Here is a 441355-nt window from a genome sequence, read left to right on the forward strand (position 1 = left end):
CGGAGGATCAGTGCCGAGCCATACAAAAACCGGGGTCGCCCAGCTCTATGGTGACCGGGGATACGGACATCGACCCGAACGATCAGGAATGCCTACGACGGCAACCCCCAGACCGGCGCAGTCAGTCCTGTAACAGCAGTCGGACGGCGTCGGAAAGCTGGCCGACGCGGGCGGCGTGTTCGAAGGACTCGTCGCGGATACCGTTCGTGACGAGCGCGAACCCGACGTTCAGTTCGGGGTCGGCCCAGCCGAACGAACTCCCGAGGCCGGCGTGGCCGAACATGCGCTCTTTGCTGGCGGCCCCGAACATATCGGCGGCCAGCCCGCCGGTCCAGACGCCAAGGCCGTAGCGGGCCGGGCGCGATAGCGTGCCGTCGGACTCGGTTTCGGCGTGAGTCGTGGTCGCCTCGTCGACAGTCGCTTCGGTCAGCAGTTGCGTCCCGTCCAGCGACCCGCCGTTGGCGAGACAGGCGTAGAACCGGGCCATGTCCCGGGCCGTACCGATGCCGTTAGCCGCGGGGATCACTGCCCGGCGCATCGCTTCCTGATTAAATGCCCCGGCGGACGCGGCGGGGTCATCGAGCCCCTCGTCGACATCGTGACACCGCTCGAACGCCTCGTAGCCGGCCAGGGTCGCCACGTCGTCGGGCTCGTCATCCCGCAGACCGATACCGGTCTGGTCCATTCCCAGCGGCTCGAACACGTTCTCCGCGACGTACTCTTCGACCGGCTGGCCGCTACAGCGGCGGATGAGTTCACCGACCAGCCAGCCGTAGTTGATGGCGTGATACGCCGGCGTCGTTCCGGGCTCGAACACGGGTTCGATGTCTTCCATCGCCGCGACGACGGCGTCCCAGTCGCCCCAGCTTTCGTACTGTTCGTCGAATTCTCCGAAGGGGATACCGGCGGTGTGGCTGAGCACCTGTCGGACTGTAATCGATGCTTTCTGCGTGCCGTCGTCGGCAAACTCCGGCCAGTGCTCGACCACCCGGTCGTCGTAGTCGAGTTCGCCCTGCTCGACGAGCTGGTGCAGGCCGACGCCGGCGAACGGCTTCGTACAGGAGAACAGTACGTGGCGCGTCTCGGGCGTCGTTTCGTCACCGTCGGGACCCGTGGAACCGCCGGCGAAGTCGACGACGAGGTCGCCGTCGACGTACACCGCCAACTGTGCGCCGTGGTGCAGTCCGACCTCGAGTTGTCGGTCGAACTGAGCCCGGAGCTGTTCGATGGCGTCTGCGCTGAGTTGTGGCATACCTTGTCTTGACTCCGGCGAGATAATAGAAGTTAGGTTCTGTTCGGTCGCGGAATCAAGCGGCAGACGGCTACTGATTGCGTTCGAGCTGTCAGACCATCATGGTCGATTATGCGAAACGTTGATGTCACTAAGCGGTCACAACTCCGTATGCTCGAAAACAAGAACGGAACGTCGGAGGTATCGACGACCCGGACGTCGTTCGAGATTCTGGGGCTGATTCGGGACGCGGGAGGCGCGACAATTGCGGAGATTCGGGCGGAGACGGACCTGGCCAAGAGCACGGTGTATCGGCACCTCAAGACGCTGCACGACATGGACTATCTCGTCGAGGAGGACGGGGAGTACCGGCTCTCGCTGCGGTTTCTGCAACTCAGCGAACCGCCGCGGATACGGCGACCGGGCTATATCGTCGCCAAGCAGAAAGTCATCGAACTGGCGATAGAAACCGACGAGCGGGCGCTGTTTCTGGTCGAAGAGGGCTTCGAGGGCGTGTATCTCCATCGGGCCGGCGGCCGGAATCCCCTGCAGAGCGACACGATGATCGGCAAACGCCGGCCGCTGCACGCGCTCGCCTCGGGGAAAGCCATCCTCGCGGAGTGGCCTGACGAGCGCATCGAGGCGTTCGCCGAAGCCACCGCCCTCGAAGAGTTGACGGCGAACACGATTACCGACCGGGACGCGCTGTTCGAGGAACTCGAACAGGTCCGTGAGCGGGGCTACGCGACCAATATGTCCGAACACATGGACGGCCTGCGAGCGGCTGGCGTGCCGGTGTACAACCACGAGGACGACCTCATCGGCGCGTTGAGCGTCTTCGGGCCGAATGGCCGGGTGAGCCAGGACGACATCGAATCGACGTACCCCGATCTGCTGGAACGGAAAGCCAGCGAGCTGAAGATCGACCTCACGTACGATTGAGAAGTACTGTTTCGCATCAGCGGGGCCGTTCCGTATCCCGGAAGATATTCGACGGCCGCCCTACTCGAACGCTGGGATGCCGGTCAGGTCGTGCCCGATGATGAGCGAGTGGATGTCGTGCGTCCCCTCGTAGGTGTAGACGGTTTCGAGGTTCGTCAGGTGCCGCATCGGGGAGTAATCAGCAGTGATGCCGTTGCCGCCGAGCATCTCGCGGGCCACCCGTGACTGCTCGCGGGCCATCCGCGCGTTGTTGCGTTTTGCCATCGACACCTGTTCCGGGCGGAGGTCGCCGCGTTCCTTCAGGTCGGCGAGCCGGTGGGCGAGCAACTGGCCCAGCGATATCTGGGTCGCCATCTCCGCGAGCTTCTCCTGCTGGAGCTGGTAGCCGGCGATTGGCTTCCCGAACTGCTCGCGGTCAGTGGCGTACTCGTGGGCGGTCTCGAAACAGTCCATCGCGGCCCCGACCGTCCCCCAAGCGATGCCGTAGCGGGCCTGCGTGAGACAGGACAGCGGCCCCTTCATGCCCTCGACGCCCGGCAAAACGTTCTCCTCGGGGACGCGGGCGTTCTGGAGGCTGATCTCGCCCGTAATTGACGCGCGCAGCGAGAGCTTCTCGTCGATCTTGTTCGTCGTCACGCCGTCGCGGTCAGTCTCGACGAGGAAGCCCCGCACGGGGTCGCCGTCGGCGGACGTGACTTTTGCCCAGACCACTGCGAGGTCGCTGATGGGCGCGTTCGTAATCCATGTCTTCGAGCCGTTCAGGACGTAGCCGTCGGCGTCGCGCTCGGCCGTCGTCTCCATCGCCGACGGGTTCGACCCGTGTTCGGGCTCGGTCAGACCGAAACAGCCCACCCGCTCGCCGCTGCCGAGCGCCGGCAACCACTCCTCCTTCTGGGCATCGCTGCCGTAGGCGTGAATCGGGTACATGACGAGCGCACCCTGAACGCTGGCCATCGAGCGCAGGCCGCTGTCGCCGGCCTCCAGTTCCTGTAACAAGAGGCCGTAGGCTGTCTCGCTGAGTCCAGGCAACCCGTACCCGTCGAGGTTCGGTGCGTAGAACCCGAGTTCACCCATCTCGGTGATGAGGTCCGTCGGGAACGTCCCGTCGATCCAGTGCTGGCCGACGTCCGGTTTGACTTCGTTCTCGACGAAGTCCCGGGCCGTGTCACGGACCATCCGCTCTTCCTCGCCGAGGTCGCCTTCGAGACCGAGGTAATCGATCATATAGGATCTGTGGCCGGGGTTCAATTAAGCGTTTGCCTGCTGCCAAAGTGCTAAAAGTCCGTAGCGCTGTCGACAGCATGGAATGTCACAACCAGATAGCCAGACGGCGTGGAGCCAACTGTACATCGACGGCGAGTGGCGCGACGCCGGAGCGTCTGATACGATTCCGGTGACTAACCCCGCGACAGGCGAGGAAATCGCGGCGGTACCCGCCGGGACAGAGGGGGACGTCAACGACGCCTATCAGGCCGCCGAAGCGGCCCAGTCCGACTGGGCGGCGCTGTCGCGCGAGGAACGCAACGAGTACGTTCAGGCGATGATCGGGGTAATGCAGGAACGACTCGACGAGATCGTCGAACTGCTCGCGACGGAGTCGGGCAGTGTTCAGGCCAAAGCGACTGCCGAGGCCAACTTCGCCATGGCGGACTTCCAGAGCGCACTGGAAATGGTCCCGCCGGAGGAAGAGGTCCGCGATTCGATGTATCACGAAGATAAGGACCATCACATCGTCCGCGAGCCCGCTGGCGTCGTCGGGATTATTTCCCCGTGGAACTTCCCGCTACACCTCACGACGCGGGCGCTCGGCCCCGCGCTCGCACTGGGGAACACCGTCGTCATCAAGCCCGCGACGGACACGCCGATTACCGGCGGGCTCCTGCTGGCCGACATCGCCGAGGAGGCCGGCCTCCCGGACGGCGTCGTCAACGTCGTCACGGGCCACGGCTCCGACATCGGCGACCGGATGGCCGGCCACCCGGCCGCCCGCGTGATGTCGTTCACCGGATCGACGGCGGTCGGCCGGTCCGTGGCCAGTCAGGCCGGGAACGCGCTCGCCCTTCCGGCGCTTGAACTCGGCGGGAACGGACCGTTCGTCGTCACCGAGGACGCCGACATCGAGGCAGCCGCAAAGGCCGGCTCCGTCGGCGCGTTCGGCCATCAGGGACAGGTGTGTATCTCGATTAATCGCCACCTCGTCCACGAGGACGTCTACGACGAGTACGTCGAGAAGCTCGTCGAGCACGCGGAGTCGCTGACCATCGGGAACCCGCTCGACGAGGACGTGGAGTTCGGCCCGATCATCAACGAGAGCCAGGTCGAACAGCTCACCTCGTTCATCGAGCAGACCGTCGACGCCGGCGCGACGCTGGAAACGGGCGGCGAAGTCGAGGACCTGTTCCTCGAACCGACCGTTCTCTCGGAGTGTACCAACGATATGTCCGCGGCCTGTAACGAGCACTTCGGCCCTGTCGCTCCGGTCATCCCGTTCGGGTCCGACGAAGAGGCTGTCGAACTCGCCAACGACACCGAGTACGGCCTCGCCGCGGGCGTCTACAGCGGTGATGTCGAACACGGTCGGTCCATCGCCGACCAGATCGACGCCGGGATGGTCCACGTCAACGACCACCCGATTCAGGACGAACCCAACGCCCCGTTCGGCGGGATGAAGGACTCCGGCCTCGGCCGGTACAACGGCGAGTGGATCATGGACGAACTGACCGAGACCAAGTGGATCTCCGTCCAGCACGAAGAGCGCGACTACCAACTGCTCTGAGCTGTCAACTATAGGGCCACAGCAGGTAGCCCACGATAACGACTCTGTGGGCCCGGCGAACACGAAACTTATGCCCGCTTTCGGCTATCATCCCTCATGGACACGCCGCGCCCAAGCGACCGTTCAGCGGAACCGGTCACCGTGGATTCGATAGCACGCGACCTCCGTACGCTGGGTCTAAAAAGCGGGGAAACGGTACTGGTCCACGGGTCGCTGTCCGAACTGGGATGGGTCTGTGGTGGCGCACCAGCGGTGGTAGACGCCCTGCAGCGTGTCGTCTCTGAGAGCGGGAATGTGGTGATGCCAACGCACTCGCCCGACAACAGAGACCCCGACAATATGGAGCATCCACCAGTCCCGGACTCGTGGGGTGACACGATTCGCGAGCAGTTCCCTCCGTACCGACCGGCAGTGACGCCAACGCAAGGAATGGGTGCAATCGCCGAGTGTTTTCGCACGTATCCAGATGTCCACCGGAGTGCCCACCCACAGCATTCGTTCGCCGCATGGGGTACCGATGCCGAGGCCATTGTCGGCGGTCACGCCTACGATTACTCGCTCGGGGAGGCATCACCGCTGTCCGGGGTCTATGACCGTGATGGGACAGTCCTGTTTCTCGGAACGTCACATGCGACCAACACCTCGCTGCACCTCGCCGAGTACCGCGCCGATATCGAGGCCGACACGACTGACCACGCCAGTGCCGTCCTCGCCGACGGTGAGCGCGAATGGCGCTACTGGGAGGATATCGAACTCGACGATGAGGACTTCCAAGCCTGTGGCGATGCGTTCGAGCGTGCACACCCCAGCGCCGTCGAGACAGGCACTGTCGGCGTCGGCGAGTCGAAACTCCTCGCCCAACAGCCGATGGTAGACTTCGCCGTCGAGTGGCTGGCAGCGAACCGTTCGTAGGGACCGGCGAACCGCAGCGCAGTGCCGGCGTAACTCAGAACTCGTCGATGACGGGGATGCCGACCGTCTCGTACTCGCCCATCGACGAGAGGGTGGCCGGCACGTCTTCGAGCGCGAGCGTCTCCCCGACAATCTTCGAGGGGGCGAGCGTCCCAGCGTCGATGAGTCTGAACAGCTCGTCGTAGCGAACTGGCGGCATCCCGTAGGAGCCGTGGAAGTCGATCTCCTGCAGAGTCATCGTGTCCACCGGCAGGGAGATTTTCCCGGCCTCGTCGTCAGTCGTGAGTCCGACCTGGACGTGGGTGCCCTGCTTGCCCAGTGACTCGACAGCGTTGCGACACGTCTCGGCGATGCCCAGCGCGTCGATGGCCACGTCGGCTCCGCCGTCCGTGACCGCATGGACCTCGCCGGGGACGTTGTCCACCTCGGCGGCGTTGATTGTCGCCGCCGCGCCGAGGTCCCGCGCTCGGTCGAGTTTGCCCTCCTGTACGTCGACCGCAATCGGTTCGGCCCCCAGCGCGTCGGCGATGTGGACCGCCGAGAGCCCGACGCCACCACAGCCGTGAATCGCGACGGCGTTGCCCGGCCTGAGGTCCGCCCGGTCGGTCAGTGCGTGGTACGCCGTCATGAACCGACAGCCCAAGCCGGCCATCTCGGTGAAGTCGACGGCGTCCGGCAGCGTGACGCAGTTGAAATCGGCTTCGCGGACGGGGAACGCCTCGGCGAACGCCCCCGGTGCGGCGTCGAGGAATCCGAGCGGCATCGATGTCTCGCAGATATTAGCGTGCCCGCGCTGGCAGTACTGGCACGACCCGTCGCCGAGGTGGAACGGGACCGTAACGCGGTCCCCCTCGGAGAACTGTTCGACGTCTGCACCCACGTCGGCGACGACGCCGGCCGGCTCGTGGCCCAGAATCTGCCCGGGCCCGGTCTGGATGCCGAACCACTCCCAGTCCCCCTGCCAGGCGTGCCAGTCGCTCCGGCAGACTCCGCAGGCTTCTGTCTCGATGACGACCTGATCCGGCTGGGGCTCCGGATAGGGCACGTCCTGAATCGTGAGCGGTTCGCCGTGCTCCTCAATGACAGCTGCTCGCATACCGCAAGGTGCGCGGGGCTAGCATAAATACCTATCCGCGATTGGACTTGGTGTGGCTGATCCGGCAGCGATAGCTGCTCGCGACCGAGGCCGCCGCCGATACTATTTTGACAGCCGGAATGCCCCGCCGCGCTTCAGTCGGGTTACGTCGCCGGGGCGTTCTCGGCGACAGTTTCGATGATCGACTCGTCGACGTACTCGTCACGGAGCGTCTGCTTCGAGAACTTCCCGGTCGCGCCCTTGGGAATCCCGTCGACCAGACGGATGGCGTCGGGGACCCACCACGACGGGTACGACTCGGCGACGAGGTCTTTGATCTCCTGGCGCAGCGCGGCTTCGTCGGACACAGCGTCGCGTGTGACGACGAACGCGGCGGGGCGCTCGTCCCACCGCTCGTGGGGGACCGGGACAACTGCGGCTTCGACGACCTCGTCGTGACCCATGACGGCGTTTTCGACCTCGACGCTTGCTATCCACTCGCCGCCGCTCTTGACGAGGTCGTCCATCCGGTCGACCACGTCGACGTACCCCTCCGGACTCACCCGGACGATGTCACCGGTCTTGAACCAGCCGTCGTCGGTGACAGCCTGTTCGGTCGCGTCGGGGGCGTTGTAGTACTCCTGTGTGACCCACGGGCCGCGCATCCAGAGTTCGCCCAGCGACTCGCCGTCCCAGGGCACTTCCTCGCCGTCGGTGTTGACGACTTTGAACTCCAGGCCGGCAATAGGAAGCCCCGCGGAGTGGCTCCGCAGGTCGAACAGCTCCTCCTCCGGAAGGTCCGCCAGCCCGGGCTTTGGCTCGTAGGCGTGGGTGACCGGCGACGTTTCGGTCATACCGTAGCCGGAGATGAGGTCCACGTCGAACTCCTGCTTGTAATCCTCCATCAGTGACCGCGGCGTCGCGGACCCGCCGCTGGTAAAGTACCGAACCGACGAGAAGTCCACGTCGCTCTCGCGGGCGTACTCCAGCAGGTCCATGAAGACGGTCGGGACCGCTGCCGAGACGGTCACGTCCTCTTCCTCGATGAGCCTCGCCAGGTCCTCAGCCGACGGGTTTGGCCCGGGGAGGACCGTCTTGGCTCCGGCGGCGATAGTCGTGAACGGGCGACACCAGCCGCTGACGTGGAACATCGGGACGTACGTCAGTTCCACGTCGTCGGTCTTGATACCGGCCTCGCTGGTCATCAGCGACATGACCTGCGTCCAGTACATCTTCTGGGTGTACTCGACGCCTTTGGGCTTGCCTGTTGTCCCGGACGTGTAGCACATCCCCGCGGGCTGGTCCTCGGGCAGTTGCGGGAAGGAGTAGTCGGGGTCGCCGTCGGCGATGAACGATTCGTAGTCGACGACTGGCCCCAGCGACGTCTCCGGTACCTGCTCTCCCATCACGATGTACTGCTCGACGGAGGCGAACGCCTCCTCGTCGTACGCCGCTTCGAGCTTCTCCAGCATGACGGGGTCGACGATGAGGATCTCGTCCTCGGCGTCGGCCACGATGTGCTGGATGTGCTCGTCGGGGAGGAGGAGGTTAATCATGTGTACCTGCGCACCCATGCAGGCGACGCCGTAGTAGGCCTCCTGATGCCAGTGGTTGTTCCAGGCGAAGGTCCCGACTCTGTCGCCGCGTTCGATGCCCGCCTGTTCGAGCGCTGAGGCCAGTTTCCGCACGCGCTCGGCGTACTCCGCTATTGTGTATCGGTGAATCCCCTGGTGTGTCCGCGAGACGATCTCGCTGTCGGGGAACACGTTTTCGCCACGCCACAGGAATGACCGGAGGTTGAGTGGTGCACCACCTGGCATACTCCGTGTCAACACACACCGATATGTTAAAACTAGCCCTGCTCGCTGTGGTAACACTTGACGTGCCACCCACAGTTCGTGGCCAGCGCTGTCTGAAACTGTGAACCAGCGGTAAATTTATACCGGAACCATGTGAAGCGACCCCATGCAGCGACAACGGAGTGATATCCAGTGAGCGAGTCCGTACTGCTCTCCATCACCGACGGCATCGCCACGCTGACGCTGAACGAACCGGAAACGCGGAACGCACTCACACAGCCCGTATACGACGCCTTGGAGCGCCACCTCGACACTATCGAGACAGCGTCCGATGTTCGATGTGTCGTCATCGAGGGCACTGGCGAGTCGTTCTCGGCCGGCGGCGACATCGAGGGGATGAGCGAGCGGCTCACGAACGACGACCCGACTGACGACGCCGTCAGCGAACTGGCCCGGCGGACCCGCGACACCATCGCCAGAGTCGTCGCGCTGCCGGTCCCGACCGTCGCGAAGGTCGACGGGTCAGCCGTCGGGGCCGGCGCGAACCTCGCTATCGCCTGTGACATCCAGCTGGCGAGCGAGTCGGCCAGCATCGGCTTCGTCTTCCGGCAGGTCGGCCTCAGCGTCGACGCCGGCACCTCGTACCTGCTCCCCCGCATTGTCGGGATCAACGTCGCAAAGGAACTCGTGTTCACCGGCGAGATTCTGTGCGCCGAGCGAGCCGCAGAACTGGGCCTGTTCAACCACGTCTACGACGCCGAGTCGTTCGAGTCCGAAGTCGCGGCGACTGTCAGCCGCATTGCCGATGGGCCGACCGTCGCCCTCCGGCACTCGAAGCGACTGCTTCAGGACGGGCTGGAGAAGTCCTTCGACCGCGCCCAGCGCGATGAGGCGACGGCTCAGGGCATCGTCTTCGAGACCGCCGACCACGAGGAGGGTGTCGAGGCGTTCCTGACCGACCGCCGGCCGGAGTTCGTCGGACGATGACACGACCCGCAGTTTTTCATGAGATGGGCGCGAAACGACGACCATGACTGAACGCAGCACCGACTACTACCAGCGGCTGGTCGACGAAAGTGCGCTCGAAGAGTTTCTCGCGAGAGAAATAGGCCCGGCCGAGACGTTCCACGTTGCGCGCCACGAACAGGGCCACTCCAACGAGACGCTGTTTGTCACCTGGGGCGACCAGGAACTGGTCGTCAGGCGACCCCCGCCGGGCCAGACCGCCGAGACGGCCCACGACGTATTACGGGAGTATCGCGTCATCGACGCGCTACAGGACACAGCCGTGCCGGTCCCACCGACGGTGACGGCCTGTGACGACCAGACGGTCATCGGCAGCGATTTCTACGTCATGGCCCGCGTCGAGGGGACCGTCATCCGAGACGAAGAACCGGAGCGCTTCACGAACGACGATGCCCGAGAGGCCGTCGGCACCGAACTGGTGGACACCCTCGCGGCCATCCACGAAGTAGACCCCGAATCCGTCGGCCTGTCCGACCTCGGCCGTGCAAGAGGGTATGCGAAGCGCCAGGTCACGCGCTGGGGGAAACAACTGGCGTGGGCGTTCGAGCGGACGGCCGAATCCCGAACCATCCCTGAACTGGAGCGGGTTGGCTCGTGGTTACAGGACGAGTGCCCCGACGACCATCCGGAGACACTGGTTCACGGCGATTACAAACTCGACAACGTGATGTTCGGCCCCGGTGCTGACCCCGAACTCGCCGCTGTCTTCGACTGGGAGATGGCGACACTGGGCGACCCACGGGCCGACCTCGGCTGGCTGCTCTCGTACTGGCGCGACGCCAAGGACCCGAAGCCGGAGATTCCCGACCTCGCGATGGAGTTCATCGAAGCGCCGGGGTATCTGACCCGGCAAGACCTGGTCGACCGCTGGGAAGCCCAGACGGGCCTTACTTTCGAACACGAGCGGTTCTACCGCACGCTCGCCGTGTACAAGCTCGCCGCTCTCGGCGAGATGTTCTACCGCCGCTATCTGGAAGGCAACGCCGACGACCCGTTCTATCCCCTGATGGAGAACCGCGTCCCGGCGCTGGCCGACCGCGCGATTCGGATTATCGAGGGCGACGAACCGCTCTGAAAACGAAGATAGACGATTGAGATTATCTGCCGGGCAAGTAGACGGTTTTCCTGAAGTGGATTGAAACAGCCAGAAAGCCCCGACTGGCTGATGACACCGTGACCAACACCACCAGCCACGATTGCTGCTAGGGGGATGATTGATATGTGTTGCAGTAGACACTACGCGTATGCGAGCAGAGCAGACAGAGATAGCGACAGTTGCAGTGCTCGGTGCGGGAACAATGGGTCACGGTATCGCCGAGGTCACGGCTATCGCCGGCTACGACGTCGTGTTGCGTGACATCGATGCAGACATCGTCGAAGACGGCTACGACGAAATCGAGTGGTCGCTCGAAAAGCTCGCCGAGAAGGGGCGACTCGACGAGGACCCCGACGACGTGGCGGCGCGGGTCGCGACGACGACCGATCTGGAGGCGGCGGTCAGCGACGCGGACCTGGTCATTGAGGCCGGGCCGGAACAGCTCTCGGTGAAGCAGGACATCTTCGAGTCCGTCGACGCCGCCGCGCCGGAGGACGCCCTGCTGGCGACCAACAGCTCCTCGCTCTCGATTACGAAAATCGCCCAGGCGACGGAGCGGCCGGAATCGGTGCTGGGTCTGCACTTCTTCAATCCGCCGGTGAAGATGGACCTCGTCGAGGTCATCTACGGCGAGGCGACGACCGACGAGACGGCCGAGGCCGGCTACGAATTCGTCGAGTCCATCGGCAAGACGCCGATTTACGTCCGCAAGGACGTGCGCGGGTTCGTCGTCAACTCCGTCCTCGGGCCGTTCATGAGCGAGCCGGCCTGGATGGTCTCGGCGGGCGAGGCGACCATCCGCCAGGCCGACGCCGCGATGGTCCACGAGCGGGGCTACCCGATGGGGCCGTTCGAACTCGGCGACCTGACCGGCATCGACATCGGTTACCACGTCCGGAAGGAGGCCGGGACGCCGATTCCGCCACTCATGGAAGAGAAGGTCGAGAACGAGACCCTCGGCCGCAAGACCGGCGAAGGGTACTACGAATACGACGACGGCGACGGGCCGGACTACGGTCCAGAGGACGCCGACGGCTTTGACCATCTCCGCGTCGAGTCGGTGATGGCAAACGAGGCCGCGAAGCTCGTCGGCGACAACGTGGCGACGCCGGAAGCCATCGACACGGGGATGCAACTCGGCGCGGGCTTCCCCGAAGGGACCTGCCGACGGGCCGACGACATCGGTCTCGACACCGTCCTCGACAAGCTCCGGACGCTCCACGACGAACACGGCGACGACCGCTACGAGCCGGCCGACTACCTCGTCGAACTCGTCGAGGCCGGCCACACCGGCAAGGAAGCAGGCCGGGGCTTCCACGAGTACGACACCGGCGACGGCCCGGGTGACTACCACACCATCAACTGGGAACTCGACGACGATGGCCTGCTGGAAGTGGAACTCGACCGGCCATCGCGGATGAACGCCATCAGCGAAACGCTCGCCGACGAGGTCGTCGACCTGCTCTCGTCGGTCGATGATGACGAAGTCCGAGCCGTCGTGTTCGAAGGGGCCGGCGACCGCGCCTTCTCCGCCGGGGCCGACATCTCCGGCTTCGCGGACCGTGACCCCGCACAGACTTCGGAACCGACGGAAGTGTTCACGACCGTCGCCGAGTACCCGCGGCCGACGTTGGCGCGCATCGACGGCTACTGTCTCGGGGCGGGCCTGGAGCTTGCCCTCGCCTGTGACCTCCGGCTGGCGACGACCGACTCGGAGTTCGGCTTCCCCGAAATCACGCTCGGCCTGCTGCCCGGGGGCGGCGGGACCCAGCGCGCGATTCGGATGTTGACCGACGCCCGAGCGAAGGAACTGGTCTTCCGCGGCGAGCACGTCTCCGCCGAGCGGGCGGCCGACTGGGGGCTCATCAACCGGGCCGTCGACGCCGACGAGTTCGACAGCGTGGTTGGGGAGTTCGTCGAGGACCTCGTCTCCGGGCCGCCGATTGCCCTCCGCAAAGCCAAGCGCGTGATGAACGAGGGGGCCGACGAGAGTCTCGACGCCGGCCTCGAAATGGAGAGCCAGGCCTTTGCGCTCCTGTTGACCACTGACGACGTAGCGGAAGGGACGGCGGCCTTTGCGGCCGACCGCGAACCGGAGTTCGAGGGGCAATAGCGACCCGTTCCGCTGGCGGCCCGCGTTCTACTCCCGGTAGCGACGGACTGGCTCCAGTTCCTCGCTGTCCACGTCCTCGAACGCCTCGCGGGCGATGGTACGCAGGTGAACCTCGTCGGCCCCGTCGACGATGCGGAACGTCCTGACCAGTTCGTAGAAGTCCGCCAGCGGGAGGTCCCGGCCGATGCCGTTGCCGCCACAGAACTGGACCGCGGTGTCGATGGCGTCCTGTGTCGCCCGGGCGGCGAACACCTTGCTCATCGACACCTCGACGCGGGCCTCCTGCCCGGCGGAGATGGCGTCCGCGGCGGCCCGGACCAGCGCCCGCGCGGCCTGAATCTGTGTCTCCTGTTCGGCGATTTCAAAGCGGACGTGCTGTTTGTCGGCCACGGAGTCGCCGAAGGCCTGCCGTTCGGTGGTGTAGGCCTTGGCGATGGACAGCGCCCGCTCGGCCATCCCCGAGAAGCGCATACAGTGGGTGAGTCGCGCCGGGCCGAGGCGTTGCTGGACGTGCTGGAAGCCGTTGCCTTCCTCGCCCAGCAGGTGCTCCTCGGGGACGCGAACGCCGTTGAACTCGATTTCGGCGTGGCCCTTCGGGTCGCCCTGGCTGCCCATGTGCGGGACGTTCCGAACGATGTCCACGCCGTCGGCGTCGGCCGGGACGATGAACACCGAACACCCTTCATACGGGTGCACGTCCTCGTCCGTCCGGGCAAAGACGAGCAGGATGTCGGCGTCGACGCCACCGGTCGTCCACCACTTGTGGCCGTCGATGACCCACTCGTCACCCTCCTTCTGCGCCGTGGTGCGTATCATCTTCGGGTCCGAGCCCGCGCCCTGCATCGGCTCCGTCATCGCGAAGCCGGACTGTATCTCGCCCTCGACGAGCGGGTCGAGGTACTCCGATTTCTGGAGGTCCGTCCCTTGCATCTCCAGCAGGTGCATGTTCCCCTCGTCGGGCGCGTCCACCCGCATCGCAATCGGGCCGAGGAGGCTTCGACCCGCTTCCTCGAACGTCGGCAACACGTCCCGGAAGTCATAGCCCATACCACCGTGTTCCTCGGGGATTTGGGGGGCGTACACGTCGTACTCTCGCGCGGCCGCGCGGAGGTCCCGAACCGTCGCGTCCGAGATCGCGGTCCCGCCTGCGAGTTCGCGCTCCCGCGGAATGACGACCTCGTCCATCAACGCTCTGGCGCGCTCGGCGAGTTCAGTCGCGGCCTCGGAATCGGTGAACGATATCATGGCACACTTTCGTTCTCGTACGTCGACAGCATAAGTGTTGGAGCACAGCGAACGCGTGGTCGGCCGTTTATTTGCCGGAATCGTGTTCCGGTACGTCATCACGGCGTCCCCACCACGACACCGAGCGTCGGCGGTAGTTTCATACCCGGGCCAGTCCAAGCCGCTGCCGTGAGCGAGAGTCCAGACGTCGAGGCCGTCTTCTGGGACATCGGGGGCGTCATCCTTCGGATGGAGTCCGTCCGGGCGGCCCACCGCGAGTTTGTCGAGCGCCTGTGTGCGGAGTACCCGGCGACTGCTGCTGCCGACGCGGCCCTCGAACAGTGGCGGTCGGTCCTCGGAACGTACTTCGGCGAGCGCGACGGGACGGCGTTCCGGCCGGCCCGCGAGGGCTACCGGCTGGCAGTCGACGAGATTCTGACAGTCAGCCCCGAAGAAACCGAGTGGGAATCGCTGTTCCGGAGAATCCGCGACGAACGGGCCGAACCCAACCCCGATGCCGTCGCGGCCATCGGGACGCTGGCGGACGCGCCGCTGCATCAGGGCGTCATCAGCGATGTAGACGACGACGAGGGCAAGGAACTGTTGCGGACCTTCGGCGTCTGGGACGCGATGGATTCGTACACCGCCTCGGAGGCCGTCGGTCGGACCAAGCCCGACCCGGCGATGTTCGAAACGGCACTGACAAAGGCCGGGGTCGAACCGGCACAGGCCGTGATGATCGGTGACCGCTACGAGCACGACATGGACGGCGGGACGGAGGCCGGACTGTGGACGGCCGCCTACGGGGCTGAGGACGGACCCGCCGTGGATATCGCGCTCGACGACCTCCGGGAATTGCCGGACTGGCTCGGAATCTCGGCCGGGGAGTGACACCGCGGTCCCAGCCGTCGGTACTGGTCCCGGCGCTCAGATGTCGGGCGTCTCTTCGAGCCGTGGGACGCCGGCGGCGGTGATGGTCTGGCCGACGATGTACGACGACGCCGGGCTGGCGAGGAACCGCGCGATGTCGGCGATTTCCTCGGAGAGGCCGATGCGGCGCTCGACGGCCTCGCGGTCGATGTTGTCGGCGCTGACGCCCATCTGTGACTCGACGCCCGGCGTGGCGACGAAGCCCGGTGCGATGCAGTTGATCCGGATGTCGCGGTCGGCCCACTCCGCCGACAGCGTCGACGTGAGATTGCTGACGCCGGCCTTCGCGGCCCCGTAGTGGCTCATGTACGGCGCGCCCTGTTCGCCGGCGACGCTGGAGAGATTGATGACCGCCCCGCCGTCGCCGTCGGCCAGCGCGTCGCCGGCCGCCTGCGTGCAGTGGTAGGTCCCGTGGAGGTTGATGTCGACGATGGTCTTCCAGCCGTTCTCGCTGATGTCGTCGAACCCGGCCATGAAGCTCGCGCCGGCGTTGTTCACGAGCACGTCCAGCCCGCCGAACTCGTCGACGGTCGCCTCCACCAGCGCCTCGACGGCCTCGCGGTCTGTCACGTCGCATTCGATAGCGACCGCCTCGCCGGGCCGGTCGCTGTCGTTGATCTCGTCGGCGACGGGGCCGACGTTGTCCTGCTCGCGCGAGCAGACAACCACGTCGGCCCCGTCGGCAGCGAACTCCTCCGCGATTGCTCGGCCGATGCCGCTCGATGCGCCCGTGATAATCGCCCGCTGACCCTTCAGGCTAAACCGCTCCGTGTGTGGCTTTGACATCGCTTCTGACATCTCGGGCATCCCCAATAAAGCTACGTCCTGGGCGCTCTCGCTTGGATTCAGTTTAATTCCGTTGAACGTCCGACGGGGACAGTGCTGGTGTGGGCGTCGTGGATGCTGTCCCAACCAACAGTGCGCCCCGGTAGGATTAACACCAGCGCGGTTCACGGTAGAGGTGTACATGCTTCGCAACGGTGGCACCCACAGGTCCCCGGACCAACGGGTGCAAACGCAGCAGCGGTGGCTCGACCCGAAACCGACGCGGCTCTCGACGGCCGAGTGCGGGGGGCAGTACAATGGCCGGTGAGTTCGAAACCGTCGAGGTTGGCGAGGGATTCACCACGTCGGGGCGAACCATCACCGAGGCCGACGTGGTCAACTTCGCCGGTGTCAGCGGGGACTTCAATCACCTCCACACGAACGCAGAGCGGATGGCCGACTCGGGGTACGGTGAGCGTATCGCCCACGGCGCACTGGTGTTTTCAGTCGTCACCGGACTGCTGTGGCAGGCCCGCGACGAGGCCGAAAAGCGGCACATGGTCGCGTTCTACGGGCTCGACCGCCTCCGGTTCGTCAAGCCGGTGTTCCTGGGGGATACGATTCACGTCGAGGCCGAAATTGTCGACAAGGAGCGGCGAGACCACCCGGTTGCGACGGGCGTCGTCCGGACCGAAGTCACCGCGCTGAATCAGGCCGACGAAGCCGTCTTTTCGGCCGAGTTCCTGACGCTCCGGCGGTAGACTGTGCGGTCTCCCAGCCTCGGTGCAGTCTTACAGCACGCGGTCGGCGATGATGTTCTTCTGAATCTCGCTGGTCCCCTCGTAGATTTTGGTGATTCGGGCGTCGCGGTAGTACCGCTCGACGTTGTGGTCGGTGACGTAGCCCGCACCGCCATGGACCTGAATCGCCTCGTCGGCCACGTCGACGGCGTGCTCGCTGGCGAAGAGCTTCGCCATGCTGGCCCACTTCGTCGCAACGTCGAGGTTGTCCTCGTCGATGGCGCTGGCAGCGCGGTAGGTGAGCGACCGCGCGGCCTCGACGTTGGTCGCCATCTCAGCGATCTTGTGTTCGATGGCCTGAAACTCACTGATCGGCTGGCCGAACTGCTCGCGCTCGTTCGCGTACTGAACTGAGTCGTCGATGGCGGCCTGAGCGGTGCCGACAGCCTGTGCGGCGACATTCGCTCGCCCGCTCGCGAAGAAGTCCATCAGCTGGTAGAAGCCAGCGCCCTCCTCGCCGACGAGGTTCTCCTCGGGCACGCGAACGTCGTCGATGATGATTTCGGCCAGATCTGACGCGCGGATGCCGAGCTTGTTGTCGATTTTCTCTGCCTGCAGGCCGTCGGTATCCGTCGGCACGAGGAACGCGCTGATGCCCTCATGGCCGGCGTCGGGATCGGTCTTGGCCATCACGACCATCACGTCGGCGACGGTGCCGTTGGTAATCCACATCTTGTTGCCGTTGAGGACCCAGCCGTCAGCGTCGCGCTCGGCGTAGGTCTCGATGCCGGCCACGTTCGAGCCGTGGGCGGGTTCGCTGATAGCGCTGGCACACGCCGACTCGCCGCTGGTGATTTTCGGCAGCCACTCCTCTTTCATCCACTCGTCGCCGTACTTCTGAATCATGCTCGACCCGAAGCCACGGGAGCCGATGGCGCTCCCGATACCCGGGTCGGCCCGCCAGAGTTCCTCGGTGACGACGACGCCAGTGAGGCTGTCCATCCCCGCGCCGCCGTACTTCTCGGGGACTTCCGGCGCGATGAGGTCGTACTGTGCCGCCTGCTCCATCAGTTCCGCCGGGTAGCGCTTCTCCCTGTCGCATTCCTTTCCGAGCGGCTCGATCTCGTTTTCGCCGAATTCACGCACCGCTTCTCGGACTGCCGTCTGCTCGGCCGTCAAGCTAAACGCCATATTCGATGTGTGACGGCCACCCAGATATAGATTTGGTCGAATCCTCCCGCATCTTTAATGTGTATGGTTTGGAACGTGGTACCACCCACCGAGGGTAAACCATGGCAGACCCAACGAGCACACCCAGCGACAGCAGCACAGCATATACCAACAGCATCGGTCGGCGGTCATTCATCAGAGCGACCGGGGCGAGCACGGCGCTCGGACTGTTCGCCGGCTGCAGCGGTGATGGCGGCGGTGGTGGGGAGAACCCCGATGGAGGTGGTGGCATCGCCGAGACGGTCACCATCGGCCACCTTGCACCGCTGAACAACCCGCTCGGCGTTGGCTCGAAGCGGTCGGCGGAGATGGCGGTCGCCGAAATCAACGACGACGGTGGTATCGCCGACCAGACCGTCGAACTCGTTACGAAGGACACGCGGGCGTCGCCGTCCGAGGCGCGCACCGTCGCAGGCGAGTTGGTCCGACAGGAGGAAGTCGACGCCATCGTCGGCACGTTCTCCAGCGAGGTGACCCAGTCTATCATGGACCTCGTGTCGGAGTTCAATACGCCGTTTCTGGTCACCGGCTCCGCCGCGCCGAGTACCGTCACGGAGTTCGTCGCGTCCGACTACGAGCGCTACAAGAACACGTTCCGGGTCGGGCCGGTGAACTCCCACTTCCAGGCGGAGGTCATCAGCCAGTACGCCGGCCACCTCTCGGACCGCCACGGATGGAACACGTTCGCTGTCGTCGCCGACGACGCCGAGTGGACGACGGTGTTCCGGAACCGGCTGGTCGACCTGCTGAAGGAGGCGGACTTGGACGTGCCGATGGTGAATGGGCTGGCAACTGATACCACCTCATTCGGGTCGGTGCTAGACGATGTGGACGCGGCGGGTGCGGACGCGATGTTCCGCTTCTTCGCGCACATCAACGGCGGGCCGATGGCGGCCCGCTGGGCACAGGGCGAGTACGAGTTCGGCATCGAGGGAGTGCACGTCGCGTCGATGCTGCCGGCCTACTACGAACTCACCGAGGGCGCGGCGGCCTACGAGACGACGACCCAGTCCGGCGCGGCGGGTGTCACCGACATCACGTCGAAGACGGTCCCGTTCACGGAGGCGTACATGGAGGCGTACGGCGACGCCGATGACCCGCCGAGCAAGCCGATGTACATGGGCTTTGTCACCTACGACGCGATACACGTCTTCAAGAACGCTGCCGAGCGCGCCGGTACCGTCGACCAGGAGAACAACCTCGATACAATTGTCGACGCGCTGCTCCAGACTGACTTCACCGGCGCGGCCGGGCGGGTCCAGTTCTACGGGGCCGACGAGACGTACGCCCACGACCTCCGAGAAGAGCGGGACAGTGACGGCATCATCACGAACTACCCGCTTACCCAGTGGCGCGAGGGTGGGTCTCTGGAATGCGTCTACCCGGAGGGCCTGCGGACCGCCGAACACGCCGCGCCGCCGTGGATGGGGTGAACGATGCTGGGAGACATTGCCAGCGTCATCGTCGACGGCGCGCTCATCAGCGCCGTCTACGCCCTGATTGCTATCGGCTTCACCATGGTGTTTGGCGTCGGCGGCGTGTTGAACCTCGCCCACGGTGCGCTGATAATGGCCGGCGCGTACACCTACCTGAGTCTCGTCTCGGACAGCATCCTCGCGAGCGTGACGCTGCATCCGATAGTCGCGTTCCCGCTCACTATCGTCATCGTCGGCCTCATCTCCTACGGCCTCTACGTCGTGCTGGTCCGGACCATCGAGGAGAACGTCGTCATCACGTTCCTCGCGACCATCGTGGTCGCCATCGCCTTCACCGAACTCGTCACGCTCGTGTTCCACGCGCAACCCTACCAGTACAGCGTGGTGCCGGGCGTGCTGCAGGTCCAGGCGCTCGGGACCCGAATCCTGTACGTCGAACTCGCGGCCTTTGTCGTCTCGTGGGTCGCGATGGGGCTGCTCTGGTACTACGTCACCAAGACCGACAGCGGGCGGTCGATACGCGCCACCTCGATGAGCGAGCGCGGAGCCATGCTCACCGGCGTCGACGTGTCGGGCGTGCGTGCCCGTACGTGGCTGGTCGCGGGCGGCCTGGCTGGCATCGCCGGCGTGTTCTTAGGTGGCATCGGGGCGGCCGAACCGACGATGTGGCTGGAACCGCTCGCGCTCGCCTTTATTATCGTCGTCGTGGGCGGCATCGGCTCGATCAAGGGGTCGGTCGCCGCGGCCTACATCGTCGGCTACCTGCAGACGGCGACCGGACAGTTCCTCGGACAGAGCGTCCGCGGCATCATGTCGCTGGTGGTCCTCGTGGTCGTCCTGCTGGTGCTGCCACAGGGCCTGTACGGCACGGAGTTCGTCCATGAGTGACCGAGAGCAGACCGGCCGAGGTATCGGCCGGCTCGTTGGCCGCGCCGAATCGGTCCTGAGAGACAGCGTCCTCCCGCAGGGAGCCGGCGTCATCGGAGCGGTCGGCCAGCCAGCGGAGCGGCTGCTCTGGCCGGTCGCCGAGCGGTACAACCGGACACTCGGCAAACGCTTCGGCGAAATTACCGGCCTGCAGTTGTTGCTGTTGCTGGTAGCTTTTGGCGGTCTCGTCACCGCGCCGCTGTGGGGCCAGGACTACCTCAGACCGCTCACGCTTGGCGCGGTCTGGGCCGTCTTCGCGATGGGCTGGGACATCCAGAGCGGTTACACCGGCTACATCAGCTTCGGCCACTCGGCGCTGTCGGGGGCGGCCGGCTACACCACCGGCTTGCTGGTGCTCCATCTGAATCCGGAGCTATCGCTGTTTGTCACAGTCCCGCTGTCGATACTCGCGACGACGGTGCTGGGTCTGGCCATCGCCGTCCCCTCGCTCCGTCTCCGTGGCCCGTATTTCTCGCTCGTCACCTTCGTCACCGTCCTGCTGTTCTACCGGCTGACAAAGGCCCTGAGCCACTGGACGAACGGCCTGCGGGGCATCCGCGTCGACGTGTTCACCTACGACCTGACGCTGCAGTACTACATGGTCGTGGTGCCGATGCTCGCGGTTGCGGCCACGCTGACCTACGTCGGGCGCTCCGATGTGGGGACCGTGCTAGTCGCCATCCGCGAGAACGAGGATGCCGTCTCCGCGGCCGGCTTGGACCCGACGAAGTTCAAGCTCTGGTCGTTCGTGCTGAGCGCCGTCCCGATGGGTATCGGCGGGGTCCTGCTCGCCCACGTCAACGCGGGCGTCGACCCACAGACGTTCGTCATCGTGGACAACAGCATCCAAATGATAGCGATGGCAGTCATCGGCGGCATGAGCTCGATTCTGGGACCGCTCGGCGGCGCGTTCCTGTTCGTCGGACTCCGGGACGTGTTCCTCGTCGGCCTCGGCGAGGAACTGCGCTGGCTCGCCCTCTGGCTGCTCGTTCTCCTCGTGCTGGTGTTCGCCCGGGACGGACTGTTCCGTCTCCTCTGGCGTGCACTCGGCGCGCTGGGAGGTGACCGACGGTGACGCTGCTGTCGGTCGACGGGTTGACCAAGCAGTTCGGCGGCCTCGTCGCCGTCGACGACCTCTCCTTTGGCGTCGAGAGCGGCGAGATACTCGGCCTCATCGGCCCCAACGGCTCCGGCAAGACGACCGTGTTCAACTGCATCATGAGCATCTACGCGGTGACCAGCGGAACGGTGCGCTTCGGCGGCACAGATATTACGGACGACAAGACACACCAGATTGTCAACCGTGGACTGTCGCGCGTCTCTCAGGAGTCCAATCCAATCGGGTCGATGACCGTCCGAGAGAACATCGAGCTGTTCACCTTCCCCAACAGCGTCCGCTCGTTCGACGGCGGCGCGAGCGACGAGGCAATCGCGAGCTACGCCGCCCAGGTCGACATCGAGGACGCCCTCGACGACGACCCCGGGTCCCTGCCCCACGCCGACGTTCGCCGCCTCGAAATCGCGAAGGCACTGGCGACGGAGCCGGACCTCCTCTTGCTCGACGAGCCCTTCGCCGGCTTGAACCAGACGGAGGTCCGGCAGCTTTCAGAGCAGTTCGAGTCGTTCCGCGAGCAGGGCATCACCATGGTCGTCGTCGACCACAACATGCGCGGCCTGATGGACCTCGTCGACCGGGTCGTCGTGTTGCACAACGGCCAGAAGCTCGCGTCGGGTGACCCGGCCGACATCGTCGGTGACGAACGGGTTCAGGACGCCTACCTTGCCGGGGAGGTGAACGCGGTCCAATGAGCGACCCGCTGCTCGAAGTCGAAGACCTCGACGTGTACTACGGCAAGTCACAGGCGCTTGACGGCGTCTCGCTGACCGTCGAGCGCGGGGAAATCGGTGGCATCATCGGCCCCAATGGCGCGGGGAAGACGACGCTGTTGGACGCCGTCGCCGGCTTCCTCGACTACGACGGGAGGATTCGGTTCAACGGGCGAGACGTGGCCGACCTCGACCCCCAGCAGTTGGTCAACGACGGCCTCGTCTACTGCACCGAGGACCGCGACCTGTTCCCGTTCTTCTCGGTGCACGAGAACCTGCTCATGGGTGCGCAGTTCCGCGAGGACCGCGATGCCGTTCGGGCCGACCTAGACATGGTGTACGACCTGTTCCCGCGGCTCGACGACCGCCGGGACCAGGAGGCCCAGACCATGAGCGGCGGCGAACAGCAGATGCTGGCCGTCGGACGAGCGCTGATGGGCGATCCGGAGCTACTCGTCCTCGATGAACCGACGCTCGGACTGGCTCCCGTCATCATCGACGACATCAGCGAGGCCATCGAGACGCTGAACGACCAGGGTCAGACGCTCCTGCTCGTCGAGCAGAACGCCACGTTCGCACTGCGCCACGCCCACCGGCTCTCACTGCTGGAATCCGGCCGGGTCGAGCTCAGTGGCTCCGCCGCGGAGTTCCAGAACAACGACTACATCACGGAGGCGTACGTCGGCATCCACTGAGCGAGCGCTGGCGAACCGAATCCTCGGACGTGTTAACACTACGTCCGTCGTCGACTGCCACTCGCGCAGTCGCACTTCGCTGTCGGCGGTTCGTATTCTCGAACAGATGCCGAATACAGTGAAAGCAACGGGTGGCCATCCATCGGACTACACCGTCCCGCGAAATGGGCGCATATGTAGCTGTACGCGCTTGCCGCTGTCTCCGATCATGAGGTCCATTGCCGGCGAACGCAGAGCGCACCGGGAGCAAACACAATCGATGTGTTGCTTGTTCCGTATACTGAAACTGACAGTGTTCCACGGCACTGTGGCTCGCCGATAGCCCGGTCCAGCGGGAGAAACAGGGACTTCTCAGTACAGTGGAATAATAACCGTACTTTTGTTATCTAGTAGGACAAGCGAGGGCAGACTGCCCGAGCGTGTGTCGCCCGTGGGAGCGGATACACCGGTCCGGCGGCAGGGTTACCAGTTGACGTGGACTAGTTGACTGCCACCGGGCCAGGCTTACGCTACGACGCAGGCGCTTTCGATATCGTTCGACCTATCCGAACGATCACAACAGGGCAGTGCGTCTTTGGTGGTGTGATATTACCGAGACCACGGTAACAGATTTGGTCAGAGGTATAGATCTAAATATTCGATATGTATTCAACTATTCCGATAACTGAGAGTTAGATAGAGATATCGACTGTTGAATGGACGGTTTTGGTCCTATATTAGGCCAAGAAAGTGCCCCCGAACGTGGTTATAGCTACACATATTGGAGAGACAATAACACCCATACAACTCGCTTTTGCAGTGAAACAGCCGGTAGATGCGTCTGTTGTAACAAATATGGAAACGTATTTCTACAAGTGTGCATATATTTGTCCCTATGGGAGACGAAGAAGACATCGAAGACGAGACCGTGTCAGTATCGATGGAGATATCGGGGAATTACGACGAAGTCATGTCGAAACTGGCAACAGAAGACGAGGGGTCGACGTCGCTCGTCTCGCTACTCGACGACCTCGAACAGTTGCTTGACACGGTGGTCCGTATGGACGGTGGGACACGCAGTGCAATTGCCCAGCAGCTGCCCGAGGATATGGCCGTCTCCTTCGACGCTCAGGCGGTCGTCGATACGCTTCAGGTGCTCGAACGCTACGACCTCGTTGTCCTCGAAGGCAACACCTGGAAGCCCGGTCCGAAACTCACCACCGAAGAGTGATTCACCACAGTCCGGCCGGTAGCGGGTGGCTAGTTCGCCGGAACCGGTCATGATGACCGGAGCCAACGGCTGTAACACCTTCCGGAGTACCAGTTTCGGTGTACAACGGCGATAGATTTCCAGTTGACGTGACCGAAGTGCAGTAGCGTCCCCCTGTCGCCCAGTCTGTCCACTGTCACCACGTAAAGAGCTGTATAACAAACATCGGATCGCACGGAAGACTGTATGCGAGCACAGTGCGTGCTCGTACTCTCCCGACGCCCACCGTCCCATGCTCCCCTGTACGGGACGGTTTCACGCCGGGTTTGCCCACCCGGCATTGGTCCTCGATACGTCCGTCTAACAGTCCCGGATTCCTTACAGGCCCGAGCTGAGATGGATTTCGTCTTTGGTAATCGTCTCGACGGCGTCGGCCTGTAACGGATAGCCGTCATCCTCGTCGGTGTCTTCCCAGCCGAGCTTCGTCATGAGCGTCGTCTTCAGCCCGGGGTCGGGGTCGACGTGAGCGGTGCCGTATCTGTACCCGCTGACGATGCCGACTTCGTCGCCGGTACTCGTGACAACTGTCTTGCCAACGTCGTCGTCGGTCAGTTGGATCGTAGACATTGCAGTCGTTGCTACTGGCGGTACGGGCATCACCGATGTGCTTGCATACGCAACCGCCGCGACGGACCCGCGTCCGCGCAGTACAAGGCGCGCCGTTGACGGGGCCGGCCCACCGACGCTACCAGTCCAGCGTCGCGTTGACGACGACACCGAGCAGCAACACGATGGCGGCCAGATACAGCGCCGTGACAAACAGGAGCAGCGCGCCGAGGTAGCCGTAGGCTGCGTACCGGCCAGCGGTTCCGGCGTAGTAGAAGAACCCGACCTGGATAGTGATCCAGCCTGCTGCGGCTACCAGCGTCCCCGGCACGACGTGTGTGAATGACGTCTCGACCGGCGGCAGAACGTAGTATATCGGGACGAACGAGACAACGAGGGCGGCAAACGCGGTGAGATTGCCGACCAGCGTCGGATATGGGATCTGAAACTGGACGTACGTGAGCGCGACGCTGGTGGCCGACAGCAGGACGACAGCACCGAATAGCACTCCCATCACAACTGCGCTGCGGACGAGCTGGGCCGGCAACGAGATTTCAGTGACCTCGCCGTACACCTCGGTAAAGGCGATTGTAAGACCGCGGAACACCTTGCTGCCGCTCCAGGCCACGAACACCAGACTCAGGGTCCCGGTCGCCCCGTGGCCGCGCGTGTTCTCCAGCAGTTCCGTCAGAATCACCTCGCCGTTCTCGGAGAGAACCGTCCGGAGCAGGTCCAGCAGCGTGGCGGTGCCCCCGAACGTGGAGAGCACGGCGAGCGAGAGCGCGAGCAGCGGGACGATAGATGCGATCGCGTAGTAGGCGATACTGGCTGCCATGAACGGGACATCTTCCTCGCGAACCGTTCGGACGATCTCGCGTCCGGTCGCGATACCACTCATCGGCGTCGGGAGCGCGTTTCGGTGACACGGATTCTACCCACTAGCTGAACTGGACGCACAGTGCGTAGGTCACGAGCCACGGGAATAGAACGAACGCCTGCGATGGCAGGCATGGGGGCCGGTGACTGCCGGAGGCCGAGAAGCAGTTACCGGTGCGAGGCGCGGCGTACTCGATAGGTCGTCAAATCCCGTCAGGTTCTGATACGGCGAAGCGGCGACTACCAGCGGTGGTGGACGTCGTCGAAGACGTACTCCTCGTAGATGTCACGCACCGCGCCGTGGACCTGATTCGAGAGCTGGTCCATCTCGCTGACCGCTGCGTTCGCCCGAACGTGGTCCGGGTTCGTCGAGCCGGGGATGACGGTCGACACCGCGTCGTGGTCCAAAATCCAGCGCAGCGCCATCTGGGCCATCGTCATCCGTTCGGGGACGTGCCCGCGGAGTTCGTCGACGGCGTCGAAGCCCGCGTCGACCGGGAGGCCGGCGAAGGTCTCGCCGCGGTCGAACGCCTCACCCTCGATGTTGAAGTTCCGGTGGTCGTTCTCGGGGAACTCCGTGTCCCGGGAGAGGTTGCCGGTCAGGAGTCCGGAGGCCAGCGGGACGCGGACGATGACGCCGACGTCGCGGCGCTTGGCCGCCTCGAAGAACCGCTCCGCGGGCCGCTGGCGGAACATGTTGAAGATAATCTGGACCGTCTCGACTTCCGGGTACTCGATGGCTTTCAGCGCTTCCTCGACCCGTTCGACGCTGACGCCGCAGTGCTCGACCTTCCCCTCGTCTTTCAGCTGCGCGAGGGCGTCGAACGTCTCCGGCTGGTAGTAGGCGTCCGTCGGCGGGCAGTGCAGTTGCAGGAGTTCGAGCGTGTCGACCCCGAGGTACTCCCGCGAGCGGTCGACGTGCTCGGAGAGGGTGTCGTAGTTGTAGCGCTCGGCCGTATGGGGGTCGAGTCGGCGACCGACCTTCGTCGCGACGGTCACCTCGTCGCGGACCTCGCGTTCGTCGAGCACGTCGGCGATGCGCTGTTCGCTGAAGCCGTCGCCGTACACGTCGGCAGTGTCGATGAAGTCGACGCCGGCGTCGAGCGCCGTGCGGATCGTTTCCCGTCCTTCCGCCGCCGAGACGTCGCCCCAGTCACCACCGATATTCCAAGTCCCAAGTCCGACAGCTGTCACGTCGTACCCTGTCGTCCCTAACTGTCGTCGGTTCACGTATAGCCGTACCGTCGGCGGTCACTTGGTGGCTGTGGTACGCGGCACCAATCTAAAAAAGGGCAGTGTAGCCCGATAGCAGGCAGTCCGGTGGACGTGCCAACGTGGACGCCGGGGGCTACGTGAGCCACTTCGTCCGGCGGATGTCGTACGCACCGCAGTCCGGACACGAGTGGTACTGAACGTCGAACGACGCCTGGCACACCAGACAGGTGTACCGGCGTCTCGGTTCCTCCCCAGGGGACACGGCGTTATCGAACAATCCCATCGACGACCACACACTCCCTTCGCAGTACGAGAGTAAAAACAGGGCAGATCGTTCATGCACATCATATCGTCGCTGTCTTGCGGTTACGATTATGGGGGAGGGTGGTGTCCGCTGGTGACTGGCAACACAAACGTGATCTTTGAGAGAGGTTTTGGAACGGGAGGTTGTCGTCCCAGCGAAGTTGTGAAGCCGACCTTGCCCTGACCAGAGAGTCGTGACCGCGGATTTTAATGCCCAGTCATCAGGTAACACACGCTATGGATGAGGCACCTACTGTCGATGAGTTGACACCGCCGGACCGAACGCTGATGGGTCCCGGCCCGAGCGACGTGCACCCGCGTGTGCTCAAGGCGATGAGCACGCCGCTGGTCGGCCACCTCGACCCCTCGTTCATCGAGATCATGGACGAGGTCCAGGACCTCCTCCGGTACACGTTCCGAACGGACAACAAGTGGACGATTCCGGTCTCCGGGACCGGCTCCGCGGCGATGGAGGCGGCCATCGGCAACGTCGTTGAACCAGGCGATACGATGCTCGTCCCGACGAACGGTTACTTCGGCGACCGGATGGCAAGCATGGCCGAGCGCGCGGGCGGCGACGTCGTCACTGTCGACGCTCCCTGGGGCCAGCCGCTCGACCCGTCAGCGGTCGAAGCGGCATTCGACGAACACAGTCCGGACGTGTTCGGGTTCGTCCACGCCGAGACAAGCACCGGCGTTCTCCAGCCATCGGTGCCCGAACTCACAGACATCGCCCACGCGAACGACGCGCTGGTCATCGCCGACAGCGTCACCTCGCTGGGCGGCGTCGAACTCCGCGTCGACGAGTGGGACATCGACGTGGCCTACTCCGGTCCACAGAAGTGCCTCTCCTGTCCGCCTGGCGCGAGCCCGCTCACGCTCAACGACGACGCGATGGACAAGGTCCTCTCCCGCGAGTCCGAGGCCCGCTCGTGGTATCTGGACATCTCCCTGCTGGAAGGATACTGGGGCGAGGAGCGCGCCTACCATCACACGGCCCCGATCACGAACGTGTATGCGCTCCGTGAGGCACTTCGCCTCGTCGCGGAGGAAGGCATCGAGGAACGGTGGGACCGCCACCTGCGCGTCGCTGGCGCGCTGAAGGCCGGCGTCGAGGGCATGGGACTTGAGATGAACGCCCCCGACGACTTCTGGCTCCCGAGCCTGAACACTGTCCGCGTGCCCGACGGCGTCGACGACGGCGCGGTCATCCAGCACCTGCTGGACGAGTACGACCTCGAAATCGCCAGCGGACTGGGTGCACTGGAAGGCGACATCTGGCGTATCGGCTGCATGGGCCATTCGGCCCGACGGCAGAACGTCAGCTATCTGCTTGCAGCGCTGGGTAACGCGCTCGGTGAGCAGGGCGCGACCGTGGACGTGGACGCTGGGCTGGCGGCGATGAGCGAGCGGTTCTAACGCCACGCCAAGCCGACACCCGCAGTTCGATTCGAGATTCTGCAGGTCTATATTCAGCACCTTGTGGCCCCTCGGTTTTTGCTTTGTTTCGAGACCTACGTCTACTGCTTCGAGCGCATCACAGCAGTACGGTTCATATCACCCGGTCGAGCTGGTCACGCAGACTGGCTTTCTTACCCTGCGGGAACATATGTCATGATTTAATTCAGTTGCACTAACATATCTACGTGTGATGTACAATGTACTCATACCCGTCGACAGAGACGAAGCGCGCGCGTCGAATCAAGCGAGCTATGTTTCACAGCTCCCGGATGCCACTGACACCGTCGAGGCGACAGTGCTCTACGTGGTGCCCCCCGACGAATTCGCCGATGCCGAGGAGGTGGCGTTCGGTGACGTAGACGCCGCCGTCCAGGCAGCCGATCAACTGGAAGAAGCCGGCGTCTCCGTGACTCGAATGGTTGCCGACGGCGGCGTTGCCCAACAGATCGTCCGTACCGCGACAGAACTGGACAGTGATGAGATCGTCGTCGGCGGACGCAAGCGGTCGGGCGTCTCGAAGGTCTTGCTCGGTAGCACTGCACAGGACGTGTTGCTCTCGGCCGACAGACCGGTCACGATCACGGGCGAGAATGTTGTACTCGGCGAAGGGATACGGCAGGTACTGGTCCCGGTCGATACGAGCGAAGAGCGAGCACGGAACCAAGCTGCATACCTGGCTTCCCTTCCCAACGCCCCCGAGTCAGTCGAAGCAACGGTCCTCTTCGTGTTCCCACACCAGGATTACAAAGGGGCTCCACCGCACGAGTTCGAAGACGTCGACGCCGCTGTCACTGCCGCCGAGCATCTGGAAGCAGAGGGGATTCCCGTCGAACGCGTCGCTGTCGGCGGCGAGGTCGGTTCGAAGATACTCGACGCCGCAACGGACCGCGATGCCGACAGCATCGTTATGGGCGGACGCAAGCGCTCGGGTATCACGAACGTCCTCCTCGGGAGCACCACGCAGGACGTCATGCTCGCCGCCGAACGCCCGGTTACGCTCACCGGCTGACCGTCTCCAGTCGGCCGGGTCCGGTACTTGTGTCTGTTTTAAGTTGGTTGTACATCATGTCATGCATCGCTTCATCGAGCGAAGAATAACTGCTGAACTCAAAGCACGCGCGAAAATAATCGATGTGTTCAGTGCAGGTCAACAGTACTGTACTGGAAACCAACACGCAAATTAAAGTAGATACTGATGAACGTATTTGATATCATAATATGAATGCAGATGAGTATGTGAAAGATAATGAGTCGCTTCTGGCATCCGCAGATGTCGACCAGACAACGCCAACACCTCCATTGACAGGAACTGGGAAACTCATTTGCACAGATTCTCGATTGGTCTTCGACACGGCCAAGTCAATCACAGATATCCGGGTAGACAGTATTTCTGAGATCGATTACTCCCCACCGTCATACCTCAATAGAGCGACAGTTGCTGGGCTATTAGGAATTATTTTTTCAGGGATTCTCTGGCTTCTATTGGCAGTTATATTACCAAATGAGCAGGCTATCGCTCTCATCGTGTTCCTATTGGGTACCATATCAATACTCGCTGGACTCCTGACGGCGAAGGCAACACTCGTCATCAAAACCAATTCCTCAAAGTATCGCTTCCGAGGAAGTGAGACAGAACTCTCAAAGCTTCCTCACGCGATTAGAGGTGCAGATCGGAGCTAAAATTCTGCCTCGATAGTTCGCCTGAGTTCGTTTCTACGTACGCCGTGATGAACGCGGTGGATAGGTCGCGGAATCGCTCGTGGCCGCTCTCGACTGTCTCAACGGCGACGTGAACACCGTAGGTGTTCGCCTCCACGCGCTCAGTGTAGGCCGTTCGCAATTCCCTGACGATCTCCTCGGCCTCGTCGAGGCCGTCCGCATCGGGATGGGACCGGCTCACGCCGACCACCCCCTTTCAGCTATGAAATTCGCAAGAAGGCGGCGACCCCCAACTGGAATCAAGCTCCACTCTGGATTTTGCCGCCGCTCGCGGGGAAGTGAATCCAGTGATAGAGGGAATCTACGCCGCGAAAACGTGGCGTACGCTATCAGCCATAGTTCGGCTGAAAACCAAGTCCGCCCTCCCCGATTTGAACGGGGGACAAGTCGATCTACAGTCGACTGCTCTACCAGTCTGAGCTAAGGGCGGTCGACACCCGAAAATACCCCGCCGTCCAGACTTAAGGATTGTTATTCGCGGAGGGTGCGCCGAACGGTCACACGACGCGGAGTGACACACCGGCCGGTGTCAGACACGTCTGACCCCGCTTCCCGATCCTCCGAGAGACAAGTCAAAGCGGTCTACGAGCGGAATCCGACCGAGAAGAGATGTCATCGCGTCATGCCGGTAGCTGACGGGCGTCAGACAGCGCGGGAAGATTAAAATACCAGCCTGTATAATACCCTCATCGAGCCCGATGAGTAAGATAACGTTCCGTGCTGACGACGACCTCATCGACCAACTCGAGGCGTTCGACGCCTCGAAGAGCGAGGTCATGCGCGAAGCGCTCCGGGAGTACCTCGGAGACGCGTCACCGTCAGCGTCGGAACCACCGTCGGCGGCGTCGGAGTCCGTGACCGACGCCGAGACGATCGACGAGCTCATCGAAGACCGCGTCGACAGTATCATCGCCGACCGGCTGCAAACGCGACAACCGCGCTCGCAACCGCAGGATGTCAACGTAAACATCTCGTTAGACGGCGTAAGCGCGGGGGCAGCGAGCGCCGAAACCGAGCAACAGCGCGCCGGCGGCCGAGGGGAAAGCACCGAGAGCGGACGGTCCCACGACGAAAGTCAAACGTCTGATACGAGCGGGCGTAAGACAGAAGCGGAAACACGGGACAGAGCCGAGACGGAAGAACGTAAGACGTGCGCGCAATGTGGTGAAAACTTGGGTTCTGACCACGTTTACTGCCCGAACTGCGGTGAGAAGGCGTCCCGCCGGGTGTTCTGTGACTGCGGCGATGAACTCCGGTCGGACTGGGGATTCTGCCCGGGTTGTGGGAGACGGACGCCTGCGGCGGATGTCCTCGACCAGACCTAAATCAGCGTTTGCACGCGATAGACACCCTCAGACGCCGTAAACGGGAAAGTGTATGACACTGCCCGTAAGTTTTAATACATCAGGGTCAGTGGTTTATTCTGCGTAAGACGGTCGTCTTACACAGCGGCGAACGCGAGGGGATGCCGCCCTCGTACTGCGGTTTCGCTGTGTAAACACTCGTGCGGGGCGTAAACAGGTCCCGTCCGGGCCGTCTTACCCAAGGGGAAACTACCAAACATGGAGCGTGTGACACTACGGATTCCGAAGCAGCAGATTGAAGAGGTCGAACAAATGGTCGAGACGGGCGAGTACCCCAATCGGAGCGAAGCGATTCGCTCGGCGGTGCGGGAGATGCTCGCCGAGGAAGGCTCCGAACAGGCCTCCGAAAAGAAGCGGTCCTGGGCCAAGGTGTAACGATGCAGGATATCGTCAACGAGGCCCTCGAACGCGACGAGCAAGAAAAGAAGAAGATGTCCGACGAGGACGTCGACGGGTTCGGAGACCCGCGCATCGTCATCGTCGGCTGTGGTGGCGCCGGCAACAACACGGTCAACCGCCTGTACAACATCGGCGTCGAGGGCGCTGACACCGTGGCCATCAACACGGACAAACAGCACCTCAAGATGATCGAAGCCGACACGAAGATTCTGGTCGGCAAGTCCCTCACCAACGGCCTCGGTGCCGGTGGCGACCCATCGATGGGCGAGCGCGCTACGGAGATGGCACAGGGCACAATCAAGGAAGTGCTGGGCGACGCAGACCTCGTGTTCGTCACCGCCGGTATGGGTGGCGGCACGGGGACTGGCGCGGCCCCGGTCGTCTCGAAGATCGCCAAGGAACAGGGCGCAATCGTCGTCGGCATGGTGTCGACGCCGTTCAACGTCGAGCGAGCGCGGACGGTCAAGGCCGAGGAAGGCCTGGAGAAGCTCCGCAACGAGGCGGACTCCATCATCGTGCTTGACAACAACCGCCTGCTCGATTACGTCCCGAACCTGCCAATCGGCAAGGCGTTCTCCGTGATGGACCAGATCATCGCCGAGACCGTCAAGGGCATCTCCGAGACCATCACCCAGCCGAGCCTCATCAACCTCGACTACGCCGACATGACATCCATCATGAACCAGGGCGGCGTCGCGGTGATGCTGGTCGGCGAGACCCAGGACAAGAACAAGACCGAGGAGGTCGTCAAGGACGCGATGAACCACCCGCTGCTCGACGTGGACTACCGCGGCGCAAGCGGCGGCCTGGTCCACATCACTGGCGGCCCGGACCTCACGCTGAAGGAGGCCGAGGGCATCGCACAGAACATCACCGAGCGGCTCGAGGCCGACGCCAACGTCATCTGGGGCGCGCGGATTCAGGAAGAGTACAAGGGCAAGGTGCGAGTCATGGCCATCATGACCGGCGTCCAGTCCGCCCAGGTGCTCGGCCCGACGACCCAGAAGCAGGCCAACAAGTCCCGCGAAGCAATTCAGGAAGTCGGCGACGACACGTCCTTCGACGCGTCCGACAACGTCGAAAGCTTCGACAGCCCCGCCCCGAACGGCGGGAGTCAGAACAGCGGCGGTCGAACCACCGGCTACAGCGAGACCGACGGCGGGCAGGACCAGCGCGAGAAGAACAACGGACTCGACGTCATCCGGACGAACAAGTAGCGACGTCTACGACTTTTCTTTCGGTTTCTACGGCCGCGAGCGACGCGATCGGTACAATAGTATACAGAACCGATACGTGTACGTCGGGATGTCAGACACGCGCGTCAGACCGCTTCCAGCGCGTCCAGCAGATTGCACTTCCGGCAGAGGTCCCGCGCCGTCGGTGCGCCGCAGTTGTCGCACTCGCCGTAGTCGGTGTCGCTGTTCTCGCCGCCGTAGGTGTCGGCGGCTAACGCGGCGAGTTTTTCGTAGCCGGCCATAATCGAGTGGCGGGTTCCGGGGTGGTTCTCTTCGAGGCCAAGCATGAGCTCCTGTATCTCGCCGCGGTAAGCCTCCTCGGCGTGGGGACATTCGGTGATGTGCGCCGGGAGATCTTCGAACCGGGCGTACAGCGCGACTTCCTTCTCCGGGATGTCACGGAGCGGCTTGGCCCGTGGGATGTGGTGGTCTTGCGCCTCACGCGTCTGCTCCGTCGGTGCGTCGGCGGACGAGTCGAACGGTCCCAGCGACGCTTCGAAATGCTTGGCGATCTGTGAGATATCGCCTTCGAGGAAGTTCATCAGTGCCGTCTCGGCCTCGTCGTCGAGGTTGTGGCCGGTCAGCAGTTTGTCCGCGTCGAGTTCGTCCGCGTACTTCGAGAGGAGGTCACGGCGGAACACACCACAGTAGGCGCAGGCGGCCATCCCCTCGGGGTCGTCCTCGACGACGTCGTCCATCTGGACGCCGAACTCCTCGGCATAGGAGACGGTGACGTGTTCGATGCCGAGGTCGTCGGTCAGTTCCTCGCAGGCCTCCAAACTCGCGTCGCGGTATCCCTCGATGCCCTCGTGAATAGAAAGGGCGACCAGTTCGATGCGGGGGTCCTCGGCGAACGTGTCGTGCAGAATCTGCGTGAGAACGACGCTGTCTTTGCCGCCCGAAAGGCCAATTACCCATGTCTCGGGGTCTTCGACTGTGGCGTCGTCGGACACGAGCCCGTCCTCGCGGATGCGACGGCGGACCCGTTTCGTGACCGCTCGGCAGAGATGAGACTCACAGAGGTGAAGCCCGGAATAGGCCGCATGTAACACCGCGTTCTCGCCGCATTTGTCGCACTCCATCGTGACGAGTAGTCGTGGCCGCAATGGTGAGAGGGTTTCGTCTCGGCCACGACAGGCCAGGTCGTACCGAATTGATCACAGCCACACTCACAGCGTGTCGGGGCCGTGCTGTAACGCGTCGAGGACCATCTCGACGGTGTCCTCGCGGCCGCTCGACGAGAACAGTTCGTGGCCGCCGTCGTACAGCCGGATGCGGTCGGCCGGCAGGCGCTCGCCGACGGCACGCGGGTCGACGACTGTGTCCGTGAGCGAGCAAAACGCCGCGGCGGCGTCCCGGGCCGGGGGAAGCGACCGCTGTGCCCGCAGCACCGTCCGAAGGAAGGCGGGTGAAACCGACGACGGGGCGTCCGCGAGCTGCCGGGCCGTCGCCAGGTCGCCGATAGAATCGGCGTCCAGCGTGTCAATCGGGATGAACGGTCTCGTGATTGGCAGGGACGCGATAGCGTCGAGCATCGGCCCCGGAACCGGGAAGTCACTGTCCCACCATGGGCTCAGGTACACCCGATTGCCGATGCCATCGGCGTCGAGGTGGGCCGCTGTCAGCCCGCCCGCACTGTGCCCGAGCAGGTCGAACCTGTCAAGGTCGGTAGTGTACTCCTGAATCGGCCCGACCCACTCCCGCCGGTAGTCGGAGATGTGTGTCGGCAGTTCGACGGCGTGGACGCGGTACGCTGCCGCAAGCTGGTCGATGAGCCACTGGACGTTCCGGTGTCGACACCGGTTCCCCCAGCCGAGGACGAGCAGGCAGTCCTGGGTAGCCCCCTCGTCGTACACGCGAATCTGCATACGCGACGTTCCCGCGGCGGAGACATAAGCCCGGGTGAACGCCTGACAGCCGCCCGTCGTGTTGCCGGCGTGGGTAGCCAGTTGGTGCGCTCAGGGCCGCCACGATAGCCACGCCCCGTGTGGCTCGTAGTCGGCGAGACGTGTCGTTTCGATGTCGCCATCAGTCCAGCGCCTCCAGTCCAGCCCCACCGACTCGCCGCCCGACAGGTCCCGCTGACCGGTGAGCCAGTGCAGCGGGCGCTCGGCCATCAACTCTTCGAGAAACGCCGTCAGCGCCTCGCTCAGTTCCGCCGAGACCTGATACAGCACGAGCGTGTTCACGACACAGACCGGTACGTCGGACGGAATCTCGTCGAGTACCGCTGGCAGGTCATCGAGCATATCGCCCTCGATAAGCTCGGGTGGGTCGTCCCGCGCAACCGACAGCGAACCGTCTAAAACGGCGCGCCGCGCCTCGTGTTCGGGCCAGACGAGCGCGCGGAGCCAGTCCCTGTCGGCCTCGTCGGTCACGTCGAGCGGATTGCGGTCGATGCCAACCCGGGAGCGGATAGCTGGAGGGGTCTCTGGAAGCGGCGGATCGCCGCGCCGGACGCTGCTCTCGATGGTGACTAGTGAGTCGCCGTTACCCACTACGCGACCGTCGTAATCGTAGCGGTAGCGGTCGAACAGGAGGTTCAGGCCGGCGCTCGGCCCGAGTTCCACCAGCGCGAGCGGCCCGTCGGCGGCGCGGGCCACCTGTGCGACGGCCGGATAGAGGACCGCGCTGCGCCGCACCGCGTTCGTCTGCGTGCGCCGACTCCGCAGGAGCGCCCGGATGTCGTCGGCATGGTCGAGACAGAACGCGCGGAAGGCCGGGAAACACTCCTCGTCGGGATCGCGCGCCGACGGGGAGACATTCGAATAGTACTCGGCCAGCCGGTGGTCCGGGTGACGCCGAAGCAGGTACTGGACCGCGGCCAGCAGGAGGTGCGGGGCCTGGCGGCCCGCCGGTGCGGTCGCCGCGAGGTCCAGTATTTGCCGGTCCGTCGCGGCGTGGTGGCAAAGGTGGGCGTACAGGGGGGAGGAATCGTCAGCCCACTCAGTCAGGTCCCGGAACTGCGTCTGGAGGGAGGACATAACGGCGGAGACACCGCACTGACAGATGAGTGTTCGGCTCCCGGTAGATACTATTTAGACCGTCACACATGTAGCTGGACCAATGAGTCTGTGCCGGCAAAACGAACTCGGACGAGTCACAGTCCTCACCGCGACGAGTGGGTGCGGGATACTCTCACAGGTGGGGAGTCATGGGAACTGAGTCCGCGGACGTGGCCGTCATCGGCGGCGGTGTCGCCGGGATGAGCACGGCCGCACGATTGCAGGCAGACGGCTACTCGACGGTCGTTCTCGAACAGCACCACAGCGTCGGCGGCTGTGCGGGCTACTACGAGCGGGCGGGGTTCCGGTTCGACGTCGGCGCGACAACACTCGTCGATTTCGTGCCAGAGGGTGTCGGCGGCAAGCTACTGTCGGCCGTCGGCTTCGATCCCCCAGCGATAGCGATACAGGACGCCTACGATGTCTGGCTGCCGGACCGGACAGTGACGCTGTACCGCGACCAAGCCGACTGGGACGCCGAGCGGCGTACGAAACTCGGCGACGACAAGCGACATCTCGCGTTCTACGACTTCATCGACGACCTCTCGGCGCGGCTCTGGCGGCTCACCAGAACAGACGTCAAGATGCCGATACGGAGCGTCGGCGACCTCGTTCGGAACGCCCGTGCGGTCGGCCTTCGGGACCTTCCGCTGGCCAGATATCTCCGCTGGACGATGGCCGACGCGATGCGCGACCACGGCGTGTACGACGACCGACCGCTCCGAGCAGTCGTCTCGATGCTCGTCGAGGATACGGTCCATGCCACGCTCGACGACGCGCCGCTGTTGAACGCCGTCCTCGGGATGACGATCCGTCGGACGGGGCTGGGCCGGGCGACCGGTGGGATGTACGGCTTCTGGGAGTCCTTCGTCGACCAGTACACGGACATCGGCGGGCGAGTCGAGACCGGGCGAACCGTGACTGCGGTGACCGACTCCAACGGCGGCTTTCGCGTGGACTCGGCGGCTGGTCCGGTCGACGCAGACCAGGTCGTCAGCACTGTCCCAGTCCCCGTTACCAGAAGCCTCGCGCCGACGGTCGTCGGCGACAGACTCGACGACTACTGTTCGATGCTGCAAGCCCACGAAGGGAGCGCAGTCGTGCTGTTTCTCGGCGTCCCGGCAGCCGAGGTCGACAGCCGCGAGCGGACGCACCACCAAATTCTGCAGGCCTACGACGAACCGCTGGGCAACGGGAACAACATGTTCGTCTCCGTCTCCGCGCCGGGTGACGACGTGAGCGCACCGGCAGGACACCGGGCAGTCATGCTATCCACCCACTGTGCAGTCGAGCCGTGGCAAGGCCTTGACGAGGCGGCCTACGGGGAACAGAAGGCGGCCGCTCGCGAGCAACTGTTGGCGGGCGGCCGGACCGTCTATCCCGACCTCGGGACCGACCCGGTCGTCTCCGAGGTGGCGACGCCGGTCACCTACGAGCAGTTCACGAAGCGACCCCGCGGGGCTGTCGGCGGGTACAAGCAGACGCGGGCAAACGCGAACCAGGGGGCTGTGCCACAGAACATCGGTATCGAGGGGTTCTACCTCGCGGGCGACACCACCTGGCCGGGGCTTGGCACCGTCGCCTGCGTCAAAGGGAGCAAAATCGCGGCCGATCACGTTCGTCGGTGAGCATCACAAGGTGGCATGGCGAGCCGCAACGCGACGGGCGCGGAGAGTCAGCGTTTAGGCCGCCCGACCGGTAGAGGGGACAATGAGTATGGACCGTCCGGAGGCAGTCGAGCGCGTCGAGGAGATCGTCACGACGGTCGAAGCGGAGACGATGCCGGTCCCGGTCCGGGAGGTGTGGGTGTACGGCGACGTGGCGCTCGGGCTGGACCCGGTCGAGCGACTGGACGTGTACGTCACCAAGGACATCCTGTTCAAGGACGCGCCGGAGCGCGCCGAGGAGTTCCAGCGCAGTCACGGCGTCGACGGCGTCGGCAAGACCGTCCGCGCCGCGTGGGCCGACGAGCATCCCGAGTACATCCGCGCGAACGCCAACGGCCACGCCGCGCCCGAAAAGTGCCTCGCCGCCCACCTCCTGAACGACGACGAGCCGGTCCATCTGGAAGTGTGTAACGCCTCCTTCGAGGACAACGTCACCCAGCGGCTCAAGGGGGCGAAGATGCGAAACGACTACGAGCAGATTCTGGACCCGCGCGGGGCCTGCCTGTGGCTCGACGGCGAACGGTCGCCGGAGGCGTTCCAGAAGCTCCGTGACAACGAGTTCGTCTTCCCGACGCTGACCCAGTCGCTGTCGATGCTCGGGATGGACGAGACGGAGGCCGGCGACGCCGCCGACGCGGTCAAAGAGTACCGGGCACAGCAGGAGGGAGCGACGGTTCGGGGCGACGTGGTGTAGGCGGTCGCCGCCGGCTTTGGTAGGCCGATTACTGCAGCCAGGGCGCGGCGACCGTCGAGAATCGATGTCCGCAGGCGGGACATTCGACGAGCCCCGAGCCGCGCTCGCCGTCGTCGACGGCAGCGAACCGGCGGCTCCAGGTAACGTGTCGGCACTCCGGACAGCGGCGGACGAGCGGTGGTATCATGTGGAGACGCGAATCGGTACGTGTCGTCCGTAGCTGCTCGCCCCGCAAGGGTCTATCGGCGGGTGCCATCGCCCCGCGCGGAACCGCTGGGCGCGAACACAGCCCATGACAACTACAACGCGATTTTGAGCGAACGGAAGGGATACACCCACACCACGGGAAGGGAATCGTATGCAACGGACGCGACGAGCGACCCTGGGACTGGTCGGTGGCATGGCAATGGGTGGCCTGAGCGGCTGTCTCGCGCCGGGCGGGAACGGCAGTGGGGACGGCGGCACGGAAACACGCACGCATCCGTCGCCGGGAACTGCTCCCGGCACCGAGACGGACGACGGAGCCACCGACACCGAGACGGAGGACGGCGGCACGGAGACGGCCACCGACGACGAAACGCCGACGGACACGCCGGACGGGCTGCCCGGCGACCTGGACCGGGTCGATACACCGCCATACGAAATCGAGGACATCGAGTGCGACTTCGACAACTCCGGCGAGGGCGACCGCGACCCGCTGTATCTCTGTGCGAACATGCCGGCCGAGCCGTCGCTGTCGTTCGAGCAGGCGTCGACGCGAGGGACGCTGTTTGCCGACGAAGGGCTACGGACGGGTTCAAACGACAACGGTGACCAGCTCTACGCGACACTGCTGACAGACGCCGACGACATCGAGCGACTCGAAGACAACAGCGGTGACGCCTACAGTCTCGCCGCCGACACCGACTTCGAGAGCCACGCCGTGCTCGTCGTCCAGACTGGCTGGGGGTCCGGTTCGATCGTCCCCCACCTGAAACGCATCGAGGAGACGGCGGACGGCATCCACGCGTTCGGCTGTTACACACAGCCCTGTGTCTACACCAGCGATTTCACCGCCCGGTCGACGGTCGTCAGGTTCGAGCGCCCGGACGCACTCGACAGCGGCGTCGTCAGCCTGACCGTCGACCCGTCGACACGGTACAACGTGGCGACGGGCGAGGACGTAGTGACAGTCGACCGGTCGGAGTGACCCCCTGATTCTTTGCGACCTGCCGGTGAAGCGACAGCTATGGCAGCCCTCCCGATTCGAACCCTCCACGTCCTCGCGATGGCGGTCCTCGTCGGCGGCACGACCCTCCTCTGGTACAGCTATCGGAGCGGCGCTATCGCTTCGCTCGCGCCCGCGCGACAGTTCGAGTGGCTGTTCTGGGCCGGCGTCGGCGTGCTCGTGTTCACCGGCGTCGGCAACCTCGGCGCGCTCGGGCCGCCAGGACCCGGAACCGATTGGGGCCGAACCCTGCTGGCGAAACTCACCGTCGTCGTCGCCCTCGTCGTCGGGTCGGTCGTCCGAACCCTTCTCCTCGTTCAGGCCAGCGACCGCGAGGCCACGTCCGGCGACCTGCCTCCGACCCTCCAGCGCACACTCTCGCAGGCCTACGGCGCGACGGCAGCGGTCCTCCTCGGTATCGTCGTCCTCGCGGAGGTCCTCGCACATGGCTGAAGACCAGCGTGAGCGGAGAGCTGAAAGCGAGATAACGACCGGGGCCGAGACTGAGCCAGCGCACACCGCGGAACGGGCCAACGCGCGACCGGTCTCGCTCGTGACGTGGACGCTCGCAACGTTCGACACCGCCCTGTTCGTCCTGCTCGGCGTCCTCGCCGCCCACGCGAGCGGCGGCCTCGCCGACCTGCTCGCCGGGCTGAACACCCTCGTCGGCGTGGCCGTCTTCTGCTACCTCTGGGCGCTGTTCGTCCTGGCGGTCCGATGGGTTCACGGCCGGGTGGCGCTCGACTCGGCCGGAGTCAGCACGCTCGTCCTCCACGGAGTTGCGGCCGGCTGTGCCACCGGCGTCGCGTTCCTGCTGGGACTGTTCGCAGTGGCACTCGTACCGACAATACAGAGCGGCGGGGTCCGACTGCAGGCGGTGCTGCTTGTCTTGCTCATCGGGGCCGGTGTCGCCGCTGTCGTCGGCGGCGTCGTCGGACTGGTCGCCAGCCTGCTGGACATCGCAGTCTACGGACTGGCGGGCTACCTGCTCCCCGACGCCGGGAGCGAGCGGGTCACGGAACCTCGCCGACGGTAACGAAGAACGGCACCGTCTCGCGGCGTTCGTAGGCCTCGTCCTGCATCTGTTCGATTACGTCCCGGCCCATCGACCGCCAGCGCTCGCGGAGCGCGTCGTACTCGGCGGGCGTCGTATCGCCGTTGAGAATCGTCTCGCGGTTGTGTGCCAGTCCGGTTCCAGTGGCTTTCCGCTGGGCCGCCTGCATCGCCGCGTCGTCGTAGGGCGGCTCGATGCGCTGCTCCTGGTCGTACTGCGTCGTCGAAACGACGGTCAGCTCCGCATCGCTGAACACGTCGGCGGCGTCACTACCGAGGGTCACGTCTGTCCGCACTCCATCGAGAAAAAGCCGGCGAGCGCGGCGGGCCAGCATGGGCTCCGCGTCGACGGTCGACTCAACGGTGACGGCAGCGTTGTTCGGCTCGATGGCAGCCACCCGGTCGGTGGCGACGCGGGCGAACTCCCGCACCGCGATTTCGGGGTCAGGGAGGTTGATGAGCAACGCCTGACACACCACCAGGTCGAAGCTGTCGTCGCCGAAGGGGAGTCGCGTCGCGTCCCCGCAGACGATCGGGTCGCCGGCGGCGGCCAGCAGGTCCGTATCGGCGTCGAGGCCGACGACCGTTCCGTCGGTTTCCTCGCGGAGGACGCGGGTCAGCTCGCCGGTCCCACACCCAACGTCGAGGACGCGCTCGCACTCGCCCAACTGCAAGTCCGTGAGCGCCTCGCGGGAGTCGCCCCACATCCCCCGGCGGGTGGTTTCGAGGTAGTCGGCGGAGAACCTGCGCACAGTTCCGCAGAGTCGAGTCGGCCCCAAAAGTACCGCGGTCGAACGCGGTCGCTCACCGCGCCACAGAACCGAGAGAAGTCGGACCTACTGCGCCCGATGGCGGCTATTCGCCGCGGAGTTCCTTGACGCGGTCGATGTTCCAGGCGAAACTCTTGCCGTTCTCGGTCGGCGTCTCCAGCACCAGCGGCACGTCGCGGATGGCGTCGTGATTGACGAACGCGTGCATGCCGTCCTCGCCGATGTGGCCCTCGCCGATGTGGGCGTGTTCGTCCTTGTTCGTCCCGCACTCGTGTTTGGAGTCGTTGAGGTGAACGCAGGCGAGGTCATCGAAGCCGACAACCTCGTCGAACTCCGCGAGCGTCTCGTCGACGGCCCCGGGCGTCGAGAGGTCGTAGCCCGCGGCGAACATGTGGGCCGTGTCGAGACAGAACTCGATGTCCTGGTCGGTTCGCTCCCGGACCGTCGCGAGATGCTCGAACTGGCCGCCGAGCTTCGTCCCGCTGCCGGCGTCGGACTCGACTAGCACGGTGACGCCCTCGGGGATGTCGAGGTCGTCCAGCACGCTCGCGGCGTTGTCCAGGCCGCCGTCGACGCCCGCGCCGGTGTGAGCGCCGAGGTGGACGTTGACGTACTCGATGCCCAGCTTCGCGGCGGCGTCGACCTCCTTTTGCATCGAATCGAGGGACTTCTCGCGGAGGTCGTCTTTGGGCGTACAGAGGTTGACCAGATACGACGAGTGGATGACCCACGGGCCGACGCCGTGGTCGGCTGCGAGGTCGCGGAACTGCTCGGCTTCGTCGTCGTCGATGTTCGGGTCCTGCCAGACCTGTGGCGAATGGGAGAATATCTGCCCGCAGTTGCCGCTGTACTCGACCTGTTCCTCGACGGCGTTGTAGACACCGCCGGCGATAGAGGTGTGTGCCCCGACTCGTACCATGCACACCGGTCGGTGATGCCCGACAAAAGAGGTTCCGGAGTGCCACGGTCGGTTATAGCTCGTGTCCGGATTTCGCCGGGCGGGACGACAGACCGGGGAACAGGGATACCCGACCGCCTCAGACCCACTCGCGAACGGGCGGGATCATGCGGAGGCTCGATAGCGCGAGGTATGCACCGAACAGGACGAGAACCACGCCGATGGCCGCTGGAAGCGGCGTTGCTGACATTAGTAACGCTGCGCCCCAAGAGGCCAGTACGATGCCGATACCGACCAACATGAGCGTGCCGAGCGCGCCAAGCACTGCGTCCTCGGTAGCCACCCGAACAACCGCGTACAGTTCTTCCTCGGAAAGCGTTGCGGCGCTGCCGTCGGCTGCCTGAGGGTCGGCGGAGGTGTCGGCAGCGTCGTCATCAGCGGGGGACGAGACCATGCCACTGCTTGGCCGGGTTGCCACAAAACGGTGACGTAGCTCTGTTGTCAGGAACGTTGGACAGTCCGCCCTCGTAGCCCGTCATTGCAGGCGTGAGGGTCACGATGAATCGACCACCGCACCGACATCGGTGACCTCGCTGTCGAATATATTCTTATCAATAGCCAACTATCTAGTTTTGAGCGTCTTCAGTCGACTGATAATCGACTTATACTGGTCTCGATAAGTTAGTAATAGCCAAATGACCGAATCACAGGCCGCAGTAGATGAAACACGCGAGTTCGAGTTCGTCTTGCAGTTCGACGCGGGAGCCGATAGCCTGATGGACGTGTTCCGGCAGCACGAAAGTCTCTCTGTGTGGTCCTCGGCCATCTTCGTCGGTGACGACCATATGTGGCGGCTGGACCACGCGAAGGGGACGCCCGAGGCCCTGAGTGCGTTCGACGAGGTCTTCCTGGACGAAGATCGCTGTAACGAGTGTTTCGACGTCGTGAGCTGTGATACGACGCGGACGTACCACGTGCTGGACCGCGGGGAAACGTCGCGGACGGTGTACACGTTGCGTCGCGAAATCAGCGGCTGTCAGTCGCTGCCGAGTTTCCTGCACCGACACGTCAGTGACGGGGCTATCTTCGAATCCCGGCGGACTGGCGACGAGTACCGCTGGCGCGTCCTCTATCCGGGGTCGAACCCCATCGGCGAGGTGTACGACAGAATCGAATCGAGCCTCCGCGATGGCGTCACACTCTCGGTGTCTCACATCACCAGTGCTGGAAACTGGAAGGCCACCGAACGGGTCGCGACGAACTTCTCGCCCCAACAGTGGCGGGTGCTGAAGGCCGCCGTGACCCACGGCTACTACGAGCGGCCGCGGGAAGTCTCGGTCAAGGACCTCGCATCGATACTGGACGAGCCCCGGTCGACCGTGCAGTACCAGCTCCGGACTGCCGAGGACCGCCTTATCTCGCAGTTTGTCGAGGAAACACTCTGAAGGGCGAACTTTCAGGGTAGGACGCGGCTCGTGGTGGCCCGGCACGGCCGTCATCGCCGGACCGCACCGCCAGCGTCAGGGCGACCGTCGAATCCACTCGTCTGCGTCGAACTTCTCTTCCGCGTGCTCGCGTGCGCATGCCAGTTCGTCGTCCGTCCACGAGCCCTCGGTCGCGTCGACCCACTCGGCCAGCGTCGAGCGGAGCGTCTCGACAGCCTCGGCGCGGTCGATATCGGCGTACTCGTCTATCGCTCCGACGCGTTCGGTGAACCGCTCCGAGTCGGGGTCGGCGGTGAAACAGCCGCAGTGGCGGTCGGGGCGCAGCGAGACGGACAGGGAACCGTGCTGGATGACGGCGTCCTTCTGGCGGTACTGGGCGTTCCCGCTGAGTTTGCGGCCATCGGGGCCGACGATATCGTGGGCCGGATGGAGTTGCCGCAGGTAACAGGCCGGCTGGTGGACCGCCGACCGCTCGTCGTCGGCAAACGACGCGTCGACGCCCATGCGTTCGAACGCTTCGAGCACCGGCTCGCAGAACTGCTCGTAACACGCCATCAGGTCGCCCGGCACGGCCTCGGCCGGCGCGATGATGCCGTACGAGATATCAGCCACGCTGTCGTGGTAGATCGCCCCACCGCCGGTGGGCCGTCGCGTCACCCCAACGTCCTCGCGCTCGCAGAACTCCCAGTCGATCGTGTCGGGGTCCTGTCCGTAGCCCAGCGACAGCGTATCGGGCCAGGTGTACACTCGAACCGTTGCCGGACCGCCAGCGGCGACGGTTTCGGCAGCGGCCGCTTCCAGCGCCATCGTCATCGGTCCGGGTCGTGTTTCCTCGCCGATGACGCGCCACTCCAGGTCGGCCAGTGACATACCCGGGCTTCGTGACGCGATGCGATATGAATTGCGGGCTATAGTAGCCATTGAAAATCAATGCACACCTGATCGCACGATGGCAGTGTGATCAGTGTGTAAATCGTTTCAATTGTTACTATAGCAGCGGGTGGAATGACTGACGGGGTCGTTGTTTATGCAAAGAGCCAGAAAGCCCCCGCTCGCTCGACTCCTGCGACTCGCTGCGCGCTTCCTCGCTCCTCAACGTCGCTCGTCAGTGCTTGCATCGCCTCGAACGTCGAGCGAGCGGCCCCTTTCAGTCCCAGCCGTAGCCGGTTGGACAAAGAATGCTGGGCGGGACTGAAAGGGGCGTTGTCGGCGCTGTGCGCCGACTGCTCGGGAGACCGCAGGTCTCCCGGTGGGCGGCTGGACGAAGGCGGGCGATGTAAGCACCACAGGAACGACCGGAGGGAGTGACAAGGAGCGCAGCGAGTCCCCCGAGTTCAGCCGGCCGGGGCTTTCTGGCTGTACAAACACCTGTTTCCGATCACGAGAGCGACAGAAGTGGGTCCTAGCCCTGAACGTTCCCGCAGTCGGTACAGGTGAGTTCGAACCGGCCCTCGGCGAGGGCGACGCTCTGGGTCGTCTCCGCGTCACACTCCGGGCAGTGCGCTCTCGATTCCAAGTCGTCCCAGTCGTGAGTTGCACCGGGCGCGCCGAAGGCCCAGCCGACGACGCGCTCGTCGCCGGCGTTGTATCCCTGCTGGAACTCGCCGGGTTCGAAGCGAATGAGTTCGCCGCCCGAGACGTCGACCTCCTCGCGGTCGAGGCCGACCTCGAAGGTGGTCTGTCCCTGCTCGATGTAGAACACTTCTTCCTGGTCGTGATGGCGGTGGAGGCTCCCCGAGAAGGAGTCACCGGGTTCGAGTTCGAAGTAGTTCGCCGCGAAATGCTCGGTCCCGAGTTTCCGGGAAACGGGCTTGCGGATGTCGTGTACCTGCATCGGGTTCCGTTCGACCGGTACGTCGTCGATAGTTACTGTGTCCATGGTCAGTGTCGTCCTGAGTCGGGCCACCGCTAGCCCCTGGGGTGTGTTCGCAATCCAGCATTAGAAGGCACTGTTCCGGAGTTTATAGTTTTTCGGGAAGACATACGGTAGTCAGCCGCTCCGGCGGTCCCCGGGCAGTGCGGACTACTCCGCTGGTACGGGACGCTGTTCGAGTACGTCAGCCATCACATGAGCCTCGGCCTTCCTGAGGTGTTCAGCGGCAGTTCCGGGGGCACAGCCCAGTTCGTCGGCGACGTCGTCGACGCTCCCCTCGCGGGGGTCAGCGTAGTACCCGCAGTCGACAGCGGCGGCGACAGCCTCGAACTGCCGGTCGGTGAGCGCCGCGCCGGTGTCGAGCCGTCGGCTGTCGTACTCCCCGATCTCCCGCACGTCGACGGAGACGCCGTCGGGCACCGTCTCGACCGCCTGCTGGACCGTCCCGCCCGGGCCGACCAGGGTGAGCCCGACCGTCCCGTCGGCGCGGTAGACCACCGGCGAGACGATGACCAGACCGGCCCGCGTAAGGGCGTCGACGAGGTCGTGGCCGGTCGTCGACGGCGAGTCCTGTACGTAGAGGTAGAACGTCTCGTCGGGGCACGTCGAAATGGCGTACTCCCGGACGGTGTCAGCCTGTTCCAGCGCCGCCCGGTAGGGCTCCGGCGGGAAGCCGTCGACATGAAACAGCAGCGTCTGGAGGTCGGCACCTATGTCGTTGCCCCGGAGGAGATAGCTCGCCTCGTAGCCGTCGTGCTCGACGACGAACTGATGCATCGGGTGGCGGACCTCGGGGGCCATCCACAGCGAGAGCGTGACGTATTTCATACCTGGCTGTTCCGAGCAGTATTTAAAATAACCTCGGGCGTGAGGGGATAGTCCGAGGCACTCGGCCGCCGAACGCACGGACACTGAGATGGCCCAGACAGTCCACCGCACCGACGACGTCCATCCGCTTATCGAGCCGATTGCCGACCACGTCCTCTCCACCGAACGCCACGAGAACGCTCCGGCTGTCGTCATCCGCGCTGACGAAGTACAGACCGTCCTCTCGACGCTGAAAGAGAATGTCGGCTTGGACCACTGCGCCTGCGTCACGGCACAGGAGTACGCCGACCGGTTCGAGACGATCTATCATCTGCGACGCTACGCCGACCCGACACAGGAACTCTCGGTCGTCGTTCCGACGCCCAGGGAGTCGCCGAGCAGCGAGTCAGCCGCACCCGTGTACCCGACGGCGGCGTGGCACGAGCGGGAGGCCTACGACCTGGTCGGCATCGAGTACGCGGACCACCCTGACCTCCGGCGCATTCTCCTGCCCGAGACCTGGCAGGGCCACCCGCTGAGCCGGGACTACAATCAGGACCAGCCACAGATCGTCTCCTTTCGCGAGCACGAGCGCCTGCTCGAAGACCGCCGCGAGGGGCCGGAGACGATGCACCTCAACATGGGGCCACACCACCCTTCGACTCACGGCGTCCTGCACCTGAACGCCCAACTCGACGGCGAGCAGGTGGCGGCCGTCGACCCCGACATCGGCTACATCCACCGCTGTGAGGAACAGATGTGCCAGCAGGGGGGGCTACCGCCACCAGATCATGCCCTACCCGGACCGTTGGGACTGGGGCGGGGCCGGGCTGTTGAACGAGTGGGCCTACGCCCGCACGGCCGAAGACCTCGCCGACATCGAGGTGCCGGCGTATGCCCAGGTCATCCGGACGATGGGCGGCGAACTCTCGCGAATTCTCTCGCACATGCTCGCGGTCGCGACCTACGCGCTGGACGTGGTCGGGGAGTTCACCGCCACCTTCCAGTGGGGGGTCCGGGACCGCGAACTCGTGCAGGACATCCTCGAGGACCTCACCGGCCAGCGGCTGATGTTCAACTACCTGCGGCTGGGCGGCGTCGCCTGGGACCTGCCCGAGCCCCGCGAGGCGTTCTTCGAGAAGATACGCGCGTTCCTCGACGACCTGCCGCACAAGCTCACGGAGTACCACGACATGCTCACCAGCAACGAAATCCTCCAACTGCGAACGGTTGACACGGGCCACCTCCCGGCCGAGACCGCGAAGGCCTATGGCTGTACCGGGCCGGTCGCCCGAGCCTCCGGCGTCGACTACGACCTCCGGCGGGACGACCCCTACGGCTACTACGACGAACTCGACTGGTCGGTCGTCACCGAGCAGGGCGGCGACAACTTCTCGCGCCTGCTCGTGCGCCTGCGCGAGGTAGAGGAGTCCGCGAAGATTATCCGCCAGTGCGTCGACCTACTGGAGGATTGGCCCGAGGACGACCGCGAGATTCAGGCCAACGTCCCCCGCACGCTCCGGCCCGACCCCGACGCCGAACTCTACCGCGCCGTCGAGGCCGCGAAGGGCGAACTCGGCATCTACATCCGCTCGGACGGGACGGAGACGCCGGCCCGGTTCAAGATCCGCGGCCCCTCCTTCTCGCACGTCCAGGCGCTGTCCGAGATGGCGCGTGGCGAGTACATCCCCGACCTCGTAGCGACGATAGGTAGTCTGGACACCATCATGGGCGAGGTCGACCGGTAGGCCGGCACCCATCTGCGACGAACACAGCCAGTGAGTTTTGTACGCCGGGCACGTACGTCCGGTGATGACTGAACAAGCGACATTCGCGGGCGGTTGCTTCTGGTGTACGGAATCGGTGTTCAAGCAGGTCGACGGCGTGACCGATGTGGTCTCGGGCTACGCCGGCGGCCACGTCGCCGACCCCAGCTACGAGGCGGTCTGCCGCGGGGAAACGGGCCACGCCGAGTGCGTCCAGCTCACTTTCGATCCGGACGAGGTGAGCTACGAGGACCTGCTCGCGGTCCACTTCACGACGCACACCCCGACGACGAAAGACCGGGAGGGCAACGACGTCGGCACGCAGTACCGCTCGGCCGTGTTCTACCACGACGAGGCCCAGCGCGAAACCGTCGAAGCCCTCATCGAGGAGATAGAGCCGGGCTACGACAGCGACATCGTCACCGAAGTCGAGCCGCTGGAGACGTTCTATCCCGCGGAAAAGTACCATCAAGACTACTTCGAGAAGAATCCGGACCAGAGTTACTGTCAGTTGACCATCCCGCCGAAAATCGAGAAGCTCAAAGAGAAACACGCGGAACTGCTGGCATGAGCTTCGAGTACACGACGGAAGTCGAGGTCCGGTACACGGACATCGACACGTACGGCCACGTCAACAACGCGACGTACGCGACCTACTTCGAGGAGGCTCGCATCGACTACCTGCACGACGTGGTCGACTGTGGCGAAGCGCTGCTCTCGGGCAGCGAGTCGGGCACCGGCATGGTCATCGCGAACCTCGAAATCGATTACATCCAGCCGGTCCGGATCAGTGACTCCGTCGCCGTTGCCGTCCGGGTGCCCCGTCTGGGCGGGAAGAGCTTCCCCTTCGAGTACGAGGTCCGGACCGAGGACGGTGTGGCTGCGACCGGGGAAACGACTGTCGTCACGTACGATCGCGACACGGAATCCTCGCGTCCGATCCCCGAAGACTGGCGGGAGGCGATCACGGAGTTCGAGGGGCTGTAGCCACAGCCGATAGCGTGACGCCGCCCATTTCGTTCCGCCACGCTAGAAATCATCGAGCCGACCGGTGGTTTTATTTTTCATCGAGATGTTGTATTGAAAACATATGGAATATAGTACCGACCTCGGACGGCGCGCCCTCTTTGCCCTCGCAGGCGTAGCACTCCTCCTCGTGGTCGGGTTCGTCCTGTCCCAGTTCCTCCCGACGCTCGTGTTTACCGTCTTCCTGTACTACGCCAGCCGACCGATCTATCGACGGCTCGGGCGGCTTCCGCTGCCCGATTCGTTCCTGAATCGAGCCGTCCCCTACCAGAAGCAGGTCCACGCGGCGGCCACGATCTTCTTCTTTCTCCTGCCGTTCGTGGTTCTGGTCGGCTACACGCTCGTCCTCATTGTCCCCGAATTACAGGCGTTCTTCGGCGAGGGCGGCTTGGGCGCGGCGTACCTCGCGCAGTTCCAGGATCTCCAGGGTGGTTCACTGCCGGGGCCGCTCGCCGACCTCGGCTTCACCGATTTGCTGGCAATGGGACCGGCTGAGGTGATCGACCTGTTGCGAAACGCGACAGTCCAGTCGTGGCTGGGGCAAATATCCGATACGCTCATCGGCTCCGTGAGCATGCTTACGGCGCTACTGCTGCGCGTGTTCATCGTGTTCGCTGGAACGTACTACCTGCTTACCGACGGACCGCGCCTCGTCGGCTGGTTCCTCGACACCTTCGACGGGTCGGGCGTCCTCAGGGAGTACGCGGCAGCAGTCGACGAGGAACTGTCCTCGATTCTCTTCGGGAACATCCTGAACGCACTGGTGACTGGTGTAATCGGGATTTTCGTGTTCTCGCTGTACAATCTGGTCGCTCCCGGCTCAGTGCAGATTCCGTTTGCACCACTCGTCGGCGCACTCACCGGCATCGGGAGCCTCGTTCCTGTCGTCGGAATGAAAATCGTCTACCTGCCCGTCGCTGCACTGCTTGCGATCTCCGCTGTCGTCACGGGACAAACGGCGGCCCTGGCTTGGGTCGTTCTCTTCCTCGCAGTCACGCTGGTCGTCGTCGACACCATCCCGGATTTCCTGATTCGGCCGTACGTCAGCGGCGACCTGACCCACATTGGCCTGTTGATGTTCGCGTACATCTTCGGACCGATCGTGTTCGGATTCTACGGCATCTTCCTTGGCCCGATTCTGCTGGTCCTTGCCGCCCAGTTCTTCCGGATTCTCGTTCCCTACATCATCACGGGCTCGGTCGAAACGACGCAAACGTCGCTCTCCGACTACGACTCCGCGGAGTCGTAACGGGCTATCCGTTCCCGAGTCGAGCGCTGGCGGTCCCGAAGTCGAGACAGCGACTGTCTACTGACGAGTCGACTCGGTCGAGCCACCGCAGTTCCATCACCGAGAGCCGGTAGTGACACGTCGACGGCTCGATCTGTTGCCAGTAGATGTATCGGACGTCGGGTACTGGTTCGGCCTCGTCATAGGCCGCTGGAAGGTCGTGGGTTTCGAGGTCCGACATCGGCACCGGTCCCGGCGTCTCGACGGGTGTGAAGACGACGCCGACGCTACCGAGGAAGGCGACGTTCACGACGAGGACCAGCGCAAGGACGACGCCGAGATTCTGCGCCTGTTGTCGGTCGCGAAGCACCGTCGCGATCATGCCGATACCGATTGCGACGAACGCGAGCCCCGGAATGAGGTCGGTGTAGCCGCCTGTTTCGAAATCGACGAACAGTATCAGAAACGCGAACCACGCTGCGCCGACCGGAATCCACCATTCGGTGCGCCCGGCAACGCCGTCAGTGTCTGTGAAACAGCATCGAGCGGTATGAGCGAGGCCGAGCCCGCCAAGCAAGACGAACGGTGACGCCCATTTAAAGTGGACGACACCGGCGACGAACCGAGCGAGCAACGACGCGTGTTCCTCCGTTTGTAACGGTACGAGGAGAACCTGAACGACCATCTCCGAGGCTGAATGCCAGAGGAGAAACACCGGCATCAACATGACGACGGTAAAGCCGAGACCGCCGGCGACGACACGCTCAAGCGCCCGCGTGTCGCGCCGTTGGATCGCTAGACCGACCACGATCAGCGGGAAGATGGCCCCAGCCTGCCAGTATCCAACACTGGCTGCCGCAGCCACGCCGCTCAGTGCCGGGTAGCCACGCGTGTACAGATATATCGCCAGTAATCCACAGAGAACGAGGAGGTATTTCGCTTTGAACCCATACGCCGGCCGGACGGCAAACCCCGGCAACAGGAACATCGACAGGCCAGCCAGCAGCGCAGCGATATCATCGCCAGTGATGTCATAGACCAGTATCACGACGAGTCCGACGATTGCACACACCGCACCGCTCATCAGCACCACGCTGAGGAGGTGGAGTCGGTACATATCGCCACCGGACAGCAATGCCAGTATCCCGGTCGTCTCGTAGGACAGCGGCAACTTCGGTTCCCAGGCGTCGACGTACAACCGCCCTCCGCGTGTCAAATACCAGCCGAGATGCTGGAAGATACCGGCGTCGGGTGCCATGGGCGGTCGAGTGGAATCGAGTGTGATTGTCAGGAAAACGTACAGTTGCGTGCCGACGGCAAACAGTACCGGAAACGCGAGTCGTCTATCGTGGGGATGGAGGGCAAGCGAGCGAAGCAGATCTCTGAGTTGATCTTTGTTTCGTCTGCTCACACGGGCTGTTTGTGTTCAGGTGACCAAAAGTATAGACTAATTTAGAACATATTCAGTAGCCAAAGGCAGCTACTGTTCGCATTACATATACTGCTACCGAGATTAGGATTGTGTTTTTAGATTGATGTGTCGCTCGTGATTCCGTTCAGACACCGTTCATATAAAGGGAGTCTGCAACCGTTCAGAGCCCGTGTTCACGAGTACTCAGTCGTGATTTGAGCTACAGAAACGGTAGTACAGCGGTGATACCCGACCGATAATACTACTATATGAGCCTGTACCATGTGGGTTAAAGTATTCCCTACTCGGCAGGACATTGTCTCAGACGCTGTTGGGCGCGAAACATCGAAACCAAGTCCGTATCGGAGTAGCTAGATACCCATATTAAAGCAGTATATCCAGCACGAGGGAACCTGGGCCCGCTTACGAGCGCACTGTGCTTTGATCTGACTCAGCACGGGGACGCTGGACTGGGTTTGAAACGTCTACTCGGCACGGAGCGACTGACAAGACCAACACTGGATACTCCGCAGAACAGCCCGCTCGCCCACCAGCGGTACTGATCGGCACATCGACAGTCCGATTGCAAACCGAACAGCGACGAGGCCGAGACATGATTTTGTATAGCGAATACTAATTTATCAATGCCCTCCGCCGAACGCGTCGGCCTTTTACCAGTTGGCCCAGTAGAGAACCCTAATGGTCCAGAACGTGGCTTCAGTGATGGCGGAGCTGGAACCCGAGGACTTCCATCTGCTCTCCGGCGTCGAACAGGGGATGCGGTTCTCGGAGTACGTCGCCCGCGAGAAGTTGACCGAGTTCTCCCGGCTGACGACGGAAGACGTCGACTACCGGCTCGACCGGTGTGCGGACCGGGGGCTGGTCGAGCGCAAGACCATCCAGTACGAGGGGTTCAAACTCACGTTCGAGGGGTACGACACGCTTGCGCTGCACACCTTTGCCGAGCGCGACACTATCGAAGGAGTTGGGTCGCCGCTGGGCGTCGGCAAGGAAAGCGACGTGTACGAGGCCCAGTCGTACAAACCGGTAGCGCTGAAATACCACCGCGAAGGGTACACCAATTTCCGTGAAGTGATGAAAGAGCGGGAGTACACCGCCGACCGCGACCACGTCTCCTGGCTCTACACCGCCCGGAAGGCCGCCGAACGGGAGTACGATGCCCTCGAAACGCTGTATCCGGACGTATCAGTCCCACAGCCTATCGACACGAACCGCCATGCGATTGTCATGGAGAAGATAGACGGCGTCGAACTCTCCCGAACGAAACTCGAACCGGAACAGGTACTGCCGATTCTGGATCTCGTGCTTGAGGAGATGCAGACGGCCTACCGCGAGGGGTACGTCCACGCGGACATGAGCGAGTACAACGTCTTCGTCACGAACGAGGGCGTCGTCGTCTTCGACTGGCCCCAGGCCGTCCCGACCGACCACGAAAACGCCAGGGAACTGCTAACCCGCGATGTGGAGAACATCGTGAGCTACTTCGAACGAAAGTACCCGCAGGAAATCAGCGACGTGGACAGGGACGCAGTCGCCGAACGGCTGGCGACCGACGCGTTCGAGTCTATTACCGAGTTTACCGAGTAGCGACGTTTTAGCCGCTACTCACCTTCTGTTGGCTGTTCACGGCCGAGTCGGAGCTTGACCGATCGCGGTCGAAATAAACCATATAGTGCGATATCAAATCGGTCAAACCGTACTGAACGGGTCGGTTCGAGACAGCGGTGAGAGAAGCGGTGTGTTCCCGGTAGCGAGGCCGAGTGCCACGCGACAGACTCGCTTCGCCGAACAGTGGGTTCAACTGTTCCTTACCGAGCTTCACAGATTGGATTAGGCAGTCCTAAAAACCGCAGACGTTTTATATTATTAGGTTGGCCTAAAACATATGGCAGACGACGGTACTGCGTGCGGGGCACAAACGGGGAGAGACCCGCAGAGGACTCGATGGCGAGCGGTGTCGTATCGTCGAGGACGACGTCGGCACCCTTCGCGGGGTAGCGGCGTGCACCGCGGGCCATATCCCGAGGTCCCAGTGGCGAGCAGTTGCTCGACCGCCCGTGCTCTGCCGACACTATTGGGGGGCGTCTGCCTGATGAGTGGCGACAGCGGTAGCGGGATATCGGGGGAACCGAACGATGGGTAAACGCCCTCAACGGTCGCGCGCTCGACTGTGGACTTGGGCCTACGCGGTGGTCTTCGGGACCGGTGAGCAGTCGACAGGGGAGTCGACGGCCAGTACGCCCGCAGCAAGCGGCGGGGATGGGGCGGATTCGGCGGAGCGATGAGAACGGCACCGGAGTATTTGCTGGCGATCTACATCGCACAGCACCGGGATGACCCGCCAGTCGCACCGGGAGAGTTGGGGGAGATGCTCGATCGGTCTCCGGCGGCGGTGACGGAGATGTGCCAACGACTTGCCGAAGACGGTCTCGTCTCCTACGAGCCCTACGATGGGGTGACGCTAACTGAATCGGGGCGCGAGGAAGCCACAGAGTTACACGAGACGTACGTGACCGTCTCGTGGTTCTTCCGAGGCGTGCTAGATCTCGACGACCACGAGACGGAGGCGATGGAACTGGCCGGTCTGGTCAGTCCGATGGTCGCCGAGCGGTTGGCGGCTACGCTCCCCTGTGACGCCGGGGCGGAGGGTACACGGGGGGTTACCGATTCAGACTCGACGACCTCCGATGGGGACACTGCGTGAGGGGGCTGTACTGTTCAAGACCTATTTTAGGCCGTGCGAAAAGTTGATAGAATTGATATAGTAAAAATTCGGCCTGCCAAGATTCTGGGTTTTGGCGGCCTAAAAGATGATATTTTAGGCCTCCCAAAACACCAATTTTATGATATGTTGGTGTGTAGGTAGAGCTGTCATGAGCGCAGAAGGACTCGAACGACAGACGCGTAACTACTTGAGCAACAACGTCCCGCAGATCCAGCAACACGGCGGCAACTTCGAGGTCCGCGAGGTCGACGAAAGCGCAGGCACAGCCACCGTCGCTATCGGCGGCGCGTGTTCGGGGTGTGGCATCGCTCCGATGACGATGAAGGCAATCGAACAGCGACTCCCCAAGAGCGTCGACGGGCTCGAAGACGTCGAAGTCGTCCGCTCTGGCGGACCGCGCGCCGCGGTCATGCCCTCGAAGACCGACGACATGGAGGAGATGGACGAGTACGAGGATTACAGCCCGCCGTTCTGAGCGCCCGCTCGTATCCGGATCGCAACTGTCGACATTTGCCCGGTACTGACCGGGACTGGGTTTTATTCACACCGGACAGCGTTCGCCGTCGAGGAGAGATCGGTTGACCGGTCGGGCTGCCGTCAGTGTGTGGACGGAGTCAGGTAGCTATCTGTGAGGATTCCGGGGCGAGAATTAGACCGGCAGCGTATTCTCGGGGACCGTGCCGTCGTCGGACCAGCCGCGTGCGTCGTAGTACTCGTCGAGCGCTGCTTCGAACGACGGGAGTTCGTAGGGGAGCGCGTCGTCTGTCCGGTCGAAGCCGCGCTGGTTGTTGAAGTGGCGTTCGAGGGTCACGGTGCGAGCGCCAACGGCCATCAGGTCCTCGAAGTCGGCATCGAAGAGTTGTTCGTAGCGCTCGGGAGTCATGAAGTCCCGCGAGAACTTGCAGACGACGCCGCTGTCGTTCAGCGCCATCAGGTTCTCCCGCTCGACCAGCACGTCGGCTTTCCCGAGCGTCCCCTCCGGAGCCACCGCCTGTTCGTCGGGGACGAGTGGGTACTCGACGGAGTAGAACGTCGCATACATGTGGTCCGCGCCGCGGTTGGCGACGGCGTAGGAGAGTCCCTGGCCGTGAAGGACACGGCCCTCGTGAGCCGCGAAGTCCATCCCCTTGACCGTCCAGTTCTCAACACCGAGGTCGTCGTAACAGCGGTCGATGCCCTCCGCGAGGGTGTCGCCGATTCCGTCGCGATGGGCGATTTTCTCGACAGTCTCGTGAATCAGGTCGGTGTCGCCGAAGGCGTCCTCACTGGCGAGATACGCGGCGACGGTGTTGCCGGCGGAGATGGCGTCCATCCCGAGGCGGTCACAGAGTTCGTTGGACTGCATCACGTCCACGATGTCGTCGACGCCGGAGTTCGACCCGAACGCCATCGCCACCTCGAACTCGGGGCCTTCGGTCTCGACGCCGCGCTCCTTGTCTTGCGTCGGGAGCTTGCAGGCGAACGCGCACGCTGAGCAGGTCCCCTTCTTGTACTTCTTCGATTCGACGGCGTCGCCGTTGATGCCCTCCACGCCCGCGAAGGACTGCTCGGAGAAGTAGTAGGACGGGAGCCCGTCGACCTCGTTGGCGAGGTCCATCACCGAGACGGTTCCCTGCCGTTTCATGATGTGGTCCGCTGTGGCGGCTTCCCGGTGAATGTCCGTCTGTATCGGCGGAACCTCGATGTCCGGTGGGGAGTCGCCCGCGAACGTGAGTCCCTTGACGTTTTTCGCGCCCATGACCGCGCCGAGGCCGCCGCGACCGAACGCCCGCTCCCCGCTCGTCATGATGGACGCGAACCGGACCCGGTTCTCGCCGGCCGGGCCGATAACGGCCGTCTGGTCGGCCTCGATACCGTGTTCGGCGTCGAGGTACTCCAGCGTCTCGGGAACAGTCGCGCCGGCGAGGTCGGGGACGGCCTCGAACTCGACGCCGTCGTCCCGAACGTGGAGGATGACGAGTTCGTCGCTCTCGCCGGTGAGTTCGACAGCGCTGTACCCGGTATCGGCGAAGTTCCTGGACATGAACCCGCCGGCGTTCGAGGAGAGCAGTCCGTCAGTCAGCGGCGAGACGCCGGTGCAGTTCATCCGGCCGGTGAAGCTCATCTGGGCGGCCTGCATCGGCCCCGTCGAGAACACCAGTCGGTTCTCCGATCCGAACGGGTCAACGTCGAACGGGATCCGCTCGTGGGCGAGCCGCGTCCCGACGCCGCGACCACCGAGGTACTGTTCGAGGATGCCGTCTATCTCCTCCGTGTTTCTCTCACCCGCTGACAGGTCGACTGTCAGCAGCGGCCCCGTTGAGTATATCATGATTGTTGCTTGACTATCCATGATCTTATCGATTGTGCCATGGGCGACTGTTCAACTGAAGCCGTTCCCACCTCCATCAGGAGGCACTAATAAACCCATAATCGGTGTAATAGCGTTTTACTGTGGTTTCGGTCGCAGTTCATGATATCATGTTTACACTATAAGTATGATCAACAATAACACATATCTTACCCTCCGAGGGATGTGTTCATGTCTCAAGATGCAGATGCCAGCGGAACGCCGACAGTATCGCGACGACGGATGCTTCAGACTACGGGTGCCGCCACACTGGCCGCACTCGCCGGCTGTAACACCGGTACCAACGACGGAGCCAGTAGCGGAGGCGGCGGTGGGGCTCCCGACCCGGTCCGTGAGCGCGTCGACGTCGATGTCGACGAGATTCAGGACGGGGGGACCCTCCGGTTCGGCCTCGGTGCCGGAATCGACTCCTTTGACCCGTCCTACAGCACCAATGCGCCGTCCGGGAACGTCCACGGCCTCGTCTACGAGAGTATCATCACACAGGACGCCGCAGGCACCGTCTATCCCTGGCTAGCGAAGTCCTGGGAACGGGTGGACGTACAGGAAGTCGAGGACGGAGCCTACGAACCGTACATGGTGTCGGCTGATACGGACGACGACGGGAACCTCGTCGCCGACGACCAGATACTCATCCGGAATCAGGAGGCCGGTGAAGTTCTGACTGTCAACGAGGCCCCCGACGCCGTCGAAGACGGTACCTACGGCATCAAGTACCAGGCCAAACTCCACGAGGGCGTCAAATTCCACAACGGCGAGGAGATGACCGCCGAGAACGTCGCCCGGTCCTACGAGGTCGTCGAGAACTCCTCGATTTCGGCCCAGACGTTCGACTCGTTCCTCTACGCCGAGGTTGTTGATGACTACACGGTCAACATCTACGGGCAAGAGCCCGATGCGGAAGCCGACAACCAGCTCCCGGTCGACGTGTACCCGATGGAGCACATCGAGGAGTACCCAGACACGGGCGCGGACCCGCGCAACGACCACACCCCCATCGGGACGGGACCGTACCAGTTCGAATCCTACGAGACCGAGGAACGCGCCGAGTTCAGTTCCTTCGACGACTACTGGCTCGACGACCTCGGCCTCGACGCGCTGGAGTGGTGGGACGGCCCGGACGGCTTCCCGACGAGTCCGGTCGTCGACGAAGTCGTGGTCGCCATCGTGCAGGACAACGCGACCCGTGCCGCGGCGCTCAACAACGGCGAGATCGACCTCACCTACGGGCTCAACACCGGCACGTACGGCGAGTACCGGAGTGCCGAGGACTTCCGGCTCAGCGTGACTAATGCCGGCGCGTACAACTTCCTCCAGTACCCCGTCACCCAGTCACCGTGGGACGACCCGCGCATCCGCCGGGGCGTCAATCAGCTGATTCCCCGTGCCCAGATCGCCGAGAACATCTACAACGGGTATCGGAATCCGGCCTACACGCCGCTGCCTGAAATGGCCGCCAAAGCGGGGACGGTGGACTACGAGGCACTCACCGAGGAACTGCGCCCACAGACCGAGCAGAACACCGAGGCGGCGACCGAACTGCTGCAGGAGGCCGTCGACGACCTCGGCGTCGAGACGCCAATCGAGGCCACAATCGAGACGAACGCGACGGACGACCGCCTGCGCGAGGCCGAACTCATCGCGCAGGTGCTGAGCAACACGGAGTTTTTCGACATCAGCGTCGAGGACTTCGAGTTCACAACATTCATCCAGCGCATCCTCGGCTCCGAGTACTACCAGCAGGGCAACATCGTCCTCATCGGCCTCTCGGGGACGTTCAACCCCGGCAGTTTCTACGACGCCGTCAACTCCATCGACAACTTCGGCCAGTGCTGTAACTTCAACCGGATTGACACGCCGGAACTGGACGAAATCGCGACGGAGGCACGGTTCTCCGTCGAGGCCGTCGAAGACTCACAGTTCCGGGGCGAGCAGTACGACAAGGTGTGGCAGGGACTTATCGAGCAGGCCCCGAACAGCTACACTGTCTTCGGGACAAACGTGACGGCGCTGTCGACGGAGTACGTCGGCTACAACACGTACACGTTCTCCAGCAGCATCCTGCCCTACGGCCTCCACGCCCCAGAAGACCAGCAGGTCGCCTATCTGAACCGGGAGTAACCCATGGGCCTCAGACGCTTCATCGCAGTCCGGGTGCTCACGACCATCCCGATACTGTTCGGAGTCTCGGTGTTCACCTTCGCGATGGTCCACCTGACGCCAGGGGACCCGATCGACCAGTTAGTGGCGCTAAACCCCCAGATTTCGGCCGCCGAGGAGGCGGCGATACGCGCCAGATACGGGCTCGACGGCCCGGTGTGGCAGCAGTACTTCACCTGGATAACCAATGTCCTCCAGGGCGATTTCGGGACGGTCATCAACGTCGACCAGCCGGTCGGTCCGTACATTATGGACCGGTTACCACAGACTATCGCACTGGGCCTGTTCGGCTGGGTTATTGCCCTGCTCATCGCGATTCCGACCGGCATCTACGCCGCCGTGAACAAGGACACGCTGGGCGACGACCTCTCGCGGGTGTTCGCGCTGTCGGGCATCTCGCTGCCGAACTTCTGGCTCGGCCTGATGCTCATCCTCGTGTTCGCGCTCTGGCTCGACCTCTGGCCGGTGCTGGCTCCGAACAAACCGCTGTTCTCGCCGGCAATGCTGAAGTATCTCGTCCTCCCGGGCGTCACCATCGGGACGGCGTCGTCGGCCACGCTGATGCGGGTGATGCGGTCGTCGATGGCCGAGGAGATGAACAAGGAGTACGTCACGGCGGCCCGGGCGAAGGGGCTGCCCGAGCGGACGGTCGTGTTGAAACACGTCCTGCGGAACTCGCTCATCTCGGTGACCACCATCGCCGCGTTCCTGACGGCGAGTATCTTCGCCGGCGCTGTCGTCGTCGAATCAGTGTTCGCCTGGCCCGGTCTGGGGCGAGCCTTCGTCAAGGCGATCTCCGGCCGCGAAGTCGACCTCATCATGGCGATCACGCTGTTTACCGGTGTGACGATCATCCTGGCGAACCTGCTCGCAGACATTGTGTACGCGCTGTTAGACCCACGAATCCGCTACGACTGACCAATGAGTACTGAACGAGGACGCATACGCATAACGGGGTTCGACGCCGACCGCGTCGAGTCCCGCGAACCGCTATCCGACTGGACAGAGGAACGAGACACCGAAACCGAGAGTCGCTGGGAGCGCGCCTGGGGCGAGTTCCGTGACAACCGAAGCGCGATGCTCGGGCTCTATATTGTTGCCCTGATGGGAATCCTGGCTGTATTCGCACGCCCAGTGACAATCGCGGGCGTGACAGTCCAGCCCTTCTCGCTGGCCCCCTACGACCCGAGCGCGATTCTGTACGTGCAGGGTCTCGACGTGAGCGCGTACGAGGCCCCGTCGCTGGCCCATCCGTTCGGCACCGACGGCTCCGCCCGGGACGTGTTCTCCCGCGTGCTGTACGGCGGTCGGTTCAGCCTCTCGATTGGCTTCATCGTGGTCTCGATTACCGCCGCCATCGGGCTGGTGTACGGTGCCATTGCGGGCTACTACGGCGGCCGGATCGACGAAGTGATGATGCGGCTGCTCGACCTTATCTTCGCGTTCCCCGGCCTCCTGCTGGCGTTGATTATCGTCGCCGTGCTCGGCAAGGGGTACTGGGAGCTGGTGCTCGCGTTCACCGCGTTCGGCTGGGCCGGCTACGCCCGACTGATACGCGGTGAGATACTGAAGGTCAAGGAAAACGAGTACGTCATGGCCGCGAAGGCGCTGGGCGCGCGTGACCGTCGCGTCATCTTCAGACACGTCGTCCCCAACGCTATCGCACCGCTGGTCGTCCAGGCCTCCCTCTCCATCGGGACGGTCGTCATCGGCGTGGCGGCGCTTGGCTTCCTTGGCCTCGGGCTCCCGCCCGGGTCCGCCGAGTGGGGGACGATGCTGGACGCGACGCGCGAGACCATCGTCCAGGGTCCCGGCGGGACGATTCCCTGGTGGGTCACCGTATTCCCCGGCGGCGCGATCTTCCTGTTCGTGATGTCGATGAACCTCATCGGTGACGGCATCAACGACGCGCTCAACGCGCAGGAAGGCACTGACGTAGCCACTGGAGGCGAGGTCTGATGTCACTGCTGGAAGTCGAAGACCTCACGGTGAACTTCTACACTGAGGAGGGCGTCGTCACCGCCGTCGACGACCTCTCCTTTCACATCGACCGCGGCGAGAAGTTCGGCGTCGTCGGCGAGAGCGGCGCGGGCAAAAGCGTCACCGCGCTGTCGGTGATGCGCCTCATCGAGGAACCGGGCCGCATCGAGAGCGGGACCATCCGCTTCGACGGCCAGGACCTGATGGAACTGTCCGATTCAGCGGTGCGGGACGTGCGGGGCAACGACATCGCGATGATATTCCAGGACGCCCAGACCGCACTGAACCCGGTGTACACCGTCGGCGAGCAGATCTCCGAGGCCATCCGTCACCACCTCGACTACGGCGACGCGGCCGCCCGGGACCGCACGATTCGGCTGCTCGATGACGTTGGTATCCCGGAACCGGAGGCCCGCTACGACGACTACCCCCACGAGTTCTCCGGCGGGATGCAACAGCGGGCCATCATTGCGATGGCGCTGTCCTGTGACCCGGAACTGCTCATCGCCGACGAGCCGACGACGGCGCTGGACGTGACTATCGAGGCGAAGATCCTGGACCGCCTCGACCGCCTCGCCGACGAGTACGACACGGCCATTCAGCTCATCACCCACGACCTCGGCGTCATCGCGGAGATGTGCGACCGGGTGCTGGTGATGTACGCCGGCCGCGCCGTCGAGAACGCCCCTGTCGAGGAGCTGTACTACGACCCGAAACACCCCTACACCGTCGGGCTGATGAGCGCCATCCCACGCATCGGCGACCGGCAGGACCGGCTCCAGACGATTCCCGGGACGATGCCGGACCTCGTTGAGGTCCCCTCTGGCTGTAGCTTCCACCCGCGCTGTCCCTTCGCCGAGGAGGCCTGTACGCGCAAACAGCCGCCGCTCGTCGACCCCGAAACCGGCGACGGTGTCGGTCCGTCCGACCGCTCGGCGGCCTGCCTGGCCTACACTGGGGACCTCGATAGCGAACTGGACTACGAAGTCGAAGTGAAAGGGGGTCGGGGGAGTCCGCCCGACGATACCCAGCCCGACCCCCGCGGCGGGCGCACGGACACGGAACCACCCCAGGCCGACTCCAACCCGGTCGGTCTCGACACCGACCTGTTAGACCGCGATGGCCCAGACGACTCGGGAGGGCAACAGGATGGCTAAGACGGCCGATAGCCCGATCCTGGAGGTCGAGAACCTCACGAAGTACTACGAGTCTGGCGGGACCATCGTTGACACCCTGCTGGGCCGGAGTCAGGAGGTGAAAGCCCTGGACGGCGTCGACCTTGAACTCTACCCCGGTGAGACGCTGGGTATCGTCGGCGAGTCCGGCTGTGGCAAGACGACGCTCGCCCAGACGCTGCTGCGGCTCATCGAGCCCACGGCCGGCTCGGTCCGCTACAAGGGCGAGGACTTGACGGGAGCCTCGGACGACCGCCTGCGGGCGCTCCGGAAGGACATCCAGTACATCTTCCAGGACCCCTTCGCCAGCCTCAATCCGCGGCTGACGGTCGGCGACATCGTCGGCGAGCCGCTGGACATCCACGGGATCGCGGACGGTGAGGAGCGAACCGAGCGTGTCAAAGAGTTGCTTGAGACCGTCGGGCTGAGCCCGCGTCACACACACCGCTACCCCCACGAGTTCTCCGGTGGCCAGCGCCAGCGTATCGGCATCGCCCGCGCGCTCGCCGTCGACCCCGAGGTCATCGTCTGTGACGAACCCGTCTCGGCGCTGGACGTGAGCGTGCAGGCCCAGATTCTGAACCTGCTTGCGGACCTGCAGTCGGAGTTCGGCCTCTCCTACGTCGTCATCGCCCACGACCTCTCTGTCGTCGAGCATATCTCCGACCGCGTGGGCGTCCTGTATCTCGGGGAGTTCGCCGAAGTCGGCCCAACCGAGGACGTGTTCCAGCCGCCGTATCACCCCTACGCCGAGGCGCTGCTGTCGGCCATTCCGGAGCCGGACCCCGGCTGGGAAGGGGACCGTATTTTCCTCTCCGGCGACGTTCCGTCGCCGCTGAACCCCCCGTCGGGCTGTCGGTTCCACACCCGCTGTCCGAAGGTCATCCAGCCCGAAGGCACCGACATGGCCCAGTCCGAGTGGCGGTCACTGATGGACCTGAAACAGCGGCTCCGCAAAGCCGACTCGCTCGAGGCCGTCACCGCCGTACAAGAGGGCGTCGAAGACGAAGACCTGAGTCAGCTCTCGCGGTCCGCACTCGAGACCCGGGTCCGCGCCGAGTTCGGCCTCCCGGACACGGTCGGCGACCGGGAGGCCGAGGACGTGCTCGCGGCGGTGCTCGACCACCTTCACGACGAGGCCTTCGAGGACGCGCTGGCGGCGATGAACGACGCCTTCAGCTCCCCCTGTGAGCGGACTGACCCCACGCTGTTCGGTGTCGGTGACGACCACCGCATCGCCTGCCTGTTGCACGACGACGAGCGGCCGGACACGCCGACGCGGACGGGGTAGCCCCGAGCAACGCTTTTGCGCACGCCAGCCCACAATCCGACAATGCGTCGCATCTACGACTCGGGGGCGCTCCACCGCGACGACGAGGAGCCACAGGCACCCACCGAGCGCGGGGCGCAGCCACAGGCCGCACGCAGTATCGACGGCGGGGCCTGGAGCGACCGTCTGGTGCCGACGTGGCTCCGCTATCGCGCCGTCTCGGTCGACATCGAGGTCCCACAGACGGAGTATCCGGCGGGAACCGAGGTGCCGTTCGTCGTGACGATGCAGAACGCGCTTCCGGTGCCGATAACGCTCCCGACGGACTCGCCGCGGCCGTGGACGTGGTACGTCGACGGGGTGCCCGAGGCGTCCCACGTCGACAGCGTGCCCAGCGGGAACGGCAGTCTCCGGTTCGACCGCGGCGAGCGGAAGCAGTTCAGACGTCGGTGGGACCGGATGTTCCGGGTCAGCGACGACGAGTGGGAGCCCGCACCGGCCGGGGAGTACACCATCGGCGCAGGGCTGAGCGTGACCGACGCTGCCGAGCGTGGCCTGTACAGCGAGACGACAGTCAGCATCAGCGATCAGTAGAGACGCGAGCAATCGCGCACCGGGCGATGCGGATCAGGATCCGGGAGGGGTCGGTGCAGGTGTGGGAGTCGGCTCTGCTGGTGTTTCAGTCGGGGTTACAGCTTCCTCGTCCGTCCCGAAGCCGCCATCGAAGGTCTCACCGGCATCCGGGTCGGGTGCTTCACCGTCGAGCAGGAACGAAAGCAGGTTCCCGATGAACACCTCGTTGTCGGCGTCGTATATCTCGGAACTGCGTATGAACGTCGAGTCAGTGACGAACACCATGTTGTCGTTGCGGACGACTGTCGCGTACGTGCCGGTGCGACGCGTCTCCAGCGTCCGGGTGCCATCGGCAGCGGTGAACTTCGTCTCGGCATCGCCGTTTACCACCGCGTAGCCGGCGGTGTCGAAGGTGATCGTCTCGACACCGTCGGTCAGTTCGCCGTCGTCGCTCGGCGATGCATAGATGGCCTTGAAGTTGTTGTCGTTGGCCGAATCATCGACGTTGTACAGCTGTTCGGCCCCCATCCGAACGCCGTAGCGCTCGGTGGCGTTGTTGGCGCCGAACGACACCGTCGTCGTCGACTGGGTGAAGCCGGTCGAGAGCCGGGTCTGTGTCGGTTCGGCGAGGACGACGACACGGCCACCGTCGTCCGTGTACTCCTGTAGCGCTTCGCGTTCTTCTTGCGAGTAGCTGCCGAGCGGCTGGACGATGAGCACACCGTCGTACTGGCCCAGCGAATCGGCGAACGAAGCAGTGCCGGCGGTGCCGTACTCGACAGTATGGCCCGCCTCGAACACTGCCTCAGTGATTGGTTCGAGTTCCGATTCGGACACCTGATTGCCGTGGCTCGTGTCGACGAGTATCCGCTTGTCACTCGCCTCGGAGTCGACCGATATCTCCCCCTCTTCGGGGTCGACAGGCGCGTTGACGGCCTCGGGCTGGTACTGCGACGGCGACTGGCCGTCGATCGACTGCCCGTCCGGCGGGCCGGACGACCCCGGGTTAGCGACTGCGAGGAGGAACGTCCCGCCCAGTATCGCCACGAGAACGACGATAAACACGGCGAGCGGCTTGACGATACGGCCCTCAGTCATTGCGGATCACCGTTGCGTTGTTGTCCTCGGCGGGGATTCCCCAGACGGCGTAGTACTTCACCGGTTCCCGGAACATCGTCTCGCTGTCGTCGGGATGGACGAGATAGGTCACGTTGTTCGCGCCCTGCACGGTTTCAGCGCCGGCAGGGACGATGATGGCGTTGAATTGGGCACCGCCGCTTCCCAGATATGTCACGTCGTACCCGTCGCCCTCGATGTCGCCTGAGAGTGCGGCGGCCCGCTCGATGGCCAGTTCGGAGTCACCGATGCGGTCGGCGAAACCGTTCTGGGTTGCCTGTGCGCCGAGGTACGTGCCGCCGTTGGCGACTTCCTCGCGGGAGACGGTCAGTTGCTCGCCCCGGTGACGCATGACCGTCCCGACGAAGGAGCGCTGGAGCACCTCGATATCCTCTCGGAGGCCGTCCTTGCTTATCTGGGCCTTGTCCGGCCCCGAGCGGACGAACGTCTCGCCCTGCTGTTCGGCCTGCTCGATGAGGCTCAGCGGGGCCTGGACGATGACGCCGATACTCCCGACGTTCGAACTCGGCTTGACCACGATCTCGTCGGCCGGAGCGATGCCGTAATAGCCGCCCGAGGCGGCCGTGCCCTCGACGTAGGCGACGACGGGCATCTCGCTGGCGGTCCGGTTCACGGCGAGGTAGAACTCCTCGCTCGAGTCGACCGGCCCGCCGGGGCTGTCGACCCGGAGGACGACTGCCTCGATTGAGCCGTTGTTCCGTGCTTCGCGGAGGTCCTGCTTGACGGCGTTGACGTTAGCGTCGGTTGTGCCGCCGCGAAGGGTGACGACGGCGACGCTCGGATCGTCGTCGCCACCGCTTGGCACGCCGTTCCAGATGACCGGCGCGAATATCGCGGCGACGACGAGGGCGAGCGTGACTGCGATCACGTACGACGCCGTCATCGCCGAGAACAGTTGTTCTCTCCCAAACATCTATACATCCCGTTCGGACTGCGGGAGTAATAAACCCCGGTCGGCGTCCCCTGTTGCGGTCTGCCGCACTGGACAGGCTGAGAGAGCAGCGACCAACGGTTATTGGGCTCCGGGTCGTGCAACCGGTATGGAAACCCGAGCACTGGGCGACACTGGGCAGGAGAGCACGGTGCTGACGTTCGGCTCGATAGCACTCAACTGGCTCGAACAGGAAGGGGCGAACCAGCTGGTCGAACTCGTGCTGGACCACGGCGTCAACCACTTCGACGTCGCGCCGACCTACGGCGACGCGGAGCTGAAACTGGGGCCGAAGCTCCGCCAGCACCGCGAGGAGATTTTCCTGGGCTGCAAGACCCAGGAGCGCGGGTACGAGGACGCGGCCCGGAAAATCGACCGGTCGCTGGACCGCCTGGGCATCGACACTATCGACCTCTACCAGATTCACGGCCTGGAGTACGAGGACGAACTGGACACCATCACCGCCGACGGCGGCGCACTCGATGCGATACGCGAGGCGAAAGCGGCGGGGAAAATCGACCATATCGGGCTGACGAGCCACGGTAATCCCGAACTCATCCTCGACGCCATCGACCGCATCGACGACCTGGAGACGGTGATGTTCCCGCTGAACCCCGTCGTTGCCGGGAAAGATGACGACGAGTACGACTACGAGGCCGTCCTGGACCGCTGCGAGGCGGAGGGCATCGGCACGCTGGGAATCAAGGCCTTCGCGAAGGGGTCGTGGCCGCCGACCGACGAACTGGCCGAGGCCGACCGCCCGTACGCGAACTGGTACGAGCCGGTCGACACGCCGGAAGTCATCCGCGAGCGGTTCGACTTCGCCGCCGCCCAGGGCCTCGACACCGTTGTCAGCCCCGGTGACCCGAAGCTCGTCGCGATGGTGCTCGACGCCGCCAGCCGCTCGGAGGGAATGGACGGGGCCCGCCAGCGTGCGCTCATCGAGGAAGCGCGCCACGACGACAGCCCGGTGCCCGAGCAACTGCACCACTGAGCGTGGACGGCGTTCCGGAGACGGTGACGGCCGCCCTCGCCGACCGGCAAGTCGAGGGACAGGTCTGTCTCGAAGCCGGGGCCGGCGTCGGGAACACGACAGCGGGGCTGCTGGCCCAGGGTGCGGATCGGGTGTACGCGGTGACGAACGACGCCGACCACGCCGCGACGGTCCGCGAGCGCGTCGGCGACGGGAACGCCGACCGGCTTGTCGTCGTCGAGGCCGACCTCCGGGCGACGCCACTCGTGACGGATAGCGTCGACCTCGTCACCGCCCACGGACTCTGTAACGTCCTGCCACCGACTGCACTGGACGCCGTCGCGGCCGAACTGACGCGGGTCGCAAAACCCGGTGGCCACCTCGTTGTCGACGACTACGCGGTGCCGCCCGCCGATGCGTCTGTCAACCGACTGTTCGCGCTGGAAAACGCCGCTGCCAGAGCCGTCGACGGCCGGCCGGCACTGACGTTCTACCCGCCCGCTGTGCTGGCCGCGGTGTTCGCCGACCACGGTTGGACTGTCGAGCGAAAGAAGACCTTGCTGGACCCGGTACCCTGGACCGAGGCGCATTTGGACGCCCACGCGGAGGTGGTGCGTGGGTACGCTGACGACCTTCCAGACGTAGTTGGGGGACCGCTGGCCGCGATGGCCGACGACATAGCTGCTGCTATCGGCTCCGAGCGAACCGGGACGATGTACAGTCTCGCGTTCCGGCTAGCGGAGTGATGAGTTGCTTGTATATTTCGTGACGAGAGTTCGAACAGCCAGAAAGCCCCGAGACGCTGGGCTACTGTGACTCGCTGCGCTCCTCACTACGTTGCGGTGCTTCCGTCGTCTCGTACGCCCAGCGTCTCGCCCCTTTCAGTCCCACCTGTGGCCGGTTGGTCAATCCAGGCTGGGTGGGACTGAAAGGGGCGGCTGGCTGAACGACGGCGGACGACGCAAGCACTGCAACGAACGTAGTGAGTGAAGCGCGCAGCGAGGCCCCCAAGTTCAGCCAGCCGGGGCTTTCTGGCTGTTAGATAATACACTCACTCAAGAAACGAAAAGAGACACAGATTTTCCTAGCAACCGAACGGCTAAGGAAGCGCCGGCCCACGGACAAATATGACGCTCAACCGCCTGTCCGAGTTCGACGCCGAACCGGAAGAGGGTGAAGTCATCGACGGGGAACTGGCAGTGACCGACGACGTGCTGGTGAAGGCGTTCGCGCTGGGGCCGGACGCGACAATCGACCCGCACGAACACGACGACGCGACGAACGTGTTCCACGTCGTCCGTGGCGAGGTGACGGTCCAGCAGGAGGATAGAGAGGAAGCCATCGCCGCGCCGGGGGTCGTGCTGAACGAGCGGGGGCAGGCCCACGGCGCGCACAATCACACCGATGGCGTCGTCGTGCTGACCGCGAGCCTCTGTCCCTTGCCGGGACAGTAAGGGGCTGCCGTCGGAATAACAGAACTGACCGGCCGTTTCCGCACCACGCTTATCGGTGTTGTAGTTCACTGACAAGACATGGCCGAACCACTGCCGACGAACGGACTCCGCAAAACGGTCGACAGCGGCGGCGTCGCGCTGGGCGTCCTCGACAACACATACAGCCCGACGCTGGTCGAATTCTACGGGGACCTCGGCGTCGACTTCGTCTGGCTCGACTTCGAACACGGCGGGCCGGACCCGTGGGACGCGGCGACCGTCGAGAATCTGCTGCGGGCGGCCGACGGCACCGGGACGGAGCTACTGGTCCGCCTGCCGGATACGGCTCCGACGCTGGTGCGGAAGGCGCTGGACCTTGGGGTCAAGAACGTCTTCCTGCCGCGGGTCGAAACCGCCGACGAAGTCAGGGAAGCCGTCAAATCAGGGCGGTTCCGGTACGACGGCGACCCGGGCGACAGGGGACTGGCCGCGCCCCGAGCGCGTCGCTGGGGCCTGGGCGAGAACTACATCGAGGCCTCGGACGCGGAGACGCTGGTCGGAACCACAATCGAGACGAAGGCGGCGGTCGAGAACATCGACGCGATTCTGGACGTGCCCGAGCTCGGCTTCGTGTTCATCGGGCCGTTCGACCTCTCAGTCGCACTCGGGCATCCCGGTGAAATCGACCATCCAGAAGTGGAGGAGGCGGTGGAGACGGTCCGCTCGGCGGCGGTGGAAGCGGACGTCACCGTCGGCGGCCTCGGGTTCGGGATGGACGACGTGAACGAGAAGGCCCAGTCGGGGTACCAGATACTGCACGTCGGGAGTACGACCGGCGCGGTACAGAACGCTGTGCGCGGGTGGCTGGAGGAGTTCGACGGGGAACGGAGCTAAGGGAGGAAAAGCGGTAGCGGCCGTATCAGGCGCTTGCGCCGGACTCGGCACCGCTCGTCGCGTCGACGGCGCTGTCGTCGAGTTCCGCTTCGGCTTCGAGCAGTTCGCGGTAGCGCTCGCGGATGGTCACGGTGCTGATGTCCGTGGCCTCGCTGACGGTTTCCTGGGTCATCTCCTCGCCCAGCAGCAGGCCGGCGGCGTAGATGGCCGCGGCGGCGAGGCCGACGGGGCTCTTGCCGCTGTGGACGTTCGCTTCCTTCCCCGCCTCGATAAGCGCACGGGCCTGGCGTTCGAGGGCGTCGTCGGCGTCGAGTTCGGAGATGAACTTGCTGAGGTAGGTCGCGGGGTCCGGCGGGCCGACCTGCAGCGAGAGTTCGCGGTTGAGATAGCGGTACGCGCGGGTGAACTCCATCTCGTCGACGCGGCTGACGACGGCCATGTCGTCGAGCGTCTGTGGGAGGTTCGACTGTCTGATTGCGGCGTACAGGGCGGCAGTCGCCATCCCTTCGATGGAGCGACCGGGCAACATTCCCTCGTCGAGGGCACGGCGGTAGATGACGCTGGCCGTCTCGCGGGCGCTCTCGGGGACGCCGAGAGCGCTCCCCATTCGGTCGATCTCGCCCAGCGCCTGCTTGAGGTTGCGCTCGGCGTGGTCGCGGGTGCGGAACCGCTCGTCCCAGGTCCGCAGGCGCTGCATCTTCTCGCGCTGGCGCGTCGACAGAGAGTTGCCGTAGGCGTCCTTGTTCTGCCAGCCGATGTTGGTCGAGAGGCCCTTGTCGTGTTTCATCTCCGTCGTCGGGGCACCGACGCGGCGCTTGTTGTCGCGCTCCTGGCTGTCGAAGGCGCGCCACTCCGGGCCGTGGTCGATCTCGTCCTCGTCGACGACGAGGCCGCAGGCTTCACAGACCGTCTCGCCGCGACTGTCGTCGGTGACGAGGCTTCCGCCACAGTCCGGGCAGGCGTGGCCGGTGCTCGCCTCGGACTCGGCCTGTTCGTCCGCACTTTCATCGCGTTCGTCGGGGGAATAGATGCTGCGTGTCGTCATGGTGTGCCTCTGCGAGCGCGTGGGACGCCCGCGGTCGTACCCAATTATAGGGGTGCATCCCCCATGACGACTCGTTTGGCATATGCCGAAACCCCGATTAGTGATAGATAACTGCCACGTTCGCGCGCCACAGCGCACGACGCCCCTCCGCGGTCATCCTGTGCTGACCTGCGACGCGGCAGTATTCAGGTAGTGCAGTTCGGCCCGGTTCCGGATACGATATCGCCGTTTACACGCCCGAGCGGCCGATGCGGAGGCGTCCGCCCTCGGCGACATCTTCGTCGGCCTGAACTGGCCCCATCGACCGCGTGACGAACGACCGGACGATCCACGCTTCGGCCCGCTGGAGGCGGTACTGGAGCGTCGACCGCGACACGTCGAGCGTCTCGGCGAGTTCGGTGAGCGAAGTATCCCGGGGCGTCCGGTAGTAGCCGTGTTCGACGGCGGCCTCGACGGCGGCCTGTTGCTCCGGCGGGAGCTCCGCCAGCGTCACGGCCTCGTCGACCCAGTACGAGGGCGAGCTAAGCTGCCGGAACTCGACGGTGAGCCCCTCGCGGAGCTCGGATTCCATCTCCTCGAACAGTCCGTCGACGCCGGCGTCGCTGCACAGGAGCAGCCGCCACTCACACCGGCTCCCGCGGCGTTCGGTCTCGACGAGGACACCGCGGCCGACGTGGTCGATGGCCAGCCGCGGAATCGAGTGACAGTCACCGGCTTCCGACCGGTAGCTGTACACCGTCCGGACCCCGGGATCAGAGCCGATGACCTCGTACGTCCAGTCGGTCTTGCAGTTGCGGGTCCCGATGCACTCGGTACACTGGACCGGGTCGTCGTACACGTCGTCAAGCTGTTCGAGGGCGGTCTCCGGGCCGGCGACCCGTTCGAGCCGCCACATCCCGTCTCGCGTGACGTTGCACGCGATAGTCCGGGAGTGGGTTTCCGGGTAGTCGATGAACACGTCCATCACGGGGTCGACATTCCGTTCGTAGTCGATAGTGAAGATGAACTCTCGCATATACGTCCCGTTGCGTGCCAAGCCGTTTATACGCACTGTCTCATTCGGCGTATGCCAAACAAGCTGTAATTGGTACGGGAGGCCACCGATAGAGTATGTCGTGTCCTGTCTCCGCATCTACTGGCGAATCGCCCGGCGGACCGACCGCCGGCGATACGCCGGACGAGTCCGCATCGCGTATTCGCGGATATGAACTGCCGCCGCACAACTGGCGACACACCGTCATCTACGGAGTCGTGTTCTGGGCGGTCGTGGCCGCTGCGTGGCTCGCCGTCCCGGCCGGCCACCCCTTCCAGTTGGGCGTCACGCTTTCGGGACTGTTTGCGGCCCCGCTGTTGCCGGTCGCGCTCTGCTGTGATTACCGGCAGGCCAGGCGCGTCGGCACATGTGACCCCGGGCTTCGCGCGTATCTCTCGAATCTCGTCAGAGATATCAAGACAGCAGTCACGGGTCAGAGCGCCCTCGGCGACCAGCGTCGGGAGTTCATCCGCTGCTGAGCGCGGTCAGACCACTCGCCGACAACCGTTTCGACGGTGTTAGCGGTCAACCCCGGCCGTATATTTACAGCCAGTCCGTCTCGGGGTCGATCCGGTTCGGTGGCGTCTCACCGGCCAGCGCGGCCTCGACGTTCGCGGCGACGGCGGCGTTGAGATCGTCGCGGGCTTCCTCGGAGTACCAGGCCGCATGAGGCGTAACGATGCAGTTGTCAAGGCCGACCAGCGGGTGGTCCGCCGTCGGCGGTTCCTCGGCCAGCACGTCGAGGCCGGCGGCCGCAATCGTCCCGTCGTCCAGCGCCGCCCGAAGCGCTCCCTCGTCGACGAGGCCGCCGCGGCCGGTGTTGACGAGGACGGTGTGGTCGCGCATTGCCGCGAGCGCGTCAGCGTCTATCATCTCCGCCGTGCTCTCGGTCAACGGCGCGTGGAGGGAGACGTAGTCGGCCCGCTCGTACAGCGTCTCAAGCGTGACCTTCTCGACATCGGCTTCGGCCATCTCCTCGGCGTCGACGTACGGGTCGTAGGCGATGACGTCGATGTCGAACCCTCGCAGTTGGTCGCGCACTCGTCTCGCGATGGGGCCGAAGGAAACGAGACCGAGCGTCTGGTCGCGGACGCGGTGTACCGGTCGGGTCCGCTCCCAGCCCCAGCCGCCGTCGCGAACGTCGCGGTCGTAGGCCGTGAGCGTCCGAACGCAGTCGAGCAGGAGCGTCACCGTGTGGGTCGCGACCTCGTCCGTGCAGTACTCGGGGACGTTCGTGACGGTTACGCCGTTGTCCGCCGCCGCGGACACGTCGATGTTGTCGATACCGACACCCGCTCGCGCGACGATCTGGAGGTCGTCCAGCGCGTCGAGCACCGCAGCGGTGACCGGCGTGTTCACGTCCACAACGAGCGCCGCTGCACCGGCGGCTGCGTCCCGGAGCGCGTCCTCGTCGTCTGTCTCCGCAACGACGACATCGGCGTCGAGTGCCGCCCGCAGTCGGTCGACAGCTATCATCGGGTCATCGCTTGCGACCACACGTTCCATACGCGGAGTCATGGACTGGGACGCTAAAACGGGTCGAAGTCGTTCCCATCGGATAGGAATTCGAGGTCCATGATCGATTGAATACAACGAATAAATCAGTTGCTCGTTCGATTCACGCGGTCCGAGCGCTGTGATTTAAGCCACTCGACCGCCAACCCAGCGGTATGCAAATCGAGCTGCGGTTTTTCGCCAACTTCCGGGAAGCCGTGGGGCAGAAAACGGTTCAGCGTGAGTACGAGAGCGGCCTCCAGGCGGGTGACGTGCTCCGGCAGCTCTCCGAGGAGTACACCGAGATGGACCTGTTCGAGGACGGCGAACTGCGGGAGTACCTGACGATTCTCCGGAACGGAACGGATATTGCCCATCTCGACGGGCTAGAGACCGCGCTGGAGGACGGGGACGAGCTCAGCGTGTTCCCGCCAGTCGCCGGGGGGTAGCACGGTCCGGTGGAGCAGGCGGGACTCGAATCAGCAGCAGAAGATAAACGGGAACATCAGCCCGACGCGGTCGCCGGCTTCCAGTTCCGTGTCCAGTCCGTCGAGGTGTTCGTTGAACTCGCCGTTGACCGCCACTCGCGCGTAGCATCTGGTCTGCTCGCCTTCGGGGTTTTTCGCCCAGTCGCCCGGCAGGTCCGCCATCTCCGGGGCCCAGCCCTCGGTGGTGGCGTCGGCTTCGGTTTCCGCGATGAGCATGTCGCTCACGTCGTACTCCCGGAAGAACGCGTCGAGGAGGTCACGCAGCGTGTCCCCTTCGAACGTGTACGACAGCGACGGCTCGCCGACGACCCGGCGGACGTGGCCGGTGCACCTGACCTCGACAGTGGTCAGGCCCGGCGTCGACGACTGTCGCTCTACTGTCTCACTGCTCATACGTGCGCTATGACCCGCCGACACAAATCAGTAGAGACGAACATGTTCCCCCATCGCTGGGGTTTATTGGCCGCGAACTCTGTGTGGCGATATGGACGACATCGAACTGGGGATTCCGTCCGGGATTGTCGACTCGCTGCCGCCGGACAGCGAGGACACGAAACGCGACATGGAGCAGGCCGTCGGTGGCTGGGAGCGGGAGCTCAACGCCGCCCTCGGTTCCGAGGAGCCGGCCAGCGCCGTCGTCGACCACATCGAGCAGTTCGAGAATCGGTGGGAGGCCTACGACGAGTACGTCGTCGAACTCCGGGCCTGGGGCCAGTCGCCCATCTACGCGATGGCCTGGCGTGACCTCCACGCCGCCGTTATCGCCCAGATTTACGACCACGCGGACCTGGACGAGCGTATCAACCGCGAGCGCAACGCCCGCATCGTCGACGACGGCATCCGGCCGGGATAAAGAGTATCCGTCCGGGGTAGGCCGTAGCCGTCCGGGAAAGGTGGAACGCGTCCGGGATAGCGCGGTTGTGGCAAACGAGCGCCGGACCGCCGATAGGTTTAGACGACCGCACCCGTAACGACCACGTAATGGAGCGTGAACGGAGTTTTCGCGGCATCTCGGTGCGGGCTGCTATCGGCTATCTGGAGAACCTGGGCGGCGAGCAACGCGGCGAAGCGACCGTCGAAGGCGACGGCTGGGCGGCGACACTCTCCGAGGAGAAGGTGGCTATCGGACCGAGCCTCCAGCTCAACGAGGTGACTATCCAGTTCGACGGCGACCCGGAGACGCTGGAGCCGCTCATCGAGAAGTTCGCACAGAAAGCGATGCGGGCGGGCGGCTGACCGGGGCGCGATGGCCGACCCAACGTACCCCATCGAGGGGCAAATCGTCTTGCTGGCCGGCACGCAGGCCAGCGTCCCGCTCGACCGACTCCCCGACCTGCTCGGACAGGTACAGACCTACCTCCGGGCGAATCGGGCGACATACGACAGGGAGTACGAACGCATCAGCGGCCCCAGAGAGGCCGATTACGTCTGTGCCGAGTCGGGCCGCTGGGACAGTATCGGTACAGAACTCGGGCTGAGCGGGCGCGAGCAGGACGCGGTTCGGCGGGCCCACGTCGCCCAGTTCGAGCGCGACGGCCGGCGGCTGGACAGAAGCGAGGAGTTCGAGACGACGCTGGAAATCAGAGACGTGCTAGCGGTCAGTTCCGAACCGTAATCGTCTCCAGCACGCGCTGAGAGAAGTCCGTCTCCGAGAGGTCGCCGTTTTCGAGTTCGTCAATCCACTCGCTGTCGACGGACCACTCGCCGAGTTCAGTGTCGTCGAGGTCCGTCACGGTCGCCTCGATGTCGACCCCGGACCAGTCATCGGCGTGCAGGTCCCGGAAGACGTTGATGACGCGACCGATTTCCCGGTGGGGAATAACGGCCGCCTCGTCGGCCGAAATCGATTCGTAGGTGAGCCGGTACGTCTCGCCCTCGTCGTCGAACTCGGTGACGTAAACGCCGTGGCTGGTCAGTCGGGACTCTACCTGAAATTCGAAGTCGTCGATATCTTCCTTGCGCATTAGAGAACTGAAGTGTGTTCGGCGGTCAGTGCGAATTCAGTCGTCGCTCGGGGCCGCCGCGCCGCCGGAGCTGACGCCGGTTCCGGGGCCGATATCGATTTCCAGTTCGTCGAGTTTCTCGTCGGGAACGACGCCGTTCTCCCAGCCACGGACCTCGTAGTACTCGTCTTTCATCTTCGAGAGTTCCGCGAGTTCGCCTTCGGAGCCGCCCTGGGCTGGCATCGCGTGCTCGTCGCCCTCCACGAACCGGTTTGGCAGGTCGTCGTCGGACCCGTCGAAGCCCGCGAGGTTGTTGTAGTACCGTTCGAGGTTGTAGACGCGCTCGCCGGCTTCCATCAGTTCCTCCTCGCTCACGTCCAGCCCAGTCATGCCGTTGTACTGCAGGACGTACTCCTCGATGCCTTCGGCGAAGGCGTTGAACTTGCAGATGTCGAAGGAGTCGCTGATGGCGTGGAGGTCCTGGAAGGTGGCACACAGCTCGCCTTTGCCTTCCCACTCTCGCGGGTCGACCTTCTCCGGGATGCCGAGAATCTCAGCCGCCGGCGTGTAGCCGCGCAGGTGACACGCGCCGCGGTTCGAGGTCGCGTACCCGATTGCCATCCCCTTCATACAGCGCGGGTCGTAAGCCGCCATCGTCTGGCCCTTGACCGCCAGCGAGTTGGTGTGGGCATCGAACTCCTCTGCGAGGTGGTCCGGCCCCTCAGCGAGATGGTCCGCGAGTTCCGTCTCGCGGTGGGCGATCATCTCGATCATGTCGATCATCGTCTCGGCGTCGCCCCAGTCCAGGCCGTCGCCGAGCTCGTCGAGTTTGCCCTCCTCGGTCATCTCCATCGCCATCGCCATGGTGTTGCCAACGTCGATGGTGTCGACGCCGACGTCGTTACACCGGTCGAGCATCACCGCAATCTTGTCGCGTTCGACGTGGCCGGAGTTCGGGCCGAGCGCCCACGCGGACTCGTACTCGTAGGACTCCGTGCGGACGTTCATCTCCTCGCCCTTGTGCATCGCCTGCACCTCGACTTCCTTCTTGCAAGCGACCGGACAGGAGTGACAGGTCGGCTCGTCGACCAGGATGTTCTCCCGGACGTTCTCGCCGGAGACGTTCTCCGAATCCATAATGCGCTCGCCGTCGCCTTCGGCGTCCGAGTACGAGCGCGTCGAAGAGTACTTCGCGTTCTTCGTCGGGAGGCCGTCCATCTCTTCGGTGAGGTTCATCAGGACGTTCGTGCCGTACATCGAGAGTCCGCCCTCGTTGGGTGCGGTCACGTCGGACTCCTGGATGACCTGCATCGCCTGCTTGTGGCCCTCCTGGAACGTCTCCTGGTCCTTCGGTTTGGGCATCCGGGTGCTGGACTTGACGACGACGGCTTTGAGGTTCTTGTTGCCCATCACACAGCCGGTGCCACCGCGGCCCGACGCGCGGTCGTCTTCGTTGATGATACAGGCGTACTTGACCTCGTTTTCACCGCCCTGTCCGATGGCCATCACCGAGAGGTTCTTGCCCAGCGAACCGCCCTCGATTTCGCCTTCGAGGTCGTCGATGGTGTCGTGGACGCCCTGCCCCCAGAGGTGCGAGGCGTCACGCAGTTCCACTTCGCCGTCTTCGACGAGCGCATACACCGGCTCGTCGGCCTGGCCCTCGAACAGCAGTCCGTCGAAGCCCGACCATTTCAGCCGCGCTCCGGACCAGCCGCCGTGGTGGGAATCAGTGACGGTCCCGGTCAGCGGCGATTTCGTACAGATGGCGATACGGCCGCTCATCGTCACCTGTGTCCCCGTCAGCGGCCCGTTCATGAACGCCAGCAGGTTGTCCGGACCCAGCGGGTCCACGTCCGGTCCCTGATCGAAGACGTACTTCACGCCGAGCCCGCGTGCACCGATGTACTTTTTCGCGTCTTCCTCGTCGATACCTTCGTAGGCTACGTCCCCGTCCCCGAGGTCGATTCGCGCCACATGGTCCTGAAAGCCACCAAGGTCTGTCATGGTAATACATGACTCTCCGGCTGGGAACAACTTAACGATTTGTGTTGCTAAACCACAGATATCCGACGTTTTCAGCGGTCGCGTCCCTGCGTGAGCGGGTCACATCCGCGAGTCTGGTCCGAACCGTTTAAGACTCCGAACGGCAAACTCCGGGTAACTCGCTGGGCGACGGGCACCAGCGGGCACCTGCGTGTGCAGGTCGGGATGTGAGTCGCGCCGAGCGCGACTTGAACCACGCAACGCCCGTGGTGAATACATATGGCACGAAGCGCATATTCGTACATTCGAGACGCCTGGAAGAACCCGGGCGACGGACAGCTCGCAGAACTACAGTGGCAGCGCCAGCAGGAGTGGCGCGACGAAGGGGCCGTCGAGCGCATCGAGCGCCCGACCCGCCTCGACAAGGCCCGCTCGCAGGGCTACAAGGCGAAACAGGGCGTCGTCGTCGCCCGCGTCTCCGTCCGCAAGGGCGGCGCACGCAAGCGCCGACACAAGGCCGGTCGCCGGTCCAAGCGCCAGGGCGTCACGCGCATCACCCGCCGGAAGGACATCCAGCGCGTCGCCGAGGAACGCGCCTCCCGCACCTTCCCGAACCTGCGCGTGCTCAACAGCTACTCCGTCGGTCAGGACGGCCGACAGAAGTGGCACGAAGTCATCCTCATCGACCCGAACCACCCGGCCATCCAGAACGACGACGACCTGTCGTGGATCTGTGCCGACGACCAGGCCGACCGCGTCTTCCGCGGTCTGACCGGTGCCGGCCGCCGCAACCGCGGCCTCAGCGGTAAGGGCAAAGGGAGCGAGAAGACCCGCCCATCGCTGCGCAGCAACCGCGGCAAGGGCAAATAGAGCCAACAACGTCTCGTTTTTTGCGGCGACGCGGTCACCGCGAAGCACCGCCAGCCAACGATTGTACTGGCAACAAACCGGAATCAAGTCTGGTATCTCAGCGATGCGACGGCCCCCCAAGTGTATACTTGATTAACATTATGTATTTACGAGAGAGACAGGACTCCGATGGGCGAAATCGCCATCCGTATCCGTGGCCTGCCAACGTGGAAGAAGGTGTACTTCGGTCTGGTCGGGCTGGCAGTCGTCGGAATTGCTGCCAGATATGGCCTTTTAGGCCCGTTAGCTGCAGTGGCTTGGTTCCCGTTCGTTGGCGTGAGTACAATCTGGGTTCTGTTCGATGCGCAAGAACAGGGCTTCGAGAATCCAGCAATAGTCGCGTTGATGGTTGCCATCCTGTTGCTTGTGGTCTTTCCCGGCCTGGCGGCGTTACTGACGTACTACTATAAAACAAGAATACAGCGAGACTCTACCGCCGGAGCCATCCTGTAGTTCGGTGGGGCGGGCCTGACGTGAGCCCAGCTAAACTAAACACTGCCGTCGGAAAGGATGCGAGAAATTATACACAGTCCCATCGAATTTCTGCCATGACTCCCCTGCCCTCCCTCGCAGTGACGGCCGCTGCCCTCGCGCTCTCGGTAACGATGACCTACATTGTGCTGGCGCTCTGTCTCTCACTGGTCGGAGTCGGCCTGTTACGGGTGACGGAGCGGACGACTGTGGCGTACCTAGTCATCGGGGCTGGAACTGGTATCTATCTCGTCGAGAGCGCGCAGTTCCTGTTTGGTCCGCAGCTGCGGTTCAACGCCGACGGCAGGGTGGTGCTTTTCCTCACCGGCTGTCTCATCATTGCCGGTGCGGCCGGACTGCACCGCCGACGGTAAACGCGCGGCGTCCGGTCAGACTACGCTCAGATACCTTGTTCCCGTGCGGTCTGCCTTGACTACCCCCAGACACCCTGTTCGCGGTCCATGATACTAACGACCACGACGTGGGGGAGTGTGACGACGGCGATAAACACCAGATACAGCGCGACCCACTCCGGAACGGACCCCGGCGGGTTTGGGACGAGGAAGTACAGCCCGCCGAGCAGGGCGAGCGAAGCGGCGGTCAGCGGTGCGGCGTCGCGAGCGAACCGCGCCAGGGCAGCTGTCGGGTCGCGGTTTTCGAGCGCGGCAGTGGCGTCGTCGTCGACCAGCAGGAGGCGGGCGACGTGGCGCAGCGAGTGCCACAGACAGAAGTACACGCCGATGGCGAGCACCGGCGGGACGAGGGCGAAGTACGCGAGCAGGCCCAGTGTCTCACCTGCGTCGAGCAGCCACGGCCGGCGGGCATCGGCGCGAGCGAACCCGACGGCCAGCGTCGCCACGACGAGCGCGCCGTAGGCGAGGGCGAGCGCGGTCCGCACGTCGGTCCGGAACGCCCAGCCGATAGCGGCCACGGCGTCGGGCGCGAACAGCGAGACGAGGTCCGTCGCGACGCGGCGGTACCACTCCGGGAACGCGAGCAGCGGGACTAGCATCGGCAGGCCGCCGCGGACGAGGACGGTTCCGATTCGTTGCGGAAGGGTTCGGAGGTGGTCGGCGTCGGCCAGCGCACGCAGCGCGTACAGGTCGCCCTGCCCCCAGTGGAACCACGTCACGGCGATGAAGAGGACGAACGCCGCCGCGGGCGCGAGGAACCAGGCGACGGCGTAGGTTCCGCCGACGACGCCGTAGAGCGCGAACACGCGGGCGATAGCCCGCCAGTCCGGGCGCTTGCCGCGGGTGCGTGCGACCGCGAGGTGGTCGACCGCACCGTGGGGGAGGCCGAGCAGAACGGCACTGACGACCAGCGGGGCGTACTGGAGCGCGGGCGGTATCGAGACCCCGGCGAGGAACGGAGCAACGACGGCGAGGCTGGCGATCCAGCCGGGGACCAGCGCGACCCGGTAGAGAACCGACGGCTCGACGGTGGTGCGGCGGCTCATTCCCATCTGTCCCGAAGCCAGATGTAGAGCACGACTCCCTGCACGACGAACAGCGTCGTCAGGAAGAAGAACACCGCCTCCTCGATGGGCAGGTCGAGCAGGGGAATCGTGTAGCCGGTCGTGTACTGTTTCGAGAGGGTCCAGACGCCGAGTCGGATGGCGACGCTGTCGATACCGCAGAGATAGGCCGCCGGAACCAGTGTCGCGCCGCCGACGGTCCGCCACTCCTTGGCGAGGAACTGCCAGCCGAAGGCCCACTGAATGGCGAGAATCGGCCCGCTCCAGACCAGCAGCGACCCGAGGTACAGTCCCGAGTCGGAGCGCAGGAGCACGAGGCCGGACAGAACGACGACGAGCGCAGCGGCGAGTCCAACGAGCCGCGTCCGCATCGGCGTGGCTAGCTGGCGCTCAGTGTCCACCCGAAACCGGGCCACCCACAGCCCGACCATCGCGGTCTGCAGGACGAAAAAGAGGTACTCGCCGAGGGGAATCGACCAGAACCGCACCAGTACGGCGCCGTCGCCGTACCACCAGACGCCGCGCCGGATGAGCGCGCCGTCCCACGGCGTCGTGTAGACGAGCGCCAGGCCTGCGAGGATTGCTGTCCCTGTGAGGACGTCCCGGCGGCTCCCGAGGCGGTAGGTGGCTGTCAGTGCCAATCCAGCCACGACCGGCACCACGAACAGGGCGTGGAACTGGAGATACGTGAGCGTAGGCAACATTAATTCAGATACAGCCGGTGGTCAGAAACGATACCCGGTGCGTGGCTGTCATCCACGCCACGCGGGTTGCCCGTGGCCGTGGGCGTCCGTCGGCGTCTCGCCGGGGCCGCGCTCGGAGACAGCGCTCACGGTGTAGAACGTCGCTTCGGGGTCGCCGTTGCGCCGCCAGTGCCACCACGTACGGGCGAGCAACCACAGCCGGCGACGACGAGTGAGTTCCGGCGTCTCCGTCAGCACGTCGTAGCCACGGTCGCGGATGAGTCGGTGGTGGTCAGCGTACAGGACCGCAGCCAGCAGCACGCCGAACTGGCAGTCTTCCGGGAGGTATCGGATGCCGGCGACGCCCTCGCGGTACAGTTCGTCGGTCCGAGCCAGTTCCTCCTGCATCACGGCACGGAAGGCGTCGTCGACCTCGGCGTCGGCCAGTTGCTCCTCGGTGACGCCGTGGCGGTCGAGCGTCTCCTGTGGGAGGTACACCCGGCCGTAGTCGTGGATGTCCTCGCGGACGTCCCGCAGGAAGTTCGAGAGCTGGAACGCTTCGGCCAGCGCCGTCGCGTGGGGCAGGGCCTCCGCCTTCTGTGGCGGGTCCATCACCTCCGTCATCATGTGGCCGACAGCGACGGCGGAGCCGCCCATGTACTCACGGAGGTCCTCGAACGTCTCGTAGCGGGCCTGTGCGATGTCCATCTCCATCGCGTCGATGAAGACGTTGATCGTCTCCTCGGAGATGTCGTGACGCTCGGCCAGGTCCTGAAACGCCGCCATGACCGCCTCGTGGTCGGTCTCGGCCGGGTCGACGTTCCCGAGCGCGGCCTCGCGGATTACCTCCAGTTGCTCGTGCTGGACGGTCGGGGGCGGCCCATCCGTCTGGTCGACGACCTCGTCCGCGACCCGGAAAAAGGCGTACATGACGTAGGTCGGGTGGCGGATACGCTCCGGAAGCAGACGCGTCGCGAGGTGAAACGTCCGGCCGGTCTCCTGCTGTATCGATTTGCTGGTTTGGATGTTATCGGAGTGCATTGAAAGCTATCGGGCGGTCATTCGGCGGGCGATGCGTCGCGCGCTTGTCGGCAGGCTGTCCGTAATAGTTCGGTCGATCCGTGAGTGCACCGCTGTCACGGGGGACTGTGTCCCGTCGGTTCGCCGGAGACAAACAGGACACTGGTTCCGTATCACTACATGTATATACGGTTGTTATCGGTATAAGCGGACTACCAAACTGCTTCGGGAATCGTGCCAGGAGTCCGCCGCAGGCGTAGGGATTCGCAAGCACTGGTTACCAGTTTTCGAACACTTCTTCCAGTAGCTTTCGCTCACCCGCACGGAGGTGCTGGTGGAACGTCGACGGACAGATGTCCATCGACTCGGCCAGTTGCTCGCCGGAGACGTCGCGTGGCCAGTCGAAGAAGCCGCCGAGAAACCCCTTCCGGAGCGCCGTTAGCTGGCGGTTGGTCAACCGCTCTTCGACGTTTGCGATGAACGCCTGACGGGAGACCGGCGGTTCGTCCCGTTCTCGCACGGAGAGCAGTTCCGTCTCCGGATACTGGCTGCGGACCTGCTCGACCACGCTTCGGGTCTCCATCGACGCCGGGAGCGTGACGGTGACTGTCGCCTTCCCCGGTTCGACCAGAATGTCGCCCGTCTGGGCCCCGCGGTCGGCGACGACCGAGACGACCGGCGGGTCCGAGACGGTGAATTCGAACAGCGCCGACGAGTCCGCCGTCGAGACGTGCGAGACGCCCGACACCTGGGGGTGGTCGGCGGCGACGGCACAGACCGCCGAGGGGTCGTCCGTCTCGACGAGGAAGAACATCACCGTCTCCTCACCGTCGGGGACGCTCCCACCGTACTCCATCGAGCAGCCGAGTTCGCTCGCCACGTCGATGTAAAAAACGTCGGGGTCGGTGACCTGCAGTTCGAGTTCGGTGACGTTGTCGGCGGTCAACAGCCGGCTGGTCTCGCGGGCGTCGATGGCCGCCGCGGTCGCCCGCCCGATGGTCCCCAGTACGGCCTGTTCGCGAGGGTCGAACACGTCGTCGCTGTCGGCGTAGACGGTGAGGACGCCGTACAGCGACTCGCCGGAGACGAGCGGGACTGCCGCGACCGACGCAACGTCGGAGTCGGCGAGTCGGCTGTGTTGCTCGTCGATGTCACCGGTCACAACTTGCATCTCCTCGGTGCGGGCCGCCTCCGCAACCGGGTCATCGGCGTCCAGCGGGATGGACAGCGACGTCGGGTGGTCGGCGGAGAGGGCTGTCGACGACAGCGTCTCGTCGCGGAGATCGAGTTCTGACACCCAGGCGAACTGGTAGGAGTCGACCTCGGCCAGCCGGTCACAGACGGTCTGCTGGATGGCCTCGCGCGAGTCGACGGTCAGTACGTCGCCCATCACCGCTTTCAGCAGCCCGTCGACCCGGTCAACGAGTTGCTTGAGGTTCTGGCGCTCGGCCTTGAGCTCCTCGCTGCGGCGCTCGGCTGCCAGTTCAGCGAGCTTCCGCTGGGTGATATCGATGTGTGCGACGACTGCGCTCCCGGCCTCGTCGTCGGGCAGCGGTGCGACCCGCATCAGAAACCACTGCTTCTCCTCCGGGGAGTGACACGGGTACTCCATCGTGAACAGGTCCTGCTCACCGTCGATGACCGACTCGATGCCGCCGAGTGCCTGCCCGGCGTACTCGTCGGCGTCGATGTCGGTCGTCGCGAAGTAGTTCGTCCCCTCCATCTCCCCATCCTCGTCGCCCGCGAACTCACGCCAGGCGCGGTTGGTAAACAGAATCGTCCCCTCGTCGTCGAGGACAGCGATATTGATGGGTAGCGTGTCCAACGTCGAGTGAGCGAGTGTCTCTGGTGGCTTCATTCAGTGTCCCTGGCTCCGAATAGCCGATACCCTGTGTAGTGGCGGCGGGTGAATAAACGTGTGGCCCGGAACGGGGAACTGTTGCCTGTGCGGAAAGCTCTAAGCGCTGTCAGTCGCAACTGGTTCGTATGTTCGGGTCCCGGAGTTCCCGGGGGGAGTCAGTCACCTGCATCGCGTGTGGGGAGTCCGTCCCACGGTCCGAGGCCCGCGAGTACGACAAACACGGCGACCGGTGGGACCGCCGGAACAAGACGTTCGAGCACCTCTGTAAAGCCTGTTTTGCCGACCTGTGCCAGCAGCCGCGGGACGGCCTCGAAACGACGCTTGACGCCGCCGGGGCCGGCGAGACCGACCAAGAGACCTTCCTGAGACGGTTCCGAGAACTCTCCGAGGGCGACACGCACAGGGAATGAGACGCGGAAGTCACGGCCCAGTCCCACCCCGACAGCCCTAACTACGCCCTGTTCGTACCGGGTGACATGACTACAGAGGACGCGCAAGCGGCCGCCGGGACCGCCGAGGGGCAAGGCCCCGTCGAGATCGACCCGGAGATGGCCCGCCATCTGGAGAACAAGCGCGAGGAACTGTTCGAGAAGTTCGGCATCCCCGACGAGTTCCCGCCCGAGGTACTGGAGGAGGCCAAAGAGCGCACGCAGGGCGTCCAGGCCGAAATCGAGGACGAGGTCGACGAACGCGAAGACCTCCGGGAGATGACGACCTGGACGACCGACCCCATCGACGCCCAGGACTTCGACGACGCCATCTCCATCGAGGAGCGCGAGGACGAGATCGTCCTCTGGGTCCACATCGCCGACGTGACTCACTACGTCAACCCCGACACGAAGATGTGGGAGCAGGCCGTCGAGCGCGGGAACACCGTCTACCTCCCGGCCTACACCGTCCACATGCTGCCGCCCGTCCTCGCCGAGACCGTCTGTTCGCTGGTCCCCAACGAGGACCGCCTGGCCCACACCGTCGAGATGCACCTCGACAAGGAGAACCTCGGCTACGAGGAGATCAACATCTACAAGTCCGTCATCCGCTCGGACGCTCGCCTGACCTACACCGAGGCCGAGCGCCTGCTGGACGAGCCGGAGACCGCAGAAGACGTGCTAGAGGACCAGAGCGTCGACCTCGCGGAGAAGACCGAGCGCGTCTGGGAACTGGCCGACCGGATGCACGAGCAGCGCAAAGAAGAGGGCTCGCTCGTCCTCAACCCCGCCCGCGACCGCGCCCACACCATCATCGAGGAGTGTATGCTGAAGGCCAACAAGGCCGTCACGCACGAGCTGATGTGGAACCGCGGCGTCGAGGCGATGTACCGCGTCCACCCACAGCCGAGCCCCGACGAGTGGGACGAGGCGCTGGTCGAGATTCAGGAACTCGACGGCGTCTCCATCCCCGGCGACGCTTGGGACGACCCGCGAAAGGCCGTCAACGCCACGCTCGAACAGGCCCCTGGTCGCCAACTCGACAAGATTCAGTGGGCCGTGATGAAGGTCATGCCACGCGCGAAGTACATGAACGACCCCTTCGGCGGCCACCACGCCCTGAACTTCGAGATTTACGGCCACTTCACCTCGCCGATCCGCCGCCTGTCGGACCTCATCAACCACTGGATCGTCTACACCAACGACGTGCCCGAGGACCTCGTCGCGCTGTGTGACCGCGCCAGCGACCGCCAGAAGGACGCCGAGCAGTGCGAGCGCGAGTACAAGAACTTCCTGCAGGAGGTCGGTCTGGACCCGTCAGCGGTCAACAACCGCGGTATCGAAGTCGTCGAGAATCCTGATGACGATGGCGAGGATGAAGACGCTGAAGCCGATGCCGCCGACGCAGCCGTTGAAGAGTAACGGCTAGCTAAAGTATCGGGTTCTGTTGTGCATGGTTCTGCAGCTACGGCCGTCGGGAGCCAGAAAGCCCCGGCTGGGTGGGACTGAAAGGGGCCGTGCTATCGGCGAACTCCGACGACGCAAGCACGCGAAGCGCGCGCAGCGAGGCGCAGGAGCCGATAGCGCGGGGGCTTTCTGGCTGTTCAAATATCACCACAAAGCCGTAGCAGCACCAAACAACCATCCCAGAGAGTCGCACATAGCAACAGCAAGACCTTTTCACAGTCGGTACGGCACTGCCCGTATGTGCCCTCCAGCACCCGCAATCGTCACCGAGGGGTTGACGAAGCGCTACAGTGGGGTCTCGGCGATAGCGGACCTCGACCTCACGGTCCCGCGTGGGAGCGTCTTCGGCTTCCTCGGCCCCAACGGCGCGGGTAAGACCTCGACGATTCGCATCCTGACGACGTTGACGAACCCAACAAGCGGCACCGCGCGGGTCGCCGGTGAGTCGGTCGCCGACCGCGCAGCGGTGGTCGAACACATCGGCTTCCTGCCGGAGGAGCCGCCGCTGTACGACGAACTCACCGGCCGCGAGCAGCTGGAGTACGTCGCCGGCCTCCGCGGGCACGAGGACTGGGACCGCGTGGAGTCGCTGCTCGACCGATTCGACCTCGATACGGACGCAGACCGGCGCGTCGAGACGTACTCGAAGGGGATGAAACAGAAACTCGGCCTCGTCCAGGCGCTGTTGCACGAGCCGGAGGTTCTCTTTCTGGACGAACCGACCTCGGGGCTGGACCCGCGGGCCGCCCGGACAGTGCGTGACACCATCAGCGAAGTCGCGGCCGCTGACACGACGGTCTTTCTCTCGACGCACATCCTGCCCGTCGTCGAGGAGCTGGCTGACACCGTCGGCGTCCTGTACGACGGCGACCTCGTCGCGGAGGGGTCTCCCGATGAACTGACCGACAGCGTCGAGTCCGGGAGCACGCTCGAAGACGTGTTCCTCGACGTGACCAGCGAGCACCCGGGAGAGCGATGAGACGGCCGAGCGGACGACGGACACGACTGATCGCGCGGACGGAACTGCGGCGTACCTGGCGCAAGCTCAAGGGGACAACACGCGGCGCACTCATATTCCTCGGCGGCGGGCTGGGCATCAGCATATACAGTCTCGCTATCGGCGCAGGGGCGTTCTTTTTCGGCGGTGCCCTGGCCGACAGCGACCCCCACACGGTCAGGCTTGCGACGACGGCGGGTATCGTCGGACTGCTCGGACTCGTCGGCTTCTTCACGCTCCAGCACACGGTGAAATCGGCCGGCGAGCCCGACGCCGCCGACGGCCTGCTGACGACGGTCCCCTACGAGGACGCGGCGGCCGGGCTGCTCGCCGCCGAGGCCGGTCGCGTGTCGCTCGCGCTCGCCATTCCGATTGTGGCGCTAGTAGGCGGGCTTGCAGCCGGTGACGCCGGGGTACTCGTCGCTCTCGTGGCGCTCATCGGGTCGGTCGCGGTCGCCCTGCTGGGGACGGTTCTCGGCTTCGGCCTGGGGCTGGTGACAAAACTGGTGGCGAACCGCTCGGCCTTCGTCGCCAGTCACCGCGCGAGCGTCGGGGCTGCCGTCTCGCTCATCCTGCCACTTGGCTGGGTCGCGATGACGGCCGTTCCGACGGTACAGCTTCGCGTGCTCCAACTGGCGACCCAGTCACCGCTCTCGTGGCCTGCCGACGTAGTCCTGCTCGTGCTGGGGACCGGCGGCAATTCGGTCGCTGCCGTCGTCGCCACAGCGGGGATTTTCGGCGCGCTCCCGGTCGGCGCAGTCGCGTGTCTGTGGCTGGCCGGGCGGGCCTGGTATGCCGATCCGGTCCAGCCCGACCACGAGTTCGACGCCGACGAGCGAACGCTCTCGGACCGTCTGCTGGCGGGGCGGGTCCCAACCGCGACCCGCGTAGTCGCACAGAAGTCGTGGCTCAGAGCCAAGCGAGCCCCCGTCACCGTCCAGTTCGCGGTCATGCCGTTCTTCTTCTTGGTGTATCACCTCCAGATAGTCATTCTGGAGCGGGTAGTGCCGCCGACGCTCCCGCTCAGCGCCGGCCTCGCCAGCGCGGCGGCGTTCGGGGCCGCGTTTTCGCTCAATCCGCTCGGCGGCGAGGAAGGGGTACTGCCGCTGACGCTGACCGCTAACGTCTCCGGCCGAGCCTTCGTCGCCGGGCTCGTCCTTGCGGGCGCGCTCCCCGGCGTCGTGGTGACGACGCTACTGGTCGTCGGCCTCGGTATCGCGGCCGGGACACCGCCAGTCACGCTCGCCGTCGGACTCTCACTCGCACTCGTGGCAACCCTCGCCGCGCCGGCCATCGCCGTCGGAACCGGCGTCGTGTTCCCGAAGTTCGAATCCTCGTCGGTGCAGGGCCGCGAAGTGGTGGTCCCGAGCGGCTGGGCGTTCGGACTGTACTTCCTCGTTCTCGGCGTGGCCGTCGCGCCGGGGAGTCTGGCGTACCTGCTCGCCGTCCGAGACCTGTTCGCGCTACCGGTCGATGACGCGCTCCTTCTCGGTGGGGGGCTGGTAGCGAGCGCCGCAATCGCCGTCGCTGGCGCTGTCGCCGGCTTCCTCTATGCCGCCAACCGCGTCGCGACCTACCGACTCGACTAGCAGATGGGCTTCGGGTCCAGTCCCATCGCCTCCAGCGTTTCCGCGTAGTCGTCGTACGCCGCTTCGATGGCTTCGGTCGCGGCCGCGGCTGCCGTCTCGCGCCCGGACTCCGAGAGGTGTCCGAGAGCGGCCTCCCCGTCGTCGAGTGCCGACGCCTCCCCTCGAATCTCGCGGAACGTATCGGCCCGCTGTTCGTCCGCCTCGTTGATGAAGAAGCTCACTACCTGCAAGTAGAACCGGTCGGCGACCAGCGGCGCGGCGACGAGGCCGGCCCCGACGCGCCGCGCAGTCCCACTGACGGTTTCGAGGTGGTCGATGAACCCATCGGGGTCACCGGCGTCCGCGTCAATGCGGTCCGCCCGCTCGGCCGCAGCCTCGGCGGCTGCCCCGAACTGCGTCGCCACGTCGCTGTCAGACTCGTCGGCCCATCGACCGAGGATATCCGCAAGCCCCGACTCGCGGGTCGACGCTGCCGTGAGTACCGCCTCAGTCTCCAGCGTCGCATCCGTCGCGGCGATGAGAACCTTGTCCGAGCCCAGTCTGTCTCGCTCCGTCTCGGTTCGGTCGCGAACGGCATCGATAGTGGCTCCGGCGTCCATACGCCTGCTGGGAACGGCAGGGGCTTGAAATCCCCGCCCGATTTATCCGCCGGGCGGCGCTAGTGTCGGTATGGCCGAGGACTACCCTGACCCGCCGACGGACCCGCCGTCACTATCGGCAGCGGCGTTGCAGGCGGAACTGGACGACGGCGAGTCGCTCCGGTTACTCGACGTTCGCGACCGTGACGAGTACGAGCAGTGGCGGATTCGCGGTGACTCGGTGACGGCGACACAGCTCCCATTTACGAAGTTCCTTCAGGCGAAGGTGACCGGCGAAGTGGACGACATCGTCGGCGACGTGGCCGGCACCGGCCCGATAACGGTCGTCTGTGGCCGCGGCGAGGCCAGCGCCTTCGTCGCCGGCCTGCTGACCGAACACGGCATCGAGGCACAGAACCTCAGCGACGGCATGGAGGGGTGGGCGCGGCTCTACGAGGCCCGCGAGATCACCTGCGACGCCGCAACCGTCCTCCAGTACCGCCGGCCGTCGTCCGGCTGTCTCGGCTACATGGTCGTCAGCGATGGCTCGGCCGCTGTCGTCGACCCGCTCCGAGCGTTCACCGACCGGTACGTCGCCGACGCCGCCGACCACGACGCCTCGCTCACCCACGCTATCGACACGCACGTCCACGCCGACCACGTCAGCGGCGTCCGTCGTCTCGCCGCAGAGACCGGTGCCGAGCCGATCCTTTCCGAACGAGCGGTCGCCCGCGGTGTCGACGACGTGACCGCACTGGCCGCCGACGAAACGCTACGCGTCGGCTCGGCCACACTGGAGCCTCGTCCCCTACCCGGGCATACGACCGGCATGACCGGCTTCACCGTCGGCGACGTGCTCCTAGCCGGCGACAGCGTCTTCCTCGACAGCGTCGCCCGCCCAGACCTGGAAGCTGGCGCTGACGGAGCGAGGGATCTGGCCCGCGACCTCCACCGAACGCTGACCGAGCGACTCGCAACGCTACCCGGCGAAACAGTCGTCGCTCCGGGCCACTACAGCGAGTCGACAACGCCGGCTGACGACGGTACATTCACCGCTACGCTGGGCACTCTCCGCGACCGGCTCCCGGGGTTCGCGATGGACCGCGAGGCGTTCGTGGAGTACGCCTGTGACGATATCCCGCCGCGCCCCGCCAACTTCGAGCGGATTATCGCCATCAATCTCGGAACGGAGACGGCCGACGACGACACCGCGTTCGAACTCGAACTCGGTCCGAACAACTGCGCGGCCGCGCCGTCGGACGCGGTGTGACACCGCCACGACACAACAGCGGCTACAACGGGAGTCGCTTGCGGATCTGATCCAGAATCGATTCGTCTTCGTCGGGCAACGACTCCCCCACCACGCCCTCGCCCGGGAGAATGACGGTTCGCTCGCCGTTGTCCTCGACCTCGATGAGGTCGTCCGCCTTGAGAGCCGCGAGCGCGTCCTCTATGCGGTCGATATTCTCCTCCGTCCGCGACCGAAGCTCGAAGACGGTCATCCCCTCATCACGGCGGTCAGCGAGCGCATCGAGCACCGCAACCTCTGTGTCGTCCCGGTCGCGATACTCCGGCTTCGCTCTCATATGTCCCTCTAAAACCGGCTGGGTCTAATCTTTGTCCCTCGTGAATCTAATCTGGGAACCTGATCCGACACGGTATAAACTGCTGAACCGGTAAGTCAGACCCCTGATCGGAGCGGTCGTCAGCGACAAACTCGCTGTGACTTATGATTCCGAACCGAGTGATTCGCTATCGTCCCTTTTCATGGTAAGCTGGCCCCTCTTCAGTGGTAGAGCCATACTTTGCCATGAAGACTCGGAGCGACCATTCGTCGGTATAGTACTTGTACGCCCAAATATATTTGATGTGAGTTGTTTCAAACACCCCGCCGTCTTCCGTAGTGAACGTCACATTGACCGTATCAGGAATGTACGTGTGGTCCCGGTCTGGAAGGTGGTCATCATTATTGTTATAGTCTTCTACAATGGCATAGTACTTCCAGAGCGGGTTTAGCCGGTCATTTCGGGTCTTAGTGAAGTTTGTGGTATCACGCATTTCAACCGTTATGTGGTATGAGTCATTATCAGGGAAGGCCTCCATCTCGGCAGAACGGTTCTCCTCGTCTGCATCGTATAGATACTGCATATTCTCATCGAATTCCTCAAACTTCTCTGCCTTGCTGAGATCACCTTCAGTAGTAGATCCGGTTTCCGTTTCAGTTCCTTTGGTAGCTACTTGCGTACTCTCGGTTTCCATTGGCTCAGGCGTTTGGGTCTTAATAATATCTGGCGTGGGTTCTGGCGTCTGCGTCGACGAAACTGTCTCTTCGGCTGGTCCGCTGCCTCCCGCGAACGCAGAGCAGCCGGCAGAGATAATTAAGAGAGCAATGGCGACAGAGCTAACGATAGTTCTAGTCTCACTCATGGTTTTGGGTTTCATTGTTGAGGTCTGTTTCCTTGTTTTCTTTTTCAGCAGGTGAAAGATTCAGAGTTTCAGTCAAGGTTGGCGTTGGTTCTGGTAACGTGCCAGTTGCTGATCCGTCGCCGTCCACTCCCGCAGATGGTGAATCCTGTGCAGTCTCGCCACCGGTGCTCAAAAATACGATCCCGCAGACAAGGGCGGTGAAGACAGGCATGTAGGCGAGCGCAGTCAAGATGCTAACGTACCCCTCTCCGGACTGGATTCCGGGCATCGGTGATTCCTTATTTGCATACCAATGGGCGTCCGTCCACATGATAAGCGGAGCAGTGACTGTGGGTAAGAGAGTGCCTGCAACCGTCACTAACAGGCAGGCGACTACCTCTTGTGCACTATTCTTTACATTCATCATATTTAGGATTTATTTATTGCCATCTGCAAGTTTTAGTTCCGAAGCCAGATCTGAAAGCTGTCACCAAAAACTCCACCCTCCGCCACCGTCGCCGCCACTGTCATCGTCATCGTCGCTATCGTCTCCGAACCAACTCCCGCTGTCACCGTCGTCATCACCACCGCTGTCCTCATCATCGTCGTCACCGCCACCGATTATGCCGTCAAGGAAACCTCCCTGATCATCGTTATCACTGCCACCACTACCATCATCGTTACCGTTGCTATCATCATCGTCACTACTACTGCCGTCATCGTCATCGTATGACCAGTCATATCCACCGTTGTCATCGTCGCCACTGTCCTCATCGTCGTCATCGTCTCCGCTATCTGGGTTCATCAGGTTATTTGGCACGCTGGATGCTGGACGAGTACTACGACTCTCATCGCTGGAATCGTCGTCATTGTAACTACCGCCATTATCAACATCAATGAAACCGTCCTGATTCTCTTCCTGTTCCTTTATATCGTCTTTTCGTTCATCGATAGTCTCCTTACTGAACGTGCCTCCGTAACCGTCCTCGGAGTACTTGTTCATGTTCTCTTCATCGATGATCTTAGTGAGTTCATTGTCAACGTACATCCACAAACCGTCCCGGCCGTCGGTGTCGACGATGGTGTCGCCGATAGTCATCGCGGCCGAAGTACAGCCCTTGTTCTGCCCGTCGACGTAGTAGCTTCCGCTACCACCCGGGCAATTACTGCCGCCGCCACCGTTGCCGGACGAGTCGGCGACACGAATCGTCCGGTTAGCGACGCCACGCCGTCCAGCGGCATCGTAGGCGACCGCACGGACGGACACGGAGCCGGAGTCGTTGAACGTGTGAGTAATCGTCGAGGTGCCGTTTTCACCAGCGAGTCGCGTCTGGTTCTGTGCGGTGCCGTTGACGACCCACGCGAGCGTTCGGAGGTCGGCATCACCGGCAGTCGCGTTTGCAGTCAGATTCCGCTGGAGGCCAACGGGAACCGCGGGCGGGGCCGACATCGAGACTGACGGCCCACCGGCGGCCACCACATCGACATGGAGCGTGTCCGAGCGCGACGCTCCGTCGTTATCAGTAACCGTGACAGTGACGTTGTACTGGCCGGTCTCGGCCGGCGAGAACGTCGTCTGAACGCAGGTCTGGCAGTCGGGCGTGCGCGTCGTGCCGTCCGGCGTTTCGATGGACCACTCGACCCTCTCAATTGTGCCGTCGGGGTCGCGCGAGCCGTTGGCGTCCAACTGGACCGTCGTCTCTCGCTCGACGGACTGGTCCAGGCCGGCGTCGGCAAGCGGTGGCTGGTTCTCGGCCGCCACCGCTGTCCCGCCGAGAAGCGCCGAGAGGGCAAGGACCGACACCACGAGTGTCGTCGTCCGCTGCATTGGCGTAGCGTAGGGCCGGTATCGGTTATAAAATTTCACAAATAGGGCTGAAATTAATATAACAGCGTCGTGAAACAGGTAGCGTTCTGTCACGAATGGTCGAGCCAACGGGCAGGGTTTAAGTGCGCCACGGTGGGAAGTTCTGGCAATGGGTCTCAAATGTTCCGTCCTCGGGCACAAGTACGGTGAGACCACCGTCGAGCGCGAGCGCGAAGAGCAGGGTAGCGAAGTCGTCATCACCATCCAGGAACGGGAGACCTGTGAGCGGTGTGGAAATACGCGCATTGTCTCGGAGAACAAGGAGGTAACGGCTATCGAGACGCCGTCGGACATCGCCAGCGATCTCGTCGAAGACGAGTCCGAATCCGAAACGTCCGAATCCGAGTCACCGCCGGAAGACGAACCTGCTGACAGCGTGGCCGAACCCACAGACGAGGAATCGGAGCGCTCGGGTGGCTGGGATAGCGTCGACGACCCGGTCGAAGCACCGGACGATGCAGGAATCGGCGACGAAAGCGTAGACGCCGGGGAACCGGTCGATCCGTCGGCTGACGACGCTGAGATTATCGACGACAGTGACGATGGCGAGGAAGAAAGCGGCGACGTGGAACTGGACGAGCCGACGACGACGGTCGACGTCCCGGACGCCGAGAGCGAGGAGCCGGTAACCGAAGACGAGACCGACCCGGAGAAAGACGACGGGCTCATTCTCGGCGAGGAAGAGGAATCGGAGTCGGCCGGCGACGACCGCCAGCCGGGCGAATGGCCCGATGAACCGGGGGACGACGGGGACGGCTGGTCGCCGGAGACGATGCCGGTCGATACCGGAACGGACGACGATTCGAGCGTCGAACCGACCAGCGACAGCGCCGTAACGGTTCCGGAAGGCGAGTTCGCCTGTCCGGAGTGTGGATTCACCACCGAGGTGGAATCGACGTCGTTGCGCGCTGGGGACTTCTGTCCGGAGTGTCACAAAGGGTCACTTATCACCCGGGACGAGGAGTGAACGCAAAGGGTAAGACAGCCCCTCGCAAAAACTCGCCCATGCGAGAGTACAAGATGCGACGGGGCGAGCATCTCGAAGACCGCGTCCCTGACATGGAAGCGTTCGTCGAGGAGTACTTCGGCGAAGTAACGGATACAGAAGAGTACGAAGGCAACGACCTGCTGGTCGTCGACGACCCCGACAACCCCGTGTTTGACCGGGTCGTCGCGGGCCGCGTCGAGTACGGCTCGAAGAAAGACAAGATCGCACTCCACATCGACGAGCGACCGGCAGAGGACGTCATCGCCGAGGGCAACGTCGATGCGGCCGAGGACGCCGTCGCTATCAAGAACGATTTCCTGGAGGAGGCGACCGACCGCGACGCGAAGGCACGACGCGACTCACTGAAGCGCTCGGTCGAGGACGACGCCGACGCCCCGGACAACGTCTAACGACGGTCGTCGGGCGCACGCAGTCCGCGAGTGCCGGCAGGCTGGTACTGCGTATCGGTTCGGCACGGCCCGCGTAGCCATCCGGAAATTCTTCGATATCGACACTGAGTACCGCCAGTATCACGCAGCGTCAGACGGGCGTCACATCTAAATACGCTTGTGGCATAGGTTCACATACGCCTCACCCGGAGGCGCGCACAAGTATCCGGGGCACGAGACACCCCTCGTGTTGCCACGGAGCCAGCTCCGGGGCAGCCTGTCATAGTTTGTCCGCCCGCCGGAGCGGACCCAATCCGGCATTCGAGCGCGGCCAGGTCAGTTACCGAGCCGGCATTCCCGTTTCATCGGCGCGATATCGACGACAAAATGCAGCCGTTGATCGGAAAGATTCGAGAGTCAGAACGGCGCTACTCGGCGAGCCCGTAACCGCGCTTGAACAGCACGTAGTCGATTGACAGCACGACCACGGTCGTCCCGGTCAGGACGGCCAGCGACGTGTTCGGATCGATTTCGGTGACGCCGATCATGCCGTAGCGAACGCCGTTGACCATGTACACCATGGGATTGAGAAGCGAGACGTTCCGCCAGAACGCCGGGAGGACTTCGAGCGAGTAGAACACCGCGCCGAAGAACACCAGCGGCCGGAGAATGAACTGGTTCATCACTGTCAGGTAGTCGAAGTCGCTCGCCCAGAGGCCGCCGATGACGCCGAGCCCGCCGAACAGTGTGGTAATCACCAGCAGGAACGAGACGAGATACACGGGGTTGGCGACGGGAACCGAGGTGAATATCAGGCCCACACCGACGATCAGCAGTGACGTGACGACCCCCCGGAGTGCGCTGGCCGAGACATAGGCGGCCACCATGCTCCGGTTCGACATCGGAGAAGTGAGAACAGCCTGGATGTAGTCGTTCCAGCGCCCGTGGAAGATAGTGAAGGAGGCGTTCTCAAAACTGTCCGAAATGGCCCCGAGTACGACCAGTCCGGGCAGGACGAACTGGAGGTAGCTCACGCCCGCAATTTCCCCAATCCGGCTCCCCAGAATCACGCCGAACACGGAGAAATACAGCGCGTTCGTGATAATCGGCGGGAGGAAGGTGTTGTACGGCCGGCGGACGAACCGGAGGATTTCCCGCCGAACAAGTGTCAGGAACTGCGTCGCGTTCGCGTTCATGCGGACACCTCCGCGTACTCGCGGTCGTCGCGGGTCATGTCGACGAACACCTCTTCGAGCGACGCGCGGCGGATATCGAGCGAGGTCACGGTGTGACCCTGCGCTTCGAGGTCGCGCATGATCGCCGGCGCGGTCTGGCTCCCTCCCATCGCCGTGACAGCCAGACCCTCGTCAGTCAGTTCGACGTCGGTGATCCCCTCCACGTCGAGTCGCGGGGCCGTCCGCGGCATCTCGGCGAGTTCGAGGACGATAGTGTCCGTCCCGCGGGCCATCAGGTCGTCGGGGGTCGCCACTTCGACTTTCCGCCCGTCGTCCATGATTGCGACCCGGTCACAGAGGCGTTCGGCCTCCTCGATGTAGTGGGTCGTCAGCAGAATCGTCGTCCCAGCGTCGTTCATCCGGTTAATAATATCCCAGAGGTCGTGCCGGAGCTGGACGTCGACCCCGGCCGTCGGCTCGTCGAGGATGAGCAGGTCGGGGTCGGAAACGAGCGCGCGCGCGAGGACGAACCGCCGTTTCATTCCGCCGGAGAGCCAGTCGAAGCGTGTGTCGCGCTTGTCCCAGATACCGACCGTCTTCAGCGCGTCTTCGGCGCGCTCCCGGGCCTCGGCCCGACCGATGCCGTGGTAGCCCGCCTTGTGTTCGAGCACCTCGATGATGGGGAAGAAACGGTCGACGTTGAACTCCTGTGGCGCGACGCCGATGCGGTCGCGGGCCTCCCGGTAGTCGTCCTCCACGTCGAAGCCGAACACCTCGGCGGTCCCCGCGTCTTTGTGGACGAGGCCGACCAGCGTGTTGATAAACGTCGTCTTGCCGGCTCCGTTCGGCCCGAGCAGCCCGAAGAACTCGCCCTGCTCGACTGTCAGTTCTAGGTCGTCGAGCGCCTGGACGTCGCCGTAGCGCTTCCCTAATCCACTGGCGCGTATCGCCGGTTCAGTCATTGCCGCCCTTAGCGTGGCGACACCGAAAAACGCATTGAAGCCCCCGAAAACCGGCAGTTAGACTGATACAAGCTGACAAGATCGACCGAACGGCGAGGTCCCGTTGGCCGGGCTGTCACAATCCTACTGACCGAGGCGTTCCCGGGAGATGCCGACGCCAGCCGGCGTGATGATGAGCTGGTCGTCGTCCTTCTGGACGATGTCGCCACCGACCTCGTTGGCGACCTGCTTGAGTTCGTCGCTGATGTGTTCCATCGTACGGTCCTGCGTGGAGTGGCGCGTGATGTCCGCGACGACCACGTCACCGTCGTAGACGGCGTCTTTGATGTCGATGACGTCCTGCTTGTCGCTGATACGGGCGATCCGAACCTGGCGTTCGAGTTCCGTCCCGGTCATCTCGAATTCGTTCGCGTTCAGTTCGACGTAATCCTCGGTGTTCCGAGAGGATCCAGACTCCCCGAGGATCTTGCTCATCAGTCCCATGTCACTCACGGCGTGCGCTACCCGTTTCAACTTTTCGTCCATCGAACGTGTCGCCACAGCACCCCTGATCGGCCGTGGTGGCGAGCAGGAACAGCGAGTCCCACACAAAACGTTATTCAGCGGCGGAGCAAACACCGACAGCGATGCGCCCGCCCTCCATCAGAACGACTCCCCGCACCGTCGCAGCCGTCGGTGGCGTCGTCTATGCCATCGGGGTGCTGTCGTGGCTGTTTGCAAGCGGCGTCCATTTCTCGTCGCAGGACCCGACGACACTCGCGTTCGGGGCCGGCTACGCCGCCGTTGGGATGGTCCTCACAGGTGCCGTCCCGCTGTATCTCTGTAGCCGCCTCTCGCTTGTTACGCCAGTCCTCGTGACGCTCTGGCTGCTTGGCAACACGGTGTCGCAGTGGTTCTACGGGACGCATCTCCACCCGTTGTCGTCGTATCTCACCGTCTGGCCACTGCTGCTCGGGGTGGCCGTGAGCGCTGGCGTGGCCGAAGCGGTTGCTAGAATCGGCATAGACCGTACCCTCGACCGGTTCGGGCTTCGGCCGCTGGTGTGACTGGAGTGCGATACCAGTGGACTGCGCTACACCGAGAACTCGAAGAGGTCGTCGCCGACGTGGTGCAGCGACTTGACGACTTTTCCGCTGTCGCCGACCATGTCGTCGCCGTCGGTCTGTGCGCGGCCGACAGCGAGAAACTTCCCGTGGGACTCCTCGTTGATGACGACCAGGTCGCCCTCGCTGATGTCGTCGTCGGCCTCGGTGATACCCGGCCGCATGATGTCAGCGCCGTCCGAGACAAAGGAGACGGCCCCGGCGTCCACGGTGACGATGTGTTTCTCCGGCGGGTACTGATTAGCTCCCTGAACGGTCAGGAACGGTTCGCCGTTCAGATAGAGGACGAGCGGGTCGCCATCGACGAGGACGACGTCCCAGTCGCTGTCGTCGAACTCGACCTTCTCGAAGCTGTCCGCGTCGAGTTCGACACCGAGGTTGTCCGACAGCGCCGTCGTGATGGTGTCGACCTCGTCCGAACGGAGGTGGTGTCGCGACTTGACTTCCATACCCGCGTCTCCTCGGCGACAGAGGGTAAGCGTAACGAACCGTGCGGACGGTGTGGCGGACGCAGGTTTTTGTCCGCGCGGGCTAAGGTCAGGGTATGCGAGTCGTCACGCTGCTGCCCTCGGCGACGGAAATCGTCTACGCGCTCGGCGTCGAGCCGGTCGGCGTCTCACACGAGTGCGACCATCCGCCGGCGGCCCGCGAGAAGCCGTCAGTCAACCGCTCGCACGTCGACCCGACGGCCTCAAGCGGCGAGATCAACGAGCAGGTCGCGGCCGCCGAGGAGGACGGCGGCGTCTACGCCATCGACCGCGAGACGCTGGCAGAACTGGACCCCGACCTCATCGTCACCCAGGGCGTCTGTGACGTGTGTGCTGTCGACCACGTGGTGGTCGCTGAGGCTGTCGAGGAACTGGGACTGGACGCCGACGTGCTGACGCTGGACGTCCACAGCCTCGACGACCTGTTCGAGTCCATCCACCGGGTCGGTGCAGCCATCAAGCGCGACGAGCGCGCCGCCGAACTCGTCGCGGACCTCCGTGACCGCGTCGCAGCAGTGGAGACAACAGCGGCGCGGGCCGAGACGACGCCCCGCGTGGCGGTGCTCGACTGGCTCGACCCGGTGATGGTCGGCGGGCACTGGGTGCCAGAGATGGTCCGGAAAGCCGGCGGCACCTATGGAATGGAAGAGGCGGGCGCTCACTCCCGGCCCCGCGAGTGGGAGGAGGTCGTCGACTACGACCCCGAGGTGCTGGTGGCCGCGCCCTGTGGCTTCGACGTGGCACAGACCCGCGAGAACATCGCTGACCTGACCGAGCGGCCCGGCTTCGACGATTTGACTGCGGTCCGGGACGGCCGGGCGTACGTCATGGACGGCCACCACTACGTAAATCGGTCGGGGCCGCGCCTCGTGGACACGCTTGAGTTCCTGGCGGCGCTGTGTCACCCGGACCTGTTCGAGACGCCGCCACAAGATGTGGTTGTAGACCTGCCGGCGCTCCGGGCGTAAACTGTCAGGGTACCGAACGCGGCATCAGCGGTCGGGGAGGAACGAGCGAACCGCCGCGCCGACCTTTTCCGGGGCTCGCCAGACACCGACGTGGCCGACATCGGATAGTTCGACGAACGTGGCAGCACTCATCGCGTCGTCGATTGCCCGAATTCCGTCGCGGAGATACGCCGGACTCTCGGACCCAGCAAGGAGTAGCGTGGGTGCATCGACCGTGAGCGAGTCCGGGAGTTCGTAGGACCCGACGACCGCGCTCTCCCGGACGACCGTCTCGGCCAGCGGCGCACGCTCGGCGGTAGGCCACTGCGAGGGGTCGCCGCTGGTGCTCGTCTCGCGGAAGAACGCCTCGATGACGGCTTCACGGTCGCCCGCGTCGAGGTGGCCCCGGAGCCGTGGCGCGAGCGGTGCGCCGTCGCGGTGATCGCCGACCAGTATCGCCGGTTCGTACAGAATTAGCTGGGCGATATCGGTCTCTCTGGCGGCCTCCAGCGCACAGAGCCCCCCGAAGGAGTGACCGAACAGCACTGGGTCACCCGGGAGCGAATCGATCAGTGCGACCACGTCGTCGACCTCGCGGGCGAGCGAGTGGTCGTCGGCGTCGCCGCTCTCGCCTCGGCCCCGCCGATCCACCGCGACGGGCGTGTAGCCGTCGGGTAACTGAGAGCGAAACCGGTCCCAGACCGCCGACGTGCCGGTCGTTCCATGCACCAGCACGACCGGTTGTCCGTCGCCAGGGCGGTCGTACGCGATGGCGGTCCCGTCGGGTGACGTGAGTGTCTCCATTGGGCCAGATACTCCGGGGGGACGGTGCGAAAGCGTTGTGAATCGACAGAACGGAGTCGTTCTCGCGTCACACTACCGCAGCGACCAGCCCGACGTAGGTATTCCCGAGAACGACGACGACACCGAGGGCCACGACCGAGAGAAACCAGGCCCGCCACAGCGGGACCCGCTCGACCACGTCGCGACACTCCAGCAGGACGACGCCGACGTAGAGGACGACGGCCATCTTCAAAGCGATTACGAGCAGCGGTTCGTGAATAAGGAGGGTCCGTATCCACGGGTTTGCTTCCAGCCCCGGCCCGGCAAACTGCGCGGCGAACAGCGTCGACAGCGCATCGCCGAAGCCCCAGACGAGCACCAGCGAGAACACGAGTTCGACGTAGCCGGGCATCTGGAGGCGAACCGAGAGGGGATGCGATGCGTGGTCAGGGCTGGACATGTGAGGGGATACCGATACTCGCGGTTGTCGGCGCATAAAGCTCGCTTCCACAGTATCAGCCATGAAAACTGGCGGCGAGTACAGGGCGAGCCGGTCAGTACAGAGCGAGTCGGTCAGTCCTCGGCGAGCGAACAGCGTCCCTCGTAGCTTGCGTCGGCGACGCTCGCGATGGCCGGGTCCTCGCCACACACCGGGCAGTCGGGGTTGGCGGCGACGGGGATTTCCTCGAAGGACATCTCGGCGGCGTCGTAGGCGACGAGTCGCCCCTCCAGCGTCTCGCCGTAGTCCATCGCGAGCTTGACGACCTCGGTCGCTTGCATGCACCCGATAGTGCCCGGCAGGACGCCGAGAACGCCCGCGGTCGCGCAGTCGGGAACGGTTCCCTCCGGCGGCGCTTCGGGGAACAGACAGCGGTAACACGGACTGTCGCCGGAGAACGTCGTTACCTGGCCCTCGAACTGGAAAATCGCGCCGTGGGTGAAGGGCGTCCCCGACAGCGTGCAGGCGTCGTTGACGAGGAACCGCGTGGCGAAGTTGTCGGAGGCGTCGACGACGATGTCGTAGTCGGCTACCAGGTCGGTCGCGTTCTCCCGCGCCAGCCGCAGGTCGTGGCGATCGACAGTCACGTCGGGATTGAGGCCGGTGACGAACTCGGCGGCGCTGTCGACCTTCGGTCGGCCGACATCGTCGTCGCCGTGGATGACCTGCCGCTGGAGGTTCGACCGCTCGACCACGTCGTCGTCGACGATACCCAGCCGCCCGATGCCCGCAGCCGCGAGGTACTGGAGGACCGGTGCGCCGAGGCCGCCGGCCCCGACGACCAGCACGTCGGTGTCAAGCAGCGCGGCCTGGCCCTCCGGCCCCACGTCGTTCATGATGATATGCCGGGAGTACCGGTCAAGCTGTTCTGGATCCAGATCCGGTCGCATAGTGGCCGTACGCCACCCGGAGAAATAAACGACGGGTTCGTCGCGGGGGGCACGTTCGGGACGCAGAGCTGATCCGAACAGCCGGGACAGTTCGCCGCTCAGTTGTTGCGCTGGAGGTCCGCGACGAGATCGTCTATCGCCTGATTGATGTCGGTGAGAAGGTCGGTTTGCTCATCGGATTCCTCGGCGATGTCGGCCGTACCGTCGGCGATATCCTCGGCTGCGTCCGTGGACTGGTCGATCATGCTGGCCACTTCCTCGGTCGAGGCGGCCTGCTGGTCCGTCGCCGTAGCGACCTCCTCGATACCGTTGTTGACCTCGCGGACGGTGTCGTCGATCTCTTCGAGGATTTCGGTCGACTCCTCGACAGTGTCGATACCGTCGTCGATCTCTTCGTTGCTCTCTTCGAGGCTCTCGACGGCGTTCTCGGTGTCGTCCTGAATGCCGTCGATCATCTGCTCGATGGTCGTCGCCTGCTCCTGTGACTCCTCGGCGAGGCTCTTGACCTCGTTTGCGACGACGGCGAACCCTTCGCCCGCCTCACCGGCGCGAGCGGCCTCGATGGACGCGTTCAGCGCCAGCATGTTGGTCTGGTCGGCGATGTCGTTGATGACGTCGACGATCTCGTCGATCTCCTCGACGCTCTCCTGAATCGTCTTGACGTCCTCGGCGACGCTGTCGGCCGCCTGCTGGATGTTCTCCATCGCCTCGTGGACGTCGTCAGCGTTCCCCTGCCCGCGTTCGGCGAGTTCCTTTGCTTCGCGGGAGGCCGCGGACACCTCTTCGGACGACGAGGCGATCTGCTCGACCGACGCCGAGAGGTTCGACACCTCGTTTGCGATGTCTGTCAGTCCCTCGTACTGCTCGGCGGCCTGTTCGCGGATCTCGGCAGTTTCCTCCGCGATTCCGACCGACGTGCCCTCCAGCTCGGCCAGCATCGTCTGGATCTCGCTCGCTGCAGTGTGGCTGTAGCCGGCCTCCGTGTCGATATTCTCCGCGACGTCGTCCTGGATGTCCGTGTCGATCCCCGTCCCTGTTTGGTTCGTTACATTTTCCGTCGGTCTCTCAGCCATAGTAGTCGTCACAATGGGAGGGGAATATAAAACGAGTTGCCCAATAGTATCAGAGTCGATATCTGGAACGGGGTTCGTCGACCGTCGTGTCAGCAGTCGTACAGCGCGCGGTACTTCTCCTCGGCGTAGTCGAGGAAGTGCTCGGCGGTGAAGGACTCGCCCGTCGCTTCTTCGACGAGGTCGTCAGTCCGATAGCGTGCGCCGTGCTGGTGGACGTTCTCGGTGAGCCAGTCGTGAATCTGGCCGAACTCGCCGGTGCGGACGTGGTCGTCGAAGCCGTCGATGTCCTGCCGAGCGTGGTGGTCCAGTTGCGCGGCCAGCACCGACCCGAGCGTGTAGGTGGGGAAGTACCCGAAGGCCCCGTTGGTCCAGTGGATGTCCTGCAGGCAGCCCTCGGCGTCGGTGTCGGGGCGGATACCGAGATACTCTTCCATCTTGTCGTTCCAGACCTCTGGCACGTCTTCGACGTCGAGGTCCCCACGGATGAGGTCTCGCTCGATTTCGAAGCGGACGATGATGTGCATATGGTAGGTCAGTTCGTCCGCTTCGACCCGGATGAGGTTGTCGTCGTACACCTCGTTGAACGCTTCGTAGAACTGCTGGGCGGTGGCGTCGGTCCCGAGATGGTCGTTGGCCGTCTCGGTGAAGAAGTCCCAGAACGGCCGCGAGCGGCCGACGTGGTTCTCCCAGAAGCGTGACTGTGACTCGTGGACCGAGAGGTCGCGATTGTCGCCCAGCGGCGTGCCGTACGCTTCCTGTGGCAGGCCGAGCGTGTACGTGGCGTGACCGAACTCGTGGATGGTCGAGCCGAGCGCGTCAAGCGGGTCCTCGGGGGTGAAGCGAGTGGTGACGCGAGCGTCGAACTGCGTCCCCATGGAGAACGGATGGGGAGCGGTGTCGAGGCGGCCGCGGTCCCAGTCGTAGCCAAGCGTGTCAAGCGCTGTCTCGACGAGGTCGTGCTGGGTGTCGTCGTCGTAGGTGCCCTCGAATGGGTCGGCAAGCGTCACGTCGCTGTCGGCGATGTCGTCGATGAGCGGGACGAGCGCGTCGCGGAGGTTCGTGAGTACTTCCTCGGCAGTGTCGATGCCGAGATACGGCTCGTACTCCTCGAACAGCACCTCGTAGGGGTCGCGGTCGGGGTCGATGGCGGCGGCGTACTCCCGGCGGAGTTCGACCAGTTCTTCGAGCGTGTCGGCGAAGGCGTCGAAGTCGTCCTCGGCCTTGGCTTCCTTCCAGACCGGCAGGGCGTTCGAGGACGCTTCGGAGAGGCGTTCGACAAGGTCTGCGGGGACCCTGGTGGCCCGCTCGTGGTCCCGCCGGACCTCCCGAACGACGGCCTCCTGTTCGGGGTCGAGGTCGGCGTCGTCGAGTTCGTCCAGCCAGTCGGCCAGATCGTCGTCGGTAAGCAGATCGTGATGGAGCGTCGAGATGGCGGAGGTCTGTTTCGCCCGGGCCGGCGTGCCGGCGTCGGGCATCATCACCTGCTGGTCCCAGTTGAGGACGCCGCCGGCGTCCTCGACGTAGTGGAGGCGGCGGACGTGATCCAGGAACTGCTCGTACGTGGACTCGCTGTCCTCGCTCGCTGTTGCCATACGGCGGCGTTAGGCCGGTGACCGTAAAGGCCCGACGCCGCCGGTAAGGGGTGCACTAGCTAACAGGACACATCAGGGCAGCGCGGAACAGCCGACAGTCACTCGGGCGGCCACGACTCGGCAACGTCCTCGTAGATGTCTCGACACCGCTCCAACACAGCCAGCGACACGCTCTCATCACCAGTGTGGGCCTCGCCGGGTTCGGCCGCGCCGACAATCACGCAGTCCGTCCCGGCCTGGGCGAGCCAGCCGGCGTCGGTCGCGTGCGGTTTGACGACGTGTTCAGGTGTCGCGTCCTGCGCGGCGGTAGCGGCGTCCAGCACCCGCTCCGCGAAGTCGGCGTCGCCACAGGCCATCGGCGGGAGGTCCTGATCAACGCGCCAGGAGACGCCGTCGATAGCTTCGACCCGGTCCAGCGGCGCGCGCTCGCCCGGGACTGTCCGCTCGTCGACGGTGACCTCGCATCGCTCGGGAATGACGTTCCAGGCCGAGCCGCCATCTATTTCTGTGACGGCGACACTCCCGCTCATTTCGTGGCCCAGGACGGTCGTCTCGGGGAAGTCGAGGTCCCGGACCATGTCGACGGCGTCGGTCGCGCGGTAGATGGCGTTCGCGCCGGCTTCAGGTTCGCTGGCGTGGGCCGCCGCGCCCTCGGCGACGATAGTCGATCCCCGCCGGCCTTTGTGGGCGACGGCCACGTCCGTCGTTCCTGGTGCGGAGTAGCCGGTCGACCCCTCACCGACGATGGCGTAGTCGGGCGCGAAGCCGTCCTCGATGGCGGCCTGACAGCCGATGCCGCCCTGTTCTTCGCCGACGAACGAAGCGAAAATCAGTTCGCCAGCGGGGTCGGCGTCCCGGAAGGCCAGCAACGCCGCGGCGACACACCCCTTCATGTCCGCTGCGCCCCGGCCGTAGAGACGGCCGTCGCGTTCCTCGACGACGTACTCGCCGTCGGCGTCGACCTGGGACTCGTCCGGCGGGACGACGTCGTGGTGGCCGACGAAGGCGAGCGAGTCGTCGGCCTGGCCCTTGCGGGCGATGACGTTCCCGTGGTCGTCGCGGGTGACTTGCGCATCGGTGTGGTCCCGGAGCCACGTCAGGATGTACTCCCCAGCAGCCGCTTCGTCGTCGTGACTGGGGATCGAAACGAGGGCACGAGTCAGCGACGGCAGCGTCTCCATACCGTGGGTCGTGTGCCGGAGCGGCAAAAATCCGGGGCAGGTGAGCCTGCCCGCGGACGGCAGGGACGGAGAGGGCACGGACTCCATACCCTTATCAACGGCAGTCTCCAACGGCCGATATGGAAATCGTACCGGACACGAGCGTGGTCATCGACGGCCGCGTGTCCGACCAAGTGAAGGCCGATGCCGACCCCGACACCGACGTCGACGGCATGGGCTTTGCCGGCGCGACGGTCGTCGTCCCCGAAGCCGTCGTCGGCGAACTCGAAGCACAGGCGAACGACGGCCGCGAGACGGGCTGGGAGGGCCTTGAAGAGCTCCAGACGCTCGTCGACCTGGCCGAGGGGGGTACTATCGACGTGGAGTACGTGGGCCGACGACCCGACGCCATCGAGAAGCGCGAGGCCGGCGAGGGGCAGATCGACGCGCTCATCCGGGACATCGCCGGTGACCGCGGTGCCACGCTCGTGACCAGCGACGACGTGCAGGCCCAGGTGGCCCGCGCGAAAGGGCTCGCAGTGGAGTTCGTCGAGCCGGTCAAGCGGACGGTCGACCGCCTGCAGATCGAGAACTTCTTCGACGAGGGGACGATGAGCGTCCACCTCAAGGTCGGCGTCCAGCCCTACGCCAAGAAGGGCTCTATCGGCGACATGCAGTACACGCCGATCCGCGACGACCCTGCAACCGAAAGTGAGCTACGGGAGTACGCCGCCGACATCGAGGAGAGCGCGCGCGCCTCGCCGGACGGCTTCCTCGAACTCGACGAGCCCGGGATGACGATCACCCAGTTCCGGGACTTCCGGATCGCCATCGCGCGGCCGCCCTTCGCCGACGCACTGGAAATCACGGCCGTCCGGCCCATCGTCAAGACCGAACTGGACGACTACGAGTACGCGGACCAGCTCCGTGACCGCTTCACCGAACACCAGCGCGGCGTCCTCATCTCCGGCTCACCCGGGGCCGGGAAATCGACGTTCGCCCAGGCGGTCGGGGAGTTCCTCGTCGACGCCGACTACGCGGTCAAGACGATGGAGAAGCCACGGGACCTCCAGGTCGGCCCGAACATCACGCAGTACACCGAACTCGGCGGCTCCATGGAGAAGACCGCCGACTCGCTGCTGATGGTCCGGCCGGACTACACCATCTACGACGAGGTTCGCAAAACGGACGACTTCGAGGTGTTCGCGGACATGCGCCTGGCCGGCGTCGGCATGGTCGGCGTCGTCCACGCAACCCGCGCCATCGACGCGCTCCAGCGGCTCATCGGCCGCGTCGAACTGGGTCTCATCCCCCAGATCGTCGACACCGTCGTCTACATCGAAGCCGGCGAGGTCGACACGGTCTACGACGTGACGACCGAAGTCAAGGTCCCGCAGGGGCTCATGGAGGAGGACCTCGCGCGACCGGTCATCATGGTCAAGGACTTCGAGACCAACCGGCCGGAGTTCGAGATCTACACCTTCAACAACCAGGTCGTCACGGTCCCGCTGGGCGACGACGAGGACGAGCAGGACTCCGGCGTCGACCGCCTCGCCAAGCAGGAGGTCGAACGCGAGATCCGGTCCATCGCCCGCGGCCACGTCGAGGTCGAACTCCGCGGTCCGAACACCGCCGTCGTCTGGGTCGAAGACGACGACATCTCGCAGGTCATCGGGAAGGGCGGCGGCCGCATCTCCGACGTGGAGAACCGCCTCGGCATCGACATCGACGTGCGGACCTTCGAGGAACGGCCGTCAGGTCCCTCCGGTGGCCCCCAGACCGAATCCGGCGGCAAGCAGGGCGAGATCGTCCAGCCGGAAGTCACCTCCCGGCACGTCATCGTCCCGTTGGACGGCCACGCCGGCGACACGGTCGAACTGCAGGCCGACGGTGAGTACCTCTTTACCGCGACGGTCTCCCGCAGCGGCGAGATTCAGGTCTCGCGCGGGTCGGGCATCGCCGAGGAACTAGAGCGAGCGATCGACCGCGGCAGCACGATTACCGTCGTGCCGTCGTAGGGTTCGGCGAGCAAGCCGGTCGTGCGGTTATCGCCGAGAAATGGGGCCGAGCCGGCGAAAACGACAGCTAAATTCCGGTGGAACACGACCGACTAGCCATGACCGACGCAGTCGTCGGGAACGTACAAGACCAAGAGACACTGGCTGCCCGCGTGGAGCGCGGGGTCGCGCCCGACTGGGTCGCCGACCACTGGCAGACGTTCCGCGAGGGGCTGACCGGCGAGCGGAACGGCTCCCCGTTCCCCTGTTTCTTCGGCGCGGAGTCGGTTCGGGACGGCGAGCCGCTGTACACAGCTGTCCCGTCGATGAGCGACCCGGACGCGCTGTTCGACCTCGGCCAGACGCTCCTGAAGTACCTTGACACCTACCAAGACCACAGCGAGCGGGCCTCGCTAGTGACCTTCTTCCGGCCACCCGAACGGCCACTGACAGAGGCCGAGTACCACGACCGACTCTGGCACATTCTTCAGTTCCTCCACGTCCACGACCCGGAGCCGTGGCCCGAGGATATTCCGACTGACCCGGACGACCCTCACTGGGAGTTCTGTTTCGGCGGCAAGCCGATGTTTCCGACCTGCCGCGCACCGTTCTACGACACGCGAAAGAGCCGCTACTGTCCGGTCGGGCTGGAAGTTACGTTCCAGCCCCGGGCGCTGTTCGAGGACCTGAACGTCACGGCCGACACCGAGGCCGGTCAGCACGCCCGCAATATCATCCAGGGACGGCTGGAGGAGTACGACGGCGTCTGTCCCCACGCCGACCTGGGCGACTGGGGCGTCGAGGGCGATCGGGAGTGGCCCCAGTACATGCTGTCGTCGGACGAGGACGCGTCGCCGGACGACTGTCCGATAACCGTGACACGAGAGCACCCGAAATCGAAGTGGCTCATCGGGACGCCCGCCCCGGAGCCGGCCGACTGAAATGGTCGCACTGCCCGAGACGCCGGTACTCGTGCTGGTGGATTTCCAGCAGGGGTTCGACGACCCGGCGTGGGGGACGCGGAGCAACCCCGACGCCGAGGCGAACGCGACGCGCCTGCTTGCCGCGTGGCGAGAGCGCGGGCTCCCGGTCGTTCACGTCCGGCACAACTCGACGGAGCCGGATTCGCCGCTCCGGCACGGCGAACCGGGGTTCGCGTTCAAGCCGGAACTGGAGCCCGAACCGGGAGAAGCGACGTTTGAAAAGCGCGTCAACGGCGCGTTCGTCGACACCGGACTGGAGGCGTGGCTCCGCGAACGGGACCACGAGACGCTCGTTGTTTGTGGCCTGACGACCGACCACTGTGTCTCGACGACGACTCGGATGGCCGAGAACCGCGGCTTCGACGTCGTCGTCCCAGGCGACGCGACGGCGACGTTCGACCGCACGCTCGACGGCGAACGCTTCGAGCCGTCGCTCGTTCACCGGACTGCGCTGGCGCAACTGCGCGGTGAGTTCGCGGAGATCGCGACGACGGACGACGTGGTCGCGTCGCTGTAACCAGCGGCTGCGTGAACGCGTCGCGAAACAGCCAAGCGAGAAGGCGTGTCAGTCCGAGACGGCGGCGTCCGCTTCCGCCGGTTGGTCGATAATCTCGTAGAGATTCTGTCGCGCGTCGGCGAAGTACACGTCTTCTTCGATGACACCGACTTCGTCGAGTCGTTCCAGAGCGTAGCGAACGGTCCGTGCCGAGAGCATCGACTCCTCGACGATGCCTTTCTGTGTCAGCGGGCCGTCGTACTCCAGAACCTTGTATACGAGCTTTGCGCTCGGCGGAAGGTCTGCGATGGCCTCCCCATCAGAGTCCGTCATTACCCGTAATCACAAGCGCCGGGCGCATAAAGATTGAGGAGTCCGTCTCGCCGCCGCACGCATTTGCGGCCGCGTCACAGTACTGAACCGCGCACCTTTTGGTTGCGGGTAGTGGAACGTGTGGTATGGCTACGGAAACGGCGGACGGAATGAGCTCCCATATGCGGGGGCTCACTGTCACGACGCTGACAGCCGTCGCTGGCATCGCCGCCGCGTTCGGTTCCAACGAGTTAGCGGCCACGCCGGACGCCCCGCAAGGGATACTTGTCCTCGCGGTCGCTATCGCAGCACAGTTCCCGATTCTGCGGGTGATCGGCATCGACACGGACGACCTCTCGGCGAAGGACGTGCTCTACATCGGCTTCATGACCTTCTCGCTGTGGTTCGTCTCGTGGGGCATTCTCCTCACGACGGGAGCGTAACGATGGCCGAAGACAGTATCGCCGTCGTCGACCTAGAGCGGTGTCAGCCCGACCGCTGTAACTACGAGTGCATGAACTACTGCCCGCCCAACCGCAGCGGGAAAGAGTGCATCGTCAAGCGGGAAGACGAGTACGAGGAGGACGAACCCTTCGAGGGCCAGCCCGACCAGGTCCGCATCTCCGAGGAGATCTGTCTGGGCGAGTCCTGCGGTATCTGCGTGAACAAGTGCCCGTTCGACGCCATCGAGATCATTAATCTCCCACAGGAGCTGACCGACGACCCGGTCCACCGCTACGGGGAGAACGCCTTCGCGCTGTACGGGCTCCCGAGCCCCGCCGAGGGCCAGGTGACGGGGATTCTCGGCCCGAACGGCATCGGGAAGACCACCGCCGTCCGCATCCTCGCCGACGAAATGCAGCCCAACCTGGGACGGTACGGCGAGGAACCGAGCTGGGACGAGATCCTCGACGAGTACCGCGGGACCGCCCTGCAGGAGTACCTCGAACAGATGCGCGACGGCGACGTGAGCGTCGCCCGCAAGCCCCAGTACGTCGACCGGATTCCGGACCAGTTCGACGGCAAAGCCATCGAACTGCTGGACCAGACCGACGAGCGGGGCGACCTCGACTACCTCATCGAGCAGACGGGTATCGAGCCGGTCGTGGACAACCACATCGACGATCTCTCCGGCGGGGAACTCCAGCGGGTCGCCCTCGTCGCCACGCTGGCGCGGGACGCGGACTTCTACTTCCTCGACGAGATCACGCCGTATCTCGACATCGGCCAGCGGATGACCGCCGCGCGGCTCATCCGGGAACTCGCCGAGGAGGAGGACCGCTCGATGCTCGTCGTCGAGCACGACCTCGCCATCCTGGATCTCCTCGCGGACAATATCAACGTCGCCTACGGGACCCCCGGCGCGTTCGGTATCATCACGCCGCCCAAATCGACGAAGAAGGGCATCAACGAGTACCTCTCGGGCTACCTCGAAAACGAGAACATGCGCATCCGCCAGACGGACATCGAGTTCGAGGAACACGCGCCACGGAGCGCCTCCACCGGCGACGTGGTCATCGAGTACCCCGAACTCCAGAAGAGCTACGGCAGCGGCGAGTTCTCGCTGGATGTCGAGGCCGGCACCATCCGCGAGAGCGAAGTACTGGGCGTCGTCGGCCCGAACGGTATCGGGAAGTCGACGTTCGCGAAGATGCTCGCCGGCCGGCTCGAACCGACTGCGGGCGAAATCGACACCAGCCTCGACATCGCCTACAAGCCCCAGTACATCGAAATCGACCAGCCGATGCGCGTCGACGCCTTCCTCGCGTCGATCACGGACGACTTCGGGAGTTCCTACTGGAACACCGAAATCGCCCAGCCGCTCCAACTGGAGTCGGTGATGGAACAGCAGCTCACCGACCTCTCCGGCGGGGAGCGCCAGCGGGTCGCAATCGCGGCCTGCCTCTCGAAGGACGCCGACCTCTACCTGCTGGACGAGCCCTCGGCCCACCTGGACGTGGAACAGCGCGTCATGGCGACCTCCGCGATCCGTCGCTACGCCGAGAACCACGACGCGACGGCGATGGTCATCGACCACGACATCTACATGATCGACCTGCTGGCCGACCGCCTGCTCGTCTTCGACGGTGAACCGGCCCGGAACGGCCACGCCGCGCCGCCACAGGGCATGCGCGAGGGGATGAACGAGTTCCTCCAGAACCTCGACATCACCTTCCGCCGTGACGAACGGACCTCCCGCCCTCGCATCAACAAACCCGACTCGCAACTGGACCGCGAACAGAAGAACGCCGGCGAGTACTACTACGCGCCGTAGGCTCAGAGCGGGAGCGAGGCTGGCGAGAGCCAGACGGCGACTGTCTCGTCATCGGAAATCTACGGGTGAAGAGACCTCAGCCGGAGTCGTTTTTGCGAGAACAGCTGTGCTCAAGCGGTTTCGTCGACGGAGGTCGATACTCGACGGTCGCGCCTGCCGAACCGCGCTCGGCGTGGCTATTGACTCCACATGTCACCCCGGGAGTTAGCTGGTGAGACTACGTCACAGGTGGTAGTACAGCCGCTACTCGCAAAGGAGACAGGAGTAGTCCGCGGCGTTACGCCGCAGGGTCATTGCCACCGTCCGTCTCGGACCCCGCAACCGCATCGTCGAGACCGTCAGCGACTTCGGCCGGGTCGAACTCCTCGTCCGGGTCGAGTTCGCGGTCGGTTTGCTCGTCTGTCTGGGGTTCAGTGACCGATTCGTCACCGGTGACCGTCACGAAGATGTCTCGCAGTTCCGCAACGCGCTCGGGGGACTGACTCTTGCTCATCGCGTATGTGTACAGGTACCACAGGAGTGTAGGCGCTATACCGAATCAGTTTGGTATCCGTTCGCAAACTACAGCACGTTTCGCTGGCAAGAGCCACACAGCGAGACTTCCTTCACGTCGACTTGTCGGACAGTGGGGGAGAAGTTCATCACGCAGCGCTTGTTGTCACAGTGCTCCAGCCCGAGGGTATGTCCGACCTCGTGGACGACCTCCTTGCGTACTCGCTGCGAGAAGATTTCGCCGGCCGAGCGGTTCGAGAACCCGCCATCGGAGGATGTCTGGAGCCGGTACGTGGAGATGACGCTGCCGGAGCCACCGAGATATGCGAGCCCAAAAACGTAGTTCCGGCGGCGGTAGAAGAGATCTTTCGGCGTGATAGCGATGTTTTTGCCGCCGGAGCCGACCCGGCGAGCCAGGTCGATGAACTCCTCTGCGCGGTACTGGTCGCGGTCCCCATCGTACGCGCCGGCGGGAATGGACTGTGGCTCGTGCATCGAGACTTCACAGTCGTAGACGGATCGAAGTCCGTCCGAGGCCTCGCGTTTGACCTGGGCCGAGACCTCGCCCACCGGCACGATGTCGACGTGCATGGGAACGCATATGCGCCCGCATCTCATAAATTGTACGACGTGACCGACACCACCGGCCCGCTTGTCGACCGACTGGCGTCTGTCGATTCCGTCGTCGAGGTCGGCATCGGAAACCACCCTGACGTAGCCGGGGCCCTGGCCGAGCGGGGCGTGGATGTGACCGCAACGGACATCGTCGAACGGGCGGTCCCCGAGGGCGTGCGGTTCGTTGTCGACGATATTCTTGACCCCGACGAGTCCGTCTATGCGGGGTGTGATATCGTGTTCGCCCGGAATTTACCGCCGGAGCTGCACCGACCGACGCTGGCCGTCGCCAACACCGTCGGGGCGGCATTCTGGTTCACGACGCTGGGCGGCGACCAGCCGACGGTCGCGGTCGAGCGAGAACAGCTCCCGGGCGGGGAGACGCTGTACCGGGCGAAAGATAGCAAGGCGCTTGAGTGAGGACCGCCTTCGCTCGCTCATGCAAATCGACGCGGTCGTCCTCGACATCGACGGCGTGCTGGTGGACGTGGCCGACTCCTATCGTCGGGCAATCGTCGAATCTATCGACCAGGTGTACGGTGACACGATCAAGAAGGCGGCGGTCCAGCAGTTCAAGGACGCCGGCGGGTTCAACAACGACTGGGAACTGACCTACGCAGCGGCGCTGTTCGTCCTCGCCGACCGCGAGTCCGCCGTCTCCGACCTGGCGGCGTTCACCGACGCCATCGCCGAGCGCGGCGGCGGCCTCGACGCGGCCGAGGCAGTGGTTCGTGACCTGCTGGACGAACCGGCCGAAGACCGAGTCTTCGACGCCTGGGACCGCGAACAGCTCCGGGACGTGTTCCAGACGCTGTATCTCGGCACTGACCTCTACCGGGACATCGAGGGCGGCGAGCCGCCGTTTGCCGCGCCCGGCTACATCCACGACGAGCCGCTCCTGGTCGACGACGAGACGCTGTCGGCCCTGCAGGCCCGCTTCGCCGTCGGCGTCGTCACCGGCCGACCGGCCGCCGAGGCCGACATCGCGCTGGAGCGCGTCGGTCTCGACCTGCCCACAGAGCACCGCTTCACCATGGATGACTGGGAGGAGGGCAAGCCCCACCCCGCCGCCCTGCGGACGCTCGCCGAGCGGTTCGACGCCGAACGGGTCTCCTTCGTTGGGGATACCCTCGACGACGTGGCGACGGCGGTCAACGCCGACGAAGCCGACGACGACCGCGTGTACTACGGCATCGGCGTCCTGACCGGCGGGCTGACCGGCGACGCCGGCCGCCGGACGTTCGCCAACAACGGCGCAAGCGCTGTCGTCGAATCGGTCACCGACCTGCCGGAGCTTCTGGATGCGGCGTAGCCCGCGTCATCGGGTCACCGGCAGCGCCCCTCGACCGCAAACAGCAACGGTTTCACCGGCGGGACAGAGACCTCGGGTATGCGACGACTGCCGACGTTCGGGTGGGCGTTTCTGGTGAGCATCTGGGCCGGGCTCGTCGGGGGCGCGGTCATCCACGAACCGTCGGTCGATTTGGTGCCGCTGTACGCCGTCACCTGCCAGTTAATCGGCCTCGTCGTGGCCTACTGGACGATGCGCGAACGCGACGACATCCTCGAATCCGTCCACCGGCCGGGCCGCGTCGGGATGTTCATCATCGTCCTCTTTTTCGTGATGGTCCCGCTCTCGACGATATTTGCTCTCTGGCTCGGGGCCACCTCGATCCCCGGCGTCGCGACACAGTGGCTCAGCTATCTGGTGGGCCTCGGGAGCGCGCTGTACGTCGCCTTCGCCGGCGGGTTCGACCGGGCCTGGGAGGAGTACACCTGATACTGTCGGCTGTACGTCTGTAAAGAATTTCGCCACACAGGGTAGCGAATATCGGACACTAGGGACAGCCAACAGTATGACCGAACCTGTCACACAACGTTTATTCAGTGGTCGGCCTACGCCGTAAGTATGGACATCGCGTTGCTTGGCGGTACTGGAGACATCGGCCAAGGTCTCGCCCTCCGCTGGGCTGACGACACCAACCACACGATCATCATCGGCTCCCGGAAAGCCCAGAAGGCGGCGAACAAAGCGGAGGAGTACGAGACAGAACTGGCCAGCCGCGGCCACGACGACGTGGCAATCGCTGGCCTGGGTAACGAGGACGCCGCCGCCCGCGCCGACGTCGTCGTCGCCGCCGTCCCCGCCTACCACCTCACGGACACCATCGACGCCGTCGCCGACGAACTCGACGACACCACGCTCGTGTCCCCCGCCGTCGGGATGCAACGCGACGAGGACGGCTTCCACTACAACCGCCCCGGTGCCGGCAGCGTCACGCAACTGGCCGCCAACGCCGCCCCCGACGACACCCCCGTCGTGGGTGCCTTCCACAACCTCGCGGCCGGCCGCCTCGCCAACCTCGACGCCGATCTGGACTGGGACACCATCGTCGTCGGCGACGACACCGACGCCAAGGACACCGTCTGTGAACTCGCCGAAGGCATCGAGGGGCTGCGTGCGCTGGACGGCGGCCCGCTCGCCAACGCCGCCGAAATCGAGGGACTGACGCCGTTGCTCATCAACGTCGCCCGCCACAACGACGGTCTGCACGACCTCGGCGTGCGGTTCCAATAGTACCTTTTTACGTCACCCCCTCTCCTCGCGCGCTCGCAGAGCGCGCTGTGGGGAGCGGGTTCGCAAAAATCTACGCTAAAAACGACCTTCTCGCTCCCGCTGGTCGCGAGAAGTGAAACCGCTCGCCGCTGGCGAGCGGTATGCTTTACTGCACTCACTCGGCCACCGCAACGACGGCGCTACTGCTACTCCTGTTCCAGCGGCAGCCCTGCCCTTCCCCGACGCCAGCGACGAGACGCTGGCGCGGCCCGCGGCTGGTCGCGCAGTTGATTATCAAATACCTCAAGATAGGCGTCAACTACTTGCGTACTCTATCCCTGATAGCAAAGAATGGAGATGGAAGACTCGCTCTCAATACTCCATGTCGACGATGACGCGGCGTTGGGAGCCCTCGTCGAAACGTATCTCGAACGAGAAGACAGCGGCCTTGACTGTACTGTCACGACGGAGACGAATCCCAAGAACGCTCTCACGATGATTCGGTCTTCGGAGACGAATTTCGACTGTGTCGTCAGCGATTACAGCATGCCGGAGATGAACGGCATCGACTTCCTCGAAGCCATCCGGGAGACCCACCAGAAACTGCCGGTGTTGCTGTTCTCTGGGGAGGAGACCGGCGACGTCGCCGCCGAGATCATCCAGGCCGGCGTCACCGACTACCTCAAGAAGTCCGTCGGGACGGACCAGTACACGTCGCTCATCCGCCGGGTCGAACACGCCGTCGACTCGGACGGCAGCTTCGAGACGGGCAGCGAAGTCAAACTCAGCGGTGTCGGCGTTATCGGCTCGGACGAACGCTTCGAGCGAGTCGACGAGACCTACGCCTCGTTTTACGGCTACGAGTCGGAGGAACTCGTCGGCAAGCACTGGTCGGAACTCCACCCGAGCAACGAGGTCCAGCACATCAGAACGCACGTCATCCCCGTCGTCCAACGCGGCGGGAAGTGGACCGGCCAGAGCAAAGGGCTGCGGGCCGACGAAACCACCTTCACCGAATCGAAGATGGTGACGGCACTCGACGGCGGCCGAATGCTCATCGCCGTCGACGAAATCGACGATTCGGGGCTGGCCGAACGGGAGTGAGCTAGCGGTCGCTATCGGCTGACGTGACGAACCGCAAAAACGACTGCGTTACGCCGAGGCCTGCTGCAGCGCGTCGTCGATGTCGTCGGCCTGCGTGACGCCGACGAAGCGCTCGACGATGCCGTCGTCGTTCTCGATGATGAGCGTCGGGAGGGAGCGCACCTGGTACTCGTTGGCAACGTCCTGTTCCTCGTCGACGTTGATCTTCTCGAACTCGACGTCCGTCCAGTCCTCCTCGAGGTCTTCGAGGATCGGGTCCTGCGTTTTGCAAGGGCCGCACCAGTCCGCGTAGAAGTCCTTCAGTGTAACCGTCATAGTACTCTGTTCGTGTTAGCCCGCGGTATCTGATAAGGGTTATCCATGTGTACCGGAGGCACGCAATCGCGGGCGACCCGAAAGGCTTAGTGTTGGTGATACACCACCCTGAAGTATGAGTGGCAGCGACGGCGGCGGACTGATGTCCAGTGCGGGACTGGTCCGATATTTCGACGCCGAAGACCAGAACACGATCCGTATCGACCCTCGAACAATCGTCGCGACCGGCGTCATGTTCGGGCTGTTGATGCTCGTGCTGAACGCGATGATCGTGTAGGCGATTCCGCACTGTTTTCTGCTCCCCGCCACTGACTCGCGGGTATGCACTTCACGCAACGCGAACAGCAGGCGCTCCGCGACGCCGGCGTCGATCAGGAGACCATCGAAACGGCCTCCGACGCAGTGGTCGCAGCCACCGACGACGCGGCCGCAGAACTCGAAGCCTTCTTCGACGGCCGCGAGACGGTGTACTCCGATATGGACATCGCCCACAGTTCCAGCGAGATTCAGGAACACACTGTCGAATACTGCGACCTGTTCACCCACGCCGACGACATCCGGGGGTATCTGCGCTTCGGCACCTGGGGCGTCCCGGTCGAGGGCGGACGCGTTCTGAGCGACGAGAAAGTAGAGCTCTCGCTGGGGCCGACAGTCCACGGACGGGTCCGCTTTGCCGCCGACGAGGACGCGCTATGACCGTCCGGGTCAGGGGCATCTACGCAACGGCGCTGACCCAGTTACTGCGCGAGGCAGACCACGAGGTCGTTCAGGCGTCGGAACCGATCCAGAACCGCTTCGACGGCGAGTTCGCCGACGAGCGGGCGGCGGTCACCGTGGTGACGACGGACGACCAGCAGGGCGTCGGCGTCGTGGGGGACCGCGACGTTGCCGAAACAGTCACCGACCGCCTGACCGAACTCGGGCGAGATACGCTCCACTGGAGCGACCCGACGCCCGAGGGCGCAATCTACGCCGGCACCGTGACCGAGACGCTGGGGAGCGGCGCTGTTGTCGACCTCGGCGACGGCGAGGGCTTTCTCCCGTACTCGTCCTCGGACGAGCGCGTCGCGACGGGCGATACCCTCCGGGTGCAGGTCGTCGAGGCGAGCGCGCCGTGGACGAACGGCCGCCCCGTGCTGGACACCACCGTCGCGGTTCGCGGGTCGCTCCTCTCGCTCGTGCGCGGCGGGACCGCCAACAGGTCGGGGACCGGCGGCCCGGCGATGCTGGACCTCATCGCCGCAGAGCCCCGGGACGGCTGGGGCGTCTCGTGGGAGTCGGCGAGCGAGGACGCGAGCTTCGATGGGCTGGCCGAGGCCCTCAACGCCGCCAACGACCGCGCGGCGACCGTCGACGACGCGCTTGCGGGAGCCGACGCGCCCGAGGACTGCGCGCCGACCCGTTACGACGAGGGACGTTCGACGGCGTGGCTGTGGTTCGGCCGCGAGAGCCGGTTCGCCCTCGACGAGGTCCGCCGCGAGGTGACGTCGACGATGCCGGGCCACCACCGCGTGAAGGCCGGGGACCGCGCGGCCAGCGCCGCCGTCGACTACGTCGAAGCGCTGTGTGACGACCTCGAAACCGGCGAGACGGACTTCCCCTTCGCCGTGACGGCCCGGCAGTTCGGCCCGCAGGTCGGCGGGTCGCTGTCGCTGGGCCACGGCAAGCCCGACGGTCGGCTCATCACGCTGGGCAACGGCGAGGTCCAGTCGGTCGACGACGACGGAACAGTGACCATCGAGCGCGAGATGAGTCCCGGCGGCACCTACGACGCCCTCGGCGTCCCGAAAGAGGCCGGCGACATCGCCGAGACAAAGGTCAAGGAGGGGCGCTGGTGGTATCCGACGGTGTACCGCGACAGCGACGGCGAGAAGAAAGGCACCTACGTCAACGTCTGCACGCCCGTCGAGATATTCCCCGACACCGCCCGGTACGTGGACCTCCACGTCGACGTGGTGAAACACGCCGATGGCACCGTCGAGCGGGTCGACGACGACGAACTCGACGCGGCCGTCGAACGTGGCCACATCTCCGAGCCACTGGCCGAACGTGCCCGGAGCGTCGCCGCCGCTGTCAAGAGCGCGCTGGAGTGAGTGAAGTCAGTCACGCGGCGCGGCGTCAGTCTTGCCGGCGTCGGGCGCGCCAGGCTGCCAGCCCGACCGCTGCAACCGCCGACCCGACGCCGAAGCCGGGGCCGCCGACCCCGAGGGAGGTGCCATCAGTGCTGTTAGCGCCGCCGCCCTCGTCGCCCGTGGCCGACGGGTCCGCTGTCGGCGTCCGTATCCGCGGGTCCGGGAACGTGTACAGTCCGGGCTGGACCTCCGTCCCCTGGCTCGCGTTCGTGCTTCCGGCGACGAAACAGCCGGCGGCCCGCTGTGCGGTCCAGAACGAGGTCGCTTCGGTGTCGCGCCACTCGAAGGCGAGTTCCGGAGCGGTCGGGTCCGTCAGGTCGTGGACACGGACGCCGCCGTTGTACCACGCGGAGTAACAGCGGTTGTCGGTCAGTTCGAAGTTGTGTGCCGTCGTGAGGATGCCCCCCGGCGACGGGTCCGAGGTCGGCGGCGGGTCGAGCGTGGACAGCAGTTCGGCGTCGGTCGGGTCGCTGATGTCGTACAGGTCGATGCCGCTGGGGCCGCCGCTGTCGTCGTCCGCGAGGTCCCATGATTCGCCGCCGACGCCCAGCAGCGACGCGTCCTCACTGACCGTCACGAAGTGGTCGTTGCCCGGCGGTTCGCTCCGCTCGGTCCCGGGGTCCTCGATTGCGGCGAGGTCTTCGGGGGAGCGCCCGCGGACCTTCGAGACGAGCGAGATGTCGCTCGGGTCCGACACGTCGACGACCCACGTCCCGCCGTCCCAGTACGCCAAGTAGGCCCGGTCGTCCTGCACCCACACGTCGTGCAGCGGCCAGAGACTCGTCGGCACGTCGGTCCAGGCGTCGCCGGCGTCAAGCAGCGACCACTCGCCGACTTCCTCTTCGGCTTCGATATCGGCCACGAGCAAGGGGTTGCCGTCGCGGTCGTTCGCGGTCAGATAGGCGTAGCGGCCGTCAAAGTGACAGTTGTGGACCCGTGTGTCCAGTTCGAGGCCCGCGATTCGCTCCGGAGCCTGCCGGTCGCTCACGTCGAAGACGACGAGACCGTGGGCTCCGTCAGCGGGGTGAGCGGGACCGGCGGCCAGCAGCCGTGAGCCGCTGACAGCGAGGTCCTGTACACGCTGTATTGGCCCGTCATCGCTCTCGGCCAGCAGGTCGGTCCGTCGGCTGAGCAGTCGCGGACTGGTCGGCGTGACGAGGTCGACGAGCGCGATGCCGTCCCCCGTCGCGACGTAGGCCGTGTGTCCGTCGAGGCTGGTAACGACCTCGTACACCGTCTCCATCTCTAGCACGCCCAGCGGGTCCTCGCCAGTCGGGGTGTCGGAGGCCGCTGGCTCGGCTGTCCCATCTCCGGTCGGCATCGGATGGCCGCGGGTCGTCCCCGTAGCGAGGCCGACACCTGTGCCTGCGAGGGCGAGTCGTCGGAGGACCGTCCGGCGGCGCATAGCCGTCCATGCGGGAGCCAGGGCAAGAAGGATTCCGGTGAGGGGTCAGTTCCCCTGAATCGCGTCGATAACCATCGCCGCGGCAATGATCGGCTCCTTCGGAACCGTGCTGGCGTCGTCGATAGTAATCTCGTAGCGGTCTTTCAGCGAGAACTGCCCGTCGATGTTGCCGACGTGGTTGCCGTCCTGATCGCTGATCTCGTACTTGTGGGGAATCCAGCCGCCGAAGGGGACGACGTTGCGAGCGATGGTCACGAGCGCGCCCTGTGAGGTGATCTCGGCGATCTTCGCCTCGGTACTGGCGTCCCGAATCTTCCACGTATCTTGGAAGATGGAGTAGTCGTTGTCGAGGATGACGATGTCTTCGCCGGTCTTGGAATCGGTCAGGACGTAGTTGCCGGCCACGTCGATGATGCCGCCGGCCTTGACCTGGAACACCTCGTTGTCGTTTGCGTCAACGAACGGGAACTCCTCTTTCATCTTCATCATCTTCTGTTTCCCGCGGAGGACGACGTTCCCGGCGGCGTCCATGGCTTTGTACTTGCTCCGTATCAGGCTCTGTTCGACCGTGTAGCTGTCATCAGAGAGGTCGATTCCCTTGATGTCGTACGTGGAGGGCGGACTCATATTATTTACCATAGAACACGCCGTAATCAAGCTTTCGACGGAACCAGCACCAGTCAAGTGCGGTTTCGGACGCAACCGACAGGGTTTCCCTCCTGCCGGCCAACGAAGATGCAAAGATGAGCAAGGATATAATCGAGGTCCGAGGGGCCGAGGAACACAACCTCAAGGACGTCGACGTGGAGATTCCCCGCGAGGAACTGACAGTCGTCACCGGGCTGTCGGGGTCGGGTAAATCCTCGCTCGCATTCGAGACGGTGTACGCCGAAGGCCAGCGGCGCTACATCGAATCGCTCTCCGCCTACGCACGGAACTTTCTGGGGCAGATGGACAAGCCACAGGTCGAGAACGTGGAGGGGCTCTCCCCGGCGATCTCTATCGACCAGAAGAACGCCGCCAACAACCCCCGCTCGACGGTCGGGACTGTCACCGAACTGCACGACTACCTCCGTTTGCTGTACGCCCGCGTCGGCACGCCACACTGTCCGGAGTGTGGCCGTGAAGTCGGTGAGCAGTCCGCACAGAACATGGTCTCGCGGATTCTGGAACTCCCCGAGGGGACCCGCGCCAAGCTGTGTGCGCCGGTCGTCCGCGACCAGAAGGGGGCCTTCGAGGACCTGTTCGACGACCTCGTGAGCGAGGGGTACAGCCGCGTCGAGGTCGACAGCGAGGAGTTCGACCTCACGATGGACCGCCCCGACCTGGACGAGAACTACGACCACACCGTCGACGTGGTCGTGGACCGCGTGAAGATATCGCCGGACGCCCGCTCGCGCATCACGGACTCCGTCGAGACGGCACTCGAAGAGGCCGACGGGACGCTGAAGGTCATCCTTCCGGACCCGGCGGAGGGTGCAGCCGAGACGCTGGGCGGGTCGGATGCCAGGGCGACCGGCGACCTCGCCGACGGAGACGAAGCGGACGACGGAGCCGCCGCGGGCCGCCTCGTCGTCGAACTCTCCGAGGATCTGGCCTGTACCCACTGCGGCATCGACATCTCCGAAATCGAGACGCGGTCGTTCTCGTTCAACTCACCCCATGGAGCCTGCCCGGAGTGTGAGGGGCTGGGCGAGACCAAGGAGGTCAGCGAGGATCTGGTCATCACCGACCCATCGAAGCCGCTCAAGCACGTCTTCGAGCCCTGGAGCTACGACCGGACGTACTACTCACGGCAACTGGACAACGTCGCCGAGCACTTCGGCGTGGACCTTTCGACGCCGTTCGAGGAACTCGACGAATCCATCCAGCGGCAGTTCCTCTACGGGACCGACAGCCGTGTCCACTTCGAGTGGCGGACCAAGAACGGCACCCGAGAGAAGACCGAGCGCTTCGAGGGCGTCATCCCGAACCTGGAGCGGCGACACGTCGAGACGGACTCGGACCGCGCCCGCGAACACATCGAGGAGTTCATGGCCACGACGACGTGCCCGGCCTGCGAGGGGACGCGACTCAAAGCCGAGTCGCGGGCGGTCCTCGTGGACGGCACCTCGATAACCGAGGTCAACGAGATGTCCATCAGCGACGCGCTGGCGCACTTCGAGGGCATGGAAGAGACCCTCTCGGCCCGCGACCGAAAGATCGCCGAGGAGATCCTCAAGGAAATCCGGGCCCGCCTTGGCTTCATGACCGAGGTCGGCCTGGACTACCTGACGCTGGACCGCGAGGCCTCGACGCTGTCCGGCGGCGAGAGCCAGCGGATTCGCCTCGCAACGCAGATCGGCAGCGGCCTCGTCGGCGTCCTCTACGTCCTCGACGAGCCGTCGATTGGCCTGCACCAGCGGGACAACGACCGCCTGCTGAACACCCTCGAAGAGCTCCGGGACCTCGGCAACACCCTGCTCGTGGTCGAGCACGACACCGAGACGATGCGGCGGGCCGACCAGATAATCGACATGGGCCCCGGCCCGGGCAAGCGCGGCGGCGAAGTCGTCGTCAACGGCCCGATGGACGAACTCATCGACACCGACGAGTCGGTGACCGGGGAGTACCTCTCGGGCGAGCGGACGATTCCGGTCCCCGACAGCCGCCGCGAGGCCGACGGCGAACTCACGGTCCGGGGCGCTCGCCAGCACAACCTCGCCGATTTGGACGTATCCATCCCGCTGGGGACGTTCACCGCCATCACGGGTGTCTCCGGCTCTGGGAAGTCCACACTGATGCACGACGTGCTGTACAAGGGGCTGGTCCGTCGGATGAACGACACCGACGTGAACCCCGGCGAGCACGACGCCATCGACGGCCTCGACGACATCGAGACGGTGCGGCTCATCGACCAGTCGCCCATCGGCCGCACCCCGCGGTCGAACCCGGCGACCTACACTAACGTCTTCGACCACATCCGCGAGCTGTTCGCCGAGACGAGCCTCTCGAAACAGCGCGGCTACGAGGTCGGCCGGTTCTCGTTCAACGTCAAGGGCGGCCGCTGTGAGGGCTGTGGCGGCCAGGGAACGGTCACCATCGACATGAACTTCCTCTCGGACGTGACGGTCCCCTGCGAGGAGTGTGGCGGCGCGCGCTACAACGACGAGACGCTGGACGTGACCTACAAGGGCGCGACCATCGCCGACGTGCTCGATATGACCGTCGAGGAGGCCTACGACTTCTTCGAGAGCCACGGCGGCATTCGCCGCCGGCTGGAGCTCCTGAAGGACGTGGGCCTGGACTACATGCGCCTGGGCCAGCCCTCGACCACCCTCTCGGGCGGGGAGGCCCAGCGGGTGAAACTCGCCGAGGAACTCGGCAAGAAGGATTCGGGCGAAACGCTGTACCTGCTGGACGAGCCGACAACCGGGCTCCACCCCGAGGACGAGCGCAAGCTCATCGACGTGCTCCACCGGCTCACCGACGACGGCAACACGGTGGTCGTCATCGAGCACGAACTCGACCTGGTGAAAAACGCCGACCACATCATCGACCTCGGGCCGGAGGGCGGCGAGAACGGCGGCGAACTCGTCGCCGAGGGCACCCCGGAGGACGTGGCCCGGGCCGACGCGTCCTACACCGGGCAGTACCTCCGTGACCTGCTGCCGAACGTCGACCTAGAGGGGCCGCGAGCAGACCGCGAGCTATCGGCCGAACAGCCGGCTGCGGACGACGACTAATCGGCCGCGTCGTCGATCAATCGCTCCACTCGCCTCACGAGACTCGCACTGAGGCGGGCTCCGACTTCATCCATCGCATAGAGCGTCTCCTTTGCGGCGTCCGGATCGATATCCCCGGTTTCCACGGCACGGACGAGTACACCGATTGTCCCCGAAACTGGTAGCGATATTGACTTACAAGCATTCCGGAGCGGTTTGTCATCGGTGATGACGACACACTCGTCCGCAAGTCGAGCGCCGGTGAGCAGTGCAACATCGCCGTCGACGATCATTGGAACTTTTCTTTCGGTATCAATTACTGACCCAGGATCGTTCCCGAGTCGAGCTGCTGAATCGGAAACGAGTTCATCTTGATCTTCCTCTCCGGCCCAGGCGAGAATATTAGTTTGAACGATACTCCCTTCATCTATGCAGGTGTCGAGTGCTGATTTAGCAGGCTCTTTCGAGATCTCGAATTTTACCGCCCGAGGGACGGCCAATCCGCCACGCACGGAATCGAGTAAATCAATCGACCCGGTTTCAGCTAATGTAATAATAACGCTCGCATCAAGAAGTACGACCCGCCCGTTCCAGGTCATCGAAGTGCGTCTACGTCGTCGGCCAGATCGACCTCGTCGTAGTTCGACAGAACTCCGCGGTCGTTCGCTTCAGCCATCATCTCCGCGATGGTGAGCCCTGCCAACTCCGCCGCACCGCGCATCCCGACCGCTCCGTCCTGATAGCGCTGGAGGGCGACCCGAACGAGTTCCTCGCGAGCGCCTTGCCGGATCGCCTGTCGGATCGCGTCGCTCCGACTCTCTCCTTTCGCCTCAGCGAGACGCGCCACCAGATCGAGTTCCGTATCGCTCATTCGAGTAGTGACGTTCTCCATGCGAAATGCAACGTATTGCATCGTATTAAGCGTGCGGTCATACCTGAGAGTGATGCCGTGTTCCGGGATAAATCTCCGCACCCGCCACCAACGTTTTAGTCGACGGCGAAACCTGATATAGCCAGCTATGGCGCAGTCGACAGCGGACCGCATCGAGCGGAAACGGGGTATCGGTGGGCTGGCGAAGCAAGCGAACCCGGCCTTTGCCGTGGGCGCAGTCGCAGTCCCGCTCATTGCGTTTGCGGGGGCCGTCGCCAGCGGCAACATCCGGGCGCTAACCTACGTACATGTGATGGCTGGGGTGCTGTGGACCGGCATCGACCTGTTCATGGGGCTCGTGTTGGGGCCGGTGCTCGGCGGCCAGGAACCAGAGGCGCGGGCCGACTTCTTCGCCTCGTTCACGCCCAAGATGACGTTCCTGATGCCGTCGCTGGCGACGGTGACTATCAGCGGCGGCATCCTGCTGGCGCTCCGCCTCGGGAAGTTCCCCAACGCCGACCCGTGGCTGGCGATTCTGACCGCCGCGACGCTGCTTCCGGTCGTTCTCCTCATCGGCTACCAGTTCGACGCGCTGACCGACCCGAAGACGCTGGGCGTCCTCGGCGTCGCCGTCGTTGGTTCCGGCGCGTATCTCGCGGCCACGCTGCCGGCCTTCGCGATGACCTCGTGGTGGATCGTCGCCACGCTCGGTATCGTGACGCTGCTGTCCGTGCAGGGCTTCGGGGTCATCCTGCCCGGCGAGGTCCGCATCTACCGGCAGGTCGTCTCAGAGAACCCGGACGTGGACCTGGTCTCCGAGATCGGGATGCGAAACGCCAGGCTCGGGGGCCTGCAGGGGCTGCTGCAACTGGCAATCGTGTTCGTGATGGTCGGCCTGCGCTGGTGGACGCCGTAGTCTGTGGGTACCGCCCATCGGGGGCGACAGGAACAGTCATCCTTACCACATACGCTCTCGTGTCGGCAGAACAACTACAATCTAGCCGGAGTTAGCACACGTCGTATGTCCGACCCTGAAAGCGGTGCGACGGACCCCGAAACGGTACTGGAGGAACTCGCCAGACTCCCGACGCTGGCCCATCCGACGGCGTCCCCCAACGGCGACGAAGTGGCCTTCTACTACGACGTGAGCGAGCGCAACGAGCTTCACGTCCTTGACGTCGAGAGCGGCACCCACGAGCAGTGGAGCGACGGCGAAGTTCCCCGGAACGCCCGCTGGCACGTCGAGTGGGGAGCCGACGGGGAGCGGGTGTTCTTCCACCTCGACGACGACGGCAACGAACAGAACGACGTGTACGCCATCGAGCGCGACGGGTCGGTCGAGGCAGTCGTCGAGATGGACGGGCAGGTGGTGATACAGGACGTCGGCAGGGACGGTGAGGCCCTGCTGGTCGGGTCGACACGCGACGGCCAGATGAACCTCTACAGCCACGACCTCGGGAGCGGCGAGACGGCGAAGCTGACCGATTACGACCGCGCGGTTCACACGGGCATCCTCTCACCCGACGGCTCGCAGCTGGCATACACGACCAACGAGACCGACGACTTCGACAACATGGACGTGTACGTCAGCGACGCTGACGGGGCAAACCCGAAGCCCCTCGAAATCGGTGTCACCGGCGCGGAAGCCGCCCCAGCCGACTGGGGACCCGACGGCGACCGCCTGCTGGTCGTGGACAACAGCGAGGACCTGTCCCGGAGCGGTGTCTACGACCTGGCGACGGACGAGGTAACGTGGTTCGGCGGCGAGTACGAGGAGGAGCCACAGGCGCTCCTGCCCGACGGCGAGCGGTTCTTGGCCGTTCGGACCCGCGAGGCCACGAAGGTGCCCGTCGTGTACGCCATCGAATCCGGCGAGGAGCGCGAACTCGACCTGCCAGAGGGCGTCGCCTCCTTCGGCATGATGGGCGGCGACCCGGTGCTTTCCGGGGACCGCCTGCTGGCGCTACACACGACGCCGACGCGCCGCCCCGAACTGCTCGCCTACGACCTCGACACCGACGAGACAGAGGCGCTGGTCGAAGCCGAGTACGGCCCGTTCTCACCTGACGACTTCGCCGACGCGGAGTACTTCACCATCGAGTCCGACGGCGTGCCAGAGACGCGGCAGGCCGCGGTCGAGCACGACCCCTACGACACGCTGGAGATCGGCTGTCTGCTGTACGATTCCGGCGAGCGGCCGTCGCCGCTCATCGTCAATCCTCACGGCGGCCCGCGCGGGATGGACAGCAAGTCCTTCGACCTCTACACGCAGTTCCTCGTCCACCGGGGCTTCTCGGTGTTGCAGGTGAACTACCGGGGCTCGACCGGCCACGGCCGCGAGTTCATCCGCGAACTGTACGACGACTGGGGCGGGGCCGAGCAGGGCGACGTGGCCTCGGCCGCCGAGCACGTCCTCGCGACGTGTGAGTGGGTAGACGAGGACCGCATCGTCGTCTTCGGCGGCTCCTACGGCGGCTACTCGGCGTACTGGCAAATGGTCCAGTACCCTGACCTGTACGACGCCGGCGTCGCCTGGATCGGCCTCACGGACCTCGAAGACCAGTACGAGAACACGATGCCACACTACCGGACTGAGCTCATGGAGAAGAACATGGGCACCCCGGCGGAGAACCCGGAGCTGTACGAGGAGCGGTCGCCCATCACCCACGCCGATAACCTCGACGCCCCGCTGTTCATCGTCCACGGCGTCAACGACCGTCGAGTCCCCGTCTCGCAGGCCCGCCTGTTCCGCGACGCGCTCGAAGTCGCCGGCTACACCGAGGGACCGGACGGCGATTTCGAGTATCGGGAACTCGGCGAGGAGGGCCACGCCTCCTCCGACATCGAGCAGAAAACGCGGCTGTTCCGCCTGCTCGATGGCTTCCTCGACCGCCGGATCGGGACCGAAACGGTCGCCGCCGACGACTAAGCTCGGCGGCTGCTTCGCCGCGCTGTACGTCTTCGCGTTGACGCGGTCGGTCAGTCGCTGACACCGCCAGTGTTCTTGGCTCGGGCGTCGTACAGTCGGTCATGCACACCGCCTACGCCGCGCTCGGTGACCGTATCCTCGTCGGCGACGGCCACAGCGGCTGGGACGACGGCCTCATCGGTCACGACATCGAGTGCGTCGCTGCAGGAGCGGCGGAACCGGACCGTGCCTTCGTGGGCACCGTAGACGCTGGTCTCCAGCGGACGACCGATGGCGGAGCGACGTGGGAGTCGGCCCTTGACGCCGGGGACCGCGTGACGAGCGTCACAGTCAGCCCACACGATGCCGACGTGGTGTGGGCCGGAACGGAGCCGAGCGCGGTCTATCAGTCGACCGACGGTGGAGAGACGTGGACTGAGAAACCCGGGCTGACGGAACTGGACTCGGCTTCGCGGTGGTCGTTCCCGCCGCGGCCCGACACCCACCATGTCCGGTGGATCGCCCTCGCACCGGACGACCCGGAACAGGTGTACGCCGCCATCGAGGCCGGCGCGTTCGTCCGCAGTCCCGACGGCGGTGGGAGGTGGGTCGACCACCCCGAGGGCGCGCGGCGGGACAACCACACGCTGGCGACTCATCCCGATGCCCCGGACCGGGTGTACACCGCCGCCGGCGACGGCTACGCGCTGTCGACCGACCGCGGCGAGACATGGACCCACCCGCAGGAAGGATTAGAACATCGGTACGTGTGGGGGCTAGCCGTCCATCCTGACGATCCGGACTGCATCGTCGTCTCGGCCGCCAGCGGCCCCCGGTCGGCCCACAGCACCAGCGGCGAGAGCTACGTCTACCGGTGGGACGGCGACCGGTGGAGACAGTCGATGGACGGTCTACCGGGGCCGGCGGGACTGGCCCGGCCGATTCTCACCGCCGACCCGGACGACGGCTTCCTCGCGCTGACGAACCACGGCCTGTTCCAGTCAAAGCTCGGGGAGACGTGGACTCGGGAGGGTCCCGACGGCGTGGGCTGGCCGGTCGAGTACGACCAGGTCCCGAGCGGACTGGCCGTCGTGTGAGGGGCGGCCGAGCAAGTGGCCGGCATCAGAGTCCGTCCGCAGCTACGCCAGTCGGAGCAAAACGGCACCGAAACCACTCGTCACGGCCGTCGCAACGGTCGCGAGCAGGAGAATCTTCGCCGCTTTTCGCCGGTCGGCGCGAACAGCCTCGCTTGCGTCGACGCGCCCGCTTTCCCCGCCCGACCCGGAGAGGTCGTAGCGGGCGAGTGCCCCGAAGGCGACGCAGAACCGGAAGTAATCCTGCAGCGCGCCGACGTACCCGCCGAAGACGAAGGGGACGGTCGCCCACAGCGACAGGTCGGGTATCGCGCCGAGGGTGGCGGCGAGGGCGATACCGATGGCGACTGCAAACGAAGCAATGGCCGACAGTCGGCGGGCACGGCGCTGGTTCGCCCCGATGTTGCAGACGCCGGGCTGGTACTCTGCCATGGGCGGTGACAGGGGCTACACCGACAAATACGCCCTGCTTCGGCTGGTGACGCGACGGCCGTTTCGGCGGTTGGCCGAGCAACAGGCCCATTCTCGGGTCCCTGCGACGGATAGCTAACCCAGCGGTCGTCCCGAAAACAGGTACAACAGTCCGTCTGAATCGAGAAGCTATTTGGTTCGTGACACCGAGAGAACGTGTATGCACGATGTTGTGGTGGTCGGCGCGGGTCCGGCTGGGTCCCGGTACGCGCGTCAGGCGGCGAGCCGGGGGCTCGACGTGGTGGTGTTCGAACAGGGGGAGATCGGCAAGCCGCTGGCCTGCTCGGGCCATGTGAGTACAGATATCTGGGAGTTCACCGAGGACGCCCGCGACGAACTGTTCCAAAACGAGATCTCCGGCGCGCGGTTCCACACCGGCGGCCCCGGGAGCCAAGACCACCCATTCTACAAGGATGAGGTCATCTCGAACGTCATCGACCGCGTCGGCCTGGACAAGCACCTCGCAGGGTTGGCCCGCGACGCCGGTGCGGACGTTCGAGAAGCACACTCCGTCGTCGGGGTCACCGAGGACAGGGACGGCGTCACCGTGGAGGTCCGCGGCGACGACGGCGTCGAGGCGCACCGAGCGAAAATGGTTGCCGGCTGTGACGGCCCGAAGAGCCGCGTCCGGCGGGAACTGGACCTGCCGGAGCCCGACGAACTGCTGCACGGCGTGCTCGGGTTCAGCGACGAGGTGGACCACACCGACTTCGTCGACGTTCACCTCACAGTCCCGCGCTTTTTCGCCTGGCGCATCCCGCGGGGCGAGGCCGGCGTCGAGTACGGGCTGGCTGTGCCGCCGGGCGACGACGCTCGCGGCCGCTTCGAGGCATTCGTCGACGGCTACGGCGTCGAAACCGACCACCGCTGTTCCGGACTTATCCCCATCGGCCCGCCGAAGCGGGTCACCGGCCGGCGGTCGTTCCTCGTCGGCGACGCCGCCGCCCAGACCAAACCCTTCACCGGCGGCGGTATCCGCTACGGCATGACCGCGGCCGACCACGCGGCCCGGGAAATCGACCCGGAGGACCCGGCGACGCTGGGCGAGTACGAGCGTGCGTGGCGCGACGACCTCCGGCAGGAGATCCGCCTGGGCCACGCGGTTCGGGCCGGCTACTCCGCGCCGGAGCCGATACAGAAAGCCGGGATGAAGGCCTTCGAGGGCGAGATCGGCGTCCACATGGACCGGCCGACGACGCTGTTCTCACGGGAGCAGTTGGCGGCGCTGTTCTCCCGGTCCTAACGGACCTGTTACTCGCCTGGCGTGTGCAGATAACGTTTTTACCGACCGATAGAAAAGGTCGGGCGTGGTAACACGCCGACGAACCTACGTCCTCGCGGGCCTGCTCGTTCTCACCGGCTGTCTGACGACAGTCCTTCTCGCGCGAGTGCTATCGACGATATTCTTCGCAATCACAGTCGCATACGTCCTGTTCCCCGTCTCGAAGTGGCTCGGGCGCCACGGGCTCAACAAGCGACTGTCGGCGGCCGTGACGACTGGTATCGCCTTCGTCAGCGGCACACTCATCGTCGTCCCGCTCGGGGCCGTGCTGTATCTCCGCCGTCGTGACCTGTTTTCGTTCTTCCAGCAACTCCCACCGATGGTGACCATCGATGTCGGCGGGTTTAGCTACCCGGTCGAGATCGCGCCGACGTTGCTATCAGCGCGACGGATACTCACGGATTTCGCAGTCGACCTCGCGGCAGAATCGCCCGTCCTGGCGCTGAAAGCCGTCCTGTTTACGATTCTCGTCTACGCGATGCTGTGGCGGCCACAGGCGCCCAAAAAGGCCGCCTATCGGACGGTGCCGGCGTCGTATCACGAGGTCGTCAACCGACTCCATCAGCGACTCCGGGGGACGCTGTACGCGATTTACGTTCTCCAGGCGGCGACGGCGTTCGGGACCTTCGTCGTGGCGTGGGTCGTGTTCTGGCTGCTGGGCTATCAGGGCGCGTTCGCGCTGGCGGTGGTCGCCGGCATCCTGCAGTTCGTCCCCGTCATCGGCCCCAGCGTCGTCGTCCTTACCATCGCTGTCGCGGACCTCATCAACGGAAACATCACCGGCGCGATACTGGTGACCGTGTTCGGCCTCGTCTTCGTCGGCTTCCTCCCCGACGCGGTCATCAGGCCGAAACTCGCCCGCTACACGACCGGCCTCCCGGCCAGCCTCTACTTCGTCGGGTTCACCGGCGGCGTGTTGACGCTGGGCGTCATCGGCTTTATCGCCGGGCCAGTCGTCATTGCGCTATTGGTCGAACTGTCGTCGCTGTTGACGAACGAGCGGCAGGGAGACCAGCAGCAACTGAGCTGAGCCAGCAGTCGGTATAACAGTTAGTTCGTCTCCAGCGGCCGCCCCTGTGCCTCCCATTCGGTCAGGCTCCCTTCGTAGAAATCCACCTGCTCGAAGCCGAGATGCCGGAGAGCGACGTACGTGTGGCTGATTCGCCGAGCGGTGTTACAGTAGAGGACGATACGTTTCTCGGGGACGATACCTGCACGTTCGAGAACAGATCGCGCTTCGTCTTGCGGAAGCAGTCCCCGCGTCTCGTCGTCGACGAGGGCCCGCCAGTCCAGCAGGACCGCACCCGGGATGTGGCCCTCGTCGTACTCCCCGTCCTCGCGTGTGTCGACCAGCACCGCGTCAGGGTCGTCCGCGGCGTCAGCGACCGCGTCCGGACCGACCAGCGGCGTCGCGTCGGGACGAGTCAGCTCGTAGTCGGTCGGCTCGACAGCCGGCGTCTCGCTCGACGTTTCCCGTTCGAGTTGCCAACTGGAGAAGTCGCCGTCGAGGAGATGGAGCCGGGCGGGGTCGTGGCCGAACAGTTCTGCGGTGACCAGAAACCGCGCGGCGAAGACGCCGTGGTGGTCGTCGTACGCGACGATTTCGCTCTCCGGCGTGATGCCGGCCCCCGAGAGCAACTGTGCCCAGTCGTCCTCGTCGGGGAGCATCCCTTCGCCAGCGTCGGCGTCGGACTCCGCGCCGTGTTCGTCTGCCCGGAACGAATCGAAGGGCACGCTCACCGCATTCGGGAGGTGGCCGAGGCCGTCGTATTCCCAGGCGTCGCGCACGTCGACGATTCGGATACCCTCGCCCTGGCTCGCCACCCACTCCGCAGAGACGAAATCAGTCATTGTCGTGGCGTTACCGCTCTGTCCGCTTGAAAACTCCCATCGCAGTCGGTCGAAGGTGGTTGCAAATATTGCTCGTTCTCACGGGAGAACAGAGCGAGCCGTCCCGGACATGGTACTCCATGGCCCTTATTCCCTCCACCGCTGGAACGCCGTCTTTCGGCACCTCCAAATAGGGGTAATATATGCCGCCAGGGTGGATGAGTGGCCGAACATGCCGAAAGTCGTGGTAATATATGTCTGGTAGACTTACGCTTCGACGCACTATGACTGACTACGCTAACGACGTGCTCGTCTCGGCCGACTGGGTCAGCGAGCATCTGGACGAGTTCCAGAGCGACGACCCCGCCCACCGACTGGTAGAGGTGGACGTCGACACGGAACTGTACGACGAGAGCCACGCACCCGGCGCAATCGGCTTCAACTGGGAGACGGACCTCCAGGACCAGACCACGCGGGACATCCTCGACAAGGACGACTTCGAGGACCTGCTCGGTGCCCACGGCATCAGCGAGGACTCGACGGTTGTGCTCTACGGTGACAACTCCAACTGGTTCGCCGCCTACACATACTGGCAGTTCAAGTACTACGGTCACGACGACGTGAAGCTCCTCGACGGCGGTCGCGAGTACTGGGTCGAGAACGACTACGAACTCACCGACGAAGTGCCCGAGTTCTCCGAAGTCGACTACGAGGCCGCCGGTCCGCGCGAGTCCATCCGCGCCTACCGAGAGGACGTCGAGAACGCCATCGAGCGTGAACTGCCGCTCGTCGACGTTCGCTCGCCCGAAGAGTTCTCCGGCGAAATCCTCGCACCCCCTGGACTCCAGGAGACCGCCCAGCGCGGCGGCCACGTACCCGGTGCCCAGAACATCTCCTGGGCGGCCGTCACCAACGACGACGGCACCTTCAAGGACTACGACGAGCTCGAAGAGCTCTACGCCGAGTACGGCATCGACGGCGACTCCACGACGGTCGCCTACTGCCGCATCGGTGAGCGCTCCTCCGTCGCCTGGTTCGCCCTGCACGAACTGCTGGGCTACGACGACACCATCAACTACGACGGCTCCTGGACCGAATGGGGCAATCTGGTTGGTGCGCCTATCGAGAAGGGCGAGGCTGAGTAAGCGACAGCGCAAAATCGGAGACCGACTTTCGAATTTTTGTAGCGTTGTTCGGAGCCGGTAGCGTCGCCGAGACGGTGGCGGCCGTTCCGAACGGCTATCTCCCGACGCCGAAATACAGCGGTGTGCCCAACCGTACATTCAAGTCAGATGCGGGTCGTACACCCGAATGTGGACCGAAAGGAACTCGAACGGGAACTCCGCGACGCCTTCGACGCCGACCCCGATATCGTCACGGTCGTGGCCAGACAGGCGCGGGACCTCTCGGAATCGGACCAGTTCGTGACCGACTTCGGGGCGGAGCTGACGGTGGGGGATGTCGTCGACAACCTCGCGGACGCGCCCGAGGACTATCAACTCGCCGAGCGGTGGAACTGGTGGCTGGGTGCGCTTGACCTCTCACACGGCGGCTACGCGCGGTTCAGCGTGCGACAGGACATCGACAAGACGTCCTGATCTGTCGCTGTCGGTGTTTCTGCGTGGATGGGAAAAACGGCGCGACGCCAGTCAGTGTACGCTAAGCCCGTGTGCCTCTCGTGCGTGTTCGAGGAGTTCCTCCGTCGTGTCGAACTCCTCACCGCAACTGCACGTGTGGTACGTCGTCGGGGGTTGCTGGCGTGTCGCCATGACAACTGAACAATGAGCCCCGAGTATAATAATTGTTTATGCTAGCGTGATAACACTGCCCAGCCGACGTGTTATCTTTACACAATACCACAACCGGAAAGACTCCCTTGACAGTTCATAGCCCCTAAGAACCCGGATATCGTCGTGTTCCGGTTCATAGATATTCCGCCTTCCCGGCGGTTGATGGCACGATTCGGTCAGAACCGACGAACGGAAACGGGCGCGACGCTTCCGTCGGTATAATGGATGTGCAGTTTCTCGGCGGGGCGGGTGAGATCGGCCGGAGCGCCGTCCTCATCGACGAGTCGCTGCTGCTGGATTTCGGAATGTTGACCGACTCACCGCCACGGTTTCCGGTGCGGACGCCGTCGCCGGACGCCGTCGTCGTCTCGCACGGCCACCTCGACCACGTCGGGACCATCCCGGCGCTGGTGTCGGGCGACGCGCGGCCGCCGATTCACTGGACGCCGCCGACGTACGAACTGGCGATGACGCTCGCACGGGACACGCTCAAACTCCACGGCGGGACCGTCAACTGTCCGTTCACCGAGACCAACGTCAGACGGGTCACACAGGTGTCAGAGACCCACGGCTACCGCGAGTCGTTCGAGGCCGCCGGCTACGAAGTCACGTTCTACAACGCCGGCCACATCCCGGGGAGCGCACACGTCCTCGTCGACGATGGCGACACCCGACTGCTGTACACGGGTGATTTCCACACCGACGACCAGCGCCTCGTCTCGGGGACGACGGCACGCCCCGACGCGGACGCGATTATCTGTGAGAGCACCTACGCCGATGTCGACCACGAACCCAGGGAGACAGTCGAGGAGCGGTTCGTCGAGAGCGTCGAAACGACGCTCTGGGAAGGCGGGACCGTCGTCGTGCCTGCTTTCGCCATCGGCCGAACCCAGGAGATGCTGCTCATCTGCGAAGCGCACGACATCCCCTGTTACGTGGACGGGATGGGCAAACAGGTGACCGAGATGCTCGGGCAGTACCCCGAGTTCGTCCGCGACGCGGACGCGCTCCAGCGGGCGAAATCCCACGCCCGGTTCGTCACTGGGAAGGACGGCCAGCGAAAGCGCATTACCGACCAGAAGGCGGCCATCGTCACCACCAGCGGGATGCTCTCCGGCGGCCCGGCGATGACGTACATCCCCGAAATCCGCGGGAATCCGATGAACAAGATCACCATGACCGGGTATCAGGTCGAGGGGACGCCGGGCCGAGACCTCATAGAGACCGGCAGCGCCGAGATAGACGGTCGGATTATGCCGGTCAGCGCGCGCGTCGAGCAGTACGACTTTTCGGCACACGCCGACCGCGACGGGTTGTTTGCGTACCTCGACAGCTACCGTGACACGCCGGTACTCGTGAACCACGGCGACCGCTGTGAGGCTTTCGCAGCCACGCTCCGGCAGGACGGCTATGACGCGACAGCGCCCGAGCTAGGCGCGACCGTCGATATCCAGTAGGCGGTTACGCAGGCGACCTCGGCCACGTTCAGTCACTCTCGTCTGCGTCTCCGGTGGCACGCTGCTTCAACCACTCGTCGAGCAGGTCGCGGATTGCGGCGTCCCGGTTGTCGCGGTGGTCGGCGAACGCTTTGTCGTCAATCGCGTCGAGCAACTCCTCGTCCAGTTCGACCTCAATCGATTCGAGGTCCAGAAACGCTTCGTCCATTGATTACGGGGAGTTGGACGGCCAGAGAAATATATCCTCGTCAGACAACCGTCGGTCAGTCGCGTGACAGCGGCCGCGAAGGCGGAGAGTTCCAGAAGGGTGTCAGGAGACCGCCATGCTTTGATTACGACTCGCGTCGTATCCACAGTCAGTGATGGGCTCGCTACAGTCTCTCATCGGCCCCCACCGGCTCGACGCGCTCGGCGCGTGGGCGGTAACGGGAATTCTCGTGGGTGGCGTCGGACGGTTCGCGGCCGGTGGCGAATTCGATTGGGCAGTGCTCACGGCACTCCTCGTGGCTATCGCGGTCACAGTTCCGTTCGCCACGCGGGACCTCGAAACGACGGTGCCCGCGGAGTTGCTCGGACTGGTCGCGGTGCCGGTACTCGTCCGGGCGTTCGGCGGCTTCCCGCAGGTCACGCCGTTCCTCGTGGTCGCCGGGGTCGCGCTGTTGCTGGCCGTCGTGCTCGATGCGGGCACCTCACTGACGATGACGCCGCGGTTCGCGACGGTGTTCGTCGTCATCGTGACGATGGCCGTTGCCGGCGTCTGGGCGGTCGGTATCTACGCGACCGACACGCTACTGGGAACCACGTTTCTCGATGGACAGACAGAGTTGATGTGGGATCTCGTCACTGCGGCGGGTGCCGGTGTCGTCGCCGGCGTCGTGTTCGAACTGTACTTCGAGCGGTCAGCACGCATCGCTCGACTGCGCGTCTCGGACCCGGATCCCCCGGAAGGTGACCAGTCGGAAGCGTCCCTTCCTGGAAACGGCACGCACCACCGCATCGCTGTCCGGACGCTACAGGCGCTCCTCGGTCTGATATCCGCATTCGCACTCGTTCGTGGCAACGTGACGCTGTTCGTCAACAGCGGCGGCCCACTGGCGATAACGTTCCTGCCGGCGCTGTTCCGCCGGGAGTACGGCTACGCGATGGACACCGGCCTCGTCCTGTGGATCACAGTGGCGTCGACGCTGCACGCGGCCGGCGCGTTCGAACTGTACGGAGCGTTTGGCTGGTACGACAGTCTGGCCCACGCCGTCTCGGCATCGCTCGTGGCCGGCGTGGGATACGCGGTCGCACGAGCAGTCGAACGCCACTCCGGGGCGGTTGCTTTCAACAGGAAGTTCCGCGCGACCTTCGTCGTTCTGTTCGTCCTCGCGGTGGGCGTCGGCTGGGAGATCCTGGAATTTGCCAGCGGCGGCATCGCGTCGATTATCGGCGGCGAGGCGGTCCTCGCCCAGTACGGGACGAGCGACATCGTGAACGACCTCGTGTTCAATACGGTCGGCGCACTCGTCGTCGCGGGCTGGAGCACCGCCCACTTCGAGGGTCTCGCGGCCCGACTCACCGGGCGGGTCGGGCGACTCACCAGCGGTGATTGAGTGCCTGACGTCCTCTGTTCCCGAAAGCGGCTCTACGGTGCAGACGGACCGAAACGTATGGAGCAGGCACATCTCGATTTCGACCGCTACTTCGAGGTCGCAATGGAGACCGACGAGGCACAGGCCGCGGAGATGACTGTCGAGCCGGGTCGGTCCGTCGGCGGCCCGGAAAACTATCACGAGCACAGCGACCAGTGGCTGTTCGTGGTCAGCGGTACCGGCGTCGTCACCATCGACGACGACGCCCACCGGGTCGACGCCAGCGACCTCGTCCGCATCGAGGCCGGCGAACGCCACGGTCTCGAAAACGACGGGGACGAGCCACTGGAGACGGTCAACTTCTACACGCCGCCGCGATAGCCGTCTCAGGACTCGGTGTCGTCGACCGGAGACAGTTCGTAGCAGGTGCCGTCCCGAAGGACGAAGGGCACGTCCGATGCGATAAGCGCGCGGGCTGCCTCACCAGTGATAGTCGCCGCCTCATCCGGCCGGAGGGCCGTGTCGAGCGCCTCAGCCTGCGCGTCGGCGAGCGACAGCGGTTCGAGTGTCACACACCGGGCACTATCCGTCGCCTCGACTGCATACGTGACTTCGGCCGGCTTGTCGCCGTGGACTGCAAGCGAGAACACGTAGTACGAGCCGTTGTGGACGTACACCGAGCTGTTCGGGTCGAAGCCGCCCACATCGGAGTCGTAGCGGTGCTCGCCCGAGTCTATCGCGTCGATGGCGTCGCGCCGGTCACTGTCCGGGAGGTCGGCCACGCGAACCGCCGACTCGTTCCCGGGGCCGTCGACTTCGCTCACGCTGTATTTGTTGATGTAGCCGCCGAATCCGGTCGTTCGCTCCGCGACTGCGTACGTCTCGCCGTCGAACGCGAAACAGCCGAACTCGTGAAACACATGCGCCCACTCGTGGGCTGTCACGTCTGCCGAGGGGTCACGGATGGCTGTTTTGAGTGCATCGGTCGTCTCGGAAAAGACACCGACAGTCGCCGTTTCGGGCACTGCTGCGGCGTCGATCGGTGACAACACTACCGGGGTTGGCGTCGCTGTCGCCGTGGCTTCTTCCGTCGAGGAGTCGTCGCCGAGTCCGGAACAGCCGGTCACGAGCGTACAGGCGATGGTTCCAAGAACGGTCCTGCGGGAGGGCACAGTCGCCGATTTCTGGGCGACCGGTAAATGCTTTCAGCGTCAGGCGACGCCGGCCTCGGCGTCCATCGGGTCCTGAATGTCGCCGACGACCTCTTCGAGCAGGTCCGTGACCGTCACCAGCCCGATGGCTTCGCCGTCCTCAAGGACGAACGCGAGTTCCTGGCGCTCGGCCTGGAACTGGTCGATAGCGTCGCTAACAGTCGTGTCCGGCGACATCGTCATCGGCGGCGAGGCGACGGCTTCGAGGTCGATGCCGTCCAGCAGACCGCCCGACCCGTCCTGCTCCTCGCGCTCGTCGACGAGCGCGGGGATGTAGACGATGCCGAGGAAGTCTTCGAGCGTCTCGCCGACGAGCGGGTAGCGGGTGTGGGGCGTCTCGGCAATCCGCTCGGCGTTGGTCGCGTCGTCGTCGGTGGGCGACAGCGCAACGATATCCTCCCGCGGAACCATCACCTCGCTGACTTCGCGGTCGCCGACGCGGAACGCGGAGAGAACCTCCTCGCGCCGCTCGTCGGGTACGTCGCCGCGGTCGAGGACGGAGCCGAGTTCGTTGCGTAGTTCGGCTCGGGACTCGATGCTCTCGACCTCGGCTTCGAGCCACGCGCCGGACATCTCGACGCCGAACAGTCCCAGCGTCCACTTGGCGACCCCGTCACCGACCGAAATAATCGGCGAGATGAGTCTGGCAAAGTAGTACAGCGGGGTCGCACCGTACCGGCAGACGAACTTCGCGCGCTCGACGCCGAGATACGTCGGCGTCTGCTCGCCGTGGGTCAGGTGGACGAGGTTGATGAGGAGGAACGCGATAGCGCCGCCGATGCCGACTCCGGCCAGTGCCGATGTCTCGAAGTACGGCTCGAAGATGGCCGCGAGCGCCGGTTCGGCGATGATACCGACGGCGATACTGGAGGCGGTGATGCCGACCTGACAGCTCGTCAGATAGATCTCCAGGTCGTCGGTCATCTCCCAGGCACGCCGGAGGCCGGGTTCGTCGAACTCGGACTCGTCGTACTGTCTGGCCCGCGTCAGTGCGAACTCGATGGCGACGAAAAAGCCGTTGGCGAGAATCAGGGCGATTCCTGCAAGCAGCCTGACCGCGACTTCGACTGGTTGCATGTGCCGGCGGGGTTCACGTTCCGGCGGTGAAAAAGTGGGGATTGTAGTCTCCACTCACGCCGCGGCAGCACCGTCGGCTGTTCTCAGACGCTCTCGAAGTCGTACTCGACGCCAGTGAGGTCGGTCGAGACCGCCCAGAGCCGCTCGGCGGTCTCCTCGTCGCGCGAGGCCGCGTTCGACTGCTGGAACTCTGGCGCGCCGCGCATATCGAACAGCCCGCCGGGACCGACGTACTCGCCGCCGATGACGTCGTCGGCGGTGGCGGCGTACAGCATCGGGAGCGCGCCCTGTTCGGCAGATTGCGCGAAAACGGCGTTGGCGACGCCCATGGCCGCGGTTCGCAGCGTCGACCCCATCTCCCGCGGCCCGCGGAACTGGAGGTCCGTGTTGGCGTAGCCGGGGTGGCAGGCGACGCTTAGCACGTCGTCCCAGCCGTGGTTGCCCAGACGGCGCTGGAGTTCGTAGGCGAAGAGGAGGTTTGCGAGCTTGCTCTGGCCGTAGGCTGACCACTTCCCGTAGGAGCGCTCGCGCTGGAGGTCGTCGAAGTCGATTTCGCCCATCTCGTGTGCACCGCTGGACTGCGTGACGATCCGGGATTCGCCGTCGGCGGCCCTGAGCAGGTCGAGCAGGTGTCCGGTCAGGGCGAAATGGCCCAGGTGGTTGACGCCGAACTGCGTCTCGAAGCCGTCGGCCGTCTCGCTCCGGGGAATCGCCATGACACCGGCGTTGTTACAGAGGATGTCGATAGCGTCGTAGTCGTCCCGGAGGCCGTCGGCGAACGCCGCGCCGTTCGACAGGTCGGCCAGGTCGCACTCCCGGATGTCGAGCGTCGCGTTCGGAACGGCTTCGCGAATTTCCGTGGCGGCCGATTCACCGCGTTCGACGCTCCGGCAGGCCATCACCACCGTTGCACCCCTGCGAGCGAACGCTTTCGAGCCTTCGAGACCCAGCCCGCTGTTTGCACCAGTCACGACCACAGTTCGGTCCGTCAGCGGGGGCATGTCTTCGATAGTCCAGCCTGTCATTGACGCAGATACGGGCGCGAGACACTGAAACCCATCGCCGGCAAGAGAGTGAGAGTCTTATGCCGTCGCCCCCGTGTTTCCAGTAATGAGCGACGTGCCGGTCACCGTCTACACGCGGGAGGACTGTCATCTCTGTGAAGAGGCCATCGAGACAATCGAGCGGGTCGCCGACGACGAGGGGGTCGCCATCGAACTGGACCTCATCGACGTCGACGAGGACCCCGACCTCCGCGATGAGTACGGCGAGCGCGTTCCATACGTCTTCGTCGACGGGTCGCCGGCGTTCAAGTACCACGTCGTCGAGGGAGAGTTGCGCGAGAAACTGCAGCAGTCGGCGTAACCGCAGGGCATCGGACCCACCAGAGCCGTTCGCTGTCGGGACCGGGTCGGCGCTATTGGGCAAGTACCAGTGCTGTTTATTATTTCTCGAGGAGAATACGTCGGCGATGCCCTCCAGTATCAGCGAGAGAATCTTTACTGAGCCGTCCGGACGCCCCATTACACTCGTCCACGCTGCCGGTGCACTCATCTTCGCCGGCCTGTATCTCTACGGCTGGGTCGTCGAAGGAACCCCGGCTGCTTGGTTGCTCGCCATGGTAATCGGGACCGGATTAGCCGGCACTGCGGAAGCGCTTCCGAAGAGCCGACACCAAGCGGCCGGTATCCTCCGCTCCGTCGCGATTCTTGTGTTCCTCAGTCTCGTCGTTGCGTCCATCGTTGCACCCGAGTTCATCGTTGGCTGACCGCTGTACTGTGTCGGGAGTGTATCCTCCCCTTTCGCTGGGCCACTTCAGGAGTGTGCGCACAGTCGCCGACGGACGCCGGTGCTACTGACCGCGTTCGACCGCGTGTTTCAGCGCTTCAGCGGCCGCCGCCGGGTCGTCGGCCTGCGTAATTTCGGTGATAACAGCCACACCATCGGCCCCGGCTTCGACGACCTCGGTGGCGTTCTCGGCCGTGATTCCGCCGATACCGACGAAGGGAATGTCCACTGCGTCGGCGATGGCGGCGACGCGGTCGGTGCCGATGGCGTACTCGTCGTCGTCGATGTCGTCTTTCGATCCGGTGGCAAACACTGCGCCGACGCCGAGGTAGTCCGCGCCGGCGGCCGCGGCCGCTTCGGCGTCTTCGACAGTCGAAACGGAGCGGCCGATGAGCGCGTCCTCACCCAGAAGTTCCCGTGCAACGGGAACCGGAAGGTCGTCGTCGCCGAGGTGGACCCCGTCGGCGTCGAGGGCCTGTGCGATGTCCACGCGGTCGTTAACGACGAACGTGACGCCGGCCTCGCGGGTCAGCGCTCGCAGTTCCCGACCGAGTTCGTAGCGTTCGCGCGCGGTTCGGTCCTTCTCGCGGAGCTGGACGACGCCGACGCCGCCGTCAATCGCGTCCGCGACGATGTCGGCGGTTGTCCGGCCCGCCGAGAGCGACGCCTGCGTGACGAGGTACACGTCCCAGTCGACCATAGCGGGTCTCCGGACCGACGGGTCTTGTGTGCTGTGCGTTCGTCAGGACTCCGTTTCGGCTGTCGAACTCGGTGCGTTTGCCTCGTCAGTGCCGGCGTTGTCAGCCGTGAGCGCCCCGTCACGGACGGCCATTCGGAGGCCGAACTCGGCGATGTTGCCGCCGTGTTCAGCCGTTCTGGAGAGACTATCGAGGGCGCGCGTGAGCCGGTAGTCGGCGTCGCCGGATTCGAACAGCTGTCGGTCGAGGTCGGTTATCCGCTGGCGGACGGCCCGGCGCGTGGCCAGCGTCTGTCGAGCGGTAGCGACGCAGGCGTCACCGATGATGACGCGGACAGCGTCTTCGACGACGGTTCGGACCTCCTGAGCGATACCTTCGAGGGCTGTGACGATGGTCCGCCCTGGCTGGCCGTCGAGCTGGTCGGCGACGGTCCCGATTCGCTCGGCGTGGTCGGCCACGCGTTCGAGTTCGTTGGCGGTCGCCCAGAGGCTGAACAGTTCGGGGCGGGTCAGCCCGAGCGCGTCGATTTCGTCGAGCCGTGCCAGTCCCCGCTCGAAGTAGCGGTCGATCATGGCGTGCAGCCGGTCGGCCTGCTCGTCTCGGTCGGCCCATCGGTCGCTGGTCGTCCCGGTCGTGAGCGCGGCCATCGCATCCCGGTGCATCGACAGGGCGACGAACTGGAGCTGGCGGACCGACTGCCTGACCGACACCTCGCCGGCGTCGAGCAACGTCTGGGCCGTGACTTGTGTCTCGGTTTCCTCGGCGACGGTCACGCCGGTCAGGTTCCGAGTGACACGTTCGATGGCCCGGAGTTGTTCGTCGGTGTAGCCATCAGGGACTTCGAGGACGACTGATTCGACGCCGGCGGCGTAGGCTGCCCGGAGTAACTGTTCTATCTCGGCCGGGTCGTCGGTCCCGGCTTCGAGTTCGACGCGGTTCCGCGCCGTCGTCTGGGACTCGGGGGTCTGAATCACCAGCAGGCCGTCGATGTGTGTGTGGAGGTTCACCGTCGTCCCGGCCGTGCAGTTCTCCGATTCGGCCCACTCTTTCGGCAGTGAAACGGTGTACGTGCCGCCACCGACGGTCTGTATCTTTCGTGTTTCCATGCTTAGTAGATGAGTTCCGAGTCGGTTTCGACCATATACAGCGTGCGTGCGGCGATGTTGACAGCGTGGTCGCCCACGCGTTCGAGGTCCCGCACGGTCAACAAGAGCCGAGAGACGTCGTCAAGGAGTTGTTCGACCGCCCAGCCGTCGTCACTGTCCGCCTCCCGTTCGATGAGGTCCCGTGCGACGGTCTCACTGGCCCGCTGACAGAGCGCATCGAGGGCGTCGTCGTCAGCCGCGATGGAACGACATTCGTCAATGTCTTCGCGTCTGTACGCGTCGATACTGCGCTCGACCATCTCGGTTGCCTCGCGGCCGATTGTGTCGACGTCGACTTCCGGGGCGAGACGGCGGTCGGCGGACTGCGCGTAGGCCGCGAGGTTCGTGGCGAGGTCCGCGACGCGTTCGAGGTCAGTGATTATCTTGAACGAGGCGGCGACAAAGCGGAGGTCGGTCGCGACCGGCTGCTGGAGGGCGAAGAGGTCGATACAGTCGGCTTCGAGTGCCAGATACAGGTCGTTTATTTCGTCGTCGCCATCGATGACCGACTGTGCCAGGTCCTCGTCGACGGACCGAAGCGCAGTGAGTGCGGCTTCGAGTCGCTCAACGACGAGGTCTCCCATCTCGACGACGTTCTCCCGGAGTTCGTCCAGTGCTTGCTGGTACGACTCTCGTGACATAGGTCACCCGAACTTGCCGGTGATGTAGTCCTCGACGCGCTGGCTCTCGGGGTTCTCGAAGATCTTGTCCGTGTCGTCGTACTCCACGAGTTCGCCGCCAGTGAGGAACACGGCGGTCTGGTCGGAGATGCGGGCCGCCTGCTGCATGTTGTGGGTGACGATGACGACCGTGTAGTCCTTCGACAGCTCCTCGACGAGGTCCTCGATTTTCGACGTGGCGATTGGGTCGAGCGCCGACGCCGGCTCGTCCATCAGGATGACCTCGGGGTCGACGGCCAGACAGCGGGCGATACAGAGCCGCTGTTGCTGGCCGCCCGAGAGGCCGAGGGCGTTGTCGTCGAGGCGGTCACTGACCTCGTCCCACAGGGCGGCCTGCTTCAGCGAGCGTTCGACGAGTTCACCCTCCTTTTCGGTGTCGTCACGCCCGAACAGGCGCGCGAGCAGGCCCTTGTTGATCTCGCCGTGCTTGCGCGGGCCGTAGGAGATGTTCTCCCGGATGGATTTCGGGAACGGGTTCGGCGACTGGAACACCATCCCGATACGTTTGCGGAGTTCGACGAGGTTGGCGTTGGGGTCGTAGATTTCGGTGCCCTCCAGTTCGACCGAACCATCAATGCGGGCGGCCTTGATGCGGTCGTTCATGCGGTTCAGACATCGTAGATACGTCGACTTGCCACAGCCTGACGGGCCGATGAGTGCCGTGACGCTGTTTTCCGGGATCTCCATCGAGACGTCTTTCAGCGCGTGGTCGTCGCCGTACCAGACGTCGAGGTTCTCGACCGAGAGCTTCGTATCGCCGTCGAACTCGTACTGCCGCCACTCCTCGCGGACCTGCTCCTCGCTCTCACCGGCCGTCGTTTCGGTGCTCGGCGAGGTGGCTGTGACCGTCTGCTCGCCGTTCGTTTGCGTGTCCGTGCTCGGCTCCGTGTTGATGCTATCACTCATAGTTGAGTTTCCTCCGGAAGTACGTCCGCGCCGTGATACCGACCGCGTAGAACGTCAGGACGACCATCAGCAGGATGAACGCGGTCGCCCATCCCATCTGTGGCGACCCCGACACCCCGGCCGCGATGACGGCCCACACCTGCGTCGGCAGTGACGCCGAGGCCGTCAGCAGGGCGTCGTTGGCGATGAACGGCGGCCCCGAGACGAAGCGGAAGCCGTCGATGACGTCGACACTTTCTGTCGCGTTCAGCGTCGACCCCAGTACGAGAATGAGCGGGGCGGTCTCGCCGGCGATGCGGCCGACGCCGAGGATGACGCCCGTGATGACGCCGGGCATCGCCGCCGGCAGGACGACGCTCTTGATCGTTTCCCACTGGGTCACACCCAGGGCCGCGCTGGCGTCCCGGTACTCGTCGGGGACGGATTTGATGGCTTCACGCGAGGTGATGAGCACCAGCGGCAGGAGCATGAACCCGAGCACCAGCATTCCGGCCAGCAGCGACTCGTCGCCACCCAGCCGCGGAATCAGGAACGCCGCCCCGAACAGACCGAAGACGATACTCGGCGTGCTCCAGAGCGCGTTCGTCGCGATTTCGACGACCGCAGTGAACTCGCCCTGCTCGGCGTACTCGGTGAGGAACACCGCCGCACCGACTCCCAGCGGGACGGCGAACAGCGTCGCCCCGACGACCAGCCACACCGTGCCGACGATTGCGGGCATGATCCCGCCGGGTTCGGCCCCAAGCGGGATGTAGGCCTCCATCACCATCGGCCACGAGAGGCTCCCCTCGTTCGAGACAGCGACGCCGAGCACGGTGAACGAGACGCCGGTAGCGGCGACGTGGAGACCCACTAGGGCGGTAAAGCCGGCCGCGCCGATGAGGCCGAGTCGCGTCTCCTCGGTGAGCAACCGGCGGGTGATCGTCTCCTCGCTGGACCGCTTTGCGACAGTCGTGAGCGTCGCCAGTACGAGCGAGGCGACGGCGGCCCCGAACGCGACCGCGGGCACGAGGTTCACCGGGCCGACCCGCGGATTGATGCCGGCGACGGGCTGGAGCAACAGCGCGGCAAGCAACAGTCCGAGCCCGCCGAAGACCCCCAGCGTGAACAGCGGGGCCTCGCGCTGTGCGCTGTCCGCCAGCGTCGGTCCGTCGCTCGTGAGCACGCCGACGAGCGGGGAGACGGCGAGGCCGCCCGCGGCGACTGCTCCGGCGACGACAGCAGCGAATCCGAGCGTCTCACCGAGGGAGAGACCGAACGGAGCCGGGCCGAGAACCAGGAAGAAGCCGATGAGTACGACGAGCGCGAGGATCGCAGTCGGGACGGCTTGTCGAATCGAACCGGCACGTTCGGACTGCGTCCCGACGTTTCGGAGCGAGCCGAACGACCGGAAGAAGGTGACTGCGAGCAGCACCGCTGGTGCGAGCAGCAGTAGCGGTCCGACCGTCGTGTCGGGGGTCACCGCGAGTGCCGTATCGAGCGGCTGTCCCTGTCGGTTGACCTGGACGATATAGGCGTAGGAGTAGCGCAGCGGGGACCCGGTGACGAGTACACTCACGAACGTTGCGGCGAGCGCGCCGACTGCCGCCAGCGGGAGGACCCGGAACAGCTGTCGAGCGCCGTCGTTCCAGTCACTCGTTCCCGCGGGTGTGCGAGCGAACTGGACGGCGGCGAGGAGGGCTGGCGTCAGGAGGACCAGGGCGGTCAGCGCACCGACCGAAAGTCCGTGGACGGCGTAGCCGACGCCCTTGAGCGTCACGAACACGACGATTGTCGCCATCACGGCCACCATCAGGAAGGCGTTGAGGTTGATGACGAGGAAGGCTCCGTACTCGCGGCCCCGAGCGCCGAACCCGGCCCGGCACTTGGCGGCCGACCAGGCTGACAGGAGCGTCCCGACGAGGAGGAACACGGGGATGACCGCGCCGCCGGTGAAGCCACCGGAGAGCGTCTGGGGGTTCCACTGCCAGCCGACGCCGATGGTGCCGGTTACGATTGTCAGCCCGAGCGCGCCGACCACGATGGCTGTCGGGAGCGTCGAACCGAGGTCCTCGCGGGGGAGAATCGCCAGCAGGAACAGCCCGACGCCGGCGACGACGGCCCCGACGAGCCACAGGAGTGAGCCGGCACCAGCAAGCGCACCGCCGGCGGCGGCTCCCATAGCAAGGCCGATTGCGCCGAGCGCACTGCCGGAGAGCAGCCCAGCACTCATGTTTGGCTCCGTGTCCACGAGTTCAAGCCGGGAGGAGACACCAGCGGCAGTGATCGCCAGCGCTTCGGCCAGCAACACGGTTCCAAGCAGCGTCGCCATCGTCACGGGAAGGACCGCGGCAAGCGCGGTCAGCGCAAGCGTCGAAACGACGAGGCCCAGCCCGATGCCGCGCACTCGCTGTGAGGTGACCGGGACGACGTTGGTGTAGGAGGCGAGGCCGGTGATCCCGACCGCGCCGACGACGACAGCAAGTAGCGTCCCGAGCGCCGTGGTGAGGGCACTGCCACTGGCACCGGGCGGGACCAGATTCACCAGCGTGATGAGTCCGAGCGTGAAGCCGACGACGCTCAGCGCGATCGCCGTATCGAGCCCCCGGTCGTAGCTGTTCGAATCCGCACTGACGAGTCGGTCCGTGGTCGCGTAGGCGTCACTCATTGTTGCCCCTTCAGTTTCCGCTGCATACGTCGCTCAATGTACTGCGAGACGATGCTCATCCCGGCGACGATGACGAACAGCATGACGCCGGCGACGAACAGCACGTCGACAGTGCTTTCGGAGGCGCTCCCGTACTGGGTCGCGATCAGGCTGGTCAGCGTCGCGTTGGCGTCGAACACGTCGAACAGCGGGTCGGCGAACTGGGTCCCCGAGGCCATGATCGCGGCGACGGCCATCGTCTCCCCGATGGCCCGGCCCAGGCCGAGGATGACGGCCGCGGAGATGCCCGAGAACGCCGCCGGGATAGAGATGCTCTTCATCGTCTGCCACTCGGTCGCGCCCATGGCGACGGAGCCGTCGCCCATCGACTGTGGGACGCTAGAGAGGGCGTCCTCGCCGACGGAGACGACCGTCGGCAGCGCCATCACGCCCACGACGATGCCAGCGATGAGGAAGCTCGCCCCGTCGTCGAGGAAGTTCGTCTGGATGAAGCCGTTCAGCACCTGGAAGCCGATGAACCCGTAGACGATGGAGGGGATGCCGGCCAGGATCTCGACGCCGGGCTTGATTATCTCCCGCAGGCGGTCGCTGGCGACCTCGGCGATAAACAGTGCGCCGAACAGGCCGAGCGGCCCCGCCACCGCGCCTGCGATGACGGTGACGACCACCGTCGCCCAGATCATCGGTATCAGCGAGTAAGCCCCGCTGAGCGGGTTCCAGAACGTCGAATCCGACGGCAGGACGGTTTCGAGCCAGAAGAACCAGCGGGCCTCCCCGCCCTGCTCCGGAATCAGTAGCAGTCCGGTCCCGTGTTCGAGAAACGCCGGCAGCGCGCTCGCGAACAGGAAGAACGTGATGAACGCGACGGTCAGCACGGTGAGGATCGTCGCGACCAGCGTGAGCAGGCGTGCAACCTCGGCCTGATAGGTGACCCAGCCGACCGCCGTGACGAACACGAACGCCAGTAGCATGGGCAACGCAAGAGCGGGCCGAAACAGGAAGACGAGAATCGTCGCCACCAGCGTCGTCGCTATCGTGACGACGGCGAGCGTCGACCCGTCAGCTCTGTCCCCGTTCGACACCGCCTCGCCCTCCGTCGTAGGTATGTCCTCTGTCATAGTATGGAAAATCGACCGACACGGCCGATAATCGTCAGATCGACTCGAACCGCGGTCGATTACACCTGATCGGGGAGCTTGGCGCGCTCTTCCTCGCGGCGGCGCGAGCCGAGCTTGAAGTAGTTGTTCGGCGCGACGAAGGTGTCCTGACCGAAGTCAGATAGGATCATGTTGATGACCGCGGCCTCTTTCTTCGAGGTGCCTTCCCATGTGTACATGTGGAGGTCGCGCGAGAGGGGGTAGGCCTTCGAGTCTAGGCCGTTCTGGTCGTCCTGGTAGCTGTAGGTCGTCCCTTCCCATTCCAGCGCGATGGGGGCCAGCCCGTCGGTGTCGATGAACGCCAGCGCGAGGTAGCTGATAGCGTTGTCGGCCTGTGCGATGGCCTGGGCGAGGCGCTGGTTCTGGCCGTAGCGGTTGGCAACAGAGGTGTCTTCTTCGGGGTTGCCGAAGACGTTGGAGACGAACGACGTTCGCGTCCCGGAGCCCTTGACGCGGCCGAGCACCTGAATCTCGCGGTCCGGGCCGCCGAGTTCGCTCCAGTTGGTGATTTCGCCCTTGTAGAGGCCCTTGAGTTGATCACCGGTGACCTGTTCGACACCGGCGTCGGCGATCTCCTGGGAGACGACCAGCGGCTGGCCGTCCACGCCGACGACGTGGTCGACGAACTGTTCGTAGGAGTCACGGTCGGGGAGTTCGTCCTCGACGTTCCCGGAAGAGTTGCCGATGTCGTTCTGGCCGTTCATGACCTTCTCGACGCCGGTCCCGGAGTGGGAAAGACCGACCGTGAACTGGAACGGCGGGCCGTCCTCGCCGCCGGCCTCGAACCCGTAGAGCCCCGCCCAGTAGTCGGCGAGATTCTGGTCCGTGTCGATGTCGTACTCGCCGTGGGGCCAGTACTCGGTGTCGCTGGCCGGCCGGTTGGCGTTCCAGTAAGAGGCCGCCGTGTTCGCGATGGGGTACACCGTCGAGGAGCCGCCGGATTCGAGTGCGCTGGTACCGCCGGAGCTACCGCCCTCGTCGGTGCTTTCGGTCGCTTCCATCTCCGTCGACACCGCTTCGGTGTCCGCACTCTCGCCGGCGCCCCCGTCCGACTCGGAGTCGCCGCTGCCGCTGGAACAGCCGGCGATTGCAGCAATGCTGGTCGCACCCGTCGTTGCGATGAATTTCCGCCGCGATACGAACTCTGACAGCCCGTCTGGATCGTGCGCCATCACCAGAGTCCAGTGAGACAGGTAATAAGTAACCTGCTAAGATAGCTATATCTATTGGATTATTACTATATAGACATAGTATGTTAAACACCCGCAAATAGGCGGGCATATATCAGCAATCACGTCGCCATTGTGCCTTCAGCATCCCGAATACACCGTATATGAACGAGCGGTGAATATAGCTTTTTCAGCCGTTTGAATCACCGTTACCGGCGAATATCGTCGCCGGAGCGACGGTCATCCGGAGAATATGTCCCCAAATATTAGAGCTTGGATATAGTATATAGATATGAGTGGATTTATATCATCCCGTGAACGAGTGCCAGCCACATGGAGACACGCAAGGTCCAGGTGACAGGCGGGTCGACATACACCGTCTCCCTCCCCAAAGAGTGGGCGACAGAAAACGACGTGAGCGCGGGCAGCGTCGTCGAATTCCACGCCGAACGGGACCTGCTGTTGCTCGCTCCACAGCGGGACAACGGCCGCGTGGAGGGCACGCTTGACGTGGAGGGACTCGAAAACAGGCACGAACTCACGCGGGCGGTGATGACGATGTACGTCAGCGGCTTCGACATCATCCAGCTCGAAGCAACGCGGATAACGGCCGAACAGCGTCGGATCATCCGCGATGCGACCCAGGGACTGGTCGGTTTAGAGATGATCGAAGAGACGACTGACCGGGTTGTCCTGCAGGACCTGCTGGACTCCTCGGAGCTGTCGGTCCACAACGCGATCACACGAATGCGGCTGGTCTCGCTGACGATGCTCTCCGACGCTGTCGAGGCGCTCATCGAGGACGACGACGACCTCGCGGCGGACGTGATGCAACGCGACGACGACGTGGACCGCCTCTGGTACATGGTTTCGCGCGTGTTTCGCACCGTCCTCCGAAACCCGACGACAGCTGACGAGATCGGGTTCCCACGCGAGACCGTGTTCGATTTCCAGTCAAGCGCCCGTCAACTGGAGCGTATCGCCGACCACGCAACCAAGATCGCCAGCCTCTCCCAGGAAATCGGGGAAATAACTGGGGAAACCGCAGAACTGCTCGATCAGCTGGAAGCCGAGGCTATCGCCGTCCCCGAGACCGCGATGGACGCACTGTTGACCGAGGACTCCGACGAGGCCGTCGAACTGGCAAACGAGGCCCGGAGCCAGATCCCCGACGTCGACGGAACCGCTCGCGAAGTCGACGGGCAGATCCGCGAGTTCGACCCACAGAGCGCACAGGTACTGGGCCTCATCGTCGACTCCCTGTCCCGGACCGCCGACTACGGCGGCAACATCGCCGAGAGCGCGCTCCAGAAGGCCGCACCACGACCGCAGTCCTGAGGGTCGTCATTACAGGGAACGACGGACAGCCGTTCTGTGATCTCAGCGTGTCGAAACCAGACAGTGACGGCGGTGCCGCCTGATCGTATCGAGGCACGCGAGGATGTCGGCGAGCGCCGGACACGTCGCCGAACAGTCGCCGTAGAGATACCGGACGAGACTGGTCCCGTCGATGCCCGAGATGGCAGCGGCCGACCGGCTGTGTAGCTGTCGCTGGCGGGCCGCTGCCGCCGTCTCGCAGTCGGCTTCGATTTCGGCGAGCTGGTCATCGATAGTGTCGAGTCGGGCTGGGTCGGTCGTTCGCCGTGCGTTCGCACCGAGTGCGGCCCCGCGGCGTTCACAGTCGTCGAGCGTCGCCCGCACCGACTGTAACGACTCCCGTTCGCGTTCGAGCGCCGGGAGCAACGTCTCGCGTTCGTCGCGTGCCCCCTCGCTCGCGGTCAGCAGCGCCTCGTACAATTGCGGGGGCAGGCGTGTTCCTGTCGCGATCTGCGTGCCGAGTTCCGGCCCGAACTCCATCGACATATTCGCCTCCAGCGAATCGTCGTACTCGGCCTCGAAGTGCGGTACAGCCATGACTGTCTCTCGGTAAGCTTCCTGGACGGCACGCAGACTCGTATCGGGTTTCAGCTGCCGGGCACTGAGCACCGACATCCCCCCGGCTGAGGTGTCGACGGTGCCTGCGGATTGTCCCGTCGGTTCGATGGACACGAGTCTGGTCCGAAAGCGCCTGAAGGCCGACAGTTCAGCCTCGATACAGTCGATCTCCCGCTGAACGACGGCGAGCGCCTGCTCGATCTGTGGCTGGCTCGTCTCAGTGTCAGACACGGAGTACTCGACCGAACCGTCAGCTGTCGTCGTATAGGTATTTTATATGTTCGCTATATAGTCGACAGTACCGCTACCGCTGAACGGCCAACGGGTAGTCCGGGACAGGCTCAGCAGGCCGCGCGACCACTCTTGTTCCAGTGGTTTCGGGAATAGCAGGACGCGAGGAGATCATACCGGGCACCCATGCTGTCAGATCGTCCGTTCGCGTCGTCGTCAACGGATGCACTTTTGCCACACGGGCAAGTACGGCTCAACGGTGGCGATGACGAGATGTTACCCCCGCTGAGCCCCTTGTGACGATGGACTTTTCCTGAGCCACCATTTCGACTCCAAACAGCGGCTAAAACGGTGCAGCAGGACCTTCGTCGGTGTCTCCGTCGGCAGTCGCACTGTCCGACATTGTCTCTCCGCCAGCGTTCTCGCGCTCCAGCTGCCCCTCCCAGCCGTTCAGCCCGGGTTCGAAGCTTACCACGTCGCCATCGAACCCTTCGTACGATGCGATGAGTCGGGCGGCCTGCACGCTTGACTTTCCTTTCGGACACACTGTCACGACTTCGTCGTCGCCTTCGAACCGTTCGACCTCGTCGACGAGCGACGGGAACGGGACGTTCTCGCTTCCGGGAATATGGCCCCGCTCGAACGCGCCGGGCGAGCGGATATCGACTACCCGGACCGCCTCCTCGTCGAGTTTCGACCGCAGCTCGTCGGTGTCGATTTCGCCGTCCATATCCAGCCGCTAGCGGGCGATACCTAAACCTTCACCGGCTACAGCAAGCCATCGGCCTGTGCCAGCAGGATACCTTCGATGGTCGCGTCGTTAGCCGGTTCGCGCCGGGCGACCTGCAACGCTTCGTCGATGGGCACAGTCGTCACCGAGAGGAACTCGTTGTCGTCGAGGTTCCGGTCGACGGGTTCGAGCCCCTCGGCGAAGACGATGCCACGGCGATGGCGGAGCACGCCGGTCGAACACGAGAACTCTTCGATAAGTGAAACGCCGGCGGCCTCGAAGCCGGTCTCCTCGCGGAGTTCGCGCGCACCGGCGGCCGTGTAGGACTCGTCGTCCTCGACGATGCCAGCCGGGAGTTCGAGGCACTGCTCGCGGATGGTCGGGCGGTACTGGTCGACCATGACGAGTTCGTCACCAGTCGTGGCAACCACGACGGCCGCATCCGGCAGTTCGGCCCAGTAGTAGTCCTTCTCGGAGCCGTCGGGCTGGCGAACCCGGTCGTAACCGCCGGTGTACCAGCCGGTCTCGTACTCGCGTTCGCTCTCAACGATTGGCCACTCGTGGGCCGGTTCGCGGGTCATACGTCTTGTCGGACCGCGATGTGGTAAAACGTGCCGTTGTGCCTGACGACGACGCCGTCGTCGGTCACGGCCCCGTCGTACTGCTGGCTGAGTGCGTCGCGTTCGTCAAAGGGCGAGTGAGTGAACGCGCCCTTGAATCCGAGCGGCCCGCGCCAGTACGGTTCGGACTGCCCGGCGGCCGACGGGGAGGCGTCGGAAAGCGCCGCGCTCGTGTACGGGAAGCGCCGCTCGGATTGGGTACTCCAGTTGATCGCCGTGCCGTTGTCGACGCTGTACTCACCGTCGGTCGGCGTGGCGACAGTGTAGTAGGGATCCCCGCTCTTGAGGAGGCCCGGCAGCGCACCCAGCGCCAGTAGCAGGATGACGACGGCGATGATGCCGAGTAGGGTGTTCCGCGTGACCGGGCGCATCAGACGACCTCGCGGTAGATGCGGCCGAAAGCCTGGCGACGGAGCGTCCCGACGGCGGCCCGGCGTTCGTCCTGAAACGTCGCCGCGACGGCCTGCTCTGTGAACGGTGCGGCGTGCCAGACGACGTTGTCGACGTTCTCCGCGCCGACCAGCGTCACCTCGCAATCGGTGTCCGCGCGCCACTCCTCGAACTCCGTCATCGAACCGACCTGGACAGCGAGCGATTCCGCGAACAGCACGTCGCGGGCGGTCTCGACGACCTCGCTGGTGACACGTTCTTCGTAGGCCTCCGCGTCGAGGCCCATCGCCTTCGCGACTTCCTTGACGACGACCTGCGCCGTCGGCCCGAACGCTTCGTAGCGCTCGCGGGCCTCGGCTGCCGATGCCGGCGCGAACTGCCCTGCAGTTTCCATACGTCCCCTTGCCGCCGGCGGGACTATTCGGTTTCGTCTCCGGACTCGGTCGCATCCGCAGCATCGGCGTCCGAACCGTCGTCCGCCGTACCGCCGTCGTCGCTGTCGCGCAACATCTCCCGCGTCAGATCCCGCGCCTCGGCCAGCACTTCGCTGTCGTGGTCGCTCAGCGCGTTCGACCCCCGGTGGCGGTCCGCGCCCTGGGGGAGGTCACCGTGTCCGTGCCCGTGCTCGTGGCTGTGCCCGTCGCCGCTGCGGTCGACGGTGTCCTCGAATACCTGCGGGAACTCGGTCTCCTCGGCGTACTCGACGACCTCGGTGGACAGTTCGTCTTCGCCGAGTTGGCCCCAGTCAGGGACGCGCTCGTCGAGCCACGCCTCGTGGTCGTCGCCGCCGGTCATCGCCGTGAACGCGAGGTGGTTCGCCAGATGCACGTCGTCGGCTTGCGGGTCGTCACACACTGGACAGGCGTATCCCATCGGTGTCCGAACCGTGGATTCGGAGCCGTATATGTAGTCGGGGTCTCGGAGCGGTCGTCGTTTCAGACCGGCGTTCCCGCTCTTCGCCGGGACTGCACTGAGGAGACACAACAGCGGAGTAAGACAGAACGCCTACAGCAGACGGACCATCACGAGCGCGTCCTCGCCGTTGCTGTAGTAGTTCGGGATAGTCTTCCGGTGTTCGAACCCGAAGCGCCGGTAGAGCCGTCGCGCTCCCTCGTTGTCGGCTCGGACTTCCAGTTTTATCGACCCGGCACCCGTCTCGCCGATGACCTCCATCGCATGCCGCAACAGTGCGCTCGCAACGCCCTGTCGCCGGTACGCCGGCCGAACCGCGATGTCTTTGACATGACCAAGCGGGGTACCGTGGTTCGGCACCGTATCCGCGATGACATAGCCTGCGACAGCGGGCGGGTCGCCGTCGTCGTTGCCGGTTTCGGCGACGAGAAACCCCGCTTCGCCGAGATAGCTCTCCAGTGCAGAAAACGGCCATGGCTGTGGAAATGACGCCTGCTCGATACGGTGGATCTCGATGAGATCCGCGCGGACGGCGCGCCGAACCGCTGGCGTATCCGGCGTCTCCGGCCCGTCAGGAGCGACCGTTGTCACATGTGTACTTCGGTGTGGCCCTACATATGTGTTACCGCCGACCGAAGATACCCTGGTATCTGACTGCTTGTCGATAGGTGCTGATAGTTCATGCATCGATAGGGCCGAGACAGAGTTAGAACGCCGGAAGGTTCTTTAATCTGACGAGTCTACGTGTAGTTGCACCCGTTTTGGGTGCCACCACCCCCACCCCCACCCCTCTTTCCGAACTTTTCCATCGCTGCCGAGTTGTACTAGATGTAGGTTCTGTCAGAGTCGACTGCACACGCCGGGGAAGCGACAGCAGTCACAGAAGGGCACGATGGGTCTGGCACTGTCGCGAGGCAGACTTCGTATATCGCCGTTGACCTAGGACAGACGTGGCACTAGGCCCGATTTCACTGCCGGAAAAGCCGCGGTCGGGGAGCAACGCACTGTCTCACGGCGCTTCGCGCCGTTCGCACAAACCGAGCGTCTTCGCTGTTCCGGCTTCACCGCTCACAAAAAACCGCGGTCGCAAGGCGACCGCGCTACGCTCGGAATCGCTCTGCTCGCGGGACCTGCGGTCCCGCTCCCAATACGAGGTTTCTGCGAAACCTCGCGTGTCTCACGGCGCGACGCGCCGTTCGACCCGTAAGAGACTCCTCACTATGTTCGGAGTCTCTCTAGTCGTCTGCAGGTGCAGCGCCGCCTTCGTCGTGCTGCTGTTTCGTGTGCGAGAGCTTGCCACCGGCGGCGAGGATCTCGCGTTCGCGCTCGGAGGCATCGAGCTGGCCGGTCGCTTCCCAGTCGTCGTTCACGCGGATGGTGAACTCCTCCTGACCGGAGCGGACGGCTTCGGCAGCGTCGTCGACGACCTCGATGTCGTCGCCTTCCTCGATCTTCTCGTAGGTCTCCTCGTCGATGGTGAGCGGGACGATACCGAAGTTGAACAGGTTCGCCTTGTGGATGCGGGCGAAGCTCTGTGCGAGGACGGTCTCGATACCCAGGTACATCGGGCACAGGGCCGCGTGTTCGCGCGAGGAGCCCTGGCCGTAGTTCTCGCCGGCGACGAGCACGCCGCCGTCGGCTTCGAGTGCGCGCTCCGCGAACGTGTCGTCGACGCGCGAGAGCGTGAACTCGGAGAGCTTCGGGACGTTCGACCGGTACATCAGGATGTCCTGCGTGGCCGGGATGATGTGATCCGTCGTGATGTTGTCCTCCATCTTGAGGAGGGCTTCACCGCCGACTTCGGTCTCCAGCGGGTCCTTCAGCGGCACGTCGCCGATGTTCGGGCCCTTGATGAGTTCGTCGTCGACGGCTTGGTCGGGCGCGATGAGATCCGATTCGGAGTTGCCGATGTACTGGTCGGGCATCTCCAGACCGGGGGCCTCGAGGTCGCCGAGTTCGTCGGCGAGGTCCCGCGGGTCGACGATTTCGCCCTTGATGGCCGCCGCGGTGGCGACTTCCGGCGAGCAGAGGTAGACGTTGTCGTCCTCGATACCGGAGCGACCCTCGAAGTTGCGGTTGAAGGTCCGCAGGGAGACGGAGTCGGAGGCCGGGACGTGACCGATGCCGATACAGGCACCACACGTCGCCTCGGAGAAGTTGACGCCAGCGGCCATCATCTCCGCGGTCCAGCCCTCGCGGGCCAGCATCTCGGAGGCCTGCTTGGAGCCGGGGGCGACGATCATCTCGGTCTTCTTGTCGATGTTGCGCCCTTCCAGCATCTTCGCGGCCGGGAGGATGTCCTCGTAAGCGCCGTTCGTACAGGAGCCGATCATGACCTGCTCGACGTCGACGCCCTCGACCTCGGAGACGGGCACGACGTTGTCGGGCATGGACGGCTCGGCGATGAGCGGTTCGAGGTCCGAGAGGTCGACGACGATCTCGTCGGCGTACTCGGCGTCCTCGTCGGGGCCGATGTCCTCGAAGACGTCCTCACGGCCGAGGCGTTCGAGGTAGTCCTTGGTCTGGTCGTCCGTCGGGAAGATCGAGGACGTCGCACCGAGTTCGGTCCCCATGTTGGTGATGGTGGTCCGCTCGGGGACGGTCAGCGTCTCGACGCCGGGGCCGGTGTATTCGAGCACCTTGCCGACGCCGCCCTTGACCGACAGTCGGCGGAGCAGCTCCAAGATGACGTCCTTGGCGGTGGCCCATTCGGGCAGCTCGCCTTCGAGGCGGACGTTGACGACTTCCGGCATCTCGATGTAGTACGCGCCGCCACCCATCGCGACGGCGACGTCGAGCCCACCGGATCCGATGGCGAGTTCGCCGAGACCGCCGGGGGTCGGCGTGTGGGAGTCGGACCCGAGCATCGTCTTGCCGGGTGCGGCGAAGTTCTCCTTGTGGACGTTGTGGCAGATACCGTTGCCGGGGCGCGAGAAGTGGGCCCCGAACGTGCCTGCCGCAGAGCGGAGGAAGCGGTGGTCGTCGGTGTTCTTGAAGTCGAACTGGTAGGTCTGGTGGTCACAGTACTGGGCGGCCAGTTCCGTCTGGACCTCTTCGAGGCCCAGCGCTTCGAACTGCAGCCAGACGAGCGTCCCGGTCGTGTCCTGTGTCAGCACCTGATCGATCTCGATACCGATCTCTTCTCCGGGTGTTAGCTCCCCTTCGACGAGATGGTCGTCGAGAATTTTTTCCGTAAGCGTCTGTCCCATAACGTGCGTCAATGGATGGCGCGGCGGTATAAATCCCGCGTATTCCGTCGTATTTTTCATATAAAAACCCGCTCCGTCCGTCGCTCAGAAGCGAGTCAACCGACCGGAACGGCGGTCGGCCAGATCGGCAGGTCTTTCCACGACACTCGCACAGAATCGCGTATGTTCAAAAGCGGGCGGTTCGTCGCCGATTCCCTCGGCGACCTGAGAGAATCACAGGTACAACCGAACGGCGTCGACCTCACGCTCGGTGCGATCTACGAGCAGAGCGAGCCGGGACGCATCGAACGCGGCGGCAAGACCGTCGGCGACCGTCGGGAACTCGAACCCAGCGACGGGATCTATCAGCTCGACCGCGGCGGCTACATCGTCGAGTACGCCGACCGGGTCGTCATTCCGGATGGACACATCGGCTTTCTCCTCCCGCGGTCGTCGTTGCTCCGTAATTCGTGTATGCTCGATACGGCCGTCTGGGACGCCGGCTACGAGGGGCGAGGTGAGGGGTTACTGGAGGTCCACCATCCCATAGAACTCGAACAGGGCGCGCGGATCGCACAGCTCGTTCTCGCCGACGCCGCTCACGAGGGGACGTACGAGGGGTCGTATCAGGGTGAGAATCTCTGATGCGTGATCGCGGTCCGAAACACGTCTCATAGCCTGAGACATGGTAGGCCATGCTGTGAATTTAAGTGGATTTCCTGAGTGCTATCGATTGGTGCTTGAAGCAACTATACCTCGGTCCATACTGCCGTCAGCCTTCAGTACCCGGAAATTACACAAGCACCGTTTTCAGGTACGACAACTGTCTGACCGGGGTTTATCACCGTTGCTGCGTGACAGTGAGACATGATAGTAGAATTTCACATCGATGCCCCCCTCTTGCAGCGAACAGCTGAAACGCTGAGTAAAGCAGCGATACGGATACAGCGACTTCACTGCGAGAGTGGCGACTGCCGTGCCGTCGCCTGGATTGGCCCCGTCGAGCGGCCCGCCATCGAAGCGAATCTGGCCCAGGACGAGAGTATCACCGACTATGCCCACGTAGCGGCAGAAGGAGATGGTCACTGGTACACCCTGCATACAACTGACACGATAATCGATACGATCGGAGAAGCGTTGTTGAACGCGGACGGGTTCCTGCTCGGTGCCGCACAGACCGGCGACGACTGGGTGTTTCGAGCCCGGTTCCCCGAGAAGAGTTCGGTGCTGTCGTTCCGTGACGTGCTCGTGTCCAGTGATATCAACATCGACATTCAGACCATCACCGACGACACGGAAGCCTCTCCCCAGTTCGGCGTGACGGATCCACAGCAAGAAGTGCTGTTGCTCGCGCTCAATCGTGGCTACTTCACCGTCCCGCGAGAATCGTCCCTCTCGGACCTCGCCGCGGAGCTCGGGATCTCCAGTCAGGCCGCCTCGGAGCGGCTCCGTCGCGGGACGCGAACGCTGGTGCAGAACACGTTGGCGGCCCCTGAACGGCCGCTTGTCGGCTCACCGCCCGAGTAACCCACGGACGGCTTCCGGTTGGTGGAAAGCGAAGATGGTGGACGCCGGCCCTCTGTGAGCAGCCGGTCTGGGGGCGACATATTGCCGAATAGCCGCGTTCTGTGTTGTCTGGGCTGACAGTGTGCGGATACGGGCCGTCTGATGCGTCATCGGCCCACCGGTTATTTCAGACAGTGAAATAGCTCGTCCGCTGTTATAAGAGAAGGGAGCGTACACTGGAGTATGAGCTCGAACGAGGGGACCGTGTATATGCTGCGGAACCGGGCCACGGAGGGGTCCGACGACTGGGTCAGCCCCGAACCCGCAGGTGATGTTATTGCCGATGCGGTGATCGAAGCGACAGATCTAGATGCGGACGATATTGACGGGCTGGATACGTACGTCGACATCGGGTCACTCCGTGCGGTCGTCACAGAGAGGACGACGGAGTCGCTGACGTTCGCCGTCGAAGGACACGACGTGACGATTACCGCTGACGGAGAGATTTCCGTCGACAGTTGAGTCGGTGCTATGTCCAAATGACATAAGACGATGGCCCGAGAGCCCCAGATATGACCCGCGTGGCACTCATCGCACACGACGACGAGAAGCCCGAGATGATCGACCTGGCTCAGAGCTATGAATCGACACTCGCGGAGTTCGACCTCGTCGGGACCGGCACGACGAGCAAGCGCATCATGGCCGAGACCGACCTCACAGTCGAGCGAAAGGAGAGCGGACCGATGGGGGGCGACACGCAGATCGGCGCTGAGGTCGCCGAGGGCCGGATGGACGGCATCGTCTTCCTCCGGGACCCGCTGACGGCACAGCCCCACGAGCCGGACATCTCGGCGCTCCTGCGTATCTGTGACGTCCACGACGTACCGCTGGCGACGACGCGAGCCTCAGCGGAGTACATCCTCGAAGGGCTGGTTCGGGACGAAGCCGACGACTAGCCCGCCGGGAACGGGAGACGACCGTCTGCGGTCCGTTTACAGCGGGAGCAAGGCGAAAGCCCACCCCTTCAGGGGTGTGGATGAAGCCGACAACCCGGCAGCTTCGCCTGTAGCCTCACTCCGCGTGCGTCGGTCGTTCGGCGTACTCGATGGGGTCCCGTTCGCCGATACGCTGGAAGGCTTCCAGCCGGAAGGCGCAGGCGTCGCACGTCCCGCAGGCCGGTTCGTCGTCCCGGTAGCAACTCCAGGTGTCCTCGTAGGGAACGCCGAGTTCGACGCCGCGCTCGGCGATGTCGGTCTTGGACCACTCGACGAAGGGCGCGACGAGGTCGATGTCGGTGTCGGGTTTCGTGCCGGCGTCGATGACGCCCTGAAAGGCGTCGAAGAAGGCGGGCCGGCAGTCCGGATACCCCGAGAAATCCTCGCTGTGTGCGCCGATGAAGACGGCCCCGCAGTCGTTGGCCTCGGCGTAGGAGACCGCCATCGATAGCAGGTTGGCGTTCCGGAACGGAACGTACGAGGTCGGAATCTCGTCGCTGTCGGTGTCAGCGTCCGCCACGTCCATCGAGTCGTCGGTCAGCGACGACGCGCCGATTTGCGTGAGGTGGCCGGTCTCGACGTGGAGGAAGTCCGCCGCGTCGACGTGGTCGGCCAGCGCGCTGGCGCAGTCGTACTCCCGGTCCTCGGTGTTCTGCCCGTAGCTGGTGTGCAGCAGGTACAGGTGGTCGTAGCCGCGGGTCTGTGCTTCGTAGGCCGCCGTGGCGCTGTCCATGCCGCCGGAGGCGAGCACGACAGCGCGGGTGTCGTCGGTCATCGTTGTACGTGGTGTCGCAAGCAGTTACGTTCCCGGTTCGTCGTTCCAGAGGTCGACGTGGAGTCGCGGTGTGTACCGGTAGCCGTACTCCAGCGCGAGGTCCGCAACGGTCTCCCGTGTCGCTTCGAGTTGGTCACGCGTCTGGCCCTCCGGCATCAGTAACACGTCGTCGTCACACACGCGGGCAGACGTAGCGTCTCGGAGTCGCTCGACGAGGCACTCGATTTCGGCCATGTCCTCGCGGCCCGTGACGACGAACTTGAGTTGCGTGTCGTAGGTTTCGACGAGTTCGGCCAGCGTCGGCACGTCGAGCCGGCGCTCCTCGTGGCGGTCCGCCCACTCGCCGTCGCCGTCGGGGTCGCGGTCGGCCGTCGGCGTACTGGAGGCCAGTTTCGGGCTGATGCTGGCGAGGTCGATAGGGGCGTCGGGGACGACGGTCCCGTTGGTCTCGACCGTCGTGTGGTAGCCCCGGTCGGCCAGCCGCTCTAGCAAGTCCGCACTCGAATCGTGGATGAGCGGTTCGCCACCGGTGAGGACGACGTGGTCGGCGTCGTACTCCTCGATAGCGGCGAGCACGTCGTCGACGGTGAACCAGTCGTGGGTCGGCTCCCAGGAGGTGTGATAGGAGTCACAGAACCAACAGCGCAGATTACAGCCGCTGGTCCGGACGAACACGCTCGGGACGCCCGCCAGTCGGCCCTCGCCCTGAAGCGACTGGAACAGTTCGTTGATGGGGAGGTCGCCCGTCTCCGCGTCGGCGTCGGTCCCCTCGATATCGGCCCCGGGCGCGTCGTTTGCGACCGGCATCAGCGGGTACAGAGTTCGCTGGTCTCCCGGACGGAGACGGCCACGTCCGACACCGTCTCCGGGAGGCGGTCGGCGAGGCGCTGTTCCAGTATCGCGGCCATGACTTCGGCTGTCGGCGGGTGGTCAAGCACGACCACGGCGTCGCCGTCGCCGCTGGCGTCGAAGGCCTCAACCAGTGGGTCGCCGGCCTCCAATAGGAAGCGGTGGTCCCACTCGTCGACCACGTCCGTGACCTCGCCCTTGTCGACGACCCACCCCTCGTCGGTGAGTTCGCCGGTGACGCGGACAGTTATCTCGTAGTTGTGTCCGTGTGGGCGCGAACATTTCCCGTCGTGGTGTCGCAGTCGATGGCCCGCAGAGATCCGGATCGGCCGGTCACCGCCGACGACGAGTTCGCGTTCGCCCGCGTCGGCGAGCGTGTCCTCGGCCTTCGATAGTCGCTGAGACATACCACGGTATTATCATTCGGTGTCTTAACTCTCACGGGAGCTGGCCCACCAATGTCTCGATACTACGGAGCCAACAGTAGTTTGATGACCGGTATCAGCAGTCGTCGACGGCCGCAAGTCGTCGGTTCATCGCTCGTAGATACTCGGCGGCAGCATCGGGATGGTCGTTATCTAGCGCGGTGTTCACTTGCTCGCAGCCGTGCAACAACCGCGACCGCAGATCACACTCCGGCAGTTTGTTCCGGCTGACCGTCTCAGCCGTCGCAACTGTCTGTCGGGCCGTATCGAACTCCGCCGCGATAATCGCTGTTTCACCCTCTTCAGCGAGTTGTGTCAGCACCGCATGGACGTCGCTGGGCAGGTCTCTGGGCACATCCGCGGTTAGTTATGCACAGTCATAACGCTCGTGTTAGTTGTACAGCGATGGGCGGCGGCCCGTATCGCGAACGACTATCGGCAGCGGACATCGGCGTAAGGGATAGGTCGCTGCAGCCCACAGAGTCGGGTGTGACACGACGTGCCGTCGAACGGGAGTTCGAACGTTACCTCTCGCAGTTCGTCGACGAGACGTACGCGGCCTTCGACGTGGCAGCCGTGCTACGCGGGTCAAACGGGAGCGGAAGCCGCGTTGCGGGCAAACTGCTGAACAACAGCCGCCCGCTGGAGCGCCACGTCGTCCGGCCGAAACTCCAGTCCTACCAGCAACAGATACTCGCCCAACTGGAGCCCGTACTGGATTACGCCGCCACTGACGCGGCGTTCGATACCTATGCTGACGAAGTGCTGGCCCGTGATATCTACTGGAACGCACTTCGAGACACCGTCCATGGCGACCGCCGGGACCGGATTCGAGAGAGCCTGCTGGCCCGCCAGCAGTCGTTCGGGGACGACCTCGCACCGCTTGTCGCCGCCGACAGCGACGACTTCTGGACGGCTGTCACCGACGCATATGATCAGGACAGGGCGACGGACATCGTCCAGACCCATTTCGAGTTCTCCGTCCCACTGCGGGAGAATCAGAACGCCTTCGCCTTCGAACTCACCATCGACCCCGGTGAGGTGCTGGGCGGTCTGGCACGAGCCCTCCCTACGCTCGACGTCGAGTTCACCGACGAGGCGTTGCGGTCGATGCGACGGGCTGAACAGCAGGTCATTCCGTCGGCGAAGGCTGACGTAGAACAGGCCTACGAGTCATAGACCGGCTCCGCCGCTGGGTGTCGCCTTGCATCGCGCTCGCTACTGACTGGTGTTCCTCAGAGGAATAGTCCGAAAGTGGACACGACGGCCGTCTTGGCACATGGACGGCCGTTGTGTCAGGTATTGGTGTTGGTGTTGACTGACGACGGCAGGGATGGTTTACTCACGTCGACTCGGCCTCGGACTCCGCGAGACCGATAAGCATGGGAGCTTGGCAGCGAACGCCGGTGACGGCGTTCACATACGGCTACAGTACGTAGACCAATCAACCTGCCATCGATTTCCAGGTACCCATATGGTAAATAACCTACGAAATATGTTACTTCTATACTGAGTAAATCATTATATCCAATCGTCAGCGACCAGAGAACCGGAACACTGGAGGAGGCGAAAATGCTAGAAATCTGGTAGTTCTTTCGCACAGGTGGCGGGAGTCGAACGCGGCAGTGAAGTGACTGGCGTCGCGTCAGTCGTCGAAGGGCCAGTCACCTGTAATCCGCATCCCTTCGGCGAGGTTCTGGGCTTCGAGCGCATCGGCTATCTCTGCGGGGTCTTTGTGAGCAGATCGCACTGAGTCGTCTGCAAGTGTCACGGCGAGTTCGGTCAGGAGGACGGCCTGCTCGCGGAACGTCCGGGGCTCCAGTTTGTCCAGCGTATCGGCGTGGGTGTGGCCCCAGCCACGCCCCTCACCGCCGGTTTCGCTGGTCACATGATAGCCGGGGACGCCCCGGCGTACGAACGGCCAGTGGTCGCTGTGGGGGCCTTGCTCCGGCGTGAGCGAGATTGGGTGATCGAAGCGGTCGGCCACGTCCTCGGCGGCGGCCGCGAGTGCGTCGAAGCCGTGGGTGTAACACTTCAGCGTGCGGCCCTGGACGACGCCGTCGAAGTTGAGCACGGCCGTCACGTCGTCGGGAGCAGTTTCGTCGGCGAGGCGGTTCGACCCCACGAGGCCGACCTCCTCGGCACCGAAGGCGACGAACTCCACGCGTGTCTCCAGTTCGTCTTCGCGGCCGGCCAGCGCGCGGGCGGCCTCGACGACCATCGCCGTTCCGGCCCCGTTGTCCATCGCCCCCTCCGCGATGTCGTGAGCGTCGACGTGGCTGGTCACCAACAGTCGTTCGTCGGTGTCCGGTCCCAGTTCGGCGTGGACGTTCTGGCTCGTCGCGTCGGGCGTCCCGCAGTCGACGCTGACAGTGATATCGTCGCCCGCGTAGCGACGCGACAGTCGCGCGCCCGTCTCGCTGGCGACGCCGATAGCCGGAATCTCGCCGATAGGTGCGTCTGCTGTCCCGACGCTTCCGGTCGGCGGCAGGACGCCCTCGACGTGGTTGCGGTAAACGAATCCGACTGCGCCGGCCTCGACGGCGTGATAGTACTTCTCCCGTCGGTGGATGTACCGGTCGTACCAGTCGGGCACGTCGGAGCGGGCCAGCACTACTTTGCCCTCGCAGTCGGCGTCTTCGAACTCCTCCGGGAGGCCGTGCCCAACGTCGACCAGTTCGCCGGTCACCTCGCCGGCCGGCGACCGCGGCAGGGCGATACACTCGTGGGCCTGTGTTGCGACCGGTGACCCGTCAACGTGGACGGCGCTGTCGCCCCGTTCCCAGCCCTGGATTGCGAACTCCGAGAGCCGAGCGTCGCGGGCGTACGCCGCCAGCGCGTCCCGAGTCGCTTCTGCGGCCGCCCGTTCGCCGTCGCTGCCTGCCATCCGGTTCCCGATGTCGACCAGCGTCTCCAAGTGATCCCAGCCGGCCGTGCTGGTGAACGTCTCGCCGATCCAGTCAGTGTCGTCCATACGTCCCGGTGGGGCCGTGCCGGGTTTGAAATTAGGGGTCGTCGGGCGGCCGACGAAGCAATTACGAAGGGGCGAGCGGGCCGTACCGGCTGGCGAACCCGTATCCCAGAACTGCGACTGCAGTGATTGCGAGTCCGAAGAAGAGCAGCGAGAAAAGGAGGTCGAGCGGCGTGACGGCTATGACCGGCCGGTCCAACAGGCGGTAGAACGCCGAAAGGAGCCCGCTACCGAGGACACTCGCGGCGAGAAACCCGCCGAAACTGGCGAGACCGACGGCGGAGGCGGCGGCGGTGCAGTACCGCTGGGACAGGTCGCGCCGCCTGGCGTCGGCGTACACCAGCGCGGTGACGGACGGCGACACGAACAGGGCGACAACAACCGGGAGGAAGGTCATATCTGGGAGATGGCTGGAGAGGATACATAAAATCGGCTCCCGATAGCTGGCCGGTCAGCGGTCCGGTGCGCCGTTGTCCGGGGCACGGCATCGATGACAGCGCCGTCGCGGACGTGCCGGCGGCCATGGAAGCCGAAACCGGCTGCACCGAACCGGAGGCAGGGTTCGGACCGTCGCGGGGTACGCTTTTGCCGATTCCGTCCGACTACCCGGGTATGTCCGCCACACTGCGCGAAGCGGTCGCCGAGCCGGTCCGGGACGCCGTGCCGTTCCTGGTCATCACCGTCCTGTGGGTCGTCGTGATGATCGTCCTCTATGGCCTGTTTCTCCTGACCAAGCCTGGCGACATCACCTACGACGCCTGGGTCCACGCGACAGTGTTCGTCATTCCAGCTATCGGGTTTCTGGGACAAACCCTCCAGCAAGCGCTGTCGGGCTGAGCGGAATCGGTGCCGGTCACTTCCAGGGGTTCGGCACCAGTTCGGCCTGTACCGTCGCGCCGACGGCGAGGTGCGTGCCAGTCGTCGGCTCGGCGACACAGAGCAGGACGTAGCCGTCCGCCAGATGCTGCTCTTTGAGCGCCCGCGGCGGGCGGTGATGGACCACGTCGCCGGACAGCAGGCGAGCGGTACAGGTCCCGCACGCTCCGGTTCGACAGCCGAACGGCAGCCCGATATCCGCGGCCTCCGCGGCGTCGAGTATCGTTTCGCCGTCTGGCACCGAAACCGTCTCCGTCCGGTCGCTGTCCCGCCAGTCCAGCAGGACCTCGGTCATCGGCCGCCCAGTCGCATCGTCCTCATTGCCACACGTCGCTGGTACAGTCGCCGTCGGGCCACCGGATCTCGTGGGCGCGAGCAGGGCCTTCGGGTAGGTCGCCGAAGTCCACGAGGAAATCCCGGTCCAGCGACATCGTCCCCGTCCGCGGGTCTACGTCGGCTTTGAGCATCACCGACCCCTGCTCGGCCTCCTCGGGGAAGAACTGGTTGTCCCACGACGAAAACAGTGAGGTCGTCCAGTACAGCCGCTCGCCGTCGAGCGAGAGCTGGAGCATCTGCGGCCCGGCGACAATATCGCGACCCTGGACCTGCTCGATGTCGCCGAAGTAGCCGCCGATAGAGATGGAATCGGCTTTTCGGGGGTTCGACGGGTCCGAGATGTCGTACATCCACACCTCGCCGTGGAGCCAGTTCGACCCGAAGAGGTAGCGGTCGTCCATCGAGATGAGGATGTCCGTCACCAGTGCCGGGACCGGCATGTCCCACCCCTCGTGTTCGCGGTCGTCGAACTCGATGACCGGCTCGGCGTGATATTCGCCATCCGATTCATGGAAATGGATGATATTCGAGGATAGCGCCGCGCCGACGTAGCCGTGCGTGCTCTCGGGCGTGTGCAGGAAGCGGGCCTCTAGCGGAATCAGGCCGTCCTCGCCGAGGTCGATGGTCTGCTCGACGGTGCCGGCCTCCCAGTCCCAGAAGTTGAGCCGCTGGCCGTACTTGCCGTCCTCGACATCGTCCAGGTCGAAGCCGGGGTAGTACGTCTTCGGGGCCGCCCACTCCGTCGACAGCATCACGTTCTGGCGGGGCTGGTACCAGTAGTCGTAGTTCATCTCGATCTCGCCGGGCGGGTCCCACCGCCCCTGCACCTCGAAGTCGTCGTTCAGTTCCAGAAAGCCGCCAGGGAGGTCGCCGTCGGCATCGCCGAGCATGGAAATGAGAATCTCACCGTCGGGGATGCAGTGGACGGTGTGGGGCGCGGAGAGGTCGTGGTCGTACACCGCCTCCGGTTCGATGACTTTCGTCAGTTCGGGGTCGCGGCGCTCCTTCGTGTCGACGATGTGGATGCGCGAGGAGCGCTGGCCGGGAATGACGAGGTGTCGGCGCTCCAACCCCTCCATGTGGCACGACGACGAGCAGGCGTTCCACCCGAAGTGGTGGAGTTCGTCGCCCTTGTTCGGCATCTGGACCCGGTTGATGATTTCACTGTACGTGTCTGAGTCGGGGTCTACGTCGACGACGGCCAGGAAGTCCGGCGCGTCGACGTCCTGACCGACGTGGAGGCCCATCACGTAGGCGGTCCGTTCGCGCTCGGCCTCCTCGATGGCCGCCTGCGGGGTGGCATAGCCCGGCCCCTCGTGGTCGTGATGGTCGTGTGTCTCGCTCTCTGACGGCTGTTCGGCGTCACTCATGCATGTTAGTTACATACACATTACATTTTAGCAACGTGTTCCGGATGAAACGGCCGCTACATGCGGCGTGGTAATGGCGGCGTCCGGATCGATGCGCGGGCCGCCGCTGACTTCACGCCAGTTGTCGCCAGCTCCAAGTCGGCTCCCAGTCGAGCAGCCGCTCGGCTTTCGTCGTGTCGATGAGCGTCGCATACGGGTTCTCGTCGTCGGCTGTCGGCCCCCGGTAGTCAGCATCAGGGTACAGTTCCGCCGCGAGTTCGGCGCTCGGCGTCTCGGCGCTCGTATCTGGTGCCGAGACCCAGACGCGTTCGTGGCCGTCGAACGACGCCGCGACGGCCCGCTCGACGAGCCGAACGGCGTCGGTGGTGTGGACGTACGCGTACAGCGTGTTCCGCTGGGTGTGGAAGTGCGGTGACGCCCGAGACCCGGTGAGTGTCCGGTCTGCCTCGACGAACGTCTCCCTGGCCAGGTCGTCGTCGACGACCCACGGAAGCCGAAGCGACGTGATAGTGTCCGGGGCGTCCGCACTCCGGCGAGCGAACCCGTCGGCGGTGATCTCCAGTGCCTGTTTCCCCATTGCATACGGGTTCGACGGCGTGAGGCGGTGGTCCTCGTCGATCGGAAGGTAGTCGACTGTGATGGGGTCTGATTCGAACCCGCCGCCGATAGCGCTGAAACTCGACGCCAGGGCAACCGTATCGACACCCAGTTCGCCGGCCGCCTCCAGCACATGATAGCTGGACATGACGTTGCTCTCGTAGGTCCGGTACCCCGGCGTGTGGTCGGGCGTGGGAATCATCCCGAGATGGACGACCGCGTCGGGGCCGGATTTTGCGAGTGCGCCGTAGACCTCGCCCGCATCGAGCAGGTCAGTCCTGACGTATGCGTCCGAATGGTCTTCCTCCCGTTTCCCACGGGAGAGGTTGACCGTTCGATACCCCGCTGCAGTCAGGTGTTCGAGGACGTGCTGGCCGACGCGGCCGTTGCCACCAGTAACGGCGACCGATTCGGGCATAGCTACGTCTGCACCGCACAGCCCCAAAACAGTCCCGCAGGGCCTACGATGCCATCAGCGACCGCCGAACGGCGTCCTTGATCGGCGTCTGGTCAATCGGCACGACGTCCTGCAGGTCCATCTCCGGGTCAACCGTGACCGGGTTCCGCATACTCTCGGCCAGCGGCCGCGCGATGGCGTACTGTACGTCTGTCGTGAAGCGAAGCCAGTGCGAGGACAGGCCCGGCGTCATCACCGGCACGGCAATGATAAACACCCGCTTGCCCTTCTCCGCGGCGGTGAGTTTCAGCAGCGACTCGTAGGACCACACCGACGGCCCGCCGATGTCGTAGGTCTCGCCGCGGGTCTCGTCGGCACCGAGTAGCTCCACGAGGTAGCTGATTGCGTCGTCGACGCCGATGGGCTGACACGGCGTTCGGACCCACTTGGGGACGAGCATCAGCGGCAGGCGGTCGGTCAGGTCGTCGACGATCCGGAAGCTCGCACTTTCCGGGCCGATGATGACCGCCGCCCGGAGCACTGTCAGATCGAACGACCCTTCTGCGAGCACCGACTCGACTTCGCGCCGCGACGCCAGATGAGGCGAGAGGTTCTCCTCGTCACCGCTGATGCCGCTGAGATAGACGACCCTGTCGACCCCCGCAGCCGACGCCGAGTCGGCGAACCGGCGGGCGTAGCGACGGTCTAACTCGGCGAAGTTCTCGGACGTGAGCGAGTGGATGAGGTAGTACGCAACGTCGATATCGTCACAGAGGCCATCGAGGGAGTCTGGGTCACCGAGATCGCCCTCGAACGGCTCGACGCCGTCGGGAAAGGATTCCTCGCTCGCGCTCCGGGAGAACGCCACCACCTCGTGGCCCGCTTCGGCCAGGGTATGAACCAGTCGCTGTCCGATGAATCCGGTCGCACCCATAACGAGCACACGCATGTGTTCGTACCTTGTGTCGGAACCTCAAGGACGTTGCGGCGATTGCCGTGCAGTCCTGCCGCTGTCTAGAGCTGTAGGACGAGACGTATCGGTCACAGTGTGGCCGCAAAATAGCGGGCGGCGAGGGATTTGAACCCCCGACCATCTGGTCCGGAACCAGGCGTTCTGTCCGCTGAACTAGCCGCCCACGAAAAGTGCTATCAGACTGTCCGTCTTAACGGTTGTGAACCGCAGCGTCAAGGTGACTCGCCGGTTTCGAGGGTGAAGTCGCTGGTCGGATAGGCGACACAGGTCAGGCAGTACCCCTCTTCCATGTCGTCATCCATCAGCGAATCGTTGTTGCTGTGGCGGATGTAGTCCTCGGCCGGGCCGTCCTCGATGTGGCCGGCACAGGAGATACACTGGCCCTCGCGGCAGGCATAGGGGAGGTCCCAGCCTTCCTCCTCGCCGGCGTCAAGGAGCGGCTCGTTGTTGGCGACCTCGATCGTTTCACCCTCCTTGGCGAATTCGATCTCGTAGTACTCGACCTCGTCCTCGGCGATATCGTCGGGGTCGAAGCCCTCGTCCTCCTCTTCGGCCTCCTCGCCTTCGCCGAGTTCGCCTTCGGCCTCACCAGCCGGAATCGCTGTGGCACCGCCACCACCGATAGAGCGGTTGTACGGCTCCGGGAAGTCCGTCTCGGGGACTGTCGCGGCCCGCTGCTCGAGGACCTCCTGGGAGATGTCTTCCGGTGCCTCCCAACCGGTCCCTTTGGCGTAGTGGAGCGCGACCACTATCAGGGTGAGCGTGGCCCCGGCGGCGAGTCCAACGAGTTCTACCATGTGTCCGGCTATGGAATACTGGTTTAATTAGCTGTTGTTTCACCCGCAGCCGCCCGCGAACGGCCCGGCCACCAGACGACTGTGTGCCCGGCGACGGGCGATTAATTTCCACAGTGTTTAGTACTATCAATTAATGGAGTATGTCGTGGGACTAAAAGATTCGTGGAACGATCTCGGTACCGCCGGAAAGGTACTCGTCGGACTGGGCGTCGGCGTGGCTGTCCTGTTCATCCTGATTCCGATCATCATCATCGTCGCGGCGATAATTGCGTCCTTCGTACTGGGCATGGGTAGCAGTGGCGGCGACGTAGCTGTGGCCCCGCAGGCCTCGTTCACGTTCGAGTACGAAGAGACGACAGACGGCGTCGTTGCCGTCGTGACACATGACGGTGGTGATACGATCAGTGCAGAGCAACTCACTATCGAAGTGGCGGACGGACGAACAGTGGGGTGGGACGATGACGACGGCGAGGTGACCGCCGGCGACCAGTCACGCGTTAGCGTCGAAGACGGAGCTGAAGTCAGCCTCGTTTGGCACGGGGACGACCAGACAACGGTGCTCGCAAAGGGTACCGCTCAGGCAAGCGAGTTCTGAAGCGATACGGTAGCACACTCACGTCCGACGTGGGACGTCGTGGCGACCGAAGCCGTATCGGAGGCGGCTGGCGAGGCGGCGCGAGAAGCGGCCGTCGTCGGCCCGCGAGCCGAACCGCTCGGCCAACGACTGGTAGATGAGCGGGATCGGCACCTCCTGTTCGAGCGCTTCTTGCACGGTCCACGTCCCAGTCGACCCGCCTTCGACGCGGTCGGCCACGTCGCCGAGGTCGTTGCCCTCCTCGCGGAACGCTTCCTCGCAGAGCTCCAGCAGCCACGAGCGGATGACGGCCCCGTTGTTCCAGGTGTTTGCGACCGATTCCAGATCGAGGTCGTACCGGCCGTTAGCCAGCAGTTCGAAGCCCTCGCCGTAGGTCTGCATCAGCGCGTACTCGACCCCGTTGTGAACCATCTTGACGTAGTGGCCCGACCCCGCCGGCCCCATCCGGTCGTGGCCGTCGGGGCCGGTCGCGACGGCGTCGAAGACGGGAACCAGTTCGTCGTAGGCCCACTGCGGGCCGCCGACCATCAGCGAGAAGCCCAGCTCCGCACCGGCGGGGCCGCCGGAGGTGCCACAGTCGAGGTAGGCCGCATCGGTCGACTCGGCACGGCGAACCGAGTCCTCGAAGTAGGAATTACCGCCGTCGACCACGATATCGTCATCGTCCAGTGATGGGGCCAGTTCATCCAGCGCGGCGTCGACCGGGTCCCCGGCTGGGACCATCAGCCAGATTCGTTTCTCCGAGCCGAGTTTCGCCGCGAGGTCGGCGATGGACGATGCCGGCTGTGCACCGGCTTCAGCTGCGTCGGCGACGCTCTTCTCGTCGATATCGAAGACGACGACCTCGTGGCCGGCTTCGAGCACGCGGTCGACCACGATGCGGCCCATGCGTCCGAGTCCGATGACGCCAAGTTCCATACCGGGGAGTCGCTGACCGAACAGGTAGGGATTGCGGTTCGACAGAAAAGCGTGGCACGAACACCATCCGTGCCGTCGTCAGTCATGGTACCGCCCCGGCCGACCGTCTCGGAAGCGGTCGTGGGAGCCAGCAATTGCCACGAGTCCTGTCCCGTACTGCACCGGATACTCCGGCTCTGGAACGCAAAAAATCCACGGAATACAATCACATCGTCCGTTGTAATCCCGGGACCACCGCCGTTTTGTTCCGGCCACTCTTGGTGAGAATATGGACGACCGCATACGCGAACACGCCAGGATTCTCGTCGACTGGAGCGCTCGCATCGACGCGGGCGACGACGTGGTCGTGGCTGTCGAGGACGGCGCACACGATCTCGCAGTCGCCGTGGCCGAGCAGCTTGGCGACCGCGGCGCGAACCTCCTGTCGACGTACCAGTCGGACGAACTCACGCGGGCCTATCTGGGGGCCCACGACGGGTCATTCACCGAGAACCCCGAGTACGAACTGGCGCTGTACGAACGGGCCGACAGCGTGCTGTTCCTGAAAGGGTCGCGGAACACTACCGAGACGGCCGACGTGGACAGCGACCAGCGGCAGGCGTACTCGACGGCGCGACAGGCAATCAGAGAGGCCCGGCTGGACACCGACTGGGTGTCGACCCAGCACCCGACGCGGGCGATGGCCCAGCAGGCCGGGATGGCCTACGCTGACTACAAAGACTTCGTCTACGACGCAACGCTCCGGGACTGGGAGGCGCTGGCGGAGGAGCAGGCCCAACTGAAGGATATCCTCGACGACGGCAAAGAGGTCCGAATCGTGGCCGACGGGACGGACATCACGCTGTACATCGACGGCCGTATCGCCGTCAACTCCGCCGCCAGCGTGGCCTACGACTCCCACAACCTCCCCTCCGGCGAGGTGTTCACCGCGCCCTACGACACCGCCGGCGTCGTCACCTTCGACGTGCCGATGACGATACAGGGCCGCCGGGTGAAAAACATCGAGCTGACGTTCAAGGACGGCGTTGTCGTCGACTGGGCGGCCGAACAGGGCGAGGGTGTCATCGGCGAAATCATCGGGACCGACGGCGGTTCGCGCCAACTGGGCGAGCTCGGTATCGGGATGAACCGCGGCGTCGACCGCGTCACCGACAACATCCTCTTCGACGAGAAGATGGGCGGGACAGTCCACCTCGCGCTCGGGCGCGCGTACGACGCCTGCCTCCCTGAGGGCGAATCCGGCAACGACAGCGCCGTCCACGAGGACCTCATCACGACGATGGGCGAGGGGTCGCGGCTCGAAGTCGACGGCGAGACGATTCAGAAAGACGGCCTGTTCCGCTGGGAAGACGGTTTCGAAGGGTAGCTGTCGCGGTACTGCAGTGCTGTCGGGCGGGAATCGCTGTTGCAGTGCTGTGGGCCGGGAGTGGCCTCCGTGCCACGACCCGGGGGAGGGCAGGCCTGCTGAGGGCTGTACTGATGCTGTTGTGATGTACCGCGAGCGGAGCGAGCGGTTTCACTCCGAGCGCGGCCGCAGGCCGCGACTCGGAGGTCGTTTTTAGCGTAGATTTTTGCAAGGGGGGTTCCCGCAGCGCCGAAGGCGCGAGGAAACCCCCCGCAGTAAAAAGGTACTCTAGATTGAGAGGAACTGCGACACCAGCCACTTCGTAAACGTCCCAGTAATTGCGCCGATCCACGAGAGCACCACGAAGTGCATGTAGGTGTTGGCGTTGTGGCCACCGTCAACGGTCCGGATCATCAGCGATGACAGCATCGCGCCGAACATGATAATGATGATCAGCAGGAACTCGATGAGCGGGATGTTGTAGACGCTAGTGTTGATAAGCGAGGCAGCGTCGAGCCGGCTCCCGGTGCTCAGGTTGAGCGACATATCAGCGAGGATGTTGACGACCTGCAGGCCGATGAAGAAGGCGAAGGTCGACGCGGCGGTCATCCCGTAGAGGAGGCCCACAAGCGTCGTTGCCGCCTGCTTGCGCTTCTGGCGGAGTTGTAGCACCTGATTCATGTTCTCGGAGATAAGCTCGCCCAGTTGCTTTGGCGATCCACCCATCTCGCGGCCGATGAGGTACATCTCGGAGAAGGTCTGGATGAGATAGGAGCGACAGTCGGCGGTAAAAAAGCGCCAGGCAGAGGTCGGCTCGATCCGCATGTTCAGTCGCTTGTAGAGGTTGTCGATGTTCGGCGAGAGCGCGCCGAAGTCCTTCTTGCGGAGGGTACGAAGCACCGCACCGGTCGTCGACTGCTTCGCGCCCTCGGTCGCCCCGAGCGCACGGATGAAGTTCGGGAACTCGGAGTCCCGGTCCTTGATGCGCTGTTCTTCCTGTCGGAAGGCGATGCCGGGGATGAGCATCGGCGTGATCGGCGCGGCGGCGTACAGCGGCAGCGGCACCTCGTCGAACATGAAAAAGAGGTCGTTCAGCGTGATCGGCGAGATGCCGAGCATCCCCCCAAGCGTGATGAACACGAGCAGCATCGACAGTCCCACGCCGGCGACCATCGATTTGTTGAGTTTGGACTCGATCGGCGACGGGTAGTCGACCGGGTGGAACCACACCGGGTCGTAGGGGGCCATCGAGCGGATGGCGAGGTAGAAGCCGGTCTGGACGAACACGAACATCACGATGACGGCGCTGACGGTCATCGTCGGGTTCGTTCCGGTCAGCACCGGCAGGACGACGGCGAACACCAGCGCGAACGTCATCGACAGAATCATCGAGAGGTAGAGGTCCTTCATGACTTCCAGGCTGTCGAGCGAGCTCTTGTACACCGTCGAGTAGTGCTGGATGATCTGCTCCTGTTCAGTCAGGAGGTAATCGTCGAGTCCCTGTCCGGCCCCGAGCGTGTACGCGAGGCGGTCGAAGAAGTCCGAAACTGCGCGGCTCGGGACCTGTTTGGCCCGGCGACGGCAGGCGTCGTCGAGACTCAGGTTCCAGGTGTCGACTAGCTGGACGATGCGGTGCATCTCCATCGCGAGTTCGCCGTACTCGTCTTCCTCGGCCAGCGTTCGGAACACTTCCATGCGGTCGATTTTCGTCGTCGCGAGCACGGTCATGTGCGTGATAAGCAGGTGAAACCGGTTGTTGAGTTCGCGTTTGCGCTGGCTCAGGAGGATCTTTGGGTAGAAAATCGCCGACGCCATCACCAGAAATCCAAGCAGGGGAATCGGTGCTCGGACCGCAAGGGGTTGATCCAGCAGCAAGGCGACGACCGTCGAAATAACGAAAAAGGCGACGGCTGGTAGCAGGATGAGGAAGAGATACCGCTCCAGCGGGATCGTCATCTGGCGGTAGGACTCCACGAGCGACTGGATCGTCTCGGATATCGTCAGGTCGAGTCCGCTTTCGGCTTCGCCCTGTGCCATCGTTAGTCAGGCCTGGCGATGTTGAACGGAATCCCTTCGACGCCGTCACGCTGGAAGTCCGAGATGAAGTCGTTGACTTCGTGATACCCCAGAATCCCCTCCTGGATGGCCCGCTCGATCATGTCAGCACGGAACTGGAGGTCGTCGTAGATATCACGCGTGTCCTCGTACCCCAGGAGGGTCGCGATCTGCTCTTCGAGGACGAAGGAGTTGTTCATCCCCTGGAAGATGATCTCGTCCTCGACGGGGTCCCAGTTGAACACCTGCCGGGTGACGACACCGTCCATCTCCTTCGAGTACCCCTCGATCTCCTGAACGCTCGTCACGCGGCGCAGGACCTGATCGCCCTGCTTGACGCGGTTCTGGAACAGCGCCACGTCGGCCACGTCCATGAACGTCTCGGGGACGTTGATCGGTTCGCCGGTGAAGCGCTGAATCATCGAGACGATGTCGCTCGCGTGGAAGGTCAGCATCACCGGGTGGCCGGTCTGGGCGGCCTGGAACGCCATCCGTCCTTCCTCACCACGAACCTCCCCGACGATGATGTAGTCGGGGCGGGAACGCAGTGCAGCGGCGACGAGGTCGAACATGTCGATACTGGTCCCCTCGTCTTCGCCTTCACGAGTGAGGAGTTGCTGCCAGGTGTTGTGCGGGGGCAGCACCTCGGCGGTGTCCTCCGCGGTGTAGATCTTCGCGTCGTCGGGGATGAACGAGGTGATGGCGTTCAGCGTCGTCGTCTTCCCGGACGCCGTCTCCCCGACCACGAACACCGTCTGTTCGTTCTCCAGACAGAGCCAGAGATACGCGGCCAGTTGCGGCGACAGCGTCATCCACTTGGTAATCTGGAAAATCGAGAGCGGAACGTCGTCGCCCTGACGGATGGTGAGCGACGGGCCTTTGAGGCTCACGTCGTCGGAGTAGATAAGGTTCAGACGCGACCCGTCCGGCAGCGTCGAGTCGACGATAGGGTCCGAGTCAGAGACCGGGTCACCCATCCGTTCGCCCATGTTGCGGAGCCACTGGTCGAAGGCCTCCTCGCTCTGCCACTCGACAGTGGTTTCGAGCATCCCGTAGACCCCGTGGTCGACGTGACATTCGCTGCGGCCGATAACGTGAATGTCCTCGTTGGCCGGGTCGCGCATGACCGGTTCGAGCGGGCCGAGGCCGACGATGTCGCGGTTCAGCCGGTAGAGGATGTTCTCGTAGGTCTCCTGTGTGACCTCGACGCTGTTCACGTCGGTCAGGTTCGACAGGCGCGTGAGGACGCCGCTGTCGCTGTCTTCGTCTCGGACTTTGGTGGTTTCCTGCAGGAGTTCCTCGATACGGTCGTCGAACTGGGCTTCGTTTTCGGGCGCGGGCTTGTTGACGCTGCGCTGGAGCAGACGGTTCCGGACCTTTCCGAAGACGGCCCGCTCGTCCTCGTCGAGTTCCGGCTCGATGGCGTAGTACTTCATGTCCTGGCCCACGTCGCCGTAGATATGACAGAAGATGGGGCCGCCGACCGGGTAGAGCACGTTCGGCCGGTTCGTCTCGTACTCGTCGTCGGCCTCGTCGATGAGCATTGGGAACTCACCGGTGATCTGCTTGAACTTCTTCAGGTGGTCCCGCAGGTGGGGCCGCCGCGCTGCCATCTGCCGAAGTTCGTCCGACGGTTTCGCACGTCCGTGGTCTGTCATATCTTATATCACCTCTAGGCGACGCTGCGCGATTCGATGACGATGCCGGTTCCCGAGCGGACCGAGAACCCGATGGTGTCACCGACCTGTTCGCCCATGCCGGCGAATCGGAGGACGTTGATCTGCCGGCGCACGTCGTTGCCGACCTCGATCATCTCCAGTTCGATGAACACGTCGGCGATGGCCCGGAACGGACCGATAGCCTCCTCGTCCAGCGTCGACGGGTCGACGGTGAGCATGATGCATTTGCCCTGTGAGATGACATCCCGGAAGTAGGAGATGACCTCCAGTGCGGCCTGTCGTTCCTCGTTTTGCCGAACGAGGGCTTCGAACTTGGGGTCGTTCCGGAGGATGGCGTCGAACGTGTCGATGACGACGACGTCGGCGTCCCACATCACTTCAGCCTCCATCAGCCGCTTGAGGAGTTCCTTCCGCTCGGACTGTTCGTCACCGCCGGTGAGCGCGTTCGACTCGCCGATGTCGGCGTGCAGGAACAGCACGTCCTCGTCGAGGATGTGGTCGACCATGTCATACGACAGCGAGTGCATCTGGTCGAGGAAGCTCCCGACGGTGAGTTCCGTCGAGAGGTAGGTCACTTCGTGGCCCTCCTCACAAAGGCCGTAGGTGAACCGCTGGCTCATGGCGGATTTGCCGGCCCCGTAGTCACCCTCGACGAGGATGATACTGCCGGGCGGGATACCGCCGCCCAGTTCCTTGTTCAGTCGGTCGTGATCGTCCAGTCCGAGCGAGAATAGGTCAGTACTTGCGATACTCATGTGTTGAACTCGAACACCTCCTCGTCGCCGTTGACAATCAGCTTGAGGCGGTGGTCGCCACCGTCAAGGTTGCCGTTGATGTCGATGCGAACGACTTCACCGGGCCGCCAGCTGTTACCGCCGTCCGGCTCCAGCGTCACCGTGTAGTCACTGGTGAAGGCCCCATCGACGAACACATCTATCTGCCCGGGGACTGGCGCTAACGTCTCTGAGCCGGTGTTTTTGACGTGAATCGTGATTGTGTTTGCGCCGTTATCATAGATGGTGTTGCTGCCGCTGTCGGAGATGATTTCGACATCGGTCCGAACGTCGCTACTCACGTCCAGCCCCTGTTCCGAGACAGCGTTGCTCAGCTCGCCGATACTGCTCGTAAAGACGCCGGCCACGCTCGCGGCGATAGCCATCGACGCGATGAACAGGATCAGGTGAGAGACGGAAACGCTCGCCATGTTAGCTCACCACCATCGTTTCGGCGATGCCGTTCTCGGTGACGACTTTCACCCGGTCGGGTTGACTACTGAGTGAGGTGACGGTAATCTCTAACCGCTCCTGTGACGCCCAGATATCCGTCGAGGGGTCGGTGTCAACGGTCGTGTCATAGCCCGCCTGATAGTCGTTGTCGACCAGCAGGTCGGTTGCTTCGACCGACAGCGTCTCGGAGCCGGTGTTGTCGACGGTCACGACGAGATTCTCGCTGCCGCTCGCGTTCCATGTCGCCGAGACAAGCGAGATGTCGGTGTTTTGCTGGTCGAGCAGCTGGTCTCGCTGGTCCTCGCGAGCGTCGTTGACGCGCTCGAAGCTGTTCGCGGTCGCGGAGTAGAACATTCCGAAGCCGATGAACGCGGCCACGAAGATGACGGCTGCCGAGCCGCTAACGCTGAATCCCATCGGAACCACCTCCACCGACCAGTTTCGAGAGCGCAACGGCGTCAGCCCCGCTGTCACTGTCAAGCTGCGAGATGTAGTGCAGGCTCTCCGTGTGGTGGTCGATAGACAGCCCATCCCCGGTGTCGTTCACGTCGTTGAAGCCGCGGAGGTACTCCTTGAGCTGGTCCGCGACCGACTCGTCGATCCAGTCGATAGTCTCGTAGTAGTCGATAGCGCGAGCCGTCTCGCGGTAGCCCGAGTGCTGGACCAGGAACTCGAGCCACTCGACGATGATGAGGTCCGCCGCGAACCCTTCCGGCATCGTCGACAGATACGGCTTCCCGCCGTCGTCCGCATCTGCGGCCGAGCTGTCGTCTGCCACTGCCTCATCGCTACTGCCGGTGGCCGCCGTCTCAGTCTGTGTGGCAGTCGGTTCCGGTTCCGGCTCCGGTTCCGGCTCTGGCTCTGGCTCCGGTTCCACGGCTGGCTCGGGTTCCGGCTCTGGCTCCGGTTCCGGTTCGGCTTCCGTAGCCGCCTCGGCCTCGTCACTCCCGTCGTCCTCGATGACCTCGTCGAAGAGGTCGTCGTCTTCCAGCCCGCCCATATCGTCGTCCGAATCCTCCTCGCCCAGCATATCGTCCTCCTCGCCCAGCAGGTCGTCATCGCCTTCGCCGAGCAGGTCATCGTCGTCGTCCGCTTCTTCCTCGGGTTCCTCGCCCTCGGCCCACTCGGCGTCGCCGGACTCGTACTCGTCTTTGAGCTCTGCGAACGATTTGCCGCCGTCGCCGTCGTCGCTGTCCTCGTCCATACTCTCCCCGTCGTCCATGCTCATCCCATCGTCCATGCTCATGTCGTCCTCCGTGTCGTCGAAGTCGTCGAACTCCTCGTCGAACGACCCGCCGTCGTCCTCGAAGTCGCCCATGTCGTCGCCACCGTCGTCGGGGAACATGTCGTCGACACCGCCGTCGTCCATCGACATGTCGCCGCCAGTGTCCTCCGTCAGGTCTTCGTCGAAAAAGCCCTCTGCGTCGGCGTTGGCGACGTCGTCGTCGATGTCCTCCTCGGTATCGTCGCTCCCGTCGTCGTCGAACAGGCCGAAAGAGCCGCCGCCTTCGCCCATGCCGCCCATACCGCCGTCGACGTCGTCGGCGAAGGGGTTGACGCCACGGGTGACCATCTCGTAGATATCGAGCAGCTTCCGGACGTTCTCCTCGGTCTCTTCGACGGACTCGGAGATGCTCTCGTTTTCTGTCCGAACCGTGTTGACCGTCGAAGAGAGGCTACCGACCTCGTTTTCCAGTTCGTCGAGACGGTGTTCCAGTTCGTCGGTGTCGGGTCCGCTCGCGTCTTCCATGTCGCCGAACTCGTCGTCACCGAACCCACCCATGTCGTCGCCACCGTCGTCGAGCCCACCCAGACCGCCGAGGTCGTCGCCGCCACCGCCGTCGTCAGCCATCAGACCGCCGCCGTCGGCCATCTCGCCGCCACCGCCGTCCTCGCTCGCATCCCCGCTCTCGTCGTCCGACAGGATCGAATCGAACATATTCTTGATGCTCATACCGACCAGCCCGCCGGTCAGCAAGACAAAGAGGGCGGGTGCCAGTCCAACCAGTTCCGGTGAGACGGCTGGAGCCAGCGGCACGAGAGCGAGACTACTCATCTCTTGTATCTCATGCTGTTTCTACTCTTGAATATTCCCCTTAGCGTATCATATTTGATAATAATATCCCATTTTCCCGGCTCAGATACAGTAAATTAACTATTCAAGTACTAGCCTATTACATTTCAGATTAATTTCGGACGGAAGATCGGGGGAACAGAGTGTGTCAGTGCGCCCCCGGCAGACGAACGGCAGTCACCCGTCTGACGTCCGGAGTCGAGCACGAGTCCTGCTCGCAGACGTCACAGCGTTATCGAATCCGTGTTCGCGCTTTTGACGATGAAATTGCCGGTGTCCGCTTCTAGTTTGACGGACCGGCCGTGGTCTCCGCCCAGGTCTTCGCCGACAACGGGAACGCCGTGTGCATCCAGCGTCTCGCGCACCTTCTTGGCGTTTCGCGAACCGATAGAGGAGCCGTTCTCGGAGAAGTCGAGCATATCGCTCCCGCCGGCGATTTTGGCCTCCATCGCCTCCGTCGACGCCCCGGCATCCGCCATGGCCTCGATGAGCACTTCGATGCCCGTGTCCGCGAACTTCGCATGGTTGCCGCCGTCGATATCAGCCGCCGACGGAAGCATGACGTGAACGAGCCCGGCCACCGTGTTACGGGTGTCGTATACCGCGATACCGATACAGGAGCCCAGCCCGCTCGTGGTCAGCACAGCCGGCTCTGTGGTCACCTTGTACTCCGCGATGCCGACTTTGATACGCTCGGGCGTACTTTGTTCGGGACTCTCTGTTTGGCTACCATCGTATACTTTCATTATTTGAATATCTGTTCGACGTCCGCGCCCGTCTCGGTCGCCCGCTCGACATCGAGGTCGTCGAGGGCGGCGCGTAACTCTTTCTCGTTGGGCAGGGCGTGAATCTCAGCCTGGAATTCGATGTCGTCGGTCCGCATCTGGGAGTCGATGATGAACGCGTGCTCCTGATACTGTCCGACCTGCGCCGCCAGCGGGTCCATAATCGCCCGCCCCATGTCGTGCACGACCCGCGGCGGCGTGTGCTCGACTGACGTCTGGAGGACGTTCGCCCAGCCGTCGACGAACCCGCTCGTCATGATGTTCCCCAGTTCCTCGATGGCGGCCTTGTGCTGGTCGGTTAGCTCGTCGCTGTCCATCTCGATGGGCATCATCGCCTCTGCGACGTTGATCGCGGAGACCTCGTCGAACAGCACCATGAGGTAGCCACTGGGCGTCCCGGTGAACTCGACGACCGTCCCGACGAACGTGTCCGTGCCGATCTGCTTTGGCACGTCCTCGATGGGGGCGAAACTGATCTGAGTCACCTCCGACTCGGTCGGGATGCCGGTCATCATCTCGACGTTGTCAGCGGCTTTCTGGGTGCCGCTAGTCGTCATCTCGTTGAACGTCTGGAGCTTGTCGATGGGGATGGCGTCGCCGTCCGTGTCGACGTGGTCCATCATCATCTCCGTGAGCGCTTCGTACTCAGGGAGCATGTAGATGTAGAAGTTCACCGACTCGTCGATCCATTCGATCTCCGATTTGAACACGAACACCTGCTGGTGGTCGCCGTTCTCGGGTGCATCGGGAAGCACGTCACCGCCGGACTCCTCGATGTACTCCGGCGGCGAGTGATCGATGGTCGCACCGACGTAGTCGGCCCAACCGTCGATGAAACCGCTCATCATGATGTTGCCGATCTCCTCGATGCCACTCCTGGCCATCGCCTCGTCGTCGCTGCTACCGGGCATCATCTCCTCGGTGATCGTGCCGGCGCTGTCTACGTCGAAGGCAAGAACGGTATCGCCCTCCAGAACGCCATCGAAAGAGAACTGGACGCCGACGAAGTCACGGCCGGCCAGTTCCTCGCCGACGTCTGCTCTGTCGAGCAGCGTTATCTTGGTTACGTCGACGACGGCATCGATGCCCGTCATCTGGCCCATCGACTGCGTGGCCTGTTCGGCCCCCTCGTGAGCGAGTTGGTTGAACGTACCGAGCGACTGAATATCGACGTTCATCTATGAGGGGACGACGTCCTCGATGGCCTCCATCACACTGGGTTTCTGGAACGGCTTGGTGATGTATCCGTCAGCCCCCGCTTTCACTGCCTCCTTCATTTTCTCTTCCTGGCCGACACTTGTACACATGATGACGTTCGCATCGGGATTGGAAGATTTGATCTCGTCCGTGGCCTCGATGCCATCCCGGATGGGCATCACGATGTCCATCATCACCAGGTCTGGCCCTTCTTCTTTGAACACTTCGACAGCTTCGACACCGTTCTCGACCTCCCCAACGATCTCGTGGTCTTCTTCGAGAATCTCGCGGAGGAGGTTACGCATAAACTCTGAATCGTCGGCGATCAGTACGTCTGGCATGCCTATCAAGCCTACATATCGTGATGAGTTAGATAAAGGTGTCCCGTAAATTATCGCGTGTGATATCGGTGGGTCCCGAAACCCAGTTACACCGCGGGGAGATGCGGTGTGAGAACGCGAATGAAATCGAGCGCGAAGGAGCCATACTGGAAGTACACGAGCCCCGAGAGGAGGAGGTACGCTGTCGTCAGCCCCGCCGGGAGCGCCAGACCCAGTGCGACCACTCTGGACGGGACGCGGTCGGGAACGAGTATGCGGCCCAGCACAGCCCCAGCACAGACACCAGCACCACCGAGATTGAGGAGTGCGTGGAACTGTACCGCTTCCCCGAGCGCCAGATCAAGTCCGGCAACGACGCCGAGTCCGATGAGGAGACCACCAATTGTACTCGCAGCGTACCCGCCGGCGAGCCACCGCTTCGCGTCGCTGACGGTTTCGTGGACCGCCGGAATCCGAACGACGCCGTACATGATCAGCGGGACCGTCGGCAGCAGATATCGAACAGTGAGCTGTGTGTGCAGTGGCAGGCGGCTCAGATAGACGAGCGTGAACACAGTTGCGAGGGTCGCAACGAGCATATCGGTCTGGGTTCGGGGGGAATAGTACGACGGACGGACATTCCACTGCCGCATCCGCTGAACAGCTGACCGGACTAGAACCACGGGGAGTGCCGCGACCGCGCCGAAAAGCGGGACGGCCTCGACCATCGTGAGTTCGATCGCCTCGTAGGAGTTCGGGGTGTAGTTGATCTGTGGCGCGGAGCCGCTCCGCAGGAAAATCTGTGACAGTCGCTCGGGCGTAGCCAGGACGTCGAGACCACGGCTGACCGCATCCGAAACGAACACCATCGCGGGGGCCGCAGGTCCCATGATCCGGTCGAACAGGCCGAGAATCGGTGTTATGATCGGCGTTCCGGTATCACTGTCCGCCCCTGTGGAATCACTGCCACCACTAGACCCGCCATCACTCCCGTCGGAACCCCCGCCAGTCCCACCGTCCGTTCCGGCACCCTCAGTGCCGCCAGTGCCGCTACCGCCACCGGTTCCGGCATCGCCGCCGGTCTCAGGTGTGAATTCGACGTTCGCACCCCCGACGGCGGAGAGCAACCGCGGCGGTTTGACCGGGTTACCAGAGATAAGGAAGTTCGTCACGAGCATCGGGAGCGAGCCGAGGAAGAGCGCGAGGGCGGCAACGGCCAGATGGAGAAGCGAGTTTCGCCTTGCAGTGACAAGGTCTACGAGAGCCAGCGTCACCACGAGGAAAAAGCCCTCGAAGGCGTGGGTCCAGGTTACCAGACCAGCGGCGATGTACGCGCCGGCACGAAAACCCAGCCCGAGCCGAAATTCGGCGTCCGCATACGCAACTCGGCTCCGAGCGAACAGATACACCGTCGTCAGTATCAATAGCCCTACTAGAACGTGCCGTTTCGGAAGCGAAGCCCAGAACCCGACAGACGAGGCGATACCGATTGCGACACCAGCCGCCAGGGCGACTGAGCGGTCGTGCCAGATTCCGACGAGGCGGTAGAGGACGACGCCGGTCGTCGCTGCTGCGAGCATCGTCGATATCTGGAACGCGGCTAGCGCGAGCGCAGTATCGGGGAGCGCCGTCGCTGTCAGCGCACCGATCAGAAACAAGACAGCGACGAGACCGCTACCGACCCACAGCACCGTTCGCTTGGCGACATTGGTGTGGCGCTGTCCGAGCACGCTAACGTGAGCCACGAAGACGAGCGCAGTGCCCGACCAGAGTCCAAGGAGCAGTAGCCGGGGTGTAATGAGCACGGACAGCCCTTGCAACGCCCAGACCAGCGGGACAGCCAGAAGTATCTGGCCGTAGTTGCGTCCGTAAAGCCTGCCGCCGGCCTCGTGCAGACCCGGTTGCGCGCCGAGTGTCAGGGAGTACGGCGTCTCTACGATGTGGAGGTGCCCGTTCGAGACAGCGACGAGGGCGTTGGCAGTGGTGTACGTGTCGGTGACGAAAATCCCGACGCGCCAGTAGAGCCCGAACGTCACGAGCAGGCCGAGCCAGAGGACATAGCCGTAGCGGTCACCGAAGATTGCCGTTCCGACCTGGCGACAGCGGCCAGTGAGCCGTTCGATGTCTCGAATCATTGCTCCACCTGCACTGTCACGTTTTCAGCAACGATTGTCTCAGCGGTTTCGAAGCTCTGGACCCGAAGCAGGACGGTTCCCCTGTACACGTCCCGCTCCAGTGACGACGGCGTGACCGCTCTGTCACCGGGTGCGAGCCGGTACGTCCCGGACTGACCGTCCGAAAGGACCTGTTCGTCTTCGAGGGAGATGTCGAGCGCAGGGACTGCGACCTGATACAGCAGTCTCGGACGCCCCGTCACGGAGTCGACGGACACGCTGGCATCGGGCACTCTGAGATACACGACGTTCGTGCCGAATCGGCCGTCCGTGAACCGTAATTCCGACGTCGGCAGTTGGACGGAACTGACAGTCGCCGTCCCGTCGCCGATAGTCGTCGGCTGTGGCCTGACAGCGTCGACGCCGACGAGCGGTCCCGTCACGACGAGCGTTACCAGAACGAACAGGGCAACGGCCGTCGGCGGATGGCGCGGGACCATTATCTACCCTACACACTGCCGTGCCCGGATTTAAATCCCTCGTCGGTTGGGCAGGTTGCTGCCCCTGTTCATCGCGATAGCTGCTCGATTGCAGGTGGTCGTTGTGGAAATGACCTACAGCGGCCCGTCTCAGAGTTCGGCACCGTCGGCGGCCTCGACGGCTTCCAAGAGATCAGCGATAGAATCGTCCGGCGTCAGTTGCGTCGACCGGACGAGCTGTTTGATGACTGCCGGCGGATAGCGAACCGGCACGTTCGATTCCGACAGCAGAATACCCAGCACTTCTTCGACCGGCGTCGACCCGTCCATCTGGCGACCGTACCAGAGCATGAAGCTCTCGAAAACGGTGACGATGTCGTTGGAAGCGAGCTGCTGCTGGTCGACGTCGCCGTCGAACTTCGCGGTCACGTCGAAGCCGTATCTGGCGTTCGAGTCGGCCATCTGTTCGGCAAGCCACTCGTGGACGTTCGCATCCGAGAACTCGGGAGTCGACGGCTCCGGGTTCGGTGCAGGAGACGGCGGGGATTCAGACGCCGAATCCGATGAGACGTGGTTCCCGTAGGAGTCGTCAGTGCGGACGTCCGACGAAACGACGTAGCGGCCCTCGTCGATTTCAGTGACGTGCTCGTCGTCGGCGATATCGAGCTCTTCGGGCGAAAGTACCTTGCCCTCTTCCGGATTCGGTTCGTCTGACCGCCGAGCCATAGGTACTAGTGTGTGAGGCTATCGTATAACTCCGTCGCTGGTCAGGGTGGACGAAAAGAGAACTACGTCGAACCGAAAAGATGACCGAATTTAGAGGCTGACTGCGGAGTTACCAGACAGAGTCTCCGGGACGACCAACCGAGCGGTCGTCGTGCCACCGGACTGGGTGTTCAGGCGAATCGTCGCCGTCTCACCCTCACCGAGGCCATCACCGGTGCCGCTTCCGCGGATTAACTCGGCGCTGAATATGATCGTCGCGCGGTCAGACGGGTCGTTCAGGACCTGGCTCCCTGAAATCGAGTCGTCGTCGTCCTGCACATCAGAGACAGCGAAGGAGGACCCGTCGGAGGGTGGGGTGTCACTGTAGCCAGACGAAGTGAGGTCGTACGAGCCAGTAGAGTCGACCCACTGGGCGATCGTACTACCGATGTCGATGTTGCCCGCACCGGGTGCCTTCTTCACCGTCAGCTTGACCGTGTCGATCGTGCTGCTTGAAGAATCGATTTCTTCACCAACAGCGTTGACGAGCTGCAGTCGGTTCGTCACTTGGTCACTGCTCTGTTGTCCGGTCTCCTCGGCGCTGCTCTGGAGGAAGCCGGCCGTGTTGATCAGGACGCCCGCAGCGATTGCCGCCACCAGCACCATCGCGATGAACACGATCAGGGTGCCGATACCGACCTGCCCGCGGTCGTCGTCGTTCGTTAGTTCCGTTAGCATTGTTGATCCGGGTCTGTCTGACCCTATCTGTTGACTCTTTTCATGGGTAATAATACCTCCTCTCAAATTATACGTCTTGATAACCAAGTCACTGATCGTCGTAAGCAACAGTCTCAGCGGCCAAAACAGATATTTGTCCGAGAATAGACGGAGCGCTGAATTCTATCTCTGAGAGCAGTAGTCAACAAAAACGTCTGGCCGTGTGAGGACTCCTAAATGACCGTTACGTGTCGGAGCCAGTAGTGTGCCGCAAGCTAACCGGTGGAAAGCACGCAGAAGGCAGAAATAAGCTACGAGTATATCAGCAATTGAAACTGAAAGATATGACGCCTTAGAGGGTGACTGCGGAGTTACCAGACAGAGTCTCCGGGACGACCAACCGAGCGGTCGTCGTGCCGCCGGACTGGGTGTTCAGACGAACCGTCGCCGTCTCACCCTCACCGAGGCCGTCATCAGCAGCGCCGCCGCGGATCTCTTCGGCGCTGAAGATGATCGTCGCGCGGTCAGACGGGTCGTTCAGAACCTGACTTCCCGAAATCGATCCGTCATCGTCCTGGACGTCAGCGACGGAGAACTCGCTCGCGCCCGGGTCACCGTCGTAGGTTCCTTCGTAGGTGAGGTCGTACGAGCCACTGGAGTCGACCCACTGGGCGATCGTACTGCCGAGATCAATGTTCCCTGCACCAGGTGCCTTCTTCACCGTCAGCTTGACCGTGTTGATTGTACTGCTGGATGACTGAATGTCTTCACCGACAGCGTTGACGAGCTGCAGTCGGTTCGTCACTTGGTCACTGCTCTGTTGGCCGGTCTCCTCCGCACTGCTCTGGAGGAAGCCAGCCGTGTTGATCAGGACGCCCGCAGCGATTGCCGCCACCAGCACCATCGCGATGAACACGATCAGGGTGCCGATACCGACCTGCCCGCGGTCGTCGTCGTTCGTTAGTTCCGTTAGCATTGTTAATCCGGGTCTGTCTGACCCTATCCAACCGTTCTTTTCGTCAGTAATAATACCTCCCCCCAAATTATATTACTTGATAATAGGGTCCTGAGGGGCTGTGGAGGTTTTTGCCAGAAGAATACCTATAGTTAGGTCTGAAGAAGATAACTGAGCTACGTCGCCTCTAAGAATCAGATTTAATTGCTTCTATAGGTCGGTATCAGCGATGGAAATAGCTGGTTGTCTGGTGTATGGTCGGGAGGTATCGTGTTGCGTGCAAGCTGGGGCGGTCTATACGAAAATAGACGTTGAAACCGGAGTCGACAATGAGATGAGTCACAGAGAAATCCGCTCACGGGCAGGGTGGTCAACTGATGCAGTCGAGAAACACACTCACTCGTACGTGACGAGACTGTACATCACGAACAGATAGCCGAACGTCGTCAACCCACTGTTGACTAGCAACAACGACCGTACGCCCTCGAAGTCGTTGATGAACGCGCTAATCATCGTCGCGGCCGCGCCCGCGATTGCAAGCGAAAATCCCACCGAGAGGTGAAGCATCGCCTGCCGGGATGTCTGGACGTACGCCCGCATGGCCATCCCGACCATTGTCAGTCCGGCCACGACGAACACCAGCGTCGATATGGCATAGAGAAGTTCTATCATCAGCACTGTACAGGGCTACAGCGAACCCGTTATTAAATCCACGCTCGAAAATATCTTTCGTGATAACGCCGAGAAGAGGCGTTCTACCGCTCAGATAGGGTCCGCCACGCCTCGTCGAGTTTGTTGGTCACTTCCGACCGCTCTTCGATGTGGACGGTCAGTTCGTCGTCGAAATCGACCCGGACCTCGTCCACGTTCCGCCGATACACCTTGATACGTCGGCGGTCGTCAGAGAGGATGTTGTCGTGTAGTTCCAGGAGGTCGTGTTCGGTCAGTTCGTCGATGCGTCGGTAACACGTCGCGATGGGGATTCCGAGTTCGTCGCTGAGTTCCTGTGCGGAGACCGGTTCGTCCGTCGCGTCGAGGATTTCGGCACTGTATTTATTGCCAAGCGTCTGAAGAATCTCCCCTGAATCCATCGTTATCAAATAATAAATTCAGTCGATAATAAAGCTATCGCCTGTGATATCGACTGAAAGGAGACAAACACGCACTACAGGACGCTCGTACGAAAACAGCGGCCTGTGCCGCTGTATCCGTCGTTCTACCGAGTAATAATGGCTCTATTGTATCGCTAAATTGGTGATTCTTCCTCGCTCATCATCGAGAAGGCGCTGGCGTTCTGGTGGACGTCGATACCGCCGCGGTCGATCTCCATCGGATAGATGTCCGTCTCGATGTTTTGCTTTCGCATCTTGGCGACCCAGACGTATCTGTTCACACCGGTATCAGTCGGCGTCTGGATAAGGTAGATGTTGCCGTCGGTCAGATAGTTTTCCAGCCCGATCTCGGTGTCCGGGAAGACGGCCCCCTGTTCGTTGGTCATCAGCGTCGTGAGACCGCTGTCGCTGAGGATGTCGGTGAACTTCAGGAGATACGTCCGCTTCTCCTTCTCGTTTTCGAAGAACAGTTCGAACATGGCGAGAGAGTCAAGCACCAACCGGTCGTAGTCGCCGTCTTCGAGCTCATCCAGCAGAATATCCAGTGAGGACGTGAAGTCGTTCTCGCGCAGGAGTACCTGCTTGTCGTACACCTTGATGTCGCCGTTGTCGACGTGATCCTGCCAGTTTTCGAAGCCGATGGATTCGGCGGCCTCTCGGAGGTCCGACGCGTCTTCCTCGAAGGAGAGATAGATGCCCTTCTCGTCGTATTTTTCGACGCCGTTGTAGATGTACTGGAGGCAGAGGATCGATTTCCCGGCACCGGGGTTGCCGCTCACCAGTGTCGTTGAGTTCTTCACAATACCGCCGTTCAGAATGTCGTCGAGGCCCTCGATCCCCGTTTTGGTTTGCTCAATCATAGTTTCGGAAGGAACTGGAAGTTGATTAGATACTTCTCTGTCGGGAATGTTAAAAAGTCTTGCTGGTGTGTCGCTAAACAAACCGGAATCAGTCACCAGCGTGGACGATGGCGGGGTCCACCCAGATAACAAAACTGTCATCTCGCTTGATCACGCCCCGGATTGAGCCGGCGTCGTTCGCGGGGGACCGGTCGACCTGCTCCGGCGTGATCTGGACTACCTGATACACCTCATCGACGAGCCAGCCGGCCGCACCCTGTTCCTCGACGATCTCCGGGTCGAAGACGATGATGCGCTTCTCTTCGCCCTCGTCCTCGATACCGAAAACGACCTTGGGGTCGACGATTGATGTCGTGCGCCCGCGCAGGTCCATGACGCCACGGACGTGCGGCGGGGCGTTCGGGACGGACGTGAGTTCGCCGATATCGACGATCTCAGTCACGTAGTCGATACTCACGCAGTACGTTTCCGAGCCGAGCTGGAACTCGAGTACCTGGCCGGTGGTGGCTGACTGTGCTGCCATTGCGGTTCTTATCCAAACTGTCGCGGACAGGGGCGCATAAAGGTGCCTGCTGGGCTATCAACTTTGATTACGTGGGCGGAGTATTTATTTCGGGGCCGGACGGGATTTGGAAGTAGGTATGAGGATGTCTCGTTCGCCGATGTCTCCTGGCCGACGGGAGCGTTGGTGATATGGCAGATGGTGTCCGCGCCGTGGTCGCAGACGACTCTCACTTCATGCGGAGTGTCATCTCTGATATCCTCAGCGATGGCGGTATCGATGTCGTCGCGCAGGCGCGTGATGGCGAGGAGGCGGTGTCGGCCGTTATCGAACACAAACCGGACGTCGTGACGATGGACGTCGAGATGCCGGTAATGAACGGCATCGAGGCGACGGAGCGCATCATGTCGGAGTCTCCGACACCGGTGTTGATGCTGTCGGCACACACCGACGAGAACGCCGATGTGACGTTCGAGGCGCTCGATAAGGGTGCGGTCGACTTCTTCACCAAGCCCGGTGGCGAGGTATCGATGGAGATGTCACGCCTGAAAGACCAGCTGGTCGAGATGGTCAGCTCCGTCGCGGCGGTCGATGTCGGCGCGACACACAGCCACGGCGGGACAAGCAGCGACAGCGGCGCGAGCTCACCAACAGCCGGCGGTTCAGCCACTGACCGGAGGGCAACCGGAGGCTCGTCGAGTCAGACGACCTACGTTGCGAACCCGACGCTCGTCATCGGCTCTTCGACCGGCGGCCCGAAGATGGTGGAACAGGTAATGGAAAACCTCCCCATCGAGGCTGACCTCCGGGTGCTCATCATCCAGCACATGCCGGAGGGGTTCACCGGCCGGTTTGCCGAGCGGATCAACACGCGAAGCGATTACGAGGTCCGGGAGGCCACAGACGGGGCGCGCATCGGCGGCGGCGAGGGACTCGTCGCTGCCGGCGACCGGCACATGGAGGTCAAGAACTACCGGAACGGCCGACTGCGGACGAAGCTGACACAGGACGAACCGGTCAACAGCGTCCGGCCGGCCGTCGACGTGACGATGCGAACGGCCGCGGAGACAATCGACGACCCGCTCGTCGGACTCATCCTCACTGGGATGGGCGAAGACGGCGCAGACGGGATTCGGCGGATCAAGCAGGCCGGTGGCAAGACCATCGCACAGGACGAGGCCACGTCCGCGGTGTACGGCATGCCAAAGCGCGCCGCCGAGACGGGCTGTGTGGACACTGTCTTGCCTATCGACGACATTGCGGACGGCATTATCGACACGATTACCACTGAGGTGACCTGACAATGGACGACCAGTATTTAGACGCATTCATCCGTGAAAGTGAAGAAGCGATTACCGAACTCAACAACTCGCTGCTCGAACTCGAATCCGACCCCTCCAACACGGAGGCGATGGATTCGATCTTCCGGACAGCCCACACGCTGAAGGGTAACTTCGGAGCGATGGGCTTCGACAACGCAGCGAACCTCGCGCACGCGATGGAGGACTTGCTCGACGAGATGCGCCAGGGCAAGATGGAGGTCACGCCGGACCTGATGGACCTCGTCTTCGCCGGCGTCGACAAGATTGAGGTCATCGTCGGGGAGATCGAAGAGCACGGCGAATCGGGGACGGAGACCGACGAGATGGTCGAGGAACTCCGAGCCGTTCTCGAAGAGGGGGCCGCCGCCGCGGGCGACACCGAAACGGCAGACAACGGTGGCTCCTCGGACAGCGATGAGTCGCTCTCCGCGGATGCCAGCGTCAGCGATGCCGACATCGACGCCGACGCTGTCAACGAGCGAGTCCTGCAGGCCGAAATCAGCGTCGGGGAGTCTGACATGCTCGGCGTCGACTCGATGCTTGCCGTCGAGTCCATCGAGGGGCGGTTCGACATTCTCGATTCGAGTCCGAGCCGTGCCGATATCGAGGACGGCGAGTTCGAGGACACGTTCGTCCTGTATCTCGACGGCCCCGACGCGGCGACCGTCGACGCCGAACTGGGAACGACTGGGAAGGTCGACAGCTTCGACGTGACCGACGTGACCGACGCGCTAGCGACCGGGGACGCCGCCGCAGTCGCCGCTGCCGGGTCGGATGCTGAGCCGAGCGCGGACCCGGAGCCGGACAACGAGGAGGAACACAGCGTCGACGAGATCAAGTCCGTCCGCGTCGACGTGGACCAGCTCGACGACCTCCACGGGCTCGTCGAGCAACTGGTCACGAGCCGAATCAAGCTCCGGCGTGGCGTCGAGAAAGACGACCTCGACTCCACTGGCGAGACGCTGAACGAACTGGACAAGATCACGGCGAACCTCCAGAACACGGTGATGGATATGCGGCTCATCCCGCTGAAGAAGGTCGTCGGGAAGTTCCCGCGGCTCGTCCGCGACCTCGCGCGCGAACTCGACAAGGACATCGAGTTCAATATCGAGGGCGAGGACATCGAACTCGACCGGACCATCCTCACCGAGATCTCGGACCCGCTGATGCACATCCTCCGGAACGCCGTCGACCACGGCATCGAGTCGCCCGAGGAGCGAGAACAGGCAGGCAAGGACCCGACGGGCCACATCACGCTCCGGGCCTCCCGCGAGCGCGACCACGTCATCATCGAAGTCGAAGACGACGGGGCCGGGCTCGACGTGAGTGGAATCAGGGAGAAGGCCGTCGAAAAGGGCGTCCGCTCGCCCGAGGAACTGGACGCGATGGACGACTCCGCGGTGTACGACCTCGTGTTCCACCCCGGCTTCTCGACGGCCGACGAAGTGACTGACACCAGCGGGCGCGGCGTCGGCATGGACGTCGTCCACGACACGGTCTCCCAGCTCGACGGGTCGGTCAGCGTCGACTCCGAACCGGGCGAGGGAACGACGGTCTCGCTGCGCCTGCCGGTGACGATGGCTATCGTCAAAGTGCTGTTCGTCAAGGTCGGCGGCGAGGAGTACGGCGTCCCGATCAAGAACGTCGACGAGATTACCGGAACAGAGGAGGCGAAGCAGGTCAACGGCCAGGAAGTCATCAAGCACAACGACGAGATCTACCCGGTCATCCACCTCGACGACACCTTCGACATCGAGGGCGAGACGGCAAACGGCGACGGGATGCTCGTCCGCATCCGCGAGTCCGAACGCCAGGTCGCGCTCCACTGTGACTCGGTCAACAGCCAGGAGGAGGTCGTCGTCAAGCCCCTGGAGGGTATCCTCTCGGGAACACCCGGCCTCTCGGGCACGGCCGTTCTCGGCGACGGGAACATCGTCCACATCCTCGACGTGGTGACGCTATGAACAAAGGTAGCGAGCGCACCTTCAACGACCTCGTGGAGTTCATCGGCGAGGAGATGGACTTCGAGTCGGGCTTTTACAATGACTCGTATCTCGACCGCCGCATCACCGCGCGGATGCGCCGGACCGACACCGAGGACTACCAGTCCTACCAGCGACTGCTGGAGCGCGACGACGGCGAGCGCGAGGAACTGCTCGATTCGCTGTCGATCAACGTCACCAGTTTCTTCCGGAACCCGGACGCCTGGGAGCGATTGCGGCCGGTCCTCCGGGACCTCACGGAGAACAACCGTCGCGTCAGGCTCTGGTCGGCCCCGAGTGCCGACGGCCGCGAGCCGTATTCGGCGGCGATGCTGGCACTCGACGACCCCGAGATCGACGCCCGGCGGGTCGAGATCACGGCGACGGACATCAACGCCGACATCCTCGAAGAAGCCCGAATGGGTACCTACGCGACCTCCCAGACGACCGACATCGCAGACGAGCTGGAGCCGCTGGACGATTACACGAAGTACATCGAGCAGGACGGCAACACGTTTGAGGTCCGGGACCGGGTCAAAGAGATGGTCACGTTCGAGCAACACGACCTCATCCGGGGCGACCCCAAGCGCGATTTCGATCTGGTGTTCTGCCGGAACCTCCTCATCTACATCGACTCGGAGTTCAAGGTCCCCATCTTCGAGACGATCCGCGGGTCGCTCCGCGAGGGCGGATATCTCATGATCGGCATGACCGAGACGCTGCCCGCGGAGTGTCGGGACTCCTTCGAAGCGGTCGACAAACGACACCGCATCTACCGGCGTGTGTAGCGACCAATGAGCCTCTACGAACTGGAACGGGACGGCAAGGCACAGGAACTCATCCGCCTCCTCAGGGAAAGCGACAACGAGCGGGTCAAGACCCGCGCCGCGGAGCTACTGGGGAACTTCGACGACCACGACGACCGGCGCGACGTGGTCAACGCGCTCGTGGACGCGGCCCAGAGCGACAGCGACGCGATCACCGGCGCGGCTATCGACTCGCTGGACGAACTCGGCGACGACGCCATCACGCAACTCATCGGGGGAATGGCCGGCGTCGACCTCGAAGACGACGCCGCAGACTGGGTGAAGGCGAAGGCGTACATGCAGGTGCTTGACGCCGATGTGCCCGAACTCAGGATGGCGGCCGCGAACGGCCTCGGAAACTTAGACCAGGCCGACGCGGTCCCGAAGCTCGCAGAGCGCTTCGAGGACCCGGACCCACGAGTGCGGGCGCGAGCGGCCCGGTCAGCCGGGAAGATCGGCGACTCGCGGGCGACGACGCCGCTCGAAAACGTCTTGTCGGACCCCAAAGCCGCCGTCAGGCGCGAGGCAGCGGACGCGCTGGGGAACATCGGGAACCGGCAGGCGCTCCAAGCGCTGTTGCCGCTGTACGAGGACGACGACGAGCGGGTCCGGCGTATCGCCGTCGGCGCGTTCGGGAACTTCGGCAACGACCGGCCGGTGGACTACCTCATCGAAGCCCTCTCAGACGAGTCGGCCGCCGTGCGGCGGACGGCCGTCTACTCGCTGATCGAACTGCTGTCGAACGTCCCGACCGACCAGAGCCACGAGATCCGCGACACCGTCGTCGAGAAGCTCTCGAACACGGACGACCGGAGCGTCGTCGTGCCGCTGGTCGAAATTCTCGAAGAGAGCACGCAGTCGGCCCAGCGGCGCAACACCGCCTGGATGCTCGGCCGGGTCACCAGTCAGGAAGAGCGGGACCGCGTCATCGAATCACTGGTCGACGCGCTCGACGACGACGACCAGATGCTCCGACAGTTCGCCGCGACCAGCCTCGCCGAACTCGGCGACGACGACAACATGGTCGAGCGGCGACTACTCAAAATTGTCCAGGACGACGGCGTCGACCCCAACGTTCGTGGCCAGGCCATCTTCACCCTCGGGAAAGTCGGCGGCGAGCGGTCCCGGAAGACGCTGGATAAGCTCATTGACGAAACCGAACACGACGTGGTCAGGAAGAAGGCGTTCTCGGCTATCTCGAAGCTCGGTGGCCGCGGATGAGTCAGCCGAGTGGATTAAGACGCGGCGGGGCGTACACCAGAGCGATAGCTGGCTAACCGATGAGCGACGGAGAACACGCACTGGTCGATACGAAGGGGAAGTTCGTCCAGGTCGTCTCGGACGGGCGCAAGCGAAACGACATCGAGTGGCTACCCGGTCGGATACTCCTCTCGAACAAGCGTCTCGTCCTCGCAACCAACGACGGCAAGCGGACCATCCCACTGTCGAAAGTCAGCAGCGTCACGGCCAGCCAGATGAACCAGCCCCTCGCACAGGTGGACAGCTACATCAAGGTGCAGGCCGGCCGGAACGTGACGCTCATCTCGGCGAAAAAGGCCGAGGAGTTCCAGGAGAAACTCTACAGCACGCTGCTCGACCAGACCGTCGTCCTCGTCAACCATCCCGCAGTCAAGGGTGGTGTCGTTCAGGACGGCGGCTGGGAGAAGGGGCGACTCAAACTCGACGGCGACTGCATCAATCTGGCCATCGCCAGCGGTACGTTCGTCGAACTTGACATCGACGACGTGGGGACCGTCGAGAGCAAGGAAAAGACGATTCGGGGCGACGAGCGACCGTTGCTGGAGGTCGAACACACCATCGAAGGGACCAGCGTCGAGACTCACATTTCGGGGACGCCACGTCACGTCTCGCTCATCGAGGGACTCGTCCGGCAAGGTGAGCAGCGCAACATCGCCGACGACGTGGACCTCTCGGATAAGGAGACGCAGGTGCTGATGGCGCTGTACTCCGGCATCTCGCCGTTCAAGATTCCGGACTTCGTCGATATGGAAATAGAGGAAGTCGAAGCCGTGTACGACCGGTTGATGGAAGCCGATATCCTCGAACCGGTCCGGACACGCCGGGAGGTCCAGCTTGAGGCCCGCGGCCGCTCAATCGCGAGCGATGCGATGGCTGACCAGTAACCGTGACGCTGAGACGGTGCGACCGGGACGGACGGTTCGACGCGTTTTTGAAGCGCGGTTGATTGAGAACAGGTATGGCAGAATTCACGGTCGCCGTCTCCGATCCGGAGGACGGCCACACCTACCAGATCGACGTCGACGGACAGGACGCAAACCGCTTCATCGGCCGCGAGCTCGGCGACGAGGTCGACGGCGGCGCTGTCGGCCTCAATGGCTACACGCTCGAACTGACCGGCGGGTCGGACACCTCGGGCCGACCGATGCGACCCGACGTTCGCGGCGTCATGACGAAAGAAATCATGTCCGACGGCGGCGTCGGCTTCAAGCCGACCACCGACGGCGAGCGCAAGCGCATCACCGTCCGCGGCCGCGAGGTCAGCGACGACACGCGCCAGATCAACGCGAAGATCACGGCCCGCGGCAGCGACGACGTGGCCGAACTCCTCGGCGACGACGACGAGTAAGTCAGTGCCGGACCGCGTTCCCAGTGACCACGAAACCGTCGAGACGCATCGCGTTCCCGTCGAGTCGGTCGGCCGAACCGACCGACCCCGGGTCGTGCTCCCGGACGAACTCGATTTCGACGACGGCGACACCGTCCGCCTCGCGCTGGACGGCGACCGGTACCACGCCGTCGTCGAGACGAATCTCGACGGCGAGCCGGTGCTCTCACACGTCGCCGACAACCGCCGACTGGCCCGCGAACGGGACGGGACGAACCGCCTCGCGGAGTGGGTCGCCGACGGCGAAGTCTCGCTCGGCGGGTCAGCACATCTCGACGTGGTAACCGACGGAACCGAGTACGGCCTCCGAACGCCGGGCAAGCGCGTCGTCTATACGGCGACCGGCGGGCCGGACGCCTCGCTGTCAGATATTGCTCGAAACCTCGACAACTGACGCCGTTAGCCCCCATTCTCCCGAATGAAGCCGATTTTTGCTGCTGATACTCGCGCGAAACGCTCAATATCAGTGCTGATGTACATCGGGTAACGGACGAATGTCGGAATCAGTGATCGCGGATTTCGTCGGCAAATTCAACTCCGAAGTGGCCGGTCGGGGCGACCCTATCAGGGGTCGGATCGTCCTCTCGCAAAAGCGGCTGGTACTGGCCGCAAGCGAGGACGACAAGCTGACGATCCCGCTGGACTCGATTTTCGACATTGCCATCGGGCAGGTCCCGCCCGACCTAGGCGATTTCTTCGACTCGACGGTGACGATCGCCTTCGAACACAGGGGGAAGCGGCTCGTCGCAGCCATCGAGGCTGGCGACGAGAAGATCGAGAAGTTCGGGACGGTGCTGTTCAAGGCCGTCATCAACGGCACCGAAACGACGGTCAAAGAGCGCGCCCGCGTCGGTGGCCGCGTCACCGACGAGTCGTTCAAGACTGCGAAGCTCTTTCTCACACCCGGTAACGTCGAGTTCCGACGCAAGGACGGATCGTTCAACGTCGATCTCAAAACGGTGTCAGACTTCGACCGGAACACGCGGGAGATCAACGGCACGGGCCGGCCGGTGCTGACAGTCCGGCACATGAAAGACGGGACAGCCATGACGACGCTGGCCGCGATGGCTTCGAGTCGAAAGATGTCGATCCTCGGGCGCTATCTCCGCCGCGAGTACGCCGAGCTCATGGAGGAGCTCAAAAACGTCGAGCTCACCAAGGACAAGAAGGAGGTGCTGGTCGCCATGTACTCGACCGGCGACATGGACGGGATGCCGCTGGCGAGCATTCTCGGCAAGGACTCCTCACAGGTGTCGATGATTCTCCAGGACCTCGCCGAGGACGGCCTCGTTCAGGACGCGTCCGACGGGCCGACGCTCACGCCGACTGGCAAGGTCGTCGCCAGCCGCCATCTCGAAGACGTCAACGCCTGATACGGATTGTTGTAGATTATTTCCGGATAGTGCCGATCACGGGGTCGACACATACCGGTAAATCGCTACAACAAGCCGTATGAGACGGATTGTCTACCTGTTTACTCCTCGGCCGCGACAATCGTACTGACTCTGGCATTCTCTTTGAGCTGTAGCCCCGCGCCGCCGACCGATAGCGGCACGCGCGGGAGCGCGTCGACGTGCAGTGTCGGGTGCGTCGCGCCGCGTTCGAGCAGTTCCGTCCGCGGCTGGAGCGTCACCGTCGCCGCGCCGGTCAGCGATTCGTTGTACTCGACGAGATACTGGCCGGCCCGCAGCGTCCACCACTCGTAGTCGTCGTCCGGATTCCGCTTCTCGCTCGAATGGGGTGTGACGCCGGCCGCGTCGAGTTCGCCGCCGCCGAAGTCGATCCGCCCCGGCTCGACGACCTCGTACACTTCGCCGACGGTGAGGTCGAACCCCGGGCTGTCGGTCTGGGTCGGTTCGTGGACGATATCCGTGACGTACTCGCCGAAGTCGGTCATGGACGACGATACCAGGCGAGTGAGCCTAAAAGTGAGGCTGGAAGGGGCGGCGACACAGCGCGTCTCGTTCCCGAGCGGAACGCGGCACTTTTGCCCGGCGAGTGACTCTCCCCCTGCATGACCAAACACACGGAGTTTCTGGCGGGCGAGCGGCCTGAAGACGTGCTCTTCTTCCTGCACGAGGACGCCGTCTCGAACCCCGGCGCGCTGGCCGAGTACGCAGACGAAGTCGAGGACGGCCACGTCCTCGTCCTGCCGGGCGACGACGGCCGCAGCGCGTTCCAGTCGGCGACGGGCATCGACCCGATGGGACTGGCTCAGCAGGCGATGGGAACCGAGGGCGACATCGACGACGACCTGACCGACGCGGTCTGTCCGATCGCCGAGGAGGAGCCGGAGAGCGACCACACGACCCGATTCGTCTTCGCCTTCGCCGAGGAACAGAACGAGGACGTAGGCGGGCTCTACGCCGAGGGAGACGTGGTCCACGCCTACGCAGTCTGTGCCTGTGGAGAACGGTACAGCGACAAGTGGGTCGTCGGGGAGTAGTCCCCGGGCCTACAGCAGGAACGGTTCGGCAAGTCTGACAAGCAGTGCCTTCGGCAGGCCCGTCACGGGGCCGCCATCGTGTGAGTACGACACCCCGACCTCATTGCGGGTGACGCCGTGCCGGAGGTGCTGGATGCCGTCAATCATGAACCAGCAGCCGAGAAGCGCCCGGGGACGACGACCCACGTTAGGCCGGCGGCCGCGACCGTGTACGCCACGAAGCCGAACACGAGGAGCCCGAACACCATGTGGTCGGCGTAGTCGCCGACAGTGGCCTGGGCGGCGTCGGCGACGAGCCAGACACAGAAGGCGAGCGCCGCTGCGACCGCAGCATACCGTACCGAGCCGTCGAGGACGTACAGCGTCACGCCGACGGCAACGGCGCTTCCGAGTCGCCGTCGCACAGCTGTTTCGCGCGCGATTCGCGTGTGGAGGGACTCGGACATCACCCGGCAGTGACGGGGGAGAGATAAATCAACGTTGTGTCAGGGGGCGAGATACCGTTCAGTTCGTTCACGGGCCCGCCTATCGGTCGGTATCGACGCCTTCCACTTCTTCCTCGGGCAGCCGTCGGAAGGCGTCCACGATAGCCTGTTTCGCCACGGCCCCTTGCGTCGTCCAGTGGTGGGCGTAGTCCATCATGTCGTCGTAGATGTCGGGCTTGCAGCCCGCCGCCTTCGGGTGGCCGCCGCCGTTGACCTGCTGGGCGACCTCGTGGGCGCGCTCGAAGTTATCCGTCCCACGAATCGAGGCGGAGCCGGCGGGCTTGACGATGACGGCGGCGTCAGCGCCCTGCTCGCGGAGCGCCTCGGCGACCTCGTTCTGGGAGCAGCGGCCGTAGGTGACGCCGACCGTCCACTCGCCGACATCGCGGAGTTCGGCCCGCTCGACGGCCTTCTCGATGAGCGCCTCCTTCTCGACGCGCTTCTCGTCGAGGAACTCGTGGAACTCCGGAGAGAGGTCGGGGCCGTGGTCGCGGACCGCCTCGATGTACTCTTCGGGTTCGCTCCAATAGGACAGGTCCGCGAGGTCGTCGCTTCGGGGGTCGTCGCGGATCCAGAGGTCGTGGTCGCGGGTGACGGCGGCGAGATCGGCCCACTGCTCGTCGAAGTCGTAGTCGAGTTCCGAAAGCGCCACGTCGGCGGTACACACTTCCTCGCTGTCCCCGACGGTGCGCTCGACGCCGGCCGCGTCCACGTCGGCGGCGAGGTCGTCGGGCCACTGGTGGTGGTCGAACCAGACGACGCGTTCGACGCGCTCGATCAGCGAATCGAGGGGCGCGATGTCGGATTCGCGGTCGGGACAGAGGTCACAGATGAAGACGGTCGCGTCGGGGTCGGCGTACTCGGCGGTCCATTCGAGCGCTTCGGTGAGTTCGTGTGGGCCGGCAGGCAGCAGTGCGCCTTCTCCGTGGGCCTCGCGAATCAGTGCGGTACAGGCCAGTCCGTCTGCGTCCGGGTCGGCGATAACAATGACACCGGCGTCGTCCAGCGTCTCGGCGGCTTCCGCTTCGGCTTGCTCTTCCTCGTAGGAATCCGGGATAAAGAACCCCTCGCCGGGGAGTACGGATTTGCGGCCGATAGAGAGACGGTCGTCGTCGATGAGCCAATCGTCCATGCCCCAGCAAGCGGGCGGGGCGTCAAGAAGCCGTCGGGTTCCGTTACACGTCCTCGCGCTCGGGGTTTGGCTCGCCTTCGAGCTGGCGGACCGTCAGCACCGGCATGGGGGCCTCCCGGATGAGTTCCTCGGCGACGCTTCCCAGCAGGAATCCATGTTCGCCGTGGCGGCCCCGAGTCCCGCTGACGATGACATCGGCGTCGTGTTCCGCCGCGTACTTGCAGATTTCGTCGGCCGGGTCACCCTCCCGGACGGCAGTGACGAGCTCCTCGTCTGCCTCGGCGTCGGCGGCCTCCAGAATGAACGAGAGGGCGCGGCCGCCAGTGGTCGCCAGCGCGCGCTCCAGCGCCTCGCGAACCTCTTCGGGAGTCGTCTCAACCTCGCCGGTGTCGACGACGTACAGCCCGTGGACAGTTGCGTCGAAGCGCGCTGCCAGGTCCAGCGCCGCTTCGACGGCCCGCTCTGCGCTGCCGGAGCCGTCCGTGGCGATGACCACCGTATCGAACATACACCACGCATCGAAGCCGCGACTAAATACACTGTTGGTCACGGCGAGGGACGCTCCGGATGACGCCACGGGGTCGGCACGAACCTCGGTGGATTTTTGCCGGCCGGGGCCGCACTGGCGAGTGATGGACATCGACCTCGTACTCGCGCCGGTCGACGGCAGCGACCAGTCGGAACGAGCGGCCGAGTACGCGATCGCCGTCGCGGAGCGGTACGACGCCGATCTCCACCTGCTGTTCGTCATCGACGAACGGCTCCACCAGGATATCGACAGCGGCGACGTGAGCGCAACCGCGATCGCCGAGGAGCATCGAGCGTTCACCGAGAGCATCCGGGAACGGTTCCGCGACGTCCACGACGGCACGTTCGAAACGTCGTCCGCGACCGCGTTCTCCGAGACACGACTGATGCAGACACCGGGCAGCGTCGTCCTCGACGTGGCGGAGGACGTCGACGCGGATTTCATCGTCGTCCCGCGCGAGGAGAGAAGCGAGGGCGAAGAGGCCGTCGGGCGCGCGGCGATCTACGTCATCGAGTACGCCAGCCAGCCGGTGCTCACCGTTTAGAGACGGATCGCCATCTCTATCTCGAAGCTCTCGGCGCTACTGATCTCAAAGCCGACCTTCTCGTACAGCGATATCGCCGGGTCGTTCCACCGCTCGACGGTGAGCCAGACGTGGTCGATACCCTCGGCCTGACCGTGACCCAGCAGCGTCTCGACCAGCGCCGTCCCGATACCAGCGCCCTGGTAGGCCTGTAGCACGAAGATAGCGAGTTCGTGCTCGTCCTCGTTGTCCGGGACCAGCGTCGCGTGGCCGGCGACAGTGTCGTCGTGTTTGGCGACGACGTTGACACAGTCGCCGTCGAGGATCGTTTCGAGCCACTCACGGATCGCTTCCTCTTTGACCGGCGGGATGCCCTGCGCACGGTCGGCAGGGTCGAAGTCGAGATACATCTCGACGAGGCTCTCCGTATCGGCGTCGTCGGCGGGAATGACGTCGATGGGACGGTCCTTGCGGTCGGTGATCGTCCGTGGCGGCTGTGGGAACTCTTCGGCGGGTTCGTCTGGGTACGTTCGAGTCATCGGATGAGAGTCACTGGCGTCTGTGCGTTCAGCAGGACGAACTCGACGATGGGGCCGAGCTGTATCTTCCCGAGCGGCGAGCGGCCGCCACCGCCGAGGACGATCCTATCGAACTCCTCGCTCTCGGCGATGTTCACCAGCTCGCTGCCCGGCGAGGTGCCTTCGACGTGGCGGATCGGCGGCTCGAGCCCGCTTTCGTCGATATACTCCTGTATCCGCTGCTGGACCGTTTCGAGGTCGGCGTCGATGTCGCCGTTTTCGAAGACAGCGACGGTCAGCTCGTCGCCTGTTTCCGATACGCGTTCGAGTGTCTCGGTCAGTGCCTGGTAGGACAGTTCGCTGCCCCCGACACCGAGCAGTATTTTCATAGTCGGGCCATGCATGGGAGCGGTAAAAAAGCCACCCGGCTGAACTGTCGGGGAAAGACCATGACAGCGGGGCGGCGGCGATACCCTTTTTCACCGCGGGCACGCATGCTCGGCTATGACTGAGGGCGCACCGCCGGACGAGACGGATGTCGAGGCGTCAGACGACGGTTCGGCCGGCCACCAGCCGGACGACCCGGCGGCCGCGGATGACGGGGCCGACGACGGCGACACCACGGAAAGCGGCCCCGCCGACTCGGCCACCGAGGAGTCAGCGCCGGCCGGGCCGGCCGGCGAGGCAGCGGTGTCGGAAGCCAGTGACGTCCCGTCCGACGTACAGAAGTACGACCGCTTCAAGAAGATTGAGGGCGGGACCTACGACCGCGCGAACGATTTCCTCCGGGACCGGACGTACATCACCGCCCGCGAGTGGGCCATCGCCCGCCTCTGTGCTGACTTCCGGACCGAAACTGGCGTCGAGATGACGAAAATCGGGGAGAACCTCCCAGAACTCGTCCCGTTCATGACGGACACGTACACGCCACAGGCGGTCAATCAGGCCCGCGCGGCCTTCGAGGACAAGGTCCGGAAGGCCGGGGCGACGTTCCTCTACGGCGCGATGTGTGACTTCTTCACCGCCGAGGACCTCGACGACGTGATGTACGAGGCCACCGAGGTCGCGAAGTTCCTCCTCGAAGTCGAGGGTGTCGACCTCGCCGTCGAGGACGAGATGGAGGCCGAAGACCGGATTTCCTCGGTGATGCGGGAGGTCCGCGAGCAGTCCGCGGCGCTGCGACACGACGAGGTGTGTTGTCCGGAGTGTGGGAATGAATTCCAAGTCGACGAGTAGACACGGCTGAAATGGACGGTATCGACCCCGATACACAGCCATCGATGTCGGTCCACGAAGCGACACAGAAAGTGCTGCGGACCGACCTCGCCATTGGCATCGGCGGGGCGGTGCTTGGCTACGCGGAGGCGGGGACAGCACTGGTCGACGTACTGGCGGTGGTTGTCGGGTTCGGACTCCTGACGGGGATCACGGTGGCTGTCGTCGAACACGACGCGGTCCCGGGCGTCTACCCGGAGGTCGCCGCACTGGCGGCGTTCATCGTGCTGTCCGGGGCTGTCGCCGGCCTCGTGACGCTTTCCGAGGCGTCGGTGACGCTCGTACTCGCGGCCGTTCTCTCGGGCTTCGGTGTCGGTGTCATCGGCAACCGGCTGCTCTACGGGATCGTTTTCGGCGTGCCGGCATACCGGCTGACCCGAGTCCGAGAGACCTCGTAGCTAAGCGGTCTGTGACCCATCCGGAACCAGATTTCACTCGGGGAAGAACGGTTCAGGGTCCTTGTGGGTGACGGTGACAACCTCGTCGTCGGTGAGCGGTCGGATGTGTGAGTACAATCCGTGGTCGGCGGCGACCTGCGAGAGGTCCGCGCGGTCGGTCTTGTCGTAGTACAGCGGCACGAGCACGGCGAGGTCGTCGCCACATTCCAGCGCGACGAGCAGGAACACCATCCCGTCGTCGGTCGCCCGGAACACCTCGCTGCGCTCGACGGTGCGGTCTTCGAGCGCGTCGGCGACCCGCCGGAACTCGTCGCCGGGAACCACGACATCGAAACCGAGCCGCCGGGTCTCCGGCTCGTATTCGCCAGTCTGTTCAGCCATCGTTCGCGGCTCGCCGGTCAGTACCGCCACGTCTCCGGGGTGGAGTTCGATAGCCTCGCGCCCGTCGTCGCGGTACTGTGTCGCCGTGGCCGCCATGTCCTCGATGACCTGCTCCCAGTGACCGACGACACGGTCGAAGGGGTTAGACTCGGGGTCGACAGGGTCGTTCATACGTCGAGTGTGGCGGCGGCCGGGATAAATTGTTGGTGGGCCAGTGGCACAACAGTTTTACTGGTATTTTGAGAAGAAGGCGACAGATGCGCGACCTCTTAACATTATCTGACCTCCGAACCCAGTTCGAGACGGACCGCGGCACCGTCAAAGCCGTCGACGGCATCGACCTCACTGTCAGGGAGGGCGAAACCGTCGGTCTGGTTGGCGAGTCGGGATCAGGGAAATCCGTCACAGCGTTATCGGCAATGGACATCGTCGACGAGCCCGGACACATCGCCGGCGGGGAGATCCGGTTCGGCGCGCTTGAGACAGTCACACGGCTGTCTCGGCAGTATCCGAAGGCAGTACGGACGGCCGACAGCGACAGCGGTTTCATCACCATCGACGCGGCGACGGTCGACCGGAACCGTGTCCCCGACTCGGTTTCGACGACGGCTGACGACAGGACGCTCGCCGAGCAGTTCATTCGGAAAGCTCCGAAAAAGGCCCTTCCGGAGGGCGGCGACGCGCCCGTCACGATCACCGACGGCTACGTCGACCTGACGGCAGCCCCGGAGCGGGTGATGCGGGACATCCGCGGCGGCGATATGGGGATGATCTTCCAGGACCCGATGACATCGCTGAACCCCGCGATAACGGTCGGCGAGCAGGTCGCGGAGAGCCTGCGCCTCCACCGCTACGGGAGCAAGCGGAACGACTCGTGGTTCAACGCCGTCCGGGAGATTACGCCCTCGCTCAGCCGGGGCAGCGAGATGGACGAGGAGATCCGGTCGGACGTTATCTCGCTGCTGGAAGAGGTCGGAATCCCGGAGCCGGCCGACCGCGTCGACGAGTACCCCCACGAGTTCTCCGGCGGGATGCGCCAGCGCGTCCTCATCGCCATCGCGCTGGCGTGCCGCCCGAAGCTGCTCGTCGCCGACGAGCCGACGACGGCGCTCGACGTGACTATCCAGGCACAGATTCTGGACCTCATCGACGACCTCCAGGCGGACCTCGGGATGTCGGTCCTGTTCATCACGCACGACCTCGGCGTCGTTGCAGAGACCTGCGACCGCGTCGCCGTGATGTACGCCGGCGAAATCGTCGAGGAGGGGCCGGTCGAGGAGATATTCCAGAACCCGTCACATCCCTACACGTACACGCTGCTGGAATCGATACCGGGCGAGGGAACGGAGCGGCTGACTCCAATCGAAGGAAACGTTCCCAGCCTCATCGACATGCCCGAAGGGTGCCACTTCGCTGACCGCTGTCCGTGGGCCGAGCCCGAGTGTCGCGAGGGCGAGATTCCGTATCTCCAGCACGGGCCGGACGACGTCACCCACCGCTCGAAATGTATCCTCGAATCGTTCGATACAGACGAATACGGTACTGGCGACGCCGGCGTCGCCGCGACGGAGACGACGCGAACGGACAGACAGCTCATGGAGGTCGACGGGCTGAAAAAACACTTCTCGCGGGCCGACGACCTGCTCGACAAGTACATCGGGCGCGAGCCGGAGTCGGTCAAGGCCGTCGACGGCGTCTCGATGGATATCTACGAGGGCGAGACGCTGGGGCTCGTCGGCGAGTCCGGCTGTGGGAAATCGACGACTGGCCGGACCATCCTCAGACTGCTAGAACCGACAGACGGGACCGTGGTCTTCGCCGGCCAAGACCTCGCGGACCTCGACAAGGATGGCCTGCGGGAAGTCCGTCGGGACCTGCAGATGATCTTCCAGGACCCGATGTCCAGCCTCGACCCGCGGATGACAGTCGGCCAGACGATCATGGAGCCGCTGAAGATCCACGACCTGCCGGAAGACACCGGTGACGGCTCACGCCGGGAACAGCGGGTCGACCGCGTGGCCGACCTCATGGAGGCGGTGGGGCTCGATCCGGACCAGTACGACCGCTACCCGCACGAACTGTCAGGCGGACAGCGCCAGCGGGTCGGCATCGCTCGCGCGCTCGCCGTCGACCCCGATTTCATCGTCTGTGACGAACCCGTTTCGGCGCTGGACGTGAGCGTCCAGGCACAGATAATCAACCTTCTGGAGGACCTCCAGCATGAGTTCGGCCTAACGTATCTGTTTATCGCCCACGACCTGAGCGTGGTTCGCCACATCTGTGACCGGGTCGCGGTGATGTATCTCGGTGAGGTGGTCGAAGTCGCCGACACGCCGGACCTGTTCGCGGACCCGAAACATCCCTACACGCGGGCACTCATGTCGGCGATCCCGGAACCGGACCCGACCGTGGAGGCCGACCGGATACTGCTGAAAGGCGACGTTCCGTCGCCGATCGACCCGCCGTCGGGCTGTCACTTCCGGACACGCTGTCCCGAAGTCATCCCGCCCGACATCGACATCGAACAGGAGATGTACCGCGAGGTAATGGACTACCGGCAACGGGTCGAGGACGAGGCCATCGCCATCGATGCAGTTCGGAAGCAGGCCCGAAAAGCCGACAGTGCCACAGCGGCGACGGACGGTGGCGCAGACCTTACCGAGCCCCCGAGCGGCAGGGGAGAGGTACCGATGGCAGCGTTCAAACAGACGATGGTCGACCGGTTCTTCGAAACGAGCCTGACCGGAGAGAACCGCCGCGTCGTCGAAACGTCGATTGAGCATCTCGCGGACGAGGACTGGGACGCCGCCGCGTCGGCGCTACGGGATCGATTCGAAAGCGTCTGTGAGACACAGCACCCCGAGCTGCAACCGGACTCCCACCCAGCAGCGTGTCACCTCTACGAACAGGAGGACGAAAGCAGTAACTGAATAATATTACTTAGCTGCACATAACTATCAACATATATATAGCAGAATCATTGATCTATCCGGTACAATTATAATATATCTGTTTGAACAAAGTTCCATGTCATCCGGTGATTCTCTGGACAGACGGAGCTTCCTTACCGCGGCCGGCAGTGCCGCGGCAGCCGCAACGCTCGCAGGTTGTTCCGGCGACGGCGGCGATGGTGGCGGAACCGAAGGTGGAGACGGTGGCGACGGCACTGGTAGCGACGGCGGGGACGGCGGAAGCGACCAGACGCTCGTGTACGCCCGCGGTGACCACCCGGAAAACTACGACCCACAGCAGTCGACCAGCGGCGAGGTGGCGAAGGTCACCAATCAGGTGTTTGACACCCTCATCCAGTTCGCGGCCGGGAGCGGCGGCCAACTCGAAGACGCGCTCGCGACCGACTACACTCTCGAGGGAACTACCGCGACGCTGACGCTTCGCGAAGGTGTAACCTTCCACAACGGCGAAGAGTTCACCGCGTCAGATTTCAAGGCAACCTGGCAGCGGTTCACCCAGAGCGACTACGAGTACTACCTCGGCGACGATACCCGGTCGGGGTACGGTCCGTTCACGCTCGGCGACTGGATCGAAAGCGTCGACGCGAGCCAGGACTACGAGCTGACAATCGAGCTTACACAGCAGTTCGCGCCGTTCCTTCGGAACCTCGCGATGTTCGCCTCGGCAGTCCTCTCGAAAGCCCAGATCGAATCGATGGGCGACAATCAGGCCGACCTCGGAAGCGAACCCGCGGGCACCGGGGCCTTCCAGTTCGATACGCTCGACAACCCGAACGAGCGCATCCGACTGCGGGCCAACAACGACTACTGGGGCGACGGCCCGAACGTCGGAACGGTCATCTTCAAGACCATCACCGAAAACAGCACGCGAGTGCAGGACGTCATCAACGGGGCCTCACACATCACAGACAACCTTGACTCCTCCGGATTCCAGCGCGCCGAGGAAAGCGGGACTGCGACGCTGTTGCGGAAGGACGGCATCAACCACGGCTACATGGCGATGAACATGGCCCGGTTCGAGCCGTTCCGGGACCGGCAGGTCCGCCAGGCCATCGCCCACGCCGTCAACACCGAGGCCATCGTCAACCAGATCTACCAGGGCTTTGCAACCCAGGCCTCCCAGCCGCTCCCACCGGACGTGCTCGGGCACAACGACGACCTCGATCCGTATCCGACGGACAAGGAGAAGGCCCAGTCGATGCTCGAAGAGGCGGGCTACGGCGACGGCTTCGAGTTCGAACTCGCGACGTTCTCGAACCCTCGCGGATACAACCCCAGCCCGGTCAACACGGCGAATCAGGTGAAGTCTGACCTGGAGGAAATCGGTCTGACGGTCAACATCAACCAGTTCTCCAACTTCGGGCCGTATCTGGACTACACGTCGGCCGGGAAACACGACGCGTGTTTCCTCGGCTGGTACACCGACAACGCCGACCCGGACAACTTCCTGTACGTCCTGCTGGACCCGCAGGTCGAGATGGACGCCGTCCCCGACGGGCAGGACTGGGTCAGTTTCGACGCCGACGGGTACAACACCCTCAACGTGTCCGGCTGGGCCAACGCCGACTACATGGAACTGGTCCGGGAAGCCCAGAAGACCTACGCGGAGGGCGACCGCGAGACGATGTACGAAGAGGCCAGCCAGATAGCCTACGACGAGTCCCCGTGGGTGTTCATCGACTACGCCGAGACGCTCCGGGCGGTCAACGAGGCTGTCGTCGAAGACACCTACACGATCAGCTCCGTAGGTGGCCCGTATCTTAACACAGTCGAACTGCAGTAGCGCTTCAAGGGAACTTCCGAATGAACTGGACACAGTTTCTTTTCAGGCTGGCTGAGCCGGTGGTACCGCCACGGTTCGTCATCAAGCGACTGCTGTTGCTCATCCCGGTGCTGTTCGGCGTCGCGTCAGTCGTCTTCGCGATCCTCCACCTGGCTCCGGGCGACCCGGCTATCATTATCGCCGGCCAGCGAGCGTCGGCCGAACAGCTCGAACAGATACGTGTTGAACTGGGACTTCGGCGGCCGCTCTGGGAGCAGTACCTGACCTTCCTGTGGGACGCAGCACGGTTCGACTTCGGACAGTCCTACAGCATTAGCCGCGGGAACAGCGTCCGCTCGGTCATCTCCGACCGACTCCCGATCACGCTCGAACTCGCGATTTACGGCCAGGCAGCGGGTATCCTGCTCGGACTGCCGCTGGGCATCATCTCCGCGGTCAAGCAGGATTCGCTGACGGACCACGTCACCCGGATCGGAGCACTGACGGGTATTTCCGTCCCGATATTCTGGTCCGGTCCGCTGCTCATCCTGCTGTTCTCGACGTACCTTGACGTGTTCCCGACCAGCGGGCGTATCGCCTCAACGCTATTTCTGCCCGACACCTGGACGCTGCTCGGCCGTGAGCTGCCCCTTACCGGGATGATAACAGTCGATACAATACTGCTCGGGAACACCGAGGCCTTCCTCTCGGCGGCGCATCACCTGTTCCTGCCGGCGGTGGTCATCGGCGTCTACTCGACGGCACTGATCTCGCGGATGATGCGCTCCTCGATGCTCGAAGTCATCCGGCAGGACTACATCCGGACCGCGCGGGCGAAGGGTCAGGGCGCGAAAATCACGCTGATGAAACACGGCTTCCGGAACGCGCTGATTCCGGTCGTCACCGTCATCGGTATCCAGTTCGGGACGCTGCTGGGCGGGGCAGTCCTGACCGAGACCGTGTTCGGTATCAACGGGATGGGGCTGACTATCGTCACCGCCATCGGCGTCTCGGACTACCCGGTCGTACAGGGAACGGTGCTCACCTTCGCCCTGCTGTTTACGCTCGTGAACCTCTTCGTCGACGTCACATACAGCTATCTCGACCCACGGATTCAACAATGAGTACGGACACCGAGACACGGGGCACGCTGGGACGCCTGCGGGCGTCCCCGTTCCTCGCCGACCTGCTGACGAACCGCCTCGCCGTCGTCGGGCTGACGATCATCCTCGGCATGGCCGCTGTCGCCATCTACGCCCGCGTGACCTACGACCTCGGCGCGCTTGCCAGCTCACAGCTCGGTACCGAGATCGCTGACCGCGCACCGCCCGGCTGGCTCGGTCCCGCGCCCGCGAATCAACAACTGTTCGGGACGGACGCGGCGGCCCGTGACATCTACAAGCGGAGCCTGTACGGCGCGTGGCTGGCCCTGAAGTTCGGGACGATTACCGTCGGTACATCGACTACCGTCGGTGTCGGCCTGGGTATTATTGCGGCGTACTACGGCGACGTGACCGACAACGTCATCATGCGAACGATGGACGTCCTACTGGCGTTCCCGCCGCTGTTGCTCGCACTTGCGCTGGTCGCCATCTTCCCGCGAGACCTTGGGCTCTGGCGGGCCGTGGTGGCGCTCGTGCTGGTGTACACGCCGCGGTTCGCTCGGGTCGTCCGCGGAGCCGCGCTCAAAGTGCTCGAAGACGAGTACGTCGACGCGACAGTTGCGCTCGGCGCGACCGACCCGCGGGTGCTCGTCCGGCACATCCTGCCGAACACGCTCGCGCCGATTACCGTCCAGTCGACGCTGAACTTCGGGCTCGCCATCATCGACCTCGCGGCCCTGTCCTTCCTCGGGTTCGGTGCACAGGCCGGGACGCCGTCGTGGGGCCTGATGCTCTCCCGAGGCGTCGAGAACGGCCTCCTGACTGGTGAGTGGTGGCTCTCCTTCTTCCCGGGGCTGTTCCTCGCTATCACCGTCCTCGGGTTCAATCTGCTCGGTGACGGGATGCGTGACGCGCTCGACCCGCGGATGCGTGACGCGATCGACTGATGGCCCAGAACGGTGACCCACCGCGGCTCCGGCAGTACGTCGCGGCCCGGGCGCGACTGGTGGGGAGCGGTCTGGTCGTCGGCCTCCTGCTTGGCGGCCTCGGAACGGCGGGCTGGACGCTCTACACCGGTGATGCACGGTCGAGTGAAGCGGCGGTGTTCGCCCTCGGCGCGCTCGTGTTCGGCTTCGGCCTGCTGGGCTGGTCGGGGTCGATACTCGCCGGCCGCGGCATCGAAGCCATGCAGGAACACATGGGCACGCGAAGCAATTGGACCGAGCGCGATTCGCGGCGGGCAATGGCCCGGCTCTGTGGCGGTGGCGGCGGAATAATGGTCGGGACCTCAGTCGTCGCGGCGTTACTCTAGCCGCTCGCTGTCCGGGCCGCGGACGTTCTCGCCCTGATGGTCGTAGAACACGTCTTCCTGCGGCGTTGCATCGTCAGCCAACGCGTCGCCGCGCTCGTAGACGACCGTCCCACGGACCATCGTCCATTCGGGGAACACCGCCTCACGGCCCTCGAACGGCGTCCAGTCGCATTTCGAGTGGAGCGCCGCACCGCTGATCTCACTCGTCTCGGTCGTGTCGACGAGCACGAGGTCGGCGTCCTTGCCGGCTTCGATGGCACCCTTCTGTGGGATGTCGAACACGTCGGCCGGGTTGCGTGCAGTGAGGTCCCGAACGCGCTCGTAGGTGAGCCCGCTGTCCGGGTCCCGGGCTTCGGCTAGTAGGAGCGGGAGGACAGTCTCGACGCCGGGAACACCCGACGGCGCGTCCCAGATGCTGGCGTCTTTCTCCTCGCGGGTGTGTGGCGCGTGGTCCGTCGCGATCATATCGACGGTGCCGTCCACGACGCGCTCGTAGAGCTTTTGACGGCGTTTTTCGCGGCGCAGAGGCGGATTCATTCGCCCGAACGTCCCCAGTTCCGAGAGGTCGCGCCGAGAGAGCAGCAAGTGATGGGGCGTCACTTCGGTCGTCATTCCGGCCTCGCTGGCGATGTCGACGCCCTCCGGCGTGGAGGTGTGAGCGATGTGAATGGTCGCGTCGTGCCCTTTCGCGACGGAACAGGCCCGCTCGACGGCCTTTTCTTCAGCTTTCGCGGTCCGGAACGCGCTCCAGGCGTCGGCGTCGTCGCGGGCCCTCGCGTCGTCGTTGAAGTAGTCGGCGTCCTCGGCGTGGACCGTGACCGGCACGTCGGTGTCAGCAGCGGCCTCCAGCGCGTCGGCGAACAGGTCGGCCTCGATACCCATGTCGCCGGTCGAATCCGCGAGGAACACCTCGCCGAGTGCGAACAGGCGACGGCGCAGGAGGACGTTCGGAATCCAGTCAGCCGTGACGCCCCCGTTGATACCCCAGTCGACGACCGAGTCGGCGGCGAACTCGGCTTTCTGGTCGAACGCCTCACCGTCGACGGTCGGCGGGTCGGTGTTTGGCTGGTCGACGACAGTCGTGACGCCGCCGGCCGCCGCCGACCGTGAGCCGCTCTCCCACGTCTCCTTGTGCGGGTAGCCGGGCTGGCGGAAGTGGACGTGTGCGTCAATCATTCCCGGGAAGAGGCGTTTGCCGGTCGCTTCGATGACGTGCTGGTCGGTCGCGTCGAGGTCGCGGCCGACTTCGACGATGGACTCGCCACGCACCCGGACGTCGCGCTGGTGGCCGTCCGGCAGCGTCGCGTTACGGATGAGCATACGCCCAGTCGGCCGGGCGCACCCCTAAGTCTCTCGGATAGCGCTCACCGACACATCGCGGCCGTCAGCCAGCGACCGCTCCAGCGCCACGATAACCTGTTCGGGGTCGTCGGTTCCCCCAGCGTTGGCGACGCTCCCGACGCTCTGGGGGTCGAACGGGACATCGATTGCCTCGTAGATGGGAGCCAGCACCTCGGCGATAGCCTCGTGGTCCCGAACGACGACGATGCCGCCGACGACAGCGACGGACTGGCGGACGCGCTGTGCGAGCCCCGCGATTTTGCCATCGGCCTGCAGCGAGTGGCTCCCCGGACAGAAAGAGGCGTCCGGTTCGCCCGTCCGAGCGGTGACGCCGCAGTCGTCGAGCGCGCGCTTCACAGCGGCTTTGGCCCACTCGTAGCGGTCATCGATAGACCCTCGCGGGTCATCGGTCGGGACGGCAATGGAAAACGAGACAGTCGACCCGGTGTAGGCGACGGCGCGACCCCCCACGGCGCGCTCGATGACGGTGTAGCCCCGGTCGCGAGCGGCCCGGCGCGCTCGGTTGTAGCCGTCGCTGTTCGTGTCACGGCGGCCGAATGCGACCTGTCTGTGCGGTCGCCAGGCTCGCAGGGCTGGCTCGCGGTCCTCGGCGACCGTCTCGGCCATCTCGCGGGTCCGCTCGAAGTCGGTTTCCGGGTCGGCGGTGCGACCCCGTAGCAGACGCATAGCGGACCGTACGGCCCCTCGGGCTTAAAACGGTCCGCCGGTCAAGCAGATACCCCTCAGCGGTGGATAGCGAACAGGCGACACATGGCCGTCGCGGCGGGACGTGTCGCGCTCCCGCTGCCCCCGCCGCGGTCGTCGTCAGCGCACACGAACCGGTGGCCTCGGCATGGGTCTTGAACTCTCGGGCGACAGAGCCATACCGACACACGCCTAATCGCCGCCGATGGTCGTCACGATACCGCGAGGCGTACTCTTTCAGTATTACCGCTTTTCCCTGTACAACTCGCCGTTCGACGCCCACGACAAGGGGTGTGCCATCGACCTCTACCCAGACGGCGAGCGCGCGCCGTCGCCGGTCGCCGGCGAAGTGCTGGACACGAAGACGGTGCAGGCCCCGCCGAAGGCCTACGCCGCCGAACACGACCATCTCATCCTGATCGACACCGGCGACACTGTGGCTCGGCTGCTGCATGTCGACCCCGCCGTCGAACCCGGCGAGACGGTGGCCGTCGGCGACGACCTCGGGGAGCTGGTCCGGGCGGGCTTTTTCGCGCCGTGGGTCCCGAACCACATCCACCTCGGCTTCCGTGATCCCGACGCGAACCCCTACCGGGCGTCGGGGTCGCTGCCGGTCGACGTGGCTGTCGACGTGACGCCGCTTTCCTGGGACGGGACCGGCACCGTCGTCGCCGGCGGCGAAACGTGGGTCCGACTTGACGAACCTGCTCATCCGGCACCTGGTGAATCCTTCGTCGGCATCGCCAACGACGCCGACGGCGGCGATTCCGGAGTCCTCGACGGCGGGCTCCCACACTACTCCGGAGGCGGGCTGCTGGGCCGTGACGGAACCGACGCCGCAGCCCTTGCAGGCCAGCACGTCGGGACAGCGGACGGCCGCACGGTCACATGGGACGACCTGACCGTCCTGGCAAACGGCGAACCGATAACCGGCATCGCGCTGTTCTGTGGCCGCGAACGCTTCGGCGCGAAGCTCGTCGGTGAGACCATCGACCTCGCCGTCGGTGACGAGGTGCAGGTGACTATCGAGCAGGCCACGACCGGTGACGAGGCGTCTCTGTAACTACGATTTGTCGTACCGCTCGGGATGTGCGCGGAAGTCCAGGTCGTACTCGGGACCTTCCTTGACCTCGGCCATGTCGCCGCGAATGGGTCAGCCCCCATCTCAGGCGAAGGCGAGTTCGCCCCGGTCGGTCAGTTCGCCGAACAGCCAGTCGGCGTGTTCCAGCGCGTACTCGCGGTGGTCGTCCTCGATGTAGCCGACGGCGTCCTCGACGAGGATCGGGCGGTAGTCCCGCAGGCCGGCGCTAGAGGCGGTGTGGAGCACGCAGACGTTCGCGAGCGTGCCACAGATAGCCAGGTCCGTGACGCCGTGGGCGTCGAGCCACCCCTCCAGTTCCGTCTGGTAGAAGGCGTCGTAGGTGTGCTTGACCACGGTCAGGTCCTCGTCCTGCGGGTCGAGGTCCTCGACGAGTTCGGTCTCCCAGGAACCTTCGACGACGTGTTCGCCCCACCGGTCGAACTCGTCGTAGTAGTGAGTGTCCTCGAACTGGTCGGGTGGATGGACGTCGCGGGTGAACACGACTTTCGCGCCGGCCTCACGGGCGCGCTCGACGAGTTCGGCGCAGGGCTCGATAGCCGCTTCGCTGTCCGGTGCGTAGAGGCTTCCATCGGGGTGACAGAAGCCGTTCTGCATATCGACGACGACCAGAGCGGTCTGTGCTGGGTCGAGTTCCATGCGGGACCTTGGGAGGGCGCGACTACGAAAGTTACTCCCACGGTGAATTTCGGACGGCGGGAACAAACACGAGCAGTCTTTCTGACCGACGAACGTTCCCGCGATTAGCGTGTGACTTTTCACTGTGGTAACCCAGCGTAAAGGTAGATGCGCCGCCCTTTCGCCCTCGTCGTTCTCTGTGCCGTTGTGCTGTTACTGGCGGGCTGTCAGGCACCCAGTGCGTCGCCCGAGATGGAAACCGATGGCGACGACCTGACGCCGAGCGAGCCCGCGACCGACTACGGGAGCAACGACTCCGCCCCGCCAGCGCCTGCGACGGACCGGCTGGGCTACGAGAACGGCTACTGGTACAACGAATCGCTGTCGATAACAACCGGGGACGGGCTGAACGAGACGGAGCGGGAAGCCGTCGTCGCCCGGACGATGGCCCGCGTCGAGCGGATTCGCGGTCTGGAGTTCGAGGAGACAGTGCCGGTCTCCGTCGTCTCGCGAGCCGAGTATCGAAACAACACGGGCGGCGGCGAAACCGGCGATTCGCTGCGTCGGTTCGACAACGCGAAGTTCGAGGCGCTGTTTTTCATCGGCGAGGACCGCGACTCCATCGCCGTCCAGAACAGCAACCGCGGGGAGAGCGTGCTTGGCTACTACAGCAGCCAGCGCGGTGAAATCGTCATCGTCAGTGATTCCGAGACGCCGACGATAAGCCGGGGGACGCTGGCCCACGAACTCGTCCACGCCCTGCAGGACCAGCACTTCGGCCTCGAAAGTGACGCGCGGACGCGGGATCAGGTGCAGGGTCGAAACGGAATGGTCGAAGGCGACGCCGTCGCCGTCACCCAGACCTACACCGACCGCTGTGGCGAGGAATGGCGCTGTATCGACAGGCCCGCCCAGAGCGGCGGTGGCGGCGGCGACCGCCACTTCGGCATCAACTTCATGCAGTATTTCCCCTACAGCGACGGTCCCGGCTTGATTGGAGCCCTCCGAGAACGCGGCGGCTGGAGTGCTGTCAACGACGCCTACGACGACTATCCCGACGGGGCCGCCGAAGTGACCTACCCCGAGCGCTACCCCGAATGGGAACCCGAGTCCGTCTCGCTGGCGGACCGGTCCAGCGACGACTGGGAGCGGGTCAGACCCTCGACCGACCGGGACCGGCCCGACTACGCCGTCGTCGGTCCCTCTGCCATCGCCGGGTCGATGGCGTACACCATCGCCGATGACTACAACGAGTCGAGCGTCGTCCGGACGCGTGACGTCATCAACTACGAGGACGGATCGCTGGACAGCGACGACCCGTACAACTACGACCTGCCCGCCACCGACGGCTGGCAGGGCGGCCGGATGCACATCTACGACAACGGCGACGAGACGGCCTACGTCTGGAAGACGACCTGGGACAGCGAGGCCGACGCCCGCGAGTTCGCTGACGCTTGGGAAGCGGTCATCGCCCACTGGGGCGGTACCAGAACCGCGGAGGGCCACTGGGTCATCGAGGAAGATAGCCCCTACACCGACGCTGTCGCCGTCAGAGTCGATGGGGAGACGGTCACCGTCGTGAACGCGCCGACAGCCGACGAACTCGACGAGGTCCACGATGCGTAAGGAACTGCTCATTGCGCTGGCGGTCGTCTTGGCGGGCTGTACGGTCCCATCCTTCGGCGGCAGCGACCACCCTGCAACACCGACCGGTGACGATGCCATCGGCTACGAGAGCGGCTACTGGTACGACGACTCGGTGTCGGTGACGACCGACGACGGCCTGAACGAGACGGAGCGAGAGGCTGTCGTCGCCCGGACGATGGCCCGCGTCGAGCAGGTCCGTGACTTGGAATTCAAAGAGCCAGTCCCGGTTTCGGTCATCTCCCGGGCGGAGTACCAGAACCGGTCCGGGGGCAACGAGGGCGGCGGCAGCAGTCGTCCACAGGACCCCTGGAACGACCAGGTGTGGGAAGCGCTCTTGCTCATCGGCGAGGACTCCGGTAGCAGCGACGAAATCGACGACACGCTCTCGACGACGGTCCAGGGATACTACTCACCGAGCGAGGACGAAATCGTCATCGTCAGCCCGACGGAGACGCCACAGATCGACCGGCGCACGCTCTCACACGAACTCGTTCACGCCCTGCAGGACCAGCACTTCGGGCTGAACGGCTCCGCGGAGACGCAGGACACGCAACTGTCACGGCAGGGCGTCACCGAGGGCGAGGCCAACTACGTCCGCATCCTCTACGAGCGCCGCTGTGGTGACGGCTGGGGCTGTATCGCGCTCCCGGACCGGACCAGTGACGACGGCGGAAGCAGCGACGGAGACGACGCCAGCCAGCAGCCGAGCTACAACGAGGGGCTGTTCACCGTCCTCTACCAGCCGTACGTCACCGGGCCGCGGTTCGTCGACCAGGTGCGCGCTGACGGCGGCTGGGACGCCGTCGACGCCCTCCACGACGACTTCCCCGACAGCACCGAGCAGGTGCTCCATCCGGAGAAATATCCCGACGAAGAGCCCGTGAACGTCAGCGTCGCTGACCGCTCGACCGACGAGTGGAGCCGCTTCGACCACGACCCGGTCGGCGACACGGTCGGGGAGACCTCGATCTACGCGATGATGTACCACAACGGCCAGACGGAGGGCGACCGCTACAGCTACGAGAGCGAGATGTCGGCGGGCTGGGGCGGTGATCTCGTCGTTCCCTACCGCAACGGCTCCGGCGGCTACGGCTACGTCTGGGAGATCCGCTGGGATACCGAGGAGGACGCCAGCGAGTTCGCACAGGCGTATCGGGCGGCACTGACCGAGGAACACGACGCCAGCCAGCCCCGGAGTAACGTCTACGTCGTCCCAGCGGACGACCAGTTCAACGACGCCTTCCGCGTCGTCCGGTCCGGCAAGACCGTCCGCATCGTCAACGGCCCGACAGTGAGCGATCTCGACGAGATTCACCAGCCAGCGGAGTCCTGAGGGCCAGTCGCCGACCGGACCGCTTTTTTCGCCACACTGAAAACACCGTGTTATGACCGAGGAGTTCGACGTCGTCTCGCCAGAGGCGATTCGCGAGGGGCGGGCGACCGACGCCTACTTCGACCGGACAATGGAGACGCTGGAACACGCCGGAAAGAACCCGGACGTGGTCGCCGAAGTGACGGCGAACCAGTTCGCGACGGGGCAGTGGAAGCTGCTGGCGGGGCTGAAAGACGCCGCCGAGTTGCTTGAAGGACGGAGCGTCGACGTTGACGCGCTCCCCGAAGGACAACTGTTCGACGGCGGCCCGGTAATGCGAATCGAGGGGCCGTACCGGGAGTTCTGTCGCCTGGAGACGGCGCTCCTTGGCTTTCTCTCGCATCCGACAGGCATCGCGACGCGGGCACTAGAGGCCCGCTACGCCGCACCGGAGTCGACGGTGCTCTCCTTTGGCTCGCGTCACGTCCACCCGTCGATAGCGGCGATGATCGAGCGCTCGGCGCTGCTGGGCGGTCTCGACGGTATCTCGAACGTCGCCGCGGGAGAAATCATCGGCCGGGAGGCCGGCGGGACGATGCCACACGCGCTCATGATCTGCTTCGGACGGGGCAATCAGGAAGAAGCGTGGCAGGCCTTCGACGCCGCGGTCCCCGAGGAGACGCCCCGCATCGCGCTGACGGACACCTACAGCGACGAGACCGACGAAGCGCTCCGCGCAGCGGAGGCCGTCGATGACCTCACAGGCGTTCGACTGGACACGACCGGCTCCCGCCGTGGGGACTTCCGCCACATCGTTCGAGAGGTACGCTGGACGCTGGACGCCCACGGCCACGAGGACGTGGACCTGTTCCTCTCCGGCGGACTTACCCCGACGACGCTCCGGGAGCTACGGGACGTGGCCGACGGCTTCGGCGTCGGGGGCTACGTCGCCAACGCCGATCCGCTGGACTTCGCGCTGGATATCGTGGAACTAGACGGCGAGCCGGCGGCCAAGCGGGGGAAGCTTACCGGCACAAAATCGGTGTACCGTACCGCCGACGGCGGCCACCACATCGGCCTGGCCGACCGCGACGCGCCGGAGGACGCCGAATCGCTACTGGACCCACTGATTCGTGACGGAGACATCGTCAGGGAGTTCGACCTCGACGGGGCCATCGACCGCGCGGCGGCGGACGCCGAACGGGTCGACTACGAAGGCGCGACCGCAGCCGAGTAACGGGCGTTAAGTCGGCGGCCCGCGAACAAAGGGTATGGTCGACCGCATCATGAAGGTCAACGCGTACACGACCTTCGACCTGCTCGACGGTGAGGTAGAGGGCCACGGCTTCGAGGAGGAGGCCCTGGCCGTGCTGAACGTGACCGCGCCGCGGAAGAACCCGGACCACGTCGAACTCCAGTTAGAGATGGACAACACCGACCTCGACGCGGTGAAACCACATGCGGACTCAGTGACGCTGTCGGCGGCCCAGGCACGCGAACTCGCCGCCGAACTGGAGGAGTACGCCGGGAAGGTCAAAGACGCGCAATCGGAGTAGTCTGTTCGTCTCAGCGATAATCATGCACCGCTACGGGTCGGTAATTCTATGGTGTGAAGACACATACCACGAAATATGTCAACCGAGACGCCCGGTAATCCAGCCGCACGGGAGCTGGGTTACTGCCCGTGCTGTGGCTACCAGACACTCCCCGAGGGGCGGCCCGGGTCGTACGAGATGTGTCCGGTGTGTCACTGGCTCGACGACCCAATCCAGTTCGGCGACGCGGAGTTCGTCAGCGATACGAACCATGTGTCGCTGACGGAAGCGCGCGAGAACTTCAGCGAACACGGGGCGTGTTCCCCCGACGAGGCCGGGGACTGCGAGGAGCCGACCGGCCTCGACCGCGACCCGAACTGGCCTTACGAGGAATAGCAGATACGAAACAGGACTCAAGCTGCGAGCGCGATATCTAGGTACAGCATGACGATGACGCCCGCCATCAGTCCGAGCGTCGCGACGCGCTCGTAGCCGCGCTGGTGGGTCTCGGGGATTATCTCGTCAGAAATCACGAACAGCATCGCGCCCGCCGCAAACCCCATCGCGTAGGGCAGGAGCGGTTCGACGGTCACGACGGCGACAGCGCCGAGCACCGCGAGCGGGATTTCCACGACGCCGGAACGAATCCCGGTGAAGACGGCGTAGAGCCGACGGTCCAGGCCAGCGTTGATCGCTGCGACGGAGACGGCCAGCCCCTCGGGGATGTTCTGGATGCCGATGGCGAGCATCAGCGAGAGCGCGCCCCCGATCCGGAGCGGGTCGCCGGCGGCCGCGCCGAAGCCGACGCCGACGGCCAGCCCTTCCGGGATGTTGTGCAGCGTGATCGCGAGGATAAACAGGATGACGCCCGTCAGTTTGGATTCGTCAATCGAGAGGTCCTGGCTGGGGTTGGCGGCGTCCGACCGCCGGCTCCCGGTCAGGAGGTAGTGGGCGTGCGGGACGAGGCCGTCCGCGCGGTCGAGGAACAGCGCCCCCAGTGCGACGCCGACGAGTGTCGGAATCGGGTTCCCGCCCGAGTACTCCTCGATGCCGGGGATGATGAGGCTCGTGAACGCGGCGGCCAGCATCACGCCGGCGGCGAACCCGAGCGCCGTGTCCAGCGCCCGCTCCGAGGGGTCACGCCAGACCAGCACGAGCGACGCGCCGAAGAGGTTCATCGTCGCGATGATGGTCCCACCTACGAGGCCGTTTATGAGCGGGTCGGTGCCGACGAGGTCGACAAACAGTTCGACGAACCCGGTTTGCATTGTCGAGTAGTGGACGTCGCCCCCTCTTGGATGTACCGGCAGTCGGGAGGTGGCGTCTCAGGTTCTGGCGTCGTCTCCGTACAGAATCGGAAAACCCCGGCTCGCCCAGGTTGTCCAGCCGGCTTCAGGTAGCGCCTTCTAGCTGGTAGGGACCATATTCGAGCGAGTAAACGCTGTGTTAGAACGGTTCCGGCGACCCAACGAGCCGCTGCATCTCCATCGCACTGGAGAAGTCCTCGCGGGAGACCACACGGGTCCCCTCGGGGCCGTCGACGAAGGCGGCGGTGGCTCTGGCGGTGTCGAGTTCGACGAGCACGTCGAAAGCGGCAGTTTCCGAGGCAAAGCGCGGCAGGTCGGTCTCCATCAGGTCGGCGACGGTGTCGGCCTCACGTTCGGCCTTCGAGAGTTCCCTGAAATCGCCGACGGTGACGACGCCGACCACGTCGCCGCCGCGCGTGACAGCGAACTCCGTCCGCCGGTCGGCGAACATCCGGTCGACGAGGTCCTCGATACTGGCGCTGGCCTCGATAGTCGCGTCGAGCGGGCTGGCCACGTCGTCGACGGTCAGCCCTTCCAGCAGGGCGGCCAGGGCAACCGTGCGGGATTCGCTCGACGCAGCACCGTAGACGAACAGCGCGAGCAGCAACAACAGCGGGCTGAACGAGAGGACGCCGACGACGGCGAACAGCACGGCGAACCCGGTCCCGATACGAGCGGCGATGCGAGTCGCCGTCGCGTAGGGTCGCTTTCGCGCGAGCAGCGCCCGGAGCACGCGGCCCCCGTCCATCGGGAACGCCGGCAGCATATTGAACACGGCGAGGAAGAGATTGGTGACGGCCAGCCAGCCAACGACGAACAGCGTCACCTGCGCGCTCGCTGGCAGGGCAAACAGCGCGGCGTAGCAGGCGATGCCAGTCAGAATACTCACGGCCGGGCCGGCCAGCGCGATGACGAGTTCCCGGTTCCACTCCTTGGGCATGGATTCGAGGCTGGCAAGGCCGCCGAGAATCCAGAGCGTGATCGACTCTACCCGGAGCCCGTAGCGCATCGCCGCCCAGGCGTGGCCCAGTTCGTGCAGTGCGACGCTGGCGAACAGACCCACCGCCGCGGCGGTGCCGATGAGCCACGGCGTCTGGCCCGCGGTCAGCACCGTGAGGTCGAGCGTCACGCCGGAGAGAGCGCTCACGATGCCGGCGTACACCGATATCTGAGCCCCGCTACCGATAATCCAGGCCAGCACCGGCAGGAAAATCAGCAGCGAGACGTTGACCCGTATCGGAATCCCCCAGACCGTCGTGATGTGGAAGTTTCGCACGGGCAAGCAAACGGACAGTGGCCGGGTATATCTTCTGATGGGGGCGACGCCAGCGAGTAGCGGCCTTATTCAGGGTGTAGCGTGTACGGACACCTAATGACAGTTCGACACGACGGGCTGATCGTCGACTGGCTGGGGTACGCGACGCTCCGGTTCGCCAGCGACGACACGGTGGTGTACGTCGACCCGGGCCGGTACGGCGTGCTCACCGGCGAATGGGAGCCCCACACGGACGGTATCGGCCACCCGCCAAGCAGCGACTACCGCGCGGAAGACGGCGACGTGGTGTGTGTGACCCACGTCCACCACTACGACCCAGACGGCATCGAGCGCGTCGCGAGCGAGAACGCGACCATCGTCGCCTACGAGGGTATCGACGAGCGCGTGGGCGACCGGGACCTCCCGCCGCTGTCCTCACTGCCCTACGACGTGGTCGAAGTCGGCATGAAATCGCAAACGACGGTCAAGGACGTACCGATCTGGTCGACGCCGGCGTACAACGAACCGGACGGCCCGCATACGCTCCCCGATGGAACGCCCTACCACCCGGAGGGCTTCGGCTGTGGCTTCATGATCGCCGTCGAGGGGACCAGAGCGTTCTATCCGGGCGATTCGGACGTACTGCCGGGGCATCGGACCCTTGAGGTATCGCTGCTGTGTCCGCCTATCGGCCCGCGGGCGACCATGGACCGCCACGAGGCCGCCTCGCTGGCCGCGACCATCGACCCGGACCTCGTGATGCCGGTCCACTACAACACCTTTTCCAACCTCGAAGCCGACTCCCGCGAGTTCGCTGCCGACGTAGCCGAAGCCGGCGTCCCGGTCGTGTTAGACGAGCAGTGAGCGGGCGAAAGATCGGCGTTAGCCACCGTCGGCCCACCCGCTCCGCTCCCGGTGGGCCTCGGCGATCTCCTCGATGTCGTCCGTCCCCAGAACGCCGCGTTCGGTGACGACCGTCACTGCCGATGCCGGCGTCAGGTCGAAGGTGGGGTTGGACACAGCGATGTCGGCGTCACCGTCGTACACCTCCTCTGGCTCCCGCTCTTCTCGGCCCCACGCAGCGCGTGGCGCGATCTTGTCCGTGGCACACACGGCGTAGCAGTCCACGGCCGCGGCGGCCGCCGACAGAGCTGCTGGGCAGGTTCCAACTTTGTTGACCACGCGGCCATCCGGAAGAACTCGGTCGGCCCCGACGACGAGCGTGTCGGCATTCCACACATCCAGTTCGTGACCGAACGCTGCGTCAGTAGTCAGCGTCACCGCGGCGCTGTCGGCGAACGTCTCCGCGACGCCAACGCCTTCACCGCCGGGCCGTGACTCGGCGACGAGCACGGCCGCTGGGGCAGCGGCGTCGACCACTGCACGGACTGTCCCGGAGCGAGACAGCGTCGCGAGGCGGTCACCGACGTGCTCGGCGGCGACGGCGGCGGCGACGCGGTCGGCGGTCACCGCGTGATTCAGCGTTTCGGTCGCCGCCCGCTCGACAGCCGCTGGCGATTCATCGGTCACAGCAGCCATCGCTCGGTTGAGACGGTTCGCGACGACGACCATCGAGGAGCGCGCTTCGCGGATTTCAGCGGCGAGGGCAGCGAGCATGTCCCAGCCGTCACCGTCCCGCTCGGCCATCTCCAGGTCGTCAGACCGTCCGGCATCGGCCAGGGCGGCCTCGTCGCGCAGCACCTCCAGTGCCCGGAGCGACAGCCACGCCGAGCCGTGGGTCCGGTCCTCGCGTACTGTCGCCACTCGCGGGCGAACGCGGTCCCAGGAGGTCCACAGCCGCGGGACCGTCTCGCGGACCAGTATGTCGGGCGGGTGGACCCACGCAGTCTCGGTCGTCTCTTCGTTAGTCGCGACTGTGCGGGCCTCGCAGTCGAACAGGAACGGATGAACGACCCATCGAACGCCCCGGTCGTCGTCAGCGACCCGAAACGAGTCGCCCTGCCGGACGAGCGTCACCGCGTCGACCAGCCCGGTCTCCTCGTCGATTTCGGCCCGTGCGGCCGTCTCCGGGTCCCGATCTCGCCCGGCGTCGTCGGCGACGTGTCCCGCGACCCCGCTCCACTGGCCCTGATACGAGCCGACTGCATCGCTCCGGCGCAACAGCAACACCTCGCCATCGCTGCGTAGGAAGCACGTCACGACAGGGCGTGTCTCCATACGGGCGTGAACGGCTGGCCGGGGCAATAAAGTCCGGGCCAGTGAGAGCCACAGTCGAGGCGGGATGCGTTGAGAGAACTACAGCGCGTCGAGCAAGCGGTCGACATCGTCAGCCGTGTTGAACGCATGGACCGACGCCCGAAGCGCCTCGGGGTGGGAGAGTGACCTGATAATGACACCCTCGGCCGCGAGTCGCTCGACGGTCGCCTCGGGGTCGTCGGCAGTGAACGTCACGAGTCCCGACTCGTAGTCGCGGGGGCTCAGCAGCCGGTCGCCGAGGCCGTCCTTGAGCCGGTCGGTCAGCCGTTCGACGCGGGCCTGAATCGTATCGAATCCGACGGCCTCGACCGTCTCGATGGCGTTCGCGAGCGCGACGTACGGGACCGGTGAGGTAGTGCCGACCTCGAACCGGCGCGCGCCCGGGTAGTACTCGTATCCGTCCCCAGTGGGATTCTCGACGCTCCGGTAGCCGATGCGAGTCTGGCGCAGTCGGTCGTAGGCGTCGGGGTCGACGTAGAGGAACCCGCCGCCCCAGATACCAAGCAACCACTTGTGCCCCGCTGCGGCCACGAAATCCGCGCCCCACTCGGTCACGTCGACGGGGTGTTGCCCGACGGACTGGACGGCGTCGACGAGCACCTGTGCGCCGGCGTCGTGGACCACGTCGACGACGTCCCCGACCGGAAGTCTGGTCCCGTGTGTCCAGGTGAGCGAACTCAGCGCCACCAGTCTGGCGTCGGCCACGGCGTCTTTTACGTCAGCCATGTCGAGCCGCCCACCCTCGGTTTCCAGTACGCGGACCTCGATATCGTGGGTGTCGGCCAGCCGGTCCCACGGGAGCGTTCCGGCGGGGTGTTCGAGGTCGGTCCGGACCACTACGTCGCCGGGCTGCCAGTCGATAGCCCCTGCAACCATGTTGACCCCATCGGCGGTACTGCGAGTGAACGCGACGTTGGCGGCCTCGGTTCCGATGTGGCCGGCGACGACTTCGCGGGCCGCCGCGATAGCGTCCCACGCAACCGTGTAAGGGCCGTCGCCGGCAGGTGCATCGAAGGCGTGGCGTTCGAGAAACGCCGTCGCAGCGTCGACTACGGGGCGCGGCGTCGGCCCGCTTGCCCCCGTGTTGAAGTACGTACACCGTTCGAGTGCCGGAATCGACGCTCGGAGCTCGGCTGGGTCCATGTCCGTTCCGATGGCCCCCGACGCCTTCAGCCCTGTGTGAGCCAGTAGGCAGTTTCGCAGTCGGGGTTCCGGAACAGTAGTACGATTCTGGTTCTGCGACTACCCGTAGCTACCGTATATTCTACTTTGTTGTGTTTCACAAACTCTGTCGATTGTTTCGACGTTTTCGAATCGTTGAGTCTATCCCGACAGTCAGGGAAGACGTAGAGTGGTAACTCAGTCTTGCTGGCACTCACAACCGCCCTGCTCGAAGAACTCCGCGACGGCGTACTGGCTGCCACACGACTGGCACAGCACCTGCGCGTCCAGAAACACCTCGAAGTCCTCGATGTCAATGCGGCCCGTATCGCGTAGTTTCTCGATGCGCTGGTCGGTGACCGACAGCGTTCGGGTCAGTAGCCGCTGAATGCTCTCGAGGTCCTTTTCGATCTTCTCGTCGTCGGACAGCCCCTGGTACTCCGCGCCGCGCCACTCCTTCAGATACGACCGGATAGCCTGGTAGGTGATGAAATCGGTTTCGAGACCATCGACGTCGACGCCGTTGCGTTCGAGTCGGTTGACGGTGTCGGTCCTGACACCTGTGCTGATGTCGTCACCGGTGAGGTTCTCGTAGGTCGATTCCACGTCGCTTTCGAGGGCACTCAGGCCCGCATCGACCAACTCGCGTTCGAGGAGGCGCTTGTTGAAAAACTCCGCGAGGTCACGAAGGCTCATGCGCTCTTCACCGTCGCCCGTCCAGCGGGCCTCCATCTCCGCACCGAGTCCATCGAGTTCGTACTCGTCGATGAGCCGAGCGACTTTGCTCGACGGCCGGCCGTCTGTCGTATTCGCCATCTGTTGTTCCCACGTACGGTAACCGGAACTAAAAGACTACGGGGTTAGATTGAGGTGATGCGGTTGAAGTCGTCGTCCAGCGCCTGCGCGTCCTCCGGCAAGAGGGCGACGACGAGATGCTCGGCGTAGTCGGCGAAGTACTCGACGAGTTCGGCGATCCGCGCCGAATCGATGGCCTCCAGCGAGTCGAGCAGCATGAACGGAACGCTCTCGTGGAGGTCGTGTACCAGATAGCCCGCGAGAGCGAAGATGAGCCCGGTCACTTCGCGCTCGCTCTCGCTGAGGTGCTCGATGGTGTCCTCGTAAGCCGCGCCGTTCTCGGTGGTCCGGACGATGTGGAGTTCGAACACCGTTCGGTCGACCTTCTGGCGCCCCTCGCGGACGGTCTGCTCGACGCGTTCGATCCAGATGCGTTCGAGGTTCTCGTACTCCAGAATGCCGAGGATAGCGTCCATGTGCTCGTTGAACTCGTCGACAGCGTTAGCCTCGATCTGGTCGATTTTCGTCCGCTTGTCGGTGAGTTCCTCAACGAGGGCGTCGCGTTCCTCGCGGAGGTCGTCGGCCCGCTTGACCATCTCCTCGATCTCTTCGATTTCGGCTGATACGTCGTCGAGGTCGGATTCCAGGCTGTCGATCTCGAACTCGAGCTGGTTTGCCTCCCGGTGTAGTGAGAGGATCTCGTCAAAGTCCTCGGATTCGAGGTTGTCGACCTCGTCTTCCAGCGACTCGACGTCGTCAGTCAGTTCCTCGCGTCGCTCCTTCAGCGAGGTGATCTGCTCTTCGCGGCGTTCGATCTCCGTTTCGGTCTCCTGTATCTTCCGCTCGACGTTCTCGCGACGGCGCTGCTTCTTTTCCGCCTCGCGCTGGTCGGTCTTGAGATCGTCGAGTTCCGACTTGATGTCGTTGAGGTCCTCGACCTTCCCCCGGCGGAGGTCCTGCAGGCGGTCGACGGTGTCTTCGATCTGCTCGCGGTCGACCGTCGAGCCACACGTCCAGCAGACGACGGATTCCTCGTCCTCGCCTTCGAGGAGTTGCTCCGTCACCGCGCCGTCGGAGCCTTCGGGCGCGTCTTCGAGTGACTGAATGACGTCGTAGTCTTCCTCTTCGAGCCGTTCCTCGTTGTACTGGATGAGGCTCTGAAGGTCGGAGATCTCGCTGTTCAGCCGCTGGCGCTGGTCGCGCAGGCTTGCGATCTCGTCTTCGAGGTGCTGCTGGTCGCCCATCGGCGTCTCCGGCAGTTCGTCCAGTTCGTCTTCGAGGTCGGACCGTTCGCGTTTCAGCGAGGAGATGCTCTCCTCCTGTGCCTCGATGTCCCGCCGGACGGATTCGAGGTCCGACCGCGTCGAGCGGAGTTCGTCGAGTTTCTCTTCGAGGACGTCCTGTTCCTGACGGCTCTCCTCGATGTCCCGGCTGCTGTTGTCGATCTCCTCCTCGCGCTCGGCCAGTTCCTCGCGCTTCTCCTCGATCTGCTCGCGGAGTTCGGTCCGGCGCTGTTCGAGGTCCGGAAGGTCGCGCTGGCGGGATTCAACCGTGGCGAGTTCGTCGTTGATGTCGCCTTTCTCCGCTTCCAGCTGTTCGACTTCCGAACGGATCGCGTCGATATCGACCGGCCGCATGATGATCTCGCGGAGATCGTCGCCACGAGCCACGGACCGGCGCGCCTCGTTGGTTTCGAGGAGGAACGCGAACAGGTCGGCGACCTCGGGGTCGTCGAGGTAGCCGTCGCCGTCAAACTGAACAGCATCCCCCGCCCGCGTGAGCGTCCGTTCGTACACCTCATCCCCATACGTGAGGGCAACGCTCCCCTCGTCGGCGTCGCCTTTCAGCGTGGCCTGCGTACTCCCCATTGCCGCCATAATAGACTGCAGAAACGACGTCCGGTTTGTGGCGTTCTTTCCCGTCAGCACCGTCACACCCGGTGGAATATCGACTGATGTCTCGTCGATCCCACCGATATTGGTGACATCAAAATGGGCGACACTAGATCCTTGCTTTGATTCTGGCATTGGTCTGCTGTAGTCGGAGCGGATATAAAAATAATTTCATTGCCGAAAACCAAATTACACACTTGGCGCCCCGAGTGCGGGCGGACACGCCAGACTCGACGGCGATGAGACACGGCAGACAGCGCACAGACTGACAGTCGATTCCGGAATAACACCTGTACCAATATTATTCCGATACAGAAGGATTGACGGGAGGGAGAGGAGGTTTCTCTCTCTTATACTACTGTTTTATTGTGGATAGCAATCTTAACCGCTTGTGAGTCTCTTCAGATGCCAACCTATAAGTCGGCGTGATCGGAAGCAGGTCGTATGACCCGTTACGAAACGCTGCTCGAGGTCGAACTGGACGAGTGGGACAGTGGGTACGGTGTCTTGCAGATCGTCGATCCGGATGACAGCGACACCGCCGAGTTACGGTTCTGCTACTTCAACGAAAACGGCAAGTTCACGAACCGGCCGCTAACGCTACGACCCGACGAAGAGACACTAGACCGGACGACGCGGATGGTGGAGAACCTCGGCTACGTCGCCCGAACGTTCGACCCGGCAGAGATCCGTGAACTCGTCGACGCGCTCGGCGAAGAACGGGTTATCGAACTCGCACAGCTCGTCGACACGCTCGGTGAAGCGCGGCTAGCGGAGATACTTGGGGAGTGAAGATGGCAGACACCCACCCACTGGTGACGGTCGAAACTATCGTCCTTGTGGGTCTGGGGGGCTTCGCCGGCTCGAACCTCCGGTACTTCGTCGGCCTCTTTGTTCCGGGGTTACAGGGGACACTGCTGGTCAACGTCTGCGGCAGTTTCGCGCTCGGCGTGCTCGTGTACGAAGGGCTGCAGGTCGGTGCGCTGGCCAGCGAGACGAAACTGGCCGCGTCGACCGGCTTCATCTCGTCGTTTACCACCTACAGCACGTTCGCAGTGGAGACGGTGTTAACGCCCGAGTGGGCTGTCGCGAACATCGTCGGCAGCTACGCTCTGGGGTTTGCCGGTGTCCTCGTCGGCCGTGAGGCCGTCCGGCTGTTCGCCGGAGGTGGCCGCTGATGGTCGCTATCGAGCCGGCGCATCTGGTCGGGACCGGCGGCGCTATCGGCGCGCTCTGTCGTCACTACCTGGCGGGGGCTGTCCAGCGAGAGACGTTCCCGCTCGGGACGCTCACGGTGAACGTCATCGGGAGCTTCGTCCTCGGACTGCTGACGTTTGCTGGCGTCACCGGCGATGCAGCGCTGCTGGTCGGTGTCGGCGCGTGTGGCTCGTTCACGACGTTTTCCTCGTTTTCGGTCGGGACGGTGCGGCTATGGGAGGACGGCTACGTGGCGCTGGCCGTACTCAACGCCGTCGCCAACCTCGCCTGTGCGCTGGCCGGGATCGGATTGGCCTGGGGCGTCGTACAGATCGTGTGATTCGTGCCGGACCATCAGATTTCAGAACCCCCTGTACGAGCTTCGTGCTCCCTGTCTGCTTTGAGATCGCTGGCTCGCGGCGTCTCGCCGCCGTGGGGCGTCCGCCGCTCGCGGACCGTTACATGATGAACGGATTCAGTATCGTCGTCGACGACGAGCGCGTCGCCGGTCGTCTCTGGCAGTCGAGCCGTGAAATCGCCGTCGAGATACGTCGGCTGGGCCGCCTGTAGCGCGTCGATGTCTGCCGTACTCGTCAGTCGGTGGGCGACGAGCAGGTCCGTCTGTGAGACGGTCGTCGGTGGCACAGCGCTAGGTCGCTGTGTCGCGAGCACACAACTCACGCCGGGCTGGCGGCCCCGGGTGACGAGCCGACGGAGCGGACGCCGGGCGACGCCGTCGGTGAACGCGTGGGCTTCGTCGACCAGCAGCCAGGGCAGTCGGTCCGTCCGGTCAGTCACCCGGGCATCGTACAGCGCGGTCGCGACAGCGGCGAGGACCGCACCGGCCGGTCGGGAAGCGAATTCCGACATATCGAGCACGGTCAGGCCGTCGCTGCACAGCGTCTCCACCTCGATACCCGAAGGCTCGAAGACGCCCCAGGACGCGGCGAGCGCGAGATGGTTCGTCGCCGCGCGGGCGGTGCTCGCCGCCACATCGGCATCGGCCACCCACGAACGCATCCCGCCAAGCGTCGCACGCTCGCTCGCCGCTCGCCACACGAGCGCGCCCGCGCCCCGTTCGGGGTCGAGGCCGAGCACCGTACACCACTGGCGCGGGTCGAGCGCGTCCGCGCGAACGCTGGGGTCGACCACCGTGGCAGACACGTCCGCGGCGCTAAGTGGCGTGAACGCCCCCATCGGGTCGACGACGACCGGCGCGACCCCCTCGGCAGCCAGCAGGCCCTCGGCGAGGACGCCGAGCGTGTACGTCTTCCCCGACCCGCGTTTGCCGACGACGAGACCGACGTGTGGCCGGTCGACATCGAGGTCGACCGCAGCGCCGCGGCTCCCGTCGCGGGCCCGATAGTGACCCAGCCGCGCCGTCGCCCCCGTCGCCCCCTCACGTCCGATAACGACCATGCCGGCGGTTGCTCCGCTCTGATATTTGAACGTTCGTCCGGGGATTCAAGTACGAACCCGGGGCCACCCCAGCACATGTCAGATTCGTTGTGGCGCGACGAACGTGCCATCGAGGGACTGCCGATCCGCCTGGTCATCGCGCTGGTGGTCGGCGTCGCCTGCCTCTCCGTGATGATGAGCACCATCTCCGGAATCGAGACGCTACAAGTAACCGAGGTCGATGTTGAACCACACCCCGAAGTGGCTAATCCGGGGACACAGGACGTAGTTGTCACTGTCGTCGACTCGAAGGGGTCGCCCGTCTCCGGCGCGACGGTGGTCGCGAAAAGCGGGACTGCAACGCTCTCGTCGGTCAAGACTGGCGAGACAGGGAGTGCAGGGAACGCGACCCTCTCACTGTCGCCGTCGCTCGGACCGAATCAACAGGACGGCACGGTCACGTTCGAGGTGAAACCACCAGCGGGGAGCAACTACGAGGACGCCCGCTCGAACACCGACCTGCTCGTCGTCGAGTCGCCCTAGCCGTCCCAGTCGATCCACTCCTGCTCCCAGCCGGCGCGGGACTGGGCCGCCCGCCGGGCGCGCTCGCGGTCTTCACGATGGGTCCGGTTGCGCTCGACGGTGTCGGCCTGCTCGCCCTCGACGAGCATCGGCTGGAACGCGACGGTGCCGTGTCGTTCGACCGAGCCGTCGGCCTCCACGACAGCGAGGGACTGTTCACCGGTTCCGAGCGGCATCACCAGTCGACCGTCATCGGTCAGTTGCTGGAGGAGCGCCCGCGGCGGGTCGATTGCGGCGGCTTCCAGAAGGATGCGGTCGTACGGCGCGTATTCGGGTAGCCCGGCAGCGCCGTCGCGGCGATCAACGAGGACGGCGTCGTAGCCTGCTTCTGCCAGGTTCTGCCGCGCTTCGATGACGAGCCGCCGCGTGATATCTATCGCGTGAACGTTGGCCGCACCGACGTGTTCTGCAAGCACCGCGGCCGTGTAGCCGACACCGGCACCGACCACGAGCACGTCGTCGTCTTCTTCGGGTGACAGGGTTTCGAGCACTCGACCGGCGGTACTGGGCGAGAGCACGCGCGTGCCGAGGCGCTCGAACGGGCGGTCGGAGTAGGCCTGTTGCTCGCCGACGAAGGCCTCCCGGGGGACGGCACGCATCGCTGCCGACAGCCACGCGCTCCGGACAACACCCTTGCTCTCGTGTTGCAGGCTGTCGACCATGTCGTCCCGCAGTACCGCTGGGTCCATACCAGTATATTCGACCAGAGCTATATCAATGGCGCGACAACGGCGGCGTCTGTCGAAAGACCCTACTGGAGCGGGACGAATCGAACGCCGCCGTGGTCCTCGCTATCGAGCGTGCCGTCGGCCTGTTTCTCCGCGCGGATGAGACGCTGTCGCCCGTCACCGATTGGAGCCAGCAAGAGACCACCGGTGCGGGTCTGGTCGACGAGCGGGGCGGGGAACTCCGGCGCGGCACATGTGAGATACGTCCGATCGTAGGGGGCGTGGTCGGGCCACCCCTCCTTGCCGTCGTCGGCGCGAACGGAAACGTCGCCGTAGCCGGTCGCTTCCAGCGTTTCCCGTGCTTCGTCGGCCAGCGATGCGTGGTACTCCACGCTGTAGACGTTCTCGGGGCCGACCAGTTCGGCGGTCACCGCGGCGTGGTACCCACACCCCGTACCGACCTCTAACACCTGATCCCCCGGGGACAGGTCCAGTAACTCGGACATGATTGCAACCATGTGCGGCGCAGAAACCGTCTGACCTGACCCGATCGGGAGCGGACGGTCGGCGTAGGCGTCGTGTCTCCTGTCGTCCGGAACGAACCGATGGCGGGGGACCGACGCTATCGCCGCGAGAACGGCCTCGTCGGAGACACGCTCGCGAAGGCGGTCGGCCAGCCGCGACCGTTTTCGGCCCCAGTCGGCCATCCTACCACGCCGACCACGCCGTGGTCGACTCGTCCCTGACGTACAGTCGGTTGATGTCTTTCGCGATACCCATGTCGCCGTCGTGGTCCATGTTCTCGTGGTCGTAGCCGTGTGCGTCGTCGCGGACGTGAATCCCCTCGACGGTGAACTCCTCCTCGCCGAACTCCTCGGTCTCGCCGACGACGAACTCGTAGTCGCCGGGGACGTGGAGCTTGAAGCTCTCGGTCTCGTCGTGAGTGCCGTCCTTTGGATGCATCGTGACGTTGACCGAGACGTTCCCGACCGCCCGCGACCAGATGGTCTCGACGTCCTCGGCGGCCGCCTCGTCCTCGCGGCCGTCCGCGGTCTCCAGACTGGTGATCCGCGCCGTCACAACTGCTTCCTCCGTCTCCAGCAGGAACTCCTCGCCGACGGACAGTTCTTCCTCTGCTGGGACGTCGACCTCGGCGGTAAAGGAGTCCCCGTCCTGTGAGACAACGACGCTTCGCTTCAGCGTCTCTTCCTCCGGCAATTGTTCCTTGTGGACGTGGTCGCAGTCCGTACAGCGAACCGTCACATGGCCGCCCGGCTTCAGCACCTCGTGAACCGTTTCTAGGTCCGGCGAACAGGCCGGACACGGGAGGGCGATGCGGTCGCCCGGTGTAGCGTCTGTCATATGCAGTCGTTGACTACGCTCCCGTAAATGGTCGTCGCCACGGCGCTGCTCGTGGTTCTCACTCGCACAGTCACGCCGACCTTCTTGAGCGGCGGGACGAAACAACGGGTATGGCGCGCCGACAGAGCCGTACTGACATCGCAAGCGGTGCCATCATCGCCCTGACAGCCCTGGCCGGCGTGGCGGTCTGGTCGCGCCTCCCCGCAGAGGTCGCGATTCACTTCTCCGCGTCGGGCACGCCCGATAACTACGTCTCGAAGCCGGTCGGTGTCGTTCTCATGCCGGCGCTGATGCTCGCAACACTCATTGTGCTGAAATTGGCGTTCCGTTACGACCCGCCGGACGTGCCGCGGGTGGCAGCCACCATCACCGTCGCAACGATGGCGTTCATGAGTGGGATACACGGGCTCGTGCTCGCGTGGAACCTCGGCTATTCGGTCCCGTTCGACATCGTCCTCGTCGGGTCGCTCGTCTGGACGGTTGTCATGGTCGCGTACGCGTTGAAAGCAGAATACGTAGACTGATAGCGGCGGTTGGCTGTCAGTCAGCGTCCGCTATTCACGGGTCTTTGTGGGAGTCCGTTCTCGCCGCTCACTCGACGCGAGGAAGTTCCACTTCCTCGCCGTCCGCATACACGGTCGGTTCCGTCAAAATCCCGTCCAAATGGATCGGCGCGTGCACGTCGCCGCCCATCGCGTGGTCGTCGCCGATAGCGATGTGGACCGTCCCGCCGGCCTTCTCGTCTAGGAGGACGGAGCCGACGAGTTCGGTCACGGCGACGTTCGTACCGATGCCGAGCTCGGCGAGGTTGTAGGCGTCCCGGCCGACCTCCTCGGCAGCCTCCTCGACCTGTGCGCGGATATCGGGGTCGTCGATATCCGTGACGTAGCCGTCTTCGACCTCAAAGGTGAGACGCTTGCCGTCGAGTTTGCCGTGGGGGCGCATCGTCCCGTCGACGACGAACGTGCCGTCGGCAGTCTCCGGAGCGAGGAACACCTCGCCGGCAGGGAGGTTCGACATCTCGCCAGCCTCGTGGACGATACCGGTGTCCATGTGCCACTCGCGCGCACCGATGCCGAACGTGATATCGGTCCCCTGGGGCGACGTGACTCGGATTTCATCGGCGTCCTCGACCTGCGCCAGCACGTCCTTGCAGTGCTGTTCGATGCGGTGGTAGTCGGCGTCTAATCCCATCAGAAACACGCCCTCGCTGATACCGGGCAAGGTTGCAACGCGAGCGCCGGCCTCATTGGCGTCGGTCCGGGCTTCTGTGTGGCTCAGGCTCTTGGTCGTCGGCGCGAGCACGACATCGGCAGTTTCCATCGCGCCAGCGACCGGCGCAGGCGGTTCCGAACCGTGTTGTTCGCCCGGCGGGTAGCGTACGAAAACGGCGTTATCGGTAATCTCCGCGGCGACGCGATACAGCGCCTCGCCGATTGATTTCCGCTGGTCGTCAGTAACGACGGCGCATGACTCGTCGGACTGGAGGTTCAGGCACTGTTTGACAGCGGTCTCGGCGGGCGCGCGAAGCGACGAGTTGTCCATACAACTGATTGCGTACTCCGACTGAATAACTCTTGATGGACTGTCGGCGCAGGGCGTCGAAACGCGCTACGTCTCAGTGTTTTCAGAGAAATGTGGTCAAAGCTCACAATCGCCAGAGGTACAACTATGTGAGTTAATTTCTCCGTATATTAATCACAAAGAATATACTCTCCCCGGAGATATGGACGTGTATGCTCCACGTGGGCATCAACGGCTTCGGCACCATCGGGAAACGCGTCGCTGACGCGGTGCGTGTCCAGCCAGATATGACAGTTGCGGGCGTCGCAAAGCGCTCGCCGAACTTCGAGGCAACTATCGCAGACGACCGCGGCTACGACCTCTACGCCGCGGACGGCCGCGAACCGTTCGATGAAGCCGATCTCGCGACGGCCGGTACGGTCCATGACCTCATTGAAACGAGCGACGTGGTCGTCGACACCACGCCAAGTGGCGTCGGCGCGGCCAACGCGCCGCTGTACGCCGAGCACGATACGCCAGCCATCTTCCAGGGTGGGGAGGACGCCGATGTGGCAGACGTGAGCTTCAACGCTCGCGCCAACTACGAGAACGCAGTCGGGGCTGACACGGCCCGCGTCGTCTCCTGCAATACGACTGGACTTTCACGCCTTTTCGCGCCGCTCAAGGAATCATACGGCGTCGAGAAATCGCGCGTGACACTGGTCCGGCGCGGTGCCGACCCGGGCCAGACCGGTCGTGGCCCCATCAACGACACACTCCCCGACCCCGTCGAAATCCCCTCCCACCACGGTCCTGACGTCCAGACGATTTTTCCCGACCTCGACATCGACACGATGGGGATGAAGGTCCCGACAACGCAGATGCACACCCACAGCGTCAACGTCACGCTGGAAAGCGAACCAACGACAGAGGAAGTCACGTCGCTACTGACCGACGAATCGCGACTGTTCCTCATCCCGAAGACGCTGGGTATCGACGGTGCAGGGAAACTCAAAGAGTACACCCGTGATGCCGGTCGCCCGCGCGGTGACGTGTGGGAGAACTGTATCTGGGCCGAATCAATCACAGTCCAAGGGCGGGACCTCTACCTGTTTCAGGCGATTCACCAGGAAGCCGATGTCGTGCCGGAGAACATCGACGCCGTTCGCGCGCTCTCGGAGCGGACCGCAAGCGCCGAGAAGAGCATCCGACGGACCGACGAAGCCCTCGGTGTCGGGCGCGGCCTCGTCGAACACGACGGCAGTCCACAGCGCGTCGACAGTCACGCCGACGACTGATTCTCACCCCAGTTCGTGGAACTCGACTTCGCCGGTGTCCGTCGACAGCGTCGCAACCGAGAACGGCTCGGAGGCCGGCGGAATCGAGATGCCGCCGGGGTTGATTCGTTCCGTGCCCCCGCGCTCCTCGTGACCGCGTTCGTGCGTGTGGCCGTGGAAAACGTAGTCGTAGCTCCCACAGTCGACCAGCGCGTCGACGATCTCCCCGCTGGTCCCGTGATACACCGCGAGGGTGTGCCCATCGATGGTCAGCTCGCCCATCTCGCCGAAGTACGTGCCGAATTCCTCGACGGTAGACTGGACTGCCCACTCGCCGTCGTTGTTGCCACGAACGGCGTAAAACGACCAGTCGCCGTCGAACGGCGTCACCGAGAAGGGGGCGACGAAGTCGCCGCAGTGGACGACCGTCTCACAGTCCGCCTCCGAGAACGTCTCCACTGCGGCTTCGACCTGCGCGGCGTTGTCGTGCGTGTCCGAGACGATGCCGATCTGCATACCGACGACGTTCAGCCGGGAGCGACTTGAACGTGTGGCCCACGACACAGGTGGGACCGCCGTCGTCACACAGGCGCGACGTTTTTGTTTAGTCACCGCCTACGACGGCCGATGGCACGGGGACTCATCGGGACAATCGAGCTGATGGTCGCGGTCGTACTCGCCGCGCGGGTCACCCTTCTCGGCGTCGACAACCTCGCCCGCGGCCAGACGGCGATCGGTGCGGTCTTTCTCGGGTTAGCCGCCGCCTTACTGATTATCGAGTGGGTCGCTCCCTCTCCGACAGACATCCCCGGTGCAATCGCCGGGCGGGCGCGGAGTGCGCTCCCCGGCGGGAAGCCACCGAACAGTAGCGACGACGACTAACTCTCGTCGCGCCAGCGGTCCGAGGTGACTCTGTCCACCGCCGCCATGTGGTCGTGTTCCTCGACCGTTTCGGCCCGCGATTCCTCGGCCTTCTGGACGGGCTTTCCTCGAACACGCGCTCGAACGCCACGTCGAGCGCGACGAGACGAGGTACTACCTGGAAGGTGGAATCATCGACGAGGAAGGAAATCGGCGGCTTCAGTCGGCCGCGATGGTCTCGCTGGCGTCGTCGAGCAGTTGCTCGATGGAGCGGTCGCTTGGCTCGTTTTCCAGCAAGACGTCGATAGGGAGCGTCGGCGCGCCGTCGACGAGGTTCTCGAGCAGGACGAGTCGCTCGCGAGCCCGGGACATCCCGACGTAGAACACGCGCCGTTCGTTGTCGGTCAGCGTCGGGACGGGACTGGTATGTTTCGTGAACTCGTCCATTCCGGGTACCTCGATACCCTGCTGGTCGACAGTCGCGGCCATCTGCTCGACGACTTTCTCGGTGAGGTCGGTCGCGACGAACACATGATCGGCCTCGCGACCTTTGGCGGAGTGGATCGTCCCCACGCGGACCCGGTCGGCGTCCATCCCGGTGTAATCGCCGGTGAAGTACGCGTCGACGGTCCGCTCCTGGAAGTTGGTCACCTTCCGGAGCATGTCGCCCGCCGAGGCCGCGTCGGGGAGGAAGGGAACGTGGTCGTGGACGACGTCAGGGTCGATCTCGATATCGGCGATGTCTTCGTCCTCGTGGGACTCGTCGATCTCTTCGAGCGCGTCGAAGAGGTCGTCGCGCTCGCCCGTGCCGAAGGCGGAGTCGACGAGCATATCCGCGAGACGGCGTGCTTCCAGCACCGTGAGCGGTTCGTCGGCTTCGACGGCTTCGAGCCCGTTGACGTACTGGGTGAGCCGATCGGTCCACATCCGCTGGTCGGTGAGACAGGAGAAGGGGATCCCGTTGTCGATGAACTCGTCGATGAACTGGAACATCTGGTAGCGGGCCCGGAACAGCACCATCACCGTCTCATCGGACTGCTCGATGGTCCGCGTGACGTTCCGGGAGAGGTCGAACATCGAAGGGTTCTGGACCGCCTCGACGCGGCCGCCCTCCTTGCGCGGATTGAGGTCTTTCTCCTGACGTTTCTCGATGTGGCGGACCTCGCGGTTGACGACGTTCAGGATGCGCGAGGGGAGCCGGTAGGAGTTGGGCAGCACCTCGTCCTGGGTGACGACCTCTTCGAGCAGGAGGTCCGGGTCCGCGCCCTGCCAGGCGTAGACGACCTGGTCGTCGTCGCCAGCGATGAGCACCCGTTCCATGTGGGGTTTCCACTCGTCGTAGACGTCGTACTGCAGCGTCGTGATATCCTGAAACTCGTCGATGATGAGGTAGTCGACGTTGGGGAGCAGCGAGCGCTGGGCGACCCGTTCGAGCATGTCGGCGAAGCCCGTCAAGTCGTTTTCGCCCTTGTAGGTGCGCCAGCCGCGGATGGCGGCGGGCACGTCCACACGGTCGTCGTCGGTCGGCCACGTCGGCGTGTACTTGTTGCCGGTCTGGGCGTTGTCGTCGATCTCCGGCGGGAGTCGGACTTCCTCGTCGTCCCACTTGAAGGGCACGTCGTACCAGTCGGCCACGTCGCGTCGGGTGCGCTGGAGCCACTGGCTCGTCGCGATGATCTTGTTCCCGAGCGTCGTCGAGCGGGCCGAGCGACGGCGCGAGCCCTCGTACTCGTCCTCGTAGTCGATGCCGAACTCCTCGCAGAAGGCCTCCTTGTCGTCCTCGCCGACGACGTCGCCGCGGGAGAGGTTCAGCAGTTCGTACGCCTTCGCGTGCATCGTACAGACGTTCCCGCGAAGGGCACGAGGGGACAGGCCGAGTCGGTCCGCGAGTCGCTCACGGATCTCGGCGGCCGCCGCACGCGTGTACGAGACAACCAGTACGTCACGGAAATCGACGTCGTCGTCTTCCAGCAGTTCGTCGACGCGGTCGAGCAGCGCCGTCGTCTTCCCGCTACCGGGCCCACCGAACAGGCGGACAACCTCGGTGGTCGAATCAGTCATTGAACATGTAGTGGGACCGCGGCCAAATAAACAACGTGCTTTACGGGGACGACAACTAACAGGCGCACCCGAACGGATTTCTCATCGGTACAGCGACACGTACAGCATCGCGAACCCGATGATGAACGGAATCGTCTCCGCCATCTGGAAGAACACGCGAACGATGGCACCGGTCTCGCCGGCGCTCAGTTGCGTGATGACACTGGATATAGCGACACCCATACTGATGAACGCAAAGCCAACGAACGCGTACTGTAGTCGTTCTGACGGGCGTTTCCGGTAGGCCTGGAAGCTAATCAGGGTGATCCCGAGCGTCAGCCCGAACACCACCATCCGCATCAGGATGAGCACGCCGCGTGCGATAGCCACGCCGGTCGTCATGCAGTCACGCCTCCGCTGGAGAGTGAATTCATTCCGGGTTCAGCTCGTCCCAGAGCTGACTGAACCGGTCCGGGAGGTTCTCCTCCCGATAGATGCGCACTTTGTACTCCTCGTCTTCGAGCGAAATGACCGTCGACTCGAAGTTGGACTCGTACACCTTGTAGTGGTTTCCGTCCTCGGCGACGAGCGTTCGGTCGGTGACGAGGTCGTACTCGTCGAGCAGTTCGATACGTCGATACACCGTCGGCAGCGAGAGGTCGCACTCCTCCGCGAGTTCCTTCGCCGACTGCGGTTCACGACTGATTGCGGCGAGCACACGGCGCGCGTGCTGGTCACCGATTGTATCGAGAATCTCCTCGATGCTCTGTTCCTCAGCCACTACACCAAGATTCGCGTCATATTATATAAGCGTTTTCGAGCACTGTGGTGGTTTCACGTTCAGAAAACACTGCCCCGTTTATATGATGATAGCCCCTGTAGTGCTCACTGCGGATTGCGTTCAGGTGAGACGATGTCCGGAGACAACCTCCGTCGCGTGACGACGGGCAAGATGCAGGGCCAGAACGCCGATGAGCGAGTGACCCCTCTCGGCGAGACAGAGCGCCCGGAATCGCATGACCCACCCAGTCGTGACGCCATCACGGAGTCGTTGGACCCGGTCATTGACGACGTCGTCGACGGCGAGACCGCAGTCGATGACGGCCTGGTCACACAGAGTTTGGAAGAGATCCTACTGGCGATGATCGCAGTCGCCGATGGTGGCACCCACGGGACCGGACTGATGGAGGAACTGGAAGCCCAGTTCGGTGCCGAACTGAGTCCGGGGACAGTGTACCCCCGGCTACACGAGTTAGAAGCGGATGGCACGCTCCAAATGCACGAACTCGTCCAGACGAAACAGTACGGAATCGCGGACGATGCGGCTGCGAAAGAGCAGATCGCAACGTCCGCGTCCCAACATCTCGCGCTCGGGCTGTTCCTCCACGCGTCGCTCGATGCGCTGTAACCACCACAAACCGGTCAGTCTGCCGATACACGACCCCCCAATCGTCGGCTACGAACCGGTCGGCTCGCCGACACACCACCCCCCAACCGTCGGCTGGCCACACAAAGACTCCCCACTTCCTTTCTGCGCAACGTGATACAGTCCCGACTGCCTGAGCTGTTGCTGTCCAGACACGAGACGTAGCGAAGCTCGTCCCGACAGAGAGCGAACTGTCGGTTCTACGGGTCAGTACCACCGCTACCGGATGAAGGCGGAAGGGATGAAAAGGGAGTATCCTTACCGTACCGGTGTCCAGCCACACACCGAGCACTGTGCCGCTGTCGACTCGTGAAGACCGCCGCAATCAGGGCACTGCTTCTTGTTATAGCTCTCTTCCCAACCGCTCTGGTCCACGTCGTGGCCACGCTGGGAGAGGAACTCGTCGAACATATCGTCACTACTCGGTGCGGACGCCATACATGCTATGGTATATCACATCAGTATATAGGTTTAATGGTATTGTGAAACATTGCCATAAGTAACGACGCACCACGCGCGACGAGACGGTCAGTCACAGCGAGCCGTGCCACTCAGGAGCCGTACAACCAGAAGACAACATCAGATGAGCAGTCGTTCAGACGGTGCGCTGGCCCGGTTGTCTCCGATACCACCCGTTAGCTGTCGGTCGCAACCGGGTGGGTGTAATCAACAGTGATGCGGGCGCTTGCGATGAGCGCGTTCGCGATGGCCTCTGACGCCTGTTCCTGCTCTGTCCCACCCTCGATGGAAAGCATTTCGTCGAGAGCGAACACCTGAAACCGGTGTTCGTACGGCTGGCCGGCCGGCGGACACGGCGGTTCGTACCCCGGCTCGTTGGGGGGCTGTGTTCCCTGTCGAGCGCCGCCGAGCGCGTCGAGGGTCGGCTCGCGAGGGAGGCCGGCCGGAATCCGGTCCGTCTCTGGCGGGACGTTCCACAGCGTCCAGAACACCGGCTGGCTAAACACGCCGCCGTCGTACTCGGCTGTGACAGCGAGCGCTGCCGTCGGCTCCGGGACGCGCTCGATGACGAACGGTGGCGAAACGCCATCGCCGTCACAGGTGAACCGGGCCGGAAGCTCGTCCCCGGAACTGAACGCGGGGCTCGACACTTCGAAAGCCGGTGTCGTGTCGTCCGACTGCCCGGTACAGCCCGCGCTCCCGACCAGTGCTGACGCCCCGAGCGTCTGGAGGAGGTGGCGACGGCGCATACCAGAGTGGGAGGGACAGGTCGTAATCTGCCTTGTGATACCCCGCCACGTACCACACCAAATCCGGTGAAGGGACATCACTGGTCCCTATCAGGGCGAACATGTTCCCGCCCGTCGCCAGCGACTGAGAACGTCTTACCCCCTTCTTATTTTGGGATACTGGAGTTCCAACCACATGGAACTCAAACGCAAAACGATCGCGAAGGTGATCGCCGCCGCGTTCGTCTTCAACCTCGTCGTCATGGGGGCTGGCGCGTGGATCGCGTATCAGGAAGCGCCACCCATCCCGGAGCAGGTTGTCGGACCCGACGGCGAGACGCTTGTCACGGGTGAGGACATCCGCGACGGGAAGAAGGCGTTCCAGAAGAACGGGCTGATGAACCACGGGTCGATTCTCGGGAACGGCGCGTACTACGGCGCGGACTACACCGCCGACTCGCTGGAGTTGAAAACCCAGCACATGCGGACGTACTACGCCGAGGAGCGCTACGGGACCGAGTACGACTCGCTGTCGACGGCCGAACAGGCTGCCGTCGATGACGACGTGAAACAGGACCTCAGTGGGGAGTACGAGGGCGGGAACATCGAGTACTCCGCCGCAGAGCTGTACGCCCACGAGCAGGTCCGTCAGGAGTACGTCGAGCGGTACCACGAGGGCAGCCACGAACGGGGCGTCCCTGAGGGGATGATCGACTCCGAAGCCGACGCCCGACAGTTCGCCGACTTCGCCATGTGGACGGCGTGGTTCTCCCACACCGACCGACCTGGCGGCGAACACTCCTACACGAACGACTGGCCCTACGAGCCGGCCGCCGGTAACGACGCGACCGGCGCGGCGATGACCTGGAGCGTCATCGCAATGGTCCTGCTCGTCGCCGCCGCCGGTGGCGGCATCTGGCTGTACCAGTCCGTCAGCCTCCCGGAACCGTCCGCCGGCGACCTCTCGGTTCCCGAGCCGGGCGACGTGAGCATCTTCCCCAGCCAGCGGGCCGCCCTGCGGTTCATCCCGGTCGCCGCCGGGCTGTTCCTCGCGCAGGTGTTACTCGGTGGATTACTCGCCCACTTCTACATCGAACGGGCAGGGTTCTTCGGCATCGAGGAAATCTTCGGTGTCCATATCCTCCAGATTCTGCCGTTTGCGATGGCGAAGACCTGGCACATCGACCTGGGCATTCTCTGGATCGCCGCGACGTGGCTCGGTGCCGGGCTGTTCCTGCCGCCGCTGTTGACCGGCCACGAGCCCAAACGCCAGTCGACGTACATCAACGTGCTGCTCGGAGCCATCGTCGTCGTCACCGTCGGCGGCCTCGGCGGCATCTGGCTCGGGTCGCACGGCTACTTCGGCGACCTCTGGTGGCTGTTCGGCAACGAAGGGCTAGAGTACCTCGAAGTCGGGAAGGTCTGGCAGGTCGGACTGCTCGTCGGCTTCGGCCTGTGGGCCGTCCTCTCGATTCGGGGCCTGAAACCGCTGCTAGACCGAGAGCCGGTGTTCGGCCTCGCCCACATGATTCTGTACGCCGGCGGCTCGATTGCACTGCTGTTTACCGCCGGGTTCTTCTTCACCCCGGAGACCAACATCGCCGTCACGGAGTTCTGGCGCTGGTGGGTCGTCCACATGTGGGTCGAAGGGGCCTTCGAGTTCTTCATCGTCGCCATCATCGGGCTGACGCTGGTGTCGATGAACCTGCTCAGCCGCCGCAGCGCCGAGAAGGCGGTCATGCTCCAGGCGCTGCTGGTGATGAGTACGGGCGTCATCGGCGTCTCCCACCACTACTGGTGGGTCGGCATGCCCGACATGTGGGTCCCCATCGGGAGCGTATTCTCGACGCTTGAGCTGCTCCCGCTGGTGTTTATCCTCTACGAGGCGCTGGGCCAGTACCGGGCGATGTCGGAAACCGGTGGGTTCCCCTACAAGCTCCCGTTCATGTTCATCATCGCCAGCGGGGTCTGGAACTTCGTCGGTGCCGGCGTGCTCGGGTTCTTCATCAACCTCCCGCTCATCAACTACTACGAGCACGGCACCTACCTCACGGTCGGCCACGCCCACGCCGCGATGTTCGGGGCGTTCGGCTTCCTCGCGCTGGGGATGGTCACCTACATGCTCCAGCTCGCCATCAAGCCCGGCCGCTGGGACGGCTCCTGGCTCCGGGCGGCGTTCTGGTGCTGGAACGTCGGCCTGGCGCTGATGGTGTTCGTCTCCGTCCTCCCAGTCGGATTCCTCCAACTGGAGGCGGCGTTCACCGGGAGCTACGCCGCGGCCCGGAGCGTGGCGTTCTACAACCAGCCGCTCGTCCAGACGCTGTTCTGGGCGCGGCTCCCCGGTGACACGCTCATCATCCTCGGGACGGCCATCTACGCGGCCGACCTGATCCGCAAGCGGTTCGTCCTCCGGCGGTCCGAGGACGACCCCACGGTCGAGGACATGGCCGTCGCGGAGGGCGTCATGAGCGACGACTGAGTTACCGCCGGGTTTCGGCTGTGGTCATCACGGCCGGAACACGGCTCGCCGACAGCAACGAGAAGAGAGTGACCCGTCGGATCTAGACGGGGAACTGCGTCGCCGTCCCGGCGACGATGACCCACGTCACGAGGACGGCGTTGATCGTCGCGCCGACCCAGACCCGACCCGTCTTCCTGAAGAAGTAGGTGCTGACGAAAGCCACGATGCTGAGCAGGGCGACGAACTGCAGCGCCAGGATTGTCAGCAGCGGGTGGCCAAGCGGCAGGGGCTGGCCAGTCAGCAGTGGGATGTACTGAACCGCCAGCAGCACGACGAACCCACCGACGACGATGAGCCAGTTCGTCGCCATCGCGCGGCGGAGCGACCGGGACTCGCCCTCGGGACGGAGCTGACCGTGCAGGAGCGCACCGAGGACGACGAAGAAGGCAAACAGCGGCAAGAGATACGAGAAGCTGATCCGGAACTGCGCCGGGGACAGGAGTTTGATGGCGAACACCCAGATGCGGAAGTCCGTCTGGAACAGGAACGCCACGACAGCTTCCAGCAGATACAGCACACCGACGGTAACGACACCGGCCAGGACCGAGACGCCGACTGTCCGCGCGCCGTCGCCCGTATCGAGGCCGTAGCTCGCCAGCGACACCGAGGGGTCGTCCGCGTTAGTCGTGTAGTGCCACACCGCGAACAGCACCGCGGTGATGACCGCGTTCCCCAGCGCCCAGACGATCACGCCGTTGTTGATCTGCTGTGGGAACAGCCAACTGAGGCCGATAATCGCCGGTGCAACGTCTTGCAACGGGAAGTACGTCACAATCGGAATCGCGGCGGCGAGCAGCGACGCCCCGTAGCGTTTCGCGCCGGTCATCCCCTTCCCGTCGGGGTACTCCCGTCGGAGCCTGTCGGTCGGTGCCCGGTCGATGAGCAGGCCGCCGACCGGGAACAGCGACAGCACGCCGCCGATGAGGGCAACAAAGGTCCCGAGCGATTTCCAGTACCAGACCTGGTTGCTCGGGTCCATCTCGTCTTCGCCTTCGAGCGTTAGCTGGAGCCACTCGATGGACGCGCCGATGGCTGCGGTCGAGAAGTGGTCGCCGGGGTGAGTGGTTGCCGGGGTGTACAGTTGCCGTGCGGTCCCGTCCTCGACACTGCCGTAGGTACGCCCCTCCTCGACGGCGCTGTCCGTGCCGAACACCGTCTGGAGTTTGTCGCTCTGCTCAACGTCGGACGCACTCGCCGTCCCCCACATCAACGGGGCGAACTCGTCGTACTCGCTGAACACGACGGCGAGGTTCCGTGGGAACGAGTCAGTACCTTCGGGGGCACGGTTCGACCCAGTCGATGACCCCTCGATGACCATCGACTCGTACCCGTCCGGATGGGCCGCGGCCGCCGTGATGACAGTCCAGCCACCCATCGAGTGGCCTTCGAGCCCGATGTTTTCGTTATCGACGTAGTCCAGCGACCGGAGATATTCGAGGCTGTCGGGGCCACCGTAGCCGTTTTTGAACGCTGGCGGGTCCGAGTAGCCGTGGCCGGTCTGGTCGATAGCGAGAACCACGAAACCTCGCCTTGCGTACTCGATAGCGAACGGCGACTGCGTCTCCTTCGAGTTGATGTAGCCGTGGACGGCTAACACCCCCGGCTGTGGGGAAGCGCTGCTCGCCTCCTCAGGGATGTACAGCGTCCCGCTCATCATCGTCCCGTTGGTCCCGGAGAACTTCACGTCGCGAACCTCGACGGAACCGGCGTCTGTTTGTACTGTCCATGCGAGCCCGCTCCCGCTGAATATCAGGAGTAGCGACACTGCAGCGACGAACCACAGTCGTCTATCATCGTTCATGATAATACCACGGACGCAGGTGAGACACTCAGTGAATTAAACTTACTGTAAACTCCAAGCCAACGGTAAAGAATTGGGAACGGCGCTGAAAACGGTATTCTAACCCGTTGAAATGGGTGGCAGGTTCCACCCACGTACTGGGCAGTGCTCCGATTCCCACTTCATTACCAATTATTCGGCGTTATCAATAAACCGGTTTATCGGGCATCTACGGTCACAAATAGCCACTTCAGTTTCAATTACTCGCCCCATGGACGAGGTTACGCGCCGCCGAGTTCGTTGGTCCAGAGGTGTTCGATGTCAGCTTCGAGATCAGCCGTATCGAGCGCTTCGACGCCTGACAGGTGCTCGCGGGCGTCCGTGAGATGCTGCTGGACCGCGGCCACGTCGTCAACCGACTTCGCGGCACAGAGCGACACCCGCGCCCGGTTGATTTCCAGCCGCTCCCCGAGCGCCTGCGTCACCGGGATGTCGTGCTCGTCGCCGAGCTGTGCCATGCGGTCTAGCACGCTCGTCGGGACTTCCAGCTGGGCCGCGAGCTCCCGGGACGGCAGATCGACCGTGATATCGGTCGTCTCACACTCGCTCTCACCCCACGGCGCGATAACGTACTCCTGCCCCTCTGTGGACATATGACACGGAACAGTCCGGACACTCATATTTACTCACAGGCTAACAGGAAGAATGAAGCGGATACCGGTCGGTTCGGTGGCGTTAGTCGTCGGCTTCGGCGGCCGCTGGCCGGGGAATCGTCACGTCCGTGAGCCCCGCCTCGATTTCCTCGCGTCGGCCCTCGAACTTCCCGGGCAGCACCAGCCGGCCACCGAGGTCATCAAGCGGTTCGTCGCTGTCGTACCCGGGGCCGCTCGTGGCGAGTTCGAACAGCACGCCGCCGAACTCCCGGAAGTAGACCGAGCGGAACCAGTGGCGGTCGATCTGTGACGTGGGGCGCAGTCCCGCACCGCGAACGGCCTCGCGCATCGACTGCTGGTCCTCGTCGGTCGGCGTCTGGAAGGCGACGTGGTGGACCGTGCCGTGGCCCTGCCGGCCGCCCTCGATAGTCGGCAACACGTCGACGTACTTCCCGACAGACCCCGTCGCGGCGTAGCGGGTCCGCTCGTCGCCGGGCGTATCGCCCTGTGCCTGCTCGGTGCCGACTTCCTCGAAGCCCATCTTCTGGAGCAGGTCCTCCGTCGGTTCGGGGTCAGCGAGCCAGAGCGTCACGGAGTGGAAGCCGCGGATGGCGGCGTCTTCGGGAACGAACTCCGTCCACGGCTCGGTCGGGTCGTCGTCGGGAATCCCGACTTCGACCAGTTCGACCGGGAGCCCGTCCGGGTCGCGAAACGGGAGGACGGTCTCGCCGAACCGCTCGACACGGTCGTCGTAGTCGACGCCGTACTCGTCGAAGCGGTCCTCCCAGTAGTCGAGGCTTCCCTCGGGAACGCGGAACGCGGTGCGTGAGACCTGTCCAGAGCCGACCTTCCCCTGTGCGTGGTCCTCCCACGGGAAGAACGTCATGCTCGTCCCGGGGTTCCCCGCGGCGTCGGCGAAGAAGAAGTGGTACGTACTGGGGTCGTCCTGGTTGATCGAGCGCTTGACGAGCCTGAGCCCGAGCGTTTCGACCCAAAAGTCCATGTTCTGCTGGGGATCGCTCGCGATGCATGTGACGTGATGGATGCCCGGAGTAGGGGTGGCTTCGGTCATTGGGAGCAATACGTGCCGGAACTACTTGAGTGACTGCTGACGTGAGTGTTACCGGGGTACAGTCGGTAGAAGCTGTTGGCACTGGCGAGTCATGCGACGGACAGCAGTTATATATGACACTGGTGGGACATTCGCGTATGGCAGACGCGGACCGGACAGCGATTCTCGGCGGGACCTTCACACCGATTCACAACGGCCACCGGGCGCTCCTACACAAGGCGTTCCAGACCGCAAGCCACGACGGACGTGGCGATGGCCACGTCATCGTCGGTCTGACGAGTTCCGAACTGGCTACAGAGACGCGTAGCGACCCGGGACACGCGGAGCAGTTGGGTGCGTACGACGACCGCCATGCCGCGCTCGATGCCGAGTTGGGCCAGTTAGGCGAGTCATACACCGCCACTTACGAGATTCTCCAATTAGAGGACACGCAAGGACCAGCCGCGACGCGGGCCGACGTGGATGCGCTCGTCGCCTCGCCGGAGGCGAAGGCACAGCGCCGCGCCTACGAACTCAATCAGCAGCGGCGGGACGCGGGGCTCCACCCGCTGGAGATCCACACGCCGCCGTTTGTCGTCGCCGAAGACGGCACGCGGATCAGCAGCACCCGGATTCGGAACGGCGAAATCGACGTACACGGCCGCCTGCTCGACGCGTCAGAGTGAGGGTGGTGTGAAAAGCGCCAGTTTCTCTGCGCGTCAGACCGTCACTCCATGGTATCCGGACCGTCCGCGTCCAGCCGTTCGGCGGCCCCCGCGACGGTCAGTGGCACGTCGTCCGTCCGGCCCTCGAACAGTCTGACGACTTGTGGCGGGCGCAGGTCACAGTCCCGCAACAGGTCAGTATCAGTCAGGATACGGCGGGTGGGCCCCCTCGCGGCAATCGTGCCGGTATCGTCGAGCAACAGGACCCGGCCCGCGACGTGCGGGACGAGTTCGGTGTCCGGCGTCGAGACGACGAGCGTGACGCCCTCGGCCGCGAGTTCGTCCAGCAGGTCGAGAATCGTCTCCCGGTTCGCGGCGTCGACGTTGCTCACCGGTTCATCGAGCAACAGTACGTCCGGTTCGACGGTGAGCGCGCTGGCGAGAGCAGCCCGGCGCTGTTCACCGCCGCTGAGCCGGAACGGCGGCTTCGACAGGAGGCCGTCGAGGTCGAGCCGGGCCGCGACTCGCTCGACGCGGCGGTCAACCTCCGCGCGCTCGCAGTCGAGTTGCGCCGGCCCGTAGGCGAGGTCTTCGCGAACGGTCGGGTTGAACAGGTAGTCCGCAGGGTTCTGCGTGAGGACGCTCAGACGGCTGCGGACGGTGTCGGCGTCGGTCGTCTCCCCGAAGTACCGGACCCGCCCGCCATCGGGGTCGACCAGCCCGCCCAGCAGTTCCAGCAGCGTCGACTTGCCAGCCCCGTTCGGGCCGAGCAGCGCTACGCGGTCGCCGCGCTCGATGGACACATCGACGCCGTCGACGGCCAGCGTTTCATCGGGGTATGCGTACCGGAGGTCAGTCGCCTCGATAGCAGTCACGCGACCACCACCACGACGGCGAGCGCGACGACCAGTCCGAAGGCGAGGTCGGCCCGCCCGAGCGGTTCCCGGGGCTGTGCCGGCGTCGAGCCAGTCCCGCCACGAGCGCGAGCGGCCCGCTGGACCCGCTCGCCGCGTTCCAGACTGCGGACGAGAAACGAGCCCACGAAGTTCCCCGAGTCGCGCCAGTTCCGGCGGAGGCTCGGCTCGGCGATGGTTCGACTCCGGCGAGCCCGGACCATGCGTTCGAGTTCGGCGAAAAAGAGGAGCAGATAGCGGTACGTGATTCCGAGCAGCGAGACGGCAATCGACGGGACCCGGAGCCGGCGAAACGCCGCCAAGAGGTCGGCGAAGCGGGTGGTCAACAGCAGCACGGACAGGAAGCCGACACACGCGGTTACGCGGACGGCGAACGTAAGCACGTAGTCGACGCCAGCGGCCGAGAGCGGGAGCGAGCCAAGCGAGGGACCACCCATCAGGATGGCCTGTGGCGCGACGACGACGAACGCGAACGCCGGCGGGCCGGTCAGCCGCCCCAAGAAAGTACGGATAGGTATCCGAGAAATGGCCGCAAGCACCGAAGCGAGGAGCGCGAGCGCGCTGACGACTGCCAGTGTCCGCTGTGTCACGGTAAGGGCGACGAGCGTCGCGACGCCGACGAGCTTGACCGTCGGCGTGACGGCCTGGAGAAACCCGTCCCGGTCCGGCAGGTCCTCAGCGAGCAGGAACCACTGGGCGCTGGCCGCGATGGCCGCAACGGTCCGGTCGAGCAGGTCTCTGCCGGACATCAGCTACTGCCGCTGGTCGGTATCCGCCCCGAGCAGGCGACCGATGCCAGCACCGAGGAGGAGCGTCAGTGCCGTTCCGACGACGGCCGACACGAACGTTCCGGTTGCACCACCGAGACCGGGGACGCCGTAGTCCGGGAACAGCGCGGTACCGACGGCGGTGGCGTGTTCCGTCGCATCGGTCGCCTCGGCGGCGTTTTCGAGCGGTTCGGCGTAGCCGACCTGACCGGCCGCCCATCCGAACACCGGCGCGAGCAATGTCAGGACCAGCAGCGCGGCGAGGGCACGAGGTAGCCAGTCGGGAAGATCCCGGGCCATCACGCACTCACCTCCGGGGCGGCGTTCGGTCGCAGGTCGGGGCGAGCGCGGGCCAGATAGCGGTAGACCAAGGCGGTGATGGCCCCTTCAATCAGGCCCAACGCGAGGTGCCCGACGCCCATTATCGACAGCGTCGTCAGCAACTGGTACTGGAACGCAGAGGAAAGGCCCAGCTGAAGGGCGGCGGTCAGCGCGCCGGCCGTAATTCCTAGCCACCCCGCGACGAAGGCCGCGCGGAACTCGCCGTATGGAACGAGCAGGCGATAGATGGCGTAGCCGACGTACACCTCGACGACAGCCATGTTGAACACGTTCGCGCCAAGCACCACGAGCCCGCCGTCACCGAAGACGAGCGCCTGAATCGTGACGACAGTCGCGACACAGAGCGCGCCCAGGTGCGGACCGAGGAGAATCGCCGCGAACGCGCCCCCGACGAAGTGGGCGCTGGTGCCCCCGGGAATTGGCCAGTCAAGCATCTGTGCGGCGAAGATACTCGCTGCGACGACACCGAGCAGCGGCGCGCGCGCATCGGAAATCTCACCGTTGACACGCTTGGCAGCGACGCTCAGAACGACGACCGCAAGCGCACCGAACAGCAACGCAAGCGGTAGATCGATATACCCGTCGGGAATGTGCATGCTACCCGGGTCTGGCCCCGGCGCGGTAATAATACTTTTTCATCGGGCAGTATTACTTCCGACGAGTGAGTATTACCGAAGCCCGGATATCCATATGCGAGCCCCTCTCTATCGACACACATGAGTGAGGACCTCGACCGGATCAGCCTGACACTCCCCTCGTCGATGGTCGACCGACTCGACGGTATCGTCGACGACTGGGAGTACGCGAGCCGGTCGGAAGCCATTCGTGACTCGCTACGTGACTTCTTTGCGACCTACGAGTGGGAGTCCGGTGACGAAAAACACCACCACGGAACCATCGTCATCGTCCACGACCACCACGTCTCGGGCATCGCAGACGAGCTTCAGACGGTCCAACACGAGATGGCCGACATCATCACGTCCGTCCAGCATATTCACCTCTCCCACGACACCTGCATGGAGACGCTGGTCGTCGAGGGCGCGGGCGGCAATATCACGGAGCTAGCCAACCGTCTCCGGGCGATTGGCGGTGTCCAGCAGGTCAAGGTCGTCGTCGTGGACGAGTGAGTTGTGGGCGTGTGAGTCGCCTTCCCCTCGAAAATATGAGACTCCGACCGCATTGCAGACCGTTTTGCCAGTGGTGGACATGGGCCCTGCCGGTTTCGCCGTTCCGTCATGCGGTTACTAAAAGTAAGTCGATGAGTCATTGTTACACCTCCGGAAGGTAATCACGGCGCTGTTCGGACTTCTCACGCTCGCCACGGCGGTCGTAATGTTTGTCGAGAATCTGATCGCTCGCGTTCAGTCGGTCCGACACCACACGGCGCGGGACATCCTCACGCCGATACGCGGTGACTCTGCCACTCCGAACGTCATGTGGTGACCGAGCGGATGGACACGTCGAAGCCTTCCGATTCGACGTAGCTTCGCACTCCTCCGGATCGCGGTCATGCGGGCATTCCGCTCCCCGCCAGCATGGCCGGGTCACTCTATACATCGTCGTCCGGAACGTCGACGTGGAAGCACGACCCTGCGAAGTCGTAACGAGCGGCCGACGCCCGTGTTCATCGAAGACCGGTTCACGCGGCCCATCAATGTAGTCCTGCAAAACGTTGGCAACGTGGTCACTGATAGCGTTCCATCGCTGTCCCTTCTCCCCGTTCTTTAGCGGCGTATCGGTCTGTGGGCGATGAACAAACTTGATGCCTGGATTGTCCTGTTCGAGCTCGCAGTCATCAACATCCAGTCCACGAATCGCGCCCATGCGGGCACCGGTATGCCACAACAGCAGGGCGATGACGTGGACCCTTGATGCGTACTTGTACATCTGGAGATAGTCGAGAATTACATCAGCGCGCTCGGGGTCGAGCGTAGATGCACTCACCTCGCCAGCGTTGCTGATCGTCGGCAGTGGGACCTTCGTCCGAAGATCCTCGGGAACTGCATCCACCTCAGCAGCGAATCGGAGGAACGAACGGACCGTGGCCAGCTGCCCTCGGAGGGTTATGGGCTCGATCTCGTCGCGTCCCTTCCCGTTTCCTTCACGCCGCCAGACGCGATAGGCGTACAGGTCCCGGCCCGAAAGGTCGTTCAAGTTCTCAATACCCTCTTCGCGGCAGAACTGCTCGAAGGCTTCTAACCGGTACTCCTGTGACTGGATCGTTGATTCAGTCAGTTCGTCCTGTCGGGCCTTGAGGTACATATCGACGGCTCGGCCCGGTTCCAGTGGTTGGAGATCGTTACTCACGCCATCTCACCTCCGCGCACTGACCGCCCATCGTCAAAGCTGCGGGCCGCACAGCCTGAACAGATCGGCTTGAGGGTCCGTGCATCAATCCCGTCAGCGTCAGCTCGACAGGTGGCGCAACTGCCGTCGTCAGAACTATTCGATTGCGATGCTTCGGTGTTCGTGCGGGGCTGTAGCCCCGTAATGGTGGATTCGCTCATGCTCACACAGAGCGCGAAGCCACCTTTTCGGGCGGTGTACCAGACCGCCCGTTCGTCACGAACCAAGGAGAGTCATCTTCAACCGAATCAGGTGCTTCGCACATCCACAAACAGGCCGGCTATGCATAAATGCATTGGTGGCCTTTATTCGAATTGTTAGTGAGAAATAAGATAGTCTATACTCTTGTGGGAATTGAATGCGTCAGTCAGGATCTTGGATGACTATCTGGGATGACCGAATACTGGAGATAATCCGCGAAGAGGAATCAGGAACCTCAACGGAACTCGCAAAGCGAGATGAGATCCATATTGCCCAGTCAACGGTTTCTCGTCGACTACAGAAACTTAGCGAACATGATCTCCTCCGCGCTCTCGGAAATGGGGTTTACGTCCTCACTGATGAAGGAGAAGCATATCTCGAAGAAAAATACGACGCTGAAAGAGAACGCTACATCAACGGTGGCGGATCTTCCGACGGAGAAAATGGTGCTGATGCGGCTGACGGTCCCGGAATCAACAGCTGACGACGTTGCCCTAAATCATGTCACGCAAGCCCGCCAAATGGATGGTCCCGCTCGATGAACGAATTCTCGAAATACTGAAAGCCGAAGGTTGGTCATCACCTCGATACATTGCCGAGAAGGTATCGCTCCGTGCCTCTGTGGGCCGTGTGCGTGAACGCTGCCGGATGCTTACGTACGCACAGATGATCGAACCGCTGACCCGCCAGTTCCAGAACTACGATATCACAGGGTATGGGCTCCGGTATCTGGAAGGTCGGTTAGATGCCAGTAATCAGCCGTGGCCGTCAGCGAAGAAAGTACTGAGAGGTTAGTAGACGAGGTATCGGAAAGGGAGTTGAGCGCCCGGAAAAAGGATTATGAGTTCAAATACATAAATCAGCATCCAGAGTCCAATTGTCCATCCGCTTTTCCTGAACTCCTCATAAGACGGGTCACCATAGGCCACATACAAAAAACAGGAATGGTCGTGAATCAATACAGCGGAAATTCCCAAAAAAAGACCAGAAAAGCCAAATCCAATATATCCTACGGTCATTGGCAGAGCATAGAAAATGAGTGCAATAACGACGATCTGAATGACTAACTTTGCACTGTCTTTACGAAGGGCAGATCTCAAATCATTTGCTGATGGCATTTCCTGCGGCATAGAAGAACGCTCTCGCCATTGTTCTCGGCTTGATTTTTTCTTTTCTGCGATAGATAATTTCAGAAAAAGGACACTCATAATCCCCCACAGTGCTCGAAAAGTTTCCATATCCTCGAACCGCTGTTTGAACTTTGCATGCCACCAAGCGCAGTAGTCTCTAAACACCAATTCTTGTAAGAGTACCAATATAGTCAACCCAAAGAGTGTAATGATTGAGAATATCCATCGCGGAGCAATATTGGTGAAACTTCTAGCTGACCACGATATATATACGATGAAGCAGATAACAGCACTTGTTGATGATATTTCAACAATTGGCCGAGTTCGATTCAGAATCTGAGCCGTTGGGGCAAATGGACTTGCGAGAGCAATACGCCGAACGAGCGTTATAAAGAGAAGTACGAAGGCAGTAAACTCCCCAATAATCGAATACTGAGGGATAGGATACGTGAGAACGAGTGTTGCTAAAAAAGCAGCAAATGCTATCTCAAAGTCAACACTTGACGTAGGTTGTTTTTCGAAAAAACGATCTGCGAGCGGTTTAGGTTCCTTTCTCATTTATTCTGTATTAATTTCTGAGAGGTGAATAAATAGCTAAGGTTTAGATGGAGATATACTGGTATGTAAAGTGTGACCGCTCTCTAAGTTCTACACTAATTTGACTGTAATATGTTGAGTTAATATTGAATGTCCTATTGCTTGCATACAAGGCCCTTAGACGGTTGCTGAAAAGGGCAAACTATGAATTCAGAAATGAAATTGTCACTCAACATATCCTTCTCGTTCTAATAGTTCTCTACCTTCGTCAAGAATCGTAACCATATCCGTCTCCTGGATGAACTCAACATAGCCAATATGGTGCATCCTAAGACATCTCTGTTGTACTTTGTCAGAATCGTAACTCAGTATTGACTGTATTTTTTCGAGAGAGACTTCTCCACCCTGGGACGCGATCACATCCAGAATACTCAATTGGAGTAATTGGGTATCGATATCTAACTTGTTAAACCCATTAAAATCGTCGTTAGCAGGTTGCTCTTCATACTTTTCTACTTCAGCATATGCTTCCTCAATTTCTGACTCAAGAATTTCCAGCACATTTTCAGCAGTAGCTTTGATATTTGCCTCAGTATCAGAACTGACCTCTCCCCACAGGTTATGGGCTAGTTCGTTTCGGCGAGAAGCCATTGATTGCAGGTAGCCGTGCTCCTCTTCAGTAATTACGCCAAAGAGATGTGCTAAGCGGATACGGTCTGTGTGTCCCATCCCTTCAATAATATCCATCTCGCTACTTGAGAGAGAACCTTCCTTCTGGTTTTGAAATTCCAATTGAGACTGTAACTCAAGATAACTCTCAAAGAAGGCACTCTGTCTGATTATTAGTGGTTTGAATTGACCCGCCTCCTGTAGTTTCTTTTGTTCTTCTACCTCCTCCTCTACGAGTGAGAACAGAGCCATTCTCACTAACTGCTCTTCAGCAAGTCTGATATAAGGTGCAGCACGTCCGAAATCATCTAGCCACTGTTCGGGTGGGTTTGAAACTAGAATCGAGGGACCCTCTTCTAATTCCCCTGCTTCACTCGGCTCAACCTCTTCTGCGTGTTCTGACATCCTCTCGGCCATTTCGTCAATATCCGTCCTATAGAAATTTTTAATTGAATTGAAAGATGTGAAATCTTTCTTGATGCGATTCCGCCACTGTTCCATGGGAAAGTTCAAATTAAAACCAGAATCCTGATACGTCACTTCAATCTCATATATTTGTCTCTCCTCACTCTCTGACATATACTGTGATTAGATGTTCGAATTATAATATTGTCGCTACTATTACCAAGTCGAAGGCGGGTCTTCGGGACGAACGGCTGCCACGGTGGAAAAGATTAGTCGTTGACAGCGACAGTCTCTTCATACCCGATTTCGTATGTCTTGGGGATGCTCAAGACTTCGGCAATTTCTTGTTTCTGCTGAACAGTCAAATCTTTTCGTGCCAGTACCTTCTGGATTCGCTCGTGCATTCTCCACGAAAACTCAGCAGATCGCATGAGTGCCTTCGTCTTGTTACAGTCCCAGAACTCAGCAGCCTGCTCAATGGTGTCCGTGCGATGCGCGTGCTTACCGTCTTCACGGATTCTCATACAGCCCGCTCGTGAACACGAGGTCAAAAGACAGGTATTCTCGACTAACTCGAAGCCCGATTACTGATAAAGACCGCTGCGGCCCATGCCCATCGCGGCACGATCACACCGACAGTCCAACCCGATTGGTTACGAGTATGCACACGGCCAGTTCCCGCTCGTGTGCATATCGCGTCGAGCACGATCTTCGAGCTGCAACCCCGTGAGGTAGCGCTCGGAAATGCTATTTTTCGGTGTCCGAGCTGTTAGTTTGTTTTCGAATTTGTCGGAGCACCCTGTCAGCTAACTCGTGTATTTCTCTCGCGTCTGTAGACCTATAGGTGAAGTGTAATCCGTATTCATGGAGGTTAGGTGTAGCAACCAACTTGTCGTCGACATTTCTTAGAAATGATTCCCCACCCCAATGACCCATATCGATGTTCGGAGAGTCTTCTTCTGTATAGATCTCGGAAGCGGGTCGAAAGTCTTCGACTGAGAATCTACCTGTGGAAGTGAAAAATTCTCGGCCATCTGCGATTTGCATCGGATCCTTTTGATAGACTTTGAACACAATAGCGGTATGTCGTCGAAACATCCATAGGAAATTTTTGAGAGTCTGAATAAGCCGATTCCTTATTCTGCCTTTTCCAACCTCATCTTCCTGTTCTTCTATCTTATTTAGAATATGAGCAGCGGGATATGAGAGTATACGAGGACGCCATTTCACCTCGTAAAATGTTGGTACTATTTTATATTCAGAGGTCTCAAATGGTTCTAAGCTATTTAGAGAGGAATGTATAGCCGATTTAATACTAAAACGGTATGACAGAACCGCAAGAACGGTAGCCAATCCGGCGATAAACCCTTGGCTGATGGCCGCCCCAACGTTTTGATCTCCAAAAGGGATTGGAACAAATATGCGAACAATTGCTATTATTCCAATGATTCCACTAACCCATCCGATATCACCGCCAATACGCTTCTGAATGAAAATAGAAGTAATCATAATCATTACAATTGCGATAACGATCTGTATATCCGTACCCAAAGAAGGAAATGAAACCATACTTTCCTGTCTACATTTAGTTGCATAAAACTCTACCTCTCCACGAGCTATCTACATTTTCTACCTCACTTTTACCGAACCGGCAAAGACCGGCGGGCGTGGCCGCACTCGCGGCCAGACCACCTATGTTCGGAAAGATAGACATTGAAGACGCCCTGGCCGGTGTGATTTTCACCGCCAGCGCGTTCGTCACTAACGGTATCGCCTCGATCAGCCTGCTCGGCTACGACCTCGCCGCGTCTGTGTTCACCGTCCAGGGCACGAGCATCAACCTCGCGTTTCTGCTGTCGCTCGCCGCCCTGGCGATGGCGTATGCGACTAACCGCGTGAACGAGAGTCGTAACAAGAACTACCAGCTCGACACCGACCTCGTGGATATCGCCAAGGGCTCGGCCACTGTCGAAACGTACCTCGCGCTCGGGACGCTGGTCATCGTCCTGTTCACCGGGCTGAACATCCTCGGTGCGCAGGATATCGTGGTCGGCTCGGCTGCCATCGGCCTTGTCGTCGTTGGCGTCGAGGCTGCCGGCTACTACGTCATCAGCTACCTGGGGTGAATCCGATGGACCGCATACTTAGCTATGGGCTTATGGGCGTCATTGGCGTCTCTGGGTCCACAATCGCCGCGGCTGTCATCGGCTCTCCGCTCCCTGTCGTCAGTCCCGCCGTCGTCGCTGGCGGCGTGATCGCCGCGCACCACGCACAGCAGAAGGACACCGCTGCCGGCGCTGACGACCAAGAGGTTCGCACCAGCGTCGAGCAGGTCGAAACCGACGGAGGGCGTCAACAGTGACCTGGACCCGCTCCATCCTACTCGCCACTCTCATCGTCTGTTCCGCCGTCATCGGTACCGCTGGTCCTGGCCTCGCTCAGTCGACGGCTACGGAGACGGCAACGGACTCCGGACCAGTGACGAAAACCTTCGAGACAGGCCCGCACAAGGTCGATATTGACTTGTTCAATGTGTCGTCTGAAACGACTATCACGGTGATTACCGACGAGTCGCCCGCTGGCGACAACACGGCGATTCTGAAAAAGACCGTTAGTGGGTCTCAGAACAGTGCTCACTTCCGAAACGCCGGTGCGTATGAGTCCTTCACGGTGAAGGTAGAGGGCGCTGACGGTCCTGTGTCCATGTCGAAAGGTGGCGTCACAGATGCATGGACACCGGGCGACTCCGGCAAGTTCCTTGGAGATACGGGCGGAGACCCCGGGTTCACTTACGACCTGAGTGAGCAAATCGGGGAATCGCTGATGCCCCGGGTAGTCCAGCTGGACAGGACCGGGCTGCCGGGGACCGCAACCGTGGATACGTCGGGCACGGACGCCGCACAGACGAAATTGGACATCTACCAATCGGCGCAAAACCAGAAAGCCACTGCGGACGGCTACAAGAACACGCTCAACAACTATCTACAGGATAAATCCACTCAGGCCCGCATTATCGGCAAGAACGCCTATATCAAGTCCCTGAACAAAGGGAGTAGCAAGTCCGCGGCGAAAACCGCGGCAAAACAGGCCGTAGCGGACTACTACGCCAAGAAGCAGGTCAACCTGATGAACGAGTATGCGGTACTGGCACAGAACTACGACTACCTCCACAGTGTCGCTAACAACGAAAGCGGCATCTCATCGACTCTGGACAGCAATCAGGACACGTTCGTGGGGACGTACCACACCCATCCGTACGGCGACGGCGGTCAGATTGAGTATCAGGGCCTCAATTCAGTGAGCTACACCCTCACAAACGGCAGTAGCCACACGTATCAGGCCCCGAAAGTGTTCGTCGACGCTGGCTACGATAGTGGCGACAACATTAACCCGACACTGACAGTTCACACAGCACCGAACAATGTTGAATCGTCCGCTGGTTCTGGCCGATCCAGCGTCCACCTCGAATCGCTGATGATTCGTGCTCCGAACGACAATTACCAGAACCTCAAAGTCGTCCAGTGGCAGGAGTTCAACACCCTGAACTCCGAGATTCAGAGTCAGAACACCCAGGTCCAGAACGAGATGGACACGCTGGCAGAAAACACCTACAGCGCCTATCAGAGTGGGGAAATCAACAATAGCGACCTTGTCGACCCCTACGTGCTGGCTAACCAGCAGTCAGCAGGCGACGACTTCCAGGGCTGGACCGCCGCACAGTTGACCCTGATGGGATAGAACTCCCCGGAGAACTTCGATCAGATCGGGAGCTTCAACATCACCACCGAATCCGGTACGCAGTACGAAGGCGTGCTGTTCTCCCAAGAGAACCCGGCCAGCGGTCAGTTTGAGGCAAACAACACGTATAACCCGGACCAGATTGGGGGCACGCAGTACGTCGTCACCAGTGACCGCATCGTGGAACTAGAGAGTAACTTCACGGTGGACGATATCACCACTACGGACGGCCAGAACGTCCAGAACGTTACCATCGAGAAAACCACCTACAAGACCTCGAACGTCACCGAACTCAAACAGCAGTACGAGGATCTGGCATACAAACGCGCACAGATCGAAGCCCGCGAAAAGGCTCTGAAACAGTCTGCTGGCGGTGGCTTGCTCGGTGGCGGCAGCGTTCCGCCTGTCGTGGCCCTGGCCGTCATCGGCACGCTACTGGCTATCGTCGTTCTCCAGAACTAACCCACCCATGCGCTCCATTTTCTTCGTCGCGCTGCTCGTGGTCAGCCTCGGCTGCGTCAGTGCTCCGACCGCCGCACAGTCCGCGGGCAACCTCCCCGCCGAAACACCCGGCCCACAGCCCACAGCAAACGCCACCGAAACCACCCGTATCGACGGACAGACCGAGATTGTCGGATCAGAATACCTACCGAATGAGGGCATCGCTCGCATCACGCTCCGGTCGAGTGCGGTCCAGACCGTGACGATCTCCGACGCCGGCCGCTTCCAGGAAGGCGGGAAGATTCCCGTCCGCACAGTCGCCCTGCGCTCGGACGACACCGCCACTATCGAGATTCCCGTCACCGAGAAAGACGGCTACGTTGGTGTCGCAATTTCCACCGAGAACACGCCATTGTACGCCGAAATCGTTCAGCAGCCCTCGGGTGGCGGACTCGACATCCTCCGCGCGCTCTCGTCGTTGCAGGCGTGGCTCGCCGGGGCAACTGTCGCGTTCATCTGGATGATCGTCGCCGGCTACAACGTTATTCGCGGCGAGAATGGCCGTCCGGAGGTAGCATGAAGCCCGCACCGACTTTCCAGAACAACCGTGACCGGCTTGTCTACCTGCTTGCCGAGTACAAGCTACTGATAGGCGGGATGCTCGCCGGTGCGGCCGTGCTGTTCGCCTACTACCAGCCACAATTGCCGACCCTGCCGACGTGGATTCCCGCCGTCGCCGTCGGCTGGCTCGTGCTGGCGATTCCCTGCTATCTCGTCGGTGCAAAGATCGCCCGTTGGCTCCGTCGCCGCAACTGGGTCGAAGTTCATCACGTCAACGCCGTCGAGGACACCACCGAGAAGTACTACGTCCCGCCCGAACTCTGGCGCGAGAAGGAAATCGACGGCCCCGATCCGTACCCCGTCAACGGTGGCAGTGCGTGGGCCGTCCGCGAGTACGAGTATCTCGAAGACATCGGCCAGCTCCGCGTCGAGGGCGTCTGGCTGGAAGGCTGTCAGGATACCCAGCTGATGACCAGCAAGAAACAGATGCAGGACATCCACGGCTGGCTCATCGACCGCGCCGAAGAACTCGCCGCTATCCGTGGCCGGTGGAGTCGCGGCAGCGTCGAGCTGCAAAAGAAACTCGTCACCGCTGACGCCGAAGCCAACGAGCGCGGCCAGATGATTCAGAAAACAGCGGCCAAGGAGACCTTCGGTGACCTCATCGAAGACGGCGAGAATCCCGAAGACGCACCCACCATCCACGACCTCACCGATGCACCCGATCCCACGGCGGACGCCGCTGTGGGCTATGGGCAGGACGAACCGACCAACGAGCAACCGCAGGACCCACGACTAAACGATGACTGACGACGGTAACGACCTCTACACACCCGCACAGTTCCGCGAGTATCAGGATGGTTACGGCCAACGTGATCCCAACGAGGTACACCAACACGCCGGAATCGTCCGTGATGAGAAACTATCGCGCTATCTCTCGATACTCGAAACGCATTACGATCCACGCCACTGCGACCGGCCCGGAAAGATGCCGGGACAGGCCAAGGACCTCTCGCACGTTCGGGAGATCGTCCGCATCGAAGGCACTGAAACAGCACGGCGGGCCATGGCGAATGGCGATATGCAGTCGTTGAAGCACTTCACCGGAGACGCCGGCCAGCGGGCCGATATCTCGGGTATCAAAGCCATCGACCAGCTCCGGGCACAGATGACCGGCCCCGCACCGATGTTCTACGAATGGGCCGAACCCGGTACAGGAAAGTCAAACTTCGCCTGTCTGCTCGGACAGCTCTGGAAGGAACAGCAGCCCTCGGACGCCCTGGTTGCATCGAACATCCGCACACTCGAAGAGACCGACGAGTGGACCGACTCGGACGGAGATCGTCGTGATGGCTGGCTCGCCAACTACGGTGAGCTGAACGAGTGGCTGAAACAGGACGGTGATCCCATGCACAACGAGCAGGTCCCGAAACTGTTCATCTTCGACGAGGCCAGCAGCAACGCGGGCGGAAGCGGGAAAGACGGCTACGACACGAAAACCAAGCTCGGGCCGCTCACGTACAAGATCCGGAAGTACGGCGGTTCGCTCATCATCATCGGCCACGACGGCCGCGACGTGCATCCGCTGGTTCGGGAACTCGGTGTTTGTGTCCACAAGGAGGGGCTGAAAGAAGCGACCTTCTACGAAGACGTACGAAACCGGAAGGGCGTCAACCCGATCTTCTCAGTGTCGGGTATCCCCGAAACGGACTGGCGCTACGACGACAAGGAACCGACTACCTGGTCTTGGTCAAGCGGAGAGGATGACGGTGACGAGGTAGACCCGGAAGACCTCTCTCGGAAGCTTGCGATCTACACTGTCATCACGGCCAAGGAATCGGAACCGGACAGACCAAACCACGAGATTGCCGATTTCGTGCCGTACAGCGCCGAATGGGTCCGACAGCGCTGGAACGAGTATCAGGACGACGGAAAGTACCGCAACGTAGTTGGTGAGGTGACGGAGCTAACCGCATGACAGCGACAGGATTCGCGCAACCCAACAACAACCAACCCCCCGGCGTACCCCTGTTGTTGGCCCATGGCGTGCGCTCGCGGTGCGAGCACGCGCGAGCCATGGGCAACGGCCGCGAACAGCCCGGAGGAGTATCTATATATGACGCACGCGGGGTGCGCGAATGAGTCGAAGCCACAAAGCCAATCACTATGGGACGCTCGTCGAGCGGAAAGCCGCCGAGCGGTACGATCTCGAATTAGATCGATGCAGCTGGCACGATGCGAAGCGAAAGGATGGAACGCCGGTTGAAATTAAGGCCGCAATGCACCGGCACGCTGACGGCCGGCCTGGGACGTTCAAGCTCTACGACCAGTATCACGAGAAGCTACGGGCGGCAAACGGGTGGTACGTCTTCGGCGTGTATCGGGTTCGTGGGCGGGGCATAGAAGTGTTGGAGTGGGAGACTAGGCACTCGTCGCGATTGCCTCGGTTAGACTGGCATGGAGGAGGAGACCACCGGAATAGCAAACAGACAAAATTACACATTTCAGAGATGACTGAAAATTAACATTAAACACTATGGCTCAAGAAACCCGATTCCTCTGACTTCCTTATGTAAGGTATTCATAGCATTTAGTGCACGATCAACGTCGTTATCTATATTTGATATATGATCGCTATCTAATAATTGCTGACTCTCGATGTCGTGGACCAATTCATTGCGGATTGAGATTACTCGACGTATTTTATCGATTGTTTCTTTCTCAACTTTACCAGTCCTAAGTAGAAGCTCTTCTCTTTGTTTCTGTGTCATTTTCTTTATTAATCCCTCAGTTTTGTTCGTGCCGGCATATTCTTCATTTATAAGCTCTTCCTCAAACAACTCGGAGGTCAATTTTTCGATGACGCCTGTTGACAAAACATAAAATAATAAGATTTCGTCAAGTAGACGGATTCTAATCCGAACTCTAATCACTTCATCCTTAGCGTCTTCAAATATTCTATCGAATTCTTCGGGGTCTATTTCTTCATCAACCCTTTTATTTAAATTCTCATATTGTTCATCGCGATCCACATCATCCCTCACTGATTTGAGTATTTCATCATACTCCTCGTGGATATCTAATCTCAAACGCGCTAACTGAAATCGCGCAATACCTATGGCATCGATAGGAGATTGCGGATCTGTTGTTGATCGAACTGCTCTTTCTTCTAAAATCTGGGTCTCTATATTAGTGAAAGATCCAGAATCTGCCTCTCCGATCAGGCCTTTCAGCTTTTCATCAAGTTCATCTACAATCTCCTCTGGATAATCAGAATTCACATACGGAACTAAGACTCAGTAGCTATGTCACTTTGGGTAATAGTGGTTGATGCCTGTGCGGTGTATTTTGGAGAAGTGGCCTTAGCCACACGACTAAGGGGAACCCGGAAGCCTGCGCACCGGGTTCCCCCTGGTCGCGCGGCTGGGTGATGTGACCAGCGGGAACGAACCCAGCCGCGCGACACGCGATTTTCGGGGAAAGAGCACAGTATTGCCGCAAAATCAGTGTGTTGGATAGTGATGCCTCTATTCAGGTGGCACGCTACCCGCCGTGCCACTCGTCAGCTGGCGGACAGCCGGCCGCCCGCCACGCCTCGAAGTCGAAGCCTTCCCGCCCCTTCTCAGCCGCCCGCGCTTCACGCAGGTAGTCGCCCGAGCGGTACGCTGTCTCGAAGGCTTTCGAGAGGTCACGGAACCGCTCACGGCCGGTCTGCACTGTCTCAACGACGACGTGGACACCGTAGGTGTTCTCCTCGACGCACTCGGTGTACGCTGTCTGGATTTCGCGCATGATGGTCTGTGCTTCCTCGAAGTCGGCAGGTGTGTAGCCAACTTTCAATAGTTTCCGGCAGTCGTCAGCGTCGGTTTCCGTGATTGCATACTCCCGGCGGATTCGCGCCCACCGTGACCGGGAACGTTCTTCGGCCGCGTCGGCCAACTCCATCGTGGCGCTCCCGATCTCCTGCTCGAATCGCTCGCCTGCTGCGCGGACCCGCTTCAGTAGCTCCTGCTGGATCTTCTTCGAGGACAGTTCCATCTCGCCGTAGGTGTGCTCGATCAGCCCCTCCATCCGCTGGATGACAGTCCGAATCGTCCGGTACGTGTAGCCGGTTTTCTCGGCTGCTTTCTGTGGTGAGACCTTCCCACCGTCGGTGAGTAGCAGTTCCGTCACTTCGCGGTCGGCAGTGGTCATGTCTCCCCAGAGCTGCATCACGCGGTGTTCCTGGTCGTCTTCGATCTTCGGCAGTGGACACTGGACAAACTTCCGGGCTTCCGTCGTATCCCGGATGTTCCAGAACGGATCGAAATCGACGAACACACTGCTCTCGGCACTCGTCGCCAGCCCACACCAATCCAGACAGTTCAAGATCGTCTCTTCGAGTTCACGCCGGGCGTCATCGAGGTCGTCCCACCGAACGGTCTGCTCGGTTCGGCTGGTCTGGTAGGACACCTCGAATTTCGGATGGTACGGGGCCTGGTCCGGTTCGTAGTTGTCCGGGTGGTTCGGATAGTAGTGTTTGAGTTCCTTCCCCAGCCCATGCCCACGGACCAGCTGGTCGGCTTTCTCGTCTTCGACCGTGGCCGTGACGTAGTAGCCGGGCAGTTTCGTGTTGTCTTCGACGTGCTTGCGATACCCCGACCGGTCGCCCTGAATGAGTGTGTGACAGCGCGCTATCGGTCCATCCGGCGCGTACAGCGGCCCGCTGTCTTCGCGGTGTAACCGGACGTAGTAGGCCAGATCGTTGATGTGACTGTCAGGGTGTGGCTGGTCGAAGTACCGCGCGGCAATCCCGTAGGCATCCATCACGCGCTTCACGAGCGACAGATACCGCTCGTGGGGGATGTTGGACGCCTGTACCTGCACGTCGATGTAGGGCTCGCCGTACTGGGGCACAGAGACAGGTTCCCCGTCGGCTGTGAGATTCGGCCACCGTGGGCGGACAGTGATCGTCCCGCCCTTCACGCGCTTGTCCCGATCTGCCCGCTTCCCCTCGTAGGTGGGCGAATCCTTCGCAACGAAGTAGAACTGGAACTCGCGGACGTTCTGGATCTGGAACTCCGGATTGTCCCAGGCGTCCAGACCGCTCTCGGAGTAGTCGAAACAGGTGGCCCATGTCTCGCCCGCGAGTTCGATATCCCGTGTGGGTTTGCCTTCGGTCTCCCAGCGGTCTCCCCACTCTTTGATGAGTGAGTCCATCGCGTAGTAGGGTTTCAGCCCGTAGTCCGAGACGCCGGGGTCGGGATGCACACCAATCGTAAAGCGCACGTCGCCCTCATGAGGGGCGCACTTGAGGTGCCGCGACATCCCTACCTCCCGTCCTCGATCTCCGTGACGGCCTGCTCGACTTCGGCCTGACTCTGTGCGAGAGGTTGGTGGTTTGTCCAGTCGAACTGAAGGGGTTCACCCGCTGATACATCGTACAGCCGGGATGCTCGGACGAACCACGTCATGCCGAAGTCACCTCCACTTTCTCGCGGGCTCGACGGAGCAAGTTGCCGACAGTTCCGGGCGAGCGGCCAGTCTGGCGGGCGTACTCGCGCGGCCCATACTGGCCCATGCCCACAGCCTCGTACACTTCTCGTTCGGCGTCAGTCAGCGGCGACAGGTCCGGTTCGTAGTCGAAAAGAGAAGACTGGGGGCTCACCGCCAGTCACCTCCGAAACACTCCGGGTTCCCACAGAGTTTGTAGTGCGGCCGATACGCGGCAATGGGAACCTCCGTGAAGTCCGCGTCACTTCGGTAATCGGCTTCGGGACAGGCGGGTGTTGGCTCAGCAGCGTCCGGATCGAGGCGGTGTAGCGTGTCCGCGTACTGCGAACGGTTCCGCACGCCCTTCTCGGGCAGCGTAGTGGGCGCTGACGCTTTACTCATCGCCCGCACCTCCGGATCGCAAAATCGCCAGACGGCGGCTACCCCCAACAAGATGCTTGTTGAACTCAGAATTTAGCGGGGGTGTCTTCGTACCCCGATTCCGCTGTTCTCCGCCCGCTCGCACACCTATCGCTGCCGGTTCGTAACGGATACGCTTCGGGCAGAAACTGGATGGGCCCTGCCGGGGAGTATCCAGAATGTGCTGGGGCGTCAGCCAGCCGAATGTATATATTTCAGAGCCTAAAACGAGGTTTTGGGAAGACCCTCCTCGCTTATAAAGAAGGGAAAGTACTGGAGAGCTTCACATCAGAATAGTCGTATTAGCTCTATAGTCGTGGTACCAGTATATCAGCAACCGATAAGCAGTCCGGGATTACTGTTCCTGTAGCCACTACTATTAGATCATGAACGCTGTAATTGCTATCACACCGAAACAGACGGACAACACCGCACCAATGACAGATATGCGGACATACGAATGTTTCCGGTTAGCGATAGTTGAGAGGGAATGGTCGCTGCGTAGCAATTCTTTACTTCGGTTCTCAGCGTCAAGCTCCATTATTTCCTCGACATATTTTTCTTTATTTTTGTCAGCATTTTCTGCAAAGTACAATAGATCCCCATCTCCCTCTCTTGGGAAGACAACAACGGCAGCTGCAAGAATACTGCCAAATGCCGCGATGGTCGTAAGGGCTGTCAAGCGGTGAAAGGTGGGACCACCGTCTTTCCAGATCGGAGCGACGACGTTCGCGAATAGACCTAAGAATGCAAATTGACCCGTCAGCAGCATTGATGCTTTTTGATCAGCACTCCGGATGCTTGACTTAGTCTGAGCAAGTGCTTCAACGATGAACTGGTTGCGGTCCGTCATCAGGTGTCTATCCCCGAATCCCGTGTGAGCTCATGAATGGAAATCGTTGTTCGTCCGTCAATATCGTCAAGATAAGCTTGCTCTTTTTCTATTCCTTTAATATTCCAGGAACTTGGGAGTGTTCCCTCAAACGCACCGACACGGTCACGAGCGGTGCCGTCAAGAGCTAAAGTATGTGCGTCTTCTGTCGCATACCCTTTAGACTCAGGATACCCGCCGATGCGGACTGCTCGAACGTGTGCCATCTGTGAGCTAATTTGCTCCTCTGTTGGGTCTACTGTCACGTCACCAGTCGGCACGCTTGCGAGAGTCGCACGTTGGTAGGCGCTACAGTCGTCTGAAGCCTCCAGGATAGCATCAAGAACATCTACTGCCGTTGAGAGATCCTTAGTAAACACGAAGGTCTGATCGTCCTGCGTCTCCTGGAAGTGACCATCCTCAGGATCTGTTATAACGGTCTCAATTGCGTTGGTAACCGCAGCCCGGACGGCACTCTTCCGTCCTTTGCGAGCCAATTCTGTTGACCCCTTGGTGTCGTGCCAAACGACCCAGCGTAGTTCATCTCCCGTAGTCGAATCGTCGCTGGACTGCTCAGGGTAGAACCACTCCATCATTTTGTCCCACTCGGATTGGGTAAATCGCTCGCTGTACGCCGCATCAAGATTCCTATAAATACTTTTCATTTGAGGGAAGAGGTCAGCTAAGAGTGTAATCCCGTGCCGCCGGTCGTCTGCTAAGACTTCGGGCGAGAGATCACGTTTGGGAATGGCTGGGACTGAAGTCACTCCGAGGTCGAACGTGGGTAGGTCATCAAGATGTTGCCCGTCACTCCGGGCGGACTTCGCATATGAATTCCAACGCGCCTGTTGCGTATAAAACTCATCAAGTTCTGGACCGGGATGGCGCTCCTTCGCAATGATGGCCAGAGAAAGATCAACAAGCGCACCGAACAGTGCCGCGAACCGCTCGCTTGCTTCTCCCAATTCAAGCGTACGTTCGGCTAGTCCAGACGGTTGATACCCACCAGTTTGCTCAACATCAGTGATGTTGTCAAGATATGACTCAATCGAAGATTGGTATATATTTGTCATTAGCCCATCATCCTCAAACCAATCTTCAATCTCGGCGACATACTGGTTTAGATTATCCCACAATCGATGTTTATGTTCGATACCTGCGGCCGCACTCTTCGCGGCAAGGATTTGAGATCGTCCATCTTCAAGTTCGTCAACAATTGGATTTTCGGCGGTTAATGCGACAAGTTGCTCGTTCGATTCAAACCGTTCAATCATGTCTGAGAGGTCATCTAAGGCTTCTGCGACGGTGAATGCAGGATCCCGAAAGAACAGCTTCAAAAGTTCACGCATCGCACAGTGGGCCGCATAGTCGCTCCGGCAGGTAGTGATCGCAATTAGATGGTCCTCACCTATCTCTTCGTAGATTGTCGCCGCCACAATTGCAAGATTACTGAACTCGCCAATACTCGAACTGTCAACAAGTTTCTTAGCGCTATCAATCTGGTGAGACTGTTTCCATTCTTGACTGTTTCGGAGCCCACCTGTGTCAGCGTAAGCGGCGATTCCTTTTCTGACACACCACTCGCTGAACAAATTCTCGGTACCAGATCCGACCTCCTCGACCAACTGGATTCGGCCGTGTCGATACATTGAAGGGCCGACATCAATTTCCTTGTTTTTGCCTGGGAGTATCGGCGGATCTGAGAGGCGCGAGTGAAGTTTGTTTGCAGTCTGACTCTTCCATAAATCGGCTTTGTGAAGTTTGTCTGAAAGGAGCATTCCTGTCTTCTCAAAGCCAATTCGGGGGAAATGACTGTCCCACTCCGATTCAACATGGGAGAAGAGGTTATCGGTAACAGCATCAATTAAGTATGCGTACAGTCGTTGGTTGAGGACTCCTTCTCCATGTCGGTACGCTCGTTCAAATCGATCTGACCGTTCGTTGAATATTGGTATCTGAACACCAGCATCAACTAGAAAATCAAATGCAAGTGAAAGCGCGACTTGACCCCCATCACTAGTCACGTCCACACCGTTGTTTTCGAGGATCTGGCGCAACTGATAATAGTTAAAACCGACGCCACGAACTCGCTCAGCCGCGAGTTCAATGCTCTCGAAAATTGTTGCAAGGTTATCAGAGAGAGGCTCTGCAGGATCAACGTTTGCTTGGATGAACGAATCTATCTCGTTGTAAAGGTCTTGCTGGTCATCGTCAAATTGTACAGGGTGATTTGGATCAGCATAGCCAATCTGCGTTGGGCCATCATCTGACAACTGCACAGAAACATCCGCGACACCAGCGACAAGTTCTGGGTAATGGTCATGGAGATACGATTGAATTCGGTTAGCGAAGTCTGGACCGAATAAGTAGTTGAGATCAACAAACCGAAGATGGTTGTCCGGACCATGCTCAAGCAGATTCAATTCGTCTGAGAAATACGTTTCCCGATAGGCTAGCCCGTTCAAGTAACTTACCAAATACCAAATTAGTCGATAATACGCAAGCTCTGGATCGTCATCGGTAATGTAGTTGCGCGCATCATCCACAAGAACATTTAGACACTCAAACGGATTCTCAAAGACGGCGATATTGGTGGTATCCTGTTTACGGACTGAAAATATGGAGATAGGAGTGAAGACGAATTCCCCGGTTTGGTGGTCAAGATAAGTACGAAGTTTTTCAATTTTAGTATCTGCAAATCCGTTAATTAGAACCTGATCAGTGACATACGGACGGTTCTGGCCACCGGGAACAATTGAGTATCGACTGAAATCGCTTTGGCGCTGTGCGACAGTAGTGAGATTGTAGGCATCGTCAAGTGCATCTAAGTTTGGAAGGGACTCAACGCCCGGTGATGTACAAAAGATTGCGTGGTCAACATCGTAGGGTTTGTTCAGATATCGGAAAGACTGAGCAAGATTTGATGTAAATTGAAATCGCTTGGCTTTATTTAATTCAAGCTGATAATTAACATCCTCATGATGAGCCGCATCGGCGTCTGTTACGAGCGTTACGGGATCAACAGATGCGCCATATTCTGATTCAAGTTTCGTCGTGAGGGTTTGGACTGTCTCACCGGTCTTCATCACATCATCAAGCAAGACGATATCTTGTCCCTGTAACTGCGTCTGTGGTATGAATGCGAGGGATTTTTCGGAAAGGACATGCACATCGTCGTCGAAACCAAGCCCAACATTTTCCATCAACTCCACAAGCTGTGGACCGCTTCGAGTGAGAGCGACTATAAAATCCGGATCCTGTTCACGAACATATGCCGCCATCGATTGAAGAGCATCTTTGTACCAGTTGACAAATTCAATCGACGGGTCTGAGCGTGTTGTCCGTGTCTGAGAACTATGTGTGTACATCAATACAGAGTGAAATATTGAATCATAGGTTTGTGAAGAGTAATAATATTTTTGCCACTATTGGTTTCTATTATAGGGGGACTGCTTATTTATCCGAGAGAGGGCAGGCTATCATAGCCAGTTCGATGACAAACTAACAGGGGAGGAATTTGAGCGATTACGGCGGATTCGATTCGGTGTTAACAAGCGAAGGATCATCTTGTTTTAAAACGGTGCGCCAGCATTTCAATACGGCCCTCGTGACGACTTCCACCTGATCAGCCTCGATACACGACGGAACCTTGGTGTTCGCGTCCGGCGGTTCGTGGAAATACTTTTGTGGCACGTTCGGTTCGGGGTGGCGGTCAAAACGAAAGTCGACGCCATCTGTCTCGGTATAGTGGAAATTATAGCAGTCCCGCTCGGTCCAGACGATATCAAATCGACCGGACGGACTGGAACCAAAGCCCTCACCGACGGTAATATTCAGTTCGGGCTGTGGGTCAAGTCAACCGCTGAGATCATGATGGGTCACCAGCGGTTCGTTCTTGAGAAAGATGTCGCGAATCCGCTGGAATGCCCCGTAATCGATCGGCCCCGTGTTCCCGGTGAGATACGACATCGCTCAGACGATTACTTTTTCGGCGTCGTAGAAGCTGATTGCTGCCTTCGCTAGATAGAGGTTTTTTGGGCGCTCTGCCACGTCGTGTGGTCCTCCCAGCCCTCCTGATCGTCTGGGTCGAGTTGCTGGGCGAGCTCTGCGGGCGACTCGACACCGTGCTTCGCTCTGATTTCTCTGACTGTTTGTTTTAGATCTTGTAGTGCCTCGACGAGTTCGTCTTCGGAGTATTCGTCGTACAGTTTCAGAACCTCCTGATAGATGTACATCTGGTCGTTGCGCTTGTATAGCGCCCCCTGTCCACCGTCTATCTTCTCGACGAGTCCGATCTCGGTGAGCTCGGTGAGTTCGTCACGGACCACCGGCTGGCTCGCTCTCGCTTTCTCGGCAATCTCGGACGCTGGAGTCGGCTCGATCATTCGCGTGATGACGGCCCTGGGCTCGGCCTACGCCGCCGGCCTCGCCGTCGGTTACTGGGACACCGTCGACGAACTGCAGGACAACTGGCAGATCGACCGCGAGTTCAGCCCCGAGATGGCCAGCTTTAAAGCGGACAAGCTGTACAGTCGTTGGGACGACGCTGTCGAACGTTCGCTTGATTGGGCATAGAGAGTATAATTAAATAGATTAGATTTAAATACAATATTGATTACTCAATTTAAGTTCATTAGTAATCAAGTGAAATACAAATAATATTTATAAATACCAATATGACACAGCGGATGGTTGATTGCGATGTTCAGCGGAAGTTTCACTCAATCTGTCCAATGTTACTTAGTTTCTGAGGATTTGCGAAAGTCAGAATACTGCGCCGTTACCTCCTCTACTCGTTGTTCTTTTCGTTCTTGATCCATTTCCGATCGAGTCGAGTCTGTGACTTTCTTGAACCGCATCCGTATCTCTGTAACTTTTTCAAACAACTCTTGGCTCAATATTTGATATTCTTTCACCGTCGATTCAACCTCCCCGACAGAGTATTCGCCAATATAAATTCTATTTCGGAGGATCTTCCCTACGGCATCGGCTGTCCAGTCGTTACCTTTCTTGGTCAACCTTTGTTGGTCGTTGAGGCTCTCTGCAACCGAGGGCATCGATCGTTGCTCAACATATTCTGAGAAGATGAGACGCACTAACCCTGCTTCTTTCGGGTGTACGGACAACCGTCCATTCTCGGTTTTCACATACCCTAATGGGGCTGTCTTGTTGGGCCATTTGTGTTCAAGTGCACGTGCTGCATGTCCCATCTGCGTACGTTGTTTAATCATATCACGCTCGAACTCAGCGGCATTTGCGATATTACGGAAATTAAATCTGCCCGCTGGAGTTGTTGTGTCGATCTGCTCGGTTGCGCTATAGAGCGCGACATCCCACTCACGAAACTGTTTTTCCAGATTGACTGCGTGCATAATACTCCGAGAGAATCGATCCAGCTTCCAGAAGACCAAGATATCAAAGAGCCCAGCCTCCGCTTTCGACAACATCTCCTGAAACATTGGCCGGTCAGTATCTTTCCCGCTTACAGCCTCATCCTTATAAACAAAAGCAACTGACCAACCCATCATCTGACAACGCTCTGCACACTGCCTGACCTGCTCGTCTATTGAATAGCCAAACTTCTGGCTCGTCGAGGAGGTTCGAGCATATATTGCTGCTCGCTCCTCTGATGTCCCGTCTCCTGAATTCTTTCTACCCGATGTGGATATTCGAAGATCGGTTTTCATACATGTCTCAAGCTCCCGAATCCGATTTCGATTGATGCATTTGCCGACACTCTTTCACTCGTAGACGGATGGTCTCTTTCGTTACACCACATACCCGGGCAACATCACGCTGAGTGATCTGTCCATCAGCTGCGACGTACAATGCAGCCCCCGCAACTGCGGCGGGATGCTTTCCACCGATTTTGTCTCCTGAGAGCTCATCAAGTATATTTTGAGCAATCTTTATAGTTGAGTCGCTAATCACGAGTGGCGTAGTCAGTTTACTCAGATAGGCTTCTGGCGGACAGTACGTGTGTAGATACAAATCGTTCTTCACTCTGCTGAGAGCGTGCTTGATATCCCTTACCTCAGTGTCGGTAATATCGGCGATTCTCCCAATGGGGAAGGGAGCCTGAAATTCCCGAGAAGCGATTATGATTGCAGCTACAACGACGGTTTCTGTCGGCCGTCCATCTGTAGTTTTTTCAATTGCAGCTTGTCCATAGATTTCAGCTGCGCGTATACGAACTTCATCGGATATTCCAAGTTCATCAGATAGCTCTTCTAAGGCCTCTAAAGCCGTAGCAACCTGCTGTTCGGTGCTATTTTTGACGGTGTAATGTTCCGACCAACTTGGTTGCTCCTTTTGACTCGTTGCTTGATTCTCAACTTCCTGAGGTTCGGACTCAAATTCGCCGACAGCGCCACAGGATTTACACACAGAACCCAGATTGAGTGGACCACTTTCCAAGTTGGCCGCTCCACAGTTGAGACAAACCTCTGCTTCAGAATCTGATGGACTCTTCGAAGCAGCAGTGTCATCCTCAGACATATATGAACCAAAGACAAGAGGGGATTTACTCAATCGGTGATTGTCAAACAGAATACTCTACTCGTCGTTTTGTATGGCATCTATAGCTGCTGAGTCTATGGATAAAAGCAGGACTGCAATGAGAAAATTATCACCACGAGAGACGGTCTGCCGCTTTGAGTCATAGATTACGATATTGGCGTCAGCCAATGTTGGTAAATGCGTCTGTGTGAGTGCATTGTACACGTTCCGATACGGTTCACCGGTTGCACGGTCAAAAGGAATACCGTGTTCTTTACTGGTTATAGTCCGCGCCAGCTCTCGGGTCGAAACGTCATTGGTATCACTCTCTTCCAAGGTCTGAATCGCCAGCCGACGACGCGGAGCACGAAGCGCATGATACAGGACTGATATTGGTGTATCGTTATTTCGATTTGGCATGAGTGATTTGAACCCAGTTTGGCGAGTCAAGCACAGGTGAAGTACCCATTATCTGTTTGACACTCATAGAGAATATCAGACAGGAAACCACAAAAAACTGTGCCTAAAAATCATCAGAGTCGATCTACAGACATATTTTGTCGGGCTGTTAGGTCCATTGGAACACCATCATGCGATAATGCGGCCCCGCATTGAGTGGATGACACAAGCAGATGAGAGAGTCATGGAGTTCCTACTGGAGAAAGATATTATCGCTTCCCCGTCAGTCATTGCAGCAAATATCGATTACACTGGAGAATACATTTCTCGTCGGTGTCGGAAATTAGCGAATGCTGGTCTCTTACAACGAGTAGATGCAACGAATTACAGGCTTACAGATCTTGGTGAGCGGTTTCTTGAGGGAGAAATTGATGCGGATGAAATCAGTACGGAGAATTGTAATTAATATATTGACGTCGTGTGAAGGATATTTGTATATCTTCAAGCGTGTGTTCCCAAGATTACCACGCTATATTTATCCAACTCTTGTCAAGACTTGTGTGCAAGATACAGCACGCAAGTCTCGCACGCCCGTAACTTGACCGCCAGTGAAGATGGTAGATACAAGGACCAGCCATACACCCAAGCCCCTTCACCCTACCCCCGCTTCCGGCTGACCAGTTGGAGACCGGCAGCCACGACCGGAGCCAGAGCTTTTCGGAGTCATTTTTGATCTTTACGTTTCTATCGGGAGCTACAAAGGAGTATACTCCAGGTAGCGGATTCTACGATATAAGGCTCTATAAGAATCGGTGGAGTATCTATTAACGATGGATCAGGCACAGAAGGAAGAACTGATTGAGTACTTGGTCGAGAACTGTGGGGCGATCCCGAGCCAAGATGAAAACGGCGACTTAGATTACCGACGGGATACAGAGGACAGATTACAATACGAGTATGCGCTTCGCAAAGTGATAGAGGAATATTTTGATATCCATCAGCTTGGCGTCACTGCGGGCGATCTGCATCAGGATTTGATGGCCGTAGCTCTGGAGCTGGCCACTCCCAAAGAATCTGGAGATGAATTCTATCCAGTCGATGAGACAGTTGATGACGACGGCTTGGTTGAGGTGTTTGAAAGTAAGATCAATCGGATCAAGGCCGACATCGGGAGGAGCGACGAAATCACGTTCACTGTCTGGTTTCCTTGGCAGATCTCTTGGCAGAACGATCCCGGATCCTTCGAGGTCTATGATCTTTCCATCGAACGGGCACCTGACTCCGAATGGTCGGAGAAACTCGATGAATTACAGGCGGATCCAGATGCCTTTGATGCCGGGCAAATCAAGCGGAAAACAGAGGAGACAGATTTTGATTACTGGAAAACAACCATCTCTGCGAAGAGCCCATCGTATGCTTTTTCATACTTCTCATCGGCATTCAAGCTTCTCTCCGCGAAAATCAATCATAGCCGGAACTATCTCAGCGGGGATACATTCGATCGCCGAGAGGGGACGTTGCCGGGACATACCGGGATAGATGCGCGATGGACCGTTATCCAAAAACCATTCGCTGTTCTTTGGGAAGATGACAGAACGGAAGCCACAGTTGGCACAGACCGTGGGTTTCAGGGGTGCAATCTGTACTATGACATCGATTTAGAACCGGTCGAGGTAGATTACAGCACGATTGAGGACCGGTATGAGAGCCACCGCTCGTTTGATTGGACCTCAGATTCGCAGCCCCGCCTTCATAACGCTCTCCTCGGATACCAAGATGGCCTAATCGCCAGCGATCATATACACTCATTTTTCAGCTTTTGGCGGGTGTTAGAGGAGTTGACTCTTGCTGAAAGGCAAAACAAAGAATCGGTTGTAGAAAAGGCGCTATTCGGACTCCGGGTTGTCACAGATGACAAGGTTGATCCTGTGATTATCCAGATTGCCGACGATATCTGGGAGACGCGGAATAACTGGGTGCACGACCCTGGGTGGAAAAAGATAGCTGAAGCTCACGAAGTCGTTGCGAAGTTGCTTGCTGATGCGATGATTGAACTCCATAACACCACGTTTAGCGAGATTGATGAAACGATGATGCGGCGCGTACTCAAGTGGGGAATAGAGAGCGAAGACAAACGCTCCGAAGTTGAAGAGGCACTTGAACTAATCTCTGAACTCTAACGAGAGGTGCTCAGTGTGAGGTTAGTCGTTGTCCGCTTGTTCTTGCCACTGGTCGAAGATGTCATCAGCTAAGCCGCCTCGATCGTACTGAAAGCGTTTACCCGCCTGGATGCTTTCGGCAATCTCCTTGACATCATCAGCATAATCCGGATCCCATCCCTTTTCAGTGACTAACCAAGCTCTGACTGTCTCAGGGTCGAAGCTGATTCGGTTGCTGTGAAGCGTTTTGAAGATCTCGATACAGGACGAACGGTCCGACGAGTGCGTGATCCCGTTTGAGGTATTGACCAACGCATCAAGCGTGTCGACAGCTTCCTTGGCGACCGGGTCATCGATTTCCGGCTGGTCACCGCTTGCATCTGATTGGAGTGCGGACGCACCCCAGGTATCGATCCAGAATTGGACAGTGTCCTTCGACCAAGGTATGACGAGCACATCGGTCACGCCACGCATACTGTCGATTTTGTTCAGCAAGTCCTCACCGGGGTAGAGTGCGAGCACGGGACCCCGTTGCCAACCGGACGGATCGATCCGTTTCGTCATCAATTGCAGTTCAGCCTCCCCCACCTGAACCGGCTGCTTTTGACTCAACGAATTTGCAGCCGACTCCCCAACCACGTCGGAGAACACGCCTTCCAGCTGGCTTTTCGTATTCAAAGCCAAGATAGCATTCTGCTTCCCTTTATTTTGCTCACCAAGCTGGAGCACCCATGCCAACCCCAACTCTATAGCTTCCTCATCCGGCCCTTCTGTATCAATAAACACAGTAGATCGGTCCTCCTGACTCATAGTTCCGAACATGTCTTGACACTATGAAAAACATGCGTGATAGCTAGATGAGGTTTGCCGATTTTCTCCAATATGATACGCTGTGGATTCTTTCTAAACGAGGCGATTAATTTATAATAAAACATAGAACAGTAAGCCGCCCTCTTTGACGTGACAGATGGTTCAGACAATAGCCATTGAATTAAACCCACCATGTCTGATGGACCTATACTCTGTATCGGTCACTTGATTATCAACGTGTGATTGATTAGGTCATGTCAGGAGGCCGGTGAGAATGAAGGCTCATGCACATTGCCTTGTCTTCATCGGTCAACGAAAATCCAGATTAAGCGAGGCTATGGGCGAGCCTTGTTCGCACAATGACAGAGAATCTCGACCCCCTCGATCCACCGAAAGCGAAAGAAATGTATTTGGATGAACGTCGTCGCGAAGTTGCGAGCGCGACACTTCAGTCTCATGAATACCGACTGAAACAGTTCGTTCAATGGTGTAACAAGGACGGTATCGATAACATGAACGAAATCTCTGGAAGAGACATCCATCGGTTCCGCGTCAAGAGACGGAATGAGGATGACTTGGCAACCGCGACAATGAAGTCTCAACTTGCGACGCTGAGACTATTTCTAAGATTCTGTGAAAGTATTGACGCGGTTGAACCTGGTCTTGACGAAAAGATCATTCTACCAACAACGACAGCGAAAGATGCACGTGATGAATTCTTGCCAGATGAACGAGCAAGGAAAGTGCTCAGCCATCTCAAACAATTCCAATACGCAACACTGGAACACGCCTTACTTGCAGTGCTCTGGCACACTGGACTCCGTGTCGGGGCTGCCGTCGGACTCGATATTGGGGACTACGATCCAGACGAACAGTACCTCAAGCTTGTGCATCGTCCCGACGAGGGCACTTCACTGAAGAACCAAACAGATAGTGAGCGCCTAGTGGCACTTAGCGACGGCCTTTGTGATCTGCTGGATGATTGGCTCTCAGTCAAACACACTGGAAAGATAGATGAATTTGATCGGAGACCGCTGTTTGCTACCAGTCGTGGCCGTCTCAGTCGTAACCGAGCTCGATCAATCGCCTACCAGTTCACCCGACCGTGCGTGTATGAAGACAGGTGTCCACACAATAAAGAAATAGAAACGTGTGAGTCGCGACCAACTGAGTATGCATACGGCTGTCCATCAGCACTGAGCCCACATCCGATTCGACGAGGGTCAATCACATATCATTTGCAGTCCGATACCCCAGAACGGGTAGTCAGTGATCGGATGGATGTCGGAATGAACGTACTTGACCGGCATTATGACCAGCGCACAGAGCAGGAAAAAGTTGAGCAGCGAAGACGGTATCTGCCAGATGAATAAAAAGGAGACTAATTGTATCAATCCGCGTCCCAAGCGTTTCTCACAGATTCGGCTCTATCTTCCTTTCGCTGCCGCTTGGTCCGCGGGTCGTAGTGCTTCCTGATGATCTTCGTCGATACATCAAAACGCTCACTGGCCAAATCAGGTCGGAGCCCCCCGCTAAGATGATGAACGATTGCACCGCGTCGAATAGCGTGTGGATAGTAAGAATGAGGACAAACGTCCGAGTCGGGACAGCACGATCCATCACATGCCTGGTCTTCAGTCTCAACCGAAAGCCATCGGCAACTGGTAGCTCTGTACACCCAGCGCCGGAGAGTCGACCGTGATGCACGCCCATACTGTGTTGCAAACAGTGGTTCACGCCCGTGCTTATCGGTAACGTCGGGACGGATCGTCTCAATATAGAGTTGGAGCGCCTCAACGACATGGTTACTCAACTCTACGTTCCGTTCACCATCACCAGACGTGCCATCTGTTCTGTCCCCATTTTTTAATCGTGTTCCCATTTCTGGCCTGTGTCGAAATCTGAGTTCTCTGCTTTCTGGGTCAAAGTCCTTCAGATCGGCAGAGTGAATTCCTCCTATGCGAGGACCGGCGTTCCAGAGCAATTCGGGAAGAGCATGAATTTTAGTTCCTTGTTTCTTTGTTCGAAGATGCTGTAGTAGCTGATTAGCTCGCACAGCTGGGATAGCCTCGTCGCGAGCGGACGGCGACAGGCCAATTTCTTCCTTATCAAGTATTCGATAGACTGATTCGTCACAGAGATTCCGGTTATTTAGCCACTGTAACCACGACCGGACGTTCTTCGTGTAAGTGTGGATAGTAGCATCCGCGTCGTAGTTCCCCTGTAGTTGGTCTATATATGAGTCAACGAGTTCCGTAGAGATTTCAGACGGTCGGGCAACTTCTTTATCCTTGGCAAACTCAATAAAGTGGAGAATGGTTCGCTTGTACTGAGAGCGCGTAGATGGACTCCTATCCTGACGACGAGTCAAGAATCGGTCATACAGGTCCGTCAGGTTGGGTTGGTCCGTGCTATCCAGAGCAGGACTGTTTTGTTCGATGTTGGTACTATCCGCCGTCAATATCTGATGGATAGTCTCCGGGTTTTTGATGTCCGACAGCGCTTCAGCCAAGGTCTCTGTCATGATATCACTCAGAATCCTTTGATATGGCGTACCGCCAGATGTCGCTTGGACGGACTGGTGATGTAGTCAATGTATCCGATTCTGTAGAACTCTGAACGGCAGAGCTGATTTTTTGACTTTCTTGTTTTATTCCTCGACGTAGTGTTGAGTGAGAAGCTCGACCATGGTGTGTGGTGAATAGGGGTTCCGTATTCTCTTGATCAGCCGCAGTTCGATTCAATCGGATGTACTCTTTCAGTGTGTGATAGGTTCGCTTGGGAAGATCGACTTCACGGCTTTCCACAAGGTTTGTTGAACCGACGAGGTAAGTCTCTGATATCCCGATTTGAACCGTGCCTCTGTCCAAGTCTATATTTTCGAGATCTAATTTCTGGACTAAGCTAGGTCGGCCTTTTACTCCAAGAATAGTTTCAACATATGCATGCACCCGAGACCCGTAGGCGCTTTGTTTAAGATAAACTAGTAACTTAGAGATGGACTCTTCCGACGAACACAGTTGGTCTTCATTTCGTGATGATTGCTCTTGTAGAGGCTCAAAGATTCCGGATACATCCACGCTTGTTTCTTCACTGAGCTCCTCAGAAATTCGCATTGCGACAATTTCGGGTTCATCATATCGGATATACGATACGAGGTTTACCAGTGAACACAGGTACCCGTACACCGTTTCATCTGTGTAGTCCGGAGCTCCCGTAAGCCTGCCAGCAAAGCGAGCGATAAGACTCTCTAATTCAGTGTGGGGTGGTACTGAATCGACCCAGTCAACGAATGACCTGACTGCTTGCTTGTGCGACCAATACGTAGTCTCAGGTACAGTATCTTCTAAGGCTGTAAGGTATGTACTGGCAGCCGTTTGAAGGCCCTCGTATCGACTTACAGGCTGTGTAGCGGGTATATTCATTGAGATTAGTCGAGAGATTGTTGATTATTACTGTAGGATATGGCCTACTGGAGTTGGTTATGTATTCTGAGATTCGTCTGATGACTCTGAATCTGAGTCTGACTGCTCCTCTCCTTGATCTGACCTACTCTTCATATCTCGGAACTCATCGAGGTACGGCCACTTCCGCTGTGTAGCACATTCTGAATCAGTGCACTGGTAGTTGTGTGCTGACCAGTCACCATCTAACTCTCTCTGACCGTTGCACCGCATTGGCTCACCACAGGTCGGGCAGAGTATTTTTAGAACTGGCGAGGTGCTAGTTGCGGCGAACAGTCCGAACCGGAATGCCGCCGTATCAGGGTCAAGTGTGTCTGGGCTTTCCTCACTATCTGAATACGTGCGACCAATTTCTTCGACGATTTCCTGCGCAGACTGGTATTTTTCTTCTCCAAGGAGTTGTAGATTCGAGTCGCGAACTACTCGGTCTTCGTCGTCTATCTTGTCACTATAAATAGTAATTGACGGCTCTCCAACGTAGATACGATTCTGGATCGCTTGCTTGACACCGTAATATGTGAGGTTATTTTCAATTTTGTTTCCATATTTGCGGTTGAGGTACCGAGCTGTCTCAGCGTAAGAATGGGTTTTGAGGAATCGGTCAAACATCGCGTCCACTACGTCTACTTCCTCACTACACACCTCTAACCACCCGTCATCAGCGAGATTGTATCCGATAGGGACTTTATCATACCATGAGTCCCAGTCTTTATCATCTACAAAGTTGGAGATTTTCGACCGTAGTGAACTGCGACTTCGGTATTGTGTAGACATGTGAGCGACCAGCGAGTGCATCGTCGCCTGTATGAGATCTTCCAACTGAGAGATGTCAAGGGGCCCAGTGGGGGTAAGGATAGTTACATCATGATCCGACTTCAGGTTAGCAATGAAAGCGAGTGTTTCTGGTGCTGATCGGCCAATTCGGCTAATATCGTCCACTATGAGATGTGAGATTTCACCCATTTCGGCCAGAGCTGCGACCTCCTGAATACCAGGGCGATTGAAGTCTGTGCCGGTTTCTCCTTCGTCAACAATTGGGTCGCGAATCAGCACGACATCATGATCCTGTGCTACCTGCTCAAGATCAGCAATTTGGCCTTCAAGACTTTTTGACTCGGCGTCATCGTCTGCACTCCTCCGAGCATAGATGACTCCGTTCTCACCGTCAGATCCATCTTGATCATCTCCAGGGTCCTCGGACTCAGGTCCGCTATTTTTAGCTTTTCCGGGATGGAATGCACTGAGTTTATTCTGGATGTGTGGTTTTCCAGATTGATCAATATGATCTGACGTGCTGCTTTCACTCAGCGAAAGGTCAAGGTATGATTCGATCCGCGCACACGTGGCATGTGTGACGTATGATTTGAGAACCTCCCTCATCGAGTCACACTGGTTTCGGCCTTCTTCGTTCACTAAGTTCAGTAGATCACCGATCTCAATATCTCCAGCAACGTTTTTTAACCACTGTACAGAAGTGATATACTCAGGTATGATATGACCAGCCTTGGCTGACCATATCATATTTGCCCCTTTACTACTGGGCAGAGCTAATAAAGGGGGGGAATTCGCTGTCAAGAAATTTGACTGAACTGTCCACGGGCTAGTCTTGCACACTTCGTTCGTTTGAGCTGGTTTCGCTATCATCCGCGTACTAAATCATAGGTGGTCGTGATGTACGGATGCTCGGCAGGAACCCCCCTTTTCTGGTTGATTATTTAAATCAACCTAAGAAAAGCATATTTCCACCTGAGTTTATAAACCATTTCATGGACACAGATCCTTGGTGGATTGATCCAGAGCGGAACCAACCCCGGCGATACGTTTTAAACAGCCAAGATAGGCTCTACTGTGCACATGGAGAGTGTGGATCGTACAACGAGGCTAAGTTGATAGAACGTATCAGAGACAACCGCATCAAAGAGTTTCCTGAGCGAATCCAAGACTTGGTTGATGATATAATGCTAGTTCACTATTCTGATCAAGAATTTCTGGATTCCGAGGAATGGGATCAGCTATGGAGAGAACTAATTGATGTAGATCAAAGGTCTATTAAAATTTCTAAGCAAAATATCCTGTCCCCGATTGATTCTTCAAACGAAGCTCAGTTCGGCTTTGAATTAGGTCGCGTCTTGGGACTGTTAACTAGTACTGATTCGCCCGTAGAGCCGCTAATATGGGGTATTCTCCAAGGAATATTGGCAAGCGGAGCCAAAGACGTAGAGGGGCAAATAGACGTAATTGAATACATAATAGCACAGTTTGAAAACCGAATGGAAGACCGTCGTCGAGAGGCGGAAAACATAATTAAAAATTCAAATTTGATAAATAAATCAAGTGAAAATATCGAAGAGAGACTGAATACGTGTCTTCATGCCAACGACATCAAAGCTACTGCTGGAGAACTTGGGATTGTAGATTTGTTTGTTGGTAGAATAATTCAGTATCAAGATTATGATTTAGAAGAAGATGTTGAGTCTTATATTAAGCAACGAAACTTGCCCGCTGTAGATAGTCTAAGACAACGATTAGAACAAGATTCAAAAATCGTTGAAAATAGGATCAAGCAGGGAGTAGAGGTTTACAAAGTACTCCAGTATATGCACAATGAGTCACGGGTTGACCAGTCTATAGAGACTGAAGATGATCAGCCACCACCTACTCCACCAGAATATATTATAAAGTCAGTACATAAAGACCAATTTCCGTTTAGTTCAAAAAAGCGCCATATGTTGGTGGCTGTTCTGAACCGACTTTCAAGTAAGGCTGATTGTGAGCTATATACGAATAAACCAGTTGTTGAACAAGCAGGTAATGAATGGAGGCTGACGATATATGGTGACTTACTAACTCACACTGTCTTCGAACAAAAGGACAGCACATGGGTATATACTTACTCTACCGATCAGCATAATCTGCGAACGCGGCAAAAAGAATTGATAAATGAGTTTGTTTCGTCAATATAAGATGGCGCCGGTTCCACGGAGTCGGTGAAACTATCCAGTTATCATCAGATACTGGAACCAATCGACAGCTCCAGGCGGATCCTCATCATGATATTATAAATGAAAATATCGACGTCTTTCAAGAGCGTGCAGCCCACGGTGCAGTTAGTAAGTATGAGCGGTTTTAGGCGAATATGTGCTTCCCCCTGCCGTATTATGAATAGATAATGCAGTTTGTCCGAAATGAATCTCCTCAGGTAACCAAGGTCACTGAAATTCGCCTTTGTTCGCCCGCTGCATAAGATCCATAGCGGCAGCAAATTTCTCTTCGTCGTTATCGGGACTACTTACACTTTCAAGAGTATCTGTCGGAATGTACATCTCATACCCATCATCCCATTTGATGTCATCAATACCGACACCCGGTGAGTTGCCTGAAAGTCCGTACGTTACACGGAGTTGTCGGTCCTCATTGGTGAATTCGCGGATCCAGATACCCCCGCCAGAGTGTTTTGCCTCACCACCAGTCCATCCCACTGGCAGTTTATCGTGCTCGGTTTCCATAAATAAGTCATCTAGGCTGTTGAGGGTCTCATGGTCAACCATTATTACACAGTTGAATCCTCTTCGACAAATCAATTTCCCATGCCGAAGCACAATTATGGATATTACCTGAATAACGCCCTTGTGTAGCACACCGTTGATAGTGCGCTGTCCTTCGATTTCGGTCTCTATCGAAGAATATTTGAACAAGTAGAGAAGGTTCGAACGGGTTTGTAGGCGGCCGTCGGAAGACTACGTATCAACAGTCTCCTACAGAAGCGACTCTGTGCTCTTGTGAGGGCTTTATCGCACTGACTGGTATTTTCTCGCGGGTTAAGTATTCCAGTTAAGATATTTCACTGCGGGCCGCATTCGGTGGTCATCTGGCAGTTCTATGCGTTTCCCATCAAGGGAAGCGAACTCTGTGTATCCATCCCGTGATGACGAATCGGTAACCGAAATGCGGTAGTCATCAGTGATAGTGAACCATCCATTGTCGAATGCCCAGTGATGTAGTTTACAGAGGGCGATGCCATTCCTGAGATCATCGGGTCCATCTTCCGACTTGGGCCGTATATGAGACGCCTCCACTTCTGGGCGCCCATCGGGTGTCTCCCGCCGGGTCCCACATACTGCACAGCGTTCATCATATGCATCTCGAATGGCCTCTCGGAACGCTCGTTCACGGGCGATCTGTTCCACAGTATTGTAATCTACTGGTATTGACTCCGGTGGTTCGCTGTCAAGCGCTGTTTTGAGCTCCTTCCGTGCGGCCGTAATCTGTGCGTTGTCCGGTTCAGTAATAGTATCATCCGCGTATGCTGCCGCCCGTGAGCCCCATTCAGGGAGAATAAGCCGGTCCCCCTCTTCACGGAGAGCCTTGGCAATCTCCTCGAACTCGCTCCGAGAGAGTGTCTCGTTTGTTTCAATCCGCGGGAACCGGCTTGATGTGAGTCGATGGAGTTCATCCCAGGCAACCCGAACCTGGTATGGATACTTGCCTCGCCAAGCGTCCTCCACAAGATTCTGTTCACTGGCTGTAATGGCGGTCATTGGCCCATAGATCTCGTTTTCGCTGTAATCATAAAGCAAAATTGTGTCACCACGGCGAACCTGTCGCTGGTCTTCATCCCCGACAAGTTGGCGGCGCAGACACTCCGGACGAGTGCCAGCGTTACAGAGATATCGCCAGTAATTCATCTCCGAGAATGCTCCCATTGCCCAAGATTGATTCCGTTACTGGTGCCCACATAGTAACCTGTAGGTGTTTCTTTCCCCCAGATATTTATATTACAAAGATAGTGGTATCTACGTTAGAAGAGTATGCCGGCAGGTGACTCACCACAGGGCAGGGATGTGCTGGAGGTCGACGACAGCACAGCTCCAATACTTGTAACTGACGAGATGGGCAGGTTGCATTATGGCAATAAACGAGTTGCATTAACTCGGCTGGATCGTTCTTATGTCGCTGCGGCAGGAATGGCGCACAAACAGGACCGCGATTTAGCGCTTATTTATCCCTCTCCTCCGACATATCTCCAGCTTACGGTCCTTCTTGCAGTTGGCTACCAGAGTTATGATGCACCGCCGACCCTCTTCGTTAGTAATCGTTCCGGCGCCGGAATTCGCGAGCAGTATTTTGATGTCGGTATCGGTGACTCGCTTCCGAATGCGCCGGTCAACTCGGTTGCCGATTTCACTGCCCCTCTAGTGAAAACGGGTGATGGCCAGAATATATCATATATCACTCACCACAAACCGCGGGACTGGCAGGGCGATCATCGAGGAGTCTCCATTGTTCATACAACGCTCGGAAAAAAGATAGCCAGCAACTTTCCTTCCAGTGAAAGTCTCCCCCTCTCGGGGATTGTGCTCGATCTGACTACAAAGCTTCTGAAAGATTACAGCGTCATAGAACAATACCAGAAACACGCAGCGGAGCGTGGCATCCCCCTGTTATATATTTTTGACACTCCTTGCCACAGACATCTCGACCGACTCGAGGAACAGAATGCTGAAGCCCCTGTGGATGAACAGACCCTTTTCTGGGGATTCAGCCATTCAATGATTTCAGAGGCTGGGCCAAGCTTGCTCGGAATTCAGGCAGGGAATTCCTCATTTGATCCCGACCAAGTAACGCAAAAAACCTGTAACCAGTCTTCACCCTTTGAGATCTCTATTCCGGTACTTCAAAATATCATGAACGGTGTCGACCGTGAGATTACTGAACTGACCTACAGTGATCTTCAGCCTGTTGCCACTGAAGCATACAGAAAAATTCAGAAAGTGGCCAGCTATGTGCGCCACCAGCACAATTCGTTCCCCCGTTCGGTGAGTCAGGTAATGCGAGACCTGCATTTCACATATTCCTATCTGAGCACGCTCCCGACTTCGGTGGAATTCCATGATGATATCATGGCTTTTGAAAGCGGATGGGGCTCCGGTTCAGCACTGGACCAGATGATTGATAACCTCAGGGACAACTACCAGGCACTCGAGAGCGATGTCACCGGTGCCGGTAACATGCTGGAAGATGCCTGCGATGCATTATCCCAGATGCGAAGCCAGCTGTTGGACCGAAATCCAAAAGTGGATGAGATAGTAGATGAACTGAGAGGCGCCGTCGAAAGTCAGGAATCACTTGTTGTCCTGACTGCAACTACCCGGCAGACATCATTACTCCGGTCCTTCGTCTCCGAACAGGCAGGAATTCGCGGGAGCGAACTCGATGAGGCAGGCATCGAATTCCACTCACTGTACAATACCCACACAATTCCGATGGGCGACCGTCTGCTTTTTCCGGGCGTCCCCTCGAAAAGTCATCATCCGGCAGTAATGTCAGGTGCTGCTCCAGAGCAGACGTATCTTGCCTATGACTGGGAGACTGATCGGCTAAAATACTGGCTTGATTACTTGCAGCGACTGGCAGATCATCGATGCGGACCTGCCAGTCTGTATCATACAGCAGGTCAGCTTGATGTGAAACAGAGCAATCTTGGCGACTTTGTGGACCCCCCGGAACAGAACCACGAACCGATTCCGTTTGACCCAAATCAGGAAGAAACATCGACCACAGGGAATGCGGATGGTGGTGACGAGCAGAACGATGATAGGGGGGTTCCAACGACACGCAAACAGGGTGTCGGGGGAAACAAAGCCAAGAGTATTGGCGTCAGCGACTCGAAAATAAAGGATGATGCGGGAGTGGATCCAGAATCCTTCTCACCGGACCCTGACGGGCTCTGGGGTGCTGTAGAGTCCTTCGATGATGGTTCCGAACAGGAGACTGTTAACGAAGGTCGAGAGAACATAACCTCTTCGGAAGACGGGACCGTTCAGGCGGTCAAGGTTTCGCTGACTGGCGGGTCATATATCTATGAACGACCCAGTGGGCTGCTGTGGGTCTTCAATGAGCAGCGTTCTGGAAAGCAACGCCGGCATCGGAAGGCAGCTTCTGCGCTCGAGGAAGACGACATGATTCTTATTACAGAACGCGAGAGTAGGCGGGACATTTTCGAACATATTGTGGAGAAAATCCGATCTGAGGTTCCTGAATTCAAACAGTACAGCAAGATGCTCGAGTACTGGCGAACGAATCTCGAGCGGATCGTTTCTGAAGAGAATCTATCCCACGCTGACATCGCCAAGGCGCTGCAGGCATATGCCGACGAAAATAACGTTCCGGAAGCCAGCCGGACCTATCATGCGGTTCGTGCCTGGATCACTAAAGAAGCGATTGGTCCTGATGATTACAGAGTGATCCAGGCTCTTGGAGAGATTTATGACGTCGAGATTTACAAGGAGATGGCCCAAGAAATTGAGGCATCACTTGAGGAGATTCGAACACTCCATCGGAGCGTTGGGCGTAATCTAGACAAGATCCTGTTCAGTGCGGGTTCAGCGGATGACAGCGACACGTGGCTCTTTGAAGAGTTCAATATCCGCGTTGGTGACGTACAGGATGCTATCGAGTATCGGCGAGTTGAGGATGTCTCTGACGAGACGTTCGAGGTGAATAATCGTGAGCTTGGTCGACTCTTTGATGTTTAACTACTTCGAAGGTGTCGTATTATTTAAATAACTCTTATCTGCAGATATGATAACTTCGTACGCATATGACTGGTGACCCCGGCCCGGACGGTATCCCGGAATTTTCACACTTTAGCCCTGAAGGAAACTCAATCGGCGACGAAGCATACCGCGATCAGGCCCGGCTCTCACGGTACTTCGGCGGCCGAGTGCTTGATCACGTAACAGGTACCGGTACCCGCGAGGACCAAGACGCGCTAGTTCTGGTTGACCAACCCTCTGACTCTTACTTTTCCGGGACATTGACACCGGCAGAAGATGCCGAATACAGTGACCTTTCTGATGAACTTGAAAGCAAACTCTCCCCTTCAGCCATTCAGGCCGAATTTTTACTCGATTCCGATACTACAGACGAACTCGAAGTTGTAATTTCCGGGAACATATACTATCGTACATTCCCAACGTTCGACCAACAGACCGGTGATGCTCAGAGTACCGCAACAACTGACGAATCAGATAGCGAGGAACCGGGTGATGATGTCGGCGAAGCAGATATCGAATACGACTTTTTTCAGCGTGTCTATCATCGGCACGAATTCCAGACGGATCCAATCTCTATCCCGGTCCCCCCTCTCGAGGAGCAACAGCGCCAGTCGCCTCCGGTAGAAACAGCAGACCTAGTAATCGAAGAATTTCGTACAGCGATCCGTGAGAAACTCGAAGCTATCGATAAGAGCGATGAAAAGCACCTCTGGAGATCTAACAGGCTGATCAATCGCAGTATACCTCTGGACTCAGTGCCCGGGGCTCCAGCAAATACGGAGATTGACGTGAAGGAGTATACCGGAGATCTGTACTTCCCATCAGCTATCCTTGAACACGACACCGAGGATGAAAACCAGGCTGCCTATGAGGCTCTTCTCGATCGCATGACGGCAGGTCCGGATTCTGAACGCCTCTTCCCTGACTGGGATTTGTCCGTCGATATTGAATTCAGTCGGACAGAGAATGGCAAGATCAAGTCGATTCTAACCGTCGAAAATGCCTCTACCGGAGAACCTCGTGATGAAGAAGGGAAACTGCACTATACGACCGATGCTGATACGACCCTGTTCGATCTGACGGCGGATATTTCATTGCCAAAGGGTGAGTTCGTCGATTTCACGTTTGAGCGGCTTGAGGATGACTTTCGGTATGATCGGTCTTTGCCGGGCAGGGGCACCAACTGTGTCCTTTCGTATCCTGACCCAGATGACCGCTCTCATCTCCGCACTGAGTATCTCCCTGCGTATCGCCAGCAACGATATGTGCCACGATCAGGCGAAGATATGGACCGCGACCTGGATCTCGCGTTTGAAACTCTTCAGGATCTTGAGGGAGGAGGGATGGAAGCGCTCGTACAGCTTCGAGATGAGATGTGGGATTATCTGGAGTCACAGGATCGTGGGTATGACCAAGCACTGACAGATCATTACCAGCCTGACCCCGATTTCACGGAGGACGATCGACGAGATTTCGATGAGGATCGGGAAGCGTTCCGGCGGGAAATACTGCGCGTAGAGCGAGCAATTAGCTGTCTCCGAGCGGATCTCGAGGATGATGCCATGGACGGACAGGTCGTTCGTTCGTTCGAACTGATGAACCAGACCTTCGCCAAGGCCCAAGATTTCCCGGGATGGCGCCCGTTCCAGCTGGTGTTCATCCTTCGAGTCCTTCCGGATCTTGTCAGTCGAGAGTATGACAGGTGGAGCGAGGTAACCTGGCGCGAGGGAGAGGAAGCAGAGAACTACAGTGGTGACGAGATGGAGGCGCTTGACCTCGTCGATATTGTCTGGTTCCCGACTGGTGGTGGGAAAACGGAAGCCTATCTCGGGCTTGGCCTGTTTGGTGCGTTCTTTGATCGGTTCCGTGGAAAAAACTATGGTGTATCTGCCTGGACGAGATTTCCGCTCCGACTACTCTCACTACAGCAGACACAGCGGCTGGCGAAACTTCTGATGTTTGCAGAGGTGGAGCGGACTACCGAGCCAGAACTCTGTGGTGAGGAGAAGATGTCGTTCAGTCTGGGATATCTCGTTGGCTCTGCAAACACTCCAAACAAACTATCTAGCCATGTGAAAAACCCTCAGAGCGATGATGAGTATATTCGGTTGTATAATCGGTACCGTGACAGTGAAGATAAACGCAAGCAGGCGAAGGTAATCTCTTCATGCCCGTTCTGCGATGCCACAGTCTCCGTTGAGGTCACCGATGATTTCAGACTTGCACATTGCTGTACTAACGAACGAGAGAATTGCGAGTGGCAACAGCGGACACTCGACACTGATGGTGAATTTCAGGTCTTCGCCCGTGACGAACTCCCAATCCATGTTGTCGACAACGAACTCTATCGGTACGCGCCGACCTTCGTGGTCGGAACCATCGACAAAATTGCGGCGGTAAACTACGAGCGAAAGTCTGCACACCTTTACGGCGGCAAGATGACACACTGGTGCCCAGACCATGGGTTCGCCAGTTTCGGGGAATGTACTGAGAAATACGCCTGTCACAGTGATAATGCGGGCACAAATGACCCAGATGAGCATCTGATACCCCTCTCAGAGACACCGTTTGGAACTCCCACGGATATTTCTCCGACGATGCAGATTCAGGACGAGTTGCACCTGCTCAAGGAGTCTCTGGGGACCTTCGACGGCCACTATGAAACGTTCGTTGACGCCTATCAGCAAAAGCAGGGCCTGCAACGAACAAAGGTTGTGGCAGCGACAGCCACCATCGAAGAATACGAAAAACAGACCAAACAACTATACCTCCGGAAAGCGGAGCGATTCCCGACAGAAGGTCCTTTCCTTGGCGAGAACTTCTACGCCAAGACCGAGGATACCACCCGTCGCCAGTTCTGTGGTGTCCTCCCGCACGGGAAGACCCATATCAACGCCGTCATTGATCTCCTGTATCATTACACGCGCGAAATTGAATCCCTCCGTGAGGAGATTAACGAGGAAACGTCTCCACACTGGCTCATCGACGAACTGGGACTCGAAGACGTCTCTTCGAACGATGACTTCTTGGAACTTCTCAAGCTCTACGAGACCAGTCTCGCGTACACGATCAGCAAAAAAGAGAAGAACCCACTGGTCCGGTCGATTGATGGACAGATGGCTGACTATCTTCGTGGTGATGGGCTCCGGACTCCGCTATCCGATGAACTAACCGGAGATACCCTGTTCGATGATGTCGAGGATATTCTGGACAATCTCGAGGACCCTCCGGATGACTTCCGTGATCGGTTGAATATGATTACAGCCACCAACATGATCAGTCACGGGGTTGACGTCGACCGCTTCAATTACATGGTCTTCTTCGGGATGCCCCGTCAGACTGCCGAATATATTCAGTCGAGTTCCCGGGCAGGCCGGAAGCATCCAGGGCTTGTCTTGCTTTGTTTCAATCCGAGTCGCGAGCGTGACCAGAGCCACTATCACATGTTCAACAAGTATCACGAGTTCCTAGATCGTCTCGTCGAGCCCGTACCCGTTAACCGCTGGAGCCAGAACAGCATCCAGAAAACGATTGCTGGGATGTTCTTTGGCTGGCTCTACAACGAGTGGATGTACCAGACCGGGGAGTACTTCTGGTTCTCGGATAACGTTCGGCCGTTTGCTCGAGCCATCAAGAATAACGAGGTTCAGGAAGATGAGACATTCCGTACCACCGAGATCTCCGGAAAAGACGATGTGCTGGATCTGCTGGAACTCTCCTACGGACGCGACCTCGGTGGCGAGCTTCCAGACACGTTCCAGGAAAACCTAGAGAAAGAACTGGATCGATTGCTGGCCACGCTTGAGGGTGCTCGGACGGAATTCGCTGGAGAAGCGCTTGCAAATGGTCCAATGCGGAGTCTCCGCGACATCGACGCTGAGATTAAACTAATTCCAGATGACTGGCATAACAATGCCCTGTTTGACACACTGGAGGGCCGATAGCGATGGCAGAAAATGATGACAACTACATGGGGCGGGGGAAAGCCCAGGTACTGTTCAATCACCTGCCACAGAGCACATTTGATTACGACCGGGGCTTTGGGATACACCGTGTCAAACAGATCCGTGGTGAAGCAGCTGATGAACTCGATCGCCAATACATTGCTGAACAGGTAATTCGACGGGTTAGACAGTGGAATCAGGAAGAGAATTCGCTCGGCACGACTGGATTCCCAGAGTTCGCAGACTCCTATACGCTACTGAAGCCAACGAAAGTGAAGACCGAGTTCTTCCCGCTGCTACTCACCTGCAACGAGTGTGGACGCGCACATTTCTACCAGTCTCCCAATCAGCTCGCATATAAGAACAGAGAGATGGAGTGCGATGAGTCGGACTGCGATGGGTTTCTCTCCCAAGAGCAATTTGTGGGCTTCCATGAATGTGGCTCGATAGAGTCTCTTGCTCCGTCACGTCAGTCTCAACCACAGTACAAACCCGGGTCCTGCTCCTGTGGAGAGACCCGGTGGCGGTTAGACACCAAAGGAAGTCAACGACTACAGAACTTCCGCTGGGTCTGTATGAACTGTGGCAACCGGGAGGAACTCAGTCAAAAATGCGGGAGCAACTGCGATCTCGAAAATACGTTTCTCTCACTCAACGTCCACCGGGGCAGTAACGTCTACCAGCCGCACTATTTCAACCTCGTAAGTGTCAGTAGCACCGGTTCCAATCGCCTAGGGTCTGTTAACGAGGCTATTGCAGTCCTCGCAAAGTATCTGGGTCTCAGCGACGAATCAGTTAGCCGAATTGATATTGAGCAATCGAAGAGGGATTCGGAGCGTGAAGAACTTGAGGAGATGCGTGATAATCTTCAGGCCAAGGGCCTCGACAGTGCCGTAGCAGATATTGAGGAGGAACTCGCAAATCTTGACAGTGATGGGGTAAGCATACGGGAGAGTGTTGAAAATTTCGTGCCGGAACTGACGGCGGGCCTCAGATCAGAGTCTCCCGACGAATACGCGTACGCGACTGATGCAGTTCAAGAGATCTACGAACATCTCAACATCAGTAACGAACTTCGAACCCGACCGGCTGCAGACATCATCATGGACCGGGGAGAAGTCGATCTCCGGAAACGCGAGTCGCTGGAGGATCAGGTTGCCGAAGTTGAACGCAAACTTGACCAGTTCGGTATCGATGATGCTGGACTAATTGAAGACTTTCCAATTACAAGTGTCGTCTTCGGATTCAGTCGAGGTGGTCGCGATCCAAGCGAAGCACGACTTATCTCGTTTGGTGCTGATGACGCTGAATTGGTTGACGGAAACATCGACTCATCGACAACTCCTGTTTTCGTTGATACTGTTCGTACCGAAGCTGTCCGATTCAAACTTCGACCTCGTGTTGTGATGGCGTGGTTGCTGGAAAACAGCCGCCAAGCAACCAACCTAGGGACGACACTTCACGAACAGATTCTTTCGAGCAGCATTCCAAGATCTCGAGCGGTTCCTATCCGGGAACAGTGGACAGATGAATATGTTGATGAGTGGTCGAAATCCAGTGAGGAATCTATTAAGACGGAACCACTCGACGATTGGTCAACTGAAGAGATCCATGGCTGGCTGGCTGAAAACATGACTCCGATACCCGAGTACGATACGATTTCGCTCGATGATCCTGCCGATATTATCAGTTACTATATTTATCACCTCGTTCATTCGTTCTCTCATATTGTACTGAAATTCGCAACCTCGCTAATCGGAATGGAACGTACCAGTATCTCTGAATATTTATTACCCCGTTCACTCACATTCATTGTCTACTCGAACCAGCGGACGGATTTCAACCTCGGTGGGATGCATGCCCTAGTGGAGTCGGGACTGGATGATCTCATCGAGAACATTGATCAAGAGGGGAACAACTGTGTGTATGATCCCGTCTGTAGCCGCGATGGATCCACTTGTTTCAACTGTATGTTTGTCTCGGAAGTGTCCTGCAGTCACCTGAACAGAAATCTGGGCAGAGATTTTTTGTTTGGATCTAAATCAATGGCCGACAGAGAATTAATCGGCTACTGGGAGCTAGCAAAAGAACTAGCTCACGAGGGTGAGATGGAATAAATGGAGAACTAAAAGCGTGAAGTGCAAGACCATATGCTCTTCTCCAGTCTGGGACAATTGGAGCAACGATCGAATCCCAGCACAGACTTCAGGAGCTGAGCGGTGTCAGGGTGCCACTGATCCGCCATCAGACTTTGATTGCTGATTTCTCAGCCACGGTTAGCTCAGTCATCAGATATGGCTGGCTTTGGAAGGTTATCCGCGGACTGCATCGATGATCTGTGGTCTGTCTCAAGTATCGGACTGAGAAGGTCCCCAAGCTGGCGACCTACCATTGGTGGAACCGCGTTGCCGATCTGTCGGAACCAACTTGTGAACGGCCCTAGGAAAATCCAGTCATCCGGGAATGACTGTAATCGAGCTGCCTCGCGAGGTGTAATCCCACGGTTTCGTCGTTTGTCAGCCCTTGTTTCATCGTTCAATGCATACTTATAGTAGTCAGGGAGCACGAAACTATTGGCGTCCTTGGCCAAGTGCGCTACCACTGTCGGTGCTGGCTCATCCCATTCTAGCATCCGATACTTATCTTTGAATCGAGGGTTGTCTTCCGTCCCAACATCATACTCAATCAAGTCGGCATACGCCTGCTCTTTTTTGTACTTCACATCCCACCCGGTGTCGCCTGGATCCATCGCTTGATCAAAGAGCAGTTGATCCTTTTCCATCGGGTGTTCACGAGCTCGATGGTTAAACGCAATATGTGTGTCGCCAAGGAGGTCATTCTCGCGAACATACTCACCAGGTCGGCCTGGCTGTTTGCCAGCAACCGCGCGGCCTCCTTCTCCTCTAAGGAGCTTTGGAAGTCCGGCGAGAGCCTGTCTAATCGTCCGATCCTCCATCTCGTTCTTCCCAAGCTCCTCGAAGAGCGACCCAATATGCGTGTCGTCCCCGATGACATCCTCTCGGATACCAATCAGAATGACCCGATTACGTGACTGGGGAAGCCCCAGCGTAGAGAGATCTACAAGTTGGTACTGGAGTTTGTACCCGAACTCAGAAGTCGCTGCAATATCGTCGAACCTCTCAAGAACCCTCTCGATGACGCGTACATCTGTATCCCCGACTTCTGTCATGATTCCTTCGACGTTTTCCATTACCAGAGCTCGGGGTTGCAGATCCTGTATTATCTGTAGATATTCTTCATACAGGGAGGTTCGGTCATCCTCAAGGACACTATACTCATCGTCAGAAGCAAGTCGAGAGCGGTAGCCGGCAACAGAAAGCGATTGACAGGGGGGGCCCCCAACGACGAGATCTGGCTCTTCAACGGTCTCTCTAATTTGATCTGCAGCGTCAATCTCGCGGATATCCTCACAGACAACGTTCTGATGCGGTATTTCGGGGTGGTTCAGACGATATGTCGCAGTTGCATGCTCATTGCAGTCAATTGCCCATTGGATATCAAAGTCACTGTGAGCAAGTCCACACGAGAGCCCACCTGCCCCCGCGAACAAATCAATTGCAGTCAAACCTGTATTGTCTTTTTGCTGGACGCGAAGTCGATGTGAGAGGAGGAATTGTTTGAGATCACAGTCGTCCCCACACTTGTCAACGGCTCCTGTCCATGCATGTCCGGCTAGCGCACGGTGAAGAACAGGTAGGAGTCGGTCAGTAATTTCACTCTCAAGTAATTTGTGTCTGTAACAGTTGCTTTCAGCTTCTGTGGGTGTGAGTAAGCCAAATGCGCAGAGAAGTGAATCAATCAGAGGGTCAGCTGGCCAGACAGGTTTATCGAAAGCAGTGAGGAGGAGCCACCATGCTTCAGCCTCACCGATACCAGAGAGTCCCTCCAATGCTTCGTGATATAGTGTATACTGTAATTTACTAAAATCGCGGAGTGTTACACCATCTGTGTATTTCAGCTCCGCCACATCTTCGAGGAGGGCCAGCAATATATCTGCCTCGTTGTGGTCGTTGCGGGTCGTCAAGGAATGGTCAGCGACAAAATCCCGAATTGTTTGTTCGTTAAGGGAGGCTATCCTTTCCCAAGTCCCGAATTCTCTCCGAAGGTCAACAATCAGTTCTCGTTCATCCTTCGCAAAATAGAGGTGGCAAGTCGGAGTAGTAGCTTCAGTAACGGCTACGGCAGCCACAGCGTCCAGTGGGTCATCACTTCCTGCGAGTGGATCCCCACAATCGCACACGGCCCCAGGACAGGTCCGTCCAGATGGATCGTGAATCGTAGTGTATCGGCAAGGGAATGTTTCATCACTTCGGCGGCGCCGAGCGACGGTTTCTGGCGTTGCTTCTGGACAGCAGACGGGCAGGTCGCGACTGCGATGGATCTGCTCTGCAGTTAGAGTATCTGCGACGAAGTCGATATGATCGAGCAGGAACTCTCGGTGCAAGATTTGTTCTTTATCTGGCGCATCTCGAACAACATCTGGAATAGAAAGAGAATCAAGTGATACACCCCGGGTCGGCATGATGCATGCATTTGATACCGGAGTATAAATAGCTCCTGGTATCGGCACAGTTCACCTCACGGATTCTTCACTCAAAAGGAATTAATAAACGAATGTCGAAGCTATGGAGTGCGATCAGAGATTTTCTTCTCGGATAGCCGTCGCCACGGCTTCCGCCAATAGAGGTGGCACAGCATTCCCGACCAGTTTGAAATTGCTCGTGAGTGCCGCAGTGAATTCAAACGAATCCCTGAAGGACTGCAGGCGCGCAGCTTCTCTAACGGTCAAAGATCGTGCCTCTCGAGGATGAATAAACATGTGCCCGTCCTTCTGGAGATGCGCTACAATTGTCGATGCCGGTTTCCGCGGATGCTGTTTTTTGTATTTATCAGTGAAAATGTCTTCGCGGTACGGCTGAAGCCCAATATCTACCTTCCCAATATTCCAGCCCACGCCCTCGCCGAGAATTTTGTAGAGGGTCAAGTCTGTTAGATTGTGACCCCGTGACCTGTGATTCGTCAGCTCTGCCTCCTCCCAGTCTGTGTCCGATTCTAGATCCCGAGCCCAGTCTTGGTACTCGGTCAAAGACGGCACAGTGTATTCTTTGGCTTGGGTGGGTGGTGTGCCTCCATCGGGTGAAACTGGTGGCAAGTCGAGAATTGCATCAGCTACAGTTACCCAAGGTTTCCGGTCTTCAGGCTGTAAATTATTACCTTTCTCTGACTCATCAAGCGTTACACCGAACTCGGTGACCGTAGACTGCGGTGAGTCCAGCTCTATATCTGGATTACTCTGTAGTTTCATTTCGGACTCCGAATCATTCCGTGGTGCCCGATGACTCTTCCAGTCTTCTAGCTGGAACTCGGTTGTGGGTTCACGTTCACCGATAAAAAAGAGGCGTTCACGATGCTGCGGTACGCCGAAGTCTGCAGCATCAACTACCTCGACATGGACTGTATAGTCGAGCGCTTCCATCTGGTCCCGAATGATGTCTACGATCGGTTCACCATTGACTCCCGTGGTGGACCGCATGCCCGGAACATTCTCCATCAGAAACGCAGATGGTTCGAGATAGTCGATAAAACGGAGAAAGTCCTCATAGAGGTGGTGGCGGTCATCTGATTCAGGCGTCTTTGTATCTAGTGACTGAATTTTCGACCGGCCGATCGTCGAAAACGTTGGACATGGTGGGCCACCGGCGACTAGATCAAGCTCACCGGGTTCGAGCCCATCTAACTCAGTCTCTGGATCAAGCTCGGAGAGATCACCAGTGACAACGCCATACTCAGGTTTCCCAAAATTATGCTCGTAGGTCGCGGTCGCATCTGGATTATGATCGGCAGCCCAGAGAATATCGAACCCAGCCTCATGGAGTCCCGCTGAGATGCCCCCAGCACCACAAAAGAGGTCAATTGCGGTCAGACGATCGCTCATTGTTACGTCGTGGTTCATCTCTCCTAATGATGGTTTCGAGTCGCCTACCCAGATTATGACTGGAGGTCGGTGCTATACTGAGTCTGGCCGTATACACAACAAGACTGGAATGGACATACATTACACTCAGGTGAGGATGGGAGACAGACCAGCGCTCCAAGGTCCAAAATTGCTAAATTGAAGGCTCGGGCAAGGCCTCCATTCATCGGTGTAATCCCTTCGAGTAACTGCTGGACCTGATCGTCTTTGTGTGGCTGTGACGGCATCGAATAATCAAATACACGCTCAGCCACACGAGCAAAGTTTCGATCAACGAGCGACATAGGAATACCAAACGCGAACATCATCGTTGCTCGGGCGCAGTACGGACCGACTCGCCACGGTTTCTTGAGTGCGTCCAGATCCTTGGGTACCGCCCCGGAATGATCTTCAACAAGTACCAACGCCACATCCTGAAGCGTTCGGGTCCGCTGGTTCCCAAATCCGAGCGACTTCACTACGTCATAGATTTCGTTCTCAGTCGCATCAGCTAGCTGCATGGGATTTGGATACCTATCGAGGAAAGTCTCGTATACACCAGTCACTGCCTCCGCATGCGTTCGCTGCAAGAGGATTTCAGCAATATACACATGCCATGGATCAGTGGTCTGTCGCCATGGAAATTGACGACCATTCTCTGAAAGCCATGAAAGCAGATCGTTGATTGTCGACACGAACGCCTCGACCTGTTGCCGGGCCGTCTTTTCAGATTGACCCTGGGCGACAAGTGCTTCAACAGCAGGTTCAACACTCACTGCATCCCGGACCTCTTCGGTAGTAACTGCGGTCCGCCCATATGGTAGCGTAATATCGTCCATAAGGGAATCGGGAATCCGTGTGTCACACTAAGTGCCGCAGTCGCGTAAGCGCACCGGTGAACAGGGTTTAGACACCATGGCCGGCTGGCGTGAACCAGCGAGTAGAGAGTCAGTCTGTGAGCCGATCGATTTCGTTTTCTGTAAATAACATTGGCATTAGAACCTGGCCGACGCCGTCAAGCGAATTCTCAATAAGACCAGTGATCCCAACCTCTTTTTCGATGAGTTCATCTTCTCGTTTATCTTTCAGTTCTCTGTACTGGCTGATCGTCATGAATACGATTGCGTTTTTATAATGGTCCTCAACGTATTGTTTGTATGTTTCTTTGATGTTTTTGTTGACAATGAATGACCGTAGCGGTGCAGAGTCCATATTGATAGTCACCATCAGCCCGCTGATTGTGCCATCAGTGCTTTCATCGAGTCGCATAATGACGGATTCATCAAATTGACGAGCAACGTCTGAGTCGACTTCGGCAGCATCAATTTCGAGGTCTTCTGGATCGAAGTCCGGTGCATCAGGATCGAAATTCCAGTGCCTCTCATACACAAGCTTGATATCCGGAATGGCAAGCCCACCCTCGGATTCCTCCGTTCCAGCATCTCTATCGCTACCCTCACTTCCGGTATTGTCATCCCCACCATTGGTTGCGGAGGGCGTCGAACTGTCGTCTTCTTCGACTTCGTCAACGAATTTAATTTCGACGTGCCCATACAGCGGTGCAGTATCGACAGTATCGATATCGCTCGGATCAATCCCGTCTGGCATCAATGCACGATAGCATGCAAGCACTGTATTCTCGCTACCAACAATCGACTCTTTTTCACCAGCAATCCGCGAGTAATCCAAGTTAGAAACGATTTCTGCATTAAGCATGGGGCGTTTAAGCCGGAACGTCATCATTCGGGAATCCCCCGCTGTTGCAGCTTCCGGTGGATCCACAGTCAAACTCAACACGCCACCATGGAGTTCTGTTATAGGAACCAAATCCGAATGGGAGGCTACGAGCTCACCAGACAAGATGTCCCGCGTGAGATAGTCATTTTGGGCGTCAGTTGCGAACCTGACTTTTCGACGCCTGTTCACAGGTACCTCGACCTGCATCGTCCCCGAATCTGATTCGTCCCAAAATACGTGTTCGCTATCAGGATTATACTCTTCGATCCCGACCAAGAACGTCGGAAGCTTCCAAGGCTCAAGATCGTCTACATCGGGTTCATCATTATCACCATCACCGGAACCTGCGGTGACCGTTTCCCCCTCACTATTTCCACTGCTACTGCTCTCGGGGCTCAGTCGTGGCCCAGAGATTTTACGCCCTGAACTAACATAGGATGCAAAGTCCGGGTTATCGTTCACAAACTCCTCGAAGGATTCCGGATCAAATTCTGAATCGTCTGTACCCCGCTTTGCCCGTCGGCGATCCTCCTCATCTGTCAGCATATCGCTATTCTTGAGAGCATCTTTGAGACCCTCTTTCAGACATCGTGTCTCTTCTTTCCCGGCCTGTAATCGATCACGAGTCGGTTTGAACAGATCAGACATATCAGGGTTTGCGAAATCATCAAATCGCACGATGACCACGGTATCCTGAGCAACTTTTGAATAGCCACACTGATTTTTCAAAAAACCAAGCCCCTGATCACCGTGCGTCTGGCCGTTTACAGTGAACATTAGCGCATGATCCGCGTGAATACCGGTTCGACCGGTCATATCCGTGTGACCACTCTTTTTCTGAAGGAACCGATTAGTCGATCGGGTAGTTATTTCCTCCTGATCAAGTTGATCTTCGTGTTTGAACAGGAAAACCTCAATCTGGCGTTCACCAAGGATTTCGGACCCAACCTCACTGAAATCGTACTTGAGCGTCTCTGTATCTTTTAATAGATTCTGGTTCTGTGGTTCTTTTAATGACGGCAAGAATCCGCGGGTCGTGTTTCGCGTGACGCTAGTGCTGTAATCACGGGTCTCAGTCATTGTGACCGAAAGTGGGGACTCGACCACGTATCGTTCAAACTTGTACAGAAATGGTTCTTGCCCGGAGATGTCTGCACGGGACACGTCCATCTGATAGTCATACACTTTGACGAACGATCCAAATTCTTGGCCATAATCGCCCGGTTCAGCGTCTGGGACTGTCTCCACGAGCGACTGCCCGAACTTGCCCTCGAATCCTGGGATCTCTCCATTAACAACGCAGTATTCGTACTGGTTCGCCTCTCGGTTCTGTCGGACGAGACTCCAAGACCACTCGCCTGGGTTCTCATGAGATGCCGACGCAACGAACTTGTAACAGCCGTTATCTCGATCACCACAGAACTGGAGTACACCAGTACTTCCCATACCATACTGGCCTTGGGTGAAACTGTAGTCCTGCTTGATTACCCCCGGTGTATGAAGTCCGAGAAAAGTCTCCTCAAATCGACTCGGAGGCTGTCCACAACCATGATCCCGGATTGTGAGACTCAGTTGGTTCCCATTCGTTGGTGTCGTCCCATCAGCAAGAATTTCGATATCACCATCATCGGGTGCGAACGCACTGGCTGCCTCAGCCATTGTGGCATATTCGTCAGGCTCAGCCCCATCAGGGGCATTTTCTTCAAACCCGCGAATCAGTACTGCATCATCAGCATTAGCTTTTAGTTCCACAAAACACGGCATCGGACTACTGGCCTGCGTTTGGACAGTCCCGTAATTATTCGGTTCTTGTCCTAATGGTCGCCATGCAATATCAAATCGGTCTTCAAGTTTCTCAATCAGTTCAGTGACCTTCTGTGGCGTTTCAGCCATCAACAAATGAGTTCCATACTCTCTAGAAATTTCACCATCAAAATCGGCTGGCATTATGATATCATCTGTCTATATGCTGGTCTGATAAACATGCCGGCATCGGCTCCCCCAATTCTCATAGATGATATGTACAGTTATTAATTCCGCTTGTGAATCCAACTCCGAGAGTCTGCCTGTTTTAATATTGATCAAGAAATGTGATCCTAGTCAAATCCGTTTTGAGTCTGCCGAATCCTGATGTATCGATTCCAGTATTCCGATAGTCAGTCTAGTTTGTAGCGGCGCCAATGGACCGTACAGTACTATTATGATTAGACAAATCAAGCAGATCAGTAGAGATCACATAGTTATCTGAATCGACAAAATAGTTCCCTATCCATCAGGTCGGAGATCAGGAAAACGGAGAGACTGCGGCGACCAAACAGCGATAACATGAGCATAGTCAGCAGTCAATGTAACTCGATCCGTATTAGTGATAGACTCAAATAGCCTTGTGTGCGAAGGCTTATTTGGCTCACAATACAATAATGACGCTAATGAAGGTTATTGTCGACATTCCGGATGAGCTCGTTGATCCGATCCGGGAAGCTGTACAAAAAGGAGATTACGACTCAACACGGGAGTTCGTCCAATTTGCGCTTGAGAATCAGACAGAGATTGAACTCAACGAAAAATCAGCCGGCCAATCGCTGCCAGCCTTAGAGGACGTTATCGAAAACCGACAGAGTCCCCATACCGCCGAAAAAGAGAGTGAATATACGGAATCAATGGGTGATTTTGGTATTCTCCGTGGACAGTATAGCGAAATTCCGACCGTGGATTCGCCTGATGAAAATAAAATTAGCTCCGGAGTACTCTGGGGGCAATACAATCGCTTACTCCCAATCAAGTTCGTAATCCGGGGTCTTGCAAATCGAGTATATACTGCTAAAGAACCGATCCCACTCGCTGAATTTGCTGATTCGGTCGCAGATGATGCTCGAACTTTTGGTCAGGAACTACAGAGACTTGATGAGGAACTTGGGTTTTCGCGTGGTAACAAACGCTCTTCTGCGTTCCCGACTGGGTCAGATGCTGATAAGAGTCTCCGACGTTTTAAGAATCATTTTATCGGTGAAGTTTCTGGGGATGGATCTCTCCGAGGAGCACCGTTCGAGCTAGCTCTCATCAACGTAGCTGAAGAGGATGATCGGCAAAGGATTGCACCAACGGTAGCGGGTCGAGAGTTCGCTCAGCTCTCCAACCCGATTCTTGATAGTGATCGAACGGCTGAACTTCCGTTTTCCCCGGAAGAGCGCGAGTTCTATTTCAATCATCTTCAAGAGTTTAGACCAAATGAACTGGAGGCGATGCAATATATAGCAACTGAAATTGAGTCTGGCACCGACAGGCCCAACCCCCTTACAGAGGCTGTAGGAGAACTCAACAGTGATTGGTCGGATAATCAAGCGAGTACGATTCGAACTGGACTCATTAGCCGAATGAATGAGCTGGGGTTACTCGAGCGTGGACGTGTGGGACAACGCGGGGTTAAATATTCACTCACTACCGAGGGAGAGACGCTCCTTACCTAATGCAATGGGACCTGATCAATCCTACATTATCACAGAACGGTTTCGATAATGAAGATAACGTCGATAACGACAATATTTATATGATACTGTCACTAGTGCTAGGTCGTGCAAACCTCAACTGGTGCCATCACACGGTTGAATTTTCTCGTAGGACGGGGATTCTGGGGTGACCGGGAGTGACTCCTCCCGATCAATACGACGTGTTTGAGAAGGGGGCCCGCCAGACACGAGTTAATTGGAAAAACCAACTCAAACAAATCGAAGACAGTTACCGTGAGCACCGGGGCGTCGTCCATGGGGTCCAAAAAGACGGAATCCAGAACGCTTGGGACGCAAGGAACACCGACAGGGAAGACGAGTGGAAGATTCAATTCAAACTAGTTCGAGGAGAGGACCAGACCTTCTTCGTCATAGAAGATTCAGGCACAATCGGCCTGACGGGCCCAGTACGTGACGGAGCAGATTACGAGTCTGAACTTGAAGAACACGACCGGTGGGCACGGTTTGAATCGCTCGCATTCACCAAAGACGACTCGAGTGATGCTCTCGGGTCGCGCGGACAAGGGAAGTTCATCTTTGTTGCCGCCTCCAAAGATAATGTTATCGTCTACGACTCTCTCCGAGAAGATGGTTCGTACCGGACCGGCTATCGCCGTGTAAAACGGACTGAGTCGCCGGTGAATAGCTGGGATAACGCTGAAGGCCGGGAGAAATTCGCTGAGTTGACTGATCACGAACTCGAAGAGCTTGATCATGTAGGCACGCGAGTTGTGATAGTTGAACCCTCCAATGAATTGACCAGTGCCGTTGAGTCCGGCGAGTTCGAAGACTATGTCGCAGAGACGTGGTGGGAGCTTCTCAAATTCCACGATGCGACGATCACCATCTCTGATGATGACTCGACAACGACCGTGTCGCCCCCAGTCGAATTCGATCTTCCTACCGAAGCAGATGGCTCTCGAGACGTCTGGTTAGTCGAGGACGAACAAATCGAAGACAAATATGGTGTGGCCAAGATGCATCTCGTTCATGATCCTGACCAGAACATCCCCCGAGTCTATCGAGGGATTGCACTTCAACGAGGGGGAATGAAAGTCGAATCCATCGAGCCCCGACGTCGTGTCCCCCCAGATATTGCAGACCATCTGTACGGGTTCATCACGTTCGATGCAGCGACCGAAGAAGAACTCAAGCGTGCAGAAAATCCAGAACACTACGGGTTCTCTGGACGATACCAGGTCACCAAAATAATCAACAGTTATGTCAAAGATCAGATTGAGCTGTTCGCTAGAGAAGAACTCGACTGGACATGGTCAGAAGAGGTTGAGTCGGAGCGCCAACAGCAAGCGGCTGAACAGCGCGCACTAAACAGCGTCAACGAGGCGTTCAGTGATTTCGATTTCCACACGGGCGACACCGCTGGCACAGATAGTACAAGCACTTCAACCTCACCCGGGCGGAAGAAAGATGTACGACTCTCGATGCCTGAGCCCAATTTCCCACGGAGTGACCACCGGGTAGAATACGGTGACGAAATCAAGAGGATTCGCGTTAATGCGTTAAATTCTCTGGATTATGAAATTGAGGCACAACTGCGGATTGATCTCGAATTCCGGAATCAAAGTCTCTCAGAATTCACGCAACAGATCACAGTTCCAGCATCAGCAGGGAGTGATCCTGGAACTTACGAATCCGACCCCTACAGGCAGCCCATCGAGGAGGGTGACTTCCCCATCCCGGGCAAGTACTCGCTGACAGCACAGCTCGCAGCGCTCGAGGATAGCCCAAATTTCTCACGTGGTGAAATCATCGATACGGTCTCGCTGACAGTCTATCTGGAGGTGGAACCACCCGCTGGCGATGGTCCGTTCGCTGATTGCACGCCCGCTAAACTGGATGATGACACTGTCTACGGGGAGGTAGTTCGGACCGAAAAGGGACAGCGCCAAGCACGAGTCTACCAGTATAATATCAATCATCCCGAGTACAAGGCAGTCAAGACGGATACAGATGCCAGTGCGGACTATTTGTTCCGGTTGATGAGCCAAGCATTATTGTTGGATGAGCTAGAGCGTGGGAATCAAGATATTTTCCAGAATGCCGATCTGGACTCCCCAGAGGGTGCGCTGCAGGCAATGGTTGACGAGATGGGCGACCTCTCAGCAGCGTACTACACGACATAACTGGTGCTCAATATGGCAGTCATAGTTCGAGAACGACACGAAACCGGCGATGGGATCGAATATCGAGAAACATATCGGACCGATAAACATCTGACAGACGAGGCACGCGCACAGGCTGAAGAGCTGGATGCGCTTCTCGAGTCCCGAATGAAAGCGATCGAGCAAGAAATGGAAAGCGAGGGACTGCTGAAGCTGGTGAATAGTTCCGGAGTGATCCAGCTGTGGTATGAGGTCGGTCAGCGGCTGGATTTCGTATTTGATCCATCTGTGGTTTCGCCCGAGGATCGCGAGGACGTTCTACGTGCGTTATATGATCATACAGCGAAGCTCTGGCCTGGCGAAGAAATTCCTCGACGTGCCAATCGCGCCACGGAAAACCATTTTTGGTACTGTTATCAGCTTGCGCAGTACGAGTGGGAGTTAGTCGAACAGGCAGGGAATTGGACGATTTGGGTTGAGTTCTTCGACACGGAACTGATGCAAAAAGACGAACGGATTATTCGGTGGTTAGCCGAGGTGCAAGAGCAGTTCGATCCAAGTGCTCGACAGAACTGGGTGCGTGAAATCAATCGCGAACTACGAAATGTCTTCGAGAGTATTGATACCAGAATCTTGAGCGATGAGGAGCTCCGAGAAGAGCTAAATGAGGTGCTGGAGGATGTCCACGGGGTGTCGGTGTAGCTCCCAATACCACAAGAAGTAATTCTAATAATATCCATGTCAGAACAATCAATGACGATAACATATCTTGCACCACCTCGCGAAGCCTCTCCAGACCGACTTCTGGAAGTTTGCGAAACGCTTGGCGAGGAGCAATTAACAAAACATGAGGTCGTTGAAGCTGCCAATGGTGGCACGGATGCGATCTACGATACAATCCGGTACGGTGAGCAGCTTGGCTTTCTGATGACCTCGTCTGAAGGTGTCGCCACGACATTTCTTGGTCGGGCAGCTACCGAAGCGCACGAAGAGGGGCAGAAGGCCGAATCCTTTCGGAGAGGATTGGCGTACTATACTCTGTACGTGGATCTACTTGCGACGTGTATGGACATCGATAGTCCACCAGAACGTATTGCTCGATCTACGGTAGCAGAGACTTTAGAGGCAGAGTTCGGGCTAGACGTAAGCAAAAAGACAATGAAAGAGCGTGTCCACACGTTCATGAGAACACTGGAGTGGTGCGACCTAGGTGATTTTGAACCTGGGCGGAAATCCCGCGAAACCGGATTTCGACTTAAACCGGGGATTGGCCGGGACCTTCGCGAGATCATTTCGGTGTCCGCGCTTGATCTCGTCCAAGAGTCCGAGAAGTCAATTGTTGCTGGACCTGCATCAGGCCAAGGGACAAAGTCTGAGTGGGACCTATCATCGGATGCCGGTGTGCAGACACGTCTTTCAGATCAAGATGTCGCTGATGACGACGATGATGAAATGGAGCGGTTATTTTAGACTGACGCTCGTTGCGTCATAGTTGAAGTCGTGGGTCCTTGGGCTGGAGTCGAGTTTTGAAACATTCTAACTAGCCTAAAATATCTTCAGGCTCGCTAAATTTCTACCATTAGTTCTCAGACTTTCCCCGGCAAGAAATAAATCTAGGCGAACGATGTCGCGATAATTACACAATCGGTTTGAAATTTATTGTCATGTCAAACCAATCAATTACCTTTAGTCACTCTCTTGGGCTATTGTGGATTGCAAGACGGCGACGACCCTCAACCAAGCGCTGGTTGGGTCACGCGCGCGACAGCTCACCAATCATTCCTCGAAGTCAGAAAATAAGCGATACAGACCCGCTCTATGCTGGTTCCGTTGGCTCAGAACCATGCAGACTCTGGATGGGCCCTGCCGGATTTGAACCAGCGCTCAATCGGTTATGAGCCGATCGCTTTAACCAGACTAAGCTAAGGGCCCTTCAGAATGGTGTTGATGAGTCCGCATCTTTAGCCTGTCGGGTTGGAGTGGTGGGGTTCGGAGAGACAGGTGGGTCGATACAGAGAGTTTCGTGCATCGGCTGCATATCTCACCGTCCAGCGGCCCTGAAAGCCGACAGTGACGGAGTCGCAGCGCTCGTCGATTTGTGAGTGAAAGAACGACGCCACCGCCAGGGCTCGAACCTGGGACAACCTGGGTAACAACCAGGTGCTCTACCAACTGAGCTACGGCGGCGCGAACGCATCCAATCATTGCCAGAGTTGGTAATTAGGGCTTTCGTTTCCAGTCGGCATCGACACGCTTTCACGCACTTGTGCGCAAGCGGCGGTATGAGCGATGAGTTCGACGCCGTCGTCGAGGAGATGCGAGCACGGGCCTCGCCAACCGACGACGAGCGAGCGCAGTTACAGCGGGTCGCCGACGCGGTGATGGCCGACGCCGAGGCGGCCGTCGCCGACCTGCCGGTCGCTGCGGAGGTAGTGCAAGTCGGATCGACGGCCCGCGGAACGTGGACCGCCGGCGACCGAGACGTGGACGTGTTCGTCTGTTTTCCACCGTCACTCGACCGCGAAGCGCTGGAGGAATACGGGCTGACGGTCGGGCACGAAGTCCTCCCCGATGGGCGCGAGGAGTACGCCGAACACCCCTACGTCGTCGGCGAGCGCGAGGGGTACGCCGTGGATCTGGTGCCCTGCTACGCGGTCGAGGACGCCACCGAGATCCAGTCCGCGGTCGACCGGACGCCGTTTCACACCAGATATCTGCAGGAGCGACTGGACGACGACGGCGCGGGCGAGGTGCGGGTGGCAAAGCAGTTCCTGAAGGGCATCGGTGTCTACGGGAGCGACCTCCGAACACGCGGGTTCTCGGGCTATCTGACGGAGCTGCTGGTACTCGAGTACGGCGGCTTCCGGGCGTTCGTCGAGGCAGTCGCGGACTGGTACCCGCCGGTTCGGCTGGACCCCGAGGACCACGGGAGCGAGACGTTCGACGACCCGCTGGTCGTCATCGACCCGACGGACCCGGAGCGCAACGTCGCGGCGGTGCTGTCCGCCACGAACGTCGCCAGGCTCCAGCACTACGCCCGGGACCTGCTCGCCGAACCACGGGCCTCGCTGTTCACCGAGGACGACCCTGAGCCGTTCGCAGCACCAGACATCGAAGCCGCTGTGTCACAGCGGGAAACGACGCCGATGGCGCTCCGCTTCGTCGCCCCGGACGTGGTCGACGACCAGCTCTGGCCCCAGCTCCGGAAATCCCTCGATGGGCTCTGCAGCGAACTCGACCGACTGGGGTTCGAGGTCCTGCGGTCGGCCGCGTTCGTCGAGGACGGCAGCGGAGACGACGGGGGCCGAGCCGTCGACAGTGCGAGAGCTACCGCCGGCGGCGACAGCGGATCACCAGCACAGCGGGACGCCGTCCTGCTGCTCGAATTTGCCGTCGCCGAGCGGCCGGCCGTCGAGCGCCACGAAGGGCCGCCGGTCCACGTCCGCGAGCACGCGAGCGGGTTCTTCGAGAAGTACGACGACGACCCCGAGGTGGCCGGCCCCTTCATCGACGGCGACCGCTACGTCGTCGAGCGGCCACGCGCGATCACCACAGCTACCGGGTTCCTGTCGAGCGATGCTGTCTTCGACGTGGGGCTGGGGCCACGGATCGAGTCGGCACTGGAGGACGGCTACGAGGTACTGGTCGGCACAGAGATTACAGCGCTTGCCGACGGTTTCGGCGTCGATCTGGCGGACTACTTCGAGCCGAAGCCCTGATCGGCGAGGTCATCGAGAACGTCGCGAGCGTCGTCGCTGACGTCGTCGTCCGGTTCCATCGGCTGGTAGCCGTCAAAGACTTCGTGAACGGTCGTAACCGAGTCTGAGAGGGTATCAAGTCCGTACCCGCCCTCGAGGATGATTCCAAGCGCCGCGTCACAGGCGTCTGTGAGCGAGCGCATGCGGTCCGTCATTGCGCCGTACCCTTCCGTCGAGACGCGCATCCGTGAAATCGGGTCGTGTTCGTGCGCGTCGAAGCCGGCGCTGATGAGCAACAGGTCGGGGTCGTAGTCCTCGATGGCCGGCGCGATGCACTCGTCGATCGCGGCGAGGTAGTCGGCGGTGTCAGCGCCGGGCTTGTACTTGACGTTGAGGTTCGTGCCGTCGGCGTTCCCCGTGCCGGTCTCCTCAATGTCGCCAGTGCCGGGGTAGAGGCCGTCCTCGTGTATCGAGGCGTAGAACACGTCGGAACGGTCGTAGAAGATGTCCTGTGTACCGTTCCCGTGGTGGACGTCCCAGTCGAAGATGGCGACGCGCTCGGCATCGGCTTCGAGGGCCGCCTGTGCCGCGACGGCCGCGTTGTTGATGAAACAGAAGCCCATGGCGTCGTCGCCCACAGCGTGATGGCCGGGCGGTCGGCCCAGAGAGAACGGTGTGTCGCGGCCGGCGTTGCCGTCAAGCGCGGCTTCCGCCGCCCAGACAGCGAGGCCTGCCGACGCGAGCGCGGCGTCCCACGTCTCCTCGACCGCGACGGTGTCGGCGTCCCAGTTCCCGCCGCCGTCGTCACAGAACTCGCGGAACTCCTCGATGTAGTCGGTGTCGTGGACCTCGCGCACGAGGTCGATGTCGGCGTCGTCGGCGGTGACGTACTCGACACCGTGGTTCTCCTTGAGCGCGCGCCGTATCGCTCGAAGTCTGTCGGGACTCTCCGGATGTCGCGGCCCGGTGTCGTGGTCCAGACAGACCTCGCGGTAGCCGAAGTTCATTCAGTAGTACTGTTCGAGTTCGAAGTACGTTTCGACGTCAGCTGCCTTGATCGTCCGACGGTCAGCGTGACGAGCCAACGTGGCGGCCGCGGCGGCCGTGTCGTCGGCGTACGTTTCGAGGAGCGACGCGAGGGCGACGCGGGCGTCCATTGCGACGCGGTAGTCGTCGTCGATGTCGAGCCGTGCGATGCGGTCGACCGGCGCGACGGGGAGTTCGAGGCCGTCCTTCTCCGGGACCTGCTCGATGCCGAAATCGGCCGGCATCAGCGTCTTTCGGCCGTCCGTGGTGGCCTCGGTAGCTGCTGTGACGGCAAGCGAAGCGCCGTGGTCCTGTATTCGACGAGCCAGTTCCTCCGCAGCGTCGGCACTCACCCGGAGCCCGTCCGCGTTCCGCCGAATGACCGCATCCACCGGTGCGAACGGTAGCTCGACACTCATACCCAAACCCGGGAGTGTTGCGGTCTTAAGAGTTTCCGTAGCGTCGCTCGGCGACTCAGAACACGTCCTCAGCGTGAAGCCGGTCGTCGTGGAGTTCGCCACGGACCGTTATCTCCTGCCCTAACTGCACGCGCTCGCCGGTTTCGACGCTCATCGTCTGCTCGCCGTCGTCCAGCACCACGGGGTCGCCGGTCTGGACGACGGTGCCGGTGAACTCCACCTGCTGGCCGGCGCTCTGTGCGCCACCGTCCGGCGACGTGTCGCCGGTACCAGCACTGACTGCGGCCGCCCCGTCGCCGCTGTTGTCGGTATCAGCGTCGTCCGCACCGTCACCGAAGGAGGACAGGCCGGCGTGTTCGGCGTCGGTCGTCTCGGCGCTGGCTCCCCCACCTGCGCCACCAGTCGCCAGATCCGCGCCGTCGTCGAGCACGACGACCGTAGAGTTCCAGCTCGCCGAGGCCTCCTTGTCGTCCTGCCAGCCGTCCTGGATTTCGACATCCGCCGCGAGCACTTCGTCGCCCGGCGCGATGTCCTTGTCCGCCTTGTCGCCCCACAGCGCCACGCGGATGTCGCCCGTCGCGTCCTGGATGCGGACATTTCGGACCTGTCCCTCGCTGCCGTCGTCGCGGTCGAACGTCCGCTTGGGGTCGGCCGAGCGCACGACGCCAGCAATATCGGCTGTCTCTTCGAGTTCGACCTCCGCGATTGGGTCAGCGTCGGGCTCAAAGGCCACGTCGTCATCCACTTCGTCGACGGCCCCTTGGTCGCCGACGTGGAGTTCCAGCGAGCCGTCCCGCTCCCGGACGTAGCCATCGATTATCTCCACGGCCGCCCCCGCATCGAGTTCCTCGGCGCGGTCGGCTCGGTCGTCCCACAGCGTCACCCGGATACGCCCCGTCTCATCGCCGAGCGTGAGGTTCGAGACACGGCCCTCGCTGCCGTCATCCCGGTCGAACGTCCGGATGGTGTCGGTATCAAGCACGAGCCCGCGCAGCGTCACGTCGGACTGGCCCATCGTCAGCGCGTCGATGGACGAGCCAGCGCCCGGCTCCACGTCGATTGTGGCGTCGTCGTCCGGCTCCGCCTTGTCGACGGACACCTCCAGCCCGTTGTAGCCGTCCTTCGGCCGACCCTTCACCCGGAGTACGTCGCCGACCTCCAGTTGCCCCTCGTCGATGTCGACGGCCTGGCCGTCCCAGAAGGCGAGCCTGAGGCTGCCGCTCTCGTCGGCCGCCTCGACGTTGATGACCCGGCCGTCCTCGTCCTCGTCGTCGCGTTCGAAGGTCTTCAGGTCGCCGATGGCCATCACCTTGGCGAGGAACTTCACCTCGTCCATCCCGGGTTCGATATCGGCGATGGCGTTGACCTCGTTCTCGTTGAGCTCGTGGGCCAACAGCATCGCGGCCGTCTCCTCGTCGGCGAGCCCGCCCATCTGCTCGACCTTCTCCTCGACGGCCTCGCGGAACTCCTCCTCGGGGACGTCCGTCTCTAGGTCCTCGTAAATGTCCTCTATCGCACCCATCTATCTATGGGACGCTGGGCTGGGGCGCGCTTAAGCGTTGTCGTTGGGCGAGCGAACGGCCGTTGTCGGTCGATTTCGGTGGTCTCCCGTCCATTACTCGATGGTGGTCATGCGATGGGGTATAAACCCTCGTCCGCTGGCCCGGCAGCGGGCACTGTTATGCCACCACGTTGAGAGAGTCGTGGGCAGCCGTTAGCGTGTCGCTGTTGTTACGGGGCTCTGGCCGTCGCCGGTGTCGTGAGACACAGACACCGTGCCGGGGAGCCCGTTCTCAAACGTCGCCGTCGCCCGGTAGTCGATCTCCATAATGGCTTGCGTACACACATCGCCAGCGTCCGGTTTATCCTTCGTCCCAACACTGATGCGCAGTTCATCGGCACTCGAATCGTACGTGACGTCTGTTAGGTCGGCCGTTTTGCACCCATCAGATCCCCAGATAGTGCCTTCGACGACGACTTGATCGCCGTCGAAAGCCACCGTTGCCGAACTTGTCTGTGACCCGGACTGTCGCTGGGTGACGCTGAATGTTGTCTCGTTCACACTCGGGGTTTCACTCGCGCCCTCTGTGGATGTTTCCCCGCTACCGGGCGCCCCACCAAAGCAGCCAGCGAGCGCTATCGAGCAACCGAGACCACCGTATCGTAGGAGTTGTCGCCGCTTCATATTCGCCCGAATGTAGGCCAGTTGAAAGATACTCCCGGTCGCTCAAATCAGCGTTGTAGCGAAGTGTGCCTACCCGTCGCGTGACGGCACGCGAACCGTCACCCTTTTTAGGTGCACCACCCTCTCTGGAAATGAGTCCGGATAGGGTAGTGGACTATCCTCTTGGCTTGCGGAGCCAGGGACCGGAGTTCAAATCTCCGTCCGGACGTTCATTCCATTCACGACCGGACGTGCTCCACGCTCGCGTGGAACCCCGTCCGGACGTTTCTACCGACGCAAACCGCCGAGCGACGGTAATAGGGTCTCGCTGTCGAAACTTTGCACAGATGGCGATGTGGTTTTCCGACCGCGAATACAACCCACCGTGTGCGCGACCATCTCCGTGCCGGCATCGCAGTGTACAACGAAGGTCGCTACCACGCCGCACACGACGCGTGGGAGGCGTACTGGCTGGACCTCGACGAAGGTGACGACGAGCGGTTTCTGCACGGTCTCATCCAGTTTACCGCAGTCGTCCACCACGCTAGCGAGGAGAACTGGTCGGGCGCGCAGGGACTGGCCGAGAGCGCGGTGGAGTACCTCGACGGCCTGCCCGACCCGTACCGCGGGGTGGCACTAGACAGGGTCCGGTCGTTCCTCGCGGCGACGGCGGCGGACCCACACCACGCAGCGGCGGACCCGCCAGTGGTGACCCACGACGGCGAAGCGATTGGCTACGACACGCTTGATTTCGACGCTACCGCCATCGCTGCCGAAGTGCTGGCGGAGGCTGGCCGGTACGACGAGGAAGCCATCAACGACGCTGTTGACCGCGCGCGAGATGAACTCGACGGCGACGGCGGCTCGCAGTTCGTCGGAATGGTGTTCTCGTTCGTGCGCGAGCGCGACCAGCGCCCCATCGTCTACCAGCGGCTCCGGGACCACGTCGAACTGGAACAGCAGAAAGACGACGACGTGCGGGGGCTGTTCGAGTAGCTCTGGCCGTTTGGCTGACTGGTTACCCATTTAATCAACACAACGTATTTTCCGGAAATCCGCACCGACTATGCCCGTGGCGGCCCAACCGACAGACGACCGAATGAGCGACTCGATTGAACGTCCGAGTCCCACAGACGCGGAGAGAGAGGCTGCCCCGGAGAGTGCTGTTCTCGACCGAATCAGGGGCTGTGTCGAGGACGTGAGTCTGGCGTTCGACCGGTGGGACGACGCTCACGTACGGGGGCCGGGGCTGTACGTCGTCATCGAGCGCGACCCGACGACGGCGTTTTCCGACCCGATGGGGTCGAACCGGTGGCCGGTCGAGGACTGCCCGAGCGTGTTCGACCAGTCCGGGGCGCTGTTCGAGGCGGCCCAGTCGGTTGCGGTTGCGTGTGACGGCGCAGTTGTCGTCCACAGTGACGGCACAGTCAGACCATCGATGGTTCGGCTCACGCAGTTGACTGAAGCGGAGGCGGAAACTGTCGACCAGCTCCCGTATGCTGACTGGATGGGGACACGACACATGAGTGCGCTGGAGACCTCCACTCGGGACGCCGTGTTTGCAGTGGTGACGCTGAGCGAGGAGAACGGGCGGGTCACTGTCTTTCGAGACGGGACCTACGAGGACCGGCAGCGCGGCGTGCTCGGCGAGAAGTGGTAGCGGTCCGTGGTGTGCCCGCCACGGCTCCGGTTCGGCGACCTGAGCTTCGATACGGGCGTTTTTGCTGGGTTCGTGTCCCAACCCACGCACTTATGTCAACACTCCGAATAGATTGAGACATGAAGTCCCGCCTTATCCGTGCGTGGAGTCGTGCCAAGAACGCTGCCGCTTTCGCTGCCGTCGGTGCTGGAATCGGTGGGCTGTTCAGTAAAAGTGCGGCGAGTAGTGGTGCCGCGCTCGGTGCACTCGTCGGAGCCACGATCGGCGAGAAGCGAGCGAGCGTCGGCCCCATCTCGGAGAAGATAACAGACGAAGCGAGTGGGATCGTTTCTTCGGACGAATAGAACCGGACTGGTGTCCGACAGAGCGACTGGACGATTCGAACCAGCCTGTTGCTCGGAGACGCTACCGTATTGGCGCAGACGGCAAAAGCTCACTGACGCCGGTAACGGCGCTACGGCTCCGGTTCGGCGACGCGTTCTTCGCCGTCGAAGTGCGCGGAGTTGTCCTGTGGGTCGTAGCCGAGTGCCTCTTTCGCGCGCTCGATGGAGTAGTACTTGCGGTCGTTATCGGAGATCCCGTAGACGATTTCGTACTCGTAGTCGGCCTGGAGCGCGCAGTCGTGGATGTGAGCACAGTCTCGGTAGGAGAGCCACATCGCCTGCCCGCGCTCGTAGTCTATCGGCGGGTGGCCCCGCGTGAGGTTGCCGATACGGATGTTGCAGACGGAGAGCCCGTACTGGTCGTGGTAGTAGCGGCCCAGCACCTCGCCGGTGGCTTTCGAGACGCCGTAGAGGTTGCCGGGGCGGGGGAGCTCGGTCCCGTCAAGGCGGTACTGGTCGTCCGGGCGGTACATCTCGGGCGTGCGCTCGTCCGTTTCGAAGGAGCCGACGGCGTGGTTCGAGGACGCGAAGACGAACTTCTCGACGCCCTCGTCGACGGCGGCCTCGTACATCTTCTGGGTGCCGTCGATGTTGTTTTCGAGGACGGAATCCCAGGGGGCTTCGGGCCGGGGGTCGCCGGCCAGGTGGATGACGGCGCTGACGCCGTCCATCGCCGCGGCCACGTCGCCCTCGCTGGACACGTCCCCGACGAGGTACTCGTGGTCGGGCTCCTCGGCGGGTGGGCTGTGGAACATGAGTTTCCACTCGTAGGCGTCCTCGAGGCCTTCGAGGATGGCCGCCCCGACAGCGCCGCCAGCGCCGGTGAGCAGAACCGGGTCGTCCATTCGTATGAGACGATACGTCGCACGCAATAGGTAGCTTGCGGTTCGCTTTTGTGTCGCCCAGCCGGACCGAGCGTATGGAACCCACAGCTCCGCAGGAGGCGTGTTTCGAAGCGGGCGTCAAGTTCGGGTCGTTGTATCACCAGTTTGCCGGCACCCCGATCAGCCCGGCCAGCGCCGACTCGCTCGCGGCGGCGATGGAGGAAGCCATCGAGAACCAGCCGTTCTGTGAGGCGGTCACCGTCAGCGTCCGAACAGAGGCGCTGGAAGACGCTATCGCCGAGGGCGGGGCGGACTACACCGAACTTACTGGGCGGTTCATCGACGTCGAGATGCGCATCGAATACGAGGGCGTCACGGTCGAGACAAGCATGGCGATGGAGGACGGCTACCCGCTGATGCAGGTCGACGCAGTGCAGGAGTGAATGGCCGGACGGGAGCCTGAATCACTGTCACAGGCCCGAAAATTTTACCAGAGCGGGCTGTGAGGCTTCCGATATGGCCCTCCACGCAGTCGACGATATCGACGACGCAATCGACGCGACGAAGTCGTTCCTGTTCCCGTTCGAGAAGGGAACGTGGCTCCGAATGGCGTTCGTCGTGTTCTTCATCGGTGGCGGTGGTGTCGGACTGAACAACGTCCAGTCGTTCAGCAACTTCGGCGATTTCGGCGGGAACGGCGGACCCGGCGGTCCCAGCGGCCCGGGAAGCGAGTTTCAGCTGGCCGCGCCGCTTGAAACTGTGATGTCCGTGCCCGGGAACCTCGCCTTGCAAGTCTCCGAGCCCGGCGTCCCGTCCGGCGCACCGGACGAACTACTCGCCGGGGCTGGGCTCCTTGTGCTCGCCGTCATCGGCCTGTTCATCCTGCTGGCATTCGCGTACGGCATCCTGAGTAACTTCATGGAGTTCGTGTTGACCCAGGCGCTCATCGACCGCGAGATACACGTCCGCCGGTACTTCAGCGAGCACGTCGGGAACGGAATACGGCTGTTCCTGTTTCGGCTTGTCCTCGGGGTTATCTGGCTCGGCATCGCGCTCGTGATCGGCGCGGCCGTGTTCTTCCTGGCGCTCGGTGGCGAAGCCGCAAACGTCGGTATGTCGAGCGCCCTCGCGCTATCGGGACTGTTCATCGCCGTATTCGCGGTACTCGCGATAAGCTACGGTATCGTCTTCGGTTTCACCACGGTGTTTGTCGTCCCGCTGATGACGGCGGACGATGACGGCGTCCTCTCCGGTTGGTCGCGGCTCTGGGGGTCGATGAAACGCCACCCCAAGCAGTACCTCGCCTACCTGTTTTTCTCCATCGTCCTCCAGATCGGTGTCGGTATCGTCAGCGCGATTCTCGGCATCATCGCATTTATCGTCGTTCTGATCCCGTTCGGGCTCATTGCGTTTGCGCTGTATCTCGCGCTCCAGAATTCCGTCGGCGTGGTCCTGGCCGGGGTTGTCGGGCTGCTGGGGCTGCTGGTCCTGCTCGTTATCGGTGCGCTCATACAGGTCCCGCTAACGACGTTCCTGCGGTACTACGCGATGCTCGTGCTGGGTGACATCGACGCAGACATGGACCCGATTCCCGAGGTGCGCTCGGACATCCGGGCCGAGTAGCCACAACGGCTTTTCGGTTTCAGGAATTGCCGACCGGTCACGTCCTGCGTTTTCACTTTCACTTTCAGGCGGGCTTTTAATCCCTCACCGCCCCAACGTCTCCGTATGAGTCAGTCAAGTCTGGACGACGACGAACTGTTCGGAGAGGCGGCCAATGAAATGCGCACGGACGTCGAGGAGTCGCTCGCGGAGGCTCGCGACGCGCTCCCCGAGGCCGATTCGGTCTGGGACGTGGAGGCCGACAACACGCTCGGCGTTCTGAACTCGCTCAAAACGGCACTCGACGTGGGCGACGCCGAGGACCACCTCCGCGACGCGAAGAAGTGGTACACGATGGGCGAACGCGCGGACGCCTTCGAGGACGCCGACGACCTCGCCGAGGAAATCGAAACCATCGCCGACCTCATCGACGACGTCGACGACGCCCGCGAGCAGATCGGTGACCTCACCGCGACGATCCCACAGCTCCGAAGCACGCTCGAAGAGTTCGAGGGTGAAGACGGGGCGGACGCGGAGGCGGACGGCGACGCCGATGCGGAAGCCGAAGCCTGAGCGCAAGCTAGCCACGTTCCGGCGAATGCTCACCGCGTTCTCCGCCGGTCACCAGCGCATCGCTCGCGTCGTCCAGCGACTTTTGTCCCGCAAGTCCCGGTTTCGGTGAAATTGACTGCAGAAACAGGTCCGGCCGGTGCCTGGCAACCGGTGTGACATTCTATCCAAAGCCGTATTTACGGCCGGTCGAGCGCTTAAGTGTTCGTGGAGCAACAGTTCCGGCCACGCGATATGGACGACAGACTCACACGCCGAACGTTCGTCTGTGGCGTCTCGACTGCTGTAGCGACCGGTCTCGCGGGCTGTAGCGAGGACCAGTCGGGCGGCGGCGCGGTGACACCTACCCGGACAGACGGAACCGATAGCATGGCAACGGAGCCAGCGAACGGCGGGGACACCGACACCACAGAAGCGGAGACCGGGGCGTATCGGAACGGCGTCGGACAGAACGCCAGCGTCTCCGTTGCGGTCCCAAACGATACTGCGGCCCTTACCAGTCCGTCCGTACAGTGGCGGGCAACCGCCGACGGCGTTACCATCGAAGAAGCCGGGGAAGTGACCAGCGGGGCCGGGCACTACCACATCATCGTTGACGCCGACCCTGTAACGCCGGGCGAGACAATTCCGACGGACGACGCCCACATCCACTACGGGACCGGGCAGAAAGACGGCGTGCTGGAACTAGACCCCGGCGAGCACACGCTCCACCTCCAACTGGGGGACGGCGCACACACGGCGATGGCACTGACCGACAGCGTCGACGTGACCGTCAGCGACGAGGCCAGCCTCAGTGTCGAGACGAGCGTCGACGGGAGCGTCGTTGACTGGGAGGCCAGTGTCGAGAACTACACCATCGGACCCACCAGCGACGGTATCACGTCGAATACGGGCCATCTGCACGCGATCGTCAACACCGATCCGGTGCCGACCGGCGAGGTCATCCCAAACGATGCGCGACACGTCCACTACGGCGATGGCTCGACGAGCGGGAGCCTCGACCTCGCCGAGCAACTGGGCGATGCATACGAGGCCGGCGAGCACACAGTTCACTTCCAGATCGCGTCCGCAACACACCGTGCGACGACGCTCACCGCGTCGGAGACAGTGACGACGGAGTAGCTCGCAATCTCAGACAGGTCTTCGGCCTCAGACGATAGAGTCCGGGCGCGTCGAGAAGTAGTTGAACACCGCGCCGAGACCGATGCCGTAGACGACGTGAGCGATGAGCGTCAGCACCGCGTACAGCACCAGCGTGAGTCCGGACTGGTCGGTGTAGAAGGCGAGCACGAACCCGGTCCACATCGCGCCGCCGAAGAACGCGCCGCTGACGGGATCGGACTGGCCCGGGAGGTACGCTTTCAGCGAAGCGAACAGCAGCGGCCACGGGAACATCCCGCCGCCGAGGAAGATGAAGAAGCCGAACAGTACCTCCGGGACGTAGCCGGTCAGGCCCACGAGCTCGGTGAGGATTGCGAAGTCGTCGAGACTGAACGCGCCCAGTGACTGGGCGATGAGGAAGACGACGGACATCATCGCGGTCCCGACCAGCCCGCCGGCAGCACCGACGACACCGTCGGCGAGAATCCCGGCGAGGCTATCGAACTCCTCGACCTCTGTGAGGCCGTCGTCGTTGATAGGCGGGTCCTCGACGCCGGGTGACGTGTCTTCCATGGTGTGTTGTAACATGGCAGTAGATAAAAAAGTTCCCGCACACGTTAGGCCAGCGAAGGACATATGTCAGAAATCTGTCCGCAATACCTATTACAAGGTGGGAAGAATCATGAAGAAATGGCGGCATCCTTGATAACATACGCCATGGTTGTGTTCCCCTTGCACGGTGGCGACGTCAGGGCACCCAGTGCGGTGTTCGACCAGATCTTCGAGGTGTTCCTGCTGCTGGGAACAGCCGTCGGGGTGGTCGTCGTGGCGTACACGATGTACCACGCGCTCAAGTACCGCGACGACGGGGGCGGAACGGACCCGTACGCCGACAAGGTCGAACGGCCCGAAATGGGGGAGATGCCGACCGGCGGCGCGGGCGGCCGGAAGGTGTTCTACTCGTTCAGCATCAGCGCCATCATCGTCGTCTCGCTCATCGCCTGGACGTACTCGCAACTGCTGTACATCGAACAGGGTCCCGATCTGGCTCAAGAGGAGGCGCTGGAGATCGACGTAGAGGGATACCGGTTCGGCTGGGACTTCGTGTATCCGAACGGGCACACGACCAACACGCTCTACGTGCCACAGGACCGGGTGGTCAGGTTACAGGTGACCTCGACGGACGTGTTCCACAACTTCGGGATACCGGAGTTGCGAGTCAAGACCGACGCCGTCCCGGGCCAGTACACGTCGGCCTGGTTCACGGCCAACGAGACGGGGACCTACGCCGCCAAGTGCTACGAGCTGTGTGGCAGCGGCCACTCGCTGATGACGACGGATGTGGTTGTGATGCCACAGGACGAGTACGAGGAGTGGTACGCGGAGACGAACGGGACGGCGGCGAGCGGCAACGAGACGGACCAGCGAATCGCGACTGAGGCGACCGCCCTCGGAGGTGCGCCCGCATGAGCCACGAACACGGATTGCCGCCCAAGTCGTCGGTCAGCCGGTGGTTCCTCACGACCAACCACAAGGACATCGGCGTGCTGTATCTCATCACCGCGCTGTTTTTCCTGATTTTCGGCGGCGTCCTCGCCCTGCTGTTCCGCCTCGAACTGATTTCCTCAGGCGCTGACTTGCTGGGGTCAATGGGGTACAATCAGGCAGTGTCGACCCACGGCCTCCTGATGGTGTTCTGGTTCATTTCGCCGTTTGCCTTCGGCTTTGCGAACTACCTCGTCCCGCTACAGATCGGCGCGGACGACCTCGCCTTCCCGCGGCTGAACGCGCTGTCGTACTGGCTGTACCTGTTCTCTGGCATCCTGATGGGCGTCTCCTTCTTCCAGGGGACCACCTTCGCGGGCGGGTGGACGATGTACGCCCCGCTGAACACGCCGGCGTACATCCCCGGCGAGGGACTGGGGGCGACCTCGGTCGTGCTGGCACTCATCATGTTCACCGCCGCGGTGACGCTGGGGTCGGTGAACTTCCTGACGACGATGTACCGGATGCGCGCCGAGGGACTCCGGATGCGGGACATCCCCATCTTCTCGCTATCGATCAACCTCACCGTCTGGATGATGCTGTTCGCCTTCGCGGCGCTGCTTGCGGCGCTGATGATACTCGCCTCCGACCATATCCTCGGGACAACCTACTTCCAGTACTCCATCGACGGGACGACGATGGCGACCGATGCGGACAACCCGGGTGCGTCGCTGCTGTGGGCGCACCTGTTCTGGTTCTTCGGCCATCCGGAGGTGTACATCGTCTTCTTCCCGGCGCTGGGCGTGATGGCCGAGTGCTTCCAGACCTTTACCGGGCGGCGGCTGGTCGGCCGCAAGTGGTTCATCATCTCGATGGTGCTGGTGGCGCTCCAGAGCTTCGTCGTCTGGATGCATCACATGTTCCTGACCGGCATCAACCTCCCAATCAAGACCATCTTCATGGCGACGACCATCGGCATCTCGCTACCCTTCGACCTGATGGTGTTCTCGCTCATCTACACGATGGCGAAAGGTCGGGTCCGGTTCACGACGCCGTTCCTGTTCTCGCTGGGCGCGCTCATCCTGTTCATCATCGGCGGCATCACCGGCGTCTTCCTCGGCGCAATCGTGCTGGACTACCAGTTCCGCGGGACGTACTGGGTCGTCGCGCATTTCCACTACGTGATGGTCGCGGGCGCGACGGCGCTGTTCGGCGGCCTCTACTACTGGTATCCCAAGATAACGGGGAAGATGTACAACGAGACGCTGGGGAAGATACAGTTCGGCGTCTACTTCCTCGGGTTCAATCTGCTGTACTTCCCGATGTTCATCGCCTGGGAGACGCCGCGGCGGGTGTTCGTCTACCCCGATGGCCTGCAGATCTGGCACACGATGGCCACTGTCGGCGGGTTCATTCTCGGCGCGAGCTTCCTCCTCATGTTCTACAACCTCTTTGTGAGCCTCTGGCGCGGGGAGGATGTCGGGCCGAACCCCTGGGAGTACGCCACCTCCGCCGAGTGGGCCGCCGCCTCGCCGCCGCCGCTCGAAAACTTCCCCGGTGTACCGAGCTACGCCACCGGGAAACTGGAGTTCCTCGACGAGGAGACGGTCGCCGAGCGGACCGAAAGCATGCCCGGAGCCGCGGCCCACGGCCACGCGGCGACCGACGGCGGGACCGCGACGGACGGCGGCGCGGTGACAGCGAGGGCCGCGGCGACGGCCACTTCGGTGGAGCCGGCCCACGAGGTCGGCGGCGAGGAACACGCCAGCCACGCCAGCTTCTGGCCGTTCCTCGTCAGCCTCGGCGGGTTCATCGCCTTTCTCGGGCTCTCGGGCGTGCGGACGGGGAGCGTGTTCTACCTGACCATGGCGGCCGTCGGTGGGGTGGCGACGCTCGGGTCGCTTGTCGGCATGACCCGCGAGCCGTTCCACGCGCCGGAGATGGCCATCGCCGAACGGTGGCCCTTCGAGCGCGTCGAGAAGATGAAACTCGGGATGTGGACGTTCCTCGCCAGCGACATCGTCCTGTTCGGGGCCTTCATCGGCTCCTACGCCTTCGTCCGGGTCGCGTACGGCTGGACGGCCTGGCACCACGACCTCATCCCGGCCGAACATGTGACGATGCCCGGCCTCATCAACACGTACCTGTTGCTCACGTCGAGTTTCCTCGTCGTGCTCGCGATGGTCGCCGCAGAGCGCGAGAGCAAGCGTGGGACCGTCGCCGCGCTCGTCGGGACGTTCGCGCTCGGAGTCGGCTTCCTCGTCAACAAGGGACTGGAGTGGCAGCACCTGTTCCACATCAGCACAGAGGCGTTCCCGAACGGCTGGAACCTCTCGACGAACATCGCGTCGTCGACGTTCTACCTGACGACGGGGCTACACGGGGCCCACGTCATCATCGGGCTCATCATCTGTGCGTACATGACCGTCCGGGCCTGGAACGGGGCCTACCAGGGCGACGACAGGGCCATCGAGTACTTCGGCCTGTACTGGCACTTCGTCGACATCGTCTGGCTGTTCCTGTTCCCCCTCTTCTACATCCTCTAGAACAATGGACTGGAAAGGCTACACCGTCATATACGTCGTGTTGTTCGTGTTCGCGACCGCGCAGGCCGTCGTCGAGTTCGCCGGCCTCGTCGACAGCGCCTACTGGGCCGCCTTCGCGCTCATCATGGTGCTGTCGGTGATCAAGGCCGTCGGCGTCGCCGCGTACTACCAGCACCTGCGCTGGGAACCACGGGCCGTCACGTACCTCGTCCTCGGCGGGACTGTCGCCGCGCTCGCGCTGACCGGCGCAGCGGCGTACTCGATACTGTGACCGGCCAAGCAACCTGAAAGTCAGGCCACCAACTGGAAGCCAATGGCGATGAGGAAGAGCACGCCGGCGACGGTCGCGGACTCGGCGACGGCCAGCGAACGGGGATGCCCTCGTCGCGTCGCCGACAGGTAGACGCCAAACAGCAGGTAGCCACAGAGACCCGCCCCGCCGACGACAGCGACCGCCAGCCCGGCTATCGACTGGGTCTCGACGGGGCCGGAGATGGACGCGACGACACCGATGAGGAGCCCGACGACCAGCACCGCGAACGCGGCGACCCAGACCATCGGCTCGTCAGCGTACGTCTCGAACCGACTCTCAAGGTCGCCCGCCTGGGACCGGCCGCTCGTCGACGCCCCCGGACTGTACTGATACCAGCCGCGCCCGCGGACCATCCATGCGACCACCGCCATCACCAACACGCCCATTAGTGCCGTGCTAGCGAGGTACGTGGTTGACATGTGATAGCATTACAACACAATGCGTAATAATCGTTTGTGCCCGGCCGACGAGAAACCGGTGTTCTCGTCGCTGTTGTCGTCGGCAACCGCTGCTAACGGACAGATGTTGCTATTTGGCCAGCGGACGGTGTCTATCCTTTCACAGAAAGTCTATGCGTGTCTAAGAACAACTTGAATCTGTGCAATTCGCCCCGTTCGCCGGTGAACAGCCGTTTATGGGTGCTGCTTTCGCGCTTTCGGTCGCCATCATCCTTGGAAATCTGATCGCACTGGGCTACTGGGCCCGTGCGGAGGCCAGCGCACGTAACGGCTCAACTCTCTGGACGTTCCTGTTTCTGTATACGGGTTTTGGCCTGGTCTACTATGTCTGGGTCCGCTACGTCCGAAACGACTGGGAGCCGCGCACGGAGCCAGCCGACCGGCGTGAACGGGTGGTCACTGCCTACTCGCTGGCCGTCCTTCTGGCGTTCGTGGTCGGCGCGTTCGTCACACCGCCAGACCCGATGATGCAAGTTCTGGCTCTCCCGCCGCTGTTTGTGGTCTCGTTCGTCGTTTCGTATCTGTTTGTCACGCGAGGGTCGGTCGGCGATAGCGGCGGAACTGCTGCCTAAGCTGTGAGAGTGTGCTGTAGCCCATCGTATGGCCCAGCTGGCACTGTCAAGCTAAAGTGACAGGATAGAGGTTGAGTCTGGGAGGATACACCCTTCAGCGACCGGCTGTTTCAGCCCATTTTAGGTCTGGAGAAGCGGCTGTTAACAGAGCCAAACGGCTCAGACATGGCGTCCTCACCGCTTCAGTCGTCGGCAACTGCTGATAACTGACGGTTCGAACATTGCGTTCTCACCGTTTCAGTCATCAGCATCCGTCCGCGCCCGTCGCTGAATCGCTCTCTCGACGAACTCCTCGGGGAGCTCGTCGATTTCGCCGGCCTGGACCGCCCAGAGGTTAGCATAGAGGCCGTCAGCTGCGAGCAGGTCGTCGTGGGTCCCCCGTTCGACGATACGGCCGTCCTCGACGACGAGAATCGTGTCGGCGTCTTTCACCGTCGAGAGGCGGTGGGCGATGGCGAACGTGGTCCGGTCGGCGGTCAGGTCGTCCAGCGACCGCTGGATGAGCATCTCCGTCTCCGTGTCCACGTCGCTGGTCGCCTCGTCGAGAATAAGGATATCCGGGTCCTTCAGAATCGCCCGGGCGATGGCGATGCGCTGGCGCTGGCCACCTGAGAGCTTGACGCCGCGTTCGCCGACCATCGTGTCGTAGCCGTCGGGGAGGTTGCGGACGAACTGGTCGGCCTCGGCGGCTTTCGCGGCGGCGACGATTTCCTCGTCGGTGGCGTCGAACGTCCCGTAGGCGATGTTTTCGCGGACGGTGCCGTAGAACAGGAACGTCTCCTGACTGACGTAGCCGATGGCGCGACGGATGCTCTGAATCTGGACGTCCTGAACGTTCTGGTCGTCGATGCGGACCGTGCCGGAATCCACGTCGTACATCCGGAGCAGGAGCTTCAGGACGGTGGATTTCCCCGCACCGGTCGGGCCGACGAGGGCGACCGTCTCGCCGCCGTCGGCCTCGAATGAGATGTCCGAAAGCACCGGCTCGTCGTCGCCATCGTAGCTAAAGGCCACGTCCTCGTACGCGACGCGACCGTCGGTCACGGCAAGCGGCGGCGCGTCCTCGGCCTCTTCGAGGCGACCGGGCGTGTCCATCAGCCCGAATACGCGCTCCGCGGAGGCGTAGGCCCGCTGGTACATGTTGATGATCTGCCCGAACTGGGCCATCGGCCAGACGAACCGCTGGGTGTAGATGATGAACGCGACGAACTGCCCGCGGGAGAGGCTCGCCGTCAGCGGTCCGGGTGGCTGGCCGGTGACCATCAGCCCGCCGACGATGAAGGTGACGACGAAGCCGATGCCAGAGACCAGCCGGAGGCCAGGGAAGAACGTGATTCGCGTCTCGATGGCGTCCCAGTTGGCGTCCAGATAGTCTTCGGAGGTGTCCTCGACCCGGTCGGCCTCGTAGGGCTCGGTGTTGGCGGTCTTGATTATCTGGATGCCGCTGAGGTTGTTTTCCAGTCTGGAGTTGAGCTTGCCGACCGTCGACCGCACCTCGGCGTACTTGGGCTGGATGACGTCGATGAATCGCTTCGTGAACACGGCGATAATCGGGACCGGCAACAGCGCGACCAGCGCCAGCTGCCAGTTCATGTAGAACAGGTACGTGGCGATGCCGACGACCATGATTATCATCCGGGAGGCGGAGTTGAGGCCGTCGTTGAGGAACTTCTCCAGCCGGTTCACGTCGTTCGACAACACCGACATCATCTCGCCGGTCTGCTTGTCGGCAAAGAAGTCCATGTTCAGCCGCTGCATCGTCTCGTAAGTGTCCGTCCGGACGGCGTGCTGGACGTGCTGGGCGAACTTGTTCCAGCCCCAGTTCCGACTCCAGTGGAAGACGGCCCCGATACCGAACGACGCGGCGATGATGCCGGCCGTGAGCCATAGCTGTGGGCCTTGCCCGCTGGGAATCCATGCATCGGGAACCAGAAAGAGCCCGTATTCGGCCTCCTGCAGAAAGATAGCGTCGATAGCCAGCGCCAAAAGAATCGGCGGCAGCAGGTCCAGCATCCGAGCCACGATAGAACTGCAGAGGCCGACGACGAACGCTCCCCACTGTCCTCGGCCGTAGCCGGTGAACAGTCGAAGCATCGGCTGGTCGACGCGTTCCCTGGCGTCTTCGAACACGTCGTCGTCCGAACCCGCGTCGAAATCCATTGTCGAATCCAAGGGTTGAGCCCGCAAAAGGCCGTCGGGCTACATGGCTTCGGGCGGCAGTTCGACCCGGTCGCCGACCTCGACGCCGGTTCGGTTGGCCCACCCGCGGTTCACTTCGAGGACGTACTTACCCCGCCCTTCGTAGCCCGTCAGGCCGCTCTCGCTGGTCCCCCCCGGCGGGAGCGGCGCGTGGTGGATGGCAGTGATGGTCCCGTTTGCGTCGATGAAGATTATGTCAATCGGGAACGACATGTTCCGCATGACGTAGGTGTGCTGGCCTTCCTCGTCGTGGACGAACAGCATTCCCTCATCGGGGCCGAGCGACTCGGTCTTGCTCAATCCGACGTACCGCTGGTCGAACGTCTGTGCGATGCGAACCTCGACCGTGCCCAGCGGTTCCCCAGCCTCTTGTTCACGGGCCGCGATGGTCGTCTCCGGCATCGAAGTATCCGTCGAAGGCTGTGTCGCGGTCGGTGTCACCGCGTCCGAGGCTTCCCGAACCGTCACTGTGCCCTCCTCGTACTCGCCGGTCCCGAGTACCTCGATCCAGAGGCCAGTCTGGAGAACGACGGCAGCCGCGACGAGGAGGCCGACGAGTCCGAGGACAATCACAGCGGGGCGCTGCATACCCCGTGTGAGGGGCAGGCCGTGGGTAATACTGTCGGTGCCCACTGTCGACCGAGAGAGAAAGCGTTATTCCTGCCGATGGAAAACGGTGGGATACGGGTCCGTGGTCTAGTTGGTTATGACGTGGCCTTTACAAGGCCGAGGCCGGTGGTTCGAATCCGCCCGGACCCATCCTGCGACGAACGGACGTGAGGGGCGGATGGTCCCTGTGGATTCGATTCCTGCCAGTCGCGCGCAACGCAGTGAGCACGTCTGGCTTCGGTTCGAATCCGCCCGGACCCACTGAACTTCTCGCGGCGCTCACCTCCGAGCGCCGCATGTGTGATTCGGCCGGGCGGTTCGAATCAGGGAACGAAGCAGCGCGGAGTGACCGTGGTTCGAATCCGCCGGGAGAGCACTGCTCTCCCGAGCCCTCGTTCGCTTCGCTCACGAGGACGCCCGGACCCATCCTGCGACGAACGGACGTGAGGAGCGGATGGTCCCTGTGGATTCGATTCCTGCGAGTCGCGCACGATATCATGACCCAGGTACCAGAGCGTCTATCTCGATTGATAGTCGCCCGTAATCCATATATCCGGAGTGGTGGTAGTGCGTGGCATGATAGATGGCTCGACGTGTCCGGCCTGCAGCGGGCACGTCTCGACGACTAACGGCACCGAATACGAATGCGACGACTGTGGCGAGACGTTCGACAGCGCGGACCTGTTCCTCCCGTAATCGGCGGTCGAACCGCCCGGCCGACCCCACAGAACCTGCGCCCGCTTTCGAAATGCTTTTTTCTACCCTCGTCATCGCTTGGAGTGCACGCCGCCTTAGCTCAGACTGGGAGAGCACTCGACTGAAGATCGAGCTGTCCCCGGTTCAAATCCGGGAGGCGGCACTTCTGTGGTTCTGACCGGTGAGCGGAGCGAACCGTCAGAATCCAGTGTGCGAACCGAGCGGATTTGAACGAGACGAGTCACAGCCCGCGCAGCGAAGCGAGCAGGAATGTCTCGGCGTAGTTCACAATTCGGGAGGCGGCATCCCGATTCTACGCGGTTTCCATTCGCGTAACTTTTATACTCGACTGAAGATCGAGCTGTCCCCGTCCCTGCGAGCGGGGAGCCGAGAGTTGCGTTACGACAGGCTGCCTGTAATCAAACACCGAGAGTACTAGATAGCGACTGAAGCGAGGGGTTACCCGTTGCCGACCTTCTCCGTGACGCGGAACCCTTCGGGTGGGTCGAGGATGCCGGCGACAGTACCCATCGAGTGGACGACAGTGATAAGCGGGGCAAGTGGGGCAGCCAGCAGCCACTCGGTTTTGTCCGGGCCGTAGTACTGAACGCCGCGAAGATACCAGAAGAACGTCAGCAGCCCAAGCGTAACCGAGGCAAGCGTAAACAGGCCACTAGAGCCAACGCCGACGCCGAGAACCGACAGCGGGACGACGATGAGCGTGACAATCGGTGAGAGCGCCCATGCGTAGTTCCGGACACGAGTGACTAGCTGGTAGCCCACAGGCAGATCTGTCGATGCTTCGAGGTTGCCGGCGGCCCAGCGGCGGCGTTGCTGAGTGATTTCGGTCAGCGACGGCGGAGCTTCGTTGCGGCAGGTGGCCGTCGCGAGCTCGAACGAGAAGTCCTCGAGTCGCTGGGCGGCCGCCCAGACGAACGCGGTGTCCTCGACGATAGTTTCGCGGTTCCAGGTCACGTCGTCCTCGACGGACTGCCTCACGGCGATGCCGCCGCCCCACGCGAACAGCGGGATCGAGAGGCGGGCGAAGGCGCGCTGTTCGACCTGGACGCCCATCCGATAGACGTCAGCGAGATAGGACAGTACCGACCCGGTGCGGCGGGGCTCCTCGCGGAGTTGGACGATATCCGCGTCCGGTAGCCCCTCGAAGGACTCGACGTGGCTGTCTTCGTCGAGATACAGCACGAACTCCCGGTCGTGGTCGAGCGTGCGACGGGCCCACTCGATGGCGCGACCCTTGCGGACGGCCGCACAGTCGAACCCGTCGGGGACGGCGTGGACGGTTGCGCCGTCGACGTCGATGTCCGTCTCGGCGATGACGCGGATGTCGTCGAAGGTCACGGGCAGTGAGTCCACGGTCGCCTGCACGACATCTGCGGCATCGACGGTGAGGATGCGGACCTGGATGTCGTCGCCACCGTGGACGGGCTCCGGCGGTTCATAGCCAGCACCGATGACGTAGGTGAGCACGAGCCAGATGAGCGCGGACGTGGCGAACAGGACCGTCGTTCCCCAAAGGAGGAGTTCGAACACGCTGTGCCAGTCGACGAGGCCGAGTGTCAGCGATGGCGTGAGGACGGCCACGGCCGTGAGGAGCAGGACCGCCCCGACTCCGGAGAGCGTGATGCGTTCGACTTTCATTGTGGTTCCATCCAGTGCCCCACGCCACTTCATGCAGGAACACCGTCAGCCCGTCTTACCGTCGTTTTTGGCCGAATTAAGCTGATTTACACGGGATTGAGGTCGGTTTGAATTGCGGCCGACCGCCGGAACAGGTAATTCCGTGGCGACAAGTAGCATGGGTATGACAGAGGAGCCAGCACACGAGCAGATGGAGCGCCATGCGACCCTGACAGACGAACTCGCGGCCCTCAGTGTGGAGCGGGACGCCGTCGCGGCGGCAGTGCAGGACCGGCTTGCCGACGCGGTTTCGGAGGCGATAGCAGAAGCGGGCGCGAACGTCGGGAATCTCGGGCAGTCCAAAGACGGTAAGCGGTTCCGGTTCGAGGCGCGACTCGACCGGGCGGCGCTGGTGGCGACGGTGACGGAAGCGCTGCCGGACGGATTCGTCGTCTCCCACGTCAACGAGGACGGGACGCTGAGCGTGGACTGGACCGGCGACAGCACCACGCCGTCGAAGCGTGAACATGGGGCCATCCTGAAGGCAATTATCGCAGAGGAAACAGAGACGGACAGCGACGGCTTCATTGAGTCTGTACCCAGCCGAGACCGCGTTCTGGCGCGGGCAGTGGAACTGGGCGTCGACGAGGGTGACGCGGCAGACCGCCTCAGTCGGCTGGCGACGCTGGATGTTGTCGATATCACCGACGAGGGGGTCTACCCCGACGAGAACTTCTCGCGGTACTAGCGCTTGGAACCGCCCGACAGCGGGCGTCGGTACGCAGGTAGACCGAGTGGCGCAACCGACGTTTATTACTTAGCCCGGCCAGAAATGTCACACAGAATGGCAGTACTATCGACAGAAGACGAGGGGAAGTTCCTCATGGACGCACAGGGAGAGCAGATCGGCATCGTGACCGAGGTCGACCCGAAGGGACAGGTCGCGTACGTCGAACCGGATCCGGACCTCACCGAGGCCTGGGTGCAGGGGCTCGGGTTCGGTGACGCCGACGAGGACGATATCGAGGTCGCCGCCGACGCCATCGGAACGATCACTGACAGCGAACTGCGCGTGACTGTCGACCTGTAGTCACGCTCCGGATTCGGGACGCTCGCCCACCACGAGCGTCCACCACTTGACGAACTGCGTCCGTTCGTAGAGGTTGAGCAGCCGCGCCGACGCGTCCGACTCGGAGATGCTCGCGAGCATCAACGGCGATCCGAGCGTCCGTTTCTCGGCGACTTCGAACGATTCGGATACGAGGTCGGTGACGGCGGTCTCCGAGAGGTGGCCGTAGATGTCGGTGTCTTCCTCCAGCAGCCCCAGCCGGAACGCGACACCCTTGGTGAGTCGCCGGTACAGCCCCGGCGTCCCTTCGAGCAGAGCGATACGGCCCGCAGGGCGGAGGACGCGGGCGGATTCGCGAATGATTTCCGGACGGTCCGCGGGCGGGACGTGGTGGAGGAACCGGCGGCCGATGAGAGCGTCGAAGGAATCGTCTGCGAACGGGAGCGCTCGGGCGTCACCAGCCAGCGCTGGCTTGCGGACGGTTTCAACGTTCGACGGCCAGCCTTCCAGTCCGACATCGGCGCGGGGATGCATATGCTGGCCGAACGCGAGTTCGAGCGTCCGGCCGGGCGGGAGCTGTTCGGCTAGTAGCTCGTCGTGTCGCTCGTAGATTCGGTGCAACAGCGGGTGTTTCCGGACGTTCCGCGGCCGCTCGACGATTGCGCCGTCCTGAACGTCCCAGGTCGCGTCGGACATATTACGGCCTCACAGCACGGAGACCCCGGCGGTCGCACGAAACTATAGAGGCGATAATAGAGCGGCAGCTGACTAATACCGGAATAGTAGGTTGCTAAGGACGTTCTCACTGGGACAGTCGTGTAACGTCGGCAGACAACAGCCGAAAAGCGAGTCTATTCGATTTCGATCCGGTTCGAGTCGTCGGCGTCGTCCGCGCGCGGCAGCGTTATTTCGAGAACGCCGTTGTGGTAGGTGGCGGTGATGTCGTCGTCCACGACCGGTTCGGGAACAGTGACCCGTTCGGCGACCCGTCGGCTGTGGCGGCGAGCGCCGTCGCTGGTCTCTTCAGCGACCGTGCTCTCGCCCTGGATGCTGAGGACGCCGTCCTCGAAGCGGACGACGAGGTCGTCGCGCTCGAAGCCCGGGAGGTCGACCATCACGGCGTATCCGTCGTCGGTCTCGTCGACGTGGAGGTTCGTGTCGATACCGGGCCGGCGGTGGCCGCTCCGGCGTACGTCCGTGGACGGTCGGTCGGTACGGCGTTCCGGACTGTCGTCCATCCGGTGTCTCGAATCGTCACCCATCCGGCGGCCCAAACTGTCGTCCGTCCGGCGACTCTGGCTGTCGTCCATCATCGACCGTCGCGTCTGTGCGAAGAGTCGGAGCATCGTCTCGAACGGATCGTTGCTGTGTGTCATAATCACCTTATATAGGCTAGTACTGATATTAACAGTTGCGTAACATGTGCTATCACAGGGAGACAGAAGCGCGTGCCCCGGGCAGACGCTCGACTGGGTCAAAAGTGCGCCATGGGCTACCGTAGCGGAACTGTTTTGGCAGGCGTACAGCTAGAACAGCCAGAGCAAACCGCCGAGTACCCGGTCCGTCGGTGGCCGGGCGACTGGAAACGAGACACACCATGGCAACCGATTCCGGCACCCGGATAGATCCTTCGGCTGACGAGGTATCGAACTACGACTACCAGAACGACACCGTCGCCCGGTCGGGCCTCGTCGACGACCTGCGAGCGCGCATTGACGGCGAGGTGCGGTTCGACGAGTACTCGCGACAGTTGTACGCGACCGACGCCAGCCTCTACGAGGTGCTGCCTATCGGCGTCGTCTATCCGCGGTCGACCGATGACGTGGCCGCGGTCATGTCCTACTGCGCCCAGCGGGAGATTCCGGTCCTGCCCCGCGGCGGCGGGACGAGCCTTGCCGGCCAGACCGTCAACGAAGCCGTCGTGCTGGATTTCTCACGGTATATGAACGACCTCGTCGAGGCCCGGCCCGACGACCGGCGAGCGCGAGCCCAGCCGGGCATCAAGCTCGGCGACCTGAACGGGGAGCTGGCCGACCACGGGCTGAAGTTCGCGCCGGACCCCGCGTGGGGCGACAAGAGCGTGCTCGGCGGCGCTATCGGTAACAACTCCACCGGCGCACACTCCCTGCAGTACGGCAAGACCGACGCCTACATCGAAGAGTGCGAGGTCGTCCTCGCAGACGGCACCGTCACCACGTTCGGCGAGGTCACCCGCGAGGAACTGCGCGACCGAGCGGACCCCGACGGTGACCTCGAAGCCCGGATTTACGCCGAAATCGAGCGGATACTCGCCGAGGAAGGCAAAGAAATTACGAGCCACTACCCGGACCTGAAGCGCAACGTCTCGGGGTACAACCTCGACTGGGTCCTCGGAGATGCACAGGACGGGACTGTCAACGTCGCGTCGCTGCTGGCGGGCAGCGAGGGGACGCTTGCCATCGTCACCGAGGCCGAGGTGTCCCTGGAGCCGATTCCCGAGACCAAGTCGATGGCCCTGCTCGCCTACGAGGGGCTCATCGAGGCCATGGAAGACGTTTCGGACATCCTCGAACACGACCCGGCGGCCGTCGAGGTGCTCGACGACGTGCTCATCGACCTGGCCCGGGACACCGCCGAGTTCGAGGACGTGGTCGGCATGTTGCCCGAGGGGACTCGCACGGTCCTCATCGTGGAGTTCTACGCCGACGACGCGGAGAGCGGCCGGCGGAAGGTCGCCGACCTCCTGGCAGACCGAACGAACGGCGTCGGTTCGATCGCTGCCCCAACAGATGGCCGGACCGTCGTCGACACGCCGGTGCGGGCGTTCGACGCCATGGAGGCCCACGACGAGGCGAAACGGGAAAAATTCTGGAAGATGCGCAAGTCCGGCCTCCCGATACTGCTCTCGCGGACGACCGACGAGAAACACGGCTCGTTCATCGAGGACACCGCCATCCCGCCGGCGAATCTCCCGGAGTACGTCGCCGACTTCCAGGAGATTCTCGAAGAACACGACACCTTCGCCTCCTTCTACGCCCACGCCGGCCCCGGTGTGCTCCACATCCGCCCGCTCATCAACACAAAGACAGTCGAGGGCGTCGAGACCATGGAGTCCATCGCCGACGCAGTGACCGACCTCGTGGTGAAATACGGGGGCAGCGTCTCGGGCGAACACGGCGACGGCCGCGCCCGCACGCAGTGGAACGAGAAGCTCTACGGCGCGGACCTCTGGGAGACGTTCCAGGAACTCAAATCCGCGTTCGATCCCGACTGGCTGCTCAACCCCGGCCAGGTCGTCGGCGTCGACGCCGCCGCTGTCGAGTCCGGCGAGAAACCCGAGCGGGCACGCACGGTCGACATGACCGAGAACCTCCGATTCGACCCGGCCTATGAGTTCGACGCCGGGTTCGACCCCGCGCTGGAGTGGGACAACGACAACGGGATGCAGGGGATGGTCGAACTCTGTCACGGCTGTGGCGGCTGTCGCGGCCCGCAGGAGACCACCGGCGGCGTGATGTGCCCGACCTATCGCGCATCCGAGGAGGAGATGACGACGACCCGGGGCCGCGCGAACATGCTCCGGCAGGCCATGAGCGGCGACCTGCCGGACGATCCCACCGACGAGGAGTTCATGCACGAGGTGCTGGACCTCTGTATCGGCTGCAAAGGGTGTGCGAAGGACTGCCCGAGCGAGGTCGACATGGCGAAGCTCAAAGCCGAGGTGACCCACGCCTACCACCAGGAACACGGCTCCAGCATCCGAGACAGAATCTTCGCCAACGTTGACGCACTGGCAGGTCTGGGCAGCGCCTTTGCGCCGCTGTCAAACCTCGCGACGAAAGTTCCGGGTGCTCGAACCGTGCTGGAGAAGGCGGTCGGCATCGCACCCGACCGGACGCTGCCGACCTTCCGGCGTACGACGCTACAGGACTGGTTCGACGAGCGCGGTCCGCAAGTCCCGGCGGATGAAGCCGAGCGGCAAGCCCTGCTGTTCCCCGACACGTACACGAACTACAGCCACCCCGAGGTCGGGAAAGCCGCCGTCCGCGTGCTCGAAGCCGCGGGCGTCCACGTCGAGTTGGCCGACCAGACCGACAGCGGGCGACCGGCCCACTCGAAGGGCTTTCTGGACCAGTCTCGGGCGACTGCGCGGGACAACGTCGACGCGCTCGTGCCCGCCATCGAGGAGGGCTGGGACGTGGTGCTGGTCGAACCCTCTGATGCCGTGATGTTCCAGTCGGACTATCTGGACTTGCTCTCTGGCGAGGACGCGGAGACGCTCGCGGCGAACGCCTACGGCGTCTGTGAGTATCTCGACACCTTCCGGCTGGACCAGGGGGCCGACTGGGACGCCCCTGGTGAGACGCTGACCTACCACGGCCACTGCCACCAGAAGGCGACGAAGAAGGACCACCACGCCGTCGGCGTCCTCCGGCGGGCCGGCTATGACGTCGACCCGCTGGACTCGGGCTGCTGTGGCATGGCCGGCTCCTTCGGCTACGAGGCCGAGCACTTCTCGATGAGCAAGGCCATCGGCTCGATCCTGTTCGACCAGATTGGAGAGAGTCGCGGCAACACCGTGGTCGCGCCCGGCGCGTCCTGTCGCACGCAACTGGACGACTGGGACGAAAGCGACGGCGAACCGCCGCATCCGGTGGAGAAGCTCGACGCTGCCTTAGCCTGAGTCAATCTCGTCTGGCTGGCGAACCGCCTGTGCGATACCGACTGTCTGGCCGACCAGCGCAAGCCCGATGCCGGCAAGCAACGCGGTTTCCGCCGGCGGGAACAGCGCACTGGCGTAGACCGCCCCACCGAGAACGCTCAATACTGCTCCGGCCATGTACGCCCGCTGGCCTGCTGGAACGCGCTTGCCAGTGTGGTAGAGACCCACGCCCGGAACGACCATCCATCCCAGTATCGTCGTCGTCAGGAACGGGATCCGAAGCGGAGCGTAGAGCAAGCCGACGATGCCGCCGACGGTCAGGAGGAGGCCGACGAGGAGAATGTCGCGCCAGACCCGGAGGACGCCCGTCTCCATCTCGTCCCACGAAAGGACGGCGAACGCAGCGATGAGGACGGCAGCGACGACGTGAAACACCAGCACCGTCCGGTCAGTGACCACATCGAGATGAGCCAGCCCCACGAGCAGCCACGCGAGCGGGATGAGTACGGTCGGGCCCTGTGCGCGCAAGCGAGGGAACATACGCCTCACTGTGCCTCCCACAATCAAGAAACGTCGGTCGTGCGGACTGGTGTCATGCCCGCGGGAGTTCGACGACGAAGTGCGCGCCGTCTAGGGCGGTGTCGGGGAAGGGCGCGTCGGTTTTGCTGGCGGTGTCGGCGAGGGAGATATCGCCGCCGAAGCTCGTAACGAGTGTCTCGACGAGATGGAGCCCACCGCCGTGCGTGTCGCCCGCCCGCGGGTCGAAAACGCTGTCACGCCGGTCGTCGGGAATCCCCGGTCCGTCGTCGACGACGTGGGTCTCGACATCGTCGTCGGTCTCCCGGATCGCGACAAACACCGATGGCTGATGATATCTGTCTCCCGTCAACTCTGTCGTCTCCGCCCGCTGTGCCTCGCTCGGCAGCGCTGCTCCGTCCGTCGCGGTCCCCTCGGCGGAGAGTTCTGCTGCCGGCGTCCCGTGTTCGATAGCGTTCTCGATGAGGTTCCGGAGAACCGGGCGAGCGGCCTCGTTGGTGTATGCCATTGCGCTGTCCGGGGCTTGAACTTCGATGGTGATGGGATGTGTTTGCTCGATTCGCTGTATCACCGCCTCGGCAATCCCGACGATGTCGGTCGGTTCGAATGCCGGGTCGGAACTGAGGGTCTCAACGACCGCCCCGGCGTTGTCGACCAAGCTATCGAGTTCGGTTACCTGCTCGTGGATCGCGTCCGCTGCCGTTTGAACCGTGTCCGAGTCGGCGTTCCGTCGAATGATCGTCGCGCGGCCATCAATAACGACGAGTCCGTTCGCGATATCGTGTCGAAACAGGTCGTTGACGAACGACAGCGTGTTCGCGGTTCGGGTCGCCCGACTGGCATCCTGACGGGCCCGAACCGCAAGCGTGCCCGCGATGAGTCCCGTGACAGCGCCCGTCTCCATCGCCAACAGGGTGACGAACACCGGTTCGGCGATTGTTCGACCCTCCATCATGCGGATAAAGACGCTCAAACCGATGATAGCCCCGACCGCAGCGCTGCCGACAACGCTCCAGACGAAAACTGTCCATATCTGCTCCCCCGGTGTCGACGACGAGACGAGGCGATAGCTGCCATACACTAGCACCAGCGGCAGTAGCCCGTCGAGGGCCAACGCGAGCGCAGGGCCGCCGACCTGTCCGATACGCTGTGTCTCGATACCGAGGTGCCAGACGATGGCCGCACCTGTGAACGCGAGTCCGAAGCCAGCAAGCAGCCACGGCGCAAGGCGGGCCCGGGCACCACGGTACATAATTATGACTTGTGCTCGAACGGCTAATTCCATTTGGTTAGTGATCCGGTAAGACCGAACGCGACGCCGTGGCGTCTATAGCCAGCCGGGAGAGCCGGCGGCGCATGTGCCATGACAGTATTACACACCCCCTAATCGCCAGACAGCGGTCGGATCTTTCTGTTTCCCACCAGAGCATCGTACCGACACTGTTATCCGTGGTGCTGGCATCTCTTTGGTTGCAATGGCGAAAGGAACGGTTGATTTCTTCAACGACACTGGCGGTTACGGTTTCATCGACACTGAGGACGCGGACGAGGACGTCTTCTTCCACATGGAAGACATCGGCGGCCCGGACCTCGAGGAAGGACAGGAGCTCGAATTTGACATCGAGCAGGCGGACAAGGGTCCGCGCGCCAACAACGTCACGAGGCTCTAACAATGGCGGAAGGCACTGTCGACTTCTTCAACGACACTGGTGGTTACGGCTTCATCGAAACCGACGATGCGGACGAAGACGTCTTCTTCCACATGGAAGACGTCGGCGGCCCTGACCTCGAAGAGGGGCAGGAAGTCGAGTTCGACATCGAGCAGGCGGACAAGGGTCCGCGTGCGACCAACCTCACGCGACTGTAAGACGGCTTCTGTCTACAGTCTAGCACTATAATCACTTGTCAGCGGTCGCGGTGTAGCGTACACGGCAGTGTCGCTGGCATGCACATAACCCACGACGAGCGACGGCGCTCGCCGGAACACGTCACGACGTGATCAGTGGCGACGCCGCCCGATAGACGATCTCCATCGGCAGCCCCGCCGCATCTCGCGGCGGCTCGGGCGGCAGCGTGTACAACTCCCTGTCGCCCGGTTGCGCCGTATAGGAGAGAGTGACGGCGTCCAGCACATCGTGAACGGCTACCGCCGCGCCGCCGGTCGCTTCGGCGGCTTTCTGGACCGTCGGGGCGGCGTCGCGGTCGTAATGTGCGAGAATCCGCATCCGCTCGGCATATCCCCCGGCGGTGCGCTTCGAGTAGCTAAGCGGCTCGCCGCCGAAGGCCCGAAAACAGACCTCTGGGTGGGATTCCCGAATGGCTGCGGCAGCCTCGGGCAGTTCCTGCAAGAGTTCATCGATCCGGGCGAGGCTGTCGCTACGTGCGAACGCCTGCTCAGAGAGTTCCTGTCCGGTCTTGCGCCTGTGGACGCGGTTGGCCGTCGAGTAGCGCTGTTTCCGGGTCGCTTCTCGTACCGGCGGCGTGCGAACTGCCGCGCTCCGCTCGCCGAGCACCGACCGGGCGAGTTCGTCACACCGGCGGTCCGGATCACCGGATTCCACGAGCCCAATCGGCACTCCGACCAGAATCAGCCGAGCGCGCTCCTCGTACGCTGACCAGCATTCGCCGATACTGTCGAACACCGACGCGTGGTCGAACCCGTCGCCGGTGAGCGCCACAGCGACCCAGGACTCGTCGCTCCGGTCGACACCGACGTACAGCGGTTCAGCCATTATCGATACTCGTTCGGATAGGCGCAAAAGTGTATCCCGAGGTGTTCGTTGTCCAACCGGTCCAGCGTCCGAGCTATCGGCCGCGGCGCAGACTGTTCCGGCGGCTGTTCGTTACGACTGCCCGAACTTCGTGAGTTCCTTGAGCGGTACTAGCCGGTGTTCCATCGCTGGCTTCGTGTAGCCGGCCGACTCCTCGGAGACACCGCTTGTGAACACCAGCAGCTTCTGTTGGAGGACGTGCGGTACGCCGTCGTTGTCCCGGATGATGTCGACCGAGCGCCACGCTTCGTCTTCCATGCGTCAGAGTCACACACTGCTGCTACCTGTCTCTTTCCCCGTCAGGAGTCCGGCCCGACGAATATCGTCCGGAGCCGCGCACCGCAGTCCGGACAGCACAGCGTCTGCCAGCGGTCGTTGTCGAGGTCACCGAACGTCTCCCGGCGGACCGCCTCATCGACGGTGACCGACCGGCCGCAGGTGTCACACTCCTCAGCCATGCGTCAAGGTTGGCTGGCCACGGACAAAACCCGCTCGCCCACAGGCATTTAGCCGGTGCAAGCGTGGGGCCGGATATGGACGGCGTCGTACTCGCTGCCGGCGAAGGGACGCGGATGCGACCGCTCACTGCGGACAAGCCGAAGGGACTGGTCGAGGTGGCCGGAAAGCCGCTGCTGACACACTGTTTCGACACGCTGCTGTCAGTCGGCGTCGACCGCCTGGTCGTCGTCATCGGCTACCGCGGCGATGACATCGTAGCTCGCTACGGTGAGCGGTATCGGGACACCCCGATAGCGTACGTCCGGCAGGACGAACAGTTAGGACTGGCCCACGCGCTCGAACAGGCCCGCTCGGCCGTCGACGGGACCTTCGTCGTGCTGAACGGCGACAACGTTTGCCGGGCAAATCTCGACGGGGCCATCGAGCGCCACCGCGAGACCGACGCCAGCGCGACGCTGCTCGTCGAGGACGTGTCGCGGGCCGAAGCCAAGACGACCGGTGTCGTCACGACGGACGACGAGAACCGGGTGACCGGTCTCGTCGAGAAGCCGTCGGACCCGCCGTCGACGCTGGTCACGCGGGGCTTTTTCGTGTTCGAGCCGGCCGTCGGCCACGCCTGCGCGCTGACGCGACCTTCCGAGCGGGGCGAGTACGAACTCCCCGACGCAATCGACCTGTTACTGAGCGCCGGCCACCGCGTCGAGGCGGTCGAACTCGACGGGTGGTGTCACAACGTCAACGAACCGAGCGACATCGACGCGGTCGAGGAACGGCTCGGCTGACGGCATCGACCGCTGCCAAGCGAAACAGCGCACGGACGCGGCGACGGAACATCGAAGGAGCGTCACCCCAATACAGGGGTATGACAGCCGTTCGGCCGCTGGCGCTCGTCGCACTTGCCGCGGTCGTCGCACTGGCGGGCTGCGGTGCGTTTTTCGGTGGTGGCGACTCGGCAGGGTCGGAAGCGACGATAACGCCCGCCGACGTGCCGACGGACGAGACGCGAGCAGTCGAGACGACAGGCGAGGGGAGCTACTGGGGCAACGTCTCCGTCGACACCAACAGATCGGCGGTGACACAGCCGCGGGTCCTCGAACTGCGACCGAACTGCGAGCGGCCGCCGGGGCTCGTCGTCCACATCCAGGTGCTTGCACTGCAGAACAACGACCCGGCGACGAACGAGGGCATCAACACGACCTGGCAGTTCGCGTCCCCGTCGAACCGTGACCTGACGGGGCCGTACTCGAACTTCGTCCGAACCATTCGAAGTGGGTTCGAACCGCTGTTGAACGCGACCGGCGTGCGGTACGGACCGCTCGACCGCGACGGCGACACCGCGTCACAACCGGTGACGGTCGTCAATGGGAACGGGACGACGTCGAGCTACCGGTGGACGGTCAGAAAACAAGACGAAGCACCCTACGAGGGCTGCTGGATGACGGCCGGCGTCGCGCCAGCTTAGCCCTCCATCCCGCTGAAGGAGAGGCCGCCCTCGATGTAGCGCTGGGCGAACAGGTACGCCAGCATGATCGGCGAGGCGAAGGTGAGCGCGAACGCGGAGAAGCGCGCCCATGGGATGGAGTACTCGTCGACCATCGCGTACAGGCCGACCGGCAGCGTGTAGTTCTCCGTCCCCAGCAGCGTCTGGGCGACGACGAACTCCGTCCACCCGGTGAGGAAGACGAAGATGAACACCGTCGCCAGCCCGGCGGTCGACATCGGGATGATGACCTCAGTGACGACCCGCCACGGCGGCGCGCCGTCGACGACGGCCGCCTCCTCGTAGGAGACCGGGATGCCGTCCATGTAGGTCTTCAGCAGCCAGGTGTTGAACGGCACGGCGGTCGCCGCGTAGTACACCGCAAGCGCCAGTTTGCTGTCGTTGATGCCGAACTGGACGTACAGTGCGTACATCCCGATGAGCAGGGCAACGCCGAGACCGCCCCCGACCTGTGTCATCAGGACGTAGAGGAACAGGATCTTCCGGCGGAAGAGGAACTCCCGCCGCGAGAGGGCATAGGCCGCCGGAATGATGAGCGACATCGCGATCAGCACGGTGGGAATCGCCACCATGAGGCTGTTCCAGAGGAAGTGCTTGAACTCCGAGGGGCGGTCGACGCCGTAGTCGGAGGCGTCGAGAATCTCGATCCCCGGCGTCTGGAACACGAAAGCGAGGTCGGTGAACGGAATGGCGGCGGATATCGAGTACGACGGCACGATGAGGTCACCGATGACCCAGATGAACGGTTTGACCGTCGGATTAGTGGGAAACAGCGAGAAGCTCTCGGACGTGTACAGCGAGCTTCCGGAGCCGGAGAGGGCCGCCATCAGAATCCAGTAGATCGGGAAGAGCAGTGCCAGCACGACCAGCGTCGCGCCGATGGTCGAGAGAATGACCTTCAGGACTTCGGACGCGGGCAGTTCGCCCCGACGGACGGCCTGCACAGTGTAGGACCACTTGCGGACCGTCCGGCCGGGCATCGTCGCGAACGTCTTGATATCGTTGCCGAGCTTTCTGGCGATTGCACCGAGGAGCATTAGTCGTTCACCCCGTCGGCGAGTTTGCCTTTCTTGACGTTGAGCCACATGAACGCGCCGATGAAGGCGAGCGCGATGATGCTGATGGCCGCACCGCGACCGTACTGCTGGAACGACAGCGCCTCACGATAGCCGTAGACGACGATGAGTTCGTTCGCCCGTGCCGGGCCGCCCTGGTTGAACACGAACGGGATGAGGAACTGCTGGAACGAGGCCGCGGAGGTCAGAATAGACGCGAACAGCACGGGCCGTTTGATCGACGGCAGCGTGATATGAGCGAAGCGTGCGAGGAATCCCGCGCCGTCGACGACGGCCGCCTCGTGGAGTTCCTCGGGTACGTCCTGTAGCGCGCTGACGGTGATGATGACCATGAACGGGTACGCCAGCCACGCCTCCGTGACGTTGTACGCGACGAAGGCGGTCCAGCGGCCCGACAGCCACGCGACCGAACTCGCGCCGAACGCGGTCAGTAGCTGGTTCATCAGCCCGAACTCGGCGGAGCTGAAGATGCCACGCCACACGGTGATAGTGAAGATCGGCGGCAGGCCCATCGGGAAGATGATGAGCGAGCGCAGGACGCGCTTGCCGCGGACGAGTTCACTGGTCACGATAAGCGCGATGGCCAGGCTCGCCCCGATTTTGAGCGTGACGCTCGTAGCGACGAACAGCCAGGTGACGCCGAAGGAGTTCCAGAACTGGCCGTCGGTCAGCACGTCGGCGTAGTTCTCCAGGCCGACGAACAGCGCGTCGCCGAACGTGAGCACGGCGACGACGCCCTCGCCGGCGAACAGGTTCGCCGGATCTGCGTTCGTAAACGAGATTCCCAGCAGGTACAGCACCGGGAACAGCATGAACGCCGAGAAGACGAACAGCCCCGGGAGCACTAGCAGTAACGACGCGTCGTCCCGCGTCAGAAACGGGACCGACTCGATGCGGTCCGCCGCCCGTGAAACCGTACTCATGGGCGTTTCTCACTCCCAGTTGCTTCGGATTTCTTCGGCGGCGGTCGTCAGTGCGTCTTCGGCGCTCGCGTCGCCGTTGAACGCCTCGATGAGCGCGTTCTCCAGTGGCGACCACACCTTGTTCATGCGCGGGTCGGTCGGCATCGGGACCCCCTGGCTGACGGTCTGGGAGTACGTCTGGACGTGGTCGGGGAGTTCGTCGCTGCCGACGAGGCTGTCGAGCACCGGAATCGCGCCCTGCTCCTTAGCGAGTCGCGTGGCGTGGTCTTCGTTGGTGGCGAACCACTCGACGAAGTTCCGGGCGGCCGTGGCGTCGGCTCCGCCCTCGCTCATCGCGTCCGCGAAGTACCACATCGAGATGCCGGTGTACGGCGTCACCTCGCCGCCGTCGATGGCAGGGAACGTCGCCACCTCATAGTTCACGTCGCTCTGGTTCAGCGTCGCCAGATACCATGGCCCGTTGACGGCGAATGCGGCGTTCCCCTCCGAGAACGTCGCGGCCTGCGGTTCGTAGTTCGGGTCGTCGGGCATGTACGGACGGAGGGTGTCGAGGGCGAACTGGAGCCCCTCGATAGCTTCGTCGGCATCCAGCCCGAGCGCCGGGTCCTGCTCCGGGTCGAAGTAGTAGCCACCGAAGGCCTGTATCCACCCGCTCGTGAAGTACGGGTCAAACGGCGCGGCGAGGCCGTACTGGCTGCTGCTCGGGTCGTAGTACTCCTCCATCGCCGACACCATGTCGTCGATGGTCTCGGGCGCTTCGTCGACGATGTCCGCGTTGTAGATGAGCGTCACCGTCTCCGCCGAGTGCGGGAGGCCGACGACGGCGTCGTCGAACTGGACGGCCGAGGCGGCGGCGTCCGTGAACTGGTCGAGGCTCACGGAGAGTTCCTCGGACTGGTCGACGACGAACTCCCGCTGGTAGTAGTCGCCCACCCAGTCGTGTGCCCACTCGAAGATTTCCGGCCCCTGCCCGGCCGGAATCGCGCTCGTGGTCTTCTTTTCCATATTGGAGATGTCCGACCCGTCGACGCCGAACTCCGTCTCGCTCGCGAACGTCTCCATCGCGTCCTCGCGTGCGGGTATCTCCGAGTCCTGAAGCTGGTACCACGCCGTCGCGGTCCCGCCGGACTGTTGACTCCCGCCGCCTGACCCATCGCCCGAACCATCACCGGAAGCCGTTTCCCCCTCTGAGCCGCCACTGCCCTGCTCTTGCACACTACAGCCAGCCAAGGCCGTAGCCGCCCCGACACCGCCGATCCGTTTGAGCACCGTCCGTCGTTCCATTGTCATGGATAGATATGGGATGAAATAGTCCTTCATAACTTAAATCATTCGGAAATAGAAGGAGACAATAATGATAGATTTCGAGAAACGGCGCGAATTCGCCTCGCCGTGTGTCGGTTTCAACAGATCGGATAGAGGAGAATAAACGAAGTAATATCTTTTCTAAATTTCAACCAGAAGCGTAACACTCACAGTACCGACCCTGTACCGTAGGCGTATGCACCATCCAGGCCCGCCACGGTTCGCCACCGTCGGCGAATCGGTCGAACTGGCCCCGCGTCAGCCCGACCCCGGCATGGCTGCCGAGTGGCGGTTAGTCGAGCGGCCAGCGGCGAGTACGGCAGCGCTCGGCGACGGCCCGGTCTGTCACCTCGAACCCGACGTGCCGGGCGTCTACCGAGCGGAGGTAACCGCACCGGACGGCACACACGAGCAAGTCGTCCGGGCGTTCCCGAGCATCACCGAGACGGCCCGGTTCAGCGTCACGGCGGAGGACTTCGACTGCGACGGTGGTACCGACGACCTCACCGTCGCCGACCGCGCCATCGTCATCGGGAAGTTCAACGATTTCACGATGGGGACACACTGGGCCGAGCGCGACGGCGACGAATGGGTCATCGAAACCGACCTCCCACCGGGGACCCACCACGCGATCTTCAGTTTCGATGGCTCCTTCGAGTCGACCGCGACAGACGAGGTCACCGTCGAGGGACCGGGTCGCCCCCGGGTCGAACTCACCGGTGAGACGGTGAACGGAGACTTCGTCGTCTCGGCGGACGCCCGCGCGGCCCCGTCGGGGAGCGAACCGGAAGTCGAGTTCTATCTCGACGGCCGCGACGCGCTGGAAGAGTCGGCCGTGACCATCGACGGCGACGAACTCCGGGTGCCACACGAAGCCCTGCCGGAGATGGCCCGCGTTCACGCGGTTGCCGTCGCCGAGCGCCACAGCGTCGCGGACACGCTAGTCGTGGAACGCGACAGTGGAACCGGAAACGCGACCGCAGGCGGCACAGTGCCCGTCACACGGCCGGCCGACCCGCCGGCCTGGGCCGGCGACGCCACCATCTACGAGATATTCGTCCGGTCGTTTGCCGGCGAGACCGTCGACACGACCTTCGAAGCCATCGAGCGGCGGGTCCCCTACATCGAGTCGCTGGGCGTCGATGTGGTGTGGCTCACCCCTATTCAGGCGAGTCCGACCCGGCACGGTTACCATATCACGGACTTCTTCGACACCGCCACAGACCTGGGAACGCGCGACGAATTCGAATCGCTGGTCGACCGGCTCCACGACGCCGGGATTCGGGTCGTCTTCGACCTGGTAATAAACCACAGCTCGCGGGACCATCCGGCCTTCCAGCTCCACCGGGCCGGCGTCCCCGAGTACGCCGACTACTACGAGCGGATTCCGGTGTCACAGGACGTCTCCGATATCGACTGGGCGGGCGAGGACGCGCCGGGCTACTACTTCAACTGGACGCGAATCCCGAACCTCAACTACGACTCGCTCGCGGTGCGGCGCTGGATGCTCGACGTGGTAGACGAGTGGCGCGACGTGGTCGACGGGTTCCGCTGTGACGTTGCCTGGGGCGTGCCACACGGGTTCTGGAAGGAAGTCCGGGAGCGGGTGAAAGCCGACGACCCCGAGTTCCTGCTGCTCGACGAGACGGTCCCACGCGACGCCGCCTTCGCCGAAAACGAGTTCGACGTTCACTACGACACGGACCTGTTCGACACGCTCCGCGACATCGGGACCGGCGAGGAACCAGCGTCGGCGCTGTTCGAGGCGCTCGACGCGACGGCCGAGCACGGCTACCCCGACCGTACCGCCCACATGCGGTACGTCGACAACCACGACGAGGACCGCTATCTCGACGAGTGCGGAGCCGCGTCACTGCGGGCGGCCGTCGGGGCCACGTTCACGCTCCCCGGAACGCCGATGGTTTACGCCGGCCAGGAACGGGGCGTCGAACAACAGCGCGGGACGATGCGCTGGCACGACGGCGACAACGCACTGACCGACTTCCACCGGCGACTGGTGGCGCTGCGAGCGGACCACGGGGCACTGCGCGCGTCCGGGGTACGTCCGGTTCCTCACACCGTCGAATCGGGCGATGCGAACAGCGTCGTCGCGTACGAGCGCACCGACGGCGATGAAACGCTCGTGGTCGTGCTACACTTCGGCGACGGGACGGCGAACGTCTCGCTCGACACCCCGGTCGGGGACACCGACCTTCTCAGCGGCGACCCGGTCGATAGCAGCGGGACGGTCGAGGTCGGAGATATCGTTGTGGTACCGGCGACGAGAGAGCGCTGACAGCGCTCGGTTCCACAACCGAACCGACTCTGCTAGAACTTCTATGAAAAATCCCATCAAACTTATTAGCGATGGGTGTGAGACTCTGTGTAATGGCGAGTCTCGAACTAGACGGTCTCCGGAAGGAGTTCGACGGTGGCTCCATCGTGGCGGTCGACGATGTCGACCTGTCCATCGACGACGGGGAGTTCGTAACGGTGGTCGGCCCGTCGGGGTGTGGGAAATCGACGACGCTACGGATGATTGCCGGGCTTGAGCGGCCGACGAGCGGTCGTATCCGCATCGGCGACGAGGACGTGACGGACGTTCACGCCCGCAAGCGCGACGTGGCGATGGTGTTCCAGAACTACGCGCTGTACCCACACAAGTCCATCCGGCAGAACATGGCCTTCGGCCTCCGGATGAGCACGGACCTCTCGAAGGAAGAACGGCAGGAGCGAGTCACTGAGACGGCGGAGATGATGGGCATCGGGGACCTGCTCGATGACACGCCGGACCAGCTCTCCGGCGGGCAGAAACAGCGGGTCGCGCTCGGGCGCGCCATCGTCCGGGAGCCGGACGTGTTCCTCTTCGACGAGCCACTCAGCAACCTCGATGCGAAGCTCCGGACGACGATGCGGACGGAGATCCAGCGCCTGCAGGAGGAACTCGGCATCACGGCCGTCTACGTCACCCACGACCAGGAAGAAGCAATGACGATGGGCGACCGCATCGTCATCCTCAACGACGGGAAGCTCCAGCAGGCCGGCCGGCCGAAGACGGTGTACGAGAACCCGACCAACCAGTTCGTCGGCGGCTTCGTCGGTTCGCCCTCGATGAATTTCCTCGACGTGACCGCGGAGCCACTCGGCAGCGGCATCCGGCTTACCGGCGCTCACGACGACTTCTCCTACGACCTCACGGGCGGCCGTGCCAGTGCCTTCGGCGACATCGAAGGCGGTTCGTACGTGCTGGGTATCCGACCGGAACACGTCTCCGTCAGCGACGGCGGCGACCAGAACGCTGTTCCGGCGACGGTCGACGTGCTCGAACCCATCGGTAGCGACAACTACCTCTACCTCGATCTGGGCGAATCGAAAACCGGGTTCGAGGGCGACGGCGCACCGGATTTCATCGCCAGGGTAAGTACTGACGTGGAGCCGGCCATCGGCGACCGCGTGCAGGTGTCGTTCGACGAATCCGCCGTCCACCTGTTCGACCCGGAGACCGGCGAGACGGTTACGGCCGGCGAGGACGCGCCCGTCGCAGCACCGCAGTAGGACGATAGTCAGTGATCCGCGTCCGGGCGTAGTCACTGTTTTCGATCAGTTATAGAGTCCCTACGGCCATCTACTACGTTTGCGAGTGCGCGAGCAGCACGGTCCGTACAAAAACCACTCGCGGGCACTCAGCGGCTCGGCAGTTCACTCGCGGGCGCTCAGCGGCTCGGCAGTTCACTCGCGGGCGCTCAGCGGCTCGGCAGTGAGCGCCTCGGCGTCAGCGAGGTGGGCGACGGTTGCCAGCCGGAGCGCGTGGGGCCAGCCGAGCGGCGTACCACAGTCCGGCGTCCCGTCGTCGAACAGTTGCTCGGGGAGGTAGCCGCTGGACTGGACGAGCGAGCCACCGGGAAGGATCTCGTCCAGCAGGTCCCGGGACCGGGCGTAGGCCGCCGTCGCTCGGCTGTCGTCGGCGTCACGCAGGAGCGCACCCAGCTGGGCGGCACTGTTTGCGCCCCACGCCGTCGAGACGGTCCAGACTTTCTCGCGGTCCTGCGAGCCGCGCCGCCAGTCGTCGCCCTCGAAGCGGATGAGACCACGGATGTCGCCGGTGTCCCGTTCCAGCCCGTCGAGTGTCGTCTCGACGTGGGTGTAGAGCCGGTCACGGGTCGCCGCCGGCAGGTCGATGGCCTCGGCGGCGACGCGACAGGCGGCGGGGAGGGCCAGCGTCGCGGAGTCCAGTCGGTCGTCGATGGTCCCGTCGTGTTCGCGAAGGGCGTAGCGGTCACCGGTCCACAGCGCATCCAGGGCTGACAGCACTGTTTCGGCCTGTGAACGGGCGTGATCCCGGAGCGCGGCGGAGACGGGTGCGCGGGCGACGGCCGCGTAGGCGTGCAAGAAGGTCGCAGCGGTGTGCGTGAACCGCCCCTGCATGTTCTCCCAGGCGTTCTGGCAGGCGATGGGGAGGCCGTCGTCGGCCAGCGTGTCGTCGATGCTCTCGACGGCACGTCCGAGCGTGGCTTCGATGCACTCCGGGTCGGCCGGCTCGCCGGTCCGGAGATACGTCGCGAGGAAGGTGGTGACGCTTGCGGTCTGGTCGGCCTGGTAGTCGGCGTCAGAACCGCTTTCGAGCCGGGCGTTCGCCCAGCCTGGCGCGAGCGTCTCGTCGCCGGGCCAGACACGGTGGGGCCAGCTCCCGTCCGGTTGCTGCGTGCGACAGTAGAACGCGGCGGAACGCTGGTGCCACGGCGATAATCCGAGGTCGAACGTCCCGTCAGCTTCGAGCAGGAACGCCGAAATTTCGGCGTCGTCGCGGAACCACGTATAGCCGTACCCGCCGGAGGTGACGTAGTACGGGTCGAAGTCCGGCGCGGCGATTCTGGCCCCGTTCGCAGCCGAAAGCAGCGAGAGGACCCGGAGGTCGGCGACGACACTCTCCCGGTTCGGCGTCTCTGCGGGCACGCTCCAGCGGCGCTGTGCCTGCCCTGCTTCGAGCAGTGTCTCCGAAGTGTAGTGGTCGCTCACCAGACGGTCGATGGTCGACAGCGCCGTATCGCGGTCGGTGTCGTCCGCGTCCGTCAGCAGCGTCGTCAGCGTGACGCCACCGTCGACGAACGGCGCGGACAGCAGGACGCCGCCAGTTAGCGTCGTGTCCTCGTACCGTCGCTCCCCGGTCGCCCGTGGGAACGAGACTGGGTCGTCGTCGACAAGTTCGGGGAACCGCTCGGGAATCTGGCCCTGAACGGCGTCGAGTTCGGTAGAGACGCCGACGAAGTCGTGTTCGGAGCGATGGTAGGCCTCGACGGTGTTGCCGTGCATCAGCAGGCTCTGTTGGCCGTCCCGTCCGTCGGGTGCGAAATCGACAAACGCCCGAAGCGATACGTCGGCGGGGGCGTCGCCGCGAAGTTCGAACCGGGTGACGTGGGCCTGCTCGATAGTGCAGTCCGTCTGGACGACGGCCCAGTCGCCGCAGTCGTGGATAGTCTCGACGACGCCAGCGTCACCACGATACCGCTGGTCGGCGTCGGCGTCGAACCACGTCGTCGAACCCGTGTCGATACCGAACCGCGAGCGGTCGATCCCCGTGAGCCCACACAGCGGATAGGAGTAGTCCCGCAGTGAGCCATCGCTGTCGACGTGCACCAACCGGCTGTCGAGTCCGGAGAAAGTGCCCGTCGTAGAGCGGAACTCGCCCGGGAACTGGTGGCGGCGGTCCCGGGTCCGCTTGAAGTCGTTAAGTGCCGTCCGGAGCGTCATTGGTGAGAGACACCACTGCGGGGGATATAAAATATGGTGTAATAGTTTTTCATTCTTGTGAGCTCGGTGTGGGCCAGTCGACGATACGGCCCATTGGGGCGGCTTCGGAGGCGTTGGCGGGCCACATAGCACCGAAACACAGTTATCCGCCGCCGTTACCAGATGTGAACAGATGGACGATTCGACTCTCAGGGACAGGCTGGGGCAACTGGGCCTGTCGGAGAAGGAAGTCGACACGTACCTGTCGATTCTCGGCAGCGGCGAGGCCACGGCCAGTGAAATCGCCGACGACACCGGGGTCTCCAAACGGTACGTCTACAGCATCAGCGAATCGCTCGAAGACCGTGGGTTCATCGAGGTCAACGACCACGTCGTGCCCACGACGATACGCGCCCGGCCGCCCGAGGAAGTCATCGACGCCCTGACCGACCGACTCGAAGAGATGAGCGGTGCGCTCGATTCCAGATACTCGGCGAGTGCGCGGGAACCACAGCAGTTCGACGTCATCAAGTCCCGGGTGACAGTCATCAAGCGACTCACGGAGTACATCAGAAACGCGGAACGGGAGATCATGCTGTCGGTTCCCCAGCAGTACCTCCCGGAGATCTCGGAGGAACTGGTCGCGGCTGTCGACCGCGGCGTCCTCGTGATGCTGGTCGTCAGCAGCGCCGACGGCCTGGAACCGGACGACGTGCGCGGGCTGGCCTCCGTGGTCCGGTCCTGGAACCAGCCGATGCCGATTATGCTCACCGTCGACGCCCAGTTCGGCCTCGTCTCCCCGGCGGAGATGGTGACACGCACCAACTCCGACCAGCGCGCTATCGCCTTCGTCCAGCAACAGCTCGTCCCCGTGCTGTCAGGGTCGTTCCTCGGGAACTACTGGCTGATGGCCACCGAGGAGACCGTCACCGACCCGGCCCCGCTCCCAGCCACCTACCACGACTTCCGCCACGCCGTCCTCCAGGCGACGCTCCACCTGCGCGCCGGCCACGACATCCACGTCTCCGCCGAAGTACGGGCAGTACAGGCGGACGACGACACAACGACCATCGAAGGGACCGTCGTCGAGACGAAACAGGGCGTCGCCGAGCCACAGACCAACTCCTACCCCATCGAACACACGCTAGTCGTCGACGTCGGCGACCGGACTGTCTCGCTGGGCGGCTCCGGGTCGTTCATCGAAGATTACGAAACCGACGCGGTCACGCTCTCGCTGGCCGAGTGAGGAGAGCCGGTCCGACAGCGGGGCCGAAACGCCCGCTCAGTTACGCTGGCTCGGGTCCGGCCACCGGTAGATGACGTATGTTTCCGATTCCGGTTCGTCCGCTGGGTTCCAGACGAGTCGAAGCGTCGCGTCGCTCAGGTCCAGATGCTCCCCGCTCGTGATGCCGGCGAACTGTCCCTGATGTATCGTAATTTCTGTCCCCGACGTAATCCGCGTCGAGGCCTGTGCCTGTATCGGATCGGTGTCAAGCGTCACGTCGCTGCCGTCGGAACTCCTGGCATCGGAGACGACGACAGTGAGGTTGTCCCGGTAGACGGTTTCACCGCTGCTGAAGCTGAGGTTCAGATACTCCCCGTTGCCGGTGGTCCGCTCGCTGTAGTCGGCCACGATAGCGACCTGCGGTGCCTGCGTGGGTCGCTGCTCGCTGAAGCCGAGCGCGAACACACCGATGGTGGCAGCGAGAATTGCAGCAATTCCGACGAGGATAACGACACCGATGACTGGGCTCACGGCCCGACGTCGCCCGTCTACCCGACTCATTGAACACAGGTGAGAACTGGGTATATAAAAGGAACAGCGTCGACTCAGCGTTCGATATTCGGTCGCGAAACTGCCCGGTTACGCCGTCGGGAACAGCGTCTCGGGCAGGTCACCGGGGAGTTCGTCGCGGTCGTGGTCGGCCTCGAAGTCGGGGTCGGGTCCCATCGGGACAATTCGCTTCGGGCTCACGTCGGGGTGAGTGGTGTAGTAGTGCTCCGTGATGTGGTCCATGTTCACCGTCTCGGCGACGCCGGGGAGCTGGTAGAGGTCCCGGAGGTACGGCCAGAGGTTGTCGTACTCGCGGATGAGCTTGTGGTTGCACATGAAGTGGGTGTGGTACACTTCGTCGAAGCGCACGAGCGTCGTGAACAGACAGATGTCCGCCTCGGTCAGGCGGTCGCCGGCGAGGAAGCGCTGGTCTTCGAGGACGCTGTCCCAGTGGTCCAGCGCGTCGAACAGTTCCTCGACGGCCTCGTCGTAGGCCGACTGGCTGTTCGCGAAGCCACAGCGGTAGACGCCGTTGTTGATGGGCTCGTAGATGTCGTCGATGATCCGGTCGACCTCGTCCTGATAGCCTTCGGGGTAGAGGTCGACGTCGTTGTCGGCCACGTCGTCGAACTCAGTGTCGAGCATCCGAAGGATCTCCTCGGACTCGTTGTTGACGATGGTCTCTTCCTGTTTGTCCCACAGCACCGGCACCGTCACGCGGCAGGTCGCGTCGTTGTCGGCCGCGACGTAGACCTCGCGGAGGTAGTCCGATCCGTTGACCGTATCCGGCGTGCAGCCGTCCTTGTCGGGCGTGAACTGCCAGCCGTCCTCGCCGCGGAACGGGTCGACGTAGTCGACGGTGATGGCGTCTTCGAGTCCTAGCAGTTTCCGAGCGACCAGAATCCGGTGGGCCCACGGACAGGCGCGGCAGGCGTACAGGTGATACCGGCCGGCCTCGGGCTGGAACCGCGCGTCGGGGTCGTCCTCGATCCGGTCTCGGAAGGTGGTGTCCTGCCGGTCGAAAGCCCCGTCCTCGTCTGTCGTTTCGTACGCGTCAGTCCGCCACTCGCCGTCGACGAGCATATTCATGATAACCAATCGTACGCGCGCGAGTGGTAAAAGAGCGCGGTGACAGCGGTGTTACCGGACCAACACCGATGTTCCCGATGGTACCGAGAGCAGGGACTCCAGCAACGGTCAGTCCGGGGCCGCTGGCGGTCGCGCGCCAGTGTATGGGACACCACGGCACGCCGCCGGGCGGGTTCGAAGCCCTTATTGGGCCGCTCGGCGACGTATTCTCCAAGAGTACCTATGTCGGACAAACCCGCCTCAATGTACCGGGACATCGACAAGCCCGCGTACACCCGACGCGAATACATCACAGGCATTCCCGGGTCGAAGATCGCACAGCACAAGATGGGCCGCAAGCAGAAGGACGCCGACGACTACCCCGTCCAGATCAGCCTCATCGTCGAGGAGACCGTCCAGCTCCGTCACGGTTCGCTGGAGGCCTCCCGCCTGTCGGCCAACCGCCACATGATCAAGGAGCTCGGCGAAGAGGGTGACTACAAGATGACCCTCCGGAAGTTCCCCCACCAGGTCCTGCGCGAGAACAAGCAGGCGACCGGTGCTGGGGCCGACCGTGTCTCTGACGGGATGCGCGCCGCCTTCGGGAAGATCGTCGGCACCGCCGCCCGCGTCCAAGCCGGCGAACAGCTGTTCACCGCTTACGTCAACGTCGAGGACGCAGAGCACGTCAAGGAAGCGTTCCGCCGCGCATACAACAAGATCACGCCCTCTTGCCGCATCAAGGTCGAACGCGGCGAAGAGAAGCTGATCGCGTAAATCGGTCAACAACGTCTTTTGACCGTTCGCAGAACACGGCGAAGACCTGCTGGTCGCGTAAGTCAAACAGTGTTCGCTCGCCGTTCGCAGGGCGAGACGTCCGCAACTCGTCGCCCTTTGCCTCGTTCTCCGTGCCGCTCCGTAGAATACTGAGTCGTATCTCAATCGCGAACCCATACACTCGGAGCGTGCTTCTTGCTCTATGGTACCAGCACCCATAATGTTCTTGCACCCGTTCCACGTACCACCAGTATGGTACTCAGAGTCATACTCCTGGCCCTTGGCGTCATCGAACTGCTCCGCCCCCGGAAGGTCGTTGACTTCTGGATGGGGCTGGCGGCGACGAACGGTGACGAGATAGACCTGCGCCCGTGGGTGTACAGCGCCGCCCGAGTCGAGGGCGCGCTCCTCGTGCTGTGGGTACTCCGACGAAGTCGTAGCGGCGGGTGACTCAGCAGAACGGCCCGCCACACCACACGGGTGACCGGCGCTGCTAGCGGGTGCCCGCTACGTATCGCCGGACAGTCGGACCGTCAACACCGGCGCGTCCGCCGTCCGAACAACTTTCTCGGTGACGCTCCCCAGCAGAAACCGATCCAGACCGCTCCGCCCGTGGGTTCCCATAACGATCATATCGACACCCGCCGTCTCGGCGTAGTCGATAATCTCCTCATAGGGGTCGCCCATTCGGTGCTCGGCAACAACGGCCGCGCCGTGGGCGGCGATATCGTCGATAGTCTCGTCGATGACCTGCTCGGTCTGTTCCTGCAGCGATTCGATGGTCGTTGCTTCTGCCGCGGCGCTCCCGAGATACGTCGAATCGACGACAGAGAGCACGTGAATCGTCGCGTCGTGCGTCGCTGCCAGTTCGAGCGCGTGTGCGAGCGCCTCGTCTGCGCCGTCACTCCCATCTGTCGGAAAGAGGATATCATCGTACACGCGTGGCCTATTCTCCCCAACATACTTAATATTTGTCTGACAATTTTGAAGATAGTTGCGTATTCATCCACTCTACCCGCTATTCTGTGGATTGTGGCGGTCGGAACGAGGCGCGCGACAGGGCCTCGACTGTGTGGCTGCGAGCGTGTTTTATCTCTCCACGACAACTGCAAGCTATGTACAGGCTGGCCGTCGCCACGAACGCCGAGACCTTCGAGCGGATGCAGGGGCCGTTGGCGGCCCGTGACATCGAGATGGGCCACGTCGAGACGGCCGAGCGGACACTGGCGCTCGACGAGAGTCCCTTCGACGAGTACGACGTGGGCTTCGTCTACCCCTCCCGAATCATGGAGGGAGCGGTCGCCGACGCCATGCTGGACGTGCCATGGGTCAACGACCGCGAGGCTATCCTCCGCTCGCGGAACAAGGCCGACGTGCTGGCGCGTCTCGGCCGTGCGGACGTCCCCGTTCCCGAGACCGTCGTCGTGTCGAACCCGGCGAGCGAGGCCGAACTGACGGCGGCCTTTGAGCGATTCGACCCACCCGTGGTCGTGAAGCCGAACTCGACGACCCGCGGCGTCGGCGTGGCCAAGGCTCACGATCTGGATTCGTTTCTCGGCATCGTCGACTACCTCGATCTGGTCCACGACTACCGCGCGGTCGGCGATCAGTCGTTTCTCGTTCAGGAGTACGTCGCCGACGCCGCCGACTACCGTGTGATGGTCGTCGACGGCGAGTACGTCGGCGCGGTGGAGCGCCGCCTCCCCGACGCGAGCCGCGCGCAGGGCCGGTGGAAACACAACGTCCACCGCGGGGCCGAAGCCGAAGGGCAGGAACTGCCAGCGGCGCTACGGGAACTGGCCGAAGACGCGGCCGACGAACTGGAGATTCCGTACCTCGGCGTCGACCTGCTGGTGACCGAGGACCGCGCAGTCGTCAACGAGACGAACGCCCGCCCGACAATCGACTCGGCGACGAAGTACGAGGACGGCTTCTGGGACGACCTGGCGGCGTTGATACGGCAAACGGCTGAGCAGTAGCGAAGCAAGCGCACTGGAGTGGCGCGCGGAAAATCAGAACCGTGTGCCGGGCGTGCTACAGTTCGATGTCCGCGGAGTCCTCTTCGGGGTCGAAGGTGACTTCGAGGATGCCGTTGTTGTACGTCGCGGCGGCTGAGTGTTCGTCGACGCGGGTCGGCAGGGTCAGTCGTTCGTGGTACTCGCGCTCCGGACTTTCGGCGTTGATCGTGAGGACAGTGCCGTCGCACTTGAGGTCGATTGCGTCCTTGTCGACGCCCGGAACGTCGGCGACGACCCGGATCTCCTCGTCGGTTTCGTGAACGTCGACGTGGAGGTCGGCCCCACCGCCACCGGTGTCCCGGTCGATGTGGACGTCGCCTTCGGCCCCCATCATCTCGTCCATCATCCGCTCTATTTCCCGGAAGAACTCGTCGAACGGGTCGTCACTGTCATCGCGTCTCATTCCTACCAATCAGTACGTCCGTCCGTTTCAAAAGCCTTCGGACGAATATAGTACCTGTTACCAGACGCCGTCGAGGGGTACTCTCACACGAACGGGCACCTTCACTATTAATCATTCGCGCTCGAACGCGCATAAACAAACACAAATTTACAACAAATCCGAAAACACTTTACACTGACCGACTGCCTCTCTAGACACCAATGAGTGAGCCAGTCCGCGTCGGCCTCAACGGCTTCGGCCGTATCGGCCGCAACGTATTCCGCGCATCGTTACACAACGACAACGTCGAAGTCGTCGGTATCAACGATGTGATGGACGACTCGGAAATCGACTACTTCGCCCAGTACGACACCGTCATGGGTGAACTCGAAGGGGCCAGCGTCGACGACGGCGTCCTCACGGTCGAGGGGACCGACTTCGAAGCAGGCATCTTCCACGAAACAGATCCCACACAGCTCCCGTGGGACGACCTCGATGTCGACGTGGCCTTCGAGGCGACCGGCATCTTCCGCACCAAGGAGGACGCGAGCCAGCACCTCGACGCCGGGGCCGACAAGGTCCTCATCTCCGCGCCGCCGAAGGGCGACGAGCCGGTCAAACAGCTCGTCTACGGCGTCAACCACGACGAGTACGACGGCGAGGATGTCGTCTCGAACGCCTCCTGTACGACCAACTCCATCACGCCGGTCGCGAAGGTCCTCGACGAGGAGTTCGGCATCAACGCCGGCCAGCTGACGACGGTCCACGCCTACACCGGCTCGCAGAACCTGATGGACGGCCCGAACGGCAAGCCCCGCCGTCGCCGCGCGGCTGCCGAGAACATCATCCCGACCTCGACCGGTGCCGCGCAGGCGACCACCGAGGTCCTGCCCGAGCTTGAAGGCAAACTCGACGGGATGGCTATCCGCGTCCCGGTGCCGAACGGCTCCATCACCGAGTTCGTTGTCGACCTCGACGACGACGTGACGGAGAGCGATGTCAACGCCGCCTTCGAGGAGGCCGCTGCCGGCGAACTCGAAGGCGTGCTGGGCGTCACGAGCGACGACGTCGTCTCCTCGGACATCCTCGGGGACCCGTACTCCACGCAGGTCGACCTGCAGTCGACGAACGTCGTCTCCGGGATGACGAAGATCCTCACCTGGTACGACAACGAGTACGGCTTCTCGAACCGGATGCTCGACGTGGCCGAGTACATCACGGAGTAGTCGTCGCCCGGCCGTTTTATTCAGGAACTGGTCAAAATAGAAGGAAAGTTTATAACGATTGTTCGCCAAATATCTTGGTACACACAGAGTGTGAATCAGTTTCACACAACTGGTCGGCTCTGTGTGTCGGCGCAGTCAGCCGTGTCCACAGTCGGCAGCCCGTGACCCACAGTTGGGTACAGCGGACGAGGGACCCCCACTCACTCCCACCCCATCCCTTCTCTCCCTTTCCGAGTCAGTAGCCGAGGCAGAAGGCGTAGTGACGGTATGGCTCGGCCGGGCGAACCGGCTGCTATCGGACTCGGAAACCGTTAAGCGGTCGGCAGGTTTCCTCCCGAGTGATGACCTTCCAGACGCTCGACGACCTCGACGACGGACAGCGCGTCCTCGTTCGACTCGATCTCAACTCACCGGTGGAGGACGGCACAGTACAGGACAACCGACGGTTCGACCGCCACGCGGAGACGATCAGCGAACTCGTCGACCGCGGGTTCGAGGTCGCGGTGCTGGCCCACCAGGGCCGTCCGGGCCGTGACGACTTTGTTTCGCTCGAACAACACGCCGACATCCTCGCGGATCACATCGACCACGACGTGGACTTCGTCGACGAGACCTATGGCCCACAGGCCATTCACGACATCGCGGCCCTCGACGGCGGCGACGTACTCGTTCTAGAGAACACCCGGATGTGTGACGACGAACTGCCCGAGGAGGACCCCGAAATCAAGTCACAGACGGAGTTCGTCCAGACGCTCAAAGACGAATTCGACGCCTACATCAACGACGCGTACTCGGCGGCCCACCGCTCGCACGCCTCACTGGTGGGCTTCCCGCTGGTCATGGACGCCTACGCCGGCCGTGTCATGGAAACCGAGTACGAGGCCAACACCGCTATCGCCGAAAAGGAGTTTGACGGGCAGGTGACGATGGTCGTCGGCGGGACGAAGGCCACGGACGTCATCGACGTCATGACCCACCTCGACGAGAAGGTCGACGACTTCCTGCTGGGCGGCATCGCCGGAGAACTGTTCCTCCGAGCCGCTGGCTACCCGGTCGGCTACGACATCGATGACGCGAACCTCTACGACGAGCAGTGGGAGCAAAACAGCGAGAAGATCGAGTCCATGCTCGAAGACCACCGCGACCAGATCACGCTCGCGGTCGACCTGGCCTACGAGGACGAGAACGGCGACCGCGCCGAGCAGGCCGTCGACGACATCGAGGAAAAGAGCGTCTCCTACCTCGACGTCGGGAGCGAGACCGTCATGGAGTACTCGCCGATCATCCGGGACTCCGAGGCCGTTTTCGTGAAGGGCGCACTGGGGATGTTCGAGGACGAGCGGTTCTCGGTCGGCACCGCCGGCGTGCTCGAAGCCATCGCCGACACCGACTGCTTCTCCGTCGTCGGCGGCGGCGACACCTCACGAGCTATCGAGATGTACGGGATGGAAGAAGACGAGTTCGGCCACGTCTCTATCGCGGGCGGGGCCTACATCCGGGCGCTGACCGGCGCGGAACTGGTCGGCGTCGAAGCGCTACAGCGTTAACTGCGGCCTTTCGTCTCCGCGTGTCGCAGGTCCCAGTCTTCGATTAGTTCGTCGGGCACCTCGACGATTCGCCCGGTTTCGGTCGGTTCCGTCCGTGCGTGACGGCCAGTCCAGTCGTGGTCAGCGTCGGGCGTAGCTGCCATACACCGCGCTACCAGCGGCGAGGATAAATTCCTTCCGCCAATACATTGTAAGTAATTACTCGGTTCCGAGTCTATATTACGTCTCCGGGAAGCCAAGTGCTTTCCGCCAGCCGTGCTGTATCTGGGGTATGTTCACCGGAATCGTCGAGACGACCGGCGAGGTGCAGGCGGTTATTGACGACGAGGGCGGGCGTCGGATGCGGATCGGCGCGCCGTTCGAGGGACTCGACCACGGCCAGTCGATCAGCGTCAGCGGCGTCTGTCTCACCGTCGAGAAGGCGGCCGACGGTGAGTGGTTCGAGGTGTTTCTCGCCCAGGAGACACTCGCCCGGACGTTCTTCGATGACCTCGACGGCGGTGACCGGGTGAACCTTGAGCGGGCGATGCCGGCCGACGGCCGGTTCGACGGCCACATCGTGCAGGGCCACGTCGACACGACGGCCGAGATCGTCGGTATCGAACAGGAGGGCGAGGACTGGACGTTCACGTTCTCCCTGCCCGAGGCCCATCAGGACTATCTGGTTCAGAAAGGGTCGATAACGGTCGACGGCATCAGCCTGACCGTCGCCGACCGTCGCTCCGAGGAGTTCGACGTGGCGATCATTCCGACGACGTACGCCGAGACGACGCTGTCGGAGAAGTCGGTCGGCGATCCAGTCCACTTAGAGGTCGACGTGGTCGCGAAATACGTCGAGCAGTTGGTCTAAGGGTCGAACTCGGTCTGTTCCGGGCGAAGCGCAGTCTCGTCCGGGTCCTCGTGAGCGCGCCTGTAGGCCCGCCGGTAGGCGTGAACCTTCTTCAGCAACAGCAGGCCGAAAAACGAGTCGTACACGATGACGAAGCCGAAGAACGCGACGAGGAAGTTGACGTTGTAGATGCCCGCCAGGATAGCTGTCACCGGGCCGGCCAGCGTGTTGTAGACGGCGTGGATGAGCGAAGCGATGAGCAGTCCCTTCAGCACGATTGGGCCGGCGTCGTCGGGGTTGAACTTCGCCAGACCGAGGTAGTAGCCGGCGAAGGCCGAGTAGATGACGTGGCCCGGCCCCGCGAGCGCTCTGATCGCGGTGATGTCGCTGCTCGCGGCGAGTAACTCGACCGTCCCGGTAGCCATCTCGGCGTTCTGTGTGATGTACAGCGCGTTTTCGATAGTCGCAAAGCCGAGACCGGCGACAGCGCCGTACACCGCACCGTCGACGACGGCGTCGAAGCGGTTGTCACGGAAGGCGTACAGGCGTACCGCCAGCAGTTTCACGGTCTCCTCGACGGGACCGACGATGAGGAAGAAGACGAACACCTGACCGAGGAACGGCACGAGCCCGAACCCGGAGCCGATTGCCTGAACCGGCTCGCCGAGGAACCCGTTGAGAATACCGGCAAAGCCGGCAAACAACACTCCGAGCAAGAACGTTCCCACGAGCAGCGTCAGTGGTTCCTCCGTAGTCACATCAGCGTAGTAGATGTAGGCCGCGAGTCCGAGCGCCGGCACGGCAGAGAGGATGGCCATCCCGGCAAACAGCGGCTGGTCGCTGAGCGCGCCGAGGCTCCCGAACGCGACCTGCAGGAGGAGGATCAGAATGGCTGCAAGGATGACCAGATACCGCAGCGTCCGTATTCCGATGTGGTAGAGCCAGTGGGCGAACCGGTCCAGCCTCGACCGGGGCTCCCAAGTCGATATCTCATAGAGGTCTGCCGACCCGTCCGCGTTTACCTCGACCGGGTCCTGCCGTCGCTTTCCCATGTGCCACGTCTACAGGCCGCCTCACCTAACCGTTTGGTTCGACTATATCCGAACGGACACTGAGCGGCGTCGTAGACGACAACGGAGGAGTCAAAGACGGCCCTGCTACCGGATCTTTGCAGGAGACGAGAGGCTTTTCGCACAGGCACACTAACGGGGACGTATGACGCTACGCGCGGGTGTACTCGCGGTTCAGGGCGATGTCTCTGAACACGGAGACGCGATCAGGCGGGCGGCAGCGGCCCACGACCAGACGGCGGAGGTCGTCGAGATACGCGAGTCCGGGGTCGTCCCCGACTGCGATGTACTGTTGCTACCGGGCGGGGAATCGACCACGATATCGCGGCTCATCCACCGGGAGGGCATCGCCGACGAAATCGAGGCCCACGTCGACGCCGGCAAGCCGGTGCTGGCGACGTGTGCCGGGCTCATCGTCAGCGCGAGCGACGCACAGGACGACCGCGTCGACACGCTAAACGTCATCGACGTCTCCGTCGAGCGCAACGCGTTCGGGCGACAGAAGGACAGCTTCGAAGCCCCACTGGCGGTCGAGGGTCTTGACGACCCGTTCCCGGCGGTGTTCATCCGCGCACCGGTCATCGACTACGTCGGCACGGACGTCGAAGTGCTGGCGACGTGGGACGACCACCCAGTCGCGGTCCGTGAGGGACCGGTCGTCGGCACGTCGTTCCACCCCGAACTGACCGAAGACCCGCGCATCCACGACCTGGCCTTTTTCGACTCGGTGGAGTCGTAGCGACGGCCTGAAGGCCCCGCTGACCGAACGGCGGCTATGAGCGGCGACACCGGCGACATCATCGACGAACTGTTCGCTGTCATCGAGGACCGCAAGGCGAACCTCCCCGAGGACTCCTACACAGCGTCACTGTTCACCCACGAGAAGGGCGAAAATGCCGTGCTAGAGAAGTTGGGCGAGGAGACGACGGAGCTGATTCTGGCGGCCAAAGACGACGATACCGAAGAGCTCGCCCACGAATCGGCCGATATCGTCTATCACCTGCTCGTTCTGCTGTCGATGAAAGACATGGACGTCGACGATTTGCGTGCAGAACTGGCCAAGCGGCGGTAAGGCGACCCGTCACCAGGTGAGGGGCGCGATAGATTGACACTGACACAGTTCATATCAGGAGGCATGGGCCATGTGGCGTCGGGCATTACAGTCCTCTGTGTCGATGACGAACCGTCGTACGCAGACCTGATCGCGACACATCTCGAACGCAACGACGAGGCGATCGACGCCACCGGAGTCACGAGCGCTACGGACGGACTATCGTATCTGGATGCGCACGACGTGGACTGCATCGTCAGCGACTACGATATGCCCGGCATCGACGGGCTGGAGTTTCTGGAGGCGGTCCGTGCCAGAGACCCGGATATGCCGTTCCTGTTATTTACCAGTCAGGGGAGCGAGTCGCTCGCAAGCGAGGCAGTCACGGCCGGCGTCACCGATTACATTCAAAAAGTGCAGGGGTCCCAGCAGTACGCCGTGCTCGCGCAGCGGATCCGAAACACAGTCGAGCGAGTCAGAGCGAAAGCAACGGCCGATACCGCACAGGAACGGACGAAACGGATTCTCGACGCAACGAGCGATGCGGCCCTCATCAGCGTCGCCGACACCGTCGTGTACGCGAACCCGGCGGCGATGGAGTTTTTCGGCGCAGCAGACAGCGGCGACCTCTGTGGCCGGCCACTGACCGACCTCGTCGAACCGACAACGGACGGCGGGACCGAGACCGTTGAACGCGTCGTCGAGAACGGCCAGACGGCCGGCCAAGTCAGCCGGACGATACGGACCCTCGCTGGCAACAGCGTGCAGGCCAGCGTCACGGCGTGTGACGTGACCTGGGACGGCGAAGACGGCACAGTGTCGGTCATCAGCGACCGGGGCGATACGGACGAGCGCGAACAGCGGCTCGAAGCGCTGCACGAGGCCACCCGACAGTTGATGGCCGCCGAAGTCCACAACGAAGTTGCCGGGATCGGCGTCAACGCGGCCGCGGAGATTATCGGGCTTGACGCGAATGCTGTCCACCTCCTCAACGACGACGGGGAGTTAGAACCCGTCGCCGCGACCGCATCGGCTCGAGAGTTGGTCGGTGATATCCCGACGTTCGGGCCGGGCGACAGCATCGCCTGGCGGGTGTACGAGCGTGGCGAAGCGACCGCAGTCCCCGACGTGCGGCTGGAAGAGGACGTGCAGAACCCCGAGACACCGATACGCAGCGAACTGTATCTGCCGCTGGGGGAACACGGCATTCTCATCGCCGCATCGACGACCGTCGATGCATTCGACGAGGCAGACATCGTCGCTGGGCGGGTCCTCGCGGCGAACATGGAGGCGGCTCTCGCCGCCGTCGAGCGCGACAGACAGCTCCGTGACCGTGAGCAGGAACTATCGACGCAAAACGACCGTCTGGAACAGTTCGCGACAGTCGTCAGCCACGACCTTCGCAACCCTCTCAACGTCGCTATCGGCCGGCTGGGCGCGCTGAAAGAGGAGTGTGACGACGACAGCAATATGGCCGCGATAGAACAGGCTCTCGAGCGGATGCAGGCGCTGATTGACGACCTCCTGTTACTGGCCCGGACCGGCGACGACATTACAGAGATGGAAACGGTGGCACTGGCGACAGCAGTCGAGGACTGCTGGGAGGTCGTCGATACCGGCGACGCGACGTTGGTGGTCGACACCGACCGCAAGATACAGGCGGACATGACGCGGCTCAAACAGTTGCTGGAGAACCTGATCCGAAACGCCGTAGAGCACAGCGCTACGGACAGTCGGATTCAGTCCGGTGGTACCGATAAACACGACATACCAGGCGTGACAGTAACGATTAGCGAGATTCCGGGCGGGTTCGCAGTCTCGGATGACGGCACAGGCATCCCCGAAGCCGACCGGGAGGCGGTGTTCGAAAGCGGCTACTCGACGACAACTGACGGCACCGGGTTCGGGCTCTCGATTATCTCACAGATCGCCGCTGCGCATGGCTGGACAGTCACCCTCACTGAAAGCGATGCCGGCGGCGCCCGCTTCGAGTTTACCGGCGTCGACGTGGTATCGGAGTAATAGGGCGCTCAGTTGTCGTCTGCGTCGCGAGCTTCGCTCATGTGCTCCCAGATTTCGGTGCAGCCACAGCCATCCGCAACGTCCGCGAGATGCGCCCGCTCCGGATCGTCCGCTTTCGACTTGCTCATCGTCTCTGTCATGTAGTTACTGATAGTTACCGTAGTTGATAAGGGTTGTCTGCGGCGCGGTGGCAGCCCGCTCGGCCGTCGATTCAGTTGCTGGCCGTCGTCAGACGGTCCCGCCTCACTCGTCGACGGGCGCGAACCGATGCCGGACGACCTCGCTGTCGTCGTCCCACTCGAAACTGCCGTGGACTTTCTTCATTCGTTCCTTGTACGCGTCGAGGTCCTCCGACCCCTCGCGCTGTGCGTCCTCGTCGGTCATGTCGCCCAGTGTCCGGTGTGTTACGTCTGTCACCTCGAACTCGGTGCCGTCGATCTCGAAGGTGTCGCCTTCGTCGGCGTACTGGTGGCCGCGGTGCATCTGGGTGACCCGTCCCTCGGCGGCCATCTGCTGGACGTGGTCGTTGGGCAGAATCTCGCCGGCGTCAATCTGTGCCATACCGGAACTGCGGTCGGGACGCTCAAAAGCGTGACTCGCAACAGTTTGGGGCGCGATTGAACGCGCTTTTACGCTCCGGCCGTCAACGTGACCTATGAGCCATCCCTTCGAGGGTCTGCCGACGACGCCTACCGCCGAGGAGCTCGTGGACAAAGCCTTCTCGCGGGCGTCGCGCGCCGGCGGGGCCAAGGACGGGAACGAAGCCCAGCAGTCGATGCTGATGACGGCGTCGAACATCGCCTCCGACAACATGGAGAACGTGGTGACGGCGTGGCCGACGATCGACGATCTGGACCCCTTCTATATCGAACTCGCCGACGCGGTCATCGGCGAAGCCTACCCCGCAGACAACGACCCCGGTATCGACGCGCTGAAACAGCACCTCGCAGAAGTTTCGTGGGCCGCCGACAAGGTCGTCGAGATCCGCCAGGAGTACGAGAGCCGCGTCGCACGCGGCGACATCGACACCGCCCGGAAGCTCCGCAAGCAGGCCTTTGCCCGTATCGCCGACGTGGTCGAGGAGGTCGAAGACAACCTCGCCGCCATCTCGACGGCGCACAACGCCCTCAAAGACATCCCCGACATCCGCCCGGACGAGCCGGCCATCGTCGTCGCCGGCTACCCCAACGTCGGCAAGTCGTCCTTTGTCAACCGCGTCACGCGGGCCGACAACGAGATCGCCTCGTATCCGTTCACGACGACGCAGATCCGGGTCGGGCACTTCGAGGACCAGCGCATCCGCTACCAGCTCGTCGACACGCCCGGCCTGCTCGACCGACCGCCGGAGGACAGAAACGAGATCGAATCACAGGCCGTGAGCGCGCTCGAACACCTCGCCGACGCCGTCCTCGTGTTCGTCGACCCAAGTGGCGAGTGTGGCTACCCGCTCGCGGACCAGCTGGAACTTCGAAACGCCATCGAAGCGCGCTTCGACGTGCCCGTTCTGACCATCGCAAACAAGAGCGACCTCTCGACGGATGTGGAGGCCGACCACTACATGAGCGTCACCGAAGACGACAACGTCGACGGCGTGTTGCAGGCCGCTATCGACGCGGTGGGGTACGAGATCGAACTGCCGTTTGACGAATAGCGAGACGCCGACCAACGGGAGGCGTCTCGAACACTCCGAGCGGGGAACGCAGTGACCCGCGAGGACTGCTGTCGCCATCGCGAGGATTGCGGTCACCAACGGGAGGCGTCTCGATGAACCCGAGCGGGGAGCGAAGCGACCCGCGAGGATTGCGGTCACCAACGGGAGGCGTCTCGATGAACCCGAGCGGGGAGCGAAGCGACCCGCGAGGATTGCGGTCACCAACGGGAGGCGTCTCGATGAACCCGAGCGGGGAGCGAAGCGACCCGCGAGGATTGCGGTCACCAACGGGAGGCGTCTCGATGAACCCGAGCGGGGAACGCAGTGACCCGCGAAGAACGCGGTTACCAACGGGCAGTGTCTTTGAAAACGCCGAACAAGGAACCGCAGTAGCGAGTCAGAACGGCTTATTCTAGTTCGTACGAGACACTGACAGAGGCGTCGACGGTGACATCGCCGGGCTGGATGCTTGTCCGTCCGCCGGCGTCACTGGCGGCCATCGCTTCCGCGTACACGACGGGGCGGCCGTGGTCGCTGGTCTGGACCGTGACGGCGTCACCGACGGACCGATCCTCCGCAGCGGCGACGACTTCGGCGTCCGTTCGGGCGTTGTCCATCGCGGTCGTCAGGGCTTCTTCGCGTGCGGCCTGTCGCGTCTCCTCGCTCAGGGAGTAGCGCACGCCCTCGACGCGGTCAGCGCCGGCGTCGACTGCGGCATCGATGAGTGTCCCGGCAGTCGAAACGTTGCTCGTCTCGGCTTCGACGGTGTGGATCGCTACGTAGCCGACCTGTTCGCGGCCCTCTCGACTCTCCTCGTACTCGGGGCGGATCTGGAACCGCGAGGAGGTCACGTTCGCGCCCTCGTCTTCCAGCGCCGACGTAATGGCGTCAGCATCACCGCTGAGATTGTTGCGCGCCGCTTCGGCGGTCTCACCGCGGCCCACGGCGGCGACGGTGACGGTTGCACGGTCGGGCGCGCGTTCGACGGTCGCGTCAGCGTTGACGCTCACGGTCGAATTCGTCGACTGCGCGACGGCTCCGGTGTCCGCGAGTGCGAACCCGACGCCACCGGCGACGAGCAGTGCCAGGACGCCAGCGATTGCGAGTGGTCGTGATACCATATCGTCCCCGACACGCCCAACGGTATTTATGTCACCGAACGGTCAAAGTCGGTTTTGAGCGTCAGCCGTTCCGCTCGACAGTGACGTAGCGAACTTCCGTCGCAACGTCTCGGCCGGCCGCGTCATCAGCCAGAGCATCCAGTTGGTCGACAAGCAGTGGCTGCTCCGCGTCCGGCGGCAGACCGACAGTGACGATGACGCGGCGCGGCTGTTGGAAGATCGCAGTGTTGGTGTACTCGATTTCGACCGTCAGCACGCGAGCCGGCGAGTCGACGCTGCCCTGGATGGCGTCGCGGATGTCCGACTCCGTCGTCGCCTGCTGGTAGGAGTCGAAGGTGACGCCGCCCAGGAACGCCGACAGGACGAGTATCGACAGGACGAGGACGCCGATCCGTTTGACAGTCGCCGACCGTGCGTTGCTCTCCTGAAACCAGTGTTCCGGGCGGTAGCCCTGATACCAGAGCCCGACGAGCACTGCGAGGTTGATCGAGAGGACGTTCACAAGCAGCAACACGGCGGACCCGAGGCTGACGAGCGGTTGGCCCCACGCGATACCGATGCCGACCGTGGCCGCCGGCGGGATGAGCGCGACGGCGATCATGACGCCGACCAGTGCCGTCGAGACGCCGCTGGTGAGGCTGACGACGCCGGCCGCGCCAGCGCCGAGCGCGACGATCAGCGAGAGGAAGTCGGGGGCGACCCGCTCGCGTATCTGGCCGACTGTGGTCACATCGGCGAGCGGCGGGATGACGTTGGCGTACCGGACCAGCAGGGCAAAGACAGTCGCGCTTGCCACGGCGAGTCCGAGCCCGACGGCCTGGAGTTTGACGCCCTGAATGAACATCTCGTGGTCGTCGACGACGGTGCCGACGTTGGCGGTCATCGCCGGGCCGATGAGCGGCGCGATGACCATCGAGCCGACGACGACGGCCGGGGAATCGAGCAGGAGCCCGGCGGTCGCGATAATCGCGCTGATGATGGTCATGAGCGCGTAGTTCGACATCGAGGGAGCGAGGTCGTTTGCCTTCGAGGTGAGTTCCTCTCGCGCGATGCGGTCTTCGTCTTCCTCCTCAGCGTACTTCTCCTCTAGTTCGTCGAACTGGCTGGAGATGACGGTGTTCGCGTCCACGACGACCGTATAGCCGTCGTCGTTGATACCGACGTTCCGCAGCTCTTCGAGGACTGGTTCGAGTGCGTTGGTCGGGACTGGAAAGGTGACGACAGCGGTGAACTCCCGCCCGCTCGTCTCGTCGGTGAGCACGTAGTCGATGCCCTCCTCGGCCAACACGCCCAAGACGGCGTCTCGCTTTCCGGTCGGAATCAGTATCTGTACCAGCCGCACGGCTCCGGGTGGGACCCGCGAGGGTAAAAAAGCGGCTAGTTAGCGGGTACCGGGTGCAAAACTGGAGCGAGACGCGGCCGTGAATCGCGAAACAGTCGGTCCTCGGGAAACGAACGCGCTTTTCCCCGCCGGCGGAGTACACGGGGTATGTTCGAATCACGACCGGACCGGGACGCCGAGGTGGTGCTCGTCGGTCGGTCAAACGTCGGGAAATCGACGTTGATGCGCGAGATAACGGGCCACACGTTCGACACGGGCCAGCGACCCGGTGTCACGCGTTCGCCCAACCACTTCGACTGGGCCAGCGCCGATTTCGTCATCAGTGACCTCCCCGGCTTCGGGTACATGAAGGGCGTCCCCGAAGACGTCCGCGAGGAAATCAAGACCGACGTGGTCCGGTACGTCGAGCGGAACGCCGAGCATATTCTCGTCGGTATCCTCGTCGTGGACGGCAAGTCGGTCATCGACATCATCGACCGCCACTCCGGCCCCGACGAGATCCCGCACGACGTGGAGATGTTTCACTTCCTCCGAGAAGTGGGCGTCGAACCCGTCGTCGCCGTCAACAAGATGGACAAGGTCGACGACAAGGACGACCGCTTGAACGAACTCTGTGACCGACTCGGACTGCACCCGCCATGGCAACAGTGGCAGGAGACTATCGCGCCGATCAGCGCGAAGCGCGGCTCCGTCGAGCCGCTGAACGAGGCCGTCCGGCACCACCTTCACGAGGCCCAGCGAGACGATCTGTTCCAGTTCTTTTGAGCGGCTAAACCAGTCCAAGCTTACCCGGGAACCACCAGTAACAGCGGAACCCTAGTGTTTTTCCATCATGCCCGTCCCAGAAGGTGTGAGCCACTTTCCGCCGCTAGCTGTAGTCGCCATTGCGAAGTACTGCACATCTGATCGCACTGCTGTCGTGCGAGGAGTGTGTAAACCGGTTCGACTGGTACTATCGACATCGATAGTTGAGTTCGACAATAATCAGCAGTCGCTGCCGTCACTCTGTCTCTGCAGTCTGGAATCCACAAACCAGGCGTTGCTACACCTGATTCTTGAGCTGGACATCGCTCGCGTAGAAGAGGTACCAGGCAACCGCGCCGAGCGAGATGACGAGGCCGAGTATCCGTGACAGCGGCTGCATGAACAGTATCAGTGCAAAGCTCGCGATCCCCCCAACTATCGGCACAACCGGGTAGCCCGGACACATGAACGCCGGGTCGTACCACGCCGGGTCCCGGCGGCGGATTGCGACGAGTGCGACACAGATGAGTCCGTACATGATGAGGTGGAGGAACGAGGCTACCTCTGCGAGGACTTCCGTGCGGCCCGTGGCGACCAGCACGACAGTCACGCCGCCGACGAACGACAGCGCGAAGTGAGGCGTTCCGTATTCGCGGTTGATACGGGCAGCCGCGTTCGGAACGAGTCCGTCCGAACTCAGCCCGTACAGCGCACGGGAGGCGCTCAGAATCGATGCGTTCGCCGACGAAACCGTCGCGAGTAACCCACCGATGAGGATGACGACGACACCGCCGAACCCGAGATACGTGCGAGCGATCTCGACGATCGCCGTCTCGCCCATCGGCCCGATGACGCTCGGCTCGAAGGTACTGCCGGCGATCAGTAGCGTCACGATGTAGAGCACCCCCACCAGCAGGACCGACCCGACCATCGAAAGTGGGAGGTTCCGGTCCGGTTCGGTGATGTCCTCGGCGATAGTTGCGATCTGTGCGAACCCGAGATACGACGTGAACACCAGCGCGGCGGTGGTCAGTATGGGTCCGAACCCCGCGGGAGCGAACTCCGCCGGTATCCGTGACGACCCTCGAACGCCAAGGACATCGAGCCCACTGATCGAGAGGAAGACGACCAAGATAGCCAGCAGAAAGCCGACGACAGCGTTCTGGAGCGACTCGGTGTTCTCCGTTCCGAAGATGCTCAGTACGGTCAGCAGGACGCCAACGAGCATCCCAAACACCAGAACGACGTCGAATGGGCCCAGGGAAACGTTTGTTGTGCTGAAAACGTCTGCCTCGACGAGAATGGCGGCCGCGTATTCGCCGAGCCCGACCAGATAAAACGCCGACGCGAACATCAGGCCGAGCGTGAGCCCGATTCCGACAATCGCTCCCGGCAGTGTTCCAAGCCCCCGAGAGATGAAGTAGTAGCCCCCGCCGCTCTCGGGCATCGCAGTCGCGAGCTCCGAGGTCGGGAGCGCCACTAGCAGGGCGATTACTGCCCCGATAGCGAACGAAACGGCCGCTGCTGGCCCGGCCCGCCCCGCGGCCAGACCGGGAAAAACGAATATCCCAGCCCCGATCATGGTCCCCGTACCGATCGTTACTGCACCCGCGAGACCGATCGTCCGGTCGAGTTCGCCTTCAGCCTCGGTGTCCCCACTCTCAGGCACTAGTAGCACGTATGCGTGACGGCCGATAAAGATGGGTGCGACACGGGCTCGTTCGCTGGCACACCACACAGACCGTGGCTGTCGGAGGCATACCAATAAATCCCCGTAGGCTGTAGTATCACACACGGCCCACCGGATGTCAGAGACAGTTTCCAAGCCGACCATCCTCGTGCCCGTCGATGCCAGCGAGCCGGGCGAGCCATCGCAAGCGCTCGTTGAACTGCTGAGTCCGCATCGACTGGTCGTGCTCGGCTACTACCCCGTTCCGGACCAGACGGTGACGGACCAGGCACGGGCGCAGTTCGGCGACGAAGCGATGGCGGCGATAGAGACTATTGCAGATCAGTTTAACCAACGAGGTGGCCAAGCCGAACCCGTTGTCGTGTTCACCCACGACCGGTCGACGACTATCGACTCGGTCGCTGCCGACTACGCGGTCGATGCCGTGCTCACTGCCGGTCGCGTCGGCGACACGCTCGACCGCATCCTCGTTCCGTTGCGCGGTGACGACAATCTCGAACAGATCCTCGGGTTCGTCGGCATCCTCCTGCACAAGAGCGACGCAGCAGTGACGATGTTCAACGTCGCAACGTCGGACGATGCCGCCTCCCGCGGCGAGTTGCTCGTCCGAGGCGCCTGCGACCGGCTGGCGGACGAGTGGGACATCGCGCCGACTCGTGTCAGTTGGCGCCAGAAGCGTGCCAGTTCGGCAACCGACGCGATCACCGAGGCTGGAGCGGATCACGATCTGGTCATCGTGGGTGAGTCGAACCCCTCCATAACCGAACGCATTCTCGGTGACGTCACGTCCCAGGTGATCGAGCAATCGTCCGATCCACTACTGATTGTCCGCGACAGGTAGCTGCCCACTACGTGACTCTTTATTCACTAACGGTCGCTGTCTCAGAGAGGAACCCCGTCTGGGTTATGCCGGTAGAAACACAGCTTTGACGCCTTTCGGGATAGTTCGCCAGAACGAAATAACGCTATGGACTCGCCGGGTAGTAGTCTGAAATTTACACGACAACGGGGGGTTGTGTTTGGTAACGTTCATGTTAGATTCGCTCCAGTTGCTTCTTTCGAACCGCCATTTTCTCCTGATTCGTCCGCACGTCGTAGTGCTCGTACAGCACTTCGAGCGATACGTCGCATCGCTCGCTGACGATCTCCGGAGATACGTCGCTGTTCAGGTGGTACGTGATACTGCCACGCCGGAGTCCGTGGGGTGACCGAGAGGAAGGGCACTTGCTGTGGGCCGCACGCGAACCCAGTGCCTCGCAGGTCGACGGGTCCGACGGGTCAGCGTCGTGGGGACACCCATTGAGAACGCACGGCTGGGTGAGCTTGTTCACCCACTTGTAGATGGTATCACCCGCGGGCCGTCCGTGCTGCGAGGTAATGAGTGGCTTGCGGCCGTAGTCGTCAGTCCGCTCGTAGCGGTCGGGGTTGTCGAGATAATCGTCGACGACCTGGTAATCACTCGGTCCCAAGTAGACCCACCGCTCGCCGTCCTCACCGTTCTTGAGTTTCGTTCCCTCATCGATTCTGTGCTCCAGCACCAGCGCGTAGTCGTCGGGACGAAGATCGTCAACGTCCAGTGACCGAAGGGCCGACCGGCGCATTGCCGTCTTCCATAGGATCAGGAAGACAACGTGGTCCCGGCTTGCGTAACGGTAGTCGTGAAGAAAGTCGAGTATCCGGTGTGCCCGGTCTGCGCTCAGGTGAACCTCACGGCTTTCGGCTCCGTCGGGCAGCTCGGGGGCATGGACCTTCTCGGCCAGCCCATCGTCGACGCCCTCGATGTCGGCCCAGTATCGGAGCGCTTCGCGAATCGTCGAGAGTTGTTTCTGGAGGGTCAGCGCCGCGATGTCTCCCCGTCGCCATGCCACGAAATCAGCCAAGTCGCGGCCGGTAAGGTTGTTCAGGTTCTCGATATCACGTTCCTCACACCATTCGTTGAAGAACCGGAGTCGCGTCTTCGCGTTTCGCATCGTACTCTCGCGGACGGAGGGTTCGCGGTGTCGGAGGAACCGCTCGATACCTTCCTCCGGCGAGAGATCCATCAGATCCTCGCTCATGCTTGCCCCCGTTTTCGCTTCCGGTAACAGCCCAGACAGCGGGATTCACCGGGATAGCAGAAGTTCTCACAGCCGTCCGTTTCGCATTTATCCACGTCTTCGATGACGCGGTCGCTCACGCACACGCACCTCCAGACGGGACGTACCGGTTTCCGCAGGCTGGTCGACTGACTATACCGCTGCTCGTTGGGCTACTTTCAATAGCCCGCTCGTTCTCGTCTTTCATGGCTTCGCAAATCTCTCACTGGGATTGGAAGCCACCCCGGCGTGTACCAGCACGCCGGACCTTCTGCGAGGCCCGTGAACGGGGAGGCTTCATTCCACTATTAGCAAGATAGTACTTATAGATACCGTTTGTAGCTACGTCTAATAGCCACCGAAGATATCACATTACTTGATACCAATGGTACTTTTGGATGACTGCCTCCCAGAACCCGGTAGTGAAGCTGAAACGTCCGGTAGACTTCGAGATTTTGGAGGCTCTTAGCGACGGCCAGCGTGATGTCGGTGTGAACGTCGCGCAGCGTCTCGACAGAAACCGGAGCTACATCAACACCCGACTCCCACAGCTCAAGGATTACGAACTCCTTGACCGCGTGGGACCGTCCGAACGCTCTGGTCTGTATGAGATCACACCAAAAGGTGTAGCTGCTCTGCGTCTCCAAGACCAGTACGAACAAGACGAGTTCGTGGATCTTGTTGATGAACGCGCTAAGGGCATAGATATCAAACCGCCCCAGATCATCGAAGACGCCGACTGACATTCTCTTAGACCCTCGCGAGTCGTGCCGTCACGTCACCGGCCCACTCCGGCAATTCGAGATCGGCTAACTTGCCGTCGCGCCAGCTCGTCACGATCTCCGTGTCACCATCTCGGGTTAGGTCAACGCGCCATTTCCGGCCGTCTTCAGCGGTGATGTCGAATCTTGCGGAACCTCCAGGAAGTGTCTTGATATGCTCTACTGAGACTTTTTCGCCAGTATAGACTTCCATGCTGTCCTGCATACAGGAGATGGTGAGGGATGGATTCGGCTTAAAAAGGTACTAGATTTCCGGGAGATTGTGGTGTCGGCGGTTCATCGTTTTACTAACTAAGTCAATTGGTCATTGACTTATAGAGTAGACACTGTTGCTGTCGTGTTTATTGCGTCTGATAGAAATCAGCAATCAGAATAGAAGGCTGCTCAGGAAACCACTGCCCTTACCGCTTCGTTGCCCGGTTTTAGACGAGTCAGTATACTGGCACTGTTCGTCCGTATCTCTGGTTTCCTTTGTTTTTGTTACCATCGTATACATCCATTTGTACCCAGGACATAAAAATCCCCGTCGTTAGAGTTCTTCCATCCATCCCCTAATAACACCGAGAGTCACGATTATCACTGTCAGTACTGCAGTAATGAGAATGAGGAACTCTATCCATCCAAGAGCAAGGAGGGACGAAGTTCCAAAAGCCACTCCTAGTATAAAGAACAGTTGGCAAGCTATCAACAAATAGCCATTGAATTCGACAATAGTTTGGTTGTCATCAATCCAGCCCTCAAACTGAACTAGCAGATCTTGTTCCCAAGGTGCACTCATATTGTTTTGTCTCAGTCGTGCAAGATAACTAGACTTTGGACCAATGACTTCATTCGATTCATTGTATACAATAACCCCAAATATCAGCGAAAGGAGGAATGAAATCAGGCTAACAGTGGCTATGGATTTGTTAATGTTTGATACTTTTATCACCCGAGTTCCAGTTGCCCCGACTCCGAGAAGGATTGCTGTGATCCGAACTGTACGGAGTGCCTTGTCATCTATGTCGTCAATATCAGATTTTTGAGCCTCAAGAACACTACGTCCCTCTTCATAGGTAATTCTCTCCCTATTATTTCGCCACTCAATATCATCATTGTCCGACATCCTTCTTATGACTATCACAGTATCTGTATTTATTATTCTAATGGATACTTACTGTATTTTATCAACCCAACTGTATCCATCTCAAGCACTGTATGTAATGTATTGAATGTTTAATTGCATTTTTCTGGAGGTTTCAATAACCTCGTCAAAACAGTGGACTCAATTCTTCTATCACATACCTTGTATGTCCGGTGTCGATTTTCTCCTTCCACCTCAATCAGCTCGTAGCTCTCCAGTTTTGAGAGCTTCATACGACGAGCGCGCTCCGATATCGGAGTTTGTTCGTGTCCGTGATACGCTTCATTTGCCACGTCTTCATACTGATTGTGCAGTTCCCCAGCCTCCAGCCCATCGCCCATACGGATCAGTTCGTACAGCAGTTGATGATGAAACGGCAGCGAATCTAGGTTCAGCTCGCGGATGTGTCGCTTCGCCCGCTCAAACGATTCACTCACATCCTCGCCGGTGATTCGGTCATGTTGCAACTCTTCGGCCCGAAGTGCAGCCTGTCGGAGTGCCTGTATCCCGTTCCGTGCAACGCCAGCCACCTCATCAGCTATTGTCTCTAATTGCCCGCGAGTAACCGACTCAGACGGAAGCCCAAGGTTCGCCCGTGCTTCGAGGATGTCCGCCAACTCGTCGACACTGTAGCGGTCCAGTCCGAACTCCGCAAATGACAATCGACGCCGGAGTCTTCCACCAAGTCGGGATAACCACTCATCTGGGTCATGGCAGATGACGACGACAGACAACTTGTCGACATCGATTAGCCTGTCCAGTGCATCCGTCGACGGGAGACCGTCAGCCTCGTCAAGGACAACAATCACCGGACTGGTGACGCGCTCTTGGAGCTGGATACAGAGATCCTCACGAGGGACGTTCACCGACGGGTCACTGCCGGGGAGATCGTGAAGAACCGAGCGGACAACGCCGGCGGACGTTTTCCCGAGACAGCGAACATGGGCCGTCTGAACGGCGGCGTGTCCAGTGAGCTTCTTTAAGCAGTGACGGGTCAGCGCTGTCTTTCCTACGCCAGGTGGGCCGTGAATCAGTACGTCGTGGGCTTGATCGCCACCAAGTGCCGGCTCCCATGCGCGGGATAGGTGGTCAACGGCGGCTTCTCGATGGAGGAGGCGACGCGGGAGGTGTTCATCATCGAAGACAGCAGGGTCGGCGATCATCTTGGGTGAGGGTGAGAACAGACAGGGATATAAACTGGTGCGACACTTCCGAGAGAAAATCAAACGACCCACCAGACCCGCATGGCGAAGTCCCGCTGTGAGGGTAGGCGGTTACGTTGATTTGACTGCTGGCTGTAATATAGAATGACACGAAAAGTAGGATTCAAAATCGTGAGACAACGAATAGTTTCAAGTTCTTATTTCTCGTTGTCCTGTCTGTGAAACGTCGAACTGTTTATGTAATCGGGTTTGGGATTGCCATGTCCCTGGGTGCTGGGCTGGCAGTGGGTGGATTGGTTATCGCAGATGTATTTCCTACTACATCTGGTAGCCCACAACCATCTACAGATACACCCGTATCACAGAGCACAGTCCAGACCGCTACACCAACATCTGATTCGGATGACTCTATCGAGATTAAATCGCCTGAGCCGGTTTCAACTCCAGGCCCCGAGATCGCATTCTATTCTGAGCGGTCACAGAGTGGTGATGGATACTATGTTGAAGCCGGAGTAAATACGTGGGGCGCAGCGGAGTCAATTATAATCAAGTATCGGGGTGAAGAGGTGGAGCGAATTGCCAGCGGTGAAACGGAAGTCATTGCTTCTGGGACTTCATCAAATACCCTTGACCCTCTTCCAGAGGGTGCTGAACTCGTCGCGTATGCCCGTGATGGGGGAAGCCAGACCGAGATCTTCCGGTGGGAAGTTGAATTAGGTGGCGGGTCAAACGTATAGTCCGGTAGACTGGGCATTCGAATTAGGGATATCGTGAGCCAGATCGTAGCCGAATCTCTGGTTCCCACGCACGAAAGAAGTGTCAACGGCGGCTTCTTGATGGAGAGGCAGCGCGGGGATGTTCATAATCAAAGACAGCAAGGCCGACGATCATGCTGGGTGGGGATGAGAACAGGCGAGTATATTAACCGGTACGACACTTCCGGAAGAGAACTGGGGGGTTGAAAAACCCGCTGAGTAGGATACTTATCCGGGACGAAAATTGTAGATTAGTTGTGATTTAGAAAGGGTAACAAGCTGGATAGCTTTTAATATTTTTCTGGCTCATTGTTTTAGCTGTGCCAACTGATAGCCATCAGGATCGCGGTAAACGGTTTGACGAAATAGCAATGACAGTCCGAAATAGAGATGCTGGACAATGTATGAGGTGTAATCTATCTGAAAGTGAAGTGAGATTGAGTGTACATCACTTAGTTCCAGATACAAGAGTGCCAGAGGACTTTGATGCTCATCTTCCAGTGAATCTAATCTCACTGTGTCAGAAATGTCATGGTAAAATGGAGTCAATGGGTATTTCAACTCAGCTTCGAGAAATAGGCGTTAACGACCGTGAAGAACTGATATTGTCTGACACAGAGCGAAAAGCACTGAATAGACGACTCTCGAATATTGAACCAGAAATCCTGAATGTGAAACCGGTGGGTAAGGAAGAGTCCAGAGAATTTATTAATGCAGACTTCGGCGGGTTGGTAACAGATCAACCGGAACTTTCCGATTTTAGTCAGGAGTGAGTCATCCATTCCAAGTTCTGTGAATTATTTAACGCCACCTGCTCTCAACACTCGTCCGATACCGCAACCCAAGAACTGTGGTGTTGAACCGCTGGACCGTCTTTGGGTCCAACTCCTCACGCGCATTCTGAATATTTTCCTCACTCTCGACTAAATGCGTCAACGCTGCGTCTAACACGTCGGACATCGGTGGGTCGTCATGCTGATCGCTCGCGACAATCGCACTCGCCTTATCCAGTAGTCGCTGCCGTTCGTCAGTAATCTTGAGACTGGTGCGTCGGGTCATTGTTTAAACGAGTGTATGTACCGGGGGTTGGTTCGCGTCGTTCTGGAGTGAGCGACAGGGTGATTCTTCATAAACTGGGGCTGGGCCGTCGGCATGATCGGGGCAACCTCCCAGCTCAACCTGCTCGATTCTATGCACCGTAGCCCACGGCCCACAGCCCACAGGTGCATACATCGAGGATTGGCGTTACATCTGAGTCTAACCCCGTGGGGTCGGGCTCGCATCATGGGCTGACCAACTCTAATCGGTAGTCGCCTTCGTCGTCCTGGTCAAGACTCTCGACCTTCGCCCAGTGGTTGCCCACCAGCTCACCATCCTCGTCGACAACACCGCGCTCGCGAAGATCGTCTATCGGTATCGAGATGGTCACACAGCCGCCTGCCGGAGAGAGTTTTCGCATCTCCATGCCACCGGCGGTGCAGTCCCGATACTAAAATTTACTGAGTCCCGGGAATACCGCGATTCGGTGCTTTCTAGCCAGCAGACTGCACGGCCGGAATACGGTCGTACTCACGGCCGGTGCAACCCATGTTCGGAAAGATAGACATCGAAGACGCCCTGGCCGGTGTGATTTTCACCGCCAGCGCGTTCGTCACCAACGGTATCGCATCGATCAGTCTGCTCGGCTACGACCTCGCCGCGTCTGTGTTCACCGTCCAGGGCACGAGCGTCGACCTCGCGTTTCTGCTGTCGCTCGCCGCCCTGGCGATGGCTTATGCCACCAACCGAGTGAACGAGAGTCGTAACAAGAACTACCAGCTCGACACCGATATCGTGGACATCGCCAAGGGGTCGGCCACTGTCGAAACCTACCTCGCGCTCGGGACGCTCGTCATCGTCTTGTTCACCGGGCTGAACATCCTCGGAGCGCAGGATATCGTGGCTGGCTCGGCCGCTATCGGTCTTGTCGTCGTCGCCGTCGAGGCCGCCGGCTACTACGTCATCAGCTACCTGGGGTGACTCCGATGGACCGTATACTCAGCTATGGGCTTATGGGCGTCATCGGCGTCTCTGGGTCCACAATTGCCGCGGCTGTCATCGGCTCCCCGCTCCCCGTCGTCAGTCCCGCCGTCGTCGCTGGCGGCGTGATCGCCGCGCACCACGCACAGCAGAAGGACACCACCGCCAGCGCTGACAACCAGGAGGTTCGTACCAGCGTCGAGCAGGTCGAGACCGACGGGGGCCGCGAGCAGTGACCCGCACCCGCTCAGTCCTACTCGCCGCGCTCATCGTCTGTTCCGCCGTCGTCGGGGCCGTCGGTCCCGCGCTGGCACAGACAGCCACCGACAGCGGGCCAGTCACCTACGAGTACACCGGCTCCCCAACCACGCTGATTGTTGATACCAGCGCCCTCGACGGCGGCACGGAGTTCACCGTCGAGTATACCACGCAGGGCGGCCCGTCCACCGGGACGACCGTCTTAGCCCGCGAGACGTACAACACTGCGAACCTGAAAGAAGACCAATTGTTGTTCTTCAACGATGGCGCGTATGAATCGGTGAACGTCACGGTGTCGGGCTACTCGGGCGGCAAACCGACGTTCGACTCTAAGAGCGGGCTTCTCGGCGGTATTAACCTCGTGCGGACGGTCGTCGGGACGACCGGCGGCGACTCTGATTTGACCTGCGACACGTCCGATAGACTCGGTAGCATGACCTCGGGTGTCACGTATCTGGACTGCACGGCACAGCCGGGCAGAACAGGCGTCAACACGACCGGTACGGATGCACAGCAAACGCATATCGATGCGTACCAGTCCGCTCAGAACAGCAAACAGCAGGCAGACAACTACCACAATACGCTGGACAACTACCTATCAGATACAAAGACTCAGGCTCGCATCATCGGCAAGAACGCCTATATCAAGGCACTCAACAACGGGAGTAGCAAGGCAGCGGCCAAAACCGAAGCTAAGTCTGCCGTGGCAGACTACTACGCCACGAAACAGAAAAATTTGGCGTCTGAGTGGACTCAGCAGGCCACAAACGCAGAATATCTTGCGGACGTTATGGAAAGTGAGAGCGGTCTAACTGCACCGCCACGTCCTGACTCAAGCACTGCCCCCGATCTCGGAGTGAAGGGCGTCGGCGGAGGCGGTCGAGAAGCCTATATTATCTATGACCCGTCTGGTTCTCAGACAGAGACAATATCGCTCGTAAATGGCGAAACCACCGAGTATAGGACCATATACGTGGAACACCGGGAGTTCTACGATGGTGTCACTCCTGCCACTACTCACGTTGGTCCGGCCACTGGGCGGGTTAACCACACAAAAGCCGCAGATGGGTCAAAGTATGGGCAAGGACTCAGAATTACGGCTCCGAACAGTAATTACAACAACCTCGAAATCATTAATTTCGAGGAGTACAGCACTAAATGGGCGGAAATAGAATCACAGAATACGCAGGTCCAGAACGAGATGGACACGCTGGCGGAAAACACCTATAGCGCCTATCAGAGTGGTGAAATCAATAATAGCGACCTCGTGGACCCCTACGTGTTGTCGTCCCAACAGTCGGCGGGCGACGACTTCCAGGGCTGGACCGCGGCCCAGCTAACTCTGCTCGGGACGAACAGCCCCGACAACTTCGATCAGATCGGGAGCTTCAACGTCACCACCGGGGACGGCACGCAGTACGAGGGCGTGCTGTTCTCGCAGGAGAACCCTGCCAGCGGGCAGTTCGAGAACGGAACGACCTACGATACAGCGAACATCGGCGGCACGCAGTACGTCGTCACCAGCGACCAAATCGTAGAGCTAGACGGGACGTTCACCATCGACGGAATCACCACCACAAGCGGTGAGACTACCGAGAACGTCACTATCCAGAAAACCACCTACGAAACGACCAACGTCACCGAGCTGAAACAGCAGTACGAGGACCTGGCGTACCGGCGCGCACAGATCGAAGCCCGTGAAAAGGCCCTGAAACAGTCTGCTGGCGGTGGCTTGCTCGGTGGTGGTAGTGTCAGCCCCATCGCGGCGTTAGCCGTCATCGGCACACTGCTCGCTGTTGTCGTTCTCCAGAACTAACCACCCATGCGTTCCATTTTCTTCGTCGCGCTGCTCGTGGTCAGCCTCGGCTGCGTCAGCGCCCCGACCGCCGCACAGTCCGCGGGCAATCTCCCCGCCGAAACATCCGGCCCACAGCCCACAGCTAACGCTACCGAAACCACACGTATCGACGGACAGACCGAGATTGTCCGCTCAGAGTACCTGCCGGACGAAGGAATCGCCCGCATCACCCTCCGGTCGAGCGCGGTCCAGACCGTGACGATCTCCGATGCCGGCCGCTTCCAGGAAGGCGGGAAGATTCCCGTCCGCACGGTTGCCATGCGCTCGGACGACACCGCTACTGTCGGAATACCTGTCACCGAAAAAGACGGCTACGTTGGTGTCGCCATTTCCACGGAGAACACACCACTGTACGCCGAAATCATCCAGCAGCCCTCGGGTGACGGACTCGACATCCTCCGCGCGCTCTCGTCGTTGCAGGCATGGCTCGCCGGGGCAACTGTCGCGTTCATCTGGATGATTATCGCCGGCTACAACGTGATTCGTAGCGAGAACGGTCGTCCGGAGGTAGCATGAAGCCTGCACCGACCTTCCAGAACAACCGCGACCGGCTTGTCTACCTGCTTGCTGAATACAAGTTGCTCATCGGCGGGATGCTCGCCGGTGCTGCCGTGCTGTTTGCCTACTACCAGCCACAGCTGCCAACCCTGCCGACGTGGATTCCCGCCATCGCCGTCGGCTGGCTTGTACTGGCGATCCCCTGCTATCTCGTCGGTGCGAAGATCGCCCGCTGGCTCCGTCGCCGCAACTGGGTCGAAGTCCATCACGTCAACGCCGTCGAGGACACCACCGAGAAGTACTACGTCCCGCCGGAACTCTGGCGCGAGAAAGAAATCGACGGCCCAGACCCATACCCTGTCAATGGCGGATCTGCGTGGGCCGTCCGCGAATACGAGTATCTCGAAGACATCGGCCAGCTCCGCGTCGAGGGCGTCTGGCTGGAGGGCTGTCAGGATACCCAGCTGATGACCAGCAAGAAGCAGATGCAGGACATTCACGGCTGGCTCATCGACCGCGCCGAAGAACTCGCCGCTATCCGCGGTCGCTGGAGTCGCGGCAGCGTCGAGCTCCAAAAGAAGCTCGTCACTGCCGACGCCGAGGCCAACGAACGCGGTCAGATGATCCAGAAGACAGCGGCCAAGGAGACCTTCGGCAATCTCATCGAAGACGGCGAAGACCCCGAAGACGCGCCGACCATCCACGATCTCACCGACGCCCCCGATCCCACAGCAGATGCCGCTGTGGGCTATGGGCAGGACGAACCGGCCAACGAGCAACCGCAGGACCCACGACTAAACGATGACTGACGATAGCGACCTCTACACGCCCGCGCAGTTCCGTGAGTATCAGGACGGCTACGGCCAACGTGATCCCGACGAGGTACACCAACACGCCGGAATCGTTCGCGATGAGAACCTATCACGCTACCTCTCGATTCTCGAAACCCACTATGACCCGCGACACTGTGACCGACCAGAGAAGATGCCAGGTCAGGCCAAGGACCTCTCGCACGTTCGTGAGATCGTCCGCATCGAGGGAACCGAGACGGCACGGCGGGCCATGGCGAATGGCGATATGCAGTCACTCAAGCACTTCACCGGTGACGCCGGCCAACGGGCCGATATCTCCGGAATCAAGGCTATCGACCAACTCCGGGCGCAGATGACTGGCCCCGCGCCGATGTTCTACGAATGGGCCGAACCCGGCACAGGGAAGTCCAATTTCGCCTGCTTGCTGGGGCAACTCTGGAAGGAGCAACAGCCCTCAGATGCACTCGTCGCTTCGAACATTCGAACGCTCGAAGAAACTGACGAGTGGACCGACTCGGACGGAGATCATCGTGACGGCTGGCTCGCAAACTACGGTGAGCTGAACGAGTGGCTGAAACAGGACGGCGACCCGATGCACAACGAGCAGGTTCCGAAACTGTTCATCTTCGACGAAGCCAGCAGTAACGCGGGCGGAAGCGGGAAAGACGGCTACGACACCAAGACCAAACTCGGGCCGCTCACGTACAAGATACGCAAGTACGGCGGTTCGCTCATCATCATCGGCCACGACGGCCGCGACGTGCATCCGCTGGTTCGAGAACTCGGTGTGTGCGTCCACAAGGAGGGACTGAAAGAAGCAACCTTCTACGAAGACGTACGGAACCGGAAGGGCGTCAACCCGATCTTCTCCGTCTCTGGTATTCCCGAGACGGACTGGCGGTACGACGACAAGGAACCGACAACGTGGTCGTGGTCGAGCGGGGAAGATGATGGCGACGAAGTAGACCCGGAAGACCTCTCTCGAAAGCTTGCGATCTACACTGTCATCACGGCCAAGGAATCTGAACCAGACAGACCAAACTACGAAATTGCCGATTTCGTGCCGTACAGCGCCGAATGGGTCCGACAGCGCTGGAACGAGTATCAGGACGACGGCAAGCACCGAAATGTGGTTGGTGAGGTTACGGAGCTAACCGCATGACAGCGACCGAATTCGAGCAACCCAACAACAACCAACCCCCCGACGTAGCCCTATTGTTGGCCCATGGCGGGCGCTCGCGGTGCGAGCACGCGCGAGCCATGGGCAACGGCCGCGAGCAACCCGGAGGAGTATCTATATATGACGCACGCGAGGTGCGCAAATGAGTCGAAGCCACAAAGCCAATCACTATGGGACGCTCGTCGAGCGCAAAGCCGCCGAGCGATACAATCTCGATTTAGATAGGTGCAGTTGGCATGACGCGAAGCGACCCGACGGAACGCCGGTTGAAATTAAGTCGGCGATGCATCGCCACGCAGACGGGCAACCGGGAACGTTCAAACTCTACGATCAGTACCACGAGAAGTTACGGGCTGCAAACGGGTGGTATGTATTTGTGTCTTATCGGGTCTGTGGACTGGGTGTTAAAGTACTAAAATCGGAGATGCGGCACTCTTCACGGTTGCCGAAATTGAATTGGCATGGAGGCGGCAAGCATCGTGATGCTCAGCAAGCCAAGATTGCTATCGATGAAATATTGAAATAGAACTAGAAACTAAAGATCAAATCTTAATTCGTATAATCGCTGATCAATTATTTCATATAGGCTCTTTCCATCTAAAATGGTATATAAATCTTCAGAATCAAGCACAACAATATATGGATCCTCTGGTCCGGGTAAATCAATATATCTCTGAGCATGTTTACCAGAGTCTGCCCCTGAAATCCCGTTCCATGCAATCAAGATTCCTAAGTCAACCTGCCGCTTTCTGAGTTTCTTTTCAAAATGCCCAATCTCTTTTGAGGAGACAGAATCACCTACGTTCTTACATTCAACTAAGATAAATCGAGAGTGGTATTCAAAGAGGTTCGTTGTATTATGTCCCATATATTCAAGAATGAGATCAATCTCACCACTCTGTGTGTTTAATTCTGTGTCACGAATTGAAATTGGCTCAAGTCCTTGAAAAATAAACTCAGCAGCCTTTTGAAGAGTTTTCCCTTTCTCTAAATTCGATTTTGCAGTATATGCATCATATAGAATATCCTTATAATCATCAATATCTAAATTATAAAACTCTGTATCTATCTGTCTTTGATATTCTGGGGTGATTTCAGCATCAGCAAATAGCCACCGTGTGAGTTTAGTTTGATCCGGATGATATCCAGGAGGAAAATGTTCACCAACTCCCGATGGTAACTCTTCAGGCGGAGATAGTTGCTCAGTAATATCTTCAGCCTCTTTTGAAGAAATCTCAGAAAGAACATAGGCTTTCACCCCCTCTGGAACGGAACTAATTGCAAGATATGCATTTGTAAGAAGTACCGTATATTTGGAAGGTGATGTGTGAGAGTAATAATTCATCATCATCATATCCCACTCTTTGAGAGCATATTTATCGTCAGGATGGACTGAATCGGAAGTGCTGAAATCAGCAATTATTGTTAGGTAGGGGGAGGCAGCTTCGGTCTGGGCAACAACGACATTAAACGTGATTGATGCCCACCCCATCTCATTCCTAACCGGTTCTGGAGTTTCAAACCTCAAATCAAGGTGTATGTGTTCTTGTTCATATCCCAGAATTTGTGGGATATCAGCCGCAACAGATGTCAACTTCTCGCTATAGCTTTCTTCATCGCTAATATCCTCCCTTTTTGGCACAAATATGCTTGAGAGACGGTTTTTAAGAATTTTAGATGACTCAACCATATGCTCAATCAAAAAAATGTTAGACACCCTCGTACAAAGGTGCTATGTGAGAATCAGCAGAGCTGTGCGGTGTATTTTGATCATGTGGCCTTAGCCACACCTCTAAACGGAATCACAACCCCCCGGGTTTGATTCCGTTTGGGCGACGGCCGGGCCATTGGCTCGGTCGCACCTTGATCACATCGGCGACCATGCCGGACAGGGGGAGAAATCGGCAAAACAAACGGTGTTTTCGGGGTGCTGGACAGTGATGCCTCTCAACAGGCGGGCCGCTACTCGGTAGCCAGCCAGCGCCAGGCCGTCCCTCGCGAGCCGTCCGCGAGCTGGACCTGGGCCTGCCGGTAGCGTTCTTCGGGCATTCCCGCGTCTTTCCACACCCGGAAGCCTTCGCGAATCGCTTTCCCGTGCTTCTCGATCTCCCCGAACCGCAGGGTCATCTGTGCCTCGCGAGCGTCATTCACGTCAACACCGTGGCGAGCTGCCCACGCGATGAACGCGCTCATCGTATTCTCCAGCCCACGTTCGGCCGCTTCCGCGGCCTTCGCCGCGGTATCGACAGCACGGCGAGTGGCTTCGCGCGCCTCGTCGACGGCGGCGTGAACCATCTCCGCGACGTACTCCGACCGGAGCGACACGTCGGCATAGTCCGATATCACCAAGTCTTCCATCTCTCGAAGCGCTCGACGGACACTCTCGACATGACGGCCGTACTCGTCGGCGATATCCGCCGGAGCAACCTGCCCACCATCTGCTACCAACATCTCCAAGGCTTCCCACTGCACCGGCGAGAGCCCATCTGAAAGGTGGCGCACGACGACACTCTCCTGCTTCTGCTCGACTCGCGTTAGATCCAAGCCTACCGGTTCGGGGCCGGAGTGGTCTACCTCCGGCTCGAAGTACGAATCTTCGACGAATGGGCCGGAATCCGACGGTGCGATGTCGATACCCGAATCGGCCAGTACCGACAGCACAGTCTGGTCTAACTCCCGTTCCAGCGTCTCCAAGTCGCGCCACCGGACAGTCTCGTCATCATCCAGCAGCGATGCCTGTAGGGATGAACCAACCTTCGGGTGGGATAGCGGATGGTCTTCGGGCACAGACAGCGCCTCGCGGGCGTAGTAGTGCTTCACCTCCTTGGGGAGGTGGTGGTCGGGGAACGCCTCTCGAATCCGCTTCGGGCCGAATGTGGCCGTGTGGTAGTATCCTGGCAGGTTCCGCCCGCGCTCATCGTCATCGTTCTGGACAATCTTCCGATAGCCGCGGCGGTCGGATTCTAACAGGTGGCCCATCGCTGCAATCGGCCCATCGCGAGCATGGACCGGCCCACTGGCGTCCCGATGAACCCGGGCGTACTTCTCGGCGTCCTGAACGTTGCTGTAAGGATGTGGCTCCTCGAAGTACCGCCCGGTGACGCCGACCTCGATGGCTGCCCGCTGCAGTAGCTCGGGATATCGGTGGAACTCGATATTCGAGCCCTTCACGCGGACGTTCACACCTTCGCCGAAGCCATCCGGAACGGGAATCTCGATACGGCTGCCGTCGTCACGCTCGCCCTGCATTCCGGGCCAGCGTGGGGCAATATGGGCCACGAAATCCTGCTGGCCGACCGAATCCTCTTCGGGATGACGGGCAACCTTTAGCCGGTACTCGCGCATGGTCTGCAGCTGCCAGTCCGTTCCCTGTGGCGTCCGCTCACCGGGATGAACGATATTGCTGTCCTGGTAGGAAAGGCGAACGACCCACCGCTCGCCGTCCTGCAGGAACTCGCCGCTCTTTGACCCCTCACCAGCCTTGACCTCACTGTCCAGCGCGAAAAACGGGGCAAGGCCGTCGCTATTGAACAGGAGATTGGCGTGGAGTTCGTGAGGGGCCAGCCCTATCGTTCGCATCGCCCCCCGTCAGTCTTGACGGCAGCCACCGCCCGCTCGACCTCGGCTTGACTCTCCGCAAGCGGTTGGAGATTCGTCCAGTCGAACTGAAGGGGTTCACCCGCTTCGATGTCGTACAATTCTGAGGCACGGACGAACCCAGTCACGCCGGAACCACCTCCACTTTCTCACGAGCGCGACGAAGGAGGTTGCCCACAGTACCGGGTGAACGGCCAGTTTTGCGGGCGTACTCCCGTGGCCCATACTGACCCATGCCCACAGCCTCGTATACCTCTCGCTCGGCGTCAGTCAGGGGCGACAGGTCCGGTTCGTAATCGAACAGCGAAGACTGTGGCGTCATGCCTGCTCACCCCCAGCTACTTCTCCAAATTCGTGAAGTGACCGCTGTCGAAGCGTACTGGGTAGTGGGACATTAGGGACACTTGGGCAGTAGTGAAGAAGATATTCGACGAATTCACGGGGGATAGCCGACCGGATTTCGGATTCAGACCAGTCGGCAGGAACATCTTTCGCGGCAGCGAGTTCGTGTCTAACGTATTCGGACCCAAGTGAGATCTCGCATTTTCCACTCTCGCAGGCGTCGGGAACGCTGAACGATGTTTCGAAGTGGCGCTGATTATTGATCGGGAGACCGAAGGCCAGTCCGTTCAATCGGGTAGGTTCGCGAAGATCGTCACAGGTAGCGACGTTCTCGATGATGTAGTGATCGGGATTGATTGCCTCGATAACCTCGCGAACGTTCAGGTCGGCAAACGTGGGATAGCGCTCTTTCGGTGTCTGGTCCCAATCGTATCGGCCCCTATTTGCCCAGGATAACCGCGAGTAGGCCTGACAGCGGGGTGAAAGCCACAACAGATCCGGCGATGGGAAGCGCTCCATGAACGCGACGTGTGAGGCGTCAGCTCGGACGAACTGCCCAGGATACTCGTCACCGTACTCCTCAATGTCGACACCGATGTGTCGCACAGGAAGATCACTGAGGGCGAGTCCAACTCCTCCCGGACCACTGTAGGCGTCAATAACCAACGGAAGATACGTCACTGCCACTCACCCCCGTCAGTCCGTGCTTCCACTCGACCGCCCTGATTCCGCTGTGGCTGGTCTTCTGGGTCAGGGTAGTTGAGTTCTTTCCCAGCTGCAGTTCCCCGAGAGATACGAGGCATACAGTCACAGGCTGGACAGCGGTGGGCGATATCATCGCCATCGCCGAAGGTCCGCCGGAAGTCACGCGAAACGTGTGCCCCGCAGTGCTGGCAGTTCGACTTCTCGATAGTTGCGTTCTCGACAAGTCGGTTACTCAAGAGAAACCACCCCCGCTCGGGAAGCGGCCAAATCCTTCGCAAAATCGCAAGACTGCACCCCAGATGATTCGTAACCGTTCGTGGTTCGATTTGATTTCGAGTTTATACGCAGAAGGATCTGCGAGTAAGATTCAGATAGAAGGGCGCAGCCAACGCTTTTCGGGATAGTTCGCCAGAACGAAATAACGCTATGGACTCGCCGGGATTTGAACCCGGGGCCTCTTCCTTGCGAAGGAAGCGATCTGCCACTGATCTACGAGCCCGCGTGGTCTGCCACTCGAACGCGGAGTTATAAAAACCCTGCGCGTGAGAGCGGCCTTCGATAGCGATTCACACTGTCCCGGCCAGCGGTTCGGTCGGGCTACACAACGACGCTGTCGCGAAGCGACAGGTCCCGAGGCTCAGTCCTCGAGGACGATCTCGATGGAGACGTCGTTGGGAACCTGGATGCGCATCAGCTGGCGCAGTGCCCGTTCGTCGGCGTCGATATCGATGAGCCGCTTGTGGACGCGCATCTCCCAGTGTTCCCACGTCGCGGTCCCCTCACCGTCGGGGGACTTGCGGGTGGGAACCTCCAGCGTCTTGGTGGGGAGCGGAACCGGACCGGAGAGTTCGACGCCGGTCTTGTTCGCGATCTCCCGCACGTCGGCGCAGATGTCGTCGAGGTCCTCGGGGCTTGTGCCCGCGAGCCGAACGCGTGCCTGCTGGGACATACGTTATCGCTCGTTGACGCTGAGGACTTTGCCGGCGGCGATGGTCTGACCCATGTCGCGGATAGCGAACGAACCGAGCTCCGGAATCTCGGAGGACGGCTCGATGCTGAGCGGCTTCTGTGGGCGGACCGTCACGACGGCGGCGTCCCCGTTCTGGATGAAGTCGGGGTTCTCCTCGGCGACCTCACCGGAGGACGGGTCGATCTTCTTGTCGATGGACTCGACAGTACAGGCGACCTGTGCCGTGTGGGCGTGGAAGACCGGCGTGTACCCTTCCGTGATGACGGACGGGTGCTGCATCACGACGATCTGGGCCTGGAAGGTCTCGGCGACCGACGGCGGGTCGTCGGCCGGACCGCAGACGTCACCGCGTCGGATGTCGTCCTTGCCGACGCCGCGGACGTTGAAGCCGACGTTGTCACCGGGCTCGGCCTTCGGGACTTCCTCGTGGTGCATCTCGACGGTCTTCACTTCACCGGAGACGTCAGACGGCTGGAAGCTGACGTTGTCGCCCGTGTTCAGGATACCCGTCTCGACACGGCCGACCGGGACCGTACCGATACCGGAGATGGTGTAGACGTCCTGAATCGGCAGTCGGAGCGGCGCGTCCGTCGGCGGCTCCGGAGCCGGCAGGTTGTTGAGTGCTTCCAGCAGGATTTCGCCGTCGTACCAGTCCGTGTTCTCGGACTCCTCGGCGACATTGTCGCCTTCGAACGCCGAGAGCGGGATGAACTTGGCGTTGTCAGGGTCGAAGCGGACCTGTGTGAGGAGGTCCTTGACCTCTTCGACGACCTGCTTGTACTCGGACTCGCCGTAGTCGACGAGGTCCATCTTGTTGACACCGACGACGAGCTCGCCGATGCCCAGGGTGCGGGCCAGGAACACGTGCTCCTGAGTCTGCGGCTGAACGCCGTCGTCCGCGGCGACGACCAGGACGGCGTTGTCGGCCTGGGACGCGCCGGTAATCATGTTCTTCACGAAGTCGCGGTGACCAGGACAGTCCACGATGGTGAAATCGTAGGCGTCGGTGCTGAACTCCTGGTGGGCGATGTCGATGGTGACACCGCGCTCACGCTCTTCGGCGAGGTTGTCCATGACGTAGGCGAACTCGAAGCCGCCCTTGCCCTTCTCCTCGGCTTCTTCTTTGTGCTGTTCGATGACGTGCTCCGGTACCGATCCTGTCTCGTACAGGAGTCGGCCGACGAGCGTGCTCTTCCCGTGGTCGACGTGGCCGATAATGGCCAGGTTCTGGTGTTGTTCGTCGCTCATTGTTATCTCTCACGCGCAGAGGCGCTGTATCGGGTTTATTAGCTGGTGGTTCATAAAACGATTTCGAAAGCGTGTAAGCGTCAGCCCGTCGCTTTCTTGCGATTCGGCACGACATGGCATGGTAGTGTGGCACCCAATAGCTTGGTCAGGGAGAACGACCGATACCGGCAGTCACGGCCGGGTTTGTGTCCTTCGGAGTGACAAACGGGACTGCCAACTGAGGGAAGCACAGTGAATAAGAGAACGATACAGGCGCGTCGGAAATCCCGCTATCTCGTTACAGTCGGCCGATATCGGCAAGCACCGCGCTCGCGGTTTCCGGGCCGCCGGCACCGCGCCCGGAGATGTTGAGCTGGCCGGCGTGCTCGGTCTCTAGCTGCGCGATGTTCCGGGTCCCGGAGACGGCAAGCGGCGCGTTGTCCGGAACGAGCCGCGGGCCGACGCGGATGGAGCCCTCGACGACCTCGGCGATGAGCCGAACGGTCCGCCCGTCAGCCCGTGCGAGTTCGAGCGCACTGCCGGAGATATCCTGAATGCCCTCGACTTCGGCGTCATCGAGCGTGTATTCTGTCTCGTCATCGGCCAGGACGTTCGCGACGATGACGCCTTTCAGCGCCGCGTCGGTGCCGTCGACATCGAAGGTCGGGTCAGCCTCGGCAACGCCGAGGTCCTGCGCCTCCGCGAGGACGTGCTCGTAATCGAGACCCTCGGTCGCCATCCGGGAGAGGATGAAGTTCGCCGTCCCGTTGAGCACCCCGCGGACGGCGGTAATGTGGCTCGGGTCGAAGTCGTCGATGGTCGAGAGGACCGGCATCGCGCCGCCGACGGTTGCCTCGAACAGCACGCTCCCCTCGCTTTCGCGTTCCAGCGCGCGAACGTCGGCGTACCGCTCTGCGACCGGGCCTTTGTTCGCCAGCACGGCGTGGCGGTCCCGTTCGAGTGCGGCCTGAACGTGGCTGAACCCCGGTTCGGCGTCGCCGAGCGTCGTCGGCGTCGCCTCGACGAGTACGTCGTACTCGGCCGAAAGCGCGTCTTCGGGTGCGGCACTGCCGACAACGCCGTCGGTTCGCTTCCGGTCGAGCACCTCGGCAGTGTCGATGCCGGCGCTGTCGATGACGGCACTACTGGAGTCAGCGAACGCGGTGACCGAATGGCCGTGGTCGCTCGCTAATTCGACGACGCTGGAGCCGACTGCACCGGCTCCGATGACGGCGAGCCTCATGCCTCACCTCCCGCAGCGAGCGGTTCGATGACGTGGAGCCCCTTCTCGTCGGCGACAGCACGAATCGAAGTCATCGTCTCGTCGACTGCCCCTTCCTCGGTCGCCAGTCGGATGCGCGCGCTGGAGGCGTCGTCGGTCCCCTCCGGTGCCGACAGCGAGAGGTCGGTCACGGTCGCGTCCGTGGACTCGTGAATCCGCGAGAGCGTGTCAGAGAGGTCTGTGTTGACGAGATGGCCGGTGAGGATGATCGTCAACGCCTCGCTGTACTGCTCGGCCCCGGCCTGGATGACGTTGATGCCCGCGTCCCGGAGTGCGTCGACGATTCCGTCGAACCGCTCGGGGGTCGCCTCCAGGTCGACCTCCACGGGGATGTGGCCCCGCGGGGTCACGTTCCCCCGCTCGTGGAAGATAGAGAGGAGGTTCCCGCCGTTCGTGGCGATGGGCTCGAGCGCCCGCAGCAGTTCGCCCGGTTCGTCGACCAGCTCCAGCCGAACTGTGTAGGACCGTACCTCGTCGGTCGAGTCGCTCATCGCCCGCTCACCTCCTGGGTATCTCGGCTCATTGTGGATGACTCAGCAGGGGCACGTATAAGAAACCGTTCGTTTGGTCTCAGGGCAGAAAGCGGTCGTACAGGTCGTCGATCCACTCGTTGTACGCCTCGCCGCGAGGCGACCCCCAGGGATTGCGTGAAAAGTAGTACATCGCCGCGAACATCCCCGCAAGCGTCAGCGCCAGCCCCGTCGGCAGGACGAGATTCCAGATGAACGTCGACGTGCCGGCGATGACAGCAGCGACGAGAAGGTCCACAATCTGGTGAAGGCGGTCACTCATACCCTGCCGTTCGGTTCCGGGTGACCTAAGCGTGGGGCTCCGCCGTCGTGACAGTCGCGGGCAGGGAACGCTACGTTTTTTTCCTACCGGTGAAGCGTGTCGTATGTGCACGCCCTCCAGTCAGCCCCGATAGCGATAGGTACGGCGGCGTTCCTCGTCGGTGTCCTCGCCGTCGTCGGAGCGGGCATCGGCGCGCTCGGAAGCGCGGTCGTACGACGACTCTCGAACCCCGTCGCCAGATACCGGCAGTTGTTCCTCGCTATCATACTCCCGTTTACGCTGCTGTCGTACGTCGTCTTTCTGTTGCTCGGACTCGGCCACTTGATTGCCGGCGGGCAGCCCGGAGTCGTCGGAGCAGTGGTGGCGACGTTCGCCGAGCTGCTCGCCGCCGGCACCGTCGGACTGGCCGCCTACGCGCCGACTGTCCCGGGTATCCGCAGCGTTCGTGACATCGAACTCTCGACCGGTCGGGCGGTGGTCCGGATGGGACGGTACGTCCTCGGAATCACTGCGTTGGTGACTGTCGTCGTGGTACCGCTCGAAACCGGGTTGTCGCCCCCCGGACTGCTGGCTCTCGTTACCGTTTTCGCTGTCACCGTACAGGCTGTCTCCCCGTGGTTCATCCCGCTAATCCGGTCGGTCGATAGACCGGACGAACCGACAGCGGAGACGCTGGAGCGACTCAAAGAGCGTGCGGGACTGACTGTCCGAGACGTCCGGGTGTTCGACACCGAACAGGAGAGAACCGCGAACGTGACCGTGCGCGGCTTTCCCGGGTATCGCCGCCTGTTCCTGACGAGCACGTTCCTCGACGTGTTCGACGACGAGACGGCGACGGCCCTGCTCGCAGTCCAGGCCGGCCGCCAGAACGCCCGAGTCCTTGCCCGGGTCGTCGGCGGCCTGCTTGTCGCAGTAGTTCCGCTGTTCGTGGCACTGGCCGACGTCGGCCCGCTGTGGCCGCTTGCCGGCGCAAGTCTCGGACTCATCGTCGCCAGCCTGTGGGTCACCCGCCGCGGGGTTCGGGCCGCCGACGATTACGCGGCCGAACGCGTCGGCCCGGGTGCCGTCGCGGACGCCCTCGAACGGTACGCCGACGTCCACGACATGGAACCGTCGAGACGACGGCTCGCGAACCCGTTCTCGAAATCGCCACCGCTGGGGAACCGAATCGACCGGTTGCGGGGACAAGCGGGAGAGTGAGAGCTGTTCGGTGGCGGAACAAAGAGGGGTCAAAGCGCGGGAAGGCATACCGTGCGCCGACGGCGCGCGGTTTCACTCCGAGCGCGCTCGCAGAGCGCGACTCGGAGGTCGTTTTTAGCGTAGATTTTTACGAGGAGTGGTTCCCGCAGCGCCGCCGTCGGCGGCGCGAGGAAACCCGACGAAGTAAAAAGGTACTTAGAAGTAGTCGATAGCCGGGTTGAGTTCCTGCTTCATGCCCTTGCGCTCGCGGATCTCGCTGATCTTGTCCGGCTGGAGATTGTCGGCAAGGACCTGGAAGCCGGCGTTCTCGGTGTTCCAGGAGGCACGGCCCTCAGTGGCCGAGCGGATGTCGGAGGAGAAGCCGATCATCTCGTCGACCGGCGCGACGCCTTCGACGACCATCAGGTCGCCTTCCTGGTACATGTCGTCGACGCGGCCACGGCGGCCCTGGATCTCGCCGCTCGCAGCGCCCATGTGGTCGTTGGGCACGTCGATGCGGACCTGCTGAATCGGCTCCAGCAGCTTGATACTAGCGTCGATGAGCGAGTTGTGGACAGCCTCGCGGACGGCCGGGATGACCTGGGCCGGGCCGCGGTGGATGGCGTCCTCGTGGAGGCGAGCGTCGTGGAGACGGATGAGCGACCCCTGGACCGGCTCGGACGCGAGCGGACCGTCGTCGAGGGCTTCTTCGAGACCTTCGATGACGAGTTCCATCGTCTCGTTGAGGTGCTGGATACCCTTCGTCTCGTCGAGCAGGATGTTCGTCCCGTGGATGTGCTCGATGTTCTGGGAGTCGTCCTTGTCCATGCCGGCCTCCTGCAGCGCTTCACGGCGCTCCAGTTCTGGCATGTCCATCGACGCCTCGCCCATCTTGATGGTCTCGACGATGTCCTCGCCGAGCGGCTCGATGCTGATGTAGAAGCGGTTGTGGTTGTTCGGCGACCGACCTTCGACTTCGCGGCTGTCTGCCTGCGGGGCCTCGCGGTAGACAACAATCGGCTCACCGGTGTTGATCGGGATGCCCTGGTTGCGCTCGATACGCTGGCCGATGACTTCCAGGTGGAGTTCACCCTGCCCGGAGATGAGGTGCTCGCCGGTGTCCTCGTTAATCTCGACCTGAATGGTCGGGTCTTCCTTGGCGACCTGCTGGAGCGTCTCGATGAGCTTCGGCAGGTCGTCCATGTTCTGTGCCTCGACGGACTTCGTGATGACCGGCTCCGAGATGTGCTCGATGGACTCGAACGGCGTCATCTCCTCGCTGGAGACGGTGGAGCCAGCGATGGCGTCCTTGAGGCCCGTGACGGCGGCGATGTTCCCGGCGGGAACGTGCTCGACTTCCTCGCGCTCGCCACCCATGTAGATACCGACGCTCTGGATGCGGTTCTTGCCCGCAGTTCCAGAGACGTACAGCTCCTGGCCCTTCTCCAGCGTGCCGGAGAAGACACGACCGGCGGCGATTTCGCCAGCGTGGGGGTCGACACCGATGTCGGTGACCATCAGGACGACTTCGCCGTCCTCGTTGACCATCGCCATGTCCTCGGCGAGCTGGGATTCGGCGTCGCCACGCCAGATACGCGGCACGCGCATCGGCTGGGCGTCGACAGGGTTCGGAAAGTGCTCACACACCATGTCGAGCACCACGTCGGACAGCGGCGTGCGCTCGTGGAGTTCCTGGCGGTTGTCGTTGCGCTCGAGCTCCATGATTTCGCCGAAGTCCATGCCGGTCCGCTGCATCGACGGCATCGAGACGCCCCACTTGTACAGCGCGGAGCCGAAGCCGACGGTCCCTTCCTCGACGGAAACCGTCCAGTCCTCGATGTCGTCCATCTCCTCGGTCATACCGCGGATGAGGTCGTTGACGTCCTGAATGACCGCGAGCAGGCGCTCCTGCATCTCCTCGGGTCCTTCCTGAAGCTCGGAGATGAGGCGGTCGACCTTGTTGATGAACAGCGTCGGCTTGACGCCCTCGCGGAGCGCCTGCCGGAGCACCGTCTCGGTCTGGGGCATCGCGCCCTCGACGGCGTCGACGACCACCAGCGCGCCGTCGACGGCACGCATCGCACGGGTCACGTCGCCACCGAAGTCGACGTGGCCGGGGGTGTCGATGAGGTTGATGAGGTGGTTCTGGTCCTCGTATTCGTGGGTCATCGAAACGTTAGCCGCGTCGATGGTGATCCCACGTTCCTGTTCGTCTTCCTCGGTGTCCATCGCCAGCTGTTCGCCGGCGGTGTCGTCGGAAATCATGCCGGCACCGGCCAGCAGATTGTCTGTCAGCGTCGTCTTTCCGTGATCGACGTGAGCAGCGATGGCGATGTTCCGGATGTGCTCCGGATCGTCCATCAGTGTCTCACATTCTTGGACGATTTTCTTACGTCGGCCCATTATACAGCTTTCTATCAACAGCAGGGTCAAAAGGATAGTGTTTCACTACGGCCGTGACCGCTCGAAATCCGGCCGTTCGCGTGTCATGGTCTGGCATTCCGAACGGTCGGTGCACTGCTGGCTGTGTCTTCGTGCAGATAGTCGCTACCTGTGGGGCAACCCCTCACGGGAGAACAACCGACAGTATAGTCACGGGAGTATACCCAGCGATTATAATTATTTGCAGTCGGATGAGTAATGATTGCAAAGGTATTAGCGCCAGCCAGCAGACGGAAGCGTATGACTCGGCGTCCACACCTCGACACGATTGCAGTCGATACCGAGACGGCGTCAGCAGCAGGGGATGTCACGCTCCCGATACACCTCTCGTCGACCTACGAACTGGCCGGGCTCGACACGGACCTCTCTCTGGAGGACGTCGACCCCGGTGAAGGCGAGTTCCTCTACTCGCGGCTGTCGAACCCGACACGACACGGCCTCGAACAGGAGTTAGCCGCGCTAGAGGACGGAGAGCGAGCCTATGCCTTCAGTTCGGGGACAGCGGCCGTTGCAACAGCGGTGCTCTCACTGGTCGAACCGGGCGACCACGTCGTTGCGTTCGACGACCTGTACGCGGGCACGCGACGGATGTTCGAAACGCTGTTCCGGGACCAGCTTGGCGTCGACGTGGAGTTCGTCGACGCGACTGACGCCGACGCTGTCGCGGCCGCGATGACGCCGGCAACGGAGTTAGTCTGGGTCGAGACCCCGACAAATCCGTTGATAAAACTCTGTGACATCGACGCGATTGCGGCCGTCGCTGCCGACTACGGCGCGACGGTCGGGGTCGACAACACCTTCGCGAGTCCGTACTTCCAGCAGCCGCTGGCCCTCGGCGCGGACCTCGTGGTCCACAGCACGACGAAGTACCTCAACGGCCACAGCGATGCCGTCGGCGGCGCACTGATTACTAACGACCCCGAGGTGGCCGAGCGGGTGGAGTTCCGCCAGCAAATCGCGCTCGGGAACATGCTCGCCCCGTTCGACAGCTATCTCATCTCGCGGGGCATCAAGACGCTGGGTGTCCGGATGACTCGCCACGAGAACAACGCCATGGCCCTCGCGCAGTACCTCGACGACCACGAGCGCGTCGAAACGGTCCACTACCCAGGGTTAGAGAGCCACCCACAGCACGACCTGGCTCGCGAGCAGATGCAGGGCTTTGGCGGCGTGCTCTCGTTCGAACTGGCCGGAGACATGGCCGACGCCAAGCGCTTCCTCGAAGCGTTAGAGACGGTGACGCTGGCAGTCAGCCTCGGCGGCGTCGAGAGCCTGGCGGAGCTCCCGGCGGCGATGACACACGAACCCCTCTCACCGGCTGCGCGGGACGAACTCGGCATCTCTGACACGCTTATCCGCCTTTCGGTGGGTATCGAAGCCGTCGAGGACCTCCGGGCCGACCTGGAGCGCGGTTTCGCGGCGATTGAGTCCTGAGCACCCGCTCTGTGCGAACGCTGCCCCCACCCGTGGATTAATAGCTCTGCGACCCATGAGAAGGTGACACATGGACGTGCACGTGCAGGGTGGGCCGGCCGAACCGTTTCTCGGGGCGCGGGACCTCTTCTCGACGGAACACGACCTGAACCGACCAGTGACTGTCCGGATCCGGGAGGACCCCGACGAGCGCACCCGCGTCAGCCACAGCGACGACGCCCACCGGCTGACAATCTCCCGCCAGGCCGCGACGAGCGCGATGGCCCGCGAACTGGCGTTACACGAATACGCGCACATGCACCATCACGAACGGGAGCATCCGTCACACACCCAGTCGACGCGGGAGGCCATCTACCTCGCGCTGGCGGGGCGCTCGGTGGAACAGCGAAAGCTCACGCACTGTTACCAGATCGCCAACCACATGAAAGACGTCTACGCCGACGACATCTGGATGCCGGTGGTGCCCGGCGACAAGCTGGTGCCGTTTCTGGAAGCCAGCCTCGCGGCTGCCGTCGCGGACCGGCCCGGCGACCCGCCGACCTGGGACCGCTCGACGTCACCGACCCGAGTACGCCACCCCAGCGAACCGGCCGCACGACTGACGCCGGCTGCAGACCCGGATATCACGGCCGTCAATGCGGCGTTCGCCCTTGCGCTGTGTGAGCGCCACGACCTGGTCGAACCGGACCACCGGCTGTACGACCTCGCCCACGCCGCGGCCCAGGACGCCGAATCGGTCGACCTCACGGAGTTCAAGCGCCACTTCGGCTCGCTGTCGCCCGAGCCGAACGAGTCCGAGTTCCGGAAGGCGCTCGTCGACGTGACTCGCGCGTACGCCGGCGGCGGCGGCCGAGCGGCAGACTGAAACCGAATGTCCCGGGAAGACCGGCTCACTGACGGCCGGGTGTTGTCACACGCAGGCGATAGCCTCGTCGCCACCGACTGCCGGCTTCGCTTGCGCGCGAACACAAATTAACTGGCAGAACTGTTTTTGCGTGGACTTGTGAACTAGTTGACTATGACCGAGGCGCTTCGCGGCCGGCATCTCGACGGGGAAACCGATGTCGTCGGCGAACGGATTCAGGTGTTACACATCGACGACGACCCTGATTTCGTGGCTGTCGCAGCGGATTCCCTGGAGGCTGCGGACGACCGGATCTCCGTCGAAACCGCGACCAGCGCACGAGACGGGCTCGACCAGCTCGCCGAAAACGGATTCGACGCCGTCGTCTCCGACTACGATATGCCGAAGATGAACGGCATCGATCTGCTCGATGCGATTCGGGAGACGAACCCGGACCTACCGTTCATTCTGTTCACCGGCAAGGGCAGCGAAGAGGTGGCCAGCGAAGCTATCTCGATGGGCGTCACCGACTATCTACAGAAGTCGTTCGGAGTCGAGGTGTACGAGCTACTGGCCAACCGCATCGAAAACGCGGTCTCCGAGTACCGCGCGAAGCGACAGGCCGCCGAGTCAGAGCGCCGTGTCCGGGAGCTCACTGAGGCAACCAACGATATCCTCTGGGAGTTCACAGCCGACCTGAGCGAAGTCCTCGTGATCAACTCCGCCTACGAGGATATCTGGGGGCGGTCAGTGGCCAAGCTCCGTGACAACCCCTACGATTTCCTGGACGGTATCCATCCCGAGGACCGCGAGCTGATGAAAGACGCGATGCGGCGTCTCATGCACGGCGAGTCGGCCGACGTCGAATGCCGTGTCAACGCAACGGAGGAGTATCAGCGCTGGGTCTGGATACAGGGCGAGCCAATCACGAACGACGACGGCGAGGTCGTTCGCGTGGCCGGGTTCGCCCGTGACATCACCGAGCGGCGGAACCGCGAGCGCGAACTCGAAGCCACCAAGAACCAGCTCACAGAGCACAACCAGACGCTCCGGAAGCTCTACGAGATCAGCGCCGACCCCGACGCCTCGTTTGAAGAGAAGATACAGGCGGTTTTGGACCTTGGTCGGGAGCGCCTTGGGACCGCTGGCGCGTTCCTGTCCGCGAACGATACTGACCGCGACGAGTTCACCGTCCGCTATGCGAGCGGGAGCGACGAACGGCTCAAGCCAGGAACCGTCACACCGCTGTCGGAGGCGTACTGCCGGAAGATGATCGACACAGGGAGCGTCATGGCAATCGCCGAAGCGTCCGATGAGGGGTGGGCCTCGGACCCGGCATACGACCGCTGGGAATACGAGACGTACATCAGCGCCGAGGTCCGTGTCCGTGACGCACATTCAGGGAGCCTCTGTTTCGTCGACCGGGAGGCCCGCAAGACCCCCTTCACCGAGGACGAGAAGACGTTCGTCCATCTCGCGACGCAGTGGGTGAGCTACGAACTCGAACGCCAGCAGCGCGAACAACGCCTCGAACGGTACAAGGAGTACACCGACGACATGCTGGACGCCATCGACGACGTGTTCTACGTCCTCGACAGCGACGGCCGCTTCCGGCGCTGGAACGAGAGTCTGCTGAACGTAACCGGCTACTCGGCCGCCGAAGTCGCCGGGACCTACGGAGCCGAGTTCTTCCCGGCGGAGTATCGGGACCTCGTTGGGGCCGCTATCGAATCAGTGTTCGAGGGCGACACGACCCGGGTGGAAGTGCCGTTTATTACGAAATCGGGGGATCAGATCCCCCACGAGTTCACGGCGACCCGCGTCGAAGACCCCGACGGGAACCCGATGCTGGCCGGCATCGGCCGGGACATCACCGAACGGAAGGCACGCGAGCAGGAGCTTACGCGAACGAAGGAACTCCTCGACCAGGCCCAGCGGATCGCGAGCGTCGGTGGCTGGGAGATAGACGTGACGAGCGAGCCGCCGGAGATGACGGTGACAAGCGAGTTCTACCGGATACACGGGCTGACTCCGGACGACGAACTGACCGTCGAGTCTATCGTCGACCTGTACCACCCCGACGACAGGGAGACCGTCATGACCGAGTTCGAGCGGGCGATAGAAACAGCAGAGGGATACGACATGGAGGTGCGTATCGGCGACGACGACCACGACCGATGGGTCCGCGCACTGTGTGAACCAGTCACCGAGAACGGCGATGTTGTCAAACTCCGGGGCTCTGTCCAGGATATCACGGACCGAAAGCTCCGGGAGCGCGAACTGGAAGGGACTCGCGAGCGGATGGAAATCGCGCTAGAGACCACTAATACGGTCGTCTGGGACCGCGAGTTCGAGTCCGGCGGCCTGTCGTACTACCCCGGGTCCGAGACGCTGTACGGCACCGACATCGAGTCGCTGGACGAGTTTTTACCGCTGGTCCATCCCGAGGACCAGTCGGAAGTCGCGGCCCGAATCGAATCAGCGACCGAGACCGGCACGTACGAAGCCGAGTTCCGAATCGTCCGTGACGGCGAGGTCCGCTGGATGGAGGCAAAGGGCCGCGTCGAATCCGACAGCGACGGGACGCCAGTCCGGGCAATCGGTATCGACCGTGACATCACCGAGCGCAAGCGCCGCGAGCAGGAACTGGAGGACACGAACGAACGTCTCGAAGAGTTCACGAGCATCGTCAGCCACGACCTCAGGAACCCACTATCCGTCGCCGAGGGACGCATCGAACTGGCCCAACAGGAGTACGACAGCGAACACCTCGACAGCGCCAGCGACGCGCTCGCGCGGATGCGGACGCTCATCGACGACCTGCTCGCGGCCGCTCGCGACGAGCAGTCAGCGGTTGACGCCGGCGTAGTGGCGCTCACGGACACGGCCGAACAGTGCTGGCACAACGTCGAAACCAACGACGCCGAACTCACTGTCGAGACAGACGCCGTCGTTCGTGCCGACAGGAGCCGATTGGAACAACTGCTCGAGAACCTGTTCAGTAACAGTGTGGAGCATGGCTCCACAAGCAGTCGGCCGGGGGCCGACGACAGCGTGGAACACGGCGGCGACGACGTGACGGTCACCGTTGGAGAACTTGACGACGGCTTCTACGTCGAAGACGACGGCGATGGCATCGACGAATCGGAGCGGTCACGCGTGTTCGAGACCGGCTACTCGACGTCAGACGCCGGAACGGGGTTCGGGCTCTGGATCGTCGCGGAGATCGCCGACGCCCACGGCTGGACGGTAACTATCGACGAGGGGAACGAGGGCGGCGCACGGTTCGAGATTACCGGTGTCGATATCGTGGAGTGACAGAATAGCGAAACCACCATCCACCGTTGCACTCGGGCGCACACAGGCGACCGGCTAAACCGGAACGAGCGGCGACACCGACAGCGCGATGCCGACGGCGAGCACCGGGTAGTCACGACGCTCGAAGGCAAGCGGCGGCAGCGTCGGGTTCCACGCGAAACAGCGGGCCCGCAGGGCGACGGAGAGCCGGTCCGAGCGGTCGAGGGTCCGTTCCAGCGACCGAACGGCGAGCAGCCGAACGCGGTCCCGTAGCGGGCGGGCCTCACCGCCGCGAGCGTGGATCGCATCGCGCACCTCCCGAACGTCCGCGAGTACCAGCGGGAACAGTCGGACGACGAGCGCCATCCCGATACCGAGAATCTGGCCGGGCTTGCCGGGGATCAGGCGCTGGACCGCCGCCCGGGTATCCCGGACTGGCGTCGAGGTGAGGTAGGCGGCGCTGACGAGCAACACCGGGAGGATGCGCCCGACGTGCAGGGCCGAACGGAGCGCCGGGTCGACCCGAAACCACGGCGGGCCGAGCGCCACACCGGCGACGACCGGTGCCAGCGCCAGCACGGCGAGGACGACCCGGTAGGAGCGCAGGACGGCCAGCGGCGAGAGCCGTGCCGCCGCGAGCGTCCCCAGTGCGAACGCGGTCGTCCCGACGAGCCACGGGAGCGTGGGGTGTGCGACCGCGGCGATGGCGAGCCCGAACTGGACCAGGAGCTTCGACCGCGGGTCCAGCCGATGCGCGAACGTCGAGCCGGGCCGGTAGCTCAACATCGTGGGTCGCGGATACCGAGGTCCGTGAGGGTATCGAGCGCTTCGGATGGCGACGCATCGAGCACGACCTGCCCATCCTGCAGCGCGACGAGGCGGTCGGCCCGCTCGTGGAGGTCCCGGAGGTCGTGCGTGACGACGATGATGCCCGTTCCATCGGCGGCCAGCGCGTCGAGGTGGTCGAGCACCGACTCCCTGGCCGGCCAGTCGAGGCCGACGAGCGGTTCGTCGAGCACGAGGTAGTCCGGTTCCATGGCGAGCGCCCCGGCGATGGCGACGCGGGCCTGCTCGCCGCCCGAGAGAGCGTCGATGCGGCTATCCGCTGCATCGCCGAGGTCGACGGCGTCAAGCGCCGTTTCGACCCGGCGGTCGATCTCGTCCCTGTCGAGGCCGAGGTTCTCCGGGCCGAAGGCCACGTCAGCCGCCACGGTCGCGGCGACGAACTGGTCGCGGGGGTGCTGGAACACCATCCCGATGCGTGTCCGGGCGACGACCGGGTCGTCCGTCACGTCGGTCCCGTCGACGGTGATCGTTCCGGCGTCGGGCGTCAGCAGGGCGTTGAAATGCCGGACGAGCGTCGTCTTGCCGCTCCCGTTCGGTCCGACGAGCAGGCAGTACTGACCGTCGGGTATCGACAGCGTGAGCCCGTCGAGGACGTCGACGTCGCCGTACCGATAGCGCAGGTCGCTGACCGCTATCATCGACCGTCGAGATATCCGCCCTGCACAACGGCGACTGCGATACCGAGCTTCAGGAGGTCAAGTGGTATGTACGGAGCCATCAGAGCGGTGGCACGAGTGAGCGGAAGGCCGGCAACGAACGACATCCACGGGATGCCGATAGCGTACACGACGGCGATCGCCGCGGTGAGCGCGACGACCTGCACCGGGACAGAGAGATCAGCGACCGGTTTGGGCGCTATGCTTCGGTGTGCGATAGCGCCGGCGACGACCGCGCCGACGAGGAACCCGACGAGGAAACCGCCGGACTGGCCGGCGATGACATACCCGATACCCGCGTTCGCGTTCGAGAACACCGGCGCACCGGCGATACCGACCAGCAGGTACAACAGGAGCGCGACGCCGCCCCACAGCGGTCCCAGTAGCAGTCCGGCGAAGAACATCCCGAACGGCTGCAATGAGAATACCACCGGCAGTCCCGGAAGCGGGATAGATATCTGTGCGAGCGCCGCGGTCAGCGCCGCGAGCAGCACCGCCTTCGTGAACAAGCCCACAGTCTCGTCGTCGACGAGGTCGACGGATTGCTCTGTTGCCATGGGTCTCCCTCTCTCGTCAACCGAAATATAGCCAGTGGTTCACAGAACGGGTGCCCGCCCGCGCTGGTCACTCGGCCGGCGTGATGCGGGCGAGCACGTCGTCGCGCTCCCGCGGGAAGCCGTCGCCGGCCCGTCCGTCGCGGTTCGACGTAACGAGGTAGAGGCCGCCGTCCGGCCCCTGCTCGACGTGTCGAATCCGGCCGACTTCGTCGGCCAGCAGGGAGTGGGTCGTCGCGGTGTAGGCGTCGTCGGTCCAGTCAGCGTCGTACACCTCGGCGTCGTCACCCGGTGGCAGGTCCCCACCGGCCGGCGTCAGCGTCGTTGTGAGGAGTTTCTGGCCCTTCAGGCCGCCAGTGAGCAGTCTGTTCCGCAGCGACGGCACGGCGTCGCCGGTGTAGAACAGCGACCCGGAGGGAGCCCAGCCGCCGGCGTTGCCCGTGTTTACGAGCGGGCGGCGGACCTCGGGGCCGACGTCGGCGTACTCCTCGTGCTTGCGGGTGTCAGGCCAGCCGTAGTACCCACCAGCCACGAGGCGGTTGAGTTCGTCCCGGCCGGTCGGGCCATGTTCCGAGGCGACGACGGTCCCGTCGGGGAGCCAGGCCAGCCCCTGTGGGTTCCGGTGGCCGTAGGTGAACACCCGCGGGTCACCACCGAGGTCCGGGTTCCCCGGAGCGGGGTCGCCCGCGGGCGTCACGCGAAGGACCTTCCCGCCGAGCGAATCGGTGTCGGCGGCCAGTTCGCCGGACCCGGCGTCCCCGGTCGTAATCCAGAGGTAGTCCTCGGGGCCGAACGTGAGCCGACCGCCGTTGTGTATCTTGCTTCCGGGAATGTCGTCGACGAGGACGGACTCCGTGGCGGCCGGGTCCTCGGCCGAGACATCCATGGCGACGACCCGGTTGACCCGCTCGTCGTCGGTTGTCGTCGTGTAGTAGACGTACACTACCGGCGGCTCGGGGTAAGTCGGGTGCGCGGCGACGCCGAGCGTGCCGCCCTCACCGCCCGTTACCCACCAGCCATCGTCGCTCGATTCCGCGTCGATGACTGCCGCCGGTTCGGTGACTGTTCGGACGCTGCCGTCCACAAACGAGAGGACGCGGCCGACCCGCTCGGTGAGAAACAGCGTTCCGTCCGCGGCAAACGAGAGGTCCCACGGGATCTCCAGATCCTCGATGAGTGGTTCGGTGGCGAGCGGTGTGTCTGTTGGCGACGCGGTCGGAGCCGCCCAGTCGGTGTCGGGTGACTGGCTGCGCTCGTGGCTGAGGGATACGTCGTAGCGGTCCAGCGCCCGAGCCGGGTCTGCCGTCGTTGTGGTTGTCGGTGCCGGGCCTGAGGACTCGGCCTGTGTTCCGGGCTCACCGCGACAGCCGGCCAGCGCGGTCGCTCCGGCGGCGGCGAGTGCGGCGAGATACTGGCGGCGAGACCCGCCGTCCCGGCACGGTTTTCGCATAGATTTCACTGCAGAACAAAGAAGAATAAAGATGTCGGAGACAGCCGTGTTAGCGAGCGGCGGCCGCGACGCGTTCTTTCTCTTCTTTCTGGTTGACCGCGTAGGCCTGGACGTCGTCGTTAGCAGCGCCGATGAGCTGCTGTGCGAGCGCCTCGGCGGCGCTGGTGGTGGTCTTGAACGAGCCACCGTACACGCCCTCTGCGATGAACTTCAGGGCCTGGTCGACGCGGCGCTGTGGCGCGACGTCGACGGCCTTCGGGACCGAGATACCACCGTATTTCAGGCGGACGGTCTCCTCTCGCGGGGCGCTGTTCTCGACAGCACTGACGAGCACCTGAATCGGGTTCTCGTCGGTGCGCTCGTGAACGATTTCGAACGCCTCAGTGACGATGGAGGTCGCGAGCTGCTTCTTGCCCGTGTTCTCGTCGGTCTGCATCAGGCGGTTGATGAGCCGCTCGACGATGCTGATCTCGCTTTTCTTGAACTGCTTGTCCGCGTGTCGCCCCATCGTGTGGGCGATCGGCGTGACAGTGATGTAGCGCTCGGTCGAGGGGTCGGAGTACTCGATGTCCGTGATCTCCCACTCGCCGAACAGCTTCGCACGGGCCGTCTCCGGCTCGCTTTCCGCAGCCTCGTCAGCGTCAGCCTCGGGTGTGTCTTCGGCACTCATGGTTATCGGACCGGTTTCTCCGCGTTCCCGCGAACAAGTTCGATGAGAGAGACGCCGTTGACCTTCTCGACCTTGTAGTTGACACCGGAGAGGTCGCCCATCGCGCGGCCCTTCGCCCCGCCGATACCCGCAATCGTGACCTCGTCGTGCTCGTCGATGAAAGAGATAGCGCCGTCACCGGGACAGAACGCGGTGACCTGCTTACCGTTCTTGATGAGCTGGACGCGGACACACTTCCGGATAGCGGAGTTGGGCTGCTTGGCCTCGATGCCGACTTTCTCCAGTACGATACCTCGTCCCTGGGGCGCACCCTCGAGCGGGTCGGACTTCTTGCCCAGGCCGCGTTCGCGACGCGCGTAGTCAGTGTCGGACCACCGGTGTTTCTGGCGGTCCTTCTTGAGCTTGCGCGCGGCGTACTTGCCGTTCGCCATAGTAGGCACTGGTACCTTTCGGAGGTACTTAAGACTCCTCTTTCGGACTCAGCCGGTAGCGCTTCCGTGTGTGGCGTTCTGTGCCATAGACGGGGAAATCAGGTGCAGAACTGGGTTAGATAACGCGAAGAGAGGCCACGACAGCGGGAAAGAAACGGGTAACAAGGTGTTTCGGTCGGCGTATGACGCGCAAAACAGTTCCCGGCGGTCCTTCGGGAACCCACTTTCGATGATTTCAGCTTTCACAGAGTTTTCTGACACTATTTCGGGAGACCCCACTAGCATCGGTCTGCGGAATTCGTCACAGCCGACAGTGTACGTATCAGGAGTCACAGACACCGGTCCCAGTCCGCCAGGCCGGGAGATAGCCCGGCCACATGGAATCAGGTGTGATAACTGGGCAGATGGTTTCTAGTACCGGCGCTTGAGTTATTCAGACAGACCTGCGGGTAGTATCTATGAAACTCGAACAACGTCTCCCAGACATCGTCCGGCGAACGTACCTCCGGAAGTTGACGCTCATCATTCTCTGTATTGCCCTGCTCGTTGCGGGTGTCAGCGTCACTGCGGAGCGGACGGTCGCAAACGAACTGACTGAACAGCGCGAGAACGAACTGCAGACGGGCACCATCCAGACGGCCACGACAACAGCGGACTGGGTCCGTAGCCAGCGAAACGCCGCACGAACTCTCTCAACGCTGTCCGACGTTCAGGAGGGGAGTCCAACGATGATCCGTGGTGCGTTACAGCGGCAAGCGTTCTACCAGCCGGAGTCCGTGTATGCCATCCACTACGTCAACGAGGAGACCCTGGAAATCGAGGAGTCGTCGCTGAGCGACCGACGCGACACGTCGCTCCGGACTGACGACTTCGAGTGGGAAGGTGGAGGCCTCTCGGTCACCGGGTCGAACTCGGTCGATATGTCGACAGTGTACACTTATAACGGGGGCAAGTACATCGCCTTCGCGAGCCCGGTCGCCCGGAGCGACAAGCTGGTCGTCGTGGTCCACAACGTGACCGCGCGGACGGCCCAGTTCCGCAACTCCATCGACGGCGGTGAAACGCGGATTATCCGACAGGACGGCACGGTCCAGTTCGCCGAGGACGCCTCGACTATCGGGACACAGTACAACGTCTCCGCCAACCTGACCGCACTCACAGCGGGAGAGAGCGACGTGGCCCGGAGCGGGCCGTACCTGCTCGCCGCGGAGTCCGTCGATGACACGCCGTGGATCGTCGTCAAGCAGGCCCCGAAATCGACCGCCTTCGCGTTACGTGACAGTATTCAGGGGAGCTTCGTCGCCATCATCGGCGTTTCACTGGCCGGGTTCGCCCTCATCGGCGTCCTCGTCGGTCGCGGCATCATGCAGTCGCTCAGACGGCTCTCGACACAGGCGGAAGCCCTTGCGGTGGGGAACTTCGACACCGACATCGAACAGTCTGACCGCCTCGACGAGATCGGCGACGTCCAGAACGCCTTCTACGAGATGAAGACCTATCTCGACACCGTCGCCGCACAGGCCGACGCACTCTCCAGACAGGCGTTCGACGACCCGGTGCTCGACGAGGACATCCCCGGCCAGCTCGGAGCGTCGCTATCGAGCATGCACGGCAACCTCGAATCGTTCATCAGCGATCTCGAACAGGCCCAGCAAGAGGCCGAAGAGTCCAAAGAGGAGGCTGAGGAGTTGGCCGGAACGCTCGAACGGCAGGCCGAGGAGTTCTCGGCCGTGATGCGGAAAGCGGCCGACGGCGACCTCACCCAGCGACTCGACACCGACACGGACAACGACGCGATGGCCGACATCGCCGCCGCGTTCAACGATATGCTCGCCCAACTCGGCCAGACGGTCATGCGTATCCGGGAGTTTGCCGACGACGTTGACGGCTCCGCCGACCAGATCACCGCGAGCGCCACGGAGGTCCGTGACGCCAGCGAGGAGGTCAGCGAATCCGTACAGGAGATCGCCGACGGCGCGGAGACGCAGTACGAGAACATCGAGGAGACGGTCGACGAGATGTCCGGCCTCTCCGCGACGGTCGAAGAGGTCGCGGCACAGGCCGACGAAGTCGCGACCACGTCGAACGAAGCCGCCGAAATCGGTGAAACCGGCAGCGAGCGCGCATCGGAGGCCATCGAGGTGATGAACGACATCGAGACGCGAGCCGACGAAACAATCGACCGCGTCGAGTCACTCGACGAGGAGATGGAGCAGATCGGCGACATCGTCGACCTCATCGACGACATCGCCGAGCAGACCAACATGCTCGCCCTGAACGCCTCCATCGAGGCCGCACGAGCCGGCGAAGCTGGCGAAGGGTTCGCCGTCGTCGCCGACGAGATCAAAGGCCTCGCACAGGAAACGACCGAAGCCACCGAGGAGGTCTCGACGGTTATCGAAGATGTGCAGGACACCACCGGTGACGCCGTGACCGACATCAGGCAGATGGGCGACTCCGTCACGGACGGTATCGACACTGTCGACGACGCGATCAAATCCCTCGAACAGATCGTCGACCGCGTCGAAGAGGTCAACGACGGTATCCAGTCCATCAGCGACGCCACCGACGAGCAGGCCGCGACGACGGAGGAAGCAGTGGCGATGACCGACGAGGTCGGGACAATCAGCGAGGAAACCGCTTCCCGCGCCGAGAACGTCGCCGCCGCCGCGGAGGAACAGACCGCGACGATCAACGAAGTCACCGGCGGCATCGAGTCCCTCTCGGATCAGGCCGGCGACCTCAGCGAACTCCTGCAGACGTTCGATGTCGACAGCGGCACCACGCACAGCGATACCGACGTGTACGAACACGGCGCGGACGACCCGGCCACTGGCGACGACTGAGTGTCGCCTCCTGTTTCATCTGCCACTTACAGTTTCGGTTCGGCGCTCGACGTGACCAATTGGTAGAGGCCATAGCTACCGAAAAGAACTCCGGCACAAACGCCGAAGGCGGAGCCGATATCCTGTCGCTGGCTGAACCGGACGAGATAAAAGACCGCGATTAGTCCGCCACCGACGAGCGGGTACGCCGGTGACGCGAGCAGTCCCTCGACGAGACTCGTGGCCCCCACCAACACGAACAGCGCGAGCATAAACGCGCCTTCGAGTCCGGACGGGGGGTTCCCCAGAACGTGTGCGTGATACAGGTAAATGCCGACGATAGTCAGCGGAGCCAGCAGGTCGCCGCCGTCTGGACGCCGGAGTGCAGGCATAGCAGTCGGTTCACGACCAATCAAAAAAGCGGTTTCTGTCCGTCTCCACATCGACTGCCCGAGCAGGCGGGTCCGTGGACCCGCTCGAATCGCCTCGCTCAGGTCAGTTCGATGCCGTCGATTTCGAAGTGTCGCTTCGCCAGTTGCCGGGCGGCGTCGATGTTTCGGCCTTCGCGGCCGATAGCAGCCCCGCGGTCTTCCTGTGCCACTTCGACGTACGCGACGGTGTCGTCGTTCTCCGAGACGGTGACGTTGTACACCGCGGCCGGCGCGAGCGCGTTGGCCACGAAGTCCTCGGCCGTCTCGGCGGCTTCGACGAGTTTGACCTCGCGGCCGAGGCGCTCCTCGACGCGCTCGACCGTCTGACCGCCCGGGCCGATAGCGTCGGCCATCTCCCCGCGCTTGACCAGATACACCACCTGGTCGTGGTCCTCGTCGACGACGCAATCCCGGACGGTGACGGCTGCCTCGTCCTCGAAGAGGGCGACCAGTCGACGCGCTTCGTCCGAGAGTTCGACCCGCATCAGTCCTGGGTCGTGCCCATCCGGAGGTTGACGTCGCCGGTGCCGAGCTTGATCGGCTTCCCGACGATGACGTTCTCCGTGACGCCGTCGAGTTCGTCGACCTCGCCGTGGATGGCGGCGTCGAGCAAGTGATTGACCGTCACCTCGAACGCTGCACGGGCAAGCACAGAGTCTTTCGACCCCGAGATGCCGTGGCGGCCGATGGACTCGATGGTCCCCTCGTTGGTCATGATGTCGGCCACGAGCATCAGGTGCCGGACGTTCACGTCGTCGAGCCCCTGCTCTTCGAGCGTGTTCATCGTCTCGTTGATGAGCGTCTCGCGGGCCGCTTCGACGCCGAGTTCCCGGTAGATCTCGTGGATGTTGTTACACGTCGTCCGGGAGGCGTCGACGCCCTCGATGTCGAGCACTTCGCCGAAGTCCGACCCCTCGGTGTAGAGGACGAACTCCTCGCCGTTGTCAGTCTCCTCCTTGCGGATGACGACGCGGGTGATCTCCTCGATCCCCTTGAAGACGATCTCCCGCAACTCCTCGACCAGTTGTAGGAGGTCGCGGTAGCTGGGTTCCTCCGGGCCGAACTCGATGACCGTGCCGGCCTGCCGGGTCGAGACGCCGAGATTCGATTCGATGGTCTCGGCGATCTCCTCGGCGATGGCGTCCGTGTCGTTGACCGTCGGCCACCGCTCCAGCAGCGTGTCCTCGTTGAGGTCGATCTCAACGAGCATGTCCGCGACGTTCGTCGAGATGTCACCCAGCGCGAGGATGCGCGTCGCCTCGATCTTCCAGACGACCTCGTGTGCGCGCTCGCGGTCATCCGCGTACTCCTCGTCGAGGTGAACCGTCATCATCGGCGTGTCCGGCGTCTTCCGGGCGTCCACCAGCTCGATGAGCCGTGGCAGGCCCTGGGTCACGTCGATCTCGGCGACCCCCGCGTAGTGGAACGTGTTCATCGTCATCTGCGTTCCCGGTTCGCCGATGGACTGGGCCGAGACGGTCCCGACCGGGTCCAGCGGGTCGACACGCGTGTCGAGGTAGCGGGACTCGACGGCCTTGGCGATGCGGTCGGCGTCGTCGACGCCGACGCCCCGTTCATCGATGGTGCTGTACACTTCGTCTTTCAGCCGTCGCGGCAGCTCAGTGTCCTCGACGACGGCTTCGATGTCTGCTGATACGTCGTGTGCTGTCATTGTTAGTCGTCACCCTCGGCCATCCACCAGTCGTCCGCATGCTCCGAGAGGTTGGTCCGCTCGGTCCGCGTGCCGAGGAAGCTCTCTTTCTGTTTCTCGCTCTCGAACTCCTCGTCGAGGACGCTGTCGGCGATCTGCTCGACGTCGACGATGTCGCCCTCCTGGTTCGAGGACACGTCGACCGGCGACGTGCCGTCCTCGCCGAACTCGAACTGGACGATGGTGTCCGAGGTGTCCCGGACGGTCCCGTCGTACTGCGTTTCGAGTTCTGACAGGGCGTTGATGAGCCGGCGCTGCAGGTACCCGGACTTCGATGTCCGGACAGCCGTATCGACCAGTCCCTCGCGGCCACCCATCGCGTGGAAGAAGAACTCCTTCGGGCCGAGCCCGGAGCGGTAGGACGCCTCCACGAAGCCGTGGGCGTCCGCCGAGAGGTCGTTCTCCTCAAAGTGGCTAAGCGTGCGGTTCTCGTAGCCGCGGTTGATCCGCTCGCCACGGACTGCCTGCTGGCCGACACAGCCGGCCATCTGGGTCAGGTTCAGCATCGACCCACGCGCGCCGGACTCGGCCATGATGACGGCCGGGTTGTCCTCGCCGAAGTGGTCCTCGGCGATGTCACCGGCGGAGTCACGCGCCTTGCCCAGCGTCTGCATGATCTTCATCTCCAGCGTCTCGTCGACGGTCCGACCGGGCAGCGATTCGAGTTCGCCGCGGTCGTAGGTCTCGATGAGTTCCTCGACGCGGTCGTAGGCGCTGTCGATGGCGTCGTTGATCTGCTCTTCGGCCTCCCGCGGGATGGACTCGTCGTCGATGCTGATGGAGAACCCGAAGTGCATGATCGACCGCATCGCCAGCGCCGAGACCTCGTTGACGAGAATCCGGGCGCGGGTCCGCGAGTAGTCCTTGGCGATGGTGTCGACGATTTCGCCCCCGAAGGCCCCGACGGCGTCCTCGTCGATGGTGCCGCCAGTCATCTGGCCGTCCTCGACGACGACAGTGTCGCCAGCAGAGGACGTGAACTCCAGGTTCAGGTCGTCCGGCAGCAGTTCGGAGAACAGGGAGCGGCCGGTCCAGTACTCCTCGCCGTCCTCGTCGACGCCGTCCGCTTCAGGCAGTTCGTCGATACGCGTCGCCCGGAGCAGGTCAAGCGCCTGCGTCTCGTTGAACTTCGGATTGGTGTGGGTCAGCAGGTAGGTCCCGCTGATGTGGTCCTGAATCGCGCCGATGATGTTCTCGCCGAAGCGCGGGGAGAGCATCTGTTCCTGCACGCGCATGAGGACGCGGGCTTCGGCCCGGGCCTCCTCGTTTTGCAGGGCGTGCATGTTCATCTCGTCCCCGTCGAAGTCAGCGTTGTACGGCGGACAGACCGTCGTGTTCAGCCGGAACGTCTTGTACGGCATCACGACGACCTCGTGGGCCATGATAGACATCCGGTGCAGCGACGGCTGGCGGTTGAAGATGATGATGTCGCCGTCGACCAGGTGGCGGGACACTTCCCACTCCGCTTCGACCTTCTCCGCGAGTTCCTCGCAGTTTTTCTCGGTCACCTTCAGCCGGCGGCCGTCCGGCCGCTTGACGTAGTTCGCGCCGGGGTGGGCTTCAGGCCCGTTGGAGACGTAGCGCCGCGCTTTCTCCAGGTTTCGCTCGGTGACGTTCATCGTCTGGGTCATCTCCTTGGCGACCCGGTCCGGCACGCCGACCTCGTTCAGCGAGAGCGTCGGGTCCGGCGAGATGACGGTCCGGGCGGAGAAGTTCACGCGCTTCCCGGACAGCGAGCCGCGGAAGCGACCCTCCTTGCCTTTCAGGCGCTGGGAGAGGGTCTTCAGCGGCCGGCCGGAGCGGTGTCGCGCCGGCGGCGTGCCCGAAATCTCGTTGTCCATGAAGGTGGTGACGTGGTACTGCAGCAGTTCCCAGAGGTCCTCGATAATCAGCTGTGGCGCACCCGCCTCGCGGTTCTCCATGAACCGCTGGTTGATGCGGATGATGTCCACAAGCTTGTGGGTGAGGTCGTCCTCGGAGCGCTGGCCGTTGTCCAGCGTAATCGAGGGCCGCGCCGTCACCGGCGGCACCGGCAGGACCGTCAGAATCATCCACTCCGGGCGGGAGCGGGCCGGTTTCATCCCCAGCACTTCGATGTCCTCGTCCGGGATGTCCTCGAACCAGTCCCGGATGTCGCTGGGCATCAGCTTGTTCATGTCCTCCTCGGTCAGGTCAACCGACAACGCCTTTTCGAGGGCGCGGCGGTCCTCCTGGCGCGGTCGGAACTCGCCGCTGAGAATCTCCTGCACACGGCTGCTGTCGATGCCGGTTTCTTCGGAGAGGTCGATCGGCGAGATCGGGTCCTCGGACTCCTCCATCGCGGCGGCGATCCGCTCGGGGTAGTCCGAGGCCAGCACGTCCTGCACCTCGTAGTACGTGGTCGGCTTCTCGTGTTTGATGTCGTACTGCTTCTCGCCACAGAACGGACAACGGTCCTTCTTGCGGGCCTGCCGGATGGCGGCCTTGGTCACGTCGTTGAGGTCGCGACCGAGGTCCTGGGTCCGTGTCAGTCGGTCAGCGAACTCGTCGCGCTCGTGCTCGTCGAGACAGAGCCGGGAGCACTCCCGGCAGGTCCCGCGCAGGAGTCGGCGGATGAGCTTCGCGAACCCGACGTGGATGACGGGCGCAGCGAGTTCGATGTGGCCGAAGTGGCCGTTACAGGAGCCGCTGTGTTTCCCGCAGGTCTTGCACTCCAGTCCGGGGTCGATGACCCCGAGCCGCGGGTCCATCAGCCCCATGTCGATGGGGAAGCCGTCGTCGTCGTACGTGTCGGCCGTAATCACTTTTGTGGCCGACATCTCGCGGTACTCCTCTGGGTCCATCAGCCCGAAGCTGAGCTGCCCGATTTCCTGGGGTGTCTGTTGTGAGCTCATACTGCGTCCTCCAGTTCGATCCGCGGGGCGATTCCGAGCGCCTTCATCTCGTCGAGCAGGAGCTTGAACGCGTAGGACATCTCGACCTCGTGGATGTCCGTCTCCTCCTCGCAGTTCGGACAGTAGATGCGCCGTTGTTCGACGTTCTCGACGGCGGTCATCCCGCACTGCCCGCAGACGTTGATCCACTCGCGGTCGGACTCGTCGAGCAGGCGCTCCTTGAGCGCCATTGCCGCGCCGTGCCCGATGAGCACGTCCCGCTCCATCTCACCCACGCGCAGGCCACCTTCGCGGGCGCGTCCCTCGGTGGGCTGGCGGGTGAGCACCTGCACCGGCCCGCGCGAGCGGGCGTGCAGTTTGTTCGAGACCATGTGGTACAGCTTCTGGTAGAAAATGTCGCCGACGAAGATCTCCGCATCGATCTTCTCGCCGGTAACGCCGGAGTACATCGTCTCCTTGCCGCTGGAGTCGAAGCCGTGGTCTTCGAGCGAGCCGCGCAGTTCCTCCTCGTCCTCGCCGGTGAAGGCGGTACCGTCGACGCGGCGGCCTTCGAGCGCGCCGACTTTGCCGCCGATCATCTCGAGGATGTGGCCGACGGTCATCCGCGACGGCAGTGCGTGCGGATTGATGATGAGGTCCGGGACGACACCTTCCTCGGTGAAGGGCATGTCCTCCTGCGGGGCGATGTGGCCGACGACACCCTTCTGGCCGTGCCGTGACGCGAACTTGTCCCCGAGTTCGGGGATGCGTTCGTCACGCACCGAGACCTTCGAGAGCTTCGAGCCGTCCTCGCCTTCCATCAGCGTCACCGTGTCCACGACACCGGATTCGCCCGAGCGCATCGTCACGCTCGTCTCCCGGCGCTTCTGGGGCGAGAGGCCGCCCATGTCGTCCGGCTCTTCGAGGAATCGGGGCGGGCTGGTCTTGCCGAGCAGGACGGCGTTCTCGCCGACCTTCGTCTCGGGGTTGACGAGTCCGTCGTCGTCGAGGTGCGTGTACGCTTCCTCGCCGCGAGCGCCGCGGACCTCGTCGTCGGGAATCTCGAAGCGGTCCTCCTGACCGCCGGGATAGCGCCGTTCCTCACCCTCGTACGTGCGGAAGAAGTGCGAGCGGGCGAGCGCGCGGTCGACCGACCCCTGGTTCATCACGAGTGCGTCCTCGATGTTGAAGCCTTCATAACTCATGACGGCGACGACGAAGTTCTGCGCCGCGGGGCGGTCGTCGTAGCCAATCTGCTCGGTGGTCTGGGTCTTGACCATCGAGAGCTGCGGGTAGTGCAGCAAGTGCTGGCGCGTGTCCGGGCGAATGCGGTAGTTCGCCGACGGCAGGCCCAGCGACTGTTTAATCATCCCCGACCCCATCGTAATCCGGGGCGAGGCGTTGTGTTCGGGGTAGGGAATCATCCCGGCACCGATACCGAACATCAGCTGCGGGTCGACTTCCAGGTGCGTGTGCTTCTCCGTGAGTTCGTCCTCGTCGACGCCGACGAGGATGTCCTCTTCCTCCTCAGCGTCGATGAACTCGACGAGGCCACGCTCGACGAGTTCCTCGAATTCGAGCTCGCCCTCTTTGACCTGCTCGACCTCCTCGTCGGTCATCAGCGGTTCGCCGTCCTCGACGACCAGCAGCGGGCGTCGGGCACGGCCAGCGTCGGCGTTGATGATGACTTCCCCGGTCCGGTTCTTGACCGAGACGTTGACCATCTGGGAGACGTCCCCCCGTCGTCGCGCCTGTCGTACCTGTTCTGCGAGCTGTTCCGGGTCGGGATGTGTCCCAACCAGACTACCGTTTACGTATACCTTGGCTTCGCGTCCCTGACTCATATTAATCGTCCGCGGGCTGCTGTTCGATCGACTCGATACCGGGGATGCCCTGGACCCCCATCTCTGCGAGTTCCTGTTTGAGACCCTGTGGGTCCGATACGTCCTGTGACAGCTCCATCGCCTGGGCGAAGTTCTTCACCAGCCCACAGTTGGGGCCTTCAGGCGTCTCCGAGGGACAGATACGACCCCACTGGGTCGCGTGCAGGTCCCGTGCCTCGAAGTGGGGCTGGGAGCGACTGAGCGGCGAGCGCAGTCGCCGGAGGTGTGACAGCACCCCCATGAAGTCGGTCCGGTCGACCAGCTGGCTCACGCCGGAGCGGCCGCCGACCCAGTTCCCCGTCGCGATCGGGTGCTCCAGCCGCTCGGTCAGCACGTCCGAGCGAACGACTGTCGAAACGGAGAGCTGGCGGTTCCGCATGTTGGCCCGTTCGAGCTGGTACTTCACGTCCCGGGCGAGCTTGTTCAGCGCCGTCCGGAACAGGTCGGTCATCAGGTCGCCGCTGACCTTCAGCCGCTTGTTGGCGTAGTGGTCCTTGTCGTCGGATTCGCGACGGCCCAGTGCCAGTTCGAAACACGCCTCGGCCATCCGGCAGAGGTAGAAGGCCTTGTTGATACGGACTTCCTCTTCCTCGACGCCTTCCTCGTGCAGGTGCGGGAGGAGATAGCGGTCGATGACGTAGTTGGCCCGCTTGAGCTGGTAGTTCTTGCCCTGCCCGGAGGCGACACGCTTGCCCAGCGTCTCGATGGCTTCCTCGGTCGTCTGGACCTCGGCCTCCTCCAAGTTCTCCAGCATGAACTTCACGATTTCCGGGTCCTCGCTGACGCGGTGGACGATCTCCTCGTCCGACTCCAGCCCCAGCGCGCGGACCAGCGTGACGAAGTCGATACTGCCCGAAACGGACGGGAACGAGACTTCCAGCAGCCCGTCCCGGGTCCGTTCACACAGCACCAGCGCGCGGTAGCCACGGCGCTGGGAGAACGTCTTGGCGACCTGCACCTCGTCGCCGTACTTGGTGTCGTACTCGGCCAGAATCTTGTTCGGGGCGAGGTCCTCACTGGTCATCAGCACCCGCTCGGAGCCGTTGACACAGAAGTAGCCACCGGGGTCTGCAGGGTCCTCGCCGATGTCGATGAGTTCCTCGTCGGTGAAGCCCGCGATGTTACACTTGTTCGACCCGACCATGATGGGCATTCGCCCGATCTTGGTCTCCGTCCGGTCGACGACTTCCTCCGGCTCCTCCTCACCGCCGCGGACGATGGCCATCTCCATGAACACCGGCGCGGAGTAGGTGATGTTGCGGAGGCGGGCTTCCTGCGGGTACAGCAGTTCCTCGCTGCCGTCGGCCTCGCGAACCCGTGGAGTGACAACACGGACGTCGCCCAGTTCGACCCACACCGGTTCCTGCCCTTCCTTGTCACCGATGTCAGTCTCGATGGTCTCTTTCTCGTCGACGACCTGCTGCATCCCCCGGTCGAGGAAGGCGTTAAACGAGCGGAAGTGGTGTTCGGCGAGCCGTTCCTTGGCGAAATATTCACGCGATATAGCGCGGCGATCTTGTGTGTCCATTATTCTACCACCAGTCGATACACGACGGCTTCGTCCGTCGTTCGAGAGTCGCGGACGATCCGAACCACGTCACCGACTTCGGCATCATCGGGCAGCGCCTTGTCGGTGCGCTTGATCTTCGGAAGGTCCGTCTTCTTGATTTCATACTCCGTGAGTACTGCTTCGAGGTCGTCCTCGTCGACGACACTGTGGTCTGGGACGAGGTCGTGTTGACTTACATCTACCATGTGTGTGCGTGTGCGTTTGGCCTGCTGCTGGAGAAGGTGGCTGTCACGAGATACTACAGGGCCGTACTGTCGGGGTGCATATAACACTTACCAAGTCGCTCTGCCGTGGCTATCGGACCCGCCCACCCTCGCGGACTGCGGGCGTGGTTGCTCCTACCAATCACATGAAGCAGACCGGACATAGAACTTTGGGTCCCGTCATGTGCACTCATCACGGGGCGGATTTCTTTGGAAAGTCTTAATACCGACACCAAGGTACGAAGAAATGCAACGAAGGCCCGGATGGTGTAGTGGCCCATCATACGACCCTGTCACGGTCGTGACGCGGGTTCAAATCCCGCTCCGGGCGTTCCTATTGCGACCCAACTGACGAGCACCGTGCAGTGTGTGCTCGTAGGCTGCCCGGATGGTGTAGTGGCCCATCATACGACCCTGTCACGGTCGTGACGCGGGTTCAAATCCCGCTCCGGGCGTTTCTCTGAATTTGACTCGGTGAGCGACGCGTTTCATCGCGTCGTGATCGCTCACTCCGTTCCGGGCCCCGTTTCAGTGGCTGTCCAGCAAGCAGTAAACACCGCTTACTGGTCGATAAAACGGCATATACTGATATTACACGCCCGGCACAATAGCAGACGTCCGGGGAAGTGCCCCCCTTGGCCTGTCATAGTGTCCGTCCACCGGGGTCGGACGTGCTATCACTTCACGCGGGATGGCATATGTTTTGTGTTGGTTGTAATACTGTCGGCTGTAACTATTTCAAGATATTCGCCACCTCAGGGTGGCGAAATTCTTCACAGACGTACAGCCGACAGTATAAGCCGTGCGGATTAGCGGCTGCCAGCGACAAACTGTTTACGAGGCCCCGCAAAAGAGGGGCCATGGAGGACGTGGATGGCGAGGAAATGCCCGGCGCGATCGTCGAGGCGTTCCTCGAACGCGAGGAGGGCGTCCGGGCGCTGCTTGAGGAACTGGAGAAGCTCACTATCGAGGGCCGTCACGAGGAGGTCCGCGACCGCGTTCGCAATCTGGCCGACAGCGACGAGTCAGTGTTTTACACCGTAGCGTTTAGCCTCACCAACTCCCGGCAGTTCTTTGGCGACGTGGAGGCACAACTGGACGTGACCGCCGCGGACCGGCTTCGGGACCTCGCCGACACGTTTCCCGCGCTGGCCGAGCCGTTCAACATCGTCCGAACGGAGCGGGCAGACGACCGCCTCAATCCGGTGACGGACACGAGCTACGCCGTGAGCTACCACCGCGGGGTCGAGTCGCCGATGGTGACATACAGCCCGCTGTCGGGCGAACAGGAGCTGTACGAGTCCCGCGGAACGCCAAGCGAGGTGTTGCGGGTGGCGTCTGACCTCACGAGCGCGACGACCGACGCGCTGGACGTGGCGATGGATAACGACTACTCGGTCAACACGGAGGAGCTGAGCGCGCTCATCGACCGCCGTGAAGAACTGGAGACGGAGCTGAGCAAGCTCCGGGACCAGCTCGACGAGCTTCGCCGGACGCCGGTCTCGGACGAGTAGCGACTGATGGTTCACATAGGTAGAGAGCGGTACAGAGGGACAACCCGCGTCGCAGTGCCGCAACTGAGGCGTTTATGTGTCACGACCCTAAATGCACAGATACGATTTGCTATGGGAATGGACCGACTGGAAGATCAGGTCGAGAAGGAGGGGCGGGACCTGTCGATCCTCGAAGCCGTCATCGAGAACGGGCCGATCGGTATCGTTCGGCTCGCCGAGGAGACAGGGGTCCCGAAACACAAGGTGCGGTACTCGCTGCGGATGCTGGAAGACGACGAACTCATCGAGCCGACGCCGCAGGGAGCGATTCCGGTGGACAACATCGACGAGCGGGTCGCAACAATCAATGGCGGCATTGATCGACTGGTCGAGCAGTTGGACGGACTGCGGGACGTGTTTTCGTCCACAGAGTAGCGCCGCCACAGCGATCGGTCGGCACCCGTTTCCGTGGCAGAAACCCTTTTTGAACGCCGACGCGATGGATTTGTATGGATGTCGCTCTCATCAGCGATTCGCACATTCCCTCCCGGGAACACGAAATCCCGCCGTCGTTCCGGGAGCGCATCGAAGTCGCGGACCACGTCATCCACGCCGGTGACTTCGACAGCAAGGGGGCGCTCGCTGACATCCGCCACATGGCGACGGGGCTGACCGCCGTCTCGGGCAACATCGACCCACAGATCGGATTGCCGGAGCGGGCGACAGTCGAACTCGGCGGCGTCACGTTCGTCGTGACACACGGCACCGGGTCGCCGCGGGGCTGGGCGGACCGTGTCGCCGCTGCGGTCCGCGACGAGGCCGACAGCAGTGCCGTCGGCGTCGCCGGCCACACCCACGAACTGACGGACACTGTCTACGAGGGTGTGCGGCTCCTGAACCCTGGCAGCGTCACGGGCGCATCGCCGGCCAGCCGACCGACGATGCTGACGGCGACGGTCGAGGACGGCACGCTCGACGTGCACCAATACGAGCTGTAAGGCCTCGGCTGTCGCGGTTCGCTCCCGCGTACCGGCAGCTGTTGCCACTGTTGGCCGGCTTTGCAGCGAACGCGGGTCTTTTTCCCGCAGGGACCGCAGGAACGGTATGGAAGTCTTCGCGGTCGAAGGGTTGCCCGAGGTCCGCCCCGGGGACGACGTGGCGGGGCTGCTCGTCGAGCAGGCCGACCTCCGGGACGACGACGTGATCTGTGTCGCCAGCACTATCGTTTCCAAGGCCAACGGACGCGGCCGGTCGCTATCGTCGTACGAGCCGAGCGCGCGTGCCGAGCGCATCGCGGCGACCATCGAGGACATCGCCGGTGAGGAGAAAGACCCGCGAATGGCACAGGCGATTCTCGATGAGTGTACTGAGGTGCTGGTCGAAGCCCCCTTCATCCTCGGCGTGACGGAGTTCGGGCATATCACCGTCAACGCGGGCATCGACCGCTCGAACGTGCCCGGCGCGGACCTCCTCTTGCTCCCCGAGAATCCGACGGCCGAGGCCGAAGCCATCCGTGCTGGCATCCGCGAACAAGCGGGCGTCGAACCCAGCGTTATCGTCACCGACACGTCGGGGCGGCCGTTCCGACTCGGCCAGCGCGGCGTCGCACTGGGCTGGGCCGGGCTCCCTGCCTCTCGGGACTGGCGGGGTGAACACGACCGCGACGGCCGCGAACTCGAAGCCACCGTCCAGGCCGTTGTCGACGAACTCGCCGCCGCGGCCAACCTCGTCACCGGCGAAGGCGACGGCGGAACACCCGCCGCAGTCGTCCGCGATTTCGACTTCGGCGACCACGCGGGCAGCGAGCAACTGTTCCGCGACCCGGAGAAGGACGTAGTCAGACAAGCACTCAGAGACTGGTCTCATGTACGCGATTGAACTCACCCCGGAACACCCGGTCGCACAGCTCGCCTCGCTTGCCGAACAGGCCGAATCGAACGCGCTCGACGCCGTGTACGTCAGCCATCACTACAACAACCGCGACCAGTTCATGTCGCTGACCGCGATGGCCGAACGGACCGAGGAGATACTGCTCGGTCCCGGCATCGCCAACCCATACGAGACGCACCCGGTGACGCTGGCCTCGCGAGTCGCAACGCTCGACGAACTCAGCGATGGCCGGGCCGTCTTCGGCATCGGACCGGGAGACAAGTCGACGCTCAGCAACCTCGGCTTCGACCACAACGACGCCCTGCGTCGCGTGCTTGAGACGTTCACGACCGCCCGGAAACTCTGGGACGGCGAGCGGGTCGACCACGACGGGACGTTTGAGGCCGTCGACGCCGGGCTGAACTACGAGGTCGGCGAGATTCCGGTGTACGTCGGTGCACAGGGACCACACATGACCCGGATGGCGGCGAAACACGCCGACGGCGCGCTGTACAACGGCGCGCACCCGAAAGACCTCGCGTGGGCACGCGAGCAAGTAGAAGAGATGGCCGACGAACGGCCCGAGGAGTACGGCGAGTTCGACCTCGCGGCCTACGCCAGCGTCTCGGTCGCCGAGGACGAGGCCGAGGCGCGGGAAGCCGCCCGGCCACCGGTCGCGTTCGTCGCCGCGGGGTCGCCGCCGCCGGTGCTCGACCGCCACGGCATCGACCACGACGCCGCCGAGGAGATTGGGCAGGCGATTTCGGCCGGCGAGTTCCCGACCGCGTTCGAGGGTGTGACGGAGGCGATGCTGGACGCGTTCTGTATCGCCGGAACGCCGGAGACGGTGGCCGAGCGCACGGCAGAATTAGAAGAATATGCCGACAGTATCGTGTTCGCGTCGCCGCTCGGGCCGGACGTCGAGACGGCTATCGATTTGCTTGGGGCGGTCCTCGACCGCCGGAGCCACTGAACAGCGACAGCACGGCCCCCAGCGACAGGTACCCGAAGAAGACGACCGAGACGGTCGTGATGACGGCACCGACGGCGAGCATGAGTGCCGCCAGCGGGTCGTTCAGTGCCACGTCGATGAACCAGCCGGGCATGTCGATGATGCTCTGGAGCAGTTCCGACAGCAGTCCTTGCATTACCTGAACGTTAGCGTGGCCCTACTTTGTGTTTGCGTTCCCGGCCACAACGTGGTTGCTCGTGGGTCGCTGTCGTCCGGGGCCACGGGCGAACGACCCTACGCAACGGGCTCGAGTTCCGCTGAGAAGTGTCTGAGTTCTTCCATCGGTGGCTCCCAGACGATTTTCAGGCCAGTGTACTCGTCGCGACAGTCGCGAACGCGAGCAGCGGTCTCCGCGATGTGTTCGAGGTGTTCTCGCCAGTACGTCCGGCGAGGAAGGGCAAGCCGAACGAGTTCTGGGCGGTCGGTGCCGGGGAAGGCAAACGAACCGAGTTCGACTGTCCGGACGCCGCCTTCGCGGTAGAGTTCGCAGACGAGCCGCTGCCCGGGGAACTGGTCGGCGGGGATGTCCGGGAGCAGGGCGGCCGCATCGATGTAGACGGCGTGGCCGCCGGTCGGCGTGACGATCGGGATATCGCGCTCACGCAGGAGGTCGCCGAGGGTCGCGACCTGTTCGATCCGCTCGGCGACGTACGGCGGTTGGACCGCTTCCCGCAGACCGGTAGCCATCGCTTCAAGATCACGACCTGCGAGGCCACCGTAGGTCGGGAACCCTTCATACAGGATCGCGCGCTGTTTGCACCGTTCAAACAGGGCAGCGTCGCGGACTGCGGTGAACCCGCCGATATTTGCGAGTGCGTCCTTTTTCCCACTCATCGTGATTGCGTCCGCGGGACGCAACTGCTCGCGAGCGATCTCACTGAGTGGCGTGTCGGCGTATTCGGGGTCCCGTTGCTTGATGAACTGTGCGTTTTCGGCGAACCGGCAGGCGTCAATGACGAACGGTACGTCGATTTCCGTGGCGAAGGCGGCCGTCTCGCGGATGTTCGCCATCGACACCGGCTGGCCGGCGGCGGAGTTGTTCGTGATCGTCAGGACGACAGCCGAGACGGCGTCCTGCCCGTACTCCTCGACAGCGTCCCACCCCCGATCTGTGTCGAAGTTTCCGGCAAACGTCCCGACGCTATCAGTAGTCAGGTCTGTCTCTGCCGGGCAGTCAACCGCGATAGCGCCCTGGTTCGTTACGTGTGCGCGGGTGGTGTCGAAATGCGTGTTGTTGAGCACGACGTCACCCTCGTCCAGTAGCGCCCCGAACAGGACGTTCTCCGCGCCGCGGCCCTGATGTGTCGGCACCACGCGGTCGAATCCCATCACGTCAGCGACCGCCTCACGGAAGCGTTCGAACGAGCGCGAACCGGCGTAGGCCTCGTCCCCGCGGACCACGTCCGCCCACTGGTCGTCGCTCATCGCGCCAGTCCCCGAATCAGTCAACAGGTCGATAAAGACATCATCCGCAGCGAGGTTGAAGACGTTGTGTCCGGCTTCGCTGAGCGCGGTCTCACGTCGCTCACGGGGCGGAAGCTGTATCGACGTTACCGATTTAGCCTTGTACGAGCGCATGCTGTGTCGCAGTACGCCGATTGACTTATTCCCCATCTGATATTTTGTGTACAGAGGTGGGCTGAGATGTCCATCACCAGACGGGTACGGCTATCGGTGGACACGTCTTTCTGGCAGGCTAAAATAGCGGGCATTTTGAGGCCAGAACTGCTGGAGGGACGTATGAGCGTTCGCGAGGAATTCGACGCGTGGGCGGCCGAAGGCAAAGACAGAGGGATGGAAGACCGGCACTGGCACACCGCCAAGCACGTCCTCGCCCGGATGCCGGTCGAACCGGGCGACACGGTACTCGACCTCGGTACTGGCTCGGGCTACGCGCTCCGTGCGCTCCGTGACACCAACGACGCCGGTCCCTGCTACGGGCTCGACGGGTCACCGGAGATGCTCCGGAACGCCCGCGAGTACACGGACGACAACGGTATCGGGTTCCTGCGTGGCGACTTCGACGCGTTGCCGTTTGCGACCGACAGCATCGACCATGTGTTCTCGATGGAGGCGTTCTACTACGCCAGTGATCCGCCACACACCCTCGAAGAAATCGCGCGAGTGCTGCGACCGGGCGGGACCGCCCACATCGCGGTGAACTACTACGAGGAGAACGTCCACTCCCACGAGTGGCAGGAGTTCATCGACATCGAGATGACCCGCTGGAGCGGCCCGGAGTACCGCGAGGCCTTCCGCGAGGCCGGCCTAGCCGTTGCGTCGCAGGACACGATCCCCGACCGCGAGGTGGAGATTCCGCCGGCAGATGCGTTCCCCACGGACGAGTTCGAGACCCGCGAGGCGATGGTCGAGCGCTACCGCGAACTGGGGACGTTGCTGACCGTCGGCGTCGCCACCGAATAACGAGGTAGGCATCAGAGCACGGCGTCGGTACGACCGACAGGGTATTTTGTGACCGCAACCAAAACCAGGGTGTATGGCCGAAGACGCCTCGCTGGAGGACTTTCTCGACGATAGCAGCGAGAGCGAGGACGAGGGGGACGACGGTATTTCTGCGGGAGACGATACTGTAGGGATGGAGAGCGAAGCCCCCGATTCCGGAGCCTCGACTGACGCGGTCGACCCGGCCGTGACGACGTACGCGTGGTCGCCCGAGGGAGCGGCGTGTGACGAGTGTGGCGAGGTCGTCGAGCGCCGGTGGACACAGGACGGGCTCCTCGTCTGTGGGGCCTGCAAGTGCTGGTGAGCCCCGCTACCGGCCACAGAGCGGATGTGTGTGGACCTCACGCATCCACAGAGTTACATGCCATCACGCCGTAGACGCGGCTACAACTGAACGGCCCGGAGGATGTGGCACCCACACAAGACACTTACTGGTCGACAGGGCAGACTATCCCACCAGTCCCCGTGCCAAGCCGTCGTCCCACGAGACCGCGACTATGACAGACACTGACACCTCACGCAGTCAACAGTCGGACAGTCCCCTCCGTGACGCGACACGCGTCGCCAATCAGGTGATCGAGAACGTCGAGCAGGTCATCGTCGGGCAACACGACGCAATCGAGCACATCGTGACGGCGGTGCTCGGCCGCGGACACATTCTACTTGAGGACGTCCCCGGCGTCGGCAAGACGATGCTGGCCCGCTCCGTCGCGGCCTCCTTCGACGGTGAGTTCAAGCGCGTCCAGTTCACACCGGACCTCCTGCCGACCGACGTGACCGGTGTCAACATCTACAACCAGAAGACCCAGGAGTTCGAGTTCCGGCCCGGCCCCATCTTCGCCAACGTCGTCCTCGGCGACGAGATCAACCGTGCACCGCCGAAGACGCAGTCGGCGCTGTTAGAGGCGATGGAGGAACAGCAGGTGTCCGTCGACGGGACCACACATCCCGTGCCACAGCCGTTTACCGTCATCGCCACGCAGAACACGGTCGAGCAGAACCGGGCCTACGACCTTCCGATGGCCGAACTCGACCGGTTCATGACGAAGCTCCACCTCGGGTACCCGGACGAGGCGGCGGAGACGGAGATGCTGGGTGACGTGGTGGGGCAACATCCCATCGAGGAACTCACGTCGGTCGCCACCCTCGAAGCGCTGTCCGCCGCTCGGGAGACGGTGGCCGACGTGACCGTCGAAGAGCCCATTCGCTCGTACGCGACCCGGCTGGCGCGGTACACGCGGGAGAACGCACAACTGGGCGTCAGCCCGCGAGGGAGCATCTCGCTGCTGCGGGCGGCACAGGCCCGGGCCGTCCTCGACGGCCGCAGCTACGTCATCCCCGACGACATCCAGACGGAAGCGCCGGTTGTCCTCCCACATCGCATCCGCACCGAGAGCAGCGAGCAGAACGCCCGGGAACTCGTCGCGGAGGCGCTCGATACCGTCTACGTCGAATGAGACCGACACGCCGCGGTTTCGCCGTCCTCGCCGTCGCTGTCGTCGCCCTCCTCGTCAGTGCCAGATTCGGCCAGCCCGGGCTCACCGCTGTCGCCGGCCCGCTGTTCGTCGGCGTGTTCGCCGCCGCCGTCCAGGTCCGCTGGAGTGGCGCGCCGACTGTCGAGCGGAGCCGCCTCCGCCGTGGCTTTCCCGGCGAGACGAAGCTGGTCGAGTTCCGCGTCGACGGCAGCGGCATCGCGACAGTCACCGACCGGCTCTCCGAGGGGTTAGAGGGGGAGACGACGGTCACCAGGTCCCTGCCGGCGACGGTGACCTACCGGGTCACCTATACGGCCCGGGGCGAGCAACGGGCCGGCCCCGTCGAGGCGATGGTGACGGACGCGCTGGGACTCATCAGAGAGCGCTACACCATCGAGAGCAGGACAGCCGTACTGGTGTATCCGCCCGTTTACCGGCTGGGCGGGACGGACGCGTTCGCGCGAACGTTCACGCCGGAGAACGAGGACCGGCAGTCGTTCGACCGGCTTCGGGAGTACGTCAGCGGCGACTCGCTGCGGGACGTCCACTGGAAGTCAAGCGCCAAACGCGAGGACCTGCTTGTCAAGGAGTTCACTGACAGCCGAAGCGACCGGACCCTGCTCGTCGCTGCTGAAGCCCGCGAGGGGCACGCCGACGAGATGGCCGCGGCGGCGGCAACCATCGCGATGGCCGCGCTGGAGAGCGGTCTCGCGGTCGAACTCGCCGTCCCGAACGGGACAGTCGAACAGGGGTACGGCGACACCCACCGGACGCGACTGCTCGAACTGCTGGCCCGGACCGACGCGGGCCGGACCGACCGGGCGGACGACGCCGACGTGGTCGTCACGGCCAACGGCGACGGCGTCACTGTGTCGGTCAACGGCCGCCGGCAGTCCTTCGCCGACGTGACCGCCAGCCGAGACAACCCCATCGCGGGCGAGGTGAACGGATGAGCGCCGCCGTCGTCGAACGAGTCCGCCGCCGAGTCCCGTGGAGCGGGTCGCGGATACTGGCGCTGCTTGCGGCGGCGCTGGCCATCGGTGCGCCGCTGCGGACGATGTACTATCTCAGCGACGTAGTCGGCGACCCGACGCTGTTTCTGGCGCTCACCGCGCTCTCGCTCGTCGGCGCGACGCTGCTGGCCCGCGTGCTCAGACCGCCCCTCGCGGTCGGTGTCGGCGCGGTGCTGTTCGCCGGCGGGCTCGGCGCGTACATCCTGAACCTCTCGACGGACCCGGCGGTGACGGAGCTGCTGGCCGACACCGCCGCTCTGCTGACCGGACGGTCACTGCTCCAGATTGCCAAGGTCAGGCTGTGGGTGCTGTCGTTCGCGCCGGCACCGGTGTTTCTGACCTGGTACTTCGCCTTGCGGCGCTGGTACGTGACGGCGACGGTGGCGGCCGGCACGGCGCTGGCGTTCTTCGCCCTGACGACCGACGCCGGCGTGGTGACGACGCTGCTGGGCGTGGTCGGCATCGCGGCGACCATCGGCTTCGGGACGCTCGATACGCTGTCGGCGGACGAGCCGGCGGACCTGACGAAGCGACCCGATGCGATGTCCGGCAGCAGCGAGACGGGACAGACGGACGACGACAGCGAGGGCATCGACGCCGGGCGGCGAGCCGTCCTCGAACAACTGGCGGCGATAATCGTCGTCCCGGCGGCGCTCTCGCAGGTCCCGATCACCCGGGATAGTTTGCTGTCGTACGATGATGGGTCGGACGGCCAGACCGTCGAAGGGAGCCTCTTCGACGCCGGGGAGTCCCTCTCGGTGCTCGGGAGCATCTCGTTGACGCCGGAGATACGGTATACGGTCGAAAGCGAGGAGCCGCGCTACTGGCGAGTCGCCTCCTATGACCGCTACACCGGCAACGGGTGGGTGCGGACGGGCAACCCCCGCCCGTACGACGACCAGCGCCTCGACTCGCCTGAGGGAGAGACCCGGACACTTCGACAGGAGTTCCGGGTGGAGTCGACCATCGGGACCGTCCCGGCCGCCTGGAAGCCCGTTCGCTACTCAGGGGAGCCGTCGGTACTGGTCTCCAGCGAGGGCGGGTTCCAGCCTGACGGTACGCTGTCGACGGGCGACAGCTACGAGGTCAGGAGCGAACTGCTCGTTGCGACGCCCGACGGGCTGCGCGGGGCCGGCACTGACTACGACGACGCGACCGCGGAGCTGTACACTCAACTCCCCGACAGCACGCCGGATCGGGTCGCCGAACGGACGTCCATCCTCACCGCGAACGCCGAAAACCCCTACGAGACGGCACTGGTCGTCGAGCGGTGGCTCCAGGAGAGCAAGGGCTACTCGCTGGAGGTCGACCGACCCGACTTCAACGTCGCCGACGCCTTCCTCTTCGAGATGGACGAGGGGTACTGTGTCTACTTCGCGACGACGATGGTGACGATGCTCCGGACACAAGGCATTCCAGCGCGCATGACCGTCGGCTACACGTCCGGCCAGCGCATCGACGAGAACCAGTGGGTTGTGCGCGGGCTCAACTCCCACGCCTGGGTCGAGGTGTACTTCCCCGACCAGGGCTGGGTGCAGTTCGACCCGACGCCGTCCGGGCCGCGCGAGGCGGTCAGGCAGCAGCGTATCGAGGAGGCGAGTTCGGACGAATCGTCACCCACTGTCGGCGACGACAACCCGGTCGAACAGTACACGCCATCCGACACGTCGACACCCGCCCCGCTGACCGAGACCGACGAAACCGAGGCCGAGCCGACTGAGACACCAACGGCCACAGAAACCGACACGCCAACCGGCACTGCAAGGGAGCCGGGCACGGGCGACGATGCGGGGCCGAGCCTGCCGGACCTCCCGTCACGCGAGGAGATGACGCTCGGCGTCGTTGCACTGCTCGGTATCGCGGCGGGCGCGCGTCGGTCCGGCCTCAGCGGGCGAGCCTACCGGGCAGTGTGGCTGCGCTACCAGCGCCGCGTGGACCCCGAGACCGACATCGAGCGAGCGTTCCAGCGGGCCATGTACGTCCTTGCGACGGAACACCGGGACCGCGAGAGCGGTGAGACAGTCCGGGCGTATCTCGACGCGATAGAGGCCGACGACCGGGTCCGTCGGCTGGCGGCGCTACGGGAACGACTCCGGTACGGCGGCGAGGTCGACGAAGCGGTTGCCGACGAGGCCGTCGAAATCGCTGATAGAATCGTCTCCGCCCGGTAGTCCCCGACAGTGTTTAATAGGTCGTGTTCGTAGGCGCGATTGTAATGTCGGAAGTCTGCTCGACGTGCGGGCTGCCTGAGGAGCTCTGCGTCTGTGAGGACGTCGCTAAGGAGTCCCAGGAGATTAACATCCGCATCGACGAGCGCCGTTACGGGAAGGAGGTAACGATTATCGAGGGATTCGACCCGAAAGACGTCGACATGGACTCGCTGTCCTCAGACCTCAAATCGAAGTTCGCCTGCGGTGGCACTGTCGAGGACGGGCAGATAGAGCTCCAGGGCAATCACACGGGCCGCGTCGAGGATTTCCTCCGCGACAAAGGTTTCAACGTCGCCTGAACTCCTGACTGCCAACGGTTCTCGTGAGAGCGCCGTGGCAAGCCACTGCTGTGACCTGCTCGCCAGCTTTTCAGTCTGGTCTGCTCGCGAGTGTTCGCTGCGGCCGGCCACGAGTGGTTCAGGTCTGGCTGTTTTTTTACCGTCGTGGGCGCTTCTGGTAGCGACCGGTCGAGACAGATTTTGTTTCATGATACCAGCACCCATAATCGGCGGTCAACTATTTCAACCACGGGGAGGTAACTGTTTGCAATGTTCGTTGTACCCCGACGGGTGGTGGCCGTCGGACTCGTGGTCCTTCTCCTCGGTGGGGGATTCGCGTCGCTCCCGGTGGCGGCGAGCGCTGACCACGGGGCGGTGACCGGGGCCAGCGTCGACACAGCAGTCGGCGGAGCCAGCGAGAACAGTACGTATCAGGCTGATAGGACGTCAGAGCAAGACAGTGGTGGGACAGGCGAGACAACGGCCACTGCCGAGGCAAGCGGTTCGCTAGCCCGGGTCGGAAGTGCCGAGACACACCGTCGACGGCCGCGGCGACAGGGTGGGAACACTGCCGGAGGGGCCGTCGCGATGGCGGCCAGCATTGAGACAGGGACAGCCACGTCGGGTGCGACACAGACCGACGACGGCGACGTGATTCAGCAGACACAGACCTACGCGCGCATACCGGAGGAGCCGGGCGAAGTCGCGGTGACCCTGACCTACGAGGTTCCGGACCGGGTCGTCGACCTCGAAACACACGTCCCAGCGGAAGCGACGGTGACTGACACCGACGGGTTCGAGCGCGTCAACGAGTCCGTCTACGAGTGGGAAGAAACGACGGATACGGCGACGGTCAGCTACCGCATCAACCCGAACCGGACCATCGAGAAGAGCGGTCCGGAGGGGGCCGAGGGCCGCTATCTCAGCGTCGATACGGGCGACTGGGCGCTGCTCACGCGGTCACGGACGCCGACGCGCTGGCGCTACACTGGCCAGGACCCCGTCAGGTACAACCGGACACTCCGGACGGCAGGCCCGGGTGCGGCGGGCGAGGAGATCGTGTACCTCGGCGAGGTAGCGACCTTCGAGGAGACGGCGCACAACCAGACGTTCACGCTGGCTATACCGGAGCGGGCGACGATGACGGCCTCGCCGATTTCGGTCCTCGACTCGATGGCGAACGCGTCGAACGCCCTCCGGGTCGGTGACCGTGACGAGCAGGTGTTCGTCGTCGCCGCGCCGTCCGAGGCCGTCGAGTGGGGCGTCGAGGGGTATCAGATCGGTGACGCAGATATGTGGGTCCAGTCCCGCCAATCGCTGGATACCGCCAACAACGTCTGGCTCCACGAGTACGTCCACAGCCGGCAGGCCTACGAGACGACGCGGGAGACGCGGTGGACGGTCGAGGGCTGGGCGACGTACTACGCCGCTGTCCTGACGCTGGAACAGGACCGGATCGGGTTCGACGAGTTCCGGGCACAGCTCGCAGCGGGCGGACGCCCCGTCTACAGCGACGTGGCGCTGACGGACCGGTCGAGTTGGACGAACGACGCGAACTACAGGAAGGGCGCGCTGGTAGCCGGGCGGGCAGACGTCCATATCCGCTCGGCTACTGACCGCAACAAGACACTCCAGACTGTGTTCCAGTCGCTAAACGGCTACCGCGACCCGGTCACGCAATCGCAGTTCCTCAGCGAGGTCGAGGCCACTGGCGGGGCAAGCGTTCGGAACACGACCGCGACGGAGACCGAAACGACAACAACGGTGGCGATGTGGAACGAGACGACGCACCGGCGGTTGTTCGGTGCGATCCCCGCCCGTATCGGCTACAGCCTCCCACCGGTCGACCGCGCGGACGCCTACCGTGCAGACAGTCTCTACCGGTCGGACGCACCCGTCGGCGGGAGCGAACCGATCCGGCTGGCGACCAACGAGACGCTCGCGGTCGACGCGGTCGTCGAGAACGCCGGCGGTGATGCGGGAGCGTACAACGTGACGCTCGCGGTCAACGAGACCGTCGTCGCCGCGAAACAGGGCCAGATCGAACCGGGGGAGCGGACCGAGGTCGAAGTGACACACACGTTTGCCGACCCCGGCCGATACGTGATCAGTGTCGACGGCGACACCGTCACTGTCGTGGTGACGGAACCGGCAGCGGCCAGCGTCACTGACGTCACCGCGAGTCCGCAAGAAGTCAGGCAGGGGGACAGTGTGGACGTGACCGCCACTGTCGCCAACGACAACGAGATTCCGGGGACAATCGCGGTCGAGTTCCGCCGCAACGGCACCGTGTTCGCGGAGCAACGGCTGTATCTCCCGCCACAGGCGACGACGACAGTCGTGCGGACGGTCACCCTCGGCGAACTCGGAACAGTCTCGCTGTCGGCGGGTGACGGACGGACCGCGACGGCGGTCGAGGTGGTCGTCTCGACCGAAACAGCCGAACCAACGTCGACGCCGACGGAGCGGCTCACAGACACACAGACGACAGCCGGCGAGGGCAACGGCAACGGCTTCACCGCGCTCGTGGCCGGTCTCGCGGTGTTGCTTGCGGCCCTGATCGCCCGTCAGCGCGGTTCCTGACACGAGGCCGAAGGGAACAGTTATTGCGGTCGGCTAGCCGTTGTCAACCGTGAACGTCGGAATCGCGTACGCCGTTCTGTCGGCGCTGGTGTTCGGGGTGTACCTGTTCGTGATGAAGCGGTGGTTCACCGAGTATCCGTCGCCGGTGTTCCTGTTGCTTACGTACAGCCTGGTCCCCATCGTCTACCTCCCCATCGTCTTCGTCAGCAACGAGCCCTTCCTCCCGGCGGGCAACCGCGTCAACGTCCTCTCGTCGGTTCTCGCCGTGACGGCGGTGACGGCGGTTGGACTGCTCACCCTCTTTCGAGCGATCCGCGTCGGCGAAGTCTCCTACGTGTCGCCGATCAGCAAAATCGTTCCCGTGTTCGTGTTACCGCTGGAAGTCGGACTGCTGGGCCAGCATCTCTCGGCGCTGCAGGTCGGCGGTGTCGGCGTCGCGACCGCCGCCGTCTACGTCGCGAACTGGCAAGGCACAGCGTTGCTGGCCCCGCTCAAGCGGGCCCGGAAGTCCCGGCCCGCACAGCTAGCCTTACTGTCGGCTGCGGCGTTCGCGCTCGTCGATGTAAGCAAGCGGGTGCTGATGCAGGAACTGGCCGTCGAACCGACGACCTACATCCCGGTGATGGCCGTCGGCATCGCCGTCTTGATGACGCCGCTCGCGTTCCGGTATCAGGTCCCGCCGGGATGGCGGGGGGACCTCCCGAAGTTCGTCGTCGCGGCGATGTTCGTCGCCTACGCGAACCACATCGTGTTGCTGTCCTTCCAGTTGCTCCCGGCGAGTATCGTCTCACCCATCGTCAACGGGCAAGCCATCGTCGCCGTTATTCTGGGCGCGATTGTTCTCGACGAAGCGCAGTTCCGAGCACGCCTGGCCGCTGCGGGGCTGGCTATCGTCGGTATCGCGATGATATCGGTCGGGTAGAAAGGTTAGGCCGACTTTCGCTCCGAGGAGCAGCCGACCTGTACCGCATAGCTGGATTGAAGCCACGCGGTCGGGTTCTCGGTGTCGTAGACGACGACATCGCCGCCGCCAGTTGTGAAGCTGCCGTACTGCTCGTCGGAGTCGGTAGTATCGCGCGACGCTGGTTCCATTGTGGTACAAGGGCACATCCGACACAGTAACACATAAATGTTTCTCAAATGTAGTATGGAGTAATATTAGCATACTAGGATTTGGCCGCGTAGTTTCGTCCGACTGAGAGACCAGCACCGATATGTGGCCGCCGGTGAAGTCATCAGGTATGACACGAGCGGACGCCCCAGTGACACCGCCAGTCGTGCTGACCGTCGCCGGCAGCGACTCCGGTGGCGGGGCCGGTATCCAGGCCGACGTCAAGACCATCGAGGCCTGTGGCGGCTTCGGGACCAGCGCGATCACCAGCATCACGGCACAGAACACCACGGGCGTACAGGGCCAGCATCTGCTCCCGATTGAACAGATCGAGGCCCAGATCGAGGCGGTCACGGGAGATTTCGACGTGGCCGCGGTCAAGACGGGGATGCTCGCGACGAGCGACGTCATCGACCTGGTCGTGGAACACGCTGCCGACCTGCCGAACCTCGTCGTCGACCCGGTGATGGTGGCGGCGTCGGGCGACCGGCTACTGGCCGCCGAAGCCGAAGACGCCTACGAGACCCTCATCGCCGAAGCGACGCTTGTCACACCGAACGCTGACGAGGCCGCCGTCCTGACCGGCCGCGACGTCGACGACCCCGAGGCCGCGGAACGAGCGGGCCGCGATATCATCGAGATGGGGGCCGACAGCGCGCTCGTGAAGGGCGGCCACGTCCCGGGCGACGCCGTGGTCGACACCCTCGTGACCGAGGACGGGGTAACGACGTTCCGCCACGACCGCATCGACACCGAGGCCACCCACGGTTCGGGCTGTACGCTGTCCTCTGCCATCGCGACACAGTTGGCCCACGGCGACGACCTGCCGACGGCAGTCGGAGACAGTATCGACCTGCTTGCGAGCGCAGTCCGGTACAACCTCGACGTTGGTGAAGGCCCGGGTGCGGTCCACCACCTCGTCCAGACGCGCAACGACGCCGCACGCCATCCGACGAACGAGGCCGTCGAGCGGGTTGTGTCGGCGCTCGTCGAGGCGGACGTGTCACCGCTGGTCCCCGAGCGGGGGATGACCGTCGCCGGCGCGACGCCCTACGCGGAGACGCCGGACGCGGTCGCCGCCGTCGAGGGCCGCATCGCCCGCACGATGGACGGCGTCCGGCCGAACCGCGGCGTCCGCTTTGGCGCATCGACGACGGTGGCTCGTGCCCTGCTGGCCGCCCGGGAGCACGACCCAGCGGTCCGGTTCGCCGTCGACTGCCGACTGACCGATGCCATCGAGGACGCGCTGGCGTCGCTGGACGGCTCAGTCGCTACGTACGACCCCGACGAGCAACCGGACGAGGTTTCCGACGACGCCGCGGCACAGTGGGGCATCGACCGGGCGTTCGGGACCAGCGACGGAACGCCGGTCGCCGTCGTCGGCCGCGAGGGCGTGGGTACCGACGGCCGCGTGATGCTGCTCGCAGCGGACGTCGACGACCTCGTCTCCCGGGTGGAGACCATCGGGGACGGCGCGTAGCGGGCCGGTCGGTCGTGCGCTGTGTCGACACAGACGGTGACCGCGTTTAACCGCGAGCAACGCATACCCGGACGTATGAGTGAGACACAGTCGAGCGAGCGGATCACGGTCTTCTCGGACTACGTCTGCCCGTTCTGTTATCTCGGACGCGAATCGCTCAGGCAGTATCAGTCGACGCGCGAGGAGAAACTGGAGGTCGACTGGCACCCCTTCGACCTCCGGAGCGGGAAGCGCAACCCCGACGGCTCCATCGATCACTCCGTCGACGACGGCAAGGACGAGGACTACTACGAACAGGCCAAGCAGGGCGTCCGTCGGCTCCAGGATAAGTACGGCGTCGAGATGGATCTGGATATCGCCACCGACATCGATTCGCTGCCCGCCCAGATCGCCTCCTACTACGTCAAGGAGCACTACGACTACGAGACGTGGCTGACCTTCGACGTGGCCGTTTTCGAGGCGCTGTGGCAGGACGGGCAGGATATCGGCGACGAGGACCTGCTGGTCGACCTAGCCGAGGACGCGGGCGTCGACGGCGACGAGATCCGGTCGGCGCTCGCGGACGACGGCCTCCGGTCTGCGGTCCGCGAGAAGTTCACGGCGGCCAAGCGCCAGGGCATCACCGGCGTCCCGACGTTCGCGTACGACGGCCACGCCGCCCGCGGCGCGGTCCCGCCCGAGCAGCTAGAACGGCTGGTCGAAGGCACCTGAGCGGCGCAGCCGGTCGCTGTACTCGAATAGCAGGAAGCGAACTTACGCGACGCGGTTCCGCAGTGGTTCGCCGTGTGTGACCCGTTCGATGTTTTCTTCAACGAGTGCTGCGATGTCCTCGTGATACCGACTCGTGGACGCGGCGACGTGTGGCGTCACGATGGCTGACTCGTGGTTCCAGAGCGGATGGTCGCCTGGGAGCGGTTCCGCCCAGTGGGCGTCGAGGGCTGCCCCGGCAATCGTCCCGTCGTCGAGCGCGTTCAGCAACGCGTCCTCGACGACGACAGGCCCACGGGCGACGTTGACGAGGTAGCTGTCGGCCCGCATCTGCGCGAGCAAAGCGGCGTCGACCATGCCTTCGGTTTCTACGGTGAGCGGACAACACAGCACGACGAAGCGTGCGTCGGCGACGGCGGCGTCCAGTTCGTCGGGTGTGTACACGCGCTCGACGTTCTCGGCGGGGTCACCGGAGCGGCGAACGCCGACGACCTCCATCCCCAGTGCGTCGGCCCGGTCAGCGATTCCCTGGCCGATGGTGCCCAGACCGACCACGCATACCTGCTCGCCAGTCAGCGTGAACGGCGCGTCGTACGGTTCCTGCGTCCAGTCGTTGTCGCCCTGTCGGTCCCGGTAGACGTGGAGACGGCGAGCAAACGCCGTCAGATAGCCGACGGCGGTTTCCGGGACGGTGTCGCCGTGGATACCAGTGCTGTTCGTCAGTACCGTCCCGGCCGCCTCGTAGGCGTCCACGTCGAACTCGTCGTAGCCCGCACGGATGCCGTGGACCCAGGCGGCGTCCAGAAACGCCTCCCGCGGAGAGAACGTGACGACGCAGTCACTGGTATCGAAGGTTGCGTCGTCGCCGACAACTTCGACAGGGACGCCGAGCCCCTGTAGCGCGGCGACCATCGCCTCCAGCGGACAGGCCTTCGCAACTGACTCGTGAACAGTGATTCTAGCGATATCCATGTCCGTCCCTGCGGCGGGGACAGTATAGTCCTTTTCCGGAACGCGGCGAAATGTCGAACCGATCAGTCCCAGCGGCTTTCGAGCGCGTCGACACGCATCTCGATGTAGCGGCGGGACCACCGCTTCGAGAACCGTCGCAAGGCTCCAAAGAGTCCGTCTGTGTCCGCGGCGTCGGCAGAAACGTCTTCATCGTAACTCGACCGGCCGCCCGACTCCATCGGTCCCTCTGGAAAACTCATAACGATATGTGTTACCACGGGCTGTGAAATAAATATTAGGGATATTAGGCCACCGGAGACCTCGTGTGTTTTTGCCGTCTTCGCGTATTTATGCCATCATTTTTGAAACAAGTACAGACAACAAGGGATTTAAGCGATAATTAACAATGCTGGCTTCACGCGTCAATGACCACGTCGTCACCGTCCAGTCGACTCCAGAAGGGGTTTCTCAAGTACCAGCACGTCTTCGTGTTTCTGGCACCACTGCTGTTCGTCGTCGGTGTGTACACCGCCGCACCGACGCCCGCCGACGCGGGCACCGGCTACTGGTTCGAGTACTGGTGGCTCTGTATCGCCTTCGTCACTGGTGCAACCATCGTCAACACGGTCGGTATCAGCGGGTCGGCCCTGTTCGTTCCGTTTCTCATCTTCATCTTCCCGCTACTAGCCGGAGAGACGCTGACACCGGAGACACTGGTGAAGGTCGGGCTCATCAGCGAATCGTTCGGCCTCTCCAGTTCCGCACTCGCGTTTATCCAGTACGGGCTCGTCGACCGACGGCTCGCGCTGAGCCTCGTCCTCGGGAGCGTGCCCTTTGTCATCGCCGGCGCGCTACTGTCGTTTGTCATCCCGGAGCCGCTGTTTCACGCGTTGCTCGGCATCGCTCTGCTGGCGGCGTCGTACTTGCTTTTCAAGGCTGACCTCGGCCACGAGGAGCCGGGCGCGGCAGGCGACAGTGACCCGGAGGTATCGGCTGATGGGGGCGACGCGACACTCCCCGACGACGACAACAAGCTCGGCCCGGCCGGCGTCGAAACGGCCGACGACGGAGCAGTGACGCGCGTCGACCGCGACGGCAACGACTACGGCTACACGCGCGGCGGCTATCTCGAACGCTTCGCGAACTACAGCATCGGCGGCGTCTTCCAGGGACTGGCCGGCTTCGGCGTCGGCGAACTGGGCATCATCTCGATGCTCCGGACAGAGGTCCCTGTCCGGGTCGCCATCGGCACGAACCACATCGTCGTCGCGACGACGGCCGTGCTGGCGTCGCTGGTTCACGTCTTCGGCGGCGGCCTCGTTCCGGGCGCGCACTCGATCGACCTCGCGTCGACGCCGTGGAACATGGTCGTCTGGACCGTGCCCGCGACCGTCACCGGCGGCCAGATCGCACCGTACGTCTCGACCGCACTGGATACCGGGACCATCAAGAAGTTCGTCGGCGGGCTGTTCGCAGTCATCGCCGTAGCGCTGTTCCTGATGGCGACGGGTGGTGTCTAAGACGATGTACGACACGATCCTCCTCCCGACCGACGGCAGCGACGGTATCGGTGCGGCCGCGAGGCATGCCGGAACGATTGCAGGTCGGTTCGACGCGACAGTCCACGTCCTCTCGGTCGTCGACACCCGCAACCGGTTCGAGAGCCCGTCGAGCGGTCTCTCGACCGACGCATGGATCGAGGCGGAGCGGGAGCGCGCAGGGACGGCCATCGATGCGACCGTCGCCGAGCTACCCGACGACGTTTCGGTCGAGACCACACAGCGAGAGGGCGTCCCGAAGACGGAAATCGTCGACGCCGTCACGGAGATTCCGGCGGACCTCGTCGTGATGGGGACCCACGGCCGGACCGGACTGGACCACTATCTCATCGGCAGCGTTGCAGAGACGGTCGTCCGCGAATCGCCGGTGCCGGTGCTGACCGTCCAGCTGTCGGACGAGTGAGCACGGTACAGGGGCCAGTGTGACGCATCAGCCATCGACCAGGGCTGTCCGGGACGGATCAGTAGCTCGGTGGTACGCTGACAGCACGAGCGCGTGGAACGCGACGAGAACGCCGACACCGACGACGATGACTGCGACCTGCAGCGGCGTCGAGAGCAGCCCTAAGGAGACGATGAGCGTCGTCGCGCAGGCCGGTGCGTGGACCGTATCTGTTGCAATCATCCCCCAGCTCGTCACGACGAGCGAGAGGGTCGCGCTCGCGACGAGGCGGAGCCCGGCCATCGAGAACGCGGTCGGGTCCGCGACGAGTGAAACGCCGCCAGCGAGCAGGCTGTACGCGAACAGCCCCGCAACGCCGCCGATGAGATGGCTCGCGACGACGCTGCCCAGCCCCGTCCGGTCGCCGTTCCGCTGGAAGGACAGGATGAACGCCGAGGGGCCCAGACTCGGGAAAATGAACGGCTGGCCGCTCGCCCACGCGAGCGTCCCGAGAACAACGAACAGCACACCAGCGTACAGGCTTGTCCCGACCCGATGCCGTCGCATTGCTCCCGGTAGGAAACTGGACGGATAAGACAGTCACGGTCCGACAGAGCGCGCTGTAGTCCCGAGTGGGGACAACAGCGGCCAGCGGCTCCAGTCAGAGAGCGGCCATCGACGTATCGTCCTCGCTCGGGGCCGACGGCGGCCTCCCGTCACGCTCACGGAGTTGCTCGAACGCGACCGCGATAATCGCCGTGCCGTACAGCGACGCCAGTGGTTGGATGACGATGGTCGGAAGCTGCGAAGTCGGCCCCGAAAGCGCCAGCGCGCCGACGAATCCGATGACACCGCCGACGAGCGCCGCGGCGGTACCGACAATTAACAGCAGTCCGAACAGCGCCAGCCGGTTGCCCTCGGTGAGCCGATAGCTCTCTTTGAGCGCCGCGACGAAGTTCCGGTCTTCGACGATGACGTACGGCATCATGAAGATGAACGCGACGTAGGCGAAGATGCCAGGGATGAGGAGCAGGACCGACCCGATGAACACCAGTAGACTGTAGACGATTCCGCCGACGAACACGTTCACCATCGCCAGCGGTACGTTCCGAGTGAGCGCTCCCGTGGGGAAACTGTCACGCGCTCCGGCAGCGAACGTCCGGAAAGACACGATGGTGAGATACAGTGAGACCACAGAGCCAATGGCGATACCGGCACCAGCGACATTGAGCGAGATGTCGAGGGTCAGCGGCAGGGCTGCGGCGATCTCGCCGTATCCCATCCTGGTGTAGGTCGTCGCCACGATCGTGTTGAACAGTGCTTGAAAGCTAGCCATCAGGGCGAAAAACGCTACGAGTAGTATCGCGCCGGTACGACTGAACAGCCGATACCCCGCCTCTTCGAGGACGGAGCCGATTTGGAGGGCCATCAAGGGAGCGCTTCGACAAGCGGGGACATAAGTGTTGTCTCAGTGTGAGAAGGCCACTCGGTTCACGCGTCCGATTCCGACCCGCTTTCGACGAACTCGATTAGCTCCTCGGCCGGGACGAACCCGTCGGCACGGCGGTCGATAAGCTCCCCGTCAGCAAACAGCAGGAACGTCGGGACGCTCCGCACGTCGAACGCGTCGACGGCATCGAGGTCGCGTTTGGGATTGAATACGACGACTGTCGCGTCGGTGGCTTTCGCGGCGATGTCGAGTATCGGCTCCATCGACTTGCAGATTGTACAGCCGCTTGTCCGGACCATCGCCAGTACGCGGTCGGCCGTCGCCAGCACGTCGTCGAGTTCGTCCCGCGTTTCGACCGTCCGAACGCCGTGTTGCGTTGTCGTGTCCATACGGACAGTACGTGCCACAGCGCGAAGAACCCCGCGACGGGCCACGTCTGTTCAGCCCTGGCTGCTACATGGGGCTGTCACTCCTCGATCTCCCGCACGACCGATGCGGGGTTCCCCTGGACGACGACGCCGGCAGGGACGTCGTCCGTGACAACCGCGCCGGACCCGACGACGGCGTCGTCGCCGATGGTGACGCCCGGATTGATGACCGCCTGGCCGCCGATCCAGACGTTGTGGCCGATAGACACTGGCTTTCCGTACTCGACGCCGCTGCGTCGTTCGTCCGGGTCCAGCGGATGTGTCGCGGTGTAGATGTGGACGCCCGGCCCGAGCAGGCAGTCGTCGCCGATGTCGACCCGGCACACGTCCAGCACGACGCAGTCGAAGTTCGCGTAAAAGCCCTCGCCGACGTGGATGTTGTCGCCGTAGTCACACCGGAAGGGCGGTTCGACGTGACAGTCCGCACCGACGGAGCCGAACAGGTCCTCGATGAGTGCCTGTCTGGTGTCGGTGTCCGATGGATCGGTCCGGTTGTACTCCCGGGTGAGTTCGTTCGCGCGCTCGCGAGCCGCGACGAGTTCTGGGTCGCTCGCGTCGTAGTGCTCGCCCGCGAGCATCTTCTCCCGTTCAGATACCATGCCGACCTACCTCCGAAGTCTCTCTCGCGGCGTAGCGAGGGATGGTCATAGTGGGCCGTCGGAGCGCCCTGATAAGAGGTGTTGGGGTCAACGATCCCGAACAATAACCCCCTCCGCAAGCCAGTTGAACAATCCACGCTGGGTGGGGCTTTCTGGCTGTTCGAAGTCTCACTCACGTACCGAAACAGTGCCCATACTGCTAGCCCGGAACGGATTTATAGTCGACCGTCGCCTACCATGGTTCGTGAACCGCACGGCAGCGCTCGACGCAGTCGTCTTCGGTGTCGACATCCAGAGCGGCGACGTGCGCGGAGACGCGCCGTCGTACGCGCTGGTGGTCTTCGACGGGGAATCAGTCGAGCGAGACGTGGTCTCGCGGCGGAAGCTCCGCCGGCGTATCGACGACGAGGAGCCGGCTATCGTCGCGACGGACAACATGTACGAACTCGCCGAGGACAAAAACGCCCTCATCCACTTTCTGGGGTCGCTCCCCGACGAGACGAAACTGGTGCAGGTGACCGGCGACGAGCGGCCGGAACCGCTCTCACGGGTCGCCAAGCGCCACGGCGTCCCCTACGGCAAGGACCCGATGGAGGAGGCCGAGGCCGCGGCCCGGCTGGCCGCCGCCAACGTCGGTCAGGAAGTGTCGGCGTTTACCGATACGACGGAGGTGAAGGTCTCGCGGGGCCGCTCGACCGGGAAAGGTGGGTGGTCAGAAGACCGCTACACGCGACGCATCCACGGCGCGGTCCGGAAGCGCGCCCGTGAAATCGAGTCCGAACTCGACGCGGCCGGTCTGGAGTACGAGCGGGACGTGACCGAGAAGTACGGCGGCTTCTCGAACGCCGTCTTTCTGGTGTCGGCACGACCGCAGGACATCCCTGTATCGAGAGCGCGTTCGGGCGACACACGCGTCGAAATCGAGCGCCAGCGGCGGGACGGCATCGAGTTCAAGCCGCTGGCGAAACGGCGCGACCACGTCGTCGTCGGCGTCGACCCCGGGACAACGACGGCTGTCGCCATCGTCTCCCTCGACGGCACTGTACTGGATGTATACTCCTCGCGAACCGACGGCACCGCCGCGACGACGGAGTGGATTATCGAGCGCGGGCGGCCCGTCGTCGTCGCCGCCGACGTGACGCCGATGCCCGAGACCGTCGAGAAACTCCGGCGCTCGTTCAGCGCTGCCGGCTGGGAGCCCGATACGGACCTGCCCGTCGACGAGAAGAAACACCGGACACGCGAGGAAGCCTACGACAACGACCACGAGCGCGACGCGATGGCCGCCGCCCTCTACGCCTTCGATCACCACGCCGACCAGTTCGAGCGCGTCGCGAGCAAGGTGCCGCCACAGCACGACGTGGGGCCGGTCATCGACCGCGTCGTCGCCGGCGAAGAGAGCGTCGAGACGGTGCTGCGTGACCTCGAAGACGACGACGGCGAGGCCGAAGAGGACACGGCTCACGAGCCCCGGGAGCTCACCGACGACGAGAAGGAGATCAAGCGGCTGAACGCCCGCATCGAACGGCTCGAATCACACGTCGACGACCTCAAGGAGACGATCAAGCGCAAGGACGACCAGCTCGCCGAGAAGGACAAACAGCTGGAGAAGGCCCGCAGCGAGGGCCGGCGCG

Annotated in this window: 457 protein-coding genes, 10 tRNA genes and 3 pseudogenes (1 of these 470 cut by a window edge); 223 read left to right on the forward strand and 247 right to left on the reverse strand. The window is 62.3% G+C overall.

The window, feature by feature from the left end:
- Window positions 1-121: 121 nt before the first annotated feature.
- A complete protein-coding gene (locus ACNO8S_RS12045; protein WP_420181981.1) occupies window positions 122-1252 on the reverse strand; it encodes a serine hydrolase domain-containing protein in 1131 nt (376 codons plus the stop codon).
- Window positions 1253-1402: 150 nt separating this feature from the next.
- Between ACNO8S_RS12045 and ACNO8S_RS12050 the strand changes: the two genes are divergently transcribed.
- Entirely contained in the window at window positions 1403-2173 is a 771-nt protein-coding gene (locus ACNO8S_RS12050) for an IclR family transcriptional regulator (protein ID WP_420181982.1), read from the forward strand.
- A gap of 60 nt (window positions 2174-2233) precedes the next feature.
- Here the strand turns inward: ACNO8S_RS12050 and ACNO8S_RS12055 are convergent, their stop codons facing one another.
- Window positions 2234-3397: an acyl-CoA dehydrogenase family protein gene (locus tag ACNO8S_RS12055; RefSeq protein WP_420181983.1), complete on the reverse strand. Its 1164-nt coding sequence runs from the start codon at window positions 3395-3397 to the stop codon at window positions 2234-2236.
- Window positions 3398-3479: 82 nt separating this feature from the next.
- Here ACNO8S_RS12055 and ACNO8S_RS12060 point away from each other — a divergent pair, with 82 nt between their 5' ends.
- Both ACNO8S_RS12060 and ACNO8S_RS12065 read left to right on the forward strand, forming a co-directional pair.
- Window positions 3480-4949, forward strand: coding sequence for an aldehyde dehydrogenase family protein (locus tag ACNO8S_RS12060; RefSeq protein WP_420181984.1), 1470 nt, complete (start codon window positions 3480-3482; stop codon window positions 4947-4949).
- 96 nt (window positions 4950-5045) lie between these two features.
- Window positions 5046-5861 (forward strand): aminoglycoside N(3)-acetyltransferase, encoded by an 816-nt coding sequence (locus tag ACNO8S_RS12065; protein ID WP_420181985.1) that lies wholly within the window; start codon window positions 5046-5048, stop codon window positions 5859-5861.
- Window positions 5862-5895: 34 nt separating this feature from the next.
- Here the strand turns inward: ACNO8S_RS12065 and ACNO8S_RS12070 are convergent, their stop codons facing one another.
- Together ACNO8S_RS12070 and ACNO8S_RS12075 are read right to left on the reverse strand one after the other, a co-directional pair.
- Entirely contained in the window at window positions 5896-6957 is a 1062-nt protein-coding gene (locus ACNO8S_RS12070; protein ID WP_420181986.1) for a zinc-dependent alcohol dehydrogenase family protein, read from the reverse strand.
- Window positions 6958-7100: 143 nt separating this feature from the next.
- Window positions 7101-8756 (reverse strand): long-chain-fatty-acid--CoA ligase, encoded by a 1656-nt coding sequence (locus ACNO8S_RS12075; protein WP_420181987.1) that lies wholly within the window; start codon window positions 8754-8756, stop codon window positions 7101-7103.
- 171 nt (window positions 8757-8927) lie between these two features.
- On the opposite strand from ACNO8S_RS12075, the gene ACNO8S_RS12080 reads away from it, so the two are divergent.
- The 3 genes from ACNO8S_RS12080 (at window position 8928) to ACNO8S_RS12090 (ending at window position 12970) form a co-directional block, all read left to right on the forward strand.
- On the forward strand, window positions 8928-9722 hold the full coding sequence (locus ACNO8S_RS12080) for an enoyl-CoA hydratase-related protein (protein WP_420181988.1): 795 nt from the start codon (window positions 8928-8930) through the stop codon (window positions 9720-9722).
- 43 nt (window positions 9723-9765) lie between these two features.
- A complete protein-coding gene (locus tag ACNO8S_RS12085) occupies window positions 9766-10836 on the forward strand; it encodes a phosphotransferase family protein (RefSeq protein WP_420181989.1) in 1071 nt (356 codons plus the stop codon).
- Window positions 10837-11005: 169 nt separating this feature from the next.
- The gene (locus tag ACNO8S_RS12090) at window positions 11006-12970 is read left to right on the forward strand and encodes a 3-hydroxyacyl-CoA dehydrogenase/enoyl-CoA hydratase family protein (protein ID WP_420181990.1); all 1965 of its coding nucleotides are present in this window, start codon (window positions 11006-11008) and stop codon (window positions 12968-12970) included.
- Window positions 12971-12997: 27 nt separating this feature from the next.
- Here ACNO8S_RS12090 and ACNO8S_RS12095 read toward each other — a convergent pair whose 3' ends face one another.
- Window positions 12998-14215: an acyl-CoA dehydrogenase family protein gene (locus ACNO8S_RS12095; RefSeq protein ID WP_420181991.1), complete on the reverse strand. Its 1218-nt coding sequence runs from the start codon at window positions 14213-14215 to the stop codon at window positions 12998-13000.
- Window positions 14216-14383: 168 nt separating this feature from the next.
- Between ACNO8S_RS12095 and ACNO8S_RS12100 the strand changes: the two genes are divergently transcribed.
- Window positions 14384-15085, forward strand: a complete 702-nt coding sequence (locus ACNO8S_RS12100; protein WP_420181992.1) for an HAD family hydrolase — start codon at window positions 14384-14386, stop codon at window positions 15083-15085.
- A 36-nt stretch (window positions 15086-15121) separates the two neighbouring features.
- Here ACNO8S_RS12100 and ACNO8S_RS12105 read toward each other — a convergent pair whose 3' ends face one another.
- Complete coding sequence (locus tag ACNO8S_RS12105) at window positions 15122-15931, reverse strand: SDR family NAD(P)-dependent oxidoreductase (RefSeq protein WP_044952010.1); 810 nt, start codon at window positions 15929-15931, stop codon at window positions 15122-15124.
- A 275-nt stretch (window positions 15932-16206) separates the two neighbouring features.
- Between ACNO8S_RS12105 and ACNO8S_RS12110 the strand changes: the two genes are divergently transcribed.
- Window positions 16207-16650 carry a MaoC/PaaZ C-terminal domain-containing protein gene (locus ACNO8S_RS12110; protein WP_420181993.1) on the forward strand — a complete coding sequence of 148 codons (444 nt, stop codon included), beginning with the start codon at window positions 16207-16209 and terminating at the stop codon, window positions 16648-16650.
- Between the two features lie 30 nt (window positions 16651-16680).
- Here ACNO8S_RS12110 and ACNO8S_RS12115 read toward each other — a convergent pair whose 3' ends face one another.
- Window positions 16681-17820 carry an acyl-CoA dehydrogenase family protein gene (locus ACNO8S_RS12115; RefSeq protein WP_050037012.1) on the reverse strand — a complete coding sequence of 380 codons (1140 nt, stop codon included), beginning with the start codon at window positions 17818-17820 and terminating at the stop codon, window positions 16681-16683.
- A 101-nt stretch (window positions 17821-17921) separates the two neighbouring features.
- Between ACNO8S_RS12115 and ACNO8S_RS12120 the strand changes: the two genes are divergently transcribed.
- The 6 genes from ACNO8S_RS12120 to ACNO8S_RS12145 all read left to right on the forward strand — a co-directional run bounded on the left by ACNO8S_RS12120 (window position 17922) and on the right by ACNO8S_RS12145 (window position 23954).
- A complete protein-coding gene (locus ACNO8S_RS12120) occupies window positions 17922-19292 on the forward strand; it encodes an ABC transporter substrate-binding protein (RefSeq protein WP_420181994.1) in 1371 nt (456 codons plus the stop codon).
- A gap of 3 nt (window positions 19293-19295) precedes the next feature.
- Entirely contained in the window at window positions 19296-20183 is an 888-nt protein-coding gene (locus tag ACNO8S_RS12125) for a branched-chain amino acid ABC transporter permease (RefSeq protein WP_121302511.1), read from the forward strand.
- The gene (locus ACNO8S_RS12130; RefSeq protein WP_050037014.1) at window positions 20176-21297 is read left to right on the forward strand and encodes a branched-chain amino acid ABC transporter permease; all 1122 of its coding nucleotides are present in this window, start codon (window positions 20176-20178) and stop codon (window positions 21295-21297) included. The genes ACNO8S_RS12125 and ACNO8S_RS12130 overlap by 8 nt, the downstream gene beginning before the upstream one ends.
- Window positions 21294-22031: an ABC transporter ATP-binding protein gene (locus tag ACNO8S_RS12135; RefSeq protein WP_371726961.1), complete on the forward strand. Its 738-nt coding sequence runs from the start codon at window positions 21294-21296 to the stop codon at window positions 22029-22031. The genes ACNO8S_RS12130 and ACNO8S_RS12135 overlap by 4 nt, the downstream gene beginning before the upstream one ends.
- On the forward strand, window positions 22028-22744 hold the full coding sequence (locus ACNO8S_RS12140; protein WP_420181995.1) for an ABC transporter ATP-binding protein: 717 nt from the start codon (window positions 22028-22030) through the stop codon (window positions 22742-22744). The genes ACNO8S_RS12135 and ACNO8S_RS12140 overlap by 4 nt, the downstream gene beginning before the upstream one ends.
- Before the next feature lie 874 nt (window positions 22745-23618).
- Window positions 23619-23954 (forward strand): hypothetical protein, encoded by a 336-nt coding sequence (locus ACNO8S_RS12145; RefSeq protein ID WP_014041184.1) that lies wholly within the window; start codon window positions 23619-23621, stop codon window positions 23952-23954.
- 357 nt (window positions 23955-24311) lie between these two features.
- Here the strand turns inward: ACNO8S_RS12145 and ACNO8S_RS12150 are convergent, their stop codons facing one another.
- The 4 genes from ACNO8S_RS12150 to ACNO8S_RS12165 form a co-directional block, all read right to left on the reverse strand.
- Window positions 24312-24560: a PRC-barrel domain containing protein gene (locus ACNO8S_RS12150; RefSeq protein WP_420181996.1), complete on the reverse strand. Its 249-nt coding sequence runs from the start codon at window positions 24558-24560 to the stop codon at window positions 24312-24314.
- Between the two features lie 118 nt (window positions 24561-24678).
- The gene (locus ACNO8S_RS12155) at window positions 24679-25437 is read right to left on the reverse strand and encodes a YihY/virulence factor BrkB family protein (protein WP_008308124.1); all 759 of its coding nucleotides are present in this window, start codon (window positions 25435-25437) and stop codon (window positions 24679-24681) included.
- 218 nt (window positions 25438-25655) lie between these two features.
- A complete protein-coding gene (locus ACNO8S_RS12160; RefSeq protein ID WP_008308123.1) occupies window positions 25656-26645 on the reverse strand; it encodes an aldo/keto reductase in 990 nt (329 codons plus the stop codon).
- 118 nt (window positions 26646-26763) lie between these two features.
- A complete protein-coding gene (locus tag ACNO8S_RS12165; RefSeq protein ID WP_023843402.1) occupies window positions 26764-26913 on the reverse strand; it encodes a hypothetical protein in 150 nt (49 codons plus the stop codon).
- A 257-nt stretch (window positions 26914-27170) separates the two neighbouring features.
- On the opposite strand from ACNO8S_RS12165, the gene ACNO8S_RS12170 reads away from it, so the two are divergent.
- The 3 genes from ACNO8S_RS12170 to ACNO8S_RS12180 all read left to right on the forward strand — a co-directional run bounded on the left by ACNO8S_RS12170 (window position 27171) and on the right by ACNO8S_RS12180 (window position 30074).
- Window positions 27171-28352, forward strand: coding sequence for a pyridoxal-phosphate-dependent aminotransferase family protein (locus tag ACNO8S_RS12170; RefSeq protein ID WP_420181997.1), 1182 nt, complete (start codon window positions 27171-27173; stop codon window positions 28350-28352).
- A gap of 232 nt (window positions 28353-28584) precedes the next feature.
- Window positions 28585-29403 (forward strand): universal stress protein, encoded by an 819-nt coding sequence (locus ACNO8S_RS12175; RefSeq protein ID WP_420181998.1) that lies wholly within the window; start codon window positions 28585-28587, stop codon window positions 29401-29403.
- A gap of 209 nt (window positions 29404-29612) precedes the next feature.
- The gene (locus tag ACNO8S_RS12180; RefSeq protein ID WP_420181999.1) at window positions 29613-30074 is read left to right on the forward strand and encodes a hypothetical protein; all 462 of its coding nucleotides are present in this window, start codon (window positions 29613-29615) and stop codon (window positions 30072-30074) included.
- Here ACNO8S_RS12180 and ACNO8S_RS12185 read toward each other — a convergent pair.
- Window positions 30052-30294 carry a hypothetical protein gene (locus ACNO8S_RS12185; protein ID WP_420182000.1) on the reverse strand — a complete coding sequence of 81 codons (243 nt, stop codon included), beginning with the start codon at window positions 30292-30294 and terminating at the stop codon, window positions 30052-30054. The genes ACNO8S_RS12180 and ACNO8S_RS12185 overlap by 23 nt on opposite strands.
- Window positions 30295-30469: 175 nt before the next feature.
- Window positions 30470-30543, reverse strand: a tRNA-Tyr gene (locus ACNO8S_RS12190).
- A gap of 268 nt (window positions 30544-30811) precedes the next feature.
- On the opposite strand from ACNO8S_RS12190, the gene ACNO8S_RS12195 reads away from it, so the two are divergent.
- The 3 genes from ACNO8S_RS12195 to ftsZ all read left to right on the forward strand — a co-directional run bounded on the left by ACNO8S_RS12195 (window position 30812) and on the right by ftsZ (window position 33093).
- Window positions 30812-31438 (forward strand): double zinc ribbon domain-containing protein, encoded by a 627-nt coding sequence (locus ACNO8S_RS12195; protein ID WP_050037019.1) that lies wholly within the window; start codon window positions 30812-30814, stop codon window positions 31436-31438.
- A 237-nt stretch (window positions 31439-31675) separates the two neighbouring features.
- Window positions 31676-31852: a ribbon-helix-helix domain-containing protein gene (locus ACNO8S_RS12200; RefSeq protein ID WP_004515010.1), complete on the forward strand. Its 177-nt coding sequence runs from the start codon at window positions 31676-31678 to the stop codon at window positions 31850-31852.
- Window positions 31853-31854: 2 nt separating this feature from the next.
- A complete protein-coding gene (ftsZ, locus tag ACNO8S_RS12205; RefSeq protein WP_151103750.1) occupies window positions 31855-33093 on the forward strand; it encodes a cell division protein FtsZ in 1239 nt (412 codons plus the stop codon).
- Window positions 33094-33197: 104 nt separating this feature from the next.
- Here ftsZ and ncsA read toward each other — a convergent pair whose 3' ends face one another.
- From ncsA to ACNO8S_RS12220, 3 genes are all read right to left on the reverse strand, one after another.
- A complete protein-coding gene (ncsA, locus tag ACNO8S_RS12210) occupies window positions 33198-34193 on the reverse strand; it encodes a tRNA 2-thiolation protein NcsA (protein WP_050037020.1) in 996 nt (331 codons plus the stop codon).
- A gap of 87 nt (window positions 34194-34280) precedes the next feature.
- Window positions 34281-34979, reverse strand: a complete 699-nt coding sequence (locus ACNO8S_RS12215; RefSeq protein ID WP_420182001.1) for an alpha/beta fold hydrolase — start codon at window positions 34977-34979, stop codon at window positions 34281-34283.
- A gap of 90 nt (window positions 34980-35069) precedes the next feature.
- A complete protein-coding gene (locus tag ACNO8S_RS12220; RefSeq protein ID WP_336328971.1) occupies window positions 35070-36095 on the reverse strand; it encodes a DUF2332 domain-containing protein in 1026 nt (341 codons plus the stop codon).
- A 170-nt stretch (window positions 36096-36265) separates the two neighbouring features.
- Here ACNO8S_RS12220 and ACNO8S_RS12225 point away from each other — a divergent pair, with 170 nt between their 5' ends.
- The 6 genes from ACNO8S_RS12225 (at window position 36266) to ACNO8S_RS12250 (ending at window position 40720) form a co-directional block, all read left to right on the forward strand.
- Window positions 36266-37744, forward strand: coding sequence for a phytoene desaturase family protein (locus tag ACNO8S_RS12225; protein ID WP_420182002.1), 1479 nt, complete (start codon window positions 36266-36268; stop codon window positions 37742-37744).
- Window positions 37745-37832: 88 nt separating this feature from the next.
- Window positions 37833-38477: a DUF7095 family protein gene (locus ACNO8S_RS12230; RefSeq protein ID WP_050038247.1), complete on the forward strand. Its 645-nt coding sequence runs from the start codon at window positions 37833-37835 to the stop codon at window positions 38475-38477.
- A gap of 64 nt (window positions 38478-38541) precedes the next feature.
- Window positions 38542-38697 (forward strand): hypothetical protein, encoded by a 156-nt coding sequence (locus tag ACNO8S_RS12235; protein ID WP_154020789.1) that lies wholly within the window; start codon window positions 38542-38544, stop codon window positions 38695-38697.
- Window positions 38698-38835: 138 nt separating this feature from the next.
- Entirely contained in the window at window positions 38836-39666 is an 831-nt protein-coding gene (locus ACNO8S_RS12240) for a hypothetical protein (protein WP_420182003.1), read from the forward strand.
- Between the two features lie 39 nt (window positions 39667-39705).
- Complete coding sequence (locus tag ACNO8S_RS12245) at window positions 39706-40137, forward strand: CopD family protein (RefSeq protein ID WP_420182004.1); 432 nt, start codon at window positions 39706-39708, stop codon at window positions 40135-40137.
- Window positions 40130-40720, forward strand: coding sequence for a hypothetical protein (locus ACNO8S_RS12250; protein ID WP_420182005.1), 591 nt, complete (start codon window positions 40130-40132; stop codon window positions 40718-40720). Before ACNO8S_RS12245 ends, ACNO8S_RS12250 begins: the two co-directional genes overlap by 8 nt.
- On the opposite strand, the gene ACNO8S_RS12255 is transcribed toward ACNO8S_RS12250, so the two are convergent.
- The 3 genes from ACNO8S_RS12255 to ACNO8S_RS12265 form a co-directional block, all read right to left on the reverse strand.
- Window positions 40698-41444, reverse strand: coding sequence for a class I SAM-dependent methyltransferase (locus ACNO8S_RS12255; RefSeq protein ID WP_420182788.1), 747 nt, complete (start codon window positions 41442-41444; stop codon window positions 40698-40700). The two genes, ACNO8S_RS12250 and ACNO8S_RS12255, sit on opposite strands and share 23 nt — an antisense overlap.
- A gap of 148 nt (window positions 41445-41592) precedes the next feature.
- Window positions 41593-42426: a deoxyribonuclease IV gene (locus ACNO8S_RS12260; RefSeq protein WP_146416935.1), complete on the reverse strand. Its 834-nt coding sequence runs from the start codon at window positions 42424-42426 to the stop codon at window positions 41593-41595.
- Between the two features lie 118 nt (window positions 42427-42544).
- Window positions 42545-42859, reverse strand: coding sequence for a hypothetical protein (locus ACNO8S_RS12265; RefSeq protein ID WP_008308090.1), 315 nt, complete (start codon window positions 42857-42859; stop codon window positions 42545-42547).
- A gap of 241 nt (window positions 42860-43100) precedes the next feature.
- On the opposite strand from ACNO8S_RS12265, the gene ACNO8S_RS12270 reads away from it, so the two are divergent.
- The gene (locus ACNO8S_RS12270; protein ID WP_064288789.1) at window positions 43101-43850 is read left to right on the forward strand and encodes a helix-turn-helix domain-containing protein; all 750 of its coding nucleotides are present in this window, start codon (window positions 43101-43103) and stop codon (window positions 43848-43850) included.
- 75 nt (window positions 43851-43925) lie between these two features.
- Here ACNO8S_RS12270 and ACNO8S_RS12275 read toward each other — a convergent pair whose 3' ends face one another.
- The 3 genes from ACNO8S_RS12275 to ACNO8S_RS12285 form a co-directional block, all read right to left on the reverse strand.
- On the reverse strand, window positions 43926-44720 hold the full coding sequence (locus ACNO8S_RS12275) for a lipoate--protein ligase family protein (protein ID WP_008308087.1): 795 nt from the start codon (window positions 44718-44720) through the stop codon (window positions 43926-43928).
- Window positions 44721-45252: 532 nt separating this feature from the next.
- Window positions 45253-45729, reverse strand: a complete 477-nt coding sequence (locus ACNO8S_RS12280; RefSeq protein WP_336328964.1) for a cupin domain-containing protein — start codon at window positions 45727-45729, stop codon at window positions 45253-45255.
- A 144-nt stretch (window positions 45730-45873) separates the two neighbouring features.
- Window positions 45874-46551 (reverse strand): helix-turn-helix domain-containing protein, encoded by a 678-nt coding sequence (locus ACNO8S_RS12285; protein WP_420182006.1) that lies wholly within the window; start codon window positions 46549-46551, stop codon window positions 45874-45876.
- A gap of 88 nt (window positions 46552-46639) precedes the next feature.
- Here ACNO8S_RS12285 and ACNO8S_RS12290 point away from each other — a divergent pair.
- The 4 genes and pseudogenes from ACNO8S_RS12290 (at window position 46640) to ACNO8S_RS12305 (ending at window position 50571) form a co-directional block, all read left to right on the forward strand.
- Window positions 46640-48278, forward strand: a pseudogene (locus ACNO8S_RS12290) (NADH-quinone oxidoreductase subunit D).
- Between the two features lie 64 nt (window positions 48279-48342).
- Window positions 48343-48867 (forward strand): peptide-methionine (S)-S-oxide reductase MsrA, encoded by a 525-nt coding sequence (gene msrA, locus ACNO8S_RS12295; protein ID WP_023843406.1) that lies wholly within the window; start codon window positions 48343-48345, stop codon window positions 48865-48867.
- The gene (locus ACNO8S_RS12300; protein WP_014041210.1) at window positions 48864-49283 is read left to right on the forward strand and encodes an acyl-CoA thioesterase; all 420 of its coding nucleotides are present in this window, start codon (window positions 48864-48866) and stop codon (window positions 49281-49283) included. The genes msrA and ACNO8S_RS12300 overlap by 4 nt, the downstream gene beginning before the upstream one ends.
- Before the next feature lie 103 nt (window positions 49284-49386).
- On the forward strand, window positions 49387-50571 hold the full coding sequence (locus ACNO8S_RS12305; protein WP_050007077.1) for an AI-2E family transporter: 1185 nt from the start codon (window positions 49387-49389) through the stop codon (window positions 50569-50571).
- 4 nt (window positions 50572-50575) lie between these two features.
- Here the strand turns inward: ACNO8S_RS12305 and ACNO8S_RS12310 are convergent, their stop codons facing one another.
- Window positions 50576-51808, reverse strand: a complete 1233-nt coding sequence (locus tag ACNO8S_RS12310) for a DolP-mannose mannosyltransferase (protein ID WP_420182789.1) — start codon at window positions 51806-51808, stop codon at window positions 50576-50578.
- An 852-nt stretch (window positions 51809-52660) separates the two neighbouring features.
- Between ACNO8S_RS12310 and ACNO8S_RS12315 the strand changes: the two genes are divergently transcribed.
- From ACNO8S_RS12315 to ACNO8S_RS12325, 3 genes are all read left to right on the forward strand, one after another.
- Window positions 52661-53569 (forward strand): serine/threonine-protein kinase RIO2, encoded by a 909-nt coding sequence (locus tag ACNO8S_RS12315; RefSeq protein ID WP_008308075.1) that lies wholly within the window; start codon window positions 52661-52663, stop codon window positions 53567-53569.
- 694 nt (window positions 53570-54263) lie between these two features.
- Window positions 54264-54686, forward strand: a complete 423-nt coding sequence (locus ACNO8S_RS12320; protein WP_014041214.1) for a metal-dependent transcriptional regulator — start codon at window positions 54264-54266, stop codon at window positions 54684-54686.
- 169 nt (window positions 54687-54855) lie between these two features.
- Complete coding sequence (locus tag ACNO8S_RS12325; RefSeq protein WP_014041215.1) at window positions 54856-55182, forward strand: NifU family protein; 327 nt, start codon at window positions 54856-54858, stop codon at window positions 55180-55182.
- A 174-nt stretch (window positions 55183-55356) separates the two neighbouring features.
- Here the strand turns inward: ACNO8S_RS12325 and ACNO8S_RS12330 are convergent, their stop codons facing one another.
- The gene (locus tag ACNO8S_RS12330; protein WP_420182007.1) at window positions 55357-57018 is read right to left on the reverse strand and encodes an aldehyde ferredoxin oxidoreductase family protein; all 1662 of its coding nucleotides are present in this window, start codon (window positions 57016-57018) and stop codon (window positions 55357-55359) included.
- 210 nt (window positions 57019-57228) lie between these two features.
- Here ACNO8S_RS12330 and ACNO8S_RS12335 point away from each other — a divergent pair, with 210 nt between their 5' ends.
- Genes ACNO8S_RS12335 through ACNO8S_RS12360 form a run of 6 tightly spaced genes read left to right on the forward strand, consistent with a single transcriptional unit; the run spans window position 57229 to window position 64236 of the window.
- Window positions 57229-59178: an ABC transporter substrate-binding protein gene (locus ACNO8S_RS12335; RefSeq protein WP_420182008.1), complete on the forward strand. Its 1950-nt coding sequence runs from the start codon at window positions 57229-57231 to the stop codon at window positions 59176-59178.
- A 3-nt stretch (window positions 59179-59181) separates the two neighbouring features.
- Entirely contained in the window at window positions 59182-60135 is a 954-nt protein-coding gene (locus tag ACNO8S_RS12340) for an ABC transporter permease (RefSeq protein ID WP_008308066.1), read from the forward strand.
- 3 nt (window positions 60136-60138) lie between these two features.
- Complete coding sequence (locus tag ACNO8S_RS12345; RefSeq protein ID WP_336358410.1) at window positions 60139-61176, forward strand: ABC transporter permease; 1038 nt, start codon at window positions 60139-60141, stop codon at window positions 61174-61176.
- Window positions 61176-62354 (forward strand): ABC transporter ATP-binding protein, encoded by a 1179-nt coding sequence (locus tag ACNO8S_RS12350; protein ID WP_151103766.1) that lies wholly within the window; start codon window positions 61176-61178, stop codon window positions 62352-62354. Before ACNO8S_RS12345 ends, ACNO8S_RS12350 begins: the two co-directional genes overlap by 1 nt.
- Complete coding sequence (locus tag ACNO8S_RS12355) at window positions 62347-63663, forward strand: ABC transporter ATP-binding protein (RefSeq protein ID WP_151103767.1); 1317 nt, start codon at window positions 62347-62349, stop codon at window positions 63661-63663. Before ACNO8S_RS12350 ends, ACNO8S_RS12355 begins: the two co-directional genes overlap by 8 nt.
- 42 nt (window positions 63664-63705) lie before the next feature.
- On the forward strand, window positions 63706-64236 hold the full coding sequence (locus tag ACNO8S_RS12360; RefSeq protein WP_420182009.1) for a hypothetical protein: 531 nt from the start codon (window positions 63706-63708) through the stop codon (window positions 64234-64236).
- Window positions 64237-64269: 33 nt separating this feature from the next.
- Here ACNO8S_RS12360 and ACNO8S_RS12365 read toward each other — a convergent pair whose 3' ends face one another.
- Together ACNO8S_RS12365 and ACNO8S_RS12370 are read right to left on the reverse strand one after the other, a co-directional pair.
- Window positions 64270-65313: a DUF4350 domain-containing protein gene (locus ACNO8S_RS12365; RefSeq protein ID WP_420182010.1), complete on the reverse strand. Its 1044-nt coding sequence runs from the start codon at window positions 65311-65313 to the stop codon at window positions 64270-64272.
- Window positions 65306-66265, reverse strand: a complete 960-nt coding sequence (locus ACNO8S_RS12370) for a S49 family peptidase (RefSeq protein ID WP_014041222.1) — start codon at window positions 66263-66265, stop codon at window positions 65306-65308. The genes ACNO8S_RS12365 and ACNO8S_RS12370 overlap by 8 nt, the downstream gene beginning before the upstream one ends.
- 127 nt (window positions 66266-66392) lie before the next feature.
- On the opposite strand from ACNO8S_RS12370, the gene ACNO8S_RS12375 reads away from it, so the two are divergent.
- From ACNO8S_RS12375 to ACNO8S_RS12390, 4 genes are all read left to right on the forward strand, one after another.
- Complete coding sequence (locus tag ACNO8S_RS12375) at window positions 66393-67277, forward strand: aldo/keto reductase (RefSeq protein WP_151103770.1); 885 nt, start codon at window positions 66393-66395, stop codon at window positions 67275-67277.
- Window positions 67274-68002 carry a class I SAM-dependent methyltransferase gene (locus tag ACNO8S_RS12380; protein WP_420182790.1) on the forward strand — a complete coding sequence of 243 codons (729 nt, stop codon included), beginning with the start codon at window positions 67274-67276 and terminating at the stop codon, window positions 68000-68002. Before ACNO8S_RS12375 ends, ACNO8S_RS12380 begins: the two co-directional genes overlap by 4 nt.
- 381 nt (window positions 68003-68383) lie before the next feature.
- On the forward strand, window positions 68384-68710 hold the full coding sequence (locus ACNO8S_RS12385; RefSeq protein WP_014041225.1) for a cupin domain-containing protein: 327 nt from the start codon (window positions 68384-68386) through the stop codon (window positions 68708-68710).
- Window positions 68711-68788: 78 nt separating this feature from the next.
- The gene (locus tag ACNO8S_RS12390) at window positions 68789-69583 is read left to right on the forward strand and encodes an HpcH/HpaI aldolase family protein (protein WP_151103771.1); all 795 of its coding nucleotides are present in this window, start codon (window positions 68789-68791) and stop codon (window positions 69581-69583) included.
- 25 nt (window positions 69584-69608) lie between these two features.
- Here the strand turns inward: ACNO8S_RS12390 and ACNO8S_RS12395 are convergent, their stop codons facing one another.
- Together ACNO8S_RS12395 and ACNO8S_RS12400 are read right to left on the reverse strand one after the other, a co-directional pair.
- Window positions 69609-70628 carry a transcription initiation factor IIB gene (locus ACNO8S_RS12395; RefSeq protein WP_014041227.1) on the reverse strand — a complete coding sequence of 340 codons (1020 nt, stop codon included), beginning with the start codon at window positions 70626-70628 and terminating at the stop codon, window positions 69609-69611.
- 229 nt (window positions 70629-70857) lie between these two features.
- A complete protein-coding gene (locus ACNO8S_RS12400) occupies window positions 70858-71643 on the reverse strand; it encodes a helix-turn-helix domain-containing protein (protein WP_004591084.1) in 786 nt (261 codons plus the stop codon).
- 95 nt (window positions 71644-71738) lie between these two features.
- Here ACNO8S_RS12400 and ACNO8S_RS12405 point away from each other — a divergent pair, with 95 nt between their 5' ends.
- Window positions 71739-72140, forward strand: coding sequence for a hypothetical protein (locus tag ACNO8S_RS12405; RefSeq protein WP_050007083.1), 402 nt, complete (start codon window positions 71739-71741; stop codon window positions 72138-72140).
- 64 nt (window positions 72141-72204) lie between these two features.
- Here the strand turns inward: ACNO8S_RS12405 and ACNO8S_RS12410 are convergent, their stop codons facing one another.
- Complete coding sequence (locus tag ACNO8S_RS12410; protein WP_420182011.1) at window positions 72205-73167, reverse strand: C-terminal binding protein; 963 nt, start codon at window positions 73165-73167, stop codon at window positions 72205-72207.
- Between the two features lie 164 nt (window positions 73168-73331).
- Between ACNO8S_RS12410 and ACNO8S_RS12415 the strand changes: the two genes are divergently transcribed.
- Window positions 73332-73604: a ubiquitin-like small modifier protein 1 gene (locus ACNO8S_RS12415; protein WP_008308044.1), complete on the forward strand. Its 273-nt coding sequence runs from the start codon at window positions 73332-73334 to the stop codon at window positions 73602-73604.
- A gap of 30 nt (window positions 73605-73634) precedes the next feature.
- Here the strand turns inward: ACNO8S_RS12415 and ACNO8S_RS12420 are convergent, their stop codons facing one another.
- Entirely contained in the window at window positions 73635-74036 is a 402-nt protein-coding gene (locus tag ACNO8S_RS12420) for a MoaD/ThiS family protein (RefSeq protein WP_420182012.1), read from the reverse strand.
- Between the two features lie 91 nt (window positions 74037-74127).
- On the opposite strand from ACNO8S_RS12420, the gene ACNO8S_RS12425 reads away from it, so the two are divergent.
- From ACNO8S_RS12425 to ACNO8S_RS12435, 3 genes are all read left to right on the forward strand, one after another.
- Window positions 74128-74496, forward strand: coding sequence for a hypothetical protein (locus ACNO8S_RS12425; RefSeq protein ID WP_420182013.1), 369 nt, complete (start codon window positions 74128-74130; stop codon window positions 74494-74496).
- 128 nt (window positions 74497-74624) lie between these two features.
- Entirely contained in the window at window positions 74625-74879 is a 255-nt protein-coding gene (locus tag ACNO8S_RS12430; protein ID WP_004958362.1) for a hypothetical protein, read from the forward strand.
- Window positions 74880-74889: 10 nt separating this feature from the next.
- Entirely contained in the window at window positions 74890-75258 is a 369-nt protein-coding gene (locus tag ACNO8S_RS12435) for a hypothetical protein (protein WP_420182014.1), read from the forward strand.
- Here the strand turns inward: ACNO8S_RS12435 and ACNO8S_RS12440 are convergent.
- Both ACNO8S_RS12440 and ACNO8S_RS12445 read right to left on the reverse strand, forming a co-directional pair.
- The gene (locus ACNO8S_RS12440; RefSeq protein WP_420182015.1) at window positions 75242-75607 is read right to left on the reverse strand and encodes a hypothetical protein; all 366 of its coding nucleotides are present in this window, start codon (window positions 75605-75607) and stop codon (window positions 75242-75244) included. The genes ACNO8S_RS12435 and ACNO8S_RS12440 overlap by 17 nt on opposite strands.
- Before the next feature lie 36 nt (window positions 75608-75643).
- On the reverse strand, window positions 75644-77590 hold the full coding sequence (locus ACNO8S_RS12445; RefSeq protein ID WP_420182016.1) for an aldehyde ferredoxin oxidoreductase family protein: 1947 nt from the start codon (window positions 77588-77590) through the stop codon (window positions 75644-75646).
- Between the two features lie 258 nt (window positions 77591-77848).
- Between ACNO8S_RS12445 and ACNO8S_RS12450 the strand changes: the two genes are divergently transcribed.
- From ACNO8S_RS12450 to ACNO8S_RS12460, 3 genes are all read left to right on the forward strand, one after another.
- On the forward strand, window positions 77849-78439 hold the full coding sequence (locus ACNO8S_RS12450) for a 50S ribosomal protein L15e (protein ID WP_008308034.1): 591 nt from the start codon (window positions 77849-77851) through the stop codon (window positions 78437-78439).
- A 168-nt stretch (window positions 78440-78607) separates the two neighbouring features.
- Window positions 78608-78931, forward strand: a complete 324-nt coding sequence (locus ACNO8S_RS12455) for a hypothetical protein (RefSeq protein WP_014041237.1) — start codon at window positions 78608-78610, stop codon at window positions 78929-78931.
- A gap of 95 nt (window positions 78932-79026) precedes the next feature.
- Entirely contained in the window at window positions 79027-79323 is a 297-nt protein-coding gene (locus ACNO8S_RS12460; RefSeq protein WP_014041238.1) for a hypothetical protein, read from the forward strand.
- A 59-nt stretch (window positions 79324-79382) separates the two neighbouring features.
- On the opposite strand, the gene ACNO8S_RS12465 is transcribed toward ACNO8S_RS12460, so the two are convergent.
- The 4 genes from ACNO8S_RS12465 to ACNO8S_RS12480 all read right to left on the reverse strand — a co-directional run bounded on the left by ACNO8S_RS12465 (window position 79383) and on the right by ACNO8S_RS12480 (window position 83987).
- A complete protein-coding gene (locus tag ACNO8S_RS12465; RefSeq protein WP_420182017.1) occupies window positions 79383-80408 on the reverse strand; it encodes a Brp/Blh family beta-carotene 15,15'-dioxygenase in 1026 nt (341 codons plus the stop codon).
- The gene (locus ACNO8S_RS12470; protein WP_050037043.1) at window positions 80405-81130 is read right to left on the reverse strand and encodes a lycopene cyclase domain-containing protein; all 726 of its coding nucleotides are present in this window, start codon (window positions 81128-81130) and stop codon (window positions 80405-80407) included. Before ACNO8S_RS12470 ends, ACNO8S_RS12465 begins: the two co-directional genes overlap by 4 nt.
- A gap of 48 nt (window positions 81131-81178) precedes the next feature.
- A complete protein-coding gene (locus ACNO8S_RS12475; RefSeq protein ID WP_014041241.1) occupies window positions 81179-82150 on the reverse strand; it encodes a phytoene/squalene synthase family protein in 972 nt (323 codons plus the stop codon).
- Window positions 82151-82406: 256 nt separating this feature from the next.
- Complete coding sequence (locus tag ACNO8S_RS12480; RefSeq protein ID WP_050007087.1) at window positions 82407-83987, reverse strand: bacterio-opsin activator domain-containing protein; 1581 nt, start codon at window positions 83985-83987, stop codon at window positions 82407-82409.
- Window positions 83988-84115: 128 nt separating this feature from the next.
- Here ACNO8S_RS12480 and ACNO8S_RS12485 point away from each other — a divergent pair, with 128 nt between their 5' ends.
- The 4 genes from ACNO8S_RS12485 to ACNO8S_RS12500 all read left to right on the forward strand — a co-directional run bounded on the left by ACNO8S_RS12485 (window position 84116) and on the right by ACNO8S_RS12500 (window position 88471).
- A complete protein-coding gene (locus ACNO8S_RS12485; RefSeq protein ID WP_014041243.1) occupies window positions 84116-84400 on the forward strand; it encodes a DUF7562 family protein in 285 nt (94 codons plus the stop codon).
- A gap of 66 nt (window positions 84401-84466) precedes the next feature.
- Complete coding sequence (locus tag ACNO8S_RS12490) at window positions 84467-85840, forward strand: RNB domain-containing ribonuclease (RefSeq protein ID WP_014041244.1); 1374 nt, start codon at window positions 84467-84469, stop codon at window positions 85838-85840.
- Window positions 85841-86123: 283 nt separating this feature from the next.
- On the forward strand, window positions 86124-86864 hold the full coding sequence (locus tag ACNO8S_RS12495) for an ABC transporter ATP-binding protein (RefSeq protein ID WP_151103778.1): 741 nt from the start codon (window positions 86124-86126) through the stop codon (window positions 86862-86864).
- Window positions 86861-88471: a hypothetical protein gene (locus ACNO8S_RS12500; RefSeq protein WP_420182018.1), complete on the forward strand. Its 1611-nt coding sequence runs from the start codon at window positions 86861-86863 to the stop codon at window positions 88469-88471. Before ACNO8S_RS12495 ends, ACNO8S_RS12500 begins: the two co-directional genes overlap by 4 nt.
- On the opposite strand, the gene ACNO8S_RS12505 is transcribed toward ACNO8S_RS12500, so the two are convergent.
- Entirely contained in the window at window positions 88468-89070 is a 603-nt protein-coding gene (locus ACNO8S_RS12505; RefSeq protein ID WP_420182019.1) for a transcription antitermination protein, read from the reverse strand. The genes ACNO8S_RS12500 and ACNO8S_RS12505 overlap by 4 nt on opposite strands.
- A 70-nt stretch (window positions 89071-89140) precedes the next feature.
- Here ACNO8S_RS12505 and ACNO8S_RS12510 point away from each other — a divergent pair, with 70 nt between their 5' ends.
- Complete coding sequence (locus ACNO8S_RS12510) at window positions 89141-90319, forward strand: MBL fold metallo-hydrolase (protein WP_420182020.1); 1179 nt, start codon at window positions 89141-89143, stop codon at window positions 90317-90319.
- Between the two features lie 22 nt (window positions 90320-90341).
- Here the strand turns inward: ACNO8S_RS12510 and ACNO8S_RS12515 are convergent, their stop codons facing one another.
- The 4 genes from ACNO8S_RS12515 to ACNO8S_RS12530 all read right to left on the reverse strand — a co-directional run bounded on the left by ACNO8S_RS12515 (window position 90342) and on the right by ACNO8S_RS12530 (window position 93283).
- Window positions 90342-90635 carry a DUF6432 family protein gene (locus tag ACNO8S_RS12515; protein WP_004958397.1) on the reverse strand — a complete coding sequence of 98 codons (294 nt, stop codon included), beginning with the start codon at window positions 90633-90635 and terminating at the stop codon, window positions 90342-90344.
- Between the two features lie 166 nt (window positions 90636-90801).
- Window positions 90802-91308, reverse strand: coding sequence for a hypothetical protein (locus ACNO8S_RS12520; protein ID WP_315898944.1), 507 nt, complete (start codon window positions 91306-91308; stop codon window positions 90802-90804).
- A gap of 160 nt (window positions 91309-91468) precedes the next feature.
- On the reverse strand, window positions 91469-91786 hold the full coding sequence (locus ACNO8S_RS12525; protein ID WP_146416915.1) for a hypothetical protein: 318 nt from the start codon (window positions 91784-91786) through the stop codon (window positions 91469-91471).
- 156 nt (window positions 91787-91942) lie between these two features.
- Window positions 91943-93283 carry a PKD domain-containing protein gene (locus ACNO8S_RS12530; RefSeq protein ID WP_420182021.1) on the reverse strand — a complete coding sequence of 447 codons (1341 nt, stop codon included), beginning with the start codon at window positions 93281-93283 and terminating at the stop codon, window positions 91943-91945.
- A 148-nt stretch (window positions 93284-93431) separates the two neighbouring features.
- Between ACNO8S_RS12530 and ACNO8S_RS12535 the strand changes: the two genes are divergently transcribed.
- Both ACNO8S_RS12535 and ACNO8S_RS12540 read left to right on the forward strand, forming a co-directional pair.
- Window positions 93432-94289, forward strand: a complete 858-nt coding sequence (locus tag ACNO8S_RS12535) for a DUF7093 family protein (RefSeq protein WP_420182022.1) — start codon at window positions 93432-93434, stop codon at window positions 94287-94289.
- A 38-nt stretch (window positions 94290-94327) separates the two neighbouring features.
- Window positions 94328-94720, forward strand: coding sequence for a DUF5611 family protein (locus ACNO8S_RS12540; RefSeq protein ID WP_008308010.1), 393 nt, complete (start codon window positions 94328-94330; stop codon window positions 94718-94720).
- Between the two features lie 407 nt (window positions 94721-95127).
- Here the strand turns inward: ACNO8S_RS12540 and ACNO8S_RS12545 are convergent, their stop codons facing one another.
- The 3 genes from ACNO8S_RS12545 to ACNO8S_RS12555 form a co-directional block, all read right to left on the reverse strand.
- Window positions 95128-95895 (reverse strand): ABC transporter permease, encoded by a 768-nt coding sequence (locus ACNO8S_RS12545; RefSeq protein WP_014041252.1) that lies wholly within the window; start codon window positions 95893-95895, stop codon window positions 95128-95130.
- On the reverse strand, window positions 95892-96836 hold the full coding sequence (locus ACNO8S_RS12550; RefSeq protein ID WP_014041253.1) for an ABC transporter ATP-binding protein: 945 nt from the start codon (window positions 96834-96836) through the stop codon (window positions 95892-95894). Before ACNO8S_RS12550 ends, ACNO8S_RS12545 begins: the two co-directional genes overlap by 4 nt.
- A gap of 123 nt (window positions 96837-96959) precedes the next feature.
- Window positions 96960-97319: a cell division protein SepF gene (locus ACNO8S_RS12555; protein WP_014041254.1), complete on the reverse strand. Its 360-nt coding sequence runs from the start codon at window positions 97317-97319 to the stop codon at window positions 96960-96962.
- A 143-nt stretch (window positions 97320-97462) separates the two neighbouring features.
- Between ACNO8S_RS12555 and ACNO8S_RS12560 the strand changes: the two genes are divergently transcribed.
- Window positions 97463-97882 carry a hypothetical protein gene (locus tag ACNO8S_RS12560; protein WP_014041255.1) on the forward strand — a complete coding sequence of 140 codons (420 nt, stop codon included), beginning with the start codon at window positions 97463-97465 and terminating at the stop codon, window positions 97880-97882.
- A 26-nt stretch (window positions 97883-97908) separates the two neighbouring features.
- Here the strand turns inward: ACNO8S_RS12560 and ACNO8S_RS12565 are convergent, their stop codons facing one another.
- Window positions 97909-98388, reverse strand: a complete 480-nt coding sequence (locus ACNO8S_RS12565) for an RNA-binding protein (RefSeq protein WP_004591044.1) — start codon at window positions 98386-98388, stop codon at window positions 97909-97911.
- Window positions 98389-98483: 95 nt separating this feature from the next.
- Between ACNO8S_RS12565 and ACNO8S_RS12570 the strand changes: the two genes are divergently transcribed.
- Window positions 98484-99395 carry a cobalamin-binding protein gene (locus tag ACNO8S_RS12570; protein WP_191450066.1) on the forward strand — a complete coding sequence of 304 codons (912 nt, stop codon included), beginning with the start codon at window positions 98484-98486 and terminating at the stop codon, window positions 99393-99395.
- 24 nt (window positions 99396-99419) lie between these two features.
- On the opposite strand, the gene ACNO8S_RS12575 is transcribed toward ACNO8S_RS12570, so the two are convergent.
- From ACNO8S_RS12575 to ACNO8S_RS12600, 6 genes are all read right to left on the reverse strand, one after another.
- Window positions 99420-100178, reverse strand: a complete 759-nt coding sequence (locus tag ACNO8S_RS12575) for an alpha/beta fold hydrolase (protein ID WP_064288760.1) — start codon at window positions 100176-100178, stop codon at window positions 99420-99422.
- Between the two features lie 67 nt (window positions 100179-100245).
- Window positions 100246-100617, reverse strand: a complete 372-nt coding sequence (locus ACNO8S_RS12580; RefSeq protein ID WP_050007092.1) for a DUF5658 family protein — start codon at window positions 100615-100617, stop codon at window positions 100246-100248.
- 113 nt (window positions 100618-100730) lie between these two features.
- A complete protein-coding gene (gene ubaA / locus ACNO8S_RS12585; RefSeq protein WP_014041259.1) occupies window positions 100731-101546 on the reverse strand; it encodes an SAMP-activating enzyme E1 in 816 nt (271 codons plus the stop codon).
- 98 nt (window positions 101547-101644) lie between these two features.
- Entirely contained in the window at window positions 101645-102619 is a 975-nt protein-coding gene (locus tag ACNO8S_RS12590) for a methyl-accepting chemotaxis protein (RefSeq protein ID WP_014041260.1), read from the reverse strand.
- 89 nt (window positions 102620-102708) lie between these two features.
- Window positions 102709-104211 (reverse strand): carboxypeptidase M32, encoded by a 1503-nt coding sequence (locus ACNO8S_RS12595; protein WP_420182023.1) that lies wholly within the window; start codon window positions 104209-104211, stop codon window positions 102709-102711.
- Window positions 104212-104309: 98 nt separating this feature from the next.
- Window positions 104310-105392, reverse strand: a complete 1083-nt coding sequence (locus tag ACNO8S_RS12600; protein WP_129755584.1) for a M20 family metallopeptidase — start codon at window positions 105390-105392, stop codon at window positions 104310-104312.
- 119 nt (window positions 105393-105511) lie between these two features.
- Between ACNO8S_RS12600 and ACNO8S_RS12605 the strand changes: the two genes are divergently transcribed.
- The 3 genes from ACNO8S_RS12605 to ACNO8S_RS12615 all read left to right on the forward strand — a co-directional run bounded on the left by ACNO8S_RS12605 (window position 105512) and on the right by ACNO8S_RS12615 (window position 108868).
- Window positions 105512-107389 (forward strand): PINc/VapC family ATPase, encoded by a 1878-nt coding sequence (locus ACNO8S_RS12605; protein ID WP_129755585.1) that lies wholly within the window; start codon window positions 105512-105514, stop codon window positions 107387-107389.
- A 98-nt stretch (window positions 107390-107487) separates the two neighbouring features.
- Entirely contained in the window at window positions 107488-108309 is an 822-nt protein-coding gene (locus ACNO8S_RS12610) for a YqcI/YcgG family protein (RefSeq protein ID WP_420182024.1), read from the forward strand.
- Between the two features lies 1 nt (window position 108310).
- Window positions 108311-108868 carry a cysteine hydrolase family protein gene (locus ACNO8S_RS12615; protein WP_420182025.1) on the forward strand — a complete coding sequence of 186 codons (558 nt, stop codon included), beginning with the start codon at window positions 108311-108313 and terminating at the stop codon, window positions 108866-108868.
- A gap of 48 nt (window positions 108869-108916) precedes the next feature.
- On the opposite strand, the gene ACNO8S_RS12620 is transcribed toward ACNO8S_RS12615, so the two are convergent.
- Window positions 108917-109180, reverse strand: coding sequence for a winged helix-turn-helix domain-containing protein (locus tag ACNO8S_RS12620; protein ID WP_004514919.1), 264 nt, complete (start codon window positions 109178-109180; stop codon window positions 108917-108919).
- Between the two features lie 125 nt (window positions 109181-109305).
- On the opposite strand from ACNO8S_RS12620, the gene ACNO8S_RS12625 reads away from it, so the two are divergent.
- A complete protein-coding gene (locus tag ACNO8S_RS12625; RefSeq protein WP_023843411.1) occupies window positions 109306-109602 on the forward strand; it encodes a hypothetical protein in 297 nt (98 codons plus the stop codon).
- Window positions 109603-109604: 2 nt separating this feature from the next.
- Window positions 109605-111434: a ribosome biogenesis/translation initiation ATPase RLI gene (locus tag ACNO8S_RS12630; protein WP_014041266.1), complete on the forward strand. Its 1830-nt coding sequence runs from the start codon at window positions 109605-109607 to the stop codon at window positions 111432-111434.
- A 277-nt stretch (window positions 111435-111711) separates the two neighbouring features.
- Here the strand turns inward: ACNO8S_RS12630 and ACNO8S_RS12635 are convergent, their stop codons facing one another.
- Window positions 111712-111927 carry a hypothetical protein gene (locus tag ACNO8S_RS12635; protein WP_050007097.1) on the reverse strand — a complete coding sequence of 72 codons (216 nt, stop codon included), beginning with the start codon at window positions 111925-111927 and terminating at the stop codon, window positions 111712-111714.
- 68 nt (window positions 111928-111995) lie between these two features.
- On the reverse strand, window positions 111996-112517 hold the full coding sequence (locus tag ACNO8S_RS12640; protein ID WP_004514915.1) for an archaemetzincin family Zn-dependent metalloprotease: 522 nt from the start codon (window positions 112515-112517) through the stop codon (window positions 111996-111998).
- A gap of 30 nt (window positions 112518-112547) precedes the next feature.
- On the opposite strand from ACNO8S_RS12640, the gene ACNO8S_RS12645 reads away from it, so the two are divergent.
- The 5 genes from ACNO8S_RS12645 (at window position 112548) to ACNO8S_RS12665 (ending at window position 116202) form a co-directional block, all read left to right on the forward strand.
- Window positions 112548-112961 carry a UPF0146 family protein gene (locus tag ACNO8S_RS12645; protein WP_014041268.1) on the forward strand — a complete coding sequence of 138 codons (414 nt, stop codon included), beginning with the start codon at window positions 112548-112550 and terminating at the stop codon, window positions 112959-112961.
- Between the two features lie 19 nt (window positions 112962-112980).
- On the forward strand, window positions 112981-113853 hold the full coding sequence (locus ACNO8S_RS12650; RefSeq protein WP_420182026.1) for a TIGR01548 family HAD-type hydrolase: 873 nt from the start codon (window positions 112981-112983) through the stop codon (window positions 113851-113853).
- 78 nt (window positions 113854-113931) lie between these two features.
- Entirely contained in the window at window positions 113932-114321 is a 390-nt protein-coding gene (locus tag ACNO8S_RS12655; protein ID WP_050037057.1) for a hypothetical protein, read from the forward strand.
- A gap of 129 nt (window positions 114322-114450) precedes the next feature.
- Window positions 114451-115119 (forward strand): NADPH-dependent F420 reductase, encoded by a 669-nt coding sequence (gene npdG / locus ACNO8S_RS12660; RefSeq protein WP_014041271.1) that lies wholly within the window; start codon window positions 114451-114453, stop codon window positions 115117-115119.
- A gap of 330 nt (window positions 115120-115449) precedes the next feature.
- Window positions 115450-116202 (forward strand): response regulator, encoded by a 753-nt coding sequence (locus ACNO8S_RS12665; protein ID WP_050037058.1) that lies wholly within the window; start codon window positions 115450-115452, stop codon window positions 116200-116202.
- A gap of 48 nt (window positions 116203-116250) precedes the next feature.
- Here the strand turns inward: ACNO8S_RS12665 and ACNO8S_RS12670 are convergent, their stop codons facing one another.
- Complete coding sequence (locus ACNO8S_RS12670; protein ID WP_008307970.1) at window positions 116251-116517, reverse strand: thioredoxin family protein; 267 nt, start codon at window positions 116515-116517, stop codon at window positions 116251-116253.
- Window positions 116518-116632: 115 nt separating this feature from the next.
- Between ACNO8S_RS12670 and ACNO8S_RS12675 the strand changes: the two genes are divergently transcribed.
- The 3 genes from ACNO8S_RS12675 to ACNO8S_RS12685 are packed head-to-tail and all read left to right on the forward strand — an operon-like array spanning window position 116633 to window position 118610.
- Window positions 116633-116794: a preprotein translocase subunit Sec61beta gene (locus ACNO8S_RS12675; RefSeq protein ID WP_004514908.1), complete on the forward strand. Its 162-nt coding sequence runs from the start codon at window positions 116633-116635 to the stop codon at window positions 116792-116794.
- Window positions 116795-116838: 44 nt separating this feature from the next.
- Window positions 116839-117213, forward strand: coding sequence for a DUF7532 family protein (locus tag ACNO8S_RS12680; protein ID WP_420182027.1), 375 nt, complete (start codon window positions 116839-116841; stop codon window positions 117211-117213).
- On the forward strand, window positions 117210-118610 hold the full coding sequence (locus ACNO8S_RS12685; protein WP_420182028.1) for a DUF402 domain-containing protein: 1401 nt from the start codon (window positions 117210-117212) through the stop codon (window positions 118608-118610). The genes ACNO8S_RS12680 and ACNO8S_RS12685 overlap by 4 nt, the downstream gene beginning before the upstream one ends.
- 25 nt (window positions 118611-118635) lie before the next feature.
- Here the strand turns inward: ACNO8S_RS12685 and ACNO8S_RS12690 are convergent, their stop codons facing one another.
- Both ACNO8S_RS12690 and ACNO8S_RS12695 read right to left on the reverse strand, forming a co-directional pair.
- Window positions 118636-120054, reverse strand: coding sequence for an LVIVD repeat-containing protein (locus ACNO8S_RS12690; RefSeq protein ID WP_420182029.1), 1419 nt, complete (start codon window positions 120052-120054; stop codon window positions 118636-118638).
- A gap of 45 nt (window positions 120055-120099) precedes the next feature.
- A complete protein-coding gene (locus tag ACNO8S_RS12695) occupies window positions 120100-120681 on the reverse strand; it encodes an LURP-one-related/scramblase family protein (protein ID WP_420182030.1) in 582 nt (193 codons plus the stop codon).
- A gap of 116 nt (window positions 120682-120797) precedes the next feature.
- On the opposite strand from ACNO8S_RS12695, the gene uvrA reads away from it, so the two are divergent.
- Window positions 120798-123779 carry an excinuclease ABC subunit UvrA gene (gene uvrA, locus ACNO8S_RS12700; RefSeq protein WP_420182031.1) on the forward strand — a complete coding sequence of 994 codons (2982 nt, stop codon included), beginning with the start codon at window positions 120798-120800 and terminating at the stop codon, window positions 123777-123779.
- Here the strand turns inward: uvrA and ACNO8S_RS12705 are convergent.
- Complete coding sequence (locus ACNO8S_RS12705; protein ID WP_151103799.1) at window positions 123776-124357, reverse strand: DUF3368 domain-containing protein; 582 nt, start codon at window positions 124355-124357, stop codon at window positions 123776-123778. The genes uvrA and ACNO8S_RS12705 overlap by 4 nt on opposite strands.
- Window positions 124354-124650, reverse strand: coding sequence for a UPF0175 family protein (locus ACNO8S_RS12710; RefSeq protein ID WP_050007252.1), 297 nt, complete (start codon window positions 124648-124650; stop codon window positions 124354-124356). The genes ACNO8S_RS12705 and ACNO8S_RS12710 overlap by 4 nt, the downstream gene beginning before the upstream one ends.
- 127 nt (window positions 124651-124777) lie before the next feature.
- On the opposite strand from ACNO8S_RS12710, the gene ACNO8S_RS12715 reads away from it, so the two are divergent.
- The 3 genes from ACNO8S_RS12715 (at window position 124778) to ACNO8S_RS12725 (ending at window position 128634) form a co-directional block, all read left to right on the forward strand.
- Window positions 124778-125545, forward strand: a complete 768-nt coding sequence (locus ACNO8S_RS12715; RefSeq protein ID WP_014041278.1) for a hypothetical protein — start codon at window positions 124778-124780, stop codon at window positions 125543-125545.
- A 105-nt stretch (window positions 125546-125650) separates the two neighbouring features.
- Window positions 125651-127558: a S9 family peptidase gene (locus ACNO8S_RS12720; protein ID WP_420182032.1), complete on the forward strand. Its 1908-nt coding sequence runs from the start codon at window positions 125651-125653 to the stop codon at window positions 127556-127558.
- 101 nt (window positions 127559-127659) lie between these two features.
- The gene (locus tag ACNO8S_RS12725) at window positions 127660-128634 is read left to right on the forward strand and encodes a hypothetical protein (RefSeq protein WP_420182033.1); all 975 of its coding nucleotides are present in this window, start codon (window positions 127660-127662) and stop codon (window positions 128632-128634) included.
- A 42-nt stretch (window positions 128635-128676) separates the two neighbouring features.
- Here the strand turns inward: ACNO8S_RS12725 and ACNO8S_RS12730 are convergent, their stop codons facing one another.
- A complete protein-coding gene (locus ACNO8S_RS12730; protein ID WP_064288728.1) occupies window positions 128677-129063 on the reverse strand; it encodes a hypothetical protein in 387 nt (128 codons plus the stop codon).
- 199 nt (window positions 129064-129262) lie between these two features.
- Here ACNO8S_RS12730 and ACNO8S_RS12735 point away from each other — a divergent pair, with 199 nt between their 5' ends.
- Complete coding sequence (locus ACNO8S_RS12735; protein ID WP_151103804.1) at window positions 129263-130345, forward strand: geranylgeranyl reductase family protein; 1083 nt, start codon at window positions 129263-129265, stop codon at window positions 130343-130345.
- Between the two features lie 64 nt (window positions 130346-130409).
- Window positions 130410-131414 carry an AI-2E family transporter gene (locus tag ACNO8S_RS12740; RefSeq protein ID WP_014041283.1) on the forward strand — a complete coding sequence of 335 codons (1005 nt, stop codon included), beginning with the start codon at window positions 130410-130412 and terminating at the stop codon, window positions 131412-131414.
- Between the two features lie 20 nt (window positions 131415-131434).
- Here ACNO8S_RS12740 and ACNO8S_RS12745 read toward each other — a convergent pair whose 3' ends face one another.
- Complete coding sequence (locus ACNO8S_RS12745) at window positions 131435-132235, reverse strand: sulfurtransferase (RefSeq protein WP_420182034.1); 801 nt, start codon at window positions 132233-132235, stop codon at window positions 131435-131437.
- Between the two features lie 263 nt (window positions 132236-132498).
- Here ACNO8S_RS12745 and ACNO8S_RS12750 point away from each other — a divergent pair, with 263 nt between their 5' ends.
- The 3 genes from ACNO8S_RS12750 (at window position 132499) to ACNO8S_RS12760 (ending at window position 135461) form a co-directional block, all read left to right on the forward strand.
- A complete protein-coding gene (locus ACNO8S_RS12750; RefSeq protein ID WP_014041285.1) occupies window positions 132499-133359 on the forward strand; it encodes a sulfurtransferase in 861 nt (286 codons plus the stop codon).
- A 147-nt stretch (window positions 133360-133506) separates the two neighbouring features.
- On the forward strand, window positions 133507-133812 hold the full coding sequence (locus ACNO8S_RS12755; RefSeq protein WP_008307932.1) for a hypothetical protein: 306 nt from the start codon (window positions 133507-133509) through the stop codon (window positions 133810-133812).
- A 413-nt stretch (window positions 133813-134225) separates the two neighbouring features.
- Window positions 134226-135461: an MBL fold metallo-hydrolase gene (locus ACNO8S_RS12760; protein ID WP_191449409.1), complete on the forward strand. Its 1236-nt coding sequence runs from the start codon at window positions 134226-134228 to the stop codon at window positions 135459-135461.
- Between the two features lie 28 nt (window positions 135462-135489).
- Here ACNO8S_RS12760 and ACNO8S_RS12765 read toward each other — a convergent pair whose 3' ends face one another.
- The gene (locus ACNO8S_RS12765) at window positions 135490-135669 is read right to left on the reverse strand and encodes a ribbon-helix-helix protein, CopG family (RefSeq protein ID WP_050037068.1); all 180 of its coding nucleotides are present in this window, start codon (window positions 135667-135669) and stop codon (window positions 135490-135492) included.
- A gap of 154 nt (window positions 135670-135823) precedes the next feature.
- On the opposite strand from ACNO8S_RS12765, the gene ACNO8S_RS12770 reads away from it, so the two are divergent.
- A complete protein-coding gene (locus ACNO8S_RS12770; protein WP_050037069.1) occupies window positions 135824-137056 on the forward strand; it encodes a hypothetical protein in 1233 nt (410 codons plus the stop codon).
- A 57-nt stretch (window positions 137057-137113) separates the two neighbouring features.
- On the forward strand, window positions 137114-137416 hold the full coding sequence (locus ACNO8S_RS12775) for a cupin domain-containing protein (protein WP_014041290.1): 303 nt from the start codon (window positions 137114-137116) through the stop codon (window positions 137414-137416).
- 5 nt (window positions 137417-137421) lie between these two features.
- On the opposite strand, the gene ACNO8S_RS12780 is transcribed toward ACNO8S_RS12775, so the two are convergent.
- The 3 genes from ACNO8S_RS12780 to ACNO8S_RS12790 all read right to left on the reverse strand — a co-directional run bounded on the left by ACNO8S_RS12780 (window position 137422) and on the right by ACNO8S_RS12790 (window position 140348).
- On the reverse strand, window positions 137422-138207 hold the full coding sequence (locus tag ACNO8S_RS12780; RefSeq protein WP_129755602.1) for a hypothetical protein: 786 nt from the start codon (window positions 138205-138207) through the stop codon (window positions 137422-137424).
- 39 nt (window positions 138208-138246) lie between these two features.
- Entirely contained in the window at window positions 138247-139323 is a 1077-nt protein-coding gene (locus tag ACNO8S_RS12785; protein WP_420182035.1) for a hemolysin family protein, read from the reverse strand.
- 83 nt (window positions 139324-139406) lie between these two features.
- Window positions 139407-140348, reverse strand: a complete 942-nt coding sequence (locus ACNO8S_RS12790) for an oxidoreductase (protein WP_420182036.1) — start codon at window positions 140346-140348, stop codon at window positions 139407-139409.
- Window positions 140349-140433: 85 nt separating this feature from the next.
- On the opposite strand from ACNO8S_RS12790, the gene ACNO8S_RS12795 reads away from it, so the two are divergent.
- Both ACNO8S_RS12795 and ACNO8S_RS12800 read left to right on the forward strand, forming a co-directional pair.
- On the forward strand, window positions 140434-140688 hold the full coding sequence (locus ACNO8S_RS12795) for a glutaredoxin family protein (RefSeq protein WP_050007255.1): 255 nt from the start codon (window positions 140434-140436) through the stop codon (window positions 140686-140688).
- A gap of 106 nt (window positions 140689-140794) precedes the next feature.
- Window positions 140795-141091, forward strand: a complete 297-nt coding sequence (locus ACNO8S_RS12800; protein ID WP_044952033.1) for a hypothetical protein — start codon at window positions 140795-140797, stop codon at window positions 141089-141091.
- Between the two features lie 84 nt (window positions 141092-141175).
- Here ACNO8S_RS12800 and thiE read toward each other — a convergent pair whose 3' ends face one another.
- The 7 genes from thiE to ACNO8S_RS12835 are packed head-to-tail and all read right to left on the reverse strand — an operon-like array spanning window position 141176 to window position 149516.
- Complete coding sequence (gene thiE / locus ACNO8S_RS12805; protein ID WP_420182037.1) at window positions 141176-141811, reverse strand: thiamine phosphate synthase; 636 nt, start codon at window positions 141809-141811, stop codon at window positions 141176-141178.
- A 42-nt stretch (window positions 141812-141853) separates the two neighbouring features.
- Window positions 141854-142915 carry a phosphate uptake regulator PhoU gene (locus ACNO8S_RS12810; RefSeq protein WP_014041297.1) on the reverse strand — a complete coding sequence of 354 codons (1062 nt, stop codon included), beginning with the start codon at window positions 142913-142915 and terminating at the stop codon, window positions 141854-141856.
- Window positions 142916-142917: 2 nt separating this feature from the next.
- Window positions 142918-143595: a phosphate signaling complex protein PhoU gene (gene phoU / locus ACNO8S_RS12815; RefSeq protein WP_050037074.1), complete on the reverse strand. Its 678-nt coding sequence runs from the start codon at window positions 143593-143595 to the stop codon at window positions 142918-142920.
- A 3-nt stretch (window positions 143596-143598) separates the two neighbouring features.
- On the reverse strand, window positions 143599-144540 hold the full coding sequence (pstB, locus tag ACNO8S_RS12820) for a phosphate ABC transporter ATP-binding protein PstB (RefSeq protein WP_014041299.1): 942 nt from the start codon (window positions 144538-144540) through the stop codon (window positions 143599-143601).
- On the reverse strand, window positions 144533-147187 hold the full coding sequence (gene pstA / locus ACNO8S_RS12825; protein ID WP_420182038.1) for a phosphate ABC transporter permease PstA: 2655 nt from the start codon (window positions 147185-147187) through the stop codon (window positions 144533-144535). The genes pstB and pstA overlap by 8 nt, the downstream gene beginning before the upstream one ends.
- The gene (gene pstC / locus ACNO8S_RS12830; protein ID WP_050037077.1) at window positions 147184-148305 is read right to left on the reverse strand and encodes a phosphate ABC transporter permease subunit PstC; all 1122 of its coding nucleotides are present in this window, start codon (window positions 148303-148305) and stop codon (window positions 147184-147186) included. The genes pstA and pstC overlap by 4 nt, the downstream gene beginning before the upstream one ends.
- 59 nt (window positions 148306-148364) lie before the next feature.
- Window positions 148365-149516 carry a substrate-binding domain-containing protein gene (locus ACNO8S_RS12835; RefSeq protein WP_014041302.1) on the reverse strand — a complete coding sequence of 384 codons (1152 nt, stop codon included), beginning with the start codon at window positions 149514-149516 and terminating at the stop codon, window positions 148365-148367.
- Between the two features lie 330 nt (window positions 149517-149846).
- On the opposite strand from ACNO8S_RS12835, the gene ACNO8S_RS12840 reads away from it, so the two are divergent.
- Complete coding sequence (locus ACNO8S_RS12840) at window positions 149847-150851, forward strand: phosphate uptake regulator PhoU (RefSeq protein WP_014041303.1); 1005 nt, start codon at window positions 149847-149849, stop codon at window positions 150849-150851.
- A gap of 42 nt (window positions 150852-150893) precedes the next feature.
- Here ACNO8S_RS12840 and ACNO8S_RS12845 read toward each other — a convergent pair whose 3' ends face one another.
- The 8 genes from ACNO8S_RS12845 to ACNO8S_RS12880 form a co-directional block, all read right to left on the reverse strand.
- A complete protein-coding gene (locus ACNO8S_RS12845) occupies window positions 150894-151679 on the reverse strand; it encodes a DUF7260 family protein (protein ID WP_064288714.1) in 786 nt (261 codons plus the stop codon).
- Between the two features lie 343 nt (window positions 151680-152022).
- On the reverse strand, window positions 152023-152409 hold the full coding sequence (locus tag ACNO8S_RS12850) for a rhodanese-like domain-containing protein (RefSeq protein WP_420182039.1): 387 nt from the start codon (window positions 152407-152409) through the stop codon (window positions 152023-152025).
- Between the two features lie 38 nt (window positions 152410-152447).
- Window positions 152448-152990: an NUDIX hydrolase gene (locus ACNO8S_RS12855; protein WP_064288711.1), complete on the reverse strand. Its 543-nt coding sequence runs from the start codon at window positions 152988-152990 to the stop codon at window positions 152448-152450.
- Entirely contained in the window at window positions 152987-153400 is a 414-nt protein-coding gene (locus tag ACNO8S_RS12860; protein WP_050007258.1) for a hypothetical protein, read from the reverse strand. Before ACNO8S_RS12860 ends, ACNO8S_RS12855 begins: the two co-directional genes overlap by 4 nt.
- Window positions 153400-153813: a DUF5809 family protein gene (locus ACNO8S_RS12865; protein WP_014041308.1), complete on the reverse strand. Its 414-nt coding sequence runs from the start codon at window positions 153811-153813 to the stop codon at window positions 153400-153402. The genes ACNO8S_RS12860 and ACNO8S_RS12865 overlap by 1 nt, the downstream gene beginning before the upstream one ends.
- A 23-nt stretch (window positions 153814-153836) precedes the next feature.
- Window positions 153837-154292: a DUF5810 domain-containing protein gene (locus tag ACNO8S_RS12870; RefSeq protein ID WP_420182040.1), complete on the reverse strand. Its 456-nt coding sequence runs from the start codon at window positions 154290-154292 to the stop codon at window positions 153837-153839.
- A gap of 132 nt (window positions 154293-154424) precedes the next feature.
- Window positions 154425-154922, reverse strand: a complete 498-nt coding sequence (rimI, locus tag ACNO8S_RS12875) for a ribosomal protein S18-alanine N-acetyltransferase (RefSeq protein ID WP_420182041.1) — start codon at window positions 154920-154922, stop codon at window positions 154425-154427.
- A 644-nt stretch (window positions 154923-155566) separates the two neighbouring features.
- Window positions 155567-157540, reverse strand: a complete 1974-nt coding sequence (locus ACNO8S_RS12880; RefSeq protein ID WP_014041311.1) for an aconitate hydratase — start codon at window positions 157538-157540, stop codon at window positions 155567-155569.
- A gap of 162 nt (window positions 157541-157702) precedes the next feature.
- On the opposite strand from ACNO8S_RS12880, the gene ACNO8S_RS12885 reads away from it, so the two are divergent.
- The 4 genes from ACNO8S_RS12885 to ACNO8S_RS12900 all read left to right on the forward strand — a co-directional run bounded on the left by ACNO8S_RS12885 (window position 157703) and on the right by ACNO8S_RS12900 (window position 159981).
- Window positions 157703-158164 (forward strand): deoxyuridine 5'-triphosphate nucleotidohydrolase, encoded by a 462-nt coding sequence (locus ACNO8S_RS12885; RefSeq protein ID WP_014041312.1) that lies wholly within the window; start codon window positions 157703-157705, stop codon window positions 158162-158164.
- A 222-nt stretch (window positions 158165-158386) separates the two neighbouring features.
- Window positions 158387-159046 carry a helix-turn-helix domain-containing protein gene (locus ACNO8S_RS12890; RefSeq protein ID WP_005537411.1) on the forward strand — a complete coding sequence of 220 codons (660 nt, stop codon included), beginning with the start codon at window positions 158387-158389 and terminating at the stop codon, window positions 159044-159046.
- A 222-nt stretch (window positions 159047-159268) separates the two neighbouring features.
- Complete coding sequence (locus tag ACNO8S_RS12895) at window positions 159269-159547, forward strand: HalOD1 output domain-containing protein (RefSeq protein ID WP_420182042.1); 279 nt, start codon at window positions 159269-159271, stop codon at window positions 159545-159547.
- Window positions 159548-159597: 50 nt separating this feature from the next.
- Window positions 159598-159981 (forward strand): methylglyoxal synthase, encoded by a 384-nt coding sequence (locus tag ACNO8S_RS12900; RefSeq protein ID WP_008307882.1) that lies wholly within the window; start codon window positions 159598-159600, stop codon window positions 159979-159981.
- Window positions 159982-160096: 115 nt separating this feature from the next.
- On the opposite strand, the gene queC is transcribed toward ACNO8S_RS12900, so the two are convergent.
- From queC to ACNO8S_RS12920, 4 genes are all read right to left on the reverse strand, one after another.
- A complete protein-coding gene (gene queC, locus ACNO8S_RS12905) occupies window positions 160097-160795 on the reverse strand; it encodes a 7-cyano-7-deazaguanine synthase QueC (protein WP_336329302.1) in 699 nt (232 codons plus the stop codon).
- Window positions 160796-160819: 24 nt separating this feature from the next.
- The gene (locus ACNO8S_RS12910) at window positions 160820-161602 is read right to left on the reverse strand and encodes a 7-carboxy-7-deazaguanine synthase QueE (RefSeq protein WP_420182043.1); all 783 of its coding nucleotides are present in this window, start codon (window positions 161600-161602) and stop codon (window positions 160820-160822) included.
- The gene (locus ACNO8S_RS12915; RefSeq protein WP_420182044.1) at window positions 161602-162051 is read right to left on the reverse strand and encodes a 6-pyruvoyl trahydropterin synthase family protein; all 450 of its coding nucleotides are present in this window, start codon (window positions 162049-162051) and stop codon (window positions 161602-161604) included. Before ACNO8S_RS12915 ends, ACNO8S_RS12910 begins: the two co-directional genes overlap by 1 nt.
- A gap of 94 nt (window positions 162052-162145) precedes the next feature.
- Window positions 162146-162424, reverse strand: a complete 279-nt coding sequence (locus ACNO8S_RS12920; protein ID WP_014041318.1) for a hypothetical protein — start codon at window positions 162422-162424, stop codon at window positions 162146-162148.
- A gap of 134 nt (window positions 162425-162558) precedes the next feature.
- Between ACNO8S_RS12920 and ACNO8S_RS12925 the strand changes: the two genes are divergently transcribed.
- Window positions 162559-163248 carry a hypothetical protein gene (locus tag ACNO8S_RS12925; protein WP_050038248.1) on the forward strand — a complete coding sequence of 230 codons (690 nt, stop codon included), beginning with the start codon at window positions 162559-162561 and terminating at the stop codon, window positions 163246-163248.
- Window positions 163249-163714: 466 nt separating this feature from the next.
- On the opposite strand, the gene ACNO8S_RS12930 is transcribed toward ACNO8S_RS12925, so the two are convergent.
- Window positions 163715-165043, reverse strand: a complete 1329-nt coding sequence (locus tag ACNO8S_RS12930) for a M28 family peptidase (RefSeq protein ID WP_420182045.1) — start codon at window positions 165041-165043, stop codon at window positions 163715-163717.
- Between the two features lie 61 nt (window positions 165044-165104).
- The gene (locus tag ACNO8S_RS12935) at window positions 165105-165437 is read right to left on the reverse strand and encodes a hypothetical protein (RefSeq protein ID WP_014041321.1); all 333 of its coding nucleotides are present in this window, start codon (window positions 165435-165437) and stop codon (window positions 165105-165107) included.
- 215 nt (window positions 165438-165652) lie between these two features.
- On the opposite strand from ACNO8S_RS12935, the gene ACNO8S_RS12940 reads away from it, so the two are divergent.
- Window positions 165653-165877 carry a hypothetical protein gene (locus ACNO8S_RS12940; protein WP_044952285.1) on the forward strand — a complete coding sequence of 75 codons (225 nt, stop codon included), beginning with the start codon at window positions 165653-165655 and terminating at the stop codon, window positions 165875-165877.
- Window positions 165878-165893: 16 nt separating this feature from the next.
- On the opposite strand, the gene ACNO8S_RS12945 is transcribed toward ACNO8S_RS12940, so the two are convergent.
- From ACNO8S_RS12945 to ACNO8S_RS12970, 6 genes are all read right to left on the reverse strand, one after another.
- The gene (locus ACNO8S_RS12945; protein ID WP_151103820.1) at window positions 165894-166211 is read right to left on the reverse strand and encodes a 2Fe-2S iron-sulfur cluster-binding protein; all 318 of its coding nucleotides are present in this window, start codon (window positions 166209-166211) and stop codon (window positions 165894-165896) included.
- Window positions 166212-166233: 22 nt separating this feature from the next.
- A complete protein-coding gene (locus ACNO8S_RS12950; protein ID WP_420182046.1) occupies window positions 166234-167622 on the reverse strand; it encodes a selenium-binding family protein in 1389 nt (462 codons plus the stop codon).
- A gap of 112 nt (window positions 167623-167734) precedes the next feature.
- Window positions 167735-168637, reverse strand: a complete 903-nt coding sequence (locus ACNO8S_RS12955) for an NAD-dependent epimerase/dehydratase family protein (RefSeq protein ID WP_014041325.1) — start codon at window positions 168635-168637, stop codon at window positions 167735-167737.
- A gap of 43 nt (window positions 168638-168680) precedes the next feature.
- On the reverse strand, window positions 168681-169565 hold the full coding sequence (locus ACNO8S_RS12960; protein ID WP_050007261.1) for an NAD(P)H-binding protein: 885 nt from the start codon (window positions 169563-169565) through the stop codon (window positions 168681-168683).
- A 114-nt stretch (window positions 169566-169679) separates the two neighbouring features.
- A tRNA-Arg gene (locus tag ACNO8S_RS12965) sits at window positions 169680-169752 on the reverse strand.
- A 49-nt stretch (window positions 169753-169801) separates the two neighbouring features.
- Window positions 169802-170386 (reverse strand): 2Fe-2S iron-sulfur cluster-binding protein, encoded by a 585-nt coding sequence (locus ACNO8S_RS12970; protein ID WP_014041327.1) that lies wholly within the window; start codon window positions 170384-170386, stop codon window positions 169802-169804.
- A gap of 145 nt (window positions 170387-170531) precedes the next feature.
- On the opposite strand from ACNO8S_RS12970, the gene ACNO8S_RS12975 reads away from it, so the two are divergent.
- A complete protein-coding gene (locus ACNO8S_RS12975) occupies window positions 170532-170981 on the forward strand; it encodes a type IV pilin (protein ID WP_129755612.1) in 450 nt (149 codons plus the stop codon).
- A gap of 18 nt (window positions 170982-170999) precedes the next feature.
- On the opposite strand, the gene gnd is transcribed toward ACNO8S_RS12975, so the two are convergent.
- Window positions 171000-171899, reverse strand: a complete 900-nt coding sequence (gnd, locus tag ACNO8S_RS12980) for a phosphogluconate dehydrogenase (NAD(+)-dependent, decarboxylating) (protein WP_014041329.1) — start codon at window positions 171897-171899, stop codon at window positions 171000-171002.
- Between the two features lie 268 nt (window positions 171900-172167).
- Between gnd and ACNO8S_RS12985 the strand changes: the two genes are divergently transcribed.
- Window positions 172168-173265: an aminopeptidase gene (locus tag ACNO8S_RS12985; RefSeq protein ID WP_420182047.1), complete on the forward strand. Its 1098-nt coding sequence runs from the start codon at window positions 172168-172170 to the stop codon at window positions 173263-173265.
- Between the two features lie 267 nt (window positions 173266-173532).
- On the opposite strand, the gene flaJ is transcribed toward ACNO8S_RS12985, so the two are convergent.
- The 18 genes from flaJ to ACNO8S_RS13075 all read right to left on the reverse strand — a co-directional run bounded on the left by flaJ (window position 173533) and on the right by ACNO8S_RS13075 (window position 190045).
- Complete coding sequence (gene flaJ, locus ACNO8S_RS12990; protein WP_014041331.1) at window positions 173533-175281, reverse strand: archaellar assembly protein FlaJ; 1749 nt, start codon at window positions 175279-175281, stop codon at window positions 173533-173535.
- Between the two features lie 2 nt (window positions 175282-175283).
- Window positions 175284-176957, reverse strand: coding sequence for a type II/IV secretion system ATPase subunit (locus ACNO8S_RS12995; RefSeq protein WP_023843417.1), 1674 nt, complete (start codon window positions 176955-176957; stop codon window positions 175284-175286).
- Between the two features lie 14 nt (window positions 176958-176971).
- Window positions 176972-177733 carry an ATPase domain-containing protein gene (locus tag ACNO8S_RS13000; RefSeq protein ID WP_014041333.1) on the reverse strand — a complete coding sequence of 254 codons (762 nt, stop codon included), beginning with the start codon at window positions 177731-177733 and terminating at the stop codon, window positions 176972-176974.
- The gene (locus ACNO8S_RS13005) at window positions 177730-178182 is read right to left on the reverse strand and encodes a CARDB domain-containing protein (protein ID WP_014041334.1); all 453 of its coding nucleotides are present in this window, start codon (window positions 178180-178182) and stop codon (window positions 177730-177732) included. The genes ACNO8S_RS13000 and ACNO8S_RS13005 overlap by 4 nt, the downstream gene beginning before the upstream one ends.
- 1 nt (window position 178183) lies before the next feature.
- Window positions 178184-178621: a flagellar protein F gene (locus ACNO8S_RS13010; protein WP_014041335.1), complete on the reverse strand. Its 438-nt coding sequence runs from the start codon at window positions 178619-178621 to the stop codon at window positions 178184-178186.
- Window positions 178605-180260: a FlaD/FlaE family flagellar protein gene (locus tag ACNO8S_RS13015; protein WP_420182048.1), complete on the reverse strand. Its 1656-nt coding sequence runs from the start codon at window positions 180258-180260 to the stop codon at window positions 178605-178607. The genes ACNO8S_RS13010 and ACNO8S_RS13015 overlap by 17 nt, the downstream gene beginning before the upstream one ends.
- 242 nt (window positions 180261-180502) lie before the next feature.
- A complete protein-coding gene (locus tag ACNO8S_RS13020) occupies window positions 180503-181024 on the reverse strand; it encodes a chemotaxis protein CheD (RefSeq protein WP_014041337.1) in 522 nt (173 codons plus the stop codon).
- Complete coding sequence (locus ACNO8S_RS13025) at window positions 181024-182241, reverse strand: chemotaxis protein CheC (protein WP_014041338.1); 1218 nt, start codon at window positions 182239-182241, stop codon at window positions 181024-181026. Before ACNO8S_RS13025 ends, ACNO8S_RS13020 begins: the two co-directional genes overlap by 1 nt.
- Window positions 182242-182601, reverse strand: coding sequence for a chemotaxis protein CheY (cheY, locus tag ACNO8S_RS13030; RefSeq protein WP_004515265.1), 360 nt, complete (start codon window positions 182599-182601; stop codon window positions 182242-182244). It abuts the gene before it with no gap.
- 86 nt (window positions 182602-182687) lie between these two features.
- Entirely contained in the window at window positions 182688-184715 is a 2028-nt protein-coding gene (locus ACNO8S_RS13035; RefSeq protein ID WP_420182049.1) for a hypothetical protein, read from the reverse strand.
- Window positions 184712-185194, reverse strand: coding sequence for a hypothetical protein (locus ACNO8S_RS13040; protein WP_064288699.1), 483 nt, complete (start codon window positions 185192-185194; stop codon window positions 184712-184714). The genes ACNO8S_RS13035 and ACNO8S_RS13040 overlap by 4 nt, the downstream gene beginning before the upstream one ends.
- Before the next feature lie 129 nt (window positions 185195-185323).
- Entirely contained in the window at window positions 185324-185899 is a 576-nt protein-coding gene (locus ACNO8S_RS13045; RefSeq protein ID WP_050007264.1) for a DUF7500 family protein, read from the reverse strand.
- A gap of 90 nt (window positions 185900-185989) precedes the next feature.
- Window positions 185990-186616, reverse strand: a complete 627-nt coding sequence (locus ACNO8S_RS13050) for an archaellin/type IV pilin N-terminal domain-containing protein (protein WP_151145231.1) — start codon at window positions 186614-186616, stop codon at window positions 185990-185992.
- 331 nt (window positions 186617-186947) lie between these two features.
- Entirely contained in the window at window positions 186948-187571 is a 624-nt protein-coding gene (locus tag ACNO8S_RS13055) for an archaellin/type IV pilin N-terminal domain-containing protein (RefSeq protein WP_191449424.1), read from the reverse strand.
- 375 nt (window positions 187572-187946) lie between these two features.
- Window positions 187947-188222, reverse strand: coding sequence for a DUF7521 family protein (locus ACNO8S_RS13060; protein WP_008307830.1), 276 nt, complete (start codon window positions 188220-188222; stop codon window positions 187947-187949).
- Window positions 188223-188305: 83 nt separating this feature from the next.
- The gene (locus ACNO8S_RS13065) at window positions 188306-188641 is read right to left on the reverse strand and encodes an ArsR/SmtB family transcription factor (protein ID WP_004515272.1); all 336 of its coding nucleotides are present in this window, start codon (window positions 188639-188641) and stop codon (window positions 188306-188308) included.
- Between the two features lie 155 nt (window positions 188642-188796).
- Entirely contained in the window at window positions 188797-189522 is a 726-nt protein-coding gene (locus ACNO8S_RS13070; protein ID WP_050037098.1) for an RAD55 family ATPase, read from the reverse strand.
- A gap of 88 nt (window positions 189523-189610) precedes the next feature.
- A complete protein-coding gene (locus ACNO8S_RS13075; RefSeq protein ID WP_008307828.1) occupies window positions 189611-190045 on the reverse strand; it encodes a chemotaxis protein CheW in 435 nt (144 codons plus the stop codon).
- Between the two features lie 170 nt (window positions 190046-190215).
- On the opposite strand from ACNO8S_RS13075, the gene ACNO8S_RS13080 reads away from it, so the two are divergent.
- The 8 genes from ACNO8S_RS13080 to ACNO8S_RS13115 all read left to right on the forward strand — a co-directional run bounded on the left by ACNO8S_RS13080 (window position 190216) and on the right by ACNO8S_RS13115 (window position 198154).
- Window positions 190216-191325 (forward strand): protein-glutamate methylesterase/protein-glutamine glutaminase, encoded by a 1110-nt coding sequence (locus tag ACNO8S_RS13080; RefSeq protein ID WP_023843419.1) that lies wholly within the window; start codon window positions 190216-190218, stop codon window positions 191323-191325.
- A 2-nt stretch (window positions 191326-191327) separates the two neighbouring features.
- Window positions 191328-193310 (forward strand): chemotaxis protein CheA, encoded by a 1983-nt coding sequence (cheA, locus tag ACNO8S_RS13085; protein WP_151103825.1) that lies wholly within the window; start codon window positions 191328-191330, stop codon window positions 193308-193310.
- Window positions 193307-194116, forward strand: a complete 810-nt coding sequence (locus ACNO8S_RS13090; protein ID WP_014041347.1) for a CheR family methyltransferase — start codon at window positions 193307-193309, stop codon at window positions 194114-194116. Before cheA ends, ACNO8S_RS13090 begins: the two co-directional genes overlap by 4 nt.
- Window positions 194117-194122: 6 nt before the next feature.
- Window positions 194123-195355 carry a HEAT repeat domain-containing protein gene (locus ACNO8S_RS13095; protein WP_151103826.1) on the forward strand — a complete coding sequence of 411 codons (1233 nt, stop codon included), beginning with the start codon at window positions 194123-194125 and terminating at the stop codon, window positions 195353-195355.
- A 59-nt stretch (window positions 195356-195414) separates the two neighbouring features.
- Entirely contained in the window at window positions 195415-196278 is an 864-nt protein-coding gene (locus ACNO8S_RS13100; protein WP_050037103.1) for a CheF family chemotaxis protein, read from the forward strand.
- A gap of 74 nt (window positions 196279-196352) precedes the next feature.
- Window positions 196353-196742 carry a 30S ribosomal protein S6e gene (locus tag ACNO8S_RS13105; protein ID WP_420182050.1) on the forward strand — a complete coding sequence of 130 codons (390 nt, stop codon included), beginning with the start codon at window positions 196353-196355 and terminating at the stop codon, window positions 196740-196742.
- Window positions 196743-196746: 4 nt separating this feature from the next.
- On the forward strand, window positions 196747-197175 hold the full coding sequence (locus tag ACNO8S_RS13110; RefSeq protein WP_014041351.1) for a DUF7112 family protein: 429 nt from the start codon (window positions 196747-196749) through the stop codon (window positions 197173-197175).
- A 100-nt stretch (window positions 197176-197275) separates the two neighbouring features.
- Window positions 197276-198154 (forward strand): CheF family chemotaxis protein, encoded by an 879-nt coding sequence (locus ACNO8S_RS13115; RefSeq protein WP_014041352.1) that lies wholly within the window; start codon window positions 197276-197278, stop codon window positions 198152-198154.
- 101 nt (window positions 198155-198255) lie between these two features.
- Here the strand turns inward: ACNO8S_RS13115 and ACNO8S_RS13120 are convergent, their stop codons facing one another.
- Complete coding sequence (locus ACNO8S_RS13120; RefSeq protein ID WP_050007268.1) at window positions 198256-198678, reverse strand: dCTP deaminase; 423 nt, start codon at window positions 198676-198678, stop codon at window positions 198256-198258.
- A gap of 117 nt (window positions 198679-198795) precedes the next feature.
- Between ACNO8S_RS13120 and ACNO8S_RS13125 the strand changes: the two genes are divergently transcribed.
- Entirely contained in the window at window positions 198796-199227 is a 432-nt protein-coding gene (locus ACNO8S_RS13125) for a DUF5807 family protein (RefSeq protein WP_014041354.1), read from the forward strand.
- A 9-nt stretch (window positions 199228-199236) separates the two neighbouring features.
- On the opposite strand, the gene ACNO8S_RS13130 is transcribed toward ACNO8S_RS13125, so the two are convergent.
- The 4 genes from ACNO8S_RS13130 to ACNO8S_RS13145 form a co-directional block, all read right to left on the reverse strand.
- The gene (locus ACNO8S_RS13130; RefSeq protein WP_420182051.1) at window positions 199237-199374 is read right to left on the reverse strand and encodes a hypothetical protein; all 138 of its coding nucleotides are present in this window, start codon (window positions 199372-199374) and stop codon (window positions 199237-199239) included.
- Complete coding sequence (locus ACNO8S_RS13135; protein WP_420182052.1) at window positions 199371-199673, reverse strand: hypothetical protein; 303 nt, start codon at window positions 199671-199673, stop codon at window positions 199371-199373. Before ACNO8S_RS13135 ends, ACNO8S_RS13130 begins: the two co-directional genes overlap by 4 nt.
- 79 nt (window positions 199674-199752) lie before the next feature.
- On the reverse strand, window positions 199753-200844 hold the full coding sequence (locus ACNO8S_RS13140) for a DHH family phosphoesterase (protein ID WP_420182053.1): 1092 nt from the start codon (window positions 200842-200844) through the stop codon (window positions 199753-199755).
- 43 nt (window positions 200845-200887) lie between these two features.
- Window positions 200888-201352: a universal stress protein gene (locus ACNO8S_RS13145; protein WP_014041357.1), complete on the reverse strand. Its 465-nt coding sequence runs from the start codon at window positions 201350-201352 to the stop codon at window positions 200888-200890.
- Window positions 201353-201476: 124 nt separating this feature from the next.
- On the opposite strand from ACNO8S_RS13145, the gene ACNO8S_RS13150 reads away from it, so the two are divergent.
- Window positions 201477-201917 (forward strand): universal stress protein, encoded by a 441-nt coding sequence (locus ACNO8S_RS13150; RefSeq protein ID WP_008307802.1) that lies wholly within the window; start codon window positions 201477-201479, stop codon window positions 201915-201917.
- On the opposite strand, the gene ACNO8S_RS13155 is transcribed toward ACNO8S_RS13150, so the two are convergent.
- Together ACNO8S_RS13155 and ACNO8S_RS13160 are read right to left on the reverse strand one after the other, a co-directional pair.
- Complete coding sequence (locus ACNO8S_RS13155; RefSeq protein WP_008307801.1) at window positions 201914-202435, reverse strand: GNAT family N-acetyltransferase; 522 nt, start codon at window positions 202433-202435, stop codon at window positions 201914-201916. The genes ACNO8S_RS13150 and ACNO8S_RS13155 overlap by 4 nt on opposite strands.
- On the reverse strand, window positions 202432-202803 hold the full coding sequence (locus tag ACNO8S_RS13160) for a universal stress protein (protein ID WP_014041358.1): 372 nt from the start codon (window positions 202801-202803) through the stop codon (window positions 202432-202434). The genes ACNO8S_RS13155 and ACNO8S_RS13160 overlap by 4 nt, the downstream gene beginning before the upstream one ends.
- Before the next feature lie 115 nt (window positions 202804-202918).
- On the opposite strand from ACNO8S_RS13160, the gene ACNO8S_RS13165 reads away from it, so the two are divergent.
- Together ACNO8S_RS13165 and ACNO8S_RS13170 are read left to right on the forward strand one after the other, a co-directional pair.
- Window positions 202919-203650, forward strand: a complete 732-nt coding sequence (locus tag ACNO8S_RS13165; protein ID WP_146416875.1) for a DUF5806 family protein — start codon at window positions 202919-202921, stop codon at window positions 203648-203650.
- Window positions 203651-203661: 11 nt separating this feature from the next.
- Window positions 203662-204087, forward strand: coding sequence for a hypothetical protein (locus tag ACNO8S_RS13170; RefSeq protein WP_064288691.1), 426 nt, complete (start codon window positions 203662-203664; stop codon window positions 204085-204087).
- Between the two features lie 33 nt (window positions 204088-204120).
- Here the strand turns inward: ACNO8S_RS13170 and ACNO8S_RS13175 are convergent, their stop codons facing one another.
- On the reverse strand, window positions 204121-204639 hold the full coding sequence (locus ACNO8S_RS13175) for a DUF7529 family protein (RefSeq protein ID WP_420182054.1): 519 nt from the start codon (window positions 204637-204639) through the stop codon (window positions 204121-204123).
- An 86-nt stretch (window positions 204640-204725) separates the two neighbouring features.
- Here ACNO8S_RS13175 and ACNO8S_RS13180 point away from each other — a divergent pair, with 86 nt between their 5' ends.
- The 5 genes from ACNO8S_RS13180 to ACNO8S_RS13200 all read left to right on the forward strand — a co-directional run bounded on the left by ACNO8S_RS13180 (window position 204726) and on the right by ACNO8S_RS13200 (window position 211617).
- Window positions 204726-207398 carry a dipeptide ABC transporter ATP-binding protein gene (locus ACNO8S_RS13180; protein WP_420182055.1) on the forward strand — a complete coding sequence of 891 codons (2673 nt, stop codon included), beginning with the start codon at window positions 204726-204728 and terminating at the stop codon, window positions 207396-207398.
- Window positions 207399-207495: 97 nt separating this feature from the next.
- Entirely contained in the window at window positions 207496-209223 is a 1728-nt protein-coding gene (locus ACNO8S_RS13185) for an ABC transporter substrate-binding protein (RefSeq protein ID WP_420182056.1), read from the forward strand.
- 20 nt (window positions 209224-209243) lie between these two features.
- Window positions 209244-210326, forward strand: a complete 1083-nt coding sequence (locus ACNO8S_RS13190) for an ABC transporter permease (protein ID WP_014041363.1) — start codon at window positions 209244-209246, stop codon at window positions 210324-210326.
- Complete coding sequence (locus ACNO8S_RS13195; protein ID WP_014041364.1) at window positions 210323-211252, forward strand: ABC transporter permease; 930 nt, start codon at window positions 210323-210325, stop codon at window positions 211250-211252. The genes ACNO8S_RS13190 and ACNO8S_RS13195 overlap by 4 nt, the downstream gene beginning before the upstream one ends.
- Window positions 211252-211617 (forward strand): DUF7268 family protein, encoded by a 366-nt coding sequence (locus tag ACNO8S_RS13200; protein WP_050037110.1) that lies wholly within the window; start codon window positions 211252-211254, stop codon window positions 211615-211617. Before ACNO8S_RS13195 ends, ACNO8S_RS13200 begins: the two co-directional genes overlap by 1 nt.
- Here the strand turns inward: ACNO8S_RS13200 and ACNO8S_RS13205 are convergent.
- Both ACNO8S_RS13205 and ACNO8S_RS13210 read right to left on the reverse strand, forming a co-directional pair.
- On the reverse strand, window positions 211609-212937 hold the full coding sequence (locus ACNO8S_RS13205) for a dihydroorotase (protein ID WP_050037111.1): 1329 nt from the start codon (window positions 212935-212937) through the stop codon (window positions 211609-211611). The genes ACNO8S_RS13200 and ACNO8S_RS13205 overlap by 9 nt on opposite strands.
- A 24-nt stretch (window positions 212938-212961) precedes the next feature.
- A complete protein-coding gene (locus ACNO8S_RS13210; RefSeq protein ID WP_420182057.1) occupies window positions 212962-213645 on the reverse strand; it encodes a lipoate--protein ligase family protein in 684 nt (227 codons plus the stop codon).
- Between the two features lie 223 nt (window positions 213646-213868).
- Between ACNO8S_RS13210 and ACNO8S_RS13215 the strand changes: the two genes are divergently transcribed.
- Window positions 213869-214726 carry a hypothetical protein gene (locus tag ACNO8S_RS13215; RefSeq protein ID WP_050037113.1) on the forward strand — a complete coding sequence of 286 codons (858 nt, stop codon included), beginning with the start codon at window positions 213869-213871 and terminating at the stop codon, window positions 214724-214726.
- Window positions 214727-214828: 102 nt separating this feature from the next.
- On the opposite strand, the gene ACNO8S_RS13220 is transcribed toward ACNO8S_RS13215, so the two are convergent.
- A complete protein-coding gene (locus tag ACNO8S_RS13220; RefSeq protein WP_146416869.1) occupies window positions 214829-215401 on the reverse strand; it encodes a cysteine hydrolase family protein in 573 nt (190 codons plus the stop codon).
- Window positions 215402-215548: 147 nt separating this feature from the next.
- On the opposite strand from ACNO8S_RS13220, the gene ACNO8S_RS13225 reads away from it, so the two are divergent.
- From ACNO8S_RS13225 to ACNO8S_RS13245, 5 genes are all read left to right on the forward strand, one after another.
- A complete protein-coding gene (locus tag ACNO8S_RS13225) occupies window positions 215549-217006 on the forward strand; it encodes an Hvo_1808 family surface protein (protein ID WP_151145189.1) in 1458 nt (485 codons plus the stop codon).
- The gene (locus tag ACNO8S_RS13230) at window positions 216999-218360 is read left to right on the forward strand and encodes an Hvo_1808 family surface protein (RefSeq protein ID WP_146416867.1); all 1362 of its coding nucleotides are present in this window, start codon (window positions 216999-217001) and stop codon (window positions 218358-218360) included. The genes ACNO8S_RS13225 and ACNO8S_RS13230 overlap by 8 nt, the downstream gene beginning before the upstream one ends.
- 52 nt (window positions 218361-218412) lie before the next feature.
- Window positions 218413-219576 carry a nicotinate phosphoribosyltransferase gene (locus ACNO8S_RS13235; protein WP_420182058.1) on the forward strand — a complete coding sequence of 388 codons (1164 nt, stop codon included), beginning with the start codon at window positions 218413-218415 and terminating at the stop codon, window positions 219574-219576.
- A gap of 34 nt (window positions 219577-219610) precedes the next feature.
- Window positions 219611-219895: a DUF6360 family protein gene (locus tag ACNO8S_RS13240; protein ID WP_420182059.1), complete on the forward strand. Its 285-nt coding sequence runs from the start codon at window positions 219611-219613 to the stop codon at window positions 219893-219895.
- A 75-nt stretch (window positions 219896-219970) separates the two neighbouring features.
- Window positions 219971-220270 carry a CPCC family cysteine-rich protein gene (locus ACNO8S_RS13245; RefSeq protein ID WP_014041373.1) on the forward strand — a complete coding sequence of 100 codons (300 nt, stop codon included), beginning with the start codon at window positions 219971-219973 and terminating at the stop codon, window positions 220268-220270.
- A 17-nt stretch (window positions 220271-220287) separates the two neighbouring features.
- On the opposite strand, the gene ACNO8S_RS13250 is transcribed toward ACNO8S_RS13245, so the two are convergent.
- Both ACNO8S_RS13250 and ACNO8S_RS13255 read right to left on the reverse strand, forming a co-directional pair.
- Window positions 220288-221142, reverse strand: a complete 855-nt coding sequence (locus ACNO8S_RS13250; RefSeq protein ID WP_064288685.1) for a ZIP family metal transporter — start codon at window positions 221140-221142, stop codon at window positions 220288-220290.
- 178 nt (window positions 221143-221320) lie between these two features.
- Window positions 221321-222457 (reverse strand): site-2 protease family protein, encoded by a 1137-nt coding sequence (locus ACNO8S_RS13255; protein WP_420182060.1) that lies wholly within the window; start codon window positions 222455-222457, stop codon window positions 221321-221323.
- A 96-nt stretch (window positions 222458-222553) separates the two neighbouring features.
- Between ACNO8S_RS13255 and ACNO8S_RS13260 the strand changes: the two genes are divergently transcribed.
- Window positions 222554-223300: an MBL fold metallo-hydrolase gene (locus tag ACNO8S_RS13260; RefSeq protein ID WP_129755628.1), complete on the forward strand. Its 747-nt coding sequence runs from the start codon at window positions 222554-222556 to the stop codon at window positions 223298-223300.
- 18 nt (window positions 223301-223318) lie between these two features.
- Here the strand turns inward: ACNO8S_RS13260 and ACNO8S_RS13265 are convergent, their stop codons facing one another.
- From ACNO8S_RS13265 to ACNO8S_RS13280, 4 genes are all read right to left on the reverse strand, one after another.
- A complete protein-coding gene (locus ACNO8S_RS13265) occupies window positions 223319-224614 on the reverse strand; it encodes an NUDIX domain-containing protein (protein WP_420182061.1) in 1296 nt (431 codons plus the stop codon).
- A 78-nt stretch (window positions 224615-224692) separates the two neighbouring features.
- Entirely contained in the window at window positions 224693-225796 is a 1104-nt protein-coding gene (locus tag ACNO8S_RS13270) for an aminotransferase class V-fold PLP-dependent enzyme (protein WP_014041378.1), read from the reverse strand.
- Between the two features lie 216 nt (window positions 225797-226012).
- On the reverse strand, window positions 226013-226630 hold the full coding sequence (gene rdfA, locus ACNO8S_RS13275; protein WP_008307760.1) for a rod-determining factor RdfA: 618 nt from the start codon (window positions 226628-226630) through the stop codon (window positions 226013-226015).
- Window positions 226631-226674: 44 nt separating this feature from the next.
- A complete protein-coding gene (locus tag ACNO8S_RS13280; RefSeq protein WP_050007466.1) occupies window positions 226675-228636 on the reverse strand; it encodes an archaea-specific SMC-related protein in 1962 nt (653 codons plus the stop codon).
- Window positions 228637-228945: 309 nt separating this feature from the next.
- On the opposite strand from ACNO8S_RS13280, the gene ACNO8S_RS13285 reads away from it, so the two are divergent.
- From ACNO8S_RS13285 to crcB, 3 genes are read left to right on the forward strand one after another with little or no spacing between them, the layout of a single operon-like run.
- Window positions 228946-229293 (forward strand): hypothetical protein, encoded by a 348-nt coding sequence (locus ACNO8S_RS13285; protein WP_008307758.1) that lies wholly within the window; start codon window positions 228946-228948, stop codon window positions 229291-229293.
- 2 nt (window positions 229294-229295) lie between these two features.
- Window positions 229296-229679, forward strand: a complete 384-nt coding sequence (locus tag ACNO8S_RS13290) for a fluoride efflux transporter FluC (RefSeq protein ID WP_023843421.1) — start codon at window positions 229296-229298, stop codon at window positions 229677-229679.
- Window positions 229679-230038 (forward strand): fluoride efflux transporter CrcB, encoded by a 360-nt coding sequence (crcB, locus tag ACNO8S_RS13295; RefSeq protein ID WP_014041381.1) that lies wholly within the window; start codon window positions 229679-229681, stop codon window positions 230036-230038. Before ACNO8S_RS13290 ends, crcB begins: the two co-directional genes overlap by 1 nt.
- 14 nt (window positions 230039-230052) lie before the next feature.
- Here the strand turns inward: crcB and ACNO8S_RS13300 are convergent, their stop codons facing one another.
- Window positions 230053-231117 carry an ATP-binding protein gene (locus ACNO8S_RS13300; protein ID WP_151103836.1) on the reverse strand — a complete coding sequence of 355 codons (1065 nt, stop codon included), beginning with the start codon at window positions 231115-231117 and terminating at the stop codon, window positions 230053-230055.
- Window positions 231118-231192: 75 nt separating this feature from the next.
- Here ACNO8S_RS13300 and ACNO8S_RS13305 point away from each other — a divergent pair, with 75 nt between their 5' ends.
- Complete coding sequence (locus ACNO8S_RS13305) at window positions 231193-231639, forward strand: DUF7382 domain-containing protein (protein ID WP_008307753.1); 447 nt, start codon at window positions 231193-231195, stop codon at window positions 231637-231639.
- Here ACNO8S_RS13305 and ACNO8S_RS13310 read toward each other — a convergent pair.
- From ACNO8S_RS13310 to ACNO8S_RS13320, 3 genes are all read right to left on the reverse strand, one after another.
- Window positions 231636-232367, reverse strand: a complete 732-nt coding sequence (locus ACNO8S_RS13310) for a protein-L-isoaspartate O-methyltransferase family protein (RefSeq protein ID WP_050007464.1) — start codon at window positions 232365-232367, stop codon at window positions 231636-231638. The two genes, ACNO8S_RS13305 and ACNO8S_RS13310, sit on opposite strands and share 4 nt — an antisense overlap.
- Window positions 232368-232429: 62 nt before the next feature.
- Window positions 232430-233053 carry a protein-L-isoaspartate(D-aspartate) O-methyltransferase gene (locus tag ACNO8S_RS13315; protein WP_420182062.1) on the reverse strand — a complete coding sequence of 208 codons (624 nt, stop codon included), beginning with the start codon at window positions 233051-233053 and terminating at the stop codon, window positions 232430-232432.
- Between the two features lies 1 nt (window position 233054).
- Entirely contained in the window at window positions 233055-233708 is a 654-nt protein-coding gene (locus ACNO8S_RS13320; RefSeq protein ID WP_008307750.1) for an HVO_0476 family zinc finger protein, read from the reverse strand.
- A 110-nt stretch (window positions 233709-233818) separates the two neighbouring features.
- On the opposite strand from ACNO8S_RS13320, the gene ACNO8S_RS13325 reads away from it, so the two are divergent.
- Entirely contained in the window at window positions 233819-234232 is a 414-nt protein-coding gene (locus ACNO8S_RS13325; RefSeq protein ID WP_014041386.1) for a DUF1648 domain-containing protein, read from the forward strand.
- Between the two features lie 67 nt (window positions 234233-234299).
- Here the strand turns inward: ACNO8S_RS13325 and ACNO8S_RS13330 are convergent, their stop codons facing one another.
- Window positions 234300-235253 carry an aminopeptidase gene (locus ACNO8S_RS13330; protein WP_050007463.1) on the reverse strand — a complete coding sequence of 318 codons (954 nt, stop codon included), beginning with the start codon at window positions 235251-235253 and terminating at the stop codon, window positions 234300-234302.
- A gap of 191 nt (window positions 235254-235444) precedes the next feature.
- On the opposite strand from ACNO8S_RS13330, the gene ACNO8S_RS13335 reads away from it, so the two are divergent.
- Window positions 235445-236509, forward strand: a complete 1065-nt coding sequence (locus tag ACNO8S_RS13335; protein ID WP_420182063.1) for a type II glyceraldehyde-3-phosphate dehydrogenase — start codon at window positions 235445-235447, stop codon at window positions 236507-236509.
- 3 nt (window positions 236510-236512) lie between these two features.
- Here the strand turns inward: ACNO8S_RS13335 and ACNO8S_RS13340 are convergent, their stop codons facing one another.
- Window positions 236513-237004, reverse strand: a complete 492-nt coding sequence (locus tag ACNO8S_RS13340) for a metallophosphoesterase (protein WP_014041388.1) — start codon at window positions 237002-237004, stop codon at window positions 236513-236515.
- Between the two features lie 111 nt (window positions 237005-237115).
- Here ACNO8S_RS13340 and ACNO8S_RS13345 point away from each other — a divergent pair, with 111 nt between their 5' ends.
- The gene (locus tag ACNO8S_RS13345) at window positions 237116-237370 is read left to right on the forward strand and encodes a DUF7533 family protein (RefSeq protein ID WP_050007461.1); all 255 of its coding nucleotides are present in this window, start codon (window positions 237116-237118) and stop codon (window positions 237368-237370) included.
- A 198-nt stretch (window positions 237371-237568) separates the two neighbouring features.
- Here ACNO8S_RS13345 and ACNO8S_RS13350 read toward each other — a convergent pair whose 3' ends face one another.
- From ACNO8S_RS13350 to ACNO8S_RS13360, 3 genes are all read right to left on the reverse strand, one after another.
- Window positions 237569-239410: a UvrD-helicase domain-containing protein gene (locus ACNO8S_RS13350; RefSeq protein ID WP_014041390.1), complete on the reverse strand. Its 1842-nt coding sequence runs from the start codon at window positions 239408-239410 to the stop codon at window positions 237569-237571.
- Window positions 239411-239491: 81 nt separating this feature from the next.
- Window positions 239492-239791 (reverse strand): DUF7521 family protein, encoded by a 300-nt coding sequence (locus ACNO8S_RS13355; RefSeq protein WP_014041391.1) that lies wholly within the window; start codon window positions 239789-239791, stop codon window positions 239492-239494.
- Between the two features lie 28 nt (window positions 239792-239819).
- On the reverse strand, window positions 239820-240170 hold the full coding sequence (locus ACNO8S_RS13360; RefSeq protein ID WP_004515333.1) for an ArsR/SmtB family transcription factor: 351 nt from the start codon (window positions 240168-240170) through the stop codon (window positions 239820-239822).
- Window positions 240171-240302: 132 nt separating this feature from the next.
- Between ACNO8S_RS13360 and ACNO8S_RS13365 the strand changes: the two genes are divergently transcribed.
- A complete protein-coding gene (locus tag ACNO8S_RS13365; RefSeq protein WP_023843422.1) occupies window positions 240303-240797 on the forward strand; it encodes a PadR family transcriptional regulator in 495 nt (164 codons plus the stop codon).
- A 276-nt stretch (window positions 240798-241073) separates the two neighbouring features.
- Here ACNO8S_RS13365 and ACNO8S_RS13370 read toward each other — a convergent pair whose 3' ends face one another.
- Together ACNO8S_RS13370 and ACNO8S_RS13375 are read right to left on the reverse strand one after the other, a co-directional pair.
- Window positions 241074-241253, reverse strand: coding sequence for an HVO_0416 family zinc finger protein (locus tag ACNO8S_RS13370; RefSeq protein ID WP_004515335.1), 180 nt, complete (start codon window positions 241251-241253; stop codon window positions 241074-241076).
- A gap of 197 nt (window positions 241254-241450) precedes the next feature.
- Window positions 241451-242023: a YbhB/YbcL family Raf kinase inhibitor-like protein gene (locus ACNO8S_RS13375; RefSeq protein ID WP_014041393.1), complete on the reverse strand. Its 573-nt coding sequence runs from the start codon at window positions 242021-242023 to the stop codon at window positions 241451-241453.
- A 175-nt stretch (window positions 242024-242198) separates the two neighbouring features.
- On the opposite strand from ACNO8S_RS13375, the gene ACNO8S_RS13380 reads away from it, so the two are divergent.
- A complete protein-coding gene (locus tag ACNO8S_RS13380) occupies window positions 242199-244481 on the forward strand; it encodes a nitric-oxide reductase large subunit (RefSeq protein ID WP_014041394.1) in 2283 nt (760 codons plus the stop codon).
- 82 nt (window positions 244482-244563) lie between these two features.
- On the opposite strand, the gene ACNO8S_RS13385 is transcribed toward ACNO8S_RS13380, so the two are convergent.
- From ACNO8S_RS13385 to ACNO8S_RS13395, 3 genes are all read right to left on the reverse strand, one after another.
- Entirely contained in the window at window positions 244564-246324 is a 1761-nt protein-coding gene (locus ACNO8S_RS13385; RefSeq protein ID WP_014041395.1) for an alpha/beta fold hydrolase, read from the reverse strand.
- A 260-nt stretch (window positions 246325-246584) separates the two neighbouring features.
- Window positions 246585-246956 carry a hypothetical protein gene (locus tag ACNO8S_RS13390; protein ID WP_050007460.1) on the reverse strand — a complete coding sequence of 124 codons (372 nt, stop codon included), beginning with the start codon at window positions 246954-246956 and terminating at the stop codon, window positions 246585-246587.
- 82 nt (window positions 246957-247038) lie between these two features.
- Complete coding sequence (locus ACNO8S_RS13395) at window positions 247039-248028, reverse strand: ring-cleaving dioxygenase (RefSeq protein ID WP_050037125.1); 990 nt, start codon at window positions 248026-248028, stop codon at window positions 247039-247041.
- A gap of 137 nt (window positions 248029-248165) precedes the next feature.
- Between ACNO8S_RS13395 and ACNO8S_RS13400 the strand changes: the two genes are divergently transcribed.
- A complete protein-coding gene (locus ACNO8S_RS13400; RefSeq protein ID WP_050007467.1) occupies window positions 248166-248693 on the forward strand; it encodes a phosphopantetheine adenylyltransferase in 528 nt (175 codons plus the stop codon).
- Window positions 248694-248734: 41 nt separating this feature from the next.
- Here the strand turns inward: ACNO8S_RS13400 and ACNO8S_RS13405 are convergent, their stop codons facing one another.
- From ACNO8S_RS13405 to ACNO8S_RS13420, 4 genes are read right to left on the reverse strand one after another with little or no spacing between them, the layout of a single operon-like run.
- Window positions 248735-249547, reverse strand: coding sequence for an energy-coupling factor ABC transporter ATP-binding protein (locus tag ACNO8S_RS13405; protein WP_050037126.1), 813 nt, complete (start codon window positions 249545-249547; stop codon window positions 248735-248737).
- Window positions 249544-250335: a cobalt ECF transporter T component CbiQ gene (gene cbiQ, locus ACNO8S_RS13410; protein ID WP_014041400.1), complete on the reverse strand. Its 792-nt coding sequence runs from the start codon at window positions 250333-250335 to the stop codon at window positions 249544-249546. Before cbiQ ends, ACNO8S_RS13405 begins: the two co-directional genes overlap by 4 nt.
- Window positions 250336-250338: 3 nt before the next feature.
- Complete coding sequence (locus ACNO8S_RS13415) at window positions 250339-250653, reverse strand: PDGLE domain-containing protein (RefSeq protein WP_014041401.1); 315 nt, start codon at window positions 250651-250653, stop codon at window positions 250339-250341.
- Complete coding sequence (locus ACNO8S_RS13420) at window positions 250653-251291, reverse strand: energy-coupling factor ABC transporter permease (protein ID WP_014041402.1); 639 nt, start codon at window positions 251289-251291, stop codon at window positions 250653-250655. The genes ACNO8S_RS13415 and ACNO8S_RS13420 overlap by 1 nt, the downstream gene beginning before the upstream one ends.
- Window positions 251292-251411: 120 nt before the next feature.
- On the opposite strand from ACNO8S_RS13420, the gene nikR reads away from it, so the two are divergent.
- Window positions 251412-251822, forward strand: coding sequence for a nickel-responsive transcriptional regulator NikR (gene nikR / locus ACNO8S_RS13425; protein ID WP_008307710.1), 411 nt, complete (start codon window positions 251412-251414; stop codon window positions 251820-251822).
- A gap of 142 nt (window positions 251823-251964) precedes the next feature.
- Here the strand turns inward: nikR and ACNO8S_RS13430 are convergent, their stop codons facing one another.
- Window positions 251965-252957: a tyrosine-type recombinase/integrase gene (locus ACNO8S_RS13430; protein WP_336358731.1), complete on the reverse strand. Its 993-nt coding sequence runs from the start codon at window positions 252955-252957 to the stop codon at window positions 251965-251967.
- A gap of 442 nt (window positions 252958-253399) precedes the next feature.
- Here ACNO8S_RS13430 and ACNO8S_RS13435 point away from each other — a divergent pair, with 442 nt between their 5' ends.
- The gene (locus ACNO8S_RS13435; protein ID WP_420182064.1) at window positions 253400-253726 is read left to right on the forward strand and encodes a helix-turn-helix domain-containing protein; all 327 of its coding nucleotides are present in this window, start codon (window positions 253400-253402) and stop codon (window positions 253724-253726) included.
- Window positions 253727-254033: 307 nt separating this feature from the next.
- On the opposite strand, the gene ACNO8S_RS13440 is transcribed toward ACNO8S_RS13435, so the two are convergent.
- The 4 genes from ACNO8S_RS13440 to ACNO8S_RS13455 all read right to left on the reverse strand — a co-directional run bounded on the left by ACNO8S_RS13440 (window position 254034) and on the right by ACNO8S_RS13455 (window position 257552).
- Window positions 254034-254930, reverse strand: a complete 897-nt coding sequence (locus ACNO8S_RS13440; RefSeq protein ID WP_420182065.1) for a hypothetical protein — start codon at window positions 254928-254930, stop codon at window positions 254034-254036.
- A 204-nt stretch (window positions 254931-255134) separates the two neighbouring features.
- Window positions 255135-256157 carry a hypothetical protein gene (locus ACNO8S_RS13445; protein WP_420182066.1) on the reverse strand — a complete coding sequence of 341 codons (1023 nt, stop codon included), beginning with the start codon at window positions 256155-256157 and terminating at the stop codon, window positions 255135-255137.
- 95 nt (window positions 256158-256252) lie between these two features.
- Complete coding sequence (locus ACNO8S_RS13450; protein ID WP_420182067.1) at window positions 256253-256507, reverse strand: DUF7692 domain-containing protein; 255 nt, start codon at window positions 256505-256507, stop codon at window positions 256253-256255.
- A 223-nt stretch (window positions 256508-256730) separates the two neighbouring features.
- Window positions 256731-257552: a hypothetical protein gene (locus tag ACNO8S_RS13455; protein ID WP_420182068.1), complete on the reverse strand. Its 822-nt coding sequence runs from the start codon at window positions 257550-257552 to the stop codon at window positions 256731-256733.
- A gap of 125 nt (window positions 257553-257677) precedes the next feature.
- Between ACNO8S_RS13455 and ACNO8S_RS13460 the strand changes: the two genes are divergently transcribed.
- From ACNO8S_RS13460 to ACNO8S_RS13490, 7 genes and pseudogenes are all read left to right on the forward strand, one after another.
- Entirely contained in the window at window positions 257678-258109 is a 432-nt protein-coding gene (locus ACNO8S_RS13460) for a hypothetical protein (protein WP_420182069.1), read from the forward strand.
- A gap of 5 nt (window positions 258110-258114) precedes the next feature.
- Window positions 258115-258345 carry a hypothetical protein gene (locus ACNO8S_RS13465; protein ID WP_420182070.1) on the forward strand — a complete coding sequence of 77 codons (231 nt, stop codon included), beginning with the start codon at window positions 258115-258117 and terminating at the stop codon, window positions 258343-258345.
- Window positions 258342-260183, forward strand: a pseudogene (locus tag ACNO8S_RS13470) (hypothetical protein). Before ACNO8S_RS13465 ends, ACNO8S_RS13470 begins: the two are co-directional and overlap by 4 nt.
- 7 nt (window positions 260184-260190) lie before the next feature.
- Window positions 260191-260742 (forward strand): hypothetical protein, encoded by a 552-nt coding sequence (locus ACNO8S_RS13475; RefSeq protein WP_420182071.1) that lies wholly within the window; start codon window positions 260191-260193, stop codon window positions 260740-260742.
- On the forward strand, window positions 260739-261533 hold the full coding sequence (locus tag ACNO8S_RS13480) for a hypothetical protein (protein WP_420182072.1): 795 nt from the start codon (window positions 260739-260741) through the stop codon (window positions 261531-261533). The genes ACNO8S_RS13475 and ACNO8S_RS13480 overlap by 4 nt, the downstream gene beginning before the upstream one ends.
- On the forward strand, window positions 261526-262701 hold the full coding sequence (locus ACNO8S_RS13485) for a hypothetical protein (protein ID WP_420182073.1): 1176 nt from the start codon (window positions 261526-261528) through the stop codon (window positions 262699-262701). The genes ACNO8S_RS13480 and ACNO8S_RS13485 overlap by 8 nt, the downstream gene beginning before the upstream one ends.
- 160 nt (window positions 262702-262861) lie before the next feature.
- On the forward strand, window positions 262862-263248 hold the full coding sequence (locus ACNO8S_RS13490) for a hypothetical protein (RefSeq protein WP_420182074.1): 387 nt from the start codon (window positions 262862-262864) through the stop codon (window positions 263246-263248).
- Window positions 263249-263257: 9 nt separating this feature from the next.
- Here ACNO8S_RS13490 and ACNO8S_RS13495 read toward each other — a convergent pair whose 3' ends face one another.
- The 8 genes from ACNO8S_RS13495 to ACNO8S_RS13530 all read right to left on the reverse strand — a co-directional run bounded on the left by ACNO8S_RS13495 (window position 263258) and on the right by ACNO8S_RS13530 (window position 271871).
- Window positions 263258-264004 carry a hypothetical protein gene (locus ACNO8S_RS13495; RefSeq protein WP_420182075.1) on the reverse strand — a complete coding sequence of 249 codons (747 nt, stop codon included), beginning with the start codon at window positions 264002-264004 and terminating at the stop codon, window positions 263258-263260.
- 262 nt (window positions 264005-264266) lie between these two features.
- Complete coding sequence (locus ACNO8S_RS13500) at window positions 264267-266030, reverse strand: MarR family transcriptional regulator (RefSeq protein ID WP_420182076.1); 1764 nt, start codon at window positions 266028-266030, stop codon at window positions 264267-264269.
- A 2-nt stretch (window positions 266031-266032) separates the two neighbouring features.
- Window positions 266033-266176, reverse strand: a complete 144-nt coding sequence (locus ACNO8S_RS13505; protein WP_420182077.1) for a hypothetical protein — start codon at window positions 266174-266176, stop codon at window positions 266033-266035.
- Window positions 266173-266370, reverse strand: coding sequence for a helix-turn-helix transcriptional regulator (locus ACNO8S_RS13510; RefSeq protein ID WP_049938980.1), 198 nt, complete (start codon window positions 266368-266370; stop codon window positions 266173-266175). The genes ACNO8S_RS13505 and ACNO8S_RS13510 overlap by 4 nt, the downstream gene beginning before the upstream one ends.
- Window positions 266367-266597 carry a hypothetical protein gene (locus ACNO8S_RS13515; RefSeq protein WP_049938981.1) on the reverse strand — a complete coding sequence of 77 codons (231 nt, stop codon included), beginning with the start codon at window positions 266595-266597 and terminating at the stop codon, window positions 266367-266369. The genes ACNO8S_RS13510 and ACNO8S_RS13515 overlap by 4 nt, the downstream gene beginning before the upstream one ends.
- A 397-nt stretch (window positions 266598-266994) precedes the next feature.
- Window positions 266995-267468 carry a Pycsar system effector family protein gene (locus tag ACNO8S_RS13520; protein ID WP_420182078.1) on the reverse strand — a complete coding sequence of 158 codons (474 nt, stop codon included), beginning with the start codon at window positions 267466-267468 and terminating at the stop codon, window positions 266995-266997.
- A complete protein-coding gene (locus tag ACNO8S_RS13525) occupies window positions 267468-270854 on the reverse strand; it encodes a phosphoribosyltransferase (protein ID WP_420182079.1) in 3387 nt (1128 codons plus the stop codon). The genes ACNO8S_RS13520 and ACNO8S_RS13525 overlap by 1 nt, the downstream gene beginning before the upstream one ends.
- A 651-nt stretch (window positions 270855-271505) precedes the next feature.
- Window positions 271506-271871, reverse strand: a complete 366-nt coding sequence (locus ACNO8S_RS13530) for a DUF7342 family protein (RefSeq protein WP_420182080.1) — start codon at window positions 271869-271871, stop codon at window positions 271506-271508.
- Between the two features lie 10 nt (window positions 271872-271881).
- Here ACNO8S_RS13530 and ACNO8S_RS13535 point away from each other — a divergent pair.
- Window positions 271882-272061, forward strand: a pseudogene (locus tag ACNO8S_RS13535) (glycerol kinase); the annotation flags it as partial.
- A gap of 161 nt (window positions 272062-272222) precedes the next feature.
- On the opposite strand, the gene ACNO8S_RS13540 reads toward ACNO8S_RS13535, so the two are convergent.
- The 3 genes from ACNO8S_RS13540 to ACNO8S_RS13550 are packed head-to-tail and all read right to left on the reverse strand — an operon-like array spanning window position 272223 to window position 274404.
- Window positions 272223-273173 carry a recombinase family protein gene (locus ACNO8S_RS13540; protein ID WP_420182081.1) on the reverse strand — a complete coding sequence of 317 codons (951 nt, stop codon included), beginning with the start codon at window positions 273171-273173 and terminating at the stop codon, window positions 272223-272225.
- Window positions 273174-273180: 7 nt separating this feature from the next.
- Window positions 273181-273984, reverse strand: a complete 804-nt coding sequence (locus tag ACNO8S_RS13545; protein WP_420182082.1) for a hypothetical protein — start codon at window positions 273982-273984, stop codon at window positions 273181-273183.
- 57 nt (window positions 273985-274041) lie between these two features.
- Complete coding sequence (locus ACNO8S_RS13550) at window positions 274042-274404, reverse strand: DUF7344 domain-containing protein (protein ID WP_420182083.1); 363 nt, start codon at window positions 274402-274404, stop codon at window positions 274042-274044.
- Between the two features lie 178 nt (window positions 274405-274582).
- Between ACNO8S_RS13550 and ACNO8S_RS13555 the strand changes: the two genes are divergently transcribed.
- Together ACNO8S_RS13555 and ACNO8S_RS13560 are read left to right on the forward strand one after the other, a co-directional pair.
- Complete coding sequence (locus ACNO8S_RS13555; protein WP_420182084.1) at window positions 274583-274849, forward strand: MarR family transcriptional regulator; 267 nt, start codon at window positions 274583-274585, stop codon at window positions 274847-274849.
- Between the two features lie 364 nt (window positions 274850-275213).
- A complete protein-coding gene (locus ACNO8S_RS13560; protein WP_420182085.1) occupies window positions 275214-276563 on the forward strand; it encodes a hypothetical protein in 1350 nt (449 codons plus the stop codon).
- Between the two features lie 21 nt (window positions 276564-276584).
- On the opposite strand, the gene ACNO8S_RS13565 is transcribed toward ACNO8S_RS13560, so the two are convergent.
- Window positions 276585-277352 carry a DUF1889 family protein gene (locus tag ACNO8S_RS13565; protein WP_420182086.1) on the reverse strand — a complete coding sequence of 256 codons (768 nt, stop codon included), beginning with the start codon at window positions 277350-277352 and terminating at the stop codon, window positions 276585-276587.
- A gap of 359 nt (window positions 277353-277711) precedes the next feature.
- Here ACNO8S_RS13565 and ACNO8S_RS13570 point away from each other — a divergent pair, with 359 nt between their 5' ends.
- Complete coding sequence (locus tag ACNO8S_RS13570) at window positions 277712-278725, forward strand: tyrosine-type recombinase/integrase (protein ID WP_420182087.1); 1014 nt, start codon at window positions 277712-277714, stop codon at window positions 278723-278725.
- Window positions 278726-278742: 17 nt separating this feature from the next.
- Here the strand turns inward: ACNO8S_RS13570 and ACNO8S_RS13575 are convergent, their stop codons facing one another.
- Both ACNO8S_RS13575 and ACNO8S_RS13580 read right to left on the reverse strand, forming a co-directional pair.
- On the reverse strand, window positions 278743-279876 hold the full coding sequence (locus ACNO8S_RS13575) for a tyrosine-type recombinase/integrase (protein WP_420182088.1): 1134 nt from the start codon (window positions 279874-279876) through the stop codon (window positions 278743-278745).
- A gap of 958 nt (window positions 279877-280834) precedes the next feature.
- Window positions 280835-282337 (reverse strand): recombinase family protein, encoded by a 1503-nt coding sequence (locus tag ACNO8S_RS13580; RefSeq protein WP_420182089.1) that lies wholly within the window; start codon window positions 282335-282337, stop codon window positions 280835-280837.
- 245 nt (window positions 282338-282582) lie between these two features.
- Between ACNO8S_RS13580 and ACNO8S_RS13585 the strand changes: the two genes are divergently transcribed.
- Window positions 282583-283779: a hypothetical protein gene (locus tag ACNO8S_RS13585; protein WP_420182090.1), complete on the forward strand. Its 1197-nt coding sequence runs from the start codon at window positions 282583-282585 to the stop codon at window positions 283777-283779.
- Between the two features lie 246 nt (window positions 283780-284025).
- Here the strand turns inward: ACNO8S_RS13585 and ACNO8S_RS13590 are convergent, their stop codons facing one another.
- Together ACNO8S_RS13590 and ACNO8S_RS13595 are read right to left on the reverse strand one after the other, a co-directional pair.
- Window positions 284026-284364, reverse strand: a complete 339-nt coding sequence (locus ACNO8S_RS13590) for a hypothetical protein (RefSeq protein WP_420182091.1) — start codon at window positions 284362-284364, stop codon at window positions 284026-284028.
- Between the two features lie 270 nt (window positions 284365-284634).
- Complete coding sequence (locus tag ACNO8S_RS13595) at window positions 284635-285354, reverse strand: HNH endonuclease (protein ID WP_420182092.1); 720 nt, start codon at window positions 285352-285354, stop codon at window positions 284635-284637.
- 270 nt (window positions 285355-285624) lie between these two features.
- Here ACNO8S_RS13595 and ACNO8S_RS13600 point away from each other — a divergent pair, with 270 nt between their 5' ends.
- From ACNO8S_RS13600 to ACNO8S_RS13610, 3 genes are all read left to right on the forward strand, one after another.
- Window positions 285625-288351, forward strand: a complete 2727-nt coding sequence (locus tag ACNO8S_RS13600; protein ID WP_420182093.1) for a DrmE family protein — start codon at window positions 285625-285627, stop codon at window positions 288349-288351.
- 65 nt (window positions 288352-288416) lie between these two features.
- A complete protein-coding gene (locus ACNO8S_RS13605) occupies window positions 288417-292316 on the forward strand; it encodes a helicase-related protein (RefSeq protein WP_420182094.1) in 3900 nt (1299 codons plus the stop codon).
- A 2-nt stretch (window positions 292317-292318) separates the two neighbouring features.
- A complete protein-coding gene (locus tag ACNO8S_RS13610; protein ID WP_420182095.1) occupies window positions 292319-294433 on the forward strand; it encodes a hypothetical protein in 2115 nt (704 codons plus the stop codon).
- A 164-nt stretch (window positions 294434-294597) separates the two neighbouring features.
- Here the strand turns inward: ACNO8S_RS13610 and ACNO8S_RS13615 are convergent, their stop codons facing one another.
- The 4 genes from ACNO8S_RS13615 to ACNO8S_RS13630 all read right to left on the reverse strand — a co-directional run bounded on the left by ACNO8S_RS13615 (window position 294598) and on the right by ACNO8S_RS13630 (window position 301974).
- Complete coding sequence (locus tag ACNO8S_RS13615; RefSeq protein ID WP_420182096.1) at window positions 294598-296526, reverse strand: DNA cytosine methyltransferase; 1929 nt, start codon at window positions 296524-296526, stop codon at window positions 294598-294600.
- Window positions 296527-296973: 447 nt separating this feature from the next.
- Window positions 296974-298272, reverse strand: a complete 1299-nt coding sequence (locus ACNO8S_RS13620; protein WP_420182097.1) for a DNA cytosine methyltransferase — start codon at window positions 298270-298272, stop codon at window positions 296974-296976.
- A 53-nt stretch (window positions 298273-298325) separates the two neighbouring features.
- The gene (locus tag ACNO8S_RS13625) at window positions 298326-299066 is read right to left on the reverse strand and encodes a hypothetical protein (protein ID WP_420182098.1); all 741 of its coding nucleotides are present in this window, start codon (window positions 299064-299066) and stop codon (window positions 298326-298328) included.
- 172 nt (window positions 299067-299238) lie between these two features.
- A complete protein-coding gene (locus ACNO8S_RS13630) occupies window positions 299239-301974 on the reverse strand; it encodes a hypothetical protein (protein ID WP_420182099.1) in 2736 nt (911 codons plus the stop codon).
- A 482-nt stretch (window positions 301975-302456) separates the two neighbouring features.
- Here ACNO8S_RS13630 and ACNO8S_RS13635 point away from each other — a divergent pair, with 482 nt between their 5' ends.
- From ACNO8S_RS13635 to ACNO8S_RS13650, 4 genes are all read left to right on the forward strand, one after another.
- Window positions 302457-303494, forward strand: a complete 1038-nt coding sequence (locus ACNO8S_RS13635) for a hypothetical protein (protein WP_420182100.1) — start codon at window positions 302457-302459, stop codon at window positions 303492-303494.
- Between the two features lie 176 nt (window positions 303495-303670).
- Window positions 303671-305677 carry a hypothetical protein gene (locus tag ACNO8S_RS13640; RefSeq protein WP_420182101.1) on the forward strand — a complete coding sequence of 669 codons (2007 nt, stop codon included), beginning with the start codon at window positions 303671-303673 and terminating at the stop codon, window positions 305675-305677.
- Between the two features lie 12 nt (window positions 305678-305689).
- The gene (locus ACNO8S_RS13645; protein WP_420182102.1) at window positions 305690-306358 is read left to right on the forward strand and encodes a hypothetical protein; all 669 of its coding nucleotides are present in this window, start codon (window positions 305690-305692) and stop codon (window positions 306356-306358) included.
- A 36-nt stretch (window positions 306359-306394) separates the two neighbouring features.
- Complete coding sequence (locus ACNO8S_RS13650) at window positions 306395-307126, forward strand: hypothetical protein (RefSeq protein WP_420182103.1); 732 nt, start codon at window positions 306395-306397, stop codon at window positions 307124-307126.
- Between the two features lie 387 nt (window positions 307127-307513).
- Here ACNO8S_RS13650 and ACNO8S_RS13655 read toward each other — a convergent pair.
- A tRNA-Ile gene (locus ACNO8S_RS13655) sits at window positions 307514-307588 on the reverse strand.
- 182 nt (window positions 307589-307770) lie between these two features.
- Window positions 307771-307843, reverse strand: a tRNA-Asn gene (locus ACNO8S_RS13660).
- Between the two features lie 95 nt (window positions 307844-307938).
- On the opposite strand from ACNO8S_RS13660, the gene cca reads away from it, so the two are divergent.
- Window positions 307939-309375, forward strand: a complete 1437-nt coding sequence (gene cca, locus ACNO8S_RS13665) for a CCA tRNA nucleotidyltransferase (protein ID WP_151145180.1) — start codon at window positions 307939-307941, stop codon at window positions 309373-309375.
- On the opposite strand, the gene ACNO8S_RS13670 is transcribed toward cca, so the two are convergent.
- The 4 genes from ACNO8S_RS13670 to ACNO8S_RS13685 all read right to left on the reverse strand — a co-directional run bounded on the left by ACNO8S_RS13670 (window position 309354) and on the right by ACNO8S_RS13685 (window position 312861).
- Window positions 309354-310361 (reverse strand): histone deacetylase family protein, encoded by a 1008-nt coding sequence (locus ACNO8S_RS13670; RefSeq protein WP_050037129.1) that lies wholly within the window; start codon window positions 310359-310361, stop codon window positions 309354-309356. The two genes, cca and ACNO8S_RS13670, sit on opposite strands and share 22 nt — an antisense overlap.
- Window positions 310362-310799 (reverse strand): histone, encoded by a 438-nt coding sequence (locus tag ACNO8S_RS13675; protein ID WP_005537260.1) that lies wholly within the window; start codon window positions 310797-310799, stop codon window positions 310362-310364. It lies immediately after the preceding gene.
- 55 nt (window positions 310800-310854) lie between these two features.
- Window positions 310855-312321 (reverse strand): single-stranded DNA binding protein, encoded by a 1467-nt coding sequence (locus ACNO8S_RS13680; protein ID WP_014041405.1) that lies wholly within the window; start codon window positions 312319-312321, stop codon window positions 310855-310857.
- Between the two features lie 192 nt (window positions 312322-312513).
- Window positions 312514-312861 carry a hypothetical protein gene (locus ACNO8S_RS13685; protein WP_023843424.1) on the reverse strand — a complete coding sequence of 116 codons (348 nt, stop codon included), beginning with the start codon at window positions 312859-312861 and terminating at the stop codon, window positions 312514-312516.
- A 258-nt stretch (window positions 312862-313119) separates the two neighbouring features.
- Between ACNO8S_RS13685 and ACNO8S_RS13690 the strand changes: the two genes are divergently transcribed.
- The 4 genes from ACNO8S_RS13690 (at window position 313120) to ACNO8S_RS13705 (ending at window position 314967) form a co-directional block, all read left to right on the forward strand.
- Window positions 313120-313192 (forward strand) — tRNA-Arg (locus ACNO8S_RS13690).
- Between the two features lie 158 nt (window positions 313193-313350).
- The gene (locus ACNO8S_RS13695) at window positions 313351-313959 is read left to right on the forward strand and encodes a DUF309 domain-containing protein (protein ID WP_420182104.1); all 609 of its coding nucleotides are present in this window, start codon (window positions 313351-313353) and stop codon (window positions 313957-313959) included.
- 103 nt (window positions 313960-314062) lie between these two features.
- Window positions 314063-314623, forward strand: coding sequence for a diadenylate cyclase (locus ACNO8S_RS13700; protein WP_420182105.1), 561 nt, complete (start codon window positions 314063-314065; stop codon window positions 314621-314623).
- 119 nt (window positions 314624-314742) lie between these two features.
- A complete protein-coding gene (locus ACNO8S_RS13705; RefSeq protein ID WP_008307668.1) occupies window positions 314743-314967 on the forward strand; it encodes a hypothetical protein in 225 nt (74 codons plus the stop codon).
- Window positions 314968-315077: 110 nt separating this feature from the next.
- Here ACNO8S_RS13705 and azf read toward each other — a convergent pair whose 3' ends face one another.
- Complete coding sequence (gene azf / locus ACNO8S_RS13710) at window positions 315078-315851, reverse strand: NAD-dependent glucose-6-phosphate dehydrogenase Azf (RefSeq protein WP_014041409.1); 774 nt, start codon at window positions 315849-315851, stop codon at window positions 315078-315080.
- Window positions 315852-315925: 74 nt separating this feature from the next.
- Here azf and ACNO8S_RS13715 point away from each other — a divergent pair, with 74 nt between their 5' ends.
- The 4 genes from ACNO8S_RS13715 to ACNO8S_RS13730 all read left to right on the forward strand — a co-directional run bounded on the left by ACNO8S_RS13715 (window position 315926) and on the right by ACNO8S_RS13730 (window position 319124).
- A complete protein-coding gene (locus ACNO8S_RS13715) occupies window positions 315926-316273 on the forward strand; it encodes a dihydroneopterin aldolase family protein (RefSeq protein WP_008307666.1) in 348 nt (115 codons plus the stop codon).
- 73 nt (window positions 316274-316346) lie between these two features.
- Window positions 316347-317453, forward strand: a complete 1107-nt coding sequence (locus ACNO8S_RS13720; protein ID WP_420182106.1) for a DUF7544 domain-containing protein — start codon at window positions 316347-316349, stop codon at window positions 317451-317453.
- Window positions 317454-317558: 105 nt separating this feature from the next.
- On the forward strand, window positions 317559-318005 hold the full coding sequence (locus ACNO8S_RS13725) for a DUF5790 family protein (protein WP_014041411.1): 447 nt from the start codon (window positions 317559-317561) through the stop codon (window positions 318003-318005).
- Window positions 318006-318236: 231 nt separating this feature from the next.
- Window positions 318237-319124 carry a DUF4399 domain-containing protein gene (locus ACNO8S_RS13730; RefSeq protein WP_050038250.1) on the forward strand — a complete coding sequence of 296 codons (888 nt, stop codon included), beginning with the start codon at window positions 318237-318239 and terminating at the stop codon, window positions 319122-319124.
- A 27-nt stretch (window positions 319125-319151) separates the two neighbouring features.
- Here ACNO8S_RS13730 and ACNO8S_RS13735 read toward each other — a convergent pair whose 3' ends face one another.
- Window positions 319152-319676, reverse strand: coding sequence for a DUF6789 family protein (locus ACNO8S_RS13735; protein ID WP_014041413.1), 525 nt, complete (start codon window positions 319674-319676; stop codon window positions 319152-319154).
- A gap of 117 nt (window positions 319677-319793) precedes the next feature.
- Between ACNO8S_RS13735 and coxB the strand changes: the two genes are divergently transcribed.
- Genes coxB through ACNO8S_RS13750 form a run of 3 tightly spaced genes read left to right on the forward strand, consistent with a single transcriptional unit; the run spans window position 319794 to window position 323405 of the window.
- The gene (gene coxB / locus ACNO8S_RS13740; RefSeq protein WP_044952043.1) at window positions 319794-320573 is read left to right on the forward strand and encodes a cytochrome c oxidase subunit II; all 780 of its coding nucleotides are present in this window, start codon (window positions 319794-319796) and stop codon (window positions 320571-320573) included.
- Window positions 320570-323134 carry a cbb3-type cytochrome c oxidase subunit I gene (locus ACNO8S_RS13745; protein WP_420182107.1) on the forward strand — a complete coding sequence of 855 codons (2565 nt, stop codon included), beginning with the start codon at window positions 320570-320572 and terminating at the stop codon, window positions 323132-323134. The genes coxB and ACNO8S_RS13745 overlap by 4 nt, the downstream gene beginning before the upstream one ends.
- Before the next feature lie 4 nt (window positions 323135-323138).
- Entirely contained in the window at window positions 323139-323405 is a 267-nt protein-coding gene (locus tag ACNO8S_RS13750; protein ID WP_014041416.1) for a cytochrome C oxidase subunit IV family protein, read from the forward strand.
- A gap of 20 nt (window positions 323406-323425) precedes the next feature.
- On the opposite strand, the gene ACNO8S_RS13755 is transcribed toward ACNO8S_RS13750, so the two are convergent.
- Window positions 323426-323866 (reverse strand): hypothetical protein, encoded by a 441-nt coding sequence (locus ACNO8S_RS13755; protein ID WP_151103864.1) that lies wholly within the window; start codon window positions 323864-323866, stop codon window positions 323426-323428.
- 179 nt (window positions 323867-324045) lie between these two features.
- Here ACNO8S_RS13755 and ACNO8S_RS13760 point away from each other — a divergent pair, with 179 nt between their 5' ends.
- Window positions 324046-324477 carry a DUF7534 family protein gene (locus tag ACNO8S_RS13760; RefSeq protein ID WP_225306785.1) on the forward strand — a complete coding sequence of 144 codons (432 nt, stop codon included), beginning with the start codon at window positions 324046-324048 and terminating at the stop codon, window positions 324475-324477.
- 237 nt (window positions 324478-324714) lie between these two features.
- Here ACNO8S_RS13760 and ACNO8S_RS13765 read toward each other — a convergent pair whose 3' ends face one another.
- On the reverse strand, window positions 324715-326637 hold the full coding sequence (locus ACNO8S_RS13765; protein WP_420182108.1) for an ABC transporter ATP-binding protein: 1923 nt from the start codon (window positions 326635-326637) through the stop codon (window positions 324715-324717).
- Between the two features lie 39 nt (window positions 326638-326676).
- Window positions 326677-327264, reverse strand: a complete 588-nt coding sequence (locus tag ACNO8S_RS13770; protein WP_420182109.1) for a DUF192 domain-containing protein — start codon at window positions 327262-327264, stop codon at window positions 326677-326679.
- Window positions 327265-327361: 97 nt separating this feature from the next.
- Between ACNO8S_RS13770 and ACNO8S_RS13775 the strand changes: the two genes are divergently transcribed.
- Window positions 327362-327435, forward strand: a tRNA-Val gene (locus ACNO8S_RS13775).
- Between the two features lie 635 nt (window positions 327436-328070).
- Window positions 328071-328144, forward strand: a tRNA-Phe gene (locus ACNO8S_RS13780).
- 296 nt (window positions 328145-328440) lie between these two features.
- On the opposite strand, the gene ACNO8S_RS13785 is transcribed toward ACNO8S_RS13780, so the two are convergent.
- Window positions 328441-329640: a glycosyltransferase family 2 protein gene (locus ACNO8S_RS13785; protein ID WP_050007334.1), complete on the reverse strand. Its 1200-nt coding sequence runs from the start codon at window positions 329638-329640 to the stop codon at window positions 328441-328443.
- Between the two features lie 157 nt (window positions 329641-329797).
- Between ACNO8S_RS13785 and ACNO8S_RS13790 the strand changes: the two genes are divergently transcribed.
- Both ACNO8S_RS13790 and ACNO8S_RS13795 read left to right on the forward strand, forming a co-directional pair.
- Window positions 329798-330367 (forward strand): hypothetical protein, encoded by a 570-nt coding sequence (locus ACNO8S_RS13790; protein WP_151145171.1) that lies wholly within the window; start codon window positions 329798-329800, stop codon window positions 330365-330367.
- Between the two features lie 96 nt (window positions 330368-330463).
- Entirely contained in the window at window positions 330464-330709 is a 246-nt protein-coding gene (locus ACNO8S_RS13795) for a hypothetical protein (RefSeq protein WP_014041423.1), read from the forward strand.
- On the opposite strand, the gene ACNO8S_RS13800 is transcribed toward ACNO8S_RS13795, so the two are convergent.
- Together ACNO8S_RS13800 and ACNO8S_RS13805 are read right to left on the reverse strand one after the other, a co-directional pair.
- The gene (locus ACNO8S_RS13800) at window positions 330710-331384 is read right to left on the reverse strand and encodes a class I SAM-dependent methyltransferase (RefSeq protein WP_014041424.1); all 675 of its coding nucleotides are present in this window, start codon (window positions 331382-331384) and stop codon (window positions 330710-330712) included. It abuts the gene before it with no gap.
- A gap of 155 nt (window positions 331385-331539) precedes the next feature.
- Window positions 331540-332064 (reverse strand): Hsp20/alpha crystallin family protein, encoded by a 525-nt coding sequence (locus ACNO8S_RS13805; RefSeq protein ID WP_420182110.1) that lies wholly within the window; start codon window positions 332062-332064, stop codon window positions 331540-331542.
- 221 nt (window positions 332065-332285) lie between these two features.
- Here ACNO8S_RS13805 and ACNO8S_RS13810 point away from each other — a divergent pair, with 221 nt between their 5' ends.
- Window positions 332286-335351 carry an FAD-binding and (Fe-S)-binding domain-containing protein gene (locus ACNO8S_RS13810; protein ID WP_420182111.1) on the forward strand — a complete coding sequence of 1022 codons (3066 nt, stop codon included), beginning with the start codon at window positions 332286-332288 and terminating at the stop codon, window positions 335349-335351.
- Here ACNO8S_RS13810 and ACNO8S_RS13815 read toward each other — a convergent pair.
- Complete coding sequence (locus ACNO8S_RS13815) at window positions 335343-335870, reverse strand: hypothetical protein (RefSeq protein ID WP_014041427.1); 528 nt, start codon at window positions 335868-335870, stop codon at window positions 335343-335345. The two genes, ACNO8S_RS13810 and ACNO8S_RS13815, sit on opposite strands and share 9 nt — an antisense overlap.
- Before the next feature lie 52 nt (window positions 335871-335922).
- Window positions 335923-337119: an ATP-binding protein gene (locus ACNO8S_RS13820; protein ID WP_225306786.1), complete on the reverse strand. Its 1197-nt coding sequence runs from the start codon at window positions 337117-337119 to the stop codon at window positions 335923-335925.
- A gap of 223 nt (window positions 337120-337342) precedes the next feature.
- Here ACNO8S_RS13820 and ACNO8S_RS13825 point away from each other — a divergent pair, with 223 nt between their 5' ends.
- On the forward strand, window positions 337343-337537 hold the full coding sequence (locus ACNO8S_RS13825) for a cold-shock protein (protein WP_004515390.1): 195 nt from the start codon (window positions 337343-337345) through the stop codon (window positions 337535-337537).
- A gap of 2 nt (window positions 337538-337539) precedes the next feature.
- Entirely contained in the window at window positions 337540-337734 is a 195-nt protein-coding gene (locus ACNO8S_RS13830) for a cold-shock protein (protein ID WP_004515391.1), read from the forward strand.
- Between the two features lie 121 nt (window positions 337735-337855).
- Here the strand turns inward: ACNO8S_RS13830 and ACNO8S_RS13835 are convergent, their stop codons facing one another.
- From ACNO8S_RS13835 to ACNO8S_RS13845, 3 genes are all read right to left on the reverse strand, one after another.
- Window positions 337856-338599 (reverse strand): DUF429 domain-containing protein, encoded by a 744-nt coding sequence (locus ACNO8S_RS13835; RefSeq protein WP_050037138.1) that lies wholly within the window; start codon window positions 338597-338599, stop codon window positions 337856-337858.
- 111 nt (window positions 338600-338710) lie between these two features.
- Window positions 338711-338896, reverse strand: coding sequence for a hypothetical protein (locus ACNO8S_RS13840; RefSeq protein ID WP_008307638.1), 186 nt, complete (start codon window positions 338894-338896; stop codon window positions 338711-338713).
- A 41-nt stretch (window positions 338897-338937) separates the two neighbouring features.
- Window positions 338938-339096, reverse strand: coding sequence for a hypothetical protein (locus ACNO8S_RS13845; protein WP_008307637.1), 159 nt, complete (start codon window positions 339094-339096; stop codon window positions 338938-338940).
- 75 nt (window positions 339097-339171) lie between these two features.
- Between ACNO8S_RS13845 and ACNO8S_RS13850 the strand changes: the two genes are divergently transcribed.
- The gene (locus ACNO8S_RS13850) at window positions 339172-339879 is read left to right on the forward strand and encodes a nucleotidyltransferase family protein (protein WP_008307635.1); all 708 of its coding nucleotides are present in this window, start codon (window positions 339172-339174) and stop codon (window positions 339877-339879) included.
- Window positions 339880-339959: 80 nt separating this feature from the next.
- Window positions 339960-340559 carry a DUF4864 domain-containing protein gene (locus ACNO8S_RS13855; RefSeq protein WP_420182112.1) on the forward strand — a complete coding sequence of 200 codons (600 nt, stop codon included), beginning with the start codon at window positions 339960-339962 and terminating at the stop codon, window positions 340557-340559.
- Here ACNO8S_RS13855 and ACNO8S_RS13860 read toward each other — a convergent pair.
- The 3 genes from ACNO8S_RS13860 to ACNO8S_RS13870 are packed head-to-tail and all read right to left on the reverse strand — an operon-like array spanning window position 340556 to window position 343887.
- Window positions 340556-341635 (reverse strand): sugar ABC transporter permease, encoded by a 1080-nt coding sequence (locus ACNO8S_RS13860; RefSeq protein WP_064288662.1) that lies wholly within the window; start codon window positions 341633-341635, stop codon window positions 340556-340558. The two genes, ACNO8S_RS13855 and ACNO8S_RS13860, sit on opposite strands and share 4 nt — an antisense overlap.
- The gene (locus ACNO8S_RS13865; protein ID WP_420182113.1) at window positions 341635-342597 is read right to left on the reverse strand and encodes a carbohydrate ABC transporter permease; all 963 of its coding nucleotides are present in this window, start codon (window positions 342595-342597) and stop codon (window positions 341635-341637) included. The genes ACNO8S_RS13860 and ACNO8S_RS13865 overlap by 1 nt, the downstream gene beginning before the upstream one ends.
- Window positions 342598-342606: 9 nt before the next feature.
- Window positions 342607-343887 carry an extracellular solute-binding protein gene (locus tag ACNO8S_RS13870; protein ID WP_196219999.1) on the reverse strand — a complete coding sequence of 427 codons (1281 nt, stop codon included), beginning with the start codon at window positions 343885-343887 and terminating at the stop codon, window positions 342607-342609.
- Between the two features lie 211 nt (window positions 343888-344098).
- Between ACNO8S_RS13870 and ACNO8S_RS13875 the strand changes: the two genes are divergently transcribed.
- Window positions 344099-346198: an alpha-amylase family glycosyl hydrolase gene (locus tag ACNO8S_RS13875; protein WP_420182114.1), complete on the forward strand. Its 2100-nt coding sequence runs from the start codon at window positions 344099-344101 to the stop codon at window positions 346196-346198.
- 92 nt (window positions 346199-346290) lie between these two features.
- The gene (locus tag ACNO8S_RS13880; RefSeq protein WP_050037144.1) at window positions 346291-347457 is read left to right on the forward strand and encodes an ABC transporter ATP-binding protein; all 1167 of its coding nucleotides are present in this window, start codon (window positions 346291-346293) and stop codon (window positions 347455-347457) included.
- A 174-nt stretch (window positions 347458-347631) separates the two neighbouring features.
- Here ACNO8S_RS13880 and ACNO8S_RS13885 read toward each other — a convergent pair whose 3' ends face one another.
- Complete coding sequence (locus tag ACNO8S_RS13885; RefSeq protein ID WP_420182115.1) at window positions 347632-349650, reverse strand: glycoside hydrolase family 15 protein; 2019 nt, start codon at window positions 349648-349650, stop codon at window positions 347632-347634.
- A gap of 172 nt (window positions 349651-349822) precedes the next feature.
- On the opposite strand from ACNO8S_RS13885, the gene ACNO8S_RS13890 reads away from it, so the two are divergent.
- Entirely contained in the window at window positions 349823-350875 is a 1053-nt protein-coding gene (locus tag ACNO8S_RS13890) for a TrmB family transcriptional regulator (RefSeq protein WP_014041439.1), read from the forward strand.
- Between the two features lie 36 nt (window positions 350876-350911).
- On the opposite strand, the gene ACNO8S_RS13895 is transcribed toward ACNO8S_RS13890, so the two are convergent.
- Together ACNO8S_RS13895 and ACNO8S_RS13900 are read right to left on the reverse strand one after the other, a co-directional pair.
- Window positions 350912-351385, reverse strand: coding sequence for a type IV pilin (locus ACNO8S_RS13895; protein WP_014041440.1), 474 nt, complete (start codon window positions 351383-351385; stop codon window positions 350912-350914).
- 108 nt (window positions 351386-351493) lie between these two features.
- On the reverse strand, window positions 351494-352492 hold the full coding sequence (locus ACNO8S_RS13900) for a glutathione S-transferase family protein (protein ID WP_050037145.1): 999 nt from the start codon (window positions 352490-352492) through the stop codon (window positions 351494-351496).
- A gap of 222 nt (window positions 352493-352714) precedes the next feature.
- Here ACNO8S_RS13900 and ACNO8S_RS13905 point away from each other — a divergent pair, with 222 nt between their 5' ends.
- Both ACNO8S_RS13905 and ACNO8S_RS13910 read left to right on the forward strand, forming a co-directional pair.
- The gene (locus tag ACNO8S_RS13905; RefSeq protein WP_023843429.1) at window positions 352715-353248 is read left to right on the forward strand and encodes a 50S ribosomal protein L16; all 534 of its coding nucleotides are present in this window, start codon (window positions 352715-352717) and stop codon (window positions 353246-353248) included.
- A 252-nt stretch (window positions 353249-353500) separates the two neighbouring features.
- Window positions 353501-353698, forward strand: a complete 198-nt coding sequence (locus tag ACNO8S_RS13910) for a hypothetical protein (RefSeq protein ID WP_014041443.1) — start codon at window positions 353501-353503, stop codon at window positions 353696-353698.
- A 57-nt stretch (window positions 353699-353755) separates the two neighbouring features.
- On the opposite strand, the gene ACNO8S_RS13915 is transcribed toward ACNO8S_RS13910, so the two are convergent.
- On the reverse strand, window positions 353756-354187 hold the full coding sequence (locus tag ACNO8S_RS13915) for a universal stress protein (protein WP_049938994.1): 432 nt from the start codon (window positions 354185-354187) through the stop codon (window positions 353756-353758).
- A 176-nt stretch (window positions 354188-354363) separates the two neighbouring features.
- Between ACNO8S_RS13915 and ACNO8S_RS13920 the strand changes: the two genes are divergently transcribed.
- Window positions 354364-355227 carry an ATP-grasp domain-containing protein gene (locus tag ACNO8S_RS13920; RefSeq protein ID WP_151103870.1) on the forward strand — a complete coding sequence of 288 codons (864 nt, stop codon included), beginning with the start codon at window positions 354364-354366 and terminating at the stop codon, window positions 355225-355227.
- A gap of 55 nt (window positions 355228-355282) precedes the next feature.
- Here the strand turns inward: ACNO8S_RS13920 and ACNO8S_RS13925 are convergent, their stop codons facing one another.
- The gene (locus ACNO8S_RS13925) at window positions 355283-355669 is read right to left on the reverse strand and encodes an Hsp20/alpha crystallin family protein (protein ID WP_004590910.1); all 387 of its coding nucleotides are present in this window, start codon (window positions 355667-355669) and stop codon (window positions 355283-355285) included.
- 200 nt (window positions 355670-355869) lie between these two features.
- Here ACNO8S_RS13925 and gap point away from each other — a divergent pair, with 200 nt between their 5' ends.
- Together gap and ACNO8S_RS13935 are read left to right on the forward strand one after the other, a co-directional pair.
- Entirely contained in the window at window positions 355870-356874 is a 1005-nt protein-coding gene (gene gap / locus ACNO8S_RS13930) for a type I glyceraldehyde-3-phosphate dehydrogenase (RefSeq protein ID WP_008307604.1), read from the forward strand.
- Between the two features lie 341 nt (window positions 356875-357215).
- Entirely contained in the window at window positions 357216-358421 is a 1206-nt protein-coding gene (locus ACNO8S_RS13935; protein ID WP_050037149.1) for a phosphoglycerate kinase, read from the forward strand.
- On the opposite strand, the gene ACNO8S_RS13940 is transcribed toward ACNO8S_RS13935, so the two are convergent.
- Window positions 358418-358564, reverse strand: a complete 147-nt coding sequence (locus tag ACNO8S_RS13940; protein ID WP_008307600.1) for a hypothetical protein — start codon at window positions 358562-358564, stop codon at window positions 358418-358420. The genes ACNO8S_RS13935 and ACNO8S_RS13940 overlap by 4 nt on opposite strands.
- Window positions 358565-358692: 128 nt before the next feature.
- Here ACNO8S_RS13940 and ACNO8S_RS13945 point away from each other — a divergent pair, with 128 nt between their 5' ends.
- Window positions 358693-359271 carry a riboflavin synthase gene (locus ACNO8S_RS13945; protein ID WP_014041448.1) on the forward strand — a complete coding sequence of 193 codons (579 nt, stop codon included), beginning with the start codon at window positions 358693-358695 and terminating at the stop codon, window positions 359269-359271.
- Here the strand turns inward: ACNO8S_RS13945 and ACNO8S_RS13950 are convergent.
- Window positions 359268-360302: a PrsW family glutamic-type intramembrane protease gene (locus tag ACNO8S_RS13950; protein WP_014041449.1), complete on the reverse strand. Its 1035-nt coding sequence runs from the start codon at window positions 360300-360302 to the stop codon at window positions 359268-359270. The genes ACNO8S_RS13945 and ACNO8S_RS13950 overlap by 4 nt on opposite strands.
- Before the next feature lie 163 nt (window positions 360303-360465).
- On the opposite strand from ACNO8S_RS13950, the gene pdxT reads away from it, so the two are divergent.
- From pdxT to ACNO8S_RS13965, 3 genes are all read left to right on the forward strand, one after another.
- The gene (pdxT, locus tag ACNO8S_RS13955; RefSeq protein ID WP_050037150.1) at window positions 360466-361059 is read left to right on the forward strand and encodes a pyridoxal 5'-phosphate synthase glutaminase subunit PdxT; all 594 of its coding nucleotides are present in this window, start codon (window positions 360466-360468) and stop codon (window positions 361057-361059) included.
- 36 nt (window positions 361060-361095) lie between these two features.
- On the forward strand, window positions 361096-361392 hold the full coding sequence (hisE, locus tag ACNO8S_RS13960; protein WP_050007330.1) for a phosphoribosyl-ATP diphosphatase: 297 nt from the start codon (window positions 361096-361098) through the stop codon (window positions 361390-361392).
- A 63-nt stretch (window positions 361393-361455) separates the two neighbouring features.
- The gene (locus ACNO8S_RS13965) at window positions 361456-363393 is read left to right on the forward strand and encodes a response regulator (RefSeq protein ID WP_420182116.1); all 1938 of its coding nucleotides are present in this window, start codon (window positions 361456-361458) and stop codon (window positions 363391-363393) included.
- A gap of 8 nt (window positions 363394-363401) precedes the next feature.
- Here the strand turns inward: ACNO8S_RS13965 and ACNO8S_RS13970 are convergent, their stop codons facing one another.
- Together ACNO8S_RS13970 and ACNO8S_RS13975 are read right to left on the reverse strand one after the other, a co-directional pair.
- Window positions 363402-363533 carry a hypothetical protein gene (locus ACNO8S_RS13970; RefSeq protein ID WP_275039403.1) on the reverse strand — a complete coding sequence of 44 codons (132 nt, stop codon included), beginning with the start codon at window positions 363531-363533 and terminating at the stop codon, window positions 363402-363404.
- Between the two features lie 103 nt (window positions 363534-363636).
- On the reverse strand, window positions 363637-363954 hold the full coding sequence (locus ACNO8S_RS13975; protein WP_420182117.1) for an ASCH domain-containing protein: 318 nt from the start codon (window positions 363952-363954) through the stop codon (window positions 363637-363639).
- A gap of 94 nt (window positions 363955-364048) precedes the next feature.
- Here ACNO8S_RS13975 and ACNO8S_RS13980 point away from each other — a divergent pair, with 94 nt between their 5' ends.
- Window positions 364049-365044, forward strand: coding sequence for an NOG1 family protein (locus tag ACNO8S_RS13980; protein WP_050037152.1), 996 nt, complete (start codon window positions 364049-364051; stop codon window positions 365042-365044).
- Window positions 365045-365451: 407 nt separating this feature from the next.
- Here the strand turns inward: ACNO8S_RS13980 and ACNO8S_RS13985 are convergent, their stop codons facing one another.
- A complete protein-coding gene (locus ACNO8S_RS13985; RefSeq protein ID WP_420182118.1) occupies window positions 365452-366165 on the reverse strand; it encodes an SIMPL domain-containing protein in 714 nt (237 codons plus the stop codon).
- A 61-nt stretch (window positions 366166-366226) separates the two neighbouring features.
- Window positions 366227-367507 carry a TIGR00341 family protein gene (locus ACNO8S_RS13990; protein ID WP_014041456.1) on the reverse strand — a complete coding sequence of 427 codons (1281 nt, stop codon included), beginning with the start codon at window positions 367505-367507 and terminating at the stop codon, window positions 366227-366229.
- 147 nt (window positions 367508-367654) lie between these two features.
- Between ACNO8S_RS13990 and engB the strand changes: the two genes are divergently transcribed.
- Window positions 367655-368272, forward strand: coding sequence for a GTP-binding protein EngB (gene engB / locus ACNO8S_RS13995; protein ID WP_058990855.1), 618 nt, complete (start codon window positions 367655-367657; stop codon window positions 368270-368272).
- Between the two features lie 277 nt (window positions 368273-368549).
- Here the strand turns inward: engB and ACNO8S_RS14000 are convergent, their stop codons facing one another.
- Window positions 368550-369953, reverse strand: coding sequence for an APC family permease (locus ACNO8S_RS14000; RefSeq protein ID WP_420182791.1), 1404 nt, complete (start codon window positions 369951-369953; stop codon window positions 368550-368552).
- Window positions 369954-370056: 103 nt separating this feature from the next.
- Between ACNO8S_RS14000 and ACNO8S_RS14005 the strand changes: the two genes are divergently transcribed.
- The gene (locus tag ACNO8S_RS14005) at window positions 370057-370782 is read left to right on the forward strand and encodes a universal stress protein (protein ID WP_420182119.1); all 726 of its coding nucleotides are present in this window, start codon (window positions 370057-370059) and stop codon (window positions 370780-370782) included.
- A 193-nt stretch (window positions 370783-370975) separates the two neighbouring features.
- On the opposite strand, the gene ACNO8S_RS14010 is transcribed toward ACNO8S_RS14005, so the two are convergent.
- Complete coding sequence (locus ACNO8S_RS14010) at window positions 370976-371998, reverse strand: tyrosine-type recombinase/integrase (RefSeq protein ID WP_420182120.1); 1023 nt, start codon at window positions 371996-371998, stop codon at window positions 370976-370978.
- Window positions 371995-372117: a hypothetical protein gene (locus tag ACNO8S_RS14015; protein ID WP_255359480.1), complete on the reverse strand. Its 123-nt coding sequence runs from the start codon at window positions 372115-372117 to the stop codon at window positions 371995-371997. The genes ACNO8S_RS14010 and ACNO8S_RS14015 overlap by 4 nt, the downstream gene beginning before the upstream one ends.
- A gap of 297 nt (window positions 372118-372414) precedes the next feature.
- Here ACNO8S_RS14015 and ACNO8S_RS14020 point away from each other — a divergent pair, with 297 nt between their 5' ends.
- Window positions 372415-372759: a hypothetical protein gene (locus tag ACNO8S_RS14020; RefSeq protein ID WP_420182121.1), complete on the forward strand. Its 345-nt coding sequence runs from the start codon at window positions 372415-372417 to the stop codon at window positions 372757-372759.
- Window positions 372760-372766: 7 nt separating this feature from the next.
- Here ACNO8S_RS14020 and ACNO8S_RS14025 read toward each other — a convergent pair whose 3' ends face one another.
- The 3 genes from ACNO8S_RS14025 to ACNO8S_RS14035 all read right to left on the reverse strand — a co-directional run bounded on the left by ACNO8S_RS14025 (window position 372767) and on the right by ACNO8S_RS14035 (window position 375084).
- Window positions 372767-373003, reverse strand: coding sequence for a hypothetical protein (locus ACNO8S_RS14025; RefSeq protein WP_420182122.1), 237 nt, complete (start codon window positions 373001-373003; stop codon window positions 372767-372769).
- A 324-nt stretch (window positions 373004-373327) separates the two neighbouring features.
- Window positions 373328-373903 carry a hypothetical protein gene (locus tag ACNO8S_RS14030; protein ID WP_420182123.1) on the reverse strand — a complete coding sequence of 192 codons (576 nt, stop codon included), beginning with the start codon at window positions 373901-373903 and terminating at the stop codon, window positions 373328-373330.
- A gap of 110 nt (window positions 373904-374013) precedes the next feature.
- Window positions 374014-375084: a Cdc6/Cdc18 family protein gene (locus tag ACNO8S_RS14035; RefSeq protein ID WP_420182124.1), complete on the reverse strand. Its 1071-nt coding sequence runs from the start codon at window positions 375082-375084 to the stop codon at window positions 374014-374016.
- Window positions 375085-375302: 218 nt separating this feature from the next.
- Here ACNO8S_RS14035 and ACNO8S_RS14040 point away from each other — a divergent pair, with 218 nt between their 5' ends.
- Window positions 375303-375821 carry a hypothetical protein gene (locus tag ACNO8S_RS14040; protein ID WP_420182125.1) on the forward strand — a complete coding sequence of 173 codons (519 nt, stop codon included), beginning with the start codon at window positions 375303-375305 and terminating at the stop codon, window positions 375819-375821.
- A 338-nt stretch (window positions 375822-376159) separates the two neighbouring features.
- The gene (locus ACNO8S_RS14045; RefSeq protein ID WP_420182126.1) at window positions 376160-376612 is read left to right on the forward strand and encodes an HNH endonuclease; all 453 of its coding nucleotides are present in this window, start codon (window positions 376160-376162) and stop codon (window positions 376610-376612) included.
- 28 nt (window positions 376613-376640) lie between these two features.
- On the opposite strand, the gene ACNO8S_RS14050 is transcribed toward ACNO8S_RS14045, so the two are convergent.
- Entirely contained in the window at window positions 376641-376898 is a 258-nt protein-coding gene (locus ACNO8S_RS14050) for a DUF7386 family protein (protein WP_420182127.1), read from the reverse strand.
- A gap of 223 nt (window positions 376899-377121) precedes the next feature.
- A complete protein-coding gene (locus tag ACNO8S_RS14055) occupies window positions 377122-377304 on the reverse strand; it encodes a hypothetical protein (protein ID WP_420182128.1) in 183 nt (60 codons plus the stop codon).
- A gap of 122 nt (window positions 377305-377426) precedes the next feature.
- Here ACNO8S_RS14055 and ACNO8S_RS14060 point away from each other — a divergent pair, with 122 nt between their 5' ends.
- From ACNO8S_RS14060 to ACNO8S_RS14090, 7 genes are all read left to right on the forward strand, one after another.
- Entirely contained in the window at window positions 377427-377858 is a 432-nt protein-coding gene (locus tag ACNO8S_RS14060) for a hypothetical protein (RefSeq protein WP_420182129.1), read from the forward strand.
- Window positions 377859-377863: 5 nt separating this feature from the next.
- Entirely contained in the window at window positions 377864-378094 is a 231-nt protein-coding gene (locus ACNO8S_RS14065; RefSeq protein WP_420182130.1) for a hypothetical protein, read from the forward strand.
- Complete coding sequence (locus tag ACNO8S_RS14070; RefSeq protein ID WP_420182131.1) at window positions 378091-379932, forward strand: hypothetical protein; 1842 nt, start codon at window positions 378091-378093, stop codon at window positions 379930-379932. Before ACNO8S_RS14065 ends, ACNO8S_RS14070 begins: the two co-directional genes overlap by 4 nt.
- A 6-nt stretch (window positions 379933-379938) precedes the next feature.
- Entirely contained in the window at window positions 379939-380490 is a 552-nt protein-coding gene (locus ACNO8S_RS14075) for a hypothetical protein (protein WP_420182132.1), read from the forward strand.
- Window positions 380487-381281 carry a hypothetical protein gene (locus ACNO8S_RS14080; protein WP_420182133.1) on the forward strand — a complete coding sequence of 265 codons (795 nt, stop codon included), beginning with the start codon at window positions 380487-380489 and terminating at the stop codon, window positions 381279-381281. Before ACNO8S_RS14075 ends, ACNO8S_RS14080 begins: the two co-directional genes overlap by 4 nt.
- Entirely contained in the window at window positions 381274-382446 is a 1173-nt protein-coding gene (locus ACNO8S_RS14085; RefSeq protein WP_420182134.1) for a hypothetical protein, read from the forward strand. The genes ACNO8S_RS14080 and ACNO8S_RS14085 overlap by 8 nt, the downstream gene beginning before the upstream one ends.
- 160 nt (window positions 382447-382606) lie before the next feature.
- Window positions 382607-382990 carry a hypothetical protein gene (locus ACNO8S_RS14090; RefSeq protein WP_420182135.1) on the forward strand — a complete coding sequence of 128 codons (384 nt, stop codon included), beginning with the start codon at window positions 382607-382609 and terminating at the stop codon, window positions 382988-382990.
- A gap of 9 nt (window positions 382991-382999) precedes the next feature.
- Here the strand turns inward: ACNO8S_RS14090 and ACNO8S_RS14095 are convergent, their stop codons facing one another.
- The 12 genes from ACNO8S_RS14095 to ACNO8S_RS14150 form a co-directional block, all read right to left on the reverse strand.
- Complete coding sequence (locus tag ACNO8S_RS14095; protein WP_420182136.1) at window positions 383000-384154, reverse strand: hypothetical protein; 1155 nt, start codon at window positions 384152-384154, stop codon at window positions 383000-383002.
- A gap of 272 nt (window positions 384155-384426) precedes the next feature.
- Window positions 384427-386043 (reverse strand): MarR family transcriptional regulator, encoded by a 1617-nt coding sequence (locus ACNO8S_RS14100; RefSeq protein WP_420182137.1) that lies wholly within the window; start codon window positions 386041-386043, stop codon window positions 384427-384429.
- Window positions 386031-386189 (reverse strand): hypothetical protein, encoded by a 159-nt coding sequence (locus tag ACNO8S_RS14105; protein WP_420182138.1) that lies wholly within the window; start codon window positions 386187-386189, stop codon window positions 386031-386033. Before ACNO8S_RS14105 ends, ACNO8S_RS14100 begins: the two co-directional genes overlap by 13 nt.
- Window positions 386186-386383 carry a helix-turn-helix transcriptional regulator gene (locus tag ACNO8S_RS14110; protein WP_420182139.1) on the reverse strand — a complete coding sequence of 66 codons (198 nt, stop codon included), beginning with the start codon at window positions 386381-386383 and terminating at the stop codon, window positions 386186-386188. Before ACNO8S_RS14110 ends, ACNO8S_RS14105 begins: the two co-directional genes overlap by 4 nt.
- Window positions 386380-387084, reverse strand: a complete 705-nt coding sequence (locus tag ACNO8S_RS14115; protein WP_420182140.1) for a hypothetical protein — start codon at window positions 387082-387084, stop codon at window positions 386380-386382. The genes ACNO8S_RS14110 and ACNO8S_RS14115 overlap by 4 nt, the downstream gene beginning before the upstream one ends.
- Window positions 387081-387344, reverse strand: coding sequence for a DUF7563 family protein (locus ACNO8S_RS14120; RefSeq protein WP_420182141.1), 264 nt, complete (start codon window positions 387342-387344; stop codon window positions 387081-387083). Before ACNO8S_RS14120 ends, ACNO8S_RS14115 begins: the two co-directional genes overlap by 4 nt.
- 191 nt (window positions 387345-387535) lie before the next feature.
- Window positions 387536-387607 (reverse strand) — tRNA-Ala (locus ACNO8S_RS14125).
- 138 nt (window positions 387608-387745) lie between these two features.
- Window positions 387746-388057, reverse strand: a complete 312-nt coding sequence (gene rpsJ / locus ACNO8S_RS14130; protein ID WP_004515425.1) for a 30S ribosomal protein S10 — start codon at window positions 388055-388057, stop codon at window positions 387746-387748.
- 3 nt (window positions 388058-388060) lie between these two features.
- The gene (tuf, locus tag ACNO8S_RS14135; RefSeq protein ID WP_005537153.1) at window positions 388061-389326 is read right to left on the reverse strand and encodes a translation elongation factor EF-1 subunit alpha; all 1266 of its coding nucleotides are present in this window, start codon (window positions 389324-389326) and stop codon (window positions 388061-388063) included.
- Between the two features lie 277 nt (window positions 389327-389603).
- A complete protein-coding gene (locus tag ACNO8S_RS14140; RefSeq protein WP_151103877.1) occupies window positions 389604-390548 on the reverse strand; it encodes a homoserine dehydrogenase in 945 nt (314 codons plus the stop codon).
- Window positions 390545-391078: an amino acid-binding protein gene (locus tag ACNO8S_RS14145; RefSeq protein ID WP_008307542.1), complete on the reverse strand. Its 534-nt coding sequence runs from the start codon at window positions 391076-391078 to the stop codon at window positions 390545-390547. The genes ACNO8S_RS14140 and ACNO8S_RS14145 overlap by 4 nt, the downstream gene beginning before the upstream one ends.
- Before the next feature lie 79 nt (window positions 391079-391157).
- The gene (locus ACNO8S_RS14150) at window positions 391158-391379 is read right to left on the reverse strand and encodes a hypothetical protein (RefSeq protein ID WP_014041479.1); all 222 of its coding nucleotides are present in this window, start codon (window positions 391377-391379) and stop codon (window positions 391158-391160) included.
- Between the two features lie 105 nt (window positions 391380-391484).
- Between ACNO8S_RS14150 and ACNO8S_RS14155 the strand changes: the two genes are divergently transcribed.
- Window positions 391485-392579 carry a peptidase gene (locus ACNO8S_RS14155; RefSeq protein WP_420182142.1) on the forward strand — a complete coding sequence of 365 codons (1095 nt, stop codon included), beginning with the start codon at window positions 391485-391487 and terminating at the stop codon, window positions 392577-392579.
- Window positions 392580-392774: 195 nt separating this feature from the next.
- Here ACNO8S_RS14155 and ACNO8S_RS14160 read toward each other — a convergent pair whose 3' ends face one another.
- A complete protein-coding gene (locus ACNO8S_RS14160; protein WP_420182143.1) occupies window positions 392775-394961 on the reverse strand; it encodes an elongation factor EF-2 in 2187 nt (728 codons plus the stop codon).
- Window positions 394962-395240: 279 nt separating this feature from the next.
- Between ACNO8S_RS14160 and ACNO8S_RS14165 the strand changes: the two genes are divergently transcribed.
- The 3 genes from ACNO8S_RS14165 (at window position 395241) to ACNO8S_RS14175 (ending at window position 400596) form a co-directional block, all read left to right on the forward strand.
- The gene (locus ACNO8S_RS14165; protein WP_050037154.1) at window positions 395241-396434 is read left to right on the forward strand and encodes a trans-sulfuration enzyme family protein; all 1194 of its coding nucleotides are present in this window, start codon (window positions 395241-395243) and stop codon (window positions 396432-396434) included.
- 70 nt (window positions 396435-396504) lie between these two features.
- A complete protein-coding gene (locus ACNO8S_RS14170) occupies window positions 396505-397299 on the forward strand; it encodes a DUF5781 family protein (RefSeq protein WP_023843438.1) in 795 nt (264 codons plus the stop codon).
- Window positions 397300-397452: 153 nt separating this feature from the next.
- Window positions 397453-400596 carry a PAS domain S-box protein gene (locus ACNO8S_RS14175; protein WP_420182144.1) on the forward strand — a complete coding sequence of 1048 codons (3144 nt, stop codon included), beginning with the start codon at window positions 397453-397455 and terminating at the stop codon, window positions 400594-400596.
- A gap of 54 nt (window positions 400597-400650) precedes the next feature.
- Here the strand turns inward: ACNO8S_RS14175 and ACNO8S_RS14180 are convergent, their stop codons facing one another.
- The 6 genes from ACNO8S_RS14180 to ACNO8S_RS14205 all read right to left on the reverse strand — a co-directional run bounded on the left by ACNO8S_RS14180 (window position 400651) and on the right by ACNO8S_RS14205 (window position 405182).
- Window positions 400651-401361: an energy-coupling factor transporter transmembrane component T family protein gene (locus tag ACNO8S_RS14180; protein ID WP_050037157.1), complete on the reverse strand. Its 711-nt coding sequence runs from the start codon at window positions 401359-401361 to the stop codon at window positions 400651-400653.
- Window positions 401355-402059 carry an energy-coupling factor ABC transporter ATP-binding protein gene (locus ACNO8S_RS14185; protein ID WP_050037158.1) on the reverse strand — a complete coding sequence of 235 codons (705 nt, stop codon included), beginning with the start codon at window positions 402057-402059 and terminating at the stop codon, window positions 401355-401357. The genes ACNO8S_RS14180 and ACNO8S_RS14185 overlap by 7 nt, the downstream gene beginning before the upstream one ends.
- A complete protein-coding gene (locus ACNO8S_RS14190) occupies window positions 402056-402634 on the reverse strand; it encodes a biotin transporter BioY (RefSeq protein ID WP_050037159.1) in 579 nt (192 codons plus the stop codon). Before ACNO8S_RS14190 ends, ACNO8S_RS14185 begins: the two co-directional genes overlap by 4 nt.
- 67 nt (window positions 402635-402701) lie before the next feature.
- Complete coding sequence (locus tag ACNO8S_RS14195; protein WP_129755699.1) at window positions 402702-404081, reverse strand: PQQ-dependent sugar dehydrogenase; 1380 nt, start codon at window positions 404079-404081, stop codon at window positions 402702-402704.
- A 49-nt stretch (window positions 404082-404130) separates the two neighbouring features.
- Window positions 404131-404751 (reverse strand): 30S ribosomal protein S7, encoded by a 621-nt coding sequence (locus ACNO8S_RS14200; protein WP_008307521.1) that lies wholly within the window; start codon window positions 404749-404751, stop codon window positions 404131-404133.
- 2 nt (window positions 404752-404753) lie between these two features.
- Window positions 404754-405182, reverse strand: a complete 429-nt coding sequence (locus ACNO8S_RS14205) for a 30S ribosomal protein S12 (RefSeq protein WP_004515440.1) — start codon at window positions 405180-405182, stop codon at window positions 404754-404756.
- A 458-nt stretch (window positions 405183-405640) separates the two neighbouring features.
- Between ACNO8S_RS14205 and ACNO8S_RS14210 the strand changes: the two genes are divergently transcribed.
- Window positions 405641-408028: a methyl-accepting chemotaxis protein gene (locus ACNO8S_RS14210; protein ID WP_151103884.1), complete on the forward strand. Its 2388-nt coding sequence runs from the start codon at window positions 405641-405643 to the stop codon at window positions 408026-408028.
- 26 nt (window positions 408029-408054) lie between these two features.
- Here ACNO8S_RS14210 and ACNO8S_RS14215 read toward each other — a convergent pair whose 3' ends face one another.
- The 7 genes from ACNO8S_RS14215 to ACNO8S_RS14245 all read right to left on the reverse strand — a co-directional run bounded on the left by ACNO8S_RS14215 (window position 408055) and on the right by ACNO8S_RS14245 (window position 416639).
- Window positions 408055-408399, reverse strand: a complete 345-nt coding sequence (locus ACNO8S_RS14215; protein ID WP_014041491.1) for a hypothetical protein — start codon at window positions 408397-408399, stop codon at window positions 408055-408057.
- 98 nt (window positions 408400-408497) lie between these two features.
- Window positions 408498-408923, reverse strand: a complete 426-nt coding sequence (locus ACNO8S_RS14220) for a NusA-like transcription termination signal-binding factor (RefSeq protein ID WP_004515442.1) — start codon at window positions 408921-408923, stop codon at window positions 408498-408500.
- Window positions 408923-410110: a DNA-directed RNA polymerase subunit A'' gene (gene rpoA2, locus ACNO8S_RS14225; RefSeq protein ID WP_014041492.1), complete on the reverse strand. Its 1188-nt coding sequence runs from the start codon at window positions 410108-410110 to the stop codon at window positions 408923-408925. The genes ACNO8S_RS14220 and rpoA2 overlap by 1 nt, the downstream gene beginning before the upstream one ends.
- A 2-nt stretch (window positions 410111-410112) precedes the next feature.
- Complete coding sequence (locus ACNO8S_RS14230) at window positions 410113-413022, reverse strand: DNA-directed RNA polymerase subunit A' (RefSeq protein ID WP_014041493.1); 2910 nt, start codon at window positions 413020-413022, stop codon at window positions 410113-410115.
- Entirely contained in the window at window positions 413019-414845 is a 1827-nt protein-coding gene (rpoB, locus tag ACNO8S_RS14235; RefSeq protein WP_023843439.1) for a DNA-directed RNA polymerase subunit B, read from the reverse strand. The genes ACNO8S_RS14230 and rpoB overlap by 4 nt, the downstream gene beginning before the upstream one ends.
- Window position 414846: 1 nt before the next feature.
- The gene (locus ACNO8S_RS14240; protein ID WP_004959113.1) at window positions 414847-416412 is read right to left on the reverse strand and encodes a DNA-directed RNA polymerase subunit B''; all 1566 of its coding nucleotides are present in this window, start codon (window positions 416410-416412) and stop codon (window positions 414847-414849) included.
- Window positions 416412-416639 (reverse strand): DNA-directed RNA polymerase subunit H, encoded by a 228-nt coding sequence (locus ACNO8S_RS14245; RefSeq protein ID WP_004959115.1) that lies wholly within the window; start codon window positions 416637-416639, stop codon window positions 416412-416414. The genes ACNO8S_RS14240 and ACNO8S_RS14245 overlap by 1 nt, the downstream gene beginning before the upstream one ends.
- Before the next feature lie 276 nt (window positions 416640-416915).
- On the opposite strand from ACNO8S_RS14245, the gene ACNO8S_RS14250 reads away from it, so the two are divergent.
- From ACNO8S_RS14250 to ACNO8S_RS14280, 7 genes are all read left to right on the forward strand, one after another.
- Window positions 416916-416988, forward strand: a tRNA-Asp gene (locus ACNO8S_RS14250).
- Window positions 416989-417039: 51 nt separating this feature from the next.
- Window positions 417040-417112 (forward strand) — tRNA-Asp (locus ACNO8S_RS14255).
- A gap of 405 nt (window positions 417113-417517) precedes the next feature.
- Entirely contained in the window at window positions 417518-418171 is a 654-nt protein-coding gene (locus ACNO8S_RS14260) for a hypothetical protein (RefSeq protein WP_005537126.1), read from the forward strand.
- A 117-nt stretch (window positions 418172-418288) separates the two neighbouring features.
- Window positions 418289-418585: a winged helix-turn-helix transcriptional regulator gene (locus ACNO8S_RS14265; RefSeq protein WP_170832126.1), complete on the forward strand. Its 297-nt coding sequence runs from the start codon at window positions 418289-418291 to the stop codon at window positions 418583-418585.
- Between the two features lie 74 nt (window positions 418586-418659).
- Window positions 418660-419148: a metallophosphoesterase family protein gene (locus tag ACNO8S_RS14270; RefSeq protein WP_014041495.1), complete on the forward strand. Its 489-nt coding sequence runs from the start codon at window positions 418660-418662 to the stop codon at window positions 419146-419148.
- Window positions 419149-419254: 106 nt separating this feature from the next.
- Window positions 419255-420028: a coenzyme F420-0:L-glutamate ligase gene (locus tag ACNO8S_RS14275; RefSeq protein WP_420182145.1), complete on the forward strand. Its 774-nt coding sequence runs from the start codon at window positions 419255-419257 to the stop codon at window positions 420026-420028.
- Window positions 420015-420992 carry a 5,10-methylenetetrahydromethanopterin reductase gene (locus ACNO8S_RS14280; protein WP_420182146.1) on the forward strand — a complete coding sequence of 326 codons (978 nt, stop codon included), beginning with the start codon at window positions 420015-420017 and terminating at the stop codon, window positions 420990-420992. Before ACNO8S_RS14275 ends, ACNO8S_RS14280 begins: the two co-directional genes overlap by 14 nt.
- On the opposite strand, the gene ACNO8S_RS14285 is transcribed toward ACNO8S_RS14280, so the two are convergent.
- Window positions 420949-421167, reverse strand: a complete 219-nt coding sequence (locus ACNO8S_RS14285) for a hypothetical protein (protein ID WP_014041498.1) — start codon at window positions 421165-421167, stop codon at window positions 420949-420951. The genes ACNO8S_RS14280 and ACNO8S_RS14285 overlap by 44 nt on opposite strands.
- A gap of 98 nt (window positions 421168-421265) precedes the next feature.
- The gene (locus tag ACNO8S_RS14290; protein ID WP_044952048.1) at window positions 421266-422609 is read right to left on the reverse strand and encodes a tryptophanase; all 1344 of its coding nucleotides are present in this window, start codon (window positions 422607-422609) and stop codon (window positions 421266-421268) included.
- 162 nt (window positions 422610-422771) lie between these two features.
- Here ACNO8S_RS14290 and ACNO8S_RS14295 point away from each other — a divergent pair, with 162 nt between their 5' ends.
- From ACNO8S_RS14295 to ACNO8S_RS14330, 8 genes are all read left to right on the forward strand, one after another.
- Window positions 422772-423455 carry a class I SAM-dependent methyltransferase gene (locus tag ACNO8S_RS14295; protein WP_014041500.1) on the forward strand — a complete coding sequence of 228 codons (684 nt, stop codon included), beginning with the start codon at window positions 422772-422774 and terminating at the stop codon, window positions 423453-423455.
- 73 nt (window positions 423456-423528) lie between these two features.
- On the forward strand, window positions 423529-423798 hold the full coding sequence (locus ACNO8S_RS14300) for a DUF7573 domain-containing protein (RefSeq protein WP_420182147.1): 270 nt from the start codon (window positions 423529-423531) through the stop codon (window positions 423796-423798).
- Between the two features lie 193 nt (window positions 423799-423991).
- Window positions 423992-424951, forward strand: coding sequence for an AAA family ATPase (locus ACNO8S_RS14305; protein WP_420182148.1), 960 nt, complete (start codon window positions 423992-423994; stop codon window positions 424949-424951).
- Window positions 424948-425922, forward strand: a complete 975-nt coding sequence (locus ACNO8S_RS14310) for a DUF58 domain-containing protein (protein ID WP_420182149.1) — start codon at window positions 424948-424950, stop codon at window positions 425920-425922. Before ACNO8S_RS14305 ends, ACNO8S_RS14310 begins: the two co-directional genes overlap by 4 nt.
- Window positions 425919-428153 carry a transglutaminase TgpA family protein gene (locus ACNO8S_RS14315; RefSeq protein WP_420182150.1) on the forward strand — a complete coding sequence of 745 codons (2235 nt, stop codon included), beginning with the start codon at window positions 425919-425921 and terminating at the stop codon, window positions 428151-428153. Before ACNO8S_RS14310 ends, ACNO8S_RS14315 begins: the two co-directional genes overlap by 4 nt.
- Window positions 428154-428197: 44 nt before the next feature.
- Window positions 428198-428491, forward strand: coding sequence for a stress response translation initiation inhibitor YciH (gene yciH, locus ACNO8S_RS14320; RefSeq protein WP_004516073.1), 294 nt, complete (start codon window positions 428198-428200; stop codon window positions 428489-428491).
- Between the two features lie 249 nt (window positions 428492-428740).
- Window positions 428741-431053 carry a CARDB domain-containing protein gene (locus ACNO8S_RS14325; protein ID WP_420182151.1) on the forward strand — a complete coding sequence of 771 codons (2313 nt, stop codon included), beginning with the start codon at window positions 428741-428743 and terminating at the stop codon, window positions 431051-431053.
- 40 nt (window positions 431054-431093) lie between these two features.
- Window positions 431094-431975 (forward strand): EamA family transporter, encoded by an 882-nt coding sequence (locus tag ACNO8S_RS14330; protein ID WP_420182152.1) that lies wholly within the window; start codon window positions 431094-431096, stop codon window positions 431973-431975.
- A 5-nt stretch (window positions 431976-431980) separates the two neighbouring features.
- Here the strand turns inward: ACNO8S_RS14330 and ACNO8S_RS14335 are convergent, their stop codons facing one another.
- On the reverse strand, window positions 431981-432145 hold the full coding sequence (locus ACNO8S_RS14335) for a DUF7331 family protein (RefSeq protein WP_004590650.1): 165 nt from the start codon (window positions 432143-432145) through the stop codon (window positions 431981-431983).
- 122 nt (window positions 432146-432267) lie between these two features.
- Here ACNO8S_RS14335 and thiD point away from each other — a divergent pair, with 122 nt between their 5' ends.
- Window positions 432268-433644 carry a bifunctional hydroxymethylpyrimidine kinase/phosphomethylpyrimidine kinase gene (thiD, locus tag ACNO8S_RS14340; protein ID WP_420182153.1) on the forward strand — a complete coding sequence of 459 codons (1377 nt, stop codon included), beginning with the start codon at window positions 432268-432270 and terminating at the stop codon, window positions 433642-433644.
- A 75-nt stretch (window positions 433645-433719) separates the two neighbouring features.
- The gene (locus ACNO8S_RS14345; RefSeq protein ID WP_050037171.1) at window positions 433720-434355 is read left to right on the forward strand and encodes a DsbA family oxidoreductase; all 636 of its coding nucleotides are present in this window, start codon (window positions 433720-433722) and stop codon (window positions 434353-434355) included.
- 42 nt (window positions 434356-434397) lie between these two features.
- On the opposite strand, the gene ddh is transcribed toward ACNO8S_RS14345, so the two are convergent.
- Both ddh and ACNO8S_RS14355 read right to left on the reverse strand, forming a co-directional pair.
- On the reverse strand, window positions 434398-435324 hold the full coding sequence (gene ddh / locus ACNO8S_RS14350; RefSeq protein WP_420182154.1) for a D-2-hydroxyacid dehydrogenase: 927 nt from the start codon (window positions 435322-435324) through the stop codon (window positions 434398-434400).
- 62 nt (window positions 435325-435386) lie between these two features.
- Window positions 435387-435563, reverse strand: a complete 177-nt coding sequence (locus ACNO8S_RS14355; RefSeq protein WP_014041510.1) for a hypothetical protein — start codon at window positions 435561-435563, stop codon at window positions 435387-435389.
- A 165-nt stretch (window positions 435564-435728) separates the two neighbouring features.
- Here ACNO8S_RS14355 and ACNO8S_RS14360 point away from each other — a divergent pair, with 165 nt between their 5' ends.
- On the forward strand, window positions 435729-436823 hold the full coding sequence (locus ACNO8S_RS14360; protein WP_014041511.1) for a sulfite exporter TauE/SafE family protein: 1095 nt from the start codon (window positions 435729-435731) through the stop codon (window positions 436821-436823).
- A gap of 4 nt (window positions 436824-436827) precedes the next feature.
- The gene (locus ACNO8S_RS14365) at window positions 436828-437265 is read left to right on the forward strand and encodes a universal stress protein (protein WP_050007490.1); all 438 of its coding nucleotides are present in this window, start codon (window positions 436828-436830) and stop codon (window positions 437263-437265) included.
- A 27-nt stretch (window positions 437266-437292) separates the two neighbouring features.
- Here ACNO8S_RS14365 and ACNO8S_RS14370 read toward each other — a convergent pair whose 3' ends face one another.
- The 4 genes from ACNO8S_RS14370 to ACNO8S_RS14385 form a co-directional block, all read right to left on the reverse strand.
- Window positions 437293-437811: an HPP family protein gene (locus tag ACNO8S_RS14370; protein WP_420182155.1), complete on the reverse strand. Its 519-nt coding sequence runs from the start codon at window positions 437809-437811 to the stop codon at window positions 437293-437295.
- A gap of 94 nt (window positions 437812-437905) precedes the next feature.
- The gene (locus ACNO8S_RS14375) at window positions 437906-438673 is read right to left on the reverse strand and encodes a glycerophosphoryl diester phosphodiesterase membrane domain-containing protein (protein ID WP_050037174.1); all 768 of its coding nucleotides are present in this window, start codon (window positions 438671-438673) and stop codon (window positions 437906-437908) included.
- A 62-nt stretch (window positions 438674-438735) separates the two neighbouring features.
- Entirely contained in the window at window positions 438736-439083 is a 348-nt protein-coding gene (locus ACNO8S_RS14380) for a thioredoxin family protein (RefSeq protein WP_129755710.1), read from the reverse strand.
- A 77-nt stretch (window positions 439084-439160) separates the two neighbouring features.
- The gene (locus tag ACNO8S_RS14385) at window positions 439161-439721 is read right to left on the reverse strand and encodes a sugar O-acetyltransferase (RefSeq protein WP_151103895.1); all 561 of its coding nucleotides are present in this window, start codon (window positions 439719-439721) and stop codon (window positions 439161-439163) included.
- A 244-nt stretch (window positions 439722-439965) separates the two neighbouring features.
- Here ACNO8S_RS14385 and ACNO8S_RS14390 point away from each other — a divergent pair, with 244 nt between their 5' ends.
- Window positions 439966-441355, forward strand: partial view of a DUF460 domain-containing protein gene (locus tag ACNO8S_RS14390; protein WP_420182156.1) — the 5' portion only. It continues 587 nt past the right edge of the window; the window shows 1390 of its 1977 coding nt (coding positions 1-1390); the start codon lies at window positions 439966-439968; its stop codon lies off the right edge, out of view.

It is taken from the genome of Haloarcula sp. KBTZ06 (assembly GCF_048595605.1).
GTDB lineage: Archaea > Halobacteriota > Halobacteria > Halobacteriales > Haloarculaceae > Haloarcula > Haloarcula hispanica.

Coding starts and splice junctions, on each gene's coding strand:
- ACNO8S_RS12045 (WP_420181981.1), bottom strand. CDS start 1,252: ATGCCACAACTCAGCGCAGACGCCATCGAACAGCTCCGGGCTCAGTTC.
- ACNO8S_RS12050 (WP_420181982.1), top strand. CDS start 1,403: ATGCTCGAAAACAAGAACGGAACGTCGGAGGTATCGACGACCCGGACG.
- ACNO8S_RS12055 (WP_420181983.1), bottom strand. CDS start 3,397: ATGATCGATTACCTCGGTCTCGAAGGCGACCTCGGCGAGGAAGAGCGG.
- ACNO8S_RS12060 (WP_420181984.1), top strand. CDS start 3,480: ATGTCACAACCAGATAGCCAGACGGCGTGGAGCCAACTGTACATCGAC.
- ACNO8S_RS12065 (WP_420181985.1), top strand. CDS start 5,046: ATGGACACGCCGCGCCCAAGCGACCGTTCAGCGGAACCGGTCACCGTG.
- ACNO8S_RS12070 (WP_420181986.1), bottom strand. CDS start 6,957: ATGCGAGCAGCTGTCATTGAGGAGCACGGCGAACCGCTCACGATTCAG.
- ACNO8S_RS12075 (WP_420181987.1), bottom strand. CDS start 8,756: ATGCCAGGTGGTGCACCACTCAACCTCCGGTCATTCCTGTGGCGTGGC.
- ACNO8S_RS12085 (WP_420181989.1), top strand. CDS start 9,766: ATGACTGAACGCAGCACCGACTACTACCAGCGGCTGGTCGACGAAAGT.
- ACNO8S_RS12090 (WP_420181990.1), top strand. CDS start 11,006: ATGCGAGCAGAGCAGACAGAGATAGCGACAGTTGCAGTGCTCGGTGCG.
- ACNO8S_RS12095 (WP_420181991.1), bottom strand. CDS start 14,215: ATGATATCGTTCACCGATTCCGAGGCCGCGACTGAACTCGCCGAGCGC.
- ACNO8S_RS12105 (WP_044952010.1), bottom strand. CDS start 15,931: ATGCCCGAGATGTCAGAAGCGATGTCAAAGCCACACACGGAGCGGTTT.
- ACNO8S_RS12110 (WP_420181993.1), top strand. CDS start 16,207: ATGGCCGGTGAGTTCGAAACCGTCGAGGTTGGCGAGGGATTCACCACG.
- ACNO8S_RS12115 (WP_050037012.1), bottom strand. CDS start 17,820: ATGGCGTTTAGCTTGACGGCCGAGCAGACGGCAGTCCGAGAAGCGGTG.
- ACNO8S_RS12120 (WP_420181994.1), top strand. CDS start 17,922: ATGGCAGACCCAACGAGCACACCCAGCGACAGCAGCACAGCATATACC.
- ACNO8S_RS12125 (WP_121302511.1), top strand. CDS start 19,296: ATGCTGGGAGACATTGCCAGCGTCATCGTCGACGGCGCGCTCATCAGC.
- ACNO8S_RS12130 (WP_050037014.1), top strand. CDS start 20,176: ATGAGTGACCGAGAGCAGACCGGCCGAGGTATCGGCCGGCTCGTTGGC.
- ACNO8S_RS12140 (WP_420181995.1), top strand. CDS start 22,028: ATGAGCGACCCGCTGCTCGAAGTCGAAGACCTCGACGTGTACTACGGC.
- ACNO8S_RS12145 (WP_014041184.1), top strand. CDS start 23,619: ATGGGAGACGAAGAAGACATCGAAGACGAGACCGTGTCAGTATCGATG.
- ACNO8S_RS12150 (WP_420181996.1), bottom strand. CDS start 24,560: ATGTCTACGATCCAACTGACCGACGACGACGTTGGCAAGACAGTTGTC.
- ACNO8S_RS12155 (WP_008308124.1), bottom strand. CDS start 25,437: ATGAGTGGTATCGCGACCGGACGCGAGATCGTCCGAACGGTTCGCGAG.
- ACNO8S_RS12165 (WP_023843402.1), bottom strand. CDS start 26,913: ATGGGATTGTTCGATAACGCCGTGTCCCCTGGGGAGGAACCGAGACGC.
- ACNO8S_RS12170 (WP_420181997.1), top strand. CDS start 27,171: ATGGATGAGGCACCTACTGTCGATGAGTTGACACCGCCGGACCGAACG.
- ACNO8S_RS12175 (WP_420181998.1), top strand. CDS start 28,585: ATGTACAATGTACTCATACCCGTCGACAGAGACGAAGCGCGCGCGTCG.
- ACNO8S_RS12180 (WP_420181999.1), top strand. CDS start 29,613: ATGAATGCAGATGAGTATGTGAAAGATAATGAGTCGCTTCTGGCATCC.
- ACNO8S_RS12195 (WP_050037019.1), top strand. CDS start 30,812: ATGAGTAAGATAACGTTCCGTGCTGACGACGACCTCATCGACCAACTC.
- ACNO8S_RS12200 (WP_004515010.1), top strand. CDS start 31,676: ATGGAGCGTGTGACACTACGGATTCCGAAGCAGCAGATTGAAGAGGTC.
- ftsZ (WP_151103750.1), top strand. CDS start 31,855: ATGCAGGATATCGTCAACGAGGCCCTCGAACGCGACGAGCAAGAAAAG.
- ncsA (WP_050037020.1), bottom strand. CDS start 34,193: ATGGAGTGCGACAAATGCGGCGAGAACGCGGTGTTACATGCGGCCTAT.
- ACNO8S_RS12215 (WP_420182001.1), bottom strand. CDS start 34,979: ATGCAGATTCGCGTGTACGACGAGGGGGCTACCCAGGACTGCCTGCTC.
- ACNO8S_RS12220 (WP_336328971.1), bottom strand. CDS start 36,095: ATGTCCTCCCTCCAGACGCAGTTCCGGGACCTGACTGAGTGGGCTGAC.
- ACNO8S_RS12225 (WP_420182002.1), top strand. CDS start 36,266: ATGGGAACTGAGTCCGCGGACGTGGCCGTCATCGGCGGCGGTGTCGCC.
- ACNO8S_RS12230 (WP_050038247.1), top strand. CDS start 37,833: ATGGACCGTCCGGAGGCAGTCGAGCGCGTCGAGGAGATCGTCACGACG.
- ACNO8S_RS12235 (WP_154020789.1), top strand. CDS start 38,542: ATGTCCGCAGGCGGGACATTCGACGAGCCCCGAGCCGCGCTCGCCGTC.
- ACNO8S_RS12240 (WP_420182003.1), top strand. CDS start 38,836: ATGCAACGGACGCGACGAGCGACCCTGGGACTGGTCGGTGGCATGGCA.
- ACNO8S_RS12245 (WP_420182004.1), top strand. CDS start 39,706: ATGGCAGCCCTCCCGATTCGAACCCTCCACGTCCTCGCGATGGCGGTC.
- ACNO8S_RS12250 (WP_420182005.1), top strand. CDS start 40,130: ATGGCTGAAGACCAGCGTGAGCGGAGAGCTGAAAGCGAGATAACGACC.
- ACNO8S_RS12255 (WP_420182788.1), bottom strand. CDS start 41,444: ATGTGGGGCGACTCCCGCGAGGCGCTCACGGACTTGCAGTTGGGCGAG.
- ACNO8S_RS12260 (WP_146416935.1), bottom strand. CDS start 42,426: ATGGTACGAGTCGGGGCACACACCTCTATCGCCGGCGGTGTCTACAAC.
- ACNO8S_RS12265 (WP_008308090.1), bottom strand. CDS start 42,859: ATGGTCTCGTCCCCCGCTGATGACGACGCTGCCGACACCTCCGCCGAC.
- ACNO8S_RS12270 (WP_064288789.1), top strand. CDS start 43,101: ATGACCGAATCACAGGCCGCAGTAGATGAAACACGCGAGTTCGAGTTC.
- ACNO8S_RS12275 (WP_008308087.1), bottom strand. CDS start 44,720: ATGTCACTGGCCGACCTGGAGTGGCGCGTCATCGGCGAGGAAACACGA.
- ACNO8S_RS12280 (WP_336328964.1), bottom strand. CDS start 45,729: ATGGACACAGTAACTATCGACGACGTACCGGTCGAACGGAACCCGATG.
- ACNO8S_RS12285 (WP_420182006.1), bottom strand. CDS start 46,551: ATGAAATACGTCACGCTCTCGCTGTGGATGGCCCCCGAGGTCCGCCAC.
- msrA (WP_023843406.1), top strand. CDS start 48,343: ATGACTGAACAAGCGACATTCGCGGGCGGTTGCTTCTGGTGTACGGAA.
- ACNO8S_RS12300 (WP_014041210.1), top strand. CDS start 48,864: ATGAGCTTCGAGTACACGACGGAAGTCGAGGTCCGGTACACGGACATC.
- ACNO8S_RS12305 (WP_050007077.1), top strand. CDS start 49,387: ATGGAATATAGTACCGACCTCGGACGGCGCGCCCTCTTTGCCCTCGCA.
- ACNO8S_RS12310 (WP_420182789.1), bottom strand. CDS start 51,808: ATGGCACCCGACGCCGGTATCTTCCAGCATCTCGGCTGGTATTTGACA.
- ACNO8S_RS12315 (WP_008308075.1), top strand. CDS start 52,661: ATGGTCCAGAACGTGGCTTCAGTGATGGCGGAGCTGGAACCCGAGGAC.
- ACNO8S_RS12320 (WP_014041214.1), top strand. CDS start 54,264: ATGAGAACGGCACCGGAGTATTTGCTGGCGATCTACATCGCACAGCAC.
- ACNO8S_RS12325 (WP_014041215.1), top strand. CDS start 54,856: ATGAGCGCAGAAGGACTCGAACGACAGACGCGTAACTACTTGAGCAAC.
- ACNO8S_RS12330 (WP_420182007.1), bottom strand. CDS start 57,018: ATGATATACTCAACGGGGCCGCTGCTGACAGTCGACCTGTCAGCGGGT.
- ACNO8S_RS12335 (WP_420182008.1), top strand. CDS start 57,229: ATGTCTCAAGATGCAGATGCCAGCGGAACGCCGACAGTATCGCGACGA.
- ACNO8S_RS12340 (WP_008308066.1), top strand. CDS start 59,182: ATGGGCCTCAGACGCTTCATCGCAGTCCGGGTGCTCACGACCATCCCG.
- ACNO8S_RS12345 (WP_336358410.1), top strand. CDS start 60,139: ATGAGTACTGAACGAGGACGCATACGCATAACGGGGTTCGACGCCGAC.
- ACNO8S_RS12350 (WP_151103766.1), top strand. CDS start 61,176: ATGTCACTGCTGGAAGTCGAAGACCTCACGGTGAACTTCTACACTGAG.
- ACNO8S_RS12355 (WP_151103767.1), top strand. CDS start 62,347: ATGGCTAAGACGGCCGATAGCCCGATCCTGGAGGTCGAGAACCTCACG.
- ACNO8S_RS12360 (WP_420182009.1), top strand. CDS start 63,706: ATGCGTCGCATCTACGACTCGGGGGCGCTCCACCGCGACGACGAGGAG.
- ACNO8S_RS12365 (WP_420182010.1), bottom strand. CDS start 65,313: ATGACTGAGGGCCGTATCGTCAAGCCGCTCGCCGTGTTTATCGTCGTT.
- ACNO8S_RS12370 (WP_014041222.1), bottom strand. CDS start 66,265: ATGTTTGGGAGAGAACAACTGTTCTCGGCGATGACGGCGTCGTACGTG.
- ACNO8S_RS12375 (WP_151103770.1), top strand. CDS start 66,393: ATGGAAACCCGAGCACTGGGCGACACTGGGCAGGAGAGCACGGTGCTG.
- ACNO8S_RS12385 (WP_014041225.1), top strand. CDS start 68,384: ATGACGCTCAACCGCCTGTCCGAGTTCGACGCCGAACCGGAAGAGGGT.
- ACNO8S_RS12390 (WP_151103771.1), top strand. CDS start 68,789: ATGGCCGAACCACTGCCGACGAACGGACTCCGCAAAACGGTCGACAGC.
- ACNO8S_RS12395 (WP_014041227.1), bottom strand. CDS start 70,628: ATGACGACACGCAGCATCTATTCCCCCGACGAACGCGATGAAAGTGCG.
- ACNO8S_RS12400 (WP_004591084.1), bottom strand. CDS start 71,643: ATGCGAGAGTTCATCTTCACTATCGACTACGAACGGAATGTCGACCCC.
- ACNO8S_RS12405 (WP_050007083.1), top strand. CDS start 71,739: ATGTCGTGTCCTGTCTCCGCATCTACTGGCGAATCGCCCGGCGGACCG.
- ACNO8S_RS12410 (WP_420182011.1), bottom strand. CDS start 73,167: ATGGAACGTGTGGTCGCAAGCGATGACCCGATGATAGCTGTCGACCGA.
- ACNO8S_RS12415 (WP_008308044.1), top strand. CDS start 73,332: ATGCAAATCGAGCTGCGGTTTTTCGCCAACTTCCGGGAAGCCGTGGGG.
- ACNO8S_RS12420 (WP_420182012.1), bottom strand. CDS start 74,036: ATGAGCAGTGAGACAGTAGAGCGACAGTCGTCGACGCCGGGCCTGACC.
- ACNO8S_RS12425 (WP_420182013.1), top strand. CDS start 74,128: ATGGACGACATCGAACTGGGGATTCCGTCCGGGATTGTCGACTCGCTG.
- ACNO8S_RS12430 (WP_004958362.1), top strand. CDS start 74,625: ATGGAGCGTGAACGGAGTTTTCGCGGCATCTCGGTGCGGGCTGCTATC.
- ACNO8S_RS12435 (WP_420182014.1), top strand. CDS start 74,890: ATGGCCGACCCAACGTACCCCATCGAGGGGCAAATCGTCTTGCTGGCC.
- ACNO8S_RS12440 (WP_420182015.1), bottom strand. CDS start 75,607: ATGCGCAAGGAAGATATCGACGACTTCGAATTTCAGGTAGAGTCCCGA.
- ACNO8S_RS12445 (WP_420182016.1), bottom strand. CDS start 77,590: ATGACAGACCTTGGTGGCTTTCAGGACCATGTGGCGCGAATCGACCTC.
- ACNO8S_RS12450 (WP_008308034.1), top strand. CDS start 77,849: ATGGCACGAAGCGCATATTCGTACATTCGAGACGCCTGGAAGAACCCG.
- ACNO8S_RS12455 (WP_014041237.1), top strand. CDS start 78,608: ATGGGCGAAATCGCCATCCGTATCCGTGGCCTGCCAACGTGGAAGAAG.
- ACNO8S_RS12460 (WP_014041238.1), top strand. CDS start 79,027: ATGACTCCCCTGCCCTCCCTCGCAGTGACGGCCGCTGCCCTCGCGCTC.
- ACNO8S_RS12465 (WP_420182017.1), bottom strand. CDS start 80,408: ATGAGCCGCCGCACCACCGTCGAGCCGTCGGTTCTCTACCGGGTCGCG.
- ACNO8S_RS12470 (WP_050037043.1), bottom strand. CDS start 81,130: ATGTTGCCTACGCTCACGTATCTCCAGTTCCACGCCCTGTTCGTGGTG.
- ACNO8S_RS12475 (WP_014041241.1), bottom strand. CDS start 82,150: ATGCACTCCGATAACATCCAAACCAGCAAATCGATACAGCAGGAGACC.
- ACNO8S_RS12480 (WP_050007087.1), bottom strand. CDS start 83,987: ATGAAGCCACCAGAGACACTCGCTCACTCGACGTTGGACACGCTACCC.
- ACNO8S_RS12485 (WP_014041243.1), top strand. CDS start 84,116: ATGTTCGGGTCCCGGAGTTCCCGGGGGGAGTCAGTCACCTGCATCGCG.
- ACNO8S_RS12490 (WP_014041244.1), top strand. CDS start 84,467: ATGACTACAGAGGACGCGCAAGCGGCCGCCGGGACCGCCGAGGGGCAA.
- ACNO8S_RS12495 (WP_151103778.1), top strand. CDS start 86,124: ATGTGCCCTCCAGCACCCGCAATCGTCACCGAGGGGTTGACGAAGCGC.
- ACNO8S_RS12500 (WP_420182018.1), top strand. CDS start 86,861: ATGAGACGGCCGAGCGGACGACGGACACGACTGATCGCGCGGACGGAA.
- ACNO8S_RS12505 (WP_420182019.1), bottom strand. CDS start 89,070: ATGGACGCCGGAGCCACTATCGATGCCGTTCGCGACCGAACCGAGACG.
- ACNO8S_RS12510 (WP_420182020.1), top strand. CDS start 89,141: ATGGCCGAGGACTACCCTGACCCGCCGACGGACCCGCCGTCACTATCG.
- ACNO8S_RS12515 (WP_004958397.1), bottom strand. CDS start 90,635: ATGAGAGCGAAGCCGGAGTATCGCGACCGGGACGACACAGAGGTTGCG.
- ACNO8S_RS12520 (WP_315898944.1), bottom strand. CDS start 91,308: ATGGAAACCGAGAGTACGCAAGTAGCTACCAAAGGAACTGAAACGGAA.
- ACNO8S_RS12525 (WP_146416915.1), bottom strand. CDS start 91,786: ATGTGGACGGACGCCCATTGGTATGCAAATAAGGAATCACCGATGCCC.
- ACNO8S_RS12530 (WP_420182021.1), bottom strand. CDS start 93,283: ATGCAGCGGACGACGACACTCGTGGTGTCGGTCCTTGCCCTCTCGGCG.
- ACNO8S_RS12535 (WP_420182022.1), top strand. CDS start 93,432: ATGGGTCTCAAATGTTCCGTCCTCGGGCACAAGTACGGTGAGACCACC.
- ACNO8S_RS12540 (WP_008308010.1), top strand. CDS start 94,328: ATGCGAGAGTACAAGATGCGACGGGGCGAGCATCTCGAAGACCGCGTC.
- ACNO8S_RS12545 (WP_014041252.1), bottom strand. CDS start 95,895: ATGAACGCGAACGCGACGCAGTTCCTGACACTTGTTCGGCGGGAAATC.
- ACNO8S_RS12550 (WP_014041253.1), bottom strand. CDS start 96,836: ATGACTGAACCGGCGATACGCGCCAGTGGATTAGGGAAGCGCTACGGC.
- ACNO8S_RS12555 (WP_014041254.1), bottom strand. CDS start 97,319: ATGGGACTGATGAGCAAGATCCTCGGGGAGTCTGGATCCTCTCGGAAC.
- ACNO8S_RS12560 (WP_014041255.1), top strand. CDS start 97,463: ATGCGCCCGCCCTCCATCAGAACGACTCCCCGCACCGTCGCAGCCGTC.
- ACNO8S_RS12565 (WP_004591044.1), bottom strand. CDS start 98,388: ATGGAAGTCAAGTCGCGACACCACCTCCGTTCGGACGAGGTCGACACC.
- ACNO8S_RS12570 (WP_191450066.1), top strand. CDS start 98,484: ATGCGAGTCGTCACGCTGCTGCCCTCGGCGACGGAAATCGTCTACGCG.
- ACNO8S_RS12575 (WP_064288760.1), bottom strand. CDS start 100,178: ATGGAGACACTCACGTCACCCGACGGGACCGCCATCGCGTACGACCGC.
- ACNO8S_RS12580 (WP_050007092.1), bottom strand. CDS start 100,617: ATGTCCAGCCCTGACCACGCATCGCATCCCCTCTCGGTTCGCCTCCAG.
- ubaA (WP_014041259.1), bottom strand. CDS start 101,546: ATGCGACCGGATCTGGATCCAGAACAGCTTGACCGGTACTCCCGGCAT.
- ACNO8S_RS12590 (WP_014041260.1), bottom strand. CDS start 102,619: ATGGCTGAGAGACCGACGGAAAATGTAACGAACCAAACAGGGACGGGG.
- ACNO8S_RS12595 (WP_420182023.1), bottom strand. CDS start 104,211: ATGGCAACAGCGAGCGAGGACAGCGAGTCCACGTACGAGCAGTTCCTG.
- ACNO8S_RS12600 (WP_129755584.1), bottom strand. CDS start 105,392: ATGGAGACGCTGCCGTCGCTGACTCGTGCCCTCGTTTCGATCCCCAGT.
- ACNO8S_RS12605 (WP_129755585.1), top strand. CDS start 105,512: ATGGAAATCGTACCGGACACGAGCGTGGTCATCGACGGCCGCGTGTCC.
- ACNO8S_RS12610 (WP_420182024.1), top strand. CDS start 107,488: ATGACCGACGCAGTCGTCGGGAACGTACAAGACCAAGAGACACTGGCT.
- ACNO8S_RS12615 (WP_420182025.1), top strand. CDS start 108,311: ATGGTCGCACTGCCCGAGACGCCGGTACTCGTGCTGGTGGATTTCCAG.
- ACNO8S_RS12620 (WP_004514919.1), bottom strand. CDS start 109,180: ATGACGGACTCTGATGGGGAGGCCATCGCAGACCTTCCGCCGAGCGCA.
- ACNO8S_RS12625 (WP_023843411.1), top strand. CDS start 109,306: ATGGCTACGGAAACGGCGGACGGAATGAGCTCCCATATGCGGGGGCTC.
- ACNO8S_RS12630 (WP_014041266.1), top strand. CDS start 109,605: ATGGCCGAAGACAGTATCGCCGTCGTCGACCTAGAGCGGTGTCAGCCC.
- ACNO8S_RS12635 (WP_050007097.1), bottom strand. CDS start 111,927: ATGAGCAAGAGTCAGTCCCCCGAGCGCGTTGCGGAACTGCGAGACATC.
- ACNO8S_RS12640 (WP_004514915.1), bottom strand. CDS start 112,517: ATGCACGTCGACATCGTGCCGGTGGGCGAGGTCTCGGCCCAGGTCAAA.
- ACNO8S_RS12650 (WP_420182026.1), top strand. CDS start 112,981: ATGCAAATCGACGCGGTCGTCCTCGACATCGACGGCGTGCTGGTGGAC.
- ACNO8S_RS12655 (WP_050037057.1), top strand. CDS start 113,932: ATGCGACGACTGCCGACGTTCGGGTGGGCGTTTCTGGTGAGCATCTGG.
- npdG (WP_014041271.1), top strand. CDS start 114,451: ATGGACATCGCGTTGCTTGGCGGTACTGGAGACATCGGCCAAGGTCTC.
- ACNO8S_RS12665 (WP_050037058.1), top strand. CDS start 115,450: ATGGAGATGGAAGACTCGCTCTCAATACTCCATGTCGACGATGACGCG.
- ACNO8S_RS12670 (WP_008307970.1), bottom strand. CDS start 116,517: ATGACGGTTACACTGAAGGACTTCTACGCGGACTGGTGCGGCCCTTGC.
- ACNO8S_RS12675 (WP_004514908.1), top strand. CDS start 116,633: ATGAGTGGCAGCGACGGCGGCGGACTGATGTCCAGTGCGGGACTGGTC.
- ACNO8S_RS12680 (WP_420182027.1), top strand. CDS start 116,839: ATGCACTTCACGCAACGCGAACAGCAGGCGCTCCGCGACGCCGGCGTC.
- ACNO8S_RS12685 (WP_420182028.1), top strand. CDS start 117,210: ATGACCGTCCGGGTCAGGGGCATCTACGCAACGGCGCTGACCCAGTTA.
- ACNO8S_RS12690 (WP_420182029.1), bottom strand. CDS start 120,054: ATGCGCCGCCGGACGGTCCTCCGACGACTCGCCCTCGCAGGCACAGGT.
- ACNO8S_RS12695 (WP_420182030.1), bottom strand. CDS start 120,681: ATGAGTCCGCCCTCCACGTACGACATCAAGGGAATCGACCTCTCTGAT.
- uvrA (WP_420182031.1), top strand. CDS start 120,798: ATGAGCAAGGATATAATCGAGGTCCGAGGGGCCGAGGAACACAACCTC.
- ACNO8S_RS12705 (WP_151103799.1), bottom strand. CDS start 124,357: ATGACCTGGAACGGGCGGGTCGTACTTCTTGATGCGAGCGTTATTATT.
- ACNO8S_RS12710 (WP_050007252.1), bottom strand. CDS start 124,650: ATGGAGAACGTCACTACTCGAATGAGCGATACGGAACTCGATCTGGTG.
- ACNO8S_RS12715 (WP_014041278.1), top strand. CDS start 124,778: ATGGCGCAGTCGACAGCGGACCGCATCGAGCGGAAACGGGGTATCGGT.
- ACNO8S_RS12720 (WP_420182032.1), top strand. CDS start 125,651: ATGTCCGACCCTGAAAGCGGTGCGACGGACCCCGAAACGGTACTGGAG.
- ACNO8S_RS12725 (WP_420182033.1), top strand. CDS start 127,660: ATGCACACCGCCTACGCCGCGCTCGGTGACCGTATCCTCGTCGGCGAC.
- ACNO8S_RS12730 (WP_064288728.1), bottom strand. CDS start 129,063: ATGGCAGAGTACCAGCCCGGCGTCTGCAACATCGGGGCGAACCAGCGC.
- ACNO8S_RS12735 (WP_151103804.1), top strand. CDS start 129,263: ATGCACGATGTTGTGGTGGTCGGCGCGGGTCCGGCTGGGTCCCGGTAC.
- ACNO8S_RS12745 (WP_420182034.1), bottom strand. CDS start 132,235: ATGACTGATTTCGTCTCTGCGGAGTGGGTGGCGAGCCAGGGCGAGGGT.
- ACNO8S_RS12750 (WP_014041285.1), top strand. CDS start 132,499: ATGACTGACTACGCTAACGACGTGCTCGTCTCGGCCGACTGGGTCAGC.
- ACNO8S_RS12755 (WP_008307932.1), top strand. CDS start 133,507: ATGCGGGTCGTACACCCGAATGTGGACCGAAAGGAACTCGAACGGGAA.
- ACNO8S_RS12760 (WP_191449409.1), top strand. CDS start 134,226: ATGGATGTGCAGTTTCTCGGCGGGGCGGGTGAGATCGGCCGGAGCGCC.
- ACNO8S_RS12765 (WP_050037068.1), bottom strand. CDS start 135,669: ATGGACGAAGCGTTTCTGGACCTCGAATCGATTGAGGTCGAACTGGAC.
- ACNO8S_RS12770 (WP_050037069.1), top strand. CDS start 135,824: ATGGGCTCGCTACAGTCTCTCATCGGCCCCCACCGGCTCGACGCGCTC.
- ACNO8S_RS12775 (WP_014041290.1), top strand. CDS start 137,114: ATGGAGCAGGCACATCTCGATTTCGACCGCTACTTCGAGGTCGCAATG.
- ACNO8S_RS12785 (WP_420182035.1), bottom strand. CDS start 139,323: ATGCAACCAGTCGAAGTCGCGGTCAGGCTGCTTGCAGGAATCGCCCTG.
- ACNO8S_RS12790 (WP_420182036.1), bottom strand. CDS start 140,348: ATGACAGGCTGGACTATCGAAGACATGCCCCCGCTGACGGACCGAACT.
- ACNO8S_RS12795 (WP_050007255.1), top strand. CDS start 140,434: ATGAGCGACGTGCCGGTCACCGTCTACACGCGGGAGGACTGTCATCTC.
- ACNO8S_RS12800 (WP_044952033.1), top strand. CDS start 140,795: ATGCCCTCCAGTATCAGCGAGAGAATCTTTACTGAGCCGTCCGGACGC.
- thiE (WP_420182037.1), bottom strand. CDS start 141,811: ATGGTCGACTGGGACGTGTACCTCGTCACGCAGGCGTCGCTCTCGGCG.
- ACNO8S_RS12810 (WP_014041297.1), bottom strand. CDS start 142,915: ATGGAAACACGAAAGATACAGACCGTCGGTGGCGGCACGTACACCGTT.
- phoU (WP_050037074.1), bottom strand. CDS start 143,595: ATGTCACGAGAGTCGTACCAGCAAGCACTGGACGAACTCCGGGAGAAC.
- pstB (WP_014041299.1), bottom strand. CDS start 144,540: ATGAGTGATAGCATCAACACGGAGCCGAGCACGGACACGCAAACGAAC.
- pstA (WP_420182038.1), bottom strand. CDS start 147,187: ATGAGTGACGCCTACGCGACCACGGACCGACTCGTCAGTGCGGATTCG.
- pstC (WP_050037077.1), bottom strand. CDS start 148,305: ATGACAGAGGACATACCTACGACGGAGGGCGAGGCGGTGTCGAACGGG.
- ACNO8S_RS12835 (WP_014041302.1), bottom strand. CDS start 149,516: ATGGCGCACGATCCAGACGGGCTGTCAGAGTTCGTATCGCGGCGGAAA.
- ACNO8S_RS12840 (WP_014041303.1), top strand. CDS start 149,847: ATGGAGACACGCAAGGTCCAGGTGACAGGCGGGTCGACATACACCGTC.
- ACNO8S_RS12850 (WP_420182039.1), bottom strand. CDS start 152,409: ATGGACGGCGAAATCGACACCGACGAGCTGCGGTCGAAACTCGACGAG.
- ACNO8S_RS12855 (WP_064288711.1), bottom strand. CDS start 152,990: ATGACCCGCGAACCGGCCCACGAGTGGCCAATCGTTGAGAGCGAACGC.
- ACNO8S_RS12860 (WP_050007258.1), bottom strand. CDS start 153,400: ATGCGCCCGGTCACGCGGAACACCCTACTCGGCATCATCGCCGTCGTC.
- ACNO8S_RS12865 (WP_014041308.1), bottom strand. CDS start 153,813: ATGGAAACTGCAGGGCAGTTCGCGCCGGCATCGGCAGCCGAGGCCCGC.
- ACNO8S_RS12870 (WP_420182040.1), bottom strand. CDS start 154,292: ATGGGATACGCCTGTCCAGTGTGTGACGACCCGCAAGCCGACGACGTG.
- ACNO8S_RS12880 (WP_014041311.1), bottom strand. CDS start 157,540: ATGGGACAGACGCTTACGGAAAAAATTCTCGACGACCATCTCGTCGAA.
- ACNO8S_RS12885 (WP_014041312.1), top strand. CDS start 157,703: ATGTTCAAAAGCGGGCGGTTCGTCGCCGATTCCCTCGGCGACCTGAGA.
- ACNO8S_RS12890 (WP_005537411.1), top strand. CDS start 158,387: ATGATAGTAGAATTTCACATCGATGCCCCCCTCTTGCAGCGAACAGCT.
- ACNO8S_RS12895 (WP_420182042.1), top strand. CDS start 159,269: ATGAGCTCGAACGAGGGGACCGTGTATATGCTGCGGAACCGGGCCACG.
- ACNO8S_RS12900 (WP_008307882.1), top strand. CDS start 159,598: ATGACCCGCGTGGCACTCATCGCACACGACGACGAGAAGCCCGAGATG.
- queC (WP_336329302.1), bottom strand. CDS start 160,795: ATGACCGACGACACCCGCGCTGTCGTGCTCGCCTCCGGCGGCATGGAC.
- ACNO8S_RS12910 (WP_420182043.1), bottom strand. CDS start 161,602: ATGCCGGTCGCAAACGACGCGCCCGGGGCCGATATCGAGGGGACCGAC.
- ACNO8S_RS12915 (WP_420182044.1), bottom strand. CDS start 162,051: ATGTCTCAGCGACTATCGAAGGCCGAGGACACGCTCGCCGACGCGGGC.
- ACNO8S_RS12930 (WP_420182045.1), bottom strand. CDS start 165,043: ATGGACGACACTGACTGGATCGGCGAGACGTTCACCAGCACGGCCGGC.
- ACNO8S_RS12935 (WP_014041321.1), bottom strand. CDS start 165,437: ATGACCTTCCTCCCGGTTGTTGTCGCCCTGTTCGTGTCGCCGTCCGTC.
- ACNO8S_RS12940 (WP_044952285.1), top strand. CDS start 165,653: ATGTCCGCCACACTGCGCGAAGCGGTCGCCGAGCCGGTCCGGGACGCC.
- ACNO8S_RS12945 (WP_151103820.1), bottom strand. CDS start 166,211: ATGACCGAGGTCCTGCTGGACTGGCGGGACAGCGACCGGACGGAGACG.
- ACNO8S_RS12950 (WP_420182046.1), bottom strand. CDS start 167,622: ATGAGTGACGCCGAACAGCCGTCAGAGAGCGAGACACACGACCATCAC.
- ACNO8S_RS12955 (WP_014041325.1), bottom strand. CDS start 168,637: ATGCCCGAATCGGTCGCCGTTACTGGTGGCAACGGCCGCGTCGGCCAG.
- ACNO8S_RS12960 (WP_050007261.1), bottom strand. CDS start 169,565: ATGCGTGTGCTCGTTATGGGTGCGACCGGATTCATCGGACAGCGACTG.
- ACNO8S_RS12970 (WP_014041327.1), bottom strand. CDS start 170,386: ATGGTAGAACTCGTTGGACTCGCCGCCGGGGCCACGCTCACCCTGATA.
- gnd (WP_014041329.1), bottom strand. CDS start 171,899: ATGGAACTTGGCGTCATCGGACTCGGACGCATGGGCCGCATCGTGGTC.
- ACNO8S_RS12985 (WP_420182047.1), top strand. CDS start 172,168: ATGGACGACCGCATACGCGAACACGCCAGGATTCTCGTCGACTGGAGC.
- flaJ (WP_014041331.1), bottom strand. CDS start 175,281: ATGGCACAGGGCGAAGCCGAAAGCGGACTCGACCTGACGATATCCGAG.
- ACNO8S_RS12995 (WP_023843417.1), bottom strand. CDS start 176,957: ATGACAGACCACGGACGTGCGAAACCGTCGGACGAACTTCGGCAGATG.
- ACNO8S_RS13000 (WP_014041333.1), bottom strand. CDS start 177,733: ATGAGTATCGCAAGTACTGACCTATTCTCGCTCGGACTGGACGATCAC.
- ACNO8S_RS13005 (WP_014041334.1), bottom strand. CDS start 178,182: ATGGCGAGCGTTTCCGTCTCTCACCTGATCCTGTTCATCGCGTCGATG.
- ACNO8S_RS13010 (WP_014041335.1), bottom strand. CDS start 178,621: ATGGGATTCAGCGTTAGCGGCTCGGCAGCCGTCATCTTCGTGGCCGCG.
- ACNO8S_RS13015 (WP_420182048.1), bottom strand. CDS start 180,260: ATGAGTAGTCTCGCTCTCGTGCCGCTGGCTCCAGCCGTCTCACCGGAA.
- ACNO8S_RS13020 (WP_014041337.1), bottom strand. CDS start 181,024: ATGAAAGTATACGATGGTAGCCAAACAGAGAGTCCCGAACAAAGTACG.
- ACNO8S_RS13025 (WP_014041338.1), bottom strand. CDS start 182,241: ATGAACGTCGATATTCAGTCGCTCGGTACGTTCAACCAACTCGCTCAC.
- cheY (WP_004515265.1), bottom strand. CDS start 182,601: ATGCCAGACGTACTGATCGCCGACGATTCAGAGTTTATGCGTAACCTC.
- ACNO8S_RS13035 (WP_420182049.1), bottom strand. CDS start 184,715: ATGATTCGAGACATCGAACGGCTCACTGGCCGCTGTCGCCAGGTCGGA.
- ACNO8S_RS13040 (WP_064288699.1), bottom strand. CDS start 185,194: ATGGTCCCGCGCCATCCGCCGACGGCCGTTGCCCTGTTCGTTCTGGTA.
- ACNO8S_RS13045 (WP_050007264.1), bottom strand. CDS start 185,899: ATGGCTCGGCGGTCAGACGAACCGAATCCGGAAGAGGGCAAGGTACTT.
- ACNO8S_RS13050 (WP_151145231.1), bottom strand. CDS start 186,616: ATGCTAACGGAACTAACGAACGACGACGACCGCGGGCAGGTCGGTATC.
- ACNO8S_RS13055 (WP_191449424.1), bottom strand. CDS start 187,571: ATGCTAACGGAACTAACGAACGACGACGACCGCGGGCAGGTCGGTATC.
- ACNO8S_RS13060 (WP_008307830.1), bottom strand. CDS start 188,222: ATGATAGAACTTCTCTATGCCATATCGACGCTGGTGTTCGTCGTGGCC.
- ACNO8S_RS13065 (WP_004515272.1), bottom strand. CDS start 188,641: ATGGATTCAGGGGAGATTCTTCAGACGCTTGGCAATAAATACAGTGCC.
- ACNO8S_RS13070 (WP_050037098.1), bottom strand. CDS start 189,522: ATGATTGAGCAAACCAAAACGGGGATCGAGGGCCTCGACGACATTCTG.
- ACNO8S_RS13075 (WP_008307828.1), bottom strand. CDS start 190,045: ATGGCAGCACAGTCAGCCACCACCGGCCAGGTACTCGAGTTCCAGCTC.
- ACNO8S_RS13080 (WP_023843419.1), top strand. CDS start 190,216: ATGGCAGATGGTGTCCGCGCCGTGGTCGCAGACGACTCTCACTTCATG.
- cheA (WP_151103825.1), top strand. CDS start 191,328: ATGGACGACCAGTATTTAGACGCATTCATCCGTGAAAGTGAAGAAGCG.
- ACNO8S_RS13090 (WP_014041347.1), top strand. CDS start 193,307: ATGAACAAAGGTAGCGAGCGCACCTTCAACGACCTCGTGGAGTTCATC.
- ACNO8S_RS13095 (WP_151103826.1), top strand. CDS start 194,123: ATGAGCCTCTACGAACTGGAACGGGACGGCAAGGCACAGGAACTCATC.
- ACNO8S_RS13100 (WP_050037103.1), top strand. CDS start 195,415: ATGAGCGACGGAGAACACGCACTGGTCGATACGAAGGGGAAGTTCGTC.
- ACNO8S_RS13105 (WP_420182050.1), top strand. CDS start 196,353: ATGGCAGAATTCACGGTCGCCGTCTCCGATCCGGAGGACGGCCACACC.
- ACNO8S_RS13115 (WP_014041352.1), top strand. CDS start 197,276: ATGTCGGAATCAGTGATCGCGGATTTCGTCGGCAAATTCAACTCCGAA.
- ACNO8S_RS13120 (WP_050007268.1), bottom strand. CDS start 198,678: ATGACCGACTTCGGCGAGTACGTCACGGATATCGTCCACGAACCGACC.
- ACNO8S_RS13125 (WP_014041354.1), top strand. CDS start 198,796: ATGACCAAACACACGGAGTTTCTGGCGGGCGAGCGGCCTGAAGACGTG.
- ACNO8S_RS13130 (WP_420182051.1), bottom strand. CDS start 199,374: ATGATTGACGGCATCCAGCACCTCCGGCACGGCGTCACCCGCAATGAG.
- ACNO8S_RS13135 (WP_420182052.1), bottom strand. CDS start 199,673: ATGTCCGAGTCCCTCCACACGCGAATCGCGCGCGAAACAGCTGTGCGA.
- ACNO8S_RS13140 (WP_420182053.1), bottom strand. CDS start 200,844: ATGGACGATTGGCTCATCGACGACGACCGTCTCTCTATCGGCCGCAAA.
- ACNO8S_RS13145 (WP_014041357.1), bottom strand. CDS start 201,352: ATGTTCGATACGGTGGTCATCGCCACGGACGGCTCCGGCAGCGCAGAG.
- ACNO8S_RS13150 (WP_008307802.1), top strand. CDS start 201,477: ATGGACATCGACCTCGTACTCGCGCCGGTCGACGGCAGCGACCAGTCG.
- ACNO8S_RS13155 (WP_008307801.1), bottom strand. CDS start 202,435: ATGACTCGAACGTACCCAGACGAACCCGCCGAAGAGTTCCCACAGCCG.
- ACNO8S_RS13160 (WP_014041358.1), bottom strand. CDS start 202,803: ATGAAAATACTGCTCGGTGTCGGGGGCAGCGAACTGTCCTACCAGGCA.
- ACNO8S_RS13165 (WP_146416875.1), top strand. CDS start 202,919: ATGACTGAGGGCGCACCGCCGGACGAGACGGATGTCGAGGCGTCAGAC.
- ACNO8S_RS13170 (WP_064288691.1), top strand. CDS start 203,662: ATGGACGGTATCGACCCCGATACACAGCCATCGATGTCGGTCCACGAA.
- ACNO8S_RS13175 (WP_420182054.1), bottom strand. CDS start 204,639: ATGAACGACCCTGTCGACCCCGAGTCTAACCCCTTCGACCGTGTCGTC.
- ACNO8S_RS13180 (WP_420182055.1), top strand. CDS start 204,726: ATGCGCGACCTCTTAACATTATCTGACCTCCGAACCCAGTTCGAGACG.
- ACNO8S_RS13185 (WP_420182056.1), top strand. CDS start 207,496: ATGTCATCCGGTGATTCTCTGGACAGACGGAGCTTCCTTACCGCGGCC.
- ACNO8S_RS13190 (WP_014041363.1), top strand. CDS start 209,244: ATGAACTGGACACAGTTTCTTTTCAGGCTGGCTGAGCCGGTGGTACCG.
- ACNO8S_RS13195 (WP_014041364.1), top strand. CDS start 210,323: ATGAGTACGGACACCGAGACACGGGGCACGCTGGGACGCCTGCGGGCG.
- ACNO8S_RS13200 (WP_050037110.1), top strand. CDS start 211,252: ATGGCCCAGAACGGTGACCCACCGCGGCTCCGGCAGTACGTCGCGGCC.
- ACNO8S_RS13205 (WP_050037111.1), bottom strand. CDS start 212,937: ATGCTCATCCGTAACGCGACGCTGCCGGACGGCCACCAGCGCGACGTC.
- ACNO8S_RS13210 (WP_420182057.1), bottom strand. CDS start 213,645: ATGCGTCTGCTACGGGGTCGCACCGCCGACCCGGAAACCGACTTCGAG.
- ACNO8S_RS13215 (WP_050037113.1), top strand. CDS start 213,869: ATGGTCGTCACGATACCGCGAGGCGTACTCTTTCAGTATTACCGCTTT.
- ACNO8S_RS13220 (WP_146416869.1), bottom strand. CDS start 215,401: ATGGAACTCGACCCAGCACAGACCGCTCTGGTCGTCGTCGATATGCAG.
- ACNO8S_RS13225 (WP_151145189.1), top strand. CDS start 215,549: ATGCGCCGCCCTTTCGCCCTCGTCGTTCTCTGTGCCGTTGTGCTGTTA.
- ACNO8S_RS13230 (WP_146416867.1), top strand. CDS start 216,999: ATGCGTAAGGAACTGCTCATTGCGCTGGCGGTCGTCTTGGCGGGCTGT.
- ACNO8S_RS13235 (WP_420182058.1), top strand. CDS start 218,413: ATGACCGAGGAGTTCGACGTCGTCTCGCCAGAGGCGATTCGCGAGGGG.
- ACNO8S_RS13240 (WP_420182059.1), top strand. CDS start 219,611: ATGGTCGACCGCATCATGAAGGTCAACGCGTACACGACCTTCGACCTG.
- ACNO8S_RS13245 (WP_014041373.1), top strand. CDS start 219,971: ATGTCAACCGAGACGCCCGGTAATCCAGCCGCACGGGAGCTGGGTTAC.
- ACNO8S_RS13250 (WP_064288685.1), bottom strand. CDS start 221,142: ATGCAAACCGGGTTCGTCGAACTGTTTGTCGACCTCGTCGGCACCGAC.
- ACNO8S_RS13260 (WP_129755628.1), top strand. CDS start 222,554: ATGACAGTTCGACACGACGGGCTGATCGTCGACTGGCTGGGGTACGCG.
- ACNO8S_RS13265 (WP_420182061.1), bottom strand. CDS start 224,614: ATGGAGACACGCCCTGTCGTGACGTGCTTCCTACGCAGCGATGGCGAG.
- ACNO8S_RS13270 (WP_014041378.1), bottom strand. CDS start 225,796: ATGGACCCAGCCGAGCTCCGAGCGTCGATTCCGGCACTCGAACGGTGT.
- rdfA (WP_008307760.1), bottom strand. CDS start 226,630: ATGGCGAATACGACAGACGGCCGGCCGTCGAGCAAAGTCGCTCGGCTC.
- ACNO8S_RS13280 (WP_050007466.1), bottom strand. CDS start 228,636: ATGCCAGAATCAAAGCAAGGATCTAGTGTCGCCCATTTTGATGTCACC.
- ACNO8S_RS13285 (WP_008307758.1), top strand. CDS start 228,946: ATGACCCGTTACGAAACGCTGCTCGAGGTCGAACTGGACGAGTGGGAC.
- ACNO8S_RS13290 (WP_023843421.1), top strand. CDS start 229,296: ATGGCAGACACCCACCCACTGGTGACGGTCGAAACTATCGTCCTTGTG.
- crcB (WP_014041381.1), top strand. CDS start 229,679: ATGGTCGCTATCGAGCCGGCGCATCTGGTCGGGACCGGCGGCGCTATC.
- ACNO8S_RS13300 (WP_151103836.1), bottom strand. CDS start 231,117: ATGGTCGTTATCGGACGTGAGGGGGCGACGGGGGCGACGGCGCGGCTG.
- ACNO8S_RS13305 (WP_008307753.1), top strand. CDS start 231,193: ATGTCAGATTCGTTGTGGCGCGACGAACGTGCCATCGAGGGACTGCCG.
- ACNO8S_RS13310 (WP_050007464.1), bottom strand. CDS start 232,367: ATGGACCCAGCGGTACTGCGGGACGACATGGTCGACAGCCTGCAACAC.
- ACNO8S_RS13315 (WP_420182062.1), bottom strand. CDS start 233,053: ATGGCCGACTGGGGCCGAAAACGGTCGCGGCTGGCCGACCGCCTTCGC.
- ACNO8S_RS13320 (WP_008307750.1), bottom strand. CDS start 233,708: ATGACAGACGCTACACCGGGCGACCGCATCGCCCTCCCGTGTCCGGCC.
- ACNO8S_RS13325 (WP_014041386.1), top strand. CDS start 233,819: ATGGCGCGCCGACAGAGCCGTACTGACATCGCAAGCGGTGCCATCATC.
- ACNO8S_RS13330 (WP_050007463.1), bottom strand. CDS start 235,253: ATGGACAACTCGTCGCTTCGCGCGCCCGCCGAGACCGCTGTCAAACAG.
- ACNO8S_RS13335 (WP_420182063.1), top strand. CDS start 235,445: ATGCTCCACGTGGGCATCAACGGCTTCGGCACCATCGGGAAACGCGTC.
- ACNO8S_RS13340 (WP_014041388.1), bottom strand. CDS start 237,004: ATGCAGATCGGCATCGTCTCGGACACGCACGACAACGCCGCGCAGGTC.
- ACNO8S_RS13345 (WP_050007461.1), top strand. CDS start 237,116: ATGGCACGGGGACTCATCGGGACAATCGAGCTGATGGTCGCGGTCGTA.
- ACNO8S_RS13350 (WP_014041390.1), bottom strand. CDS start 239,410: ATGACTGATTCGACCACCGAGGTTGTCCGCCTGTTCGGTGGGCCCGGT.
- ACNO8S_RS13355 (WP_014041391.1), bottom strand. CDS start 239,791: ATGACGACCGGCGTGGCTATCGCACGCGGCGTGCTCATCCTGATGCGG.
- ACNO8S_RS13365 (WP_023843422.1), top strand. CDS start 240,303: ATGTCCGGAGACAACCTCCGTCGCGTGACGACGGGCAAGATGCAGGGC.
- ACNO8S_RS13370 (WP_004515335.1), bottom strand. CDS start 241,253: ATGGCGTCCGCACCGAGTAGTGACGATATGTTCGACGAGTTCCTCTCC.
- ACNO8S_RS13375 (WP_014041393.1), bottom strand. CDS start 242,023: ATGCGCCGTCGCCACCTCCTCCAGACGCTCGGGGCGTCAGCACTGGTC.
- ACNO8S_RS13380 (WP_014041394.1), top strand. CDS start 242,199: ATGGAACTCAAACGCAAAACGATCGCGAAGGTGATCGCCGCCGCGTTC.
- ACNO8S_RS13385 (WP_014041395.1), bottom strand. CDS start 246,324: ATGAACGATGATAGACGACTGTGGTTCGTCGCTGCAGTGTCGCTACTC.
- ACNO8S_RS13390 (WP_050007460.1), bottom strand. CDS start 246,956: ATGTCCACAGAGGGGCAGGAGTACGTTATCGCGCCGTGGGGTGAGAGC.
- ACNO8S_RS13395 (WP_050037125.1), bottom strand. CDS start 248,028: ATGACCGAAGCCACCCCTACTCCGGGCATCCATCACGTCACATGCATC.
- ACNO8S_RS13400 (WP_050007467.1), top strand. CDS start 248,166: ATGGCAGACGCGGACCGGACAGCGATTCTCGGCGGGACCTTCACACCG.
- cbiQ (WP_014041400.1), bottom strand. CDS start 250,335: ATGTCCGGCAGAGACCTGCTCGACCGGACCGTTGCGGCCATCGCGGCC.
- ACNO8S_RS13415 (WP_014041401.1), bottom strand. CDS start 250,653: ATGGCCCGGGATCTTCCCGACTGGCTACCTCGTGCCCTCGCCGCGCTG.
- ACNO8S_RS13420 (WP_014041402.1), bottom strand. CDS start 251,291: ATGCACATTCCCGACGGGTATATCGATCTACCGCTTGCGTTGCTGTTC.
- nikR (WP_008307710.1), top strand. CDS start 251,412: ATGAGTGAGGACCTCGACCGGATCAGCCTGACACTCCCCTCGTCGATG.
- ACNO8S_RS13430 (WP_336358731.1), bottom strand. CDS start 252,957: ATGTACCTCAAGGCCCGACAGGACGAACTGACTGAATCAACGATCCAG.
- ACNO8S_RS13435 (WP_420182064.1), top strand. CDS start 253,400: ATGCGTCAGTCAGGATCTTGGATGACTATCTGGGATGACCGAATACTG.
- ACNO8S_RS13440 (WP_420182065.1), bottom strand. CDS start 254,930: ATGAGAAAGGAACCTAAACCGCTCGCAGATCGTTTTTTCGAAAAACAA.
- ACNO8S_RS13445 (WP_420182066.1), bottom strand. CDS start 256,157: ATGTCAGAGAGTGAGGAGAGACAAATATATGAGATTGAAGTGACGTAT.
- ACNO8S_RS13450 (WP_420182067.1), bottom strand. CDS start 256,507: ATGAGAATCCGTGAAGACGGTAAGCACGCGCATCGCACGGACACCATT.
- ACNO8S_RS13455 (WP_420182068.1), bottom strand. CDS start 257,552: ATGGTTTCATTTCCTTCTTTGGGTACGGATATACAGATCGTTATCGCA.
- ACNO8S_RS13460 (WP_420182069.1), top strand. CDS start 257,678: ATGTTCGGAAAGATAGACATTGAAGACGCCCTGGCCGGTGTGATTTTC.
- ACNO8S_RS13465 (WP_420182070.1), top strand. CDS start 258,115: ATGGACCGCATACTTAGCTATGGGCTTATGGGCGTCATTGGCGTCTCT.
- ACNO8S_RS13475 (WP_420182071.1), top strand. CDS start 260,191: ATGCGCTCCATTTTCTTCGTCGCGCTGCTCGTGGTCAGCCTCGGCTGC.
- ACNO8S_RS13480 (WP_420182072.1), top strand. CDS start 260,739: ATGAAGCCCGCACCGACTTTCCAGAACAACCGTGACCGGCTTGTCTAC.
- ACNO8S_RS13485 (WP_420182073.1), top strand. CDS start 261,526: ATGACTGACGACGGTAACGACCTCTACACACCCGCACAGTTCCGCGAG.
- ACNO8S_RS13490 (WP_420182074.1), top strand. CDS start 262,862: ATGAGTCGAAGCCACAAAGCCAATCACTATGGGACGCTCGTCGAGCGG.
- ACNO8S_RS13500 (WP_420182076.1), bottom strand. CDS start 266,030: ATGTCGCGGCACCTCAAGTGCGCCCCTCATGAGGGCGACGTGCGCTTT.
- ACNO8S_RS13505 (WP_420182077.1), bottom strand. CDS start 266,176: ATGACGTGGTTCGTCCGAGCATCCCGGCTGTACGATGTATCAGCGGGT.
- ACNO8S_RS13515 (WP_049938981.1), bottom strand. CDS start 266,597: ATGAGTAAAGCGTCAGCGCCCACTACGCTGCCCGAGAAGGGCGTGCGG.
- ACNO8S_RS13520 (WP_420182078.1), bottom strand. CDS start 267,468: ATGACGGACCGCAACCAGTTCATCGTTGAAGCACTTGCTCAGACTAAG.
- ACNO8S_RS13525 (WP_420182079.1), bottom strand. CDS start 270,854: ATGTACACACATAGTTCTCAGACACGGACAACACGCTCAGACCCGTCG.
- ACNO8S_RS13530 (WP_420182080.1), bottom strand. CDS start 271,871: ATGATCGAGCCGACTCCAGCGTCCGAGATTGCCGAGAAAGCGAGAGCG.
- ACNO8S_RS13540 (WP_420182081.1), bottom strand. CDS start 273,173: ATGAAAACCGATCTTCGAATATCCACATCGGGTAGAAAGAATTCAGGA.
- ACNO8S_RS13545 (WP_420182082.1), bottom strand. CDS start 273,984: ATGTCTGAGGATGACACTGCTGCTTCGAAGAGTCCATCAGATTCTGAA.
- ACNO8S_RS13550 (WP_420182083.1), bottom strand. CDS start 274,404: ATGCCAAATCGAAATAACGATACACCAATATCAGTCCTGTATCATGCG.
- ACNO8S_RS13555 (WP_420182084.1), top strand. CDS start 274,583: ATGCGGCCCCGCATTGAGTGGATGACACAAGCAGATGAGAGAGTCATG.
- ACNO8S_RS13560 (WP_420182085.1), top strand. CDS start 275,214: ATGGATCAGGCACAGAAGGAAGAACTGATTGAGTACTTGGTCGAGAAC.
- ACNO8S_RS13565 (WP_420182086.1), bottom strand. CDS start 277,352: ATGAGTCAGGAGGACCGATCTACTGTGTTTATTGATACAGAAGGGCCG.
- ACNO8S_RS13570 (WP_420182087.1), top strand. CDS start 277,712: ATGACAGAGAATCTCGACCCCCTCGATCCACCGAAAGCGAAAGAAATG.
- ACNO8S_RS13575 (WP_420182088.1), bottom strand. CDS start 279,876: ATGACAGAGACCTTGGCTGAAGCGCTGTCGGACATCAAAAACCCGGAG.
- ACNO8S_RS13580 (WP_420182089.1), bottom strand. CDS start 282,337: ATGATATGGTCAGCCAAGGCTGGTCATATCATACCTGAGTATATCACT.
- ACNO8S_RS13585 (WP_420182090.1), top strand. CDS start 282,583: ATGGACACAGATCCTTGGTGGATTGATCCAGAGCGGAACCAACCCCGG.
- ACNO8S_RS13590 (WP_420182091.1), bottom strand. CDS start 284,364: ATGGTTGACCATGAGACCCTCAACAGCCTAGATGACTTATTTATGGAA.
- ACNO8S_RS13595 (WP_420182092.1), bottom strand. CDS start 285,354: ATGACCGCCATTACAGCCAGTGAACAGAATCTTGTGGAGGACGCTTGG.
- ACNO8S_RS13600 (WP_420182093.1), top strand. CDS start 285,625: ATGCCGGCAGGTGACTCACCACAGGGCAGGGATGTGCTGGAGGTCGAC.
- ACNO8S_RS13605 (WP_420182094.1), top strand. CDS start 288,417: ATGACTGGTGACCCCGGCCCGGACGGTATCCCGGAATTTTCACACTTT.
- ACNO8S_RS13610 (WP_420182095.1), top strand. CDS start 292,319: ATGGCAGAAAATGATGACAACTACATGGGGCGGGGGAAAGCCCAGGTA.
- ACNO8S_RS13620 (WP_420182097.1), bottom strand. CDS start 298,272: ATGAGCGATCGTCTGACCGCAATTGACCTCTTTTGTGGTGCTGGGGGC.
- ACNO8S_RS13630 (WP_420182099.1), bottom strand. CDS start 301,974: ATGCCAGCCGATTTTGATGGTGAAATTTCTAGAGAGTATGGAACTCAT.
- ACNO8S_RS13635 (WP_420182100.1), top strand. CDS start 302,457: ATGAAGGTTATTGTCGACATTCCGGATGAGCTCGTTGATCCGATCCGG.
- ACNO8S_RS13645 (WP_420182102.1), top strand. CDS start 305,690: ATGGCAGTCATAGTTCGAGAACGACACGAAACCGGCGATGGGATCGAA.
- ACNO8S_RS13650 (WP_420182103.1), top strand. CDS start 306,395: ATGTCAGAACAATCAATGACGATAACATATCTTGCACCACCTCGCGAA.
- cca (WP_151145180.1), top strand. CDS start 307,939: ATGAGCGATGAGTTCGACGCCGTCGTCGAGGAGATGCGAGCACGGGCC.
- ACNO8S_RS13670 (WP_050037129.1), bottom strand. CDS start 310,361: ATGAACTTCGGCTACCGCGAGGTCTGTCTGGACCACGACACCGGGCCG.
- ACNO8S_RS13675 (WP_005537260.1), bottom strand. CDS start 310,799: ATGAGTGTCGAGCTACCGTTCGCACCGGTGGATGCGGTCATTCGGCGG.
- ACNO8S_RS13680 (WP_014041405.1), bottom strand. CDS start 312,321: ATGGGTGCGATAGAGGACATTTACGAGGACCTAGAGACGGACGTCCCC.
- ACNO8S_RS13700 (WP_420182105.1), top strand. CDS start 314,063: ATGAGCGACTCGATTGAACGTCCGAGTCCCACAGACGCGGAGAGAGAG.
- ACNO8S_RS13705 (WP_008307668.1), top strand. CDS start 314,743: ATGAAGTCCCGCCTTATCCGTGCGTGGAGTCGTGCCAAGAACGCTGCC.
- azf (WP_014041409.1), bottom strand. CDS start 315,851: ATGGACGACCCGGTTCTGCTCACCGGCGCTGGCGGCGCTGTCGGGGCG.
- ACNO8S_RS13715 (WP_008307666.1), top strand. CDS start 315,926: ATGGAACCCACAGCTCCGCAGGAGGCGTGTTTCGAAGCGGGCGTCAAG.
- ACNO8S_RS13720 (WP_420182106.1), top strand. CDS start 316,347: ATGGCCCTCCACGCAGTCGACGATATCGACGACGCAATCGACGCGACG.
- ACNO8S_RS13725 (WP_014041411.1), top strand. CDS start 317,559: ATGAGTCAGTCAAGTCTGGACGACGACGAACTGTTCGGAGAGGCGGCC.
- ACNO8S_RS13730 (WP_050038250.1), top strand. CDS start 318,237: ATGGACGACAGACTCACACGCCGAACGTTCGTCTGTGGCGTCTCGACT.
- ACNO8S_RS13735 (WP_014041413.1), bottom strand. CDS start 319,676: ATGGAAGACACGTCACCCGGCGTCGAGGACCCGCCTATCAACGACGAC.
- coxB (WP_044952043.1), top strand. CDS start 319,794: ATGGCGGCATCCTTGATAACATACGCCATGGTTGTGTTCCCCTTGCAC.
- ACNO8S_RS13745 (WP_420182107.1), top strand. CDS start 320,570: ATGAGCCACGAACACGGATTGCCGCCCAAGTCGTCGGTCAGCCGGTGG.
- ACNO8S_RS13750 (WP_014041416.1), top strand. CDS start 323,139: ATGGACTGGAAAGGCTACACCGTCATATACGTCGTGTTGTTCGTGTTC.
- ACNO8S_RS13755 (WP_151103864.1), bottom strand. CDS start 323,866: ATGTCAACCACGTACCTCGCTAGCACGGCACTAATGGGCGTGTTGGTG.
- ACNO8S_RS13765 (WP_420182108.1), bottom strand. CDS start 326,637: ATGGATTTCGACGCGGGTTCGGACGACGACGTGTTCGAAGACGCCAGG.
- ACNO8S_RS13770 (WP_420182109.1), bottom strand. CDS start 327,264: ATGCAGCGCCCCGCTGTGATTGTCCTCGGACTCGTCGGCCTCCTCGTC.
- ACNO8S_RS13785 (WP_050007334.1), bottom strand. CDS start 329,640: ATGAAAGTCGAACGCATCACGCTCTCCGGAGTCGGGGCGGTCCTGCTC.
- ACNO8S_RS13790 (WP_151145171.1), top strand. CDS start 329,798: ATGGGTATGACAGAGGAGCCAGCACACGAGCAGATGGAGCGCCATGCG.
- ACNO8S_RS13795 (WP_014041423.1), top strand. CDS start 330,464: ATGGCAGTACTATCGACAGAAGACGAGGGGAAGTTCCTCATGGACGCA.
- ACNO8S_RS13800 (WP_014041424.1), bottom strand. CDS start 331,384: ATGTCCGACGCGACCTGGGACGTTCAGGACGGCGCAATCGTCGAGCGG.
- ACNO8S_RS13805 (WP_420182110.1), bottom strand. CDS start 332,064: ATGACACACAGCAACGATCCGTTCGAGACGATGCTCCGACTCTTCGCA.
- ACNO8S_RS13810 (WP_420182111.1), top strand. CDS start 332,286: ATGGCAACCGATTCCGGCACCCGGATAGATCCTTCGGCTGACGAGGTA.
- ACNO8S_RS13815 (WP_014041427.1), bottom strand. CDS start 335,870: ATGTTCCCTCGCTTGCGCGCACAGGGCCCGACCGTACTCATCCCGCTC.
- ACNO8S_RS13820 (WP_225306786.1), bottom strand. CDS start 337,119: ATGTACCGTGGTGCCCGGGCCCGCCTTGCGCCGTGGCTGCTTGCTGGC.
- ACNO8S_RS13825 (WP_004515390.1), top strand. CDS start 337,343: ATGGCGAAAGGAACGGTTGATTTCTTCAACGACACTGGCGGTTACGGT.
- ACNO8S_RS13830 (WP_004515391.1), top strand. CDS start 337,540: ATGGCGGAAGGCACTGTCGACTTCTTCAACGACACTGGTGGTTACGGC.
- ACNO8S_RS13835 (WP_050037138.1), bottom strand. CDS start 338,599: ATGGCTGAACCGCTGTACGTCGGTGTCGACCGGAGCGACGAGTCCTGG.
- ACNO8S_RS13840 (WP_008307638.1), bottom strand. CDS start 338,896: ATGGAAGACGAAGCGTGGCGCTCGGTCGACATCATCCGGGACAACGAC.
- ACNO8S_RS13845 (WP_008307637.1), bottom strand. CDS start 339,096: ATGGCTGAGGAGTGTGACACCTGCGGCCGGTCGGTCACCGTCGATGAG.
- ACNO8S_RS13850 (WP_008307635.1), top strand. CDS start 339,172: ATGGACGGCGTCGTACTCGCTGCCGGCGAAGGGACGCGGATGCGACCG.
- ACNO8S_RS13855 (WP_420182112.1), top strand. CDS start 339,960: ATGACAGCCGTTCGGCCGCTGGCGCTCGTCGCACTTGCCGCGGTCGTC.
- ACNO8S_RS13860 (WP_064288662.1), bottom strand. CDS start 341,635: ATGCTCCTCGGTGCAATCGCCAGAAAGCTCGGCAACGATATCAAGACG.
- ACNO8S_RS13865 (WP_420182113.1), bottom strand. CDS start 342,597: ATGAGTACGGTTTCACGGGCGGCGGACCGCATCGAGTCGGTCCCGTTT.
- ACNO8S_RS13870 (WP_196219999.1), bottom strand. CDS start 343,887: ATGACAATGGAACGACGGACGGTGCTCAAACGGATCGGCGGTGTCGGG.
- ACNO8S_RS13875 (WP_420182114.1), top strand. CDS start 344,099: ATGCACCATCCAGGCCCGCCACGGTTCGCCACCGTCGGCGAATCGGTC.
- ACNO8S_RS13880 (WP_050037144.1), top strand. CDS start 346,291: ATGGCGAGTCTCGAACTAGACGGTCTCCGGAAGGAGTTCGACGGTGGC.
- ACNO8S_RS13885 (WP_420182115.1), bottom strand. CDS start 349,650: ATGACGCTCCGGACGGCACTTAACGACTTCAAGCGGACCCGGGACCGC.
- ACNO8S_RS13890 (WP_014041439.1), top strand. CDS start 349,823: ATGGACGATTCGACTCTCAGGGACAGGCTGGGGCAACTGGGCCTGTCG.
- ACNO8S_RS13900 (WP_050037145.1), bottom strand. CDS start 352,492: ATGAATATGCTCGTCGACGGCGAGTGGCGGACTGACGCGTACGAAACG.
- ACNO8S_RS13905 (WP_023843429.1), top strand. CDS start 352,715: ATGTCGGACAAACCCGCCTCAATGTACCGGGACATCGACAAGCCCGCG.
- ACNO8S_RS13910 (WP_014041443.1), top strand. CDS start 353,501: ATGGTACTCAGAGTCATACTCCTGGCCCTTGGCGTCATCGAACTGCTC.
- ACNO8S_RS13920 (WP_151103870.1), top strand. CDS start 354,364: ATGTACAGGCTGGCCGTCGCCACGAACGCCGAGACCTTCGAGCGGATG.
- ACNO8S_RS13925 (WP_004590910.1), bottom strand. CDS start 355,669: ATGAGACGCGATGACAGTGACGACCCGTTCGACGAGTTCTTCCGGGAA.
- gap (WP_008307604.1), top strand. CDS start 355,870: ATGAGTGAGCCAGTCCGCGTCGGCCTCAACGGCTTCGGCCGTATCGGC.
- ACNO8S_RS13935 (WP_050037149.1), top strand. CDS start 357,216: ATGACCTTCCAGACGCTCGACGACCTCGACGACGGACAGCGCGTCCTC.
- ACNO8S_RS13940 (WP_008307600.1), bottom strand. CDS start 358,564: ATGGCAGCTACGCCCGACGCTGACCACGACTGGACTGGCCGTCACGCA.
- ACNO8S_RS13945 (WP_014041448.1), top strand. CDS start 358,693: ATGTTCACCGGAATCGTCGAGACGACCGGCGAGGTGCAGGCGGTTATT.
- ACNO8S_RS13950 (WP_014041449.1), bottom strand. CDS start 360,302: ATGGGAAAGCGACGGCAGGACCCGGTCGAGGTAAACGCGGACGGGTCG.
- pdxT (WP_050037150.1), top strand. CDS start 360,466: ATGACGCTACGCGCGGGTGTACTCGCGGTTCAGGGCGATGTCTCTGAA.
- hisE (WP_050007330.1), top strand. CDS start 361,096: ATGAGCGGCGACACCGGCGACATCATCGACGAACTGTTCGCTGTCATC.
- ACNO8S_RS13965 (WP_420182116.1), top strand. CDS start 361,456: ATGGGCCATGTGGCGTCGGGCATTACAGTCCTCTGTGTCGATGACGAA.
- ACNO8S_RS13970 (WP_275039403.1), bottom strand. CDS start 363,533: ATGACAGAGACGATGAGCAAGTCGAAAGCGGACGATCCGGAGCGGGCG.
- ACNO8S_RS13975 (WP_420182117.1), bottom strand. CDS start 363,954: ATGGCACAGATTGACGCCGGCGAGATTCTGCCCAACGACCACGTCCAG.
- ACNO8S_RS13980 (WP_050037152.1), top strand. CDS start 364,049: ATGAGCCATCCCTTCGAGGGTCTGCCGACGACGCCTACCGCCGAGGAG.
- ACNO8S_RS13985 (WP_420182118.1), bottom strand. CDS start 366,165: ATGGTATCACGACCACTCGCAATCGCTGGCGTCCTGGCACTGCTCGTC.
- engB (WP_058990855.1), top strand. CDS start 367,655: ATGTTCGAATCACGACCGGACCGGGACGCCGAGGTGGTGCTCGTCGGT.
- ACNO8S_RS14005 (WP_420182119.1), top strand. CDS start 370,057: ATGTCAGAGACAGTTTCCAAGCCGACCATCCTCGTGCCCGTCGATGCC.
- ACNO8S_RS14010 (WP_420182120.1), bottom strand. CDS start 371,998: ATGAGCGAGGATCTGATGGATCTCTCGCCGGAGGAAGGTATCGAGCGG.
- ACNO8S_RS14020 (WP_420182121.1), top strand. CDS start 372,415: ATGACTGCCTCCCAGAACCCGGTAGTGAAGCTGAAACGTCCGGTAGAC.
- ACNO8S_RS14025 (WP_420182122.1), bottom strand. CDS start 373,003: ATGCAGGACAGCATGGAAGTCTATACTGGCGAAAAAGTCTCAGTAGAG.
- ACNO8S_RS14030 (WP_420182123.1), bottom strand. CDS start 373,903: ATGTCGGACAATGATGATATTGAGTGGCGAAATAATAGGGAGAGAATT.
- ACNO8S_RS14035 (WP_420182124.1), bottom strand. CDS start 375,084: ATGATCGCCGACCCTGCTGTCTTCGATGATGAACACCTCCCGCGTCGC.
- ACNO8S_RS14050 (WP_420182127.1), bottom strand. CDS start 376,898: ATGACCCGACGCACCAGTCTCAAGATTACTGACGAACGGCAGCGACTA.
- ACNO8S_RS14055 (WP_420182128.1), bottom strand. CDS start 377,304: ATGGAGATGCGAAAACTCTCTCCGGCAGGCGGCTGTGTGACCATCTCG.
- ACNO8S_RS14060 (WP_420182129.1), top strand. CDS start 377,427: ATGTTCGGAAAGATAGACATCGAAGACGCCCTGGCCGGTGTGATTTTC.
- ACNO8S_RS14065 (WP_420182130.1), top strand. CDS start 377,864: ATGGACCGTATACTCAGCTATGGGCTTATGGGCGTCATCGGCGTCTCT.
- ACNO8S_RS14075 (WP_420182132.1), top strand. CDS start 379,939: ATGCGTTCCATTTTCTTCGTCGCGCTGCTCGTGGTCAGCCTCGGCTGC.
- ACNO8S_RS14080 (WP_420182133.1), top strand. CDS start 380,487: ATGAAGCCTGCACCGACCTTCCAGAACAACCGCGACCGGCTTGTCTAC.
- ACNO8S_RS14085 (WP_420182134.1), top strand. CDS start 381,274: ATGACTGACGATAGCGACCTCTACACGCCCGCGCAGTTCCGTGAGTAT.
- ACNO8S_RS14090 (WP_420182135.1), top strand. CDS start 382,607: ATGAGTCGAAGCCACAAAGCCAATCACTATGGGACGCTCGTCGAGCGC.
- ACNO8S_RS14095 (WP_420182136.1), bottom strand. CDS start 384,154: ATGGTTGAGTCATCTAAAATTCTTAAAAACCGTCTCTCAAGCATATTT.
- ACNO8S_RS14100 (WP_420182137.1), bottom strand. CDS start 386,043: ATGCGAACGATAGGGCTGGCCCCTCACGAACTCCACGCCAATCTCCTG.
- ACNO8S_RS14110 (WP_420182139.1), bottom strand. CDS start 386,383: ATGACGCCACAGTCTTCGCTGTTCGATTACGAACCGGACCTGTCGCCC.
- rpsJ (WP_004515425.1), bottom strand. CDS start 388,057: ATGTCCCAGCAGGCACGCGTTCGGCTCGCGGGCACAAGCCCCGAGGAC.
- tuf (WP_005537153.1), bottom strand. CDS start 389,326: ATGAGCGACGAACAACACCAGAACCTGGCCATTATCGGCCACGTCGAC.
- ACNO8S_RS14140 (WP_151103877.1), bottom strand. CDS start 390,548: ATGAGGCTCGCCGTCATCGGAGCCGGTGCAGTCGGCTCCAGCGTCGTC.
- ACNO8S_RS14145 (WP_008307542.1), bottom strand. CDS start 391,078: ATGAGCGACTCGACCGACGAGGTACGGTCCTACACAGTTCGGCTGGAG.
- ACNO8S_RS14150 (WP_014041479.1), bottom strand. CDS start 391,379: ATGAGTGACCGCCTTCACCAGATTGTGGACCTTCTCGTCGCTGCTGTC.
- ACNO8S_RS14160 (WP_420182143.1), bottom strand. CDS start 394,961: ATGGGCCGACGTAAGAAAATCGTCCAAGAATGTGAGACACTGATGGAC.
- ACNO8S_RS14165 (WP_050037154.1), top strand. CDS start 395,241: ATGACTCGGCGTCCACACCTCGACACGATTGCAGTCGATACCGAGACG.
- ACNO8S_RS14170 (WP_023843438.1), top strand. CDS start 396,505: ATGGACGTGCACGTGCAGGGTGGGCCGGCCGAACCGTTTCTCGGGGCG.
- ACNO8S_RS14175 (WP_420182144.1), top strand. CDS start 397,453: ATGACCGAGGCGCTTCGCGGCCGGCATCTCGACGGGGAAACCGATGTC.
- ACNO8S_RS14180 (WP_050037157.1), bottom strand. CDS start 401,361: ATGTTGAGCTACCGGCCCGGCTCGACGTTCGCGCATCGGCTGGACCCG.
- ACNO8S_RS14185 (WP_050037158.1), bottom strand. CDS start 402,059: ATGATAGCGGTCAGCGACCTGCGCTATCGGTACGGCGACGTCGACGTC.
- ACNO8S_RS14190 (WP_050037159.1), bottom strand. CDS start 402,634: ATGGCAACAGAGCAATCCGTCGACCTCGTCGACGACGAGACTGTGGGC.
- ACNO8S_RS14195 (WP_129755699.1), bottom strand. CDS start 404,081: ATGCGAAAACCGTGCCGGGACGGCGGGTCTCGCCGCCAGTATCTCGCC.
- ACNO8S_RS14200 (WP_008307521.1), bottom strand. CDS start 404,751: ATGAGTGCCGAAGACACACCCGAGGCTGACGCTGACGAGGCTGCGGAA.
- ACNO8S_RS14205 (WP_004515440.1), bottom strand. CDS start 405,182: ATGGCGAACGGCAAGTACGCCGCGCGCAAGCTCAAGAAGGACCGCCAG.
- ACNO8S_RS14210 (WP_151103884.1), top strand. CDS start 405,641: ATGAAACTCGAACAACGTCTCCCAGACATCGTCCGGCGAACGTACCTC.
- ACNO8S_RS14215 (WP_014041491.1), bottom strand. CDS start 408,399: ATGCCTGCACTCCGGCGTCCAGACGGCGGCGACCTGCTGGCTCCGCTG.
- ACNO8S_RS14220 (WP_004515442.1), bottom strand. CDS start 408,923: ATGCGGGTCGAACTCTCGGACGAAGCGCGTCGACTGGTCGCCCTCTTC.
- rpoA2 (WP_014041492.1), bottom strand. CDS start 410,110: ATGACAGCACACGACGTATCAGCAGACATCGAAGCCGTCGTCGAGGAC.
- ACNO8S_RS14230 (WP_014041493.1), bottom strand. CDS start 413,022: ATGAGCTCACAACAGACACCCCAGGAAATCGGGCAGCTCAGCTTCGGG.
- rpoB (WP_023843439.1), bottom strand. CDS start 414,845: ATGAGTCAGGGACGCGAAGCCAAGGTATACGTAAACGGTAGTCTGGTT.
- ACNO8S_RS14240 (WP_004959113.1), bottom strand. CDS start 416,412: ATGGACACACAAGATCGCCGCGCTATATCGCGTGAATATTTCGCCAAG.
- ACNO8S_RS14245 (WP_004959115.1), bottom strand. CDS start 416,639: ATGGTAGATGTAAGTCAACACGACCTCGTCCCAGACCACAGTGTCGTC.
- ACNO8S_RS14260 (WP_005537126.1), top strand. CDS start 417,518: ATGGAGGACGTGGATGGCGAGGAAATGCCCGGCGCGATCGTCGAGGCG.
- ACNO8S_RS14265 (WP_170832126.1), top strand. CDS start 418,289: ATGGACCGACTGGAAGATCAGGTCGAGAAGGAGGGGCGGGACCTGTCG.
- ACNO8S_RS14270 (WP_014041495.1), top strand. CDS start 418,660: ATGGATGTCGCTCTCATCAGCGATTCGCACATTCCCTCCCGGGAACAC.
- ACNO8S_RS14275 (WP_420182145.1), top strand. CDS start 419,255: ATGGAAGTCTTCGCGGTCGAAGGGTTGCCCGAGGTCCGCCCCGGGGAC.
- ACNO8S_RS14280 (WP_420182146.1), top strand. CDS start 420,015: ATGTACGCGATTGAACTCACCCCGGAACACCCGGTCGCACAGCTCGCC.
- ACNO8S_RS14285 (WP_014041498.1), bottom strand. CDS start 421,167: ATGCAAGGACTGCTGTCGGAACTGCTCCAGAGCATCATCGACATGCCC.
- ACNO8S_RS14290 (WP_044952048.1), bottom strand. CDS start 422,609: ATGCGCTCGTACAAGGCTAAATCGGTAACGTCGATACAGCTTCCGCCC.
- ACNO8S_RS14295 (WP_014041500.1), top strand. CDS start 422,772: ATGAGCGTTCGCGAGGAATTCGACGCGTGGGCGGCCGAAGGCAAAGAC.
- ACNO8S_RS14300 (WP_420182147.1), top strand. CDS start 423,529: ATGGCCGAAGACGCCTCGCTGGAGGACTTTCTCGACGATAGCAGCGAG.
- ACNO8S_RS14305 (WP_420182148.1), top strand. CDS start 423,992: ATGACAGACACTGACACCTCACGCAGTCAACAGTCGGACAGTCCCCTC.
- ACNO8S_RS14310 (WP_420182149.1), top strand. CDS start 424,948: ATGAGACCGACACGCCGCGGTTTCGCCGTCCTCGCCGTCGCTGTCGTC.
- ACNO8S_RS14315 (WP_420182150.1), top strand. CDS start 425,919: ATGAGCGCCGCCGTCGTCGAACGAGTCCGCCGCCGAGTCCCGTGGAGC.
- yciH (WP_004516073.1), top strand. CDS start 428,198: ATGTCGGAAGTCTGCTCGACGTGCGGGCTGCCTGAGGAGCTCTGCGTC.
- ACNO8S_RS14325 (WP_420182151.1), top strand. CDS start 428,741: ATGTTCGTTGTACCCCGACGGGTGGTGGCCGTCGGACTCGTGGTCCTT.
- ACNO8S_RS14335 (WP_004590650.1), bottom strand. CDS start 432,145: ATGGAACCAGCGTCGCGCGATACTACCGACTCCGACGAGCAGTACGGC.
- thiD (WP_420182153.1), top strand. CDS start 432,268: ATGTGGCCGCCGGTGAAGTCATCAGGTATGACACGAGCGGACGCCCCA.
- ACNO8S_RS14345 (WP_050037171.1), top strand. CDS start 433,720: ATGAGTGAGACACAGTCGAGCGAGCGGATCACGGTCTTCTCGGACTAC.
- ddh (WP_420182154.1), bottom strand. CDS start 435,324: ATGGATATCGCTAGAATCACTGTTCACGAGTCAGTTGCGAAGGCCTGT.
- ACNO8S_RS14355 (WP_014041510.1), bottom strand. CDS start 435,563: ATGAGTTTTCCAGAGGGACCGATGGAGTCGGGCGGCCGGTCGAGTTAC.
- ACNO8S_RS14360 (WP_014041511.1), top strand. CDS start 435,729: ATGACCACGTCGTCACCGTCCAGTCGACTCCAGAAGGGGTTTCTCAAG.
- ACNO8S_RS14365 (WP_050007490.1), top strand. CDS start 436,828: ATGTACGACACGATCCTCCTCCCGACCGACGGCAGCGACGGTATCGGT.
- ACNO8S_RS14370 (WP_420182155.1), bottom strand. CDS start 437,811: ATGCGACGGCATCGGGTCGGGACAAGCCTGTACGCTGGTGTGCTGTTC.
- ACNO8S_RS14375 (WP_050037174.1), bottom strand. CDS start 438,673: ATGGCCCTCCAAATCGGCTCCGTCCTCGAAGAGGCGGGGTATCGGCTG.
- ACNO8S_RS14380 (WP_129755710.1), bottom strand. CDS start 439,083: ATGGACACGACAACGCAACACGGCGTTCGGACGGTCGAAACGCGGGAC.
- ACNO8S_RS14385 (WP_151103895.1), bottom strand. CDS start 439,721: ATGGTATCTGAACGGGAGAAGATGCTCGCGGGCGAGCACTACGACGCG.